This is a genomic window from Streptomyces sp. NPDC045021 (assembly GCF_056432645.1).
In genome coordinates, this window is record NZ_JBWKIQ010000007.1 from 1 (window position 1) to 397,940 (window position 397,940).

General features: G+C 71.4%; 376 protein-coding genes, 5 pseudogenes and 1 riboswitch. Of the genes and pseudogenes, 205 read left to right on the top strand and 176 right to left on the bottom strand.

What is annotated here, in order from left to right; all coding sequences use genetic code 11:
- The first annotated feature begins 288 nt into the window (after positions 1-288).
- On the top strand, positions 289-876 hold the full coding sequence (locus AC07DC_RS21405; RefSeq protein ID WP_478916001.1) for a DUF6939 family protein: 588 nt from the start codon (positions 289-291) through the stop codon (positions 874-876).
- 65 nt (positions 877-941) lie between these two features.
- A complete protein-coding gene (locus tag AC07DC_RS21410; protein WP_478916002.1) occupies positions 942-1,493 on the top strand; it encodes a DinB family protein in 552 nt (183 codons plus the stop codon).
- A 302-nt stretch (positions 1,494-1,795) separates the two neighbouring features.
- On the opposite strand, the gene AC07DC_RS21415 is transcribed toward AC07DC_RS21410, so the two are convergent.
- Positions 1,796-2,305 carry an RICIN domain-containing protein gene (locus AC07DC_RS21415; protein ID WP_478916003.1) on the bottom strand — a complete coding sequence of 170 codons (510 nt, stop codon included), beginning with the start codon at positions 2,303-2,305 and terminating at the stop codon, positions 1,796-1,798.
- Positions 2,306-2,490: 185 nt separating this feature from the next.
- Positions 2,491-3,471: an aldo/keto reductase gene (locus AC07DC_RS21420; RefSeq protein WP_478916004.1), complete on the bottom strand. Its 981-nt coding sequence runs from the start codon at positions 3,469-3,471 to the stop codon at positions 2,491-2,493.
- A gap of 488 nt (positions 3,472-3,959) precedes the next feature.
- Between AC07DC_RS21420 and AC07DC_RS21425 the strand changes: the two genes are divergently transcribed.
- Positions 3,960-4,493, top strand: a complete 534-nt coding sequence (locus AC07DC_RS21425) for a GNAT family N-acetyltransferase (RefSeq protein ID WP_478916403.1) — start codon at positions 3,960-3,962, stop codon at positions 4,491-4,493.
- A gap of 41 nt (positions 4,494-4,534) precedes the next feature.
- Here the strand turns inward: AC07DC_RS21425 and AC07DC_RS21430 are convergent, their stop codons facing one another.
- Both AC07DC_RS21430 and AC07DC_RS21435 read right to left on the bottom strand, forming a co-directional pair.
- Entirely contained in the window at positions 4,535-4,942 is a 408-nt protein-coding gene (locus AC07DC_RS21430) for a hypothetical protein (RefSeq protein ID WP_478916005.1), read from the bottom strand.
- A gap of 629 nt (positions 4,943-5,571) precedes the next feature.
- Entirely contained in the window at positions 5,572-6,039 is a 468-nt protein-coding gene (locus tag AC07DC_RS21435; protein WP_478916006.1) for a hypothetical protein, read from the bottom strand.
- Positions 6,040-6,140: 101 nt separating this feature from the next.
- On the opposite strand from AC07DC_RS21435, the gene AC07DC_RS21440 reads away from it, so the two are divergent.
- Together AC07DC_RS21440 and AC07DC_RS21445 are read left to right on the top strand one after the other, a co-directional pair.
- A complete protein-coding gene (locus tag AC07DC_RS21440; protein ID WP_478916007.1) occupies positions 6,141-6,302 on the top strand; it encodes a carbohydrate-binding protein in 162 nt (53 codons plus the stop codon).
- 369 nt (positions 6,303-6,671) lie between these two features.
- Positions 6,672-6,944: a DUF6296 family protein gene (locus tag AC07DC_RS21445; RefSeq protein WP_478916008.1), complete on the top strand. Its 273-nt coding sequence runs from the start codon at positions 6,672-6,674 to the stop codon at positions 6,942-6,944.
- Between the two features lie 115 nt (positions 6,945-7,059).
- On the opposite strand, the gene AC07DC_RS21450 is transcribed toward AC07DC_RS21445, so the two are convergent.
- Positions 7,060-7,821: a hypothetical protein gene (locus tag AC07DC_RS21450; RefSeq protein WP_478916009.1), complete on the bottom strand. Its 762-nt coding sequence runs from the start codon at positions 7,819-7,821 to the stop codon at positions 7,060-7,062.
- Positions 7,822-8,594: 773 nt separating this feature from the next.
- On the opposite strand from AC07DC_RS21450, the gene AC07DC_RS21455 reads away from it, so the two are divergent.
- The 4 genes from AC07DC_RS21455 to AC07DC_RS21470 all read left to right on the top strand — a co-directional run bounded on the left by AC07DC_RS21455 (position 8,595) and on the right by AC07DC_RS21470 (position 12,643).
- Complete coding sequence (locus AC07DC_RS21455) at positions 8,595-10,541, top strand: phosphocholine-specific phospholipase C (RefSeq protein WP_478916010.1); 1,947 nt, start codon at positions 8,595-8,597, stop codon at positions 10,539-10,541.
- Positions 10,542-10,809: 268 nt separating this feature from the next.
- Positions 10,810-11,556, top strand: a complete 747-nt coding sequence (locus AC07DC_RS21460) for a class I SAM-dependent methyltransferase (RefSeq protein ID WP_478916011.1) — start codon at positions 10,810-10,812, stop codon at positions 11,554-11,556.
- 80 nt (positions 11,557-11,636) lie between these two features.
- Positions 11,637-12,089 carry an HIT family protein gene (locus AC07DC_RS21465; protein ID WP_478916012.1) on the top strand — a complete coding sequence of 151 codons (453 nt, stop codon included), beginning with the start codon at positions 11,637-11,639 and terminating at the stop codon, positions 12,087-12,089.
- 62 nt (positions 12,090-12,151) lie between these two features.
- Positions 12,152-12,643: an SRPBCC family protein gene (locus AC07DC_RS21470; protein WP_478916013.1), complete on the top strand. Its 492-nt coding sequence runs from the start codon at positions 12,152-12,154 to the stop codon at positions 12,641-12,643.
- Between the two features lie 8 nt (positions 12,644-12,651).
- Here AC07DC_RS21470 and AC07DC_RS21475 read toward each other — a convergent pair whose 3' ends face one another.
- Both AC07DC_RS21475 and AC07DC_RS21480 read right to left on the bottom strand, forming a co-directional pair.
- Entirely contained in the window at positions 12,652-13,302 is a 651-nt protein-coding gene (locus AC07DC_RS21475) for a LysE family translocator (RefSeq protein ID WP_478916014.1), read from the bottom strand.
- Positions 13,303-13,413: 111 nt separating this feature from the next.
- Positions 13,414-14,133 carry a phosphatase PAP2 family protein gene (locus AC07DC_RS21480; RefSeq protein ID WP_478916015.1) on the bottom strand — a complete coding sequence of 240 codons (720 nt, stop codon included), beginning with the start codon at positions 14,131-14,133 and terminating at the stop codon, positions 13,414-13,416.
- An 868-nt stretch (positions 14,134-15,001) separates the two neighbouring features.
- Between AC07DC_RS21480 and AC07DC_RS21485 the strand changes: the two genes are divergently transcribed.
- The 7 genes and pseudogenes from AC07DC_RS21485 to AC07DC_RS21515 all read left to right on the top strand — a co-directional run.
- Complete coding sequence (locus tag AC07DC_RS21485) at positions 15,002-16,246, top strand: MFS transporter (RefSeq protein WP_478916016.1); 1,245 nt, start codon at positions 15,002-15,004, stop codon at positions 16,244-16,246.
- 174 nt (positions 16,247-16,420) lie between these two features.
- Positions 16,421-17,326 carry a 5'/3'-nucleotidase SurE gene (gene surE / locus AC07DC_RS21490; protein ID WP_478916017.1) on the top strand — a complete coding sequence of 302 codons (906 nt, stop codon included), beginning with the start codon at positions 16,421-16,423 and terminating at the stop codon, positions 17,324-17,326.
- A gap of 26 nt (positions 17,327-17,352) precedes the next feature.
- Positions 17,353-18,981, top strand: a complete 1,629-nt coding sequence (locus AC07DC_RS21495; protein ID WP_478916018.1) for a carboxylesterase/lipase family protein — start codon at positions 17,353-17,355, stop codon at positions 18,979-18,981.
- Positions 18,982-19,199: 218 nt separating this feature from the next.
- Positions 19,200-19,739: a hypothetical protein gene (locus AC07DC_RS21500; RefSeq protein ID WP_478916019.1), complete on the top strand. Its 540-nt coding sequence runs from the start codon at positions 19,200-19,202 to the stop codon at positions 19,737-19,739.
- Between the two features lie 196 nt (positions 19,740-19,935).
- Positions 19,936-21,612 (top strand): glycosyltransferase family 2 protein, encoded by a 1,677-nt coding sequence (locus AC07DC_RS21505; RefSeq protein ID WP_478916020.1) that lies wholly within the window; start codon positions 19,936-19,938, stop codon positions 21,610-21,612.
- Between the two features lie 15 nt (positions 21,613-21,627).
- Complete coding sequence (locus AC07DC_RS21510) at positions 21,628-24,639, top strand: acyltransferase family protein (protein WP_478916021.1); 3,012 nt, start codon at positions 21,628-21,630, stop codon at positions 24,637-24,639.
- A gap of 148 nt (positions 24,640-24,787) precedes the next feature.
- Positions 24,788-25,221: pseudogene (locus AC07DC_RS21515) on the top strand (LuxR C-terminal-related transcriptional regulator); the annotation flags it as partial.
- A 24-nt stretch (positions 25,222-25,245) separates the two neighbouring features.
- Here the strand turns inward: AC07DC_RS21515 and AC07DC_RS21520 are convergent.
- Positions 25,246-26,013, bottom strand: a complete 768-nt coding sequence (locus AC07DC_RS21520; protein ID WP_478916022.1) for an SDR family NAD(P)-dependent oxidoreductase — start codon at positions 26,011-26,013, stop codon at positions 25,246-25,248.
- A 103-nt stretch (positions 26,014-26,116) separates the two neighbouring features.
- Positions 26,117-27,487: an RNA polymerase subunit sigma-70 gene (locus AC07DC_RS21525; protein WP_478916023.1), complete on the bottom strand. Its 1,371-nt coding sequence runs from the start codon at positions 27,485-27,487 to the stop codon at positions 26,117-26,119.
- A 107-nt stretch (positions 27,488-27,594) separates the two neighbouring features.
- Between AC07DC_RS21525 and AC07DC_RS21530 the strand changes: the two genes are divergently transcribed.
- Positions 27,595-28,374, top strand: a complete 780-nt coding sequence (locus AC07DC_RS21530) for an SDR family NAD(P)-dependent oxidoreductase (RefSeq protein ID WP_478916024.1) — start codon at positions 27,595-27,597, stop codon at positions 28,372-28,374.
- A 99-nt stretch (positions 28,375-28,473) separates the two neighbouring features.
- Here AC07DC_RS21530 and AC07DC_RS21535 read toward each other — a convergent pair whose 3' ends face one another.
- Positions 28,474-29,169 carry an alpha/beta fold hydrolase gene (locus tag AC07DC_RS21535; RefSeq protein ID WP_478916025.1) on the bottom strand — a complete coding sequence of 232 codons (696 nt, stop codon included), beginning with the start codon at positions 29,167-29,169 and terminating at the stop codon, positions 28,474-28,476.
- Between the two features lie 171 nt (positions 29,170-29,340).
- On the opposite strand from AC07DC_RS21535, the gene AC07DC_RS21540 reads away from it, so the two are divergent.
- From AC07DC_RS21540 to AC07DC_RS21550, 3 genes are read left to right on the top strand one after another with little or no spacing between them, the layout of a single operon-like run.
- On the top strand, positions 29,341-29,745 hold the full coding sequence (locus tag AC07DC_RS21540) for a GntR family transcriptional regulator (protein WP_478916026.1): 405 nt from the start codon (positions 29,341-29,343) through the stop codon (positions 29,743-29,745).
- A gap of 17 nt (positions 29,746-29,762) precedes the next feature.
- Positions 29,763-30,656: an ABC transporter ATP-binding protein gene (locus tag AC07DC_RS21545; protein ID WP_478916027.1), complete on the top strand. Its 894-nt coding sequence runs from the start codon at positions 29,763-29,765 to the stop codon at positions 30,654-30,656.
- Complete coding sequence (locus AC07DC_RS21550) at positions 30,653-31,648, top strand: ABC transporter permease (protein ID WP_478916028.1); 996 nt, start codon at positions 30,653-30,655, stop codon at positions 31,646-31,648. Before AC07DC_RS21545 ends, AC07DC_RS21550 begins: the two co-directional genes overlap by 4 nt.
- A gap of 137 nt (positions 31,649-31,785) precedes the next feature.
- Here the strand turns inward: AC07DC_RS21550 and AC07DC_RS21555 are convergent, their stop codons facing one another.
- Entirely contained in the window at positions 31,786-31,941 is a 156-nt protein-coding gene (locus tag AC07DC_RS21555; protein WP_478916029.1) for a hypothetical protein, read from the bottom strand.
- 486 nt (positions 31,942-32,427) lie between these two features.
- On the opposite strand from AC07DC_RS21555, the gene AC07DC_RS21560 reads away from it, so the two are divergent.
- Positions 32,428-34,353, top strand: coding sequence for an FUSC family protein (locus tag AC07DC_RS21560; protein ID WP_478916030.1), 1,926 nt, complete (start codon positions 32,428-32,430; stop codon positions 34,351-34,353).
- Between the two features lie 86 nt (positions 34,354-34,439).
- Here the strand turns inward: AC07DC_RS21560 and AC07DC_RS21565 are convergent, their stop codons facing one another.
- The 5 genes from AC07DC_RS21565 to AC07DC_RS21585 all read right to left on the bottom strand — a co-directional run bounded on the left by AC07DC_RS21565 (position 34,440) and on the right by AC07DC_RS21585 (position 40,293).
- Positions 34,440-35,984, bottom strand: a complete 1,545-nt coding sequence (locus AC07DC_RS21565) for a GMC family oxidoreductase (RefSeq protein ID WP_478916031.1) — start codon at positions 35,982-35,984, stop codon at positions 34,440-34,442.
- A gap of 94 nt (positions 35,985-36,078) precedes the next feature.
- Positions 36,079-37,644, bottom strand: coding sequence for an APC family permease (locus AC07DC_RS21570; RefSeq protein WP_478916032.1), 1,566 nt, complete (start codon positions 37,642-37,644; stop codon positions 36,079-36,081).
- A complete protein-coding gene (locus AC07DC_RS21575; protein ID WP_478916034.1) occupies positions 37,641-39,110 on the bottom strand; it encodes an aldehyde dehydrogenase family protein in 1,470 nt (489 codons plus the stop codon). Before AC07DC_RS21575 ends, AC07DC_RS21570 begins: the two co-directional genes overlap by 4 nt.
- Positions 39,111-39,344: 234 nt before the next feature.
- Positions 39,345-39,536 (bottom strand): DUF1059 domain-containing protein, encoded by a 192-nt coding sequence (locus AC07DC_RS21580; RefSeq protein WP_478916035.1) that lies wholly within the window; start codon positions 39,534-39,536, stop codon positions 39,345-39,347.
- A 136-nt stretch (positions 39,537-39,672) separates the two neighbouring features.
- Complete coding sequence (locus AC07DC_RS21585; RefSeq protein WP_478916036.1) at positions 39,673-40,293, bottom strand: TetR family transcriptional regulator; 621 nt, start codon at positions 40,291-40,293, stop codon at positions 39,673-39,675.
- A gap of 103 nt (positions 40,294-40,396) precedes the next feature.
- Here AC07DC_RS21585 and AC07DC_RS21590 point away from each other — a divergent pair, with 103 nt between their 5' ends.
- From AC07DC_RS21590 to AC07DC_RS21600, 3 genes are all read left to right on the top strand, one after another.
- Positions 40,397-40,555, top strand: a complete 159-nt coding sequence (locus AC07DC_RS21590) for a hypothetical protein (RefSeq protein ID WP_187144730.1) — start codon at positions 40,397-40,399, stop codon at positions 40,553-40,555.
- 47 nt (positions 40,556-40,602) lie between these two features.
- Complete coding sequence (locus AC07DC_RS21595; RefSeq protein ID WP_478916037.1) at positions 40,603-40,884, top strand: DUF4190 domain-containing protein; 282 nt, start codon at positions 40,603-40,605, stop codon at positions 40,882-40,884.
- A 302-nt stretch (positions 40,885-41,186) separates the two neighbouring features.
- Positions 41,187-42,893, top strand: a complete 1,707-nt coding sequence (locus tag AC07DC_RS21600; RefSeq protein ID WP_478916038.1) for an MFS transporter — start codon at positions 41,187-41,189, stop codon at positions 42,891-42,893.
- A gap of 100 nt (positions 42,894-42,993) precedes the next feature.
- Here AC07DC_RS21600 and AC07DC_RS21605 read toward each other — a convergent pair whose 3' ends face one another.
- Both AC07DC_RS21605 and AC07DC_RS21610 read right to left on the bottom strand, forming a co-directional pair.
- Positions 42,994-43,269, bottom strand: coding sequence for a DUF2087 domain-containing protein (locus tag AC07DC_RS21605; RefSeq protein ID WP_478916039.1), 276 nt, complete (start codon positions 43,267-43,269; stop codon positions 42,994-42,996).
- A 103-nt stretch (positions 43,270-43,372) separates the two neighbouring features.
- A complete protein-coding gene (locus tag AC07DC_RS21610; RefSeq protein ID WP_478916404.1) occupies positions 43,373-44,032 on the bottom strand; it encodes a glycoside hydrolase family 16 protein in 660 nt (219 codons plus the stop codon).
- Positions 44,033-44,484: 452 nt separating this feature from the next.
- Between AC07DC_RS21610 and AC07DC_RS21615 the strand changes: the two genes are divergently transcribed.
- From AC07DC_RS21615 to AC07DC_RS21645, 7 genes are read left to right on the top strand one after another with little or no spacing between them, the layout of a single operon-like run.
- Positions 44,485-45,714 (top strand): substrate-binding domain-containing protein, encoded by a 1,230-nt coding sequence (locus AC07DC_RS21615; RefSeq protein WP_478916040.1) that lies wholly within the window; start codon positions 44,485-44,487, stop codon positions 45,712-45,714.
- A gap of 2 nt (positions 45,715-45,716) precedes the next feature.
- Complete coding sequence (locus AC07DC_RS21620) at positions 45,717-46,514, top strand: ABC transporter ATP-binding protein (RefSeq protein ID WP_478916041.1); 798 nt, start codon at positions 45,717-45,719, stop codon at positions 46,512-46,514.
- Positions 46,511-47,311, top strand: a complete 801-nt coding sequence (locus AC07DC_RS21625) for an ABC transporter ATP-binding protein (protein ID WP_478916042.1) — start codon at positions 46,511-46,513, stop codon at positions 47,309-47,311. Before AC07DC_RS21620 ends, AC07DC_RS21625 begins: the two co-directional genes overlap by 4 nt.
- The gene (locus AC07DC_RS21630; RefSeq protein ID WP_478916043.1) at positions 47,311-48,198 is read left to right on the top strand and encodes a branched-chain amino acid ABC transporter permease; all 888 of its coding nucleotides are present in this window, start codon (positions 47,311-47,313) and stop codon (positions 48,196-48,198) included. The genes AC07DC_RS21625 and AC07DC_RS21630 overlap by 1 nt, the downstream gene beginning before the upstream one ends.
- Positions 48,195-49,349, top strand: a complete 1,155-nt coding sequence (locus AC07DC_RS21635) for a branched-chain amino acid ABC transporter permease (RefSeq protein WP_478916044.1) — start codon at positions 48,195-48,197, stop codon at positions 49,347-49,349. The genes AC07DC_RS21630 and AC07DC_RS21635 overlap by 4 nt, the downstream gene beginning before the upstream one ends.
- Positions 49,346-50,374: an alpha/beta fold hydrolase gene (locus AC07DC_RS21640; protein WP_478916046.1), complete on the top strand. Its 1,029-nt coding sequence runs from the start codon at positions 49,346-49,348 to the stop codon at positions 50,372-50,374. The genes AC07DC_RS21635 and AC07DC_RS21640 overlap by 4 nt, the downstream gene beginning before the upstream one ends.
- Positions 50,371-51,840, top strand: coding sequence for an extracellular catalytic domain type 1 short-chain-length polyhydroxyalkanoate depolymerase (locus AC07DC_RS21645; protein WP_478916048.1), 1,470 nt, complete (start codon positions 50,371-50,373; stop codon positions 51,838-51,840). Before AC07DC_RS21640 ends, AC07DC_RS21645 begins: the two co-directional genes overlap by 4 nt.
- A gap of 271 nt (positions 51,841-52,111) precedes the next feature.
- Here AC07DC_RS21645 and AC07DC_RS21650 read toward each other — a convergent pair whose 3' ends face one another.
- Positions 52,112-52,663 (bottom strand): 2'-5' RNA ligase family protein, encoded by a 552-nt coding sequence (locus AC07DC_RS21650; RefSeq protein ID WP_478916049.1) that lies wholly within the window; start codon positions 52,661-52,663, stop codon positions 52,112-52,114.
- Positions 52,664-52,844: 181 nt separating this feature from the next.
- Between AC07DC_RS21650 and AC07DC_RS21655 the strand changes: the two genes are divergently transcribed.
- A complete protein-coding gene (locus AC07DC_RS21655; RefSeq protein ID WP_478916405.1) occupies positions 52,845-53,906 on the top strand; it encodes a glycoside hydrolase family 19 protein in 1,062 nt (353 codons plus the stop codon).
- A 115-nt stretch (positions 53,907-54,021) separates the two neighbouring features.
- Here the strand turns inward: AC07DC_RS21655 and AC07DC_RS21660 are convergent, their stop codons facing one another.
- From AC07DC_RS21660 to AC07DC_RS21670, 3 genes are all read right to left on the bottom strand, one after another.
- Positions 54,022-56,523, bottom strand: a complete 2,502-nt coding sequence (locus AC07DC_RS21660; RefSeq protein WP_478916050.1) for an NlpC/P60 family protein — start codon at positions 56,521-56,523, stop codon at positions 54,022-54,024.
- Between the two features lie 142 nt (positions 56,524-56,665).
- Positions 56,666-57,703, bottom strand: a complete 1,038-nt coding sequence (locus AC07DC_RS21665; RefSeq protein ID WP_478916051.1) for an ArsR/SmtB family transcription factor — start codon at positions 57,701-57,703, stop codon at positions 56,666-56,668.
- 197 nt (positions 57,704-57,900) lie between these two features.
- Positions 57,901-58,440: a MepB family protein gene (locus AC07DC_RS21670; RefSeq protein WP_478916052.1), complete on the bottom strand. Its 540-nt coding sequence runs from the start codon at positions 58,438-58,440 to the stop codon at positions 57,901-57,903.
- A gap of 296 nt (positions 58,441-58,736) precedes the next feature.
- Here AC07DC_RS21670 and AC07DC_RS21675 point away from each other — a divergent pair, with 296 nt between their 5' ends.
- From AC07DC_RS21675 to AC07DC_RS21690, 4 genes are all read left to right on the top strand, one after another.
- Positions 58,737-59,006: a hypothetical protein gene (locus tag AC07DC_RS21675; RefSeq protein ID WP_478916053.1), complete on the top strand. Its 270-nt coding sequence runs from the start codon at positions 58,737-58,739 to the stop codon at positions 59,004-59,006.
- 217 nt (positions 59,007-59,223) lie between these two features.
- The gene (locus AC07DC_RS21680; protein WP_478916054.1) at positions 59,224-60,195 is read left to right on the top strand and encodes an aldo/keto reductase; all 972 of its coding nucleotides are present in this window, start codon (positions 59,224-59,226) and stop codon (positions 60,193-60,195) included.
- Positions 60,196-60,223: 28 nt separating this feature from the next.
- Positions 60,224-60,979: a 2-phosphosulfolactate phosphatase gene (locus AC07DC_RS21685; protein ID WP_478916055.1), complete on the top strand. Its 756-nt coding sequence runs from the start codon at positions 60,224-60,226 to the stop codon at positions 60,977-60,979.
- 566 nt (positions 60,980-61,545) lie between these two features.
- Entirely contained in the window at positions 61,546-61,698 is a 153-nt protein-coding gene (locus AC07DC_RS21690; RefSeq protein WP_478916056.1) for a hypothetical protein, read from the top strand.
- A gap of 180 nt (positions 61,699-61,878) precedes the next feature.
- Here AC07DC_RS21690 and AC07DC_RS21695 read toward each other — a convergent pair whose 3' ends face one another.
- The 6 genes from AC07DC_RS21695 to AC07DC_RS21720 all read right to left on the bottom strand — a co-directional run bounded on the left by AC07DC_RS21695 (position 61,879) and on the right by AC07DC_RS21720 (position 68,672).
- The gene (locus AC07DC_RS21695; RefSeq protein ID WP_478916057.1) at positions 61,879-62,592 is read right to left on the bottom strand and encodes a lasso peptide biosynthesis B2 protein; all 714 of its coding nucleotides are present in this window, start codon (positions 62,590-62,592) and stop codon (positions 61,879-61,881) included.
- A gap of 26 nt (positions 62,593-62,618) precedes the next feature.
- Positions 62,619-64,289, bottom strand: coding sequence for an asparagine synthase-related protein (locus AC07DC_RS21700; RefSeq protein WP_478916058.1), 1,671 nt, complete (start codon positions 64,287-64,289; stop codon positions 62,619-62,621).
- A 243-nt stretch (positions 64,290-64,532) separates the two neighbouring features.
- A complete protein-coding gene (locus AC07DC_RS21705; RefSeq protein ID WP_478916406.1) occupies positions 64,533-64,757 on the bottom strand; it encodes a lasso RiPP family leader peptide-containing protein in 225 nt (74 codons plus the stop codon).
- Between the two features lie 276 nt (positions 64,758-65,033).
- Positions 65,034-66,251, bottom strand: a complete 1,218-nt coding sequence (locus AC07DC_RS21710) for an ROK family transcriptional regulator (RefSeq protein ID WP_478916059.1) — start codon at positions 66,249-66,251, stop codon at positions 65,034-65,036.
- Between the two features lie 238 nt (positions 66,252-66,489).
- Entirely contained in the window at positions 66,490-67,929 is a 1,440-nt protein-coding gene (locus AC07DC_RS21715; protein WP_478916060.1) for a sensor histidine kinase, read from the bottom strand.
- On the bottom strand, positions 67,926-68,672 hold the full coding sequence (locus tag AC07DC_RS21720; RefSeq protein WP_478916061.1) for a response regulator transcription factor: 747 nt from the start codon (positions 68,670-68,672) through the stop codon (positions 67,926-67,928). The genes AC07DC_RS21715 and AC07DC_RS21720 overlap by 4 nt, the downstream gene beginning before the upstream one ends.
- Positions 68,673-68,793: 121 nt before the next feature.
- Between AC07DC_RS21720 and AC07DC_RS21725 the strand changes: the two genes are divergently transcribed.
- From AC07DC_RS21725 to AC07DC_RS21735, 3 genes are read left to right on the top strand one after another with little or no spacing between them, the layout of a single operon-like run.
- The gene (locus tag AC07DC_RS21725) at positions 68,794-70,206 is read left to right on the top strand and encodes a ferredoxin reductase family protein (protein WP_478916407.1); all 1,413 of its coding nucleotides are present in this window, start codon (positions 68,794-68,796) and stop codon (positions 70,204-70,206) included.
- A 5-nt stretch (positions 70,207-70,211) separates the two neighbouring features.
- Complete coding sequence (locus AC07DC_RS21730) at positions 70,212-70,679, top strand: FMN-binding protein (protein ID WP_478916408.1); 468 nt, start codon at positions 70,212-70,214, stop codon at positions 70,677-70,679.
- Between the two features lie 34 nt (positions 70,680-70,713).
- Positions 70,714-71,454 (top strand): FAD:protein FMN transferase, encoded by a 741-nt coding sequence (locus AC07DC_RS21735; protein ID WP_478916409.1) that lies wholly within the window; start codon positions 70,714-70,716, stop codon positions 71,452-71,454.
- 44 nt (positions 71,455-71,498) lie between these two features.
- Here AC07DC_RS21735 and AC07DC_RS21740 read toward each other — a convergent pair whose 3' ends face one another.
- From AC07DC_RS21740 to AC07DC_RS21760, 5 genes are all read right to left on the bottom strand, one after another.
- Positions 71,499-74,690 carry an N-acetylmuramoyl-L-alanine amidase gene (locus tag AC07DC_RS21740; RefSeq protein ID WP_478916062.1) on the bottom strand — a complete coding sequence of 1,064 codons (3,192 nt, stop codon included), beginning with the start codon at positions 74,688-74,690 and terminating at the stop codon, positions 71,499-71,501.
- A 533-nt stretch (positions 74,691-75,223) separates the two neighbouring features.
- The gene (locus AC07DC_RS21745; RefSeq protein WP_478916063.1) at positions 75,224-76,225 is read right to left on the bottom strand and encodes a TolB family protein; all 1,002 of its coding nucleotides are present in this window, start codon (positions 76,223-76,225) and stop codon (positions 75,224-75,226) included.
- Complete coding sequence (locus AC07DC_RS21750; RefSeq protein WP_478916064.1) at positions 76,222-77,571, bottom strand: MFS transporter; 1,350 nt, start codon at positions 77,569-77,571, stop codon at positions 76,222-76,224. Before AC07DC_RS21750 ends, AC07DC_RS21745 begins: the two co-directional genes overlap by 4 nt.
- Positions 77,572-77,574: 3 nt before the next feature.
- Positions 77,575-78,987, bottom strand: a complete 1,413-nt coding sequence (locus AC07DC_RS21755; protein WP_478916065.1) for an alkaline phosphatase PhoX — start codon at positions 78,985-78,987, stop codon at positions 77,575-77,577.
- Positions 78,988-79,034: 47 nt separating this feature from the next.
- Positions 79,035-80,624, bottom strand: coding sequence for a discoidin domain-containing protein (locus AC07DC_RS21760; protein WP_478916066.1), 1,590 nt, complete (start codon positions 80,622-80,624; stop codon positions 79,035-79,037).
- 336 nt (positions 80,625-80,960) lie between these two features.
- Between AC07DC_RS21760 and cas3g the strand changes: the two genes are divergently transcribed.
- Positions 80,961-83,882: a type I-G CRISPR-associated helicase/endonuclease Cas3g gene (cas3g, locus tag AC07DC_RS21765; protein WP_478916067.1), complete on the top strand. Its 2,922-nt coding sequence runs from the start codon at positions 80,961-80,963 to the stop codon at positions 83,880-83,882.
- Between the two features lie 18 nt (positions 83,883-83,900).
- On the opposite strand, the gene AC07DC_RS21770 is transcribed toward cas3g, so the two are convergent.
- On the bottom strand, positions 83,901-84,425 hold the full coding sequence (locus AC07DC_RS21770; RefSeq protein WP_478916069.1) for a hypothetical protein: 525 nt from the start codon (positions 84,423-84,425) through the stop codon (positions 83,901-83,903).
- A gap of 114 nt (positions 84,426-84,539) precedes the next feature.
- Positions 84,540-85,466, bottom strand: a complete 927-nt coding sequence (gene cynR / locus AC07DC_RS21775; protein ID WP_478916070.1) for a transcriptional regulator CynR — start codon at positions 85,464-85,466, stop codon at positions 84,540-84,542.
- 101 nt (positions 85,467-85,567) lie between these two features.
- Between cynR and AC07DC_RS21780 the strand changes: the two genes are divergently transcribed.
- Entirely contained in the window at positions 85,568-86,173 is a 606-nt protein-coding gene (locus AC07DC_RS21780) for a carbonic anhydrase (RefSeq protein WP_478916071.1), read from the top strand.
- 52 nt (positions 86,174-86,225) lie between these two features.
- A complete protein-coding gene (gene cynS / locus AC07DC_RS21785; protein WP_478916072.1) occupies positions 86,226-86,696 on the top strand; it encodes a cyanase in 471 nt (156 codons plus the stop codon).
- 52 nt (positions 86,697-86,748) lie between these two features.
- Here the strand turns inward: cynS and AC07DC_RS21790 are convergent, their stop codons facing one another.
- Positions 86,749-87,369, bottom strand: coding sequence for an NADPH-dependent FMN reductase (locus AC07DC_RS21790; RefSeq protein WP_478916073.1), 621 nt, complete (start codon positions 87,367-87,369; stop codon positions 86,749-86,751).
- A 147-nt stretch (positions 87,370-87,516) separates the two neighbouring features.
- On the opposite strand from AC07DC_RS21790, the gene AC07DC_RS21795 reads away from it, so the two are divergent.
- Positions 87,517-88,371 carry a helix-turn-helix domain-containing protein gene (locus AC07DC_RS21795; RefSeq protein WP_478916074.1) on the top strand — a complete coding sequence of 285 codons (855 nt, stop codon included), beginning with the start codon at positions 87,517-87,519 and terminating at the stop codon, positions 88,369-88,371.
- A 33-nt stretch (positions 88,372-88,404) separates the two neighbouring features.
- On the opposite strand, the gene AC07DC_RS21800 is transcribed toward AC07DC_RS21795, so the two are convergent.
- The gene (locus AC07DC_RS21800) at positions 88,405-88,797 is read right to left on the bottom strand and encodes a cupin domain-containing protein (protein ID WP_478916075.1); all 393 of its coding nucleotides are present in this window, start codon (positions 88,795-88,797) and stop codon (positions 88,405-88,407) included.
- Positions 88,798-88,954: 157 nt separating this feature from the next.
- On the opposite strand from AC07DC_RS21800, the gene AC07DC_RS21805 reads away from it, so the two are divergent.
- Positions 88,955-89,167 (top strand): hypothetical protein, encoded by a 213-nt coding sequence (locus AC07DC_RS21805; RefSeq protein ID WP_478916076.1) that lies wholly within the window; start codon positions 88,955-88,957, stop codon positions 89,165-89,167.
- Positions 89,168-89,212: 45 nt separating this feature from the next.
- Here AC07DC_RS21805 and AC07DC_RS21810 read toward each other — a convergent pair whose 3' ends face one another.
- Both AC07DC_RS21810 and AC07DC_RS21815 read right to left on the bottom strand, forming a co-directional pair.
- Positions 89,213-90,625, bottom strand: coding sequence for a HAMP domain-containing sensor histidine kinase (locus AC07DC_RS21810; RefSeq protein ID WP_478916077.1), 1,413 nt, complete (start codon positions 90,623-90,625; stop codon positions 89,213-89,215).
- Positions 90,622-91,338, bottom strand: a complete 717-nt coding sequence (locus AC07DC_RS21815) for a response regulator transcription factor (protein ID WP_478916078.1) — start codon at positions 91,336-91,338, stop codon at positions 90,622-90,624. Before AC07DC_RS21815 ends, AC07DC_RS21810 begins: the two co-directional genes overlap by 4 nt.
- A 35-nt stretch (positions 91,339-91,373) precedes the next feature.
- On the opposite strand from AC07DC_RS21815, the gene AC07DC_RS21820 reads away from it, so the two are divergent.
- Together AC07DC_RS21820 and AC07DC_RS21825 are read left to right on the top strand one after the other, a co-directional pair.
- The gene (locus tag AC07DC_RS21820) at positions 91,374-91,919 is read left to right on the top strand and encodes a hypothetical protein (protein WP_478916079.1); all 546 of its coding nucleotides are present in this window, start codon (positions 91,374-91,376) and stop codon (positions 91,917-91,919) included.
- A gap of 269 nt (positions 91,920-92,188) precedes the next feature.
- Positions 92,189-92,986: a CAP domain-containing protein gene (locus tag AC07DC_RS21825; protein WP_478916080.1), complete on the top strand. Its 798-nt coding sequence runs from the start codon at positions 92,189-92,191 to the stop codon at positions 92,984-92,986.
- 186 nt (positions 92,987-93,172) lie between these two features.
- Here AC07DC_RS21825 and AC07DC_RS21830 read toward each other — a convergent pair whose 3' ends face one another.
- The 5 genes from AC07DC_RS21830 to clpX all read right to left on the bottom strand — a co-directional run bounded on the left by AC07DC_RS21830 (position 93,173) and on the right by clpX (position 98,207).
- Positions 93,173-93,352 carry a hypothetical protein gene (locus AC07DC_RS21830; protein WP_478916081.1) on the bottom strand — a complete coding sequence of 60 codons (180 nt, stop codon included), beginning with the start codon at positions 93,350-93,352 and terminating at the stop codon, positions 93,173-93,175.
- A 37-nt stretch (positions 93,353-93,389) separates the two neighbouring features.
- The gene (locus AC07DC_RS21835) at positions 93,390-95,312 is read right to left on the bottom strand and encodes a sensor histidine kinase (RefSeq protein WP_478916082.1); all 1,923 of its coding nucleotides are present in this window, start codon (positions 95,310-95,312) and stop codon (positions 93,390-93,392) included.
- A complete protein-coding gene (locus AC07DC_RS21840; RefSeq protein WP_478916083.1) occupies positions 95,302-96,000 on the bottom strand; it encodes a response regulator transcription factor in 699 nt (232 codons plus the stop codon). The genes AC07DC_RS21835 and AC07DC_RS21840 overlap by 11 nt, the downstream gene beginning before the upstream one ends.
- 117 nt (positions 96,001-96,117) lie before the next feature.
- On the bottom strand, positions 96,118-96,852 hold the full coding sequence (locus AC07DC_RS21845; RefSeq protein WP_478916084.1) for a class I SAM-dependent methyltransferase: 735 nt from the start codon (positions 96,850-96,852) through the stop codon (positions 96,118-96,120).
- A 50-nt stretch (positions 96,853-96,902) separates the two neighbouring features.
- On the bottom strand, positions 96,903-98,207 hold the full coding sequence (clpX, locus tag AC07DC_RS21850; RefSeq protein WP_478916085.1) for an ATP-dependent Clp protease ATP-binding subunit ClpX: 1,305 nt from the start codon (positions 98,205-98,207) through the stop codon (positions 96,903-96,905).
- 174 nt (positions 98,208-98,381) lie between these two features.
- On the opposite strand from clpX, the gene AC07DC_RS21855 reads away from it, so the two are divergent.
- On the top strand, positions 98,382-99,470 hold the full coding sequence (locus AC07DC_RS21855) for a TetR/AcrR family transcriptional regulator (RefSeq protein WP_478916086.1): 1,089 nt from the start codon (positions 98,382-98,384) through the stop codon (positions 99,468-99,470).
- A 113-nt stretch (positions 99,471-99,583) separates the two neighbouring features.
- Positions 99,584-100,090 (top strand): DinB family protein, encoded by a 507-nt coding sequence (locus AC07DC_RS21860; RefSeq protein ID WP_478916087.1) that lies wholly within the window; start codon positions 99,584-99,586, stop codon positions 100,088-100,090.
- A gap of 37 nt (positions 100,091-100,127) precedes the next feature.
- Here AC07DC_RS21860 and AC07DC_RS21865 read toward each other — a convergent pair whose 3' ends face one another.
- The gene (locus tag AC07DC_RS21865) at positions 100,128-100,559 is read right to left on the bottom strand and encodes a phosphatase domain-containing protein (protein ID WP_478916088.1); all 432 of its coding nucleotides are present in this window, start codon (positions 100,557-100,559) and stop codon (positions 100,128-100,130) included.
- 125 nt (positions 100,560-100,684) lie between these two features.
- On the opposite strand from AC07DC_RS21865, the gene AC07DC_RS21870 reads away from it, so the two are divergent.
- The gene (locus tag AC07DC_RS21870; RefSeq protein ID WP_478916089.1) at positions 100,685-101,242 is read left to right on the top strand and encodes a dihydrofolate reductase family protein; all 558 of its coding nucleotides are present in this window, start codon (positions 100,685-100,687) and stop codon (positions 101,240-101,242) included.
- Between the two features lie 69 nt (positions 101,243-101,311).
- On the opposite strand, the gene AC07DC_RS21875 is transcribed toward AC07DC_RS21870, so the two are convergent.
- A complete protein-coding gene (locus AC07DC_RS21875) occupies positions 101,312-102,874 on the bottom strand; it encodes an MFS transporter (RefSeq protein WP_478916090.1) in 1,563 nt (520 codons plus the stop codon).
- A gap of 108 nt (positions 102,875-102,982) precedes the next feature.
- Here AC07DC_RS21875 and AC07DC_RS21880 point away from each other — a divergent pair, with 108 nt between their 5' ends.
- Both AC07DC_RS21880 and AC07DC_RS21885 read left to right on the top strand, forming a co-directional pair.
- Complete coding sequence (locus tag AC07DC_RS21880) at positions 102,983-103,675, top strand: TetR/AcrR family transcriptional regulator (RefSeq protein WP_478916091.1); 693 nt, start codon at positions 102,983-102,985, stop codon at positions 103,673-103,675.
- Positions 103,676-103,839: 164 nt separating this feature from the next.
- Positions 103,840-105,369: a leucyl aminopeptidase family protein gene (locus AC07DC_RS21885; RefSeq protein ID WP_478916092.1), complete on the top strand. Its 1,530-nt coding sequence runs from the start codon at positions 103,840-103,842 to the stop codon at positions 105,367-105,369.
- 27 nt (positions 105,370-105,396) lie between these two features.
- Here AC07DC_RS21885 and glsA read toward each other — a convergent pair whose 3' ends face one another.
- Complete coding sequence (gene glsA, locus AC07DC_RS21890) at positions 105,397-106,776, bottom strand: glutaminase A (protein ID WP_478916093.1); 1,380 nt, start codon at positions 106,774-106,776, stop codon at positions 105,397-105,399.
- Between the two features lie 281 nt (positions 106,777-107,057).
- Here glsA and AC07DC_RS21895 point away from each other — a divergent pair, with 281 nt between their 5' ends.
- From AC07DC_RS21895 to AC07DC_RS21920, 6 genes are all read left to right on the top strand, one after another.
- Positions 107,058-107,816, top strand: coding sequence for a GNAT family N-acetyltransferase (locus AC07DC_RS21895; protein ID WP_478916094.1), 759 nt, complete (start codon positions 107,058-107,060; stop codon positions 107,814-107,816).
- A 9-nt stretch (positions 107,817-107,825) separates the two neighbouring features.
- Entirely contained in the window at positions 107,826-108,746 is a 921-nt protein-coding gene (locus AC07DC_RS21900; RefSeq protein ID WP_478916095.1) for an NADP-dependent oxidoreductase, read from the top strand.
- Positions 108,747-108,855: 109 nt separating this feature from the next.
- A complete protein-coding gene (locus AC07DC_RS21905; RefSeq protein WP_478916096.1) occupies positions 108,856-108,978 on the top strand; it encodes a putative leader peptide in 123 nt (40 codons plus the stop codon).
- Between the two features lie 75 nt (positions 108,979-109,053).
- Positions 109,054-110,301: an LLM class flavin-dependent oxidoreductase gene (locus tag AC07DC_RS21910; RefSeq protein ID WP_478916097.1), complete on the top strand. Its 1,248-nt coding sequence runs from the start codon at positions 109,054-109,056 to the stop codon at positions 110,299-110,301.
- 21 nt (positions 110,302-110,322) lie between these two features.
- On the top strand, positions 110,323-111,717 hold the full coding sequence (locus AC07DC_RS21915; protein ID WP_478916098.1) for an NtaA/DmoA family FMN-dependent monooxygenase: 1,395 nt from the start codon (positions 110,323-110,325) through the stop codon (positions 111,715-111,717).
- Between the two features lie 101 nt (positions 111,718-111,818).
- The gene (locus AC07DC_RS21920; protein ID WP_478916410.1) at positions 111,819-112,946 is read left to right on the top strand and encodes an MsnO8 family LLM class oxidoreductase; all 1,128 of its coding nucleotides are present in this window, start codon (positions 111,819-111,821) and stop codon (positions 112,944-112,946) included.
- Here the strand turns inward: AC07DC_RS21920 and AC07DC_RS21925 are convergent.
- The gene (locus tag AC07DC_RS21925; protein WP_478916099.1) at positions 112,943-113,311 is read right to left on the bottom strand and encodes an STAS domain-containing protein; all 369 of its coding nucleotides are present in this window, start codon (positions 113,309-113,311) and stop codon (positions 112,943-112,945) included. The genes AC07DC_RS21920 and AC07DC_RS21925 overlap by 4 nt on opposite strands.
- A gap of 325 nt (positions 113,312-113,636) precedes the next feature.
- On the opposite strand from AC07DC_RS21925, the gene AC07DC_RS21930 reads away from it, so the two are divergent.
- Positions 113,637-113,858 (top strand): hypothetical protein, encoded by a 222-nt coding sequence (locus AC07DC_RS21930; protein WP_478916100.1) that lies wholly within the window; start codon positions 113,637-113,639, stop codon positions 113,856-113,858.
- Positions 113,859-113,993: 135 nt separating this feature from the next.
- On the opposite strand, the gene AC07DC_RS21935 is transcribed toward AC07DC_RS21930, so the two are convergent.
- From AC07DC_RS21935 to AC07DC_RS21950, 4 genes are all read right to left on the bottom strand, one after another.
- Positions 113,994-114,935 (bottom strand): sigma-70 family RNA polymerase sigma factor, encoded by a 942-nt coding sequence (locus AC07DC_RS21935; RefSeq protein ID WP_478916101.1) that lies wholly within the window; start codon positions 114,933-114,935, stop codon positions 113,994-113,996.
- A gap of 128 nt (positions 114,936-115,063) precedes the next feature.
- The gene (locus AC07DC_RS21940) at positions 115,064-115,660 is read right to left on the bottom strand and encodes a TIGR03086 family metal-binding protein (protein ID WP_478916102.1); all 597 of its coding nucleotides are present in this window, start codon (positions 115,658-115,660) and stop codon (positions 115,064-115,066) included.
- A 429-nt stretch (positions 115,661-116,089) separates the two neighbouring features.
- Entirely contained in the window at positions 116,090-116,284 is a 195-nt protein-coding gene (locus tag AC07DC_RS21945) for a ferredoxin (RefSeq protein ID WP_478916103.1), read from the bottom strand.
- A 100-nt stretch (positions 116,285-116,384) separates the two neighbouring features.
- Positions 116,385-117,626, bottom strand: coding sequence for a cytochrome P450 (locus tag AC07DC_RS21950; protein ID WP_478916104.1), 1,242 nt, complete (start codon positions 117,624-117,626; stop codon positions 116,385-116,387).
- A gap of 234 nt (positions 117,627-117,860) precedes the next feature.
- On the opposite strand from AC07DC_RS21950, the gene AC07DC_RS21955 reads away from it, so the two are divergent.
- The 6 genes from AC07DC_RS21955 (at position 117,861) to meaB (ending at position 126,654) form a co-directional block, all read left to right on the top strand.
- Positions 117,861-118,490: a flavin reductase family protein gene (locus AC07DC_RS21955; RefSeq protein WP_478916105.1), complete on the top strand. Its 630-nt coding sequence runs from the start codon at positions 117,861-117,863 to the stop codon at positions 118,488-118,490.
- A 156-nt stretch (positions 118,491-118,646) separates the two neighbouring features.
- The gene (locus AC07DC_RS21960; protein ID WP_478916411.1) at positions 118,647-120,680 is read left to right on the top strand and encodes an ATP-binding protein; all 2,034 of its coding nucleotides are present in this window, start codon (positions 118,647-118,649) and stop codon (positions 120,678-120,680) included.
- 81 nt (positions 120,681-120,761) lie between these two features.
- Complete coding sequence (locus tag AC07DC_RS21965; RefSeq protein ID WP_478916106.1) at positions 120,762-121,262, top strand: N-acetyltransferase family protein; 501 nt, start codon at positions 120,762-120,764, stop codon at positions 121,260-121,262.
- Between the two features lie 241 nt (positions 121,263-121,503).
- Positions 121,504-123,405, top strand: a complete 1,902-nt coding sequence (gene mutA, locus AC07DC_RS21970; protein ID WP_478916107.1) for a methylmalonyl-CoA mutase small subunit — start codon at positions 121,504-121,506, stop codon at positions 123,403-123,405.
- Entirely contained in the window at positions 123,405-125,654 is a 2,250-nt protein-coding gene (gene scpA, locus AC07DC_RS21975; RefSeq protein ID WP_478916108.1) for a methylmalonyl-CoA mutase, read from the top strand. The genes mutA and scpA overlap by 1 nt, the downstream gene beginning before the upstream one ends.
- A gap of 4 nt (positions 125,655-125,658) precedes the next feature.
- Complete coding sequence (meaB, locus tag AC07DC_RS21980; RefSeq protein ID WP_478916109.1) at positions 125,659-126,654, top strand: methylmalonyl Co-A mutase-associated GTPase MeaB; 996 nt, start codon at positions 125,659-125,661, stop codon at positions 126,652-126,654.
- Positions 126,655-126,669: 15 nt separating this feature from the next.
- On the opposite strand, the gene AC07DC_RS21985 is transcribed toward meaB, so the two are convergent.
- Entirely contained in the window at positions 126,670-127,680 is a 1,011-nt protein-coding gene (locus AC07DC_RS21985; RefSeq protein WP_478916110.1) for a LysR family transcriptional regulator, read from the bottom strand.
- Positions 127,681-127,938: 258 nt separating this feature from the next.
- On the opposite strand from AC07DC_RS21985, the gene snpA reads away from it, so the two are divergent.
- Positions 127,939-128,598 (top strand): snapalysin, encoded by a 660-nt coding sequence (snpA, locus tag AC07DC_RS21990; protein WP_478916111.1) that lies wholly within the window; start codon positions 127,939-127,941, stop codon positions 128,596-128,598.
- Between the two features lie 74 nt (positions 128,599-128,672).
- Here snpA and AC07DC_RS21995 read toward each other — a convergent pair whose 3' ends face one another.
- From AC07DC_RS21995 to AC07DC_RS22005, 3 genes are all read right to left on the bottom strand, one after another.
- On the bottom strand, positions 128,673-129,290 hold the full coding sequence (locus AC07DC_RS21995; RefSeq protein WP_478916112.1) for a DUF6629 family protein: 618 nt from the start codon (positions 129,288-129,290) through the stop codon (positions 128,673-128,675).
- 173 nt (positions 129,291-129,463) lie between these two features.
- Positions 129,464-131,587, bottom strand: a complete 2,124-nt coding sequence (locus tag AC07DC_RS22000; RefSeq protein ID WP_478916113.1) for a tetratricopeptide repeat protein — start codon at positions 131,585-131,587, stop codon at positions 129,464-129,466.
- Positions 131,584-132,762 (bottom strand): hypothetical protein, encoded by a 1,179-nt coding sequence (locus tag AC07DC_RS22005; RefSeq protein ID WP_478916114.1) that lies wholly within the window; start codon positions 132,760-132,762, stop codon positions 131,584-131,586. Before AC07DC_RS22005 ends, AC07DC_RS22000 begins: the two co-directional genes overlap by 4 nt.
- Before the next feature lie 275 nt (positions 132,763-133,037).
- Between AC07DC_RS22005 and AC07DC_RS22010 the strand changes: the two genes are divergently transcribed.
- Complete coding sequence (locus AC07DC_RS22010; protein ID WP_478916115.1) at positions 133,038-133,286, top strand: hypothetical protein; 249 nt, start codon at positions 133,038-133,040, stop codon at positions 133,284-133,286.
- Between the two features lie 34 nt (positions 133,287-133,320).
- Here the strand turns inward: AC07DC_RS22010 and AC07DC_RS22015 are convergent, their stop codons facing one another.
- The 4 genes from AC07DC_RS22015 to AC07DC_RS22030 form a co-directional block, all read right to left on the bottom strand.
- Entirely contained in the window at positions 133,321-133,770 is a 450-nt protein-coding gene (locus AC07DC_RS22015) for a GNAT family N-acetyltransferase (RefSeq protein ID WP_478916116.1), read from the bottom strand.
- A 12-nt stretch (positions 133,771-133,782) separates the two neighbouring features.
- Complete coding sequence (locus AC07DC_RS22020; protein WP_478916117.1) at positions 133,783-134,727, bottom strand: glutathione S-transferase family protein; 945 nt, start codon at positions 134,725-134,727, stop codon at positions 133,783-133,785.
- A 40-nt stretch (positions 134,728-134,767) separates the two neighbouring features.
- Complete coding sequence (locus tag AC07DC_RS22025) at positions 134,768-136,744, bottom strand: sigma-70 family RNA polymerase sigma factor (RefSeq protein WP_478916118.1); 1,977 nt, start codon at positions 136,742-136,744, stop codon at positions 134,768-134,770.
- 165 nt (positions 136,745-136,909) lie between these two features.
- Entirely contained in the window at positions 136,910-137,191 is a 282-nt protein-coding gene (locus tag AC07DC_RS22030; RefSeq protein WP_478916119.1) for a hypothetical protein, read from the bottom strand.
- Here AC07DC_RS22030 and AC07DC_RS22035 point away from each other — a divergent pair.
- Positions 137,190-137,501, top strand: a complete 312-nt coding sequence (locus AC07DC_RS22035; RefSeq protein WP_478916120.1) for a hypothetical protein — start codon at positions 137,190-137,192, stop codon at positions 137,499-137,501. The genes AC07DC_RS22030 and AC07DC_RS22035 overlap by 2 nt on opposite strands.
- A gap of 10 nt (positions 137,502-137,511) precedes the next feature.
- On the opposite strand, the gene AC07DC_RS22040 is transcribed toward AC07DC_RS22035, so the two are convergent.
- The 3 genes from AC07DC_RS22040 to AC07DC_RS22050 form a co-directional block, all read right to left on the bottom strand.
- Complete coding sequence (locus AC07DC_RS22040) at positions 137,512-137,913, bottom strand: hypothetical protein (protein ID WP_478916121.1); 402 nt, start codon at positions 137,911-137,913, stop codon at positions 137,512-137,514.
- Between the two features lie 184 nt (positions 137,914-138,097).
- A complete protein-coding gene (locus AC07DC_RS22045; RefSeq protein ID WP_478916122.1) occupies positions 138,098-138,928 on the bottom strand; it encodes a siderophore-interacting protein in 831 nt (276 codons plus the stop codon).
- Positions 138,925-139,950: an ABC transporter substrate-binding protein gene (locus AC07DC_RS22050; RefSeq protein WP_478916123.1), complete on the bottom strand. Its 1,026-nt coding sequence runs from the start codon at positions 139,948-139,950 to the stop codon at positions 138,925-138,927. Before AC07DC_RS22050 ends, AC07DC_RS22045 begins: the two co-directional genes overlap by 4 nt.
- 54 nt (positions 139,951-140,004) lie before the next feature.
- On the opposite strand from AC07DC_RS22050, the gene AC07DC_RS22055 reads away from it, so the two are divergent.
- Genes AC07DC_RS22055 through AC07DC_RS22065 form a run of 3 tightly spaced genes read left to right on the top strand, consistent with a single transcriptional unit; the run spans position 140,005 to position 142,966 of the window.
- A complete protein-coding gene (locus AC07DC_RS22055; protein ID WP_478916124.1) occupies positions 140,005-141,051 on the top strand; it encodes a FecCD family ABC transporter permease in 1,047 nt (348 codons plus the stop codon).
- Positions 141,048-142,082: a FecCD family ABC transporter permease gene (locus tag AC07DC_RS22060; RefSeq protein WP_478916125.1), complete on the top strand. Its 1,035-nt coding sequence runs from the start codon at positions 141,048-141,050 to the stop codon at positions 142,080-142,082. Before AC07DC_RS22055 ends, AC07DC_RS22060 begins: the two co-directional genes overlap by 4 nt.
- 44 nt (positions 142,083-142,126) lie before the next feature.
- A complete protein-coding gene (locus tag AC07DC_RS22065; protein WP_478916412.1) occupies positions 142,127-142,966 on the top strand; it encodes an ABC transporter ATP-binding protein in 840 nt (279 codons plus the stop codon).
- Between the two features lie 29 nt (positions 142,967-142,995).
- Here the strand turns inward: AC07DC_RS22065 and AC07DC_RS22070 are convergent, their stop codons facing one another.
- From AC07DC_RS22070 to AC07DC_RS22080, 3 genes are all read right to left on the bottom strand, one after another.
- Positions 142,996-144,525, bottom strand: coding sequence for a carotenoid oxygenase family protein (locus tag AC07DC_RS22070; protein WP_478916126.1), 1,530 nt, complete (start codon positions 144,523-144,525; stop codon positions 142,996-142,998).
- 244 nt (positions 144,526-144,769) lie between these two features.
- Positions 144,770-145,549, bottom strand: a complete 780-nt coding sequence (locus AC07DC_RS22075; RefSeq protein ID WP_478916127.1) for a ferritin-like domain-containing protein — start codon at positions 145,547-145,549, stop codon at positions 144,770-144,772.
- Positions 145,550-145,691: 142 nt separating this feature from the next.
- A complete protein-coding gene (locus AC07DC_RS22080; protein WP_478916128.1) occupies positions 145,692-148,892 on the bottom strand; it encodes a GH92 family glycosyl hydrolase in 3,201 nt (1,066 codons plus the stop codon).
- Between the two features lie 279 nt (positions 148,893-149,171).
- On the opposite strand from AC07DC_RS22080, the gene AC07DC_RS22085 reads away from it, so the two are divergent.
- From AC07DC_RS22085 to AC07DC_RS22105, 5 genes are all read left to right on the top strand, one after another.
- The gene (locus AC07DC_RS22085) at positions 149,172-149,945 is read left to right on the top strand and encodes an ATP-binding cassette domain-containing protein (protein WP_478916129.1); all 774 of its coding nucleotides are present in this window, start codon (positions 149,172-149,174) and stop codon (positions 149,943-149,945) included.
- A gap of 23 nt (positions 149,946-149,968) precedes the next feature.
- Positions 149,969-151,054 (top strand): ABC transporter permease, encoded by a 1,086-nt coding sequence (locus AC07DC_RS22090; RefSeq protein WP_478916130.1) that lies wholly within the window; start codon positions 149,969-149,971, stop codon positions 151,052-151,054.
- Positions 151,055-151,109: 55 nt separating this feature from the next.
- The gene (locus AC07DC_RS22095; protein WP_478916131.1) at positions 151,110-152,087 is read left to right on the top strand and encodes an ABC transporter substrate-binding protein; all 978 of its coding nucleotides are present in this window, start codon (positions 151,110-151,112) and stop codon (positions 152,085-152,087) included.
- Between the two features lie 182 nt (positions 152,088-152,269).
- A complete protein-coding gene (locus AC07DC_RS22100) occupies positions 152,270-153,301 on the top strand; it encodes a LacI family DNA-binding transcriptional regulator (RefSeq protein ID WP_478916132.1) in 1,032 nt (343 codons plus the stop codon).
- An 8-nt stretch (positions 153,302-153,309) separates the two neighbouring features.
- Positions 153,310-153,546 carry a hypothetical protein gene (locus tag AC07DC_RS22105; RefSeq protein ID WP_478916133.1) on the top strand — a complete coding sequence of 79 codons (237 nt, stop codon included), beginning with the start codon at positions 153,310-153,312 and terminating at the stop codon, positions 153,544-153,546.
- 56 nt (positions 153,547-153,602) lie between these two features.
- On the opposite strand, the gene AC07DC_RS22110 is transcribed toward AC07DC_RS22105, so the two are convergent.
- Both AC07DC_RS22110 and AC07DC_RS22115 read right to left on the bottom strand, forming a co-directional pair.
- Positions 153,603-153,896 (bottom strand): hypothetical protein, encoded by a 294-nt coding sequence (locus AC07DC_RS22110; protein WP_478916134.1) that lies wholly within the window; start codon positions 153,894-153,896, stop codon positions 153,603-153,605.
- A gap of 144 nt (positions 153,897-154,040) precedes the next feature.
- Positions 154,041-154,751, bottom strand: a complete 711-nt coding sequence (locus tag AC07DC_RS22115; protein ID WP_478916135.1) for a DUF4386 domain-containing protein — start codon at positions 154,749-154,751, stop codon at positions 154,041-154,043.
- 208 nt (positions 154,752-154,959) lie between these two features.
- On the opposite strand from AC07DC_RS22115, the gene AC07DC_RS22120 reads away from it, so the two are divergent.
- Together AC07DC_RS22120 and AC07DC_RS22125 are read left to right on the top strand one after the other, a co-directional pair.
- The gene (locus AC07DC_RS22120; protein ID WP_478916136.1) at positions 154,960-156,210 is read left to right on the top strand and encodes a sensor histidine kinase; all 1,251 of its coding nucleotides are present in this window, start codon (positions 154,960-154,962) and stop codon (positions 156,208-156,210) included.
- On the top strand, positions 156,207-156,905 hold the full coding sequence (locus AC07DC_RS22125; RefSeq protein ID WP_478916137.1) for a response regulator transcription factor: 699 nt from the start codon (positions 156,207-156,209) through the stop codon (positions 156,903-156,905). Before AC07DC_RS22120 ends, AC07DC_RS22125 begins: the two co-directional genes overlap by 4 nt.
- Here AC07DC_RS22125 and AC07DC_RS22130 read toward each other — a convergent pair.
- The 4 genes from AC07DC_RS22130 to AC07DC_RS22145 form a co-directional block, all read right to left on the bottom strand.
- Positions 156,887-157,264 carry a hypothetical protein gene (locus tag AC07DC_RS22130; RefSeq protein ID WP_478916138.1) on the bottom strand — a complete coding sequence of 126 codons (378 nt, stop codon included), beginning with the start codon at positions 157,262-157,264 and terminating at the stop codon, positions 156,887-156,889. The two genes, AC07DC_RS22125 and AC07DC_RS22130, sit on opposite strands and share 19 nt — an antisense overlap.
- A gap of 103 nt (positions 157,265-157,367) precedes the next feature.
- Positions 157,368-158,384 (bottom strand): hypothetical protein, encoded by a 1,017-nt coding sequence (locus tag AC07DC_RS22135; RefSeq protein WP_478916139.1) that lies wholly within the window; start codon positions 158,382-158,384, stop codon positions 157,368-157,370.
- Positions 158,381-159,310 carry an ABC transporter ATP-binding protein gene (locus AC07DC_RS22140; protein ID WP_478916140.1) on the bottom strand — a complete coding sequence of 310 codons (930 nt, stop codon included), beginning with the start codon at positions 159,308-159,310 and terminating at the stop codon, positions 158,381-158,383. Before AC07DC_RS22140 ends, AC07DC_RS22135 begins: the two co-directional genes overlap by 4 nt.
- On the bottom strand, positions 159,307-159,735 hold the full coding sequence (locus AC07DC_RS22145) for a GntR family transcriptional regulator (protein WP_478916141.1): 429 nt from the start codon (positions 159,733-159,735) through the stop codon (positions 159,307-159,309). Before AC07DC_RS22145 ends, AC07DC_RS22140 begins: the two co-directional genes overlap by 4 nt.
- A 252-nt stretch (positions 159,736-159,987) precedes the next feature.
- On the opposite strand from AC07DC_RS22145, the gene AC07DC_RS22150 reads away from it, so the two are divergent.
- A complete protein-coding gene (locus AC07DC_RS22150; protein ID WP_478916142.1) occupies positions 159,988-160,719 on the top strand; it encodes a M15 family metallopeptidase in 732 nt (243 codons plus the stop codon).
- A gap of 28 nt (positions 160,720-160,747) precedes the next feature.
- Here AC07DC_RS22150 and AC07DC_RS22155 read toward each other — a convergent pair whose 3' ends face one another.
- Genes AC07DC_RS22155 through AC07DC_RS22165 form a run of 3 tightly spaced genes read right to left on the bottom strand, consistent with a single transcriptional unit; the run spans position 160,748 to position 164,438 of the window.
- Positions 160,748-161,713 (bottom strand): winged helix-turn-helix transcriptional regulator, encoded by a 966-nt coding sequence (locus AC07DC_RS22155; protein WP_478916144.1) that lies wholly within the window; start codon positions 161,711-161,713, stop codon positions 160,748-160,750.
- 15 nt (positions 161,714-161,728) lie between these two features.
- The gene (locus tag AC07DC_RS22160) at positions 161,729-163,210 is read right to left on the bottom strand and encodes a carotenoid oxygenase family protein (protein WP_478916145.1); all 1,482 of its coding nucleotides are present in this window, start codon (positions 163,208-163,210) and stop codon (positions 161,729-161,731) included.
- On the bottom strand, positions 163,200-164,438 hold the full coding sequence (locus AC07DC_RS22165) for an acetyl-CoA acetyltransferase (protein ID WP_478916146.1): 1,239 nt from the start codon (positions 164,436-164,438) through the stop codon (positions 163,200-163,202). The genes AC07DC_RS22160 and AC07DC_RS22165 overlap by 11 nt, the downstream gene beginning before the upstream one ends.
- A 56-nt stretch (positions 164,439-164,494) precedes the next feature.
- On the opposite strand from AC07DC_RS22165, the gene AC07DC_RS22170 reads away from it, so the two are divergent.
- Positions 164,495-165,670: an acetyl-CoA C-acyltransferase gene (locus tag AC07DC_RS22170; protein ID WP_478916147.1), complete on the top strand. Its 1,176-nt coding sequence runs from the start codon at positions 164,495-164,497 to the stop codon at positions 165,668-165,670.
- Positions 165,671-165,708: 38 nt separating this feature from the next.
- Here the strand turns inward: AC07DC_RS22170 and AC07DC_RS22175 are convergent, their stop codons facing one another.
- Both AC07DC_RS22175 and AC07DC_RS22180 read right to left on the bottom strand, forming a co-directional pair.
- Positions 165,709-167,445: a class I adenylate-forming enzyme family protein gene (locus tag AC07DC_RS22175; protein ID WP_478916148.1), complete on the bottom strand. Its 1,737-nt coding sequence runs from the start codon at positions 167,443-167,445 to the stop codon at positions 165,709-165,711.
- Positions 167,446-167,491: 46 nt separating this feature from the next.
- Positions 167,492-168,451 (bottom strand): LLM class F420-dependent oxidoreductase, encoded by a 960-nt coding sequence (locus AC07DC_RS22180; protein ID WP_478916149.1) that lies wholly within the window; start codon positions 168,449-168,451, stop codon positions 167,492-167,494.
- 207 nt (positions 168,452-168,658) lie between these two features.
- On the opposite strand from AC07DC_RS22180, the gene AC07DC_RS22185 reads away from it, so the two are divergent.
- The 4 genes from AC07DC_RS22185 to AC07DC_RS22200 all read left to right on the top strand — a co-directional run bounded on the left by AC07DC_RS22185 (position 168,659) and on the right by AC07DC_RS22200 (position 171,007).
- Entirely contained in the window at positions 168,659-169,273 is a 615-nt protein-coding gene (locus AC07DC_RS22185) for a hypothetical protein (protein ID WP_478916150.1), read from the top strand.
- A 98-nt stretch (positions 169,274-169,371) separates the two neighbouring features.
- Complete coding sequence (locus tag AC07DC_RS22190; RefSeq protein WP_478916151.1) at positions 169,372-169,791, top strand: hypothetical protein; 420 nt, start codon at positions 169,372-169,374, stop codon at positions 169,789-169,791.
- Positions 169,792-169,793: 2 nt separating this feature from the next.
- Complete coding sequence (locus AC07DC_RS22195) at positions 169,794-170,039, top strand: helix-turn-helix transcriptional regulator (RefSeq protein WP_478916152.1); 246 nt, start codon at positions 169,794-169,796, stop codon at positions 170,037-170,039.
- Entirely contained in the window at positions 170,036-171,007 is a 972-nt protein-coding gene (locus AC07DC_RS22200; RefSeq protein WP_478916153.1) for an NAD(P)-dependent alcohol dehydrogenase, read from the top strand. The genes AC07DC_RS22195 and AC07DC_RS22200 overlap by 4 nt, the downstream gene beginning before the upstream one ends.
- Positions 171,008-171,028: 21 nt before the next feature.
- On the opposite strand, the gene AC07DC_RS22205 is transcribed toward AC07DC_RS22200, so the two are convergent.
- Positions 171,029-171,436, bottom strand: a complete 408-nt coding sequence (locus AC07DC_RS22205; protein ID WP_478916154.1) for a DUF3224 domain-containing protein — start codon at positions 171,434-171,436, stop codon at positions 171,029-171,031.
- Between the two features lie 184 nt (positions 171,437-171,620).
- Between AC07DC_RS22205 and AC07DC_RS22210 the strand changes: the two genes are divergently transcribed.
- Positions 171,621-172,010 carry a VOC family protein gene (locus AC07DC_RS22210; protein WP_478916155.1) on the top strand — a complete coding sequence of 130 codons (390 nt, stop codon included), beginning with the start codon at positions 171,621-171,623 and terminating at the stop codon, positions 172,008-172,010.
- A 258-nt stretch (positions 172,011-172,268) separates the two neighbouring features.
- On the opposite strand, the gene glgC is transcribed toward AC07DC_RS22210, so the two are convergent.
- The gene (gene glgC / locus AC07DC_RS22215) at positions 172,269-173,471 is read right to left on the bottom strand and encodes a glucose-1-phosphate adenylyltransferase (RefSeq protein WP_478916413.1); all 1,203 of its coding nucleotides are present in this window, start codon (positions 173,469-173,471) and stop codon (positions 172,269-172,271) included.
- A gap of 57 nt (positions 173,472-173,528) precedes the next feature.
- Complete coding sequence (glgA, locus tag AC07DC_RS22220; RefSeq protein ID WP_478916157.1) at positions 173,529-174,722, bottom strand: glycogen synthase; 1,194 nt, start codon at positions 174,720-174,722, stop codon at positions 173,529-173,531.
- A gap of 383 nt (positions 174,723-175,105) precedes the next feature.
- Here glgA and pgm point away from each other — a divergent pair, with 383 nt between their 5' ends.
- The gene (gene pgm / locus AC07DC_RS22225; protein ID WP_478916158.1) at positions 175,106-176,761 is read left to right on the top strand and encodes a phosphoglucomutase (alpha-D-glucose-1,6-bisphosphate-dependent); all 1,656 of its coding nucleotides are present in this window, start codon (positions 175,106-175,108) and stop codon (positions 176,759-176,761) included.
- Positions 176,762-176,859: 98 nt separating this feature from the next.
- Positions 176,860-178,059 (top strand): serine hydrolase domain-containing protein, encoded by a 1,200-nt coding sequence (locus tag AC07DC_RS22230; protein ID WP_478916159.1) that lies wholly within the window; start codon positions 176,860-176,862, stop codon positions 178,057-178,059.
- Positions 178,060-178,138: 79 nt separating this feature from the next.
- Here AC07DC_RS22230 and AC07DC_RS22235 read toward each other — a convergent pair whose 3' ends face one another.
- Positions 178,139-178,981 (bottom strand): hypothetical protein, encoded by an 843-nt coding sequence (locus AC07DC_RS22235; protein ID WP_478916160.1) that lies wholly within the window; start codon positions 178,979-178,981, stop codon positions 178,139-178,141.
- A 506-nt stretch (positions 178,982-179,487) separates the two neighbouring features.
- On the opposite strand from AC07DC_RS22235, the pseudogene AC07DC_RS22240 reads away from it, so the two are divergent.
- The 7 genes and pseudogenes from AC07DC_RS22240 to AC07DC_RS22270 form a co-directional block, all read left to right on the top strand.
- Positions 179,488-179,601: pseudogene (locus AC07DC_RS22240) on the top strand (tyrosine-protein phosphatase); the annotation flags it as partial.
- Between the two features lie 85 nt (positions 179,602-179,686).
- Positions 179,687-181,474, top strand: a complete 1,788-nt coding sequence (locus tag AC07DC_RS22245) for a bifunctional phosphatase PAP2/diacylglycerol kinase family protein (protein ID WP_478916161.1) — start codon at positions 179,687-179,689, stop codon at positions 181,472-181,474.
- Complete coding sequence (locus AC07DC_RS22250) at positions 181,413-182,366, top strand: YihY/virulence factor BrkB family protein (protein ID WP_478916162.1); 954 nt, start codon at positions 181,413-181,415, stop codon at positions 182,364-182,366. The genes AC07DC_RS22245 and AC07DC_RS22250 overlap by 62 nt, the downstream gene beginning before the upstream one ends.
- 92 nt (positions 182,367-182,458) lie before the next feature.
- Complete coding sequence (locus AC07DC_RS22255) at positions 182,459-183,289, top strand: phosphatase PAP2 family protein (RefSeq protein WP_478916414.1); 831 nt, start codon at positions 182,459-182,461, stop codon at positions 183,287-183,289.
- Positions 183,290-183,351: 62 nt separating this feature from the next.
- Positions 183,352-183,789 (top strand): SRPBCC family protein, encoded by a 438-nt coding sequence (locus tag AC07DC_RS22260; RefSeq protein WP_478916163.1) that lies wholly within the window; start codon positions 183,352-183,354, stop codon positions 183,787-183,789.
- A 73-nt stretch (positions 183,790-183,862) separates the two neighbouring features.
- A complete protein-coding gene (locus AC07DC_RS22265) occupies positions 183,863-184,897 on the top strand; it encodes a ribokinase (protein ID WP_478916164.1) in 1,035 nt (344 codons plus the stop codon).
- A gap of 69 nt (positions 184,898-184,966) precedes the next feature.
- Positions 184,967-185,590, top strand: a complete 624-nt coding sequence (locus tag AC07DC_RS22270) for an RraA family protein (RefSeq protein ID WP_478916165.1) — start codon at positions 184,967-184,969, stop codon at positions 185,588-185,590.
- 25 nt (positions 185,591-185,615) lie between these two features.
- Here the strand turns inward: AC07DC_RS22270 and AC07DC_RS22275 are convergent, their stop codons facing one another.
- The 7 genes from AC07DC_RS22275 to AC07DC_RS22305 form a co-directional block, all read right to left on the bottom strand.
- Entirely contained in the window at positions 185,616-186,017 is a 402-nt protein-coding gene (locus AC07DC_RS22275) for a hypothetical protein (protein WP_478916166.1), read from the bottom strand.
- 244 nt (positions 186,018-186,261) lie between these two features.
- Positions 186,262-186,810 carry a ferritin-like domain-containing protein gene (locus AC07DC_RS22280; protein ID WP_478916167.1) on the bottom strand — a complete coding sequence of 183 codons (549 nt, stop codon included), beginning with the start codon at positions 186,808-186,810 and terminating at the stop codon, positions 186,262-186,264.
- A 137-nt stretch (positions 186,811-186,947) separates the two neighbouring features.
- Positions 186,948-188,507: an MFS transporter gene (locus AC07DC_RS22285; RefSeq protein WP_478916168.1), complete on the bottom strand. Its 1,560-nt coding sequence runs from the start codon at positions 188,505-188,507 to the stop codon at positions 186,948-186,950.
- 276 nt (positions 188,508-188,783) lie between these two features.
- The gene (locus AC07DC_RS22290) at positions 188,784-189,164 is read right to left on the bottom strand and encodes an RNA-binding S4 domain-containing protein (protein WP_478916169.1); all 381 of its coding nucleotides are present in this window, start codon (positions 189,162-189,164) and stop codon (positions 188,784-188,786) included.
- Between the two features lie 60 nt (positions 189,165-189,224).
- A complete protein-coding gene (locus AC07DC_RS22295; protein WP_478916170.1) occupies positions 189,225-190,475 on the bottom strand; it encodes a glycosyltransferase 87 family protein in 1,251 nt (416 codons plus the stop codon).
- A gap of 185 nt (positions 190,476-190,660) precedes the next feature.
- On the bottom strand, positions 190,661-191,839 hold the full coding sequence (locus tag AC07DC_RS22300; RefSeq protein ID WP_478916171.1) for a glycosyltransferase: 1,179 nt from the start codon (positions 191,837-191,839) through the stop codon (positions 190,661-190,663).
- Between the two features lie 101 nt (positions 191,840-191,940).
- Positions 191,941-192,486, bottom strand: a complete 546-nt coding sequence (locus AC07DC_RS22305) for a tetratricopeptide repeat protein (protein WP_478916173.1) — start codon at positions 192,484-192,486, stop codon at positions 191,941-191,943.
- A 509-nt stretch (positions 192,487-192,995) separates the two neighbouring features.
- Between AC07DC_RS22305 and AC07DC_RS22310 the strand changes: the two genes are divergently transcribed.
- A complete protein-coding gene (locus tag AC07DC_RS22310; RefSeq protein WP_478916415.1) occupies positions 192,996-193,622 on the top strand; it encodes a DUF5937 family protein in 627 nt (208 codons plus the stop codon).
- 32 nt (positions 193,623-193,654) lie between these two features.
- On the opposite strand, the gene AC07DC_RS22315 is transcribed toward AC07DC_RS22310, so the two are convergent.
- The 8 genes from AC07DC_RS22315 to AC07DC_RS22350 form a co-directional block, all read right to left on the bottom strand.
- Positions 193,655-193,999, bottom strand: a complete 345-nt coding sequence (locus AC07DC_RS22315; protein WP_478916174.1) for a hypothetical protein — start codon at positions 193,997-193,999, stop codon at positions 193,655-193,657.
- Between the two features lie 73 nt (positions 194,000-194,072).
- The gene (locus AC07DC_RS22320) at positions 194,073-194,321 is read right to left on the bottom strand and encodes a hypothetical protein (protein ID WP_478916176.1); all 249 of its coding nucleotides are present in this window, start codon (positions 194,319-194,321) and stop codon (positions 194,073-194,075) included.
- A gap of 89 nt (positions 194,322-194,410) precedes the next feature.
- Positions 194,411-195,655 carry a DUF2637 domain-containing protein gene (locus AC07DC_RS22325; RefSeq protein WP_478916177.1) on the bottom strand — a complete coding sequence of 415 codons (1,245 nt, stop codon included), beginning with the start codon at positions 195,653-195,655 and terminating at the stop codon, positions 194,411-194,413.
- A gap of 188 nt (positions 195,656-195,843) precedes the next feature.
- Positions 195,844-196,815: an L-histidine N(alpha)-methyltransferase gene (egtD, locus tag AC07DC_RS22330; protein ID WP_478916178.1), complete on the bottom strand. Its 972-nt coding sequence runs from the start codon at positions 196,813-196,815 to the stop codon at positions 195,844-195,846.
- A complete protein-coding gene (gene egtC / locus AC07DC_RS22335; RefSeq protein WP_478916179.1) occupies positions 196,812-197,564 on the bottom strand; it encodes an ergothioneine biosynthesis protein EgtC in 753 nt (250 codons plus the stop codon). The genes egtD and egtC overlap by 4 nt, the downstream gene beginning before the upstream one ends.
- On the bottom strand, positions 197,564-198,901 hold the full coding sequence (egtB, locus tag AC07DC_RS22340) for an ergothioneine biosynthesis protein EgtB (RefSeq protein WP_478916180.1): 1,338 nt from the start codon (positions 198,899-198,901) through the stop codon (positions 197,564-197,566). The genes egtC and egtB overlap by 1 nt, the downstream gene beginning before the upstream one ends.
- Positions 198,898-200,232, bottom strand: coding sequence for an ergothioneine biosynthesis glutamate--cysteine ligase EgtA (egtA, locus tag AC07DC_RS22345; protein WP_478916416.1), 1,335 nt, complete (start codon positions 200,230-200,232; stop codon positions 198,898-198,900). The genes egtB and egtA overlap by 4 nt, the downstream gene beginning before the upstream one ends.
- A gap of 157 nt (positions 200,233-200,389) precedes the next feature.
- Positions 200,390-201,616 carry an aminotransferase class I/II-fold pyridoxal phosphate-dependent enzyme gene (locus AC07DC_RS22350; protein WP_478916181.1) on the bottom strand — a complete coding sequence of 409 codons (1,227 nt, stop codon included), beginning with the start codon at positions 201,614-201,616 and terminating at the stop codon, positions 200,390-200,392.
- Positions 201,617-201,728: 112 nt separating this feature from the next.
- Here AC07DC_RS22350 and AC07DC_RS22355 point away from each other — a divergent pair, with 112 nt between their 5' ends.
- Together AC07DC_RS22355 and AC07DC_RS22360 are read left to right on the top strand one after the other, a co-directional pair.
- Positions 201,729-202,253 carry a hypothetical protein gene (locus AC07DC_RS22355; protein WP_478916182.1) on the top strand — a complete coding sequence of 175 codons (525 nt, stop codon included), beginning with the start codon at positions 201,729-201,731 and terminating at the stop codon, positions 202,251-202,253.
- A 208-nt stretch (positions 202,254-202,461) separates the two neighbouring features.
- Complete coding sequence (locus AC07DC_RS22360) at positions 202,462-205,197, top strand: glycoside hydrolase family 2 protein (RefSeq protein WP_478916183.1); 2,736 nt, start codon at positions 202,462-202,464, stop codon at positions 205,195-205,197.
- Positions 205,198-205,300: 103 nt separating this feature from the next.
- Here AC07DC_RS22360 and AC07DC_RS22365 read toward each other — a convergent pair whose 3' ends face one another.
- Positions 205,301-207,445, bottom strand: a complete 2,145-nt coding sequence (locus tag AC07DC_RS22365) for an RICIN domain-containing protein (RefSeq protein WP_478916417.1) — start codon at positions 207,443-207,445, stop codon at positions 205,301-205,303.
- A 112-nt stretch (positions 207,446-207,557) separates the two neighbouring features.
- Positions 207,558-208,976 (bottom strand): ricin-type beta-trefoil lectin domain protein, encoded by a 1,419-nt coding sequence (locus AC07DC_RS22370; protein WP_478916184.1) that lies wholly within the window; start codon positions 208,974-208,976, stop codon positions 207,558-207,560.
- A 475-nt stretch (positions 208,977-209,451) separates the two neighbouring features.
- Here AC07DC_RS22370 and AC07DC_RS22375 point away from each other — a divergent pair, with 475 nt between their 5' ends.
- Positions 209,452-210,903 carry a dihydrolipoyl dehydrogenase family protein gene (locus tag AC07DC_RS22375; RefSeq protein ID WP_478916185.1) on the top strand — a complete coding sequence of 484 codons (1,452 nt, stop codon included), beginning with the start codon at positions 209,452-209,454 and terminating at the stop codon, positions 210,901-210,903.
- A 264-nt stretch (positions 210,904-211,167) separates the two neighbouring features.
- The gene (locus tag AC07DC_RS22380; RefSeq protein WP_478916186.1) at positions 211,168-212,526 is read left to right on the top strand and encodes an NAD(P)/FAD-dependent oxidoreductase; all 1,359 of its coding nucleotides are present in this window, start codon (positions 211,168-211,170) and stop codon (positions 212,524-212,526) included.
- A gap of 49 nt (positions 212,527-212,575) precedes the next feature.
- Here the strand turns inward: AC07DC_RS22380 and AC07DC_RS22385 are convergent, their stop codons facing one another.
- Entirely contained in the window at positions 212,576-213,736 is a 1,161-nt protein-coding gene (locus AC07DC_RS22385) for a PP2C family protein-serine/threonine phosphatase (protein WP_478916187.1), read from the bottom strand.
- Positions 213,737-213,831: 95 nt separating this feature from the next.
- Between AC07DC_RS22385 and AC07DC_RS22390 the strand changes: the two genes are divergently transcribed.
- Complete coding sequence (locus AC07DC_RS22390) at positions 213,832-214,323, top strand: MarR family winged helix-turn-helix transcriptional regulator (RefSeq protein WP_478916189.1); 492 nt, start codon at positions 213,832-213,834, stop codon at positions 214,321-214,323.
- A gap of 25 nt (positions 214,324-214,348) precedes the next feature.
- Here AC07DC_RS22390 and AC07DC_RS22395 read toward each other — a convergent pair whose 3' ends face one another.
- Complete coding sequence (locus tag AC07DC_RS22395) at positions 214,349-216,745, bottom strand: PP2C family protein-serine/threonine phosphatase (protein WP_478916190.1); 2,397 nt, start codon at positions 216,743-216,745, stop codon at positions 214,349-214,351.
- A 107-nt stretch (positions 216,746-216,852) separates the two neighbouring features.
- Positions 216,853-220,395, bottom strand: coding sequence for a HAMP domain-containing protein (locus tag AC07DC_RS22400; protein ID WP_478916191.1), 3,543 nt, complete (start codon positions 220,393-220,395; stop codon positions 216,853-216,855).
- Positions 220,396-220,693: 298 nt separating this feature from the next.
- Here AC07DC_RS22400 and AC07DC_RS22405 point away from each other — a divergent pair, with 298 nt between their 5' ends.
- A complete protein-coding gene (locus AC07DC_RS22405) occupies positions 220,694-221,644 on the top strand; it encodes an anti-sigma factor RsbA family regulatory protein (protein WP_478916192.1) in 951 nt (316 codons plus the stop codon).
- Positions 221,645-221,704: 60 nt separating this feature from the next.
- On the opposite strand, the gene AC07DC_RS22410 is transcribed toward AC07DC_RS22405, so the two are convergent.
- The 3 genes from AC07DC_RS22410 to AC07DC_RS22420 form a co-directional block, all read right to left on the bottom strand.
- Positions 221,705-222,577, bottom strand: coding sequence for a SigB/SigF/SigG family RNA polymerase sigma factor (locus AC07DC_RS22410; protein WP_478916193.1), 873 nt, complete (start codon positions 222,575-222,577; stop codon positions 221,705-221,707).
- Positions 222,578-222,660: 83 nt separating this feature from the next.
- Complete coding sequence (locus tag AC07DC_RS22415; RefSeq protein ID WP_478916194.1) at positions 222,661-223,497, bottom strand: undecaprenyl-diphosphate phosphatase; 837 nt, start codon at positions 223,495-223,497, stop codon at positions 222,661-222,663.
- Between the two features lie 342 nt (positions 223,498-223,839).
- Positions 223,840-224,025, bottom strand: coding sequence for a hypothetical protein (locus tag AC07DC_RS22420; RefSeq protein ID WP_478916195.1), 186 nt, complete (start codon positions 224,023-224,025; stop codon positions 223,840-223,842).
- A gap of 152 nt (positions 224,026-224,177) precedes the next feature.
- Between AC07DC_RS22420 and AC07DC_RS22425 the strand changes: the two genes are divergently transcribed.
- Together AC07DC_RS22425 and AC07DC_RS22430 are read left to right on the top strand one after the other, a co-directional pair.
- Complete coding sequence (locus tag AC07DC_RS22425; RefSeq protein WP_478916196.1) at positions 224,178-224,414, top strand: DUF5133 domain-containing protein; 237 nt, start codon at positions 224,178-224,180, stop codon at positions 224,412-224,414.
- A gap of 34 nt (positions 224,415-224,448) precedes the next feature.
- The gene (locus AC07DC_RS22430) at positions 224,449-224,868 is read left to right on the top strand and encodes a YchJ family protein (RefSeq protein ID WP_478916197.1); all 420 of its coding nucleotides are present in this window, start codon (positions 224,449-224,451) and stop codon (positions 224,866-224,868) included.
- A gap of 23 nt (positions 224,869-224,891) precedes the next feature.
- On the opposite strand, the pseudogene AC07DC_RS22435 reads toward AC07DC_RS22430, so the two are convergent.
- Positions 224,892-225,103, bottom strand: a pseudogene (locus tag AC07DC_RS22435) (BRCT domain-containing protein); the annotation flags it as partial.
- Positions 225,104-225,222: 119 nt separating this feature from the next.
- Here AC07DC_RS22435 and AC07DC_RS22440 point away from each other — a divergent pair.
- Together AC07DC_RS22440 and AC07DC_RS22445 are read left to right on the top strand one after the other, a co-directional pair.
- Positions 225,223-226,020: a maleylpyruvate isomerase family mycothiol-dependent enzyme gene (locus tag AC07DC_RS22440; protein ID WP_478916198.1), complete on the top strand. Its 798-nt coding sequence runs from the start codon at positions 225,223-225,225 to the stop codon at positions 226,018-226,020.
- Positions 226,021-226,240: 220 nt separating this feature from the next.
- Positions 226,241-226,438, top strand: a complete 198-nt coding sequence (locus tag AC07DC_RS22445; protein ID WP_478916199.1) for a hypothetical protein — start codon at positions 226,241-226,243, stop codon at positions 226,436-226,438.
- Between the two features lie 3 nt (positions 226,439-226,441).
- Here the strand turns inward: AC07DC_RS22445 and AC07DC_RS22450 are convergent, their stop codons facing one another.
- Positions 226,442-227,065 carry a HutD/Ves family protein gene (locus tag AC07DC_RS22450; RefSeq protein ID WP_478916200.1) on the bottom strand — a complete coding sequence of 208 codons (624 nt, stop codon included), beginning with the start codon at positions 227,063-227,065 and terminating at the stop codon, positions 226,442-226,444.
- 199 nt (positions 227,066-227,264) lie between these two features.
- Here AC07DC_RS22450 and ehuB point away from each other — a divergent pair, with 199 nt between their 5' ends.
- From ehuB to AC07DC_RS22500, 10 genes are all read left to right on the top strand, one after another.
- Positions 227,265-228,182: an ectoine/hydroxyectoine ABC transporter substrate-binding protein EhuB gene (ehuB, locus tag AC07DC_RS22455; protein WP_478916201.1), complete on the top strand. Its 918-nt coding sequence runs from the start codon at positions 227,265-227,267 to the stop codon at positions 228,180-228,182.
- Between the two features lie 12 nt (positions 228,183-228,194).
- Positions 228,195-228,941 (top strand): ectoine/hydroxyectoine ABC transporter permease subunit EhuC, encoded by a 747-nt coding sequence (gene ehuC / locus AC07DC_RS22460; RefSeq protein WP_478916202.1) that lies wholly within the window; start codon positions 228,195-228,197, stop codon positions 228,939-228,941.
- On the top strand, positions 228,941-229,576 hold the full coding sequence (gene ehuD / locus AC07DC_RS22465) for an ectoine/hydroxyectoine ABC transporter permease subunit EhuD (RefSeq protein ID WP_478916203.1): 636 nt from the start codon (positions 228,941-228,943) through the stop codon (positions 229,574-229,576). The genes ehuC and ehuD overlap by 1 nt, the downstream gene beginning before the upstream one ends.
- 70 nt (positions 229,577-229,646) lie before the next feature.
- Positions 229,647-230,405 (top strand): ectoine/hydroxyectoine ABC transporter ATP-binding protein EhuA, encoded by a 759-nt coding sequence (gene ehuA, locus AC07DC_RS22470; RefSeq protein ID WP_478916418.1) that lies wholly within the window; start codon positions 229,647-229,649, stop codon positions 230,403-230,405.
- Between the two features lie 407 nt (positions 230,406-230,812).
- Complete coding sequence (locus AC07DC_RS22475) at positions 230,813-232,171, top strand: CoA transferase (RefSeq protein WP_478916204.1); 1,359 nt, start codon at positions 230,813-230,815, stop codon at positions 232,169-232,171.
- A 97-nt stretch (positions 232,172-232,268) separates the two neighbouring features.
- On the top strand, positions 232,269-232,727 hold the full coding sequence (locus AC07DC_RS22480) for an NUDIX domain-containing protein (RefSeq protein ID WP_478916419.1): 459 nt from the start codon (positions 232,269-232,271) through the stop codon (positions 232,725-232,727).
- A 240-nt stretch (positions 232,728-232,967) separates the two neighbouring features.
- Entirely contained in the window at positions 232,968-234,140 is a 1,173-nt protein-coding gene (locus AC07DC_RS22485) for a lactonase family protein (protein WP_478916420.1), read from the top strand.
- A gap of 224 nt (positions 234,141-234,364) precedes the next feature.
- Positions 234,365-236,506: an NPCBM/NEW2 domain-containing protein gene (locus AC07DC_RS22490; RefSeq protein ID WP_478916205.1), complete on the top strand. Its 2,142-nt coding sequence runs from the start codon at positions 234,365-234,367 to the stop codon at positions 236,504-236,506.
- Between the two features lie 174 nt (positions 236,507-236,680).
- Positions 236,681-237,175 (top strand): peroxiredoxin, encoded by a 495-nt coding sequence (locus AC07DC_RS22495; protein ID WP_478916206.1) that lies wholly within the window; start codon positions 236,681-236,683, stop codon positions 237,173-237,175.
- A 170-nt stretch (positions 237,176-237,345) separates the two neighbouring features.
- Positions 237,346-239,052, top strand: coding sequence for a serine/threonine-protein kinase (locus AC07DC_RS22500; protein ID WP_478916207.1), 1,707 nt, complete (start codon positions 237,346-237,348; stop codon positions 239,050-239,052).
- Between the two features lie 16 nt (positions 239,053-239,068).
- Here AC07DC_RS22500 and AC07DC_RS22505 read toward each other — a convergent pair whose 3' ends face one another.
- Positions 239,069-240,295 carry an MFS transporter gene (locus tag AC07DC_RS22505; protein WP_478916421.1) on the bottom strand — a complete coding sequence of 409 codons (1,227 nt, stop codon included), beginning with the start codon at positions 240,293-240,295 and terminating at the stop codon, positions 239,069-239,071.
- A 499-nt stretch (positions 240,296-240,794) separates the two neighbouring features.
- On the opposite strand from AC07DC_RS22505, the gene AC07DC_RS22510 reads away from it, so the two are divergent.
- A complete protein-coding gene (locus AC07DC_RS22510) occupies positions 240,795-240,968 on the top strand; it encodes a hypothetical protein (protein WP_250974274.1) in 174 nt (57 codons plus the stop codon).
- 308 nt (positions 240,969-241,276) lie between these two features.
- On the opposite strand, the gene AC07DC_RS22515 is transcribed toward AC07DC_RS22510, so the two are convergent.
- Positions 241,277-241,822: an SRPBCC family protein gene (locus AC07DC_RS22515; protein ID WP_478916208.1), complete on the bottom strand. Its 546-nt coding sequence runs from the start codon at positions 241,820-241,822 to the stop codon at positions 241,277-241,279.
- Between the two features lie 231 nt (positions 241,823-242,053).
- Here AC07DC_RS22515 and AC07DC_RS22520 point away from each other — a divergent pair, with 231 nt between their 5' ends.
- Complete coding sequence (locus AC07DC_RS22520) at positions 242,054-242,515, top strand: universal stress protein (RefSeq protein WP_478916209.1); 462 nt, start codon at positions 242,054-242,056, stop codon at positions 242,513-242,515.
- Here the strand turns inward: AC07DC_RS22520 and AC07DC_RS22525 are convergent.
- Positions 242,499-243,083, bottom strand: coding sequence for a winged helix-turn-helix domain-containing protein (locus tag AC07DC_RS22525; RefSeq protein WP_478916210.1), 585 nt, complete (start codon positions 243,081-243,083; stop codon positions 242,499-242,501). The two genes, AC07DC_RS22520 and AC07DC_RS22525, sit on opposite strands and share 17 nt — an antisense overlap.
- A gap of 317 nt (positions 243,084-243,400) precedes the next feature.
- Positions 243,401-243,637, bottom strand: a complete 237-nt coding sequence (locus AC07DC_RS22530; protein WP_478916211.1) for a hypothetical protein — start codon at positions 243,635-243,637, stop codon at positions 243,401-243,403.
- Between the two features lie 157 nt (positions 243,638-243,794).
- Here AC07DC_RS22530 and AC07DC_RS22535 point away from each other — a divergent pair, with 157 nt between their 5' ends.
- The 3 genes from AC07DC_RS22535 to AC07DC_RS22545 are packed head-to-tail and all read left to right on the top strand — an operon-like array spanning position 243,795 to position 246,708.
- Positions 243,795-245,873 carry an FUSC family protein gene (locus AC07DC_RS22535; protein WP_478916212.1) on the top strand — a complete coding sequence of 693 codons (2,079 nt, stop codon included), beginning with the start codon at positions 243,795-243,797 and terminating at the stop codon, positions 245,871-245,873.
- Positions 245,874-245,917: 44 nt separating this feature from the next.
- Positions 245,918-246,106, top strand: a complete 189-nt coding sequence (locus AC07DC_RS22540) for a hypothetical protein (protein WP_478916213.1) — start codon at positions 245,918-245,920, stop codon at positions 246,104-246,106.
- A gap of 53 nt (positions 246,107-246,159) precedes the next feature.
- Entirely contained in the window at positions 246,160-246,708 is a 549-nt protein-coding gene (locus tag AC07DC_RS22545; RefSeq protein WP_478916214.1) for a flavoprotein, read from the top strand.
- Positions 246,709-246,792: 84 nt separating this feature from the next.
- Here AC07DC_RS22545 and AC07DC_RS22550 read toward each other — a convergent pair whose 3' ends face one another.
- Positions 246,793-248,019 carry an acyl-CoA dehydrogenase family protein gene (locus AC07DC_RS22550; RefSeq protein WP_399649097.1) on the bottom strand — a complete coding sequence of 409 codons (1,227 nt, stop codon included), beginning with the start codon at positions 248,017-248,019 and terminating at the stop codon, positions 246,793-246,795.
- A 147-nt stretch (positions 248,020-248,166) separates the two neighbouring features.
- Between AC07DC_RS22550 and AC07DC_RS22555 the strand changes: the two genes are divergently transcribed.
- A complete protein-coding gene (locus AC07DC_RS22555; protein WP_478916215.1) occupies positions 248,167-248,811 on the top strand; it encodes a TetR/AcrR family transcriptional regulator in 645 nt (214 codons plus the stop codon).
- 28 nt (positions 248,812-248,839) lie between these two features.
- Here AC07DC_RS22555 and def read toward each other — a convergent pair whose 3' ends face one another.
- The gene (gene def, locus AC07DC_RS22560) at positions 248,840-249,385 is read right to left on the bottom strand and encodes a peptide deformylase (RefSeq protein ID WP_478916216.1); all 546 of its coding nucleotides are present in this window, start codon (positions 249,383-249,385) and stop codon (positions 248,840-248,842) included.
- A 180-nt stretch (positions 249,386-249,565) separates the two neighbouring features.
- Between def and AC07DC_RS22565 the strand changes: the two genes are divergently transcribed.
- From AC07DC_RS22565 to AC07DC_RS22595, 7 genes are all read left to right on the top strand, one after another.
- Complete coding sequence (locus AC07DC_RS22565; RefSeq protein ID WP_478916217.1) at positions 249,566-250,804, top strand: MurT ligase domain-containing protein; 1,239 nt, start codon at positions 249,566-249,568, stop codon at positions 250,802-250,804.
- 21 nt (positions 250,805-250,825) lie between these two features.
- Positions 250,826-251,554, top strand: a complete 729-nt coding sequence (locus AC07DC_RS22570; protein WP_478916218.1) for a type 1 glutamine amidotransferase — start codon at positions 250,826-250,828, stop codon at positions 251,552-251,554.
- 126 nt (positions 251,555-251,680) lie between these two features.
- Positions 251,681-252,706, top strand: a complete 1,026-nt coding sequence (locus AC07DC_RS22575) for a 6-phosphofructokinase (protein WP_478916219.1) — start codon at positions 251,681-251,683, stop codon at positions 252,704-252,706.
- A 183-nt stretch (positions 252,707-252,889) separates the two neighbouring features.
- Positions 252,890-253,849, top strand: coding sequence for a cytochrome c oxidase assembly protein (locus AC07DC_RS22580; RefSeq protein ID WP_138354542.1), 960 nt, complete (start codon positions 252,890-252,892; stop codon positions 253,847-253,849).
- Positions 253,850-253,875: 26 nt separating this feature from the next.
- The gene (locus tag AC07DC_RS22585; protein ID WP_478916220.1) at positions 253,876-254,910 is read left to right on the top strand and encodes a hypothetical protein; all 1,035 of its coding nucleotides are present in this window, start codon (positions 253,876-253,878) and stop codon (positions 254,908-254,910) included.
- An 81-nt stretch (positions 254,911-254,991) separates the two neighbouring features.
- Positions 254,992-255,153, top strand: a complete 162-nt coding sequence (locus AC07DC_RS22590) for a hypothetical protein (RefSeq protein ID WP_478916221.1) — start codon at positions 254,992-254,994, stop codon at positions 255,151-255,153.
- 192 nt (positions 255,154-255,345) lie between these two features.
- Complete coding sequence (locus AC07DC_RS22595; protein WP_478916222.1) at positions 255,346-256,056, top strand: lysophospholipid acyltransferase family protein; 711 nt, start codon at positions 255,346-255,348, stop codon at positions 256,054-256,056.
- A gap of 31 nt (positions 256,057-256,087) precedes the next feature.
- On the opposite strand, the gene AC07DC_RS22600 is transcribed toward AC07DC_RS22595, so the two are convergent.
- Positions 256,088-256,699 carry a DUF1707 SHOCT-like domain-containing protein gene (locus AC07DC_RS22600; RefSeq protein WP_478916223.1) on the bottom strand — a complete coding sequence of 204 codons (612 nt, stop codon included), beginning with the start codon at positions 256,697-256,699 and terminating at the stop codon, positions 256,088-256,090.
- Positions 256,700-256,901: 202 nt separating this feature from the next.
- Between AC07DC_RS22600 and AC07DC_RS22605 the strand changes: the two genes are divergently transcribed.
- The 3 genes and pseudogenes from AC07DC_RS22605 to AC07DC_RS22615 all read left to right on the top strand — a co-directional run bounded on the left by AC07DC_RS22605 (position 256,902) and on the right by AC07DC_RS22615 (position 258,607).
- Positions 256,902-257,732, top strand: a complete 831-nt coding sequence (locus AC07DC_RS22605) for a TIGR02452 family protein (protein WP_478916224.1) — start codon at positions 256,902-256,904, stop codon at positions 257,730-257,732.
- Positions 257,729-258,232 (top strand): annotated as a pseudogene (locus AC07DC_RS22610) (YbaK/EbsC family protein); the annotation flags it as partial. The gene AC07DC_RS22605 and the pseudogene AC07DC_RS22610, both read left to right, overlap by 4 nt.
- A 48-nt stretch (positions 258,233-258,280) precedes the next feature.
- On the top strand, positions 258,281-258,607 hold the full coding sequence (locus AC07DC_RS22615; RefSeq protein WP_478916422.1) for a cupin domain-containing protein: 327 nt from the start codon (positions 258,281-258,283) through the stop codon (positions 258,605-258,607).
- 70 nt (positions 258,608-258,677) lie between these two features.
- Here AC07DC_RS22615 and AC07DC_RS22620 read toward each other — a convergent pair whose 3' ends face one another.
- Both AC07DC_RS22620 and AC07DC_RS22625 read right to left on the bottom strand, forming a co-directional pair.
- On the bottom strand, positions 258,678-259,283 hold the full coding sequence (locus tag AC07DC_RS22620; protein WP_478916225.1) for an anthrone oxygenase family protein: 606 nt from the start codon (positions 259,281-259,283) through the stop codon (positions 258,678-258,680).
- A gap of 164 nt (positions 259,284-259,447) precedes the next feature.
- Complete coding sequence (locus AC07DC_RS22625) at positions 259,448-261,115, bottom strand: discoidin domain-containing protein (protein ID WP_478916226.1); 1,668 nt, start codon at positions 261,113-261,115, stop codon at positions 259,448-259,450.
- Positions 261,116-261,286: 171 nt separating this feature from the next.
- On the opposite strand from AC07DC_RS22625, the gene AC07DC_RS22630 reads away from it, so the two are divergent.
- A complete protein-coding gene (locus tag AC07DC_RS22630) occupies positions 261,287-262,033 on the top strand; it encodes a Mut7-C RNAse domain-containing protein (protein ID WP_478916227.1) in 747 nt (248 codons plus the stop codon).
- Between the two features lie 30 nt (positions 262,034-262,063).
- On the opposite strand, the gene AC07DC_RS22635 is transcribed toward AC07DC_RS22630, so the two are convergent.
- Both AC07DC_RS22635 and AC07DC_RS22640 read right to left on the bottom strand, forming a co-directional pair.
- A complete protein-coding gene (locus tag AC07DC_RS22635) occupies positions 262,064-262,480 on the bottom strand; it encodes a PPOX class F420-dependent oxidoreductase (RefSeq protein WP_478916423.1) in 417 nt (138 codons plus the stop codon).
- A 159-nt stretch (positions 262,481-262,639) separates the two neighbouring features.
- Positions 262,640-263,695, bottom strand: coding sequence for a LacI family DNA-binding transcriptional regulator (locus AC07DC_RS22640; RefSeq protein WP_478916228.1), 1,056 nt, complete (start codon positions 263,693-263,695; stop codon positions 262,640-262,642).
- A gap of 198 nt (positions 263,696-263,893) precedes the next feature.
- On the opposite strand from AC07DC_RS22640, the gene AC07DC_RS22645 reads away from it, so the two are divergent.
- From AC07DC_RS22645 to AC07DC_RS22655, 3 genes are all read left to right on the top strand, one after another.
- A complete protein-coding gene (locus tag AC07DC_RS22645) occupies positions 263,894-264,361 on the top strand; it encodes an RICIN domain-containing protein (RefSeq protein WP_478916229.1) in 468 nt (155 codons plus the stop codon).
- A gap of 195 nt (positions 264,362-264,556) precedes the next feature.
- Positions 264,557-264,721 (top strand): 50S ribosomal protein L33, encoded by a 165-nt coding sequence (gene rpmG, locus AC07DC_RS22650; protein WP_277436626.1) that lies wholly within the window; start codon positions 264,557-264,559, stop codon positions 264,719-264,721.
- 69 nt (positions 264,722-264,790) lie between these two features.
- Entirely contained in the window at positions 264,791-265,060 is a 270-nt protein-coding gene (locus AC07DC_RS22655) for a type B 50S ribosomal protein L31 (protein WP_478916230.1), read from the top strand.
- A 121-nt stretch (positions 265,061-265,181) separates the two neighbouring features.
- On the opposite strand, the gene AC07DC_RS22660 is transcribed toward AC07DC_RS22655, so the two are convergent.
- Both AC07DC_RS22660 and ku read right to left on the bottom strand, forming a co-directional pair.
- Positions 265,182-265,700: a VOC family protein gene (locus AC07DC_RS22660; protein ID WP_478916231.1), complete on the bottom strand. Its 519-nt coding sequence runs from the start codon at positions 265,698-265,700 to the stop codon at positions 265,182-265,184.
- A gap of 194 nt (positions 265,701-265,894) precedes the next feature.
- Positions 265,895-266,980 (bottom strand): non-homologous end joining protein Ku, encoded by a 1,086-nt coding sequence (gene ku, locus AC07DC_RS22665; protein ID WP_478916232.1) that lies wholly within the window; start codon positions 266,978-266,980, stop codon positions 265,895-265,897.
- 33 nt (positions 266,981-267,013) lie between these two features.
- On the opposite strand from ku, the gene ligD reads away from it, so the two are divergent.
- Positions 267,014-267,901, top strand: coding sequence for a non-homologous end-joining DNA ligase (ligD, locus tag AC07DC_RS22670; protein ID WP_478916233.1), 888 nt, complete (start codon positions 267,014-267,016; stop codon positions 267,899-267,901).
- Between the two features lie 78 nt (positions 267,902-267,979).
- On the top strand, positions 267,980-268,879 hold the full coding sequence (locus tag AC07DC_RS22675; RefSeq protein ID WP_478916234.1) for an ATP-dependent DNA ligase: 900 nt from the start codon (positions 267,980-267,982) through the stop codon (positions 268,877-268,879).
- A gap of 88 nt (positions 268,880-268,967) precedes the next feature.
- On the opposite strand, the gene AC07DC_RS22680 is transcribed toward AC07DC_RS22675, so the two are convergent.
- Positions 268,968-269,522: a GbsR/MarR family transcriptional regulator gene (locus AC07DC_RS22680; RefSeq protein WP_478916235.1), complete on the bottom strand. Its 555-nt coding sequence runs from the start codon at positions 269,520-269,522 to the stop codon at positions 268,968-268,970.
- A 124-nt stretch (positions 269,523-269,646) separates the two neighbouring features.
- Here AC07DC_RS22680 and AC07DC_RS22685 point away from each other — a divergent pair, with 124 nt between their 5' ends.
- The 3 genes from AC07DC_RS22685 to AC07DC_RS22695 all read left to right on the top strand — a co-directional run bounded on the left by AC07DC_RS22685 (position 269,647) and on the right by AC07DC_RS22695 (position 272,498).
- Positions 269,647-270,549, top strand: coding sequence for an ABC transporter ATP-binding protein (locus tag AC07DC_RS22685; protein ID WP_478916237.1), 903 nt, complete (start codon positions 269,647-269,649; stop codon positions 270,547-270,549).
- Positions 270,546-272,213 (top strand): ABC transporter permease, encoded by a 1,668-nt coding sequence (locus AC07DC_RS22690; protein ID WP_478916238.1) that lies wholly within the window; start codon positions 270,546-270,548, stop codon positions 272,211-272,213. Before AC07DC_RS22685 ends, AC07DC_RS22690 begins: the two co-directional genes overlap by 4 nt.
- Positions 272,214-272,285: 72 nt before the next feature.
- Positions 272,286-272,498: a hypothetical protein gene (locus tag AC07DC_RS22695; protein WP_478916239.1), complete on the top strand. Its 213-nt coding sequence runs from the start codon at positions 272,286-272,288 to the stop codon at positions 272,496-272,498.
- Here AC07DC_RS22695 and AC07DC_RS22700 read toward each other — a convergent pair.
- Positions 272,449-272,778 carry a DUF1330 domain-containing protein gene (locus AC07DC_RS22700; RefSeq protein WP_478916240.1) on the bottom strand — a complete coding sequence of 110 codons (330 nt, stop codon included), beginning with the start codon at positions 272,776-272,778 and terminating at the stop codon, positions 272,449-272,451. The two genes, AC07DC_RS22695 and AC07DC_RS22700, sit on opposite strands and share 50 nt — an antisense overlap.
- 132 nt (positions 272,779-272,910) lie before the next feature.
- Between AC07DC_RS22700 and AC07DC_RS22705 the strand changes: the two genes are divergently transcribed.
- Entirely contained in the window at positions 272,911-273,483 is a 573-nt protein-coding gene (locus AC07DC_RS22705; protein ID WP_478916241.1) for a hypothetical protein, read from the top strand.
- A gap of 40 nt (positions 273,484-273,523) precedes the next feature.
- On the opposite strand, the gene AC07DC_RS22710 is transcribed toward AC07DC_RS22705, so the two are convergent.
- Entirely contained in the window at positions 273,524-273,721 is a 198-nt protein-coding gene (locus AC07DC_RS22710) for a cold-shock protein (protein ID WP_478916242.1), read from the bottom strand.
- A gap of 170 nt (positions 273,722-273,891) precedes the next feature.
- Between AC07DC_RS22710 and AC07DC_RS22715 the strand changes: the two genes are divergently transcribed.
- Positions 273,892-274,338 carry a DUF4429 domain-containing protein gene (locus AC07DC_RS22715; protein ID WP_478916243.1) on the top strand — a complete coding sequence of 149 codons (447 nt, stop codon included), beginning with the start codon at positions 273,892-273,894 and terminating at the stop codon, positions 274,336-274,338.
- A gap of 173 nt (positions 274,339-274,511) precedes the next feature.
- Here the strand turns inward: AC07DC_RS22715 and AC07DC_RS22720 are convergent, their stop codons facing one another.
- Positions 274,512-276,110, bottom strand: a complete 1,599-nt coding sequence (locus AC07DC_RS22720) for an alpha/beta hydrolase (RefSeq protein WP_478916244.1) — start codon at positions 276,108-276,110, stop codon at positions 274,512-274,514.
- Positions 276,111-276,204: 94 nt separating this feature from the next.
- On the bottom strand, positions 276,205-276,987 hold the full coding sequence (locus AC07DC_RS22725) for a CTP synthase C-terminal region-related (seleno)protein (RefSeq protein WP_478916245.1): 783 nt from the start codon (positions 276,985-276,987) through the stop codon (positions 276,205-276,207).
- 76 nt (positions 276,988-277,063) lie between these two features.
- Between AC07DC_RS22725 and AC07DC_RS22730 the strand changes: the two genes are divergently transcribed.
- Positions 277,064-277,936 carry a LysR family transcriptional regulator gene (locus tag AC07DC_RS22730; protein WP_478916246.1) on the top strand — a complete coding sequence of 291 codons (873 nt, stop codon included), beginning with the start codon at positions 277,064-277,066 and terminating at the stop codon, positions 277,934-277,936.
- 68 nt (positions 277,937-278,004) lie between these two features.
- On the opposite strand, the gene AC07DC_RS22735 is transcribed toward AC07DC_RS22730, so the two are convergent.
- The 7 genes from AC07DC_RS22735 to AC07DC_RS22765 all read right to left on the bottom strand — a co-directional run bounded on the left by AC07DC_RS22735 (position 278,005) and on the right by AC07DC_RS22765 (position 283,230).
- On the bottom strand, positions 278,005-278,466 hold the full coding sequence (locus AC07DC_RS22735; RefSeq protein ID WP_478916247.1) for a type II toxin-antitoxin system PemK/MazF family toxin: 462 nt from the start codon (positions 278,464-278,466) through the stop codon (positions 278,005-278,007).
- Positions 278,463-279,326, bottom strand: coding sequence for an urease accessory protein UreD (locus AC07DC_RS22740; RefSeq protein ID WP_478916248.1), 864 nt, complete (start codon positions 279,324-279,326; stop codon positions 278,463-278,465). The genes AC07DC_RS22735 and AC07DC_RS22740 overlap by 4 nt, the downstream gene beginning before the upstream one ends.
- Positions 279,323-280,015 (bottom strand): urease accessory protein UreG, encoded by a 693-nt coding sequence (ureG, locus tag AC07DC_RS22745; protein WP_478916249.1) that lies wholly within the window; start codon positions 280,013-280,015, stop codon positions 279,323-279,325. The genes AC07DC_RS22740 and ureG overlap by 4 nt, the downstream gene beginning before the upstream one ends.
- 58 nt (positions 280,016-280,073) lie before the next feature.
- A complete protein-coding gene (locus AC07DC_RS22750) occupies positions 280,074-280,811 on the bottom strand; it encodes an urease accessory protein UreF (protein WP_478916250.1) in 738 nt (245 codons plus the stop codon).
- Between the two features lie 74 nt (positions 280,812-280,885).
- Positions 280,886-282,607 carry an urease subunit alpha gene (locus tag AC07DC_RS22755; protein WP_478916251.1) on the bottom strand — a complete coding sequence of 574 codons (1,722 nt, stop codon included), beginning with the start codon at positions 282,605-282,607 and terminating at the stop codon, positions 280,886-280,888.
- Positions 282,600-282,911: an urease subunit beta gene (locus AC07DC_RS22760; protein ID WP_478916252.1), complete on the bottom strand. Its 312-nt coding sequence runs from the start codon at positions 282,909-282,911 to the stop codon at positions 282,600-282,602. The genes AC07DC_RS22755 and AC07DC_RS22760 overlap by 8 nt, the downstream gene beginning before the upstream one ends.
- A 16-nt stretch (positions 282,912-282,927) precedes the next feature.
- On the bottom strand, positions 282,928-283,230 hold the full coding sequence (locus tag AC07DC_RS22765; RefSeq protein ID WP_478916253.1) for an urease subunit gamma: 303 nt from the start codon (positions 283,228-283,230) through the stop codon (positions 282,928-282,930).
- A gap of 385 nt (positions 283,231-283,615) precedes the next feature.
- Between AC07DC_RS22765 and AC07DC_RS22770 the strand changes: the two genes are divergently transcribed.
- On the top strand, positions 283,616-284,929 hold the full coding sequence (locus tag AC07DC_RS22770; protein WP_478916424.1) for a M28 family metallopeptidase: 1,314 nt from the start codon (positions 283,616-283,618) through the stop codon (positions 284,927-284,929).
- 84 nt (positions 284,930-285,013) lie between these two features.
- On the opposite strand, the gene AC07DC_RS22775 is transcribed toward AC07DC_RS22770, so the two are convergent.
- Positions 285,014-285,313: a type II toxin-antitoxin system Phd/YefM family antitoxin gene (locus tag AC07DC_RS22775; protein WP_478916254.1), complete on the bottom strand. Its 300-nt coding sequence runs from the start codon at positions 285,311-285,313 to the stop codon at positions 285,014-285,016.
- A gap of 56 nt (positions 285,314-285,369) precedes the next feature.
- On the opposite strand from AC07DC_RS22775, the gene AC07DC_RS22780 reads away from it, so the two are divergent.
- The 5 genes from AC07DC_RS22780 to AC07DC_RS22800 all read left to right on the top strand — a co-directional run bounded on the left by AC07DC_RS22780 (position 285,370) and on the right by AC07DC_RS22800 (position 288,452).
- Positions 285,370-286,005 carry an ATP-dependent Clp protease proteolytic subunit gene (locus AC07DC_RS22780; RefSeq protein WP_478916255.1) on the top strand — a complete coding sequence of 212 codons (636 nt, stop codon included), beginning with the start codon at positions 285,370-285,372 and terminating at the stop codon, positions 286,003-286,005.
- Positions 286,006-286,010: 5 nt separating this feature from the next.
- Positions 286,011-286,316, top strand: a complete 306-nt coding sequence (locus tag AC07DC_RS22785) for a hypothetical protein (protein ID WP_478916425.1) — start codon at positions 286,011-286,013, stop codon at positions 286,314-286,316.
- Between the two features lie 486 nt (positions 286,317-286,802).
- Positions 286,803-287,273 (top strand): C40 family peptidase, encoded by a 471-nt coding sequence (locus AC07DC_RS22790; protein WP_478916256.1) that lies wholly within the window; start codon positions 286,803-286,805, stop codon positions 287,271-287,273.
- Positions 287,274-287,406: 133 nt separating this feature from the next.
- On the top strand, positions 287,407-287,823 hold the full coding sequence (locus tag AC07DC_RS22795; protein ID WP_478916257.1) for a VOC family protein: 417 nt from the start codon (positions 287,407-287,409) through the stop codon (positions 287,821-287,823).
- Entirely contained in the window at positions 287,820-288,452 is a 633-nt protein-coding gene (locus tag AC07DC_RS22800) for a GNAT family N-acetyltransferase (RefSeq protein WP_478916258.1), read from the top strand. Before AC07DC_RS22795 ends, AC07DC_RS22800 begins: the two co-directional genes overlap by 4 nt.
- 30 nt (positions 288,453-288,482) lie before the next feature.
- Here the strand turns inward: AC07DC_RS22800 and AC07DC_RS22805 are convergent, their stop codons facing one another.
- A complete protein-coding gene (locus AC07DC_RS22805; RefSeq protein ID WP_478916259.1) occupies positions 288,483-288,911 on the bottom strand; it encodes an ATP-binding protein in 429 nt (142 codons plus the stop codon).
- Between the two features lie 242 nt (positions 288,912-289,153).
- Here AC07DC_RS22805 and AC07DC_RS22810 point away from each other — a divergent pair, with 242 nt between their 5' ends.
- Both AC07DC_RS22810 and AC07DC_RS22815 read left to right on the top strand, forming a co-directional pair.
- Positions 289,154-290,017: a helix-turn-helix domain-containing protein gene (locus tag AC07DC_RS22810; RefSeq protein ID WP_478916260.1), complete on the top strand. Its 864-nt coding sequence runs from the start codon at positions 289,154-289,156 to the stop codon at positions 290,015-290,017.
- 11 nt (positions 290,018-290,028) lie between these two features.
- A complete protein-coding gene (locus AC07DC_RS22815) occupies positions 290,029-290,265 on the top strand; it encodes a DUF397 domain-containing protein (protein ID WP_478916261.1) in 237 nt (78 codons plus the stop codon).
- Here the strand turns inward: AC07DC_RS22815 and AC07DC_RS22820 are convergent.
- Positions 290,233-291,405, bottom strand: coding sequence for an 8-amino-7-oxononanoate synthase (locus AC07DC_RS22820; RefSeq protein ID WP_478916262.1), 1,173 nt, complete (start codon positions 291,403-291,405; stop codon positions 290,233-290,235). The genes AC07DC_RS22815 and AC07DC_RS22820 overlap by 33 nt on opposite strands.
- A gap of 203 nt (positions 291,406-291,608) precedes the next feature.
- On the opposite strand from AC07DC_RS22820, the gene bioB reads away from it, so the two are divergent.
- The 3 genes from bioB to bioD all read left to right on the top strand — a co-directional run bounded on the left by bioB (position 291,609) and on the right by bioD (position 295,000).
- Positions 291,609-292,877: a biotin synthase BioB gene (bioB, locus tag AC07DC_RS22825; RefSeq protein ID WP_478916263.1), complete on the top strand. Its 1,269-nt coding sequence runs from the start codon at positions 291,609-291,611 to the stop codon at positions 292,875-292,877.
- Positions 292,870-294,216 (top strand): adenosylmethionine--8-amino-7-oxononanoate transaminase, encoded by a 1,347-nt coding sequence (locus AC07DC_RS22830; RefSeq protein ID WP_478916264.1) that lies wholly within the window; start codon positions 292,870-292,872, stop codon positions 294,214-294,216. Before bioB ends, AC07DC_RS22830 begins: the two co-directional genes overlap by 8 nt.
- Positions 294,217-294,280: 64 nt before the next feature.
- Positions 294,281-295,000 carry a dethiobiotin synthase gene (bioD, locus tag AC07DC_RS22835; protein WP_478916265.1) on the top strand — a complete coding sequence of 240 codons (720 nt, stop codon included), beginning with the start codon at positions 294,281-294,283 and terminating at the stop codon, positions 294,998-295,000.
- A gap of 41 nt (positions 295,001-295,041) precedes the next feature.
- Here the strand turns inward: bioD and AC07DC_RS22840 are convergent, their stop codons facing one another.
- The 4 genes from AC07DC_RS22840 to dnaE form a co-directional block, all read right to left on the bottom strand.
- Positions 295,042-295,413 carry a fic family toxin-antitoxin system, toxin component gene (locus AC07DC_RS22840; protein WP_478916266.1) on the bottom strand — a complete coding sequence of 124 codons (372 nt, stop codon included), beginning with the start codon at positions 295,411-295,413 and terminating at the stop codon, positions 295,042-295,044.
- Entirely contained in the window at positions 295,410-295,637 is a 228-nt protein-coding gene (locus tag AC07DC_RS22845; protein WP_138354499.1) for an antitoxin, read from the bottom strand. The genes AC07DC_RS22840 and AC07DC_RS22845 overlap by 4 nt, the downstream gene beginning before the upstream one ends.
- 68 nt (positions 295,638-295,705) lie before the next feature.
- Positions 295,706-296,128, bottom strand: coding sequence for a GNAT family N-acetyltransferase (locus AC07DC_RS22850; protein ID WP_478916267.1), 423 nt, complete (start codon positions 296,126-296,128; stop codon positions 295,706-295,708).
- A gap of 79 nt (positions 296,129-296,207) precedes the next feature.
- Positions 296,208-299,765, bottom strand: coding sequence for a DNA polymerase III subunit alpha (dnaE, locus tag AC07DC_RS22855; protein ID WP_478916268.1), 3,558 nt, complete (start codon positions 299,763-299,765; stop codon positions 296,208-296,210).
- Positions 299,766-300,136: 371 nt separating this feature from the next.
- On the opposite strand from dnaE, the gene AC07DC_RS22860 reads away from it, so the two are divergent.
- From AC07DC_RS22860 to AC07DC_RS22870, 3 genes are all read left to right on the top strand, one after another.
- Entirely contained in the window at positions 300,137-301,486 is a 1,350-nt protein-coding gene (locus tag AC07DC_RS22860; protein ID WP_478916269.1) for a hemolysin family protein, read from the top strand.
- Positions 301,483-302,538: a hemolysin family protein gene (locus tag AC07DC_RS22865; RefSeq protein ID WP_478916270.1), complete on the top strand. Its 1,056-nt coding sequence runs from the start codon at positions 301,483-301,485 to the stop codon at positions 302,536-302,538. The genes AC07DC_RS22860 and AC07DC_RS22865 overlap by 4 nt, the downstream gene beginning before the upstream one ends.
- A 154-nt stretch (positions 302,539-302,692) precedes the next feature.
- A complete protein-coding gene (locus AC07DC_RS22870; protein ID WP_478916271.1) occupies positions 302,693-304,924 on the top strand; it encodes a HelD family protein in 2,232 nt (743 codons plus the stop codon).
- Here the strand turns inward: AC07DC_RS22870 and AC07DC_RS22875 are convergent, their stop codons facing one another.
- Complete coding sequence (locus tag AC07DC_RS22875; RefSeq protein WP_478916272.1) at positions 304,925-305,482, bottom strand: TetR/AcrR family transcriptional regulator; 558 nt, start codon at positions 305,480-305,482, stop codon at positions 304,925-304,927.
- 7 nt (positions 305,483-305,489) lie between these two features.
- Positions 305,490-306,185, bottom strand: coding sequence for a type 1 glutamine amidotransferase domain-containing protein (locus AC07DC_RS22880; RefSeq protein ID WP_478916273.1), 696 nt, complete (start codon positions 306,183-306,185; stop codon positions 305,490-305,492).
- Positions 306,186-306,297: 112 nt separating this feature from the next.
- On the opposite strand from AC07DC_RS22880, the gene AC07DC_RS22885 reads away from it, so the two are divergent.
- Both AC07DC_RS22885 and AC07DC_RS22890 read left to right on the top strand, forming a co-directional pair.
- The gene (locus AC07DC_RS22885; RefSeq protein ID WP_478916274.1) at positions 306,298-307,263 is read left to right on the top strand and encodes a LysR family transcriptional regulator; all 966 of its coding nucleotides are present in this window, start codon (positions 306,298-306,300) and stop codon (positions 307,261-307,263) included.
- A gap of 195 nt (positions 307,264-307,458) precedes the next feature.
- Positions 307,459-309,282 (top strand): alpha-L-fucosidase, encoded by a 1,824-nt coding sequence (locus AC07DC_RS22890; protein ID WP_478916275.1) that lies wholly within the window; start codon positions 307,459-307,461, stop codon positions 309,280-309,282.
- Between the two features lie 54 nt (positions 309,283-309,336).
- Here AC07DC_RS22890 and AC07DC_RS22895 read toward each other — a convergent pair whose 3' ends face one another.
- The 3 genes from AC07DC_RS22895 to AC07DC_RS22905 all read right to left on the bottom strand — a co-directional run bounded on the left by AC07DC_RS22895 (position 309,337) and on the right by AC07DC_RS22905 (position 313,341).
- Positions 309,337-310,872 (bottom strand): ABC transporter substrate-binding protein, encoded by a 1,536-nt coding sequence (locus AC07DC_RS22895; protein WP_478916276.1) that lies wholly within the window; start codon positions 310,870-310,872, stop codon positions 309,337-309,339.
- Between the two features lie 66 nt (positions 310,873-310,938).
- Positions 310,939-312,972 carry a hypothetical protein gene (locus AC07DC_RS22900; protein ID WP_478916277.1) on the bottom strand — a complete coding sequence of 678 codons (2,034 nt, stop codon included), beginning with the start codon at positions 312,970-312,972 and terminating at the stop codon, positions 310,939-310,941.
- A 198-nt stretch (positions 312,973-313,170) separates the two neighbouring features.
- Complete coding sequence (locus AC07DC_RS22905; RefSeq protein ID WP_187145171.1) at positions 313,171-313,341, bottom strand: hydrophobic protein; 171 nt, start codon at positions 313,339-313,341, stop codon at positions 313,171-313,173.
- 214 nt (positions 313,342-313,555) lie between these two features.
- Here AC07DC_RS22905 and AC07DC_RS22910 point away from each other — a divergent pair, with 214 nt between their 5' ends.
- The 4 genes from AC07DC_RS22910 to AC07DC_RS22925 all read left to right on the top strand — a co-directional run bounded on the left by AC07DC_RS22910 (position 313,556) and on the right by AC07DC_RS22925 (position 316,315).
- Positions 313,556-314,440 carry an RNA polymerase sigma factor SigF gene (locus tag AC07DC_RS22910; RefSeq protein ID WP_478916278.1) on the top strand — a complete coding sequence of 295 codons (885 nt, stop codon included), beginning with the start codon at positions 313,556-313,558 and terminating at the stop codon, positions 314,438-314,440.
- A gap of 96 nt (positions 314,441-314,536) precedes the next feature.
- Positions 314,537-315,307, top strand: coding sequence for a L,D-transpeptidase family protein (locus AC07DC_RS22915; RefSeq protein WP_478916279.1), 771 nt, complete (start codon positions 314,537-314,539; stop codon positions 315,305-315,307).
- 96 nt (positions 315,308-315,403) lie between these two features.
- On the top strand, positions 315,404-315,850 hold the full coding sequence (locus AC07DC_RS22920) for an ATP-binding protein (RefSeq protein ID WP_478916280.1): 447 nt from the start codon (positions 315,404-315,406) through the stop codon (positions 315,848-315,850).
- Positions 315,851-316,018: 168 nt separating this feature from the next.
- Positions 316,019-316,315: a DUF3303 family protein gene (locus AC07DC_RS22925; RefSeq protein WP_478916281.1), complete on the top strand. Its 297-nt coding sequence runs from the start codon at positions 316,019-316,021 to the stop codon at positions 316,313-316,315.
- 114 nt (positions 316,316-316,429) lie between these two features.
- On the opposite strand, the gene AC07DC_RS22930 is transcribed toward AC07DC_RS22925, so the two are convergent.
- Positions 316,430-316,945, bottom strand: a complete 516-nt coding sequence (locus AC07DC_RS22930; RefSeq protein WP_478916282.1) for a hypothetical protein — start codon at positions 316,943-316,945, stop codon at positions 316,430-316,432.
- A 91-nt stretch (positions 316,946-317,036) separates the two neighbouring features.
- Entirely contained in the window at positions 317,037-317,738 is a 702-nt protein-coding gene (locus tag AC07DC_RS22935) for a hypothetical protein (RefSeq protein ID WP_478916283.1), read from the bottom strand.
- 300 nt (positions 317,739-318,038) lie between these two features.
- Between AC07DC_RS22935 and AC07DC_RS22940 the strand changes: the two genes are divergently transcribed.
- The 6 genes from AC07DC_RS22940 to AC07DC_RS22965 all read left to right on the top strand — a co-directional run bounded on the left by AC07DC_RS22940 (position 318,039) and on the right by AC07DC_RS22965 (position 324,827).
- Complete coding sequence (locus AC07DC_RS22940) at positions 318,039-319,439, top strand: efflux RND transporter periplasmic adaptor subunit (protein ID WP_478916284.1); 1,401 nt, start codon at positions 318,039-318,041, stop codon at positions 319,437-319,439.
- Complete coding sequence (locus tag AC07DC_RS22945) at positions 319,436-320,353, top strand: ABC transporter ATP-binding protein (protein WP_478916285.1); 918 nt, start codon at positions 319,436-319,438, stop codon at positions 320,351-320,353. The genes AC07DC_RS22940 and AC07DC_RS22945 overlap by 4 nt, the downstream gene beginning before the upstream one ends.
- Positions 320,350-321,561, top strand: coding sequence for an ABC transporter permease (locus tag AC07DC_RS22950; RefSeq protein WP_478916286.1), 1,212 nt, complete (start codon positions 320,350-320,352; stop codon positions 321,559-321,561). Before AC07DC_RS22945 ends, AC07DC_RS22950 begins: the two co-directional genes overlap by 4 nt.
- Positions 321,562-321,654: 93 nt before the next feature.
- Positions 321,655-322,446 (top strand): hypothetical protein, encoded by a 792-nt coding sequence (locus tag AC07DC_RS22955; protein WP_478916287.1) that lies wholly within the window; start codon positions 321,655-321,657, stop codon positions 322,444-322,446.
- A gap of 95 nt (positions 322,447-322,541) precedes the next feature.
- Positions 322,542-323,273 (top strand): response regulator transcription factor, encoded by a 732-nt coding sequence (locus AC07DC_RS22960; RefSeq protein WP_478916288.1) that lies wholly within the window; start codon positions 322,542-322,544, stop codon positions 323,271-323,273.
- Between the two features lie 6 nt (positions 323,274-323,279).
- Complete coding sequence (locus tag AC07DC_RS22965; protein WP_478916289.1) at positions 323,280-324,827, top strand: sensor histidine kinase; 1,548 nt, start codon at positions 323,280-323,282, stop codon at positions 324,825-324,827.
- 2 nt (positions 324,828-324,829) lie between these two features.
- On the opposite strand, the gene AC07DC_RS22970 is transcribed toward AC07DC_RS22965, so the two are convergent.
- The 5 genes from AC07DC_RS22970 to AC07DC_RS22990 form a co-directional block, all read right to left on the bottom strand.
- Positions 324,830-326,623, bottom strand: a complete 1,794-nt coding sequence (locus tag AC07DC_RS22970; protein ID WP_478916290.1) for a hypothetical protein — start codon at positions 326,621-326,623, stop codon at positions 324,830-324,832.
- Complete coding sequence (locus tag AC07DC_RS22975; RefSeq protein ID WP_478916291.1) at positions 326,620-330,204, bottom strand: vWA domain-containing protein; 3,585 nt, start codon at positions 330,202-330,204, stop codon at positions 326,620-326,622. The genes AC07DC_RS22970 and AC07DC_RS22975 overlap by 4 nt, the downstream gene beginning before the upstream one ends.
- Positions 330,205-330,208: 4 nt before the next feature.
- Complete coding sequence (locus tag AC07DC_RS22980) at positions 330,209-331,396, bottom strand: ATP-binding protein (protein WP_478916292.1); 1,188 nt, start codon at positions 331,394-331,396, stop codon at positions 330,209-330,211.
- Positions 331,393-336,009: a hypothetical protein gene (locus AC07DC_RS22985; protein WP_478916293.1), complete on the bottom strand. Its 4,617-nt coding sequence runs from the start codon at positions 336,007-336,009 to the stop codon at positions 331,393-331,395. The genes AC07DC_RS22980 and AC07DC_RS22985 overlap by 4 nt, the downstream gene beginning before the upstream one ends.
- Positions 336,010-336,360: 351 nt before the next feature.
- On the bottom strand, positions 336,361-337,215 hold the full coding sequence (locus tag AC07DC_RS22990; RefSeq protein ID WP_478916294.1) for a DUF4132 domain-containing protein: 855 nt from the start codon (positions 337,213-337,215) through the stop codon (positions 336,361-336,363).
- A gap of 179 nt (positions 337,216-337,394) precedes the next feature.
- On the opposite strand from AC07DC_RS22990, the gene AC07DC_RS22995 reads away from it, so the two are divergent.
- From AC07DC_RS22995 to AC07DC_RS23015, 5 genes are all read left to right on the top strand, one after another.
- Positions 337,395-337,772 (top strand): hypothetical protein, encoded by a 378-nt coding sequence (locus tag AC07DC_RS22995; RefSeq protein WP_478916295.1) that lies wholly within the window; start codon positions 337,395-337,397, stop codon positions 337,770-337,772.
- Between the two features lie 144 nt (positions 337,773-337,916).
- On the top strand, positions 337,917-338,312 hold the full coding sequence (locus tag AC07DC_RS23000) for a molybdopterin-binding protein (protein WP_399648926.1): 396 nt from the start codon (positions 337,917-337,919) through the stop codon (positions 338,310-338,312).
- A 109-nt stretch (positions 338,313-338,421) separates the two neighbouring features.
- Entirely contained in the window at positions 338,422-339,234 is an 813-nt protein-coding gene (modA, locus tag AC07DC_RS23005; protein ID WP_478916296.1) for a molybdate ABC transporter substrate-binding protein, read from the top strand.
- Positions 339,235-339,339: 105 nt separating this feature from the next.
- Positions 339,340-341,304 carry an ABC transporter permease gene (locus AC07DC_RS23010; protein WP_478916297.1) on the top strand — a complete coding sequence of 655 codons (1,965 nt, stop codon included), beginning with the start codon at positions 339,340-339,342 and terminating at the stop codon, positions 341,302-341,304.
- A 146-nt stretch (positions 341,305-341,450) separates the two neighbouring features.
- Positions 341,451-342,197 carry a cobalt-precorrin-6A reductase gene (locus AC07DC_RS23015; protein WP_478916298.1) on the top strand — a complete coding sequence of 249 codons (747 nt, stop codon included), beginning with the start codon at positions 341,451-341,453 and terminating at the stop codon, positions 342,195-342,197.
- A 31-nt stretch (positions 342,198-342,228) separates the two neighbouring features.
- Here AC07DC_RS23015 and cobF read toward each other — a convergent pair whose 3' ends face one another.
- Positions 342,229-343,017 (bottom strand): precorrin-6A synthase (deacetylating), encoded by a 789-nt coding sequence (gene cobF, locus AC07DC_RS23020; RefSeq protein WP_478916299.1) that lies wholly within the window; start codon positions 343,015-343,017, stop codon positions 342,229-342,231.
- A gap of 81 nt (positions 343,018-343,098) precedes the next feature.
- Positions 343,099-343,209, bottom strand: a pseudogene (locus AC07DC_RS23025) (DUF4430 domain-containing protein); the annotation flags it as partial.
- 319 nt (positions 343,210-343,528) lie between these two features.
- Positions 343,529-343,718, top strand: a riboswitch (cobalamin riboswitch).
- A gap of 185 nt (positions 343,719-343,903) precedes the next feature.
- Between AC07DC_RS23025 and metE the strand changes: the two are divergent.
- A complete protein-coding gene (gene metE, locus AC07DC_RS23030; RefSeq protein WP_478916300.1) occupies positions 343,904-346,222 on the top strand; it encodes a 5-methyltetrahydropteroyltriglutamate--homocysteine S-methyltransferase in 2,319 nt (772 codons plus the stop codon).
- A 131-nt stretch (positions 346,223-346,353) separates the two neighbouring features.
- Here the strand turns inward: metE and folE are convergent, their stop codons facing one another.
- The 3 genes from folE to AC07DC_RS23045 form a co-directional block, all read right to left on the bottom strand.
- The gene (folE, locus tag AC07DC_RS23035; RefSeq protein WP_478916426.1) at positions 346,354-346,992 is read right to left on the bottom strand and encodes a GTP cyclohydrolase I FolE; all 639 of its coding nucleotides are present in this window, start codon (positions 346,990-346,992) and stop codon (positions 346,354-346,356) included.
- A 32-nt stretch (positions 346,993-347,024) separates the two neighbouring features.
- Positions 347,025-347,501 (bottom strand): hypothetical protein, encoded by a 477-nt coding sequence (locus tag AC07DC_RS23040; protein WP_478916301.1) that lies wholly within the window; start codon positions 347,499-347,501, stop codon positions 347,025-347,027.
- An 85-nt stretch (positions 347,502-347,586) separates the two neighbouring features.
- Positions 347,587-348,102, bottom strand: coding sequence for a DUF2231 domain-containing protein (locus AC07DC_RS23045; protein WP_478916302.1), 516 nt, complete (start codon positions 348,100-348,102; stop codon positions 347,587-347,589).
- A gap of 127 nt (positions 348,103-348,229) precedes the next feature.
- Between AC07DC_RS23045 and AC07DC_RS23050 the strand changes: the two genes are divergently transcribed.
- The 3 genes from AC07DC_RS23050 to AC07DC_RS23060 all read left to right on the top strand — a co-directional run bounded on the left by AC07DC_RS23050 (position 348,230) and on the right by AC07DC_RS23060 (position 349,971).
- The gene (locus AC07DC_RS23050; protein ID WP_478916303.1) at positions 348,230-349,048 is read left to right on the top strand and encodes a helix-turn-helix transcriptional regulator; all 819 of its coding nucleotides are present in this window, start codon (positions 348,230-348,232) and stop codon (positions 349,046-349,048) included.
- 164 nt (positions 349,049-349,212) lie between these two features.
- The gene (locus tag AC07DC_RS23055) at positions 349,213-349,623 is read left to right on the top strand and encodes a hypothetical protein (protein WP_478916304.1); all 411 of its coding nucleotides are present in this window, start codon (positions 349,213-349,215) and stop codon (positions 349,621-349,623) included.
- Between the two features lie 153 nt (positions 349,624-349,776).
- A complete protein-coding gene (locus tag AC07DC_RS23060) occupies positions 349,777-349,971 on the top strand; it encodes an antitoxin (RefSeq protein WP_478916305.1) in 195 nt (64 codons plus the stop codon).
- A gap of 48 nt (positions 349,972-350,019) precedes the next feature.
- Here AC07DC_RS23060 and AC07DC_RS23065 read toward each other — a convergent pair whose 3' ends face one another.
- Positions 350,020-350,472, bottom strand: coding sequence for a DUF5990 family protein (locus tag AC07DC_RS23065; RefSeq protein ID WP_478916306.1), 453 nt, complete (start codon positions 350,470-350,472; stop codon positions 350,020-350,022).
- 162 nt (positions 350,473-350,634) lie between these two features.
- On the opposite strand from AC07DC_RS23065, the gene AC07DC_RS23070 reads away from it, so the two are divergent.
- From AC07DC_RS23070 to AC07DC_RS23100, 7 genes are all read left to right on the top strand, one after another.
- On the top strand, positions 350,635-351,105 hold the full coding sequence (locus AC07DC_RS23070) for a CAP domain-containing protein (protein ID WP_478916307.1): 471 nt from the start codon (positions 350,635-350,637) through the stop codon (positions 351,103-351,105).
- A 122-nt stretch (positions 351,106-351,227) separates the two neighbouring features.
- Positions 351,228-351,737 carry an Asp23/Gls24 family envelope stress response protein gene (locus AC07DC_RS23075; RefSeq protein WP_478916308.1) on the top strand — a complete coding sequence of 170 codons (510 nt, stop codon included), beginning with the start codon at positions 351,228-351,230 and terminating at the stop codon, positions 351,735-351,737.
- A gap of 34 nt (positions 351,738-351,771) precedes the next feature.
- Entirely contained in the window at positions 351,772-351,972 is a 201-nt protein-coding gene (locus tag AC07DC_RS23080) for a hypothetical protein (RefSeq protein ID WP_478916309.1), read from the top strand.
- Positions 351,973-352,311: 339 nt separating this feature from the next.
- The gene (locus tag AC07DC_RS23085) at positions 352,312-353,058 is read left to right on the top strand and encodes a GntR family transcriptional regulator (protein ID WP_478916310.1); all 747 of its coding nucleotides are present in this window, start codon (positions 352,312-352,314) and stop codon (positions 353,056-353,058) included.
- 182 nt (positions 353,059-353,240) lie between these two features.
- Entirely contained in the window at positions 353,241-353,489 is a 249-nt protein-coding gene (locus AC07DC_RS23090) for a hypothetical protein (RefSeq protein ID WP_478916311.1), read from the top strand.
- A gap of 10 nt (positions 353,490-353,499) precedes the next feature.
- On the top strand, positions 353,500-354,735 hold the full coding sequence (locus AC07DC_RS23095) for a flotillin family protein (RefSeq protein ID WP_478916312.1): 1,236 nt from the start codon (positions 353,500-353,502) through the stop codon (positions 354,733-354,735).
- Positions 354,736-355,010: 275 nt separating this feature from the next.
- The gene (locus AC07DC_RS23100) at positions 355,011-355,208 is read left to right on the top strand and encodes a hypothetical protein (protein ID WP_478916313.1); all 198 of its coding nucleotides are present in this window, start codon (positions 355,011-355,013) and stop codon (positions 355,206-355,208) included.
- Between the two features lie 129 nt (positions 355,209-355,337).
- On the opposite strand, the gene AC07DC_RS23105 is transcribed toward AC07DC_RS23100, so the two are convergent.
- The gene (locus AC07DC_RS23105) at positions 355,338-355,862 is read right to left on the bottom strand and encodes a universal stress protein (RefSeq protein WP_478916314.1); all 525 of its coding nucleotides are present in this window, start codon (positions 355,860-355,862) and stop codon (positions 355,338-355,340) included.
- Between the two features lie 151 nt (positions 355,863-356,013).
- Between AC07DC_RS23105 and AC07DC_RS23110 the strand changes: the two genes are divergently transcribed.
- Positions 356,014-356,217 (top strand): hypothetical protein, encoded by a 204-nt coding sequence (locus AC07DC_RS23110; protein WP_478916315.1) that lies wholly within the window; start codon positions 356,014-356,016, stop codon positions 356,215-356,217.
- Entirely contained in the window at positions 356,214-357,758 is a 1,545-nt protein-coding gene (locus AC07DC_RS23115; RefSeq protein WP_478916316.1) for a flavin-containing monooxygenase, read from the top strand. The genes AC07DC_RS23110 and AC07DC_RS23115 overlap by 4 nt, the downstream gene beginning before the upstream one ends.
- Before the next feature lie 36 nt (positions 357,759-357,794).
- On the opposite strand, the gene AC07DC_RS23120 is transcribed toward AC07DC_RS23115, so the two are convergent.
- The 5 genes from AC07DC_RS23120 to AC07DC_RS23140 form a co-directional block, all read right to left on the bottom strand.
- Entirely contained in the window at positions 357,795-358,232 is a 438-nt protein-coding gene (locus AC07DC_RS23120; RefSeq protein WP_478916317.1) for a hypothetical protein, read from the bottom strand.
- 172 nt (positions 358,233-358,404) lie between these two features.
- Complete coding sequence (locus AC07DC_RS23125) at positions 358,405-358,698, bottom strand: hypothetical protein (RefSeq protein WP_478916318.1); 294 nt, start codon at positions 358,696-358,698, stop codon at positions 358,405-358,407.
- Entirely contained in the window at positions 358,698-359,618 is a 921-nt protein-coding gene (locus AC07DC_RS23130) for a phosphatase domain-containing protein (RefSeq protein ID WP_478916319.1), read from the bottom strand. The genes AC07DC_RS23125 and AC07DC_RS23130 overlap by 1 nt, the downstream gene beginning before the upstream one ends.
- 6 nt (positions 359,619-359,624) lie before the next feature.
- The gene (locus AC07DC_RS23135) at positions 359,625-360,830 is read right to left on the bottom strand and encodes an RNA ligase (RefSeq protein ID WP_478916320.1); all 1,206 of its coding nucleotides are present in this window, start codon (positions 360,828-360,830) and stop codon (positions 359,625-359,627) included.
- A 109-nt stretch (positions 360,831-360,939) separates the two neighbouring features.
- Positions 360,940-361,269, bottom strand: a complete 330-nt coding sequence (locus AC07DC_RS23140) for a DHCW motif cupin fold protein (protein ID WP_478916321.1) — start codon at positions 361,267-361,269, stop codon at positions 360,940-360,942.
- 61 nt (positions 361,270-361,330) lie between these two features.
- Here AC07DC_RS23140 and AC07DC_RS23145 point away from each other — a divergent pair, with 61 nt between their 5' ends.
- From AC07DC_RS23145 to AC07DC_RS23160, 4 genes are all read left to right on the top strand, one after another.
- Positions 361,331-362,101, top strand: coding sequence for an SGNH/GDSL hydrolase family protein (locus tag AC07DC_RS23145; protein WP_478916322.1), 771 nt, complete (start codon positions 361,331-361,333; stop codon positions 362,099-362,101).
- 78 nt (positions 362,102-362,179) lie between these two features.
- Positions 362,180-363,613, top strand: a complete 1,434-nt coding sequence (gene purB, locus AC07DC_RS23150) for an adenylosuccinate lyase (protein ID WP_478916323.1) — start codon at positions 362,180-362,182, stop codon at positions 363,611-363,613.
- On the top strand, positions 363,610-364,164 hold the full coding sequence (gene mug / locus AC07DC_RS23155; RefSeq protein WP_478916427.1) for a G/U mismatch-specific DNA glycosylase: 555 nt from the start codon (positions 363,610-363,612) through the stop codon (positions 364,162-364,164). Before purB ends, mug begins: the two co-directional genes overlap by 4 nt.
- Positions 364,165-364,292: 128 nt before the next feature.
- On the top strand, positions 364,293-365,450 hold the full coding sequence (locus tag AC07DC_RS23160) for an ROK family protein (protein WP_478916324.1): 1,158 nt from the start codon (positions 364,293-364,295) through the stop codon (positions 365,448-365,450).
- Between the two features lie 101 nt (positions 365,451-365,551).
- On the opposite strand, the gene AC07DC_RS23165 is transcribed toward AC07DC_RS23160, so the two are convergent.
- Together AC07DC_RS23165 and sigJ are read right to left on the bottom strand one after the other, a co-directional pair.
- Complete coding sequence (locus AC07DC_RS23165) at positions 365,552-366,325, bottom strand: GntR family transcriptional regulator (protein ID WP_478916325.1); 774 nt, start codon at positions 366,323-366,325, stop codon at positions 365,552-365,554.
- A gap of 210 nt (positions 366,326-366,535) precedes the next feature.
- The gene (gene sigJ, locus AC07DC_RS23170) at positions 366,536-367,468 is read right to left on the bottom strand and encodes an RNA polymerase sigma factor SigJ (RefSeq protein ID WP_478916326.1); all 933 of its coding nucleotides are present in this window, start codon (positions 367,466-367,468) and stop codon (positions 366,536-366,538) included.
- A gap of 117 nt (positions 367,469-367,585) precedes the next feature.
- Here sigJ and AC07DC_RS23175 point away from each other — a divergent pair, with 117 nt between their 5' ends.
- On the top strand, positions 367,586-368,239 hold the full coding sequence (locus tag AC07DC_RS23175) for an NADPH-dependent F420 reductase (RefSeq protein ID WP_478916429.1): 654 nt from the start codon (positions 367,586-367,588) through the stop codon (positions 368,237-368,239).
- Between the two features lie 185 nt (positions 368,240-368,424).
- The gene (locus AC07DC_RS23180) at positions 368,425-369,258 is read left to right on the top strand and encodes an alpha/beta fold hydrolase (RefSeq protein WP_478916327.1); all 834 of its coding nucleotides are present in this window, start codon (positions 368,425-368,427) and stop codon (positions 369,256-369,258) included.
- Here AC07DC_RS23180 and AC07DC_RS23185 read toward each other — a convergent pair.
- On the bottom strand, positions 369,236-370,198 hold the full coding sequence (locus AC07DC_RS23185) for a DMT family transporter (protein WP_478916328.1): 963 nt from the start codon (positions 370,196-370,198) through the stop codon (positions 369,236-369,238). The genes AC07DC_RS23180 and AC07DC_RS23185 overlap by 23 nt on opposite strands.
- Positions 370,199-370,244: 46 nt before the next feature.
- Here AC07DC_RS23185 and pdxR point away from each other — a divergent pair, with 46 nt between their 5' ends.
- The 4 genes from pdxR (at position 370,245) to AC07DC_RS23205 (ending at position 376,565) form a co-directional block, all read left to right on the top strand.
- Positions 370,245-371,678, top strand: coding sequence for a MocR-like pyridoxine biosynthesis transcription factor PdxR (gene pdxR / locus AC07DC_RS23190; protein WP_478916329.1), 1,434 nt, complete (start codon positions 370,245-370,247; stop codon positions 371,676-371,678).
- Between the two features lie 145 nt (positions 371,679-371,823).
- Positions 371,824-373,194: an MFS transporter gene (locus AC07DC_RS23195; RefSeq protein WP_478916330.1), complete on the top strand. Its 1,371-nt coding sequence runs from the start codon at positions 371,824-371,826 to the stop codon at positions 373,192-373,194.
- Between the two features lie 179 nt (positions 373,195-373,373).
- A complete protein-coding gene (locus tag AC07DC_RS23200; protein ID WP_478916331.1) occupies positions 373,374-374,999 on the top strand; it encodes an alkaline phosphatase D family protein in 1,626 nt (541 codons plus the stop codon).
- A 222-nt stretch (positions 375,000-375,221) separates the two neighbouring features.
- The gene (locus AC07DC_RS23205) at positions 375,222-376,565 is read left to right on the top strand and encodes a GNAT family N-acetyltransferase (protein WP_478916332.1); all 1,344 of its coding nucleotides are present in this window, start codon (positions 375,222-375,224) and stop codon (positions 376,563-376,565) included.
- Here the strand turns inward: AC07DC_RS23205 and AC07DC_RS23210 are convergent.
- Positions 376,549-377,733: a trans-sulfuration enzyme family protein gene (locus AC07DC_RS23210; protein WP_478916333.1), complete on the bottom strand. Its 1,185-nt coding sequence runs from the start codon at positions 377,731-377,733 to the stop codon at positions 376,549-376,551. The genes AC07DC_RS23205 and AC07DC_RS23210 overlap by 17 nt on opposite strands.
- 59 nt (positions 377,734-377,792) lie before the next feature.
- On the opposite strand from AC07DC_RS23210, the gene AC07DC_RS23215 reads away from it, so the two are divergent.
- The 4 genes from AC07DC_RS23215 to AC07DC_RS23230 all read left to right on the top strand — a co-directional run bounded on the left by AC07DC_RS23215 (position 377,793) and on the right by AC07DC_RS23230 (position 381,721).
- Positions 377,793-378,311 carry an Lrp/AsnC family transcriptional regulator gene (locus tag AC07DC_RS23215; protein WP_478916334.1) on the top strand — a complete coding sequence of 173 codons (519 nt, stop codon included), beginning with the start codon at positions 377,793-377,795 and terminating at the stop codon, positions 378,309-378,311.
- 78 nt (positions 378,312-378,389) lie between these two features.
- Positions 378,390-380,072, top strand: a complete 1,683-nt coding sequence (locus AC07DC_RS23220; RefSeq protein WP_478916335.1) for a DUF885 domain-containing protein — start codon at positions 378,390-378,392, stop codon at positions 380,070-380,072.
- A 202-nt stretch (positions 380,073-380,274) separates the two neighbouring features.
- Positions 380,275-381,138: an ATP-grasp domain-containing protein gene (locus AC07DC_RS23225; RefSeq protein WP_478916336.1), complete on the top strand. Its 864-nt coding sequence runs from the start codon at positions 380,275-380,277 to the stop codon at positions 381,136-381,138.
- 58 nt (positions 381,139-381,196) lie between these two features.
- Positions 381,197-381,721: a GNAT family N-acetyltransferase gene (locus AC07DC_RS23230; protein WP_478916337.1), complete on the top strand. Its 525-nt coding sequence runs from the start codon at positions 381,197-381,199 to the stop codon at positions 381,719-381,721.
- A 73-nt stretch (positions 381,722-381,794) separates the two neighbouring features.
- Here the strand turns inward: AC07DC_RS23230 and AC07DC_RS23235 are convergent, their stop codons facing one another.
- Positions 381,795-382,274: a rhodanese-like domain-containing protein gene (locus AC07DC_RS23235; protein WP_478916338.1), complete on the bottom strand. Its 480-nt coding sequence runs from the start codon at positions 382,272-382,274 to the stop codon at positions 381,795-381,797.
- Between the two features lie 94 nt (positions 382,275-382,368).
- On the opposite strand from AC07DC_RS23235, the gene AC07DC_RS23240 reads away from it, so the two are divergent.
- The gene (locus AC07DC_RS23240; RefSeq protein WP_478916339.1) at positions 382,369-382,815 is read left to right on the top strand and encodes an Lrp/AsnC family transcriptional regulator; all 447 of its coding nucleotides are present in this window, start codon (positions 382,369-382,371) and stop codon (positions 382,813-382,815) included.
- On the opposite strand, the gene AC07DC_RS23245 is transcribed toward AC07DC_RS23240, so the two are convergent.
- Together AC07DC_RS23245 and AC07DC_RS23250 are read right to left on the bottom strand one after the other, a co-directional pair.
- Positions 382,805-385,828 carry an AAA family ATPase gene (locus AC07DC_RS23245; protein ID WP_478916340.1) on the bottom strand — a complete coding sequence of 1,008 codons (3,024 nt, stop codon included), beginning with the start codon at positions 385,826-385,828 and terminating at the stop codon, positions 382,805-382,807. The genes AC07DC_RS23240 and AC07DC_RS23245 overlap by 11 nt on opposite strands.
- A 3-nt stretch (positions 385,829-385,831) precedes the next feature.
- The gene (locus tag AC07DC_RS23250; RefSeq protein WP_478916341.1) at positions 385,832-386,989 is read right to left on the bottom strand and encodes an exonuclease SbcCD subunit D; all 1,158 of its coding nucleotides are present in this window, start codon (positions 386,987-386,989) and stop codon (positions 385,832-385,834) included.
- Between the two features lie 253 nt (positions 386,990-387,242).
- On the opposite strand from AC07DC_RS23250, the gene AC07DC_RS23255 reads away from it, so the two are divergent.
- A complete protein-coding gene (locus AC07DC_RS23255; protein ID WP_478916342.1) occupies positions 387,243-388,091 on the top strand; it encodes a GNAT family N-acetyltransferase in 849 nt (282 codons plus the stop codon).
- A 42-nt stretch (positions 388,092-388,133) separates the two neighbouring features.
- Here the strand turns inward: AC07DC_RS23255 and AC07DC_RS23260 are convergent, their stop codons facing one another.
- A complete protein-coding gene (locus tag AC07DC_RS23260; RefSeq protein ID WP_478916343.1) occupies positions 388,134-388,760 on the bottom strand; it encodes a YigZ family protein in 627 nt (208 codons plus the stop codon).
- Between the two features lie 89 nt (positions 388,761-388,849).
- On the opposite strand from AC07DC_RS23260, the gene AC07DC_RS23265 reads away from it, so the two are divergent.
- Both AC07DC_RS23265 and AC07DC_RS23270 read left to right on the top strand, forming a co-directional pair.
- The gene (locus AC07DC_RS23265; RefSeq protein WP_478916344.1) at positions 388,850-389,257 is read left to right on the top strand and encodes a CoA-binding protein; all 408 of its coding nucleotides are present in this window, start codon (positions 388,850-388,852) and stop codon (positions 389,255-389,257) included.
- A 36-nt stretch (positions 389,258-389,293) separates the two neighbouring features.
- The gene (locus tag AC07DC_RS23270) at positions 389,294-389,575 is read left to right on the top strand and encodes a hypothetical protein (protein ID WP_478916345.1); all 282 of its coding nucleotides are present in this window, start codon (positions 389,294-389,296) and stop codon (positions 389,573-389,575) included.
- A gap of 7 nt (positions 389,576-389,582) precedes the next feature.
- Here the strand turns inward: AC07DC_RS23270 and AC07DC_RS23275 are convergent, their stop codons facing one another.
- Positions 389,583-390,113, bottom strand: coding sequence for a YbaK/EbsC family protein (locus AC07DC_RS23275; protein WP_478916346.1), 531 nt, complete (start codon positions 390,111-390,113; stop codon positions 389,583-389,585).
- Between the two features lie 20 nt (positions 390,114-390,133).
- Positions 390,134-390,706, bottom strand: coding sequence for an XRE family transcriptional regulator (locus AC07DC_RS23280; protein ID WP_478916347.1), 573 nt, complete (start codon positions 390,704-390,706; stop codon positions 390,134-390,136).
- Positions 390,707-390,802: 96 nt separating this feature from the next.
- Between AC07DC_RS23280 and AC07DC_RS23285 the strand changes: the two genes are divergently transcribed.
- A complete protein-coding gene (locus AC07DC_RS23285; RefSeq protein WP_478916348.1) occupies positions 390,803-391,666 on the top strand; it encodes an EamA family transporter in 864 nt (287 codons plus the stop codon).
- A gap of 25 nt (positions 391,667-391,691) precedes the next feature.
- On the opposite strand, the gene AC07DC_RS23290 is transcribed toward AC07DC_RS23285, so the two are convergent.
- From AC07DC_RS23290 to AC07DC_RS23305, 4 genes are all read right to left on the bottom strand, one after another.
- Positions 391,692-392,477, bottom strand: coding sequence for an acyltransferase (locus AC07DC_RS23290; protein WP_478916349.1), 786 nt, complete (start codon positions 392,475-392,477; stop codon positions 391,692-391,694).
- A gap of 115 nt (positions 392,478-392,592) precedes the next feature.
- Positions 392,593-395,499 (bottom strand): condensation domain-containing protein, encoded by a 2,907-nt coding sequence (locus tag AC07DC_RS23295; protein WP_478916350.1) that lies wholly within the window; start codon positions 395,497-395,499, stop codon positions 392,593-392,595.
- Positions 395,489-397,270 (bottom strand): amino acid adenylation domain-containing protein, encoded by a 1,782-nt coding sequence (locus tag AC07DC_RS23300; RefSeq protein ID WP_478916351.1) that lies wholly within the window; start codon positions 397,268-397,270, stop codon positions 395,489-395,491. The genes AC07DC_RS23295 and AC07DC_RS23300 overlap by 11 nt, the downstream gene beginning before the upstream one ends.
- 49 nt (positions 397,271-397,319) lie before the next feature.
- A complete protein-coding gene (locus AC07DC_RS23305; RefSeq protein ID WP_478916352.1) occupies positions 397,320-397,796 on the bottom strand; it encodes a phosphopantetheine-binding protein in 477 nt (158 codons plus the stop codon).
- Positions 397,797-397,940 lie beyond the last annotated feature (144 nt).

The following is a 397,940-nucleotide window of genomic DNA, read 5'->3' on the forward strand; positions in this document are numbered from 1 at the left end:
GTCGGCACCCGCGTCTGGGACCTCGAAGCCCTCGCCGCCGCCCGCCGCGACCACGGCCCCGAAGCCGTCCTGCGCCTCCTGGGCGACACCACCCGCCCCGGGCCCCCCCCCCCCCCCCCCCCCCCCCCCCCCCCCCCCCCCCCCCCCCCCGGCGCCCCCCCCCCCGCGCCCGCGGCGCGCCCCCCCCCCCCCCCGCCCGCTGACGACGGCCGGTACCCCTTGACCCGGGCGATGTCATTGGCATCCGCGATGCTGGGGAGACTCAACCTCTCGAAGGAGCATCCGCCCATGCCGATCCATGTTGCCGGCCGGCGACGCGGGGCAGCCGCGCTGATCGCCGCGTTCCCGGGCGCCGAGATCATCGATGTCACGTCCAGGGCCTCGGATCCATGGGTGCGGATGAGTCCGTTCTACCCGCACGGCGGCATCCCGGTCCCCTACGGCGACGGTATGACCAGCCAATCCGTGGAAGGCATCTGGCAGGCTCTCAAGGTCTTCGAGAACGCCGATGTCGACCCCGCGAAACTCGACGTCACCACGATGAAGGGCCTGAAACGGACAGTGCGTCGGTACGGCCCGGTTCAGGGCCACCGCACCGGTCTGCACGGCGACCGGCTGCTGCCCTACGAGTCGGCCCGGCGCCGCATCTACCTGCCCGCCTATCGCTGGGTCCTCGAGAACCGGGTCGCCGATCTGATCGAACACCTCCGCGAAAAGTCCGATGTCGTACTCCTCGACTACACGACCAACGGCGACGTCACGAACACCGCCAGTCCGCTCTCCCATGCCGCGCTCATCCAACGGCACATCGAGGGCCGTTGGCCCTCGGAGGACGGGTCGATGTCAGAGGAGCGTGACACTGCGGGCGGGTCATGACCGGCTCACCGGGTTCGGGCGAACCCGGTTTCCGGTCCGAATGGTCATGGTCGATGATGTCGGCCATGACCAGCCCACGAAGAAGAGCAGAGATCTTCATCGACGAGGAGCAGGACCGTCGGTTCCGGGCTCCCGCAAACGCTGACGAGCGGAGCATGCTCGCCGATTTCCTCGGGTCGCAGCGTGCGACGTTGGAGCTGAAGTGCGCGGGCCTGGACGCCGAGTTGTCCCGCCGGTCCGTGGAGCCCTCCACCCTCTCGCTGCTCGGCCTGGTCCGGCACCTCGCCGATGTGGAACGCCGCTGGTTCCGGCTGGTCATGGCCGGGCAGGACGCGCTCCCTCGCTTCTCCTCCCCGGACGACCCCGACGGGGACTTCGACGGCGCGGAGCCCGATCCCGCGGGCGTCGCCGCGGCCTGGGAGTCGTGGCGCGCCGAGGTGGCTTTCGCCGACCGGTTCGTCGCCGAGGCACCCGACCTCGACATCGAGGGCAACGATGCTTGGCGCGGGACCGTTTCATTGCGCTGGGTCCTCATCCACATGGTCGAGGAGTACGCCCGGCACAACGGACACGCCGACCTGCTCCGCGAGCGGATCGACGGAGCACGGGGCCTCTGAGCGCCGTCAGTTCCCGCCGGGCGCGGGAGTGGACGCGGCGGTGGCCGGCTGGCTGGACGGGTTCCTCCGCCACGGCATGAACCAGGCTGCTTCTCCGAACAGACAGCCCTGGTCACCGGCGAAGTGCCCCCGCCCAGCACGCGAGGCTCGCGGCGCGCGAATTGCGCCGGACTCACGTACGTGCTGGGCGGGGGCTGTTCAGGTCGTCCCGCGGCGTTCCGTCCCCGGGCAGGGAGTGCGGACGGCCCATGAGCAGTCGGCGAAGGCGTCAGCCCGCTGCTCGGAAGTTCTGAGTCACGCGATCAGTTGTGCATCGCGGAGAAGCGCCAGGCCTGGCCGTTGAATCCACCGCAGGTGGACTGGTCGAGGGGCTGACCGCTGTTGGTCATGCCCCAGGCCGCCGTCAGGCACAGGCCGCTGGCGCGGTTCCTGAGCCGGTAGCTGTCGTTGCCGAGCGCCTCGGCCACCCACACCTGCGCGTCGTTGTTGGAGCAGTACGACTGCACGACCAGGGCGTGGTCGGCCGTGCTCTGCGGGGTCACGCACTGACCGGTCGACCGGACGCGGAGGAAGTAGGCGCTGGTGCCCGCCCAGCCGGACGAGAACTGCTTGTTGTACTTGCTGTCGCACGGGAACTGGATCAGGCCGGCGCCCGGCTGGGTGGAGTTGTTGCCCACCGCGGCGCACATGCCGGAGTTCAGATTGGTCAACTTGTTGAAGAAGCCGTTGTCGGGGCTGTCCGCCTGAGCGGAGTTGGCAGCGCCGAGCGAGAGGAGTGCCGCGGAGGAGAGAGCGGCTAAGACCTTGGTCACGTGTCTCACGAAAGACCCCAGTTCCTGATGCCGGACGGATGACAGGGCATGCTTGTGCACCGGTGAGCGAACACCGGTGCCGAATATGCGATCACCCACGGTGCCCGACCGTGCGCCTTCCGTCCATAGGCGGTTCGGCCCACTCAAGCGCCGTTCCAGCACAGCGGGTTGATGCGAGCGGGCCGCTACTCCGGCCCCGCCACGTGGTGCGGAATGTAGCCCGCCTCCAGGCGCGCCGTGTGCGCCGGCGAGAGGGTGACGTCGAGTGCCGCGACAGCGTCCTGGAGGTGGGTGAGTCTGGTCGCGCCGACGATGGGGGCGCTCACGCCGTCCTTGTTCAGCAGCCAGGCGAGTGCGACCCGGGCCGGTGGCACGTCGAGTTCGGCGGCGACGGAACCGAGGGTGTCGACGATGTCGAAGTCGGCTTCCGCGTAGAGCTGGTCGGCGAGCGGATCGGTGCTGCCGCGCGTGGTGGTGCGCTCGCCGCCGCGCCCCCGGCCGCCCGCGAGGAGTCCGCGCGCGAGCGGGCTGTACGGCAGGACGCCGATGCCCTGGTCGAGGCAGAGCGGGATCATCTCCCGTTCCTCCTCGCGGTAGACGAGGTTGTAGTGGTTCTGCATGGACACGAAGCGCGTGCCGCCGGCGAGAGCGGCGGTGTGCTGCGCCTTGGCGAACTGCCATGCGTACATGCTCGATGCGCCGATGTAGCGGACCTTCCCGGCCCGCACGACGGTGTCGAGCGCGTCCATCGTCTCCTCGATGGGCGTCTCGTGGTCCCAGCGGTGGATCTGGTAGAGGTCGATGTGATCGGTACCGAGACGGCGCAGGGAGCCGTCCACCGAGGCGAGGATGTGCTTGCGCGACAGACCCCGGTCACCCGGTTTCTCGCTCATCGGGTAGTACACCTTGGTGGCGAGGACGTAGTCGTCGCGATCGTCGAAGAGCCGCGCGAGCAGCCGCCCCGTGACCTCTTCGCTGGCGCCCCGGTCGTACATGTCGGCAGTGTCGAACAACGTCACGCCATGCTCCACCGCGTGCCGCACGATCGGCTCGGCCTCCTCCTCGGAGAGATGCCAGGCGCGCCGGCTGGTGTCGCCGTAGCTCATCATGCCGAGCCCGAGACGGGAGACGACGAGCCCGGAGGCGCCCAGGCGGGTGTATTGCATCGCATTTCTCCTTCAGCACCGTCGGAATGGCGCCGGTTCGGTTTCCCCCGGGCTCCGGACCGATTCAACGTCGGATCGGTCCGGATTCCTATCCGGAATAAGCACTTTCTCCGGCTGATCCCATCGGGCACCATCAGCGGATGGGCATGTTGGACGCACTCGCCGACCGCGTTTCCGGCGGCGCCGTCGTGGAGTTCCGACCGAGCGGCTCCTCGATGGTTCCTCTGGTCCGGAGCCGGCAGCGGGTCGTGGTCGGCCCGGTCGACCCGCGGAAGCTCGAGGTCGGCGACATCGTTCTCGCCCGCGTCGCCGGCACCGTGTACCTGCACCTGGTCTCGGCGGTGGACAGGCCCAGGAAACGGGTGCAGATCAGCAACAACCGCGGACGCGTCAACGGCTGGACGGGCCACGACCGGGTCTTCGGCATCTGCCTGTCCGTCGACGGCGTCCTTCGACCGGGCGCGGAGGCCAAGACCCGCGGGCTCACGATCCGGACGGAGGCCATCGGCACCGAACGCCTGGAGCTGCTGCCACTCGTCGTGGACCATGCCCAGGAGATGGCTGCCGCCCTGTCCGACCCGGCCCTGCACGCCTTCATCGGAGGCACTCCGGACACGCCGCAGGATCTGCGCGCCCGCTACGAGCGCATGGTCTCAGGCTCACCCGACCCTGCCGTGTCCTGGTGCAACTGGGTGATCCGGCTTCGCGAGGAGAGATGTCTGGTGGGCACGGTCCAGGCGACGATCGGCCCGTCCGGCGACGGCCTCGACGCCGAGATCGCCTGGGTCGTCGGCACACCGTGGCAGGGACGCGGCATCGCCACGGAGGCAGCGCTCGGCCTGGTCGCCTGGCTGGAGCGCGTCGAGGGGGTCGATCGCTTGGAGCGCCGACCCGTACGCAACCTCGTCGCCCATGTTCATCCGGACCACCGGGCATCGGCCGCTGTCGCCGCCGCCTGCGGACTGGCGCCCACCGACCGATGGCACGACGGCGAGATCCGGTGGCAGCGACCCCTGCGGTGACGCCCGCCCGCTCCCGCCGTCACGCGCGGCCGCACTGAACCCTAGAAGTGCCGGCACCAGAAGGCGGAGCCGACAACGACCCCCGCCAGCACCAGCCCGCCGACCGAGCCCAGCACCCGCGCGACGACCGGCCGTCGTCGCGGGTCCGCACCCGCGGCCAGCAGCAGAAGCACCGCCGAGGGCAGAAAGACGAACATCGCCAGCATGACGCCCAGCACCGACCAGACGACCAGGCCCAGCCCGATGACCCTGCAGGCCCAGGCGAAGGCCGGGGTGTTCCGTGTGAAGAACAGCGGCACCGCGATCCACACGGCGGTCAGGAGGAAGCAGGGGGCCGCGTAACTGTCCAGTCCGAGGAGCAGTCCGGGCACCGCCGCGGCCGCCGCGCCCGCGGCGAGCAACAGCTGCCACCGGTGGATCCTTCTGTACGCCCCCGACCTGGTCGGCATGAACGGCCCCCTCCCCTGGTGACGCATTTTTCGAACGCGTTCAATTTACTCGATGGATGGTACCGCCGGTCGCGCTCGTCTCCCCGCCGTGCTCCCTGCCTGCTTCCATCCACCGCCTCGCCGAGAGGTGACGCGGACCGGAGGTGGGCAGGTCTAGATGCTTCCGGCCCTTCACCCGGCCCAGCACGTGCCGCGCACCGTCCGAACCGTCGAAGGACACCCCCATGACCCGCGCCGTACCCACCCGCCGCACGACGCCGCACACCCACCCGGCAGACGCTTGGGCGGTGCGCCGATGAGGAGGTGGTTACGCCGGCCGCGACCCGTCGAGACGCTCGTGTCCGACAGCGAGCAACTGCTGTTCGGCGGCGCACTGCGCTACGACTACGGATGGGCCCGGCACGAGTACACGATGCTGGAGCACTCGGCCCTGTCCATGGCGCGCTCGGCGCCCCGCCTGGTGGGCAGGACGGTCCGGCTGGCATGGCGGGCCGACCGGACCGCCATGCTGACGATGAGGGACACCGCCGACGCCCGCCCAGCAGAACCACCCGACCACAGCCGACCAACCCCACCAGCCCAACGAAAACGTCCGGAGCGACGGCAACGACCGGAACGGCCGATGACTTTCAGTGCCGCGGACTGTCGATCCTGGACCTGGCGGCGTTGCGGACCCGTCGGGTTCGGCCGCTCTCGGCGAGGATCGCGAGGGCTCGAGGAGACGTCGCGGCCTCGGAAACCAACCGCTGCAGCCAGTCCGAGGCCGCGGTCAGCGCGTCCTCGGACCATGCCGGAGAGAGCGCTATGGCTCGGAAGAGGGACCGCTCCTTGAGGCGCCGGACGAGGTAGGGGTGCTCGCAGACAGCAGCCGCCATCCCCTTCTCCCACGCCTGGTAATCAGGCGCTCGGAGGAGTTCGACCGCGCGGTTCTCCATGTGCCGGAGTACGGCGGCCTCTGCCATCGCGAGGTCCGGGTCCGTGAGCACCGCGCCCACCATCGAGAGTTCCTGGTCGTCGGAGACCTGCCCCAGGGCTTGGAGGTACTGGACGAACCGCGCGTGCTCGGGCGGCTCCGGCTCGTCGACTTCGCTCTCCATCCCGATGACTCTGTCAGCTCGTGTGGAGGGGCGTGGGGGATTGGCGTGGGAAGATCCAGCTAGGTCGGCAGCGAGCCGGCCCGACGAAGGGGCGCCATCACATGGCAGCGGGATTCTCGGACTGGAAAGTCAAGAAGCAGTATTCGGAGAACGACCGCGTGTCGTATTTGGGAAAGCAGTACCGCTGCGTGGCCACGCACACATCGAATTCGGCGTGGAATCCGAAAGCAGCTGTCACAAAATGGCAGGAATACAAGGGCTAGCCTCTGTATCACCGGCCTCGGTGCGAGCCCTCGGAGCCCGTACCGGGGCAGTCTCGGAACACCGCGCCGTGAAACGCCCTGAAATGGTGGCGCCCGCGTGGAGCAGCTCCCCGGGGCGTTCGGGTACCGGTCGGCTGCGGTCGCGTGCCGCCTGTTGCAGTCGTAGCGTCGAGGTATGTCCTCGCACCGCGCGCGGACCGTGCTGAAGCGCATCCCCGCTTCCGCCCGCTGCCCGCGGAGTACGCGCTGACGTCCGCCTGAGCCCGGATCGGCACAGTCGCGGTCCCGCCTGGTGCGGCCGCGCGACGACTGACGGGGCTCGTCGTCTCCGAGATGCCCACTGGATACGTGCACCGTTGGGAGTACCCCATGTCCGAGCGCCCGGGTTTTGAGCTCACCTTCACCAACCCACTCCATGAGGAAGGCGCCCCCGCCCAGCAGGTCGTCGAGGTCTTCGCGACGACCGCGATCGGGTCGGGCGGCTATCCGATCTATGTCGACGCGAGCAAGATCATCCGTGCCGAGATCAGCGACTCGGGTCAGGTGCGCATGATCGCGAGCGGCGGCGGCCAGCGACCACAGACCCCCTCCGCGGTCCATCGCCTGCCATCGACGTCATCGGCGCCATCGACCGACAGCTGACGACCACGCGAACGCACCAGAGCGCCGCCCGGCCCGTCACCGGCCCACGGGTCGGGCCGCCCGCGGTTCCGGACGGCCCGATTCGCCCGGAGGACGATTGAGGGGCCCCTTCAGGTCAGCCGACGCAGCCGGTGACCGGTTGGGGGCTGCCGATGCAGTTGGTCGGGATGTTGGCCGTCACCGAAGTGGTGGTCATGGTGGAGGTTCCGGAGGAGTAGATCCCGCCGGGCTGGGCTGCCGATGCGTTGAGGGTGACCACTGAGTCGGTCATGGTGAGGGTGGCTCCGGCACTTGCGATGCCGGCCGCCTGGTTCGCGGTGTTGCTCCTGACCGTGCTGCTGGTGAACGTGGCCGCCGCGGCCGCTCCACTGCTGTAGATCGCACCGCCGAGACCGCCCGCGGCGTTGCCGTTGATGGCACTCCCGGTCAGCGTCACCGCGCCGAAGTTGAGAATTCCGCCGCCGTGGTTGTGGCCCGCGGTCGCCGCCTTGCCACCGCTGAGGGTGACCGCGTTGAGGGTCAGGCCACCCGACGGGGCGACCTGGGCGATCCGGAACGCGGCGGCTGTCGCTGACCTGGTGATGGTGTTGGCGTTCCCCGAGAAGGCGATCGGGGTGGTGATGATCGGCAGGCCGTCGGGGCCGTTGACGCCGTCACTGCCGTGGGCGGCGGTGAGGATGTACGTACAGCCGGCCGTCAGGGTGACGGTTCCGCCGCCGGCCGCGTTGGCCGCGTTCACCGCGGCGATCAGTGCCGTCTCCGAACACGGAACGGTAGCGGTGGTCCGGGCTTGTGCTTCTGCGGGCAGGAGGCACACGGCGCCGGTGGCCAGGAGAACGGATCCGGCCAGGGCGAGGAAGGTGCGGTGCATTCGCATGAGCGCTTTCATGGGACTGAAGACCGATGGTGGTTGGGCCGAGGCCCAAACGTCCCGCATGTGCGGTCACCGGTGGTCATTCCAGAGCTGATCCGGACAGCGCACCACATAGGTTGGCGCTGCGTCACCCAACGTGTTCCGTTGGACCCACGATCGTCCGGATCGCCCTGCCTGAACTCACTTACCCGTCCCGGACGACTCCAGGCAGTCACAATTCAGCCAGTTCCCGACCGGCGACGCTGCCCTGCCGTGAACCGCGGATGCGGCGCGCGGCTGCGGCCGAACGGCCCCCGTCAGGCGTAAATGTCGTGCGAGCCGATCCTCGGGCCGGTGGCGGGAGCGGCGTCGACGAGCCGCAGACCCAGGGGCGTCACCTAGTGCAGTTGGTGCTTCCCCTCGCGCCTGCTGATGATCAGCCCCGTGTCGCGCAGCGCGGCGAGTTGCCGGCCGGCAGTGGCACCGGTGTCGTTGCGTCTCGCTCGCCGGCGGTCGCGTCGGCGGTCGCGCCATTCGATATTGACATTCCGTCAGATAATCAGCCGCGGTATCTCCGGTCGATTTCGACACCAAGAATCCAAAGTCTTTCCAAAATTCCTTTCACGTGACGCGCGTGGAATACTCCACGCCAGCCGTGGATCACTGATTGGTCGTCACCCGGACTGGCCCCCTGCCGCATTGCGGGCGCGAGCGCCGCCACCCACGTGTGGCTCTCGGGCTCTGCGACACCTCCGTTGCCATCGGCACCTTCGTGCTCCGTTCCGAAAGGCCGACCGATGACTCCCCCGTTCAGCCGCCGCACCTTTCTGTCGGCCACCGCCGCCGGCGCGGCCTCCATGGTCGGTCTCTCCGCCGCCCAGGACGCAGCCGCGGCCCCCACCGGCACTGTGGCCGATGTGAAGCGCGTGGTCATCCTGATGCAGGAGAACCGCTCCTTCGACCACTACTTCGGGACCCTGAACGGCGTCCGCGGCTTCGGTGACAAGCAAGCCCTGCAGTTCCCCGGCGGCGGCAACGTCTTTCGCCAGCCCGACCCCAACCGCACCGATGGGGGCGTCATGCTCCCGTACCGGATGGACACGTCAAAGTACAACGCGCAGAACGCCGCAGGTCTCCCACACGACTGGTCCACCGGCCACCAGGCCGTCAACAACGGTGCGATGAACACCTGGATCACTGCCAAGGGCGAGCGTGCGATGGGCTACTTCACCCGCGCCGACATCCCGTACCAGTACGCGCTGTCCGACGCGTTCACCCTGTGCGACGCGTACTTCTGCTCGCTGGCCGGCCCCACGATCCCGAACCGGCTCTACCTGTGGAGCGGCACCTCGGGGCCCGGCCGGGACGGCACCACCGGTCCATGGACCGACAACACGGCGAGTGCGGAGAATCCCGTCGCCGACTGGACGACCTACGCGGAACGGCTGGAGGCCGCGAAGGTCAGCTGGCGGGTCTACCACAACCCGACCGAGGACGATCTGACCGGGGACTACGGCGACAACGCGCTCGCGTACTTCCAGCAGTTCCACGCCTATCCCAAGAACGACCCGCGGTACCTCAACGCGATGACCAGATTCGACCTCACCGCCTTCGACCAGCACTGCAAGGACGGCTCGCTGCCCACCGTCTCGTGGCTGGTCGCGCCGTACGTGTACTGCGAACACCCCAGCGCCAGCCCGGACTACGGCGCCTGGTGGGTCAACTCCGCCCTGCAGTCACTCATGTCGAATCCGCAGGTGTGGAAGGGGACCGTCTTCCTGGTGATGTACGACGAGAACGACGGCTACTTCGACCACATGGTCCCGCCCACGCCCGAGCCCGGCACCCCGGAGGAGTTCGCCAAGGGCCGGGCGGTCGGTCTGGGCAGCCGGGTACCGCTGTGGGTGGTCTCCCCCTGGTCGCGCGGCGGGTACGTCAATTCCCAGGTCTCCGACCACACCTCCGTGCTGCGCTTCCTGGAGACGGTGACGGGCGTCCAGGAGCCGAACATCAGCGCCTGGCGGCGGTCCGTGTGCGGCGACCTCACCAGTTGTTTCGACTTCACCACCCCGGACTTGACCATCCCCGTGCTGCCCGACACCGTCGCGCTGATGGCCAAGGCCGACGCCGGCGCGCAGCTCCCCGCCGTCGTCCTGCCCGCCGCCGGCACCCAGTACCTTCCGTCGCAGGAGATCGCGCCACGACCGCGCCGCAAACTTCCCTACGCTCCCGGCGCCGACCTCGCGGTCGACCGCGCCACCGGTGTACTGACCTGCACCATGACCAACGCCGGGACGGTCGGGTTCCACTACACGGTGTACCCGAACATCACTCGCACCTTCACCGGCACCCCGTTCACCGTCGCCCCGGGCGCCTCGCAGGCCTACACCTGGGTCACTTCGGCGACCGACGCACGCTACGACTTCACCGTGCACGGCCCCGACGGCTTCGTCCGCCGCTTCGCCGGTACCGTCGTCCGCGCCGGCCAGAACGATGCCGCGGTGCCCTCGGTGACGGCCCTCCTCGGGGACTCACTCGCCCTGAATCTGGTCAACGACGGCCTGACCGAGGTCTCCTTCGCCGTCACCCCGAACGACTACGCCGGCACCGCGCAGACGGTCACGGTGGCTCCCAACTCCCGCACCACCCTCACCTGGCCACTGGACGACGGCCGCTACGACGTCGTCGTCACCGCCGGCACCGGCACCGGCTTCGTACAGCGCTACGCCGGAACCGTGCACTGACCCTGACGCTCCACCGAGCCGCACCCCCGGCGGCCCCGGCACCCTGCGGCTCGGACCCACCGAAAACCTGCCTGAGCGAGACCGGGAATGCCTCCGCAACGGCCTTCAGTGGCGCTCTGGGAGACCGAGTGCGCAGGGTCGGGGTGATGGGGCACCCCGGCCCCGGACAGGCCCTCCAAGCCCCCGTCCACGCCATCACAAAACAGCGTCTGACCTGGCCTTTTACCGCACTTTGCCGTAAGATTGCCCTTCGCGAAAGGGGGTCCGGATGGACCGGAACATCCGCACGGTCGACGACGTTTTGAAGCTTTTGGACGGCTTGTTCGCACCGGAGGCCGACCGTTGGACGGCGGTCGCGGCCGACTGGTGGGACGGCTTCTACTCGGACCGCTCCAAGCCGGTGCCGTTCTTCGTGGCGAGGCCGGACGAGAGCCTGGCCTCCTACCTCGACCGAGGCCTGATCGTTCCGGGCCGCGCCCTGGATCTGGGCTGCGGTCCGGGCCGCAACGCTCTCCATCTCGCCTCCCTGGGCTTCGAGGTGGACGCCGTCGACCTCTCCCCGGCAGCCATCACCTGGGCCGAGGAGCGGGCCCGCGAGGCCGGGGCCGACATCCGGTTCCACTGCGCCGACGCCTTCGCTCTCACGGAGACCGAGCTGACTGGCCCGTACGACCTGATCTACGATTCGGGCTGTTTCCACCATCTGCCGCCGCACCGCCGCATCAGTTACCTCGCCCTCGTCGATCGTGTCCTCGCCCCCGGCGGACATCTCGCCCTCACCTGCTTCGCGGCCGGCGAGGCGGGCATGGGATCCGAACTCCCCGACACGGACTTCTACCGCGAATCCGGCCTCCAGGGCGGGCTCGCCTACACCCCCGAGGCCGTGCGCTGGATCTTCTCCGACCTGACGGAGATCGAACTGCGCCGCATGCACGACGAGCCGCCCGAGTCCCCGTACTTCGGCGAGCCCTTCCTGTGGACGGCCCTGTTCCGCCGCGACGCCCGGACTGCGTAGTCCGGACTGCGTAGTCCGGGCGCGATCGCTCCTTCCGTGCGGCTCCCGCAGCCTGGGGTTCCAGCCCTAAGCTCGGCGGCATGCCGACACCGAACTGCTACGCCTGCGGCAAGGAATCCACGTTCGATGCCTTGCCGCCGGGCGAGCGCATCGTCGCCGACGAGCACTGGCGGGTGGCCCACGCCTTCAACGCCGCGCTGCCCGGGTGGCTGGTGCTCCTGCCCCGCCGGCATGTGACCGCCGTTCACGACCTCACCGATGCGGAGGCCGCCGCGCTCGGAACATGGCAGGTCAGGCTCTCGCGAGCCTTGCACCGGGTGACGGGGTGTGCGAAGACCTATGTCATACAGTTCGCCGAGGCCGAGGGCTTCGCCCATGTCCACTTCCACATCGTGCCGCGGATGGCGGATCTACCCCCGGAGCTGCGTGGTCCACACGTGTTCGGTCTGCTCCAACGCCCTGAGCAGGAGCGGGTAACAGCCGATCAGGCGAACGGAATCGCCCACGCACTCCGTCATGAACTCTCACCGTGACCGGCACGGTCGCGCGGATCACCCCCAGCGAAGCAGATCACCTCGGCGAAGGAGACAGCCCGATGCGCATACCGAGATTCCCCGAGGTCGCAGCCACTGGCACGGTGACCATCCAAGTGACCCCGGCCGAGGCGTACCGCATCATCAGCGACCCGCCCGTCATGATCCGCTTCGCCGAGGAAGCCCACCGTGCCCGCTGGCTGCACGGCGCCGAGGCCCCGGCGGTGGGCGCCCGCTTCCAGGGCTACAACCGCAACGGCTTCCGCCGCTGGGTCACCACCTGCCGTGTCACGGACGCCGACCCGGCCCGGCGCTTCGCCTACGAGGTGACGGCGCCACTCGGAATCCCCATCTCCCGCTGGCAGTACGACATCGAGTCCACCCCCGAGGGCTGCGCCGTCACCGAGACCAACTGGCTACGGGTCCCACTGTGGTTCATCCCCTTCGCCATGATGATCACGGGCGTGTTCGACCGCATCGGAACCAACACCACCAACATCACCACCACCCTGCAGCGCCTCAAGTCGCACCTGGAGACAGCCCCCGTCTCCTGACGCCGGCGTCACGCGCTGCCGCTCGTCGAGAAGGCGTCGACCAACCCGGGCCCGAACTCCGCCAGCAGCAGCCCGGCAGCAGCGATCAGCAGGACACCTGACCCGGCGAGCGTCCAGCGGAAGCCCCGCGTTCCGATCCGGTGCCGGGCACGGGCGATGACGAGCGCCAGCGATGCCTTGCTGCCCACGAGCAGGAGGTAGAACCCGAACAGGAACGATCCGGCCTCCAACGAGCCGTGCCGCCACGCCGCGACGAGCAGCGGCGCGCCCGTCGTGAGCCAGAACATCCACGGGTGCGGACTGAGGAGATTGGCCAGCGCCCCCTGCCACAGGGCGCGCTTCGCCTGATCCCCCGCGCCTGACCCGTCACTGCTGGGCAGTTGTGCGGTCCGGGCCTCGCGCAGTGTGGACACGGCCAGGTACAGGAGGAAGATCCCTCCGCCGACGCCTCCCATGGAGATCGCCACGTCAGGCAGCATGGCCAGCACCGTCACGGCCGACACGATCACCGGGAGGTCGGTGAGCAGCGGAACCGCGGCCACCCTCAGCCCGATGCCCAGACCGCCGCGCAGCGTCCCCGACAGCACCAGCGCCAGCAGCGGTCCCGGGCTGATACCGGCGCTGAATCCCAGAGCAATGCCCAAAGCGAGCTCTCGCACAGCGCTGTGTCTCCTCGAGGTTGTGCGGTGTCGTTGCACGGCAATCCAGTGACCGCCCGCCCCCGCGGCCACGGTATCGGGGCGTCCGCGGCGCACGAGGCGGTCCTGCCTTCAGTCCCACAGCCGGTCCGCGGCGGCGCGCACCGCTTCCCCCCTCAGCAGCGGCGCGAAGGCCAGCCAGACCAGCAGGGCAGTTCCGGCGCCGGCCAGGAGTCCGGCGACGGTGTCGCTGAGCCACTGCGCGTGCAACCAGGTACGGCTCCACATCATCGCGGCGACATAGGTGCCGCCGAACAGCCACCACCAGCGCCGCCCTCGGGGACGGAACGCGACCACTGCGATCGCGATCACCAGAGTCGTCGCGGTGAAGACCTCCCCTGAAGGGAACGAGCCGCTGTTCACCAGGACCCACGGCCGTGGCGGGCGCGGCCGGTCCACCATCTGCTTCAGCGGCAGGATCACCAGGATGTTCGCGAGCACGGCGGACGTGAAGACGAACACGGCGGACCTCCAACGCCCGTACACGCACAGGCAGCCGATCAGACCGAAGGGGAAGACGAGGCCCAACGGCCCGCCCAACCGGTCGAGGTCGCGCGCCAGGTCGCTGGCCGTACCCGTGCGCGCCCCGCTCATCCACGCCAACCAGCGCTCGTCGAGGCTCTCGAAGAACGGTGGTCGGTCACCGCGGAGCATCAGCCCGATGCCCGCGGCCATCAGCAGCAGCGTGACTCCCACCCAGAAGGCGCCCCGGGACGGGATGGCGGGGAGGTGGTGCCGAGGCGGCTCCACGGGTTGGGGCGGTGGATCGGACAGGTGAGTGGCAGGGAACATGATCGGCCTTTCGCGGTCGTCGCCCCGGGCGGACGGGCCCGGGGCATGCGGCGAGGGGACAGAGGTACGCGGGGAATCGCCGAGGCGCGGCCCGGCATCGACGACCCGTGTACGGGGCGGTCGCCGGGCTGAGCAGTTGTGGGGCGGTCGCCGGGCGGAGCGGTTGCGGGGTGAACGGTTGCGGGGCGGCGCCGAGTGGAGCGGTCCACGGGGTGGGGCGGTCTCCGGATGGGAGAGTCCCGGGGTGGTGCGGTCCGCGGGATGGTGCGGCGCTAGGGGTGGTGCGGCGCTAGGGGTGGTGCGGCGCTAGGGGTGCGGGCCGCATGCCTCCGCAGCGCCCGGCCGATCACCCCAGGTCGCGGGTGTGCGAGGGGGCGTCGCCTGCTCGGCCCCGGTATCGGGGCCGCCGCGCCGAAGGCGTGGCGGGCGCCAGGACCGCTGCAGGGGATGGTTCTGCGCCGCCGGTAGGCATTGCGTATTTTTGGCTGTCGTAACGCAGACGATACACATCGAAGCGCTCCGCGCCGAGCCCCGTGCCGCAGGACAGTGGCCCGACCGTATTAGTTACACGTGCACATATCTCACCTCGGCCGATCATCACGATCTGCAACGCGGTTCAGAAACATGTCTGGCGCGGCACGCGGAACGGTGCTACACAGTGCTTACCGCACTAGATAACACGTGTAACCCATCCTGATGCGATGGTGACTCTGCCCGCCCGGGTGATCCCGCCATCACCGCTCGAACCCGGGCCCGCTCCCCCTTCCCCGCTCTGTCCCACGCCACCGCTCCGTCCCCGAGGAGTCGACATGTACGCCCTCAGCATCCGCCGCACCCCGACCGCGGCCCTCAGACTCCGGAGGCCGCTGTGACCGCGACCGAACTGATCGAGCCGCGCACCCCCACAGCGCCGCAGGCCCCTCGACACCGTGGACTCCTGCCGTTGCTGCTGATGGCCAACGCGGCCATGCTCGCTGTGTACATGGGTGTCGGCGCGGTCTTGCTGCCGACCCAGATCGAGTCGATCGATCCCGCGCACAAGGTCGCCATTCTGGGCGTGGTGGGCGGGATCAGCGCGGTCTTCGCCACCGCGTTCAACCCGATCGCGGGCGCGTTGTCGGACCGTACCGGTCGGCGCAATCCCTGGATCCTCGGCGGAGCGTTCGCCTCGCTGGCGGGCCTGGCGTTCATCGGCAGCGTGCACACCGCACTGCTGGTGGGCATCGGCTGGTGTCTGGTGCAGTCGACGATGAACGTCTACCAGGCCGCGGTCACCGCCGTGGTGCCCGACCGCATTCCCGCCGCCCGCCGCGGAACCGCGTCCGCGCTGGTCGGGCTGGCGCTGCCGATCGGCGGAACGGTCGGCGTGCTGATCGGCTCGCAGACCGCGCATCATCTGCGCACCGGGTACCTGCTGTTCGGTGTGCTCGTCGCCGGCGCCGCGTTGCTGCTGACGACGCTCTGCCGCGACGTCCCCCGGATCGAGCCCGCACCGGCCGTACCGCGCCGCGAACAGCTTGCCGCGTTCCTGTCGGCGCTGGCCCATCACGACTTCCGGTGGGCCTTCATCGGCCGGGCCCTGATGGTGCTGGGGTACTTCTCCGTCGCCGGATACCAGCTGTACATCCTGGACGATCACATCGCCCTGCCCGCCGGTCTGGAACCGGCGGCGGCGATGGCGATCCTCACGCCGGTCTCGATGGCCGCGATGGCCGTCTCCACCGTCGTCGGCGGCCTGCTCTCGGACCGCTGGAACCGTCGCAAGGTGTTCGTCGCGGTCTCGGCCGCCCTCGCGGGACTGGTCATGGCGGTCCCCGTGATCAGTCCCACCTGGACCGGGATGATCGTCTTCAGCGCCCTCAACGGTCTGGCCTTCGGCTGCTTCATGGCGGTGGACACCGCGTTGGTCACGCTCGTCCTGCCCAGGGCGGAGGACGCGGCCCGCGACATGGGCGTGCTCAACATCGCCAACGCGGGCCCGCAGATCATCGCCCCGTTCGTCGCCTCCGCGATCGTCACCACCCTGGGCGGGTACACCCCGCTGTTCCTGGTCGGCGGCGCCCTGTCACTGCTGGGCGCGCTCGCGATCCTCCCGATCCGCAGCGTCCGCTGACCCCGCTCACCCCTCTGACCCCGCCGAGTCGGCTCGACCCGGCCTCCCCGACCTCCCCGGAATCGCCTGGATCTGCGCAGATCTGATCCGGCCAGAACTCCGGCGGGTCGCGGACCGTCCACCGGTCCGCCACCCGCCGGTCAAACCGCTGCCCCGACACAAAGGAGCAACATCGTGAGACGTCACCACGTTCTGTCCCTGGCCGCTCTGCTGGTGAGTCTGTCCGCCGCCTCCGTGACCCTGCCCGCAGCCGCGGCCCAACCCGCGGCGTCATCCGGCCCGCTGCGCATCCTGCTCACCAACGACGACGGCTACAACGCCCCCGGGATCCGGGCCGAGTACGACCGGCTGACCGCCGCCGGCCATCAGGTCACCATCGTGGCCCCGCTGCAGAACCAGAGTGGCGCCGGAACGAAGATGATGAGCGCGACCACCGTCGCGGTACAGCACCCCGAGGCCCAGGTGTGGGCCGTGGACGGCACCCCCGGCGACGCGGTCGCCTTCGGGCTCTCCCAGGTCTTCGCCGACCGGGCCCCCGACCTGGTGATCTCGGGCACCAACTTCGGGACCAACGTCGCGGGTTTCGCCACCCACTCCGGCACCGTCGGCGGCGCCATCGCCGCCCTGGAGCGCGGCATCCCCGCCATCGCGGTGAGCACCGGCAGCTTCGCGGTGCCCGCTCCCGGCCCCACCCTCAACGCCATGCGCGTCACCGCCGACTTCACCGTCAAGCTCATCGACCGGCTGCAGGCCCGCTCGAAGTCCGGGCGCCTGCTGCCCGACGGTGTCGGTCTGAACGTCAACCACCCCATCGTCGGCGCGGACGGTACCGGCACCGCTCACGGCGTCTCCCTCACCTTCCAGGACGCCCAGACGGTGCTGACCCCGCACTACACCGACTCCGGCGACGGCACGTGGAAGGTCACGGTCTCCTTCGACCCGCGCACCCCCGCGAAGGGCTCCGACGTGGAGGCGGTCAACGCCGACAAGGTCTCCATCGCGCCCATGAACGCCGACTGGAACTCCGGCCCGGCCGACTTCGCCGCGACCGGCGCCCTGCTCGCCGGGCTGCGGCCATGACCGACCGCGCCGCAAGGACTCGGCCCGTGCCCCGACCGCCCCTTCATCTCGTGGTTCTTCTCGCGCTGGCCGCCCTGCTCCTGCAGGCGCTGCCCGCTTCCGCGTCACCGTCCACCGCAGCGACCGCGAATCCGCCGTTGGTGGCGGTCTCCGACGGCGTCCTGCGGGGACAGGCCCATGACGGGGCCCAGGAGTTCCTCGGTATCCCCTACGCGGCACCGCCCGTCGGCAACCTACGGTTCCGGGCGCCGGAGCGGCCGGCCCCGTGGAGCGGGGTGCGGGACGCGACCATCCAGGCACCCGCGTGCCTGCAGTTCTCACCGTTCGGGCTGCGGGACCCGCGGGCCGTCAGCGAGAACTGCCTCTACCTCGACGTGTACCGCCCGCGGGACGCCCGTCCCGGAGCGCGCCTGCCGGTGGTCTTCTGGATCCACGGCGGCGGCTACAGCCAGGGCACCGGGACGCAGTTCGGCGGCCGCACCATGGCCGACCTCTCCCATACCGTGGTCGTCAGCATCAACTACCGGCTCGGCCAGCTCGGTTATCTTGCCCTGCCGGAGTTCACGCGGCAGAACGCGCTGCGGTCCGGCTCGTACGGGCTGCTGGACCAGATCGCGGCCCTGCAGTGGACCAGGAAGAACATCGCGGCCTTCGGTGGCGCACCGGACAACATCACGATCTCCGGGCAGTCGGCGGGCAGCGGTTCGGTCTGCTCGCTGCTCGCCGCACCGCGGGCGGCCGGACTGTTCTCCCGCGCCATCCTGCAGAGTGGTCCGTGCACGCTGCTGGCCTCGCCCGACGGCGCCCAGGCCGAGACCGCGGCGCGGACCTACGCCGCCGCGGCCGGCTGCCCCGACCCGCAGGTGAGCGCCACCTGCCTGCGGGCCGCGTCCGGGGAGCGGTTGACGACGGCAGCGGCCACGCTGCCCACGAGCGGGCCCGCGTTCGGTGATCTCCTGCTGCCCGCGCAGCCCTCCGCGGCGATCGCCTCCGGTGCGTGGAACAAGGTGCCTGTCCTGATCGGCAGCAACCGCGCCGAGAGCAGACTCTTCGTCGCGCTGACCCAGCCGTACCTGACCGCGCAGCAGTACACGGACCAGATCACCGCGACGTACGGGCCGGCCGCCTCACAGGTGCTGGCACGCTACCCGCTGGCCGACTACGCCAGCCCGTACCTCGCGATGTCCGCGCTGCTCACCGACTCCACCTTCGCCTGTCACACGTCCTGGACGGCCGACGTCTTCGCCGGCCAGGTGCCCACGTACGTCTACGAGTTCGACGACCCGGACTCGCCGACGTTGTACGGGGCGCAGGTCCCGGGACTCGACATGTCCAACGCCCACAGTGCCGAGCTCGCCTACCTCTACGACTTCACCATGGGCGACCGCCCCCTGACCGGCATCCAGGTCGATCTCGCCGACCGTATGAAGCGCTACTGGGCCGCGTTCGCCCGCTCGGGCAACCCTGGCGTCAGTGGCCAGGCCCCGTGGCCGCCGGCCGGCCCCCGGCACACGGTCCTCACCCTCAACCCGCAGGCCGACCGTACGTCCACCACGTTCGCAGCGGAGCACCAGTGCGGGTTCTGGGCCGGCGCGACCGCGGACGGCACGGGTCCGGACCGCAGGACCCCGACCACCACGAGCTCGCCCTTCTGACCCGGCCCCGGCGGGGCGGCTGATCGACCGGGACGGCTGGTCCGGACGGTCGGCCGCCCCGGCGGATCGCGTCAGGTTCATCTGTTCAATCCAATCGCGGGAACACCCACGAGTGGTCCTGGATCCGGGGATCCGTCCCCGGATCCAGGACAATGGGTTGGTCCCCTCCGAGGCCGGGTAGCTGAGTCGGGCGTCCGCTTACCAGGCAAGGAGACAGCGTGACCGCGAAGCCCCTCCTCCTCATCGATGTCGACGGACCGCTCAACCCGTACGCGGCGAAGGACCATCGGCGACCGGAGGGCTACACAACGCACCGTATGCGGCCCTCCGGCTGGGATCTGCCCTGGCAGAAGCCGCTGCGGGTGTGGCTCAACCCCGCCCATGGCCCGCTGCTGCTGGCGCTCCCCTTCGACCTGGTGTGGGCCACGACGTGGGGCACGCAGGCCAATCGCTGGATCGCCCCCTGCTTGGGTCTGCCGGACCTCCCCGCCGTCGACTGGCCGGAACTGCACGCCGGACGCGACGACGGCACCTACTTCAAGACCCATGACATCGTCAGATACGCCGCCGGCCGGCCGTTCGCGTGGATCGACGACGAGATCGGGCTCCAGGACCGCGAGTACGTCGCCGCCCACCACTCCGCGCCCGCGCTGCTCCTGCGCATCGAACCGAGCGTCGGACTGCTCGCAGCGGACTTCGACCGACTCGCCGACTGGGCACGGGAACTGGCGGGCACCGAACCGGGCGGCGCGGGGTGAACGTGGCGGGCGGTCGCTGACCTCGACGTCAGCGGAACGCGGCATGACGGGATTGTCACGGAATCTTGTCCTCATCATGAATATGTCCCCGACACGCGTCCACGGGTCTCACTCCGTGGCTTGAAGCGTCAGTGGTCTATACCTTTGCGAGTAGGGTGATCGCTGGATCGTCAATCACGCGCCCGTGGGGGGACACTTGACCGTCGACCACTTGCCTCAACCACCGTCGGATCACGAGCTCTACTGGTACTTCGGACCGCAGCGCCGCTGGGTCCTGATCTGCACCTCGCTCGCCTTCGTCTTCACGGCGGCGACCATGTTCACCTTCGCGCTGCGGACGCCGGCCCTGTGGGCCTTCCTCGCGGTGCTCGTACTCAATCTCGTGGCCCTGGCCCTCTCGTCGGTCAACAGCCTGCGTCAGCGGCGGTTGACGAGGCACTCGCACGAAGTGCTGACCAAGGCCTGGCAGCCGGCCGAACTGCCGTCCGTCGACCTCTATCTGCCGACCTGCGGTGAGCCGCTCGACGTCCTGGAGAACGCCTACCGGGCCGTCGCGGCCGTCGACTGGGACGGGGCGTTGACCGTCTGGGTCCTGGATGACGCCGACCGCTCCGAAGTGGCCGCTCTGGCGGCCGCGCACGGGTACCAGTACGTCGTCCGGCCGGACCGGGGGCACCTCAAGAAGGCCGGCAACCTCAATCACGCGCTCACCGTGAGCAACGCGCAGTACATCGCCATCCTGGACGCGGACTTCGCGCCCAGGCCCGACTTCCTGCACCACCTGGTGCCGTACTTCGCCGATCCCGGAATCGGCATCGTCCAGAGCCCGCAGTGCTTCGACACCGACGAGTCCATGGAGTGGATCCAGCGCGCCGCGGGGTCGGCCCAGGAGTGGTTCTTCCGGTGGATCCAGCCCTCGCGGGACGCCAGCGACGCGGCCATCTGCTGCGGAAGCAACGCCGTCTACCGGCGCACCGCCATCGACGCGGCCGGCGGCTTCGCCAAGCTCGACCACAGCGAGGACCTGTACACCGGACTCGCCCTCTACGAGCGGGGGTTCCGCACCCTCTACGTCCCGGTGCTGGTCGCCAAGGGCACGTCGCCGGACAATCTCTCGTCGTTCGTCAACCAGCAGTACCGGTGGGCGATGGGCAACCTGCACCTGATCAAGAACTCCGACCTCAAACGGATGGGTGCTCCCTGGCGGATGCGACTGTGCTTCTACGAGGGCATCGTCGGCTATCTGACCGCGGCGGTGAACACGTTCGCCGCCCCGCTGCCGCCGCTGGTGATGATGTTCTGGTACCCGGACCAGATACGCCCCTGGCACGTCCTGCCGCTGCTCGCACCGCTCTGGCTCTGGCACGTGCTGCTGCCCAGGATCAGCCACACCCGGTGGCGGGTCGAGGTCATCCGCGCCAACGTCCTGACGAGCGTCGCCGCCGCGGCCGCGTTCCTGCACACCCTGCGCGGCCACAGCGCCGCCTGGGTCCCGACCGGCGTCGGCCGCGTCAAACCCAGCGGCATGGCACGCAGAGTGGTCCTGGTCTCGCTCGCCTGGCTCTGCGGATCCATCGGCGCGGCCGCGGCCGGGCTCGCCCTGTCCGTCGCCCGCAACGGCTGGTGGCCCAACTGGGGTCTCGGCCTGTACCTCCTGGTGCAGTGCCAGATCGGCTTCCCGCTGGTCCGTGACCTGATCGCCGAAGTGCGGCCCGCGAAGGCTGCGCCCCGAACCGCAAAAGCCCCTCGGCCGACCCGGCTCGGCATGCTGCCCAGGCGCTGGCCCGAAGCCCTGGCCGCCACCTCACTTCTCCTGCTCACCGCCCTGCTCGCCTCTGGATGGGTCAGCCCCATGCTGCCCTGGCTGAGCTGAAAGGTCACCGCACTCATGTCTTCCACCACGGTTCCGGACCGGCATCCGGAAACCGCCGACCGCTCCAGCCGTCCGACCCATGGATCCGGCTCCCCAGGAGACCGGTTCCGGGGAGCCCGTCCGACCGGGCCTGCCGCTCCGGGCTTCCGCCCCGACATCGAGGGCCTGCGCGCCTTGGCGGTACTCGCGGTGCTCGCCTTCCACGCCGAACTGCCCGGCCTGAGCGGCGGGTTCGTCGGAGTGGACATCTTCTTCGTCATCTCCGGCTACCTGATCACCGGGCTGCTGATCCGCGAGGCGGCCACGACCGGCCGTATCCGCCTCGGAGAGTTCTTCTCCCGCAGGGCCCGCAGACTGCTGCCCTCAGCGGCCGTGGTGCTCGCCGCGACCGCGCTGGCCGCGGCCTGGCTCACCGTCCCACTGCGCCGTACCGACCTGGAGTACGACGTACTGGCCGCCGCGCTGTCCACCGCCAACTGGCGCTTCGTCTCCCAGCAGACCGACTACCTGGCCGCAGGACGCGATCCGAGTCCGCTGCTCCACTTCTGGTCGCTCGCGGTGGAGGAGCAGTTCTATCTGTTCTGGGCTCCCCTTCTCGCCCTGATCGTGTTCGCCGCGGTCAGGACGTCCCGCCGGGGCCGCGCCGTGCGGTCGGCCGTGTTTGCGGTCACCGCGCTGCTGACGCTCGCCTCCTTCGCCCTGTCGCTGCACTGGACGCACACGTCGGTCTCCCTGGCGTACCTCGGAACGCCGTCCCGCGCCTGGCAGTTCGGGGTCGGGGCGCTGCTGGCGCTGATCCCGTGGCACCGGGTGCGCGGACTGCCCCTGATCCGTCTGCTGTCCGGGTGGTCCGGAGCCGCAGCGATCGTGTGGTGTGTGGTGCGCTACGACGGCGCCACGCCCTACCCCGGGTACGCGGCGCTCGTCCCGACGCTCGCCACCGCCGCGGTCATCCTGGCGGGAACCGCCGACCCGCACGCGACGGACGGTGCGACCACGTACGGCGTCGGCCGGATTCTGCGCGCCCGGATCCCCCGTGCGATCGGACGCCTCTCCTACACCCTGTACCTGTGGCACTGGCCGGTGCTCGTGCTGGCCGAAGCCCGGCTGGGAACTCTCGGATGGCCGGCCAGGACGGCGCTGACGGTGGCGTCGGCGCTGCCCGCTTTCGCGACGATGCGCTGGATCGAGCAGCCCCTGCGGCGCAGCCGCACCGTCTCCGAATTCCCGCGACGCGGGCTGTCGTTGGGGATCGCCGCAGTCGTCATGCCGGTAGTGCTGGCGCTGGTGGTCGGCACCGGCACGATGAACCTGCTCGCGTCGGCTCCGCCCTTCGACATGAAGGGGCTGCCGCCGGGCGCGGCCGACGGCAGGTCCCTGCTGATGCGGACCGGCACCCCGCTCCAGGACGGCCCACCGGTGCCCGGCGTCGTCCAGGCCCGTAAGGACTTCCCGCCGGACGGCGCGTGCGAAGTGGCGCCCGCCACGACCACCAGCCCCGCCTGCCTGTTCGGCGCGACCGGCAGCAAGGACCGGATCGTGCTGCTCGGCGACTCGCATGCCGGCCAGTGGTTCTCCCCGCTGTTGGGTATCGCGGCCGAACGCGGCTGGGCACTGCAGGAACTGGTGAAGCAGGGCTGCCCACTGCCACAACTGGCGGTCAGGAATCCCCAGTTGGGCCGGACGTACACCGAGTGCGACACCTGGCGCGCGGACAGCCTGTCCCGGCTGAGCCACGGACCGAAGCCCCGCCTGATCGTCGTCGCATCCCTCAACCGCTACACCGACGACCAGAATCTCCTCACCGCGGGCTGGGAGAAAACACTGGCCCCGCTGCGCGCCCTGGGCGTGCCCGTCGTCTACATCCAGGACACCCCGATCCCCGGGACGGACATTCCGGCCTGCGTCTCCGGACACGCCAAGGACCCGGGCGCCTGCGCTTTCGACCGGGGCACCGCGCAATGGCCCGATCCGCTCGCGACAGCGATCGCGGCCGGCCACCTGCCGGACGTGCGGGCCATCGAGGTGAACTCCGTGCTGTGCCCCGGCACGGGCCCCACCTGCCCGGCGGTTCTGGAACGGATCCTGCTCTACCGGGACGACGCGCACCTGACCAACGTCGCCGCCGTCGTACTGGCACCACGGCTCGAACGACTCCTGACGGACGCGGGAGCACTGCCCGCCCGCAACGCGGTGCCCGCCGGCCGGTGGACCCAGCTCCTGCGGGACGACTTCGACGGACCGGCCGGCAGCCGCCCGTCATCCGCGAACTGGCAGTACGACCTCGGTACCTGCTACCCCGGCTGCCCGGCCGCCCAGTGGGGAACCGGGGAGATCGAGACCATGACCGACTCGACCGCCAACGTCCGGCTGGACGGGAAGGGATCGCTGGAGATCGTGCCCCGGCTGCAGAACGGACAGTGGACCTCGGGCCGCATCGAGTCCAAGCGCGCCGACTTCGCCCCACCGCCCGGCGGGGTGCTGCGGATCGAGGCCTCGATCGCACTGCCCGACGTGAGCGGCCCCGCGGCGGCCGGCTACTGGCCGGCGTTCTGGACCCTCGGCGGCGGGCTACGCAACGGCTACACCGGCTGGCCCGCGATCGGTGAGCTCGACGTCATGGAGAACGTCAACGGCCGCGACTCCGTCTTCGGGACCATGCACTGCGGCACCCTCCTAGGCGGCCCGTGCAAGGAGCCCCAGGGGCTGGGCTCGGGGGACCGGCCGTGTTCCGACTGCCGGACGGGATTCCACTCCTACGCGGTGGAGGTCGATCTCACCGCCGGTGCGGAACAGGTGCGCTGGTACCTCGACGGACGTGAGTACCACAAGGTCACGGCGGCCCAGATGGATCGCAGGACCTGGGACGACGCCGTGCACCACGGCCTGTTCCTGATCCTGAACGTCGCCGTGGGCGGTAACCTCCCCGCCGCGTTCGGCGCCCCCGCAGGACCCGCCACCGAGGCCGGTCATCCGATGCGCGTGCAGTATGTCGCCGTCTCTGCCCGGGGAGGCGCCCGGCCCTGACAACCACGCACCCGCGCACGGTCTCCTGACGTGGCTGGGGCATCTGCGGCTCCGCGCCCGCGCCGAGTTCCTCCGAGACCACGCACCCCGCCGGCCCGCACGGATGGACATCACCGTGCGGGCCGGCGGCGCTCCTGCCGGGCCGGCGCTGGTGCTGACCACCTTCGACCTCGACGAGTACGTCTACGAAGCGCTGCGCGCCGGCGCCGGCGGATTCCTCCTGAAGGACGCCTCCGGTGTCCAACTGGCCGAAGCCGTACGCGTCGTGTCCGCCGGGGAGGCCCTGCTCTCTCCCGGCATCACCATGCGCCTCATCGACGAGTTCTCCCGCCAGGGAGGCACCTCGCGGCCGCCGACGCAGGTGCGGATCGCCGAACTCACCGCCCGTGAGAGCGAAGTGCTGGTGCTGGTCGCGCAGGGACGGTCCAACGCGGGGTGGCCGGAGCGCTGGTCCTCGCCGAGCAGACGATCAAGACCCATATGGGCCGCATCCTGCAGAAGCTGCGGCTGCGCGACCGCACGCAGGCGGCTGTCTTCGCCTACGAGACCGGCCTGGCCACCCCCGGCCGCACCCACCTGTGAACCCCTGAGCGCCGTGCCCGGAGGTCAGCTCGGGAACATTCCCGCGGTGGCGTTGACCCAGGTGCCGGTGATGGCGACGCCGCCGTCGGAGGCGAGGAAGGTCGCCAGCGCGGCGATGTCGGCGATCCGCGGCGAGCGCTTCGTCATCCGCATGCTGTCCAGGTGTCCGACGAGGCCCTGCACGGCGGCCTCGTCCAGGCCGGTGGCGCCGGTGGCGGCCAGCTTCTCCGGGGTCAGGCTGTCGGCGACGCCGGCGGTCCAGATCCCGCAGACACGGACTCCGGCCGGACCGACCTCCTGGGCGAACTGGCGGATCAGCGCGTCGATCGCACCGTCCGCCGCGGCGGTGCCGCCCATCATCGGGCTGCCGTTGGCGGATCCGCTGTTGAGCGAGAGGACCACCCCCGAACCTTGCCCGGCCATCCGGCGGGCTGCCGCGCGCGCGGTGATGAACTGGCACGCGATGCCCTGGACCACCGGCCGGGTGTAGTCCTCGAGCGACAACTCCGTCAGCGGCACGCCGTGGAAGTCTCCCCTGGGCACGAGGTTGACGGAGATGTCCAGGCTCCCGGCGCGCTCGACGACCGATGCCACGTGGGCCTCGACGGCCTGCTCGTCGCGGGCGTCGAGCACGTCGTACTCGGCGCCGACCTCGGCGGCGGCCTTCTTCAGCGTGGCCTCCGTGCGGCCGACGAGGAAGACCCGCGCACCGGCCTGTACGTACGCCCTCGCGATGCCCGTGCCCAGCGAACCCGCTCCGCCGTAGACGACTGCGACCTTGTTCTGCAGCATGGTTCTCATTCCCTCGGTCGGGGGCGCTGTGCGCGCCCTTCACCCTGTACGACGTAGCGGTCGCGGAAACTCATCGGTCGCCGCCTCATCTGCCGCCGTCTCGTCAGAGCGTCATCGGGAGCCCGAACGCGGCGAACAGGTGCGGCTCGAACGTGGTGATCTCGGCGATCCGCCCCTCCTCCACCCGCAGAACGTCGATCAGCTGGGCCCGGAAGACGCTGGTGCCGGGCCGCTGGAGGTAGCCGGCGACCGCGACCTGACCGTTGGCGTGCACGGGCAGATGCCTCCAGTACCCGGCGAACATCGGCGAGGCCGGTTCCAGGTTCGGCCGGACGAACGCGAAGAGCGCCTCGCGGGTGGTGAACCAGAAGGGGTTCGGGGGCATGGTGAGCACCGCGTCGGCGCGTACCAGCTCGGTCATGGCGTCGATGTCGCAGCGGGCGGCCGCGTCCATGTAGCGCTGCAGCAGTGCCATGTCCTCGGCGGTCGGCTCCGCCGCCGTCCAGTCCTCGCGCCGCCCCGGCAGCGCTTCGCGCAGCGTGGACCTGCCCCGCTGAACGGCACTGTTCGCCGAGGCCAGGCTGCCGCCGAGCAGGTCGGCGGTCTCCTGGGCGGACCATCCGGCGACGTCGCGCAGGATCACGGCGGCCCGCTGCCGGGGCGGGAGCTGCTGGATCGCGGTCAGAAAGACCAGCTCGAGGGTCTCGCTCGCCACCGCCTGCTCGTCCGGTTCGCGCTGGGGTGCGGGCGTCTCGGGCAGCTGGTCGTCGGGGAACGGCTGGAGCCACGGCAGTCGGGGCGGCGGTGGCCCGTCACCGGAGTCCATGCCCGGCACCGGCTCGTACGTCGTCGGGCGCCGGTTGTTCCTGCGGAGGAAGTCGAGGCAGACATTGGTGGCCGTCTTGTAGAGCCAGGCCCGTGGATTGTCGACCTCGCCGAGCGCCTCCCGTGCCCGCCAGGCGCGCAGGAACGCCTCCTGCGTGAGGTCCTCCGCCTCGTCGTACGAACCGAGCAGGCGGTAGCAGTGCACCCGCAGCTCGCGCCGGTGCTCTTCGGTGAGCGCGGCGAACGCCTCCTCGCTGGCCTCCTCGCCGCGAATCGTCACGCTGCCGGGTGTGACGCTTTCGGCGGCTCCGACTGTGGCTGTGGCCGGGGGCGCGGTCGCATCAGGAGTGGGCGCGGCGGGCGGTGGCGTCGCCGGCTCCTGGCGCGCCTGGCGGGCCAGCCGCCGGAGGAGTGAGAACCGCGTCGAGAGCGACTCGACGTCGGCATGGAACGCGAGTGCGGGAGCCAGCCGCAGGTGCCGCACGCGGTCCCCGATGTCCCTGACCAGCTCCTCGGCCGGGACTCCGGCCGGTTGGCGGCGCTCCCGGTAGGCCCGCTGCCGGCACGCCTGGGAGCAGTACACCGCGGCCCTCCCGGACCGCCCACCGGACTCGATCGGCTCTCCGCAGATCTGGCACTTCCCCGTCATGCCTCCCACCCTAGAGACCCCGCCCCGCCCCGCCACCGCACTTCCCCGCGACCGTTCGGATCCGCCCCGGACGCCGTCCGGGCGGGCGCGCCGTCTAGGGTGCGGAGATGATCTCGCAGGGATATCTCTCCGACTTGTTCTCGTTGGACGGCCGGGTCGCCGTGGTGACCGGCGGCAGTTCCGGCATCGGCCGGGCCATCACCGGCGCGCTGGCCCGCGCGGGGGCGAGTGTCGTGGTCGTGGCGCGCAGGGAAGCCGAGCTGGCCGCCACCGTCGGCGAGTTGACGGCCGAGGGCTGCCGAGCGGCCCGGGTGAGCGGCGACCTGAGTACCGGGGCCGGGGTCCGTGCGGCGGCCGAGGAGGCAGCCGCGGCGTTCGGGGAGCCCGACATCCTCGTCAACTGCGCCGGAATCAACCTGCGGCCGCCGATGAGCGAGCTGGACGAGGACGTGTGGGACACCACGATGTCCGTGAACCTGAAGGCTCCCTTCTTGCTGGGGCAGCGGTTCGGTCCCGGTATGGCCGAGCGGGGCTTCGGGCGGATCATCCACATCACCTCCCAGCAGGCCCACCGGGCGTTTGTCCAGAGCGGCGCCTACGGCGTCTCCAAGGGGGCGTTGGAGTCGCTGGCCCGGTCACAGGCCGAGGCATGGTCCCAGCACGGCGTCACCTGCAACACGCTCGTACCGGGATTCGTGATGACGCCGCTCAACAGGCGGCTGTCGTCGGACCCCGAGAAGGTCGCGGCGCTGGCCGCACGCACGATGGTGGGGCGCAACGGCCTGGCCGAGGACTTCGCGGGCGCCGCGGTGTTCCTGGCGAGCCGTGCCTCCGCCTACGTCACCGGGCAGGCGATCTTCGTCGACGGCGGCCTCTCCGTCCACTGAGCCCGGAACCGGGGCAGGACGTGATGGTGGACGGGCCGGGAACCGCCTCCCGACCCGTTCACCGCCGCACCCCCGCGCTGATCCGGTCGCCGATCGCGGTCAGATCCAACCGTCGAGCGAGGCCATGAAGCCCGCGAAGTCGTCGCGGTGCACGCAGTGCCCGGCGCCCTTGACCGTGCGGATCTCGAACCCGTTGTCCCGCAGCTCCACTGCGATCTCCAGGCTGATGCACAGGCTCGGATCGGCCAGCTGCACCAGCGACGGCACGACCGCGCTCGCCGGCAGATAACCGAGCGCGGTGCCCTTCTCGGTGAGCGTGAAGAACTCCCGGTCGAACAGGGCGAACCCCGCCAGCTCGGCCTCGATGTCGGCGTCCGACCAGCGCGGATTCATCGTTCGCACGCTCTGATCGGTCGCGTTCACGACCATCGCCAGCATGTACGTCGACGCGTTCGCCGGCATGTTCTCCAACCGGAACCCGGGGTCCGAATAGACCGCGCGGGCAGGCCGCAGCCGGTCGGCGGCGAGCGCGAGCGACAGGCCGCCGAGCGAGTGGCCGACGGCGAGGTCCGCACCGGTCGGCAGATTCTCCACCAGGTCGTCGGCCAGCAGCTCGGGCCGGTACTCGCCCCGCGGGCTGAGGCCGTGGCCGCGCAGGTCAGGGGCGATGACGCGGTAGCCACGCGCGATCAGGGCATCCTCCACGGCGTGCCAGGTGCGGTGGTCGGACATGCCGCCGTGGATGAGCAGCGCGACCTTGTCGCCGTCGCCGCGTTCGTGGACGTTGAGCCTCATGATTCTCCCGATCCGGGCCGGCCGGCGACCCTCTAGTTACACGTGTAAGCGCACGCTACACCCGAACCTTCCTCCCGCCTACAAGTGGCGCCACACCGGCCGTTGGGCCTTGACAGCCCGATTCGCCCTGAGGATCCTGTCTTACTGTCGTAGGACAATAGGAGAACACTGGTGATCGAGTTCGTGCTCGACGGCCGCTCGCGGGTGGCCACCTACATGCAGCTGGTTCTCCAGGTCAAGCAGTCGCTGCGGGTCGGCCTGCTGGAGCCGGGTGACCAGCTGCCCAAGGTGCGCGCGGTGGCTCAGTCGCTGGCGATCAACCCGAACACGGTCCTGAAGGCGTACCGGGAACTGGAGATCGAGGGTCTGGCGGAAGGCCGCCCGGGCGTGGGCACCTTCATCGTCCGCACGTTGGCGGGACCGTCACTGGGCAACCAGGCCGACCTGCGCGAGGACCTGGTGACCTGGCTTCGCAAGGCCCAGGCCGCCGGCCTGCCCCGCGAGGACATCGCAGCCCTGATCGACACCACCATGCGCGCCACCCTCGACGGCCCGGCACCCAAGAACATCTCGTGAGCGAAGTGGGAGCACACATGACGGACACGGCGTTGGAAACTGACGCGCTGGGCAAGCGCTACGGGCGCACCTGGGCGCTGCGTGACTGCTCACTGCATCTGCCGGCCGGCCGGATCGCCGCGCTGGTCGGACCGAACGGCGCGGGCAAGTCCACCCTGCTGCACCTGGCCGTCGGCCTGTTGCAGCCGGACTCGGGACAGGTGCGCGTCTTCGGCCGGGACCCACGCAACGACACCTCGGTACTGGCCGAGATCGGTTTCGTCGCCCAGGACACCCCGCTCTACGCGGACTTCACCACCACCGACCTGATCACCATGGGCGGCAAGCTCAACCGCCGCTGGGACGCCGCGCTCGCCCGCGACCGGCTCGCCCAGCTCGACCTCCCGGCCGACAAGCCGGTCGGCAAGCTGTCCGGCGGGCAGCGCGCCCAGGTCGCGCTGGCCATGGCGCTCGCCAAGCGCCCCCGCCTGCTGCTGCTCGACGAGCCGATCGCCAGTCTGGACCCGCTGGCACGTCATGAATTCATGCAGACGCTGATGGGGGCGGTCGGCGAGACCGAGACCACCGTCCTGCTCTCCTCGCACCTGCTGACCGACCTGGAGCGCACCTGCGACTACCTGATCGTGCTGCAGAAAGCGCAGGTCCAGCTGGCCGGCCCGGTCGACGATCTGCTCGCCGAGCACCGGACCTGGGTCGGTCCGCGCACCGCTGCCGACGCGACCCCCGGCCCCGCGAAGGTCGTCCGCGCCAGCCACACCGACCGGCAGTCCACCCTGCTCGTGCGCACGCAGGGCCGTCCCCTCGACGACCTTTCGTGGTCCGAGCACGAGGTGACCCTCGAAGACCTCGTCCTGGCCTACCTCACCGCCGCCGCCCGCCCGGCCCGCACCTCCATGGATGTGACCGCATGATCTGGCTCACCTGGCGCCAGCACCGCAAGCAGGCCCTGTTCACCGCCATCGCACTCGTCCTGCTCGCCGCCCTGATGGTGCCGACCGGCCTGCGGATGCATCACGCCATCAACAGCTCCGGCCTGGCCGACTGCCTTGCCAAGCTGGGCAAGGCCGAACTCATATCGGGCAACGACTGCCATCCGCTGAGCACCCAGTTCTCCAACCAGTTCAGCGGCATGCCCTTCGTCAGCGTGCTGTTCGTGGCTCTGCCGCTCCTGGTCGGGCTGTTCTTCGGCGCCCCGCTGGTCGCCCGCGAGGTCGAACACGGCACCCATCGGCTGGTGTGGACCCAGGGGATCAGCCGCCGGCAGTGGGCAGTGGCCAAGTTCGGTCTGATCGGCGCCGCCACGACGCTCCTCGCCGTCGTGTACGCGCTGGGGGTCGCCTGGTGGGCGGAGCCGCTGGCCACCGTCGGCAACGGACGGTTCACGTACATCCTCTTCGACGTGCAGGGCATCGCGCCCATCGGCTACACCCTGTTCGCGGTGGCGCTGGGCATCTTCGCCGGCACGGTCTGGCGCAAGGTGATGCCCGCCATGGCGGTCACCCTCGGCGGGTTCCTGGTGGTCCGGGCCGCTGTCGAACTCCTGGCCAGAGTCCACTACATGAGCCCACGCACCCTCACCTATGCGGTCAGCGGCAATCTGCAGGTGAACCCGGCCCTGAGCAACTGGGTCTCCTCCATGGGCGTGCGTGACGCCGCCGGAAATCTCGTCCTGAGCAACAGCCAGGCGGGCTGTCAGCCGGTGGGGTCCAAGACGGCCCCGGGACGCCCCGACCCCGATGCGTGCCTGAGCCAGATGGGCCTGGGGCGTGGCGCCTACAACTGGCAGCGCTACCAGCCCGGCGACCGCTTCTGGGCGTTCCAGGGCATCGAGACCGGCATCTTCGTCGCGCTGGCCGCGCTGCTGCTCTACCTCGCCGTCCGCCGCATCAGCCGCATCGTCTGACCGAGCGCAATGCGCCGAGCGCGCCGGCCACCGGGCACCGGGCACCGGGCACCGGGCACCATGCGCTCACGCACTGGGACCGCCGGGTCGTTGCGACCGGCGGTCCCAGTGCGTGAGCGAACACCCGACGTGCCTCGTCAGGCTCGCTCGAAGCGCAGGAGGACGACGCCGTTGCCGAAGGCCCGGGTCTCGGTGAGGCGAAGGCTCCTTCGGGTGTCCGACACCGGCAACAGGGACTTGCCCTTCCCGATGACCACCGAACGGCGCCCGATCCGGCCGGATATCGCGCGCACGTGCGAAGGGCGTGCCGTTGCGTCATACCGACGGCGCCTTGTGCACTCGGTGGGGTGAAGGGCGACCGGCGGGGATTGCCTCTCCGGGAACAGGTCGTTGGGCGGGGGGTGACAGCGATCCAGGAGGCCGGGGTTCCGACCGGCCGGCGGCGCAGGACAGGTGACGGCCAGGTCGAAGAATCGGTTCTTCTTGTGGACGGGCCTCCGATCTTCGCCGCGCTCGCCATGCAGTGGCACCAGGCCGGGCGCATGGTGCCCGGTCAGGACGACCGTGAGTGGTCCGCAGTGGTGGCCGCCGCACGGGGCGCCGTTGGTCACTGACCCGAGCGGGATGCCGGCCTTCCCCCCGGCATCCCGCAGACGGTCCGCGCCGCACGATCCGGGCAGCCGCGTCGAGCGGACCCTGCTTCGCACCGACGGACCGTCTTGCCGTACCGACGGCACCCGCCGAGCCGGCCGGCCGGACGGGACACCGATAATGGCTCCATGCAAAGCCGCCTCGCCCCACCCGCCTGGCTGGTCAGTTCGCTCACCCCGCAGACTGCTCCCATCCCCTGGCCCGCCGTCTGCCGCGCCGGCATCGCCATGGCGGCCCCGCTCGCCGTGGGCCTGGCCGCCGGACAACCGACGTACGGGGCGCTGGTGTCCATGGGAGCCCTGTCCGGTGTCATCGGCGACACCGCCGACGCCTACCGCATGCGGGTCTTCAACATCGCCGTCCCACAGCTCTTCGGCGCCCTCGGCGTCATGCTCGGCACCATCGTCTTCGGTCACGGCTGGCTGGCGGTCGGCGCGCTGACGCTGATCGCGCTCGTCTCCGGGATGATGTCGACGATCGGCGCGGTGGCGTCCGTCTCCGGGCTCCTACTGCTGCTGAACTCGGTGATCGGGGCCGGGCTGCCCCTGCCGGGTCCGTGGTGGAAAGCCCCGCTGCTGCTGGCCTGCGGCGGCCTCTTCGTCCTGTTCCTCGCCCTGCTCGCCTGGCCGTTCCGCAGGCAGGAGCCGGAGCGTGCGGCCGTCGCCGCCGCCTACCGCGCGGTCGCGGATCTTCTCGAAGCGGCGGGCAAGGACACCTACGACGCCAAGCGGCAGGCGGTCACCCAGGCCCTCAACACCTCCTACGACCTCGTCCTCGCCCGGCGCGCCCGCGAACACGGCCGCAGCGCCCCGTTCGTACGGCTCCTGTCCGCGCTCAACGTGCTGATCCCGCTGGTCGAGGCGGCGCCCGCCGCCCATCTGCGCGGCTTCCCGCTGCCCGCCGGGATTCCCTCGGCCGTGCGGGAGCTGGCCGGCGCCGTCGAGACGGGCCGCACCGGGAAGCCGGACGCCGATCTGCCCGACGCGGACGACCCCGCGTCCCGCGCCCTGGACGTCGCACTCCGCCACGCGGCCACCGTCGTCCACGAAGCGGACCCCGATCCGTACAACGTCGACGACCGCCTCGGGCGCCCGTCGGCGCTGCGCATCCGGGCCCGCCGCGCCGCGCGCAACGTGCTGCTCTCCGAGGGGTCCTGGCGGTACGGTCTGCGGCTGGCGCTCTGCATCGGCATCGCCCAGGGCCTGGTCTCGCTGATCGCCGTTCCCCGCTCGTACTGGGTCGCGCTCACCGTCACCTTCGTCCTCAAGCCCGACTTCGGCTCGGTCTTCTCCCGCGCCGTGCTGCGCGCGCTCGGTACGGCGGTGGGCCTCGTCGTCGCGGCGGCCGTGCTGAGCCAGGTGCCGCGCGGCTGGTGGGACGTGCCGGTGACCGTGCTGCTCGCGGCGCTGATCCCGGCCGCGTCGGCCAAGGGGTACGCCTACCAGACGGCCGCCATCACCCCGGTGATCCTTCTGCTCTCCGACGTCCTCAACCACCAGGGGTTCGCGCTGGTCGTGCCGCGCCTGGTCGACAGTCTCATCGGCTGCGGCATCGCGCTGATCGCCGGCTATCTGCTGTGGCCGGAGAGCTGGCAGACCCGTATCGGGGACCGCCTCGCGAGCGCCGTCGACGACACCGCGCGCTACGTGGAGACGGCCTTCGGAGCCGCCACCGACCATTCCTCGCGCATCCGGCTGCGGCGCCGCCTCTACCGTGATCTGTCCACGGTGCGTACGGAGTTCCAGCGCGCGCTGACCGAGCCGCCGCCCACCGGAACCCGGGCCGCCGCCTGGTGGCCGCTGGTCGTCGCCGTCGAGCGCATCGTCGACGCGACGACCGCCGCCCGGGTCCGCGTCAACCACGGGGCGCCCCATCCCGCCGCGTCCGAGGTCGAGGCGGTCGCGTCGCAGCTACGGGAACTGGCGGTCGGTGTGCGGGCGTCGGACCGGCTGATCGAGGTCCGTGCCGAGCTGTCGGGGGACGAGGACAGCGTCCTCGCCCCGCTCCGCCAGGAGGTGAGCGCCGCGCGGGCGATCACCTCCCCCGACGCCTGACAGCGCGGTCACGCGGCTGCCGCAACGGGCATCGGGGGCCCGGCGAGCGCCACAACGGGCGTCGGGGACCTGGCGAGTGCCGGGAATCAGGCCGACTTGATCATGTCGGCGCACTTCTCGCCGATCATCATCGTGGTGATGCACGGGTTGACCGCCGGCAGGAACGGCATCACCGAGGCGTCCGCCACCCGCAACCCGGTGACGCCCTTGACCCGCAGCTGCGGGTCGAGAGGCGAGTCCGGGTCGTCGGCCGCGCCCATCCGTACGGTGCCCGCCGGGTGGTAGACGGTGTTGTGGGTCTTGCGGATGTAGTCGAGCAGCTCCTCGTCGGACCGGGCCGCAGGACCGGGGGCCAGTTCCGTGCCGGCCCAGTCGGCCATCGGGGACTGGGAGACGATCTCCCGCGCGAGGCGCAGCCCGTGAGTCATCACCCGCACATCGTGCTCGTCGGTGAAGTACCGCGGGTCGACCCGAGGCTTGTCACGGAAGTCGCGGGTCCGCAGCCGGACGGTGCCCATCGAGCGGGCCCGGGTGACGTTCGGGGTGAGGCAGAAGGCGTTCTCGGATGTCGGGTAGCCGTGGCGGTAGGTGTTCATGTCGAACGGCACCTGGCCGTAGTGGAACATCAGGTCCGGCCGGTCCAGGCCCGCCTGGGTGTCGGTGAAGATGCCGATCTCCCACCACTGGGTGGAGGTGGCGACCATGGGCTGCTTGGCCTCCCACATGACCAGGCCCTCGGGGTGGTCCTGGAGGTGGGAGCCCACTCCCGGGGAGTCGGCGAGGACGTCCACGCCGGAGTCCTTCAGGTGACCCGCCGGACCGATGCCCGACAGCATCAGCAGCTTGGGCGAGTCGATGGCACCGCAGGCGACGATCACTTCGCGCCGCGCCCCGACCGCCATGGTGTGGATGGTGTCGGGTGCCAGGTACTCCACACCCGTACAGCGCTTGCCGGCGTCGAACACCAGCCGCTTGGCCTGCAGTCCGGTGCGGACCTCCAGGTTGGGCCGCTTGCCGAGGACGGGGTGCAGATAGGACACCGACGCGGAGGACCGGGTGCCGTCCTCACGGGCGTTGATCTGGAACCAGTGCGCCCCGCGTACCACGGTGGTGCCGGCGTTGAACGGTGTGGTGGGGATGCCGGCCGCCGCGCAGGCCTCCAGCAGGGCGGTGCCACAGGGGTCGTTCGGCGGCACGCTGCGGATGGTGACCGGGCCCGAGCGGCCGTGGTGGTCGCCGGGCGCGTCGTTGGTCTCCAACCGCCGGTAGAGCGGGAAGCAGTCCGCGGCGCTCCAGCCGGTGCAACCCAGCGCGCCCCATTCGTCGAGGTCCTCCGCGGGTGCCCAGAAGGCGATGCAGGAGTTGTGCGAGGAGCAGCCGCCGAGGACCTTGGCGCGGGCGTGGCGCATGAAGCTGTTGCCGTTCTCCTGCGGCTCCACCGGGTAGTCCCAGTCGTAGCCGGATTCCAGCAGCCCCATCCACTTGTCGAGTCGCAGGATGTTGTCGTCGCCGACGTCCGAGGGGCCGGCCTCCAGCACGCAGACGCTGACGCTCGGATCCTCGGTCAGCCGCGCGGCGACCACCGCGCCGGCCGTTCCGCCGCCGACCACAACATAGTCGAACTCGTCCATGTCAGTACTTCCTCGTTTCGCAGTGCGTGCTCACCGGTCGGTCCCACGGAGCGAGCTCGGGATCCGGGCTCGCGGTCCGGTCGTGCGCACGGCCCTAGGGGCCACCGTGGACCGGTGCGGGCTCCGGCGGTTCCCCGATCGCGTGTTCGGCGAGGACACCGGTCATCTTGCGCTGGACGAACCAGTAGTAGGCGAAGCCACCGACCGCGACGACGCTGACGAACAGGACGCCGCCCCAGCGCAGGTACCAGTGCTGGGGACCGGTGGCGTTGTAGACCTCGGCGCGCGGCCACAGCAGGTTGATGGTCATCGCGGTGCCCCAGAGCACGGCCAGGATGTTGACCGGCAGGCCCCACCGACCGAGCGAGAAGTGATCGGTCGACGGTGTCCAGGCACCACGCAGCCGCTGCACCAGCATGGGCGTCGTGACCAGCAGATACGCGACGTAGATCATGATGATGGCGATACTGGTGACCACCGAGAAGATCTGCGGCTGGTTGATGTTGACGACCAGGATGGCGATCGCCACGATCCCGATCAGGCAGGTGGCCAGCACCGGCGTCTGGAACCGGTGATGGAGCTTGGCCAGCTTCGAGCCGGCCGGCAGGTTGTTGTCCCGGGCCATCGCGAAGGCCAGCCGCAGACCCGCCGTCTGTACGGACAGCGCGCACACGGTGATGGCGATGACCACGCACCAGAGCACGGCCTGGCCGATCGTCTCGCCGAGCGTGGCCTTCACCACGTACTGGAGCCCGTCCACGGACAGCTCCTTGGCGTGCAGGTCAGGGGTGGCCAGCAGCGCGAAGAGCAGGATGAGCCCGCCGAGGATGAAGGAGGCGATGAGCGCCCGCAGGATGGCCCGCGGAGCGTTGCTGGCCGGGTCGATCGACTCCTCACCGAGCGAGGAGGCGGTGTCGAAGCCGTACATCACGTACGCCGAGGCGAGCGAGGCGGTCAGGAACGCGCCGAAGTAGCCGAGCGTCTGCCCCTGGCCGAGGCCCTCGGTCGTCATGATGGCGCTCGGACCGCGGGTGATGTGCGCGGCCAGCAGCACGACCAGGACGACCGCGGCGATCAGCTCGATGAAGACGCCGGTGGAGTTGATGGTGGCCATCAGCTTCACGCCGAAGGCGTTCACCACGGTGGTGAAGACGATCAGGATCGTGCCGAGCAGTACGGCGTTGGCGGCCGCGTCGTACTTGCCGGTGCCGTCACCGATGACCTGGAAGATGCTGGAGATCTGCGGAAGCGTCAGCTGGTAGGCGAGGGCCACGGCGGCCAGCGACACCATGGTCGCGACCGTCATCATCCAACCCGCCAGCCAGCCGATGTGCGGGCCGCCGGTGTGCTTGGCCCAGTTGTAGACCGATCCCGCCACCGGGAAGCGCGCGGCGAGTTCGCAGAAGCACAGGGCCACCATCAGCTGGCCGACGAAGACCATCGGCCAGGACCACCAGTAGGCGGGCCCGCCGATGCTGACACCGAAGTAGAAGAGCTGGAAGGTGCCGGTCAGGATCGAGATGTAGCTGATGCCTGCGGCGAAGGTGTGGAAGTTGCCGAGCGTGCGCTTGAGACCGGGCTTGTAGCCCAGCTCGGTGAGCGCCGCGTCGCTGTCGATCTCGCCGTTCGCGGGCCCGGGCTCCGGGGTGGGGGTGCTCATTCGAACCACCGCTGCGGGCGGGGGGCGGTGTTGCGCCAGATGTGTTTGGCCTCCTGGTACTCGGCCAGCCCGGCCGGGCCCAGTTCACGGCCCACGCCGGACTGCTTCATACCGCCCCATTCGGCCTGTGGCACGTAGGGGTGGAAGTCGTTGATCCATACGGTTCCGGCGCGCAGCCGGGCGGCCACCCGGTGGGCACGCTCGCTGTCCTGGGTCCAGACCGCTCCGGCCAGGCCGTAGACGGTGTCGTTGGCGAGCGCGATCGCTTCGGCCTCGTCACGGAACCGCTCGACGGTCAGCACCGGTCCGAACGATTCGTCGCGGACCACGGACATGCCCGGGGTGCACTCGTCCAGCACCGTCGGCGGGTAGTAGAAGCCGTCGGCCAGCTCCGGGTCGTCGGGCCGTGCTCCACCGCAGCGCAGCACCGCCCCCTCCTTCAGACCGGCCGCGACGTAGGCCTCGACCTTGTCGCGGTGCGCGGCGGAGATCAGCGGGCCGGTGCGGGCATCCTTGTCGAACGGGCCGCCGAGCCGGATCTCCTTGGCCCGTCGCACCACCTCGTCCACGAACGCGTCGTGCAGCTCGTCCTGGACCAGCAGCCGGGCGCCGGCCGAGCAGACCTGCCCGGAGTGCAGGAACACCGCCATCAGGGCGTAGTCCACGGCGGTGTCGAACTCGGCGTCGGCGAAGACGATGTTGGGGTTCTTGCCGCCGAGTTCCAGGGCGATCTTCTTCACGGTGGGCGCGGCGGCGGCCATGATGCGCCGTCCGGTGAGCAGCCCTCCGGTGAAGGAGACCAGGTCGACGCGCTCGTCGGTACTGAGCGGTGCTCCCGCCACGGCCCCGGCGCCGAGGATCAGGTTGGCGACGCCGTCGGGCAGCCCGGCCTCCTTCAGCGTCTTCATCAGGAGGATGGCGGTGTGCGGGGTCAGCTCGCTGGGCTTGAGCACGAAGGTGTTGCCCGCGGCGAGCGCGGGCGCCACCTTCCAGGCGGTCTGCAGCAGCGGGTAGTTCCACGGGGTGATCAGGGAGCAGACGCCGACCGGCTCGTGCACCACCCTGCTGTCCGTTTCCGGGGTACCGGTGTCGATGATGCGGTCGGTGCCGCCCGAGGCGGCCAGGTTGCCGAAGTACCGGAAGCAGTTGGCGATGTCGTCCATGTCGTATTCGCTCTCGACCAGCCGTTTCCCGGTGTCCAGGGATTCGGCGCGGGCGAAGGCGGCCTTGTCGCGCTCCAGCAGATCGGCGACGCGCAGCAGCAGCCGTCCGCGCTGGGCGGCCGGTGTGCCGGGCCACGGCCCGCTGTCGAACGCCTCGCGTGCGGCGGCCACCGCGGCAGCGGCGTCCTCGGGACCCGCCTCGTCAACGGTCGCGACCAGCGTGCCGTTCGCTGGACAACGGATCTCGCGCACCTGTCCGTCGGAGGCGGCGGTCCACTGGCCGCCGATGAACAGCTCCGGCATGAAGGCTCCTGCGGTTCGAAATGGGCGGTGCGGTCTTGTGACGGTCTGTTACCCGACACTAGGACGACCGTCCGGACTCCGCAGCACACGAGCGGCCAACCGGACGGCATCCCTCCGCGCATCTGTCCGCAAATCCGGAAACCATGCGCAACCCGTGCGGCCTAATCCTCCGTCACCACGAAGCACACATACGGAGGCTCCACCGCAGGTCTGTGCGGTGGAGCCGGCGTTGGTTCACACGTGTTGCGGGGCTTCGTCCTTGAGCATCGCGCGGATCTGCTCGCGCATCTCGCTGCTGTCCGTGTGTTCGTGAACCGACACGGCGTGCTCGGCTGCCGCGCGGACCACTTCTTCCTCTTCGCCACTGATAGTCAGTGTGCAACCGGAGACGCTGGGAGCGTCCCGACAGTCCATGACCTTGCGCATGACAAACCTCCAGTCCGCCCGCGCCGTCGTACCGCCGGTCTTCGGACACCGGAGCCAAAGGCCATGGGGCTGGCGCTGGGGCTATATACCACAAATATAGGTATTCGCTACGAAGAACACCAGTTAGTGGCTGTCCTCAGGCGTCGAGCCAGTGCCGGCGGCCGAGGCTGATGACCCGCAGCTGGCGGCGGGCGGTCGAGGTGATGCGCTCCTCGTCCTCCGGCGTGGCTTCCAGGAACTGGGACGCGGTCGTGACCATGTGGTCCACGTAGAGCTCGGCGAGCATCCGCAGGTCGTCCGACGTCCAGCCGTCGGAGACGGGCTGAAGGGCCAGGCCGGCGGCGACCTCGTCGACGAAGTGCCTCAGCTGCGTGGCGATCGCCTCGCGGACCGGACGTACGCCGCCGTGCCGTTCGCGGGCGATGAAGCGGATGTGCGGCCGGTGGTCGAGGACATGGCCGGCGATGATCTCCACCGTGCGGTCTATCAGCCGGTCCGGGTCCCGCTGCTCGGCCATCGCCGCCTGGATCGCCGAATGCAGGCTGCCGAGCGACTCCTCGACCAGGGCGACCCCGAGGTCCGACAGATCTTGGAAGTGCCGGTAGAACGCGGTCGGCGAGATGCCGACCGCGCGGGTGACCTCGCGCAGGCCGAGACTGCTCAGATTCTGGTGCTCCAGCAGGCCCAGCGAGGCGTCCAGGAGGGCCTGGCGGGTCTGCTGCTTGCGTGCCTGTCGGACACCGAGGGTGTGACTCATGTCATTCAGTAAACATCTGTTCTCCGAAAATCGCCAGGGTAGACTCATCAGTCAGTGAACAGTTGTTACCCGAACTTCCCAACTCCCCACGGAGGGACCGCAAATGAGCCTCGTCGTACTCCTCATGGCCATGGGCATCCTGATGGGCGCGGCCGCCCACACCTCGCTCTCGGTCTTCACCATCGCCTCGGCCCTGATCGTCGCCTGGCTGCTGGCCTTCGGTGTCCGCGAGGGCATCGCCCGCGTCCGCAACCACCGCTGACCAGCAGAACCATCCGGTTCCACACCATCCAGCAAGGGGGAAACACCATGAACACCCAGCTCACCCCGTCCGTCGCCCACCCGACCCGGGAGCGCAAGGACGCCGACGGCATGGCCGTCGCCTCGTTCCTGCTCGGCCTGCCCGGCCTGCTCGTCCTCAACCTCGTGCTCGGCCCGTGCGCCATCGCGCTGGCCTCCACCGCGCTCGCCAAGGGAACCCAGCGCCGCGGCCGCGCACTGCTCGGCCTGGCCCTCGGCATCGCCGACCTCGCCATCCTGCTGATCATGACGATCACCAACGACGGCGTGCTCTGGCAGTTCGGCGGCTGACCACTCGCCGTCGGACGAACAGCAACTCCAGGACTCCCTGGCCCCGTTCCGAACGTTGCGAATATTGCGAACGTTGCGAACGGGCCAGGTCGACAGTCCGGAGAGCCTGACCCCGTACCAATCGGGCGGACCACCCGTGCCACTCCCCGCCGCGCACGTCGCCAGGGTGAGCCGGGCCGCCTCGAACAGGCTTCGAATCCTTCGTGCACGCATCTAGGCCGTACCGACTGGTCGGTACTACCCTCTGGCCACGCCCCTCTAAGGCGCATCCGCTCCCGCACATCCGCATCAGGAGGAGCCGCATGGCCACGCCCCCGTCGCTGCACGACGACACCAACGCCGTCCCCGATCCACCCGTCAGACCCCGGCCCGGCATAGCCGGTCGCCTGTGGCACCGCGACCTGGCGCACTATCCCGCCACCGGCCGGCGCATGGCGTACCTGGCGATCGTTGTCGTGACCACCGTCGTCCTGTACTACATGCTGTACATCCAGTACGCGGTCGCCACTTCGATCATCGCCCACTTCCACATGACCTACAGCTACTTCATCTGGGTCTCGGTCATCGGCAACGCGGTGGGAGCCTTCGCATCACTGGCCGCCGGCCTCGCGGACCGCTGGGGGCGGGCCAACATGGTCGTCTACGGGCTGCTGATCGCCGCGCTGCTCGTACTGTTCGGCCTGCCCAATGCCTCCTCCAAGGGCATGTACCTGGTGCTCTTCACCTGTGTGAGCTTCATCGAGGGTGTCGTCCTGGTCGCCACCCCCGCGCTCATCCGCGACTTCTCCCCGCAGCTCGGGCGGGCCACCGCCATGGGGTACTGGACGATGGGCCCGGTGATCGGCAGCCTCGTCGTCACCACGGTCACCAGCAACACCCTCGACTCGGCCGGCTGGCAGGACGAACTGCGGTACTCCGGCGCGTCCGGACTCGTCGTCTTCGTCATCGCGCTGTTCGCACTGCGTGAGCTCTCGCCCGCGCTCCGCGACCAGATCATGGTCAGCCTGCGTGACCGGGCGCTGGTCGAGGTCCGTGCCAAGGGCATGGACCCGAAGACCGTCCAGCAGGGCCACTGGCGCCAGATGCTCCGGCTGGACGTGGTCGGCTCCGCGTTCGCCATCAGCGTCTACCTGCTGCTGTACTTCGCCGCGGTCGGAAACTTCGTCGTCTTCTTCGCGACCGTCTTCGGCTACACCGAGCAGCGCGCCAACGCGGTCGCCAACTGGTACTGGGCCGCCAACGCCGTCGCCCTGGTGGCCGCCGGCCTGCTGTCGGACCGGCTCCGGGTGCGCAAGCCCTTCATGGTCGTGGGAGGGCTGGGCTCGATCGTGGTCACCGCCGCGTTCGCGATGCGCGCCACCCACTCGGGCACCGACTACTACACGTTCGCCTGGCTGTTCGTCGGCATCGGCGCCTTCGCCGGATTCGCCTACGCGCCGTGGATGGCGAGCTTCACCGAGACGGTGGAGAAGCACAACCCGGCCGCCACGGCCACCGGCCTGGCCATCTGGGGCTGGATCATCCGGATCGTCGTCGCCGTCTCCGCGGCCTTCATCCCCGTCCTTGTCACCGCCGTCACCCCGCTGGTCGACCACGGTGCCGAGGTGCAGGCCGCTCAGGTCCAGGCGGGTCCCGCACTCGCTGTGGTCGGCGCCCACCAGGAGCTCTTCGCCGAACTCGGCAAGTTCCCGCCGACCGCCATCCCGCCGGCCCTCGCCGCCCGTGCGATGCAGGAGGTCGGGCCGGCCGACCTCGCGGTGGTCCAGAAGGCACAGCCCCAGCTGCAGTTGTTGCAGGAGTACGGGCCCAAGGTGCAGAAGGCCGCCAAGGACGGCCCCGGTCAGTGGCGCACCTGGTGGTGGGTGTGTGTGGGCGGCCAGGTGCTCTTCCTTCCCTTCATCTTCGTGATGTCCGGACGATGGAGCCCGAAGAAGGCCAGGGAGGACGCCGAGGAGCACCAGCTCGCGGTCGACCGTGAAATGGCGGCACTCGCCACGGAACGCGCCTGACAGCAGGGGTTTTCGCCCGCGTCACCGGGAGTCCGGCGGCGCGGGCGATGGCCGTTCCGGTGGCGGGCCAGAGGTGGCATCGCGCGGTCGCGCGGTCCGGTCAGTGGATCCGGCGGTAGCTGGCGCCGTTCCTCGTCCGGGACAGCAGGCCCGCCTCCACCAGATAGCGTCGCAGCGCCGAGCAGTCCTCGTGCACCGTCAGGAGCGCGTCGTTGATCTCGCGCTCGTTGTACTCCCGGTCCCGCTCGAACAGGGTTTCCGTCAGGTGGACGAGCAACTGCTCGCGGCGGGCGGTCTTGCGCGGGACGGCCACCAGTCGCCCGTGGGAGAACAGGGAGGCCACGGCCTGCGAACGGCTCGGATCGTTGTCGGACATGACGGGAGCCTCCCCCACCGGCCGAGCGACCGGCAACGGATTTTCGCGGGCGGCGCGGGAAAGGAGCTGGTCACCGGGGGGCAGGCTGCGCTCTGCAGGAGGGTCAACGGCCCGACGCGTAGACGCGCAGGTGGTCGACCTCGTACGACATGGTGGTCACATCGGCTTCCGGGGCGGGGTGGTACCTGCCGGCGCACACCGAGAGGTTCACGATCAGGTAGGCGTGCCAGTTGCGACCCACCCCCTTGCCGTCGGCGAAGACACGGGTGCCGTTGACCCACCAGATGACGGATCTCGCACGGAATTCGACCTTCAGATCCACCCAGGCACCGGGACGGATCGACGGGTCGGCGTAGGAGCTGTGAGCGCCCCTGACATGGTTCGACAATTCCAGCAGATCGGGATTGTCGGGGTGGTATTCGAATACGTCGATCTCGTTCCCGCCGTCCCGCCACGTCCAGATCGCGGGCCACGCACCGACCGCTTCCGGCAGCCTGACGCGGGTCTCGAGAATGTCGCCGGTACGGACGGTGAATTCCTCCGCACTGCCTTCGGTGGTCAGCAGGCCGGTGTTCCAGGTGCCGTCGGGACGGCGGGACGCCCGGAAGGTGCCGGTGCGGCAGTACTCGGCGTCGGACACGAGATGATCCAGCTTGTCGTCCCCCGGATTGACCGGGCCACCGTCCGGATACGCCCATGAATGCCCCGCGACCCACTGGTCCTGGGAGGAGAAGTCGGCCGTGAATCGAGGGGTCCCCTCCATCAGCGGCGAACCGCCGGGCGCGGGAACGGAATGCGTGGGAGCGAGTTTGCGGGTGAGCCATTCCAGGAGCACCGATCCGCGCGGGTTCACGGTGTCCCTCCTATCGAAACGGAGGCCGTCGTCCGGCCCCGGTCGGTTCATGCGGTGACGGAAGAGGACGGAAAGGGACGGACGCCGAAGAGGGATCGGGCTTTCAACTGGGTTTCATGCTAGGGGAATCATTCCCCGGTATCCCCATGGCGACGCGCAACACCACTCGAACGAGACGACGCGCCGTCGCACCGCGGGACGAACAACGCTGGGCGTGCGTTGTGCCCCCTCAATGGAATGCGGTCGCCATGTTCCCCTCCACCATGACCGACCCGGCAGGAGCGTGGCTTCTCCACATGTCCGGTCCAGCGCGGCGCTCCTACGGTTTGCGCAACCAATCACCTCTGCGGGAGCCGGTCACCATGCGTTCGAGTACATCGCGCACCAAGAACAGCAGATTCCTCCGCGGGCTTGCCCTGTTGGCCGTCGGCGCGGTGGTGGCCGGGTGCAGCGCCGCGGGAACGGCCGGCGGCTCCGCCGCGGACGGCGCGGACTCCGCCGCCGTCAAGGTGGGGCTGGTCTACTCCCGCAGCGGGCCGCTCGCGGCGTACGGGAAGCAGTATCGGGAGGGGTTCACCGCGGGTCTTGCCTACGCCACGCACGGCACCGGCAAGGTCGGCGGGCACACCGTCGAGGTCATCGAGCAGGACGACACGGGAGATCCGGCCAAGGCCGTCGCCGAGGCCAAGAGCCTGCTCGGCAAGGGCGTCAGGATCCTGGCGGGGACGACCGATTCGGGAGTGGCCCTGCAGATGGCGCCGCTGGCGGCGCAGAACCACGTCCTGTTCGTCAGCGGTCCGGCAGCGACCGACGCGGTCACCGGGATCAACAAGTACACGTTCCGCTCGGGGCGGCAGTCCTACCAGGACATCCTCACCGCCGGCTCGCTGCTCGGCGACGCCCGGGGCAAGGAGGTGACGGTGCTGGCACAGAACTCCGCATTCGGTCAGGCCAACGTGGCTGCGGTGAAAGCCGTGTTGGGCGCGGGCGGCGCCCGGGTCGACTCCGTGCTGGCACCTCCGAGCGCGGGCGACCTCACACCGTTCGCCCGGCAGGTGAAGTCCGGCAGACCTGATCTGGTCTTCGTGGCATGGGCGGGCGCCTCCGCCCCCGCCCTGTGGACGGCGTTGAACCAGCAGGGGGTGCTGGACTCCAGCAAGGTGGTGACCGGGCTGGCCGGTACCGCCTCGTACCCGGTCTTCGGTCCCGCCGGGGGCAAAGTGTCCTTCCTGGCCCACTACTTCCCCGGCGCCGCCGCCAACCCGGTGGAGACCGCGATGCTCGACGGCATCACCAAGGCGGGCGGGACGCCCGACCTGTTCAGTCCGGACGGCTTCACCGCGGCCCAGATGATCGTGCACGCCATCGAGACCGGCAGCGCCACCGACACCGCCGCGATGGCGAAGGCGCTGGAGGACTGGACGTTCAACGGGCCCAAGGGCAGCGAGCGGATCCGCGCCCAGGACCACGCACTGCTCCAGCCGATGTTCACCGCGCAACTGACCGGGACGACCGCGGCCGCCAAGCCGCACCTGCTCACCACCCTGCCGATGGCGGCGGTCACGCCCCCGGTGAAGCCGATGGCGGGCTGACCGTGACCTCCGCGACCCGCACACCGCAGAGCGCCGGAAACGGACACGGCACGGTTCGGCCTCCGGTGCTCCGGCTGCGTGACGCCGGCTGGAGCGTGGGAGGCGCCACCATCGTCCAGGACGTCTCCTTCGACGTGCGCGAGGGCGAGTTCCTGGCCTTCATCGGGCCCAACGGAGCCGGCAAGACCTCGCTGTTCAACCTCGTCAGCGGGCTCGTCCCGGCCACCGGGGGCAGCATCGAGCTCGATGGTGCCGACATCACCGCCGAGTCCGTACCGGCGCGGGCGCGGCGGGGGCTCGGCCGTACCTTCCAGACCTCCAGCCTGTGGCCGGCGATGACGGTGGCCGACCACGTACGACTGGCGGCGCAGGCGGCCGCGGGAGGTTCGTACCGGATCTGGCGGCGTGCCGCCCGTTACGAGCGGCAGGTCGGCGAGGTGCTGGAGCGCACCGGTCTCGGGCAGCGCGCCACGGCACCGGCCGGAAGCCTGTCGCACGGCGGGAAACGCAAACTCGAACTGGCGGTGCTCCTGGTCGGGGAGCCCCGGCTGATGCTCCTCGACGAACCGATGGCCGGGGTCAGCGCCGAGGAGGTCCCCGCGCTCACCGAGCTCATCCGCTCGCTGCACCGTGACGAGGGCCGCACCGTGCTCATGGTGGAACACCACATGGAGGTGCTGCTGGGCCTGGCCGACCGTCTCGCGGTGATGCACCACGGCACGCTCCTGGCGCTGGACACCCCGCAGGCGGTCATGGCCGACGCCACCGTGCAGCGGGCGTACCTCGGGGAGGCGTTGTGACCGCCCGGGGGGACAGCGCCCTGCTGGTGGTCCGCGATCTGCGGGTCGTCATCGGCGGACGGCACATCCTGCACGGCGTCGACCTCGATGTCGCGGCCGCCGGGGTGACCGCCCTGCTGGGCCGCAACGGCGCGGGCAAGACGACCACGGTGCGCGGCGTCCTCGGACTCGTCCCGCGCACCGGCAGCGTCCTGCTCGACGGCGAGCAGACGATCCGGCTGGCCACCCACGCCCTGGTCCGCCGCGGCATCGGATACGCACCCGAGGACCGCGGGATCTTCGCCGGCCTCACCGTCGCGGAGAACCTGCGGCTGGCCGAGCGGCGCGGCGCCGGCGCACCCGCCTACGACCTGGTGCACGAGCTCTTCCCGGAACTCAGACAGCGCGCCCGGCAGGCCGCGGGAACGCTCTCCGGCGGACAGCAGCAGATGGTCGCCATCGGCCGCACCCTCCTGAACGGAAACCGGTTGATCATCGCCGACGAGCCGACCAAGGGCCTCGCGCCCAAGGTGGTCACCGAGGTGGCCCAGGTCCTGGAGCGCGCCGCACAGGCCGTACCCGTACTGCTCGTGGAACAGAACCTCGCCATGGTGCGCCGCCTCGCCGAGCACTGCGTCGTACTGGCCGACGGACGCACCTCGTACCGCGGCCCCGCCGCACACCTGCTCGCCGACCCCGACGCGATGCGCCGCCTCCTGGGCGTCGGACGCCATGAGCAGAACATCCCACCCGGTTCGCCCCAACTCCCCACGGGAAACCTGGCGGATTCCGTACCTACCGCGGAGGGCGGTGTCTGATGTCCACTGTCGTGCTGCTCGCACTCACCGGGCTCGGACTGGGGGCGCTGTACTTCCTGGTCGCCTCCGGGCTGTCACTCATCTTCGGCCTGATGGACGTCCTGAACTTCGCCCACGGCGCGCTGCTGTCCATCGGCGCCTACGGCACCTGGTGGGCCGCCTCCGGCCACCTTCCGGGAGCCGGGTCCGGTGGATTCGGCTTCGTCCTGGCCGTCGCCTTCGGTACCGGCACCGGAGCTCTGGCGGCCGTGCTCCTCGAACTGGCCCTGATCCGGCCGTTGTACGCGCGTCCCCGTGAGCAGGTCCTGGCGACCGTCGGCGTGGGACTGGCCGTTCCGGCGATGCTCTCCGCGATCTGGGGAGCCGACGCCCGACCCTTTCCCGGGCCGCGGGCACTGTCGGGCACCTTCGCACTGCTGGGCGCGCAGATCCCGGTCAACCGCGTGGTCCTGACGGGCGCCGCCGTGGTCGTGCTCGCCACCCTGAAGCTCTTCCTCGGCGGCACCCGGCACGGTCTCGTCGTCCGCGCCGGAGTGGAGGACCGTGCCATGGTCACCGCGCTGGGGATCGACGTACGCAGAGCCTTCACGCTGGTCTTCGCCATCGGAGGAGCCGCGGCCGCGCTCGCGGGCGCCCTCGGCGGACTGTACTTCGGATCCGTCGACCCCAACCAGGGCACCTCACTGCTCATCTTCGCCTTCGTCGTGGTCGTGATGGGCGGCATGGGATCGATCACCGGCGCCGCACTGGCCTCGGTCGCCGTCGGTCTCGTCCAGCAGTTCGCCAACTACTACACCGCCGCGGGACTCGGCGACCTCGCCGTGGTCGTGCTGCTCGCCGCACTGCTTCTCGTCCGGCCGCGCGGCCTCACCGGGAGACTCGCGTGACCACCACGACCCAGACGAAGAACCCCGTTCGCAGGAGCCCCACCGCGGGCAGCGTCCGACGGCGCCGGCACGTCACCCGGTGGTGGCCCGCCGGCCTGTTGCTGGTGCTGCTCACCGCGCCGTACAGCGCGCTGCCCCTGCCGGGGCTGCTGGACGGACCGATCGGCAGCCCCGGCAGTCTCCAACTGCTCGCCCTGTGCCTGGTCTTCGGGGCGCTGGCCACCGGCTACGACCTGCTGCTGGGCCGTACCGGACTGCTCTCCTTCGGCCACGCCCTGTACTTCGCCGCGGGAAGTTACGCCACCAACACCATCATGCTGGAGGCCGGGCTGCCGTTCGTCACCTCGGCGCTCCTGGCGCTGCTCTTCGGCACGGCGCTGGCCGCACTGCTGGGGTCCGTCAGCCTGCGGGTGAGCGGCATCGGCTTCTCCATGGTGACGCTGGCCTTCGCCCAGGCCGGATCGATCCTCGTCGCACGCGACCCGGGCGGCCTCACCGGCGGGGAGGAGGGGCGCGCCGCGCCCGCGGACCGGCTGCCCGCCTCCCTGGTGGGCATCGAGCACACGGTCAACCTGTACTGGATCGCTCTGGCCTATCTGGTCATCACGCTGGCCGCCGTCCACTACGCGGTGCGTTCACCCACCGGCCGGGTCTGGGAGGGCATCAAGGAGAACGAGCGCCGCGTGGAGGTACTGGGACTGCGGCCCTACGGCTTCAAGCTCGTGGCGTTCGTGCTGTCGGGCGCCCTGGCGGCCCTCGGCGGCATCGTGTATCTGTTGCTGACCGGTGGGGCCACCCCGCAGACCACCACGTCGAACTTCACCCTGTCGCTCCTGGTGATGGTGGTCCTGGGCGGCTCCGGCTCGCGTTGGGGCCCGCTCGTCGGCGGAGTCCTGTACACCTGGGCCGACCACCGTCTCGGCGACCTCGCCGGGTCAGGCACGGTGGCGGGACTCCCCGCGGCGCTGCGCGTCCCGCTCTCCCAGCCCCTGTTCCTGCTCGGCACCGCCTTCGTCGCGGTCGTGTACCTGCTGCCCGGCGGGGTGGTGCGGCTGCCGGAACGGATCCGCGCCATCTGGTCCTCCCGGACCCTCGGGCGCACCATGACAGATGCCCAGCCCGCCGAACGGAAAGAGATCCCAGCGTCATGACGCAGAATCCATCCCCCGCGACAGCGGCACCCCAGGAACCGACGCAGGCGCACCCGGTCGGAGCCAAGCCGGTCGGGAGCGAGCCCGTCGAACCGGTCCAGCCCGTCGAACCCGACCAGCTCGTCGAGCCCGTCGAGCCGGAGCCGTTCGAGGAGTTCACCGTCGCCGTCGAGGGAGGGGAACTCGCCGTGCTGCGGTGGCCGGCGGCGGTGCCGGACGCGCCGGTGGTACTGGCGCTGCACGGCATCACCGGCAACGCCTTGTCCTGGGCGCGCGTCGCCCACCATCTGGCGGGCCGCGTCACCCTGCTCGCCCCCGATCTGCGCGGCCGGGCGGGCAGTGCGGCGCTGCCGGGACCGTACGGGATCGCCCGCCACGCCGATGACGCGGCCGCCGTGGCGCGGGCGGTGGGTACCCGACGCGTGCTCCTGGCCGGACACTCCATGGGTGCCTTCGTGGCGGCCGTGGCCGCGGTGCGCCACCCTGAGCAGTTCTCCCCGCTGCTGCTGGTGGACGGCGCCGTGGGTTTTCCGGCACCGGTGGATCTGGAACCCGACGAGCTGATCACCGCTGTCATCGGACCGGCCATGCGCCGACTGTCGATGACCTTCCAGGACCGCACCACCTACCGGTCCTTCTGGCAGGCGCATCCGGCGCTCGCCTCGTCCTGGGCGCCCTGGGTGGACGCCTACGTCCAGCGCGACCTGGTCGGAAAGGAGCCGGAACTGCGGTCCTCCTGCCGGATCGAGGCGGTACGCACCGACGGAGTGGAGCTGTTCTCCGACGACGTCCTGGCCGCCGTCCACCAACTGCCCGGCCACGCCCGGCTGCTGTGGGCCGAGCGCGGTCTGAGGGACGAGCCGCAGGGGCTGTACGACGAGCAGCGGCTGGCCGCGGCCGGCCTCGACCACCCGAACGTCACCGCGCTGATGCTGGCCGGCACCAACCACTACACCATCCTCATCGGCGACGAAGGCGCCCGGACCGTCGCACAGCACCTCGTGGAAATGGCAGGCCCGTCATGACCCCAGCCCTCGTGCGCGGGATCCTCCGACGCCTCAGCGTGATCGTCGTCCTCGGCCTCCTCGCCACCGGTCCGGCGAGCGTGCCGGCCGGCGCGGCCGGTGGCACCTACCAGCAGATCACCGGCTTCGGCTCCAACCCGGGCAACCTGACGATGTATCAGTACACGCCGGCGAACCTGCCCGCCGGCGCCCCGCTGGTCGTCGCCCTGCACGGCTGCGTCCAGAGCGCGAACGACTACCACGCGCACTCGGGTTGGCAGAAGTACGCCGACCTGTGGGGATTCGCCGTGGTCTACCCGCAGACCGGTACGGCCAACAACAGCCTGTCGTGCTTCAGTTGGTTCGACTCCGCCAAGGACACCCGCGGGCGCGGCGAGGCGGCCTCGGTGATGCAGATGGTGGACCACGCCAGAGCTCAGCTCGGTTCCGACAGCCACCGGGTCTTCGTCACCGGCCTGTCCGCGGGCGCCGGCATGGCGGCCGACCTGCTCGCCGACTACCCCGACGTGTTCGCCGGCGGGTCCGTCGACTCCGGGCTGCCCGCTCAGTGCGCCACCGCCCAGAGCGCCGCCTCCTCCTGCCAGAACACCGGCCAGAACCTCACTCCGGCCCAGTGGGGCGACAAGGTCCGCGGCTCCTTTCCCGGGTACACCGGGCCGTGGCCGCGCGTCGCGATCTGGCAGGGCACGTCCGACACCACCGTCACCCCGGTGAACGCCACCGAGCTGCGCGATCAGTGGACCGACGTCTGGGGCATCGGCCAGACCGCGTCCAGCACCGAGAGCCTGCCCGGCAACACCACACGGAGCAGCTACAACGACACCACGGGCAAGGCCGCCGTCGCGCTCTACTCGATCTCCGGAATGGGCCACGGCCTCGCCGTGAACCCGGGAGCCGGCACCGATCAGTGCGGTACCGCCGGCGCCTACTTCCTCAACACCATCTGCTCCACCTACTACACCGCCACGTTCTGGGGCCTGGACGGATCTCCCGGAGGCGGCCCCGGCTCCCTGCCCGCGCCCACCGGCGTACGGGTCACCGCGACCACCGAGACCACCGCGTCACTGGCCTGGGACGCCGTCGGCGGCGCCGCCTCGTACACCGTCCGGCGCAACGGCGCCGCCGCGGGGTCCGCCACGTCGGCGTCGTACACCGACACCGGGCTGGCCTCCGGCACCGCCTACAGCTACACCGTCACCGCGGTCGACTCCTCCGGCACCGCAGGTGCCGCCTCGGCGGCGGTCACCGCGACGACCATCGGATCGGCACCCCGGTGCTTCACCGCCGACAACTACCACCACGTCGCGGCCGGGCGCGCGCACCAGAGCGGCGGCTACGCCTACGCCAACGGCTCCAACCAGAACATGGGCCTGGACAACGTCTTCGTCACCCACACCCTGCAGGAGTCCACGCCCGGCTCCTTCGTCATCGCCGACGCCGGCTGCCCCGTCCGAAGTGCCGGCTGAGGGGTACTGCGCCGACGGGCGAACCGCGGACGCAGGTGGTATCCAGTCCTCTGTGGAAGAACAACGTGATGTGAACAGCCCCGTCCAGATGTCCCGGCAGCCGCGGCTGCTCTCGACCTCCTGCGGCAACTGCTCGTGCTGCGGGGAGGGGGCCTGCGTCCGCGGCCCGGACAACGGCTGTCCGGTGGACCTCAACAGCGTGACGTCCTGTCCCTGCCTGGCGGAGTGACCCGTATGGCCCAGCGGCCGGATCCGGATCCGGACAGACCTTTCAGTCGCGCAGTGCGAACGTCTCCGCGTCGTACCAGCGGGCGCCGTCCCAGACCACGAGCTGCACCGCGGTGACCCGAGTGGCGCAGGGGAGCCCGGCCGCCAGATCGGCTTCGATCGCGTCGAACACGCCGGGTTCCGTGCCATAGGCGACGGTCAGATGGGGCGCCGCGTCGTCGTACCGGCCGCCGTACGGCTGCGCTTGCGGCCAGCGGCCGACGACGTCACGGGTGAGCGCGCGCAGCGGGCCGTCCGGCTCGGGGACGAGGTGGAGCATCTTGGGGAAGCGTCCGCTCCGGCGGAAGGTCATGTCGAAGGCCGCGTGAGCGCCCAGCGCATCCCGCAGCGCCTCGACGACGGAGCCATCGATCCGCGGGTGATCCAGGAACGGATAGAGCACCGACACGTGCGCGGGGACCGCGGTCTGCGCGGCGGGGTCGAACCGCCGTCGCCACTCGCCGACCAGAGGTTCCGCCTCAGGAACCTTGATGACCAACGCCGTTCGGCCTGCCGCGGACCCCGCCACACCCTTGTCCGTCATCGCTCCGGTCACCGTCCCGTCCTTCGCCCTGCGGTCGCCGCTCAGCAGGCTACCTGGGCCACGCCGTCGAACAGCCCCTACCTCGTGGAATATTGGTCTGGACCTTGACAGGTCCAGACCAATCGGGTTGAGTGCAGGTCGATCCCCCACTCAATCCCCCACTAGGAGTGGCCTCGTGTCAAAACAACGGATCATGGCGTTCCTCACCGCTCTGATCGTCGCGGTCGGACTGGCGGTCCTCGTACCGCTGGCGTCCACCGCGTCCGCCGCGGAGTGTACGACCGCGTGGAGCTCCTCGACGGTGTACACCGGCGGCCTGTCCGCGTCCTACAACGGTCACAACTGGTCCGCGAAGTGGTGGACCCAGAACGAGACGCCCGGCACCGCCGCCGTCTGGGCCGACCAGGGTGCCTGCGGCAGTTCGGGCGGCTCCGGCGGCACCGGCGGCACCGGGTCGTGCGACTACCCCGCGTGGGTCGCCGGCCGGGCGTACGTCACCGGTGACGTCGTCAAGTACACCGACGGCAACGCGTACCGGGCCGAGCACGACAATCCCGGCTACGACCCGGTCATCAGCACCTGGTACTGGGAGCCGTACACCTGTGGCGGAACACCGACCACGCCGCCCAGCCAGGGTGGCTTCCCGGTCAGTGAGGCCCAGTTCAACCAGATGTTCCCGAGCCGCAACTCGTTCTACTCCTACAGCGGCCTGACCGCGGCGCTCAGCGCCTACCCCGGCTTCGCCAACACCGGGAGCGACACCGTCAAGCGGCAGGAAGCCGCCGCCTTCCTGGCCAACGTCAACCACGAGACCGGCGGACTCGTCTACATCGTCGAGCAGAACACCGCCAACTACCCCCACTACTGCGACGCGAGCCAGTCCTACGGCTGCCCCGCCGGCCAGGCCGCCTACTACGGCCGCGGTCCGATCCAGCTCAGCTGGAACTTCAACTACAAGGCCGCGGGCGACGCACTCGGCATCGACCTGCTCCACAACCCCAACCTCGTCCAGAACGACTCCTCCGTCGCCTGGAAGACCGGGCTGTGGTACTGGAACACCCAGACCGGCCCCGGCACCATGACCCCGCACAACGCGATGGTCAACAGCGCCGGCTTCGGCGAGACCATCCGTAGCATCAACGGAAGCATCGAATGCAACGGCGGCAATCCCGCCCAGGTCCAGAGCCGAATCGACGCCTACCAGCGCTTCGTCCAGATCCTCGGCGTGCCGGCAGGCAACAACCTGAGCTGCTGAGACCCGCTCCGCGGACGGGCTCGATCCCCGAGCCCGTCCGCGGACGGAACGACTGACGACTCACGGCTCACGGACGCGGCGGCCAGCCGCCTGGTCCGTGAGCCGTTGGTCGTTCTCAGCAGGTGGGCAGCGAGTCGTCCCAGGCCGGTCCCTTGATGTAGATGTTGCTGATCCAGCCCTGCTGATCCGCCAGCCGGCTCCAACCGTCATTGGTGTAGCCGTCGGCGGTGACGCTCTCACTGTGCTTCTGGCACACCACGGTCACCTGGGTCGGCCCCGCCAGCGTGGTGACCACCCCGGACCCGGACGTGGCGTCCTGGTGGACGCGCACATTGGTGCCCCAGGTCGAGCGGGTGTTTCCGTGAGTCTCACCGCCCGGACTGCCGGGAACGCCGTCGCAGGCCGGTACGCCGTCGAGCCAGGCGGCCCCCTTGACGTAGATGTTGGAGATCCACGCCTGACGGTCGGCGAGGTGGCTCCAGGCGTCGTTGGTGATGCCCTCGGCCGTCACCGACTGGCCGTGCACCTGGCAGTCGATCGTCACCGCGGTCGGGCCGGGAAGCAGGTCCGCGCGCTCACTGGTGGCCGTCGGGGCCGTGTGCAGGTAGACGTTGCTCCCCCACGTCATGTGATCGCCGCCCACGGCCCCGCCGTTGCCGCCACCGCAGGTGGGGACGTCGACCAGCCATGCGGCGCCCTTGACGAAGATGTTCGACACCCAACCGTTGTAGTTGGGCAGGAAGCTCCACGCGTCATTGGTGATGCCCGACGCCGTCACCGACTCCGCGTGCTTCTGGCAGGAGATGCCGATGTCCGTCGGACCGGCCAGTGTGGTCACCAGTCGGCCGGAGGCCGAGGGGATGGCCCGGATGTTGACATTGGTGCCCCAGGTGGAATGGGCACCGCCTCCCGGCGCCGAGCCGTCGCAGGCCGGAATGCCGGGAAGCCATGCCGGTCCGCGCACGTAGATGTTGGAGACCCAACTGCCGCCGATGTCCGGCAGGTGCGACCAGACGTCGTTGGTGTACCCCTCGGCAGTGACCGACTGGGCGTGCTTCTGGCAGTCGATCCGGATCGCGGTCGGGCCGCTGAGCGTGGTGTAGACCGGCCCCGACGTCGACGGTGTGGTGTGGGTGCGGACGTCCGTGCCCCAGGTGGAGTTGGGACCGCCGACGCCTCCACCGCCCCCGCTGCCGGAGCCCGACGGCCGGACCGCGCCCATGTAGTCGTGGTGGTTGGACATCGGGGAGACCCGGATCTTCTCGTTGGACTGCGGGGCTTCGGCGATCAGCCCGGTGCCCAGATAGATCGCGGTGTGATGGATGTTCGCGGAAGTACCGAAGTAGACGATGTCCCCCGCCCGCAGAACGCTCTCACCCATCGGCGGGCCGAACCGCACCGACCACGGCGCCCGGTACGCCGAGTCCGCCGTGCGATCGCCGATGATGTCGTACCCCGCGGCCTTGTAGTAGGCGAAGCGGACGTAGCCGGAGCAGTCGAATCCCTTGCGGAACGGGTCGTTGGCGCTGCGGACCGGGTCGGACTGGTCGACCGAGCCGAACGTCGCCTGCGGCGGCGAGACGCTGTGCCCGCCGCCCCAGGTGTACCAGGTGTCCTGCGCGATGACGGAGCAGGCGGCCGCGATGGCGGCGGCGCCCATCGGGTCGGTGTCGGTGTGCGGTGCGCACGGGGTGTTCGGGTTGGGATCCGATCCGCCCGACGCGGCGAAACTGACCGCGGTGGACACCGCCTTGGCCGCCATCCGGTTCGCCGTCGCGCCGTGGTCACCCGCGCCGTACTGGGTGTGCGCGGGAAGGCTGTACGCGAACTGCTGCGCCAGGTCGTCCGTACTGGGCGGTCCTGGACGATTGCAGACGTGGTCGTCGGTGCGGCACACGTCGAAGTACCGGCCGTCGCCGATGAATCCGGCGAACGCTCCCGGAACGTTCAGCCGCCCCAGCAGCCCGCCGTCGGCGACAGCGGCCGTGCCGGTGCTGAAGTCCGGGTTGATGGTGAGCATCGAACCCGCCTGGGCCATACCGATCTGGCCGTTGTTGCGGCTGGGGTCGGCGACCGTCAGCACGGCGCCGATGGTGTCCGCGTGCGACTGCACCACGGGCAGCTGCAGCGCCGACTTCACGACGTGCGCGCCCATCGAGTAGCCGAGCAGGATCAGATGGGGATGGTTGGAGCACCCCGCGTAGAAGTTGACCTCGCTGGCCAGCCGGTCACGGCCGATGTTCAGTCCGGTCCAGTAGTCCGGCAGACCGCCGGGCCAGGGGCGGGAGATCAGCGACGCCGGGTACTTGAGGTTACGGACCTTGATCGCCTGGTCCTGGACACCCTTGTCGTGCAGGGACTGCACGATCCCTGCGATGAACCAGCTGTTGACTCCGCTGGAGCCCCACTCCATCCCCGCGCCCTGGTGCGTGGTGTCCTCCTCGGTGCCGTACGCCGAGATCACCACCCAGTTGGGCCCGCAGACCGGGTCGCCCGGATCGGGATCGGGGTAGTCGGCGCGGGCGGCCGGGGCCGCGCCGATCGTCGTGGTCGCCACCATCGCCAGCAGGACGGAGAGGAGGAGAAGCCACCGTGGCAGCCTCGGCCTGGTTGTCACATTCACTGTACGAGAGCCCTTTCATGCACTGCCGTGGCATCGGCCGAAGGGACGCGGGGAACACCACCGCGAAGACCGTTGTCGGTGCATCGTCACATTGCCGGTGCGGGGACAGCATGTGCCGGGGACTGCGACCGGGCAATCATTTCGAGCACACGCTAAATGGGCCCTTCGGCAGCGGACCGTCCGCCAGACCGGGCGTTGCCCCGCCGAGCAGCCGGAGCCCCAACGCGGTCGCCGTATGCAGAACGTGCTTCCCGTCGCGACGGCTGGCCACGAGTCCGCCGTCCCGCAACACCCCGATCTGGTAGCTGACGCTGGGCAGCGTGACGCCCACGGCCTCGGCCACCTCCGAGGTGGTCCGATCGTTCCTGTTGGCCACTTCGGCCAGCACCGCGGCCCGGGTCCTGCCCAGCAGGCGCACCAGTCCGTCTTCCGTCACGCCCTCACCGTCGAGCGGCACCTTCACCACGGGGTAGACGAGCACCGGAGTCAGGCCCGGGTCCGCGAGAGCCGTCGGCCGGCCCCAGCAGAAGTACGACGGGACCAGCAGCAGGCCGCGTCCCGCCAGATGCAGGTCCCGGTCGACCGGGTAATCCACCTCCAGCACCGGGGAGTTCCACCGCGCCATCGGGCGCAGTCCTTCCAGCAGCGCCTGGGTGCCGCCGTCGAGCAGGGTGCGCGCACGCCGGCCGATATCGTTGTCAACGGCCGTGCGGATTCGGGGCCAGAACGGCTGCAGCAGTGCCCGGTGGTAGGTGGCGAGGGCTCCCGTGAGGGGAACGAGCCCGCTTGCTCCGCGCTCCCCCAGCGTGGTGGCCCAGTTCGGGACCGGACGGGACTCGGCAAGCCGTGCCAATTCGCGGGTCAGTTGACCGCGCGGAGTACGGCGCACCTGGTCGAGGCCGGCGAAGAGTTCGGGGCCGGTATCGGTCGGAGTGAGAAAGTCCGGAATGTAGCCGGACGGCGGGATCAATTGTCGCAGCAGCTGCAGGGCACGCTTCGCGACGTGGTCTCTGCGCAACCGGTCATGGGCCGAACCGCGCCAATGGCCGAAATCCAGCGGTCCTTGTCCGGTTTGCAGTCGGCAGACACTGCACACCAGTTCCCATAACGGATCAGGATGCTGGGCAATGCGAATGTTCTGCAGGTCATGTGGGGTGAAGTGAACGCGGAGCATGCAGCCTCTTTCGCTCGCAGGCCCGATGCGGGTCGTGGCCGTACCGGTGCGGAACGACCACAGGTAAGGACCCGCTCAGGCTCTCCACGGTTGCGCGCTGCCCCGATTTCGGGCGGGAAAGGAGACCGAAACCGAAGGAGGCAGGTTTCGCCCGCATTTCCTCTTTACCGCTGCTCACGATTGGTGGCCCGCCGGCTCTACGGGTGGTAGAGCGCGCGAGCCCGCACGGCGTCCGCCGACCCGTCCTCGGGAATCCGCAGGAAGTACTCCAGCTGCCAGGCCTGGGCGCCGCGGGCCTGTCGGTTGACCGCTGTGACCCAGGGCGGGTAGACGCGGAAGGCCCTCTTGCCGCCGATGCCGTTCCTGGACATCACGTCCCGCTCGCAGAGCACCTTCCGCGGGAACACGAACTGCCCGAAGTGGTGCTCCTCGCGGGAACTGATCACGACGAGATCAACGGGGTCCTCGGAGTCGAACGGCGCGATGGGTCCGTCCGGAGACCTCTTCCACACGGTGACGAACTGGCCGATCTTCGTCGGGGTCGTCTTCGCCACCCGGAACCTGACGGAAGCGCCGTCCAGGGTGAACTCATGCGCACAGTAGGCGGCGCTCTCCGGCTCGGGTACCGGTCGTGAGCAGCTGAACCCGTTCACGTCGTACACCCAGGTCTTCGCCGCGAGCAGGTCGCTGTGGACCGGTACCGCGGACGACGTCCACGGCTCGGGATCAGCGGTCATCTCTGATCTCCGGACACGGCGTCGGCGTCGGCGAGCCCGCCGGCCTTCGGTTCCATCGTGCGCATGAACAGCTCCATCGTGACGTCGGGTGCGAGGGCGAACCTATCCGAGCGCACTGTCACCGGGGCCGGGCCGGGGCGTGGACCGCTGCGTTCACCGAGCCGTACTGGGGGCGGGGGTGGCGGGGGTCACGGTCCGCGTATACCCAAAATTTAGCGACTTGTCAGTGCCGCCTGGCAGGATCAGTGTGCTCGGTCCACGAGCGCTACGGGGGATGTACGGGGGATGGGGAAAGCATGACGGAATTCCTATGGCCACGGGGGGCGGACGCGGAGGACACCGCCGCGTTCGAGGCCTGGCTCGACGCGCGAGGGTGGGAGATCGACCCCACCATGTTCATGGCCGGTGTCGGGGGCCCGGCCGTCCAGGTACGCCGTATCGGCGAGACGTGGCAGGACGGGGACGACGGGTTGCTGATCCTGCCGGGTGAGTCCGTCACGTTCGACGCCTGGCGGATGAGCGTCGTACGGACCACCGGTATGGGAATGCTCTGCCGCAGTTCCTGAGCATCAGCATCATCCACAGGCCCGGCCGTCGCGGTGAACGCGCGGCAGGGTCTGTGCTTTCCCGGTGTGCGGTGTGCCGGCCGCAGTGTGCGGCTGTGCGGTGTGCGGCTCTGCGACCGGTGGCGGTCGGCGCGAAGGCGGAGCCTTGACCTGAAGCGCGCTCCAAGTGACAGGGTTCGCGACGTTCCCCCACTTCCTCGCACTCTGTGGAGCACTCATGCGTTTTCGTACTCTGGGCCGCCGTCCCGACACCACTCCGGGACCCCGCGTCAGCACCATGTGCCTGGGCGCCATGCCCTTCGGGACCCGCGTCGAGGAAGCCACGGCCTTCGCGATCCTGGACCGTTTCGTGGAACGCGGCGGCACCTTCGTCGACACTGCCAACTGCTACTCGTTCTGGGAGGACGGCGCGCACGGCGGTGAGAGCGAAGAGGTGGTCGGCCGGTGGATGGCGGCGCGTGGAAACCGGGACCGGATCGTGCTCGCCACCAAGGTCGGCGCCCGTCCGGCACGGCCGGGCCAGTGGCCCGGCACTGCCGAAGGGCTCTCGGCCAAGGCCATCCGCAGTGGCATCGAAGGCAGCCTGCGCCGGCTGGCCACCGACCGCGTCGATGTGCTCTACGGCCACATAGAGGACCGTGCGACGCCACTGGCCGAGACCGTCGAAGCGTTCGGTGAGTTGGTCGCCGAGGGAACCGTCGACGTCCTGGGCGTCAGCAACCAGGTCACCTGGCGCATCGAACGCGCGCGGAAGCTCGCGAATGAACGCGCCCTGGCCGGCTACTCCTGCATCCAGCAGCAGTACACCTACCTGCGTCCCAAGCCCGGCGCGAGGTTCGGAACGGGCGAGCACGTCACGCCCGAACTGCTCGACTACGTCCGCGGCGAACCCGACCTGACCCTGCTCGCGTACACTCCGTTGCTCTCCGGTGCCTACACCAACCCCGCAAAGCCCGTGCCCGAGCAGTTCGACCACCCCGGCGCCGCCGCCCAACTCACCGCCCTGCGCGAGGTCGCCGCGGAGACCGGTACCACCGCGGGTCAGGTCGTCCTGGCCTGGCTCCTCGGCGGCGCCCTACCGATCGTTCCCATCATCGGCGCCACCTCCCTCACCCAACTCGACGAGTCCCTCGACGCGCTGGACCTCGACCTCACCCAGGCCCAACGCGACCACCTCGACCGGGCCTGAGGCCCGGGAACACAGCCGGAGGAGACATATGGACGACTGGTTTCTCCAGTCAGGCAGTGGAGCGCGATTCGACTGGGGAGCCGTCGGCGCGCAACGGCTCGCGGCCGATGCCGCGTGTCTGGTGGTGGTCGATGTGCTGTCGTTCACGACGTCGGTGACGGTGGCGGTGGAGTCCGGGACGCGCGTCCATCCGTACGCCTGGCGCGACGCCTCCGCGGCGGAGTTCGCCGAACGGATGGGCGCGCGCCTGGCCACCGGGCGTCGGATGTCCACGCCGGAATCACCGTGGTCGCTCTCCCCTGCGGCGCTGCGCAGCGCTCCCTTCACTCCGCGCCTGGTCCTGCCCTCTCCGAACGGATCGGCGATCGCCGCCGCGGCCGGCGGGTCGACGGTGGTCGCCGGCTGTCTGCGCAATGCGACGGCCGTGGGCTCCTGGCTCGCACGGCACGGCTACGGGGCCCTCGACCGCCCGGTGGCCGTGATCGCCTCGGGAGAACGCTGGCCCGACGGCAGCCTGCGCCCGGCGCTGGAGGATCTGCTCGGCGCCGGAGCGATCCTGTCTGCCCTGCGGAGCCGTTCCGGCTGCACGATGTCGCCCGAAGCTGCCGCTGCGGCCGCATGCTTCGAACCGACACCGGATGTCGCCGCGGCCGTGACCGACTGCGCGTCGGGAAGGGAACTCGTGGGCGGAGGTTTCGCCGACGACGTGGCCATCGCCACCGAACGGGACTCCTGTGACGTCGTTCCGGTACTCATCGACGGGTCATTCGCCGCCGCGGAGTGATCCCCCCACGATCGGATCCCTGGGAACGGGCCTCTCGTGGGGGCCATCGGCGCCTGCCTTTGAGGCAGTTGGGGTTGCAGTGGCCGCTGACCGCTCCCCCTTCGAGATTTTGCCGAATGCATACCAAGAGGCATTTCGTGCGAGAGCGCCTCGGACACGAGCGAGGCTCTGGGCGGTGGATCGGTCGAATTTTCGTCGGGCCACCGCCCGCGTCTCCCGCCGGTCTTCAAATCCGGCCGTGCGACGCGCCCTTCCGCTCTCACGGACGCGAATCAGCCCCATCGGCCATCCCGGCACGAGAACTCACCAGTTGACGAACCAGCGACCCCGATGGCGGGCGGCGGCGGAGCCAATGGCTTCGAATTGAGCGCGGACACACCTCGACGATCAACGCGTCGTACATTTTGAATGCCGAGGATCCATAAAGTCCGCAACTCCACCGGATGTTATCCCTGTCCAGGCTCCGTACAAGGCCGCATAAACGGCTGTTGCTCCTCCACGCGCCCCGGGCACAGACTGAAGGAGTCAACCGGTCGGCTGAAAAACACCTGGAAGGAGGCAGTCCCATGGAGCTCAACATCCGAGTATTCGCCCAGTGCGTATCACCTGTGCGCTGGGTCCACATCCGGACGACGATCACCATCATCGTGATCGTTATTCTGGTTCTCTTCGGGCACGGCGAGACGTCGATGTTTGACGCCCTCGCTCGCCGTTCCTGAAGTATCCGTAGCACAGGCAGTACGAGAAGGGGTTCGGTCGCGCATGCCGGCGGCCGGACCTTTCTCCATGTCCGGGACCGATCGACCGGAAGTCCTCCCCGGCCACTCCTGGGAAATCACCGTATCGCATTGTTCGCATCCGGCGAAAGGACCGCGGGCCACAAGAAAGGCCTGGATCGGTCAAATTGAAAGAACGCGCCGGAAAAGAGCGCTCTCAGAATCGGAAGGGTGCGTGACGGGATGTCCGCCGACTTCGACCCAGGCATGGAACCGGTAGGGATCCTCGACCGCCCCGATGCACCAGTCGAGCCGTCGGCCCAGCAGCGCCATCGTCACGACGGCGCTCAGGGAGAGTTCGAGGCAGGCGGCGCGTCCGGGGAAACGCCGCGCCGCGGCCTCGACAGCGACCACCGCCCACAACGCCTGTTCCGCCGTGGCCACCCCACGGCACCACCGCTGCCGGGCCCCGACCAGCCCGACCGTCAGCCGGAACGGGAGGCGTAGCAACAGCAGCGCGACGACGAGGGCCACCAGGGGAAGGCCCCGGTGCGAGCGCGGCCGCGCTCCGGCCGGTACGACGGTGACCTTCTCGGCCGGCTCCCCCGGGCTCCGCCGCCCGCCCGGCCCACCGGGCAGCACCAATCCGCGCGCGGCCAGACCGACAGCCAACTCTTCCGCGTCCGAACGGACTTGGGTGCGCTGCTCACACGGATACCGATGTGCCACGGCGTCGACCGCGGCGTCGAAATCGCCGGTGCGCTGCCACTCCTGCCAGAGCGTGTGCGCGCTGGAGTTGAGGGCGTACCACTGCCCCGAGCGCGCGTTCAACAGCACGCTGCCGCCGTGCGGGGCGACGCTGTCATGGATGTGCTCGGGGATGTACAGGTCCGGCATGGTGCCATCTCCTCGGGAAGGGCGGGTCACTCCAGACCGCGTAGCCACACTTCGGCGCTCAGGAGCCTGTTCAGCGCGGGCAACGGAGCCTGGATCCCCATCAACACCTGGTCGAGCGAACGGAGCACGGCCTGGGAGTCGATGATCCCGAGGTCCGCCAGCCGCGAGCCGGTGAGCACGGATCTGATCTCCGCCGCGTGCAGCCGTGCACCCTGGTAGTCCTCGGCCGTGTAGTTCCCCTTGCCGCGCCTGGCCAGCACGGGTTCCGGCACCAGGCCGGCCAGCGCCGCTCCGAGCAGTGGCTTGACGGTGGTCGGATCGGCCCGGCGATACGCAGCCAGTCCCGTGCACGCCCTGACCACGTCGTTGTCGAGGAACGGGGCCTGCGGCCACACGTCGAACTCGCGGGCTGTTTCCGACAGTTGCTGCTGGACGGTCGCCGCGGTACGCAGCTCGGTGAGGGCCGTGTGGTCACCCACGCCGAGGCCCGGCGTCGCGGCAACGGTCCGCGCGCGACTTCTGGCCAGCTCGGCGAGCTCGCTCCGCATGGACCCGGTCAGCCAGCCGGCCTCGGATCCCGGCTCGGGCCACCAGGCGATGGTGTCCAGCCACTGCGGGATGCGCTGCGCCGGCCGTTCGAACCGGTCGGCCAGCCGCTTCAGCGCCCCGCCCGCCGACGTTCGTGACAGACGCAGTGCCCGGGCCGCCACCTCCGCGGGTGCCTCGCAGCGGGCCCTTGCCACATCGCGGCAGTGCCGCCCGAAGGTGCGAGGTCCGCCCTGCCGGGCGAGGTCGGCCAGATAGCCGGCGGACGGGACCAGGAGGGCGTCTCCGCCTTCGCCGCCGAGATGGATCGCGCCGCCGCCCGCGGCGATACCCGCCAGGCGCACCCGCAGCCGGGCGGTGTTCACCGCCGCAACCTCGGGCTGGCCGGCCGGGCTTACCTGATCCAGTCCGTGGTACGTGAGGGTCTGCCGAGAGCCGGGAAGAACGGTCAGCTCCAGCCGCCCGTCCAGCCGGGCGAACCGCTGGGCATGCTCCAAGTCCCCGGAGGGGGCTTCCGGGTGGTGGTAGACGAAGACGGGGAGCGGGGTGCGAGCCCGGCGCACGGCGAGGAAGGCCAGGGAAGTGGAGTCCAGGCCACCGCTGAAGTCCGCGGTGAGCCGATCTCCCCGGCCAGCGCGTGCGCCGACCGCGGCCGTCAGCGCCGTCCTCAGCGCTGCTGCGCCGTCCGCGAGCGACGCGTGGCGTTCGGGGACCAGGGGGTCATAGGTCCAGGTCGTCAGATGTCCCTCGGCATCGATCCGCAGCGCCTGGCCGCCACCGAGTCTGCGGACGCCGTCAAGGACGGATCGCTCCCCCAACAGCGGGCCGGCGCCGGGGCACAGGATCTGGGCCGCCAGGGTGGCGCGGTCGGGTCGCGCGGGGATTCCCGCCGCCGCGGCCGCGATCGCCGGTTGCGAGCCGAGGGCCACGCGCCCGCGTCGGGGGCAGTAGTACAGCGGGAACTGGCCGGCCAGATCGGTGAGGGCGAGGAGTTCGCCGTCCCGCGCCATGACGACGAGGTAGCTGCCGGGCCACCGGGTGAGGATCTCCCACCGGTCGTCCTCCACTGCTTGGACGAGCCCCGCCCTGAGCTGTTCGTCATCGGCGAGACACTGCCCCACGGTGACCAGACCGGCTCCTTTGTACGTCACGCCCCGTAACTCGCCCGATCGCCACGGGCCCCGGGACCACAGCGACGACAGACCCGGCCAGACCCTGTTCATCCCGTGAGCGGGGAAGCGCGCGTCCGCCGATGCGGCGGCGGGGCCGGAGGCGAGTACGGAGGCGGGTGCGGGGAAAACCCCGGCCACGTACGGGGCACACTGGGCAGGCAAACGGGTCAGCAGAGTCATCGCGCGTCCCGGATCCAAATGATCTGCGATTTCACCGGAGTCCTACCAGTAATACTGTGAGTTGGCGTCCGCATTACCGCTGGAAGAACTTCCCAGGGTCAGTTTTCGCACATGGCCGAGATCGGCGAGGAGCGGAGTCTCGTAGGCCGCGGGCCCACTGTCCTCCGCTGACCTCGAAGAATCCGGTCCGGACTGGACACAGAGGTCATCGGAACACTCGTTCCGAGCAAGGAAAGACATCATGTCTCCGCAAATGTCGGTAGTCATCAGTTCGCCGCACCGCCTCGGCCCGTGGACGTCGAGGAAAGATGCGGCACGATGAAACTCTACCTGGACTGATACATCATCAGTTGCCTGATTACGCCAACGCTTCACGCGCCTCTTCGCACATCCAGTCGAGGATTGCCACGTCAGGAACGGCACCGCCTTGCCCGCGCATTGGGCTGGAAAACGGCGCGGATCGGCGATCGATGACACGGGCTCTATTAATTGAACCGCGCGCCTTCCGCGTTCCCCGTCATAACTTCAAATCGATGCCCGCGGTCAGCTCTCGCCGATCTCCTCGTCCGAGAGGATCGAGCTGAGCCCGAGGACGAGCGCGCCGAGTGCCTCGGCCCGCTGCTTCAGAGCGCTGAGCCGCAGTTCGAATCCAGTCGACGGATCCACCGCACCCGACAGCGCGAACCGCTCCAGGGACTCCCTGCAGGGTTTCAAAACCAGGTCCCTGGCTCCGGCGAGCTGGCCCCCGAGCACCACCACATCGGGATTGAAGAGATTGCAGAGCTGGGCGAGCGCCCTGCCGAGCAGCCGCCCCGCGTCCTGCAGGGCACGCACGCACACGGCGTCGTTCGCCTGCGCCTTCGCGATGAGCGACGACAGGGATCCTGGGAGGTCCGTCGAGTTCCCCAACTGCGACTTCCTGACCTGGTCGATGAGGTATTCGGCGCCGATGATGGTCTCCAGGCAGCCGCGGCCGCCGCACTGGCAGATGATCCCGTGCGGGTCCATGGTCAGATGGCCGATCTCGCCGGCGATCCCGCTGCGCCCCCGCAGCAGGTTGCCGCCGACGATCAGGCCCGAACCGATTCCGGTCGAAGCCTTCACGTAGACGACGGTCTCCAGGTGCTCGCTCCCCCCGTAGGTCTGCTCCGCGAGAGCACCGAGGTTGGCGTCGTTGTCCATCACCACGCGGACCCCGAGTGCCTTGGCCAGCTCCTTGGCCGGATCGCCTCCTTCGCTCCAGGGCGGCAGCACCGGGGCGGCGAACGTCCCGCTTCGGGGGTCGATCATCCTGGGCACGGCGATACCCACGGAGGTGATGTCGTCCCGCGTGCGGCCCGTCTCGGCCACCGCGTCCTCGATCAGCCCCTTGACGAGCGGAATCACGTGCGCAAGGCCGCGGTTGGCCCCGTCGGGACTCTGCTGCACCTTGACCCGGTCGTACTGCTCGTCGACCCGCCGGGCGATCACGGTGACATGGTTGAAGCCGAGGTCGACACCCACGGCCACGTTGGACGCTCCCTGCAGGCGGACGAGGGCTCCCCGCCCCTTGCCCTGGGCCGCCGAGTTGCGCTCCATCCGGACGATGCCGTCCCTCTCCAGCTCACGCACGGCGGTGGAGACCGTGGCCTGTGACAGGAGCGTGCGCCGTGCGATACCGGCCTGCGTGTCCGGTTTAATCATAATTGCGATGATGATTCGCTTGCGGTTGTTGTCCTTGTGACTCGCGGCGGGACGGAGGTGCGCACGTAAGTCAAGCATCGAGTCCCCCGACGACCAGAAGCGATCATTACAACGAAGCCGAAGGCAATAATAATGTCAGGTGTATCTTCAATTCAATTGATTCACCGTATCGAATCCAAGTGTTCCAAAATATCGAACATGTACACCCGGAAGTCGATCAGCCTCTTCCGATCTTGGCTGTAAACCGATCCTCCCGCCGGTGTTCCGGCAGTCCTCCAGCAGGAGTTGAGCCGTGACCGCGCTCCCGGGGGAGGGCTCAGAGCGGCAGCCGCACGGTGAATTCGCTCCTGCCGGGCCGGCTGCGGACGGTGACCGTACCCTCGTGCGCCTCGACCACCGCAGCGACGATGGCCAGGCCAAGGCCCGCACCGCTGCCCGCACCGGGGCGCCGCCGGTCGGCGCGCGCGAAACGTTCGAAGAGCGTCGTGCGGACCGCCTCCGGCACCCCGGGGCCGTTGTCGGCGACTCTCAGTTCGACCGTCCCGTCGTCGGCTTCCTGGACGGTGCGCAGCCGCACCGCGACCTCGGTCCCGTCCGGGGTGTGGATCCGGGCGTTGGCCAGCAGGTTCGCCACGACCTGCTGCAACCGGTGGGCGTCGCCGGGGACGGTGACCGGCTCCTCCGGCAGCTCGAGCACCCACCGGTGACCGGGACCGGCGGCCCGTGCGTCGTCCACCGAGTCCAGCACCAGCCGCGTCAGGTCCACCGGTTGGCGCTCCAGCGGGCGGCCGGCGTCCAGTCGGGCGAGCAGCAGCAGGTCGTCGACCATCTCGCCCATCCGCGCGGACTCCGCGGCCACCCGCTCCAGCGACCGCCGTACCTCGGCCGGCACCGGTCCTGGGTGACGCAGCGCCAGTTCCGCGTGGCCGCGCACCGAGGCGACGGGGGTACGCAGCTCATGGCTGGCGTCGGCCGCGAACCGGCGCAGTCGTTCCTCGCTCGTGTGCCGCTTGGACAGGGCGTCCCCGACATGGCCGAGCATGAGATCGAAGGCAGTGGCGACCTGCCCCGCCTCGCTGCGCGGATCGACGTCCGGGACCCGCAGCGGCAGGGCGACCTCACCGCTGTCCAGCGGCAGCCGCGTCACGGCCGTGGCGGTCGCGGCGACCCGTCGCAGCGGCCGCAGCGACCAGCGCACCCACAGCGCCCCCGCGACGCCGGTCACCACCAGGGCCCCGCCGAAGACGACCGCCTCGACCAGTTCGAGCCGATGCACGGTCTCCTCGATGCTCCGCAGGGGCAGACCGGTGATGAGTACGTCCTGGTCGTCGCCGGCCACGGCCCTGACCCGGTAGCCGTGCAGTGCCGACAGTTCGATGTCGTGCGCCCGGCCGTCGACCGGAACGGCCGCGAGTTCCGCCTTGTCGGCGGCGGTCAGCTCCACCGTGGTGTCGGTGCCGGAGCGCACCACCGCGGCGTCGGTGACCGCTCCCGCGAGCAGCCGGGCGCCGAACGTGCCGGGCGACTGACGGCGGGTGTCGGCGTGGTTGTCCGCGTCGGGTTCGCCGTGTTCCCCGGCGTGCTCCAGGCTCGCCGGGAACTGGCCGCCCGCGTCGCTGAGCTGCTGGTCGAGGCGTTCGGTGAGGAAGCCCCGCAGCGCGAGCACCGCGGCGATGCCGACGGCCGCGCAGCTGACCGCGAGAAGCACCACCAGCCCGCAGGTCAGCCGGGCGCGCAGCGAGTGCGGGCCGATCACGGTGTACCGGGCTTGAGGACGTATCCGGCACCCCGCACCGTGTGAATCATCGGATCCCGGCCGACGTCGATCTTCTTACGCAGATAGCTGATGTAGAGCTCCACGATGTGGGCCTGGCCGCCGAAGTCGTAGGACCAGACGTTGTCCAGGATCTGCGCCTTGCTCAGTACCCGGCGGGGGTTGCGCAGCAGATACCGCAGCAGTTCGAACTCGGTCGGTGACAGCTCGACGGTCTGCCCGCCCCGGGTCACCTCCCGCGCCTCCTCGTCCATGACCAGGTCGCCGACGGCCAGCGCCGCCCCCGCGGGCCGCTCCCGGGTCATGCCCGCACGGCGCAGCAGGCCGCGCAGCCGGGCCAGGACCTCTTCGAGGCTGAACGGTTTGGTGACGTAGTCGTCGCCGCCGGCGGTGAGGCCCGCGATGCGGTCCTCGACGGCGTCGCGCGCGGTCAGGAAGAGCACGCAGATCCCGGGCTGCCGCGCCCGCAACCCGCGCAGTACGGACAGCCCGTCGAAGTCGGGCAGCATGATGTCGAGGATGACGGCGTCGGGCTGGAAATCCCGGGCCGCGGTGAGCGCCGAGGCCCCGTCGGCGGCGGTCCGCACCTCCCAGCCCTCGTAGTGCAGGACGCCGGCGAGGACCTCGAGCAGGTCCGGTTCGTCGTCCACGACGAGGACCCGGACCGGGGTGCCGTCCGGGCGGGTCAGGGAGGGCAGCGGGCGCGCCGCGGAAGGGGTGTCCATGGTCGGTCCAGCATGCCGCCACAACCTCTGAGTTTCCCATGAGACCCGCCCCGGACCTCCGGTTCAGAGCTGATTCAGAGGTTGCGGCGGCACAGTGGGCCGTCAGCCGACGAAAGGGGACATCGTGGCGACGACCTACGGCCACCGGGCGGCACGGCACGGTTCCACACCGGCCGGCCAGGACGGGCCGCCCGCGCCGCGCGGCCGCCGCTCACCTCCCGGCCGCCGCTCACCGGCCGGGCCGGTGCTCGCCCTGGTCGGGGCGGGTGCGGTCGCGGTGCTCGCACTGTGGTGGCACGACACCGCCGCGGTCGTCGGGCCCGCGGGCTGGCTGATCGGCGCGGGCCGGATCGCCGGCCTCCTCGCCGGCTACGGGTGCGCCGTCCTGGTCGCTCTCATGGCCAGGGTTCCGGCCCTGGAACGCGGTGTGGGAAGCGATCGGGTGGCCCGCTGGCACGCGATGGCCGGTCGGTACACCGTGTGCCTGATGCTGGCCCACATCGTGCTGATCATCTGGGGCTACGCGGTCCAGGCCCGCACCGGCATCGTGCACGAGACCACGACCGTGGTGCTGGACTATCCCGAGATGCTCAAGGGGACCGCGGGTGCGCTGCTCCTCATCGCGGTCGGTCTGGTCTCCGCGCGTGCCGTACGCCGCCGGGTCAGCTACGAGACCTGGTACTACCTGCATGTCCTGACCTACCTCGCGCTCTTCCTCGCCTTCGGCCACCAACTCGCCCTCGGCAGCGATTTCGCCGGGAACGCGGCCGCTCAGAACGCCTGGTACGTGCTGTACCTCGGGGTCGCGGTGCTCGTGCTGTGGTTCCGTGTCCTCGTCCCCGTACGGCTGAACCTCCGGCACCGGCTGCGGGTCGCGGCCACCGTGCGCGAGGCGCCCGGCGTCGTCTCCGTCCTGATCCAGGGGCGCCGGCTGGCCGAACTGCGCGCCGAGTCCGGACAGTTCCTGCGCTGGCGGTTCCTGACCGGTGGGCTGTGGTGGACCTCCAGCCCGTACTCGCTGTCGGCCGCGCCCCGCCCGGACCAGCTGCGCATCACCGTCAAGGCGGTGGGCGAGCACAGTGCGGCGCTGGCCCTGCTCCGGCCCGGCACCCGGGTCTGGGCGGAGGGCCCCTACGGGGCGATGACCTCCGCCCGCCGGACCCGTTCCAAGGTGCTGCTGCTCGCCGGCGGCGTGGGCGTCACGCCGCTGCGCGCGCTGTTCGAGACGCTCCCGGCCCGCCCCGGCGATCTGACCCTGCTGTACCGGGCCCGCACCCCGGGGGACCTGGCACTGCGGTCGGAGCTGGAGGCAATAGCGCTGACCCGTGGGGCCCGCCTGTACTACGCCGTCAACGCGGCGGACGGCACCCGCGCCGCCATCACCGCCACCGGTCTGCGAACGGTACTGCCCGACATCCGCGAGCACGACGTGTACCTGTGCGGGCCGGAAGGCATGGCGCAGGAGTCCTACGACGCACTGCGCGCGGCCGGTGTGCCGGCCGGCCGCATCCACCACGAATCCTTCGAGCTGTGAGCGCCATGCGAACCCATCCCCTGCGCCGCATCCTGCTGAGCGCGGCCGCGACCGTGACCGGCGTCGTCGTCCTGCTGTCGCTGAAACCGCACACGCAGCAGCAGTCGGTGGCGCAGGCGAGCGTGAACCCCGGTTCCTCCTCCCCCGCACCCGCCGCGACAGGCTCCTCGCCGTCCGCGGGTGCCACCGTCGGCGGGGTCAGAACCGTCGACGGGGACACCATCCAGACGCGGTTCGGACCGGTGCAGGTGCAGATCACCCTGACCGGCGCGAAGATCACCGCCGTCACCGTGCTGCAGGTACCCGACGAGAACGGCCGGGACCAGGAGATCGCCGCGTTCTCCGTTCCGCAACTCACCCAGGAGGCTCTCGACGCCCAGAGCGCGGGCATCGACACCGTCTCCGGCGCGACGTACACCAGCGAGGGGTACATCCGTTCCCTGCAGAGCGCACTGGACAGGTCCGGTGGCTGACAACCCGGCGCGGCTCCGGCATGTGGAGCACGTGATGGGCACCGTGTTCTCGTTCGACGTCCGCGGTGACACCGGTCCGCGCACCCGTACCGCGCTGGCCGCCGCCACGGCCTGGTTGCATCACGTGGACGAGGAGTTCTCGCCCTACCGGCCCGGCAGCCAGATCAGCCGGTTGGCCCGCGGCGAGCTCGCACCCGACCGGTGCTCGCCGGAGGTGCGGGAGGTACTGCGGTTGTGTGCGGACGCCGAACGGCGCAGCGGCGGTTGGTTCAGCGCCCGGTACGCGGGCGGCCTCGATCCGACCGGTCTGGTCAAGGGGTGGGCGGTGGAGCGGGCGGCCGCGATGCTGCACTCCGCGGGTGCGCCCTCCGTCTGTGTCAACGGCGGAGGTGATGTGCAGCTGCACGGCGGTCCCTGGCGGGTGGGGGTGGCCGATCCGCTGCGGCCCGGTGCGGTCGTGGCCACCATCGAGACCCGTCATGCGATGGCCGTGGCGACGTCCGGCCCCGCCGAACGCGGCTGCCACATCCTCGACCCGCACACCGGCGCGCCACCCGTCGACGCCCTCGCCTCGGTCACGGTGGTCGGTCGCGGCCTGACGGATGTCGATGCCTGGGCCACCGCCGCCTGCGCGATGGGTGGGGACCGGGCCCGTACGTGGTTGGCGGCCCTGCCGGGAGTGGAGGCTTTCGCGGTCACGTCCGACGGTGGCACCTGGCAGACCAGTGGCTTCGCGAGGGCGGACCGGGGTGTGGACACGGTCCTGGAACGCTGAAGAGCCCGGCCGCTCACGCCGGCCGGGCTCTTCGGTGCCTGATGTCAGCTGTTGGTGTAGTAGCCGGTCAGGTCGGCCAGCAGGTTGACGCTGCCGGCGAAGTTGTAGAAATCGACCTTCCCGTTGACCACCGGAACCACGACCAGGTTCGGGATCGTCTGCTTCGCCGAGAAGTTGAGATTCGAGACACCCGGCCGGGCCTGCCCGTCCGGATAGACGCTGACGTAGCCCCCCGTGGTCGGCGCGACCGCCGTGACGTTCAGGACCACCGCCGTGACTCCGGAGGCGGGCAGTCCCGCGCGGCCGGCGATCTGGAGGGTGATGGTGGCACCGGGACCGACGGGGGTGTGGACGGCTCCGACGCCGGAGCGGGTGTCAAGGACGCGGGTGGGTCCCGCGGTGTTGAACACCGATCCCGTGGTCGTGTAGTAGCCGGTCAGGTCTGCCAGCAGATTGACGCTGCCGGCGAAATTGTAGAAATCGACCTTCCCGTTGACCACCGGAACCACGACCAGGTTCGGAATGGTCTGCTGCGCCGAGAAGTTGATATTCGAAACGCCCGGCCGCTGCTGCCCGTCCGGGTAGACGCTCACGAAGCCGCCCGAGGTCGGCGCCACCGCCGTCACGTTCAGGACCACGGCCGTCACACCCGTGTCCGGGACACCACCCACACCCGCGATCTGCAGGGCAATGGTCCCGCCCTGACCCACCGGGGCCTTCGCGGCGCCCAGCCCGGAACGCGTGTCGAGCACGCGCGTCGGACCGGCGCTGTTGAATCGAGAGCCCGTGGTGGCGGTGGTGTAGTAGCCGGTGAGGTCGGCCAGCAGGTTGACGCTGCCGGAGAAGTTGTAGAAGTCGACCTTGCCGTTGATCACGGGGACGACGACGAGGTTCGCGATGGTCTGCTGCGCCGCGAAGTTGAGATTCGAGACGCCCGGTCGCGGCTGCCCGTCCGGGTAGACGCTCACGAAGCCGCCCGAGGTCGGCGCCACCGCCGTCACGTTCAGCACCACAGCCGTCACACCGGCGGCGGGGACAACGTCCACACCCGCGACCTTCAGGGCGATGCTCGCACCCTGACCCACCGGAGCCTTCGCGGCGCCCAGCCCGGAACGCGTGTCGAGCACCCGGGTCGGACCGGCCGGCGTGTACGTGCCGGTCGGGGGCTTGGCCGCCTCGACGGTGGTGACGTCACTCGCCTTCACGAAGGCGATGCGGTGGTTGTAGCGGATCGGGTAGTACATCGTGGATCCGACGACCAGGGTGTGGTCCCCGGGCGCGTCCATGTTGACGTTCTGGGCGTAGAAGAAGTCACTCGCCATCGCCGCGTTGGCCACATAGGCCTGGCCGGCCGGCAGGGTGTAGCCGGTCGGCACCACCGCCTGCTTGGGGTCCTGGCCGACGGCGGAGATGACGGCCGGGTAGGCCGACGCCTCCGGGTAGGAGCGGCCGTAGACCGGGATGGCGGCGGTGCCGGAGGGCGTGACGACCTTCTCGGCGGTGCGGCTGTTGGCCACGGCGTTCTGGCCGCCGGGGTTGAAGAACCACGCCTTCTGACCGGCGTACCAGATCGCCGTCCAGTCGCCCTGGACCTCGGCGACGATGAAGCTCTGGCCGGAGACGGCCTTGTCCGTCCAGTCGGCTGCCTGGCTGGTCCCCGAGGCTCCGCCGTGGGACGAGACGAGCGCGTCCTTGATCAGCGGCGCCGTGGCGGACGCGGAGGTGCGCAGGTACACGAAGTTGGCCGGACGCACCGCGCACGGACTCGTGCTCGACTTCGGGTCGCAGCCGGTCACCACGGGCTGGTTCGCCGCGGTGAACGGCGGGGCGATGGTGATCTCACCGCCGACGATCGGGGCGCCGTTCCCACCCAGCGGAGCGCCGAGCAGATCCATGTAGTGCGACCAGTCCCAGTACGTTCCGGGGTCCCAGTGCATGCTCGCCACATAGGCGTCGGTCGGACCGGTGATGTCGTCGTGACCGATGATGTGCTGCCGGTCGAGCGGAATGTTGAACCGGCCCGCCAGGTAGCGCACGAGCGTCGCCGACGACTCGTACTCCGCCTCGGTGTACCAGCTCGCGTCCTTGAGGGCGAAACCCTCGTGCTCGACGCCGAGGCTGTGCATGTTCAGCACCCGGCTGCCGGCGTGCCACGCCTCGTCCTTGGTGGCGACCAGTTGCGTCACCAGGCCGTCATTGGCGCGGACGAGGTAGTGCGCGCTCACGTCGGTGGTGGGGTTCTGGAAGACGTTGACGGCGGAGCTGTAGTCGCTCTCGGTGTCATGGATGACGATGTACTGGATCGCCTGGCCGTCGGCAGGCCGGTTGGCCTTGTCGTAGTTGCCGTAGACGGCCGGATCCGCGGCGTTGGTGCCCTGGTAGGCGGCGGGGACGAAGTTGCAGGTCAGCCCCGAGGGGCACTCCGCTGTGGCCGCATTGGCTCCCACGGCCGCCTTGGCCGTGCTGGTGGCGGGCGCAGGTGCTGCGGGGACGACCGATGGGGCTGCTGCCAGGGTGACCTGCTGGCCGTCCGCGGTGGTGCGACTGGCGCCGGAGCGGATGGTCGCGAAGACGCGGTCGGCGAACTGGTTCGCGGCAGCGGTGTCCGAGGAGTGGGTGTAGCGCGCGACCGCGTCGTACCACTGGCCCGGGTCGGTGGCGAGCTTCCCGTGCGCCTTCTTCTCGTAGGAGGCGAGCAGTGCCGCTCCGCCGCGGACGCTCTCCCGCGGGTCGGTGCGCAGCGCCTTCGCGGGCTCGTCGATCAGCGCGGCAGCGGCGTCCAGGGTGTGCAGGGCCGGGTCGGACGTGCCGACCGAACCGACCGCGGCGAGCGCCGACTTGTCCGGATGGAAACGCTTTGTACCGCCATCGCCCCGCTGGTCCAGTTCCGCGCGGCGCTGGCTGTCGCTGTGCGCCGACACGGCGGACGAGTCGACCTGTGTGAGGCCCATGACGTTGAAGTTGCCGGTGGCACTGGGTGCGCCCTGGTGCGATTCCCAGCGCGTCTGGTGGTACGACACGGCGAGCAGCACGCTCTCGGGCACCTGGAACTCTGCGGCCGCGGCGGCGAAGTCCGCCTGCAGCTGCGACCCGGCGGTGGACGAAGATGCCTGACCTGTCCCATGCCCCGACGGCGAGGCGGAGGCGTACGCTCCGACCGCCAGCGCCGAGACGGCGACCGCCGCGGTGATCCCCTTGACTACGCGCGACCGCGATCGGCCGTGTCTTCCCCGCACTGATATGTCCCCACTGTGTCGGCAAACGTCCGGGTGATTCCGAGCCGGACCGGGGCCGAGCGATAGGGGCTCAGGCTTGCGGACGACTCGCATTCCGCGCCGACGCTAGCAGGCGGACGACCAGGCCGGCGGGCGGCATCTGCCTGTGTCCGTTTCGGGGCGGAACGGCCGCCCGGTGCGCACGGAGGCCGATGGGCCGGGCCGCGTCAGGGGCAGATGCATCTCACTCGGTGACAGCGGGGACAGACGACACGTCTACTGACTTCAACGGCCGGCTGCGGCTCCATAACGTGCTCCTGACTCTCCAGCACCGCCACGGCTGCGCCCGGCAGGCTCGTTGTGCTCACTCCTCTAGACGTTTGGGCAGCGATTTGGGTTCGCTTCTGACGCAACTTCGTGACGGCACCATGCTCGACAGGGCTCCGTACGCCCGCTCTTGGGACTCCTCGTCCGAGTTGTACCCCACTCGAATGTCACCCGGTGGCCGCCGCGGGATGACCCGGCGGCCACCGGATCCGCCCGGAACGCCTCCTTCAGCGGCTCGGTGACGCTGCGTCGACAATGAGTTTGCGGGGCTGTCCGGTCCCGTCGGCCGGAACGGCCCAGACATCGGAGCCGCCGCTGCCCCGGGATCTGGCGTACATGACGGTGTGCCCGTCGAACCACGCGGCCTGGTCGTCCACGCTCGCGGGCTCGGCGAGTGCGGTCTCACGCATCGTCGACAGGTCGAGTACGTGGAGCCGCCAGGGCCTCGCCGCATCGGAGGAGACCCGCTTCTTGAACACCACCCGGGTGCTGTCCGGCGACAGGGAGGGGCATTCGGCGTTCTCACGCAGCGTGTGCGCCTCCCACTTGCCGTAGTCGCCCTGGACGAGATACGTCTTCCCCTTCGTCGTCACGGTCGCGTAGAAGCGGTTGTCGTCCGCCGCGAAGGTCACGCCCCAGAAGTTGACGTCGGAGGCCCGGTAGCGGCGACCGTCGATGAACAGCGGGATGTCCTCGATGTTCAGCACCGCGTAGCCGGTTCGGGTGTCGAGGATCCCGGTCCAGGTGGAGAAACCACCCTTGTTGTAGGAGTCGCCCTGCACGAACACCGTCCAGGAGACCATGCGCCCGCTGGGCGAGACCCGGGTGCGGTTGGGGATGCCCGAGAGCTTCACCCGGCGGACCTCGCGCAGTTGGCGGTCGACGATCAGCGCGTACGTCCTGGGTACGGCGCCGGTGCGGGTGATGAGGCAGACGCCGGTGCCCGCCGCGCTGTAGAAGCGCTCACAACCCAGCCCGCTGACCGTACGCGGGGCGCCGGGGCTGCCTGCCGGCACTGCCGCGATGTTGCCGTGGCCGGCTCCGGGAGCGGTGTCGCGGAACAGCAGTTGCCCGGGGCGGACGCTGTCGAGCGGCTCACCGTGGAAGACCGGGACGGCCTCGCGCCGCGCCGCGTGGACGCTGTAGCCGACCCCCAACCCGGCCAGCACCAGCAGGGCGACCACCGGTGCGAGCAGCCGGAGCCGGGCGCGCTGCCGGAAAGCGGTCATGCGATCGTCTCCTCGTCGTGCGGCCGGAGGTCGGGTGCGCGGACGCCGGGTGGTTCGGATCCGGGTGCGTCGCCGTCGGCGTCGACCGTTGGGGCATCGCCCAGCGGGAAGCCGAACCTGGCCGCCAGGAGGCACACCGCAAGTCCGGTCGCCATCACCGCGAGCCCGGTGCGCGGACCCCAGGCGGTCCAGGCCGCGCCCAGGATGATCGAGGACACCACCCGGGCGCCCGCCTGACCGGTCTGCAGCAGGGCCATCCCGCTGGTCCGCAACCCGGTGGGCAGCAGCGGGCCGGCCGCGGCCATCAGCACGCCGTCGGTCGCGGCGTAGAAGACCCCGTGCAGGAGCAACGCCGGGACCAGTACGAGCACTCCCCCGGTGGGTCCGAGCAGGACCGCGTACGCGGCGAGCAGCGCCAGATGGCCGCCGAGGAACATCCGGAACCTGCCGGTACGGTCCGCCATCCGGCCCAGCGGCACGGCGAGCAGGAGATAGGCGCCGGTGGTGCCGAGCGGCAGCAGCGGGAAGTACTCCGGGGCGATCCCCAACCGCCGTTGCATCAGGAGGTAGATGAAGGAGTCGCTGACGGTGACGAGTCCCAGTGCGGCGGTCAGGACGCACGTGCGGCGGAACGCGGCCGCGCGCAGCAGTCCGAACGCGGCGCGCAGCGCGGGCTCGCGACGGGCCGGCGGCGGGTCCTGCCGGTCCCGGACGAGGGAGACCAGCAGCACGACACCGAGCGCGGCGACGCAGAAGCTGACGACGAAGACCGCGTCGTAGGCGGTGCCGGTCGCGGCGAGGACCGCGAAGGCCGCGAGCGGGCCGACGAAGGCGCCGACGGTGTCCATCGCCCGGTGCACACCGAAGGCGACCCCAAGGGTCTGCGGGGGTGTGCTGAGGGAGATGAGGGCGTCCCGCGGGGCGGTGCGCAGGCCCTTTCCCGCGCGGTCGGCGGCCACCACGGCGCCCAGAGCGCCCACCGAGCTGCCCGCGGCCAGCAGACCGAGTTTGCACACCGCCGACAGCCCGTAGCCGACCCCGGCGACCAGTTTGCGGCGCTGCCGGCGGTCGGCGAGATGGCCGCCGACGAGCCGCACGAGGACGGTGGCGCCGGAGTACAGGCTGTCGAACATGCCGAAAGCAAGCGGACTCAGGCCCAGTTGCAGGACGAGGTAGAGCGGCAGCACCGCGCTGACCATCTCCGAGGAGACGTCGGTGACCATGCTGACGGCGCCGAGTGCGACCACGTTGGCGGGGACCGTGCGCAGCAGCCCGGCCCGGCGCCCCGGGCGGAGGCCCGGGGCGCCGTCGGCGGCACTGGTACTGCTGCTCGCCGAGATGTACATCGGCTACTTCCACCCGCTGATGTCGAGCAGTACGCCGTAGCCGGTGACGTTGTACTGGACGATCACGTACAGATGGCGCCCGGTCGCGTCGAAGACGCCCCCGGTGAAGGAACCCATCGGGTCGTTGACGGTCGCCACCCGGATGCAGCCGTCGCTCTGCAGGTCGGGGTCGGACCCGTCCGGCAGGCAGCTCCACAGGTCATTGCCGTGAAAGCCCTGCAGATCGCTCTCGGTGTCGCCGTCCTCGTGCACGATCCAGCTGCCGCGGCCGGGCCGGAAGGCCATGTTGTCGGGCATGTTGACCGCAGGGCTGCCCGGGACGAACACCTGGATCTGCGGGATGGCCGCGTTGGTGGTGGCGGCGGCCACCGTCCCGTCGGTCAGGCACACCGACTCGCCCCAGTTCTGCGCCTCGTCCTCGTCTCCCGTCTCGTTGACACATGCGCGCACCTGCCCCGCGGCGAGCGCGGTTCCGTCGAGGTCCATGTCCTCCGGCCGGTACAGGCCGGTCAGATGGAGCTCGGCGGTGGCTCCGGTCAGGTCGGGGTCGGTGCGGTCGGGGACGGGGATCCAGGCGCCCTGGCCGGTCTGGGTGCCCTGGCCGTAGTCCCGGCCGCCCTCGTACCGGCCCAGCCGGAGACCGTAGACCCGGCCCGACGCGAACGGCGATTCGCTCAGCCGGTGGATGGGTCCCGCGCCCGCGGCACGCGGCTTGTCCGGCACGAACTTGAACAACGCGCCGCCGGGCGCGCCCTGGTCGGGGCGGTTCTCGTCGGCGTAGTAGAGCAGGCCGTTGGGCAGGACCGAGATCCCTTCGTACGACAGCCGGCCGATGCCGGGCCGGACGGTGAGGTTCCGCGCCCCGGTACCGCCGCTGAAGGTGCCGGTGGAACGGTCGAGTGTCACTCCGGTGGTGTGCAGCGGGTCCATCAGCTCGTAGAGCCGGCCGCCTTCGGGGCCGCCACCGTCCTCCTCGCCGATGACGACGGTTCCCCAGGCGGTGCGCCGGACAGGGTCGCACCCCTCGGTACCGGTCAGGATCGTCTCGGACCTGCCGGTCGCCAGTTCCGTACGCAGCAGGCCCGGCTTGTCGGGGTCGCTCTCGTTGCAGCTGATGAGCCATCGCGGGTCGGAGTCGCTGGGCCACAGGGCGCCCTGATCGGTCGTCAGCGGCAGCCGGGCGTTGACCACGCGCGCGTGCAGGCTCTTGGCGAGGGTGACCAGTCGCTCCGGGTGGGCCAGGGCCTCCGCCTTGCCGATCGGCCGGGTCGACGAGTGCGCCAGGTCGCCGGTGACGCCGTGCGGGTTGCCGCGGTCGGCGGCTTCGGCCCGGCCGGGCGCGGCGCCGGCGAACATCGCACCGGCGCCGGCTGCCAGGGCCACCATGGCGGCGAGCGCCGTCAGGTGTCGTTTCACGTCTTCTCTCCTTGTCTCACGGCGTTCCGCCGCAAGTTGAGCGTGGGTCAGTGACAGGTGACGGGCCCGAAGGTGTCGAGCACCGAGCCGTTGTCGCGGATCAGCTGCCCGGAGTACGTGGTCGGGGTGAGGGTCAGCTTCAGAACGGCCTTGACGTCGGTGATCCGCTTCTGGCTGTTCGGCTGTGCGCTCTCGAAGCCGTAGCTGTCGGCGCCGCCGGTGCCCACGATCAGTTCCCGCACGCCCGCCGGGTCGGCGCCGGCCGTCGCGTTCTGCGGTGCGAAGCGCTCGTAGAGGTGGTCGTGGCCGTTCATGATCAGGTCGGCGCCGTGGGCGCGCAGGATCTGCCACATGGGCTTGCTGACCATGTCTGCCTGCGGCCCGGAGCTGTACAGCGGCCGGTGCCAGTACGCGGCGACGCAGCCGTTGGTGTTCCTGGTGAGGTCGGCCTCCAGCCACTTGCCCTGCGCGGAGGTCGCGGACATGGAGATCTCGGTGTCGAGGGCGACGAAGTGCCAACCACCGTGGTCCCAGCTGTAGTACGTCTTGCCGTCGGGGGTGGCACGGCTGCCGAAGTACGACTTGTAGCCGGCCGCCGGGGTGCTGTCGTCGTACTCGTGGTTGCCGGTCGACGGGTGGGTCTTGTTCAGGAACCGGCCCCAGGTCGTCCCGTAGTACTTCTTGAAGTCGCTGAGGCTGCCGGTGTCGTACTGGTTGTCGCCAAGGGTGATGACTTCATCGGGGTTGATGGCCTCCACGCGCTTGGCGGTGTTCTCCGCCCCGCAGTTGTTGCCGGCGGCGCAGCCGGGATCAGCGATGTCACCGGCGGCCACGACCGTGAACGACGTCGGGCTCTGACCGGGCGTGCCGGTCACCGGCGCGCTCGCGGCGGAGACGTTGCCCGCCCCGTCCACGGCTCTGACCGTGTAGGTGTAGGCCGTCCCCTGGGTGCGGCCCTGATCGGTGAACGTGGTGCCGGTCGCGGTCGCGACGACCGCGCCGTCCCGTGACACCTGGTAGCCGGTCACGCCTACGTCGTCGGTGGACGCGTCCCAGGCCAGGGAGACGGATGTGGTGGTCGTGCCGGTGACGCGCGGGTTGCCGGGCGCGGTCGGCGCGGTGGTGTCCGGGCCGCCGGCCGGGCCGTAGACCTCGAACTCCTTCAGGGAGTAGCCGTAGGAGGTGCCTCGGGCGGTGCCGTACACGCGGACGTAGCGGCCGGAGGTCCCGGCCGGCACGGTCACCTCGTCGATGCCGCCGTTTCCGGTGGTCGTCGAGTACGCCTTGGTCCAGGCGGAGCCGTCGGGCGACACCTCGATGCGGTACGCCTTGCCGTAGGCGGCCTCCCAGTCGAGGTGCACGCGGGTGAGGGTGCGGGTGGCGCCGAGGTCGACGCGGATCCACTGCGGGTCGAGTCCTTCCTCGCTGGCCCAGCGGGTGGCGGTGTCACCGTCCACCGCATTGGCCGCGTTGAGGGACGAACTCTCGTCGGACGACGAGAGGGCCGGCCTGCCGCGGGACAGCAGCACGTCGCCGGCCGCGTATCCGGACGACGAGGCCGACAGGGCGATGAGCAGGGTGAGGGCCGCCACCAGGCCGTAGAGACGGCTGTGGCGGGCGGGCAGGGGCTTGGGCACGACTGCCTCCGGGCGTGGGAGATCCAACCGCGGCGCCCGGGTGCACCGGGACGCCGCGAGACCCACGGCCGGGGCAGATCTCTCACTGAGCGCGTCACATCCTGGGATGCCGCGCCAAGCCGCGCGCAACGAGCGTGGCAAAGGGCCAGGTGACCGTCAATAGGAGTTAGTAAAGTTTCCTAACTTGTAATGGGAAGCCATCCTCCGTTCACGCTGTTCCTCTCGCGTGCTGTCCTGTCGCGTCCTGTCTTGTCCCGTCCTGGACCGGATCAACCTTCACAAGTCCCGGTGCCGCCTGAGAAGCTGGGCGCCGAGACCTCAGGAGGAGTCCGACCCATGCTGGAACTCGAACTGGAGCCGGGCGACTTCACCGCCTTCTGCCGCGAGATTCACGGGTACGAGCCCTTTCCCTGGCAGACGACGCTGGTGGACCGGGTCGTGAAGGACGGTTGGCCGCAGGCTCTCACGGTGCCGACCGGGCTCGGCAAGACCCTCGTCATGGATGTCGCGGTGTTCACCGCCGCGCTGGAGCGCGGCCTGCCAGGAACCGGCCTCGTGCGGGGACCTTCACGGGCGCCGCTGCGGATCTTCTACGCCGTGGACCGGCGGTTGGTCGTCGACGAGGCGTACGAACACGCGTCACGGCTGGCGCGGGCGCTGCGATCGGCGTTGTCCGACCCGTACGCCGGCCGGCCGGTGGCACCGCTGGCACCGGTGGGCACGATCACCGGACGCGTCGCGCGGGCGCTGTGGCACGAAGGCGACACCGACGTGCTGGAGGCCACCCGGCTGCGGGGCGGGGTGACCTGGTCGTCGAACTGGCTGGAGCGCCCGGACCGGCTCGCCATCGTGGTCGGCACGGTCGACCAGGTGGGCAGCCGTCTGCTCTTCCGCGGCTCCGGCACCAGCGCACGACGCCGGTCGGTCGACGCCGCCCTGACCGGCACCGACTCGCTGATCGTCATCGACGGGGCGCACGGCTCCGAGGAGTTCGCGGCCGCGGTGCGCGCCGCCTTCGCGCTGGACGGGACGCCTGAAGCGCTGCACCCCGTGCTGGTCTCCCTGTCGGCCGACTCCGGGCGCGCGAGCGCCGAAGCGCACGGCATTACCGGCGACGACGAGCGCCATCCGGTGGCGGGCCCACGACTGAGGTCGGCCAAGCGGCTGCACCCCGTCGAGGTCGGCACGGACCCGGCACGCCCCGACGAGTCGATGGCCGCCTCGCTCGCCGCGTGGGCGCAACGGCTGGCCGCCGACGGCCAGATCGTCGGAATCGTCTGCAACACCCTCGCCCGGGCCCGTGCCGTCCTGGACCTGCTGCCCGGCGAAAAGGTGCTGTTGACCGGGCGGAGCCGCGCCCTGGACCGGGAGTACCTGCGGCGCCGGTGGTACGAACGGACGACGACCGGCCGCGGGCCCCACCACGGCGGCCCGCTCCATGTGGTGACGACCCAGAGCGTCGAGGTCGGCACCGACATCGACTTCGACGCGCTGGTCACCGAGGCGGCCCCGCTCCCGGCACTGATCCAGCGGCTGGGCCGGCTCAACCGCGTCGGACGGCACACCGACGCCAGCGCCGTCGTGGCGTACGGAACGGCCGACGCGGGCGGGGAGCACGGCGGTGCACGCGACGCCACCTGGCGTTGGCTGACCGGGCTCTGCCCGGCGATCGTCACCGAGTCCGGCGACACCCCCGACCTCACCGGACCCGGTCTGGCCGTCTCCCCCGCCGCCCTGCGCCGGTTGACGGCCGGCATCGATGCCCCGGCCTGGGAGGCGATGCACGGATCCCGGCCGGCCAGAACCGCCGTGCACGCGGCAACTCTCGACGCCTGGGTGTGCACGGAGCCGGCGCCGGCCGTCGATGTGCCCATCGCCCCCTACCTGTACGGAATCGAGCAGGACGCCCACCCGCGCGTCAGTGTCGCGTGGCGGACCCGCGAGGCGGGTCGGACGGCCGAGGAGTGGCGCGATCGGGTGAACCTCTTCCCGCCGGCCGCCGAGGAGGTCATCGAACTGCCGCTGCACGCCGTATGCCGGTGGCTGGCCGGTTCCGCGAACGCCGCCACGTCTCCCGCCGAGAACCCGGCCGCGATCTCCGACGACGACTCGTTCCCGGGGCCGGCCGAGGAGCCCACCGACGATGCGCGTGAAGCCGGATCCGGGGTTGTGGAGGTCCTCCGGTACCGGTTCGACACGGCCACCGCGATCGTCACGGCCGACGGCATCGGGCCCGATGACCTCGTCGTGGTGCCCGCGAACTTCGGTGGTTGCGACGCGTACGGCTGGAACCCCGCCTCCACGGACCCGGTCGTCGACATCGCGGACCTGGTGGGCGGCGACGACGAGCGGGCCGTCGTCCGGATCGGCCCGGACCTGGTCACCGCGGTCCGCACCTGCGACCCCGAGCTCGCCTCGGCGGTGGACCGGCTGGTCACGGAGATCACCGACGACACGGCTCCGTCCACCGACGAACGGCAGGCCCACTACCGGAACCGCTTCGCCGAACTGGCCGGCAGCGCGCCGGGCGACGTCGCCCACCTCAAGGTCTTCGGCGCGCTGGCTCGTCGCGGACGCGTCCTCGCCGTCGGCGACCTCCGGCTGTTCGTCGCCGGCCGGGCCAGCCTCCACGGCCCGTCCACGGCCGGTCAGCCGCAGACCCTCGCAGAACACCAGGCCGAGGTGTCGGCGGCCGCCGAACGCTACGCCCGCAACCTGCGGCTGGACGACCGTACGGTCGCCGCCGTGTCCCTGGCGGCCGCGCTGCACGACGAGGGCAAGCGGGATCCGCGCTTCCAGACGATGCTGCACGGCGGCGACGAGGACGCCGCCCTCGCCGCCCCGGAACCGCTCGCCAAGTCCGGTACGGACCCGGTCGACCGGGCCGGGTCCGGGAAGGCCCGGCGGGCCTCCGGCTATCCGCAGGGAATGCGGCACGAAGCCCTCTCGGCCCGCATCGCCGCACTGCACACCGCCGGTCGCAACGACATCGACACCGATCTGGTCATCCATCTGGTCGCGTCGCACCACGGTTTCGCCCGGCCGCAGCTGCCACCGGTCGTCGACCCGGACCCCCGGCTCCTGCGGCTGACCATCGGCGGTCACGAGGCGGTCGTGGGCACCGCGGAAACCGTGGACCCGGCGGGGCCCGCCCGGTTCGACGCCCTCAACCGCAGGTACGGGCGTTGGGGGCTGGCCCGGCTGGAGGCGATGGTCCGGCTCGCCGACATCTACTGCTCCATCCAGCAGGAGACCTGACGGTCCCTGGGACGAGCTCTAGAACAGCTTCTGTCCGGTCGGCCGCCACCGCTCGCCGTGCGGTTCGGCCAGCCCGTCCTGGGCCAGCACCTTGAGGTGCTTGAGGATGGTGCGGGACTGGTAGCCGACCGCGGTGCACAGTTCGTCGACCGTGACTCCCGCGTCCCCGGCGGACCGCACCTCCTGCCACGTACGCGCCGCATGGTGACCGAGGCCCCCGTCCGGCACCGGGTCGGACGATCTGGGGCTGTTCGGCGTCACTGCCTTCGCCGGCGCCTGAGGAGTCTGAGATGTCTGCGCGGCATGCGCGGCCTGAGCGGTCTCTGCGGTCTTGGCGGCCTTGGATGCCTTGGCGGTCTGCGGCGTCGGCGGGGTCTGCGACGCGCGCGTGCTGCTCTGCTCGTCGCCGGCGGCGCCCGTCCGTCCGGCGGCCGGGCTCGACGCGGCCGGAGAACGGGGCGCGGCCGGCGGCCGGGCGGGGCCGGCCGGGCGGGGGTTGCGGTTGACCGTCCGGTGCCTACGACCTTTTTGGTGCTTGCTCATCGTGTCGTCCTGTTCCGCGGCGCCTGCCGCCGCCTGAGGGATACCACTGACGTGGAAATGTGGTGTGGGCCTCTCACCTCAGGAAACGATCACGGCGACGGCAGGTCACCCCCGTCAGGCTGAGGTGTAGCCGCCGGCGGCGGCCCACTGGTGGGTGAGGTCGGTGAACGCGCGGGCCGCGGCGCTCTCGTAGGCGGTCTCACGGCGCAGCAGGCTGACCGTACGAGCCGGCAGCGGTGGCTCCAGTGCGACGGGGTGCAGATGGGGGTGGTCGCGGGTGATGGCGTCGGGCAGCACGGTCGCCAGCGGTGTGTGCCGGACGATCTCGGTCAGCGCGTTGACGGAGTCGGCCTCCATCGCGATGTGCGGCCGCACCTGGTGCGCCGCGAGATACGCGTCGATGTGGCCGCGGGTGGCGAAGCCGCTGGTGAGCAACGCGAGATGGTGGCCGTCGAGTGCCCGTACCGGCAGCGGTCCCTGCCGGTCCGCGTAGGGGTGGGCGGTGCCGACGACGAGGCTCAGGGTCTCGGTGAAGAGCGCGGTGCCGGCGATGCCCGGCAGATGCGGGCCGCTGAAACCGATGCCGAGGTCCAACTCGTCGGCGAGCAGCCGGGACTCGATGCGGTCCTGGGCGGCCTCCTGGATGTCCAGGGTGATGCCGGGGTGGTGGGTGTGGAACTCCCCGGTCAGCGGGCCGACGAGGTAGGCGGTGAAGGTCGGGGTCATCGCCAGGCGCAGGGTGCCGTGCGAGAGGTCCTGGACGTCCAGGACGGCGCGTTCCGCGGCGGCCAGTTCCCGCAGGGCGCGGCGCGCGTAGTGGACGTAGGTCCGGCCGACGTCGGTCAGGCGGACGGTGCGGCCGGTCCGGTCGAGCAGCTGCACCTTCAGCGAGCGTTCCAACTGCTTGATCTGCTGCGAGAGCGTCGGCTGGGAGATGTGCAGGGCTTCGGCCGCGCGGGTGAAGTTGGCGTGCTCGGCGACGGCGAGCAGATAGCGCAGATGCCGCAGTTCCAAGGCCTCGCTCCCAGCTATAGATGACATCGATCGCAGTCATGACTTCTGCGCCTTGGACACTATAGACACTGGTCACGCAGGGTGGAGCACGTCGGCCTCCACCGACACCCTCACGAAAGGGAGTGACCATGCACGACATCGCCGAGGGAGTCCAGCGCTTCCAGCGGGACGTCTTCCCCGCCAGGGCGGCACTCTTCGAGCACCTCGCCGCCGTCCACCGGCCGACCGCCCTGTTCATCGGCTGTTCCGACGCCCGGGTGGTCCCGGAGCTGATCACCCAGCGCGAGCCGGGTGAGCTGTTCGTCATCCGCACCGCCGGCAACCTCGTCCCCGCCGGCACCGCCGGCGCGGACGGTGTGGCGGCCAGCATCGAGTACGCCGTCGGTGTCCTGGGCGTCGGCGACATCATCGTCTGCGGCCATTCGGCCTGCGGCGCGATGACAGCCCTCGCCGAGGGCCGTGACCTGACCGCGCTGCCCGCGATCGCCGGCTGGCTGCGGCACGCCGATGCCTCCCCGGCCCGCACCGCCCCGGCGGACGGCGCGGACGCGGTCGCCGCCCTGGTCCGCGACAACGTCCTGGCCCAGCTCGCGAACCTCGCCACCCACCCGAGCGTCGCCCGCGCCCTGGCCCGGCGCACCGTCACCCTGCACGGCTGGGTCTACGACATCGGCACCGGCGCCGTCGAGGAACTCGACAGCGCGAGCGGCCGCTTCACCGCGCTCGTCGGCTGACTCCCCCGTCGCCGGCCATCCATCACCCGCACGCTCCGGAAGGACCTCTCCCATGACCCACGCCCAGTTCGACCCGCAGGCCCGTCAGCAGCTCGCGATCCAGGTCGTCGAGGCCAAGATGCGCAGGGATCTCAGCTGGCAGGAGCTGGCCGATGCCACCGGCCTGTCGGTGGCCTTCGTCACCGCCGCGCTGCTCGGTCAGCACCCGCTGCCCGCCGGCGCCGCCGACGCCGTCACCGGGCTCCTCGGCCTGGACGAGGACGCCTCCCTGCTGCTGCAGGCGATCCCCTCGCGCGGCTCCATCCCGGGCGGCATTCCCACCGACCCGACCGTCTACCGCTTCTACGAGATGCTCCAGGTCTACGGCACCACGCTCAAGGCGCTGATTCACGAGCAGTTCGGCGACGGCATCATCAGCGCGATCAACTTCAAGCTCGACGTGCGGAAGGTCGAGGACCCCGAGGGCGGCTCCCGGGCCGTCATCACCCTCGACGGCAAGTACCTGCCGACCAAGCCGTTCTGACCCGGGCTCGGCCCCGCCGGGCCGGGGGCACCGGCCCCCGGCCGTTCGGCCTCTAGGCCGCGGCGGTGTACGGCCGGTCGCGCCGGGCGTCGTGCAGGACCGATCCCCACCACATCAGCCGGTCGAGCAGTACCTTCGCCGCCTCGTTGGGTCCCTCGGGCTCCAGCAGGCTGCCGTCCGCGCTGAAGAGCTGGTAGTAGCGGGGGAAGGAGACGTAGTCGCGGACCGTGTGGGCATGCAACTCGTTGAAGACCTGGCGCAGTTGCTCGATGGCCAGGATGCCGCCGGTCCCGCCGCTGTAGCCCACGAACCCGATCGGCTTGGCCTGCCACTGGGTGTAGTGCCAGTCGATCGCGGCTTTCAGCGAGGCCGGGAAGCTGCGGTTGTAATCCGGAGTCACCACGACGATCGCGTCGGCCTCCGCGAGCCGCCGGGTGAGGTCCGCCATCTCGGCGGGCCGGGCGGGCTCCGCCGCCATCGCCGGCGGCACCGGCGGCAGTTCGAGGGGCAGTGGTGTATCGGCGAGATCGATCAGGTCCACCTTGAACCGGCCGTGGTGCGCGGCCTGTTCGACGAACCAGTTCGCGACCACCGGGCCGAACCGGCCCTCCCGGACGCTGCCGATGATCACTGCCAGGTTGAGGGTCTGCGGGGTGTCGGTCTGTGCGGACATGACGGTGGCTCCCTGTTCTGCGTCGTGAGGTGACCGAGCGGGTCACGGCTCCCAACCTGCCCGGCCGGAAGCAGACCAGGAAGGCCGGGTGGAGGCTGGTAGTGACAGGGCCACGATCCCGGCGGCCGTGGCTGCTACGTTCGCAAGGTGAGCGACAACGAGTTGGGTCTCTTCCTGCGCGTCCGCCGTGAGGGCGTCGCGCCCGGCGAGGTGGGGCTGCCCACCGGATCCCGCCGCCGCACTCCGGGGCTGCGCCGATCCGAGTTGGCGGTGCTCGCGGGCGTCAGCGTCGAGTACGTGACCCGGCTCGAGCAGGGGCGCGACCGGCGGCCGTCACCGCAGGTGCTCTCCGCGCTCGCCGACGCCCTCCGGCTGACCGCGAACGAACGCATCCACATGTACCGCCTCACCAAGGGCGCCGAGGGTGGGTTCACCTGCCTGGCCGGTGCGCCGCCGGCCCGTACCGTCCGTCCCTCCGTGCGGGCCCTGCTCGACCGGCTGGAGCCCGCTCCCGCCGTGCTGCTCAACCGGCTGAGCGACGTCCTCGCCTGCACCGCGGGATACGAGCGACTGGCCGGGCCCCTCGGTCTGTTGGACGGGGCTCCCCCGAACCTGGCCCGCTTCGTCTTCTCCGACGACCGGGCGCGTGCCGCGTACCCCGACTGGGACCGCGTCGCCGACCAACAGGTGGCCGCCCTCAAGCAGGGCCCGTTCCGGGCGGACCAGCATGTCGCCGCACTCGCCGACGAACTGACCGTCACCGCCGGGGCCGCCTTCGCCGGGCGCGTGGAGAGGCTGCCGGGCCTCCCCAGGACCAATGGCGTCGAGCGACTGGTCCACCCCGAAGCGGGCGAACTGCGCCTGGCGTACGAGACCCTGGACCTGGCCGCCGACGACGACCAGCGTTTGATCGTCCATCTCCCCGCCGACGACGCCACCTCCGCCGCGCTCGACCGGCTCACCGGCCGCCGGCCCGGCGCGCTGCGCGCGGTCTCCGGCTGAGACGCGGCCTCCCGGGAACGGAGCGCGCGACCGTCAGCCGGAGACCCGGGCGGTGTCGCTCTCCTCGACCACCTTGTAACCGGCGACGGAGGGCCAGCGGACGGTCAGCACGACGGACTCCTCCTCCGCGTACCAGGAGTGGTCGACGCCGCGGCCCCACACGACGTAGTCGCCCTGCTCGGCCAGGAGAACGCTCCGTCCGGGGAGCTCCACCCGGAAGCGGCCCTTGATGAGGACCAGCAGAGCGGTACGTTCCTCGGCGGTGACCCAGACCGCGCGCTCGTCACCCGGCGGGTGGACGCCCCACTTGATCTCGACGTCCTCGCTGTGCCGGGGGTCCGACTCGTCCTTGAAGTGGCCGAGCAACCAGCCCCGGTCCAGTGCGGCGTCGGCGCCCGCATTGCCCACATACACGCTGTCGTTCATGATTCCCGACCGTAGCAGCCGGCCGTTGCGACGCGGACGCGCCTCAGGACGAAGCGCTGGAACCCTCGGAAACCGATGCGATCTTCCCGCCGGTGACGATCCGGTTGCGGTGCCGACGGGCGCGTTTCCGGTCCTCCGGCGAATCGTTGGCGTTGTCATGCATCACGTCGACGAGAAGGACCGGACCCCGTTGGTCGTCCGGTGGCTGAGCACGTACGGTTCGGACGGCATGGCGCACGGGGGCCCGTGGAGCGGTCGGGGCTACGAACCCCTGCCGCGGGTGGATCCGGCCCGGCGGGCACGCGGGGCGATGGTCGGGTTCGCGGTCGTCACGATCGTGGCGGCGGTGGCATCGGTGCTCTTCGGCTGAGCGGCGGCACCGGCGCCGCCGCTCCCGCCGACCGTGATCGTCCGGTCATCGCGTCCGCGAACTCCGGGAGGCGGCGTTACGACGGCGGCGCTTGCTGCGGGTGCCGCGGCTCTGCGCCGCGGCGAGTCCGAACGTCACCTCGACCTGGGTGCCGCCCAGCGGCCCGCGGGAGATGTCCACCGCACCGCGCGTCGCGGCGGCCGCCCGGTGGGCGATATCCAGCCCGAGGCCGGTGGAGACCGTACTGACCCCCCGGGCCACGGCGCCGTCCGGATCGGGGATACCGGGTCCGGCGTCCTCGACGACGAGCGCCACGCTCTGCGCGCCGCGCTCCAGGCGCACCGCGAACGCGGTGCCGGGCGCGGTGTGCCGGAACACATTGCCCACGAGGGCGTCGAACACGGCCGCGAGGTCGTCCTCGGGCAGTTCGATCAGCGCCTCCTCGACGGTGATGTCCACCTGGAAGGGGCGTTGTTGCTGCTCGGCCAGGACCGCCCAGAAAGCGGCCTTGCGGCGGATCACCGCGGCGGCCGCGCACCCCTCCGCGGGCGGGCCGGAGGAGCCGAAGCGGCCGGGCGCCGCGGCGCCCGAGAGAGGCCTCAGGCCCCATCCCATCGGCCCCACCGCGAGCGGTGTGCGGGCGGCGGTGATGATGGAGTGCAGTTCCGCGTCGAGGTGGTGGATCGCGGCGGCGATGCGCTGCGCGTCCGCGGTAGGCCCCATCCGGTCGGCCGTCAGGCGCAGCGCGGTCAGCGGCGTACGCAGCCGGTGGGAGAGGTCCGCGACGAGTTCGCGTTCGACGGCGAGCAGCTCCAGCATCCGATCGGCCATGGCGTTGAAGGCCAGGCCCGCCTCGTACAGCTCGGGCGGTCCCATCGGGTCCACCCGGACGTTGAGGTCGCCCCTGCCCAGCGCGTTGGTGGCGCGGGAGAGGTTGTGCGAGGAGCGCACGACGCGGGCCGCGAGCCGGTCCGCGACGAGCGTGGACCCGGCCACCAGCGCCACCGCGAGCAGCGTGATGGCCCCCCAGGAGGCGGCCACCCCCCGGTTGAGCCGGTCCTCGGGAACGAACTCCTCGATCACCGCCACCCGGCCGGGCCCCAGCACCACCGGCTGGAGGTAGACCCATCCGCCCGGCCGGTTCTGGGCGATGGCCTCGCCATCACGTGCGGCCCGCCGCAACAGGGCCGCGGGCGCGTGGGTCGGTCCGACGACCTGCCCGGTCGGCAGATGGACGCTCAGGTCCTCGCCGGGAGCCAGCACGGAGATGGCTTGCCGCAGATCGGGGATGGCGTCGGTCAGGGCCAGCACGGGAGCGAGGGCGGCGGCCTGCTGTTCCGCTGCGGTGATCGCCTGGTTGCGGGCCTCGGAACGCACCAGCAGGGCGAGGGGTATCAGGAAGGACAGGGCCACCATGGAGGTGACCGCCAGCGCCACCCCTGCCAGGGTGCGTCTCACGGTGGCGTCACCAGCTTGATGCCGACGCCGCGCACCGTGTGCAGATACCGCGGCCGGGCCGCCCGTTCACCGAGTTTGCGGCGCAGTGCGGACAAATGCACATCGATCGTCGCATCGTCGACATACGACTCGCGCCACACCTCGGTCAGGATCTTGCGCTTGGAGACGACACAACCGGCGTTGCCGACGAGGTAGGCGAGGAGGTCGAACTCGCGCCGGGTCAGATGCAGCTCCCGCCCGGCGAGGTGCGCGGTACGGGCCATGGCGTCGACCAGCAGCTCGCCGACCACCATCGGCCCCTGGGTCGCCGACGGCCCCGCGTGCAGGCCTCCGGGATGCGCGGGGCCGGTCCGGCCGACGCGTCGCAGCACCGCGGTCAGCCGGGCGGTCAACTGCCCGCTGGAGAACGGTTTGACGAGATAGTCGTCGGCGCCCGCGTTGAGCAGGCGGACGATCTCCGCGTCGTCGTCCCTGGCGGTCACCACGAGCACCGGCACCTGGGAGATGCCACGGATCATCCGCAGCGCGTCGCTCCCGTCCAGATCCGGCAGTCCCAGGTCCAGGATCACGGCGTCGAGAGGCCCCTGTGTCACCTCTCTCAGTCCGCTGAATCCATCGGCGGCACTGCGCACCACATGGCCGTCACCGGTCAGGATCTCGATCAGTGCCGCGCGTATGGCGGGGTCGTCTTCCACGACTAGGACGCTGGCCATGCGGCACACCGTAACGGATCAGCCATGATGGTGCCGTGCCCCGGCCCCTGCGCTACCTCATGATCTGGCTGTGCTGCACGGCTCTGACCGTGACAGCGGCCTTCCTGGCTGTGCGCTTTGTGGTGCATTCCACCGCGCCCCTGCCGCCGACCGCCCGCGCGCTGCCGACGGTCTTCACCACACCGTCCCCCACACCGGGTCTGCTCGTCCCCGCCACGTCGGCTCCGAGCACGCTGGCTCCCACCACTCGCAAGACCCCCACGGTGACGCCGTCCACCAGGACGCCCACGCCGCGTCCGCCGACGACGGCCCCGACCAACGGGAAGAACGCGTCGAGCACCTGCCGGGGCGGCGTGGGGGTGCACAGCATGCAGTCGGTGGGTGGCCGCGTGACGTTCAACATGGGCGCCGACGCGATCTGCCTGGTCTCCGCGGTGCCGTCGCCGGGCTTCACCACCAGCACCAGCCAGAGCGCACCGGACACGTTGACCGTGACCTTCTCCAGCCCGACCCACCGCTCGGAGACCACGGGGACCATCCACCCGCAACCGCAGGCAGTCACCCGCGAAGTCTCCTGGTGACCGCCGGCGGTTGACCACGGACGGTTGACCGTGGCCGTTCCGGCGCCCCGGAACGGCCCGGAACCGAGCGGAACCTGTGCGCAACCTTAGGAGAACCTAAGGTTCCCGTCGCGGAGTGTGAGACGGACCGGAAAGCGCCTAGGTTCGAACTCGCCCGGTCACCGATGCAGCAACCCCCCTCCGACCGGGGCTGACACATTCCCGGCGGGGCGCATCCCCCCTGTGCGCCGCGCCGGCCCCCACCTCCGATCCCCCGAGGTTTTCCACTCATGAGCTCGCACCGCCGCGCCGATCTGCCCAGCGCCCACTCGCCGCAGCACCGCGCACAGCGTCGACCCCGTCTGCGTAAAGCCGTACTGGGGGCAGCCGTCATCGCCGCACTAGGCGGCGGGACCGCCTTCGCCTGCATAGGCGGCGGCTCCGGCCACACCTCAGGACAGCCCACCGCTGCGACCCCCACCGCAGCGGTGGGCACCCACACGACGGGGCCCGGCACCCGGCCCACCTCACCCGTGACGCACCCCGCCCGCCCGACGGCGAAGCCCACCCCCACTCCGCCGCGTCACACCACCCCGCCCCGGCCGGCGCCGACCACGGCGAAGCCCGCTCCCACCACCTCCGCCCCGACGAGGCCGCCGGCCTCCGGCGACGCGGTCCAGCAGGTGCTGGCCCGCGTCAACCAGGCCAGGGCCGCCCAGGGGCTACCCGCGTACACCCTCCTCGAAGGGCTGAACCGCAGCGCAGCCGCCCACAACAAGGTGATGTCCTCCGGCTGCGGACTGTCCCACCAGTGCCCCGGTGAGCCCGCGTTCGGTGACCGCGAGCGGGCCCAGGGCGTGCAGTGGATGTCGGCGGGAGAGAACATCGGCGAGGGCGGACCGGTCGCCGACACCGAGCAGGCCATCGCCAAGATGGCGCTGGGACTCACCCAGAGCATGCTCGACGAGCGACCGCCCAATGACGGCCACCGCCGGAACATGCTGAGCTCCTCCTTCACCCACATCGGTATCGCCGTCTTCCGGGACAGTTCCGGAACGGTCTGGCTCACCCAGGACTTCTCCAACTGAGTTCGCGAAGCTCGCCGCAGCGGAGAAGACGACGCCACAGCGGGTATGCGCCGCCGCGCGCACGCCTCCCCGTCGCGGCGGAACCGCACAGCGACCGTCGCCCTGGCGGCGGTCGCTGTCGCGGCTGTTGGCCGCGATCCGGACGCGGGTCCAGTAGTGGATCCAGCAGCGGATCCTGACAGTTTCCTAAAATGTGTCGGCGAAGCTGACCGGCATGATGAGCGCGCTGAAGCGATCGATGTCCTCCCGGCCGCAGATGTGGCAGTCCGCCGTGCCGGCCGCGATCACCTTCGCGATGCTGACCGTGGTGACCGGCTGCGCCGTTCCGGCGGCGGACGGCGTCAGGAAGTCACGGGTGGTCCTCACGCCCGATGTATCCGACGTATCCGATGTGTCCGGAACTTCAGTGACCGCTGTCGCCGCGACCCGAGCGGCCGCGCCCGAAGCGGGGTCGTGGCACGGCGCAGTCGCCAGATATCCGTCCCGCTGACGCCGGACCGTCGGCCGCCGCGACCACCGGGGTGCCGGCGACGGGGTTCGGTGGCAGTCGCAGGGTGAACACCGTGGACTCGCCGGGGACGCTGCGCGCGGTCACGGTGCCGCCGTGGGCCTGGGCGAGTTGGCGGACGATGGCCAGCCCCAGTCCGCTGCCGCCGGTGCGCCGGCTGCGGGACTTCTCCACCCGCCAGAAGCGGTCGAAGATGTTGGCCAGGTCCTCGGGCGCGATACCGGAACCGGTGTCGGTGACGTCGATCGTGACCATCTCGTCCCTCCGGTACGCGTGCAGCGTGACACTGCCGCCGGGCGGGGTGTGCCGCAACGCATTCGAGACCAGGTTGCCGATGGCCTGACGCAGCCGGACGGGGTCGGCGCTCAGTTGCGGATCCCCCTCCACCGAGCCGGCGATGCTCACCTCGGCGACCTGGGCGTGGGCGAGGTTCGCGTCGACGACCTGGTCCAGGAGATCGCCCAGCCGCACCGGCTCGGGGTGCAGCCGCAGGGTGCCGGCATCGGCGGAGGCGAGGTCCTGCAGATCGTCGATGATGTGCTGCAGGAGCAGCGCTTCGTCGTGGAGCGACGACAGCAGCCGCTGGTCCGGCACGACGATGCCGTCCTTGGCTATCTCCAGCCAACCGCGGATGTTGGTCAGCGGGGTCCGCAGTTCATGGGCGATGTCACTGACCATGGCCTTGCGTTGCGTCTCGGTGCGTTCGCGGCGTTCGGACAGGTCGTTGAAGGCCGCGGCGAGGAAGCCGGTCTCGTCGCTGGTGGTGACCGGGACGCGGGTGTGCCGTTCGGTGGGCTCCTGCGCGGCCTTGGTCAGCGCACGCAGCGGCCGGACCAGCCGGGTGGCGATCAGGGCCGTCACGGTGACGGTGAGGAGCAGGACGAGTCCGGTGACGCCCGCGATGCGGGTGGTGTTGGCCCGGGACAGATCGAACCGCGGCCGGCTGGCGCCGGTGTCGCTGACGAACAGCTGCGCGGCCGGGGCGACGAAGGTACGCAGTTGCTCGCGGCGGCTGGCGTCGATGCAGTCCTGCAGCACCTGGTAGTCCGACGGGTCCTTGAACCCCTTGCCCCAGGTGAAGTCGGACGACAGCGTCACGTATCCCGCGACGGAGGACCCCTGACGGCTCAGACAGGCGTTCACGAGGGTGTCGAGGCCGGTCAGGGCGTGCTGTTCGGTGGCGGTGGGCTCGCTCAGCTCCGTCAGACCGCAGTCGTCGAGCCCGTAGGCGTCGCGGGTCGTCAGTCCCTCGCGTGAGACCTGCACGGTGGGCCGCCCGCTGGGGGTGTCGGCGACCTTCCCCGCCCATCCTTCGTCGCGCAGGCACGTCAGCACCTTGTCGGCGACCTGCGCCAGGAACGCTTGCTCGGCGGCGGGAAGCCGGTACGGGCCGACGGCGCGCGGATCGATCCGGGACACGGTCGGCGTTCCGCTCTGTCCCTGGAGCGGGGTGTCGGTCCGCAGGGCGTCGATGACGGCGAAGGCCCGCGGCGGCAGTTGGGGGCCCTTCGGCGCGGAATCGGCGAGCACATGGCGGTTCTGGTCGGTGAGCGCGACGCGGCGGCCGGTCGCGCGGGCCAGCCGTTCGATCGTCTGCTGGACGCCGCCCCAGCTCTTGTGCCCGGCGGCGTAGCCGGTCAGGGTGTCGTGGATCATCGCGTCGTCGGACAGTATCTGGCCCTGTTCCTGCTGGATGGCCCGGGTGGTGGTCTGCACGGCGAGCCATGCGGTGGCGACGATCGAGCAGACCGCGATCAGCATCGAGGTGACCAGCAGCCGGGCCAGCAGGCTCTTGCGCAGCGGAACGTTACGGGCCACGGCGGCCTCCGGTGAGTTTGTATCCGACGCCGAACACCGTCACCAGGCGCACCGGCTTGCGCGGATCGATCTCGATCTTCTTGCGCAGGTTGAGGATGTGGACGTCGATGGCGCGCTCGGAGATGGCCCGCTCGTACCCCCGGACGCACTCCAGCAGTTGGCCGCGGGTGAAGACCCGGTCCGGTTCCGCCGCCAGCGCCAGCAGGATCTCGAACTCCCCCGGGGTGCAGATCACCGGCTCCCCCGCGCAGCTCACCGCACGCCGCGCGGGGTCGACGGCCAGGGTGTCGACCCACAGGACCCCGTCGGCCGCCACCGGTGTCCGCTGGACGCGTCGCAGCAGGGCGTGGATGCGGGCCATCAACTCCCGCGGGCTGTAGGGCTTGGTCATGTAGTCGTCCGCGCCCAGTGCCAGGCCGAGCAGCAGATCGTCCTCGTGCGAGCGCGCGGTGAGCATCAGCACCGGCAGATCGCTTCCGGGCCGCAGGATCCTGCACACGCCCAGGCCGTCGATCTCCGGCAGCATCACATCCAGGACCAGCAGGTCGGGCCGGCTCCGCCGCACCTCGTCGACGGCGGACCTGCCGTCATGGACGACGGTGGCGGTGTGGCCGTGCGCTTCCACGCACCGGCGTACCAGCTCCGCCTGCATTTCGTCGTCTTCCGCGACCAGAATATGTGCGCACACCCCTGGGATGCTAAGCGCACTGGTGTTCCCCGATGCCGCAGTGAGAGGTATCCCGCATCCTGACACTTTCCTCATATCCCGCTGCGAGAATTCGCCGTCCGGAAACGAGGCAGGCGGTCAGGTACGCCGGGCCACCACCAGGCGGCAGTTGGGGCTGCCGTCGGGGCGGCGGCCGAATTCCTCCAGCGGCAGCAGTTCCACGGTGAAGCCCGCCCGGACCAGATCGTCCCGCACTCCCCGCAGCGGGAAGGTCCGGTAGTACATGACGAACGGCGGACGCCACAGCGCGTTGCGTACGCGCATGACCGCGTCGAAGCCGCACAGCGCCCAGTACAGCGGGGAGCTGACGGGCAGCGGCGCGCCGAGCGGGAACGCGAACACGCCGCCGGGCCGCATCGCGCGGTGGACCTCGGCGAACAGACCCGGCCGCTCCGCCGGCAGGAAGTGTCCGAACGCCCCAAAACTGACAGTCAGATCGAACGCCGCGGTGAACGGCAGCGCGCGCACGTCCGCCCGTACCCAGTCGACCGCGGGCTTTCCCTCCGCCGCTACAGCCTCGACGGCGTCGCCTGCGGCAGCCAGCATCCCGGCACTGAAGTCGACCCCGGTGACCCGCTCCTCGCACAGGTCCCGCAGCACCCCGACCCCGGCGCCCGTACCGCAGCACACATCGAGCCCCGACCCGAACGGCCCGAGCGGGAGCAGCGCGACGGTCACCGCGTCCAGGAAGCGGTCGGGAGTGCGGAAGGGGGTGTGGTCGAACTTCGGCGCCAGCAGGTCGTAGCCGCGCTCGATCGACGAGAGCGCCTGCACGGTCAGTTCGCGGAACGTGGGTCCTTCGGAGGTGAACACCGCCCCCAGCGTAGTCAGCCGACCCCGCCCGGGTCCTGACCGCGGGGGGCTCAGGCGGTCCGTTCGCCGGGTTCCGGCGCGGGGCCGGGGCGGTCGCGCGGGATCAGCGTCGGGTTGACGTTGTCGAGCACCGTGTCGCGGTCGACGACGACGCGGGCCACGTCATTGCGGCTCGGTACCTCGTACATCACGTTGAGCAGCACCTCTTCGAGGATCGTGCGGGCCGCTCGGGCGCCGGTGCGGCGCAGCAGGGCCTGCTGCGCGATGGCGGAGACGGCGTCCTCGGTGAACTCGAGCCCGACGCCGTCGAGCTCGAAGAGCTTCTGGTACTGCTTGATGAGCGCGTTGCGGGGCTCGGTGAGGATCCGCGTCAGCGCCGCGCGGTCCAGCGGCTGGACGGTCGTCACCATGGGGAGCCGGCCGACGATCTCCGGGATGAGCCCGAACTGCACCAGGTCCGCGGGCATGACCTCGGCGAAGGCGTCCTCGTCCCGCTTCCGCCGCTCCTCCGTGGTGCGGACCTCGGCGCCGAAGCCGATGCCCGCGCGGCTGGCGCGCTGTTCGATGATCCGCTCCAGGCCGGCGAACGCACCGCCGACGATGAACAGCACATTGCTCGTGTCGATCTGGAGGAACTCCTGACGCGGTTGCTTGCGTCCGCCCTGCGGCGGCACGCTCGCGATCGTGCCCTCCAGGAGCTTCAGCAGCGCCTGCTGGACACCCTCGCCGGAGACGTCACGGGTGATCGACGGACCGGCGCTCTTACGGGCGATCTTGTCGATCTCATCGATGTAGATGATGCCGCGCTCGGCCTTCCGGATGTCGTGGTCGGCGGCCTGAATCAGCTTGAGCAGGATGTTCTCGACGTCCTCCCCGACGTATCCGGCCTCGGTGAGGGCGGTGGCGTCCGCGATCGCGAACGGGACGTCGAGCATCCGGGCGAGCGTCTGGACCAGGTACGTCTTGCCGCAGCCGGTCGGGCCTATCAGCAGGATGTTGGACTTGCCGAGCTCGACGGGCTCGTCCTTCGCGCCGCGCAGCCCGTGCCCGCCGGTCTGCGGACGGACCCGCTTGTAGTGGTTGTAGACCGCTACCGACAGCGCCTTCTTGGCGCTCTCCTGCCCGATGACGTACCCGTCGAGAAAGGCGTGGATCTCGCGCGGTGTCGGCAGTTCGTGCGATCCGCCCTCGAGGGGCCCGCCGGCCTCCTCCACGATCAGCTCGTTGCAGAGTCCGACGCACTCGTCACAGATGCAGATGTCGGCGGGTCCCGCGATGAGTTTGTCGACCTGCTTCTGGCTCTTCCCGCAGAACGTACATTTCAGCAGGTCACCGCCGTCACCGATGCGTGCCACGCGGAAATGTCTCCTCAAACGGTTGTGCCGGTCGAAATGGCCCTGGAGGCAAGGACTCGGGAGTCGGGACGGCCACTCGAATGCTGCGACCATATGACGTCACCATTTGAATGGTCAAGGTATCTTGAGCCGCGACGGACGCAACGCGAAAGCGCGAAGGCAAGAGTGAGGGCGATGGGCCGGCTCAGCAGGGTGGAGCTGCAGGAGCGCAACCGTGCCAAGGTACTGACCGCGGCCAGGGACGAGTTCGCCGAGCACGGTTTCCGGGACGCGAAGGTGGACCGCATCGCCGGACGCGCCGGTCTGACCCGTGGCGCCGTCTACTCCAACTTCCCCAGCAAGCGCGCGCTGTACTTCGCGGTCCTGGCCGGTCTCGCCGAGCGCGCACCCGAACCGCCGCACCCCGATCCCGGCCGCACCGCCCCCGAGGCGCTCGGCGCGCTCGCCCGCGCCTGGGTCGCCCGGCTCCCGCTCGCGGACACCGACGAGCAGCACGGTTCGGCGCGGCTCGGTATGTACGTGATGCCGGAGATCCTCGCCGAGGAGCGGATCCGGCGGCCGTTCGCACAGCTGATGAAGTTGGACGCGCTGCTCCTCGGGCTGGCGCTGGAGGGCCTGCGGCCCCCCGGAGCACCGCCCGGCAGCCTGGTGCGCGTCGCGGAGGCCGTACTGACGACCCTGCACGGCGCCGCCCAGATGGCCGCAGCCGCGCCCGGCTTCGTCGAACCGTTCAACGTCGTCGGCGCCTGCACCCGATTGGCGGGCCTCGAACTCAACGGCTGGTGGCCGCCTCCCCATGTGATCACGCAGGCGTGGCCGACCGACGAGCCGTGGTCCCCGCCGCCCACGGTGGACGCGGTGCACGGCGGACCCGCGCGGCTCTCGGACGACGGCGTGGTGGCCGTGCTCGGGCTGCACCGGCTGGAGGCGGTGGAGGAGGCGGTACGGGCCGCGCCGCCCGGGGCGACGGTGACCGCGGTCCTGGTCACCGGGGACCCGGACGAGCTGGCACCACTGGCGCGGCTGGCGGTCGCCGACCTCTGCGGCTGCCTGCGGCAGGCTTTCCCGCCGTCGGCGTGGCCGCGCCTCCAGGTGGTCTTCGACGAGTCGGGCGCCCTCGCCGCCGCGGCCGGCGTGCCCGCCGTGAGCGACGGAACCGAGGTCGCCGTTCGCATCCGCGCGAACCGGATCACGGCCCGCGCCGACGGCCGCGGCGCCTGCCACGCGACGGCGTCGGCCTCCGATCCTCAACCCATCGGTTGAAACTGCGACTTCGGTGTCGCCTGCACCGACGCGCAGATCGCCGGCGGCCACGCGCGGTACAACATGTTCATTCCCGCAAGCTGACTCGCCCATCGACCGACGAGGACCCGGCAATGACCACTGAACGTATCGGCCCGCCCGTGATCGCGGATGAGCGCGAGATGCTGCGCGCGTTCCTCGACTACCACCGCGCCACGCTCGCCATGAAGTGTGACGGCCTGTCGGACGAGGAGCTGCGCCGTCAGTCGATGCCGCCGTCCACGCTCTCCCTGCTCGGTCTGGTGCGGCACATGGCCGAGGTGGAGCGCGCGTGGTTCCGCCGGATCGTCAACGGGGAGGACATCCCGCTCGTCTGGTCGGACGAGCGGGACTTCCAGGTCGCTTACGACGCGAGTTCCGCCACGCGCGCGGAAGCGTTCGACGCCTGGCAGGCGGAAGTCGAGCACTCGCGCCGGATCGAGCGGGAGGCGCTCTCGCTGGACGTGACCGTGTACGAGCCCAGGGGGGACGAGCAGGTGTCGCTCCGGCTGGTGATGATGCATCTGATGCACGAGTACGCCCGGCACAACGGCCACGCCGACCTGCTGCGGGAGGGAGTCGACGGGACCGTCGGGGCCTGAGAGGCGCGCGGCGGACCGGACTGAGGACGCCCTTGCGTCAGGGCGCGAAGCGGCGCACATACCGCCGTTGCCAGGGTGTCTCCACCGCATGGGCGTCGTAGTGCCGGCGTACGAACGCCACCGCCTCGCCGGACGGGACTCCGTCGAGGACGGCGAGACACGCCAGAGCGGTGCCGGTACGTCCGCGGCCGCCACCGCAGGCGAGTTCGACGCGTTCGCTGCCGGCCCGGGTCAGCGCCTCGGAGAGCACGGAGCGGACCTGTGCGTCGTCGCTCGGCAGCCGGAAGTCCGGCCAGCGCAGCCAGCGCGCTTCCCACGGCACTTCGGGGGGCCGCTTCCCGAGCAGATGGACCGCGAAGTCGGGTACCGGTCCCGCCGGCAGCGGCCGGCGCAGCGCACGACCTCGGACCAGGCGCCCGGAGGGCAGCTGGAGCACGCCGGCGTCGGTGGCACTCCAGGTGTTCGTCACCCGCTCACCGTAACCGTCCCGCGCGGGGCGTCGAAGTGTTCCCTATGGTGGCGATGAGTTCGGATCTTCGCCGGCGTCTACCCATGACAGGGACCGCACGGAGCGACAACGAAGGAAGTGCCACCATGCGAAAGATCGTCAACGCCACGTACATGACCCTCGACGGCGACATGTCGAACATGCAGGACTGGCACTTCGACTACTTCGGCGAGGAAGCGGTCAAGGCCGCCCGCGCCCAGCTCTTCGGCAGCGACGCGCTGATCATGGGTCGCAAGACCTATGACGGCTTCGCCCCGGCGTGGTCCTCGCGGGCGGGAGCGGACGAGTTCGCCGACCGTATGAACAGCATCCAGAAGCACGTCGTCTCCACCACGCTGAAGGACCCCGGCTGGGAGAAGACGAGCGTGATCAGTCACGACGTGGTCGCCGAGGTGCGCAGGCTCAAGGAGCAGCCCGGCGGGAACATCCTGCAGTACGGCTTCGGCTCCGTGACGCGGCTGCTGCTGGAGAACGGGCTGTTGGACGAGTTCCGGGTCTGGCTCCACCCCGTCCTGTCCGGCAAGGCCACCTCCGACCAACTGCTGTACCGCGACGCGCTGCAGACCAGGTTCACCCTGAACAGCACCGAGGTGCACAGCACCGGCATGATCATCCTCAGTTACCTTCCGGTCCGCCCGGCGTAGTGCCCCGCGCGGGCGTAGTGCCCCCGCGCGGGCGGAGGCACTACGGGCGTCATCGGTGCCGGCCGTTGTTCACGCCCCCAGAGCGGCTTCGGACCGCTCCTGCACCGGACCGGGCACCGAGGAAACCGGCGCCGGCCGGGCGCGGAGCAGGAGGAGGACGGCCACCGCGGTGACGGCCATGACCGCCGCTCCGCAACGGACCGCGAGATGCAGGGCGTCCACGAAGGACGCGTCCATCGTGCGGTGCAGTGCCGCGGGCAGACCCGAACTGTGGACGAGCCCGCCCGCTCCGTCGCCCGTGACCGAGTCGACGATGTCGCTGCGCTGCTGCGGCGGGGTGCCCGCGGAGTCCAGACGCCGGGTCAGATCCGAGGCCAGCCGGCTGGTCAGCACCGCGCCCAGGACGGCCACGCCGACGACGCCGCCGAGTTCGCGGACGGTGTTGAGCGCCGCGGAGGCCATGCCCGCGGCGGACGGTGGGACGCGGCGCAGTACCGCGATGGAGGCGGGGGCGAAGCTCAGGCCCATACCGAAGCCCATCAGCGGCAGCACCCACAGGTACTGCGGGTACCGGGCGTCGGATCCGTACAGGGACAGCCCGGCGAGCGCCACGGCGCACAAGGACAGACCGGCGACCAGGGGTGGCCTGACCCCGTACCTCATGGCGAGCCTGCCGGACAGCGGCGACGCGACCATGATCATGGCGGTGCACGGCAGCGCCGCCACCCCCGAGCCGGTGGGCGCCCAGCCCAGCACGTTCTGCATGTACAGCGGCAGGAAGAACATGACGCCGAACATTCCGAAGCTGACCATGAACGCTGCCAGCCCCGCCCCGGCCAGGACCCGGTCCGCGAAGAACCGCAGATCCATCATGGGGTTGGCGGTCCGCAGTTCCACGACGGCGAACAGCAGCAGCGCCACCGCCGCACATATGGCCGCGCCCAGCGTGACCGGATCCGTCCAGCCGCGGCTGGGGCCCTCCACGAGGGCGTAGACGAGTCCGCCCAGTCCGATGGCCCCGAGCAGTTGTCCCGGCAGGTCGAGCCGGGTGGTGCGGGTGAAGTACTCGGGCAGTACCTGCCGGCCCAGGAGCAGTGCGGCCCCGCCGATCGGGACGTTGATCCAGAAGACGCTCGCCCATCCGAAGGCGTCGACCATCGGGCCGCCGATGACGGGTCCCAGGGCGAGACCGATGGCGGAGATGCCGGACCACAGTCCGATGGCGCGGGCGCGTTCCCGCTCGTCCTCGAAGGTGTGCCGCAGGATCGACAGGCTGCCCGGGGAGAGCAGGGCCGCGCCCAGCCCCTGCGTCATGCGTGCGGTGATGAGCACTCCGGTGGTGCCGGACAGTGCGGCGAATGCCGAGCCGGCGGTGAACAGGGCGAGGCCCGTGAGGTAGATCCGCCGCCGCCCGTAGCGGTCGCCGAGGGTGCCGCCGGTGAGCAGCAGGGCGGCGAAGACGAGGCTGTAGCCCTCCACGACCCATTGCAGGCCGCTCACCCCGGCATGGAGTTCCTGCCCGATGCGGGGCAGGGCGGTGTTCACCACGACGTTGTCCAGCATGGCCATGAACATCGTGGCGCACAGGGTGGCGAGCACCAGGTACTTGCGTCGGGAGCTGAGCTCCGCCATGAGGTCCCCTAACAGTGTTAGTCATTCTCTAACGCCGTTAGATTGCCTCTAACGGTGTTAGATGGCAAGTGGATATCCGCGGCATCACCGGACACGAGGAGGCGACCGATGAGGACGGACCGCGCGAAGACGGCCGGCCAGCAGCCGCCGCTGACCCAGGACGCGCTGGTGGGGGCGGCCCTGCTGGTACTGGAAAGGGACGGCCTCGACGCCCTGTCGATGCGCAAGGTGGCAGCCGAACTCGGGGTGCAGGCACCGTCGCTCTACTGGCACGTCCGCAACAAGGAGCAGCTGCTGGACCTGCTGGCCGACGCGCTGGTGGCCGACGCCGAGCCCCCGCCTCGGGAGGGCGACTGGCGCGAGCAACTGCGCGCGTACTGCCACCTGCACCGCCGGCACCTTCTCGGCAAGCGCGACGCCGCCCGGGTCGTCGCCGGGCGCTTCAACGTCGGCCCGAGCCTCCTCGTCATCCTGGAGGACCAGCTGGACCGGCTCCGGGAGGCCGGATTCCCCGCCGCGGAAGCCGCCCTGACCAGCTATCTGCTCGGCAACTACGTGGCGGGCTTCGTGCTCCAGGAGCAGTCCCCCCTCTCGGCCGCCGAGGCCGTCGGGCAGGCCACCCGGACCGAGGTCGTCAACGCCGCCCGCGACCACCTCCGGCAGCTCCCCGCCGACCGGTTCCCCAACCTGGTGGCACTCGCCGCGGACCTGTCGGAACCCGATATGGAGGCCCGTTTCGCCTTCGGGCTGGAACGCATCCTCGACGGGCTGGCCACCTTGCTGGAGCCGGCCACGCGGTGACGAAGGCGGGCGGCGCGGCCCCACAGTTCGGCCGTTCGGCCGTTCGGCTCAACGGGGCGTGTTGCCGCCGCCGAGGCCGCGCGCCCTGTGCGCACAGTGGTATCCGCGCATCAGGACTGCGCGACGGCGCGGCCGAGACCGCAGGCGTGAAAGGCAGACCCGCCATGTCCCTGCGAGCGGACACCTCCGACCCGATCCCCTCCCTGGACCACATGCCCGAGATCCGCGTAGTGGCCGCGCAGGACTCCGGGACCGGGGCCGGCCAGGACGACATCTGGGGAATGCCGGTGGCCGAGGGCGGCGAACTGCCCGCCGATGTGCGACTGAGCCCCGCAGCCGCGGCCGCGGCGGGTTTCACCGGCCGCGTCGGGCAGACGCTGGTGTGCGCGCACGCGCAGGGCACGCCGGTGGTGCTCTACGGCATCGGAGATCCGCAGGCCGCCGACCCGGCCTCGCTGCGTGACGCGGCAGCGGCCTTCGCCCTGGCGGCGGGGCGCTCCGCGCGGCTCACCCTGCTCACCCCCGTCAGCGCCGGCGTTGACAGCCTGGTCGCGGCGCAGGCACTGGTCGAGGGCGCGCTGTTGGCCCGCTACACCTTCGAGCCGCTCAAACGCGACACCGTGACCGTCCCCGTCCGGACCCTGACCCTTGTGGTGCCCGCCCATGACACCGAGTCCGCCGACCGCGGTGCACAGCGCGGCGGACAGTTGGCGAAGGCGACCATGCTCGCCCGGGACCTGGCCAGCGCTCCGCCGAACATGCTCACCGCCACCCGTCTGGCCGACTGCGCGACGCGGATCGGCGCCCTGAGCGACCTGAAGGTCGAGGTCTTCGACCAGGACGCGCTGCGGGAGTTGGGCTGCGGCGGGCTGCTGGGAGTCAACGCGGGCAGCGCCGAACCGGCTCGGATGATCAAGCTGACCTACACGCCGCGGGCGGGTGGCCCCGACCTGCCCCGGCTCGCGCTGGTCGGCAAGGGCATCACATACGACTCGGGCGGCATCAGCCTCAAGCCCAGTGACGCGGTGCACGCCACCATGAAGAACGACATGTCCGGCGCGGGAGCGATCCTGGCGGCCATGTCGGTGCTGACCGCGCTGCACTGTCCCACCCTGGTCACCGGCTATCTGATGTGCACGGACAACCTGCCCTCGGGGACCGCGACCAAGCTCGGCGACGTGCTCACGATTCGCGGCGGCACGACCGTCGAGGTCCTCAACACCGACGCCGAGGGGCGGCTGGTCATGGCGGACGCCCTGGTCCTGGCCACCGAGGACCCCACCGACGCCATCGTCGACATCGCCACCCTCACCGGCGCGAGCCTGCGGGCGCTCGGACCGCAGATCGCCGCGGTGTTCGGCAACGCGCAACCCCTGGTCGACCAGGTGCTGGAAGCGGCCCGGCGCACCGACGAGCCCGCCTGGCAGCTGCCGCTGGCCCGGCGCTACCGCAGCGAACTGGACTCGGACGTCGCCGACATCAAGAACATGGGCGGACCCAACGGCGGGGCGATCCACGCGGCCCTGTTCCTTGAGGAGTTCGTCGCCGGGCGTGCCTGGGCGCACATCGACATCGCCGGCACGGCCCAGAACGACACCGCCGCCACCTGGCGCCCCCGGGGATGCACCGGCTTCGGCGCACGGCTGCTGGCCGAGCTCGCACTCGGCTTCACCCGAGCGCCGGAAGCTCCGTAGCCCGTCCTGCTCGCCCGACCCACCGGCTCAGCTTCCACCGGAGGCCAACAGGGCGTCCTCGGCCCGCGCCAGCGCCTGGTCACCCGTGGCCGACCGCTGCCACCGGCCATCCGCCAGGAACTCCCCGCTGAGCCCGACGTCATGACCGCATTCGGCCAGCAGCACCAACGCCCGCTCCAGCATCGCCGCGGCGATGGCGTCGACCGAGGTCACCCGGTCGAGGTCGAGCACCACCCAGCCGGGCCCGGCCGGGGCGCGCTGCCCCAGCGCGTACAGCACGCGCTCGGCCGCGGTGAAGTCCAGTGCTCCCCGGGCGGCCACGAACGCGATCCGGTCGCCGTGCCGCCGGATCGCCGCGGTGTCGCCCGATGTACGCCGGGTCTCCGACGGCGAGAGTGCCGCGGTGGTGGACGCCATAACGGTGGGCGCCCCGGGTGCGGCGTTGTGCATCAGGTGCAGGCCGAAGCGCTCCGACAACTCGCGCAGCGCCGCCGCACCCCGGACCGGATTGCCGGCCGCGTCCAGCGGAGGGCTGTGCGTCCCGAGCCCGAAACGGCCCGGACTGGCGGCGATCAGCCCGCCGGACACACCGCTCTTGGCGGGCAGCCCCACGCGCAGCATCCACTCCCCCGCCCCGTCGTACATCCCGCAGGTCGCCATCACCGACAGCACCTGGACCGCCACCGGCTCCGGCACCACGGTGACGCCCGTCACGGGGTTGACGCCTCCGTTGGCGAGCGTCGCCGCCATCACCGCGAGGTCCGCCACGTTCGCCTCGACCGCGCACTGGCGGAAGTACGTGTCGACCGCCTCCGCCGGATCACCGCGCAGCGAGCCGGCCCCGCGCATCAGGAACGCCAGCGCGCGGTTGCGGTCACCGGTGGCGGCCTCCGAGCGGTAGACCTCCTCGTCGACGTCCAACCGGCGGCCGGCGAAGCCGCTCAGACAGTCCAGGATCCGTGCGAACCGCTCACGCGGGTTCGCGGCGGGCGCCAGGGCCGTGACCGCGATGGCACCGGCGTTGATCATCGCGTTGGCGGGCCGGCCGGTCGCCGCGTCCAGGCTGATCGCGTTGAACACCTCACCGCTGGGCTCGGACCCCACCCACCTGCTCACCTCGTCCAGCCCGAGCTCGGCCAGGACCAGGGCGTGGACGAAGGGCTTGGTGACCGACTGCAGGGTGAACGCCTCGTCGCACCGGCCCGCCTGGTAGCGATGGCCGTCCAGACTCACCAGTGCCAACCCGAAGCTGTCCCGGTCCGCCAGAGCGAGTTGCGGGATGTAGTCGGCGACCGTGCCCTCGTCCGTCGACCGGTGCCGCGCGTGCAGGACCGCCAGCGCCTCGTTGACGACCGCCTCGGCGACCTCGGCCCCATCCGTTCCCGAAGCCGCGCCCGCGTCAGTCACGGACCCGCGACCTCGCCCGGCCCAGACCCCTCACGGATACCTCCTGCGACGCCGGACGACTAGACGTGCGACCGGTGGGACGGTCAATCCCGATGGTGCGCCGGAAGATCGCTCGCGGCCAGCCGGCTACCGCCACCAGGGCGTCCCGGCCGTACCCCCGATGGGGGTCTCGCCGACGGAATCTATTTGACTCGCTCCGGTCGGCATGCCTAGCTTACGGCCGGAGCAACCTCCGGCGGATGCGAGGCCCGTGCGGGCAGAATGACGATGGTGACCGGGTAATGAACGCAAGTCCCCGGCCCCCGCACAGCTGCGGCCCGCGCCACCCCGCCGGGCAGGACGCGACGGAGCGGCCGCACGTCCTCGACAACCCCGCGTGGGCCGCGCTGACCGGTCCGCACCGGCACCTTGCGGAGATCCGCGGCGCCGCCGCCCGCTATCAACCCGACGTGTCGCCCTTCGTGGCGCTCGCCGACGCCGAGGATCCGCGCGGCTGGAAGGACCTGGCCGAGCTGGTGGGGCCGGGTGCCACCATCGCCGTCACGGGAACCGTGGTCGTCCCCGAGGAGTGGGAGACCGTCGACTCCGGGTACGGAGTGCAGCTCGTCGACTCGACGTTGCACGCATTGTCCGAACCGGAGGCGGTGCGGCTGGGACCCGCCGATGTTCCGGAGATGCTGGATCTCGTGGACCGGACCAAGCCGGGCCCGTTCCTGACCCGCACCATCGAACTCGGCGCCTACTACGGGATCCGCCGGGACGGCCGGCTCGTCGCGATGGCCGGGGAGCGGCTGCGGGTGCCCGGTTGGACGGAGATCAGCGCCGTGTGCACCGACGCGGAGCATCGCGGGCACGGGTTCGCGACGCGCTTGATCCGCCATGTCGCCGCCGGCATCCGCGATCGGGGGGACACACCGTTCCTGCACGCGGCGGAGTCCAACACCGGCGCCGTGCGGCTGTACGAGTCCATCGGCTTCGTGCTGCGCCGCAGAACGCTCTTCACCTTCGTCCGGGTTCCGGACGCCCCGCAGGAGAAGTGAGGGATTCAGATGCCCAAGGCCTACGTGTTCTCCCGGTTCGGCGGTCCCGATACCGAGTCCTTCGCCGACCTGCCGCGGCCGGTTCCCGGCGCTGGCCAACTCCTGGTGGCGGTACGGGCCGCCGGGGTCAATCCGGTCGACTGGAAGCGCAGAACGGGATACGCCCGGGCCAACGCGCCTGCGGTGGAACTGCCCGCGGTGATGGGCGGCGAGGTCTCCGGTGTGGTGGAGCAGGTGGGCGACGGCGTCGAAGGATTCGCGGTGGGTGACGCCGTGTTCGGCAATCCCCTCACCGGCGGGTACGCCGAGTACACGCTGCTGCCGGTGGCGAGCACCGCGCACAAGCCCGCCGAGGTCTCCTGGGCCGACGCGGCGACACTGCCGGTCGCCGTGGCCACCGCTTACGACGGCCTGCAGCAGCTCGACCTCCCGGCCGGCGCGACGCTCCTGGTCAACGGTGTCGGCGGCGGAGTGGGCAGCGCCGCCGCGCAGATCGCGACGCACCGGGGTCTGCGGGTGATCGGCACCGCGAGCGCTGCCAAGAAGGAGTTCGTCGAATCCCTCGGTGTCGTACATGTCGCGTCGGGCCCCGCAGTGGCGGACCGGGTCCGCGCGGCGGCACCCGAAGGCATCGACGCGGTCTTCGACCTGGTCGGCGGCGCGTCCCTGGAGGACGTGGCCGCGCTGCTGACGGACCCTGCGGGACTGATCAGCGGTCCGGACAAGGAGAACGTCGTCAAGCTCGGCGGAGCGACGGTGGTCAGGAAACGGAACACCGAAGTGCTCGACGCTGTCGTGCGGTTGGTCGCCGACGGCGTCCTCGACCCGTTCGTGACGCGGACCCTCCCCTTCGAGCAGGCCGGCCAGGCGCTGCGCGCGGTGGAGGACGGTCACACCCGCGGCAAGGTCGTGATCGAGGTCTCGCGGTAGACGGTGGTGCGGGCGGCCGGCGGGCATTGCGCCGGGCGATACCCGCGGGATAGCGTCGATTTCAGGTGACGAGGCCACCGGCCGTTCGAACCGGAGAGAGGTGATGACGATGCGGACAGCACTCGCTCGTGTCGTCGTCGGCACCCTCGACCCCCGCGGGCCCGTCGTCCATCTGTACGGACGCCAGCACATCGATCTGCAACGGGTCGCCGGCACCCTCTGTTGTCACTGATCCGACTCCCTGCTGACGCACCACGCCCCAGTGGCAGTGCGTCCTCATCCGGTCGATCAGGAAGGCAACCGCGCCATGTCCGCATCCCTGAACCCGTTGCATCTCGCTGTGGCACTCGACGACGCCGGTTGGCACCCCGCCGCCTGGCGCGATCCCGGGGCCCGTCCCCGGGACCTTCTCACCGCCGGCTACTGGGCCGACGCCACCGTCGAGGCCGAGCGGGGGCTGCTGGACTTCGTGACGTTCGAGGACTCCCTCGCGCTCCAGTCCGCCGACCGCACCGGCCCTGACGGCCGCACCGACCAGGTGCGCGGGCGGCTGGACGCGGTCCTCGTCGCGGCCCGGGTCGCTCCGCTGACCACGCACATCGGGCTGGTGCCGACCGCGGTCGCCACCCACACCGAGCCCTTCCATCTCTCGAAGGCCATCGCCACCCTCGACTACGTCAGCACCGGCCGCGCCGGAGTGCGCGTCCGGGTGTCGGCGCGGCCGGACGAGGCAGCGCACTTCGGCCGCCGGTCCTTCCCGCCGCTCTCCGACGGGCAGTTCGACCGGCCGCAGGTGCCGGACCTCGTCACCGAACTGTTCGACGAGGCGGCCGACTACGTCGAGGTGATGCGCCGGCTGTGGGACAGCTGGGAGGACGACGCGGAGATCCGCGATGTGGCCACCGGCCGGTTCATCGACCGGGACAAGCTGCACTACGTCGACTTCCACGGCCGGCACTTCAACGTGAAGGGCCCGTCGATCACCCCGCGTCCGCCGCAGGGTCAGCCCGTCGTGACCGCGCTCGCCCATTCGGCTGTGCCGTACCGGCTGGTGGCCCACGCGACGGACGTCGGCTACGTCACCCCGCACGACGCCGACGAGGCCCGCGCGATCGTCGCCGCGGTCCGCGAAGAGCAGGAGGCCGCGGGAAGGACCGCGGACACCGTGCACGTCTTCGGCGACCTGGCGGTCTTCCTCGACGAGCGGCCCGGCGTGGCGCGGGCGCGCCGGGACCGGCTCGACGCCCTGGCCGGTGCGGTCCGGGCGAGCGACGCCGAGGTGTTCACCGGAACACCGTCGCAACTCGCCGACCTGCTCCTGGAATGGCGGCGGGCCGGACTCACCGGCTTCCGGCTGCGCCCCGCCACCATCAGCCGCGACCTGCCCGCGATCACCCGCGGTCTGGTGCCCGAACTCCAGGCCCGCGGCGCCTTCCGCCGCTCGTACGAGGCCAGGACGCTGCGCGGTCTGCTCGGCCTCCCGCGCCCCGCCAACCGCTACGCCACCGCCGGCATCACCGCCGCCACCGGCACCGCCGGCACCGTCACTGCCTGAGCCGGAGGGATCCGACCGACCATGAGCAAGCCACTCAAGCAGATCCATCTCGCGGCCCACTTCCCCGGCGTCAACAACACCACCGTGTGGAGCGACCCGCAGGCGGGCAGCCACATCGAGTTCGCTTCGTTCGCGCACTTCGCGCGCACCGCCGAGCGGGCCAAGTTCGACTTCCTGTTCCTCGCCGAGGGCCTGCGGCTGCGCGAGCAGGGCGGTGAGATCTACGACCTCGACGTCGTGGGCCGGCCCGACACGTTCACCGTGCTCGCCGCGCTGGCCGCGGTGACCGAGCGGATCGGCCTGACCGGCACGATCAACTCCACCTTCAACGAGCCCTACGAGGTCGCCCGGCAGTTCGCCAGCCTCGACCATCTCTCCGACGGACGCGCGGCCTGGAACGTCGTCACCTCCTGGGACGCCTTCACCGGGGAGAACTTCCGGCGCGGCGGCTTTCTCGCCCAGGACGACCGCTACTCACGTGCCGAGCAGTTCCTGCGCACCTCCTGGGAGCTGTTCGACTCCTGGCAGGACGACGAGATCGTCGCCGACAAGCAGTCCGGCCGGTTCCTCCGCGATCCGCGGGCCGGTGAGTTCCACCACCGCGACCAGCACTTCGACATCGCCGGCCGGTTCAACGTCCCCCGCAGCCCGCAAGGGCGCCCGGTCATCTTCCAGGCGGGAGACTCCGAGGAGGGACGCGAGTTCGCGGCGGCCACCGCCGACGCGATCTTCAGCCGGCACAGCACCCTCGACGCCGGCCGGGCGTTCTACACCGACGTCAAGGACCGCCTCGCCCGCCATCAGCGCACCCGCGACGAGTTGCTGATCCTGCCCGCGGCGACGTTCGTACTCGGTGACACCGACGCCGAGGCCCGCGACCACGCGCCCGAAGTTCGCAGGGCGCAGGTCAGCGGGCAGACCGCGATCAAGTACCTCGAACAGCTGTGGAACCGCGACCTGTCCCACTACGACCCGGACGGGCCGCTGCCCGACGTCGACCCCGACCCGGGCGAGCACACCGTCGCGCGGGGCCGGGCAAGCGTCCGGATGTTCCGGGACCCGCTCGCCACCGCGAAGGAGTGGCGGCAGAAGGCGGAGGCAGGCGGACTGTCGATCCGTGAACTGGTGATCGAGACCACCGGCCGGCAGACGTTCGTCGGCTCCCCGGCCACCGTCGCGGCCACCATCAACCAGTTCGTGCAGGCCGACGCGAGCGACGGTTTCATCCTCGTCCCGCACGTCACCCCGGGCGGACTCGACGAGTTCGCCGACACGGTCGTCCCGCTGCTCCAGGAGCGGGGCGTCTTCCGGCACGACTACGAGGGCACCACGCTCCGCGACCACCTCGGCCTGGACCGGCCACCGGCCAGGAACAGCACGCGGAGCAACGACAGCACGGAGAAGGCGGCGTCGTGACGGAACTCCACTCGGACCGCGCTCGACCGGGCAACTCCCGGGCCCAGGCCCCGTCCCCGGGCCGCGCGGCCACCACCGACGGCGCGACGGCCCCCGTACCGCTGTCCGTCCTCGATCTGGCACCCATCAGCTCCGGTTCCACCGCGTCCCAGGCTCTGCGGAACACCGTCGACCTGGCGCAGCGCGCCGAGGCCGCCGGCTATCACCGCTACTGGCTGGCCGAACACCACCTCACCACCGGTGTCGCCGGAGTCTCCCCTGCCCTGCTGATCCAACTCGTGGCGGCCGCGACCGGGCGGATCCGGGTCGGCGCAGGAGCGGTGCAACTGGGCCACCGCACCCCGCTGTCGGTGGTGGAGGAGTTCGGACTGCTCGACGCACTGCACCCGGGGCGGATCGACCTCGGTCTGGGCCGCTCCGGTTTCCGCAAGCCCGGCGCCGCCGCACAAACCGTGCCGCGGCCGGCCACCGCGCCGCTCCCCGCCGGGCCCCGGTACACCCCCGAGGGGCTGCTGATCCCGGCTCCCTTCGACGTCAGCCGGCTCATCGGCTCCCCGCTGCTCGCCCGCTACACCGAGCTCGTACAGTTCCCCGGCGCCGAACTCCCCGACTACCGCGACCAGGTGGAACAGATCCTGGCTCTGATCCGCGGCGACTTCCGCACCACGGGCGGCCTCGAGGCCCATGCCGTTCCCGGCGAGGGAGCCGACCTGGAGGTGTGGATCCTCGGCAGCAGCGCCGGGGCCAGCGCCCGCGCCGCCGGTGCGCTCGGCCTGCCCTTCGCGGCGAACTACCACGTCAGCCCGGCCGCGGTGCTGGAGGCGGTGGACGCCTATCGGGAGGCGTTCAAGCCCTCGACCGTGCTGGACCGGCCTCATGTACTGGTCTCCGCCGATGTGGTGGTGGCCGAAAACGACGACACCGCGCGCCATCTCGCGACGCCGTACGCCCTGTGGGTGCACAGCATCCGCTCGGGCCGGGGCGCGATCCCGTTCCCCACTCCGGAGGAGGCAGCCGCGCACGTGTGGACCGAGGAGGAACGCGCCCTCGTCGACGACCGGGTGCGGACCCAGTTCACCGGCTCGCCGCAGACCGTCGTCGAAAGGTTGCGGGTCCTGCAACGGGCCACCGGCGCGGACGAGTTGCTTGTCACCACCATCACCCACGACCACCAGGACCGGATCCGCTCCTTCGAGCTACTGGCCCGCGCCTGGTGGGACGGGTCCTAGGGTCCGTCCGCCGGGTCGGGGGCCGGCATGTTCTCCAGCAGGTCGAAGTCCAGGCGGAGTTCGGGGAGCCGGAGGATCCGCAGCGTCGTCGGGTGGGTGCAGAGCACGCGGAGCCGGCCGTCCTGGGCGACCGCCCGGCTGCGTGCGCGCACCAGGGTCGATATGCCGCTGCCGTCGAGGAAATCCACCTCCCGCAGATCGATGAGCAGATCCGGGTGCTGAACGCCTGCGGTCAGCTTGTCCAGGAAGCGAGTGATGTCGGGGGCGGTCAGAAGATCGATCTCGCCGCGAAGTCGCACCACGATGCAGTCTCCGTGGGCGCTGGTGTGATCCGGTGAGAACACGGGCATGGTGGACTCTTCCACGACTGGCTCCCTCGGATACGGGACGATCGCGCAGGGTACCGACTGGGTCCAGGTCGACGCGAGTCACCGTAGGGGCACCCGGCGTGATCCGGACCCGTTTCAGAGAACTCCTGCGGCCCGGACACCGCCAGTGGTATAAGGCGACGGAACCCTTCCGCCCGCCCCCGAACCCCCTCCGGCTCGTCGAGTCGCTGCGCTCCGCCGGGTACCGCGAAGCGGAAGCTTGCGATGAGCGGGACGTCCCGGGAATCACTGAGGCCCCAAGTTCGTTGGCGCGGTAGGAACCATCGGGTTCCCACTGTGCCGAGCCGAGTCCGGGGTCGCCATGAACGCACGCCATGAACGAGCGGGTCATTCCAACGGGCAGGGCCTCGACGGGCAGCGTCCCGGCGATGACCCGGCCGAGGGGCGGGCAGCCCGCTTCGGGCAGCTTCCCGAGCGCATACCGCAGGAGCGGATGGTCGAGGAGAGCCCGTCGGATCCGCCGAACGACCCGCAGTTCGGCCGCAATCCCGACAACGACTGGCTGATCCGCTACTGCGCCTGACGCGTCGCCACGGCCGGCCGGTCAGGCTTTCGACGCGCCGGCCGCCGTGGCGATGTCCTCGACGAAACGTGCGCGATGGCCTCGAACGTGGAGCGTGCGCTCAGCACCGCGGCCCGGTAGGTCGACAGCGGCTGGTCAATGGATGCGGGAGAGCTTGTCCGGATTGGTCACGAAGTAGATGCCGTGCACCTGCGCAGTGTCCGGAACCAGTTCGACGACCAGCACCGCGAAGGGTGATCCGGCGCGGAACAGCACCGCCGAGGGGTCTCCGTTGATCCGTTCGTAGCGGATGTCCAGGCCGCGGCCGCTGCGGCCGGCGCCGATGGACAGCACCCGGGCGACCTTGTCGCGACCGTGGACCGGCCGCAGACCGGCGGCCGTGGCCTTGCCCCCGCCATCGGCCCACAACGTCACGTCGGGCGCCAGCAGTTCGAGCAGCGCCTGGAGGTCTCCGCCGGAGACCGCGGCGGCGAACTGCTCGGTCACCCGCTGCCGCAGCCGCGGGTCGGCCCGGTAGCGGGGACGCCGGGCGTGCACGTGTTCGCGGGCGCGGTGGGCGATCTGGCGCACCGCCGCGGGACTGCGCTCGAGGATGTCCGCGGTCTCGGTGTGGGCGTAGCCGAACAGCTCGTGCAGGACGAACACCGCGCGTTCCAGCGGGGTCAGGGTCTCCAGGACGACCAGCAGCGCCATCGACACCGACTCGGTGCGCTCGGCCACATCGGCGCCGTCACCGGGAGCGGGCGTGTCGGCGAGCGGCGTGATCAGCGGCTCGGGCAACCACGGTCCGATGTACGTCTCGCGCCGCCGGCTGATCACGGCCTGGCGGGCGAGCGCCTTGTTCACCGCGATCCGCACCAGGTAGGGGCGCGGACTGTCGATCGGTTCCGCGCCGGGCGCCGCGACTCTGGACGTCCACGCCAGCCAGGTCTCCTGCAGGACGTCCTCGGTGTCCGCGACGCTGCCGAGCATGTCGTAGACGATGGAGAACAGCAGCTCACGGTGGCCGATGAACACCTCCGTGGCATCGGCCTCCGCCGCTTCGCGGGCGCTGTCGGCGGGCGGGGTGTGGGACATCGCGGGCCTCCTGTCGCTGTTGCTTCCTGAGAGCGGCGCAGGCGACCGGAGTGTGACATCCGCACCGGGAAATGTGATCCACGTCGCACCGGTGACCGGCCCGGTCCCCGACGCCGATCACGAGGGCGTCAGCGCGGTTTCTCGGGATCGCGACCGAAGAACGCCGCGAGGCGGTCGTACACCGGAGCATCCGGGCGGGCGGTCACCTCAGGACCGAACGCCTCGGGGCCACCCTCCTCGCCACGGAACTCCGGTCGCAGCGCCCCCTGGGCCCAGACGAGTGCGGCCTCACCCACCTCGGGGTCCAGTTCGACCGGCCGGCCCAGCGCTGTCGCCAGGTCCCACGCGTGGACCGCGAACTCGGTGAACTGCTGGTCGACGGGGAATCTCGCGGGCACCTCACCCATCCCGGGGAGCTCGATCGTTCCCGTCAGATCGCCGGCCCGCCGCCAGGCTTCGAGCAGCGCGGCGGAACCCTCGCGAAAGGCCGCCGACCGCCCACCGCCCGCACCCCGCGGTGGCTCGCCCGATGCGGGAGTTCCGCCGCCGGCCCGCTCCGCGAAGTGCCCCAGGGCCTCGATGAGGTGATCGAGCAGATCGGCGACGGTCCAGGAACGGCAGGGAGTCGCCAGCGTCAGCTGGTCGTCGGCGACCGAGTCGACGAGCGCACCAGACTGGTCGAGGGAGCGGGACAGCAACACGAGGGGTTCGGTGGACGGCGGCATCGGCATTCCTCGGATTCGCGAGCGCCGGGCGGAGCCGCGCTCTGAGCCATCGTGCAGGACCGGCTCAATATCGCATCCGGACGGCGGACCCGCGGCGGACGACACGTTCCGCCGATCACCCGGTGGCGGGCCGCCGCGTGCGGGAACGGGTACCGCGCCGGCGGCGATCGTCGCCAACTTCGTCGCCCGTCACCGGCGTTCACCCGACGACCGGGCAGTACTGCGGCAGGGCGTGATCTCCCCGGGCGGGGGGTACGCGAGGAGCGACCAGCGTCGCCGACGAGACCGGGAGTGTGCCGTGGATTCTTCCCGCCTGTTGCTGAGCGTCATCGCTCGTGTGGTGTGCCCGCGGTGCCATCGCACGAAGTGCATCTGCGCGAAGCGGAGTCAGTGGTCCCGCTGACCGGACCCGGCGGGCCGCCGTCCGCGTTACTCACTGACGCTGATGGCACCCGCCGGGCAGCACGCGACCGCTTCCTCGACGGCGGATTCCGCGCTCTGCGGTGGGCTGCTCGCCAGGAGGACGACCCGGCCGTCGTCGTCCGCCTGGTCGAAGACGTCGGGGGCGGTCAGGACGCAGAGGCCAGAGCTGCAGCACAGAGCGCGGTCGATGGTGACGCGCACGGGGTACTCCTTCATGTTTCAGGGCGGGAGGGCGGCAGGTTCCGGTGGCGGCCGGGATCAGCCGGGCGCTCCGGGTCCGATCAGCCGGGCTCAGCGGGGCTCACCAGGCCACGGGCAGGTGGAAGAGTCCGAACACCGCCATGGTGTGACGGAACGACAGCTCTCCGGTGGGAACGCCGATCCGCAGTCCTGGCAGCCGCCGCACGATGCCGGTCAGGGCGCACTGGAGTTCCAGTCGGGCCAGCGGCTGTCCCAGGCACTGGTGGACGCCGAAGCCGAAGGCCAGATGCCTGCGGCCGGGACGTCCCACATCGAGCCGGTCCGGCTCGGGGAAAGCCCGTTCGTCCCGGTTCGCCGCGGCCAGCGAGACGAGAACGCCCTCGCCCGCGCGTATCGTGACGTCACCGACCTCCGCGTCGGCCAGGGCCACCCGGGGCAGCCCGGTGTGCACGATGGTCTGGTGCCGCAGCAGTTCCTCCACCGCCGCCGGCACCCGGCCCGGGTCCGCGCACAACAGCTCCCACTGCCGTGGGTGTTCCAGCAGGTCCAGGACGGACAGCGCCGTCATGTTGGCGGTGGTCTCATGCCCGGCGATGAGCAGGAGCAGCGCCATTCGGACGGTGTCGTCCACCGTGAGGTCGCCATGGTCCGTGTGGTCCGCCAGGAGTCTGCTGAGCAGGTCGTCCTGCGGATGGACGGCTTTCTCGCCGACCAGGTCGCGCAGGTAGTCGCTCAGTTCGTCGCGCGCGGCGCGGACCTCCGCCACGGGGGTTTCCTGGTTCAGCAGCACGCGGCTGTGCTCCTGGAAGAAGCCGTGGTCGGCGTAGGGCACACCGAGCAGCTCGCAGATCACGAGCGACGGCAGGGGCAGGGCGAACGTGTCGACCAGGTCCGCCGGGGAGCCGGCCGCGATCATGTCGTCGAGCAGACCGTCCACGATCCGCCCGACGCGCGGGCCGAGCCGGGCGACGCGCTTGATCATGAATTCCTGGGTCACCATGCGGCGTTGGCGGTCGTGCTCCGGCGGGTCCATCCGGATGAACGAGGGGGGCGAGTCGCGCAGCGCGGTCGCGGACGGTGAGACGAACGGGAAGCCGTCGCGGGTGGAATCGGCGCTGAATCGTTCGTCCCGCAGCACTTGGCGTGCCTCCGCATGGCGGGTGACGAGCCAGGGCCGGCTGCCGTCCCAGAGAGTGACGCGCGACGCGGCGGCCTGCTTCCGCAGCTCGCCGAGGAGCACCGGCGGATCCATCGGGCAGCCGCGGTGTCCGGGATAAGCGGGGTCCGCGGCTCGGCCGCCAAACGGGTCGGCGGGGGACGGCGTGGCATCGGTGTGGGTCATGGAGAAGGTGCACCTCCGGTGGGAACCCCCGTTACATATGGTCGCCTGAGGAAACCAATTCGACGGTAGATCGTCCGCCCCTCATGGCGGTAGGGCGCGTTCCGGACACCCACCACCCCACCGGACATGGCCGGTTCTGCCCGGCCCCGTCCACGGCAACGCCGCCCCCGCCGGCCTCCAGGGCGCCCGACACTTCGGCCGGCACCGAACGTTCTCCGTCCTACCGTCGGGCCCATGAACACCACAGCCGCGACACGCCACCTGACGATCGAGCCGAGCGTCCTGTACTTCGGGACGCCGGTGGTGCTGCTCACCACCGAGAACGCGGACGGCACGTTCAATCTGGCCCCGATGTCCTCGGCCTGGGCCCTGGGCCAGGTCGTCGTGCTGGGGCTGGGCGGCGAGGGACAGACCGCGCACAACCTCCGGGAACGGCCCGAGCTCACCATCAATCTGCCGTCACCCGGGCAGTGGCGGGCCGTCGAGCGACTGGCCCCGCTGACCGGCCGGGACCCGGTACCCGAGCACAAGCGGGACCGGTTCCGTCACGAGCCGGACAAGTTCGGGACGGCCGGGCTGCGGCCCGAGCCCTCCGCGTCGGTCCGGCCGCCGCGGGTGGCGGAGTGCCCGCTCCAGCTCGAGGGCCGGGCCGTCGGGATCCGGCCGGACACGTCCGGCGGCTTCCTCATCGTCGAGGTCCAGGTGCTGCGGGTCCACGCCGACCCGCGGATCGTCGTGCCGGGCACCGCGCACATCGACCCCGCCAACTGGAGCCCGCTGATCTACAACTTCCGGCACTACCACGGCCTCGGTCCCGAGCTGGGCCACAGCTTCCGCTCCGAGACACCGCGGCAGGACGGCTGACCGACCCCACAGCCCGGGTCCCGCGCACTTCCTGGACGACCCGCGCCGGCGGGCCGGACGCTCGTGCGCGCCCGCGGCGCCCCGGCTCGGGCGGATGCGGGCAGATTCCCCGTCGCGCCTGACCGCGCTGCCGCCGGGTGCCAGACTGGGCCCGTGATGGGCCATATTCCCGAGGAATCCACCAGTTTCGTGGGGCGCGCCGATGAACTGGCCTGCCTGGAGAGCGCATTGGCCGGTCACCGGCTGGTCACCCTGACCGGCACCGGCGGCGTGGGTAAGACCAGGGTGGCGCTACGGGCCGCGGGCCGCGCCGCCGAGCGGTACCGGGACGGCGTGTGGTGGGCCGATCTGTCGTCCCTCGACGGGGAACGGCTGTTGCTGGCAACCGTCTCGGACGCGGTCGACCTCTCCGACCACACGTCCCGGATGCCGGTCGAGGCGCTGTGCGAATGGCTTTCCGTCAAGGAACTGCTGCTGGTTCTGGACTCCTGCGAGCACCTGGTCGACAGCTGCCGGCATCTGGTGGCGGACCTGCTGACCACCGTTCCCGGTCTGACCGTCCTGGCCACCAGCAGACAGCCGCTGGAGCTGGACACCGAACACGTGATGGACGTCCCGCCGATGCGGGCAGACGGCCAGGACGCGCTGGCGCTGTTCACCGAGCGCGCCGCCGCCACGAGTTCCGGCGGCCGGCCGGCCGAGGCCGCGGCATCGGCGGCGAGCGCGATCTGCCGCCGATTGGAAGGCATCCCGTTGGCACTGGAACTCGCCGCCGCGCAGGTCGGGCAGGCCACCGTGGAGGAGGTCTCCGCACGACTCGGCTCCCGCTTCGACCTGGTGAGCCGGTCGGTCTCCGTATCGCCGCGGCGGCACCGGACCCTGCGGACCACCATCGGCTGGAGCCACGAGCTCTGTCGGCCGCTGGAGCGGCTGCTCTGGGCGCGGCTGACCGTCTTCCGGGGCGCCTTCGACCTCGAATCGGCCCGGTCGGTGTGCGCGGGCGGTCCGCTGAGCGCCGACGACGTCGGTCCGGCGCTGGAACGGCTGGTGGCCCAGTCGGTGGTCCGGCAGGACGGCAGGCGCTACCGCATGCTGGACACCATCCGGGAGTACGGCCAGTGGTGGCTGCGCGCACTGTCCGAGGACGGCGCCCTGGCCGACCGCCACGCGTACCACTTCCTGCGGCTGGCACGGCAGGCCGACGCGGGATGGCTCAGCGCCGACCAGGCCAGCTGGTACCGCTGGGTCAGCGACGCGCGCACGGATCTGCGCACCGCCCTGGACCACCTCCTCGCCACCGCCCCCCGGCACGCTCTCGACCTCGCCGGCCTGATCGGCTTCTTCTGGAGCGGCTGCGGCCGCCTCCACGAGACCCGCGGCTACCTGGAACAGGGACTGGCCGGGTACGGCGCGCGCGGTCCCGAACGGACCCGGGCACTGTGGGCGTTGGGCTTCACCGTGACGCTCCAGGGCGACTACGGGACCGCGCGCCGGCTGAGCGAGGAGTCCGCCCGAGCGGCGCGGGAGGACGGCGACAACGAGGCGATCGTCGCAGCCGCCTACCTCAGCGGCCTCATCTCCCTGCTGACCGGGGAGCCGCTCGCCGCGCAGCTGACGACCGACCACGCCCTGAACGTCGAACCCGGCCCGCCCTTCGCCTCGGCCGCCCGGCTCCGCTGCCATCTGATCAGGGTGTTCGCCCTCATCGGGCTCGGCGAACTACCCAAGGCCCACACCGAGGCGGCGGAGCTGCGCGACCGGTGCGTGGAGCTCGACGAGTGCTGGACCCGCACCTACCTCGACTATCAGCTCTCCATCGTCGCCCTCCTCGCCGGCAACCCCACCGCGGCTGCCCGGCACGCCCGGACGATGCTCGACGGCAAGCAGCTCCTGCGCGACAACTTCGGCATCGCTCTGGGCCTCGATCTGCTGGCAGCCGCCATCGCGGCGCAGGGCGAAGGCGAACGGGCGGCGGGGGTCTTCGGCGTCGGGCAGGCCTTCTGGCGCACCGTCGGCCATCCCCAACGGGGGACGCCGGAGTTGGGCCCGATCCGCGAGGAGTGCGAACGGACGGCGCGGGCCCGCATCGGTGACGACGCCTACGAGCGGGCCTTCCGGCGCGGCGCCTCCGCGAACCTCCAGACCGCCCTGGCCTCCGTCCTGGAAGCCGCCTCCCCGATCGAGGCCTGACCCGGCCCGCCCTCCCCGCGGCACCCGCGGTGACCGAGGGCGGACCTGCTCTCCCGCCCGCCCTCATGGCATCCTCGGCCCATGAGCGAGCTGAGGATCGTCCCGATGAGTGCGGCGCACGCGCCGGAGGTCCTGGCGGTCTACCAAGCCGGGATCGACGAGGGCGACGCCACGTTCGAGACCGAAGCGCCGGACTGGGCGGCCTTCGACGCGGCGAGGCTCCCGGCACACCGGATGGTCGCCCTCGACGGCGACGGCGGAGCCGTCCTGGGATGGGTGGCCGTCTCACCGGTCTCCGGCCGCAGCGCGTACGCCGGGGTGGTGGAGCACTCCGTGTACGTGGATCCCCGGGCACGCGGACGCGGGGTGGGCAGCGCCCTGCTCGAAGCGCTGGTCACGTCCACCGAGGCGGCCGGCATCTGGACCATCCAGTCCGGAGTCTTCCCGGAGAACACAGCCAGCCTGCGCCTGCACGACCGCGCGGGGTTCCGCGTGATCGGCACCCGCGAACGCATCGGCCGACACCACGGCGTCTGGCGGGACGTGGTGCTGCTGGAGCGGCGCAGCTCCGTCACCGGTTGACGAGCCGGTACGCACACCAGTGACGAGTCGGTACGAATCGGGCACCGGTCGCCGTCCCGAGCGCTCGGGCGGACTCCCCGTCCACCCCCTGGGCCACACCTGCCCGGCCCCCCTGACCATCTGCGGGGGCCGGTCGCCGAAGGCCCAAAAGCCCCAGTTCAGGACGGTGGGGACCGGCAAAGAGGGCAAGGTCACAGTCGTGGGCCTGCCCTGCCTTTAGCGGCTGCCCTAGCCTTTCCTCATGACGGTCCTGCCTGATCACGGACTCCCCTTGGCCGACGAGTTCCCGGACGCTTCCCGCGAGCAGTGGCAACGCCTTGTCGAAGGCGTACTCCACAAAGCGGGCACAGCGGTCCCGGGTACCCCGGCCGAGGAAACGCTGTCCACCACGCTCCAGGACGGAATCGCCGTCCGTCCCCTGTACACCGCGCAGGACAGCGCCGCGGATTCCGGCTATCCCGGCTTCCCGCCGTTCACCCGCGCCGGACGGCCGGAGGGCACCGCAGGCACCGGGTGGGACGTGCGCCAGCGGCATGCCCGCCCCGATCCGAAGCGCACCAACGAAGCCGTACTCGCGGACCTGGAGAACGGCGTCACCTCGCTGTGGCTGCTCGTCGGCGGCGCCGGTATGCCCGTGTCCGGGATCCCGACGGCCCTAGAGGGCGTCTACCTCGACCTCGCGCCGGTCGTCCTGGACGCCGGCCCCGAGTTCGAGGCCGCCGCCAAGGAGTTGCTGAGCCTCTACGAGACGCGCGGGGTGCCGCCGCACTCGGCGCTCGGCAACCTCGGCGCGGATCCGCTGGGACAGGCGGCCCGTACTGGGCAGCACTCCGCTCTCGACTCGCAGCCGGCGGCCGCCGCCGAACTGGCCGGGCTGTGTCACCGCGAGTACCCCGGGCTGCGGGCACTGACGGTGGACGCGCTGCCCTATCACGGGGCCGGTGCCTCGGCCGCGCAGGAGCTGGGCTGCTCCATCGCCACCGGCGTCGCGTATCTGCGGGAGCTGACCGGCGCGGGGCTGACGGTCGACGCGGCCTGCGCCCAGCTGGAGTTCCGCTACGCGGCCACCGCCGACCAGTTCCTGACCATCGCCAAGCTGCGCGCCGCGCGGCGGCTGTGGGCCCGGGTGGCCGAGGCGAGCGGGGCGGCCACCACCGCGGGGGCGCAGCGCCAGCACGCGGTGACCTCGCCGGTGATGATGACCCGGCGCGACCCGTGGGTGAACATGCTGCGCACCACGGTCGCCTGTGTCGCGGCCGGTGTGGGCGGCGCCGACACGGTGACCGTGCTGCCCTTCGACGACGCGCTCGGCCTGCCGGACGACTTCGCCCGGCGGATCGCCCGCAACACCTCCTCGATTCTGATGGAGGAGTCCCACCTGGCTCGGGTCATCGACCCGGCGGGCGGCTCCTGGTATGTGGAGCAGCTGACGGACGAGCTGTCCCATGCGGCGTGGTCCTGGTTCCAGGAGATCGAACGCGCCGGGGGCCAGGCGGCAGCCCTGCGGTCCGGTCTGGTCGCGGACCGCCTCTCGGGCAGCTGGGAGCAGCGGTCCGCGGACCTCGCGCACCGCCGCGAGCCGATCACGGGTGTCAGCGAGTTCCCGAATCTCGCCGAACAGTTGGTGGAGCGCGAGACCGCGCCGGAGCCGGCCGGGGCCCTCGCGGGCGACGGCGGCGGACTGCCGACGGTCCGGCGCGACGACGCCTTCGAGGCGCTGCGGGCCCGCTCCGACGCGCATCTGGCCACCACCGGCGCCCGGCCGCGGGCCTTCCTGGCCGCACTGGGTCCGGCCGCGGCACACACCGCCCGCGCGAGCTTCGCCGCCAACCTCTTCCAGGCGGGCGGCATCGAGACCGTCCAGGACCCGGTGACGGTCGACGCCGCGTCGGTCGCCGAGGCGTTCGCCCGCAGCGGCGCCACCATGGCCTGTCTGTGCTCCAGCGACAAGCTGTACGCCGAGCAGGCCGCGGACGTCGCGGCCGCCCTGGTCTCGGCCGGCGCCCAGCGGGTGTTCCTCGCGGGCCGTCCGGGTGAGCTGCGAGAAACGTATCTTCGGGCCGGAGTCGACGAGTTCGTCTTCGCGGGCGGCGACGCTGTCGCCACCCTCGCCTCCGTCCTTGACCGCATGGGAGTGGCGTGATGCAGGGCAGCACGGGGCAGCCGGGATCGATCCCGGACTTCGCGGACATCGGCCTGGTGCCGGACGGTCCGGCCGGCGCCGCGCCCGGTGACGGCGTCACCGGCGACCAGTGGCGGGCGGCCGTGCGGGAGAGCACGGGCAAGGACGCCGAGGACCTGCTCTGGCAGACGCCGGAGGGCATCGGCGTCAAGCCGCTGTACACCTCCGACGACCTGGCCGGTCTCGACTTCCTGGAGACCTACCCGGGGATCGCGCCGTACCTGCGCGGGCCGTACCCGACGATGTACGTCAACCAGCCGTGGACGATCCGCCAGTACGCCGGCTTCTCCACCGCCGAGGAGTCCAACGCCTTCTACCGGCGCAACCTCGCGGCCGGGCAGAAGGGGCTGTCCATCGCCTTCGACCTGCCCACCCACCGCGGCTACGACAGCGACCATCCGCGGGTCACGGGCGATGTCGGCATGGCGGGCGTGGCCATCGACTCCATCTATGACATGCGGCAGCTGTTCGACGGCATCCCGCTGGACCGGATGAGCGTGTCGATGACGATGAACGGCGCGGTGCTGCCGGTCCTCGCCCTCTACATCGTCGCGGCCGAGGAACAGGGTGTGCCCCCGGAGAAGCTCGCGGGGACCATCCAGAACGACATCCTCAAGGAGTTCATGGTCCGCAACACCTACATCTACCCGCCGCAGCCGTCGATGCGGGTGATCTCCGACATCTTCGCGTACACCTCGCAGAAGATGCCGCGCTACAACTCCATCTCCATCTCCGGCTACCACATCCAGGAGGCCGGAGCCACGGCCGACCTGGAGCTGGCCTACACGCTGGCCGACGGCGTCGAGTACCTGCGCGCGGGGCTGGCGGTCGGGCTGGACGTGGACGCCTTCGCACCGCGGCTGTCGTTCTTCTGGGCCATCGGCATGAACTTCTTCATGGAGATCGCCAAGTTGCGGGCGGCCCGGCTGCTGTGGGCCAAGCTCGTCAAGGGCTTCGACCCCAAGAACCCCAAGTCGCTGTCGCTGCGCACCCATTCGCAGACGTCGGGCTGGTCGCTGACCGCGCAGGACGTGTTCAACAACGTGCCGCGCACCTGCGTCGAGGCCATGGCAGCCACCCAGGGGCACACCCAGTCGCTGCACACCAACGCGCTGGACGAGGCGCTGGCGCTGCCCACCGACTTCTCCGCCCGCATCGCCCGCAACACCCAGCTGTTCCTGCAGCAGGAGTCGGGCACCTGCCGGGTCATCGACCCGTGGGGCGGCAGCGCGTACGTCGAGAAGCTCACCCACGATCTCGCCCGGCGCGCCTGGCAGCACATCGAGGAGGTCGAGGCCGCGGGCGGCATGGCGAAGGCCATCGACGCGGGCATCCCGAAGCTGCGCGTCGAGGAGGCCGCGGCCCGGACCCAGGCCCGTATCGACTCCGGACGCCAGGCACTGATCGGCGTCAACAAGTACCGCGTCGGGACCGACGAGAAGATCGACGTCCTCAAGGTCGACAACTCCTCGGTCCGCACCCAGCAGATCGAGAAGCTGCGGCGGCTGCGCGCGGAGCGGGACGAGGGCGCCTGCCAGGACGCGCTGCGCGCGCTGACCGCGGCCGCCCGGGACGGGAACCGGCCCGGCGGCGGCCTGGAGGGCAACCTGCTCGCGCTCGCGGTGAACGCGGCGCGCGCCAAGGCGACCGTCGGTGAGATCTCGAACGCACTGGAGGAGGTGTACGGCCGGCACGTCGGCCAGATCCGTACCATCACCGGTGTGTACCGAGACGAGGCAGGAACGTCGCCCGGCGTGGAGCGCACCCGCAAGCTGGCGGACGCGTTCGCCGAGGCAGAGGGCAGGCGGCCGCGCATCCTGGTCGCCAAGATGGGCCAGGACGGCCACGACCGCGGCCAGAAGGTGATCGCCACCGCCTTCGCCGACCTCGGATTCGACGTCGACGTCGGCGCGCTGTTCCAGACCCCGGCCGAAGTGGCCCGCCAGGCGGTCGAGGCCGACGTCCACATCGTCGGTGTCTCCTCGCTCGCGGCCGGCCATCTGACGCTGGTGCCGGCGCTGCGCGAGCAGCTCGCCGAGGCGGGCCGGGAGGACATCACGATCGTTGTCGGCGGGGTCATCCCGCCGCAGGACATCGAGACCCTCCACGAGGCGGGCGCCGCCGCGGTGTTCCCGCCCGGCACGGTGATCCCGGACGCCGCGTACGACCTGCTGAACACCCTCGCCACCGCTCTCGGCCACGAGTTGTGAGCCGATGGCACCCACGATCGACATCGACGGCTACATCAAGGGCGTCCTCGACGGGTCGCGGCCGCACATCGCCCGGGCGATCACACTCGTCGAGTCCACCCGCCCCGCCCACCGCGAGCAGGCCCAGCGGCTGCTGACCGAGCTGCTTCCGCACTCGGGAACGGCCCGCCGGGTCGGCATCAGCGGGGTGCCGGGCGTGGGCAAGTCCACGTTCATCGACGCGCTCGGCACCATGCTCACCGGCCTCGGCCACCGGGTCGCGGTGCTGGCCGTCGATCCGTCCTCCACCCGGACCGGCGGCTCCATCCTGGGCGACAAGACCCGAATGGAACGGCTGGCGGTGGACCCGGCCGCCTTCGTGCGACCCTCGCCGACCTCCGGGACGCTGGGCGGCGTGACCAGGGCCACTCGTGAGTCGATCATCGTCATGGAGGCGGCGGGGTACGACGTGGTGCTCGTCGAGACCGTCGGCGTCGGGCAGTCCGAGACCTCCGTGGCCAACATGGTCGACTCGTTCCTGCTGCTCACCCTGGCCCGCACCGGGGACCAGTTGCAGGGCATCAAGAAGGGCGTCCTCGAACTCGCGGACCTCGTCGCCGTCAACAAGGCCGACGGTCCGCACGAGCGCGAAGCCGCCTCGGCAGCCCGGGAGTTGGCGGGCGCGCTGCGACTGCTGCAGCCGCTGGACGCGGGCTGGACGCCGCCGGTGCTCACCTGCAGCGCGCGCGAGAACAGCGGACTCGACGCCGTCTGGGAGCGCCTGGAGCAGCACCGGCGCGTACTGCTGACCGACGGCCGACTGGAGGCGAAGCGGCGCGACCAGCAGATCGAATGGACCTGGTCCATGGTCCGCGATCAGCTCCTCGCCCGCGTGCGCGAACACCCCGACGTCCGGAGTCTGGCGCCCGTCGTGGAACGGCAGGTCCGGGACGGCACGCTCACCGCGACGCTGGCCGCCGAACGTCTGCTCGCGGCCTTCCAGCCGCCGGACGGCGGCTGACCCGCTCCAGCGGTGTCAGGCGCAACCGGCCCTTCGGGACACATCGTCCGCGTCCACGTACAGCAGTGGTCTGTTGTTCCTGGCAAGCCACTGCCGGTACGTGGTCGCCGCGGCGGCCGCCTCCCGGTAGGCCGCGACCAGGTCGGCGTAGAGCGCGTCGACCTCCGCGGTTCCCACCACCCCGGCGGCCCCTTCGGGCAACACCCGGGAGGCCATGAAGAGTTCGACCGCTATCGGGTCGCCGCGCAGCGGCCGGATGGCCATCCCGTGCCGCGGCTGGGAGGTCGGCTGGCAGGGGGCGACGGCCTCACCGGCGGCGACCATGTCGGCGGCGGTCAGATAGTCCCCGTACGCCACTCTCGGCGTGAACCCCGATGCACGCAGGGCCCGTTGCACACCGTCCCACTCGCCGTCGACACTCGGGTCGACCATCCAGCGGTCGCCGGCGACGTCGGCCAGTGAGACCACGCTCTGGCGGGCCGCCGGATGGTGCGCGTGCAGGGCGATGAACTGCGGCTCCCGCGCGACGAGGACCCGCCGTTCGAGGCCGTCCGGGATCCGTAGCGGCGCGCCCTCGACCTCGTGGACGAAGGCCACGTCGAGCTGGTTCAACGCGACCATCTGCAGAAGGGCGTTGGCCGACACGTCAACCCGGATCGTGGTGTCCGCGTCGGGCAGCCTGGCGTGCACCCGGCTCACCCACCCGGCCATGGCGCGGCTCGCGGTGCCGCCGATCCGCAGATGCGGACCGGCGGCCCTGACCACCGCCGCCTGCGTCTCGGCCACCAACGTGTTCATCTCGGCGACGAGTGGCCGCGCCCGGCACAGGACCGTCCGCCCCAGCGGAGTCGGGCGGCTGCCCGTGCGCTCCCGGGAGAACAACTGGCCCCCCAGCGCGCTCTCGATCCGTCGGAGCTGCGTCGTCAAGGACGGCTGGGTCATCCCCAGCTGCCGCGCCGCTTTGCGCACACTGCCGGTATCGGCGATGGCGCACAGTGCGCGAAGGTGCCTCACTTCGAGCTCCATGAGCGGAGGATATGGCGGGATCCGCGCGTCGCACCAGGGTCCCGAATCGCAGCAATACCCGTCTTTCGCGTACGAGTTGGCCACCGGGTATCGGCGATGTTCCCGGCCTATCGGCTCCTGACATCATCCCCGGCGGTGGGCTTGAGCCCCACACTCACCGGCATCAGCAGTTCATCCCCCAGCCCCGGCCGCCGTTCCCCCCAATTCAGCTGTACCTGACAGCGGCCGTCGGCTTCTCGGAGGAGAAGGAGACCCCCCATGCGATACCCCAAGGTGCTGCTCACGGCAGCGCTGGGCATCGGCCTCGCTGCGAGTCTGGGCACCGTGCCCGCCATCGCCGCCGCCCCGCAGGCGGACCAGAGCTCGACCCAGGCCTCGGCGTCCTACGCCGCCTACGCCGGGTCGAACGAGAACGCGGCCGCCAACAAGGCGTTCTTCGACGCCGTGCAGCGGTCCGTCGCGGCCAAGCGCGCGGCGAACCCCACGCTCCAGACCGTCACTCTCATCTACAGCACCAGCAACGCGCCGTCGTTCAGGTCCCAGATATCGCGCAGCGCGCAGATCTGGAACTCCGCGGAGAAGAACGTGAAGCTCCAGGAAGGCAGCAACGCGGACTTCGCGTACTACGAAGGCAACTCCAGCCAGGGCTCGTACGCGAGCACCGACGGTCACGGGAACGGCTACATCTTCCTGGACTACCGGCAGAACCAGCAGTACGACTCGATCCGGGTCGTCGCCCATGAGACCGGGCACGTGCTCGGTCTCCCGGACCACTACTCGGGTCCGTGCAGCGAGCTGATGTCGGGCGGCGGCCCCGGCACCTCCTGCCGCAACGAGGTCCCGAACGCGACGGAACGCGCTCGCGTGGACCGGCTCTGGGTCAACGGCCTGGCCGCCGGGATCGCGGCGCGCGGCTGATCCGTCCGCTCTGATCCACCGACGTCCCCGCACCGAACCACGGTGCGGGGACCTTCCGGCGCCCGGCGCCACGCTCACGGACCGGCCGGGCGGCGGCGTACCCAGGCGAGAAGGACGACGGAGACGGCAGCGGCGAAGGCGCACCAGGTGGAGATGAACTCCAGCCGCCACACCACCGCGCAGATCACCGCCCCGACCGCGACGAGAGCGCCGAGCAGCCGCAGCCACCGGTCGCCGCTGATCAGCAGGGAACCGATGGTGGCGACGAGATAGCCCGCGATGATCAGCGACGAGCGCGGCAGGTCGAGGCCGTAGCCGACGGTGTGGCCGCGGACATCGGCGGTCACGGTCCGGGTGGTGAGGTAGTACGCGAGGGTCACGGCGGTGACGAGCCCCACGACGGCCGGGACCATCAGCGGCCACCGCGCGCTCCTGGGCGCGGCGAGCAGCACCCCGAACGGCACCCACACCGGCAGCAACGGCAGGGCGATGACGGCCCAGGCCGTGGTGGCGGGGCCCGCGCCGCCGCCGGAGCGCCAGACGACGGACTCGACGATCTGGTGGGCTCCGAGGATCAGCGGCAGCGCCGCGAGCGGCAGATCACGGGCCCGCCGCACGCTCGCCAGGCAGGCCACCCCGACCGCGGCGATACCGGCACCCACCGCGAGGTCGGCCGTCGCACTCCAGCACATGGCGTCACCCGGGGATCGGAGGGAGAAGTGGATCCAGGTACAACGTCCTCCACCGTACGGCCCGGGCGGCGCCGGATCGGTCAGGCGCCCAGGCGGTCGGCGTCCCGGCTGAACAGAAGGTGCTCGCCCAAACCCGGTACTCGCCGCCGGGGTCGCCGGACCTCGCTCCCCCGTCAGCCCGCGACGGCCACGGCCAGGGCGGCCTGGCATTCGGCGAGCCGGCACTCGACGGCGTCGCGGTCGGCGCCGGTCAGGTCGAGGGCGCGCCGGTAGTCCGCGATGGCGGCCCGCCAGTTGCCCGCCGCCTGATGGGCGAAGCCGCGGTTGTAGAGCAGATCGGCGTCGTCCCCGGTCAGTGACAGGGCACGGGTCAGGTCCTCGACCGCTGCGGCGTGGTCGCCGGCCTCGTAGTGCAGGACGGCACGGTTGGCCAGCGCCGCCGAGCGCAGGGGGTCGGCGGCGAGCGCCTCGTCGAAGGCGCGCAGGGCCTCCTTCGCGTCATCCTGTTCCATGGCGATCAGTCCCCGCGTGCACAGCAGGTCCGGTTCGCCCGGATGCAGTTCCAGGCCCTGTGCGAGCTGGACGGAGGCGAGTTCTGTTTCGCCGGCGTCGATGAGCAGGGAGACGAGGTTGACCCGTGCGGCGAGGTAGTCGGGTTCGAGTTCCAGCACGTACCGCAGGTCGCTGAGCGCGCCGTCTATGTCCCCGGCGGCCGCGCGGGCGTCGGCCCGGTTGTAGTAGAGCTCGTGGATGGGCGGGGTGAGGGTGGCCGCCGTGTCGTAGTCCGCGAGCGCCGCGTCCAGGTCGCCCCGCTTGTACTGCAGTGCGGCACGGTCGCAGTAGTACTCCGGGTAGTACGGGTCGAGTGCGAGGACGCCGTTGAAGTCCTCGAGCGCCTCGTCCAGACGGCCGAGGGCCACATTCACCTGGGCTCGGTTGTGCAGCAGCACGGAGCGGTGCAGCGACTGCTTTCCGGGCTCCAGCTCGCGGTCCAGCCGGGCCAGTCCCTCGGTGACCAGGCGCAGCGCGGTTTCGGGATTGCCCCGGCGCAGTTCGACCAGGGCCAGTCCGTTCTCGTGGAAGACGGTGTGGAAGGCGCGGTCGGCAGGATCGGGCAGTTGCTTGGCGATGGCGATGGAGTTGTTGACGTACTGCTTCGCCAGATCCGAGTCCTGGCGCTCCTCGGGGTGGATCCGGGTGTACAGCATGGACAGGGCGTAGCTGGAGACCATGTGCACCACCGGGTCGGTGTACCGGCCGCGCAGCTCGCGGTAGATCGCCTCGGCCTCCTCGGTTCGTCCCAGCGCGCCCAGCGCCTGGGCAGTCTTGCCGCCGGCCACGCAGTACAGCCGCTCCTGTGTCACCGGGTCGAAGCTGTCACGCCCCTGCCGGCCGAGCTCGACGGCCGCGTCGTAGTACCCCATCCGGAGACAGTAGTCGGCGGCGGTCAGCAGGTCGCGGCACTCGTCGTCGGTGCGTCCTCCCGCGTGCGCGCGGTGGTAGGCGATGGCGCCGAGCCGCAGGCTCCAGTCGTCGTTTTCCTCCAGTTCGACGGCGCGGACCCGGTGCAGTCCGGCGCGCAGTCGCGGGTCGGCGTTCCGGTAGGCGGCGGCTTCCGCCGGGATGTCGCTGGTGCCGTCGGCGGTGATGTACGCCTGGAGGAGTTCGTTCTGGACGCGGGTGTCGGGCGCCGCGGACGCGGCCGGCAGCTCGGTGTGCCGCGCGTGGCGGTCCAGGGCCTGCGCCAGCGAGTCGGGGAGGTCCGGGGAGACACAGGTGCCGATCGCGAGGGTGAGGACCTCGGTCCTGGCGCGGCGCAGCAGGACCGTGATCAGTTCCTGGTCGGTGGGGTCGGCCGCGTGCAGGTTGTCGAAGAGGACCAGTTGCGGGCGGCCGGCCGTCGTACCGGCCTCCTGCGCCCACGCGTTGAGGAACTCCGTGAGGCCGTGGGCGATCCTGCGGGTGCGCAGGGGCGAGTAGTACCTGGTCCGCTCGGTCGGAGACGCCAGCGAGGTCAGTGTCTGCGGTGGCGCGTCGACGACGCCCTTGAGTTCGGGTGCGACCGACAGGATCTCGATGGCGTGCCGGGCGACCAGCGTGGGCCTGTCGCGCAGCACTCCGGGCACGATGGCGCGCAGCAGGCTGCCCGCCGCGGTGTACGGTCCGCGCAGCCGCCGGTGGCAGTCGACGGTGGTCAGGTGTCCGGCGGCGGCGAGTTCTCCGGCGGTCGCGGCCCGCACCGTACGGTCGGGTCCGCTGAGCCAGATGTGGCGGGGCGTCTGGCGGATGCTGCTCATGTGGGGCGTTCCTCTCTGCGGGCGCTCTTCCTGGCCGGCAGGAGGAACGGCAAGACGAATTGCGCGAGGATCACGGTGACCGAGCCGATGGAGTCCCAGAAGTGCACGTCGGTGCCGCCGTCGCCGGTCAGCCCGGCCGCCACCCGGGTCACGAACTCCGCCAGCGCCGGGATGATGGCCAGGGCCGCCCAGCCGATCAGGAGGACGACGCCGCCGATCATCGCGGGCGCGTAAAAGCGCGCCACCGCGGCGTCGCGCGGCGACCAGGGTCCGGCGTCGGCGGGTCGGGGGTGGACGCCGGGCACCCACCTCCATTGGCGGCGCAGCCGGGCGGTCGCCGCTTCGTGCAGGTCGGTGCAGCCCAGCACGGTCGTCACCATGTAGTACAGGTCGGTGCGCAGGAAGAAGAAGAACTGCCAGGCGATCCTGAACAGGGTGGGGAACGCGAACGCCAGGGCGACGCGGCCCGGCCAGGACAGCCCGCCGGTGGCAGCGTCGGCCGCCGCGGCCACCGTCAGGGCCGAGAAGAGCAGGACGTCCGCGAGGACCCCGGCGGTGAAGGGCAGATAGCGGCGCCGGCTCGGTACGCCGAGCAGCCCGTCGAGATGCGTCTCCAGGACGAGGAAGTACATCCGCCGGCCGACGGTCATCCGGGATCCGACGCCGAGCCGGCGGGCGGCCAGGACGTGGAACATCTCGTGCCACAGCAGACCCGGTATCTGGCCGAGCAGCAGCACGAGTTGGGTGAGCAGGAGGGAGTCCGCCAGGAAGATCGCGTGGGGGTGCGGGCGCGCCTGCGGTTCGCGGACCATCGCGACGACGCCGGCGGCGGTCAGCGTGGCGAAGAGGATCCAGGCCGGGGGCGAGAACAGCCAACGTCCCAGCCGCTGGTGGCGCACGTCGACCAGGCGTGCGGTGTCCTCGCCCGCCGAGCGGACGAAGCCGCAGTCGTCGAGGGTGCTGAGGAAATCCGTGATGTCGACCGGTTCGCCGTAGGTCTCCTGGTACCAGCGGGCGGCCGCGGTGGTCTCCATACCGTCCATGAGGCGTCGCAGCAGCTCGGCGCCGTCGGCCGGAAACGTCACGTAGGACTCGATGTCCGGGCGCCCCACAGTGACCTCGTCGCGCTCGGCCACGAAGGTGAGTTCATGGAATTCCGGATGCGGTGCTGTCATCACGTGTCTCCTGCAACGGCCTGAGCCCGCGCGCGGGAGGGCTTCCCGCACACGGGCCAGCAGCGGAACCTAAGTCAGCACCAGGGCCAGGTCCCGTACTGGGACGAAGCCGAGGTCAGCTTGACCGGGCCGTTCTTGCGGACAGTGATCTTCTTCATGTCATCACCTCCTCAGGCGGATGGTGATGACCGTGGTGGGCAACACTGCAGAACCACTCAGGTCCTGCGGGACCCCCAGCTCAGCGGCGAGCGCGGCTCGCCCGATATCCTCCACTCATGCGATGCGGAGTGTGCGGGTCGGAGCGGCTCAGTCCTGTGGGCGAACTGATATCGGGCGAGAAGTGGAAAGAGCGGCTCCAGCTCAAGTTCCCGCGCCCGGGCCTCTTCAAGTCCCGGCCCATTTACGACGCCGTGTTCGCGCGCGCCTGCCGGGACTGCGGGGCGCTGATCCCGTTCCTCAGCGAGACCGACCGACAGCGGCTCGACGCGGACGCGGACAGCCTGGAGGACGTCGAACCGTACTGACCGGTGCCGCCGGTTCCGGCCCGGCCGGGTGCCCCTATCCCGCGGGCCTGTCGAGCGGCGCGTCGTAACAGATGAAGCCGCGGAACCGCGCCACCTTGTCGTACAGGGCGCGGGCCTGGGCGTTGTCCTGCCGGGTGTGCCAGTACAGCCGCGGCACACCGCGTTCCCGTGCCGCCACGGCCACCTGCTCGATGAGCGCCCGCGCCGCGCCCTGGCCCCGTGCCGCCTCGTCGACGTACAGGTCCTGCAGATAACAGGCTCCGGCCGTCCAGAAGTTGGCGTGGAACAGGTAGTGGGCGATGCCGACGACCTCGCCGTCCACGCGGGCGGCGAGACCGTACAGCTCATCGCCGTTGATCAGTCGCTGCCAGGTCTCCTCGTACCCCGCGTCGGGCACCGTCGTCTCGTAGAACGTCTTGTAGCCACGCGCCAGCATTTCCCACTTCACGCGGTCCCACGGGCGCAAGGGACTGATCTCCACCATGGCGCCATCCTCTCAGCCGCTCAGTGCCTCGCGGCCGTGCGGGGTGGTCCACCCGGACAGGTCCGGGCCCTTGGGCACGATGCGGGACGGGTTCAGCCGCTCGTGGGTGGCGTAGTAGTGCCGCTTGATCTGGTCGAAGTCGACCGTGTCGCCGAACCCGGGCGTCTGGAAGAGGTCGCGGGCGTAGGCCCACAGCACCGGGTTCTCGGTGAGCTTGTTGCGGTTGCACTTGAAGTGGTTGTGGTACACGGCGTCGAAGCGCACCAGCGTCGTGAAGAACCGCACATCCGCCTCGGTGATCCGGTCGCCGACGAGGTACCGCTGCCCCGCCAGCCGCTCGGTGAGCACGTCAAGACGGCCGAACAGGGCGTCGAACGCCGCTTCGTACGCCTCTTGCGAGGTGGCGAACCCGCACCGGTACACACCATTGTTGACGTCGCGGAAGAGATCGCCCGCGACCGCGTCGATCTCGGCGCGGAGGTCCGGCGGGTAGAGGTCGGGCGCACCCGGCCGGTGGTGGGCGGTCCACTCGGTTTCGAGGTCGAGGGTGATCTGCGGGTAGTCGTTGGTGACGACCGTCCCGGTCTCGGTGTCGACCAGCGCCGGGACGGTGACGCGGCCCTGGTATCCCGGATCCGTCCGCAGGTACGCCTCGGAGAGGAAGCCGATCTTGAGCACCGGGTCACGGTCGCCTTCGTCCAGGGTGAAGCGCCAGCCCTGCTCGTCACGGATCGGGTCGACCACTCCGAGGCCGATCGCGTCCTCCAGGCCGAGCAGGCGCCGCACGATGATCGCGCGGTGCGCCCACGGGCAGGCGAGCGAGACGATCAGCCGGTAGCGGCCCGCCTCCGGCGCCCGGCCGCTCGAACCGTCGGCGGTGATCCGATCGGTGAAACGGTTCGTCTGGCGGGTGAACTCGCCCTTGGTACCTGTCTCACGCACGAACTGAGCTTCCATGCCTCCGACAGTACCCAGTGCACCGCCCGCCCACCACGATTCAGCGCGCGACGCGGAACGCCCGGCCGGCCTCGGTCGCGACGGCTCCGCTGCGGAAGAGACCGCTGCTCGGAGCGGTGTCCGAGGCCGGAAGGCCGAACCACGCGTAGCGCTGCACATAGGGCAGAGCCGCCAGCATGGCGGTGGAGGCGGTGACGAAGGAGGCCTGCTGCTGCGGGGTGGGGAACCGGGTGCCGTGCGAGAAGTCGATCAGGGCGTACTCGGTCAGCCAGATCGGCTTGTGGTAGCGGTCATGGACGGCCTGCAGATACGACTTCAACTGGCTGACGGCGTTGGGGGTGGAGAAGTCGCCGCCGTACCAGTGCAGCGCGATGAAATCGACGCGGTAGCCGCGGGCGGAGGCTCCGGACATGAAGCGGTCGAGCCAGCCGCCGGGCGTGTCACCGCCGTAGGCCACGGCCGGGCTGCCGAGCGTCCGGCCGGCCGTCACGAGCCGGGGCCACAGGGACAGCGCCTGCTCCACCGTCATGTTGGACTGCGCGGCCATGTCCGGTTCGTTGAAGCCCAGGAGGTACGGGCTGGCGGCGCGGGCCTGGGACAGGGCGGTGTCGGTGACGGAGGCCGCGCCCCAGATCATCGGGACGAAGCCGGCCGTGCCGGAGCCCGCGATCCCCTGGTGCTGCGTGGACCAGGTGTAGTACCAGCTCGCCCCCGACTGGGTCAGCGCCTGGTCCACACCGGGGAACGTCCAGACGCCCACCCCCTTCTTCGCCGACCGCGCTGCGGGAACGGCGGCCGGCGGGACCGGGCGCCGGGACGGGGTGCCGGCGGGGGTGGGCGTGGCGGTACGGGAGGGCGTGGGCGCCGCGGAGGGCGTGCCGGACGGCGCCGCGGACGACGGGGGGACGGGTGCCGACGTGGACGCCCGCGGCGCGGGGGCGGCGTCGGCCGCGAGCGGACCCGGAGGGCGAGCGGTCAGGTGGCCGGCGACCAGCACGCCCGCGACGATGACCGCCGCGGCCGCCAGCGCCGCCGCACCGGCGACGGGAGGGCGCCGGAGCACCGACCGCGGGCCGCGCGGTGGCCGCGAGTGCGCGGCGCGCGGCCGGCCGGACGCACCGCTCTGTCCGGACGGGTGCGGAACGGCGGTGTGCGGAACGGTGGTGTGCGGGGCGGCCTCGTGCGGGACGGCGGCATGCGGTGACGTAGCGGGGAGTACCTGCGCTGCCAGACCGGACGGGGGCACCAGCAGCGGCAGTCCGCCGAGCAGCCGGTTCATGGGCAGCAGTTCGCCGATCTGTCCTCCGCAGGCGGCGCAGCCGCGTACGTGCCGGGCCAGCCGCTTGCGCCACAGGGGGCTCGGTGTTCCGTCCCAGTCCCGGGTGAGTGCGCCCAGCTCCTGACAGCAGCCCGGTTGCCCGATCTGGTGGAGCGCGCGCACCACCGAGCGGGCGGTCTCCATCTGTTCCTTCATCCGCTGGACGCGCACCGCGGCATGGCGGCCCGACAGGCCCAGGGCGACGGTCAGTTCGGCCCGGTCGAGTTCACCGGTCTGCTCCAGCCACCACAGGGCGAGCAGCTCCTGGTCGTCGCCGTCCAGCCAGCGGGTGGCCTCGGCGACCTCGCGGCGCTGGTCGGTGAGGCGCAGCCGCAGGATTGTGAGCGCGGCGAAATCGGAGCCCGGATCGGGCAGTTGCTCGGCCGCCCGCAGATCGGCGCGGCGGTGGTGCGCGGCCCGGTGCTGCTGCTCCCGGTCGCGCACCTGGTGCACGGCGATGGCGACCATCCAGGAGCGGAAGGATCGCGGATCCCGCAGATCGGGCAGTCCGCGCACGATGCGCAGCAGCGTCTCCTGGACCACGTCGTCGACGTCGCTGTGCCCGTTCAGGGCCCGTCCGACGATGTTGTAGACGAGCGGGACGCAGTCCGCGAGCAGCTCGTCCAGCGCCCGCCGATCGCCGCCCCGGGCCGCGATCACCGTGCCGGTGTCCGGTCCGCTCCGGTCGCTTCCTCGCATCGCGCTTCGCTCCCTGTCGTTCGCCGTCGTCCCGCCCGCGGGCCGTCCGTCGGGGGTCGGCACCTGTCCGCCGTTCAGGAGACTCCCGCACGGCGACGGGACAACAGAAACGTGGGACTTTCCCCGCCGGGCGGCGCCGCCCCAAGTGTGCGACAGGGAGGGGCGTCAGTCGCGCTTCGGGGTCACCCGCCCGGGTATGTAGTGCTGCGGCAGGTGCCGTTCGCCCGCCGGGGGAAGGTTGCGGGGCGGTGTGTGGACGGTGGGCGCGTCCAGCGGCAGCCAGCCGCTCTCGCGGCGCCAGCCCGCACGCGCCCGGGGGTGGAAGCGGCCCTCGTGCGGCACGAGCCGCATGCCCTGGTTCACGAGGTGGCCGAACGCCCGCAGCCTGCGCTCGTCGCGCGGGGTCCAGTCGTAACCCAGCCGGTCCCGTACCGCCTGCGGATACATGCCGACCGGGCGCCTGCTCCTCCTCGAACCCTTCGCGGATCCCGTACTCGGGGAGCACAGCCACTGGCTGATGCCGTCCTTCACCGACCTCATCGACGGCCGGCTCGCGGACGGCACGGACGGCTCCGGCCGCCGGATGACCGCCTACGCCCTGGTCGGCGGCCTGGCCAACCTCTTCGCCGGCTGGCTCCGCGGCACCCTGGACGTACCGCGCGAGCGCCTCGTCGACCACAGAGTCCAACTGGTCCTCGCGGCCCACACGGCGACAACCCGGCCGGACCGCACCCGCGCGGAGTCCCCGAAGGCCTGACGGCGGCCCGTTATCCCTTCGTGCAGGCGACGGACAACCGGCCCGCCGCGTCCGCGAGGGGCGTCACATCCGGGCCCTTGCCGTCCTTGGCATGGTCCTTGGCGCTGCCGAGGGCGGCGGACAGATCGTCGACGGCCTTGCGGACGTCCACGTGGACGCTGTTGCCCCCGACCTCCTGGAGGTCCTTCTCCAGCTTGGACAGGGAGGCGGAGGTGTCCTGGCGGCGGCTCTGCTCCGACACTTGGCCGATATTGGTGGCCGTCGACTGCAGGTCCTGCACATCCCCGGCGATCCGGGCGGCGATCTTGGCGCAGTCGAGCGCCTTGTCCATCCCGTCGCAGGCCGCGACGACAGGTAGGGCCAGGAGCACCGAGAGCGCGGCGAGCAGCGGACGTCTCAACCTTTGGGGCATGTGCGGGACTCCTCCCCGAGGGGCACGGCGAACTGCCCTGTCCACTCTCACATCGTGGCCCTCGAGCGGAGCTCGAATGGCATGTTCCGCGTGATGGGATCGGGACATCCGGCAGATCGCGGCCGACGAAGCGGACGTGCCGTTCCGCCGCGGCGGGTACCACGGGGGCCGGGGCCCCTTCCGCTCAGGCCACCGCCTCGGCGATGAGGTCGTCCTCGGTGGCGCCGCGCCGCCAGTAGCCCGTGAAGGTGATCGCCCGCCGGTCGAACCCGCGCTCGGAGACGAGGTGTCGCCGCAGCGCCTTGACCGTCCCGGACTCGCCCGCGATCCAGGCGTACGGCCTGCCGCCGGGCAGCTCCGCGCCGCGTACCGCGTCCAGGACGGGCGGCGCGTCGTCACCGATCAGCCAGGTCACCACGGTCTCCGCCCGGCTGGGCAGTTCGCGGCGGTCGTCGGCGTGCGGGATCTCGATCCAGACCTTCGCGGGCAGGTCGGGCGGCAGCCAGGCCAGGATCCCGGCGACGGCCGGCAGGGCGGTGGCGTCCGCGGTGAGCAGGACCGAGCCGGTGCCCGGCGGCGGACGGAAGTCAATGCCCGCGTTGTCCTCCTCGACCGCGCCGAGGATGGTGACGCGGTCGCCGGGGCGGGCTGCCAGCGCCCAGCCGGAGGCCGGACCGGTGTCACCGTGCAGGGCGAAGTCGACGTCGAGCTCGGCGGGTTCGCCGCGCATGTGCCGCGCCTCGCGCAACTCCCGGACGGTGTAGGTCCGCATGATGCCGCGGACCGCCGGGTCGAGGGCGCGCCAGGCCGCGAACCAGTCGGGGTCGGACGGGTCGGGCATGACCGGGGCGTCCTGACCGGGCCGCGGCAGGAACAGCTTGAACCGCTGGTCCCGGCCGCCGGAGGCGAGCAGCTCCAGGTCGCCGCCGCCGAAGGTGACCCGGACGACGGTCGGTCCGAGCCGGGCCGTCCGCAGGACGCACAGGGCGAAGAAGCGGAAGGGCAGGGCGCTCATGCGACCTTCACCGCCTTCTCGACCGCGGCGGCCAGCCGCTCGATCAGCGGGGCGGCGCCGGCGTAGGAGAAGCGCGGTTCGCTGGCCCAGGGGGTGATCTGGCCGGCCTTGACGGCGGGGAGTCGGGCCCAGGTGGGCTTCGCGGCGAGGTCCTTGGGCTGGAGCGCGGCCGTGCGGTCGTCGAGCAGGATCAGGTCGGCGGGGTACTTTTCGGCGTTCTCCCAGCTGAGGTTCTCGAAGAAGCCGCCGGTGACCTTGCCGGGCGTGATGATGTCCAGGCCGAGGGAGCGGAAGTAACTCAGGTCCGCGTAGACGCCGGGCGTGGAGACGTAGAGCAGGTCGGCGCTGCCGGAGGCGGCGAGGACCTTGAGGCCGCCCTTGGCCTTGGCCGCGCGGCGCAGGGTCTCGGAGGCCTTCTCGAAGCGGGCCTTGGCGTCGATGACCTTCGCGGCCTTCAGGTCGGCGCCGAGGGACGCGGCGAGTTCGGCGTAGCGCCGGATCGGCTCGGTGAGGGAGACGTCGGCGACGGTGAAGGCGAGGCTGGGAGCCAGGGAGAGGATCTTCTTCTTGCTGTCGTCCGGTACGTACCACAGAGCGTCAGGCTGGTACATGTTGGTGACCAGCAGGTCGGGGGCGAGGGCCGCGTACTTCTCGACGTTGAACTCCCCCCAGGTGTTGCCCAGGACGGTCACCTTGGTGACGTCGAGGTCGCCGGCCTGGGGGTCGGCCTTGCCGTCCTTGAGCTTGGTGGGGCCGAAGACGCCGACGCACTCGACGCCGAAGTCGTGAAGGGCGGCCGCCGCAGCGGTGAACGCCACCACTCGCGCGGGGGTGCGGTCCGACTTCGCCGTCGTGCCGCGGTCGTCCCGGAAGCTCCACGGTCCCGCGGCTCTGCTCGGCTCCGCGGAGGTTTTTCCGCCGCCGCCACCTCCGCAGGCGGCAACGAGCGCTCCGAGACCGAGGGCGCCTGACGCGGTGAGCAGGGCGCGGCGGGAGGGGGACGAGGAGCGGGGGGTGTGCATGGCGTGCGCTTCTCTCTCGAGGAGTCGATATGAGGGTAGGCTAACCTAACTTGCATGTTGGTAGACAGTCCCGCCCACACACCGGCGGCCGAGAGAGCCACACCCCGGCGGCGCGATGCGACACGCGCCGCGGGCCTGCTCGCAGCGGCCGTTGTCCTGCTGCTGATCGCGGTCGCCAGCGTCGCGACCGGCGCCAAACCGATCCCGCTCGACCAGGTCTGGCACGGGCTGTTCCACAGCACCGGAACGAGTACCGATGTCGTCATCCGCGATCTGCGGGTGCCGCGCACCCTGCTCGGGTTGCTGGTCGGCGCCGGGCTCGGACTGGCGGGCGCCGTCATGCAGGCGCTGACCCGCAACCCGCTGGCCGACCCCGGGCTGCTCGGTGTCAACGCCGGCGCGTCCGCCGCCGTGGTCTCGGCCGTCAGCTTCCTGGGCGTCACCTCGCTGACGGGATATGTCTGGTTCGCCTTCCTCGGCGCCGCGGCCGTATCGGTCCTGGTGTACGCGCTCGGCGGCAGCCGCGGCGCGACCCCCGTGCGGCTGGCGCTGGCCGGCACGGCCCTCACCGCCGCGCTCTACGGCTACGTCAACGCCGTCGAACTGCTGGACACCGCGGCCCTGGACACCATGCGCTTCTGGACGGTCGGTTCCCTCGCGTCCGCATCGATGACCGTGGTCGCGCAGGTCGCGCCGTTCATCGGCGCCGGGGTGCTCCTCGCTCTCGCCCTGGCCCGCCCGCTCAACGCCATCGCACTCGGCGACGACACCGCGCGGGCCCTGGGCGCCTCGCTGACCCGTACCCGCGTGCTGGCGATGACCGCCATCACCCTGCTGTGCGGGGCCGCGACCGCCGCCTGCGGGCCGATCGTGTTCATCGGTCTGATGGTGCCGCACATCGTCCGCTCGGTCACCGGCCCCGACCTGCGCTGGACGCTTCCGTACGCCGCGATCCTGTCGCCGGTCCTGCTGCTCGGCGCGGACATCGCCGGCCGGCTCGTCGCCCGGCCCGGCGAACTGCAGGCCGGCATCGTCACCGCCCTCATCGGCGGGCCCGTCTTCATCCATCTGGTACGCCGCCGAAGGATGGCCCAGCTGTGAGAAGTTCCGTACTGCGCACCCGGGGCGGGCTGTCGGTCCGCCTCGACACCCGGGCCGTCTGCGTCGTCCTGCTGCTCGCCGCCGTGGCGGCGGCGGTCGCGGTGGCGCTCATCGGCACCGGCGACTACCCGATGTCACCCGGCCAGGTGCTCCGGTCACTGACCGGCGGCGGCAGCGCCGCCCAGGAGTTCATCGTCAACGAGGTACGGCTGCCGCGCGTCCTGGTCGGGCTGCTCGCCGGCGCTGCCCTGGCAACCTCCGGCGCGGTCTTCCAGAGCGTTTCCCGCAACCCGCTCGGCAGCCCGGACGTGATCGGCCTCGGCCAGGGCTCCGCCGCCGGCGCGCTCATCGTCATCGTGCTCCTCCACGGCGGGACGTACGCGGTCGCGGGCGGAGCCGTCGCGGGGGCGCTGGCCACCGGGGCAGCCGTCTATCTGCTGGCGTGGAAGCGCGGCATCCACGGCTACCGCCTCGTCCTGGTCGGGATCGGCGCGGCGGCCGTGCTCGGTGCGGTCAACGGCTATCTGCTCACCCGGGCCGACTTAGTCGACGCCACCCGCGCCGTCGTCTGGCTGACCGGATCGCTCGACGGCCGCGACTGGACCCAGGTCCGGCCGCTGCTCGTCTCCTGCGCGGTCCTCATCCCGCTGGTGCTCGGCCACGGTCGGGCCCTGCGGATGATCGAGATGGGTGACGACGCCGCATACGCGCTGGGGGTCCGGGTGGAACGCACCCGGCTGGTGCTGATGCTCGCCGCCGTCCTGCTCACCGCGGCCGCCACCGCCGCCGCCGGCCCGGTCGCCTTCGTCGCGCTCACCGCGCCCCAACTCGCCCGCCGGCTCACCCGCTCCCCCGGCCCCAACCTGCTGCCCGCCGCCTTCATGGGCGCCGCCCTGCTGGTCGGCGCCGACTGGGCGGCAGGGCGGCTGTTCGGCGACGGCCGGCTGCCGGCGGGTGTGCTCACCGGGATGTTCGGCGGCGGCTATCTGCTGTGGCTGCTGGTCAACGAACGCAAGGCGGGCCGGATATGACACCCGCCCCGAGCCCTGTCACCCACCCCGCCGGGAAGGACCCCATGCAGCACCGTGCCGGAGCCCCGCGGCTCATCGCCGACGACCTCACCCTCGCCTACGACGAGCGCGTCATCGCCGAGCACCTCTCGGTCGCGATCCCCGACGGGTCCTTCACCGTCATCGTCGGGCCCAACGCCTGCGGCAAGTCGACCCTGTTGCGAGCGCTGTCCCGGATGCTCAAGCCCGCTGCCGGGTCGGTGCTGCTCGACGGGCAGCCGATCGGAACGCTCCCCGCGAAGCAGGCGGCGCGGATCCTCGGGCTGCTCCCCCAGACCTCCGTCGCCCCCGACGGCATCACCGTCGCCGACCTCGTCGCGCGCGGCCGCTATCCGCACCAGGGGCTGCTGCGGCAGTGGTCGACGGCAGACGAACGGATCGTCGCCGAGTCGATGGCCGCCACCGCGGTCGGCGACCTCGCCGACCGGTATGTCGACGAACTCTCCGGCGGACAGCGCCAGCGCGTCTGGATCGCCATGGCCCTCGCCCAGCAGACGCCTCTGCTGCTCCTCGACGAGCCGACCACGTATCTCGACATCCAGCACCAGATCGAGATCCTCGACCTCTGCGCAGATCTGCACGAACAGAAGGGCCGCACGCTCGTCGCCGTCCTCCACGACCTCAACCACGCCGCCCGCTACGCCACGCACCTCATCGCCCTGCGGGACGGAAGGGTCGTGGCCGAGGGCGCACCGCGGGACATCGTCACCACGGAGCTGGTGGAACAGGTCTTCGGGCTCCGCTGCCAGGTCATCTCCGACCCGGAGACCGGCACCCCGCTCGTCGTCCCCGCCGCGCGCCGCACCCGGACGGCAGGTGCGGCGCCCGCGGCGGTGCGCGGCTGAGCCCGTGCGGGGAGCCGATCAGGGTCCGGTCACTCGTCCGGGACCCAACTGCCGTGGAAACCGAGCGGTACCCGCGCCGGCAGATGAATGCGGGCGACCGGCTTGCCGGTGAAGTCCTGCGCGGCCAGGATCACCAGGTCGGACGCTCCGCGATCCGGGTTGTACACATACGCCAGCGTGTACCCGTCGTCCTCGGCCGCCGTCGGATGCGGATCGCAGCCGTGCCGCGGGACGAAGACCGCCTCGCCGGCCACGGCGTTCTTCGGCAGCCGGTGCACCTGCGAGGCCCCGCGGACCAGGTCGTGCTTGATCAGCGCGTTGCTGAAGGACTCGTCGGGCGGGACGCCGTCGACCGTCTGGTAGGCCGTGAACATCTCGGCCGCCGCCGCCGAATAGCCGTACCGGTGGCGCCGGGAGACCATCGTCTCGTTGACCCGCGGGAACTCCTGCGGACGGTCGTCGAGTTGCGCGAAGCGCACCTGGCCGTGCGCCAGGTCGATGGTCCAGCGGTTGAGGGACGGGGTGCCGGTCGACGCCGGGCCGTCGGAGCCCCGGCCGTCGACATAGAAGGGCGCCGGGAAGGTGGTGATGTCCACGACCACCGAATCACCCTCGTCGTAGGCGTTGAGGGTGTGCGAGTGGAAGTAGGGCGGCACCTCGAACCAGCGGATCCGCCCGCCGTCACGCGGCAGCACCCCGACCCGTGACGGATGGTTGTCGTTCCAGACGTACGGCACCAGCTTGCCCGCCTCGGCTGCCGCCGGGTCGAAGGTGACGGGAATGTCGAAGACGATCACGTACTTCCTGGTGAGCGCGAAGTCGTGCATCATCGGGCTGTCCGCCACCGGGATCCGGGTGGTCCTGACGACCCGTCCGGCGTGGTCGACGACGAGATGCCGGACGTGGTCCCACGTCGGGTAGTAGGTGAGGGCGTGCAGTTCACCCGCGTGGGCGTCGTACTTGGTGTGCGCGGTGAACGGGCCGTTCAGCGTCCCGCCGAAGTCGTGCGTGCCGACGGTGTTCAGTTCCTCGTCGAGCTCGTAGGGCAGCGGCCCGCTCTCCTGCAACGCCAGCACGCGGCCCTTGTGCGCGATGACGTGGGTGTTGTTCGCGAAGTCGTTCTCCGGCACCGGCCCGTGGTAGGGCTCGCCCAACTTCTTGGCCACGCCCGACGAACGGATCCAGCGGTTGCGGTACCACTCGGCGCGGCCGTCCCGCAGCCGGACACCGTGCACCATGCCTTCGCCGAGCATGTAGTGGTGCGCCCGGGGGTCCTCGAGACCCAGCACGTTCGGGCCGTTCCGCAGATAGCGGCCGTTCAGTTCGCGGGGGATGCGGCCGGTGACCGGCAGGTCGAACGCTGTCACCTCCTTCGTCACCGGAGCGAAGGCGCCCTGCAGGAACGGGAAGCTGCTGCCCCCGCCGCCCGCTCCCGCCGCCGTCGCCGCGCCGGCCGACGGCAGGCCGGCGGAGCCGCCGCCCACCAGTTGCGCCGCGAACCCTCCCGCCGCCACGATCGCCGCGCTGCGGACAACATCCCGTCGAGTGTGACCAGTCATCGCTGAACTCCCCGTGCTCGGTCGTACGAACTGACACGAACGAGTCTGAGGTCGGAAGACGGCCAGGTCAGTGGGGTTGAGCACCCGGCGATGGTGGTGCCAGACCCCCTATCGGCGGGTCGGTCCGGCTCCGCGCCGGGACGGGGGTCCACTCAGGCCGTGCAGAAGGGACGGGCGGATCGAGTCGAGCCCGCACTCGGCGAGGTTCTCATCACCGCGCCGCCCGGATGCCCGCGCTCGGCGGTCAGGCGGCACGGCCCGGTGCGACCGCCGCCCGGTCCTGCGTCCGCGCGGGCGCGACATCGGCCGGCTGCAGTGGCCGGGTGCCGAGAATGTCGGCCACGACGTCCGCGGACGATCTCATGACATCGATGATGAACCGGCGCCGCGGTACGCCGAGATGGCGCAGCGCCGAACCGTGGTCCCAGGCGACGACGGCGGTGGCCCCGAGCAGCAGCAGTCGCCAGCCGGTCAGCGCGAGGACGCCGAACGCCCTGGGCAGGCCCCCTAGTGCCTCCCGCAGTCTCAGGCAGTGGAAGGGGACGTGCCGCCGCTCGTCGGCCAGTATGCGCGCCGCGACATCGCTGACCAGCGGGTCCTCGGTGCCTTCGCTGACCGCCCGGTAGTACCGCAGGGCAACGACCTCGGCGATCATCAGGACCAGCAACTCGAGGCGCAGACCCAGGAGTCTGCGCAGCCGGACGAAGACCGAGTCGCTCCAGTGGGCCGCGATGGTCGGCATCCCACCCGCCCCGAGCAGCAGCGCCAGCAGTCTCGCGTGGTTCTGCTCCTCCGCGACGAACAGCCGGACCGCCGCGGCGTAGTCGCGGTCTCCGGCCTCGTCCGCCTTGCGGATCAGATTCGCTCCGTCGCCGTCCTCACCGACCTGGAAGCGCTGCAGGCTGCGCGCGAGCGGCCCCGCCAGGCTCGCGCCGCCCGCCCAGTCCGGCTCACCCTTCGCGCGCCGGCGCTCGAGTTCGGCTTCGAACCCCCTTGTCCAGCCGGCGAATGTGTTCACGCTCATGCTGCCCCGCCTCATGTGAGATCTCTGGTGCGATGGCGAAGAACATAACATTGAACGTGTTCAAATCCTATGGCGGACCGGGACCGGCGCACACGGAAAGGGCCCGGCCGTCCATCGACGGCCGGGCCCGGGGGAATGGTGATCAGGTGCCGTAGACCTCGAATTCGTAGATCCGGGCCGCGGTGTCGGTGTTCTGGGTGGGAGTGATGATGTCGAGACGGGCGTAGCGGGCGGTGGCGGTGAACGGGTTGCTGGTGACGTCGGAGGTGTTGCCGCGCACCTGGGCCACCGGGGTCCACGTACTGCCGTCCGCGGAGACCTGGAGATCGAAGTCCTTGGTGTCCCAGCCGGCCGACTCCCCGCCCGCGCCGGCGTGCCGCACGGTGATGGAGCTGAGCGCGTGCGATCCGCCGAGGTCGACCTGCAGGGTCTTGGTTCCGGTGGCACCCGAGCACCACTTGTCGGTGTTGCCTCCGGAGACGCTGCCGTTGACCGCCTTGTCGGGCGTCTCGCTGGTGTTGCAGGAGGCGGAGCCGGTGGCCGGCCGGTTCAGTGCCAGATTGCTCTGGCCTCCGCCGCCGCCGTAGACCTCCAGTTCGTAGATCCGTACGGCGGTGGCGCCGGTGTTGCCGGGTGTGGTGACGGCGAGCTTGACGTAGCGGGCCTGCCGGGCGGGGATCGAGTTGTACGTCCGGCTGGACCGCGAACCGGTGACGGTCGTCGCGATGGACCACGTCGTGCCGTCGGTGCTGGTCTGGATCTGGTAGGCACCGGTGTTCCAGGCGGTGTTCTCACCGCCCAGTCCGGCGTGCTTGACGACGAACGAGGACACCGACTGCACGGACCCGAGGTCCACCTGCATCGCCGGGCTCGCCGAGTTCGTGCACCACTTGCTGTTGTTCTTCAGCGTGCCGTCGACGGCCTTGTCCGCCGACTCCGCCGCGGCGCAGGGGGCCGCGGCGGTGGTCACCGGCTTGCCCTGGGCGAGGTCGGTGCCGAGTTCGGGCGCTGCCGGGACCGAGGTGCCGCCGTCCTGGAAGGACGGGGGCACGTCGTTGGCGCCGGTGCCCCAGGTCGCGCTCGGCGCCGCGCCCATCGTGTAGTTGAGCGTCCCGCCGCTCGCCACGTCCGGGTAGCGCAGGTAGCTGTGGCTGGTGGCGGCGCCGTTGACGCTCAGGCCCTGGACGTAGTTGCCGGAGCCCGAGGAGTTGATGGTGATGTCCCCGGCGGCCCGCTGGATCGTGATCGAGGGGAACGTGGGCCCGTGCACGGCGAGTGTGTCGGCGCCGGGGGTGGCGGGGTACATGCCCAGTGCCGCCCACACGTACCAGGCGGAGGTCGCGCCCAGGTCGTCGTTGCCGGGCAGCCCGCCGGGTCCGGTGGTGAACGACTCGGTCATCACCTTGCGCACCGCGTCGGAGGCGCCGGACGGGTGCCGGGCGTAGTCGTACGCCCAGGGCACTCCGTGTTCCGGCTCGTTGCCGATGTAGTAGTAGGGCCGGCTCTGCCCGGCGTTGACCTCGGTGAAGTGGTGGTCCAGGCGCTGCACCGCGGTCTGCCGGCCGCCCATCGAGTTGATGAGGTCGGCGAAGTCGTAGGTGACCATCCAGGTGTACTGGGCCGCGTTGCCCTCGGTGAAGGTGGACTGGCTGGCCGGGTCGAGCGGCCAGGGCCAGCTGCCGTCGCTGTTGCGCGGGTGGACGAAGGCGGACTCGGTGTTGAACGTGTTGCGCCACCACTGGGCGCGCGTCATGTGCGTGTTGTAACTGCTGGTGTTGCCCAGCGACTTGGCGAACTGCGCCATGGCGAAGTCGGAGGCCGAGTACTCGAGCGAGTCCGACGGGTCGCCGTTGATGTAGTGCAGGCTGGTGTACGTGGACTGGCGGCCGCGGATCGCGGTGCCCTGGGTGGTGCCGCCGCTGGAGGACTTCTCCATCAGCGTCAGCGCCGCGGCGGTGTCGAAGTCCCGTGCACCGAAGGCGTACATGCTGCTCACGATGATGGGACCGGGATCGCCGTTCATCACGAAGTCCTCGTTGGTCTGCTGCGACCACTTTGGCAGCAGACCGCCCTGCTGGCCGTCCAGGACCATGGACTTGGCGATGTCACTCGCCTCGCTCGGCGCGATCAGCGCGACGAGGGCCGCCCAGGAGCGGTAGATGTCCCAGCCGGAGTAGTTCTGGTAGACGGGGTGGGCGGAGTTGTGCACCGCACCGTCGAAGCCCCGGTAGTCACCGTTGACGTCGCTGGAGATGTTCGGGCTCTGGAAGACGTGGTAGAGCGAGGTGTAGAACTTCTGCAGCTCGGTGGCACCGCCACTGGAGATCTGGACCCGGTTGAGGATCTGGTTCCAGGAGGTGTCCGCCGCGGTGCGCACGGCGTTGAAGTCCCAGCCCGCGTTCTCCGTGGTGAGGTTGGTCTTCGCGTTGGCGACGCTGACGTAGGACAGGGCGACCTTGAACTGGACGTTCTGGTTGGCCGTCGTGTCGAACGTGACGTAAGCGCCGGTGTTGGTCCCGTTGGCGCTCGCCGAGCCCGCGGTGACCGTTCCGCCGCTCCAGGTGCCGAAGCCGGTCGGGGCCTTGTCGAAGCGGATGTCGAAGAAGATCTGGTACGTCTTCGACGAGCCGCAGAAGCCGCCCGCGGTGACGCTGCCGCTGACCTCCGAACCGCTGACCTGGACCGAGCCGCTGCGGTTGCCGGTGGCGCTGCGGCTGGTGTTGATCAGCAGCCGGGAGGTGGTGCCGGCGGGGTAGGCGAGCTTGCCCATGCCGGTGCGCGTGGTCGCGGTCAGCTCGACGTTGGTGGCGTACTTGTCCAGCCGGGTCTTGTAGTAGCCGGGCGCGGCGGACTCGTTCGCCTTGGTGTAGCCCGAGGCGTAGCTGGTCCAACTGGTGCCGGGCGAGGCGCCCAGCGCTCCGGTGACCGGGAGGATCGGGAGGTCCTCGTTGTTGGAGCAGCCCGCGCCGTCGAAGTGGGTGGCGCTGAAGTCCTCGATGGTGGTGTCCGAGGCGCGGTAGCCGGACGGGGAGGCGGTCGGGGTGTCCGGGCTCAACTGGACGCCGCCGAACGGGACCACCGCGCCCGGGTAGGTGCTTCCGCCGGCCCCGCCCGGCACCGGGTTGGGCGCGGTGCTGTCGTCGGTGCCGATGAACGGGTCGACGTACTGGGTCGGGTTCGACACGGCGGCGTGCGCCGGGGGCGAGGCGAAGGCGACCGCGCCGACCGCGGTCAGCAGCAGGCAGGAGAAGGCCACACCGAGTCTCAGCAGCGGGGTGGCCCGGTCGGGGGGCGGATTGGCGCCCGGGGCACCAAAGTGCCGGACGGAATGCGATCGGAGCACGGAGAACCACCTTGTCGTGGGGGAGGCCGCTCGCCGCGGGGCCAGCGTCCTGAAGGCACGGAGGATGCTCGAAGTGCATGTGAACGTTATCAATCGAAACAGGATTCTTGACGTGTCCCTGATTCCCTGTCAAGAGTGCTCACTGAGCCGCGAATCGCGAGATTGTCCGGAGCTGGGCGGCCAAAACGCGCCTGTGCGCAGAGTATTGACATGACATCAGGCCACCTCCACAATCCGGGAATCGCTGAGAACGTTACCAATGCACGGGGAGGCCTCTCGATGGCAGAACCACTCCTGGAGGCGCGGGGGGTGACCAAGCACTTCGGTCACGTCCAGGCTCTCCAGGGCGCTGACTTCACCGCCTGGCCCGGCGAGGTCGTCGCACTCATCGGCGACAACGGCGCCGGAAAGAGCACTCTGGTCAAGACGCTGTCCGGCACCATCAGACCGGACGGCGGGCAGATCCTGGTGGACGGCGCGCCGGTGCGGCTGACCAGCCCGCTGGACGCCCGGCGGTACGGCATCGAGACCGTGTACCAGGACCTGGCGCTCGCCCCGGACCTGGACGCGGCGGCCAATCTGCACCTGGGCCGGGAGCTGTTCAGGGGCGGTCTGCTCGGCCGGCTGCATGTGCTCGACCGGGCGGCGATGCGCCGGTCGGCCGTCGCGGCCTTCGCCGAACTCGGGGTCGATCTGCAGGATGTGGGCGTCCCGGTCGCCTCCCTGTCGGGCGGCCAGCGGCAGTCGGTCGCGGTGGCCCGGGCGGTCGCCTTCGCCAATCGGATCATCTTCATGGACGAGCCCACCGCCGCACTCGGTGTGGTGCAGCGGGGGCGGGTGCTCGACACCATCCGGCGCGTCCGGGACCGCGGCATCGCCGTCGTGCTGATCAGCCACAACATGCCCGAAGTGCTGTCGGTGGCCGACCGCGTCGAGGTGCTGCGGCTGGGCCGCCGGGTGGCGCGGTTCACCGCCGCGCAGACGTCGGTCGAGGAGCTGGTCGGTGCGATGACCGGGGCACTGGACCCGGCGGCGAACGGTGGCGGAGCGTGAAGTCGGAGATGGCGGGACAGGACATGACGGATACAGGAAAGCCGCGGATGGAGAAGGCGGCGGCCGGCGACCCGGCGCCGGCCCAGGACGGCTCCGCCGTGAATCCGCGGCCGCGGATCGCCGTACCGGGATGGGCGAAGCGGATCGCGGCGGTCAACGAGGCCTGGACGTTCGGGGTCCTGGTCCTCCTGGTCGCCTTCTTCACCATCGCCGCGCCGGGCACCTTCCTGACCACGTACGACATCACCCAGATAGCCACCAACGCCGCGATCTACCTGGTGCTCGGCGTCGGCATGACCTTCGTCATCATCGTGGCCGGGATCGATCTGTCCGTCGGATCGGTTCTCGTGCTGGCCGCCGTCCTCTCCGGCGAGTACACCGTGCACCACGGTGGCGCCGAATCGGGCTGGGGCACCATCACGATCAGTGCGCTGATAGCCCTGGCCACCGGGCTGGTGTGGGGCGCGGTCCAGGGGCTGTTGGTGGCCAAGGCCAAGGTCCCGCCGCTGATCGTCACCCTCGGCGGCTTCGGAGCGGCCCTGGGCCTGGCCCAGATCATCACCGGCGGGCAGGACCTGACCGGGGCCGTGTCGGGCAAGCTGCAGCACACCATCGGGTTCGGCAAGCTCTTCGGCCAGATCCCCTGGCTGGTGGTCATCGCGTTCGCGGCCACCGTCCTGTTCGGCCTGGTACTCGCCTACACGCGGTTCGGTCGCTACACCTACGCGATCGGCTCCAACGCGGAGGGCGCGCGCCGGGTCGGTATCGCGGTGGACCGCCATCTCATCCTGGTCTACGCCCTGGCCGGGCTGCTGGCGGGGCTCGGCAGCGTGATGTGGCTGGCCTACTTCGGCACCACGTCCATCGCCGGCCACTCCACCGACAACCTCAAGGTCATCACCGCGGTCGTGCTCGGCGGCGCCAGCCTCTTCGGCGGGCGCGGTTCGGTGCTCGGCACGGTGATCGGTGTCTTCATCCCGGCGGTCCTGACCACCGGCCTGATCATCATCGGCGTCCAGCAGTACTGGCAGGACGTCGCCATCGGCGTGGTCCTGGTCCTCGCCGTCTACCTCGACCAGTTCCGCAGGCGCAGCCGCGACCGCGGCTGACCGCGGTTCCCCCGCACTCCCCGTCGGGCCGCACCCTCACAGAAGGATCTCCGCCATGCACAGAGCCACGAAGTTCGCCGGATGCTGCGCGGTGCTGGCCGTGTTGGCCACCACCGCCGGCTGCAGCAGCGACGACAACGGGTCAGGTTCCGGGAAGAAGACCATCCAGCTGATCACCGGAGTCAAGAGCGACCCGTTCTACATCACCATGGCGTGCGCCGCCCAGGCCGAGGCCGCCAAGGTCGGCGTCGACCTCAAGACGAACGGTTCGGCGCAGTGGGACGTCGCGGTGCAGCGGCCGATCATCGACTCGGTCGCCGCCACCCACCCGGACGGCCTGCTGATATCCCCGGTGGACAGCACCGCGTTGACGCCCTCGCTCCAGCAGATCCAGGGCGCGGGCACCAAGGTCGTGCTCGTGGACACCTCGGTCACCGAGTCCTCGGTCGGTGTCTCCCGGATCTCCTCCGACAACGAGGCCGGCGGCAAGGCCGCGGCGAAGGCCCTCGCCCAACTGATGGGTGACAAGGGCTCGGCCATCGTGATCAGTGTCAAGCCCGGTGTCTCCACCACCGACGCCCGGATCAAGGGCTTCACCGAGGAGATGCAGAGCAGCCACCCCGGGATCACGCTCCTTCCCGTGCTGTACGACAACGACCTGCCGGCCACGGCCGCGTCGCAGATCCAGGCGACCCTCGCCGCGCACCCCGACCTCGGCGGCGTCTTCGCCGGCAACACCAACACCGCCCAGGGCGTCTCCACCGGACTGCAGGCCGCCGGTAAGCAGGGCAAGGTCAAGGTCGCCGCGTTCGACGCGGAACCCGACGAGATCACGGCACTCAAGAACGGCACCCTGGACGTCCTGGTCGCCCAGGACCCGGGCGGCATCGGCACCCAGGGCGTCGATCAGGCGCTGGCCGCGATCCAGGGCAAGAAGGTGACCGCGCAGATCGGCACTCCCATGGTCGCCATCACCAAGCAGAACATGACCGACCCCAACATCACCAAGTACTTCTACAAGTCCGCCTGCTGACCCTCGGGCCGGTGGCGGGACCAGGCGATCACCCGGTCCCGCCACCGGTCCCGGCGGCTTGGGTGGGTAACGTTGGCGCCGCCGGTGCCCGGACCGCACGCGGGGAGTGCGGAGGGTCCCGCCGGCCATCAACCACGCGTCGGATTCCGGCACCGCACCGGAACCCGTCGATGAGGAGGCCCGTGAAGCGCCCGACGATGAAGGACGTGGCCCGCGCCGCGGGAGTCAGTCCCATGACGGTCTCCCGTGTCATATCCGGCGAGTCGGCTGTGTCCCCGGACACCACGGCCCGAGTCGAGCAGGCGGTGCGGAAGCTGGGGTACCAGCGCAACGACAACGCCAGGAACCTGCGGTCGAAGAACCTGGGGACGTCCACCATCGGGCTGGTGGTGGACGATCTGGCGAACCCGTTCTACGCCCTGATGGCGCGGTCGGTGGAGGACGAGGCGCACCGGCGCGGCTATCTGGTCCTGGTCGGCAGCACCAACGACGAGCCGCGCCGCGAGCAGGAGGTCGTCGCGGCGTTCTGTGCCCGGCAGGTCGACGGGCTGATCCTCGTCCCGACCATCGGCAGCCACGCATTCCTCAAGCAGCCCATGGAGGGCGGCACCCGGGTGGTCTGTGTCGACCGCCCCGCCAAGGGCCTGGCGGTCGACACCGTCACCGTCGACAACCGCGCCGGCGCGAACCGGGCCGTCACCCATCTCCTCGACCACGGGCACACCCGGATCGCCTACCTCGGCGACCGGTTCGGCATCTGGACCCAGCGCGAGCGCTACGCCGGCTATCTCGAAGCCCTCGCGGCCCGGGGTGTGACGGAGGATCCCGAACTGGTCCGGCACGAACTGCGTTCCCGGCCCGACGCGGCCGCGGCGCTGGCGGAGCTGCGCGCCCTGCGCCACCCGCCGACCGCGCTGTTCACCAGCAACGACCTGATCACCATCGGCGTCATGGACGGTCTCGGCCAGGCCGAGGGCGGCCTCTTCGACCGGATCGCGATCGTCGGCTTCGACGACTTCCCGCTGGCCGAACGGCTGAGCCCGCCGCTGACCGTGGTGAGCCAGGACCCGGTGGCGCTCGGCGGCACCGCGGCCAACCTGCTCTTCTCCCGGATCGAGGGCGACCGTTCGGCGCCGCGCTCGGTGATCCTGCTGACCCGTTTCATCGTCCGCGGCTCCGGCGAGACACCCGCGGCCGGGGTCCGTCCGGTCTGACGTACCGGGTGCGGGCCGCCCCTCAGCGAGGTACGGCCCGCACCGGTCCACCGCCGGGCCCCCACGCCGACACCCCGGCCCTGGCCGCCGCCTGCCGGGCCGGGGCGACCGCCGCCGACGCCGTGCTGCAACTGGCCTTCAGGACCGATCCGCTCGGTGATCCCGCCATGCTCGCCTCGGCCAAGCGGATCGTGACGTTCTACCTCTCCGACGTGGTCACCGATCCGGCGTACCGGCGCGCCTGACACCGTTGGCTCTCCCGCGGCGGGCCTGCGCGGTTCCCCGGACCGGACGGTCGGCGTCACCGTTCCCTACGGGCCCGCACGACGCGCGCGTGGCCCGCGTCGGCCACCTTGATCAGTTCGGCGCCGTGCGCGCCGTCCAGTTGGCCGCGCCTGGCGTACCACCGCAGCGGACGCAGCGGGTTCGGCGCCCGCCACCAGAACACCTCGGGGACGATCACCCCGACCGTGCTGGTGACGATCACGACGGCGGCGGTGACGAGCAGTCCCGCCGTGCCGTGTCCGAGGCCGGCGAACGCGGTCGGCGTTCCGGCGACCGCGCCCGACGCGGCGCGCATGAGACGGGCGTTCACCGGGACCACCGCCTGCGCGGTGCGAACGAGCTGCGAACACCGGCGCCGCGTCGCGGTGCCGTCTCCGTCTCCGTACGGATCACCGACCAGGAACTCCTGGCCTGTCCGCATCAGTTGCCGCGGCCCCGCCAAGGGAACGGTAGGTCAGACCCTGGCCGGCTCGGTGGTCAAGGACTCCATCGCGGAGGGACGGAACCCCTTGGCCACGAGCCAGACCGCCAAGGTCATCTCATAGACGAACACCGGGAGCGCGCAAACGGTCCCCCACAGGGAGATCTGTTCGTAGACACCGAATATCACCAGCACCGCCGAGCCGAAGATCAGCGGGCCGCCGACGAGCCCCAGGACCGCGATGAACCGCGGAACCAATCCCGACCGGTACAGGAACCAGCCCATCATCAGCGTGCTCGGGCCCAGCGCCAGGTTGGGTCCGAACAGGAACGTCCAGTCGTGCTGCGCCACCAGCAACCTGCTCGCGGTCAGATACGACGCGGCGTCGGGTGATTCCGCTCGCGCGAACTCCTGGCCCAGCGTCACCACCGACAGGAGGCTGATGATCCCGAGAATGATGATCGCGGCCTCGAGCAGCCGGAAGCAGACGTAGCCGAGGGCCACGGTTTCGTTGCGTCGCCTCACGATGGGAAACATGAGAATCGAGATGCCGATGACCGAGAACACGCACACCAGCTCGAGCAGTGCGCCCGACGCCACTCTGGACACCTGCGCGGACCCCTCGGTGACGTATCCGGAGTGATCCAGTATCGGTGCGTACTGCAGAAGGCCGACTATGGACGTCACCGCCGCCAGGATGAACAGAACCCCCGTGGCTGTGGCCGTCCGTCTGTGCGTACTCATGTTTGCGCTCCCTTAGGTGTGCCGATGATCGAACGTGCCGGCGGGCGCTGCGTCAGCCCTGCCGCGGCCGTTTCCCGTGGTGGCCACACTGCTGGTCGCCCGCGCCGAAAACCTCCCCTCCCGGTCGGAAGGGCCTCCACCCTGGGGTGGAGACGAACCGAGCCTTCCGGGGGGTCTGCCGCCACCGACGGCCACCTACTCTGAGCCCATGACCACACCACCACCCCCGCCGGGGCGACAGGCAGAGGTGCCTTCGCCCTTCGCCGTCCGGGCACCGGTCTGGCGCTACGTGCTCGCGGCGGGCCTCGGGGCCGTCGCCTGGATCGTGCATGCCGCCGTGCTGCTGTCCGAGCCGCTGAGCCGGGCGCGGGCGGACCGCGTGGGCACGGCGCTCGTCCTGGACCTCGTCCTCGGCGCGGTGGCGCTGGCGCTGTTGACCTTTCGGCATCGGCACCCGACGGCCGTCGCCTGCCTGGTGGTCGCCGCGGCTCCGCTGTCGGTCTCCGGCCTGGGGGCGATGACGCTGGCCGTCGTCTCGATGGCGACCCACCGGCGGCGGGGGTGGATCGTCGTGGTGGGAGCTCTCGCGGCGGTCGGCGGGGTCGTGTCCGCGGGCCTGTACCGTCCATGGCTCTCACCCGCCGTCGACGGCGGCACGTCCTCCGTCCTCGGCAACGTCCTGGTGCTCCTGCTGATCGTCGCGGCCGCCGTGGCCACGGGGTACTACGCCGCGGCCCGCCGCGAACTGCTCGCGGCACTGCACGAGCGGGCGGTGACCGCCGAGCGGGAGCGGGCCCTCGCCTCGGGCGCGGCCCGCGATGCCGAACGGACCCGGATCGCCCGGGAGATGCACGATGACCTGGCGCACCGGATTTCCCTGGTGGCCCTGCACGCCGGGGCGCTGACGTTCCGCGAGGACCTCAGCCGGGCCGAGACGGCCGCCACCGCCCAGACCATCCAGTCCAACGCACAGCTGGCGCTCGTCGAACTGCGGCAGGTGCTGGGCGTCCTGCGGTCCGGCCAGCCGGCCGGCGGCGCGGAGCGGTCACAGCCGACGCTCGCCGAGCTGCCGGCGCTGCTGGCCGATGCCCGGGAGGCTGGTTCCGTCGTCCGGCTCGACACCTCGGGCCTGCCCGAGGGCGCCGGACCCGACCTGTCCGGCATCACCGGGACGCTGTCGCTCACGTCGTTCCGGGTCGTACAGGAAGCCCTCACCAACGCCCGCAAGCACGCCCCGGGTGCACCGGTCGCCGTGCGGCTGGCCGGGACGCCCGGAGGGCAGCTTCGGATAGAGGTCCGCAATCCGGTCGGGCTCCCGGTCGGCGCGCCGCTGCCCTCGGCCGGGGTGGGTCTCGCGGGTCTCGGAGAGCGCGCGGAACTCGCGGGCGGCGTGCTGGAGTTCGGCGTCGAGGAGGACGGGGACTTCGCCGTCCGGGCGAGGCTGCCGTGGCCGGCGTGAGCACGGTCCGGATCCGGGTGCTGATCGTCGACGACGATCCGCTGGTGCGCGCCGGTCTGCGGATGATCCTGGGCGGAGCCCCGGACCTGGAACTGGTCGGCGAGGCGGCCGACGGGCAGGAGGCGCTCGACCTGGTCGCCCGCGAGCTGCCCGATGTCGTCCTGATGGACATCCGCATGCCGCGGATGGACGGGCTGGCCGCCACACGGCGGCTGCGGGAGCTGGGGACCGCCGCCCGGATCGTCATCCTGACCACCTTCGACACCGACGAGATGGTCCTGACGGCGCTGCGGCACGGAGCGGTGGGGTTCCTGCTCAAGGACACCCCACCGGCCGAGCTGGTCCTCGCGGTCCGGCGGGTCGCCGGCGGCGAGCCGAGCCTGTCCGCCGGCGTGACCACCCGCCTCATCGCCGCCGTCACCGCGTCGCCGGACACCTCACGGCGTCGCGCCGCGCTCGCCCTGCTGGATCGGCTGACAGCCCGCGAACGGGAGGTGGCGATCGCGGTCAGCGAGGGTCTGACGAACTCGGAGATCGCCGCCTCGCTCTACATGGGCGTGGCCACCGTCAAGACGCACGTCGGCAGCGTGTTCGCCAAGCTGGAGGTCTCCAACCGGGTCCAGGTCGCCCGCTGCGTGCACGACGCCGGAACCGGAGCCGCTTCAAGCGGGACCGGTCAGGGCTCGTGCGTGTAGAACACGAAGTACGTGGCCGCCACCGCCACGATCCCGAAGGCGAGGCCCATGCCGGTGGCCCGCCAGACGCTGACACCGGTGAGGCTGTGCAGGAAGCCCATCGAGCAGCCGGTCAGTACCCCGTAGGCGGCGGCGCGCAACTCGCGCGGCAGCGCCTTCTGCCACCTGCCGAGCGCGAAGCACAGCCCCGCCACGACCAGGCCGGACACCACACCGAGCACCACCTGGCCAACGGTGAGCTGCCCGCCCGCGCGCAGGATGAATGCCGCGTAGAAGCCGTAGATCACGCCCAGCGTCACGGGCAGTGCCAGCCCGAGCGCGCCGTGACGCCGTACCGGCACCGTAGAGGAGACGGCCATGACGGAACTCCTTCCGCTGTCTCCTTCCAGGGCACACCCGCGGGTGCCGCACGGCAAGTGGATCTACGGCGCAGCAGCAGGAGCCCGCAAGCAGCGGCACGTCTCAGACGGCCGCGCGCTGCAGCCGGCGGAACGTGAAGACCACCAGAGCCGCCGTGGCGAGCAGCAGGAGACCGGACTCGATGAGCTGGATCGGCATGAAGTGCGAGACCGGGTGATACTCGCCGTAGAGGGTGCGGGACGCCTGGCACGCACGGTCGTCCCCGCACTGGCGGAACGGGATCTTCGAGCCGTCCGGCAGCACCGTTCCGTTCGACACCAGCCAGGCCCCTGCCGGCTGCTGGAAGAAGTCCCCGCCACTTCCCCCGATCTGTGTCTCGTGGACGAGGGGATGCAGATGGGGACGCAGCGCGTGAAGAGCCAATTCGACGGCCGCCAGCGCCACGCCGGTTACCGCCATGGCCGGCAGCGTGCGGCGCAGCAGCATCCCCGCCACGGTTCCCAGGGCGAGCGCGAACAGCGCCGTGGCGACCGCGACCGGACCGATCACCGGGTAGGTGACCGCCGCGAACGGTGAGTCGAACGAGAAGGACCTCCGGTATCCGTCCGTCAGCCAGAACCAGCCGGCCAGACCGGCCAGGGTCCCGGAAACGAGCAGGACGATCAGACCTGCGCCGCCCAGCCGGACGGCGAGCCAGCGGCCGCGCGACACCGACTGCGTCCAGATGAGCCGGAGCGTGCCGTGCTCGTACTCCTGGGCCAGCAGCGGGGCGCCGAGGAACAGGCCGATCAGCAGCGGGAGCACCGCAAGGGCCGGCTGGACGATCGTCGTGAAGCGTTCCGTGTGCGAATGCAGTCCGTCGATCAGCTCAAGGCAATCCGGCCTCCTGCCCCACGAGGCCGGTTCGGTGCATCCGGCACGCCGCATCTGGTCCATACCGTCAGAGATGGTGAGGTGTTCCGCCAGCAGCCATCCCGCGCCGAGCGCCACCACGGCCAGGCCGAGCCAGACGGCGCCCCGGTTCTGCCGCCAGACAAGCCAGATCAGACCGTGGAGTCGTCCGGTGGCCTGCGGCCGCCGCACTGCCGTGGCCGTTCCGCCGAGGGTGTCCGTCGTCATGACGTCACCGCCGCTTCGAGGACACGCGCGCTGTCGGTGGACATCGGCGGTGCCTGCGGTGAGCGCAGATAGCCGAGGAGCAGTTCCTCCAGGCTGGGTTCGCTGCTCTGCCACCTGCCGGAGACCGGTCCTTCGGGACGGATCAGTGCGGTGATCTGGCGTCCGCTGTGCCGCGTTTCGACGACGGTGTGCACGGCCATCTCCGGCGGTACGCCGGTTCCGGTGTGGGCGCCGACCAGGATCCGGTGTGCTTCCACGATCTCCTCCACCTCACCCGCCAGTCGCACCCGGCCGGCGTCGACCAGCAGCAGGAAGTCGATGACGCCCTCCAGTTCGGTGAGGATGTGCGAGGACATCACGATGGTGGTGGTGTGCTCGGCGGCTTCCGACATCAGCGTGCCCATGAGCTGGTGGCGGGCGAGCGGGTCCATGTCCGACATCGGTTCGTCGAGCAGCAGCAGCTCGGGGCGCTTGCCCAGCGCCAACGCCAGTGCGACGCGGGTGCGTTGCCCGCCGGAGAGCGATCCGATGCGCGTTCCGGACTTGAGGTCGCCCTGGTCGACGATGCGCTGGGCGCGGTCCTGGTCCCAGCCCGGATTCAGCTCGCGGCCCATGCGCAGCGTCTCCGCGATCGTGAAGCGCGGGTAGAGCGGCTTGTTCTGGCCGACGAACGCCAGCCGGTGGCGCTGCTCCGGGTCGTCCGCGGGACGGCCGAACGTCCGGATGGTGCCGGCGGTCGGTCGCAACACTCCTGCGGCCAGGGCGAGCAGTGTGCTCTTGCCCGCTCCGTTGGGGCCCACCATGCCGCACACCCGGCCTGCCGGGATCCGGAAGGCGCACTCCCGCAGCGCCCACTCCCGTCGGTAACCCATGCCCAGCCCGGCCGCCTCCACGGCGGCCGGCCCGTCTTCTTCCGGATCCTTCATGCGTCCCCCTCGGTGTTCTGTGCGGGTGCGTCCGGGGCGACCCCGGTCCCGTAGCGCTGTTCCAGCACGGAGGTCACCAGTGCGGTGACGTCCTCGCGTTCCAGTCCGGCCGCGCGCGCCCGGTCCACCCAGCCGACCAGTTCGGCGCGCAGCGGGCCGTCCGCCTCCGCCCCGGGCCTGGCGAGCGAGCGCCGGACGAAGGTGCCCAGCCCTGGGCGGGGTTCGACCAGCCCCTCACGGTCGAGTTCGCGGTAGGCCTTGAGAACCGTGTTGGGGTTGATCGCGGTGGCTTCGACGACCTCCCGTGCGGTGGGGAGTTTGTCGCCCGGCTGCAGCAGGCCCAGCCGCAGTGCCTGCTTGGTCTGCAGGATGATCTGCTGGTACGTGGACACGCCGCTGCCGCGGTCGATGCGGTACTCGATCATGCCCGCATCACCCTTTCACTAGTTCAGTAGTGGAATAGTGTTGCAAACGGCTCCGCACGTCAACTGCCCGGCGCCCGGCCCGATCGGTGACCGCCCCCACCGGGACTCGACGTGGAGTGCGGTCGGCGCAAGGCGCGGCCCGGCCGTCGGCGCTGGGCCGTTCGGGTCGCCGCGGTTCGGTGGCGTGCGCCGCATGGGCGACCCGGCTACCGCAGCCGATTGGCCGGGGCCCTCCCTGGTACCCCTTCTCCCATGCGTCCTCCCCGCAGCACGGCCCGCCGGTTCGGGGCGCTGGCGCTGGCCGCCGTCCTGCTCGGCGGGTGGCCCCAGGCGGCGGCGTCCGCCCCGCGCCCCGGCGACTCCTCCGGTCCCGCCGCGTCAGCTCCGGGTGCAGAGCCCGAAGCGCTGGAACCGGCCCTCGACGCCACAGTCGAGGCCGCGCCCGCGGAGAAGCTGGTCGACACCTATCGCGCAGGCTGCCCGGTGGGGCCGGACGATCTGCGGCTGATCCGGATGAACTACTGGGGCTACGACGGGGCGGTCCATCCCGGCGAACTGATCGTCCACAAGGACGTCGTCGATCCCGTGGTGGAGGTCTTCACCAAGATGTTCGCCGCGCGTTTTCCGATCGCGCGGATGCAGGTGATGGCCGACTTCCACGGCGACGACGAGGCCGCGATGCGGGCCGACAACACCTCGGCCTTCAACTGCCGCCAGGTCACCGGGGACCCAGGTACGGAGTCGCAGCACTCCTACGGCGACGCCATCGACATCAACACCGTCGAGAATCCCTATGTCGACATCAATGGCCAGGTCCACCCCAGCGACGCCGCAGGGTTCCTGGATCGCACGCAGTCCGTACCGGGGATGATCAAGCCGGGCGATGTCGTCCACAGCGCCATGCAGGCCATCGGCTGGCAGTGGGGCGGCCGCTGGGAGAACCCCGACTACCAGCACTTCTCCCGGAACGGCCGCAGCCTGTGACCGGTGCGGACCAGTTCGGCGGACCCGCTCACCGGGCCCGGGCCGGGACGGACGTGGCCGGTTCCTCGCCCACGACCTGTACGTCGCTGTCGCGCAGCACCTGACCGCATCCGTCGCAGACCAGGAGCGGTACGAAGTCCGCGCCGCAGCCGAGGTGGGTGGAGAGCAGGGCCGGGCCCTCGGGGGCCCGGAACCAGTTCTGTCCCCAGTCGATCAGCGTCATCACGACCGGGAAGAAGGCGCGGCCCTTCGCGGTCAGCCGGTACGACCCGCGGCCCGGTTCGCCCGGCAGGGCCTCCAGCACGCCCAGCGAGCAGAAGGTCCGCAGCCGGTCGGCCACCATCGCCGGCGGGGCGCCGAGCCGCTGTTGGAACTCGCCGAACCGGTGCGCGCCGAGGAACGCCGCGCCGAGCAGCCCGACCGACCAGCGGTTGCCGATCAGGGACATGGTCTCGGGGAAGAGCCCCGCGCCGCCCTCCGCGCCCGCGGTGCTGCGCCGCCGGGTGGCGCCCGACGGGATGGAGCGTCCCGCGGCCCCGCTCGGGCCGAGCCGGCTGCTCACCTCGCGCGGGCGCACCGGCTGCGCGCAACCGCCGCACACCATGACCGGCTCCATGTGCCGTCCGCAGCCGCGGTGCCGCATCCACGGCAGCCGCTCGCTGTGGGCGTCGACCCAGCGGTACTCCCAGCCCCAGACGGAGACCAGCACCGGCCAGATCTCCCGCCCGCGCGGGGTGAGCGGATACTCGTAGCGGACCGGTCGCTGCTGGTACGCGCCGCGCGCCAGCAGCCCCATGTCGGTCAGCCGGGCGAGCCGGGCGGTCAGCACCGCGTTCGAGATCGGCATCCGGTCGTGCCAGTCCTGGAACCGGCGGACGCCCTGCAGCGCGTACCGGAGGATGAGCAGCGTCCACTCGTCGCCGAGCAGGCCGAGCGCCACCGCGATCGCGTTCTGCCCGCCGGGCGGCAGTTGGGTCGGTGCGCTGTCGTCCACTCGGCTCCCTCCGCGCTACAGGGTGGTCTTCCCGTCGTGCCAGCCCGGCAGCGAGGAGCCGGCCGCCCACGTCGAGTGGGTGCCGCTGGAGATCCGTTCCGGCAGCCGCACCCGGGCGATCGGCCCGTCGGTGAGGCGTGCGGCGTCGAAGACGAGGCACTCGGAACGATCGGCGTTCATGTCGGTCGTCAGCGTAACAAGGTAGCCGTCGTCCTCCCCGGTCGCGCCGGGTCGCGGGGCCATCGCGGTCTCGCTGCCGTACACCCCGTCGGGCAGCGCGTACCGCTCCTCGCGCCCGGTGTGCAGATCGTGCTTGACGATGCCGTCGAAGAGGAACCAGCCGGGGCGCTGGGTGGCGGCGTACGTGTACCGGTACGGCTGTCCGCCGAGGTTGGGGTTGATCATCCCGAACTCGGTGAACCGCTCGCTGAGCCGCTCCTCCTTCACCTGGCCGGTCACCAGGTTGAGCCGCCAGCGATGCAGCCGGGTCTGCATCCGCTCCAGCGCCAGGAAGCGGAACATCCGCTGGTAGACCCCTTGCCCGCGAGGATCGGCCGGCTCGGGGCAGCCCTGGTGGAAGCCGTCGATGACGATCTCGTCGCCGTCCTCGTAGGCGTTGGCGAAATGCAGGACGTACGTCGGATCGGCCTCGAACCAGCGGACCTCGGTGCCGTACCGGGGGAGGACGCCGAAACGGCTCGGCAGGTCGGGGTGGAAGCGGGAGGCGTACTTGCCCTGGGCGATCAGGGCCGGGTCCCAGAAGAGCGGGAAGTCGTTGAGGATCGCGTAGTTCTCGGTGAACGCCATGTCGTGCGGCAGCCGCGGGCCGGGCAACGGGACGTCGGTGAGGTGCTTGAGCCGGTTGTCCGGGCCGACGACCCCGTAGCGCAGATAGGGCGCTTCGGTGGCGTAGCTGAAGAAGAGCAGTTCACCCGTCCGGTCGTCGACCTTGGTGTGCGCGGAGACGCCCCAGTCGGGTGCCCAGGGCGATTTGCCGATGGTCTCCAGGGTGAGCGGGTCCAGCCGGTAGAGGTCGCCGCACTGCCAGAAGCTGCTCAGCGCCTGCCCGGCGTGGACCACGATGTCGGTGCTGGAGGCGTCCTTCATCCGGGTGCGCGCGCCCCAGCCGTCGGCGCGCAGCGACAGCGCGGGCCGCTCGGCGATGCCCGCCCAGAGGGCCTGGCCCGCCTCCTGCTCGGCGGTGAAACCGTCGGTGCGCACGAAGCGGTTGCGGTAGAAGGCCTTTCCGTCCCGGAAGCCCACCACATGGATCATGCCGTCGCCGTCGAAGGGGTGGTAGAGCGAGATCGCGGGGTGCACGGGGTTCTCGGTGTTGCGCAGATAGACGCCTTCGAGGTCGGCCGGTATCTCACCGGTCACCTCCAGATCGTCCGCCCGCCACTCGGTGGTCTGCGGCCGCCAGGGCCCGGTGCGGTACGGGTGGTCGTCGTCCGCCGGCAGAGTCGACAGGGCGCGCCCGACGATCTCAACGTCCATGGGTTTCCTCCCCTTCCACGACGAAGCCGACCGTGGTGGTCGTGCTCCCGCCGATGTTGAGTGTGGCGAAGCGCCGCGCTCCCTCGACCTGGAAGCCGCCGGCCCGGCCGGTGACCTGAAGGCTCGCGTCGAGCAGCATCCGTACACCGGTGGCGCCCACCGGGTGGCCGCCGCCGATCAGTCCGCCGCTCGGATTGACCGGAACGCGGCCGCCGATCTCCAGGTCGCCGTTCTCGACGGCCTGCCAGCTCTGTCCTGGCGCGGTGATACCGCAGTGGTCGATCGCCATGTACTCGGACATGGCGAAGCAGTCGTGCGTCTCCAGCCCGTCGACCTGGTCGATGCCGCCGATTCCGGCGCGGCCGAAGGCGTCGAGCATCGTCTGCCGCACATGCGGAAGGACATACGGGTCGGCTGCGCTGCGATCGGTCTTCTGTTGCAGGGGCAGTCCGGCCGTGCGGTGTCCCCACCCGGCGATCCGGGCCGGGTTCCGCGGGCGGCGGGCGGTCGGCGAGTGGTCGGCGAGCCAGCGGTCCGAGACCAGGACGACACCCGCGCCGCCGTCGGTCATCTGGCTGCACTCCTGGCGGCGCACCCGGCCCTCGATGACGGGATTGGCGTGGTCGTCCGCGGTGAAACTCGCCTCGGTGAGTTTCCAGTCGCGGGTCTGCGCCTTGGGGTTGGCGCGCCCGTTGCGGTAGTTCAGCTCGGCGATCGCCCGCAGGTGGGCGTCGTCCAGGCCGTACCGCGCCGCGTACTCGTCGGCCAGCGCGGAGAACATGTACGGCCACATGAAGGTCGCGTCCTGGCCCTCGTGCCCGGTCCAGGCCGCCGCGCCCAGGTGCCGGGCCGCCTCGTCGCCCGGCACGGTCTTCTCCAGCTCCACGCCGATGACGAGCGCGCAGTCGTAGCGGCCCGACTCCAGATCGGCCATGGCGGAGAGGATCGCGATCCCGCCGGAGGCGCAGGCCGCCTCATGGCGCGAGGCGGGCACGCCCCACAGCCGGTCCTCGACGGTCGCGGGCATGCCGCCGAGCTGGCCCTGACCGGTGAAGAGCTGTCCGAATGCGTTGCCGACGTGGATGACGCCGATGTCCTCGGGCTCCACTTCCGCGTCCCGCAGCGTCCCGTCGACCACCTCCCGTACGAGATCGGAGAACTCCAGCCCGGCCCGTGCCCAGTTGCGGGCGAAATCCGTCTGATGGCCGCCCAGCACCCATGTGTTCATCCGTCACCTCCGATGCGATGCTACAACTAACAGAGTTACTCGAGAAGGGGACCGCGATGGACGACGTCTACGTGCTCGACTACGTACGCACCCCACGGGGCAAGGGCTCCCGGCGCGGCGCGCTGCACGGCATCAGTCCCGTCGAGCTCACCGTCGGCCTGCAACACGCCCTCACCGCACGGGGTCTGGATCCCGCGCTGGTCGAGGACGTCGTCATCGGCACTGCGTCCCAGGTGGACGAGCAGGGCGCCGACCTCGCACGGACCGCGACGTTGCTCGCCGGCTGGGGCGACGGCGTTCCGGGCGGGACCGTCAACCGCTTCTGCGCCTCGGGCATCGACGCGGTCGCCCAGACCGCGGCCCGGATCCGGGCGGGGGACCTGCGGACCGCCGTCGCCGGTGGGGTGGAGAGCACGTCCCGGGTCCCGATGTTCAGCGACCGCGGCCCGCTGTTCTGCGACCCGGAGACCATCCGGCGGGTGGGATCGGTCCACATGGGCATCGCCGCCGACCTCAACGCGACCCTCGACGGCTGGACCCGCGCCGAACTCGACACGTACGGGCTGGAGACCCAGCGCAAGGCGGCTGCCGCGTGGGAGGCCGGGCACTTCGACGCGAGCGTGATCCCGACCGGCGGCCTGAAGCACGACGAACTGATCCGCCCGGCCACCACGCCGGAGTCCCTGGCCGCGCTGGAACCCGCGTTCGCGGTGCTCGGGGCGGAGGGACAGGACGCTCTCGCGCTCGCCGCCCACCCCGAGGCCGGCCGGATCGAGCACCTGCACACCGTCGGCACGTCACCGGCCCTCGCCGACGGCGCCGCCCTGCTCCTGCTGGGCGGAGCGGACTCGGGACGGCGCCCCCGCGCCCGTATCGTCGCCTCCGCCACCGCGGCCACCGACCCGGTGATCATGCTGACGGCCGGGCAGACCGCCGTGGAGCGGGTCATCGCCAAGGCCGGCCTGCGCCCCGCCGACATCGACGTCTTCGAGTTCGCCGAGGCGTTCGCCGCACTCTGTCTGCGGTTCCGCCGCGATCTCGGCGCGGGGCCCGACCGGCTCAACCCCAACGGCGGGACCATCGCGATGGGCCACGCGTTCGGCGCCACCGGAGCCATCATGGTCGGCGGATGCGTCGAGGAACTGGAGCGCCGTGCGGGCCGGTACGGCGTCGCCGCGGTCAGCGGCGCCGCCGGCCTCGGCGTGGCCGTCCTGCTGGAACGCGTTCCGTAGCGAGGGCGGCCGGCCAACGTCACCGCCACCGCCACCGGTCAGAGGCTGTCGCGCAACACCCGCTTGAGCACCTTGCCGACGGGGTTGCGCGGCAGCTCGTCGCGCAGCTCCAGCCGCTCCGGCAGCTTGTACGAGGCGATGTGCCGCTCCTTGAGATAGCCGACGAGATCGTCCAGCACCAGCGGGGACCGGGCGACCACCACGGCGCAGGCCTTCTCACCCAGCACGTCGTCGGGGTAGCCGACGACCGCGACCTCGGCCACCGCGGGATGCCCGGCGATGAGCTGTTCCAGCTCCGCCGGGGCGATGTTCATCCCGCCGCGGATCACCACGTCCTTGGCCCGGTCCACGTACTTGAGGAACTGGCCGCGGTCGCCCGCGATCTCGAAGACGTCGCCGGTCATGAGGTAACCCCGGTCGTCGAACGGGCTCGGAAGGTCGGTGCCACGCAGATAGCCCGCGAAGACCTGCGGGCTCTTGATCCGCAACTCCCCCGGCCGGCCCGGCTCCTCGATGTCCGCGCCCGTGGCGGCATCGACGATCCGTACCTTCGTCCAGCGGGCGCCACGGGTGGACCACTCGACGCCGGGCACGCCGTACCGGGGGAAGAAGCGCGCCCGCTCCTCCGGATCCGGCACGTCGTACGGGTCGGTGAGCATTCCCGTGCCCTCGTTCGACCCGAAGAAGTTGATGACGCCGATCCCGTACCGCTCCTGCCAGCCCCGGACCATCGCCGGGGAGAGCGGCGCCGAGCCCGAGCCGATCCGGGTGAGCGAGGAGATGTCGGTGCTCGCGAGGAGTTCGTCCCGGGCGAGCAGCATGGTCAGCAGAGCCGGGGGCGCGACCGTGTAGGTGACGCGCTCCTCGGCGATCTGCCGCAGGAACACCGGAAGATCGAACGGATGGTGCTGGACGAGTACACATCCGATCCTGAGCCACGGCAGGAACAGGCCGGCGAAGCCCGCCATGTTGACCATCGGAAAGGGATTGAGCAGCACGTCCTGCGCGGTCATCCTCGGCGCTTCCAGACACGTCCAGGCGATGGCCAGCCAGTCGTTGTGGCAGCGGGGCACTCCCTTCGGAGTGCTCTCGGTCCCCGAGGTCCAGCAGATGGTGACGCAGTCGTTCGGATCGACGGGGTGCTCGCGGGTGTACGCCGCGACGTCGGCCGGATCGTACGGCAACCGCAGTTCGGCGTCGAGCAATATCGTCCCGTCCGGAGCCTGATGGCCGACCCCGTCGGCCCCGTCGGCCCCGTCGGACGCGCCGTACGCCCCGTACGCGAACAGCAGCCGCAGCTGCGGGAGCCGGCCCCGCAGAGCGTCGACCTCGGCGGCGATCTCCCGCTCGCCGACCCGTACCGCCGTGATGAACGCCGTGAACTCCGCCAGCCCGCCCAGCTGCACCGTCTCGTGCTCGCGGTACTGCACCGGCAGCGGGGAGACGATCACGCCGATCCGCCAGCAGGCGAGATAGACGCAGACCAACTCGACGATGTTGGGCAGTTGGACGCCCACCACGTCGCCCTGACCGACGCCGTGCCGCAGCAGCACGGCCGCGAACCGGTCCACGTCCGCGTCGAGTTCGGCCCAGCTCAGCCGGCGCGCCGGCATCCCCACCAGATCCGCCTTGTTCAACGGGTCGACGAGCGCGAGCCTGCCCGGGTGCTGTCGCACGCGCTCACGCAGCAACGAGTCCGTGGTCTCGCCGTCCCACCAGCCCGCCGCGGTGTACTCGGCGACCCGTTCGGCCGGATGAAGTCTCCGTGCCCCCATGATGTCTCTCCCCTCCACCGATCGGACGGTCCGCCCGTGCGCCGGGCTACCGGTCCCGCAACAGCGCGAGCGTCCGCTCGCCTCCCGGGTCGGCGTCGGTACTCGACGCGACGACCGCGACCTCGTCCACCCCTGCCGCCGCGTACTGCGCGAGCCTGGCCCGTACCGCTCCCAGGTCGCCGACCAGCCCGACCGCGGCGGTCAGTTCGGCCGGCACCGCCGCGAGCAGATCTCGCGGATGCGGCCGTGACCGCGCGAACTCCACGACCTCCTCGAAGCCCGCGTCGATGAACATCTCGGCGTAGCCGGGCGCCGCTAGATAGCCGACCACTCCCCGCCGCAGTTGTTCCACCGCTTCCGGGGACGGGTCGACGGCGGCCGTCACCCAGGCGGCCACCCGCGGCGACGGGCGTCCCAGCGCCTCGGCCTCCGCCCGCATCCCCGCGACCAGTTTCGCCGCCGAGTCCGGAGTGAGGAGGTTCAACACCATCCGGTCGGCGAACGCGGCCGCCGTGCGGACCGCCGCGGGGCCGAAGGCGGCCACCGTCAACTCCGACTTGGGTGCCGGCAGCCGCAGCCGGTAGCCGCTGGTCCGCACGATCTCGCCCGCCGAGGTGGTCCTGTCCCCGTCCAGCAGCCCGCGCAGCGCCGTCGCCGACTCCCGCAGCGCCACGCCGCTGCGCCGGTGCGAACGGCCGTGCCACTGCTCGACGACGACCGGGCTGGAACTGCCGATGGCCACATCGACCCGCCGCCCGGTGAGCGTGGCAACCGAGGCGACCCCGCGGGCGATCGTCATGGGGTCCCGTACGGCGAGCGGGCCGACGGTCAGCGGGATGCTCCGGGTACCCAGCCCGACGGCGGTCGCGAGGGCGAACACGTCGTACGTGGCCATCTCGCCGAGCCACAGCTCCTCGTACCCGTTCCGCTCGGCGGAGACCGCGGTCAGCAGCGCCTCCTCCGGCGGCCGGTCCTGCCAATAGCCCAGCGACACCGACAACTTCACGCGCTTCAGCCTCCCCGACCGCAGCCCACGAACCCCACGAATCCACGATACGCCGACGCTACAATAAGCAGAGTTACTAGGCCACCCTCCCCGCAGCACAGAAGCACCGCGCGCGGCCGCGCGTGATCGCTCGCAGCCGCCGGACAACCATCGGGCCCCGCGGGCCGTCCTACTCGGCATCACTCCCTGAGGACCGAGGCCGCCACCATGCCCTTCGCCCGCGCGACCGCGACGACCCTGCTGACCGCGGCCCTGCTTTTGGCCGCCGCCCCGTACGCCCTCGCGGACTCCGACATGTCGATCTCCGTCGACCCGTCCTCCAGCCGCCAGCGGGGCCGGGAGACCACGTTCACCGTCGCCGTTTCCGAGTCGGACCTGAGCCACGGCAAGGGGACGTTCACCCTCCAGTCCCGCGCCTTCGTCAAACCGGTCACGGTCACGAAGGGCCAGTTCCACGACGGCAAGGGCGGTCAGCTGTACGCGAAGGCCATGGGCATGGTGCTCTGCGACATCGAACCCGGTCCCTACACCGTGGAGTTGAAGGACGGAGCCGGCGACCAGGCCGTGGCCGCCCTGACGTTGACGGTGGTGCCCGAGATGGACCCCGGGAACCAGTCGTTCTGCGACGACCCGTCGACCGGCTACGACTCCGTCGCCGACAAGACGAGCGAGGCCGCGGCCGACGACAACGTGGGGCATGACGGTATCGGCGTCGGCACCGTCGTCGCCGGCGGAGTGGGCATCGGCCTCATCAGCTCCCTCGCGACCGGCTTCGCCATCACCCGATGGCAGCGGCGGCCCGGGCGGCGCCCCCAGGTCTGACGCACCGAACGTATCGCAGGGGCGGTCACGCCAGTCCCGGCCGCGATCCGATGTAAAGAATCATAGACATCGTGTCAGCTCTGCCATACATTCATGCCATGTCATACGACGAGAAGAACGCCTGGGTCTACGCCCTGGTCGCGATCGGCGGCTACGCGGGCTACCTCGCGGTCGTCCTCGGCAGGGCGCAGGGCGTCCCGCTCACCACGGTCGCCTACGTCATGCCGATGATCCTGGCCATCAGTGCCGCGACCGCCGCATCGATCGTGGGCCACATCGTGATCGCCGCCGCCTGGCCCAAGGAGGCCGGCAGGACCGACCAGCGGGACAAGGAGATCCATCGGCACGGCGAGTACGTCGGCGGAATCGTCCTCGCCGTGGGCGTCGTCGTGCCGCTCGGGCTGGCGATGGCGGAGATCGACTACTTCTGGATCGCCAATGCGATCTACCTGGCGTTCGTCCTGTCCGCGCTCTGCGGAACCACGGTGAAGCTCGTCGCCTACCGGCGGGGGCTCTAGCCGTGGGAAAGCCGACCAAGGTCACCAATGACATCCGGCGCCTGCGGTTCGTGAACGCCGAGATGACCCAGGCGGACCTCGCGGACCGCATCGGCGTCACCCGCCAGACCGTCATCGCCATCGAGCAGGGCCGCTACTCGCCCTCACTCGAAATGGCGTTCCAGATCGCACGGGCCTTCAAGGTGCCGCTCGGCGAGGTCTTCCAGTATCCCGACAACGATCCGGACGACGAAGGAGCTACACCATGAAGGCGGTTGTCCAGGACACCTACGGATCGGCCGATGTCCTGAAGCTCATGGACATCGACCCACCCACGGTCGGCGACGACGAGGTGCGGCTGCGCGTGCACGCCGCGAGCGCCCAGATCGGGGACTGGCATGTCATGACCGGCCTGCCGTACCTGATCCGGCTCTTCGGCTACGGAGTGCGCAGACCCACGGCCCGCGTCCGCGGCACCGATGTCGCGGGGAGCGTCGAAGAGGTCGGCGCGAACGTGACCCGGTTCCGGCCGGGCGACGAGGTCTTCGGCACCTGCGACGGCGCCTTCGCCGAGTATGCGTGCGCCCGGCAGGACCGCATCACGGCCAGGCCGGCGCAGCTCACCGCCGAACAGGCCGCGACCGTACCCACCTCCGCGGTCGCCGCACTGCAGGGACTTCGCGACCAGGGTCGGCTCCAACCGGGACAGCGGGTCCTGGTCATCGGCGCCGGAGGAGGCGTGGGGACGTTCGCGGTGCAGCTGGCGAAGGCGCTCGGAGCGCACGTCACCGGTGTGTGCAGCACCACCAAGGTCGACCTGGTCCGATCGATCGGAGCGGACGACGTCATCGACTACACGCTCGACGACTTCACGGACGGGCCGCGGCGGTACGACCTCATCCTCGACACCGCGGGCAACCGCCCCCTGTCGCTCCTGCGGCGCGCTCTCACCCCCACGGGAACTCTCGTCATCGTCGGAGCCGAGGGCGACGGACGGTGGCTGCAGGGCTCGGACCGCCAGCTCCGGGCGATGCTGCTCTCCCCGTTCCTGCGCCAGAAACTGCGCGGGCTGATGTCCGTGCAGCGCGAGGAGGATCTGCGGTTCCTGGCGGAGCTCGTCGAGGCCGGCAAACTCACTCCGGTCATCGACAGGACGTACCCACTGAGCGAGATTCCCGATGCCATGCGCTATCTGAAGGAGGGGCACACCCGCGGCAAGGTCGTCATCACCGTCTGAACCGCGCTCGGCGACCGGAGTTCAGCCGATCTCGTACTCGAACCAGATCCGGTGCGTGCCGTCCTCGTCGACCGCCATTCCGCCGGCACCGGAGATCCCGGTGAGGTCGCCGGTACCGCTGGAGGGCACGATGGTGAAGAACTCCGCGGTGCGGGTGGTACCGGTCGTCGTCGCCGAGTGGGCGAAGTTGAAGGCCCCGTCCCGGCCGTTCAGAGAGCCTTCGAAGGACTCCATCGCCACGTAGGTGCCGACTCCGGTCGTCTGGTCGAACGCGGCGGTGAACAGGGTCGCGGCGCGGCCGACGATCTCCCCCTCGAAGCGCTTCTCCATCGTCGCGACACCCACCGGCACCCCGGTGGTCACGGCCGGGTTCGGCGCCAGTTCGGTCGGGACGAAGGTTTCCACGCTGAAGGTTCCGGCGGCTCTCATGGACACGACCTTAGAGGCTCGACCCCGACCCGGGCCGGAGGACACCGGAAGTGATCGGAGGGCACCGGGCGCCCATGACAGCTGCGCCGACGCTGCTTAGGATGAGAGCAAGACATCGCACGTCAGTCACCGGCCGGGTGAGGCGCGGAGGTGTCTGTGAGGTGCCTTTTGGAGGCATTCCACTGTGTCAGTCGAGTTGAACCACACCATCATTTTCGCCCGCGACAACCGGGCGTCCGCCGAATTCCTCGCCAACATCCTGGGGTTGAAGGCCGGAGCGCAGTGGGGACCCTTCGTTCCCGTCGAGACCAGCAACGGCGTCACCCTGGACTTCGCGAGCGTGGGCCAGGAGAAGATCGCCGCCCAGCACTACGCCTTCCTGGTGTCCGAGGAGGAGTTCACCGCGAGCTTCGACCGCATCCAGCAGGCCGGGCTCACGTACTACGCCGACCCCGGCCTGAAGAAGCCGGGCGAGATCAACCACAACGACGGCGGTCGCGGCGTGTACTTCCTCGATCCGGACGGCCACGGCATGGAGCTCATCACCCGCCCGTACGGCAGCGGCGGCAAGTAGCCGCCGCGACATGACCGGGTAGGACCGCGGCCGGGCCCGCCATGGCGGCGGACCCGGCCGCGGTGCGCGTCACACGGAGAAGCCGCTCCGATTCCGGTGTGACGCAGACCACGCCGAACGAAGAGGTTTGGTTTCGGTGGGTCCGGGAAGCCGAGTGTTCAGAGGCCCCCTTACCTCGCAGTCCCGGCCCGGCCAGCAATCCCCCCCTGCTGGCCGGGCCGAGCTGCGTCCGCCGCCGTCCGGCGAGTTCCGCGCAGGTCAGGAGGGCACCCACTGGCCCTTGCCCAGGGCCACTATCCCCGCGGCGGAGACGGTGAAGTGCCGGGCGTCGTGTTCGTGGTTCACCCCGATCGTGGCTCCGGCCGGGACGACCACGTTCTTGTCGAGGATCGCGCGGCGGACGACGGCGCCGCGGCCGACCCGTACGCCTTCCAGCAGGACGGACTCCTGCACGACGGCGCCCTGTTCCACGATCACGCCGGGGGCCAGGACGGAACCGGTGACCTGGCCGCTGATGATGCACCCCGTGCTGACCATCGACTCGCCGGCGATCCCGCCGGCGACGAACTTCGCCGGCGGCCGCTGGGCCTGGTTGGTGAAGATGGGCCACTGCCGGTTGTAGAGGTTGAAGACGGGTCGGATCGATATCAGGTCCATGTGCGCTTCGTAGTAAGCGTCGAGTGTTCCCACGTCACGCCAGTAACCGTGGTCCCGCTCCGTCTCACCCGGCACTTCGTTGTCGTCGAAGTCGTAGACCTGCGCCTGACCGCGCTCGGTGAGCAGCGGGAGAATGCTGCCGCCCATGTCGTGCACGGAGTTCTCGTCCTCGGCGTCGTGCTGGAGCGCGTCGATGAGGACCTTGGTGGAGAAGATGTAGTTGCCCATCGAGGCGAAGACCCGGTCCGGGTCGTCCGCCAGGCCGGGCGGATCGGCGGGCTTCTCCAGGAAACCGTCGATGCGCGAGCTGCGGTCCGCCGTGGTGATGACGCCGAAGGCGGACGCCTGCTCGCGCGGCACGCGTATGCCGGCGACCGTCACGCCCGCGCCGGCCTCGATGTGGCGGTCGAGCATCTGCCGCGGATCCATGCGGTAGACGTGGTCGGCGCCGAACACCACGATGTAGTCGGGCTGCTCGTCGTACACGAGGTTGAGCGACTGGTAGATGGCATCGGCGCTGCCAAGGTACCAGCGGGGGCCGAGACGTTGCTGCGCCGGGACGGGTGTGACGTAATCGCCCAGCAGGCCGGTCATCCGCCAGGTGGTCGACACATGCCGGTCCAGGGAGTGCGACTTGTACTGCGTGAGCACGCAGATGCGGTGGATTCCGCCGTTCACCAGGTTCGACAGAACGAAGTCCACCAGCCGGTAGACCCCGCCGAATGGCACCGCGGGCTTGGCCCGGTCCGCGGTCAGCGGCATCAGCCGCTTGCCTTCGCCCCCTGCGAGGACGATGCCCAGCACGTTCGGTCGTCCGCTCACCCTGACCCCCTTCGTCTCCGGCTGCCCGCTGGCAGCCGGTCACTCCAGTACCGACTCGTAGACCTCCACGGTCCTGCGCGCCACCGCGTCCCAGCCGAATTCCCTGACGGCCCGCTCCCGCCCCGCCTCCCCCATCGCCCGTGCGCGGGGGGCGTCGGTGACGACCTCGTTGACTGCGGCTGCCAGCGCGGCCTCGAAACCGCGCGGATCGGCCTCCTCGTAGGGCACCAGCAGCCCCGTACGGCCGTCCTCCACCACCTCCGGGATGCCTCCGACGGCCGAGGCGACCACGGCCGTGCCGCAGGCCATGGCCTCCAGATTGACGATGCCCAGCGGTTCGTAGACCGACGGGCAGACGAACACCGCCGCGTGCGCGAGGAGTTGGACGACATCGGGGCGCGGCAGCATCTGCGGGATCCACACCACATCGCCGCGGCGTTCTTGCAGCTCGGTCACCAGGGAGCGGAACTCGGCGTCCAGCTCCGGGGTGTCGGGCGAGCCCGCGCAGAGCACGACCTGCGTGCCGGGGGCGAACTCGCGCGCCGCGCGCACCAGGTGCGGTACGCCCTTCTGCCGGGTGATGCGGCCGACGAACAGTACGTACGGCCGGGCTGGGTCGATACCGAGGCGCTCCAGGACGTCGACCTGCGGGTCGGGCCGGTACAGGGCGGTGTCGATGCCGTTGTGCACCACGTGGACCCGGTCGGGATCCACGCTCGGGTAGCAGGCGAGCACGTCGGCGCACATACCGTGGGACACCGCGATCACCGCGTCCGCCGCCTCGGCGGCAGTGCGTTCGGCCCAGCAGGAAACGGCGTAGCCGCCGCCCAGTTGCTCCGCCTTCCAGGGGCGCAGCGGCTCCAGGGAGTGGGCGGTCATCACATGCGGGATGCCGTGCAGCAGTTTGGCGAGATGGCCCGCCATGTTGGCGTACCAGGTGTGCGAGTGGGCGAGGTCGATGTCCGTGACGGCGGCCGCGATGGCCAGGTCCACCGACAGGGTCCGGAGCGCGCTGTTGGCCCCGTCCAGTCCGGCCGCCGCACTGTGCCGGACGAGGCCGGAGGCCCTGTCCGCGACGTCGTCCGCTCCCTCGACCGCGGTGCCTGCGGCGCTCCAGCTGTGGACGGTGAGATCGACGAGCCCGCGCAGTTCACGGGCGAGGAACTCGGCGTGCACTCCGGCTCCGCCGTACACGTCCGGTGGATACTCGCGCGTCAACAGCCCGACCTTCACCGTGTCCCACCTCTCCGCCGATCACCCGGTGTGCCGGGCGTTGCCGTCCCGGCCCGCTCCACTCCGGCATCGGCGGGGCCGGCCCGGGATGCGCGATCGGTGCAGGCCTCGTAGCCCTCTTCTGTACCGGATCGTCAGGCGGCAAACGTCGCGGGGCCCGACTCCTGCCCGCCCAGGGCAATCCACCGACACCGCGCGGTCAGTGGCGGGCGACCGGCGGCGGGCGGCTTGTCCCGCGACACGGCAATGGTCCGGTGGCCCATGGAGTGCGCCCTCTCGCGTCGGGCACGGAGAATGGCGACAATGCCGAACGACGCGGAACGCCTCGCACCACGGGCACCGGCCCACGGTGGCGGGACGGACCGCACCCGGAGGAGACCCAGATGCCGCACGAGCGCGCCGGACAGCCCGCACTCCCCGCCGACCTGGTCGACGTGGCCCGGCTGGTGACCGCGTACTACACGCTGCGACCGGACCCGGGCGAGGTGGGGCAGCGGGTCGCGTTCGGTACCTCGGGCCACCGCGGTTCGTCGCTGGCGATCGCGTTCAACGAGGACCACATCGCGGCCACCAGCCAGGCGATCAGCGAGTACCGCTCCGGCCAGGGCACCGACGGGCCGCTCTTCCTGGGCGCGGACACGCACGCGCTGTCGGAGCCGGCGCGGGCCACCGCGCTGGAGGTGTTCGCCGCCAACGACGTCACCGTGCTGATCGACAGCGCGGACGGCTACACCCCCACCCCGGCGGTCTCGCACGCCATCCTGGTCCACAACCGCGGCCGCACGTCGGGGTTGGCGGACGGTGTGGTCGTCACGCCCTCGCACAACCCGCCGGCCGACGGCGGCTTCAAGTACAACCCGCCGAACGGCGGTCCCGCCGGTTCGGAAGCCACGTCATGGATCCAGGACCGGGCCAACGAACTGATCGCGGGCGGCCTCAAGGACGTCCGGCGGATCCCCTACGCCCGCGCGCTCGCCGCCGGCACCACGAGCCGCTACGACTTCCTCACCCACTACACCGACGACCTGCCCGCCGTCGTGGACCTGGAGGCCGTCCGGGCGGCCGGCGTGCGGATCGGCGCGGACCCGCTGGGCGGTGCGTCGGTCGCGTACTGGGGCCGGATCGCCGAGCGCCACGGGCTGGATCTGACGGTCGTCAATCCGAACTCCGACCCCACCTGGCGTTTCATGACGCTGGACTGGGACGGGAAGATCCGCATGGACTGCTCGTCCCCGCATGCCATGGCCTCGCTCATCCGGCGGCGCGACGACTTCCAGGTCTCCACCGGCAATGACGCGGACGCCGACCGGCACGGCATCGTGACCCCCGACGCCGGGCTGATGAACCCCAACCACTATCTCGCCGTCGCCATCTCCTACCTGTACGAGCACCGCGGGCAATGGCCGTCGGACGCCGGGATCGGCAAGACCCTGGTCTCCTCGTCCATGATCGACAAGGTGGCGGCGGGCCTCGGCCGGAAGCTGGTGGAGGTGCCGGTGGGCTTCAAGTGGTTCGTGGACGGGCTGCTGGACGGCTCGTTGGGCTTCGGCGGGGAGGAGTCCGCCGGGGCGTCCTTCCTGCGCCGCGACGGATCGGTGTGGACCACCGACAAGGACGGCATCCTGCTGGCGCTGCTCGCGGCGGAGATCATCGCCGTCACCGGCCGCAGCCCGTCGCAGCACTACGCCGACCTCACCGCACGCTTCGGCGAGCCCGCCTACGCCCGGATCGACGCGCCGGCGACCCGCGAGCAGAAGGCCGTCCTCGCCTCGCTCTCCCCCGAACAGGTCCCGGCCGGCGAACTGGCCGGCGAGCCCGTCACTTCGGTCCTCACCGCGGCACCCGGCAACGGTGCGTCCCTGGGTGGCCTCAAGGTCTCCTCCGACAACGCCTGGTTCGCCGCCCGGCCGTCCGGCACCGAGGACGTCTACAAGATCTACGCGGAGTCCTTCCACGGGCCCGAGCACCTCGCCCGGGTGCAGGAGGAGGCGAAGGCCATCGTCTCCAAGGCCCTGGGCGGCACCTCGGCACAGGCCTGACGGCACCCGGCCCGACGGGCACCTGTCCTGACTCTCCGCGCCCGACCGGAGTCACCCACCGCTGGTGTTCATCCACCGGCTGACGAAGGGAACCACCCTTGAGCGGCAGCGGACTGTCCGGCGAACGGCTCGACCGGATGCGCGACGTCATGTCCGGCTACGTCGAACGCGGTGACGTACCCGGACTCGTGACGGTGGTGTACCGGCGCGGCGAGGCACGGGTCGAGGCGCTCGGCACGATGGACACCGGTGGCGCCCACCCGATGCGCCGCGACTCGATCTTCCGGATCGCGTCGCTGACCAAGCCAATCACCGCCGTGGCCGCGATGATTCTGGTCGAGGAGTGCAGGCTGCGGCTGGACGAGCCGGTTGACCGGCTGCTGCCGGAACTCGCCGACCGCAGAGTCCTCAAGCGGCTCGAAGGGCCGCTCGACGACACCGTTCCGGCGCGCCGGCCGATCACCCTGCGGGACCTGTTGACGTTCCGGCTGGGCATCGGCGCGGTACTCGCTCCCCGGGGGACCCACCCGATCCAGCGGGCGATGGACGAGGCCGGCCTCTCTCCCAGTCCGAACCCGCCGGCGATCGGTCCCGACGAGTGGATGAAACGGCTCGGCGCGCTGCCGCTCGTCCACCAGCCGGGCGAGCGGTGGATGTACCACACCGGTTCAGAAGTGCTGGGGGTACTGATCGCACGCGCCGCCGACCAGTCGTTCGCGTCCTTCCTCACAGACCGGATCTTCGATCCGCTCGGCATGCGGGACACCGCGTTCCGCGTGCCGCCGGAGAAGCTGGACCGGCTGCCGCCCAGTTACCGGGCGCTCCCCAAAAACGGGGAACTCGCCCTTCAGGACGACCCCGCCGACAGCCGCTGGGGGCGCCCGGTGGCGTTCCCGTCCGGTGGTGGCGGACTCGTCTCGACGGCCGACGACTACCTGGCCTTCTGCCGGATGATGCTGGACCGGGGACGGCACGGCAGCGAACGCGTGCTGTCCCGGCCCTCGGTCGAACTCATGACCAGTGACCATCTGGCCCCGGAGCAGCGCACCGGAACCCGCAGCTTCCTCGGTCCCGACGAGGGCTGGGGTTTTGGCGTCTCCGTCTCCGTCCGGCGCGTCGATCTGGCGACGACCCCGGGCCGGTTCGGGTGGAACGGCGGCACGGGCACCTCCGCCTACACGGACCCGGGGGAGGACCTCGTCGGAATCCTGCTGACGCAGCGCCACATGGATTCCACCACTCCTCCCGCCGTCTTCCAGGACTTCTGGACCTCGGCGTACCGGGCGATCGACGACTGAGCCGCGGGGTCGTCACCCCGCAGCCGCGCCGGCCCTCCGCTTGCTCACTCAGTACCTGGCCGACGTGGGCAGCCGGGACCTACTGGGTTACGGGCTCGCTCTGCTGCGGGGCGTCGACGGCCGCGGTGATGGTGGTGCCGGCCGGGACGGACTCGTAGTAGACCGAACGGGACTGCTTGGAGCGCAGGGCCGCGGACTTGCGGACCAGGCCCTCGAGCGCGGTGCGCACGCTCATGATGGTGACGGCGCGCTCCGGCGTCGAGATGGCCGTGGCGACCTCCGCCGCCGAGGCCGGTCCGCCCTGCTTGACCAGGTAGTTCTCAACCACCTTCACGAGCTTGTCCGCCTTGGGGGCGGCTGCCTTGCTGTCGGCCGCCTTCGGAGTGGCGGACTTGGCCGTGGCGGTCTTCGCCGGCTTCGCGGTCGTGGACTTGGCCGTGGCGGCCTTCGTCGTGGCGGCCTTCGCCGGCTTCGCGGTGGCGGTCTTGGCCGTGGCGGCCTTCGTGGTCGCGGCCTTGGCGGGCGCGGCCTGGGGAGCGTGCGCGGCGTCGGCCACAGCGCTCTTGGCGTCGTTCTTGCGGCCGCGGCCGGCACGGCCCTGGGTCGGGACCGCCTTGCGCGCGGTACGACGCCTGGCGCCGGGCACCTTCGCCGTCTTCGCGTGCGACGCGACGTGCGTTTCCGGCTCGCTCTTCAGCGGTTCGGCCTGCTCGGAGACGGAGTGCTGCTTCTTCGCGCCGACGGCGCTCTGCATGCTCAGCAGCATCTCGCGGTCCTGGACGAGGACCTCCAGCTCCTTCTGGAGAACCTCGATCTGCGCGAGGACGCGGTCGCGGTCACCTTCGTTCTGCCGCAGATCGGCGGCGACGCGGGCCTCGTACTCGCCCTGCAGACTCTGGCTCTTGGACATGACGTCCGACATGAACACCACTCGCCTTTCGTTGCTCACTTCGCGTCATTGATGACCGTGATGGTAGCCATCAACGTCTGGGGGGATATTCGAAACGGACGCTCACATCACGTCCCCATGGTCCGGGCCGGACCGAGCTGCACCGACATCCGTATGAGTAAGACCATCCCAGTCAACGTCCGCGAAAGCCAACTCGGTTCCCCGGATCCCGTCCGGGAGGTTACATCTTTCAGGCGCGGGAGGATAGAAGCTGGGGTCAGCGTTGACCTGGAAGTGTGCCCGCTCCGGCGGTGAATTCCTTTCCGCTCGCGGCGAGTTGCCCCACTCGGCCGGTGAGCGTCCGGCCGGCTCCAAGGTGTCCGGCGTTCGCGCCGCACGGGAGAAACTCGGCGAACAGTTCGAGTTCGCTCTCCTCGTCGCCGACGCGGAAACGGCCCTCGCACACATGCCTTCCCGGATCCGGGCAGCTGCCTGAGGAAGGGCAGGACCGTGGAGTGACGCGAGTGAATGGGCACATCGTGTTCGAGCGTTTGCACAACTTCCGGGACCCGGGTGGATACCGCGCCGCGGACGCGGGCACCTTCCCCCGGGGACGTCTCCACCGGTCCGACGCGCTCGCGAAACATGTCTCCGATCGGCACTCGGCCTTTCGCCGCTATTTCCCACGGATAGGGCTGCGGCAGGAGTTGTTCGGCCGGGACGGGCAAGAAGCCGCCTATGAGACCAAGCGACGGAGTGGCCGCGCGACGCATCGCCGTACCGCTCGTGATGCATGGTGTGCTGCTGGTGGGCTTCGGCCTACTGCTCACCCGGTGGCTGGTGAAGGTCCCTCCGCTGACCGGGGAGGACGGAATCAACCGGGCTTTCGCCGCGCACCGGTCGGCGGGCTGGAACAGCGTCACGTCGGGGCTGTCCGAGATGGGCAGCACCCGGACCGTCGTACTGATGACCCTGGTCTCCGTGGCCCTGCTTCTGCTGCCGCCGCGCGCACCGCGAAGACGCGAAGCGCTGTTCCTGGGCTCCGCGGTGGCCCTGCAGTCGCTCGTCTTCCTCATGGTGACCGCGAGCGTCGACCGGACCCGTCCGGATGTGGCGCACCTGGACGCCGCCCCGCCGACGTCGAGCTTCCCCTCCGGACACACCGGTGCCTCCATGGCACTCTACGGCGGTCTGGCCGTTCTCGTCCTCGTCCGGCTCCGCAGGACCTGGCGGTACGCGGCGGCCGCTGTTCTGTTCGCCGTTCCCGTGCTGGTCGCGGTGGCACGCCTGTACCGGGGGATGCACCATCCCACCGATGTGCTGTGCGGCCTGCTCAACGGGGCAGGGATCCTGCTGATCGTGGGGCGTTCGCTGCTGCCGGCGCGCGCCCGGCCGCAGGTGCCGGGACAGGCGCGGCCGGCCACGCCTCCGGACGCCCTGGTCGCCCGGCACGGACGGCGGGCCGCCGTCGTGGTGAACCCGACCGTCGTGGACGACGCGCTGCACGACGCGATCCGTCGCACGCTGGGCCGGTACGGCTTCCAGGACGTCTCCTGGCACGGGACGACGGAGGAGGATCCGGGGAACGGAGCGGGACGGCGGGCCACGCTGCGAAAGCCGGACCTGATCGTCGTGTGCGGCGGGGACGGCACGGTGATGGCCTGCGCCGACGGTCTGGCGCACAGCGGGATCCCGACCGCGGTACTTCCCTGCGGCACCGGCAACCTGCTGGCGCGCAACCTCGGTTACCCCCTCGATCCGCTCGCCGCACTCGTCGCGGCGCTGGAGGGCACCGCCCGCCCCATCGACCTCGGGATCGCGGACGGCGACGGCATCTCCGGAGTCCGGTTCGCCGCGATGGCCGGCGCCGGATTCGACGCCGCCGTCGTCGAGGACGCCTCGTCCCGGATGAAGGCGGGCATCGGCTGGGCCGCCTATCTGGTGTCCGGGGTGCGCCATCTGCGCGACCCCGGGATGCGGCTGACGCTGCGGCTCGACGACGGACCGGAACTCGCCCGGCGGGCACGGATGGTCCTGGTGGGCAACGTCGGCACGCTGCAGGGCGGTGTACCCCTGCTCCCCGACGCGCGGCCGGACGACGGACGGTTCGACATCGTGCTGCTCAACCCGAAAGGACCGCTCGGCTGGCTGCGGGCCGCCGGCCATGTGCTCACGCGACCGCGCGGCGACGGTACGTCCAGGACACCGGGTCGCGGCGGACGGTTCGCCGACGGCGCGCTGGAGTACTTCACCGCCCGACGGATCGAGATGATCTTCGAGCGGCCCCAGGCGCGGGAGCTGGACGGCGAACCGGTCGGTGCCGGTCTGCGGCTGGCGATCGAAGTCGATCCGGGCGCCCTGCTGATGCAGCTGCCGGCGACGTCAACGGTGACCCCGCCGAAGGCCGCCGCACCCGCGGCAGCGGGCGGCATCGAGGAACCGGCAGCCCTGACAGGAGCACACGATGGGTACGGCAACGCGCGTTCCACAGACCCGCGACATCACGGGCGACGAACTCTCGGGTGATGACGCCTGGGCCACCCTGCGCCGTTACGGCGGCTGGAAGCTGGTCCGCGACGCCTTCCTGCGCTTCCGGTACGCCGACGGCTTCAGCCACGCGCGGGCGCTGGCCCTGCAGACGGTCCTGTCGCTGGTGCCCTTCGCCATAGCCGTGGTCGGTCTGTCCACCGTCCTGCACGCCGAGGGCATCGGACGGGTGGCCGAACTCACGGTGCTGCGCATATCGAGCGGACCGAGTTCCGACGTCGTCAAGAACGCCCTCACCGACAGCCGCCGTCACGCCGACCAAGGAGGGCAGCTGGCGCTGTGGTTCGGCCTGCTGTTCTCCCTCGTGAACGTCACCACCGCGATGAGCCAGATCGAACGCGGCGCCAACCGCATCTACGGCGTGGAGCGCGACCGGCCCTTCCACCTGAAGTACCGGCGTGGGCTGATGATGACGCTGCTCGCCGGACTGCCCCTCGGCATGGGCTCCATCCTCATGGTCGGCGGCGCGGACATCGCCGGTGCGGCGGCTCAGGTGTACCACTGGACGCCCGACCAGACGACGGCCTGGAACCTGCTGCGCCGGCCGGTGGGCATCCTTCTCGCCCTGCTCTCCGCCTCCGTCATCTTCCGCAGCTCGCCACGCCGCCGGCAGCCCGGCTACACCTGGCTGGCCTTCGGCGCCGCCGTCTATCTGGCGCTGTGGACCCTGCTGACCTGGCTGCTCAGCCTGTACGTCGAGTTCAGCACCTCGTTCAACTCGGTGTACGGCCCGTTGAGCGCCTTCATCTCGCTGCTCCTGTGGTCCTATCTCACGGCGATAGCGCTCTTCATGGGCATCGCCTTCGCCGCCCAGTTGGAGGCGGTCCGGGCCCGGGTCAAGGAGCCGGTTCTCCAGGATCCGGGAGTCTGACCGTGCGGCGCCGCTGCCCGGCCGGGCGAACACCTGCTGCCGGGACTGATGAATCTCCGTCGGAACGGGTAGCCGTCACGGGCATGACGGCAATGTCGCGGTTCCCCGGAAACCTGGTCCGCCGGCTGCCGGGCCCGGACGAACGCCTCGGCGTACGGCTGCTGGCGACGGCGGTGTTGTGCGCCGTGGCCACCGTGCCGTTCGCCTTCGTCCTGGTCCTGGTGGAAGCCCACTGGGGCCCACTGCACCGCGCCGACCGGGGCGCGGCCGAGAACCTGCACCGGGCGGCGCTCGACCACCCGGGCTGGGTGACGGTGCTGCGCTTCCTCACCAACGGGGTGTGGTCGCCCACCGTCATGCGCCTGCTGGTGGCCGCCGTGGTGGTGTGGCTGCTGTACCGCCGTGCCTGGCGACTGGCGGCCTGGGCCGCCGTCACGTCCGCCCTCGGCTCCCTGGTGGGCGTACTGGTCAAGACGGCCGTCGAACGCGCCCGCCCGCAACTGCCGGACCCGGTGGCGCACGCCCCGGGCTACTCGTTCCCGTCCGGCCACGCCATGACCGCCACGACGTCCTGCGGTGTGCTCCTGCTCGTCCTGCTGCCCCTGGTCCCCCGGGGCCTGCGGGCACTGCCGTGGGCGGCGGCGGTGGTCTCCGTGGTGGGCGTCGGCTACACCCGGGTCGCCCTGGGGGTGCACTGGGCGAGCGACGTGGTGGGCGGCTGGCTGCTCGGGCTGGCCGTACTCGCCGCCACCACCGCCGCGTTCCAGACCTGGCGCCGGGAGGCGGGCCTCGCCCACACCTCACCGGCGCAGGGCCTGGAACCCGAACTGGACACCCCCGACACCGCCCCCGAGCCGGCACTCGACCTCGGCCACCACTCCTCGGACCGCACCGCGCCCCCGCCGACGGACAGGCAGCCGTGAGCGCGGGATGTCGCCCGGCGGGGTCCCGGCGTCTCGCGGGCGCGCTCGCGTAGGGTCATGTGGTGGCCTTGTTCCGTGTCGAGTGCTCTTCCCCGCTGCCCGTCGACGAGGTGTGGCGGCGGCTCACCCGCTGGGAGCGCCACGCGGCCCATGTGCCGCTGACCAGGATCACCGTCACCACCCCGCCACCCACCGGGCTCGGCACCGTCTTCGTCGCGCGAACGGGCCTGGGTCCCGTCGGGTTCGACGACACCATGGAGGTCGTGCGCTGGGAGCCACCGGCGCCGGGTGGCACGGGCCGGTGCCGATTGGAGAAGCGCGGCACGGTCGTGCTGGGATGGGCCGAGATCGAAGTGGGCGGGACGGACACCGGATCACGGATCGTGTGGCGCGAGGATCTGCGGGTGTGGAAACTACCGCGGCTGTTCGACAGTCTGACGGCCCGGTCGGGCCGGCTGATGTTCGGCCGCGCGATCAGCGGACTGCTCACGGAGGCGTAGTCCCCCGGGTGCCGCGCCGGCCCGGCACCGGCGACGAAGGCGACAGAGACCTCAACGACGGCGGAGAGCGGCGATGAACGAACGACTGGTCGTGGTCGGCAGTCTCAACATGGACCTGTCGGTCACGGTGCCCCGTCTCCCCCGGCCGGGGGAGACGGTGTCCGGCGCCGACGTCGTCCGCGGGCCTGGTGGCAAGGGCGGAAACCAGGCCGTCGCGGCAGCACGGCTCGGCGCGCGGGTCCGGATGGTCGCCCTGCTCGGAGACGACGCCCACGGTGGGCAACTGCGGGCGGCCCTGGTGGCCGAGGGCATCGACGACAGCGCCGTGGGCACGATCCCGCAGAGCGCCTCCGGGCTCGCGCTGATCGTGGTCCAGCACGACGGCGAGAACACCATCACCCTCTCCCCCGGCGCCAACCACCACCTCGACGCAGTCACCCTGCGGACCCTCACCGACGGGACCGTCGCGAACCGCGCCGACACCGTCCTGCTCCAGCTCGAAGTGCCGCTGCCCACCGTCCTGGCCGCGGCCCGCGAGGCCCGCGCCGCCGGGGCGCTGACCGTGCTCAACGCCGCTCCGCTGCCCGGTCCCGGCCCACTGCCGGCCGAACTCCTGCGTGAGATCGACGTCCTGATCGTCAACGAGACCGAGGCGACCGGGCTGCTCGACACCCGGGACGGCTCCCCGGACAGCTCCGAGGACAACTCCGCGCGCCAGGACGAGGAGTGGCCGGCGCGCGCCGAGCGCCTCCGTCGGCTGGGCCCCACAACCGTCGTGATCACCCTGGGCGCCGCCTGCGCGGTGGCCGCCGATGGCCGGGGCCGGTTCACCGAACCGGGCTTCCCGGCCGACGCGGTGGACACCGTCGGGGCGGGCGACGCCTTCTGCGCCCAACTGGCCGTCGCGCTCGGCCTCGGCCGCCCGCTCGCCGAGGCCGTCCGCCGGGCCTGCGCGGCCGGCGCCGTGGCCGCCACCCGCCGCGGAGCGCAGGACGCGCTCCCCACCCGGGCCGAGGTCGACTCGCTGCTCGCGGAAGCGGCGCCGCGCGCGGAGGTCACCGGCGAGCAGCGCGGACGCGGCGGACCACCGCCGGGATCTCCCCGGTGATCACGGTCCGAGGCAACGGTCTAGCCTGGGAGCGACCCGAGTCGGGTACTCCCGAACGAAGGAAGAGGCATGAACGGCGTCACCGAATTCAGCAACGTCTCCCCGACCACGCTCGCCGACGTTCTGGGGCGCGAGCAGGTCATGGACATCGGCATTCGCCCGCTGTGGCCCTCGATCCCACGCGTTGCCGGCCCGGCGTTCACCGTGCGGTGCCCTCCCGGCGACAACCTCATGCTGCACGCAGCCATCTACCGCGCCGAACCCGGCTCGGTCATCGTCGTCGAAGCGGGTGACGTCGACTACGCACTCGCCGGCGGGAACGTCTGCGCCGTCGCTCAGCGCCGGGGAATCGCGGCGTTCGTGGTCGACGGTGTGATCCGCGATCTCGCCGAGGTGCGCGAGATGGGCTTTCCCGTCTTTGCCAGGGGCGTCATCCCCGTCCCGGGGACCAAGAAGGCCGTTGAGCCGCTCAATGGCACGGTGCGGTGCGGCGGCGTCAAGGTGAGCGCCGGTGACATCGTGGTCGCCGACGAAGAGGGCATCGTCGTCACTCCCGCCGCCCGTCAGGAGCAGGTGCTCCTCGACGCTCGGCGGAAGGTGGCCAAGGAGGCCGACGAATCCCTCGACGCCTGGGAAGCGGCGCATCGCGCCCGCATCGACACGATCCTGGGCGAGAACGGCTTCCAGGACTGATCGGGGCTGCCCGGGACTGCTCGGCTCAGGGGACGTCGTGCCGCGGCGCGCTGCGCGTGCCGCGGTCCAACTGGTGCGTGTGGTGCGCGCGGTGCTTCCGGTGCCAGTGGGGGCGGTGGACGGAAACGACCGCGGCACGGCGCGTCAGGGCTCCGAGGCAGATCAGCGTGACCGTCCAGGTGCCGACGAAGGTGTAGATGAGCGTCGGCGCGTCGGCGCGCACCGCTTCGATCAGCAGGACCAGGGAGCCGGCGGCCAGACCGCCGAGCAGTGCCACCAGCCAGCGGACCGGCGGGCGTCGCACCCGGCGGGAGGCGGGGGCGACCCAACTGGCCAGCCGGCGCAGGAGCCGGCCCTCACGGCGGAAGTTGACCTCCATGCTGCGGAGGATCCGGCGTTCCTCGTCGGTGAGTTCTACAGCGCCCATCGTGTGGGTCCTCCCCCATGCGGCCGAGCGGACTGGTGGCGCGGTGGGTCACGCCGCGCCGTCGCACACTTCGTGGTGGCAGGTCCCCGGCCGGTTCAGCTCCGCTGCGGGAGCGGAGGACCGCCGGCCGGCCGGAGAACTCTGTACTGAAGCCGCTTCCCCGGGGGCGGGGCGGCAAACACCCGTGGCACAACAGGGCGTTGGGACCCGAGTGCGGACCTCGGCGCGCGGCCGACTCGGACGGTCAGCGGTCCGACTTCTCCTGCGGGATCCGCTCCAGCAGCCCGCGCAGGTCGTCCGCGTGCTCCTCCTCCTGCGCGAGGAGTTCCTCGAACACCCGGCGGGTGGTGGGGTCACCGGTGCCGAGCCACTGGGCGATCTCCGTGTAGGAGGCGATGGCGACACGTTCCGCCACCAGGTCCTCCTTGATCATGTCGATCAGGCCGAGGCTCGCGTCGTACTCGGCGTGCGACCGCTTGGTCAGGGTGTCCGGGTCGAAGTCCGGCTCCCCGCCCAACTGGACGATCCGCTGGGCCAGCTTGTCCGCGTGCGCCTGCTCCTGCTGGGCGTGCTCCAGGAACTCGGCGGCGACGGGTTCGGAGTACAGGCCGGTGGCCGTGAAGTAATGCCGCTTGTAGCGCAGCGTGCACACGATCTCGGTGGCCAGTGCCTCGTTCAGCACCTGGATGACCCGGTTCAGGTCGGCGCCGTAGGCATCCGTCACCGGACCCTTCTCGATCTCCTTGCGTGCCCGGCTCCGGAGAGTTTCGATGTCGGTCAGGAACTCCGCCATGTCGTTCAACCGTCCTTCGTGGTCTGCGGCCAAGGCGGACGGGAGACCCGTCCACGCGCTGCGCGTACCCGGTCATTCCACGGGGTACGCCCTCGCGGGCAAGAGATCAGCCACCCGGCCCCGGCCCACGGCGGCCGTCAGCCGATGTTGCACTTGCGGGCGGTCAGCGGCGGGCCGTCCACCGCGCAGTGCATGCGCGGCGCGGGCTGCTCCTCGTCCTGGGGTACTCCCGGTTCCTCGGCCGGCGGCGGGGCGGTGGTGCGGATCGTGGCGGCGGCCAGGGCCGCGCCGGTGGCGAGGAGTGCCGCCGCGATGACCAGCGAGAGGTGGAATCCGTGCGCGAACGCCTCGGGGTCGTCGTAGCTGCGGCCCGACAGTCCGGTGACGGCGGGGAGCGCGGCGACGGCGATGAGGCCGGCCGCGCGGGCGACGGCGTTGTTGACCCCCGACGCCACCCCGGCGTGCTCGGCGCCGACGGCGTCCAGGACCGTGGCGGTGAGCGGGGCGACCAGGACGGCCAGGCCGAAGCCCAGCACGACGACGGCCGGCAGGACGTCCCGCACGTAGTCGGCGTCCGGTCCGACGCGGAACATCAGCAGGACCGCTGCCGCGCAGATCAGCGGGCCGACCGTCATCGGCAGCCGGGGCCCGATGCGCTGCGAGAGCCGGCCGAAGCGCGCGGAGAGCAGCAGCATCATGATCGTGATCGGCAGCATCGCCGTCCCGGCGGCGAGCGGCGAGAATCCGGAGACGACCTGCAACTGGACGGCGAGCAGGAAGAAGACGCCGCCGAAGGCTCCGTAGACGGCGAACGTGACCCCGTTCGCGGCGCTGAACTGCCGTGAGGAGAACATGCTCAGCGGCAGCATCGGGTGGGCCTGGCGCGCCTCGGCGACGAGGAAGCCGGCGAGGGCGGCGACGCCCAGCACGGCGCTGACGATCACCGTCGCCGATCCGGTCCCGTGCTCCGGGGCGGCGATGATCGCGTAGGTGATGCCCGCCAGCGCGACGGAGCTGAGGGCCGCGCCGAGCACGTCGATCCGGCCGGTGGCCGCCGGATCGCGGGTCTCGGGTACGTGCCGCTGCGAGATGAGGACGACGGCGACGGCGAGCGGGGCGTTGATGAGGAACACCCAGCGCCAGGACGCCGCCTGGACGAGCCAGCCGCCGAGGAACGGGCCGATCGCGGTCGCGACGCCGCCGAAGGCGGACCAGGCGCCGATCGCCCGCGCCCGGTCCTCCGGGTGGAAGGACGCCTGGATCATGGCCAGGCTGCCGGGCATCAGCAGGGCTCCCCCGACGCCCTGCAACGCCCTGGCGGCCAGCAGCCAGCCGGCCGAGGGCGCCAGCCCGCACAGCAGGGACGCGGCGGCGAACCACAGGACGCCGATGTTGAAGACCCGGCGCCTGCCGTACCGGTCGCCCAGCGCTCCGCCCAGCAGGATGAGCGAGGCCAGCGCGACGGTGTACGCCGTCACCGCCCATTGCAGGGTGCCGAAACCGGCGCCGAAGTCACGGCCGATCGCCGGCAGGGCGATGTTGACGACGGTGGCGTCGATGCCGGCGAGCGCCGATCCCAGGACCGAGGCCACCAGCACCCATCGCCCGGCGGCCGACCCGACGTGGATCTCGCCGGCCCTTCCGGATCCGCCGGCCTTCCCTGTCCCGTCCGGTTTCCGGCGGGTCTCCTTCGACATCGAGAACATGGCCGGGCCTACCGTCCTGTTCCGGGCAGCCGGCACGGCGCCGCGCCGGCGGTCGTCCGACGGTCCGCGCCGGTGGCGGGTGCGGGCCCGCGGTCCGGGAACTCGATCGGGTCCGTGATGACCGCCTCCCAGGTCCGCGCTGCGCGATCCGGCGGGCCGGAAACCCGGCCGGCACGACTCACGCTATGTGCGCCGATCACCCACGGCAAGCGGTCCGGGGCCCGGACTGCGACCACCCGCGACCGGCGGCCCCGTTCCGGTGCTGCGTCAGGCGTCGATGTCCCGCAGGCGCTCCATCTCCCGCCGGTCGCGCTTGGTCGGGCGGCCCGTTCCGCGGTCGCGGTGGCCGATCGCCAGGATGTCCTCACGGGCGGGCGGCGGCGGACTGTTGTCGACGAAGCACTCCGCGGCGACGGGCGCCCCGACGCGCTTGCGCACGATGCGCGAGACGACCACGATCCGCTCGGCGCCCTCACCGCGCAGCCGTACCTCGTCCCCGGATCGCACCGTGTGGGCCGGTTTCACCCGTTCGCCGTTGACCCTGACGTGGCCGGCGCGGCACGCCGCGGCGGCCATCGACCGGGTCTTCGTCAGCCGTACGGACCAGATCCAACTGTCGACCCGTACGGTCCCCTCGTCTGCAGCCATGACACGACCTTAAACCGGTCCGTCCTCGGGTCGGCGCGGACCGGCACGGCCGGTACGGGGTCAGCCGCCGCCGACCGCCCCGCTCTCCAGGGCCACCCGCCGCAGCCCGGCACGGCGCCCGGTCGCGCGGGAGGTCCGGCGGGACGGGACCGCCGCGCGCCACAGCCGTACGCACGACAGCAGGGTCGCGGCCGCCAGCAGGCTGTTGCGTGCCACCAGGACGGCGACGCCCTGCCAGGAGCTGTTCAGCACGGCGCCGAAGAACAGCGGGAAGTCCACCGCGGTGACGGCGGTGGCGAGGAGCAGCAGCACCGCCACCGGGCGCTGGGTGGTGCCGCGCACCGTCAGGCACACCGCGGCGAGCGCGATCAGCCAGATCAGGTACTGCGGGCTGATCACCCGGCTGGTGGAGGTGAAGAGCAGCACCGCCGTCAGCGCCGCGTCGTACACCGTGGCCTCGTTCCAGATCCGGGCGCGCCAGCGCCACAGCAGCAGCCATCCGAAGGCCACGGCGGTCAGCAGCAGGGAGGCGCGGGCGACGGTGGAGACGTACGGGCCGAGGAACTCGAACGAGCCGTAGTGCAGCTTGACGCGGCCGGGCCAGCCGCCGAGCCGGGCCAGGTGCAGCAGGGTGCCGCCCATCGACTCGACCTCCACGCCCCGGTTGCTCTGCGAGGACAGGAATCCGAACGTTCCGCGGAAGCCGAGCGCCAGCACCGTCAGCAGCACGGCGGCGGACGCCAGGACCGCGCTCCAGGCCTGGCGGGTGGACCGGCCTCTGGGGGTGCCGAGCACGACGAGCGCCGGCCAGACCTTGATCATCGCGGCGATTCCGGCGAGGGCGCCGCCGAACCACGGGCGCCGGGTGAGGGCCAGCAGCGAGACCACGGCCAGCGCGGTGACCGCCACGTCGAATCGCGCGAAGGGCAGTGCCAGCAGCAGGGGCAGGCCGCCCGCCCACAGCCAGGCGCCGGCCGCGCTGCCGCGCTCGCCGGCGGGGCCGGTGCGCGCGGCGCGCACCAGGGCCAGCACCACCACCGCGTCGGCCAGCACCATCAGGGCGACGAACCCCTGCAGGTACGTGGCCACGGGCAGCAGATCGGGCGCGAGCATGACCAGCCCGGCTCCCGGCGGGTACTGCCAGGTGACGTCGCCGGCGGGGAACGATCCGGCTTCCAGCTCGCCCGCCCAGCGCGCGTACAGCCGGTGCACCTCTTCGGCGATGTCCCCGTGGCCGGTGCGCAGCATCGCCAGCATCACCAGCCGTGACGCCACCCAGTAGGCGGCCAGCGGCCACCACCGGGAGTCCATGCCGCTTCCAGCAGGCGTCGTACGCTCCCGGTCCGTTTCGCACGCGCATCCCGTGCACTCGGCCTCACCGCACGACGCCACCCGAACCTCCACAGTCCACGCCACCCGCCAACCACACCACCCCAGACGCTAAAACATCACAAAACCCGCCAATTGACCAACACGCTGAAATCGTTCACCAAAGCTCAGCCTGCCGAGCCGGACAGGCCGCCCTGGTCCGCCACCAGGCGTTCCAGGAGCGTGACAGCGTGGGCGGAGCCCGGCAGGGCGGCGATCTCCTTCCGCAGGCGTTCGGCGGCCAACCGGTAGGAGGGGTCCGCCAGTACCTCGACGACCGCCTCGCGGACGAGGTCCGAGGTGGCCTCCACCGCGTCGAGCACCTGGGAGACTCCCAGCGCGGCACAACGGGCCGCGTTCTGGGGCTGGTCGGCCCCCATCGGGATCAGCACCGACGGCAGACCGTGCGCCAGCGCGCCGATCACGCTGCCGGAGCCGCCGTGCGAGACGACCACGTCGCAGTGCGGCAGCAGCGCCCGCTGGGGAACGAACCGCTCGATGCGTACATGGGCGGGCTGCGGTCCGAGCTCCTCGGGGTCGATGTCCTTGCCGACCGTCACGACCACGTTGATCGGGAGCTCGCGCAGTCCCTCCAGCACGCGCGCGAAGAGGTCGCCGGACTCCACGTTGAACACGGTGCCGAGGGTGAAGTAGACGGTCGGGGCGTCGCCCAGCTCCTCGATCCACGCCGGCACGGCCGCATCCGCCACGGCGTCGAGACCGCGCGGCCGGAGCGCCTGCCCGGTGGGAGGCAGCGGGAACTCCGGGTTGCGGAAGCCGGGCGGGAAGGGCGCCAGGACGAGGTGGCGGCCGAGCATGTCCAGACCGGGGTCGGCGGGCAGGCCGTGTGCGGCGCGCAGTTCGTTGAGTGGCTCCGCGATCAGGTGGTGCCGTACGAAGGAGCCCTCGGCGATGACGAGCACGCGCGCGTACGGCAGCCCCAGGCGCTCGGCCACGACCACGCTGCCGAAGTCCATCTCCTCGCACACCAGCAGATCGGGCCGCCACGCGGCGTACAGGTCGACCCCGCTCCCGGCGCGCTCACGCGCCATGCTGCCGGCGAAGGCCTCCCGCAGGACCCGGTCCTCGCGCTCGCCACTGACCGCGAGCAGCGGACGCCGCTCCGCCTGCCACTCGTCGCCGGTGTCCGCCTCCAGGACGGCGAACCCCGCCGCGGCCACCGCCCTCGCCATGCTGGGACGACAGGAGAACGCGACGGTGTGGCCGGCCTCCCGTGCGGCGTCCGCAATCGGGATCAGCGGTTCGAAGTGGCCGTTTCCTCCGACGAAGGTGAACAGAATGCGCACCGTGGCGTCCCTTCTCGCTCGCGAAGGTCGACATCATGCCATTGCTCCGCGAGGGCGAGACGGGAACGACCGGGAACGACCACGAACCGGCCCGTTCGGCATTACTCGGCGGGATCGGGTTCCACCAGCAGCCGGGCGTAGTTGGCCGCCGATCGCTGGTAGCGGGGCAGGTGGCCGGCGAGCGCCGTCAGCGCGATCGACACCGCTTCGCGCTCGCGGCCGGTGTCCGCCAGGGCGAGGGCGAGGAAGACGGTGACCGCGTCGTCCAGGTGGTCGGAGCCCGCGTCCCGCTCGGCCGTCAGCAGGGCGACGCTCTCCGACGCACGGCCGAGGTTGCGCAACGAGCTGGCCAACTGGATCACGGCCCGGCGCCGGCGCTCACCCGACAGCCCGACGCCGAGCGCCTGCCGGTACAGCGGGACCGCCAGGTCGGAGTGACCGGTCGAGTCGAACGAGGCGGCCCGTTCGAAGATCGCGGCCGGATGGTCCGGCGGCAGCTCGGCGGCGAGCTTCTCCATCCGGGCCAGGAAGTCCTCCTCGCTGCGACTGTCGATGGACGCCCACAGCTCCGCCGTCCGCTGCTCCCACCCGGCGTCGGTCCCGGCCGTCGCGTTCGTCGCACCGGCCGCGTTCGTGGTGTCGTTCATGTCGTGCTCCCCTCACGGTCGCCCCGCCGATCGGCGGCGCTGCTCATGCGGGCCATCCTGCGAGCATTGCTAGGCTCCTCACCAGTCATTCGGCCCGTACCGAATCACTCACCGGGACACTCGACCCCCGCGGGGAGCACACCATCGCCGTCACTCTGCGGTTCAGCCCTGCCGACCTGCGGCGATGCCGCTTCGCGGTCTCTCCGGCGCTGGAAACCCTCGCCGCGATCCGCGTCGCCACCGGGGAGCAGGGTCCCGGCCACCACCAGCGGTGGCTGGACTCCGTCCGCCCCCGGCTCGGCACGCTCGACCTGCGGCCGATCACGCTTCTGCAGCCCCGGCGCGGCTACACCCCCGATTTCCTGTCACCGCCGCCGACCGGTCCGCTCGCCACATTCGACGAGGACCTCGCCCGCATCGCGGCGACCCCGCCGGAGCAGGTCCGCGCCGAGATCGTCCGCTCGCTCCAGGAGAGCCCGGGAGCGGCGGACAGCGAGATCGGCCGGCTGCTGCTCGGCGAGCCGGCCGGCGTTCTCGATCTGCTGACCCGGCTGGTCCGCGAGGCGTGGCACGAGCTGGTCGAACCGGTCTGGCCGCGGGTGCGCGCCCTGCTCGACGCCGATGTCGGTTTCCAGTCCCGGCGGCTGGCCGAGGGGGGTCTCGACCGGCTCTTCGCCGAGCTCCATCCGATGCTGCGCTGGCACGACAACGTCCTGACCCGGGAGTTCGGCGACGACGACCGGCGCGACCTGCACGGCGAGGGGCTGGTGCTGGTGCCCAGCGCCTTCAAGTGGGACGAGGTGGTCATCGTCGTGGACCCGCCCTGGCAGCCCACCGCCATCTACCCGGTCCGCGGCCTCGGCACCCTGTGGCAGCCGCCGCGCGGCACCGGGCATGCCGCGCTGGCCCGGCTGATCGGCCGCACCCGGGCGGCGCTGCTGACGGGTCTGACCGAACCGGCCTCGACCTCCGCGCTCGCCCACCGCCACGCCCTCGCGGGCGGCACCGTCTCGGAGCACCTCTCGGTCCTGCGGGACGCGGGCTTCGTCGTCGGCGAGCGCCACCGCCACGAGATCCGCTACCGCCGCACCGAACTCGGCCACGCGGTGGCGGAGCGAGGGCACGGCAGTAGCTAGCGCCGCCCCGACGTCGGCCGGCGCGTGCGGTGTCAGGCCGTCGGGCGCTCGTAGAGCCGGTTGAGCCGGTGGTCCAGGGCGACCAGGTCGGGATGGCGGGCGACGAAGCGCTTGCCGCGCTCCCGCTCACGGACAGCGTCGCGAACGCTGCGCCGGGCCGCCCGGTGGAGCGCCGCGGCGAAACGGACGGCCGGTTGCCCGGCGGCGGCCAACTCCGCGGCCACGGCACGGAACTCCGCATCGACCTCGGCGAGATGGGGACCGCGCCGGTCGGCCGCGTCCTCGACCGCGAGCCGGGCCTCGGCCCGGTCGATGCCCAGTCGTACGGCAAGCCGGAACGCGATCGTGTCCAGAACACGCTGCTGCTCGGGCGTCATGGAACCAGTGTTGCGCACGCACCGCCGCCGCGATAGCGTGCGCGACCCTCTCGTACGGGGGCAGGACCGCACGTCAGTCCTGGGGCGCGCCGTCCGGAGGGTCGATCCGCCGGGCTTCCTCGGCGCGGCGGCGCAGCGTGTTGCGCCGATATCCGGCCACGGCGATCAGCACGCCTGCGGCAAGGCTGACCGCGACCCACAGTCCGAGCCACTCCAGAACAGTGATCACCAGCGACGCCACCTCCTTGTCTCGCCGGCTGCGCAGGGGCAGCCGGCGGCGGGTGAGGCGAACCCGCCATACGACGCATTGGTCGCGGATCATGCCGAACCGCCTTGAGGGGAGTGTCCCAGCCTCCCGACGCCGGGGAGAACCGATTCCCGCAACGGTCACTCCTGCGGGGGCGGTTGTTCTCAGACCTCCACGCCGTATTCCGCTCCCGACCGCTCCTCCTCGTAGCGTTCCCGCAGTTGGCCGGCGTAGCGGCGCAGGCTGTCCGGGCTCAGCGGCTGACCGCCGCGGCCGGAGACCTTGTAGCGGACGAAGAGGATCTTCGCGAGGTCGTCGAAGGTCGGGTACTGGCCCAGGGCGTCGGTCAGTTCGACGAACGCCGCGTAGATGGTGTCGAGGCGCGAGGCTCCGGCCACCGGCCCCTGCTCGGGCGCCGGCTCCGGCGCGGACCCGTGCTCCGGCGCCGGATACGCGCCGGGTTCGCCGGACTCGTCCGCGGGCAGCACCGGCACCGGCGTGAACCAGAGGTTCTCGTACCCCTCGTCCCCCTCGTCCTGCGCGGGCTGCCCCGGGTGGGCCCGGCCGTCGACGCTGTCCGGGCCCGGTGCGGCGGACTGCTCGTGCCGGGTGGCTCCGGCTTCCTGGTCTTCCGCTCCCGCGGTCGCGGGGGTGGCGCCGTCCGGTCCGCCGACCGCCTCGTGGCCGGAAGCACCCGCGGTGACAGCGGGCAGGGTCGGGATGGTGATGCCGGCGGCGGCGAGGCCGAGGGCGGCGGTTTCGGCGAGGGGGATGCCGTAGCGGGCCAGTCGCAGTGGCATGAGGGCTTCGACGGGTGCTTTGCGGCGCCAGGCCCGGCCGTAGCGGGCCTGCAGGCGGGCCTGGTAGACGAGGCGGTCCTGCTCCAGGCGGATGACCTGGTCGTAGGAGCGCAGCTCCCACAGTTTCATGCGGCGCCACAGCTTGAAGGTGGGGAAGGGGGCCAGCAGCCAGCGGGTGAGGCGGACCGATTCCATGTGCTTGTCGGCCGTCAGGTCCGCGACCCGGCCCACCGCGTGGCGGGCCGCCTCGACGCAGACGACGAAGAGCACCGGGATGATGCCGTGCATGCCGACCCCGACCGGGTCGGGCCAGGCGGCAGCCCCGTTGAACGCGATGGTGGCCGCGGTCAGCAGCCAGGCGGTCTGGCGCAGCAGCGGGAACGGGATCCGCATCCACGTCAGCAGCAGGTCCAGCGCCAGCAGCACCACGATGCCGGCGTCCACACCGATCGGGAAGACGTTCGCGAACCAGCCGAAGCCCTTGTTCTGCGCGAGCTCCCGCACCGCGGCATACGATCCCGCGAAGCCGATCGCGGCGATCACCACCGCACCCGCGACGACCACACCGACAAGAATCCGGTGCGTCCGGGTCAAACGTATCGCGGGCACCCGCGACCCTCCTGTAGGTGTCGTACATCAGTTCTGCGGTGCCCAGAGTCTCATGGGCGGGGCCGACCGGAACTGACCCCCCTGCACGAGCCGTGCCCTGCCCCTCGGACACCCCGCCATGAGCCGGCTCCCGCACCGCCATCGGCGGTGCGGGAGCCGGTCACAGGTGCCCGCTTCGGAGCGCGACCTCAGCGCGGGACGGACAGCGAGAGCCCGAACCGGCCCTCCTCGTCGGTCCACCAGTGGCGCAGGTCGAGCCCGCAGGCGTCGAGTTCCTCGCGCAGGCCCTCCTCCCGGAACTTCGCCGAGATCTCGGTGCGCATCTCCTCGCCCGGCTCGAAGGTGGCCGCGAGGTCCAGCTCCGGGATCTTCACGGTCTGATGCGAGCGGGCCCGCAACCGCATCTCGATCCACTCGTGTTGCCGGTCCCACAGCGCTATGTGGTCGAACTCGCCCGGGTCGAAGTCGGCGCCGAGTTCGCGGTTGATGACATGCAGCACGTTCTTGTTGAACTCCGCCGTCACCCCGGCCCCGTCGTCATAGGCGGCGACGAGGGTGGCCTCGTCCTTGACCAGGTCCGTACCGATCAGCAGCGCGTCACCGGGGGCGAGTCCGGCGCGGACGGCGGCCAGGAAGTGCGCGCGTTCCACGGGCAGCAGGTTGCCGAGGGTGCCGCCGAGGAAGGCCACCAGCCGCGGCCCCTCGGCCCCGGGCACGTGCAGGTCGCCCTGGAAGTCGCCGATGAGGGCGTCGACCCGCAGCCCTGGGTACTCGGCGAGCAGCGCGTCTCCGGCCTGTTGCAGGGCCGCCTCGCTGACGTCCACGGGTGTGTACACCTTCAGCGTCCCGGCGGCGAGCAGGGCGTCGAGGAGCAGCCGGGTCTTGTCGGACGATCCGGAGCCGAGCTCGATGAGGGTGGCCGCTCCCGTTGCGGCGGCTATCTCATCGGCTCTGGTCTGCAGGATCTCCCGTTCCGCGCGGGTGGGGTAGTACTCCGGGAGCCGGGTGATCTCCTCGAAGAGCTCGCTGCCGCGGGCGTCGTAGAACCACTTGGGCGGCAGCCACTTGGGATCCGCGGTGAGCCCTTCGCGTACGTCGGCGCGCAGGGCGTCGGCGGTGGCGTCGGCGGGCAGGCGGCGGGTGAGCGTGAAGGTACTCAACGGTTCGGCTCCTTGAGCGTGGTGAGCTGGATCTCGCCGGGGGTGGCGACGAGCAGGGTCCGGTCCGGGACCCTGACCCAGTCGTCCGCGTCGTCGTGGGGTTCCGAGACGACGAGGACGGAACGGTCCGGCTCGTGGCGGTAGTAGAGGGTGTCGCCCCAGGTGGTGGCGGCGATGGTGGCACCGTCGGTGAGTAGGAGGTTGAGGCGCCCGCGGTCGTGCGGGGCGAGGTCGGCGACGGTGCCGGCGAGTGCGTCGCCCGGCGGCTCCCCGGCCCGCAACCGGTGCAGTGCGAGGGCCCAGACGAAGGCGGAGTCGCAGCGCGCGTCGAGGGAGAGCAGCTCCGCGGCGGAGAGTCTGGCCGCGGCGGGCTCCAGGGTCGCGGGCCAGCCGGTGAGCGCGCCGTTGTGGCTGAAGAGCCAGCGGTCGGCGGTGAAGGGCGCCGCGGCGTTCTCGCCCGCCGCGCCGCCCTCGGTCGCCGAGCGGACGGCGGCCAGCAGCGCGCCGGTGGTGACGACCCGGGCGAGGTCGGGGAAGGAGGCGTCGGCCCAGATCGGTCCGGCGCGGCGGTAGCGGGCGGGCACCGGATCGCGCTCCGCGTACCAGCCGACGCCGAAGCCGTCGGCGTTGACAGTGCCGTAGCGCTGCTCGCGGGGCGCCCAGGACTGCCGGTACAGGCTGTGCTCCGGCTCGGTGAGCACGGTGCGCAGCGCGACGGGCGGCCCGAGGTAGGCCAGATGTCGGCACATCAGTGACCGTCCTGGGAGCGCGCGGTGCGGAAGCCGGAGAAGATCTGCCGGCGTACGGGGTGGTCCCAGTTGCGGAAGGTGCCGCGGCAGGCCACCTGGTCGACGGAGAACGCTCCGCCGCGCAGCACCTTGTAGTCACCGCCGTAGAAGACCTCGCTGTACTCCGGGTACGGCCACGCGGCGAATCCGGGATAGGCCAGGAAGTCGCCCGAGGTCCATTCCCAGACGTCGCCGATGAGCTGGCGCACGCCCAGCGGGGAGGCCCCGGCGGGGTAGCTGCCGGCGGGGGCGGGCCGCAGGTGCCGCTGGCCGAGGTTGGCGTGTTCCGGGCCCGGGTCCTCGTCCCCCCACGGGTAGCGCCGGGAGCGGTCGGCGGCCGGGTCGTGGCGGGCGGCCTTCTCCCACTCGGCCTCGGTGGGCAGCCGGCGTCCGGCCCAGCGGGCGTAGGCGTCGGCCTCGTACCAGGACACGTGCAGGACGGGCTCGGCCGCGGGCACCGGTTCCGTGACACCGAAGTGCCGGCGCCGCCACTGGCCGCCCTCCTGGCGCCAGTACAGCGGGGCGTAGAGGCCGGCCCGCTGCCGGTGCTCCCAGCCGGGGCCCGTCCACCAGCGGGGGTCGTCGTAGCCGCCGTCGGTGATGAACTCCAGGTAGGCGCCGTTGGTGACGGGTGTCGTGTCGATGTGGAAGGCGTCGACCTGGACGCGGTGGGCGGGGCGTTCGTTGTCCAGCGCCCAGGGTTCCGTGGAGGTGCCCATGGTGAACGGTCCGCCGGGCACCAGGACTTCGCGCGGCAGCGTCGCGGCGTCGGCCGGCGCGGCGGGGGGCGACGGTGCGGTGAGGACGGCGGGGCCGGTCCTCAGCTGATGGGTGATCAGCATGGTCTCGTCGTGCTGCTGTTCGTGCTGGGCGACCATGCCGAAGGCGAATCCCGCGTCGAGGAGGCCGCTGCCGTGCAGCGGGGTCTTCTCGATGAGGTCCAGGACGCGGCCGCGGACCTCATGGTTGTATCCGCGGGCCTCACCGGGCGGGAGCAGGGGCAGCCGGGGCCGTTCCGCGCGCGGGTGCTCGAAGGCGTCGTAGAGGGAGTTGATCTCGCTGGGAAAGATGGGCTCTTGACCGCCGACGGTGCGCAGCAGCCACAGCTCCTCCTGGTTACCGATGTGTGCGAGGTCCCACACCAGGGGCGACATCAACGGGGAGTGCTGGGCGGTGAGGTCCGGGTCGTCGACGCATTCGGTCAGGGTCCGGGTACGGTCGCGCGCGGTGGTCAGGGCCGCCGCGATGCGGTCGCGCAGCGCGTCCTCGTCCTGACGGGGGGCGGTGCTGTCGTTCACGCGCGCTCCTCCTTGTTCGGCGTGCCGGTCCGGGCCGCCGGCCGGCCGGCCGCGGTCCGGACCTGGTCGATCAGGTCGTCGGCGGGACATCGGCCGCGCGCGATGTAGCGCTCGGCGAATTGGGTGACGGTTGCCTGTACGTGCCCGGGCGCGCCCATCCCGGGCAGCGCGTCCAGGGCGGCCCGGAAGCAGGCGTCGGCCGCCCTGCGCAGGGCGGGGTCGGTCAGGCCGCGGCGGGCCGCGCGGACCCACAGCGGGTTGCGCGGGGCGGGCGGGCCGCCCACGCCCAGCGGCAGGAGGGCCCGTAGCGCCGTCTGGTGGGCGACGGGGTCGTCGAACAGGGCGGTGACCACGGCCAGCGGCACGATCCAGCCGTCCTCGCCGGGCTGCGCGTCGATCATGCGCAGTTCCAGGTGGCCCTGGGGGCGGACGGGCGGGAACAGGGTGGTCAGGTGGTAGCGCAGATCGTCGAGGGTGGGTGCGGTGCCCGCCGGGCCGCCGTTGGCGATCCAGTCACGGAAGGTGAGCCCGGTGGGCGCGGTCCAGGGCAGGCCGTCCTGCTGCCGTATGCACATCACCGGAGCGTCGAGGGCGTAGCCGGCCCAGGCGTCGCGTGGATCGCGGTCCAGGGGCGGGGCCAGGGTGCGGGCGGTGTCCATCAGGGACCACACGGCCTGGCGGGTGGACCGCCAGCCGCTGGGGCGGCCCTGGCGCAGCGGCGAGTTGGCGAACGCGGCGACCAGGACGGGACCCAGCAGGTGGGCCAGCCGCCAGCGGGAACGGAGGCCCTGCGGGCCGGGGGTGTCGGTGCCCGCGTCCACGCAGACCTGCACGGAGGCGGTGCTGCACATCATGGAACGGCCGGCGGTGCCGCCGCGGTCGAAGTACTCCTCCATCGCGACGTACCGCGGGAGGTCCAGGATGCGGCGGGGTGAGCGAAAGGGGTCGTGGCCGTGGCCTGCGGCGACGATGCCCCGGGCCTTGAGATGGCCGCGGACGGCGGCCAGGTCGGCCGAGGTCTCCTCGACGCATTGGGCGAGGGAGTCGGCGGGGCGGGAGCTGAGTTCTATCTGGCCGCCCGGCTCGCGGGTGAGGGCGGCGTTCAGCGGGAGTTGCTCGAGGCCGCTGACGGCTTCTGCCAGCCGGCCGGGGTCGATATGGAGGGCCGGGTCGTGCATGTCGTACAGAAACCATTCGAGCTCGGTACCGATTCTGGTCGGTGGTCCGGTCTTGAAACAGATGCCGTGTATGAACAGCTCGGCCTCTGCCTCGGTGACCGGCCCGGCGGAACCGGGCTGCCGCCGGGCCGGTCGCCTGGCGGTGCCTGCCATGTCATGGCGCATGGTGATGTCTCCCATCGGGCCGCTGTAGCGGCCGCTAACCAATGTGCCTCACTCCGGCCGATCGCGCTCACTTTTTCTTACGATATGTTCGAATATGTTCACTTTTTGGCCGGTGTTCTCTTGTGTCACATGCCCCCCGCATGCGTCACCGGCCCCCGGACCGTATGCCCGGCGCCTTTTCGGCGAAACGGACGATCCGGTCGGCCGCCTCGGCGAGCGCGGGCTCCGGCAGTGCGAAGTTCAGGCGTGCGTAGCCCTCCCCCGCGGCGCCGAACGCGGCACCGTCCGTCACTTCCACACCGCACGCCGCGAGCAGCACTTCGCGGACCCCGGCGCCCCGCGCGACACCCTCCGGCCGGACGTCGCCGAAGGCCGCCCCGCGCAGCCACAACAGGAAGGACGCCTCCGGCACGCAGTCGACCGCTCCGGGAACCGCGTCCGCCAACCGGGTGACGATCAGGTCCCGCCGGACCGTCAGCCCGGCTGTCAGTGAACGCAGCCACGGCTCTCCGTGTTCCAGCGCGACCGTCTGGGCGAGCGCGCCGAGCAGCCGTCCGCCCTCGAAGAAGCCGAAACCCTCCAGCGTGGCGACGACGCGTCGCCGCAGGTCCGCGTCGGGCACGAGGAGGAACGCGTCCGCCAGACCACTCACGTTGAACGCCTTGCCCACCGAGTGGACGACGACGGTGTGCCGCGCGAACTCCCCCGCGGCCGTTACGGCGGTGATGTGCCGCCGCCCCGGATGCACAATCTCGCAGTGCACCTCGTCGCTGATCAGCACCCCGTCGCAGCCGGCGGCCGCCGCGGCGAGCGCGTGCAGTTCCCCGGCGTCCCACACCCGGCCGGTGGGATTGTGCGGACTGCTCAGCGCCACCACGGCGCCCGGCGCCCGGCGGCACGCATCGGCGAACTCCTCCACGGGCAGCTGGTATCCGCCGCCCGCCCGGTCGAGCGGGATCTCCCGTACGGTCCGGCCCGCGGCACCGGCGACGGCCGCGAAACCGCCGTACTCGGGTGACGGCGTCAGCACCGGGCCGCGCGGGGCCGGGCCGGCCGCGGCGGCGTCGAGCACCACGCGCACAGCGGTGCGGGGACCGAAGGGCAGCATGACCACCCAGTCGGGATCGATCGCGGCCGCGTGGCGGCGGGCGTACCAGCGTGCGACCAGCTCCCGGGCGGCGGGATCGGCCCGCGTGTAGCCCAGCGCGTGATGGTCCAGCCGGTCCCGCAGGGCCGCGTACAGGGCGGGAAATCCCGGCAGGTCCATGTCCGCCACGCCCAGCGGGATCCGCCCGGGGTCCTGTTCCACGCCCGCGGCCAGCCACTTCACGCTCCGGGTCCCCGTCCGGTCCAGCCCGTGCCCGCCGTGCATCCGATCTCCTGCCGTCGCCGCCGACCTGTCCCGTCCGTCCTGCCTACCCGTCCCTCGAAGTAAACAGCGAAAAACGCTTGCCCCTGCGATCGAGAGGAGTAATTTTGATTACATGATTACAGCGAAGGATCGTGAGGCGGTACGCGGCTGGTTCGCCGGCCGCCTGCCGGAAGGACTGTTCACCGAGCTCCTGGACGTCACTGTCGACCGGGAGGAGATCACCGTCGTCGGCCGGATCCCCGAACCCGAACTGGCCGCGGACGTCTCGCAGGCGGAGCGGGACGCGGCCCAGGAGGGGCGCATCGCGGAGTTCCGCGGGCGCACCCGCGGCGCCCGCATGGAAGTGGCCCGCGAGGCCGAGGAGAAGTACGGGCGCAAGGTGTCGTGGGGCGTGCAGTGCGCCGACACCCGCAGTTGGTACACCACGGTCGCCGCACCGGTCATGACGCGACTGCGCCAGCCCGAGCGCCAGGTGCTCGACACCCTGATCGCCGGGGGCGTGGCCCGCAGCCGCAGCGACGCGCTGGCCTGGTGCGTCCGGCTGGTCCAGCGGAACGCCGACGAATGGCTCGGCGACCTGCGCGGTTCACTGGAGCACGTCGAGCAGGTGCGCGCACAGGGGCCGGACACCGACTGACACCGCCGTTCAGAAACCGACACTCCCTCGTGCCGGCGCCGTCCCGCCACCGCGGGACCGCGCCGGCACGCGCACGTCTCCCAGGCGCCGTTGACATGACTTGTCCGGCTCCCTAAGTTCAGGGGAACGAGTTAGTAAAGCTCCTTAACTTGAAACTCGGCACCCCTGCCCAGGCGCGAACCCCCCACGAGCCACTGGGAGACCCAGCGTGTTTCTCCGTCCGGCACCACACCGTCGACGGCAGGCCTCCGCGGCCGCACTCGCCGTCCTCGGCCTCGCCCTCGCACTCGTCCTCCCCGCCAACGCCGCTCCCCCGTCCGCCGGCGCCGCCCCCTCGGCGACACCGGTCACCGTGACCGCCCCAGGACCGGGCGCGACGACCGCTCTCACCGGCTACTCCATCCAGTCGTCCGCCAAGGTCACCGACTCCCCCGCGGCGGTCTCCACTCCCGGCTACCCCGCCGCCGGCTGGTACCCGGCCGGTCCGCGCTCCACCGTGCTCGCGGCGCTGCTCGCCGACGGCAAGTACGCGGACCCGTTCTACTCGCAGAACCTCAAAAAGATCCCCACCGCCGACTTCGCCGTCCCGTGGTGGTACCGCTCCGACTTCACCGTCAGCGACACGTCCGCGCGCACCTATCTGGACTTCAGCGGCGTCGTGTCGGCCGCCGACGTGTACGTCAACGGCGTCCGGATCGCCACCAAGGACGCGGTGGCCGGCGCCTACACCCGGCATGAGCTGGATGTGACCTCGCAGGTCAGGGCCGGCGCCAACACCGTCGCCTTCCTGGTGCAGCCGAACGACCCCCGGAAGAACCTGACCATGGGGTGGATCGACTGGCTCCAGCCGCCGCCCGACGAGAACATGGGCCTGGTCCGGGACGTCCTGGTGCGCCGCGGCGGACCGGTGGCGCTGCGGGACACGCATGTGGTCACCGCCCTCGCGCTGCCCTCCCTCGCCTCGGCCGACCTGACCGTGAAAGCGCAAGTCCGCAACGACTCGGCCGATCCGGTCAGCACGACCGTCGCCGGCACGATCGGCGCCATCACCTTCAGCCAGGACATCAGCCTGGCGGCACACCAGACCAAGGCCGTCACGTTCACCCCGTCCGGCTATCCCCAACTGCGGGTGAACCAGCCCGCGGTGTGGTGGCCGGCCGGCATGGGCGCCCAGTCGATGTACGACCTACGGCTGACCGCCACCGTCTCGGGCACCTCCTCGGACAGCGCGCAGGAACGCTTCGGGATCCGGGACGTCACCGCACCGGTGGACGGCAACGGCGCGCGCCAGTACTCCGTCAACGGCCGCAAGCTGCTCATCAAGGGCGGCGGCTGGTCACCCGACGTGTTCCTGCGCTGGGACCGGACGTACACCGAGGACCGGCTGCGGTACGCGCTGGACCTGGGCCTCAACACCATCCGGCTCGAAGGACACATCGAGCCGGACGAGTTCTTCGACCTGGCCGACCGGTACGGCATCCTGACGATGCCCGGCTGGGAGTGCTGCGACAAGTGGGAGGGCAACGTCAACGGCGGCGAGCCCGGTGACAAGTGGACGGCGGCCGACTACCCGATCGCCAAGGCGTCCATGGCCGGCGAGGCCGCCCGGCTGCGCGACCACCCGAGCGTCATCTCGTTCCTCATCGGCAGCGACTTCGCCCCCGACGCCACCATCGAGAAGAACTACACCGACGCCCTGAAGGCGGCCGACTGGCCGACACCCGTGGTCGCGGCCGCCTCCGACAAGTCCGCGCCACTGTCGGGACCGTCCGGCATGAAGATGAGCGGGCCCTACGACTGGGTGCCGCCCAACTACTGGTACGCCAAACGGGAGGGCGGCGCCACCGGCTTCAACTCCGAGACCAGCGCGGGCCCCGACATCCCCACCATGGACACGCTGCGCCGCACGCTCTCCCCCGCCGAGCTCGAAACCCTCTGGAAGGACCCCACCGCCCCGCAGTACCACCGCTCGCCGTCGTCGACCTTCAGCGACCTCAAGCTCTTCGGCAACGCGCTGACCGGCCGCTACGGCAAACCGACCGGTCTGGACGACTACGTCCGCAAGGCACAGCTGGCCCAGTACGAGGCCGTGCGCGCCCAGTTCGAGTCCTACGGCCGCAACGCCTCCGACAGCTCCAAGCCCGCCACCGGCGTCATCTACTGGATGTTCAACAGCGGCTGGACCTCACTGCACTGGCAGCTCGTCGACCGCTTTCTCGACCAGGGCGGCGCCTACTACGGCGCCAAGAAGGCCAACGAACCGCTGCACGTCCAGTACTCCTACGACACCCGCTCCGTGGTCCTGGTCAACAACCGGCACGCACCCGCGTCCGGACTGACCGCGCGGGTGAGCCTGTACAACACCGACGGGACCATGAAGTACGACAGGACCAGCACCGGACTGACGGTCGGCGGCGACGGCGCCAAGACCACCGCGCTCACCGTGCCCTCCACGGTGAGCGGCCTGTCCACCACCTACCTGGTCAAGCTCGTGCTGACGGACTCCGCGGGCGCCGAGGTCAGCCGCAACGTGTACTGGCTCTCCACCAAGCAGGACGTCCTGGACTGGAACAACACCGACTGGTACTACACGCCCACGACCGCCTACGCCGACCTCAAGGGGCTCAGCGCCCTGACCCCGGCCACCGTCACGGCGACGGCGCGCACCACCGCCGGAAGCGACGGTACGTCCACGACCTCGGTCACCCTCAGCAACACGGGAACGGGCAGGACGCCCGCGCTGTTGACCGACGCCCATCTGGTGGACAGCGCCGGAGCCCCGGTGCTGCCCGCGACCTGGTCCGACAACGAAGTCAGCCTCTGGCCCGGCGAATCGGTGACGCTCACCGCCTCGTACCGGACGGCGGACCTGCACGGATCCGCTCCCCGCGTGCGGGTCTCGGGCTGGAACACCTCCACCGCCACCGTCCCCGCGAACCGGTAGCCGCCGGAACGGACAGATGCCGCGCCCGGCCGCCGGTGGGAGTACGGCGGCCGGGCGCGGCGTCATGGCCCCGGAGGGCCGGACGGGTCTGCGATGACGGGATCTAGGGGTAGCTGACGAGGTTGGCCACGTTGTTGCCCGAGTTGGACGGGCCGCCGGTGGAGTTGATGACGTGGTTGATGGTTCCGGTACCGCCCAGGGAGACGGTCACCATGTCGTGGAACTTCACTCCCGCGGTGTTCGGGGCCTCGAAGGAGCGCTCCTCGACGACAGCGGGGTTGCTGCTGAAGTAGCAGTAGCTGCCGAAGCCCCATGCCTCATGGCTGGTGACCGAGTCCGCGACCTTGTACGCGGCGTAGCCTCTGGTGCCTCCGTTCATCCAGGCCGCCTGGTTGGGCGGATCGTAGGGAAGTTCGTTCTGGTAGAAGTACGTGCGGCCGCCGTTGCCGTTCCAGATGGTCTGGTACTGCTGGTAGTGCTCGACGAACAGGCCGTACATGGTGACGTTGTTGCCGTTCACCACCAGGCCGGTGGCAGCGGTGTTGGACGTCCATCCGACGCCGCTGCCGTGGTCGGCCCTCCACAGCCACATGTGGTCGCCGATGACGTTGGAGCTGTTGACCACCAGGCTCTGGGTGGCCTTTCCGACGCCCGCACCCCCGATCCGGAAGAACACGTCGTGCAGGGAGGTCGGATCGGCGGAGTGACTCTGGTTGGAACCGGCCGGGCCGACCTGCATGAGCGTCGCGGAGTTGACCGTGCCGGCGTCGATCAGCAGTCCGGCGATCTTCACTCCGTCGACGTCCGCGACCGACATCGCGGTCACGCCGTTGTCCGGGACCAGCGTGGCGAGTCCCAGGCCGAGGACGACGGTGTCGGCGCGGGTCACCCTGATCGTGTCATTGAGGTGGTAGACGCCCGGGGTGAACAGCAGGTTCTTGCCCTGCGCCAGCGCCGCGTTGATGTCTGCCGAGGTGGCCCCCTGCTTGACGATGAAGAACTGGCTGATGGGCAGCGAGGTCCCGGCGGCGGTGCCGTTGGACCAGGTGGTGCCCTGCGAGTTCGACCGCAGTGCGGGGACGAACACCTGGTAGGCGCCCGCCGCGTCGATGTAGAGGAAGGGCTTCTCGCGGGTGACGGGGGTCTGGCTCACCGTGGTGTACGGGGGGTTGGGGAAGGTGTTGGCGGGCGCGTTGGTGTCGCCGACGAAGACCATGTTCCAGTTGGATCCGGCCCAGCTGCCCCACTGGCTGTTCCGCGACAGCCACTGCTGCTGCGAACCGGACTGCACCTGGCCGTCGACCTTGGAGTCGGCCATGAAGCCGCCGCTGGACCAGCCGCCGTCGTCCAGTGCGAGATTGCCGCGCACATGCATGCGCCGGTAGGGCGCGGCCTGCGACACGGCCCACCGGTCGGTGCCCGAGCTGGGATTGACGGAGAGGTTCTCCGCCGAGCGCCAGAAGTTCTGCGTGGCGTTGCCCTGGAACCAGTCGGCTTCCGCGTGCACGCCGCCGTTGATGGTCACCGAGTCGGGCGACAGGCCGAGACCGGCCACCTGCGTGTAGAAGCCCACGTTGACGTCGGCGTTGTACGTGCCCGGCTTGAACAGCAGCGCGAAGCGGTTGGCGCCGAACTGGTTGGTCTCCTGCTGGCTGAAGACGGTGTTCAGCCGGCTCTGGACCGTCGAGGCGGACATCGACGGGTCGAAGACGGAGACGTTGGGGCCCAGGTCCGGCGTGCCGGGCGGGTTGTCGGGCGGGGTGCCGGTCGCCGGGGTCACCTGGAACGACTGAGCGGTGGTGCCGTTGCAGGCCCACTGCTGCAACTGGACGCTGTTGGACGTCGAGGCGCTCGGCACGTCCAGGCACTTGCCGCTGTTGCGGCTGACGAAGTGGTACGAGCCGCCGGTCTCCTCAACCGGCAGCCACTGCTGGTTGTTGCCGCCGCCGTAGGTCCACAGGTGGATCAGACCGCCGTCGGCGGTGGAGACGTCGGCGACATCCCACACCTGGGCGGCGTTGCCCTGGCTGTTGACCCGGACGTAGCCGTCGCTGGTGGCCTGGAACTGCCACTGCTGTGCGGCGGTGCCGTTGCAGGTGTACTGCTGCACGACGGTGCCGTTGGCCGTCGAGGCGGCGCGGGCGTCCGCGCACAGACCGCTGTTCTTGTTGGCGACGGTGACCGGCCCGGTGGGCAGGGCCGCCGCGGACGCCTTCCCGGTCGGCGCCAGAAGCGTCCAACAGGTCAGGGCGAGGACGACGAACGCCAACGCCAGTGGCACCGCCTTTCTGGCGGAGATCCGGTTGTTCGAGTGTCGTGCGGTCACGGAATCATCCTGTCGTTGGGGGGTGCGGCGGTCATCAGCTGGGAAGCGTCCACTGCTGGTTGGCCGACCCCGCGCAGTCCCACAGCTGCAGGCGCGTGCCGTTGGCGGAGCTCTGGCCGGTCGCGTCGAGGCAGCGACCGGAGGCGGGGTTCACCAGCGTGTTCCCGGAGCGGGTCCACTTCTGGGCGCCGCCGCCGGAGCAGTCCCACAGCTGGATCTTCGTGCCGTTGGCGGTGCCCTGGCCGGTGGCGTCCATGCACTTGCCGAGCGCCTTCAGGGAGCCGTCCGCCGCGACGGTCCAGTTCTGGGCGGCGGTGCCGTTGCAGTCGTAGAGCTGTACGGCGGTGCCGTTGGCCGAGTTCGCGGCCGCCACGTCGACGCACTTGCCGGCGATGCCGGTGATCCGTCCGGTGGGCTCGGTCCCGCCGCCGCCGTTGCTGCCCGTGATCGCGTTGAAGGTACGGGCGAACTGGTACGGGCTCTGCGAGGTGCCGCTGCAGCTGTCGGACAGGGTGCCGTTGCTGGCGCAGGCCTTGTCACGGCCCAGTGCCCAGAAGGACAGTTCCTGGATGCCGTGGCTTGCGGCGAAGGTCTCCAGCGAGGTGGCGTTGGCGGTGGTGAAGACCTCGTTGGTCGAGTCGTTCACCCCGATCATGGGGGTGTTGCCCTCCATGGCCCACAGCTGGTCGGAGCTCTTGGTGTTCCATATCTGGCCCAGCTGGCCGTGCAGGGCGGTGGCGGCGTTGATGGCGGCCTGGCCCATGTCCATCGAGGGCCCGTAGTCCATCGTCATGATGTTGACGACGCTCACGTTGAGCCCGCGGCTCTTCGCGTTGTTCAGCAGGCTGATCGAGTTGGACTCCAGCCCGGTGGGGTTGACCGGGAGGGTGTAGTCGACGGCGAGGGTGCGGCCGGCCGCCGCGTACTGCTGTTGCAGCGCGGCGAGCGCCTGGTTGCGGCGGTCGTTGGCGGCGGTGTCGTTGAGCGCACCGCCTTCGATGTCCAGGTCGATACGGGTCAGGTTGAGGGTGTCGACGACTCTCTTGTACTGCGCCTGGAGGGTGGAGACCGACGTACACGCCTGGCCGAGTTCGGTGCCGGCGGCGCCGCCGAAGGAAGCTATGACATCGCCGCCGGAGGCACGGAGGCTGTTGATCGCGTTGGTCCACCCGGCATCACCTATGTCGGTGTTGCCGTTGAACGTCGCGTTGCATCCGCCGCCGCCGATGACGAAGGCGAGCGTGAAGTACTTCAGGCCGGTGGCGGCCTGCGCACTGGCCATCGCCGAGGGCGAGTTCCATGTCTCGACGTACGGAGCCGCGTAGTGAGCGGGGAAACCGGGTCCGGGGTTGGCCGCGGCGTTCGCGGCCGGGCTGCCGCCGAGCAGCAGACCCGCGGACGTGATCGGGATCGCTGCGGCGACCAGGGTTTTCTTCAGGCGTGACCAGGGCATGGCTGTCCTTCGGAACGTGCGCCGGGAAGCGCGTGGGGGTGCCCGCCGCCCCAGGGGTGGCGGAGTCCTGACCGGTGGTGCGCAGGCCGCGGCACGGCGCCGATGTGGTGCGGCTCCGGGCGTGTCGCGGCCGGTTGGTACGGCCGAGGTGCGGCCGAGGTTCAGTCGCGTTTCAGTCGTGGTTCAGCCGTGGTGGGGCGAGCCGCCGGTGATCTGGTGGGGGGTCGGCGGCGGCCGCCAAAGGAGGCCGCGTAAGGAAGTTGCGGAAGTGCGGCTCCTTTTATCACCACTTAGTTCAAGGGGTGATTGAACTCGCGTGATCATGGTCGCGTCAAGGGTCTGGACCAATCAAATGGAACTCGTCCCACCACGGACTTTCCCGTGCCGCCGCGCCCGTGCGACGGGTGGTAGCCCTACCCGGGCCGGTCGGCGAAGATGACTCCTGGACGCCCGCCCCCTGCAGACAGGCCCTCTCATGAGCCCTTCACCTCAGTCATCCGGGACCACGACGTACGACGTCATCGTGATCGGCGCGGGCCCGACGGGCGAGAATCTCGCGGATCGCACCCGCGCCGCCGGCCTCACCACCGTCGTCGTGGAGAGCGAACTCATCGGCGGCGAATGCTCCTACTGGGCCTGCATGCCCAGCAAGGCGCTGTTGCGACCGGTGGCCGCGCTGGCGGGCGCCCGCGGCGTCGCCGGGTCCCGCGAAGCGGTGGGCGGCGGCCTCGACGCCGCCGCGGTGCTGGCCAGACGCGACGATTTCGCCTCCCACTGGAAGGACGACGGACAGGCCTCCTGGCTGGAATCCGTCGATGTCGACCTGGTGCGTGGCGAGGGGCGGCTCGACGGGCCGCGCCAGGTCGTGGTCCGCACACCCGACGGAACGGAGCGGACGCTGACCGCCCGTCACGCGGTCGCGGTCTGCACCGGCAGCCGCGCCGTCCTGCCGGACCTGCCCGGCCTCGACAAGGCGCACCCGTGGACGAGCCGGGACGCGACGTCCTCGCCCGCGGTGCCCGGCCGGCTGGTCGTGGTGGGTGGCGGCGTGGTCGGCGTCGAGATGGCAACGGCCTGGCGGGCGCTGGGCTCCGAGGTCACCCTCCTGGTGCGCGGCCCCCAACTGCTCCCCCGGATGGAACCGTTCGCCGGCGAGTCCGTCGCGACGTCACTGACCGAGGCGGGAGCCGTCGTCCGCACCGGCGTCGACGTCGCGGCCGTCCGCCGGGAGTCGCCGTCCTCGCCGGTGACCGTGGTCCTGGCGGGCGGGGAGGAGATCGAGGCGGACGAAGTCCTCTTCGCCACCGGCCGCGCCCCGCGCACGGACGGCCTGGGCCTGGCGACCGTGGGGCTCACCGATGGATCATGGCTGGAAGTCGACGACTCCTGCCGCGTCACCGCCGTCGACGGCGGCTGGCTGTACGCGGTCGGCGACGTCAACCACCGCGCGCTGCTGACCCATCAGGGCAAGTACCAGGCCCGCATCGCGGGCGCCGCCATCGGCGACCTCGCCGCGGGCCGCCCGCTGGACACCTCGCCGTGGAGCCCGCACACGGCCACCGCCGACGTGGCGGCGGTCCCGCAGGTGGTGTTCACCGAACCGGAGATCGCCTCGGTCGGCCTGACCGCCCAGGAGGCCGAACGCGCCGGGCGCCGGGTCCGCGTCATCGACCACGACCTGGGCCAGGTCGCGGGCGCCTCGCTCTATCAGGACGGCTACCGCGGCCAGGCCCGCATCATCATCGACCTGGACCGCGGCCACCTCATCGGCGCCACCTTCACCGGCCCCGGCGTCGGCGAACTCCTGCACTCCGCCACCATGGCCATCGCCGGCGAGATCCCGATGGGCCGCCTCTGGCACGCCGTCCCCGCCTACCCGACGATCAGCGAGATCTGGCTGCGGCTGCTGGAGGGCTCCCGGGAGTAGCCCGCCCTCGTCAGCGACCGAGGGCCTTGGCCGGCTGTGCCTTGGTCATCGACGAGCGGGCCCTTGATGTTGCGCTGCCGTCGGGGTGACGAGATGTTTTCCCTACCGGGTCGCGGGTTAGCCGAGACCATGAGGCCCGGCCCGGCCACACCGGCCACACCGTCCGCCCCGGCCGGTGACCGGGCTGCGACCCGCACGACATCGCTCCATCGCGATCGTCACCGAGTTGCTGACTCGCGTTACCGACAACGGAGGGCTGTGGACATGGATCGACCCCGGATCGTCGTCGTGGGAGGCGGATTCGCCGGGCTGGAGTGCGCGCGCCGGCTGGAGCATCTGCTGGGTCCCGACGAGGCGCAGATCTCGCTGGTCACCCCGTTCGGGTACTCGCTGTATCTGCCGCTGCTGCCGCAGGTCGCCTCCGGTGTCCTGACGCCGCAGTCGGTAGCGGTCTCGCTGCGCCGGGTGCTGCGTCGGACGGCCGTCGTGCCGGGTGGGGCGATCGGTATCGATCCGCGGGCGAAGATCTGCATCGTGCGGAAGACGACCGACGAGATCACCGATATCGCGTACGACTACCTGGTCCTGGCACCCGGCAGCATCACCCGCAGCTTCGACATTCCGGGGCTGGAGGAGAACGCGCGGGGAATGAAGACACTGGCCGAAGCCGCGTACCTGCGCGACCACGTCATCGCGCAGCTCGATCTCGCCGCGAACAGCGCCGACCGCGCGGAGCAGGCGGCCCGGCTGCAGTTCGTGGTGGTGGGCGGCGGCTACGCGGGTACGGAGACGGCCGCGTGCCTGCAGCGGCTGACGACCGCGGCCCTCAAGCGCTATCCGCGGCTGGACCCGTCGCTGATCAAGTGGCACCTGGTCGACATCGCCGACAAGCTCATGCCGGAACTCGGCGACGAGCTGGGCCGCAAGGCCATGACCATGCTGCGACGGCGCGGCGTCGAGGTGTCCCTGGGCGTCTCGGTCGCCAAGGCCGCGCCGGAGAGCGTCACCCTCACCGACGGGCGGGAACTGCCCTGCCGCACGCTGGTCTGGACGGCGGGCGTCGCCGCCAGTCCCCTGATGGGGACCCTGGACAGGGAGACGGTCAAGGGCCGCCTCGTGGTGACCCCGTCGATGGAGGTTCCCGGCCTGGACGGCGTCTTCGCGCTCGGCGACGCGGCCGCCGTCCCCGACCTCGCCCGGGGTGACGGCCAGATCTGCGCGCCCACGGCGCAGCACTCCCAGCGGCAGGGCAAGGCAGTCGCGGGCAATGTCGTCGCGGTGCTGCGCGGCCAGGAGACACGCCCGTACGTGCACAAGGACCTCGGCCTGGTCGTGGACCTCGGCGGGACCGACGCGGTCTCCCGGCCGCTGGGCATCAACCTCGCCGGACTGCCGGCCCAGGCCGTGGCGCGCGGCTACCACCTGATGGCGCTGCGGACCAATGTCGCGAAGGTGCGCGTGATGACCAACTGGATGCTCAACGCCACCGCGGGCGACGACTTCGTCCGTATCGGCTTCCTGGCCCGCCGCCCTGCCCGGTTGCGGGACTTCGAGTACACCGACGCCTATCTGACGCCGGACCGGATCCGCGAGCACACCGCCGCCCTGACCACGCGTTCCTGACCGCCTGAGGAGGCGATCAGGGCGCCGGCCTCATGACCGGCCCGGGCGGTCAGGCGGGTCTGCCGTACCAGTCGACGCAGACGACCAGCGCGTCGTCCTCGCCCTCCGGTGAGCCGCGGTGCGTGGTCAGTTCCCTCAGTACCGCCCGGGGCACGTCGGCCGCCGGCAGGAGCCGGGTGGCGAGTGCCGCGCGGGCCAGCGCCCGGTCGCCGTACGCCTCACCGCCGGCGTTGGTGACGGCGTGCACTCCGTCGCTGACGAACAGCAGTCGGTCGCCGGGCAGTGCCAGGATCGACTCGGGCATGTAGTGGGTGCTGTCGAACATGCCCAGCGGAAGCTGGGCGTCGAACACCAGCGGCCGTACCGTTCCGTCGCGCAGCACGAACGCCTTCGGCGATCCCGCGTCGACGACCTCCACACGGCCGGTGGCCAGCTCGAACCGCAGCAGCAGACACGACAGATGCCGGGTGCCGCGGTGCTGGGCGTACACCGCCTGATCGGCGAGCGCGGCCTGGTCGGACAGCGGCAGTCCGGCGCGCCGGGCATTGCGCAGCGCGCCCACACCCAGGCTGGTGAGCAGGGCGGCGTCGATGCCGTCGCCCATCCCGTTGGTGATCGACAGGGTGAGTCCGTCGGGTGAGGCGGACCAGTCGAAGTTGTCCCCGAACGTGTCGTACGCGGGCTCCAGTTGCGCACCGAGCGCGAACTCGGAGCGGGTGCAGGAGCGGGCGGGCAGCAGCTGCCACTGCATCTCCGCGGCGAGGGTGAGCCGGCCCAGCCGGCGCGCCTGGAGGTAGAGGTCGGTGTCGCGTTCGGCGACCACCACCTCGTGGGCGAGCAGCCCGGCGATCTCCAGCAGCTCAGCGGTGGCGTCCTTGTCCGGGGGCTGCGCGAAGGTGACGCTGAGCACGCCGAGCCGGTCACCGCGCGCGGTTACCGGCAGGTGCAGGACGCTGCTGCCGCCCCGCCGCTCGGCATACGGTTCCTGCGACCCGAAGGCCCGTCCCGCGCCCGATCCGTCCACCGGCAGCGGCGGGACGGTGTGCGGCGGGACCGTCATCGCCTGGAGGTGTCCCAGGCCGTAGTCGGCCATCAACAGTTCGGCGTCCAGGGCATCGTGGCAGCGGGCCAGGATCGGACGCAGCGCTTCCAGGAGGGCGGGAGGCGTCGCGGCGCGCAGCGCGCGCTCGGAGGCTTGGAGAGCGTTCACAGTGGGCTGGACACGCCTTCGGTCGGTGGGGCGGTACTCACCGGCGGGGGCCGGAAAGCTGGCAGTTGGGGTCGGACAGTGCGAAGGTGAAGGCTATGCACTCCTCCCGACCCATAACCCAACTCGAGGAGACGGCAGGCGCCGCCTCGGAGATCACCGAGCTCCTCGAGGTGTTGTGGGGCCGCGGGCGTGACGATGCTGCGGCCCCGGTGTCCGCCTCGCAGCTGCGCGTGATGTTCATACTCGCGGAGAACGAGGACATCAATCTCCGCACCCTGTCCGAGGCGCTGGGCTCGGCCCCGCCGTCCGTCAGCAGGCTCTGCGACCGGCTGCAGGCCGTCGGATACCTCGAGCGCGACCCCAGTCCCGCGAGCCGGCGCGAGGTGCGGCTGCGGCTCAGCGGGCGCGGGGTGAAGTTCCTCGACGAGCTGCGGGCCCGGCGCCGCGAACAGCTCTCACAGGTACTGGCCGCGATGCAGCCGGCCGCGCGGACGGCCCTGCTCAGCGGGTTGCGCGCCTTCCGGGACGCCGCCGGTTCCGAGGCGTCCCCGATCGCGGACCGCGACGTCTCCGCCCACATCGCGTAGGTACCGTCGGCGGCGCGCACGGTGTTCACCGCAGCCGGAAGCCGATGATGCAGGTGTCGTCGTCGGTGTCCGAGTTGCTGTGGGTGAGCAGCCGGTCGAGGTCCTCCTCCAGATCGCCGGTGGCAGGGCCGGCGTCGCTCAGCAGCTGCTCCAGCGACTGGTTGACGGTACGGTCCCGGCGCTCCAGCAGCCCGTCGGTGTACATCAGAAGGGTGTCACCGGACTCCAGGACGAGCGTTTCCTCCGCGTAGCGCGCCTCCGCGACGGCGCCCAACAGGATGCCCTTGGGCAGCGGCAGCACCGTGGACCGCGCGCCGCGGACGAGGACCGGCGGCGGGTGTCCGGCCCGGGCCCAGCGGACCACCCGGGTCGACGGGTCGTACAGCCCGCAGACCACGGTGGCGGTGACGTGTTCGGTGAGGCGGTGGGCGACGGTGTTGAGCCAGCCCAGCATCTGGCCGGGCCCGGCGCCGGTGGCGGCCAGTCCGCGCAGGGCGTTGCGCAGCACGACCATGCCGGTGGCGGCGTCGATCCCGTGCCCGGCGATGTCGCCGACCACCAGCAGTACCTGCTTGCTGGGCAGGACGACGGCGTCGTACCAGTCGCCGCCGACCAGATGGCCCTTCTCGGCGGGCCGGTAGCGGACCGCGACCTGCAGTCCCGACGCGTCGATGGGCGCGGGGGCCGCAGGCATGATGGCGCGCTGGAGCTGCAGGGCGAGCAGGTCGCGTTCGTCTGCGCGCTGCTCGGAATCGGCGAGCTGGTTCCGGGTGGCGGCCAGCGCGACCTCCGTCCAGTGCTGCGCGGAGACGTCCTGGTAGGCGCCGTGGACGGTCATCGGGCCGCCCTCGGTACCGGCGGCGGGTTCCGCGACCACCCGGATGTACCGGACGACTCCGTCGGGGCGCAGCAGGCGGAAGGCGGTCGAGGCGGGGCTGCGCTGGTGCAGCACCTCCCGCAGGAACCTGCCGATGACGTCGGCGTCGTCCGGGTGGGCGTGGTGCCGCAGCCGTTCCAGCGGAATCGGGGCGGAGTGCGGCGGCAGCCCGTAGATGTCGAACAGCTGGCTGTTCCATATGACTTCGCCGGTGGCCGGGGTCTCCTCGAAACCGCCGATCCGGCCGAGGCGCTGGGTGTGCTCGACCAATGCCGCCAGTCGCGTCGCCTCGTCATGGGTGCGCCACGTCACCAGCAGGTCCTCGCCGTACCGTCCGATGCCCAGCGCGGCGGTCGCGTGCGGCGCCGTGCCCTGGGTGGCGGCCGGCAGGGCCGTCCGTTCGGTGCGGAACGGCTCGCCGGTGGCGTGGACGCGCAGCGCCCGCTCGTACAGGCCGCCGTCCGCCGCCGCGAGCGGGTAGGCCTCCAGCAGCCGCCGCCCGGTGATGTCGGCGCGCGGGCGGCCGGCGAAGTCGGTGACGTGCCCGTTGGTGTACGTGATTCGGAAGTCGCAGATCCGGCCCTGGTCGTCCAGCAGCGGATGGAGGACCAGGGCGGGGTCGAGGAGGCCGTCGGCGAGGCCGCCGAGCCGGGCGGCGCCGGCGGACCGGGCCGGCTCGCCGCCGTCGGGCGCGGCGGATCCGTTCCCCTCCAGGGTGTGCGCGCACAGTCCGGCGAGAGCCGTGAGCTGTCGGTGGACGGCGCGCGGCAGCGGTTTGCCGGGTTCGGGCCAGCACACCTCCAGGACGCCGACCGTGCGGCCGGCCCGCTGCGCGGGAATCAGCGCCCGGGCGCCGTCACCGGTGCCGGACAGGCCGATGGACGCGGCGGAGGCCGGCGGCGCGCCGTGCCACAGCGCCCGCCCCGACAGCAGCGCCTGCTGGGCCAGCGTCCCGACCCGGGGCGGTACGTACCGCCAGCGGGTGGCTTCGGCGTCGGGGAATCCCGCACTGCCGGCGAGGGCGAGCGATCCGTCCTGCGCGGCCTGCCACACCGCGGCGGCGGTGGCGCCCAACGGTTCCAGAGCGTGGACCAGCAGCGACTGCGCGACCGTCTGCGCGTCGGTACCGCTGAGCGCCCCGGCCTCCGCGATCCGCAGCCGGACGGACGCCGGAGGCACCGAGCGGTCGGCCACGCCGTCCCCAGCCGCCGCCACGACCCGCGACAACGGGTCGTGCGCCGCTTCGTTGACGATGTCGGCGGCCAGCTCGGCGGTCGGCAGGCCGGCGCGGGCGGCGAGCTCCTCCAGGTGCCTGGCGGCCTCGGCGGGCCCCTCCAGACCGCGTTCGACCAGGATCCCCTTCGCCACGTCGAGCAGCCCCTGCGTGGCGGCCGCGCTCTCCTGCTCGTCGAGCCGGCGGCGCAGCCGCTCCACGACCGCCGCGAGGCGCTCCACGCCGGGCCCGCCCGCGTCGGCCACCGCGTGCAGTCCGGGTGGTACCGGCCGGCCGGTGTCCGGCGCGGTGTCCGGGGTGGGGTCGTCCACGAGCAGAGGTCCTTCGGGTCAGGGATACGGTTTTCGGCCGGAGGTCCGTCGCCGCCGCTGTCGGCGGCGTCCAGTGACGAGGGCGGCGTGATAGGGGTGGGGAGGGTCTACCGCAGCCAGTGCCGTATACAGGCCACCAGGGCGGCGGAGTCCACCGGTTTGGTGACGTAGTCGTTGGCGCCGGAGGCCAGGCTCTTCTCCCGGTCCCCCTGCATCGCCTTGGCGGTCACCGCGATGATCGGCAGATCGGCGTAGTCGGGCATCGCCCGGATCGCGGCGGTGGCCGCGTACCCGTCCATCTCCGGCATCATCACGTCCATCAGGATCAGGTCGATGCCGGGGTTCAGGTCCAGGGCGTCGATGCCCTTGCGGCCGTCCTCCGCGTGCAGGACCCGGACTCCGTGGAGTTCGAGCATGCTGGTGAGCGCGAAGACATTGCGGGTGTCGTCGTCGATGACCAGGATCGTCCGGCCGTCGAGCCCTGCGGCGTCCGCGCCGCGAGAGGTCTCCCGCAGGTGGTGGGACTTCAGGTGGCGTGCGATGCGCTCGCGCAGTTCGTCCAGCCCGGAGAGGACTTCCAGCGGACGGGTACGGGCCCGCTCGGCGAGCTGCCGCTCCCGCACCGGGTCGAGCCGGCGGGTCGGGTGGACGAGGACCGGAATCTCGCGCAACGCCGGTTCACTCATGATCACTTCGAGGGAGCGCAGACCGTCACCGTTCGCGTCGAGTGCCAGCACGACGCAGTCGTACGGCTCGGCGGCGAGTGCCTCCACCGCTTCCGCCGCCCCAGCGGCGCTGCGCAGCCGGACCCGGCCGCGCGGATCGGCCGGGCCGCGGCCGTGGTCGAGTTCGGCGACGACGCTCTCCGCGACGAGCGAGAGCAGCCCGCGCGGCTGGTCCTCGATGACGAGCAGCCGGCGCCGCTCGGACTCGCGCTCCCCGTCCCGGTCGGGGTCCGGCCGCCGGTCTCCGGCCCCGGCCCGGTGCCGCGTCGCTTCCAGGTCCGGTTCCGGTTCCGGGGACGACAGGACCAGCGGCTCCGCCGCCGCCTCGCCGGTCGCGGCCCCCTGCAGGACGGCGAAGTCGGGCCGGGCGACGGGCAGGTGGAACGTGAAGACGCTGCCCTCGCCGGGCACGCTGGCCGCCTGGATCGAGCCGCCCAGCAACTGGGCGATCTCCCGGCTGATGGACAGGCCCAACCCGGTGCCGCCATAGCGCCGGCTGGTGGTGCCGTCGGCCTGCTGGAACGCACCGAAGATCGCTTCGAGCTGCTGTTCCGCGATACCGATACCGGTGTCACGGACCTCCAGGGCCAGCATGGGCCCCTGGGAGGCCGCCACCGCCGGCAGGTCGCCGGGCGGGACCACGAAGACGCGCAGCGCCACCTCGCCCGCTTCGGTGAACTTCACGGCGTTCGACATCAGGTTGCCCAGGACCTGCCGCAGCCGGGCGTCGTCGGTGAGGACCTCCACGGGTGTACCGGACGCCACCTCGACCCGGAACTCCAGGCCCTTCTGCGTGGTCAGCGGGCGGAAGGTGGACTCCACGTAGTCCACGAGCTGGCGCAGCGGCACCCATTCGGGGGCGACGTCCATCCGGCCCGCCTCGACCTTGGACAGGTCGAGGATGTCGTTGATCAGTTGCAGGAGATCGGATCCGGCGGAGTGGATGACGCCGGCGTACTCGACCTGCTTGGACGTGAGGTTGTGGTGCGGGTTCTGGGCGAGCAACTGGGCCAGCACCAGCAGGCTGTTGAGTGGGGTGCGCAGCTCGTGGCTCATGTTGGCGAGGAACTCGGACTTGTACTTGGAGGCGAGCGCGAGCTGCTGGGCGCGCTCCTCCAGTTCCTGGCGGGCCTGCTCGATCTCCAGGTTCTTGGTCTCGATGTCGCGGTTCTGGGTGGCCAGCAGCGCCGCCTTCTCCTCCAGCTCGGCGTTGGAGCTCTGCAACTCCTCCTGCCTGACCTGCAGTTCGCTGGAACGGACCTGCAGTTCGGCGGCGAGCCGCTGCGACTCCCCGAGCAGCTCGTCGGTGCGGGCGTTGGCGACGATGGTGTTGACGTTGGCGCCGATGGTCTCCATCAGCTGGTCCAGGAAGTCGCGGTGGATCTGGGTGAAGCGGTGCACCGAGGCGAGTTCGATGACACCCAGCACCTGGCCCTCGACGACTATCGGCAGCACGATCAGGCTGGCCGGCGGCGTGTGGCCGAGACCGGAGGAGATCACGTAGCCGGCCGGGATGTCGTCGACGGCGATGGTGCGGCGGCTGCGGGCCGCCTGGCCGACGAGGGACTGGCCGAGCTTGAACCGGCTGGGCCGGTCCTCCGATCCGGGGCCCGACGGATAGCCGTAGGAGCAGATCAGCTGCAACTCGGTGCCCTCGGGGGTGTCCTCCGCGAGGTAGAACGCCCCGTACTGCGCGGCGACGAGCGGCGTCAGCTCATCCATGATCAGTTCGGCGACGATGCCCAGGTCCCGGCGGCCCTGCATGAGGGAGGAGATCCTTGCGAGGTTCGACTTGAGCCAGTCCTGCTCCTGGTTGGCCCGGGTCGTCTCGCGCAGGAACTCCACCATCGAGTTGATGTTGTCCTTGAGGTCGGCGACCTCGCCGGAGGCGTCCACCGAGATCGACCGCGTCAGGTCGCCCTCGGCGACGGCGCCGGTGACCTCGGCGATGGCGCGGACCTGCCGTGTGAGGTTCCCGGCCAGCTCGTTGACGTTCTCCGTGAGCCGCTTCCAGGTGCCCGAGACGCCCTCGACCTCGGCCTGGCCGCCGAGCCGTCCCTCGCTGCCCACCTCGCGGGCGACGCGGGTGACCTCGGCGGCGAACGACGACAGCTGGTCGACCATCGTGTTGATCGTGGTCTTGAGCTCCAGGATCTCGCCGCGCGCGTCCACGTCGATCTTGCGGGTGAGGTCGCCCTGGGCGACGGCGGTGGTCACCTGCGCGATGTTCCGGACCTGGCTGGTGAGGTTGTTCGCCATGGAGTTGACGTTGTCAGTCAGGTCCTTCCAGGTGCCGGCCACATTGGGCACCCTGGCCTGGCCGCCGAGCATTCCTTCGGTGCCGACCTCGCGGGCGACGCGGGTCACCTCGTCCGCGAAGGCGGAGAGCGTCCCGACCATGGTGTTGATCGCCTCGGCGAGCGCGGCGACCTCGCCCTTGGCCTCGACGCTGATCTTCTGCGACAGGTCGCCCTTGGCGACCGCCGTCGAGACCTGGGCGATCGAGCGGACCTGGGTGGTGAGGTTGCCCGCCATGACGTTGACGGAGTCGGTGAGGTCCTTCCACGTGCCGGACACCCCCGGTACGACCGCCTGGCCGCCGAGCCGGCCGTCGCTGCCGACCTCGCGGGCCACCCTGGTCACCTCGGAGGTGAACAGCGACAGCTGGTCGACCATGCCGTTGAAGACGGTGGCGATCTCACCGAGCAGCGCCGTGTCGCCGGGCAGCCGGGTGCCGAAGTCGCCGTCGCGTACGGCCGTCAGCCCGGCGAGCAACCTGCGGAGTTCCGGTTCACCGACCGGTCCGCCACGGTCGGCGGAGTCCGCCGCATGGTCCGGGTCCCGGTCGTCCGTGCGGTCCTGCGCACCGCCGGACCGGCCGCGCGGCGGCTTCACCCGCGCACCCGCGTCCACCATGTCGCCCATGCCAGTCCTCATCCCGCCATCACGTCGTCACCGCATGCCGAGCGGGTGCCCGAGGCACTTCCATCTTCATTGCCACATGACAAGTGTTGCTGTCACTTCGCAGGCTAGCCCAGCATCCCGCCTTCCCGGCCCACACGCCAGAACTTCTTCCCGCGCCACCTCCGGACGCAGGGGTGGCAGGGGTGCAATCCTTTGGTCCCGGGCGGGCAGACTCCCAGTCGAGCACAATGGGCCCTTGGGAACGGAAAACCGCACAGTGGTCGCGGGCGGGGCCGCTGCCGATGGAAGGGAAATAGGGATGAGCGCGATGCCGCAGGACGCGGATCGCAGCGGTGCGTTCGCGCACCCGGCGCTCTTCTACCGCGGTACCGACGACTACCTCGACGGAACCGTGCCCTTCATCACCGAGGGCCTCGATCGCGGCGAGCCGGTCGCCGTCGCCGTTCCCGGCCCGAACCTGGCCCTGCTGGAGAAAGCACTCGACGACCGCGCCGCCGAGGTGAAACTGCTCGACATGACGCGGGCCGGCCGCAATCCCGGCCGGATCATCCCCGGCGTGCTGCGGGCCTTCGCCGACGCGCACCCCGCCCATCGGGTGCGGATCATCGGCGAGCCGATCTGGTGGGAACGCTCGGCCACCGAGTACCCGGCCTGCGTCCAGCACGAGGCACTGATCAACCTCGCCTTCGCCGACCGCGACGTCACCATCCTGTGCCCGTACGACGCGGAGCGGCTCAGCCCGGCCGTGCTGGCCGACGCCGCCGCCACCCATCCGGTCCTCATCGACGACGCGGGCAGCGTCCCCAGCCCGGACTACGCCCCCGCGCACGTCGTCGCGAAGTGGAACGTACCGCTGCCCGAGGCCCCGGACGGGGCGCGGGCGCTCGCCTTCGACAACGCGACCCTGACCGAACCCCGGCTCGCCGCGTCCCGGTACGCCGTCGGCGCCGGCCTGGACCAGGACCGGATCCCGGACGTGGAGCTGGCCGTCAACGAACTGGCCACCAACACCATCCTGCACGGCGGCGGCTCCGGCACCCTGCGGCTGTGGACCGAGGACGGCCACCTCGTCTGCGAGCTGCGCGACCGCGGACATCTCACCGATCCGCTCGTCGGCCGGGTCCCCGTCGTGCGCGCCACCCCCGGCGGCCGCGGGATGCTGCTCGTCAACCACCTCGCCGACCTGGTGCGGATGCACACGACGGCGGCCGGCACGACGCTGCGCGTGTACTTCGCCCTCAGCCCGTAGACCGCCGCGGCCGGTAGGCAACCGCGGCCCCGTGGGCCACCGCGGATGCCTCCTGGCCGGTTACTCCTGGACCAGCAGCTGCCCCCGCAGCCGCGTCAGAGTCCGGTTGAGCAGCCGCGACACGTGCATCTGCGAGATGCCCAGTTCCGCACCGATCTCCGCCTGCGTCATCTCGGCGCCGAACCTCATGTTCAGGATGTGGCGGTCCCGGGGAGCGAGTTCGGCGAGCAGCGGTTTGAGGCAGTGGAGGTTCTCCACGAATTCCAGCGCGGGGTCGAGGTCCCCGAGCCGGTCGGCCAGCACGCCCTCGCCGCTGCCCTCCTCCTCACCGGCGGGGATGTCGATGGACCCGGCGACGTAACCGTTGCTGGCCAGCTGGCCCTCGGTGACCTCCGCCGGGGTCAGGTCGAGCAGCGCCGCCAGCTCGTCGGTGGTGGGCGCCCGGTCCAGCCGGCCGGCCAGCTCCTCGGTGGCCTTGGCGAGCTCCAGGCGCAACTCCTGCAGACGGCGCGGTACGTGCACGGCCCAACTGGTGTCCCGGAAGAAGCGCTTGATCTCGCCGGTGATGTACGGAATGGCGAACGTGGTGAACTCGACCTCGCGCGACAGGTCGAACCGGTCGATCGCCTTGATCAGACCGATCGTCCCGACCTGGACGATGTCCTCGCGCGGTTCTGACCGGTTGCGGAACCGGCCGGCGGCGAAGTTCACCAGCGATATGTTCAACTCGATGAGGGTGTTGCGGGCGTACTGGTACTCGTGCGTGCCCTCGTCGAGGGTCCGCAGCCGGTCGAAGAACAGCTTCGACAGCTGCCGTGCGTCCTTGGGCGCGAGCTTGCCCGGGCACTCCACTCGCGGCAGCTCCACCCGGTCCACGTCCGCCGCCGACCGCACAGCGGTCGGAGAGGTCTTCGTCACCACCGAGCCGGCCATCTTCGCCCTCCTCAGGAAGTCCCACCGTCGAGGCGTCGTCTACCCCGACACTGCGGGCACACACCCCGCGTTGCGGCGGGAGCTCAGGCGCTCAGGACGTTGGTGCCGAGCAGGGAGAACAGCAGGATCCCGATGATGATGCGGTAGACCACGAAGACGTTGAACGAGTGCTTGGCGACGTACTTCAACAGCCAGGCGATGGAGGCGTAGGCGACCACGAACGACACCAGCGTGCCCACGGCGAGGGCCGTCACGTCGACGCCACCACCAGTGGCGTCCTTGAGCTCGTAGAGCCCCGCGCCGGTCAGCGCCGGGATCGACAGGAAGAACGAGAGCCGGGTGGCGGCCAGCCGGTCCAGATCGCGGATCAGGCCGGTGGAGATCGTGGCACCGGAGCGGGAGAAGCCGGGGAAGAGCAGCGCGAGGATCTGCGAACTGCCCACGATCATCGCGTCCTTGAGGGTGATCTCGTCCTCACCGCGCTTGAACCTGGCCATCTGTTCGGCCACCCACATCACGACGCTGCCGCCGATGAGCGAGGCGGCCACCACCCACAGCGAGGCGAGCGGGCCGTCGATGAGGGGCTTGGCGAGGAGGCCGACGACGACGATCGGGATGGTGGCGTAGATGACCCACCAGGCGAACTTGTAGTCGTGGTTGCCGCGTTCGCTCTTGTTGGCGATGCCGCGTCCCCAGGCGCTCGCGAACCGGACGATGTCGCGGAAGAAGTAGACCAGGACGGCGGCGATGGCCCCGACCTGGATCACCGCCGTGAAGCCGACCACCGCCTTGTCGTCCACCGGAATGTTCATCAGCCCCTCGGTGATCTTGAGGTGGCCGGTGGAGGACACCGGGAGGAATTCGGTGAGCCCTTCCACCACTCCGAGAATGGCGGCTTGGCCGACGCCGATCGCACTCATTGGTCCCGTCCCTGGAATTCGCGTCGAATGACCGGCTTGGCGGCGCCGTTGTCAACAGTGGCCCTCACGAACACACCCAACGTCTACAGAATTGTAGACGTTGGGTGTGACTGTAGAGGACGGCCCACCCACCGGGCAGGCCGGGACCAGGGTAACGACGGTGCCAGGTGATCGAGAAGTCGTCCCCCGTAGACGCTGCCCCGGGCGTACCGGCCGTGCGGGAACACGGCGACCGTTCCGGAGGCGCCGGTGGTGAAGGGGACGGCGAGTTCGGTCCAGCTGCCGGACGACGCCCTCTACCCCTCGGCCCGATCCGGGAGCAGCATCGACACCATGGGGGCGTCAGCGGATCTGGCAGCCTGCGACGAGTGCGGCCGTAGCGATCGAACGGTCCGCGACCTCGGCCTGCGCGCACCCCTGGCCCTGTGCGACACCTGCTTCCGCGCTCTGCTGGAGGTACGGGTGAACCGTCAGCCGCTGCCCCTGTCCCAGATCCTGGACGACGTACGGCATTGCTCTCCGGGTCACGGGTAGGCGCGGTGTGCCGAGGACGACTCCCAAGGTCGTCCGGTCGTCGAGGAGATCTCATGGGAATCGAGAACCAGGTCGAGAACACTCCCGGCAAGCACTGAACACCGTCCCGTCGGGCACTTCCTGCCACTCACCCAAGGAGTACGACCATGCTGATGGCGCATCCCGCTGTTCTGCGCGACTTACTGGAGCGCTACGAGAGGCTCGCCGTGCAGGCACGGGACGACTCGGCCGGACCGCAGGACCGCCGCCGGCTCGAGGACACCGCCTACACGCTGTGTGTGATCACCGGCTTCCGCACGGTCGGCCGGGCGATCGAGGCCGCCAGGCAGCGGCTCGCCACCGAACCCGGAGCGGCGTCGGTCCCCCGGGCCGTGGCCTCGTAGATCCGCGTGACCGCGGGGCCGTCACAATGAGGGTGTGACACAGAACAGCGCACGCCCGTCAGTGACGGCCCGGCCCGCCTCGCCCTGCCCCTGCGGACTCGACGCGTCCTACCGCGACTGCTGCGGCAGGCTCCACAGCGGCCAGGCCACGGCTCCCACCGCGGAGCGGCTGATGCGCTCCCGCTTCAGCGCGTTCGCCGTTCGCGATGCCGCGTACCTGCTCAGGACCTGGCACTCCACGGCCCGGCCGTCCGGCATCGAGTTCGAGCCGGATCAGCAGTGGACCCGGCTGGAGATCATCGGGACGACGGACGGCAGCGCCTTCCACACCGAGGGCACGGTGGAGTTCCGCGCCCACTACCGCCTGCACGGGCACACCGACGCGCAGCACGAGGTGAGCCGTTTCGTCCGCGAGGACGGACTCTGGGTCTATCTGGGCGAGGCCACCGCGTGACGTTCACGATGCGGGCGTGACGTTCACGGTATGAGTTCGCCGAGCAGTTCGGCGAACTCCTCCGGGGTGATCACCGGATCCCGAGCTCCTCCGCCTTGGCCTTCTTTGAGCCGGCCTTCTCCCCCGCAACCAGCAGGCTGGTCTTCTTCGACACGCTCGACGACGCCCTGCCGCCCGCGCTCTCGATCAACTCGTTCATGGCCGTACGGGACAGCTCGGCCAGCGCGCCGGTCATGAGCGTGCGCAGCTTGTCACCCGAGCGGTGGGAGGCGAGGACGACGTCCGCGATGGCCAACCGGCGGCGACTGTGAAAATCGCTGTCCGATCACCGGAGCACGGTGATAGACATCCGGCGTGGAAAAGAATCTTGACTTCCCTGACCTGCTGCGACTGATCGATGAACGGTCGACCGCCTTCCGCGCCGCGGTCGCCGCCGCGCCCAGTCTCGACGCACAGGTGCCGACCTGCCCCGAGTGGACGCTGTTCGATCTGGTGAAGCACCTGGGTGGGGGAGACCGTTTCTGGGCCGCCATCGTCGGCGCGGGGCCTGCCGACGCTCCCCCGGCCGAGGCCGCCGCTGCGCGCGCCGCTCTGGAAGTGCCGCGGGAGCGTGAGGCCCTGCTGGCCTGGCTGGCCGCGTCGACGCAGCTTCTGCTGAGCGCCCTGCGCGAGGCAGGACCGGACGCCGGTTGCTGGGCGTGGTGGAGTGCCCTGCAGACGCCGCGGACCTCCGGCGGAGTCGCCCGGCACCGGGTCCAGGAGAGCGCGGTGCACACCTACGACGCCCAGCTCGCCGCAGGCGCTCCGCAGCCGCTGCCGGTCGAGGTCGCCCTCGACGGTGTCGAGGAGTTCCTGTTCACCTGCGTCGCGTCGCCCAGCGCCTGGCCGCACAAGCCCACGTCCTTCGACTTCCACACCGCCGAGGGCCGCTCCTGGCGCCTCACGGTCGACAGCGACGGCGCACGCTCCACCCGCATCCCCGCGCCCACTGCCGCGACCGGTGAGGACTCGGACGCAGCCGGCGCCTCCATCCATGGCACGGCCAGTGAGTTGGTCATCTACTTGTACGACCGTATCCCGGCCGACTCCTTGCACGTTGACGGAGACGCAGGACTGCTCGACCTGCTCCGCGCCTGGGAGCCGGAGGAGTAGGACGTAGCGGGGGCGATCGCCCGCGCCAGCCGGCGGTAGGTGGCATCGTCGAGGCGGGAGTCCCCGCCGCTGTAGTAGGCGGCGGACGCTGCGGTGGCCTCGGCGACGGCCCGCGTCTACGACTCGGCATCGGCCGGCTGGGCCGTGGTGATCTCGGTCATGAGGACATCGTGCCGCCCACCCTGACATTGCGCCGTGGCGACGTGGAAGAGTGGTCGCCATGAGCCCCACAAACCCCGCCGAAGCGGCGGGACCGGCCGACCGGGACGGCTCCGCCGGACCGCCCGACACCGGCGCCGACCACGAGGGCGGGGAGTCCGCGTGCTGGCTCGACCGCGTCTGCCCGCAGTGCGACGCGGTCGCCGACAGCGCCCCGCCCACGCGCTGTCCGCGCTGCGGCGCCGAGCTGCCCGGATAGGCGCTAAGCCGCGTCGCCCGCGGGCCCGACGGTGATGACGGCCGCTCTGCCCTCGGACCGCAGGGTCGCGGCGGCGGTCGCCGCGCCGGTACCCGTCCCCGGCATCAGCACCGCGTCGAAGCGGGCGAGCCGGTTGTCATCAGCACCGACGGGAAAGACGTAACCGGGGTCGATGAAGAACTCGACGTCGTCGGCCAGGGCGACGAGGAGTACGGAACCGTGCACGGGGACCTCGGCCGTATGCGTGCCGTCCACGATGCCGACCGTGGCCACCGCCCGTCCGCGCCGGGTCATCGCGTTGAGATTGACGATGGGGCCGCCCGTCAGCCGGCAGCCGGTGACGGCGTCGCCGGAGAACGCGAAGGGGCGCAGCGGAAGGGCCGGCGGGTGGGTGACGCCGTCGGTCGTCAGCACCATGCCCGCGCCGTCGACCACGGTGATGATCCGGTCGACTCCGGGGAGGGCGGAGTACGGTCCGTCCCCGACGACGTCGGCGAGGCTCACCCGCCAGTCGAAGTCGGCCATGCCCGCGCCCGCCGGGCCCGCGGCGATCTCACGCGTCACGCCGCCGCCGTTGCTCCAGGGCGTCGGCGCGCGATCGCGGGCCAGCAGAATCAGCGCTTCCATGCCGTAGATCGTCGCGGGGTGGCGGCGCCCACGTCAAATGGTCCGGCTCCTCGCAATCGGCTCAACCCTCGCAAGTTGCGCATCTACGGATAACCATCCCCACCTGCGACTTCGTTGAATGCAAACGGTGTTGCCGGGTAGGGGCGGCCCTCATGTGGTGTCACGCACCAGGTGACGCACGTGACTGAAGGGAACATCCATGTCGCAGCGCAGCACCTTCTCCCGCAGAGGATTCCTGCTCGGGACCACCACTCTGACGGGAATGGCGGTAGTGCCGGGGCTGCTCACGGCGTGCAGCCGCACCGAGACCGGGACGGGAGCACCGAAGGGCGACGGCGAACTGCTGGCGAAGCTCAGGAAACAGGGATACGTGCGGGTCGGATTCGCCGGCGAGGCGCCGTACGGGTTCAAGGACGGCACCGCGCTGGCCGGTGAAGCCCCCACCTTGCACAAGGAGATCTTCTCCGCGCTCGGGGTGGCCGAGCTGCGCCCCACGCTCACGGACTTCGGCGCCCTCATCCCCGGGCTGGCGGCGGACCGTTTCGACGTGGTCAGCGCCGGGATGGCGATCACGCCGGAGCGGTGCGACAAGGTCATCTTCTCGGAACCGGAGTTCATCTCCCCCACCGCGCTGATGGTGCGCAAGGGCAACCCCAAAGGCCTGAGCGACCTCGCCTCTGCCGCCGCCAAGGGCGCCACCGTCGGTGTGCTGACGGCCGCGGTCGAAGCCGGGTACGCCGCCGGAGCGGGTGTCGGGGACTCCAAGGTCAAGTCGCTGGCCAAACAGCAGGACGGGCTCGACGCGCTGGTCGCCGGACGCATCGACGCCTTCGCGCTGACCGGGATATCCCTGCGCTGGCTGGCGAAGACCAACAAGGGCGCGGACGTCGAGGTGCTCGAACCGTTCCTGCCGGAGCTGAAGGGCAAGAAGCAGTACAGCCCCGGCGGCGCCGTCTTCCGGCAGAACGCCGCCTCCCTGCGCGATGCCTTCAACGGCCAGTTGAAGAAGATCACCGGCGATCCCGAGCACTACGTCGCACTCATCGGGAAGTACGGCTTCACGAAACAGGAGGTACCGCCGGCGACGCTGCGGACCGCCGACCTGTGCAAGGGGTGACGAGCCAACCCGATGAGCGATTTCCTCACGCAGTTCTCCCGGTCCCTGCCGAGTATCTGGCAGGGCATCTCCGTCACTCTCCAGGCCACCGTGCTCAGCGCGCTGGTGGCCCTGGTGCTCGCCTTCACCTTCGGCTTCATGTCCCGCTCGGAGCACCTTCTCGTCCGGGGCCTGTCACGGGTCGTCGTCGAGTTCCTCCGCGGCACCTCCCTGTACGTCCAGCTGTTCTGGCTCTTCTTCGCGCTGCCGATCCTCGGGTTCAAACTTGAGCCGCTGGCCTGCGCCGTGGTGGCCTTCGGCCTCAACTACGGTGCCTACGGCTCCGAGGTGGTGCGCGGGGCGCTGAACGCCGTGCCCCAGGCGCAGTGGGAGGCGGCCGTCGCGCTCAATCTGAGCCCTTGGCAGCGGATGCGCCGGGTGATCCTGCCCCAGGCCTGGGTCCAGATGATCCCGCCGTTCAACAATCTGCTCATCCAGCTGCTCAAGTGCACACCGCTGATGTCGTTGATCACCATCTCCGATCTGACCTTCCAGATGGACCAGTTGCGCTCGACGACGGGCAACACCGCGGCCGCGTACGTGACCCTCCTGGTCATCTACTTCGTACTCGCCTACGCGCTGACGCTCCTGATGAACGCGCTGGAGGCGGTGGCCAAGGCCCGTCTGGGCCAGGGGCCCGGCCTGCGCGGTCTCCTCAAGCCGGCATCCGCCGGCGTCACCGATCCCGGCGGCCGTACCGCAGGGGCAGGTGGTGTGTGATGTGGGACTGGAACACCGCCCGCGAGGGGCTGCCGGTGGTCCTGCACGGTTTCGGGATCACCCTGCTCGCCACGGTGCTCGGATCCGTCGTCGCCATGGTGCTCGGGCTGCTGATCGCCGTGCTCCGCCGCGCGCCGACCCGATGGGTGACCGTGCCCGTCCGCGTCGTCGTGGAGTTCGTCCGCTCCACCCCGGTGATGATCCAGCTGTTCGCCGTCTGGGTGCTCGTGCCCAGCCTGGATCCGCTGACCATCGGTATCGCCGTCCTCGGCATCCACTACGCGATGTACACCTCGGAGGTGTACCGCGCCGGGATCGACGCGGTGCCCCAGGGGCAGTGGGAGGCGGCTGTCGCGCTCTCGCTGCCGCGCGGCCGGTTGTGGCGTGCGGTGATCCTGCCGCAGGCCGTCCGCAAGGTCATTCCCGCGCTGGGCAACTACGTGATCTCCATGTTCAAGGAGACCCCGTTCCTCTCGGTGATCACCGTGCAGGAGATGGTCCACGAGGCGAACGAATACGGCAGCGTCCATTTCGCCTATCTGGAGGCGTTCACCCTCGCCGCCGCGATCTTCCTCGTCGCGAGCTACCCGACCTCGATGCTGATGAGAAGGCTGGAGAAGCGCCTTGCTGAGTGACTCGAAGAACGACATCGAACCCCGCAACGAGAAGGACGACGGTCCCGGGGACGACACCCCGGTCGCGGACATGGTCCGCTTCGATCAGGTGGTGAAGCGCTTCGGCGACCACACCGTCCTGGACCGCCTCGACTTCGGGCTGCAACGAGGTGAGCGGGTCACGCTGATCGGGCCGAGCGGCTCCGGCAAGACCACCATCCTGCGGTTGCTCATGACCCTCGAACGCGTCACCGAAGGCACCATCCATGTCGACGGGGAGCCGTTCTCCCACATGCCGGGGGGCCGGGACAGACTCGTGCCGGCGAACGAGAAGTACCTGCGAGAACGCCGGCGCCGGATCGGCATGGTCTTCCAGCAGTTCAACCTCTTCCCCAACATGAAGGTGCTGGAGAACGTGACCGAGGCGCCCGTCCACGTCCTCGGCCTCAGCCGCGACGAGGCGGCCGAACGGGGCCGCGAGCTGCTGGACCTGGTGGGCCTCGCCGACAAGTGCGACGCCCATCCCACCCAGCTCTCCGGTGGCCAGCAGCAACGCGTCGCCATCGCCCGCGCGCTCGCCATGCGGCCGGACATCCTCCTGCTCGACGAGGTGACGTCCGCGCTCGACCCGGAGCTCGTGGCGGGCGTGCTGGACGTCCTGCGGGACATCGCCCTGAGCACCGACATCACCATGCTGTGCGTGACCCACGAGATGGGCTTCGCCCGCGATGTCTCCGACCGGGTGATGATGTTCGACCAGGGGCACGTCCTCGAAGCCGGGCCTCCGGACCAGCTGTTCGGGGCGCCGGAGCACACCCGGACCCGCGAATTCCTGAGCGCGGTCCTCTGAGCGAGCGCGGTCCGCGGCGAGAGCGCTGTCCGCAGGCGAGAGCCGACGCGGCACCGCGCCGTGCCCGTGCACGCCACCCCGCCCCGCCTCGGTTTCGGGGCGGGGTGGGACGTCGCGACGGCATCACGGCGTCTGACGGCGCCTGGGAGGCGGATGCGCGAACGCCCGCTGAAACGCCGCTTCTCGAATCCGCTCACACCGGGCCGGGCGTGCACGGACGGTGCCTCGTATGTACCCCTTTCGCCTCTGAACGGGAGGATCGGGACTGCATCTGAGCTTCCCGCTTCCCGGCCCGCGCGTCACCGTGCGAACACCGTCCGCCGGCGTGCGCCGTTCGCACGGGGCGTGAAATCCGTGCGCGCCCCCGGTCCGCCACCGGCCCGACCCCCCTGCAGCACAATGGACCGATGACACAGGGAATCGACGCGGCCACCGCCCAGGCCTGGGCCGCCCTCGGCGGTGCGGCGGAGCTGGTCGGGAGGGTGTCGTACATCGCGTCGAGCGGCGTCCTTCCCTCCCGGCTTCCGGTACGGGAGTTGGCCCGTGCGACGGTCGGGGTGTGCTCGTTGGCTGCCGCGGAGCTGTCCGCTCGCCGTTCCGGGGGATCCGTACCGGCGGTGCGGGTGGACGAGGGATCGGTGGCCACGGCCTTCGTCAGCGAACGGCATCTGCGGATCGACGGACGGACGCCGACGTCGTTCGCCCCGCTGTCCGGCTTCTGGCGGGCGGCTGACGGCTGGGTCAGGACGCACGCCAACTACCCGCACCACAGAGCCCGGCTCCTGGCCGCACTGGAGATCCCCGACGAGGGCGACGACGGCACGCTCGCCCAGCAGCTCTCGGACCGGCTGCTGACCCACCCCGCCCGATGGATCCAGGAAACGGTCCACGCGGCGGGCGGGCTCGCCGTGGCCGTGGCGGAAGGCAGCGGCGCGGAACTCCCCCTCGTCGAAGCCCGTCGGATCGGGGACGGCGCACCCCGGCCGCTGAGCGCGGCGGCATTGCCGGCCGACGGCGTCAGGGTGCTCGACCTGACCAGGGTCATCGCCGGACCGGTCGCCACCCGCACGCTGGCGCTGCTGGGCGCGGATGTCCTGCGCGTCGATTCCCCCGGTCTCCCGGAGCATCCGGACGCCCACGCCGACACGGGCTTCGGCAAGCGCTCGACGCTGCTGGACCTGGAGGTGCCCAAGGACCGGCTGCTCTTCGAGGAGCTCCTGTCCTCGGCCGATGTCGTGATCACCGGGTACCGGCCCGGCGCCCTGGACCGCCAGGGTCTGGCTCCGCGGGATCTGCTGGAACGGCGGCCCGGACTGATCGTCGCCCAACTCTGCGCCTGGGGCTGGGAAGGGCCGTGGGCCGGCCGCCGCGGCTTCGACAGCCTGGTCCAGGCCGCGACGGGCATCGCCGGGATCGAGGCTGCCGCCGACGGGCATCCCGGGGTGCTTCCCGCCCAGGCCCTGGACCACGGCACCGGCTATCTGCTCGCCGCCGCGGTGCTGCGTGCTTTGACCGACCGCCAGGACACGGGTGGCGGCCGGCACCTGCGGCTCTCCCTGGCGGGAACGGCCTCCTGGCTGACGCACGGCATCCGCCCCGCCGCCACCGACGGCGCCGCCTACGACCCGGAGTCGTGGCTGGCCGAAAGGCCCTCACCGTACGGCCGCCTCCGCTACGCCCTCCCTCCGATCAACTACGGCGGAGGCCCTGGCGACTGGGACCGGCCGCCCTCCTATTGGGGCTCGGACAGCCCCAGCTGGATCTGATCCCGTCCCGCCCGGTCGCATCACCGACGAAAGGACCACCGTGGCCCGTCCTCCGGCCGCCGATCCGTCCCGCGCCCTCGCGCCCGCGCTGGATTCGATGACGCTGCTCGCCGCGGCCGTGATCGTCCACGATGTCGGGAAGCAGCGGGTCGTGCTGCTGCAACGAGGTCCCGGGGCGAAGTACGGGCAGGGCCTGTGGGATCTTCCCGTCGGCAAGAGCGATCCGGGTGAACCCGTCACGGACACAGCCGCCCGTGAACTGCGGGAGGAGACGGGCCTCGTGGTCGACCCGTCGGCGCTCCGTGTCGCCCATGTCATCCACGGTGCGTGGGGCGTCGAATCCCCCAACGGCTTCCTCAGCGTCGTCTTCACCACGTACGACTGGTCGGGGGAGCCCGTCAACCGCGAGCCGGAGAAACACTCCGCGGTCCGCTGGTTCGACCTCGACGCCCTCCCCGCGGAGATGGTGCCCACCACGGGTCACGCACTGCGCTGCGTCCTCGCCGACGGCCCGCGAATCTCGCTGCACGGCTGGCAGGACCGTACGCCCGGCTGACAGCTGTCCCGATCCGGCGCGAACCCCTCCGACCTGGTCCGTCGCGAACGACCGCGCGGATACGGGGCATATGGGCAGCGACGTTCCGGTGGCCGATTCCGGTTCTGCCGGAACGCACGCATTGCACCACGCGCAACACGCGTTGCGGAGGTCACCGGACTCTGCTCCCCTGGAGCACCGCACAGCAGCGGACCGGCAACGCAGTATCGGGAGGTGTGTCGCGTGGAGGTCAACGCAGGCATGGGCAGGCGGGGTCTGCTCGCCGCCGCGGCGGCGGCTGCCGCCACGGTGGGACTGGGGTGCGCCCCGGGGGCGACCGCGCGGGCGGATCTGCCGGCGCGGAAAGCGGGGCGGCCGTCCGCCGCCGGGCCCAGGCCGCTCCATCTCGGCGTCTACACCTCCGTGAGCGGCGGCGGCAAGGGCGTCGCGCTGGCCACGTACGAGCCCTCGACCGGAGCGATTACGTCCACCGGGGTCGTCACGGGAGTCGGGGATCCGTCCTTCCTGGCCCTCGGCCCGGCCGCCGGCACGCTGTACACCGTCAACGAGCGCTCGCCGGGCGCCGTGACCGCGATAGCCCTGCACGGCGGCAGCGGCGGCGCGCCGAAGGTGCTGGGGTCGCGGCCCACCGGCGGCGACGGGCCCTGCCATCTGTCCGTTCACCCGGGCGGCCGATACCTGCTCAGCGCGAACTACGACTCGGGCAGTGTCGCGGTGCACCCGATAGGCCAGGACGGAAAACTGGGCGCGCGCACCGCGCTCGTACGGCACAGCAGCCCGCCGCCCGGACCCGGGCAGGACGGGCCGCACGCCCACCAGATCATCACGTCCCCGGACGGCCGCTTCGTCCTCGCCGTCGATCTCGGCAACGACACCGTCTACACCTACACGCTCGACGAGACGGCGGGCACGCTCCACCAGGTGTCCTTCGCGGCTCTGCGGCCCGGCGCGGGACCGCGGTCGCTGACGTTCCACCCCGGTGGCCGGTTCGCCTACCTCGCCAACGAGTTGGACAACACCGTCGTGGTCTGCGCGTACAACGCCACGACCGGGAAGCTGACTCCCGGCGCCCCGCAGCCCACCGGGACCGGGAGCGGCAAGAGCTATCCGGCGCAACTGCTGGTCACCGCCGACGGAGCGTTCGCGTACCTGGCCAACCGCGGTCACAACAGCATCACCCGCTACGCCGTCGAGAACGGCGGCGCGGCCCTGCGCCTGCTGGACACGGTGCCGGTGGGCGGCGACTTCCCCCGGCACATCGCCTTCGATCCGACGGGCCGGCTGCTCTTCGCCGCCAACCAGAAGTCGGCCACGGTCACCGTCCTGAGTGTCGACACCAAGACCGGGAAACTGACCCTGACAGGGCGGCCGTTCGCCGCTCCCGGCGTGGTGTGCGTACTGCCGTCGCCGTAATCCCCCAGATACCGCTGGGAGGTGCCCCCACAGCTACCGCCGGGCGGTGCCCCCAGGCGCCGCGGCGGCGCTCCGTCTCCCCGGCGAACGGGGCCCTCGACCCGGAAGCGCATCGCGCTTCCGGGTCGAACTTCTTGACATGTCCTGCCAGTACCGCTGTGATGTGGTTGCTTTCGTTCGACCCCGTTGAATTGTGCGCCATTTACCCTCGCATGGAGCCGCACATGCAGCCCGAACGTCACACCATCAGACAGCGTTTGGCAGCCCTGGCTGCCTCCCTGACACTCATCACGGGTGGTGGGGCGCTCGCCGCCACTGCCGCCGTCACCGTGCAACTGGCCACCGCACCACCTGCCGCGGCCGTCGACAACGGCCTCGCGCTGACCCCGCAGATGGGGTTCAACAACTGGAACTCCACGCACTGCCGGGCGGAGTTCAACGAGACGATGGTCAAGGGCATCGCCGACATCTTCGTCTCGCAGGGCCTGAAGGGCGCCGGCTACAGCTACGTCAACATCGACGACTGCTGGGCGCTGCCCAACCGTGACGCCTCAGGAAATCTTGTCCCCGATCCGGTGCGCTTCCCCAACGGCATCAAGGCCGTGGCGGACTACGTGCATTCCAAGGGTCTCAAGTTCGGCCTCTACTCCAGCGCCGGCACCAAGACGTGCGACACCCTCGGATTCCCCGGGGGTCTCGGCCACGAGCAGCAGGACGCCAACCTGTGGGCGTCCTGGGGTGTCGACTACCTCAAGTACGACAACTGCAACAACACCGGCGCGGACGCCCAGACCCGGTACAAGGCGATGGGCAACGCCCTCAAGGCCACCGGCCGGCCGATCCTCTACAGCATCTGCGAATGGGGCTCCAACCAGCCCTGGAACTGGGCCCCGAACGTCGGCAACTCCTGGCGCACCACCGGCGATATCAGCGACTCCTGGTCCAGCATGATCGGCATCGCCCACCAGAACCAGTCGCTCGCCCCGTACGCCAAGCCGGGCGCCTGGAACGACCCGGACATGCTCGAGGTCGGCAACGGCGGCATGACGGACACCGAGTACCGCACCCACTTCAGCCTCTGGTCGCAGATGGCCGCGCCCCTGCTGATCGGCAGCGATCTGCGCAGCGCGAGCGCGGCGACGCTCGCCATCCTCAAGAACACCGACGTCATCGCCGTCGACCAGGACAGTCTCGGCAAGCAGGGCACCGTCGTGACCAACTCCGGTGGAAAGGTCGTGATGACCAAGGCGCTGGCCGGAGGCGACCGGTCGGTGACGCTGACCAACGAGAACGGGTCCGCGCAGACGATCTCGACGACCGCGGAGGCGGCCGGTATCGGCGGCGCGTCCTCGTACACGCTCAAGGACCTGTGGTCCAAGCACACCAGCTCCACCACCGGGACCATCAGCGCCTCGGTGCCCGCGCACGGCACGGTGATGTTCCGGGTGACACCCGGCAGCCCCGTCCCGCCGCCGACCGGTATCAACCAGCTCAGCGACCTGCCGTGGACGTCGGCGACCAACGGCTGGGGCCCGGTCGAACGTGACCACAGCAACGGCGAGCAGGCCGCCGGCGACGGACGCACCCTCACCATCAACGGCACCACCTACGCCAAGGGCCTGGGCACCCACGCCCCCAGCGAGATCAGCTACTACCTGGGCGGCAGTTGCCGTTCGGTCAACGTCGACGTGGGTGTGGACGACGAGGTGTCCAGTCCGGGCACGGTGATCTTCCAGCTCTACCGGGACGGCACGAAGGTCGCGGACAGCGGGCTGCGGACGGCCAACGACGGTCCCCAGCATCTGAGCGCCGACCTGACCGGCGGAAACCAGTTGAAGCTGGTCGTCACCGACGGCGGCGACGGCATCAACTACGACCATGCCGACTGGGCCGACGCCAAGCTGGCCTGCGGCAGCGGTCCGGCCGCCGGCACCAGCGCGCTCAGCGACCTCAACTGGGCATCGGCGGCCAACGGCTGGGGCCCGGTCGAACGCGACCGCAGCAACGGCGAGCAGCCCGCCGGCGACGGACGCACCCTCACCATCAACGGCGCCACCTACGCCAAGGGCCTGGGCACGCACGCCGCCAGCACCGTCATCTACTACCTGGGCGGCACCTGCACGTCCCTGACAACGGATGTCGGCGTGGACGACGAGTCGACGACCAACGGCTCGGTGGTCTTCCAGATCTACCGGGACGGCACCAAGGTCGCCGACAGTGGCCTGGTCACCGTCAGCGATGCCGCAAAGCATCTGACGGCCGATCTCACCGGCGGCCTGGAGCTGAAGCTCGTCGTCACCGATGGCGGCAACGGCAACACCTCCGACCACGCGGACTGGGCACTTCCGCGCCTCACCTGCGGCTGATCCCCGCACCGGCGCGACCGGCCGGACGGGCCCGACCCGTCCGGCCGGAACCGCCCGAACGACCGGAGCCTGCCCGGCCTCCAGCGCACGGCCGGGCAGGCCCTACCATCTGCGCAACACGGTGATCGCGTCCCGCCGCCGGGCGGCACCGACGCCGAGGCCAAGGGAGCGCACATGTCCAAACAGCCCGCAGTGGGTACGCCGGCCCCCGACTTCACCCTGCCGGGGCTCGTCCTCGGCCAGGACGATGCAGTCGCCGCCGAACGGGCCGACTACGCGCTCGCCGGACAGCTCGGCAACCCGCTGCTGCTGGTCTTCTACCCCGGCGACGACACGGCCGTGTGCACCAAACAGCTGTGCTCCTACACGTCCGACCTGGACCGTTTCACCGGCCTCGGCGCCACCGTGTGGGGCATAAGCCCGCAGGACCTGGACAGCCACGAGTCCTTCGCCCGCAAGCACCGTCTCGGCTTCCCGCTGCTGGCCGACACCGACCGCACCGTGGCCAAGGCCTACGGCATCGCCGTTCCCGGACTCGGTCTGCGCCGCTCGGTGTTCCTGCTCGACGGCGAGGGCACCGTGCGCTGGAAGCACGTCGCGCTGGCCGGCCTCTCCTTCGTGACCACCGACGTGCTGGCGGAGCAGCTCGCCGCGGTGCAGGTCGGCTGAGCGTCGCCCGGCGGGTCCGCCGAACGCCGGACAGGGCGGCGGACCCCGCCCCATAATCGAACAGGCTCTCGTGCAACCACCGGGGGCGCCCAGGCGTCCACCCATCAACCGGTGGCTCCGCGGAAATCCCGCGCCGGAGCCCGCCCGAATTCGACGAGGTGCGCCCGACGATGTCCGACCCACGAGACCCCAGACGGTCAGAACCCGAGTGGTCCCTTCCCGGCTACCGCGCGCTGCGCGTCCTGGGACAGGGAGGCAGTGGCAAAGTGGTGCACGCGGTCGACGAGCGCAGCGGCGCCGAGGTCGCGGTGAAGTACCTGAACGAGGAGAGCCGGGCGCGGCCCGGCCTGCTCGGCAGCTTCCGCGACGAGGCCCAGCTCCTGCGGCAACTGGACTCCCCGCACGTGGTGCGCGTCTACGACTACGTGGAGACCGCCGAAGGCGCGGCGATCGTCATGGAGCTCATCGAGGGCGTATCACTGGGGGCGATGCTGCGGGCGAACGGCGCGGCCGTCCCCGAAGCGGCCCTGTCGATCCTGAAGGGGTCCCTGCTCGGTCTGGCGGCCGCCCACGCGGCCGGGGTGGTCCACCGCGACTACAAGCCCGGCAACGTGATGGTCGCCAACAACGGCATCTCCACACTGGTGGACTTCGGCATCGCCGTGCAGCAGGGCGCCGACGCCCCGAGCGCCGGCACGCCGCCCTACATGGCACCCGAGCAGTGGCGCGGCGAGCCCGCGTCACCCGCCACCGACGTCTACGCGGCGACGGCGACGTTCTTCGAATGCCTCACCGGTGAGCGCCCGTACACCGGGGCGACCATGGCCGAACTGGCCGTCCAGCACATCACCGCGCCGATTCCGGAGCACCGCGCGCCGGAGGAACTGCGGGCCCTGATCGGGCACGGGCTCGCCAAGGACGCCGCAGAACGTCCCCCGAGCGCCACCGACTTCCTCGCCGAACTCGAAGCGGCTGCCTGCACCGCGTACGGACCGGACTGGGAGCGCCGCGGACGGCGGGCGCTCGTCGGCCTCGTCGCGCTCTTCGTCGCCCTGCTGCCGAGCGCCCTGCGCGACGCCTCCGCGCCCCCGCCACCGGCACCGCCCACCCCGCCGGATCCGGGTGCCGCCGCGGGCCTGCCGTTCGGCGGCGGCAAGCCGCGGCGGCTGCCGCGCGGTCGCGTCGCCGCGATGGTGGGCGGCAGCGTCGCCCTGCTGGCCCTCGCCACGGCCGGCACGGTCGTGGCCCTCGCCGGCACCGGCAAGGCCCCGCACCACACCGACGGCCTCTCGGCACCGCCCTCCGTCACCACGGAGCTCACCGGAACCAGCGAGCCGCCCGGCACCACGTCCCCCGGCGGCACGACCGTCAGCCCGAGCCTCACACCGACAACATCAGCGTCCACGTCCACTACGCCGACACCGACGGACAGCACCACGGGCCTGACGACCCCGACCACGACTCCCCCGACGACAGCTCCGACGGACCCGCCGACAACGGCTCCGACAACAACGTCGACCACTACGTCGAAGCCGCCGCCCCCGGTGGTCAAATCCGTCGCGGTCGACAAGTTCGGGGCAAGCGGTGGGGCGACAGCCACGGCCTCCTTCTCCATCGGCAACGGCAGCACCGGTGCCTTCACCGTCACGTTGACGTGGTACGACGCGGACAGCAAAGGCAATCCCGTCGCGACGGACGGACCCTCCGAGACGTTCACGTTCAACGGGCAGTACAACTTCAGCAGGTCGCACACCTTCGACGGGCTCAACTGCAACCGAATGTGGGGTGTTCGGATCTCGACGAAGCCGGCCGCCGCTGACCAGAGCGCCGCCTACCTGTCCACCCCGGTCCGTGCCTGCGGCACTCCCCCGCGTTGACCGCCCAGCGCGAGCGCTACGGGACGGGGTTGCGCGAGTCGTAGCGCGCGAACCTCGGCTGCAGGGCCGCCAGGGTGATGACGACCGCGATGCACGCCAGTCCCCCGCCCACGATGGCCGTGCCGGGTGAGAAGAGGTCGGCGGCCGATCCGGCGAGGAAGTCGCCCAGCCGGGGGCCGCCCGCGACGACGACGATGAAGACGCCCTGGAGGCGGCCGCGCATGTCGTCGGGGGCGGCGGCCTGGAGCATGGTGTTGCGGAAGACCATGGAGACGGTGTCGGCGCAGCCGGCCAGTGCGAGGAAGACGAGTCCGAGCCACAGGTTGCGGGTGAGGCCGAAGACGGCGACGGCCGCGCCCCAGCAGGCGACCGAGACCAGGACGGCGAGTCCCTGGCGGTGGATGCGGCCGAGCCAGCCGGAGAAGAGGCCGCCGAGCAGCGCGCCGACGGCCGGGGCGGCTATGAGCAGGCCGACGGTCCTGGCGTCCCCGGCGAACCAGATGACGGCGATGGCCGGGAAGAGCACGCGCGGCTGCGCGAGCACCATCGCGGCCATGTCGGTGAAGAAGGTCATCCGCAGATTGGGCCTGCCGGCCAGGAAGCGCAGTCCGTCCAGGACGGAGGCCCATCCCCGGCGGCCGCTCCCGGCCTTCGAGGCATCGCGCTCGGGGGTCATCGAGGGCAGTCGCCACATGGCGTAGAGGGAGGCGGAGAAGGTGACCACGTCGATCAGGTACGCGGCCTGGTAGCCCCACAGGCCGACGAAGACGCCACCCAACATGGGACCTGCCATCGTGCCGAGGCCGCCGGCGAGCGAGGCCAGGGCGTTGGCGGCGGGCAGCTGCTCGGGCGGGAGCAGGCGCGGGATCATCGACGAGCGGGCCGGGGAGTTCAGGGCGAAGCAGACGGACTGCAGGGCGACGATCGCGTACAGCAGCCACACCTGCCGCAGGTCGAGCAGGGCGGCGCCCGCCAGGAGACCGGACAGGACGGTCGCGCCGCAGGCGCTGGCCAGGCCGAGTTTGCGGCGGTCTACGGCGTCGGCGATGGCGCCGCCGTAGAGCCCGAAGATGACGAGAGGGACCAGGGAGCACAGGCCCACCAGCCCGACCGAGAAGCTGGAGCCGGTGATCGCGTAGACCTGCAGGGACACCGCCATCGCGGTCATCTGCTGGCCGATCCAGGAAACCATGTTGCCGAACCACAGCCGGCGGAAGTGCGGGGACTCGCGCAGCGGGGTCAGGTCGGCGAGGACACGTCCGGCGGTACGGCGGGGAAACCGGGCGGGCGGCGTGGTGGCCGTGCCTGCTGCGGTCTCCCGGGGTTCCGCTGAATCTTCGGATCGCTTGCATCGGAGCACCCGGCACGGTAACAACCGCTGCCCCGGCTCCTGCGCGGCGGGGTCGCCCGCCCCACGCGACCCCCATGCCCACAACCCTTGAGATGCCCTTGAGTGACGCGCATGTGGACTGGGGTTCTCTTAGGGGTGACACAGGGAGGAAATCGGCTGGTCGCAACCGGTCGGCGGGCTTACTCTGAGCGGAACGAACAGGCACACAGGGCAGCACCAGCGCCCGCGGCCTGTCCCGGGAAGCGTCCACCCACCATGGCCGTCCTTCCGGCTCCGCACCAGGCGCCACCGCGTCCGCACCCGCTCGATACATATGCCCCACCGGGTGTCCGACGCCCGGTCGTAGGCCGCGTCGGCGCATCCGGTTCACTCGAAATGAATGGAGTGCGCGGTGACACCCGAGAAGACCAAGCAGCGCAACCAGGCCACACCCGGACTAGGTGAATGGCCTCCCCCGCTCAAGGAAGTGCGAAACCTCGACGTCTGGGCCCGGTCCGCGCCGATCAAGCTGGCGGGGTACGAGGACGACATGGCCGAGTCGCACATCCTGCGGAGCATCGACTAGATCGACGAGTTCGACCTGGCAGACGGACAGCCGCGGTCGCAGGTGGCGTGGGAGCGGATCCCGCGCCACCGCCGCGTGTGCAGGGGCAGGAGCGGGCGCGGAGCGCGAGCCCGGGACGCACGCTCAGGGCTCGGAACAAAAAGGAGCCCCGGCCAGGACGGGGGGACCGGGCCGGGGCAACACGGGGGAAAGGGGCGGTTTCTCGCCACCCTTCGAACTTAGTTTAACACTCAATGAGTGATCTTCGACTCCACTGGTTTCCTGCAATTCCGCGGTCTGACAGTTCCCCCTCCGCCCCTCCGGGAGCCCTACGCTCCGACGCCGGGCTGGAACACCCGGGCGGCCGGGGCGTAGTCGAACGCCCCGGGAGCCGGAGCCGCCGGTTCTATCGCACGCGCGGCTCCCGGCGGACGCGGCGGGATGTACAGGCCACCGAGCGCCTCGCAGAGCTTTCGGGCGTCGACCGGCAGATCACGCCGCCAGGCCATGGCCACGACCGGCGAGAACAGCGCCATCCCGGCGCCCAGCGAACTGTGCACCGAGAGCCGTACCAGCGTGCCGCCGCCGTGCGGGATCAGGTCGAATCCGTATTCGGGGACCTGCGTGCCCAGCGGGCTCCACATGCGCTGACCCCGGAACACGATGTGCCGGCAGGGCTCGTAGCCCGCGCACACCAGCCGGTGCTCCCGGTGCCGTCCGGGATAGCGGTAGCGGTACTCGGCGTTCGCACCCGGCGGTACGGGCTCCCGGTCGACTCCGGCCACACCCGAACTCCACAGCGAAAGGTTTCGGGCGTCGGCAAGGAAGTCGAAGACCTCAGGGGCCGGCCTCGACACGATCACGCTTGTGGTCACCCTCGGCATCGCAAACCTCCCCGTTGCCGGCTGGGCCGGCTTGGCTGTTGGCTCAGAGATGCGGGCGGCACGTCGGCGGCCCGGGAGCCACAGGACTGCAAGTTCTCTCTGTGACTCCTCACCGAAATCCTGCATCCCAAAAGCCCTCGTGTCGTGGCAATGCGGCCATTCGGGTGATCACGTGAGCGGGGGCGCCTACCGGCGCCGGGAACCGGGGCCTAGCCTCGAGATGTGGAGGACAAGCTGCCCGCGCAGTTCGAGCGCGGAACGGACGGACCCAAGGTCATCGTCGTCGGAGCGGACGGCTCCGACTCCTCGTGGCGCGCCGTGTCCTACGCCGCCGGCCTGGCCCGACGGCAGAACGCGTTGCTCGCCGTCGTCTATGTACAGCCGATCATCGTCACCGGCGCACTCCTCGGCGCCCCGGTGGCAGAGGTCACCACCGAGGTCGCCGACGAGCTGATGGCCGAGATCCGCCGTTCGGCGGAGCGGCTCCAGGGGATATTCGCCGTCCGCTGGGAATTCCACACCTTCCGCGGCGACCCCTACAACGGGCTGGTCACCGCGGCGGACCAGCTCACGGCCGACGCGGTGGTGGTCGGCGCCTCCGAGCACGCCGGACACCGCATCATCGGCTCGGTCGCCATCCGGCTGGTCAAGGCCGGCCGCTGGCCGGTCACCGTAGTGCCGTAGCCGCCACCGGTGCGTACTTGTAGCCGACGCGGCGGACGGTCACGATGCTGCCGCGGTGCTCGGCACCGAGCTTGCGGCGCAGCCGCGCCACGTGCACGTCCACGGTGCGGCCGTCGCCCACGTGACCGTACCCCCAGACCGTGGTGACGAGCTGGTCGCGGGAGTGCACGCGGTGCGGGTGGGCGACGAGGTGGGCGAGGAGCTCGAACTCCAGGTAGGTCAGGTCGAGCGGTCGGCCGTCCACCGCCGCCGTGCGCCGCTCGGCGTCGATCCGTACCCGGGCGCCGAGATCGTCCGCCGGTTCGGGGACCGCCTCCACCGGGACCGGTCCCGCCTCCGCGGGAACCAGGACCAGGTAGCCGACCATCCGCTGCTGACCGGGAACGGCCGGCAGCACATGACCGGGCGCCGGCAGCCAGGTGGCGCCGGGCGGCAGGAAGTCGGGGGCGGGCGGGACCTCGTCGGGGCGTACGGCGCGCAGCCGCGAGCGCAGCGGGGTGGGTGCCCCACCCGCCGACTGCTGGGAGCGGTTGACGGCAGGGAGGTTCAGGGACTGGGTGTTCGACATGGGTCGGCTCTTTCGCGCGAAGGGTCGTTGGACGACGTATTGCGCGGTACCGGAATCCGTACGGCTGACGGCGACGGCCGGAGGCCGTTGTCCGCAGGTCAGCGGGGAGTGCGGGTCCGCGCGGTGATCGCGCGGCAACACTCTCGGTCGAAGTGGTGTCCCTGCCGGGACGGCCAGAAGGGCTCGAGGTCGCTGCGACCTGTCGCGATGTCAGTGAGGCTGGCCATGGGCCCTATTGAACCAGAACCCACGCCCCGCGCGGCAGGGGGATGCCGGCGGAACGTGGATTCCGGTGCTTCACAGGGGACGCGGGATCCTCACATGGGAAGCGGAGTCGGATCGGGCACCGGTTCGGGATGCGGCATCGGCTCGGGCTGCGGCAAGGGTGCCGGGTCCGGCAGCGGCGGGCCGGGCGGCATGGGGCCCGGGCCGGGCGGCGGCACCGGGCGCGGGACCGGGTCCGGTTGGACGGGGTCCGGAGGCTGCGGCGTCGGTTGCGGATCGGGAACCGGGGGAACGGTCGCCCGGATGACGGTCGGGTCGGGATCAGCCATGGACTTCTCCTTCTCTTCGTGTCGTTGTATCGCTCTGTCGGTTTGTCGCTCTTGCTGACGCGGCCGCTGCCCGCGCCTACCCATCGGCCGGACCGCTACGCCCGCCCCATTTTTGGAGAAAGCCGGTTCCGCGACGTTTCCACCTATCCTCTGGATCATGACCTGGTTGCGCGCGCTGAAGGAGACCGGCCGCTCCGGGTTGCGCGTCGAGCGGACCAGGCTCGAACCCCTGGTGGCCGTCCGTGGTGCGGCCGGGGTCGCGATCGTGATCGGACTGGCCCTGTGGCTGTCCTCCCCCGCGGTGGCCGCGTCGTCCGCGTTCGGCGCCTTCGCCGCGGGCATGGCCACCTTCCAGCGCAGCTGGCGCTCCCGCCCGGTGCTCGCCCTCGCCGCGGGCGCCGGCCTCGCCATCAGCACCTTCCTCGGCTACCTGGCCGCTTCCCACCTCGTTGTCTTCGTCGTGCTGCTGGCCGTGTGGTCCTTCCTGGCCGGGATGGCGTGGTCGCTCGGCCCGACGTCCGGCATCGTCGCGGCCCTGACCGTCGCCGTCATGCTGGTCGTCGTCACGCTGCCCACGTCCGTCGTGGACGCCCTGGGGCACGCCGGTGTGATCGCCTTCGGCGGGCTGGTGCAGGCGGCGCTCATCCTGCTCTTCCCCATCCGCCGCTGGGGGGCGCAACGGGACGCTCTCGCGGACGCGTTCGCCGCCGAGGCGGCCTACGCCAGGCGGCTGCGCCACGATCCGCACGCCCCGTTCGATCCCGAGCCGCTGATGACGGCGCGCAGCGCGGCCGCGGTGACACCGTGGCAGGCCCGGCGCCGTCCGGAGGAACTGCACGGCAAGCGGGCACTGGCGGAGCGCATCCGGCCGGTGCTGGCATCGCTCGCCGACCCCTCGGTCGGCGCCGCGGTGGAGGGCCCGGAACGGGACCGGGCGCGCGAGCTGCTGGCGGCGGCCGCCACCGTGCTGGACGCGGTGGCCCGCGCGATCCGGCACGCGAAACCGGTGAAGCTGCCGAAGGAGGTCAACGCCTTCCTCGAAGTCCCGGAGCCGGAGGCAGAACTGACCGGTTCGGCCCGCCGGGCCGCCGCCCGGCTGATCAGCCTGCTCGCCGCCGCCGTGGAGAGCGCCAACGGCTCGGGCCCCTCCGACGCCACCGAGTCCGCACACCTGCTGCGCCCCACACTGCCGCGGCTCGTCCCGCTGGCAGCGCGGGCCATCCGCCATGAGATGCGCTGGAAGTCGGCGGTGTTCCGGCACGCGGTGCGACTGTCCGCGGTCGCCGCGACGGGGTACCTGATCGGCGCGGCGCTGCCGCTGGGCCACGGCTACTGGGCGCCGATGGCCTCGGTCATGATCATGCGCCCGGACTTCTCCCAGACCTACGCGCGCGGCGTGGCCCGCTTCGCCGGGACGCTGGTGGGAGTGACCGTCGCCACCGGTGTGATGCAGGCAGCGTCACCGGACGCTTATCTCTGCGCGGGCCTCGCCGTTCTGTGCGTCGCCCTGCTGTATCTGCTGATGCGCACCGGCTACATGGTCGCGCAAGCCTGCGTCTCGGCCTACGCGGTGCTGCTGCTGGGCATGGGCGGCACCCTGTGGACCCAGACGGTTCCCGAACGTGTCCTGCTGACGCTGCTCGGCGGAGTGCTCGCCATGGTGGCCTACGCCGTGTTCCCCGCCTGGGAGACACCGCGGCTGCGGGACCGGCTCGCGGAGCGGCTGGAGACCACGGCCGGATACACGGCCGCCGTCCTGGAGGGCTTCGCCGATCCGGCCAAACGGCGCTCCTCGACCGTACGGCAGGCGCTGCTCGAAGCCCGCGCGGCCAGCGTCGCCTGGGACCAGGCCGTCGCACGTGCCGACGCCGAACCCGTGCGGCACCGCGGACTGTCCCGCCGGGCCGCGCAGGACGCCGACACGGTCCTCTCCGCGATGGGCCGCGTGGGCATGCTCATGGAGGCCCATCTGCCCGGACGGGACGCCGACCCCCTGCCGTCCGCGGCGGCGTTCGCCCGCGTGCTCCGTGGGGCCGCCGCCGAATCGGCGCAGGCGGTGCGCGACGGGGCGCCGCCGCGCTGGGACGCGGTCCGGGCCGTCCTCGACGGCTGGCGGGCCGACACCACCCGGGAACGCATGGTGCGCCGCGGCGCGGAACTGCAGATGGAGACCCTCGACGAGTTCGAGGAGGCGCTGCGCTCGCGCTCCGGCGCTTCCCGGAACCCGGCCCTGTGACGGATCCGGCTCCCCTCCGGCGGGTTCGTCCGTAGGGTGGGCGGATGGCCGTCCAGAACTGGAAACTCGTCCTCGCGGCGGCGTCGGCGCTGCTCTCCCTCGCCGCTGTCGTGCTCGTCCTCCCGGCGCTGACCGGCGCCGTCGGCTGGACCACGGTCATCGGCGCGGGCGCGCTGGCGGCGGTGACGGGAACGGTGGCCCTGCTCTCCGACAGCGGCGAACGCCACAGCTGAGGCCGGTCCAGGGCCGGTTGCGCAAGATCGTCCGGCCAGGATGTGATGGGGCCATGGACTCTCGCACCCTGTACCTGTTCGGTTCGGCCGCCCCGCCCGTTTTCGATATCGCCCGGGTGATCGACGATGCGCAGGCCGACGGCTGGGACGTGTGTCTGGGCCTCACCCCCACCGCGGCCCACTGGCTCGGCGACCACCTCGACGGCCTCGCCGCGCTGACCGGCCACCCGGTGCGGTCGCAGTACAAGCTGCCGGGCGAGCCGGACGTCTGGCCCCCGGCCGACGTGATCCTTTTCGCACCGGCCACGTTCAACACCATCAACCAGTGGGCTCTCGGGATCACCGACCACTTCGTGGTGGGCGTCGTCGCCGAGGCCATCGGCAAGGGCATCCCCATGGTGACCATGCCCTGCCTGAACTCCGCCTACGTCCAGCACCCGCAATTCGAGCGATCCATAGGCGAGTTGCGGCTGGCCGGAGTGACGGTCCTCTACGGCGAGGGCGGCTTCGTCCCGAACCAGCCGGACCAGGACCAGCCGGCCGCCTACCCCTGGCACCTGGCCCTGGCAGCCACGAACAACGCCGCCCCTGCCGTCAGATGACCGGCCGGGCCGGCCTTGCGGACGCGACAGCCGTGTCCCCTTCGCGGGTGCGAAGGGGACATGGCTACGGCAAGCGGCTCGGTGTCAGCGGATCGGCATGCCCGACAGGGTGCGGGCGATGACCAGGCGCTGGATCTCGCTGGTGCCTTCGAAGATCGTGTAGATGGCGGCGTCGCGGTGCATGCGCTCCACCGGGTACTCGCGGGTGTAGCCGTTGCCGCCGAGGATCTGCATGGCCTGGGCGGTGACGGTCTTGGCGGTCTCGCCGGCGTAGAGCTTGGACATGGAGCCCTCGGCCGAGGTGAAGGGCCGGCCGGCCGCGGCCATCCAGGAGGCGCGCCAGACCAGGAGGCGGGCGGCGTCGATCTGGGTGCGCATGTCGGCGAGCTGGAAGGCGATGCCCTGGTTGTCGATGATCGGGCGGCCGAACTGGACGCGGGTCTTCGCGTAGTCGAGGGCGACCTCGTAGGCGGCGCGGGCGATGCCGACAGCCTGGGCACCGACGGCCGGGCGGGAGGCCTCGAAGGTGGCCATCGCCGCGTTCTTCACGCGCTCGCCACCGGTCTTGGCACGCTCGTGCGCACGGGCCAGGCGCTCGTCGAGCTTCTCCTTGCCACCCAGGAGGCATTCACCGGGGATACGGCAGTCCTCGAGGACGACCTCGGCGGTGTGGGACGCGCGGATGCCGTGCTTCTTGAACTTCTGGCCCTGGGACAGGCCGGGGGTGTTCGGCGGGACGATGAACGAGGCGTGGCCCTTGGAGCCGAGCTCGGGGTCGACGACCGCGACGACGACGTGGACCGCGGCGATGCCGCCGTTGGTCGCCCAGGTCTTGGTGCCGTTGAGCACCCATTCGTCCTTGGCCTCGTCGTAGACCGCGCGGGTGCGCATCGCGGAGACGTCGGATCCCGCGTCCGGCTCCGACGAGCAGAAGGCCGCGACCTTGACGTCGTTGACGTCGCCGTACATCTGCGGGACCCAGGTGCCGATCTGCTCCTCGGTGCCGTTGGCCAGGACACCGACGGCGGCCAGTCCGGTGCCGACGATGGACAGGCCGATGCCCGCGTCGCCCCAGAACAGCTCCTCCATGGCCATGGGGATGCCGAGGCCGGTGGGGTCGAAGAACTGCTGGGCGTAGAAGTCGAGGGAGTACAGGCCGATCTTCGCGGCCTCCTGGATGACCGGCCAGGGCGTCTCTTCGCGTTCGTCCCACTCCGCGGCCGCCGGGCGCATCACATCGGCCGCGAAGCCGTGGATCCAGTCGCGCACGGACTTCTGGTCGTCGTTGAGCTCGAGCGTGAAGTCGCCCATGTCCCCTCCACCTGGTTGTTACTTGCGGTAACATCAGTCTGTTACCCGCGAGTAGGGGATGTCAACTCCCCGCCGCGAACCCGGCCGCCTCGGCTGGGGTGTTACGTTGCGCAGAGTGCACGAAATCGAACAGACAGGGAGTACCGGGTGGACACCGGCCAGCGGCAGGACCAGCGGACGGCGACGGAGCGACGGCGTAAAGAGCTGCTCGAGGCCGCCGACCGCGTCGTACTGCGGGACGGACCCGAAGCTTCCATGAACGCCATCGCCGCCGAGGCCGGAATCACCAAGCCGATTCTCTATCGTCACTTCGGCGACAAGAGCGGTCTGTACCGGGCGCTGGCCCAGCGGCACACCGACGCGCTGCTCGGCTCGCTGCGCGCCGCCCTCGACTCAGGCAACGACCGCCGGGACCGGGTGGAGGCCACGCTGCACGCCTATCTCGCCGCGATCGAGAGCCGCCCCCAGGTGTACCGCTTCCTGATGCACCCGGCCGAGGCTCCGGGCGACGGGGAGAAGGGCTTCGACGGCGGCCGGCACTCCTCCTCGCTGCTGCGGCGGATGGGCGAGGATCTGGCCGAGGTGATCGCCGAGCGGCTCGACCTGGGCCCGCAGAGCCAGGATCTGGCGCGGGTGTGGGGCCATGGCATCGTCGGCATGATGCACGCGGCGGGTGACTGGTGGCTCAGCGAACGCCCCGTCTCGCGCGACCAGTTGGTCAGCCACCTCGCCGACCTGCTGTGGGGGCGGCTGGCCGCGGCCGGCGACCGGGCGGGCAGCCCGGGGCTGTAGAACCCCGTACCCGGAACCCGGCCGGGCGCTACTTCTGCTGTGCCCAGGGCGCCCGGCGTGCCGCGCGCAGGGCCCGGCGGCGGCGCAGCCCACCGAGGCGGTCGGTGAACAGGCCGCCGTCGAGGTGGTCGCACTCGTGCTGCAGGCAGCGGGCGAAGAAGCCGGTGCCGACGACCCGCACCGGCTCACCGCGGACGTCGAAGCCCTCGACCACCGCGTGGTCGTGCCGGGTGGTGCCCGCGTTGATGCCCGGCAGCGACAGACAGCCCTCGGATCCGGTGACGGTGACGCCGTCCACCTCCACCAACCGCGGGTTGACGACATGCCCCAGGTGCCGCACGTCCTCGTCGTCGGGGCAGTCGTAGACGAAGACCCGCAGGGCCCGACCGATCTGGTTGGCCGCGAGCCCGACGCCGTCGGCGGAGTACATGGTGGCGAACATGTCCTCGATGAGAAGGGCCAGTTCGGCGTCGAACGCGGTGACCTCGACGCACGGCGCATGGAGCACCGGGTCGCCGATCAGACGCATCGGACGGATGGTGCCGGTACTGCCGGGGATGGTGCCGCGTCGCATGCCGGCAAGCGTAGAGCCTGTACGTGGTGGGGCGGACGGTGCGGGGGCCGCGCGCGAATGTAGATAGGCTGCTCCGAGACCGAGGCCTCCCGGGTGTTGGATCGGCGTGGAGGGGCGGACACTCGGCCACCGCGAGGCTTGTGCAGGTGTGGGGGCCGGACGCGAGGAGGATGTTAGACGATGGCAGGCAACTCGGAGCCGCTGACTCCGCGGGCCAAGCTGGCCGTGACGGCGGGCAAGGCGGCGGCGGCGGTGTCCCGTGCGGCGGGCCGTGGCAGCGGATCTGTGATCGGCGGACGGGTGGCCCTGAGGGTCGACCCCGATCTGCTGGCGCGGCTGGCAGGACACCTCGATGTCGTGCTGGTGTCGGCGACCAACGGCAAGACGACGACGACCCGGCTGCTCGCGGAGGCGCTGCGGGCCAACGGCCCCGTCGTCTCCAACGCTCTGGGCGCGAACATGCCGGCCGGTATCACCTCGGCGCTGGCCGGCGGCGCGGACGCGCGCTACGGCGTGATCGAGGTCGACGAGAAGTACCTGGCCGGTGTCGCCCGCGACGTCGCCCCCAAGGCCATCGCCCTGCTCAACCTCTCCCGCGACCAGCTCGACCGCGCGGCCGAGACCCGCATGCTCGCCGAGCACTGGCGCGAGGGCCTGTCCGGCACGGACGCCATCGTCATCGCCAACGCCGACGACCCGCTGATCACCTGGGCCGCCTCCTCCTGCCCCACCGTGGTGTGGGTCGCCGCCGGCCAGGAGTGGAAGGACGACGCCTGGTCGTGCCCCTCGTGCGGCGGCGTCCTGCAGCGCCCCTCCGACGACTGGTTCTGCGGTGACTGCGGCTTCCGCCGCCCCACGCCGACCTGGGCGCTCTCCGGCGACCACGTCATCGACCCGTACGGCGCTGCCTGGCCCATCCGCCTGCAACTGCCGGGCCGGGCCAACAAGTCCAACGCGGCCGTCTCGGCCGCCGCCGCTGCCGCCTTCGGTGTGGAGCCGAAGGTGGCGCTGGAGCGGATGTACGCGGTGCAGGCGGTGGCCGGACGCTACGACGTCGTCACCTACCTGGAGCGCGAGCTGCGGCTGCTGCTGGCGAAGAACCCGGCCGGCTGGCTGGAGACGTTCTCCCTCATCGACGGCCCGCCCGCCCCGGTGATCCTGTCCGTCAACGCCCGCGGCGCCGACGGCACCGACACCTCCTGGCTGTGGGACGTGGACTACACCCGGCTCGCCGGGCACCCGATCTACGTCATCGGTGACCGCAAGCTGGACCTCGCGGTCCGGCTGGAGGTCGCGGGTCTGAACTTCCGCGTCTGCGCGGACGTCGACGAGGCGGTGCGCTCGGCACCCCCCGGCCGGATCGAGACCATCGCCAACTACACCGCCTTCCAGGACCTGCGCCGCCGCGTCGGCAACTGACCCGGACAAGGAGAAGCAAGCATGAGCGATTCCAGCCTTCGCCTGGTGTGGGTCTACCCGGACCTGCTGAGCACCTACGGCGACCAGGGCAACGCCCTGGTCGTGGAGCGGCGTGCCCGCCAGCGCCGCCTCAATGTCAGCCGGATCGACGTCCGGTCCGACCAGCCGATCCCCACCTCCGGCGACATCTACCTCATCGGCGGCGGAGAGGACCGGCCGCAGCGACTGGCCGCGGAGCGGCTGCGCCGCGACGGCGGACTGAACCGCGCGGTCGCCAACGGCGCGATCGTCTTCTCGGTCTGCGCCGGCTACCAGATCCTCGGCCACGAGTTCGTGAACGACCTGGGCCGCCCCGAGCAGGGCCTGGGGCTGCTCGACGTCGTCAGCGTGCGCGGCGACGGCGAGCGCTGCGTCGGCGACGTCCTGGCCGACATCGACCCCCGGCTCGGCCTGCCGCCACTGACGGGTTTCGAGAACCACCAGGGCGTCACCCACGTGGGCCCGAACGCGCGCCCGCTGGCGACCGTCCGGTTCGGCAAGGGCAACGGGACCGGCGACGGCACCGAGGGCGCGTACAACGACACCGTCTTCGGGACGTACATGCACGGCCCGGTCATGGCCCGCAATCCGCAGATCGCCGACCTGCTGCTGAAGCTGGCACTGGACGTGAACGCGCTGCCACCGGTCGACGACCAGTGGTACGAGGCGCTCCGCACGGAGCGGATCGCGGCGGCGGGCCAGCCGGCCTGACGCAGTGAGCGGTGTCCGCAGTGCGGGCGGCTGTGCGCCGTCCGCACTCGGCTGGCTAAGGTAACGGGGATCCATCCGGACGACGGGGTCCGGCCGTCCGTTTGAATCGCGGGATAGGCGAGAGCAATGCGTATTGGTGTACTGACGAGCGGCGGAGACTGCCCCGGACTCAATGCCGTCATCAGGTCGGTGGTGCACCGCGCCGTCGTCGATCACGGCGATGAGGTCATCGGCTTCCACGACGGCTGGAAGGGCCTGCTGGAGGGCGACTACCGCAAGCTGGACCTGGACGCCGTCAGCGGCATCCTGGCCCGCGGCGGAACGATTCTGGGCTCGTCCCGGGTGCAGCCCGCGCATCTGCGCGGTGGCGTGGAGCAGGCCAAGGGCCATGTCCGGGACCTGGGGCTCGACGCGATCATCCCGATCGGCGGTGAGGGCACCCTGAAGGCGGCCAAGCTGCTGTCGGACGCCGGCCTGCCGATCGTGGGCGTGCCCAAGACGATCGACAACGACATCGCCTCGACGGACGTGACCTTCGGGTTCGACACGGCCGTCATGGTCGCCACCGAGGCGCTCGACCGCCTCAAGACCACCGCCGAATCGCACCAGCGGGTGCTGATCGTCGAGGTCATGGGTCGGCACACCGGCTGGATCGCCCTGCACTCGGGCATGGCGGCCGGCGCGCACGCCATCGTGGTGCCGGAGCGGCCCTTCGACATCGGCGAGCTGGCCGATCTGGTCGGCAAGCGTTTCGCGGCGGGCAAGAAGTTCGCGATCGTCGTGGTCTCCGAGGGTGCCAAGCCGCGCGAGGGCTCGATGGAGTTCTCGTCCGGCGCCAAGGACATCTACGGCCACGAGCGGTTCACCGGGGTGGCCACCCAGCTGTCGGTGGAGCTGGAGCAGCGCCTGGGCAAGGAGGCGCGGCCGGTGATCCTGGGTCATGTGCAGCGGGGCGGCACGCCCACCGCCTACGACCGGGTGCTCGCCACCCGCTTCGGCTGGCACGCGGTGGAGGCCGTCCACAACGGTGACTTCGGCATGATGACGGCACTGCGCGGCACCGACATCAAGCTGGTGCCGCTGGCCGAGGCCGTCGAGCACCTCAAGACCGTGCCGGCCGAGCGTTACATCGAGGCCGAGTGCGTCCTGTAGCCGGACCCGTCCGCCAGCCGGCGGACGCTGTGACGGGCTGACGCCCGCTTTCGACGTACGGGGCCGCCCCCGGCCGCATCACCGGCCGGGGGCGGCTCTAGTCTGGTGCGGGCGCACGGGTCGAATCTGCACAATGCCGGACGGCGCGGGCGAGGCGGTTCGCACGACAGGAGAGAGTGACCCATGGACCACGGCGGACACGGCATGCCCATGGACTTGCCGCCGTTCACCCTTGGGCGGGGGCTGGAGTTCAGCGGCGACCCGGTGTTCCTGGCCGGCTGCCTGCTGGCGCTCGGGCTTTACGGCTGGGGCGTGGTGCGGCTGTGGCGGCGCGGCGACCGCTGGCCGGCCGGCCGGATCGTCGCCTTCGTCCTGGGCGTACTGACCGTGGCCTCGGTGATGTGCACCGCGATGAACGACTACGGCATGGTCATGTTCAGCGTGCACATGGTGCAGCACATGGTCATCAGCATGCTCTCCCCCATTCTGCTCCTGTTGGGCGCTCCGGTGACGCTGGCCCTGCGGGCGCTGCCCGCGACGGCGCACGGACGTGGCCGCAAGGGCCCGCGCGAGCTGCTGGTGGTCTTCCTGCACAGCCGCTACATGCGGCTCGTCACCCATCCCGCGTTCACGATCCCGCTCTTCATCGCGAGCCTGTACGCGGTGTACTTCTCGCCGCTCTTCGACTTCCTGATGGGCAGCAGGCTGGGGCACATCGCGATGATGACCCACTTCCTCGCCGTCGGCCTGGTCTTCTTCTGGCCGATCATGGGCGTGGATCCGGGGCCGCACCGCCCCAGCCACATCATGCGGATGCTGGAGCTCTTCGCGGGGATGCCGTTCCACGCGTTCTTCGGCATCGCCCTGATGATGGGCACCGAGCCGATGGTCACCACGTTCCTGCATCCCCCCGCGTCACTCGGGGTAGATCCACTGCAGGACCAGAGCGCGGCGGGCGGAATCGCCTGGGCGTTCAGCGAGATCCCGTCGGTCCTCGTGCTGGTGGCACTGCTGTTCCAGTGGTACACCTCCGATCAGCGGCAGGCGCGGCGATCGGATCGCGCGGCCGATCGTGACGGGGACGCGGAGCTGGTGGCATACAACGCCTATTTGGCATCCTTGGATGCTCGCGGTCGCGGCTGACACAGCTGACCTAGGGGAGGCGCGAGATGGGGGACCAGGTGCGGATATCGGGCGGGGCGCTGGAGCTGCCGGGTGGGGTGACCGTGCGGTTCATGCGCACGCTGCGCCTGCCCGAGACCGGAACGCATCCGCTGCCGCCGGGGATCGGCACGTTTCCGCTGCGCAGGGTGGCGGACTATCCGGACCGGGCGCCCGCCGAGTGGCTCACCCGCGGCGGCGTGGTGCTGCCGGTCTACCAGCGCGAGGCGATGTGGCTGAGCTTCTCCTCGCAGGTGCCGGTCGCCCTCCAGGTGGGCGTGGGCAAGGTGTGCGCGGTCTCGGGGCGGCCGTGGAGCGACCGGCTGTCGCAGGATCCGCAGAACTACGTGGTATTGCCCCGGCAGCCCTGGCTGGACGGCATCAACTCCGGATCCGGCACGATCCGGCAGTTCGTCGCGGTGCCGCTGGGCCTGGGGGCGACGGTGGAGGGCCAGGTCTCCGGTGAGGAGGTCTGGGGCGGGGTGCAACTGCAGGCCTTCGAGCTGCGGGACGAACCGCTCGCGGTCTGGCGCGCGGAGCAGGAGCGGCGCGCGTTCGCCACCCGCGGGCCCTGGGGTGTCGCGCCCGACGAGGAGGAGAGCATGCCTCCCATGGCGGGGTACGGAGCGGCGATGCCGATGGCGGCCAGGGCGGCCGCTCCGGCCGCGCCGTCGATGGGCCTGGGTGCCGGCGGCCGGATGCGCCAGGAGGTCTACCGCGACGAGCGGCTGCCGACCGACTGGCGGCTGGAGCCGTCGGGGCGGATCTTCGTCCATCTGGCGACCGCCCCGCAGTGGCGGCAGATCACCGGCGAGGCACCGCCGCCGTCCCCGGTGGACCGGGCGGCCTACAACGCCGCGGGCCTGCCCTGGTTCGACTACTACGACGCGGACGCCGACGATCTCGCCGCCGCGGCCCCGCTGGCGGACGTGAAGCCGGTGGGCGACTGGCTGGGCGACGACCAGCAGCCGTGGACGCCGGTCCAGCCCGGCCAGGTGAAGAAGTTGAAGGACGACGGCCAGGTGACCGACGGCGACTGGTAGCGCCGGAGGCGGCGGCCGGTCACCATGGAGACCGGGCCGCCGCCGGGCGGGACGTCCCGCGGTTCTCGGGAGGAGGGCGTCATGCCGACACCCGCGAAGGCGATGGCGGTGTGCACCGTGGCATCTCTGGTGGCGGTGTCCGCCTACACGGTGGTGCTGGGCGCGAACGCCTGGCTGTGGTTCAGCTGGGTGCTGCTGGGCCTGTGCACCGCCGGCGTGCTGGCCATCAAGCTGCCGCGCTGACGGCGGGGCCGCCCCCGCGACCTCCCCGGTTCACCCGAAGGGCCCTGGGCACCGGGAGCATCACTGGCTCCTCAAAACCGACACGGCGAAACGGCCGATACCGGTCCTCTCGCGCCCCGCCCGTATCGGCACTACTGTGCCTGGTCACCGGGGTGCGGGCGTTCCCCGGCGCGGAGGGGGGAAACGGCGGGCGTGTTCTACCACGTGCTCAAATACGTGATCCTGGGGCCGTTGCTGCGGCTGTTGTTCCGGCCGCGGATCGAGGGACTGCAGCACATTCCGGAGGACGGCGCCGCGATCGTGGCGGGCAACCATCTGTCGTTCTCCGACCATTTCCTGATGCCGGCGATCCTGCCGCGCCGGATCACCTTCCTGGCGAAGGCCGAGTACTTCACCGGCGGCGGCCTCAAGGGCCGGCTGACGGCCGCGTTCTTCCGCGGGGTGGGGCAGATCCCGGTGGACCGCGCGGGCGGCAAGGCCTCGCAGGCGGCGCTGAAGTCCGGGCTGGGCGTGCTGCGGCGCGGCCATCTGCTGGGCATCTATCCGGAGGGCACCCGGTCGCACGACGGCCGGCTGTACAAGGGGCGTACCGGGGTGGCTGCTATGGCGATCACGGCGCAGGTGCCGGTCATCCCGTGCGCGATGGTGGGCACCTTCGAACTGCAGCCGCCCGGACGCAAGCTCCCCCGGCTGGGCCGGGTCACGATCCGCTTCGGCGCCCCCATGGAGTTCAGCCGGTTCGTGGGCATGGAAGGGGAGCGGTACGTGGTGCGGTCGGCGACCGACGAGATCATGTACGCGATCCTGGCGATGTCCGGGCAGGAGTACGTCGACCGGTACGCGAACGAGGTCAAGGCCGAGCAGGCGCGCGGTGTCGCGGCACGGCTGCGACGGCCGTCGTGACCTCGTCGCCACCGCACCCGCGGCTGCTGCCCTAGCGGCCGTCGCGCCAGGGGTACTTGTAGCTCCGCATGACCCGGACATGGCCGAAGACGGAGCGGCCGGTGATGTGCACCACGGGGCCGTCCTCGTCCCAGTCGTCCTTGGTCCTGTCGTGTCCGCCGAGCTGGGAGCGCTTGCCGAACAGGGCGGTCCCGGTGTCGTAGACACGGGCGTTGTCGGGGACGACGATCTCGACCTTGCCGCAGAAGGAGCCTGCCTCGATGACGACCTCGCGCCGGGTGAACACCGCCTGCCGCAGGTCGATCACCACGGCGCCGAACCGGGCGTGCGCGACGGTGTGCGGCGGGACCGGCCACTGGCCGCTCCGCCGGATCTTGCTGAAGAGGGCGTCGACCGGAGCCGCGTCGGTGGGGGCGACCAGATTCGCGCCCGCCGCCGGTTCCGGCAGATCGCCGGTGATCGGCGCGAGTTCACCGCGGGTGCGCGCCGCGTAGGTGGCTTCCAGGCGCTCGGCGTGCTCGTCGGTGGTGAGCCGGCCAATGGCGAGCGCATCGGCGAGAATCGCGGCGGTCTGATCGCGTTCCTGGTCCGAAGCGCGCAGGTCGATGTCGGCGGAACGGGACTCCGCTGGGGTGTCGGACACCGGGCAACCTCCTGGTCGGACGCGGACCAGACTTACGCTATATCGCGACTGTCGCGTTCGCAAGGTCCGCGTCCGCCGACGCACCGCGGGCGGGCTTAACACGGGCCCCGGACCGGTCGGCGGGAGCGAAACCACTGGCTCCGCCGCAGGTGGGCGCCATAGGGTCGGGACCCGTGAACACGAACAGAACGCGGTGCCGGCCATGAGCGCCCGGCTGCGCGGCATCGCCCGGCACACGCAGGAGATCGTCACGGCAGGCCGGTACCTGGCGCCCAGCGGGCGGGAGATACCGATCGGCGCGGGCGTGGCCCGAGCGGTCGCCGGGACCCGGCTGTTCGGGCCGGAGCCGGTGGACGTGCCTGCGGCGCCCGGTCCGCCGGCGGCCACCGTGTTCGGCGTCACCGCCGAGAGCAGTCTCCAGGCCGCGCGCCGGCTGAAGAGTTCCGCGGACGAGCCCGTCGCCGTCCTCAACTTCTCCTCGGCCCGCAATCCGGGCGGCGGTTACCTCAACGGCGCCCAGGCGCAGGAGGAATCGCTGTGCCGCGCGTCGGCCCTGTACACCTGCGTGGTGAGCACGCCGGACCTCTACGCCGTCCACCGTGCCGACCGCGACCCCTTCTACACGGACCGCGTCATCCACTCCCCCGCCGTGCCGGTCTTCCGAGACGACCGCGGCGCGCTGCTGGAGGAGCCGTACGAGGTGGGGTTCCTGACCTCTCCCGCGCCGAACGCCGGGGTGATCACCCGCAATCTCCCCAACCGGGTGGACCAGATCCCGCGGGCGCTGCTCACGCGTGCCGGGCGCGTTCTGGAGGTCGCCGCCGCCCAGGGTTACCGTCGGCTGGTGCTGGGCGCCTGGGGCTGCGGGGTCTTCCAGTGCGATCCCGCGCAGGTCGCGGACGCCTTCCACCGCCATCTGACCGGTGCCGGGCGCTTCGCCGGCCGGTTCGACGAGGTCGTCTTCCCCGTGCTGGACCGGCGCGAGGACTCCCCCACCCGCGCCGCGTTCGCCGCGAGGTTTAATAAGTCATGACCGACACCGAGGACACGACGGACACGAACCAGCACGCGACGTACAACGGGCTGATCGCCCTGCTCGACGAGCACGGTGCGGTCTACCGGACCATCGACCACGCGCCGCAGGGCGCCACCGAGTTGGTCAGCGAGTTGCGGGGCAACGTGCTTGCGCAGGCGGCCAAATGCATCATCGTCATGGTCAAGCTCGGCAAGAAGACGACCAAGTACGTCCTCGCCGTCGTGCCCGGCGACCGGCGGCTGGACCTCGGCGCGGTGAAGGCGCTCTTCGGCGGGACGTACATCTCGTTCGCGCCGAAGGAGACCGCCGAGCGGCTGGCGGGCAGTGTCAGCGGCACCGTGCTGCCGTTCTCATTCGACGAGAAGCTGGAACTCATCGTGGATCCGGCGCTGCTGGAACACGACGAGATCTTCTTCAACGCGGCCCGGCTGGACCGTTCCCTGGCGCTGTCGGCCAAGGACTACGCGGAGATCGCCGCCCCGCGCATCGAATCCATCACGGAGGCACCCGCCGTCCCGGGCGGCAAGCGCAACATCGACACCGTCATGGACGCCGTCCCGGAGAAGTGGCTGCCGCACGTCCTGGCCCAGGTCAACGACTACGACGTCAAGGTCGCCAACGTCGAGGGCGAGTTCTCCGAGCACCGCCACGCGGACACCGACGAGTTCTTCCTCGTCCTCGCCGGCCGGCTGCGCCTGGAACTGCCGGACGGAACGGTCGAGCTGGGCCCGCACGAGGTGTTCACCGTGCCGCGCGGCACGCTGCACAAGCCGGTCGCCGAGCCCGGGACGCGGATCCTGATGTTCGAACCGCGGGGCACCGTCAACGCCGGTGACGGCAACGAGGGAACGACCGGCGTCGTCCTGTCCTGACCGTCCGTACCCGTGGCACGCGCCGTCCCGCATCCGCCGTTCGCGGTGCGGGTCCGGCCGCCGGGGGTCGTCAACGGCTGCCCGTACCGGCGTCGCCCCGGCCGTGCAGGAACAGGGCGCGGCTCAGGCATCCCACGGCCACCGTGCAGGCCGCCGTACGCACCATGTTGAGCGCGATCCACGTGTTCTCGAACTTGTCGCGCACCGCGGCCAGATCGCGGATGTGCGCGGGGTCCCCGGCCTTCGCGAGTTCGTCGTTGAGCGGGATGTTCGCGCCCATCGTGACGAGGAGCGCCACGACGTAGAGCGCCACCGACGCCAGCACCCAGCCGAAGACGGCGCGCCGCCCCAGCCGCCGCTGCTGGAAGGCCGCGACGCCGGTCAGCACCAGGGCGCCGAAGAACGCGAGGAAGAACACCGGGTTCTCGATGGCCACGTTGATGTTCTGCATCGCGGCGATGAACGTCCGGTCGTCACCGCGGCCCAGGCCCGGCATCACGGCGACGTCGAAGCTGAAGAAGAGACCGGCCATGAGCGCTGTGGCGACGGTGGCGGCGCCCAGGACGGGGCCGGCGGCGCTCTTGCGGGCGGGGACCGGAAGCGACGGCTGGTGGAACGGGGCCGGGGGCGTCATGTGGGTGTGCGGGGCGCCGTTGGTGTTCTGGGCAGCACTCATCAGTTCGCTTCTCCCTGCGGGGTGTTGGACGGTCGCGTTCGGCTGGTTTCTCATGGCTCCAGTCAAGTCCCCGGCGAGACTACGGACCATCGCTCAGAAGCGCACGCGCATAAGCGACCGTCCACGCGCGGGCGCGTGGACGGTCGCTGTCACCCCCGGATCCGTTACGGGCCGGTCGTCCCGTACACCTGCATCTCGTAGAGGGAGTAACCGTACGCGGTGCCCCGGGCGGTGCCGTTGAAGCGGACGTACCGGCCGGTGCCGGTGAGGCCGGTCAGGTCGTCGGTGGCGCCGTTGCCGGTGGTGGTCGAGTAGATCGTCGTCCAGGTCGTGCCGTCAGGGGAGGTCTGGATCGTGTACGCCTTGCCGTACGCGGCCTCCCAGAGGAGCTTGACGTGGCTGACATTCGCGGTGGCGCCCAGGTCGACGCGGAGCCACTGCGGGTCGGCGCCCTCCTTGCTGGCCCAGCGGGTGGTGGTGAGGTTGCCGTCGAAGGCGGCCGCCGCAGGGAAGGAGGTCGATTCGACGGAGGAGGCCGTCGCCGTCCGGCCCTGGGAGAGCAGCACCGGGCCGCCGCCGGGAGTGGTGACAGTCAGTGCGTAGCCGGTCGAGTGGGAGGCGGATGCCGAGGTTCCGGTCACCGTGAGGGCGGCGGAGCCGGCCGTGGTCGCCGCGGTGGCCGAGACCGTCATCACCGAAGTGCCGCCCGCGGTCACCGTCGAAGGCACGAAGCTCACGCTGACGCCCGACGGTGCGCCGGTCGCGGAGAGCGTCACCGGCTCCGCCGCACCGGACGCCACCGGCACGGACACCGTCGAGGTCGTGGACGCGCCGGCGTTCACCGAACCCGCCGCCGGGTTCAGCGACAGCGAGAAGTCGTTGCTGGCCGAGGCGGACGTGAACGCCCACTGGCTCGCGGTGCCGGAACAGCTCCCGGCGACCACACTGGCGCCCGAGGCCCGGAAGCACTTCTTCCCGGTCTGGATGTCGGAGATCGTGCCGCTCGGATTGATCGACCACTGCTGAGTGGGGCCGCCGGTGCAGGCGTTGAGGACGATGTTGCTGCCGGACATCGCCGCGCAGAGGTTGTTGATCACCATGAACGCGCCGTGGAAGGTGAAGCGCTGGGCCGCGGAGCCGTTGCAGGCGGCGGTCTTGAGGGCGGTGCCGGAAGTCGAGCTGTTGCCGGGATCCTCCATGCACTGCGCCGTCGAGCCGTTCTTGTACTGGCCGACCGTGGTGTTGGGCTGGGCGCCGCCGTAGCACTTGCCGGTGCTGGTGTTGAAGATCGGCGTGGCGTCGTAGGGCTCGTTGGAAGGGGGGTTGACGACGACCGGTTCCATCGTCGGGGTGTTGTCCGCGTTGTAGTGCGTCAACGCGTCCTCGCAGTCGATCGCGTTCATCGCGTTGCCGCCCTTGCCGCCCAGCCACAGGTCGATGTGGCGCAGCCCCGGGCCGCCGTTGGGCCCCTGGCCGCTCCAGTCGGCACCGCACTCCTGGCAGCTGTCCTCCATGATGAAGTACTTCCTGACCCGCTCGACCCACACCTTCGTGCCGGCCGGGAGCTCCGCCGTGGACGTCGCGAAGGTGATCGGATCCGCGAAGGTGCCCGTGCCGCCGGCGGTGTCGTGGATCTGCGGGTAGGAGATGTCGCCGCCGGGCGGCGTGTTGTCGTACCAGCCGTAGAACGTCAGGAACGTCTGTTGCGTCGTGGCCGCGGGGGCCGCGGAACTCGGCGCCGCGTTCACCAGTCCGGCGAACGCCGAGATGAGGACGAGACAGGCGGTCGCGAGGAACGCGACAAGAGCGCGCCGACTCATGGTGCGGCTCATGGTGCCTCCGTTGCCAGGGGGATCCAGCAGGGTCACCGCAGAGTCGGTCCGCGCGCCGGTGCAAGTCAATAGTCTGTTAGGAAAGTTATCTAACAATCTCTGGATGTCCGCTGTGGACGCCCAGCGGAATCAACTGGCCCGGCACCGCTCCGTGATGACATCCTGGCCAACGTGAACGGACCGGAGATCGACATCATTTTCGCCCCTGAGCTGCACCTCTTCGTACCGGCGGAGCGGCGCCAGGGCCCGAGCAGGGTCGTCACCGACGGCACCTCGACGCTCGGTCATGTCGTCGAATCGCTCGGCGTCCCGCTCACCGAAGCCGGCCGGCTCCTCGTCGACGGCCACACGGTCTCGGTCTCGCACATCCCAGGCGCCGGCGAGACCGTTCATGTCCAGGCCGTCGAGCGGCCCCAGCAGGTGCCGGGCGCCCCGCTCCGGTTCCTGCTCGACGTCCATCTCGGCACCCTCGCGCGGCGGCTGCGCCTGCTCGGCGTCGACGCCGCCTACGAGAACGAGGACATCGGCGACCCCGCACTCGCCGCCCTCTCCGCGAAGGAGCGGCGCGTCATGCTCTCCCGCGACCGCGGGCTGCTGCGCCGGCGGGAGATCTGGGCCGGCGCGTACATTTACAGCGACCGTCCCGAGGATCAACTCCGCGACGTACTGCAGCGCTTCGCACCCGCGCTCTCGCCGTGGTCCCGGTGCGTGGCCTGCAACGGGCCGCTCGCCGACGCCGACAAGGAATCGGTCCAGGACCAACTGCGGCACGGCACGCAGCGCTCGTACGACGTCTTCGCCCAGTGCGCGTCCTGCGAGCGGGTGTACTGGCGCGGTGCGCACCACGCCCGCCTGGAGGCGATCGTCGAGGAGGCCCTGCGCGAGTTCGGCGGCGCGGCCGCCTCGTCCGCGCGCTAGAGCCTGGTCGGCCGACCAGCCGGACCGGCTCTAGTCCGCCACGCCCTTGACCGTGATGACCTTGTCGATGTGCACACGGACGAGGAGTTCACCCGGTACGCCGTTGCGGGCTCCGTACACCTCGGCCTGGTCGGGGCCCATGTAGCGGTGGGCGATCCGGGTCGCCCAGTCGCGGACCTCCGGCAGAACCTCGCTGATCCGGGCCTTGCCCTCGATGACGACGAACGAGAACGGCGGACGGTCGTCGTCGACGCAGATGCTCACCCGGCCGTCACGGGCGAGGTTGCGGCCCTTGACGGTCTCCTTGCCGGTGTTGAAGACCACGTCGTCCCCGTCGAGGAGGAACCAGACCGGGGTGAGGTGCGGGCGCCCGTCGGCGCGGACGGTGGCGAGCTTGCCGGTGCGGGTTCCCGCGCTGATGAAGTCACGCCATTCGGCGTCGATCATGGTGGCCATGCCACCCATGGTGCCCGAAAGGGGCCGGTGCATGGCGCAGGGGGATCGCGGTGCCGGTTCGCGTATGGCCCGCCAGGGGCGGGAGAGCGCTCTCCCAGCAATGTGCCGACGACGGCGGACGCGGCCCCGGGCCCGGGCGCCCAGGCTGCGTCAGGCGGAGTGTCGGACCACGAGCGTGGGTTCGAAGATGACCGAGGTGATGCGTTGCTGGGGTGTCGCGATGCGGTCGAGGAGGAGGCGTGCCATTTCGGCTGCCATGTCCTCGACGGGTTGGCGGATGGTGGTCAGCGCCGGGCGGGACGCCGTGGCGGCGCTGCTGTCGTCGAAGCCGATGACCTTGACGTCCTCGGGGACACGCCGGCCGTGGTCGCGCAGCACCAGCAGAGCGCCTTGTGCCATCAGGTCGTTGGCCGCGAAGACGCCGTCGAGGTTCGGGTGTTCTGCCAGCAGCCGTTCCATGGCCGCCTCGCCGCTGTCCTGGGTGAAGTTGCCCTCCGCGCAGGGCACATACGGGAAGCCGTGCCGGGCCATCGCCTCGCGGAAGCCGGTCAGCCGGTCCTGGCTGGCGGGGACGTCGAGCGGACCGGAGATCGTCGCGACCTCCCGGCAGCCGCGCTCGACGAGCCGGTCGGCGGCCAGCTTCGCTCCGTCCTGGTGCGCGACATCGACGTAACTGATCGGGATCGGCCGGGCCGGCCGGGCGAACAGCACGGCGGGCACGCCCGCCTCGGTGATCTGCCCCGGCAGCGGATCGCCCGCATGCGTGGAGACCAGCATCGCCCCGTCGGCGTTGCCCTGCCGCAGATACGCCACCACCTGGTCCCGCGCCTGCGGGGTCTCGGCGAGCATCAGCACCGGGTGCATGCCCAGCGGGCGCAGGAACCCCACCACACCGCTGACGACACGGCCGAAGAACGGGTCGACGAACACCTCACTGCGCACCGCTTCGTCCTGCCCGCCGCCGCCCGCCCCCGACACCACCAGGGCGATGGCCCCGGTCCGCCGGGTCACCAGCGACCGGGCCGCGGTGTTGGGCACGTAGCCGGTCGCGGCGATCGCCTGTCTGACCGTCTCCTGGATGGCCGGGTCGACATTGCGCGTCCCGTTGATGACCCGGGAGACCGTCGCACGCGAGACACCCGCCACGCGGGCCACATCCTCCAGGGTGGGAGGTCCCGATGGTGCCGGTCGGAGGACTTCGCTCATGTCGGCCTTTATAGCATGGGCCGGAGAGCGCTCTCCAGGAGTCACTTCCCGGGTGGGCAGCGTATCGAACACCGCACCCCACCGCCCCGGTCTCGCCACAACCGGGCCTCCACCGGGCCTGCCCGCGTCGATCTTGCACCGCCGCCGCCCGGGTGGCAGTGTCGACAGTCGATGGACGACGGACCGGGGGCTGGAACGGTGAGCGGTACGCAATGGCCGGCAGCGGTCGACGAAGGCCTGTACCGCGTGCGCAACGTGGGCAGCAGCCTGTTGCTCGAGGTCGCCGACGGCCGCAGGAACAGCGGCGCGAACGTCCGGCAAGGCGTGGAGAACGGGACCGACGCACAGATCTGGCGGGTGGTCCCGATCCACGAAGGCAGCGCCCTCTACCACCTCGAGAACGTCCGCAGCGGCAAACGGCTCGATGTGGCGGGCGCCGCCCTCGAGAACGGGGTGAACGTTCAGCAGTGGCGGCCCAACAACTTCGGCGCCCAGGAATGGCTGATCGAGCAGCACCTCGACGCTCCCGGCACCGTCACCCTGGTCAGCGGCATCAGCGGTAAGACGTTGGAGGTCGCCGACGGCAGCAAGGAGGATGGCGCGAACGTCCAGCAGTGGGAGGACCGCGACGTCCCGTCCCAGTGGTGGACGCTGGAGCCGCAGTAGCCGCCGCGACACCCCGGCCCCGCCGGGTCGGTGCGCGCCGGCACGGACGCACACAGTGAACGGCTGTAGCCGTGAGTGAGTTCCCGGATCGGGAATGTGCGGGTGATGGGTCGCGTTGAGACGACCAGATGCCGAATGACAATGACAATCATTCCGTTCGGTGTCTGGAGACCATCGCACTTGGAGGGAAACCCCATGGCACGTAACGACGCCCGCCCGGTCATCACGCTGCGCTCGACGGCCGGCACCGGTCAGAGCTACGTCACCCGCAAGAGCCGTCGCAACAACCCCGACCGTCTCGTGCTGCGCAAGTACGACCCGGCCGCCGGACAGCACGTCCTCTTCCGCGAGGAGCGCTGACGCGGGGATCACGCTCCGCGAGCGAGGACCAGCCGTCCCACCCGTCCTGAACAACGGAAGGTATCTCCCATGAAGTTCGGCATCCACCCCGTCTCCCGCCCGGTCGTCTTCCGCGACCGTTCAGCGGACTTCGCATTCCTGACGCGTTCGACCGCGGACAGTGACAAGACCGTGGAGTGGGAGGACGGCACCGTCTACCCCGTCGTCGACGTGGAGACGTCCTCGGCGAGCCACCCGTTCTACACGGGCACGTCCCGCGTGCTGGACACCGCGGGCCGCGTCGAGCGCTTCCAGCGCCGGTACGGTTCGCCCGCGCCCGGCGCGGGCCCCACGAACTGAGCTCCGCGATCCGCTGAGGGGGGGGGGGGGGGGGGGGGGCGGGGGGGGGGGGGGGGGGGGCCCCCCCCCCCCCCCCCCCCCCCCCCCCCCCCCCCCCCCCCTCCCCCATGTGCGGCTTCCGCTACTTGCGCGGCTGCTGACGCGGCGCACCGCGGTACGTGCCGAAGAACCACCGGTTCCCCTCGGGGTCACGGGCTGCGAAGTCACGTGATCCGTAGTCGGTGTCGGTCAGCTCCATGATGATCTCGGCTCCCGCCGCCCGGGCGCGGGCGTACAGCGCGTCGGGCTCGTCGGTGACGACGTAGGCGCCGAAGGTGCCCGGTGCCAGGGCGACATGGTCCTCCGCGCCTTCCTCGGGGACGCTGCCGAGCATGATGCCGCCGCCGGGCGGCCAGTCGAGCTGGGCGTGGTCGACGCGGTCGCCCTCGCCGTACACGACGGTCTCCTCGAAGCCGAACGCCTCGACCAGGAACCGGATCAGCGGGCGCGCCTCACGGGCGCGCAGGCTGGGCCACACCTGCGGCGCGGGCGCCTTGTCGTTGTCGTCAGCGGCGGCGGTGGCATCGGTCGCACCTGCGGTATCGGTAGCGTCTGCGGCATCGGTGGCGTCTGTGGCATTGGTGCTGTCGGTGGCGTCCATGCGGGCCGGACCTCCTCGGTCGGTGTTGCGGCGGAGCTGTTTCAGTGCTCGAAGGCCCCGTTCTCCTCGTCCGTTGTCCACTCTGTCGCCGAGAGCGCGGCGACGGGTCGGACGTTTCGGAATTCCTCGGCCAGGGAGCGGAACTCGCGGGGAGGTGCGCCTGATCGAAGTAGCCGGATTCGACCGCGAGATCCTCAGGCGCTGCGGGTGCTCTTGCCGGCCGCGGACTTCGCGGCGGTCTTCTTCGCCGGCTTCGTCGCGGTCTTCGTTGCCGGCTTCTTGGCGGTTGTCTTGGTGGCCGTCCCGCCGGCTGTTTTCGTCGCCGCCGTCTTCTTCGTCGCGGTCTTCTTCGTCGCGGTCTTCTTCGTCGCGGTCTTCGCGGTGGACCTCTTCGCGTCGTCGGTCTTGGGTGCCGATTTCCGCGCCGGAGCCGCGCGCTTGGCGGCGGTCTTCTTCGCCGGCTTCTTGATGGGCGTGACGGTGGCGTCGGTGGCGTTGTCGGGGCGGTCGCCCCTGGCCTGGGCGACGCTGGCCTCCAGGGCGGCCATGAGGTCGACGACCTTGCCGCCGCCCTCGGATCCGTCGGCCGCGGACGGTACTTCGCCACCCTCGACCTTCGCGCTGACGAGGGCCTGGACAGCTTCGGCGTAGTTGTCGGTGTACTCGTCGAGGTCGGCTTCGCCGAGTGCGTTGATCAGGGTGTCGGCGAGGCCGAGTTCGGCGTCGGTGATGTTCACCTTGCCGGTCGGGGCGGCCTCGGATGTCGACTTGACCTCGTCGGGCCAGCGCAGGGTCTGCAGGATCAGCACGTCGTCATCGGCGCGCACCAGCGCGAGGTGCTCGCTGTTGTGCATGGCGAGCTTGCCGACCGCCGCTTTGCCCGACCGCTGGAGCGCCTCGCGCATCAGGACGTACGCCTTGTTGGCGGCGGCATCGGCCGGGGCGAGGAAGTACGGGGTGTCGAGCTTCAGGAAGTCGACGCTGTCGGCGTCGAGGAACCCGCTCACCTCGATGGTCTTGGCGGTCGGGAGCGGCAGGGCCTTCAACTCGTCGTCGGAGATCTCGATGAACTGCTCGTCGGCCGTCTCGTACGCCCGGCCGATCTCGGCCTGGGTGAGGACCTGCTCATCGAGTGCACAGACCTTCTGGAGGCGCACCCGCCCGTGGTCGGCTGTGTGGATCTGCCGAAAGCCGAGCTTGTGGCTGCTGACGGCCGAGCCGAGTTTGACGGGTACGGCGACGAGGCCGAATGACAGCGTGCCACTCCAGAGCGATCTCATCCTTTTGTCCCTAAATGTGAGAGATTCCATACTATGCCGATCACGGAGATCGAGGGCCGCAAGCTGACCCTCACCCACTTGGAGCGGATCCTGTATCCGCGGACCGGCACGACCAAGGGCGAACTGGTGCACTACTACGCCACCGTCGCCCCCGTCCTGCTGCCGCACCTGCGCGGCCGGCCCCTCTCGTTCCTGCGCGCCCCCAGCGGGGTGGACGCGACGTCGTTCTTCGCCAAAAGGCCACCGTCCGGTACCCCCGGCTGGGTGACGACGTCCGTCATCGAACGCAGCAGCGGCGAGGAGATGGAACAGGTCCAGATCAACGACCTGGCCACCCTCGTATGGGCCGCCAACCTGGCGTGCATCGAGCTCCATGTCCCGCAGTGGAAGGCCGCCACCCCCGGTACGGCGGACCGGCTCGTCCTCGACCTCGACCCCGGCGAGAACCGCACCGTGGTCGACTGCTGCGCCGTCGCACTCCTGCTGCGTGAACGGATGCGCGCCGACGGCATCGAATCGTGGGCGAAGACGTCGGGCTCCAAGGGTCTGCACCTGTACGCGCCGCTGACCGGTGCCTCGCCCGAGCAGGCGGCGGCCTATGCCAAGGCGCTCGCACGGGAGTTGGAGGTGGACCATCCCGACCAGGTGGTGTCCCGGATGACCAAGAACCTGCGCACCGAGAAGATCTTCATCGACTGGTCGCAGAACTCGGCGAAGAAGACCACCGCCGCCCCGTACACCGTGCGCGCCCGCGCCACTCCCACCGTCTCCACGCCCGTGTCGTGGGACGAGATCGCGGCGTGCGAGGACCCCGGGCAGCTCTCCTTCACCATCACCGACGTCCCTGAGCGCGTGGCCGAACACGGAGACCTGCTCGCCCCGCTCCTGGAGCGCAAGCAGGCCGGGAAGCTGCCCTCATGACGCAGCCCTCGGGATGCGGCCCCATGACTCGGCCTCATGACACGACCTTCATGGCGAGACCCTCATGATGCGGCTCTCGTGAACCGCCCGGATCCGGTCTCCCTGCGCCCGCCGGTCGAGGTGATGCGCCCCCGCACCGAGGCCGACATCCCGGCCGAGGACGCGCTGGCCGGCGGCGTCCAATACAGCCTGAAGCTGGACGGCTTCCGTGCCCTCGCGTTCGCCCTCGGCGACCGCACGGTCCTGCAGACCCGCTCCGGCCGCGACATCGCCACCGAGTTCCCCGACCTCGCCACCGCCCTCACCCGGGCGCTGCCCGCCGGGCTGGTCCTCGACGGCGAGATCTGCGCCTGGGCCGACGGGAAGTTCGCCTTCACCGAGTTGCTGCGCCCCGCCGCGCAGCGCCGCGCGGCGGGCACCGTCGTGGCGTACGTCGCCTTCGACTGCCTCGCCGTTCCCGGCAGCGACATCCGGGACCTGCCGCTCGCCGACCGCTGGAAACTGCTGCGCACGGCGCTGCGCGACCTGCCGCCGCAGGTGCAGACCGTGCTGGCGACCACGGATCGCGCCGAGGCGCTCGACTGGTACGAGACCCTCGTTCCGCACGGCGTGGAGGGCCTGGTGTGCAAGGGGCTCGGCTCCGCCTACCGGCCCGGAGCCCGGCCGGGGTGGATCAAGATCCGGCACGCCGAGACCGTCGATGCCCGACTGGTCGGCGTCGTCGGACCCGGACGGCGCCCCGACTCGGTACTGGTCGAGTTCGACGACGGGACCCGCGCGCAGACCTCACCCCGTCTCGACACGGTCTCCGCCGGGCGGATCGCGGAAGCGGTCGCCGGCCTTCTCGGTCCCGAGGTCCGGGACGAGGAAGGACTGCTCCTGCGCCCGGTGTCCGACGGCCCGTTGGTCGAGGTGCGTGTGCGCACGGGACGGCAGGCGACCGTACGATTCGTCCGGATCCGGGACGACGAGGCCTGAGCGGGCACACCGGGGCGACACATGGTCGGCGCTCGGCGCGAGGCGGCTCGATGCTCGGCGGCCCGGTGCTTTCGTGCGCCGACCGCGGCTATGAAGGAGTCTGCTCGGGGGTCTGTTCGCGGATCTGCTCGGCGTGGTCGCGGAGCGGTTCCGTGGGCTTTTTGAGCTGTTGCTTGTGGTCGCGCCAGCGCTCCATCATCGAGTGCAGTTCCTCCTGCAGGAACACGAAGAACTCCGCGGTCTCCTCAAGGCGGGCGCCGGCCTGGGTGTCGGGACCGAGCGCCTCGACTCCGGCGCGCAGGGTGTGCTCCCACCGGCCGATGATCGCGTCCCGGCGGGTGAACGTCTCGTACCACTGGTCGTTGTGCAGGCGATAGCGCTCGCGGCGGGACCCGGGGTCGCGCTCGCGGCCGATCATGCCGATCTGGGCCAGGTAGCGGACCGCGCCGGAGACCGCCGCGGGGCTGACCTGGAGGCGTTCGCTCAGTTCGGCGGAGGTGAGCGCGCCCTGCTCCGAGGCCATCAGGGCGGCGAAGACCCGGCCGGGCATGCGGGGCATTCCCGCCTCGACCATCTCGGCGGCGAAGCGCTCGACGAACGTCAGCACCCCCGCGCCGTCGCTGTGGCTCTGCTCCTGTGCCATGCCCGCCTCCCGATCGCCCGCCGGACCGCAGCCGCCCGGTCCGCTGTCGGCCGCCTGCCCGGTTCCGGAGTTTATACAATTCTCCATCTTCACAACTTTGTGAATCTACTGTACATTCAGAAACATGACGACGGCAATCAGCGTGGCCGGACTTCACAAGTCCTTCGGCCGCACGCATGCTCTGGACGGGCTCGACCTCAGCGTCCGTACGGGCGAGGTGCACGGCTTCCTCGGGCCGAACGGCGCAGGGAAATCGACCGCGATCCGTGTCCTGCTCGGCCTGTTGCGCCCGGACGGCGGCACCGCCCGCCTGCTGGGCGGAGATCCCTGGCGTGACGCGGTCGCTTTGCACCGCCGGATCGCGTACGTGCCGGGCGATGTCACCTTGTGGCGGAATCTCAGCGGCGGTGAGGTCATCGACCTCTTCGGCCGGCTGCGCGGGGGGCTGAACACCGACCGCAGAGCCCGGTTGCTGGACCGCTTCCAACTCGACCCCACCACCAAGGGCCGCGCCTACTCCAAGGGCAACCGACAGAAGGTCGCGCTCGTCGCCGCGTTCGCCTCGGAGGCGGAGCTGCTGATCCTCGACGAACCGACGTCGGGTCTGGATCCCCTGATGGAGGAGGTCTTCCAGGAGTGCGTGACCGACGCCCGCGAGCGGGGCGCCACCGTGCTGCTGTCGAGCCACATCCTCAGCGAGGTCGAGGCGCTCTGCGACCGGGTCAGCATCATCCGCCAGGGGCGCACCGTCGAGACCGGCACCCTGGACGAAATGCGCCATCTCACCCGCACCGCGATCACCGCCGAACTCAAGACCTCCCCGCACGGGCTGGCAGAACTGCCCGGAGTGCATGGCCTTGACGTCCGGGGACAGCGGGTCACCCTGCAGGTGGACTCCGATCAACTCGACGCCGTCCTGCGGCAGCTCGGCGAATCCGGGGTGCGCAGCCTGACCAGCCGGCCGCCGACCCTGGAAGAGCTCTTCCTGCGCCACTACCAGGCCGCGCCGGAAGCGGTGTCCCGATGAGCGCCGCCGACACCGTCATGAGCACCGCGCCCGCGGTGAGCACCACGCGCGCTCGCGCCGGCACCCTCGCGGGCACGGGTGTGCTGACCCGGCTGGCGCTGCGCCGGGACCGGATCATGATCCCGGCCTGGGTCTACGCCCTGACCGCTGCGGTGCTCAGCACCTGCGTCTCCCTGGAGAAGCTCTACGACACCGAGGCCGGGCGCATGGGTCTGGCCCGCAGCATGAACGCCAACAGCTCCCTGCGGGCGCTGTACGGGCCCGCCTTCAGCGGGGAGAGCACCGGTGCGCTCATCGCCTGGCGGATGGGATGCCTCGGCGCCGCCCTCACCGGCCTGATGAGCATCCTCATCGTGGTCCGGCACACCCGCGAGGAGGAGGAGAGCGGCCGCCAGGAACTGCTCAGCTCCGGCGTGGTGGGACGGCGTGCCCCGCTCACCGCGGGACTGCTGACCGCCCTCACCGCCAATGCCGCCCTCGCGCTGGTCGTCGTCGCGGGGCTGACGGTGCTCGGCCAGCCGGTCGCCGGATCGGCCGCCCTGGGCCTCGCCCTCGCGGGCAGCGGGCTGATGTTCGCGGGCGTCGCGGCGGTCACCGCGCAGCTCACGGCGAGCGCCCGGGTCGCCAAGGGCCTCGCCGGGGCTGTGCTGGGGCTCGCGTTCCTGCTGCGCGCCGCCGGCGATGCCGCCTCGGCCGACGCCTCGTCCCCTCTCGTGTGGGCCTCACCTCTCGGCTGGACCGAGAACCTCCGGCCGTTCGCCGGGGACCGGTGGTGGGTGCTCGGGCTCGTCGCCGCTTTCACCGCCGTCACGGCAGGGGCCGCTTACCTCCTGGTGGCCAGACGTGACATGGAAGCCGGCCTGCTGCCCGCCCGCCCCGGGGGGGCCACGGCCGCGGCGTCGCTGAACGGCGCGTTCGGCCTCGCCTGGCGGTTGCAGCGCGGCGCCCTGTACAGCTGGGCCGCCGGATTCGCCGTCGCGGGAGCGCTCTACGGCTCGGTGGGCAACTCGGTCTCCGACATGGTCAAGGAGAACCGGCAGGTCAGCGATATCTTCCAGCGTATGGGGGGTCAGAGCGGCATCACCGACTCCTACTTCGCCACCGCCATGGGGCTGCTCGGCAGCCTCGCCGCTGCCTATGCCGTGCAGAGCACCCTGCGGTTGCGTTCGGAGGAGACCGGCCGGCTCGCCGAACCCCTGCTGGCCAACGCCGTAGGCCGCGTGCGGTGGGCCTGCAGTCATCTGATGTTCCCGGTCCTCGGCACGCTCGTGCTGCTCGCGGTCGGTGGTCTCTGCGCCGGAGTGGCCTACGGCGCCACGATCGGCGACATCGGTGGTCAACTGCCCGTGCTGGTCGGTGCGGCGCTGTCCCAGGCTCCTGCGGTGTGGGTCACGGCTGCGCTGTCCCTGGTGCTCTTCGGCTGGATACCGAAGGCCTCGGCGGCGGCCTGGGCGGTGTTCGCCGCCTTCCTGCTCTGCGGCCAGCTCGGTCCTGTCCTGCACTTCCCCCAGCTCGTCATGGATCTCTCCCCCTTCACCCATCTGCCGAAGCTGCCGGGCGGGCACCTGGAGGCGGCGCCGTACAGCTGGCTCCTCCTGGTCGGTGCCGCGGCGGGCGCCGCCGGTCTGACCGGTTTCCGCCGCCGTGACCTCGGCGGGGATTGAAAGGAGTGAAGGGAGTGAACGCAATACGGCACAAGAGATGCGCCGGGCCGCTCGAACGCGCAGCCTAGGGGTATGGATCCAGAAGCGCAGCAGGTCGTCGTCTACCCGCTGGAGAACGGTGCACGGCGGGTGACGATCGGCGGTACCCCGGTCGGCCGCGCGTACTCACTGTCCGACATCGTGGAGTTCCTGCGCCGGGCCGGCCTGGACGATGTCGAGGTGGAGGATCACCCGCTCATCGAGTGGCGCGGCGGCGGGGCCGAGGTGCAGGCCCGACCCGAGTGACCGGCGGTGGCCTTCGCCCGGCGCGAAGCCCCCGCCCGGGCGAACCCCGGTACTGGAAAGGCAGTTTGGCCAGCGCGTCGGATCCCCGGTAACCCTCGGGCACCCCTTCGGCGAAGATGACGTCCATCTCGGTCCAACTGCCTTCCAGGACCTCCCGCTCACCGTCGTGGACGAGGAACCAGCCGCCGAAGGGCTCCATGGTGTCAGAGACTCCACTCAGGTACTCCGCGATCTCCGGGCTCGGGTTGATGACCTTGCGGATTAGGCATTCCCTGTACACGCCCTGGCCCGCGCGTCCTGGCCGGAGGGCGTGGCTCTACCCTGACCTGGTGCGCCACTTGATCGAATCGCCCCCTGCCGTAGCCCTCACGGCGTCCCCGCCGCATCCCGTCGCCTCCGCGGAGCGGCTCGTATGAGGTCGGACTCCGCCGCACGTACGGTCACCGACGTCCTGCAGCCCCGCAATGTCCTGCTCGCCGGGCTGGTCGGTGTCGGGACCGCCGCGGCGGGCAACCTGAGCGGCGCGGCCTGGGGACTGTTCGCCGCGCTGTGCGCCGGGATCGTCCCGGCCGCCTACATCGAATGGGAGCGCAGGCGCGGCACCTGGGGCGACCGGCATGTCGTGGACCGTACGCAGCGGGCACCGATCTTCGCCGTCATCCTCGGCTCCATCGGCGTCGGTTCAGCGGTGATGCTCCTGGCCCACGCGCCGACCGGCATCCTCATCGCGATGATCTCGCTGTGGGTGATGACCGTCGTCCTGCTGGCCGTGAACACGCTCTGGAAGATCAGCGTGGACTCGGCTGTGGCCTCCGCCGTCGTCGCGCTGCTCGCGGTCGTCGCATCTCCCTGGTGGCTTCTCGCGTACGCGCTGGTCGCCGCCGTCTGCTGGTCCCGGGTCGCGCTCACCTACCACTCGATCGCGCAGACCGTGGCCGGTACCTCGGTCGGCGCGGCGACCGCCGCGATGTTCGTGCTGCTCTAGCAGCGGAGCCGGAACGTCTGGCGGAGGACTGCCGCGGCGGCTAGAGGACCTTCACATTCACCGCGTGCGGGCCCTTGGGGCCGTCCCCGAGCTCGTACTCCACGACCTTGTCGTCGGCGACGGTGCCCTCGATGTTCTTGCCGTGGACGAACACGTCATCGCCGCCGTCGGCCGGGGTGATGAATCCGAAGCCCTTCCCCGGGTTGAACCACTTGATCTTGCCATTGAGCTTCGCCATCGCTGTGCCTTCGCCTCGCCTGGATGATCCAGCCAAGTTACCCGGTCCGCCGGGGTCCTCCGGGACACGCGGGCGACAGTCCGCCCCCACCGCCGGCCCGATTCGGCGTATCGCCCCGCCCGGTCCGGCGCCGTGGAAGGATTCCGGTCCATCGGCGCTCAGGGGGCGACATGGATGCCAACAGCAGGAATGTGCACGTCGACTTCGACGGTGAGCAGGTGACGATCCAACGGCCGGGCCTGCTGAGCAAGCGCGTGGAGCGGCTTCCGGTCGCCCGGATAGGCGCCGTGCAGTGGAAGGCCGCCGGCTGGACCGGCTACGGGAGCATCCGCTTCATCCTGGTCACCGACGGCACGGGCCGCCCTCGCAGCGGCCCCGCCCCGAGGGCCGAGACCTCGGTCACCTTCGGCAAGGAACAGCAGGCGGACTTCGAGGTCCTGTGCAGAGCCGTCGAGGCCGCGATCGGCAAGCAGGCGCAGGCCCGGGCCCCCAGAGCGGCCGCCGCCCCGCCGCCGGTCTCGCTGGCGGACGAGTTGGAACGGCTCGCGGGGCTGATGAAGCGCGGCCTGTTGACCCGGGCGGAGTTCGAGAGGGCGAAGCGGAAACTGCTCCGCTGACCGGATGGTCCGGTGGCCGGCCGCAACCCTTCCGGGAACGACCGGGAATGACCGGGGAACGACCTCGCCCCGGTCCACGAGGGACCGGGGCGGGGTGTTCTCACGGTGCCGGGTCCGGCCGAGTGGCTGTTACGCGGCCACCCGGCCGGGCAGGTTCGGCAACCGGGCGGTGCTTAGGAAGCGGCCGGCACCGGAACGGCGTGCGGGGTGCACACGACGTCGTGGCCGTCGAGCTTGCCGTTGATCAGGTAGTCGTCCACCCGCTGGTTGATGCACGGGTTGACCAGGCCGGTGACACCGTGCGAGCCGGCGCCGTTCTCCGTGATGAGCTGCGAGCCCTGAAGGCGGCGGTGCAGCTCGAGCGCCCCGGTGTACGGGGTGGCCGCGTCACGGGTGCTCTGCACGATGAGGACATCGGGCAGCCCGCGGTGCGACTTCACGTCGACCGGAGTCTGCTGCTTGACGCCCCAGGTGGCGCACGGCAGGTTCATCCAGGCGTTGGACCAGGTCAGGAACGGGTACTTCTTGTGGAGCTCCGTGTTGTCACGGTCCCACTTCTTCCAGCTGGTCGGCCACTTGGTGTCGGTGCACTCCACCGCGGTGTACACCGCGGTGCCGTTCTCCGACGTGATGTTGCCGGCGGTGTCGGACATGTCCGGTCCCGCCGCACCGACGAGTGCCTGGGTGTCACCCGCGCGGTACTTGCTCCACACACCCGCGACGGTCGCCCACGACGAGTCGTAGTACGCCGCGCCCTGGAAGAAGCCGAGCAGCTCGGCCGGGCCGACGACCCCGCCGATCGGGTTGGTCTTGGCGGCGGCACGCAGGGCTTCCCACTGCGCCTGGACCTTCGCCGGGGTGTCACCGATGTGGTAGACGGAGTCGTACTTGGCGACCCACGCCTTCCAGTCGTCCCAACGGCCCTGGAAGGCCACATCCTGGTCCAGGTTGTTCTGGTACCAGATCTGGTCCTCGTCCGGGTTGACCACGCTGTCCACGATCATGCGGCGCACGTGGGTCGGGAAGAGCGTGGCGTACACGGCGCCGAGGTAGGTGCCGTACGAGACGCCCAGGTAGTTGAGCTTCTTCTCGTGGAGGGCGGCACGCACCACGTCGATGTCGCGGGCCGTGTTGGCCGTCGTCATCTGCGAGAGCATCTGCGCGCCGGAACGCTCCAGGCAACCCTTGGCGTACTCGGCGGCGAGCTTGCGCTGCGCGTCCTTGTCCGCCTGGCTGTCGGGCACCGGGTCGGCCTTGGGGGCCTTCACGTACTCCTGCGGGTCCTGGCAGGAGATCGGCGCCGAGTGGCCGACACCGCGCGGGTCGAAGCCCACGAAGTCGTACGCCTTGGCGGTGTTCACCCACAACGCGGACTTGTTGACGATCCGGAGCGGGAACCGCATGCCCGAGCCGCCGGGGCCGCCGGGGTTGTAGAGCAGTGCGCCCTGGCGCTCGGCCGGGGTGCCGGTGCTTGCGGCCCGGTCGACCGCGATCTTGATGGTCTTGCCGAACGGCTTGGTGTAGTCCACCGGAACGGTGACATAGCCGCATTCGACCGGGGCCTTGAGGCCCCAGTCGGCCGGGCACGTGGCCCAGTCGATGCCCTTCTCAGCGGCACGGGCGGCCGCTATCTGCACGCCGATGGACTCGGCGAGTCCGCTCGGCTGGTGCTGGCCGGTAGGCCGCTTGTCTCCGGCGGTGGCCGCCGGAGCGGCGGCTACGGCGCCCGCTATGAGGGCGCCGGTGGAGACGAGCACAACAGTGCGTCTCAAGGATTTTCCTCCCCCTACTGACCCGCGACTTGTGGTCGCGGTGATCACAGAGATTCGAAAGGATCCTTTCTGCTATGCGGTGGCTGTGAACAGGTCACAGCGGCGATTCTTTACCAATACGTGACATGGCGTGCGACATGGCGGCCTCGGCGATCCCACGGATGTAAGCATGCGGAACGGAGCCGTCCCCCGCGAGTTCCGGCTGGAAGAGCGTGGCCAGGAAGAAAGGGTGCTCCGGCAGTTCGGCGATTCTCGGCTGCCCTTCGGTGTCGTGCCCGGTGAACCGCAACCCGTGCTCGCGCAGTTGCGGCAGCAGCTCGGTCACCGGGCCGTAGTCGCAGTGGAAGCGTTCCTGCGTCTGCCGGCTGCCGAGCAGCCGTTCGGCGAGCGAACCGGGCGTGGTGTGCATCGTCCCCTCGTGGCCCACGAGGGAGCAGGCGAGCGGGGCGATGAGCAGGTCTCCGTCGCCGTCGGGGTTGTTCTCCGCGTGCCGGGCGTCGCTGAGACCGCAGACGGTGCGGGCGAACTCCAGCAGCGCGTGCTGGAAGCCGCCGCAGGTGCCGAGGAACGGGATGCCCTCCTCGCGGGCGGTGCGGACCGCCGCCAGCGCGCCCGCCTCGCTGCGGTACGGGCTGCCCGGCAGCAGCCAGACGGCGTCGAACGCGGACACCGCGCCGGGCCGGGCGGCCTCCTCCGTCGGGATCCAGTACGCGTCGGCCGGCAGCCCGTTCCGCTCGCGCAGCGCGTCGAGCAGGACGGGGATGCGTTGGTGGGAACGGACGGAGGCGGAGCGGTCGCCCACCAGGGCGATCCGCGGGGCCGGGTACGGAGCGGGAACGGCGGGAGCGGCGGCGGGAGCCGCAGGTTCGGTGGTCATGGAGTTCATCCTGCGAGCAACCGGCCATCACGTCCAACGATGAAGATTGCACTACCCATCAGCAATACTGATGCTCATGGATCCGCATCTGCTGCGCACCTTCACGGCCGTCGTCCGGCTCGCGTCGTTCTCCGCCGCCGCGCGCGAACTGGGCTACACCCAGTCCGCCGTCTCGCAGCACATCGCCGCCCTGGAATCCGATCTCGGGGTGGAGCTGCTCGGCCGCCGGCCGGTGGCGCCCACCGAGGCCGGTACCCGGCTGCTGGAGCACGCGGGTCCGCTGTTGATGCGGATGGCGGCGGCCCGCGCCGAGGTGGTGCGCGCCGCGCACTCCCCCGCCGCGCATCTGGTGCTCGGCGCGTCTCCGCTGGCCTTCGGCGACCGTACGGCGCTCGCTCTCGCCCGGCTGCGGGTCGCTGCGCCGCGAACTGAGGTGACGGTACGGCTGCTGGAGCGTGCCGGAGTCGTCGCCGGCGTGGCCTGCGGCGATTTCGATCTCGGCCTGGTGGACGGCGCGGCGGCGCCCAGCGATCCGCTGCGGCTGCCCGACGCCGGCCCGCTGCACACGGCCGGCGTCGGCGAGGAACCGCTGGTCGTCCTCCTGCCGGACGGCCATCCGCTGGCCGCACGGGACGGCCTGCGGCTGCCCGACCTGATCGACGCGCTGTGGCTGGACGCCCCGGACGCGGCGATCCCGCTGGGCGAACTGCGCGCGGCCTGCGGCAACGGCTTCCGGACCGGGCCGCGTTACGACGGCACGGACGTACGGGCCGTGCTCGCCCTGGCGCGGGCGGGACACGGGCTGGCCCTGCTGCCGGCATCGGTCGCCGGGGCCGGCGGGGTGCCGCTGTCCGCGCCGCGGCTGGTGCACCGCAAGGAGTCACTGCACCGGGGCGACCCCGGCCCGACGGCCCTGCTGCTGACGGAGCTGCTCGGCGCGTCAGGATGACCGCACCAGCATGACCGATTCGGGATGAGCTCCCGGGGAACGCAGCGCGACTCAACCCGCGTTGGCCGTCAGCTCCATCCGTAGCGTTCGGTCAGCCGTCCCACCACGCGGTCGAAGCGCGGACGGTCCAGGGCGCAGGCCTCCCGGCGCATCCCGTCGGGGTGCACGCGCAGCACGCGGTCGAGGTCGACCCAGGACTCGCGGCCGGCCGAGTCCCACGAGCCGGTGCCGATCGGCACCCATTCGCGGTCCTCGTCATGGCGCTTGCTCGACAGCTGGACCGCCAGCAGTGTGCCGGTCGCCTCACGGGCCACGACCAGCACCGGACGGTCCTTCCCGCGTCCGTCGTTCTCCTCGAACGGCACCCAGGTCCAGACGATTTCGCCGGGATCCGGGTCGCCGTCGCGGTCGGGCGCGTATGTCGTGCGGACCGGTCCGACCTCGTGGGCCTGTGCCTCGCGCGTCGCGGTCGGTCCTTCGCGGCCGGGGGAAGGGGCCGGTACCGCTGCGTCGTTGATCGAAGTGCTCATCGGGCCACGCTAACGCGTCCGGCCGCGGCAGTCTCCGGGTGGTCCGCACCGAAGCCGTCACTGTTCGGCATCGCCGCGTCGAGCAGCCGGCGCAGGCGCAGGGCGTCGGGCGCCACGGCCGTGACCAGTACGGCGGGGCCGGCGAGCGGGGTGCGGACGGCCTGCCCGCTGTCGGGGTCCGCCGCGAGAATCCCGGCCGTCGGCGGATCATGGACGAACTCCGGTGAGACGACGAGGAGTTGGCCGACGGCCCGGTACCGGTGCAGGACCGCGGGACCGTCCCAGCCCGGGACGCCGGGCCCGAACGACAGCTCCTGGTCCAACAGGAGCCCTCCGGCGAGGTGCGCGGTCAGACGGGTGGTGAGCCGACCCGTCCGCTCCCCCGCGCGGCCGAGGACCTGCTCGTCGCGGTAGACGAGCCGGGCGCCCGCGGCGAGCTCGACACGGGTGGTCATCCGCAGGTCGCTGCCCGCCGCCGCGATGACCTGCTCGGGCAGCCAACGTAGGACGGCGTCCGGGCCGACGCCCAACCGCACGTCGTACGTGGCGGGTTCACCGGACGTGCCGGGCAGCGAGATGGTCGCGGCGGCGCTGGTCACCGTCAGCTCCGCGCCCGCGCCCACGTCTGCGGACAGCTCCAGCCGGTCGCCGCCCAGCGGCGCGCTCATCGCGCCGATGACCGTGACCTGGGTGCCGGAGCCGGTGGCCCGGGTACGGCGCAGCGCGAACGGACCGTCGCCGATGAGCACCGGCAGCACGGTCCCGCCGCGCCCGTCGGACACGGCGCCGATGCGGGCGGCGGCGCGCACTCCATCGGCTCGTACTCCGCCGGTACGCAAGCCGACAACAGCGGCGGTCATGCGCGGACCGCGGTCCAGGCGGCGAGCTGCTCGCGGATCCAGCCGGCGACCGGGGCGATGCCGCCCTCGGCGGTCAGGGCGGTGAAGACGACCGGGAGCTCACCGCGTTGGGTCCTGGCGTCGCGGGCCATGACGGCGAGGTCGGCGCCCACCAGCGCGGCGAGGTCGGTCTTGTTGATGACCAGCAGGTCGGAGGTGGTCACGCCGGGTCCGCCCTTGCGCGGGATCTTGTCGCCGCCCGCGACGTCGATGACAAAGATCTGCGCGTCCACCAGGCCCTTGGAGAACGTGGCGGTGAGGTTGTCGCCGCCCGACTCGACCAGGACGAGGTCCAGGGGTCCGACCGCGTCCTCCAGGTCCTCGACGGCTTCGAGGTTGGCGGAGATGTCGTCGCGGATGGCGGTGTGCGGGCAGGCGCCGGTCTCCACCGCGCTGATGCGCTCGGGGGGCAGGACGGCGTTGCGCAGCAGGAATTCCGCGTCCTCGCGGGTGTAGATGTCGTTGGTGACCACCGCGATGGACAGCTCGTCGCGCAGCTGACGGCAGAGCGCGGCGACGGTGGCGGTCTTGCCGGAGCCGACCGGTCCGCCGAGGCCCACTCGCAGGGCCCGGCGGGTGCCGTCGGGGCGCTGGGCGGGGGTGCCGTAGGCGTAGCGCTCGGGGTAGGTGTCCGGGTGGTCGAGGTGCATGGTCGGCTCCGGGGTCGGATGGCGGCGGATGGGTGGGAGGCGCGCGGTCGTCCCGGGGTCAGGAGGCGAAGAGGCGGACGGGCCAGGCCGCGTGCTGCTCGGCGTGGATGTCGAGCAGGGGTGCGGACGCTGCGGGAAGGGTGTGGATCCCCTCCGTCACGGCGCGGTCGGCGGCCAGTGCGGCGCGTTCGGCGACCGCGTCGAGTTCGGGGGCGAGGCGGGCCAGGACGGCGCCGACGGCGAAGGGGTCGAGGCCGAGCAGCCGGACGGCGGCGGTGGTCGGGCCGGTGACGGATTCGTACGCCGCCACATGGGCCGCGTCCAGCGGGGCGAGGCCCGCGGCCCGGGCGGTGACGCCGAGCACGATCGGCTGGTGGGCGCCGCGCGGTCGGGCGGCGGCGAGCTGGTCGAGTTCCGCGGCGGGCCAGGCGGCCCGGGCGGCACGCATCAGTTGTCTGCCGAGCTTGCGGGCGGTGGCGCGCAGCGCGGGTGAGGGGGTACGGGCGTCGGCCACGGAGTCGAGCAGCAGCGGGTCGAGGCCCGCGGTGGCCGCGGCGGCGAGCGCGGCGGCCACCAGTCCCGAGGTGTGCAGCCGGCCCCGGCAGAAGGCGGCGAGCGTGGCCGGGTCATGGATGAGCCCGGCCGTGACGGCGGCCTCGCCGCCTCCGGAGTGGGCGTGGCCGCCGGCCGGGAACCGCCCGTCGGCGAGCAGGATCAGCGCGGCCCTGGCGGCGGGGGGCGGTTCCGGCGCGGTCACCGGGGCACTCGCAGCCAGGGGCACCGGAGCACTCGCCATCGGAGTAACCGGGGCACCCGCAGTTGCCGTCGCCGGGGCACTCGCGGTTGCGGTCACCGGGGTACTCGACGTCATCAGAAGAGGAAGTAGCGCTGGGCCATGGGCAGTTCGGCCGCGGGGGCCGGTTCGACGACGTCGCCGTCGATGCGCACGGTGAAGGTGTCGGGGTCGACCTCGACGCGCGGCAGGGCGTCGTTCTCCCGCATGTCGGCCTTGGTCAGGGCCCGGGTGCTGCGGATCGGCACGAAGCGCTTGCCGAGGCCGAGCCGGTCCGGGAGCCCGGCGTCGAGCGCTGTGCTCGTGACGAAGTTGAAGGAGTTGGCGGCCGGGGCGCGGCCGATGGCGCCGAACATGGGCCGGGGCAGGACCGGTTGGGGAGTGGGGATGGAGGCGTTGGCGTCGCCCATCTGCGCATAGGCGATCTGGCCGCCCTTGATGACGAGCAGCGGCTTGACGCCGAAGAACGCCGGTTCCCACAGGACCAGGTCGGCGAGTTTGCCCTTCTCGACCGAGCCGATCTCCGCGTCCAGACCCTGCGCGACGGCTGGGTTGATGGTGTATTTGGCGACATAGCGACGAGCTCGGTTGTTGTCCGCGCGCCCGTCCCCCGGCAGTGATCCGCGGCGCTTCTTCATCACATGCGCGGTCTGCCAGGTCCGCAGCACGACTTCGCCGACTCGTCCCATGGCCTGGGAGTCGGAGCTGATGATGCTGATCGCGCCGAGGTCGTGCAGGAAGTCCTCGGCGGCGATGGTCGAGGGCCTGATGCGCGATTCGGCGAAGGCGAGGTCCTCGGGGACGGCCGGGTTGAGGTGATGGCAGACCATCAGCATGTCGAGGTGTTCCTCGACGGTGTTGACGGTGTGCGGGCGGGTCGGGTTGGTCGAGGACGGCAGGACGTTGGGCTGGGAGACGACGGTGATGATGTCAGGCGCGTGCCCGCCGCCGGCGCCCTCGGTGTGGTAGGCGTGGATGCCGCGTCCGGCGATGGCCGCGAGGGTGTCCTCGACAAAACCGGCCTCGTTCAGAGTGTCGGTGTGGATCGCCAGCTGGGCGCCGGTGGCGTCGCACACCGTCAGGCAGGCGTCGATGGCGGCCGGGGTCGCCCCCCAGTCCTCGTGGATCTTGAATCCCACGGCGCCGCCGCGCAGCTGGCTGTACATCGCCTCGGACGACACGGTGTTGCCCTTGCCGAGCAGTCCGATGTTGACCGGGTACGCCTCCAGCGCCGCGAACATCCGGGCCAGGTGCCAGGGTCCGGGGGTGATGGTGGTCGCCCTGGTGCCCTCGGCGGGGCCGGTGCCGCCACCGACGATGGTCGTCACACCGGCGGACAGCGCCTGGTCGACGATGGTCGGCGAGATGAAGTGGACATGCGCGTCGACCGCTCCGGCGGTGAGGATCCTGCCGTTGCCCGCGATGATCTCGGTCTCGGGTCCGATGACGAGGTCCGGATGCACGCCGTCCATCGTCTCGGGGTTTCCGGCCTTGCCGATCGCGGCGATGCGGCCGTCCCGGATCCCGATGTCCGCCTTGACGATGCCCCAGTGGTCCAGCACCACCGCGCCGGTGATGACGGTGTCGGGGGTGCCCTCCGCGCGGGTCGCCCGGGACTGGCCCATGGACTCGCGGATCACCTTGCCGCCGCCGAAGACCGCTTCGTCGCCGGAGCCGGCCGGGCCGCCGGACAGATCGCGCTCGATCTCGATCAGCAGGTCGGTGTCGGCGAGCCGGATCCGGTCGCCCGCGGTCGGGCCGAACAGGTCGGCGTATACGGCGCGGGTGAGTTCAGCCATCGAGGGCCCCCGCGGTCTCGCCGCGCAGCCCGGCGACGATGCGCAGCCCCCCGATGGGGACCAGTTCCACCGCGACCGGGATGCCGGGCTCGAAGCGCACGGCGGTGCCCGCGGCGATGGACAGCCGCAGGCCGTGGGCGGCCGCGCGGTCGAATTCCAGACCGGGGTTGGTCTCGGCGAAGTGGTAGTGGGAGCCGACCTGGACCGGCCGGTCGGCGGTGTTGAGCACCGTCAGCCGGGTGACGGGCTTTCCGGCGTTCAGCGGTACGGCCTCGTCCGCGTGGAGGATCTCTCCGGGGATCATCGGTGGCGCCTCCTCGTCAGACGATCGGGTCGTGCACGGTGACGAGCTTGGTCCCGTCGGGGAAGGTCGCTTCGACCTGCACGTCCGGGATCATCTCGGGGATGCCGTCCATGACGTCGGCCCGGCTCAGCACCGCGCGGCCCGAGGCCATCAGCTCGGCGACGGTGCGGCCGTCGCGGGCGCCTTCGAGGATGTGCGCGGTGATCAGCGCGATCGACTCGGGGTGGTTGAGCCGCAGACCGCGCGCGCGGCGCCGGTCCGCCACATCGGCGGCGACGTGAATGAGCAGGCGCTCCTGCTCATGGGGGGTCAGTTGCACGGCCACACCTCACAGTCGATCGGGTGCGGAACGTTAGTTCGGCGGAGTTTCACCGACGTTAACTCACGTTACGCGCGATGACGCTGGTCAGAGCCGTCAGCGTGTCGCGGACGGCCTGCGCGACCATGGCCCCCGCACGGTCTTTGCGGGTCCTTTGCACGGCCTTTGCCTGGCTTCGTCCGTTCACCGGAACTTCCTGTCCGGTTATCGCTCTTGACGCCTCGTCCGAGACAGCCGGATCATCATGTCCGCATCAAAAGAGACTTCTGGCCAGAAGACGCTCCTGCGCGCCGTGGTCGTCGCCGCGGCGTGCCTCGTTCGTTCCGCGCCCCCACCACGGAAAACGGAGCACCACGTGTCCACACGACTGACGCTGCGCCATGCCCTGACCGCCATCGGCGCGGTCACCGCGCTCTCGGCGGCCCTCATCGGCGCATCTCCCGCGGCCACCGCCGCGCCCGCCGTTGCCGCCCCGGCCGCCCCCGCGCCGACCCTCGCCGCACCGGACATCCCGGTCGCCAACGTCAAGGCGCACCTGACCCAACTGCAGTCCATCGCCACCGCCAACAGCGGCAACCGCGCCCACGGGCGCCCCGGCTACAAGGCCTCCCTCGACTACGTCAAGGGCAAGCTGGACGCGGCCGGCTACACCACCACGCTCCAGCAGTTCACCTCCAGCGGCGCCACCAGCTGGAACCTCATAGCCGACTGGCCTGGCGGCGACGCCAACCACGTGGTGATGAGCGGCGCGCACCTGGACTCCGTCACCGCGGGACCCGGCATCAACGACAACGGGTCGGGCACCGCGGGCATCCTGGAGGTCGCCCTCGCCGTCTCCCGCGCCGGCCTGCAGCCCACCAAGCACCTGCGGTTCGGCTGGTTCGGCGCCGAGGAGCTGGGGATGATCGGCTCCAAGTACTACGTCAACAACCTCCCGGCCACCGAGCGGTCGAAGATCGACGCCTATCTCAACTTCGACATGATCGGTTCGCCCAACCCGGGCTACTTCGTCTACGACGACAACGCGCCGCTGGAGAAGGTCTTCAAGGACTTCTTCGCCACCAAGGGCATTCCGACCGAGATCGAGACCGAGGGTGACGGCCGTTCCGACCACGCCCCGTTCAAGAGCGCGGGCGTGCCGGTCGGCGGGCTGTTCAGCGGGGCGGACTACACCAAGACCGCGGCACAGGCGCAGAAGTGGGGCGGCACCTCGGGCCAGGCCTTCGACGCCTGCTACCACCGCTCATGCGACACCTCGGCCAACCTCAACGACAGCGCGCTGGACAACAACAGCGACGCCATCGCCTACGCGATCTGGGCGCTCAGCACCGGGACCACGCCACCCCCCACCGGCACGGTCTTCGAGAACACCGCGGACGTCGCCATCCCGGACGCGGGCGCGGCCGTCACCTCGTCGGTCACCGTCAGCGGCATCACGGGCAACGCGCCCAGCGCCCTGCAGGTCGGTGTGGACATCAAGCACACCTACCGCGGTGACCTCGTCATCGACCTGGTCGCCCCCGACGGCAGCACCTACCGGCTGAAGAGCTCCAGCGGTTCGGACTCGGCCGACAATGTCATCACCACCTACACCGCCAACGCCTCGTCCGAGGTGGCCAACGGCGTCTGGAAGCTCAAGGTCCAGGACGTCGCCCGTGTCGACACCGGCTACATCGACAGCTGGAAGCTGACCTTCTGACGCACTGACCGTCCGCCGCTTCGAGCGCGCGCGGGCGCACACCGCACCCACCGCACCGACCGTACGACTACCGCTCCGACCGTCTCACTCGCGGCCCGGACGCCGATCCCCGGCGTCCGGGCCGCGGTGTTCGGCGGCGATGCCGAAGCGGCGGCGTTCGCCCGTGGCGGACGCGCGGGAGCCGAACGAGGAGACCGTGCTGATCACCTGCTCCTCGGTCGCCTCATCAAGATCGCGCAGTCGCTGCAGGTCAGCGGCGGAGACCAGGGCAACGAGCGGCTTGCCGTGGCGCGTCAGCACCACCTGCTCGCCGCCGTAGACAACGCGGTTGATGAGTTCCGCGAGCTCCGCACGCGCTTGTGTCACCGGTACTTCATGGGCCATGCTCCCCATCATATCGAGATGTACGTCCTGTACATTTTTTACGTGGAGGTGCCGCCATGATCCGACCCACCGCCCGCTACGTCCTGCCCGAGTTCACCGAACGCACCAGCTCCGGGACCCGCACCATGGACCCGTACTCCAAGCTGCTGCAGGAGCGCATCGTCATCCTCGGGACGCAGATCGACGACACCTCCGCCAACGACGTCATGGCGCAGCTCATCCACCTGGAGAGCTCGGCCCCCGGCCAGGACATCTCGCTGTACATCAACTCCCCCGGCGGCTCGTTCACCGCGATGACCGCGATCTACGACACGATGCAGTTCGTCACCTGCGACGTGTCCACGGTCTGCATCGGCCAGGCGGCCTCCGCCGCCGCGGTGCTGCTCGCCGCCGGCGCGCCCGGCAAGCGCATGATCACCCCGGGCGCCCGGGTCCTCGTCCACCAGCCGTCCTTCGGACAGGCGGTCCAGGGCACCATCGCGGACCTGGAGATCCAGGCCCGCGAACTGCTGCGCACCCGGGAGCAGTTGGAGGAGCTGCTGGTGCGCCACACCGGCCAGGAACCGGCGCGCATCAGCGCCGACATCGAGCGCGACATGATCCTCGACGCCACCCAGGCGCTCGCCTACGGGATCGTCGACCGGGTCACCCTCAGCCGTAAGACCAACGGCACCGCACACGGCATCCGGTGACACCGGTGGTGCCGGAACTCCCGCCGCTGCCGGCCCTGACGCGCTCCGAGGGCGAACTGGTCGACCGCTATCTGGAGATCGTGGACCTGCTGGGACGGATCAACCCGTCCCGCTCCCGCGACACCTACGGCGCACTGCGGGCCGCCCAGGCGCTGGTCGGCAGGGCGACGGCGCTGCGCGAAGCACTCGCGGTGATGCACGCCCGCGGCGAGACCGAGGTGCACACCGGGACGCTGGGAAGGGCGCTGCGCGTCCTGGACGGTGAGCGGCGCGCCTCGCTCGTCGCCGTTCCGCCCCCACCGGAGTGCTGAACAGCCTCCGGGGCGACATACGGCTGCACGTTCGGAGTAGTCACCCTTGCGCGTGACGGGTGGATGTTGCAGCACCGACTTGCAACGTCAGCCCGTCACGCTCGGTGTCTCCACCCCAGGTCAACCGGCGTGCGCCAGGGCGGAAACCGCGGCATTCGGCGCTCCGGCCACCCGAATAGGTGATTGGTGACGAGAGTCACATAAAGCCGTTTGTGCACCGATTCGGGTGCCTTCGTGAGTCATGCTCCCTTCGACGACAAGACCCCGCCGCCGTGGTGGGGCGGTCCGAGCGGACGCCCAATCCTGCCGCCGCCCGGATGCCCGGTCGACACAGCAACGGCAGGAACGGAGGACCCAGGCACGACGGGGCCGGCCCATCGGTATCCAGGCCGTCCCCTTGGGGTGAAGCCGCGTCAGCGGCCGGGATTCTTCGCCTGCCCGAACCCGACAGGTCATCCTTCGCAAGCGGACGACGAAGGGTTTCGCATGGCCACGTTCGGCATGTCCACACGTCTGTCCCGCATGGGGGCCGCCACGGTCCTCACCGCCGCCGCTGTCGCGGTCCCCGCCCTGCTGCCGGCCACCGCCACTCACGCCGACGCGGCCACCGTCTCCGCCAAGGCCCTGAGCGTCGCGGCGTCGAAGAAGGGCTCGCCGTACCAGTGGGGCGCCGCGGGGCCCAACCGCTTCGACTGCTCCGGACTCACCCTGTACTCGTTCAACAAGGCCGGCAAGAAGCTGCCCCGCACCACCGGTGCCCAGTACAACAGCACCAAGCACATCGCCGCTTCGAGCCGCCGCGCCGGCGACCTGGTGTTCTTCCACACGGGCAGCGACGTCTACCACGTCGGCATCTACGCCGGCAGCGGCAAGATCTGGCACGCCCCCAAGACCGGCACCCGGGTCCGGCTGGAGAAGATCTGGAGCAGCAGCGTCTGGTACGGCCGCGTCAGCTGACGCACCGCGGGGGTCCGGTGCTCCGGGCCCCCGCACGGGCGTTGGGCGGGACGGGTCGATATTCCCGGCAAGGGCGCACCCGGACGGCTATGTTGGCCCCGCTTGGGACCAACCCACCGGCCGAAAGACGCACATGACCTATCTCAACCCCGTCCGCCACATCACCTTCGACGCCTCCGACCCGTACCGCCTCGCCGCCTTCTGGGCCGAGCTCACCGGCTACGTGCTGGAGGAGTCCGACCCCGGCGACGACGAGGTCCTCATCGACCCGGGCCAACCGGGTGTACCCGGCATGCTGTTCATCCGGGTTCCGGAGGGCAAGTCCGCCAAGAACCGGCTGCACCTGGACATCCAGCCGCCCACCGGCACCCGGGACGAGACGGTCGAGCGGCTGACGGCGCTGGGCGCCGGAGTCGTCAGCGACCAGCGCAGGCCGGACGGAACGGGGTGGGTGGTGATGGCCGATCCGGAGGGCAACGAGTTCTGCGTCGAGCGCAGCGCCCCCGAACGGGCCCGGGCGACTCAGGCGGCCGAGGCAGCTCAGGCGTGACCCTTCGACAGATCCTGGACGACGTGGAGAAGGGCGTGCTGCCCGCCGCGGACGGCGCGGTGACCATGGTTCCGCAGCCCTCGGAACGCGACGCCGGGGTCTTCTCCTTCACCGCGCACGCCGTCGTGTTCGCCGATACCGACCACGACTGGATGCGCGGCCTGCTGACACCCGGCGACCTGGCCGCCCCGCTCAGCCCGGCATTCCTGAACGCCCTGGGCCGACGCGTCGGCCGGCGGGTGGAGAACATCGACATGATGGTGCTCGCCCGGCCGCTGCCGGGGCCGCCGGATCTTCCGCTGGAGCCGACCACCGACCGCGCCCACCCGCGGATAGTCCGCGCCCTGCTGCGCCGTGACGACGTACGGGCCTGGACGACGCCCGGCGGCACCGTACTGATCGGCCGGGGCGTCTGCGGCCGCTGGGAAGCGGCCCTGGAGGTCGATCCCGGCGCCCGCGGAACGGGCCTGGGCCGCCGCCTCGCCCGCGCCGCCCGCCACCTGGTGCCCGACGGCCGGCCGCTGTGGGCCCAGATCGCCCCGGGCAACGCCTCGAGCGTGCGCGCCTTCCTGGCCGCCGGATACGTCCCGGTGGGCGCTGAGGCGATCCTGGTCGCAGACCCCGGCTGACGTTCCCCAGGCACGGCTCCGGCGCGCCGGTCAGGCCACCGGGACCGCCCAGGGAAGCATGATCCAGACAGTCTTGCCGCCCTCCGGGGTGGGGGTCACCGAGAGCCGGCCGCCGGATTCCGCGGTGAGATGGCGGATGATGACCATGCCGCGCCCGTTGTCCTGCTGGACGGCGGCGGGCAGCCGCTGCGGCCAGCGCGGATGGCTGTCGGTGACCCCGATCCGCAGGTGCTCGGCCCGCTCCAACTGGACGTCCACGGTGAAGGTGGGTGACTGGCCGAGCGTGTGCAGCACGGCGTTGGTGGCGAGTTCGGAGACGATCAACCGCACGGCATCGACGGCCGGCGCGTCCTCGGGCATCCCCCAATCCGCCAGCAGCCCGCAAACGTAACGGCGCGCCGTGGTGACCGAGGCGGGGTCGCTCGGCAGGGTGACGGATGCTTCCTGGAGGTCTGCCATGGCGACGCTGTCCCTTTCCCGCCGTGCCCCGAGACTCCGTCGTGCGGGTTGCCCGCAGGGAGCCGCGGACGGCTACTTCGCGCCAGAGTGCCACCTATGGTGCCGCTATTGCGGCCGATCCACAGCGATATGCATATATCTGTCGCTCAAAGCGGTGAACCCTGCTACGCGAGAACGTATTCAGGCGCAGACTGTCGCACTGGTGACGGTCTGAAAAGTTCCTTCAGGAGGGGCGGCGCGAGATGCAACAGATCCCCGCGGTACGGCGCCGCAAGCTCGGAGCGGAACTCCGGCGGCAACGCGATCTGGTCGGGATGACGAGCGGCGAGGCGGCCCGCAGGGCCGGCTGGCACCAGTCGAAGGTGAGCCGCATCGAGACCGGCCGCAGCGGCGCGCGACCGGAGGACGTGGCCGTCCTGCTGGACATCTACGGGGTACGCGACCGTGAACTGCGGGACCTGCTGGCGACCTTGGCCGGGAAGGGTACGCAGCGCGGCTGGTGGCACGACTTCCGCGATGTGCTGCCCGCGGAGTACCGCGACTTCATCAGTCTGGAAACAGGTGCCTGCCGGGCGCGCACCATGGAGAACAGCGTGGTGCCGGGTCTGCTGCAGACCCCGGCGTACGCCCGCGCGCTCACCCGGTCGGTCCTCCCGCAGCTCGCAGCGCGGGAGGTGGACGCCCTGGTCGAGGTGCGGGTGGCCCGGCAGGCGGTGCTGGAGCAGGATTCCCCGCTGGAGCTGCACGCTCTTCTCGACGAGGCGGTACTGCGGCGCAACGTCGGCGGCGAACAGGTCATGGGGGCGCAGATTCAACACCTCGCGGAAGCCGCCAGGATGCCGCGGATACGGCTGCAGGTTCTTCCCTTCGCCGCGGGCGGGCACATAGGAGTTACGGGATCTTTCGTAATCTTCTCATTCCCGCTCATTGCCGATCTGGATGTTGTTGTTATCGACCATTTGACGAGTAGTCTCTACGTGGATCGGCAAGAGGATCTCAGGGCCTACAGCGCCGCGTTCGACCGATTGCGCTCCCATGCCCTGTCGTACGACGACTCATTGGCGTTCATTTCCGGGATCGGTTCCGGGAACAGCGCAGGCGCGTAAGGAGGCACCATATGTCGGTACTGCCTCGGTACGTTTCCTCCAACACAACTCTTTGTGCGGCCCGATGGCGGCGCAGCAGCTACAGCACCGCCGCCAACAATTGCGTCGAAACGGCCCAGTTGTCCTCCGGACTGCTGGCCGTGCGCGACTCCAAGAACCCTCAGGGGCCGGCGCTGCTGTTCGCGTCGGCCGTCTGGGACACCTTCGTAAGGGCGCTACGCGCGGGTGAGTTCGGCGGAACCGGCTGAATCCCCGGGAGCGGTACGGACGATCACCTCGACCGCCTCGGCGATCTGCTGATCCGTCAGATCGCCGCGGGCGGTCAACCGCAGCCGCGAGATGCCGTCGGGCACCGACGGCGGCCGGAAGCACCCCACCGCCAGGCCCGCGGTCCTGCAGTCCGCCGCCCACTGCAGCGCCTCGCCGGCCGACGGGGCACGCACCGCGACCACACAGGCGTCCGGCCGCGCCGAGCGCAGTCCCGCCGCGGTCAGCCGCTCGTACAGTTCGAGTGCCACAGCGCGGGCCCGCTCGGCGCGCTCCGGTTCGCGGCGCAGCAGGCGCAGCGCGCCGAGCGCCGCGCCCGCAGCGGCGGGCGCGAGCCCGGTGTCGAAGATGAAGGTGCGGGCGGCGTTCACCAGGTGCTCGATCACCCGGGCCGGGCCGAGCACCACTCCGCCCTGGCTGCCGAGCGACTTCGACAGGGTGGCGGTGACGACCACGTCGGGCGCGCCGGCCAGCCCCGCGGCCCAGGCCGCGCCCCGGCCGCCCTCGCCCAGGACGCCCAGCCCGTGCGCGTCGTCCACCAGCAGCGCCGCTCCGTGCTCGCGGCAGGCGGCGGCCAGCGCGGCGAGCGGGGCCGCGTCGCCGTCGACGGAGAAGACCGAGTCGGAGACGACGACAGCGGACCCGCCGTGCGCGTCCAGGGCCTTGCGCACCGCTGTCGTGTCCCGGTGTGCCACGACCTCGGTGTCGGCGCGGGAGAGCCGGCAGCCGTCGATGAGCGAGGCGTGGTTGGAGCTGTCGGAGACGATGAGCGTGCCGGGCCCGGTCAGCGCGGTGACGGCGGCCAGGTTCGCGGCGTAGCCGGAGGCGAAGACCAGGGCGGCCTCGAACCCGCAGAATTCGGCGAGCTCCGCCTCCAGTTCGGTGTGCAGCTCGGTGGTGCCGGTGACCAGCCGGGAGCCGGTGGAGCCGGCGCCCCACAGCAGGCAGGCGTCGGCCCCGGCCCGGGTGACCTGCGGGTGCCGGGCGAGTCCGAGATAGTCGTTGCCCGCCAGGTCCAGCAGTGCCGAGTCCGCCTGCCGCGGTCGCAGAGTGCGGACGAGGCCGGCCTCGCGGCGCCGCTCGGCGTGGGCGTCGATCCAGTCGAACGGGTCGCGGCTCATCGGGGTCCCTGGGGTCGGTGGGGCGGGCTGGGGCGGTTCTGCCCGGGGGTCCGGCGGTGCGGCCGGGGTGGTGCGGGTGGGCCTGGCAGCAACGTACTGGTCGGGCCGCCCGGACAGGGTGTGGTGATACACACACCTGTAGCCACCCCTGTTGTGCGGTCCATCATTGGCTCCGGGCCCCTCGGTGAGCCAGGATCGCCCCTATGGATCTGCTGAACACGCTGGTGGACAAGGGGCTGCGCCGAGAGCTGCCCACCCGGGATGAGGCGCTTGCCGTACTGGCGACCTCCGACGATGACCTGCTCGATGTGGTGACCGCGGCCGGCAAGGTACGGCGCCAGTGGTTCGGGCGCCGTGTGAAGCTCAACTACCTGGTCAACCTCAAGTCCGGACTGTGTCCCGAGGACTGCTCGTACTGCTCGCAGCGGCTCGGCTCCACGGCCGGGATCCTGAAGTACACCTGGCTCAAGCCGCACGAGGCGGCCGCCGCCGCGACGGCCGGGGTCGCGGGCGGGGCCAAACGGGTATGTCTGGTGGCCAGCGGACGTGGTCCCACGGACCGCGACGTGGACCGGGTCTCCCAGACCATCGAGGCGATCAAGGAGCAGAACGAGGGCATCGAGGTCTGTGCCTGCCTGGGCCTGCTCTCCGCCGGTCAGGCGGACCGGCTGCGCGAGGCCGGCGCGGACGCGTACAACCACAACCTGAACACCTCCGAGGCGACATACGGGGACATCACCACCACGCACACGTACGCCGACCGGGTGGACACCGTTCAGCAGGCGCAGGCGGCCGGGCTGTCCGCGTGCTCCGGCCTGATCGCGGGCATGGGCGAGTCCGACGCCGACCTCGTGGACGTGGTGTTCGCGCTGCGCGAGCTGGACCCGGACTCCGTGCCGGTCAACTTCCTCATCCCGTTCGAGGGCACCCCGCTGGCCGAGGAGTGGAACCTCACCCCGCAGCGCGCCCTGCGGATCCTGGCGATGGTGCGTTTCGTCTGCCCCGACGTCGAGGTCCGGCTCGCCGGCGGCCGTGAGGTGCACCTGCGCTCGATGCAGCCGCTCGCCCTGCACCTGGTGAACTCGATCTTCCTGGGCGACTACCTGACCAGCGAGGGCCAGGCCGGCCAGGCCGACCTCGACATGATCGCCGACGCCGGCTTCGAGGTGGAGGGCGCGGGCACGGTCACGCTCCCCCAGCACCGAGCTGACGTGGCGCAGGCGGCCGGCGGCTGCGGTTCGCACGACGCGGCCGGTGGCTGCGGCTCGCAGGGCCAGGACGCGGGATGCGGTTCGCACGCGGACGGCGGCGGCTGCGGTCCCTGCGGCGGCGGGGCGCAGAGCGCGCCCGAGCCGGTGGCGGAGCCCGTCGGGTCGCAGGACCAGGCGCCCGTCACGGCGGGCGCCGCCCGCACCGGGCTGGTCACCGTCCGCCGACGTGGAGCGGGAACGGACCTGGCGCCCAATGCCTGAGCCGCTCGCCGCGCCGCCGACGCCGCAAGCGCTGACGCCCGACGTGCTGACGCCGGACGTGCTGCTGGCCCTGGACCGGGAGCACGTCTGGCATCCGTACGGACCGATGCCCGGCCGCCAGGAGCCCCTGATCGTCGAATCGGCGTCCGGGGTCCGGCTGCGGCTGGCCGCCCCGGCGGAGGGCAGGACCGAGCTGATCGACGGCATGTCGTCCTGGTGGTCGGCGATCCACGGCTACAACCACCCGGTCCTCAACGAGGCCGCGCGCGACCAGCTCGACCGGTTCAGCCATGTGATGTTCGGCGGGCTCACCCACGAGCCCGCCGTCCGGCTCGCGGCCCGCCTGGTGGAGATCACCCCCGAGCCGCTGCGCCATGTCTTCTTCGCCGACTCCGGCTCGGTGTCGGTCGAGGTCGCGGTGAAGATGTGCCTGCAGTACTGGCGTTCGCTGGGCCGGCCGGCCAAGCAGCGGCTGCTGACCTGGCGCGGCGGCTACCACGGGGACACCTGGCAGCCGATGTCGGTGTGCGACCCGGACGGCGGGATGCACGGCCTGTGGTCGGGAGTACTTCCCCGCCAGGTCTTCGCCGACGCGCCGCCGTCCGGTTTCGGTGCCGAGCCCGACCCGCGCTACGTGGCGCACCTGCGGGAGCTGATCGGCCGTCACGCCGACGAGCTCGCGGCGGTGATCGTGGAGCCGGTGGTGCAGGGCGCCGGCGGAATGAACTTCCACTCCCCCGGCTATCTGCGGGTGCTGCGCGAGGCGTGCGACGAGCACGGCGTGCTGCTGGTCTTCGACGAGATCGCCACCGGCTTCGGCCGTACCGGCGCCCTCTTCGCGGCGGAGCACGCCGGCGTCTCCCCCGATGTGATGTGCCTGGGCAAGTCGCTGACCGGGGGCTATCTGACGATGGCGGCGACGCTGTGCACCACGGAGGTCGCCGAGGGCATCTCGCGCGGCGAGGTCCCGGTGCTCGCGCACGGCCCGACGTTCATGGGCAACCCGCTCGCGGCGTCGGTCGCCTGCGCCTCGATCGACCTGCTGCTGTCGCAGGACTGGGTCGGCGAGGTCAAACGCATCGAAGCCGGACTGCTCGACGGGCTGGCGCCCGCCGCCGCGCTGCCGGGGGTGCGGGACGTCCGGGTGCTGGGGGCGATCGGCGTCGTCCAGCTCGACCACGAGGTCGACATGGCCGCGGCCACCCGGGCCGCGGTGGGGGCGGGTGTGTGGCTGCGCCCCTTCCGTGATCTGGTGTACATCATGCCGCCGTACGTCACCGGGGACGAGGACGTGGCGCGGATCTGCGCGGCGGTCGTGGCGGCCGCGCGCGTGGGCTGAGCACCAGCGGCGAACGGGCGGGCGGGCGGCCCGTTCGGCATCGACACAAGGAGGAAGCGGTCACATGGCGGTACTGGCGGTCACGGGGACGGGCACGGAGATCGGGAAGACCGTGGTGACCGCGGCGGTCGCCGCGGCCGCACTGGCGCAGGGCCTGAGCGTCGCCGTACTCAAGCCGGCCCAGACAGGGGTCGCGGAGGGTGAGCCGGGTGACGCCGCCGAGGTGGCGCGGCTGGCCGGCGGGGTCACCGCGGTCGAACTCGCCCGCTACCCCGAGCCGTTGGCCCCCGCGACCGCGGCCCGGCGAGCCGGACTGCACCCGGTGCGTCCGGCCGAGATCGCGGAGGCGGCCGCGAAGCTGGCGGCCGTGCACGACGTGGTGCTGATCGAGGGCGCGGGCGGGCTGCTGGTGCGCTTCGACGAAGACGGCTCGACGCTGGCCGACGTGGCGAAGCTGCTCGGCGCCACCGTGCTGGTGGTGGTCCCCGCCGGCCTCGGCACGCTCAACACGGCCACGCTGACGACGGAGGCACTGGCCGCCCGCGAACTGCGGTGCGCCGGGGTCATCGTCGGCAGCTGGCCGGCAGAACCGGACCTGGCCGAACGCTGCAACCTGACCGACCTCCCGGAGTCGGCGGGCGTACCGCTGCTCGGCGTGCTGCCGGCCGGTGCGAGCACGCTCACGCCGGAGGAGTTCCGCGCCGCCGCGCCGGGCTGGCTGGCCCCGCAGCTCGGCGGCGTGTGGGACGCCGAGGAGTTCACCCGGACCGAAGGACGTGGCTGACCGCGGGTTCCCCGGCCGGGCGGGGTGCGAGAGCCGCCCGGCTAACCTCCCCAGCCGCGCAGCTCGTCCGCGATCCGGCCGACGCCCGCGGAGCCGTCCTTGACCAACCGGGCCAGGTCGCGGACCTGCTCCGGCGAGGTGGTGATCTTGAGTCCGCTGGCGACGAGGTAGGCGTACGCGACCGCCGAGGCGAACATCGCGTTGGACCGCTCCAGGGCGGGGACGTGCACGAGTATCTGCAGCAGTGCGGCGGCGCGGTCGTGCGGGTCTGGGTAGACGGGGGTGCCGAAGATCTCTGCCTGATGCCGGCTCACCGCCGCGAGCAGCGCGCCCCAGTCGGTGACCTGCGGGTCGCCAGGGGTGTTGTGCTCGGCGACCATGAGCAGCCAGGCCAGGTCGATACGCAGGCTCAACGGCTGCCTTCGCGCTCCGTGCCGAACTCCTCAGCGAAGACCGACTCGTAGCTCTTCATGAAGTCGGCCGCGGCCTCGACGAAGGTCCGTCCGCGTTCACCCGCGTCCTGCTGGACGAGCTCTTCGATGTACCGGTTCACGCTGATGCCCCGGCGCGAAGCCCGGTCCCGGGCCGTTTCGGCGGTGGACTCTTCCACCCGCACGTTCAACTGGGTCTTGGCCATACCTCCAAGCTAGCGCCGATCCGCTAGTAGCGGCAAGTGGGCGTAGCCGGATCCCGCCGGGCCGGCCGCTACCGCAGCGGCTTGGTCCAGCGCCGCCACTGCTCCTCGGGGCCGTAGCCCGCCGCCTTCCAGGCGTGGTGGGCCAGTTCGTTGCGCTCCAGGACCATCGCGTCCGCCCGCCGCCCGCCCAGCGCCGCGAACCGCTCCTCCGTCGCCTCCAGCAGCGCGGCGGCGATCCCCTGGCGACGCGCGTCGGGGTGCACGGCCAGCCGGTAGATGTGGCACCGCCAGCCGTCGAATCCGGAGATCACCGACCCGAGGAGCTCGCCGTCCCGTTCGGCCAGGAGCAGCGCCTGCGGGTCCCGGGCGATCAGCCGGGCCACGCCCTGCTCGTCGTCACTGATGCTGGCGCCCTCGGCCGCCACCTGCCAGAAGCCGAGTACGGCCGCGATGTCCGAGGGGTCCGCCGCGCGGATGAGGAGGTCGTTCATGCGGCGCAGTCAAACATTCGCGGGGAACCGCGGCCAGTGGTTTCCGTCCCACCGCGGTGGGACGGAAACCACTGTTCGGTCACGCCACGCCCAGCCAGCTCTCGGCGCCGAAGGAGCCCTTGATGTCGGAGGCGATGGTCTCGTGGTTCACCAGGAACCCCAGCTCGAAGACGGTGGTCTTCTCCGGCCCCCGGACCCGCATGCGCACCGGGCTGTCGCCCGGGTGGGCGCGCAGGATCCGCTTGAGCTCGTTGATCGTCGGCTGGTTGAGCTTGTGGGCCCGCATGAACAGCTGGACGGGAGGCTTCCCGCCGTACTCGGCGGACGAGATGTCCAGCTCCATCAGTTCCTGACCGGCGATGTTGATCGTTCCGTCGCGGTCGTTGATCCGTCCGGTCACCGCGACCACGGTGTCCGGGATCAGTGCGTGCTGCACGAGCTGGTAGGAGGCGGGGAAGAAGCAGATCTCCATGTTCGCGTCACGGTCGGCGAGATGCACGATCGCCCAGGCGTTGCCCTGCTTCGTCATCCGCCGCTCGACGGTGGTGATCAGCCCCGCGAGTTTCACCACGCCCTGCGTCTGCCCGGAGGCGATCAGATCGGCGATGGAGGTGTCGCGGTTGCGGGCGAGGATGTGCTCGGCCCCGTCCAGCGGGTGCGCCGAGACGTACAGGCCCAGCATCTCCCGCTCGGTCGACAGCAGCTGCTTGCGCGGCCACTCGTCCTCGCCGATCTTGAAGTCCAGACCGAAGCCGCTGCCGCCGCCGTCGTCACCGCTGTCGAGCGCGCCGAAGAGGTCGTCCTGACCATACGCCTCGGCCTTCTTGACCGGGATGATCGCGTCGATGGCGTCCTCGTGGACCGCGGACAGACCCTTGCGGGTGTGTCCGAGCGAGTCGAAGGCGCCGGCCTTGATCAGGGATTCCACCGCACGCTTGTTGAGCGTGGTGATCTCCGCCTTGTCGAGGAAGTCGCTGAACGCCGTGTACTTGCCCTTGGACTTACGGGAGGCGACCAGCGACTCGATGACGTTCGTGCCCACGTTGCGCACCGACTTCAGACCGAACCGGACGTCGTCGCCGACGGCGGTGAAGTCCGCGGTGGACTCGTTCACGTCCGGCGGCAGCACGTTGACACCCATCTTGCGGGCGTCGGCCAGGTAGATGGCGGCCTTGTCCTTGTCGTCGTCCACCGAGGTGAGCAGCGCCGCCATGTACTCGGCGGGGTAGTTCGCCTTGAGGTAGGCCGTCCAGTACGAGACGAGTCCGTAGCCGGCGGTGTGCGACTTGTTGAAGGCGTAGCCGGAGAACGGGAGCATGACGTCCCACAGCGCCTTGATGGACTCCTCGCTGTACCCGTTGCCCTTCATGCCGCCGTGGAACTTCTCCCACTCGGCCGCCAGGACCTCGGGCTTCTTCTTGCCCATCGCGCGGCGCAGCAGGTCGGCGCCGCCGAGGCTGTAGCCGGCCAGCTCCCGGGCGATGGCCATGATCTGCTCCTGGTACACGAGCAGGTGGAACGTGGTGCCCAGGATCGGGTCGAGTGCCTCGCGCAGCTCGGGGTGGATCGGCTCGATCTCCTGGCGGCCGTTCTTGCGGTGCGCGTAGTTGGTGTGCGCGTTGGCGGCCATCGGGCCCGGCCGGTACAGGGCGAGAACGGCGGCGATGTCCTCGAACCGGGTGGGTTCCATCAGCTTCAGCAGGGCGCGCATGTTGCCGCCGTCGAGCTGGAAGACGCCCAGGGTGTCGCCGCGCGCCAGCAGTTCGTAGGTGGTGGTGTCGTCCAGCGGGATGGTCTCGGTCTTGATGTCCACCCCCCGGTTCTCCTTCACGATCTTCAGGGCGTGATGGATGATGCCCAGGTTCCGAAGACCCAGGAAGTCCATCTTGACCAGCCCCATGTTTTCGCAACTGGGGTAGTCGAAGCCCGTGATGATCACGCCGTCCTTGTCCCGGCGGTGCATCGGGATCAGGTCCAGCAGGGGCGTCTTCGAGAGGATCACCGCGGCCGCGTGCACACCGGTGCCGCGGACCAGGCCCTCGATGCCCTTCGCGGTGTCGATGACGCGCTTGACGTCCGGCTCGTTCTCGTACATCTGCCGGATCTCGCCCGCCTCGCCGTAGCGCGGGTGCGAGGGGTCGAACATGCCGGTGAGCGGGACGCCCTTGCCCATCACGTCGGCCGGCATGGCCTTGGTGATGCGGTCGCCCATCGCGAAGGGATAGCCCAGGACGCGGGAGGAGTCCTTGACCGCGGCCTTGGCCTTGATGGTGCCGAACGTGTTGACCTGGGCGGTGTACTCCTCCCCGTACTTCTCGGTGACGTAGCGCACCATGCGGTCGCGCTGGCGGTCGTCGAAGTCGAGGTCGACGTCGGGCGGGTTGATGCGCTCGGGGTTCAGGAACCGCTCGAACAGCAGCCCGTGCTCCAGGGGGCACAGCTCGGTGATGCGGGTGGCGTACGCGACGATGGAACCGGTCGCGGAACCACGGCCGGGGCCGACGGGTACGTCGTTGTCACGCGCGTACTTGCAGATGTCGGCGACGACGAGGAAGTAGCTGGAGAACCCCATCGGACCGATGATCTTCATCTCGGTCTCGAAGCGCTCCATGACGGCGTCCGGGATGGGGTCGCCGTACCGCATCACCAGGCCGTTCATGACCTCCTTGCGCAGCCACGACTCCTGGTCCTCGCCCTCCGGCACCACGAACTGCGGCATCTGGTTGACTTCGGCGAAGACCTCGTCGTAGTCCTGGATGCGCTCGGCGATCAGCAGCGTGTTGTCGCACGCCTCGGGCAGCTCGGAGAACAGCTCCCGCATCTCGGCCGCGGTCTTGATGTAGTAGCCGGTCCCGTTGAACCGGAAGCGGCCCGGGTCGTCCTTGTTCTTGCCGACGCCGACGCACAGCAGCGTGTCGTGCGAGTCGGCCTCGCTCTCGTGCACGTAGTGCGAGTCGTTGGTCGCCAGGAGCGGGATCTTCAGCTCTTTGGCGATCTTGAGCAGGTCCTCGCGGACGTTGCGCTCGAGGTCCAGGCCGTGGTCCATCAGCTCCAGGAAGTAGTTCTCCCGCCCGAACATGTCCTGGAAGTCGGAGGCCGCCTGGAGGGCCGCGTCGAACTGGCCGAGGCGGATCCGGGTCTGGATCTCGCCCGACGGGCAGCCCGTCGTCGCGATGATCCCCGAGGCGTGCTGGGAGATCAGTTCGCGGTCCATACGGGGCTTGCCGTAGAAGCCTTCGAAGCTCGCGAGCGAGGAGAGCCGGAAGAGGTTCCGCAGCCCCTGCGCGTGCTCGGCCCACATCGTCATATGGGTGAAGCGGCCGCCGCCGCTGACGTCCTTGCTGCCCTCGCCGTCGTCCGAAACGGCCCGCTGCCCGCCGGGACCCCAGAACTCCGGCTTCCGGTTGCGCCGCGAGGACGGCGCCACGTAGGCCTCGATGCCGATGATCGGCTTGACCGGGCCCTTCTTCGCCACCTGGAAGAACTCGTACGCGCCGAACATGTTGCCGTGGTCCGACATGGCCACGGCCGGCATCCCCTCCTCCTCGATCTTCTTGAAGAGGATGGGCAGCTTCTGCGCGCCGTCAAGAAGCGAGAACTGGGTGTGATTGTGCAGGTGGACAAAGCTGTCGGACACCGGGCAGGCACCTCCGGGGCGGGTCGCGGGAAGCTTCCACCCTATCCCTCGGGACCCGTCCCGGAAGCCTCGTCACGAGCCTTCCCGCATGATCGAAAACGCGGTGAAACAGTGACCTGGGGGGATCACGGAACGAGTTCGCGCGACACCGCCGGGTAGCCCGCGCGTGGCGTCGTCCGCGACCTGCCGAGCGCTCCGGAGCCCCCGCGCCACGCCGCGCCTTTGCCGTTCCTTTACTATGAGCGTGATCGAGTCCTCCTACGGAACGACCCCCAGGAAAGGTGTGAGCGTCCCTCCATGGACGAGCCTCCCAGTAGCCGGTGCCGTGCGGACCGACCTCCCCTGCCCGATCATGGGACGGAGGTGACCCGATGACCGAAGTGCTCCTCCTGGTGGTCGCTCTGTTGCTCACCCTCGCCTGCGGCGTCTTCGTCGCGGCCGAGTTCTCGTTGACGACCATCGAACGCGGTGAGCTGGAACGCGCGGAGCAGGCCGGTGAGCGCGGCGCCTCCGCGGCGCTGCAGGCCGTCCGCACCCTGACGCTGCAGCTCTCCGGCGCGCAGCTGGGGATCACCGTCACCGGCCTGGTGATCGGCATGCTCTCCAAGGGCTCGATCACCAAACTGCTCACCGGTCCGATGCGGGCCGCGGGACTGCCGGACTCCGCGGCCGCCTCCGCCGCGTTGGTGCTGGGCACGGCGCTGTCCACCGTGCTGCTGATGGTCGTCGGCGAGCTCGTCCCGAAGAACTGGGCGATCTCCCGCCCGCTGCCGGTCGCCAAGGCCGTCGCCGCCCCGCAGCGCGCCTTCACCACCGCCTTCGGCCCGCTGATCCGGCACCTGAACAACACCGCCAACCGGATCCTGCGCCGTATGGGACTGGAGCCCGCGGAAGAGCTGGCCTCGGCGCGCGGTCCGCAGGAGCTGGTGGCGCTGGCCCGGCACTCCGCCAAGGCCGGCACGCTGGAGGCCGACACCGCAGAACTGTTCGTCCGCACCCTGAACCTGGCGGAACTCACTGCGGAGAACGTGATGACGCCGCGCGTGCAGGTCACCGCGCTCGACTCGCACGCCACCGCCGAGGACGTCGCCGACGCGACCCGCGCCACCGGCCTGTCCCGCTTCCCCGTCTACCGCGGCACCCTCGACTCCGTCATCGGCACCGCCCACATCAAGGACGTGCTGGCCGTCCCCGCCGGGCGTCGCCCGCACTTCCCGGTCACCTCGCTGCTGCGCGAGCCACTGCTGGTGCCCGAGACACTGACCGTCGACCGACTGCTGGACCGGCTCGGCGGCAAGCAGTCCATGGCCGTCGTCATCGACGAGTACGGCGGTACGGCCGGTGTGGTCACCCTGGAGGACATCGTCGAGGAGGTCGTCGGCGAGGTCCGCGACGAGCACGACCCGCACGAGCTGTCCGACCTGACCTTCGTCGGCGAGGACGCGGACGGCCGGCGGACCTACGACGCCGACGGCGCGACCCGCACCGAGGACCAACTGGAGGAGATCGACCTGCACGCCCCCGAAGGCCCGTACGAGACCCTCGCCGGGCTCGTCGCCCAACGCCTCGGCCGGATCCCGGCCGTCGGGGACACCGTCGAGCTGGACGGCTGGCGGCTCGAGGTCACCGAGGCGGCCGGGCGGCGGGCCTCCCGCGTCCGGATCGTCTCACCGCCCACCTCCGACACCGGGTCGGCGCCGAACGGGGAGAGCGCCCGATGACCGTCCTGCAACTCCTCATCGGCGCACTGACCCTGATCGTCAACGCCTTCTTCGTCGGCGCCGAGTTCGCCATGATCTCGGTACGCCGCAGCCAGATCGAATCGCACGCGGAAGGCGGCGACCGCCGCGCCCGCAGCGTCATCTGGGGCCTGGAGCACCTGTCACCGCTGCTCGCCGCGGCCCAGCTCGGCATCACGGTCTGCACCCTGGTGCTGGGCATCGTCGCCGAACCGGCCATCGCGCATCTGCTCGAACCGGTCTTCCACGTGACCAACGTGCCCGACGGTTTCATCCACCCGATCGCCTTCGTCATCGCTCTGGCCGTAGCGACCTACCTCCATATGCTCATCGGCGAGATGGTCCCCAAGAACGTCGCCCTGGCCGCACCCGCGCGCAGCGCGCTCGCGCTCGGGCCGCCGCTGGTCGCCGTCACCCGGGCGCTGCGGCCGGTGATCTTCACGATCAATGCCTTCGCCAACACCCTCCTGAAGCTGCTGCGGGTGGAGACCAAGGACGAGGTCGCGGCCGTCTTCTCCGACGCGCAGCTCTCCCGCATGGTGATCGACGCCGGCCAGGCGGGGCTGCTGGACTCGCGGGCCATCGAACGTCTGCAGGACGCCCTGGAGCTGGGCCGCCGGCCCGTCGGCGAGGTGGCGCTGCCCACCGACCGCGTCGTCCGCGCCCCGCTCGGCATCACCCCCGAGGGGCTGGAACAGCTGTCCGCCCGATCCGGTTTCTCCCGCTTCCCGGTCGCGGAGGCCGACGGCCGGGTGCTGGGCTATCTGCACGTCAAGGACGCCCTGTTCACCGAGCCGCGGGACCGCCCCTTCCCCCGCGAGGCGCTGCGCCCGATCACCACGGTCAGCTCCGCCGGCCCGCTCGACGACGTCCTCACCGCCCTGCGCGCCGGCCGGGCCCATCTCGCCTCGGTCGTCGACGAGCAGGGCCGCAGCATCGGCTTCGTCACCATGGCCGACGTCCTCAAGGAGCTGGTCGGCCCGGCCGCCACCGGCAAGGACGCGGACGAGCCCGGCGCGCTGCCCGGCAAATGATCCGGCACTCGGCGAATGATCCCGCGCAGAAAAATACCCCGGACGCATTGACGTCCGGGGTATTGCATCGCGTATATTGAGTCTTTCATGTCTTCGCGCGTCAAAACAGCGCGGAGGAGTCTTATGTGGACACAGTACCGCGTCAGGAGCTGAATTGTCAACCGAGGAATTGCAGAATGAACAGCAATTCGTCTCACGGCTCTACGAGCGCCTCGACACGCTCCGCGAGCAGGCCGAGACCGCAGTCCAGGCGTCCTTCGCCCAGGTGGGAAAGGGTCTGCAAGCCCGCCTCGAACGCGATGTGACGGCCACCGAGCGGACCGACCGGCTCTCCGCGCTCAATTCCGTGGAGTCCGGGCTCTGCTTCGGGCGAATCGACTTCGCCGATGGCATACGCCATCACATCGGCCGTATCGGAATCCGGCAGGACGACGAGGACCGCACGCCGCTCGTCGTGGACTGGCGGGCCCCCGTCGCACGTCCTTTCTATCTCGCCACCGGGCATTCCCCGATGGGCCTGCGCCGCCGCCGGCACCTCACCACCCTCGGCCGCACCGTCACCGCGCTCCACGACGAGGTCCTGGACCTCACCGACGCGGTCCGCACCGGCCACGAGGACCCGAGCGGGGACGCGGTGCTCCTCGCCGCGCTCGGCGCCGCCCGCACCGGGCGGATGGCCGACATCGTGCAGACCATCCAGGCCGAGCAGGACGAGATCATCCGCGCCCCGCACCGGGGTGTGCTCGTCGTCGAGGGCGGGCCCGGGACCGGCAAGACCGCCGTCGCGCTGCACCGCGCCGCGTACCTGCTCTACGCCTACCGCGAGCAGCTCGCCCGCCGCGCGGTACTGATCGTCGGGCCCAACCCGGCCTTCCTCGGCTACATCGGCGAGGTGCTGCCCTCGCTCGGCGAGACCGGTGTGCTGCTGTCCACCGTGGGAGAGCTCTTCCCCGGCGTCGCGGCCACCGGCACCGACCGCCCGGAGACCGCCGCGATCAAGGGCCGGGCGGGTATGGCCGATGTCCTCGCGCGGGTGCTGCGCGACCGGCAGACCGTCCCCGACCCGGCCCTGCCCATCCAGCACGAGCGCGAGACGCTGCTGCTGGAACGGGCCACCGCCGAGGACGCCCGGCACTGCGCGCGCCAGACCCGGCTGCCGCACAACCTGGCCCGCGCCCACTTCGGCCGCTTCGTCCTCGACGCGCTCACCGCGCAGCTCGCCGAACGGCTCGGCACGGACCCGTTCGACGGCGAGAACTTCCTCGACCCGCAGGAGGTCGAGCAGTTGGGCCGCGAACTGAACGACAACCCTGCGGTGCACGCCGCCATCGACGCGTACTGGCCCTACCTCACCCCGCAGCAGCTGGTCGGTGACTTCCTGGCCGATCCGGTCCAGCTGCCCGCCGCGGAGGCCGAGTTGATCCGCCGCACCGGCGGCGAGTGGACCGTCGGCGACATTCCGCTGCTGGACGAGGCGGCCGAGCTGCTCGGCGAGGACGACCGGGCCGCGCGGGCCGCTGCGGCGCGGGAGCGGGGCGAGCAGGTGGCCTACGCGCAGGGGGTGCTGGAGTTGTCCTACGGCTCGCGCACGCTTGAGTTCGAGGACGGTGAGTCCGAGGTGCTGGCCGCCCACGACCTCATCGACGCGGAGCGCTTCGCCGACCGTCACGAGGAGGCCGACCACCGCAGCGCAGCCGAACGCGCCGCCGCCGACCGCACCTGGGCCTTCGGCCACATCATCGTGGACGAGGCGCAGGAGCTGTCCGCGATGGCGTGGCGGCTGCTGATGCGGCGCTGCCCGACCCGTTCGCTGACCCTGGTCGGCGACCCCGCCCAGACCGGCGATCCGGCGGGCTGCGACTCGTGGCGGCAGATCCTGGACCCGTATGTCGGTGACCGCTGGTGCCATGTGCGGCTGGGTGTCAACTACCGCACCCCGGCCGAGATCATGGAGTTGGCGGCCGGTGTGGCGCGGGCCGCCGACCCGTCGTACGAGCCGCCGCGCTCGGTGCGCTCGACGGGAGTACGACCGCAGGTGCACGCCACGGACGACATCGTCCGTACGGTCGCGGAGGCCGCGTCCCTGGAGACCCCCGACAGCGGCCGGCTCGCGGTGATCGCGCCGCGGGCGCTGCACGAGGCACTGGCCGGCAAGCTCCCGGGAGTGACGGCGGGCGAGGAGCCCGACCTGACGCAGTCGCCGGTGCTGCTCGACCCCCGGCAGGCCAAGGGGCTGGAGTTCGACTCGGTGATCGTCGTCGAGCCGGCGCTCATCGTCGCCGGCTCCGCGCGCGGGACCAGCGATCTCTATGTCGCCCTGACCCGTGCCACCCGGTCGCTCGCCGTGGTGCACACCGGCGGGCTTCCGGAGGGCCTGGACGAGTAGTCATCGGGGCCGCGGCCCCATATCCAGCAGCCCGGCCAGCAGGGCATCGGTGGCCGGGCGGAGCAGCCGTGCACCGTCCTGGGTGGCTTCCAGTCCCACGACCAGGGCGATGCAGATGTCCGCGGCGTCGGCCGGGTCGGGCGGACCGGTGCCCGCTTCGGCGAACACCCCGATCAGCAGGGCCCGCAGCTCGGTGGTGAAGCCGTGGCAGATGTCGCCGAACAACCGGGCCTTCTCGTCCAGCAGTTCGGCGGTGTGCGGGGAGTCCCCGGCGAGCTCCAGCACCAGATCGAGCTTGGCCGCCAGGATGCCCCGGATCCGTTCCGGGGCCGGGCCGTCACCCGCCGCCGCCCGCCGGGCCCGCTCGAGCGCCCGGGTGTGCAGGCGCTCGGCGAGCCGGCGGAAGGCATCGTCCTTGCTGCGGACGTACTGGTAGACCGCCGACCGGGACACCTCCATCGTGGAGGCGATGTCGTCCATGGTGGTGCGCCGTACGCCGTACCTGGTCAGACAGGTGTAGGTGGCGTCGAGCACCTCGGTCAGCCGGTCGTTGGCCATCGTGCGGTCAGCCCAGCGCCTTGAGGAGCTCGGCGGCGAGCGGCGCGGACGAGGCCGGGTTCTGCCCGGTGATCAGGTTGCGGTCGACGACCACGTACGGCGCCCACGCCTCGCCCTCCTGGAAGTCGGCGCCCAGCCCGACGAGCCGGTCCTGGAGCAGCCACTTGGCCTTGTCGGCGAGGCCCGCCTGGGTCTCCTCGACGTTGGTGAAGCCGGTCAGCCGGTAGCCGGCGAACGGCGAGGTGCCGTCGGAGCGCGTGGCGGCGAGCAGCGCGGCGGGGGCGTGGCAGACCACACCGAGCGGCTTGCCGGAGTCCAGGGCGGCGGTCAGCAGCCGGCCGGAGTCGGCGTTGACGGCCAGGTCCTCCATCGGGCCGTGTCCGCCCGGGTAGAAGACCGCGTCGTACTCGGCCAGTTCGACCTCTTCGAGCTTGACGGGCTTCTTCAGGACGGTCATCGCGGAGAGCTCGGCGACGATCGCGTCGGCGGCCTCCTTGCCGCCGTTCACCTCCGGCGCGAGGCTTCCCTTGTCGACGGTCGGGACGACTCCGCCGGGGGTGGCGATCACGACCTCGTAGCCGGCGCCGGTGAAGGCGCGGTAGGGGGCCACGGCCTCCTCGGCCCAGAAACCGGTGGGGTGCTTGGTGCCGTCGGCCAGCGTCCAGTGGTCGGCACCGGTCATCACGAACAGGATCTTTGCCATGTCACATCTCTCGGTGGGGGCGACGGTCCGACATTCCGTACGTGGAGTGTCAGATCGCTGTCGACCTCGAACGTAGGCCGCTGATCCATTGAAATCCAATAGAATCACCATCATGACCCATAGGAATCCCGATGGATCGGAGCTGTCTGGACCGGAGCTGCAGGGACCGGGGCTCGCAGCCGTGGACCTCACCTTGCTGCGGACCTTCCTGGCCGTGCACCGTGCCGGCTCCTTCACCGCGGGCGCGAAGCTGCTCGGCCTGTCGCAGCCGACGGTGACCACCCAGGTGCGCGCCCTGGAGGAGCGGCTGGGACGTCAGCTCTTCGACCGGCTGCCGCGCGGCGTCGCGTCCACGGCCGTCGCCGACCAGCTGGCGGCCGATGTCGCCGGCCCGCTGGACGCCCTCGCGGCAGTCACCGGCCGGGACCGCTCCGACCGCCGGATACCCGCGGACCCGGTACACCTCGCCGGTCCCGCCGAGCTGCTGTGCCTACGGGCGCTCCCGGCGCTGGCTCCGCTGACCGACGAGGGAGTGCGGCTGCGGGTCACCACCGGCCTCACCGACGACCTGCTCGAAGGGCTCCGCGCCGGCCGCTACGACCTGGTGATCTCCACGGTCCGGCCGCGCGGCCGCAGCGTCACCGCCGTCCCGCTCATGGACGAGGAGTTCGTCCTCGTCGCGGCGCCCTCGTGGGCCCGGCGGATCGGCTCCGGCAGCGTCGAGGCCGAGGGACCGGCGGCGCTGCGCGCCGCACCGCTGGTCAGCTATGCCGAGGATCTGCCGATCGCCCGCCGCTACTGGCGCCATGTCTTCGGTGCCCGCCTGTCCGCCCAGGCCGCCATCACCGTCCCGGACCTGCGGGGGGTCCTGGCCGCGGTCGTCGCCGGGGCCGGCTTCACCGTCCTTCCGCGCTATCTGTGCGCCGCCGAACTCGCCTGCGGGGCGCTCGTTCCGCTCCTCGAGCCCGAGGATCCGCCGATCAACACCGCGTACCTCGCCCAGCGCCCCGGCGCCGGCGAGCTCCCGCACGTCGCCCTGGTCCGCGACCATCTGCTGCAGGCAGGGCGTACCTGGTAGTCACGCCGCAAAGATTGGATGACTTCCCCCACCAACAGCCGGAGAGGCGCGGGGAATTGCCGTGGAGTGGCGCGTATCCGGCAACTTCTCTTGACGGGCGTCGCCGACCACCACTAGACATCGGATGAAAGTTTCTCGCTCTGTCACTGTCCCGTCCTGCGGATGAGCCCTGTCCCCGCATCAACGGAGATGCCCATGAGACGCTCAGCACGCACACTTCACCTGCTACTCGCCTTCGCGGTCGCCCTGGTCACGGCCATCGGTCTGACCGGCGGCCCGGCAACCGCCGCCGCCACCGCGCCGGCCGCCGCCGGCCCCGGCACCAACTACGCCTACGACGACCCCTTCAGCAGCGCCCGCACCCAGTGGTGGCGCGACGACCGGTTCGGCATGTTCATCCATTACGGCGCCTACTCCCAGCTGCAGGGCACGTACACGCGCCCGAACGGCACGGTGTGCCGGGACGCCGAATGGATCGAGCGCAACTGCGCCATACCCAAGGCGCAGTACGAGGACATCGCCGCCCAGTTCAATCCGGCGTCCTTCGACGCGAACGCGATCGCGAAGCTGGCCAAGGACGCGGGCCAGCGCTACATCGTGCAGACCGCCAAGCACCACGAGGGCTATGCGATGTGGCCGACGAAGGTCAACACCTGGAATCTGCGCGACCATTCGTCGTTCAGCAAGAGCCGCGACATCCTGGCCGAGATGAAGGCCGCCGCCGACTCCCAGGGGATCAAGTTCGGTCTGTACTACTCGATCTGGGACTGGCACAACCCGAACTTCACCGCCAACTTCACCCAGTACAAGAAGGACATGTACGCCCAGCTCAAGGAGCTCGTCGACAACTACCACCCGGCGGTGCTGTGGTTCGACGGCGAGTGGGCGACCGACAACCCGACCAACCCGTGGTCGACCGCCGACGGTGAGGCGCTGCAGAGCTATCTGCACGGGCTGGACCCCAACCTGGTGATCAACAACCGTGTCGACAAGCGACGGGTCGTGGACGGCGACTACGGCACCCCGGAGCAGGAGATCCCCTCGGCCCCGGTCGGCGGCCAGCTCTGGGAATCCTGCATGACCCTCAACGACCACTGGGGGTACGCCAGTTACGACACCAACTGGAAGTCCGCGACCGCGCTGACCCGTAACGTCGTCGACATCGCCTCGCGCGGTGGCAACTACCTCCTCAACATCGGCCCCGACAGGACCGGCGCGGTGCCCGCGGGGGCGGTCGACCGGCTGCACTCGATGGGCTCCTGGCTCTCCGCGAACGGCCAGGGCGCCGCGGTGTACGGCGCGAACGCGGCCAGGAACGTGGCCACGCCCTCCTGGGGAGCCGTGGCCTCGGCGCCGGGCGACAAGCTGGAGGCATCGGTCTACACCTGGCCGGGCGCCGGGAAACCGCTGCACCTGACCGCCACCGCACCGCTTTCCATCACCGGGGCGCGGGTGCTGGGCAGCAGTCAGCAGGTCACCGTGAAGGCCGCGGGTGACGGCTACGACATCACACCGTCAGGGGCTGCGGTCAACGCGATCGCCACCGTCATCGAGCTGACCTACGCCCCGCCGCAGCCGGTGAACGGCACCGGCACCGGGCTGACCGCGCAGTACTGGGACAACACCTCGTTCAGCGGAGCCCCGAAGGTGACGCGCACCGACAGGACGCTCAACTTCGCCTGGCGCTACCTCGGTTCACCGGACCCCGCCGTCCCGACCGACAACTTCGCGGCACGGTGGACCGGTTCCGTCCAGCCCCGCTACAGCCAGACATACACCTTCCTCACCGTCTCCGACGACACGGTGCAGGTCTGGATCGACGGCAAGCAGATCATCAGCAACACCACACCGCACGATGCCGCCGTCAACACCGGCACCGTGACACTGCAGGCCGGAAAGAAGTACTCCATCCGCGTCGACTTCACCGAGCGCACCGGCGAGGCAGCCATGAAGCTGCTCTGGTACGCCCCCGACGAGGCACAGCGCATCGTGCCGGTCGGTCAGCTCTACCCGTCCTGACCGCACGGCCGGGGTGCGGCGGCCACCGCCACGGTGGCCGCCGCACCCGCCTGTTCAGTCCTTCTGCGGGGTGAACGGAGTTCCCGTGCGGGAGGAGACGGCGAGGGTACGGACCTTGCCGTCGGCGCCGATCTCGATGACCGGTACGGCCTTGTCCTGGGGTGAGCCGTCGTTGGCGAAGGAGATGTACCCGCTCGCTCCCCGCACCGCGTCGACCCCGTGCAGCGACTGCCAGATCTGGATCATCTGGGAGCCGGTGACCCGGCCGTTGGACTCGGGGGAACGACCCGCCCAGCGGGCGCCGTCGACCGCCGCGCTGACGGCGTCGTACCCCATGATCGCCTGGCCGTCGTCGAGCGCCTCCAGCGGGAACGTCGCTCGGAAGTAGCCGCGCCTGCCGAGCGTTCCGGTCTCCGACCTCGCCTCGTCCGGGTACGCGTCGGGGCGCTTCTCCCAGGCCTCGGGGTGGGCGAGGCCGGTGTACAGCAGCCGGACGGTGCCGCTGCGCAGGGTCTCCTTGATCTCGCCGAATCCGGCGGCCTGGGCGACCTGCGAGGCGTCGTCACCGGAGAGGACGATGAGTTTGCGGCCGGAGCACGGCCGGTTCTTGAGCGGCGCCAGGAAACTGGGCAGGTTCACACCGCGCCCGGCGAAGTAGATGACATCGGGCTTGACCGCGCACAGGTTCGCCATCCGGGTCGCGAACGCCGTGGCGACGCCTTCCTGCGAGGAGTCGTACTGCTCGACCTGGCCGGCCAACCGCTCCTTCGGGAGGACCGACAGGAACTTCTCGCCCAGCGTGTGGCTGTACTGGTCGTCGCGACGGGCGTCCTGTATCACCATCACCTTCAACCCGGCGTACTGCGGCTGCTTCAGGAACGCGGCGGCGGCCGCGGCCTCGTCTGCGTTGGTCGGGGCGGTACGCACCAGACCCGGGATCGTGGCGAGAGTGTCCGCGGTGAGGACGGAGCCGACCGCGGCGAGCTGCAGCCCGCCGGTCTCCGCGGTGCCCGTGACCTTCCCTATCATCCGCGCGGTCGCGTCGGTGCTGGTGCCCAGGCCCGCCACGGCCACGATGTGCTCGGGACCGACACGCTCGCGGATCTCCTCCAGCGTGGCGTCCCGCTGTTCATCGGTACTGCCGCAGTTGGCCAGCAGCAGCCGGATGCGGGGGACGTCGCCTCCCTTGAGTGTGTTGTCCCGCTCGTACAGCGCGGCGTACGCGCCCTGGATCTCGTGCCGCACGGAGTCCGGGGTATTGGTGTCCTTGGGCCCGGGATCCAGCGGCATGAGATACACGATGCTCACAAAGGAACGGGAGTCGTTGTCCACCTTGACGTTCTGCGTGTGGATCAGGTCGGAGACCGCCGCCAGGTTGTCGGAGAAGTGGAACGAGCCGTCCGTCACGCCGACGCAGCTCCGGTCCGCCCCCACGTGCCGTACCCCGTCGGCGCACGAGGTGTCCTCCGGCCACAGCACCCAGGTGAGCGTGCCACCGACGAGCGCGAGCACCAGCACGGCCAGCACCACGTTCCACGGCCACCGCATCCACAGACGACGGCCGGTCACCCAATGCCCCCGGGTCGACATCACGCGCTCCTCCTCAGAAGGGATCAGACGGGATCGGACGAGTTCGAACGGGGCCGGGTCCGGTCCTCAGTCGGTGAACCGGGCCGCCTCGTCCAGCAGCGTGTCGGTGTCGGCGTCCGCCGCAAGCGCCAGCTGCCGGAACATGGCGCTGATCTTGTAGTTGAGTTCGGGGCGGCCCGGCGGGAGCCGGTTGCGCGGGTCGCCCGCGAGCCACAGCGCGGCCGCCAGTTCGGCCAGCGGACGGCCGGTGACCGGATCGGCGTACGCGACGGGCGCGTGCTCACGGGCCAGCTGACCCGCGTTGTGCGACGGCTGGGCGTCCATGAGCTGCGCGCGGTGCATCGGGGCCGCGGTGACGTAGTAGAGCTCCCGCAGCCAAGGCACCGCGTCGGCCGCGCCGAAGCCGCGCGCGAAGTGCGCGACCACGGCGTCGAGTTCATTCAATGCGAGCCGGTGGTAGAGGGCGTCCAGCGGGCGGCTGAGGCGTTCGTGCCAGGCTCGCAGCCCGTGATGCGCCTGCTGCCAGGCGGCGAGCCCGCCGGCCGGGGCCGCCGACCCGGCCAGCTCCTCCAACAGCAGCAGCCGCAACCAGGGATGCAGGACCGGCCGCTCCTCGGGGGCCTCGGCCGGGAGCAGATAGCCGGACGGACCGCGTCCGCCGCGAGTGTTGGCGTCCTCCGGGACGGGCGCGAACAGCCACAGCTGGTTGCGCAGTTCGAGCATCACGGTGTCCCGGGCATGCTCCGACAGGTCGTTGAGCAGCCCGGAGTTGACGGCCGCCGCGGGGGTCCTGGCCGCGGCGACCGGGACGGCGGCGGCCCGCTGGTCGACGGTCAGCCCGTCGAGCAGGTAGTCGCGGACGACGGCTCCGAGCGGCGGCCTGCGCACCGGGTCGCCTCCGTCGCCGGCAACCGGGGTGTCGAGCAGACCGTACAGATCGCGGTCGGAGACCCCCGCCGCGAGCAGCCCGCCGATCGCGGTGTGCACCTGCTGGACGCTCCACGGGTGGCCGTAGGTGAGCCGGTGCACCAGCGGGGTGGCGCGAGCGAGCCGCGTGGCGTGCACGGGATGACGTCCCGCCTCGAGCGACACCTCCACCTCGTACAGGTCGCGCAGCCGCACCGGGTACCACCACTCGGCGGGCGGAGCGTCGGTGCGCGGCCGCCAGTCGGCGTAGGAGGCACGGTCCGCGGGCTGGATGTACGGGTCGCCTGGTCGGCCGTCGGCGGGACCCGGCACCGCACGCGTGGTGGCGCTCGTCGCCACGATCAGCAGCGGGTCGTAGCGGTCGGGGTGCGACACCGCGTGCTCCGCACGCAGCCGGACCAGCAGGTCCAGGAAGCGGGTGCCACGGCTGTGGTCGATGTTGTCGAGCATCACCAGGCAGTTGTGGTCGCGGCGCGCATGCGTATAGGCGGCGCGCAGATCGGCGAGGAACGCCTCGCACAACCGCCGGTCCACCGCCTCCCGGTGCTCCTCCGCGGTGCTGCGGCTGCGCAGGTTCAGCTCGACCAACTCGTCCATCGCGGTGGGCGGCCCGAGCGTGCCGTACCAGTGGTACGTCTGGTTGAGGAAGGTACGGGTCGGCATGTACTCGAAGCCGCGCAGCAGCACGCCGATGATGAGGTCAGTACCGGGGATCGGTGACAGGCCGAGCGAGTCGACGATCGAGCTGATCCCCTCGCCGGCGTCGACCGAGGCGCCGCGGTTGCGGGCCTGCCGTAACGCCTTGCGCAGCTCGCGGGTGGCCTGTTCCCGGTCGGTCAGCGACAGTTCGGGCTGTACGGCGAGCAGGCCGAGCAGCAGCCGGGGAAAGCGCAGCGGCTTGATCCCGCTGTGTTTGCGCGCCAGCAGGAACGCCAGATGCACGGCCACCTCGTACGGCCGCTGTTCGTCCGCCGCCGCGAAGTCGACCCGGGCGGCCGGGGCCCCGCGCGTCACGGTCTCGAAATGGTCGAGCGCGAAGGTCTTGCCGCTGCCGGGCCGCCCCAGCAACGCGATCACCGGCAGCGCCCGGTCCGCCGTCCGGGGCGGCCGTGACCAGCATTCATGCACCAGTGCGTCGATCTCACCCAGGCCAGGAGGCGGCGCCTGCACCATGCCGGTCCCCCTCGCGGTGCGCGTGATCGCGGAGACAGCATCGTGCCACGAAGAGCCCTACGGGGGCAGGAACTTCGATGTTCCCGGCAACACCCAGTACCTGTGCGGCCACGCCCCGTACGACAGTGGGGCCCGGCGGTTTTCACCGCCGGGCCCCACATCCGTACGTCTGCTCGTCCGTCACCTCGTGTACCGCGGCTACCAGCGGTACCAGCGGCCGCGGCTGCCGGAAGCGCCGGAACCGCGCATCACGAAGCCGAGCAGCCAGACCACCAGGACGACGACCGCGACCCACCAGAGGATCTTGAGCGCGAATCCCGCGCCGAAGAGGATCAGCGCGAGCAGTAGGACCAGAAGCAGTGGACCCATGGTTATCAACCTCCTGACCAGCGCATGCCCCCATGTGAACCGCTCATGCTTCCGGATTTCCGACCCATTCCGAGAAGCCTTTCCGACCGTTCCGGGAAGCCTCTCCGACCGTTCCGGGAAGCCCGGGGCGCCTGTGGAGCGTGGAGTCGGGGATCGCGGGCAGACGAAGTGTCGTCGGCACCGGCGAACGCCAACCACAGGGAGATGCAACCTCATGGGCGCAGCAGCCAAGGCAAGTGGCCTACCGCTCACCGCCGTCGCGCCCGTGACGGCACCGGTATCGGTGACGGTGCCCGAGCTGCCCTGGGTGGAGAACGCCGGCAAGGTCGCCCCGGCCGACGCGCGAGCGCTGTCGAGGGTCTTCTTCGACCGGCTGCGGGTACTCGAAGAGGGCACCCACGACTACCAGTACGCGCGCAACACCCTGATCGAGTTGAACATGGCCCTGGTGAAGTTCGCCGCCCGGCGCTTCCGCAACCGGTCCGAGCCCTTCGAGGACATCGTCCAGGTCGGCACCATAGGGCTGATCAAGGCCATCGACCGCTTCGACCTGTCGCGCGAGGTGGAGTTCCCCACCTTCGCGGTGCCGTACATCATCGGTGAGATCAAGCGGTTCTTCCGCGACACCAGCTGGGCCGTCCACGTTCCGCGCCGTCTGCAGGAGCTGCGGCTGTCGCTGGCGAAGGCCATCGACGACCTGTCCGCGCGTCTGGACCGCTCCCCCACCACCGCGGAGTTGGCCGCCCATCTGGATCTGACGCCCGAGGAGGTCGTCGAGGGGCTCATGGCCAGCAATGGGTACACCGCCGGATCGCTGGACATGCCCGCAACCGAGGACGACGAGCGGGGCGGCGGCCTCGCCGACAGGATCGGCGATCTCGACCCCGGCATGGCGGGCGTCGAGAACCTGGAGACGCTCAAGCCCCTGGTGGCGCAGCTCAGCGAACGCGACCGCCGCATCCTGCAGATGCGCTTCGGCGACGAGCTGACGCAGGCCCAGATCGGCGAGGAGCTCGGCGTCTCGCAGATGCACATCTCCCGCCTGCTCGGCTCCGTACTGACCCGTCTGCGCAGCGGAATGCTCACCGACACCTGCTGATCCGGCTGCGGAACGGGCCCCGCACAGCGACGCATTGCCGACACGGTCGGCGGAACTCGTGACGCCGGCCGTCCGATGGCGCTCTAGAGTGATGCGATGGGACTCATACACCTCAGCAGGACCGGTGTCGCACGGCGGGTCATGTCATTCAGGTCCCGGCCGAGGCGGACCGCCGCGGTGGCCTCGATCGCCGCCTGGGCCGTCGCCGGCGCCCTGCTCGGGTCGGTCCCCGCGCACGGCGCCACCCCGTCGCCTGCTCCGCCGCCCCGCTTCCCGGTACCGGTGACGGTCGGTGCGGCCCGCCAGGTGATCAGCGTGCAGGCCCGTGGAACGTACGCGACCGTCATCGCCTGGCAGAAGACCGGCAGTATCTGGATCAAGCAGTACGTGACCACCGCCGCGCGGGTGGGCTCGCACGGCATCACCAACGGTGCCACCCGCAAGCAGGGCACGTACACGACGCCCACCGGCACCTACACCCTCACCCAAGGCTTCGGCGTCGCCGCCGACCCCGGCACCCGGATGCCGTACCACCGGGTCACCTCGGCGGACTGGTGGGTGGAGGACCCGGCCTCCCGCTACTACAACCGCATGCGGCAGGCCGCGCAGGGCGGCTTCCCGCTGACGGAGGCCGGCGACCACGGCAGCGAGCACCTGATCAACCACCCCGTGCAGTACCGCAATGCGCTGGTAATCAACTTCAACACCAACCCCGCCGTCCCGGGCCGTGGCGCCGGCATCTTCCTGCACGCGCTCGGCCCGCAGGCCGGGCCCACCGCGGGCTGCGTCGCGATTCCGCAGAGCGTCCTCACGAGCGTGCTGCGCTGGGTCGACCCGGCGCAGCATCCGGTGATCGCGATCGGCTGACCGACGGTTGCTACCGGCAGGTATAGGACGGTGTTCCCAGGGTAGGAGAGGCCTCAGTGTTCGGGCCCGAAAGGCCATCACGGGGGCAGGAGCAGCATGATCGGGATCAAACGGCGTACACCGGCCATGCCGCCGCCGGTGCAGGCCGCCGCCCATCACCGGGCAGCGCACTACGACGGCACGATCGGCAGTATCGGCGACGCCCGCCGGCTCGCGGCCGACTTCCTGCACCAGCTCACCGCCGAGTGGTACGCCCCGATCGGCGCGGACCGGACGCACGACATCCTGCTGGTGGTGAGCGAGCTGGCCACCAACGCCGAGCGCCACTCCGGTGGCCCCTATCTGGTGGAGCTGGACGGTGACGCCGGCGCCGTCCGCGTCACCGTGTGGGACAGCGACAGCACCCTGCCGCGCGTCTTCGCCCCCGATCCGCTGCGGATAGGGGGGCACGGCATGGAGATCGTGCTCCGGCTCTGCGACGGCCTGACGATGGAACGCGTACCGGTGGGCAAGCGCGTCTGCGCCCGGTTCGACCTCACGTAGGTCGCACGTCCGCTCGCCCTGACAGCGTCGCGCTTCCGCAGCAGCACGGACGGACGATGAGATGTTGCCGCCCCGATCACCCGAGGAGAGGCTGAGCTCGACGTCACCAGGTCTCCGTGAGCGCGGGCGTGACCGCGCCGGGCGTGGTGGACGGAAGGAGCGAGTCCCATGAGGGTCATGCTGAGGGCGCACCTGGACACCCAGGCCGGGAACGCGGCGTTCAAGAGCGGCAAGCTGGGGAAGGTCATGCAGGAGATGACGGAACGCCTCAAGCCCGAGGCGGCCTATTTCGGCCCCAGCGAGGGCGGCCGGTCGTGCACCTTCGTCTTCGACATGCAGGACAGTTCGCTGCTGCCCTCCATCGCGGAACCGCTCTTCGAGGAACTCGGCGCGAAGATCGAGATCCAGCCGGTGATGAACGGCGAGGACCTGCAGAAGGGTCTTGCCGCGGTGCGGAAGGGCTGAACCCCCGGGCGGCCGCCCGGCCGGGCCGGGCGGTGCTCAGGGCGGGAAACGCTCGGGGCAGACAGTGCTCGGGCGGACGTCGCTTCGGAGCGAGGGGTGCTCGCGCCGCCGCGACTACTGCCCGCGGTGGCGCCGGTAGTAGGAGACCGTGACCACGCCCAGCAGCGGACCCCAGAGCAACAGTGGCGCGTAGCAGGCGTCCATCACCACCAGGGCGAGTCCCGTCGGCGCGCCCTCGGCTCCTCCGAATCCCCGCGCGTTGGGGATCGACAGCAGCATCAGGGCGAGCGCGCCGAGGGCGGCCGGGATCACCGCGGCGAGCGGCGGGACACGCTTGCCCCCGATGACGGGGATCCAGCGCGGGACCACCTCGCCCCAGGGTTTGACCAGGCCCAGGGTGAGCATCGTCAGGGCCTCGATGCCCAGACCCATCGCGACGCACAAGACGGTGAACCAGCCGGGGACGCCCAGGCCGGTGGTGTCGAAGCCCACCGGGATGCCCGAGCCCATCATGATCCGCCATATCCCCGACGGGACGGCGGTGAGCGCGGCGACATGTGCGGCCCTGACCACCCATCGGGCGGGCGGCGGGCTCTGGCGGACGGCTGCGGGGACCTCGTAGGTGGCCATGCGACCAGGCTGTCGCCGTGGGCGCCCGACCGGATCATGCCCGCGGACGGACTGAGTCCCCCGCACGGGGGACGGGCGGCCCGCGGCATCGTCAGGCGGTGGGGCTCGCGCTCGCCGTGGGAGCGCCCGAGGGGCGCTGCGGAAGGAGGACCCGGCACGTCCGGTAGGCCTCGGCCGCCTTGGGGTCCGAGGTGTTGAAGCCGCGCGGGCCACCGCTGCCCGGGGAGGCGGAGGGCAGGACGACGCCGTGGTCCTTCAGACAGCTGGTGAAGGCCTTCATCGCTGTGCTGTCGCCGCCGAAACGACCGCCCCGGTTACCGCCCTGGCCGCCCTTCGGTCGCAGGGACGCACAGGCCTGCATCGCCTGCTGGCGGGCGGGATCGGCGGAGGCACCGCCACCGCCGAAGCCACCGAAACCGCCACCGGGTCGGCGGGTGCCCCCGCCGGCTCCCGGCTTGCCGGTACCGCCTCCCGGCCGCGCGCTGCCGCTCGGCCGCGTCGGCAGGGTGACGCCGTGCTGCGCGAGGCACTGGCGGTAGGCGTCCATCTGCTGGGCCGCCCCGGACGCCGATCCGGAGGCCGACGGCTTGGCCGCGGCGTTCGTCGCGGCCGTCGAGGAGGAGCAGGCGGCGAGCAGCAGGATGCCGGAGGCGAGAACGGCGGCGGCCGCGGCGGCCCGGAGAGCCGGTCGCGCGGTTGCCTGGAGAGTCGATCGCGCGGCGGACGGACGGCTGGTGGACGGCCGGGTGATGGACGGCCGGCCGGCCGACGGCCCGTTGGTGGTCCAGGTCATGGCCGTTGTCTCCTCGGAGCGTTGGACGGGGGCAGTGGTCTGCGACGTCAGGTGGGGCGCGGGTCGGGGACCCGCGGTGCCGGCGGCCCATGACTGAACCGCACGCAGGTGGGGGCTGCCAGGGGACTGGCTGTGAGTTCCCTGGCAGTCGGCGTCACGGCGGGGCCCGGTGAGCGCGGATCGCGGTCCGTTTGGTGGATCTTCATCCGAATGGCGTCCGTATGCGGTCGTTCGGACTCCCAGGGAACTCCCAGACTTCTCCCAGCAATTCAAAGGCGCGGACGGCCAGGATGTGCCGCCATGAAGGTGCTCCCACGACGGCGCAGGGCCGTCCTGATCAACTCGGCGCTCGGCGTTGTGGTCCTCGCGGGTGCCGGTGGCGCCTATGCGACGGTGAACAGCGGCAGCGACACCCCCGCACGAGCCGGTACGCGGACGGTGACGGTCGCCAAGGGCACGGTGCTGGCGACGGTCTCCGGTTCGGGGTCGCTGACCTCGCCCAGCGACGCCGGGGTGAACTTCACCACCGGCGGCCAGCTCACCGAGGTCGACGTCAAACCCGGCGACAAGATAGCCAAGGGCAAGGTGCTCGCCAAGGTGGACGCGACAGCGGCCAAGGAGGCGCTCGCCCAGGACCAGGCGTCGCTGACCGCGGCCCAGGCCAACCTCACCAAGGTGCAGGAGGGGCAGCCGAGTTCGACCACGACGGGTTCCGGGAACGGAACCGGCGGCGGGTCGTACGGCGGCTCGGGCCGTTCCCAGGGCAACGCGACGCCGACTCCGACCCCCACCCCGACGCCCACGGTGGATCCCGCTCAGCTCGCGCAGGCCCAGGCGCAGCTCACCCAGGCGCAGAACACCGTGGACGCGGCGCAGCGCGCGGTCGACGGAACGGTACTGAAGTCCCCGGTCGACGGCACCGTCGCCTCGGTCTCCGGCAAGACCGGTCAGTCGGTGTCCGGCACGGGCAGTTCCACCGGCGGTTCGTCCGGCAGTTCCGGCTCGGGATCCGGTTCCGCGTCCGGGTCGGGTTCGGGTTCGGGGAGCAGCAGTTCCTCGACCACGCCCACCGGATTCGTCGTGATCACCAATCCGACGGGTATGCAGGTGACGGCCAACTTCTCGGAGTCCGACACCCTCAAGCTGAAGCCCGGCCAGACGGCCACGGTCACCCTGAACGCCGAGTCCGGCACGGTGCTCAACGCCAAGGTGCTCTCGGTCAGTTCGCTGCCGGTGAGCAACGGATCCGGTTCTGGCGGCGGCAGCGGTTCGGGCAGCGCGGTGCAGTACGCGGCGACGCTCGCCATCACCAGCCCGACCGAGAGCCTGCGCACCGGACTCAGCGCCAACATCCAGGTCGTGACGAGTGAGGCCTCCGGGGCGCTGTACGTGCCGACGGCGGCGGTCTCCGGCACCGGCGCGAACCGCACGGTGACGGTCGTCAGGCCCGACGGCAGCACCCGGCAGACGCCCGTGACGGTCGGTGTGGAGGGCGACACCGAGGACCAGATCGCGAGCGGCCTGACCGAGGGCGAGCAGATCCAGATCACCACTGTCTCCTCGTCCGGGACCAGCGGCTTCCCGAGCGGCGCCTTCCCGGGCGGTCTCGGCGGTACCGGGCGGACCCGCACCGGCGGTACAAGTGGCGGCGGTACCGGTGGCGGCGGGTTCCGTACCGGCGGCGGGGGTGGCCGCGGATGACCCCGGCTCTGGGGCTGCGGCTGCGCCGCCGCGAGGCGGCGGCCAGCCCGCCCGACCCACGTGAGGACGGTCCCTGGGGGCCGGCGCCGGTGATCGAGGTGCGGTCGCTGCTCAAGACGTACGGGCACGGCGACGCGGTCGTGCGCGCGCTCGGCGGCCCACCGGACCCGGACAGCGGTACGGCGCCGGGCGTCGATCTCGTGGTGCGGCAGGGCGACATGGTCGCCGTGATGGGCAGTTCGGGGTCGGGCAAGTCGACGCTGATGAACATCCTCGGCTGCCTGGACGTGCCCACCTCCGGCCGGTACCTGCTGGACGGGATCGATGTCGGCGGCCTGGACGAGCACCAGCTCTCGCTGGTGCGCAATCGCAAGATCGGATTCGTCTTCCAGTCCTTCAACCTGGTGCCGCGCACGTCCGCGCTCGCGCAGGTGGAGCTGCCGTTGGCGTACGCCGGGGTGAAGACGGCCGAGCGGCGGCGCCGCGCGGTGGCGGCGCTGGCGCTGGTGGGTCTCGCGGACCGGATGGACCACCGTCCCAACGAGCTGTCGGGCGGTCAGCAGCAGCGGGTGGCGGTGGCGCGGGCGCTGGTCACGGCGCCCGCGATGCTGCTGGCGGACGAGCCCACCGGAAACCTGGACAGCCACAGCACCGAGGAGGTGCTCGCCATCGTCGACCGGCTCAACGCCTCGGGACGTACCGTCGTGCTGATCACTCATGAGGACGAGGTCGCCCGGCACGCCAAGCGCGTGCTGCGGCTGGTCGACGGCCAGGTCGTGGAGGACGTACGGCAGGCGCCGGTGGACGGTCCGCCGCCCGCGCTGCGGGATCCGGCGGCCTTCGCGGCCGGCTCTCCGCACGCCCCGCACTCCTCGCGCTCCGCGCACGCGCTGACCGGCGGAGGCAGCCGGTGAACCCGTTCGAGACGCTGCGCTTCGCCTTCGGCGGACTCGCGGCGAACAAGGTACGTTCCGCGCTGACCATGCTCGGAGTGCTGATCGGTGTCGCCGCGGTCATCCTGCTGCTCGCGGTGGGCAACGGCTCCTCGCAGGCGGTCAAGGACTCGATCGAGAAGTTGGGCACCAACTCCCTGACCATCTCCTCGGGCGCCGGCTTCGGCGGCGGGCGCACCTCGACGACCGTGAAGCCGTTGACGGTCGCCGACGCCAAATCGCTCGCCGACCCCGCCCAGGCACCCCATGTCCAGGCCGTCGCCCCGGAGGTCACCACCTCCCAGACCGCGCTGTACCAGGGCACCTCGCACACGGTCGGCCAGGTCGTGGGCACCTACCCGGCGTACTTCGAGGCGTCGAACAGCAAGGTCGTCAAGGGCGACTACTTCAGCGCCGACGATGTGCTCAACTCCCGCAAGGTGGCGGTGATCGGCGCCACCACGGCGACCGACCTGTTCGGCACCGCCAGCCCGATCGGCAGGTCGGTGGTGCTCGGCGGTACCCCGTTCACCGTGGTCGGTGAGCTGGCGGCCAAGGGCGGCACCGGCTTCCAGGACCCGGACGACGTCGTGGTCGCCCCGCTGCCGACCGTGCAGAACGCCTTCACCGGCTTCGGTTCGCTGAGCCAGATCCTGGTCGAGGCGAAGTCCGCCGACGCCACGGCTCCGGCACAGAACGAGATCACCGCCGTTCTGATGGGGCAGCACGGTCTCAAGGACCCTTCGGCGCTCGACTTCCGGGTGAGCAGCCAGGAGTCACTGCTGACCACCCAGGCGTCGACCAACAAGACCTTCACCGTGCTGCTGGGCGCGGTGGCCGCGATCTCACTGCTGGTCGGCGGGATCGGCATCACCAACATCATGCTGGTGACGGTGACCGAGCGGACCCGGGAGATCGGGATCCGCAAGGCGATCGGCGCCCCGCGTGGCGTCATCCTCGGGCAGTTCCTGGCCGAGTCGACGCTGCTGTCACTGGTCGGCGGCGGGCTCGGGGTGGCGGTGGGGCTCATCGGCTCCCACTTCACGATCGTCGGCATCAAACCGGTGGTCATCCCGGAGTCGGTCGTCGGCGCTTTCGCCATCGCCGTCGCGATCGGACTGTTCTTCGGCAGTTACCCGGCCAACCGCGCCGCGAGCCTGCGGCCCATCGAGGCCCTGCGGCACGAGTGAGCCGGCGGGTGCGACGCCTCGCGACGACGCCCCCAAGGTGACGATCACTCCCCTCGACCATTCCCCCCGACAGCACGGACAGGAGAAGCGGACATGGCCCGACGCCGCACCGATCTCGTGAAGGCCGACGCCGAGGATCCGGCGCCGTCCGACACCTACACCGCGTACGACCCCGGCTTCACCGAGCCGGACGGCGCCACCCGCCTGCCGGCCGTCCCGGGCACCGCCGCACCGCACTCCCACGGCTTCGAGGAGACCGGCCCGGCCGAGATCCTCGAGAGCCCGGGCCGTCGGACGGCGGCCCGGCCGGAGGACATCCTCGCCGAGCCGCCGGACGCCCGGGACATCTCGGCGGAGCTCAGCGCCCCGCCCCGGCGGAGCCTGCCCTGGCTGACGCTGCTGCTCTCCGGCGGCGTGGTGGCCGCGGCGGCGTTCACCGGCGGCGCGCTGGTGGAGAAGAACCACGTCCAGAACAATCCGGCCGCGACGGGTCGCAGCGGCTTCACCGCCGGAACGGGCGCCGCCTCGGGCCGCAACGGGACCGGCCGCACCTTCGGCGGCGGACAGGCCGGAGGCCAGAGCGGCGGCCAGAGCGGAGCGGGTGGCGCCGGTGGCCCGGCGGCAAGCGGCGGACTGACCATCGGCACGGTGAAGCTCGTCGACGGCAGCACGATCTACATCACCGACGCCCAGGGCGACATCGTCAAGGTCACCACCGCCGGCTCCACCAAGGTCACCGAGGCGAAGAGCGGCAAGGTCTCCGACCTGCAGCCCGGCCAGACCGTGACCGTGCACGGCAGCCAGAACTCCTCCGGCGACATCGCCGCGACCACCGTCACCGAGGGCGGCGCGAGCGGCGGCGGCTTCGGGGCCGGCCGGGGCTGATTCCGTCCTTACGCTCCCAAGGCGTACGGTGCATCGGCCCACCCCGCACGACCGGAACCGCAGAACGTACGCACCGCACGAGGGGCCGAGAGTCCATGGACACACCCGAAGCCAGCCTGCTGGTCGTCGACGACGAACCCAACATCAGGGAGCTGCTCTCGGCGTCGCTGCGCTTCGTCGGGTTCAAGGTGGTCTCCGCGGCCTCCGGCGCCGACGCGCTGGCGGCCGTCGCTCTGGAGCGGCCCGACCTGGTGGTGCTCGATGTGATGCTGCCCGACATGACCGGATTCGCCGTCGTGCGGCGTTTGCGCGAGGAATCGGGCCCGTACGCCAGGACCGCGTCGGGACCCGACCGCCTCCCGGTGCTCTTCCTCACCGCCAAGGACGGAGTCGAGGACAAGATCAACGGGCTGACGGCGGGCGGCGACGACTACGTCACCAAGCCGTTCAGCCTCGAGGAGCTGATCGCCCGGATCCGCGCGATCCTGCGCCGCACCGGCGGCCCCACCGACGACGGGCGCCTGGTGGCGGGCGATCTGGAACTCGACCCCGTGGGCCACCAGGTGCTGCGCGCGGGCCGGCCGATCTCGCTCTCCCCCACCGAGTTCAAGCTGCTCGCCTACCTGATGACCAACGCCGACCGGGTGGTGTCGAAGATCCAGATCCTCGACCATGTCTGGGCCTACGACTTCGGCGGCGACCTGAGCATCGTCGAGTCGTACATCTCGTACGTGCGCCGCAAGGTCGACTCCGGCGCGGACGGCGCACCCAAGCTCATCCATACCGTGCGCGGCATCGGCTACGTGCTGCGCCGGCCCCAGGGCTGAGCGGCGATGCGTGCCCGCGTCGCGAAGGCCGTCCGGCGGCCGGCCGTACTGCGTCCCTCCGCGCTGTCCCTGCGCTCCCGGCTGGTGCTGCTCTCGGTGGCGCTGGTCGCGCTGGGCCTGACGGTCAGCGACACGGTCGTACTCGGCTCGGTCCGGGGGCGGCTGGTGCAGCGCGTCGACCAGCAACTCGGGCGCTACGGCGAGTCCGTGGCCCGGCGGCTGGGCACCGAAGGCACCCCCGAGCCCCGCTTCCCGCGCGCCGGATCCACCCGCTCCTGGCTGCCGAGCCAGTACGTGGTCGCCTTCGCGGCAGCCGACGGCAAGGTCTCCGAGCAGTTCCGGCTGCCGGTCGCCGCCGGTGACCCGCGGCCGCTGTGGCCCGTGATGGACGCCGCAGCGCTCCGGGCGCACCTGGGCAGACCGTTCGACATCCCCAGCGACCACGGCGGTGGCAGCTGGCGCGTGCTCATCGTGCCGGTGAGCGGCAGGGCCACGCAGAACGGTGCCGGGGCAACGGCCGCGGGCACGCTGCCGTCCGGGGTGGTCGTGGCGGCCTCGCTGGACGAGGTCTCCTCGACTGTCGACCATCTGAGCGACGCCTTCCTGCTGATCGGCGGGGTCGTGGTGGCGCTGCTCGGGCTGGCGGGCTGGTTCGCGGTGCGCGCCGGGCTGCGTCCGCTGCGCCGTATCGAGGCCACCGCCGCCGAGATCGCCGCGGGGCGCCCGCTCTCGCACCGGATGCCCGCGGCCTCCCCGCGCACCGAGGCGGGGCGGCTGTCGAGCGCCCTCAACGGCATGCTGGCCCAGATCGAGTCGGCCTTCGCCGTCCGCGCCCGGTCCGAGGAGCAGATGCGGCGCTTCGTCGCCGACGCCAGTCATGAACTGCGCACGCCGCTGGCCGGTATCCGCGGCTTCGCGGAGCTCTACCGGATGGGCGCGCTGCCGGACGAGGCTGACGTCAAGCGCACCATGGCGCGCATCGAGAGCGAGGCAGTGCGGCTGGGCGGGCTCGTCGAGGACCTGCTGACGCTCGTCCGGATGAACGAGCAGCGCCCCGTCCAGCTCGCGCCGATGGATCTGCGCACCCTCGCGGTCGACGCTCTGCACGACACCACGGCGCTCGATCCGACCCGCGCCGTCTCCCTGACCGGGCCCGGCGGCGCGGGCTCGCCCCCCGGCGCGGCACTGGTACTGGGCGACGAGGCACGGCTGCGCCAGGTGGTCGCCAACCTCGTCGGAAACGCCGTCGCCCACACCCCGCCGGGCACCGCGGTGCGGATCGGAGTGGGCACCGTCGGCGGCAGCGGCGTGATCGAAGTCGCCGACTCGGGGCCGGGGCTGACGCCTGAGCAGGCGGCCCGGGTCTTCGAGCGTTTCTACCGGGTGGACGCCTCGCGCAGCCGCCAGGAAGGCGGCGGCGCCGGGCTGGGCCTGGCGATCGCCTCGGCGCTGGTGTCCGCCCATCACGGCGAGGTGGAACTGGCCACCGCGCCGGGCGCGGGCGCCGTCTTCCGCGTGCTGCTGCCCTCGGCCGCGGAGTCCTCGTCGGACTGATCTCATGGACCTCCAAGGGCTGTTGGTATGCGGCTCACGGGATCAGAGGGCTCCCAGGCCGCGGCGCAGAGCGAGTTCTCCGCCGCTTCGGCGTACAGGGCGGCGCCCAGCCAGGCGCGGGCGAAGTGGGTGGTGTCGGCGGGGAGCAGACGGCCGAAGGGGTCGCGGGCGCGTTGGGTGGCGGTCTGTTGCAGTGCGGCCAGGAGGTCGGCGGCGGTGGCGAGAGCGGAACGGCGCAGCTGGTGGGCGTCGGCCGACAACGATCCGGGGACGGCGAGGAAGCGACGCCCCGCCGCGACGACCTGTTCGAGACGCCGGTGCAGGAGGTGGAGCGGCGCCCGTTCCAGCGCTCCGCCACTGATGTCGGGACCGGTTGCCGACGGTGGCAGGGCGGGGAGGTCGGCGCGCTGGAGGCGGTCCAGGCCCATGTCGATGTGGTGTTCCGGATCGGCGGGGTGCGCGATCGCCAGCAGGTGCAGCCGGGGTTGGGGTGCGGGAACGAGACGGCCGACGATCCGCAGCCGCGCGCCGGGCAGTGCCTCCAGCATCCGGAGGTTGTCCCGGTGTGCCAGCGCCGGGTGGTCATGGGCCGCGGCGAGGCGGAGTGTCAGATCGCCGCAGGCGGCGAGGAGGCTGTCCCCGCCGGTCTCGCGTGCGGCGCCCAGAATCGTGACGTCGAGGAAGAGCAGATCGGCGCCCGCGTGCGAGATCTCCGCGCCAGGGGCGCGGGAGCGCAGCGCGCTCTCCACCTGCTCGGCAACCGGTCTCTCCCACAGGGCCGCAAGGGGTTCGTCGGTCCAGGCGGCTCCCGCCGCCCGCACTGCCTTGACCGCCGCTCCGGCCCCGAGCCGGCCGGTCGGCGAGACGGTCGCCCCCGACAGGGCGAGTCCGGCGCGGGACAGCTCCCGATGGGTGAGCGCGGTGTCGCCGAGCCGTACGGTGCGGTCCGCCGCAGCGGCGGCGCGGCCGGGGCCGCCCGGGGCGATGTCCGAGACGGTGTAGAGGCGGCCGTCGGCGGCCGCGGTCCAGGTGGTGGCTCCGGCGTAGCCGCCCGCGGTGATCAGCGGTTCGGTGAACAGCCCGTACAGGCGCAGGGATCCGTCCGGCACATAGGCCTGCCGGGCGGTGCCGCGCAGGGCGGCCAGTTCGGGGCCGGTGGCATCGGGCAACCGGTGGGCGGTGGCGAGGAGTTCCCGTACGGCCGCGGTCAGGTCACCCAGCCGGTGGGCCGGGTCGGCGGAACGCGCGGCGCGCAGTCCGTTGACGACGGAGACGGCCGCCGCGGCAGGGCGGGGCAGCCCGCCGAGCTTCGCGGTGTGGGCGGCCCGCAGCAACTCGGCCTGCAGGACGGCGCCGGCGCCTTCCACACCCGCGTCGAGAACGGCGGCTCCCGCCGCCCACAGGGCTCCGACGGCGGCGCGCTGTTCGGGTGTCGGGGTGTCCTCGGTACCCGCTGCTTCCGCAGTGGCTTCGCTGACCACGGCCTTGCTGGAAGGCGCCGGTACGTCCTCGGCCACGGGCGCCGCCGACGCGACAGCGGCGCGGTGCAGGCAGTCAGGGGCGAGCAGGCAACCGCAGCGGATCGCGTCCGCGGTGGTCACCACCCCGGCGGGGGCGTGGAGTTCGAGGCTGATCTCGTCGTCGACCGCGATCCGTACGGTGTCGCCGTCCTGGACGGCGGGCCTGGCGGAGATCTTGGTCGCGGCGGCGTCGAGCCGTTTGCGCAGCCGGGGCGGGAGGGCCCCGACGATCTCGGCGGTCACGGCGGGGGCGACAGCGGGGAGGTCCTGGCTCATGCGATCTTCTCCCCTACCCAGCGGGCGAGTTCGAGCGGGCTGAGGGCGGCGACCGGCATGCCGGCGGCGACGAGCTGGCCGGCGACACCGGTGGAGTACCGGGGACGTCCGGCGTCGTCCAGGCTCGCGCAGCCGAGTACATGGCAACCGGCCCCGACGAGGGAGCGGACCTCGGAGAGCAGCCCGCCGAGCGGATAGCCCTCCTCGAAGTCGCTGATGACGACGACCAGGGTGCGGGACGGCACCGTCACCAGCGTCCGCGCGTGCCGCAGTCCCGCGGCGATGTGGGTGCCGCCACCGACGCGGACCTCGAGGAGCAGCGAGAGGGGGTCGTGCACCTGGTCGGTGAGGTCGATGACCTCGGTGGAGAAGGCCAGGAAGTGGGTGGACAGGGTGGGTACTCCGGCGAGCACCGCGGCCGTGAGCGCCGACCAGATGGTTGAGGACTCCATCGAACCCGACACGTCGGTGACCAGGACCAGCCGCCAGTCGGCGGCGCGGCGCGCGCGGGAGCGGAAGACGGGCCGCTCGGGGATGACCTGGACGGTGCCGTCGGGGGCCCGGCGCGCGGTCGCGAGGTTGGCGCGCAGGGTGCGGTCCAGATCGAGCCGTCCGCCGGGGCGCCGGCTGGGGCGGGGCAGTGTCATGCCGGTCATGGCGGGCCGCAGGCGGGTCGCCAGCTGCCGGGTGAGTTCCTCGACGAGCCGGCGCACCAGCGGGCGGAGCGCGCCGAGCCGGGCCTCGGGCAGGCCGCCCGCGTGCTGAAGGACCGTCCTCAGCAGGTCCACGGAGGGCCGGACGCTGCCGGGATCGAGTTCGGTCAATACATCGCGGCGCCCGGACGCGGCCGCCGCCGCGAGCACCTCCTCGCGGATGCCGGGGCCGAACAGCGCGGCCAGTTCCTCGGACCATTCGCGGACGCCCGGGTACGGGGTCTGGCGGCCGCCGCGGTTGCCCCCGGCGCCGCCGGTGAGATCACCGCGCGAGCCCTCGCCGCGACCGCTGCCGTACAGCTCGTCCAGGGCGGTGGCCAACGGCGCCGCAGACGACGGCAGTTGGTCGGTGCGACGGCCGAGTACCAGCCGCCACCGGTCGGCGGGGGCCAGGGTACGGTCCTCGGGGGCCGAAAGCGACGGCGCTGAGACGGCCGGGACCGGCGGTTCTGCCGAGTCTGCCGATTGGGCCCGCTCGGCCGGGTCTGGTGACGGCGCCGCGGTGGGCAGCAGGCCCAGGCGGCCCAGCGTCTCGCGGGCGGTGAGATCGGCCCGGGTCCACAGCGCCAGCGCGGCCGGGTCGATGCCGTCCGTATCGGCGACCTGGCCGGCGTCGTCGCCGAGTCGCGCCTCCACCGTCGTCAACAACCGGTCGCGGGCGGCGGGACTGAGGGTGTCGAAGCCGCCGCGCAGTGCGGGCAGCCGGTCCAGGAAGGCACCGTCGCCGAGGTCCGTGACCCGGTTGAGGAGCGGGTCGAGGACGGGGGCCATCGTTTCCAGAAGCGGGCCCGCCGCGGTGAGCAGACCGGTGAGACGGGCGGTCAGAGCCGCCCGGGAGCCGGTGTCGGCGGCCGCATCCACCCAGGACGCGGCGCGGGTGCCGAAGGCATCGGCGTCCTCGTGCCCGAGCAGGACCCGTACGGCTCCGGCCGCGGCAGCCATGAGCGGCGAGCCGTCGGCGGCCAGCCGGGTGAGGGAGTCGGTGAGGCGGATACCTCCGAGGGCGTCCGCGCGGTGCGCGAGTTCGAGCAGCGCGCGGGCGTCCGCCGGGTCGTCGGAACCGGTGAGTCCGTCGACCTGGCGGACGGCGGCGGCGGTCAGCAGTTCATCGACGGCCGCCGCCCGCTCACCGCGTGCCGCGTCCACGCCGAGTCCGGCGACATGACCGGCCCGGATGCGGTCCAGCAGCGCGAGGGCGGAGAGCAGTTGGGGCAGCGTGCCGGTGGCGGGCACGCCCTGGCCCAGCTCCTCCAGCCGCTCGTCCGCCAGCACGGGCAGGCCGCACGACGCCGCTTCCGCCAGACCGTCGATGGTCTGTTCGGCGGTGGGACCGCCGGCGTCCTGTTCGGCGCGGCGGCGTTCGCGCAGGAGTCCTTCCGCCGCCTGGCCCGGGGTGACACCGCGGATGCCGGCGGCGGCGAGCATGGCGGCGGTGGCCGGGGTCCAGCGCACTTCCCACCGGGTGGTGACGGCGTCGCTGCCGCCCGCACCCGTCACGGCCGTCGCCGAGGCGTACGGAATGCCGCAGACCGTCAGCCGGCGCAGCAGCAGTTCGCGGCGGCGGTCGAGGTCCGAACGCAGCGGGTCCAACCGCAGGTCGCGGGCGGCCGCGGTCCCCGCGTCGGCGGGGCCGGGCAGGCCCAGGTCGGCGACCTCCTCCTCCACGGCCGGTGCCAGACCGCTGCGCGGCGCGTCCGGCGCGGGGCGGCCGGAGCGGGTGCCGACCAGCACCCGCTCCAGCGCCCGGGCGACGGCGCGCCCCCGCCCGAGGGGCTCGCCCTGGGTGAGCACCGTCTGCACGGCCTCGATGAGTTCACCGCGGCCGGGCGCGGGCAGGCCGCGCAGCCTGGCGAGGTCGCCTGCCAACCGGACGATCTCGCGGGCGTCCGCAGGACCTGACGGGTGGTCCTGCGCGCGCAGTTCGCCGCAGATCCGCACCGCGGTCCCGAGGAGTGCCTCGTCGATCGCGGCCGCGCTGCCCGCCGCCCGCAGGACGAGGTGCTGCCATTCGGGATCGCGGATGCCGGCCGGGTAGCCGGACCGCTCGTCCAGCAGCGGGTAGGTGTACGGGATGAGGGAAACCGTCCACCCGGGCCCGTCCCGAACCGGGTCGGCCGGCAGAGCCGGGGCGACTTCCGGGCTCAGCAGTGCCGGGGTGTGGAACGCGCCCACGACGACCGCGGCCCGGCGGCCGGAGGCCCGGACCTCGTCGAGCCGCGCGCGCATCCACCGTTCGCGGGCCAGGTCCGACGCCTCCACTCCCCCGCCCCGTTCGGCGTCGTGCCGCAGTGCCCAGCCTGTGAGCAGGGCGGCGCGGCGCAGCGCTTCCGGTGCGGAGCCGGGGGCGGCGGCCTCCACGAGGCGGTCCCACAGATCCTCTCCGGGTCGGCCGGTGAGCCGGGCGTTCAACGCGTCGCGCAGACCGGGCCCCGCGCTGCCCCGGCCGGGCGTGGAGCGGCGCTCGTGCCAGGCCGGATCGGACAGCGGCAGGTCGCACGCGACGACCGGGACTCCGTGGCGGGCGGCCCAGCGCAGGGCGGCGAGTTCGGGAGAGAAGTCGGCGAACGGATAGAACGCGGGTCCGCGCCCGTCCCCGCCGTCGGCGGCGGGGACGGCGGCCAGCGCGACCGGTGCGCGGGTGTCGGCATGGGCGAGCCAGGGCAGCCACTCCTGCATGTCCGCGGGCAGCTCGACGAGCAGCACCTCGGGCTTGGCGGCGTCCAGCAGTTCAGGCATGACGGCGGCGAGCGACGGCGCGTGGTGGCGGACGCCGATGAGATACGGGGCGTCGGGGCCGGTCAGGGCCTCCATCGCCTCGTCCGGTGTCATGGACGGCGTCACGGAGTCGGTCGTGGACGGAACGGTCATGGCGTCAGCTCTCCAGGACCGAGCGCAGGTCCCACAGCGTGCGCCAGGTCGCGGAACCCTGCTCGGCGCGGCGGCGTACCGCGCCGTCCCAGTAGCCCAGCAGCCGGGCGGCGTCGGCCGGATCGTCCTTGCGGACGACGCCCAGCAGATGGCCCGGGAGCAGGGACAGCACGTCACGGTCGCCGGGGAAGTACGCGGCGGCCAGGGCGAGGGACCCGGCCACCGACACGGCCTCGGCGGTACTCATCACCGTGGAGGGGCGTTCGACCTCCCACCCTTCGGCCGACCGCCCGTCCCGCAGATCGCGGAAGGCCGTCACGAGGGCTTCGAGGATCGCGTCGTCCACCTGGAACGGGGCGGCCGCGCGGGTGACGGCCGCGTGGGCCTGGCGGCGCACCAGGGCGACCTCGGCGTCCAGATCGCCGATGGGGCCGACGGTCTCGAAGTTGAAGCGCCGCTTGAGGGCGGCGGACATCTCGGAGACGCCCTTGTCGCGGAGGTTGGCGGTCGCGATGAGCGTGAAGCCAGGTGCCGCGTGCGCGAGGGCGTCCTCCCCGCCGGCCAGCTCCGGGACGGCGATGCGCCGTTCGGACAGCAGCGAGACCAGCGCGTCCTGAACCTCCGGCAGGCAGCGGGTGATCTCCTCGACGCGGGCCACCGCACCGCGCGTCATGGCGGTGAGGACCGGGGACGGCACCAGGGCCTGCCGGGTGGGGCCCTGGGCCAGCAGCAGCGCGTAGTTCCAGCCGTACTTGAGCTGGTCCTCGGTGGTGCCCGCGGTGCCCTGCACCACCAGACCGCTGGTGCCGCACACGGCGGCGGACAGCAGCTCGGAGAGCATCGACTTGGCGGTGCCGGGCTCGCCGACGAGCAGCAGACCCCGCTCCCCGGCGAGCGTGACCACGCAGCGCTCCACCAGAGCGCGGTCGCCGACGAACTTCTGCTCGACGACCAGCCGGCGCGGGATCCCGTCGGACGCCGGAGCGCCCTCGGGCAGTTGCAGGGCCTCGCCGTTGCTGCCCATCACGAAGGTGACGACGGCGCGGGGGGTCAGCCGCCAGGAGGGCGGGCGCGGGCCCGCGTCGTAGGCGGCGAGGAACGCCAACTCGGCGGCGTAGCGGTCCTCGGGCGGGGTGACCTGGCGGTCGGACGCCGGGGCGCAGGCGGTGTCAGTACGGGTGTCGGTGGTCATCGACGGCGGCCCTTCCGGGTGGCACGGGTGGTGAGTTCTTCGAAGGCGGGGGCGTCGCCGTCCTTCACGCGCCCCCAGGCGAGGGCGAACAGGTCGGGCACCGGCAGCAGCGGCACGGCCCGGGTGTGGTCGCGCAGCGGGTAGAGCCCTTCCTTCCAGGTCTCCACCGGCAGGGCGGGAGACTTGAAGTCGTGCCATCCGCAGGGCAGGAACAGGCTCCGGCCCGCGCGGGCCCGCTTGGCCTCCAGGACCAGGTCGGTGGCGGCGAGTTCGGCCCGTGCCTTCTTCAGCCGGGCGGGCTTCCAGCCGGTCCACCGGGCGCAGTCGCGGTCCGTCGGGTCGGGCAGGGCGAGCAGCTGCAGATAGACCGCGGCCGCGTCCTCGCTCAGGGCGTGGGTGGCGGCCACCTCGGCGACCAGTCCGGGTACGGAGCGGGTGGGGTCCTGCGCGTGTCCGGTGGAGTCGTCAGGGCCGGACCCGGCGTTGGCGGCCTGCTCCAGGTCGCTGCCGAACAGCGCCCGTACCGCGGCGAGGGTGTGGATCCGCGCGGGGCCGAGCAGTCCTTCGAGCAGCCCGAAGACGGGATCGTCGGCGCCGGTGAGGCCGGCCGTGCGCACCAGGGTCATCTCGTTGTCGCCGTACCAGGGGCGCAGTACAAGGCTCTCCCCGACGCGGGTGAGGCCGTCCGGTCCCGCGCCTCCGGTCGCGGGCAGGCCGTACGCCGTGCGCAGCGCCGCCGCGGTCGGGGTGCCCTTCTCGGTCCACTCCACATCCAGGTCGAGGACGAGTCCGGGGTCGGCCAGGCGGCGGACAGCGGCGAGTCCGGCGGGCAGATGGGCGCGCAGCGGGTGGCTGTACGGCAGTCCGTAGGCGAGTCCGCTGAGCGCGGCGACGGCGCCGGCGAGGTCCCCGCGGCTGGGCAGGGCGTCCGGGTCGTCCGCGACGAGGTCGCCGTCCTTGTCCCGCCGCATGGTGGTGGTGCGGCTCAGCCACGCGGTACGTCCGGGGTTGAGGACGGCCTCCGCAGCGTAGGTGCTGACGCCGTTCAGTGCGTCCGCCAGGTCCTCGGGCAGCCGGACCAATGAACCCAGGTGCTCGGCCCATACCCGGGCCGCCGCCGCGATGTCCGGTCCTGTCGACCACAGTTCGGCCGGGTCGGCGGGCAGCAGTGCGTCCAGCAGCGCCAGCCGGTTGTCGCGGCCGAGCGCGTTCAACCGCCGGTCGGCCCGTTCCGCCTGGCGGGCCTTGAGGCCGAGCAGGGAGAGTCCGGTGCCGTCCGTTTCTCCGGTGGCCGCCGCGACCAGCACGGCCGCCTGCGCGGGCCCGATGCCCGTGGCGGCGTCGAGCGCGAGCGCCGTCTCGGGCCGCCACGGGACAGGGCCTTGCTCGCGGACGAGGCGGATCAACGGCAGAAGACGCTCGTGCGGGAACGCCGGGTCGTGGCGCTTCTCCTCGTGGAGGGTGAAGTCGGCGATCCGGCCGAATGTCCCTTCCGGGTCGTGGTCGAGGGCGAGCCAGTGCACGCGGTCGTTGCCGCGGTGGACGTTCTGCCGTCCGAGGATCACCACCGTGCGGCCGCCGCGGCGCAGCACCTGGCCGAGCCGCTCCCGCTTGGTGCCCTCCTCGCACAGGACGACCTCGCGCAGGGCGCCCGACGGGTCCGCCAGCGGGCCGGTGGAGACCGCTTCGAGAAGCGTCAGCAGGGCCTCCCGGTGCTCGGCCGAGGTGCTGGGCGCGGCGGCTCGGTAGGCGAGGGGTCGCAGCGTGTTCAGGAACGGCAGCCAGCCCATCTCGGCGCCGGGAATCGTGTGGGCCTCGCCGCTCCAGCCGTCGCCGAGGGCCGGCAGCGGGGTGGGTTCGGGCAGCGGTTTACCGTCGGCGGGCTTCCCGGACAGGACGTGGTTGACCGACAGGATCTGCTGGAGGGCGGTCCACTCCTCCCCCTGGCCCCAGCGGATATAGCCGCCCGGTGAGGCGATACCGGCGGTAGCCGACCGCAGGGTCGTGTCGTCGCCGTGTGCGGGGCGATGCTGGGCATACATGCCCTCGGTCTGCGGTGTCTTCGGCTGTTTGGGCTGTACGGGTGCGACGAACGAGGCGGTGGCGACGACATGGTTGACGGCCGCCCGCACGATCGCCGTCACCCCGGTGAGCAGCCGCGGGTCGGTCAGCGCGGGAAGCGCCGCGGCGACAGCCGCCCCGGCCACCTCGTCCGCGGACGGACCGGTGTACGTCTCCTGTCCGGCGGCCGCGGCGCGGCGCTCCGCCAGTGCGGTGATCGCGGTGCTGAGCAGGGTCGCGACGTCCGCGTCCCTGACCGCGCGCAGGGCCGCCGAGCCCTGCTCGTCGCGCGGGCGCAGGGCGTGCCAGAACGCCGGCGGCGGAACGTATCCGGTGCCTGCCGCGTACTCCCCGCCCTGCTCGGCGACGGGGACCGATCCCAGGACGCCGGTGGCGGCGGATGCGGTGTCCGCCGGGTGGAGCTGGATCGTGTTGCCGAGCAGGGCCGCGACGGGGCCCGCTCCGCCCGGCAGTCGCAGGACACCCAGCGGGACGGGGTGGTTGCCGCGACCCGGAGGCACCGGGAGGGTGACGGTGCGACCGTCCGGTGTTCCGGCGGTGACCCGCCGCTCGTGGTCACGGCCCTCCGTCCGTACCCAGCGGCCGAGGACGGTGCCGTCCGTGCCGAACGGCGTGTTCTCCAGGCCGGGGAGCAGCGGCAGGACCTCGCAGTCCTCGGGCGAGAGCCGGGCGTCCTCCTGGATCCCGGACTGCAGGAAGGCGGGCAGCGAGGCGCGTCCGTGCGTGCCGCCGGCCGGGTCGTACTCGACCCAGATGTGCTCGCGGCCCTGCTTGCCCTGGCGCCAGTGTCCGGTTCCGTCGCCCAGCACGGGCCGGGAGGACGGCAGGGTCGTGTCACCTGCGTGCAGGGTGCGGCCGCCGGTGGCGCGGCCGCCGCCGGGCAGCGGCAGCGACGGGGAGCCGGCCGCCTGCGCGTTCCACCAGTACGGCAGCTGCTCGCCGCCGAGCGTGAACACGTCGGCGGGGCGGGCCGACCAGTAGGCGCGCTGCTTGCTGTCCTCCTGCCAGATGACGAGCAGTTCGCCGTCCGTGTAGCGGAAGTGCGGGCGGCGCCAGTGGTCGTGGTCGGTCGGGAGGCGCAGCTCGTGTTCCAGCAGCACCCCTTCGGGGCCGACGACGACGGCCCGGTGCCGGTTCGCGACGATGAGCGCGGGCCACGCTTCGGCGACCACGATCCAGTGGTTCTGGTCGGCCCGGCCGGCGTTGAGCTGTTCGTAGGTCTCCTCCAGGGCGGGCCAGCCCAGTTCGTCCACGATGCCCGCGCGCAGGGTGGCGGCGAGGATCGGGGCCAGGTCGTGTCCGGCGACCCGGGCGACGGCCGCCGCGTTGACCTTGGCGGCCACCGGTCGGAACGGCGCGATCCGGCTCAGTGCCGCGCGCGAGCCGGGCAGTCCCGTCGCCCCGGTGAACTCCTCGGCGCGGTCCCGCAGCCAGTCGTGGAGCACCTCGCTCAGGACCGGGTGGCCGGCGATCGCGTCGAGCACGGAGTCGTCCGCCCGGTGACCGTTGAGGCCGCTCAGCGCGTCGTACAGCAGCTCGCGGTAGCGGGGACGGCCGGCGACGGCCGTCAGGTCCCGGCGGCCGGGCGCGGTGTCGTTGAGCCAGCGCTCCAGGGGGAGGTGGACGGAGGTGCCGACGGCCGGTTCGGTGAGCGGGATACCCCAGGTCAGGCAGCCGTCGAGCAGGTCCAGGTCGGCGCCGGCATGCCAGCGCCCCTGGAACAGGTCGACGGGACGGCCGGCGGCGCGCAGCCGGGCGGCCATCCGCTCCACGAGCGTGAGCGTCACCGGGCACCGATCGGCGCTGGACGAGCCCTGCTTGCGGTGCAGGGCCCAGCGGCTGAGCCAGTCCGCCGGATCGACACCGGCCGTGGCGGTCTCGTCGGTGAGCAGGGTGTCGGCGCCCGTCTCGGCGAGCAGCGCGAGCCAGGACTCGTCTGCGGACCGGCCGCTGCCCAGGCCGGTCGGCAGGATCTCCAGCAGGCGGGCGCGGACGGCGGGTTCGTCGGCCGCGAGCGCCACGAGGGTCGCGCGGTACCCCGTCCAGAACGAGGCGGGTGCGCGCACGATGCTGGGTGAGGCGAGCAGGTCGGCTACGAACGCGGACTCGGCGGTCGCCCGGTCCAGCCCGGCGGCCTTGATGAGCCCGCGGGCGTCCTGCGGCAGGGCGGCGTACGGCGGCATGCCCGCGGCGCACCGTTCGACGGCCAGCTGCCGGAACTGCGCCCATGCCTCTGCCGGGTCGAGCCGGCGGGAGAGGTCCTGCACATGGTCCTTGAGCGCCTTGACGGTGAGCGCGCCGGCGAAGGCGAACTCCAGGAAGACGGCCCGCTGCCGGTCCTCGTCGACGGTGAGGCCGTGGACGCGCTCGGCGGCACGGGCCTTGCCGAAGAGCGTCGCGGCGTAGGGTGTTGTTGTCGTGCTGGAGGAAGATCCGCGCGGCCTGCTCGTAGAACGTCGGCAGGAAGTGCGGTACGGCTCGGCCGAGCCGGGTGGCGAGCGCTTCGAAGCCGTCCTTGGCGGCGCCGGCACGCGACTTGGCCTGCCGGGCGAGCCGCTCCATGTCCTTGACGAGGGCGAGTGCGTGGTGGCCGTTGGCCGGGTCGTTGACCAGTGCCCAGGCCGGGAAGCCCAGCGTCTCGCGGCGGACCTGCCCGATCTCGGGGGCATCGGGCTCGCGGACCAGTCCGAGGAAGTCCAGCGCCAGGTCCTCGGCCTCGCCGAGGGTGCCGGCCACAAGGCGCACCACGCGCCGGTCGTCGAGTGCGGGGTGCGTGTAGGTGCGGGCGGTGAGCGCGTCGGCGTCGTCGCGGGTGACGGTGCCGGGGCGCAGGATCGCACCTGCCTCCAGCAGCGCCGCGGCCCGGGTGGTGTCGTCGGTCTTCATGCCGCCTGCTCCTCGTCCTCGATGTCGCGTCCCGCGTACAGGGCCGCCGCCATGCGCATGCCTTCCGACCAGGCCACCGGGCCCACCTGACCGGCCGTCAACGCCCGTCCTGTGCCGTCGGTCCAGGTCAGCGAGCCGGTCTCGGTCTGCTCGTAGCTCTCGTAGTCGCCGATCCAGATCCGCGCCTCGACCGTTCTGCCGTCCTCGACCACCGGGCAGACCGCCTGGCCGCCGCGTGCCCGGTAGCCGAGCTGGGTGGCGCGGCCGTGCAGGAACCGCAGTTCCTTGAAGGTGCCGCCCGCGTAGTCGTCGACCGACGCGGTCTCCGCGTCCAGACCCGCCGGGCGGCGCCACACCTCGCGGAAGAGCTGCTGCACCCGCTGGTCGACGGTGAGTTCGACCGCGAACTCCCGCAGTTCTTCGAGATCTTCCAGCAGCACGGGGTGCGGTATGCGGACCAGCTCGGGGCTGATGCGCACGGTGTCACCGTCCAGGTCCACCAGGCCGAGGCCCCGGACGGGGTCGGCGTCCCGCAGGAAGCCGGCGACATCGCCGTCCTCGCCCATGACGACGAGGTCACGCAGGGCCGACTGCCAGGCGGTGTCCTGCCACACCTGGGCGATGGCCGCGACCGGGACGGGCAGCGAGCGCACCATCCACCGCTCGACGTCGGCGACGCACTGCCGTTCGTGCCGGTCCAGCCACTCCACCAGCTGCCGCAGCCCGACCACGGCCGGATCGTCCGCCAGCTTCGGCGGAACCGTCTTCAGCCGGCGCCCCGCCGCGTTGCGGCAGACCACTTTCCCGTCGTCGAGGGCGACTTCGTAGTCGCCGGCCGGAACCCACCCCATGTGCTGTCTCCTCGGTCAGACGGCCTGTTCGAGGACATCGCGCACCCCCGGTCGCAGCGCCGCCGCGATCAACTTGCTGCGACTCTAGGGGGAGCCTCGGACAACGCCTCCGGCAGCACCTGTGGGCCTGTGGACAACTCCCTCACCAGCGGCGGGCCGACATCATCGAGCAGCCGGGCGTGGCCTATGCCGCCGCGCTCCTTTGCCCGGACGGGCGGTATCTGCACACCGCGTCGGCGTCGGCCGGCGACGACGGGTCGGGGCACTTCCACGCCGAGGACGCCGAGGACGCCGTGGCCGCCCTGTCCGTGCGGGAGGCGGCGCGCGGCGGACCCGCCGTGGTCGAGCCCTTCTCCCTGAGCGGGCGCCGGGTCAGGATCGGCCCGATCGCCGGCGATGCCGACCGGTGGGCGACCTCGCTGATCTGCGAGCGCACCGGTCTCAATGCCGGAGTCATGGGCGGCACCCCCAGGGGATATGTGGTGGTCGCCCTGTGCCATCCCATGAGCGACGACATTCCCGTGCCGGGCGTCCACGGAGCGGAGATCTCCACCTGAAGCGTCTTCCGGAGCAGGATCGGACTGGCACTCCTCACGGCCTGACCACCACCCTTGGACCTTTCGCCGAAGGGTGGGGCAGTTACCATGGAGATTCGCATCATGAATTGCAAATGCCATGGAAATTCCCCTACCGTGTCGCACATGCAGTCCTACACGATTGGTCAGGCGGCGCGCCTGCTCGGTGTGAGCCCCGATACCGCGCGCCGCTGGGCGGACGCCGGCCGGGTGACGACCCACCGCGACGAAGGCGGCCGCCGACTGATCGACGGCCGGGACCTGGCCGCGTTCTCCATCGAGATCGCCCAGATCGGCACGGGCGAGGAGGACACCTCCTACACCTCCGCCCGCAACGCGTTCCCCGGCATCGTCACCGCGGTGAAACTCGGCGACGTCGCCGCGCAGGTCGAGATCCAGGCCGGGCCGCACCGGCTGGTGTCCCTGCTGACCCGCGAAGCCGTCGAGGAACTCGGCCTGGAGGTCGGCATGCGGGCCACCGCCCGCGTGAAGTCCACCAGCGTGCACATCGACCGCACCTGACCCACCGCTCCAAACCAGCGGCGTCGCCCGTCCCCGACGCGGCCTGCCCTACCCGCTCGAGCGACACCGGTCGGCCCGAACAGCCACGTCACCAGGGAGTTCAACCCTCATGCTCTTCGCCTTCGACAGACGCCGTGCCGCTGCCGCGATCATGACCGCCGCCCTGTTCGTTCCGCTCGTGGCGGCCTGCAGCAGTGACGACAAGAAGGACGCCGGCTCCACGGCGACCCCCTCCGCCACCACCACCGGAGCGCCCAAGGCCGCACTGACGGTACTTGCCGCCTCCTCGCTGACCGATGTCTTCAAGACCGCCGGTGCCGCGTACGAGAAGAGCCACCCGGGCACGACGGTGAAGTTCTCCTTCGCCGGCTCGCAGGAGCTCGCCGCACAGGTCAAGCAGGGCGCTCCGGCCGACGCCCTGGTCACCGCGGACACCAGGACCATGGACGGTCTGAAGTCCGACACCGGCACCCCGGCGATCATCGCCAAGAACCGCCTGGTGATCGCCACCGGCGAGGGCAACCCCCTGAAGATCACGGCCCTCAAGGACCTGGCCGACACCAAGTTCAAGGTCGTGCTGGCCGCGCCCACGGTCCCGGTCGGCCGGTACAGCAAGCAGGTACTCGACGCGCAGAAGGTCGTGGTCAAGCCGGTCTCGCAGGAGCCGAACGTCCGCGCCGTGCTGAGCAAGGTCGAGCTCGGTGAGGCCGACGCCGGCATCGTCTACGCCACCGACGCCGCCACCGCCACGAACAAGGTCGACGCGATCGAGATCCCCGACGCGCAGAACGCCGTCGCCTCGTACCCGGCCGCTACCTTGAAGACCTCCAAGAACAGCGAGGCCGCCGCCGCGTTCGTGGCATGGCTGAGCACCCCCGAAGCACAGAAGATCCTGCAGGCGGCGGGCTTCCAGCAGCCGTAGTCCTGTGAGGAGGCGGTAGCTCCCCCTACCGCGAGGGCTGTCCGGATCGGGGGACCGGACAGCCCTGCTCTCTGCCTTCACCTGCCCCGACCCCAGGAACCGCCGATGAGACGCCTCCACAGCCGAGCACGCGGCGCGCGCACCCCGGTCGCGCTGGCACTGCCCGCGCTGATCGCGATCGCGTTCCTACTGATGCCGCTGGTCGGCATCCTGTACCGCACCGACTGGGGTGACATCGGCACCCATCTGACCAGCCCCGACGTCACCACCGCGCTGAAACTGTCACTGCTGGTGTCGTTCTGGGCGCTGGGACTGTCGCTGGTGCTCGGGGTGCCGCTGGCGTGGCTGCTGGCGCGGGTCGACTTCCCCGGCAAATCGCTGGTGCGCTCCCTCGTACTGCTGCCGATGGTGCTGCCGCCCACGGTGGGCGGTGTCGCGCTCCTGCTGGGTTTCGGACGGCGCGGACTGCTCGGGCCCTGGTTGGAGAACACGTTCGGGATCGTGCTGCCGTTCCACACCTCCGGGGCGGTGGTCGCGGCGACCTTCGTGGCGATGCCGTTCCTGATCATCAGCCTGGAGGGGACCCTGGCGGGACTGCGCCCCAGCTACGAGGAGACCGCAGCCTCGCTGGGCGCCTCGCCGGTGCGGGTGTTCCTCACCGTCACGCTGCCCATGGTCGCCCCCGGACTGGTGGCGGGCGCGGCACTGACCTGGGCGCGCGCGCTCGGCGAGTTCGGCGCGACCATCACCTTCGCCGGCAACCTCCCCGGCACCACCCAGACCCTGCCCCTTGAGGTCTATCTGCTCCTTCAGGACTCACCGGAAGCGGCCACGTCCGTCTCCCTGTTGCTACTCGTGATCGCGATGGCCGTGCTGATCGCACTGCGCGGCCGCTGGGCCGGTGGGGCGGTGGCCCGCGAACACAGCTCCGCGCGGCCGGTGGACGACGGGCCGCAGCAGGCCGACGCCTTCGCGGACTCGCCCACCGCGGAGAAGCCGCCCGCGCTCGCGCCGAAAACCCTTGCCGCACCGGAGCGTTGGTCGCTGCACACCGACGTCACCGGCTTCAACCAGCTCACCCTGGACGCGGAACCCGGCACCACCATCGCCGTCGTCGGACCCAACGGCGCCGGGAAGACCACGCTGTTGCGCGCGCTCCTCGGCCTCACGCCCCGCGCGCACGCCGAACTGCGCCTCGGCGGCACCGACGTCACGACCCTGCCGCCGCACAAGCGCGGTGTCGCCTGGGTCCCGCAGGACGGCGCGCTCTTCCCGCATCTGACCGCACTGTCCAACACGGCCTACGGTCTGCGCTCCCATCACGTTTCGCGGGCCGAGGCACGCCGCACCGCCCGGCAGTGGCTCGACCGGCTCGGCGTCGGTCACCTCGCCCACCGCAAACCCGCACAGCTCTCCGGCGGCCAGGCCCAACGCGTCGCCCTCGCCCGTGCGCTGGCGGCCCGCCCCCGGCTGCTGCTCCTCGACGAACCGCTGGCCGCACTCGACCAGACCACCCGCGCCCACGTCCGGCACACCCTGCGCACCCACCTCGACGGCTTCGGCGGCGTGTGCCTGATCGTCACCCACGACCCGGTCGAAGCCGTCGCCCTGGCCGACCGCGTGCTCGTCCTCGAGGACGGCCGCGCTCTCCAGGACGCCTCCCCCGCCGAAGTCACCCGGCACCCCCGCTCCCCCTGGGTCGCCCGGATGCTCGGCCGCAACGCGTGGCCCGGTACGGCGACCACCGACGGCCTGGCACTGGCCGGCGGCGGACAGCTCGTCGTCGCCGACACCCTCACCGCCGGGGCGCGGGCCCTGGCGATCATCGCGCCGGAGGCCGTCTCCGTCCACCGCGACAGACCCGGCGGCAGCCCCCGTAACGTCTGGCCCGGCACGATCCGCGAGATCACCTCCGCCGGCAGCCGTCTGCGCCTCCTCGTCACCTCCGACCACGCGCCCGACCTCGTCGCCGAGATCACCCCCCAGGCCGCCGCCGAACTGGGCCTCACCGACGGCACGTCGGTCTGGACCAGCGTCAAGGCCACCGAGGTCACCCTCGTCACCCTCTGACGGACGGATAAACTGCGACGCCGTCCCCGTGGGCCGTTCCCACAAGGCCCAGGACCCCGCGGACACGGCAACGCGCATCACACCGACATACCGACATACCGACACGGCGGACCCGCCGGACGCGGCGAGGGAAGTGAACGGCGAAGGTGACACGACATGTGCTCATCCTGGGCGGCACCACTGAAGCGCGCCGTCTGGCGGCGGTGCTGGCCGCCGATCCCGCGCTGCGGGTGACCAGCTCGCTGGCAGGGCGGGTGGCCGAGCCGCGACTGCCCGCCGGCGAGGTGCGGATCGGCGGGTTCGGAGGGTCGGACGCGCTGGGCCGCTGGCTGGCCGAGCACGCCGTCGACGCGCTGATCGACGCCACCCATCCCTTCGCCGGCACCATCAGCTTCCACGCCGCGCAGGCGGCGGCCACCGCTGACGTTCCCCTGCTCGCACTGCGCCGTCCCGGCTGGGTGGCCGGCCGGGACGACCGCTGGCACCTCGCGGACTCCTTGGACGAGGCGGCCTCGATGCTCCCGGGACTGGGCCGGCGGATCTTCCTGACCACCGGCCGGACCGGACTGGCGGCCTTTGCCGGAACGACCGGTCTGTGGTTCCTGGTCCGCTCGGTCGATGCCCCGGAACCACCGCTGCCGGAGCGGGCGGAAATCCTGCTCGACCGGGGGCCCTTCACTCTCGAAGGCGAGGCGGAACTGCTGCGCCGCCACCGCATCGACGTCCTCGTCACCAAGGACAGCGGCGGACCGGCCACCGCGGCGAAACTCACCGCCGCCCGCGAGGCCGGTGTCCCGGTCGTCGTCGTACGCCGCCCGCCGGTGCCCGACGGGGTTCCCGTGGCCGCGACGCCCGAGGAGGCCGCCGCGTGGCTGCGCACCGTGCCGGTGTGACCGTCACGGCACCGGCGGCCGGGTCAGCGGCTCAGGCCCCGTCGTGGTCACCGGCGGGGGTCCGGCGCAGCAGATAGGTGTCCATGATCCAGCCCTTGCGCTCGCGGGCTTCGGCGCGCAGCGACTGGATACGGTCCGAGACGTCGGCCAGCCGTCCCGAGACGAGGATCTCGTCCGGTGTGCCCAGATAGGCGCCCCAGTAGATGGTGACGTCGGCACCGTCGTCCGGGAGGTGGGCGAAGGCCTGGTGCGCGTCGAGCATGACGACGACGTCGTCGGCTCCTTCGGGGAAGCCTGTGGACAGCTGCCTGCCGGTGGTGATCTGTACGGGCCGTGCGGGCCGGTTCAGCCCGGTGCGGTGTTTGGCGGCCAGCGCCGCGACGCTGCTGATGCCGGGGATCACCTCGTAGGCGAACTCGACCGTCCCGCGGCCGAGCACGTCCTCCAGGATGCCCAGGGTGCTGTCGTACAGGGCGGGGTCGCCCCACACCAGGAAGGCGCCGCACTGGTCGTCCGCCAGCTCCGAGACGATGAAGTGCTCGTAGATGTCGGCCCGGCGATGGCGCCAGTCACCGACGGCCGACGCGTAGACCGGGGACGGCGCCGTACGGTCCCGGTCCGGGTCCTGGGCCGACACCAGCCGGTGCGGGCGCGTCACATGCTGTTCGATGATGTCGTGGCGCAGTTGGACGAGATCCGACTTCTCCTCGCCCTTGTCCAGGACGAAGAACACGTCGACCTGATTGAGCGCCTTGACCGCCTGCAGCGTCAGATGGTCCGGGTCGCCCGCGCCGATACCGATGACAAAGATCTTCCTCACGGGATCGAGTCTGCACCATACGGTCGGGGCCCGACGCCGCCGGGGGCGGCCTGCGGGCGGCCGCCCCCGGCGGGCCGGGTGTCAGAACGCGGTCAGGGTGAAGACGACCTTGTCACCGGTCCTGATGCGGAACTGGCAGCCGCCCACGGGGCTCGGGGTGCCGTTGACGGAGATGTTCCAGTACTCGGTGGCGCCCGCGGTGTCGGCGGCGAACGAGCACGTACGGCGGGCTCTCCGACTCGCAGCGCGGAACGCTGCTCACGGTTGCAGGTCAGCGCCGGATTCCCACCGGCTTTCCCCTCCCGCGGACGCATGAGGTTGTCGGCCCCGCCGCCCGTCGGACGGCCGAGGCCGGTCGCATCGTACGACCCGCCGCGCCTCGCGCACACCCCTGTTCCCGTGCGTTCCAGGCAGCCGTGGGGCCGGGACGAGGCGGTGTCTCATCTCACCGTCCGGTAGATGAACAATGCTGACCCGACCGCGGTTTTGGCCATAAGCTGGAAGGTGCAGCTGGTTCGCCCTGTCCGCCAGACAGGCGCGTCGCAAGAGGGAACCCGGTGAGATTCCGGGACTGCCCCGCAGCGGTGAGTGGGAACGACCGCCGTCATACGCACTGGGACCCGAGTGGGGATCTGGGAAGCGACGGCCAGTAGGTGTCTCGTGTCCGTACGAGACGCGCCCGCGAGTCCGAAGACCTGCCACTGCCCGCGCGCCCCCAACGGCGCACGGTGATTCCGGTGACCTCGAGGGCGGGTCGGAGTACACATCAGGCGGGCACGTGCGGCGTTTCGGCGCTTCAGCGACGTGGTTCCCGTCCGGTCTGTGGTCCCTTCGCGCCGTCGACTCTCCCGGGGTCGTATGGGAAATACTCGCGAAGGAGAGTTCCATGACCAGCACTTCCTCCACCGCACGGTCCACCGTGCACGGCTACCCCCGGCAGGGCCGGAACCGGGAGCTGAAGAAGGCGATCGAGGGCTACTGGAAGCGCACCGTCAGCGCCGACGCCCTGCGGAACGCGGCCGCCGAACTGCGCCGCACCAACTGGCGCCGGCTCGCCGACGCCGGCATCCAGGAGGTCCCGACCGGCGACTTCTCGTACTACGACCATGTCCTGGACACGAGCGTCATGGTCGGCGCGATTCCCGCCCGGCACCGCGCCGCGGTCGGCGCCGACGCCCTGGACGGGTATTTCGCGATGGCCCGCGGCACGCAGGACGTCGCGCCGCTGGAGATGACCAAATGGTTCGACACCAACTACCACTACCTGGTGCCCGAACTGGGCCCGGACACCACCTTCAACGCCGACTCCACCAAGCAGGTCGCCGAACTGAAGGAAGCACTCGCGCTCGGCCTCACCGCGCGCCCGGTGCTCGTCGGTCCGATCACGTACCTCCTGCTGGCCAAGCCCGCGCCAGGCGTCGCGGCGGACTTCGAACCGCTGACGCTCCTCGACCGGCTGCTGCCCGTGTACACCGCGGTGCTCGCCGATCTGCTCGCCGCCGGAGCCGAGTGGGTGCAGCTCGACGAGCCGGCCCTGGTCCAGGACCGCACCCCGGCGGAACTCAACGCCGCCGCCCGCACCTACCGCGTGCTGGGCGGTCTCACCGACCGGCCGAAGCTGCTGGTCGCGTCCTACTTCGACCGGCTGGACGAGGCCCTGCCGATCCTGGCCAAGGCTCCCATCGACGGGCTCGCGCTGGACTTCACCGGCCCCGCCGCGGCCAACCTCGACGACCTCGCGGCCGTCGGCGGGCTGCCCGGCAAGCGCCTGCTGGCGGGCGTCGTCAACGGCCGCAACGTCTGGATCAACGACTACGAGAAGTCGCTGTCCGTCCTCGGCACGCTCCTCGGCCTCGCCGGACGCGTCGACGTGGCCTCCTCCTGCTCCCTGCTGCACGTCCCTCTGGACGCCACGGCGGAACGGGACATCGACCCGCAGATCGCCCGCTGGCTGGCCTTCGCCCGCCAGAAGACCGCCGAGATCGTCACCCTTGCGCGCGGACTCTCCCGGGGCACCGACACCATCGCGGCCGAACTCGCCGCCAACCGCGCCGACCTGGCCTCCCGGGCCGGCTCCGCCCTCACCAACGACCCGGCCGTCAGGACCCGGGCCGCGGCCGTCACCGACAGCGACGCCCGCCGCTCCCAGCCCTACGCGAAGCGGGCCGCCGCCCAGCGCGCCCACCTCGGACTGCCGCTGCTGCCGACGACCACGATCGGCTCGTTCCCGCAGACCACAGAACTGCGCACCGCGCGGGCCGATCTGCGGGCCGGGCGCATCGACACCGCCGCGTACGACGCCCGCATCGAGACCGAGATCCGCGAGGTGCTCTCCTTCCAGGAGAAGGCCGGCATCGACGTCCTGGTGCACGGTGAACCCGAACGCAACGACATGGTGCAGTACTTCGCCGAGCAGCTGACCGGCTATCTCGCCACCCAGCACGGCTGGGTCCAGTCCTACGGGACCCGCTACGTCCGGCCGCCGATCCTCGCCGGGGACATCTCCCGCCCCGAGCCGATGACGGTGCGCTGGACGCGGTTCGCCCAGTCGCTCACCGACCGCCCGGTCAAGGGCATGCTCACCGGGCCCGTCACCATGCTCGCGTGGTCCTTCGTCCGCGACGACCAGCCGCTCGGCGACACCGCCCGCCAGGTCGCGCTCGCCCTGCGCGACGAGGTCAACGACCTGGAGGCGGCGGGCAGTTCGGTGATCCAGGTGGACGAGCCCGCGCTGCGCGAGACGCTGCCGCTGCGCGCCGACGGCCATGCCGAGTACCTCGGCTGGGCGACCGAGGCGTTCCGCCTCACCGCCGGCGGAGTCCGTCCCGACACCCAGATCCACACCCACATGTGCTACGCGGAGTTCGGTGACATCTTCCGGGCCATCGACGATCTGGACGCCGATGTCATCAGCCTGGAGGCCGCCCGCTCCCACATGCAGGTCGCGGGCGAGCTGGCCGTCGCCGGCTATCCGCGCGAGGTCGGTCCCGGCGTCTACGACATCCATTCCCCAAGGATCCCCAGCGCGGCCGAGGCGGCGGCCCTGCTGCGCAAGGGCCTTGAGGCGATTCCCGCCGAGCGGCTGTGGGTCAATCCGGACTGCGGTCTGAAGACCCGCGGCTGGCCGGAGGTCAGGACCTCCCTGGAGAACCTCGTCACCGCCGCCCACGAGGTGCGGAGCACGCTGCCCACCGCGGCTTCCTGATCCGGCCGTGGCCGGGGCGGACACCCCAGGTGCCCGCCCCGGCCACGCAGGTCACGCCCACACACCTCATGACCACGCAGGGTCACGGCCACGCAGGCCACGACCGGCACGGGTTCATGACCGGCACGGGTTCATGACCGACCGTGAACGCCCGTCAGAGCGAGGAACTCGCTGCGGGAGCGCGGATCGTGGCGCAACAGGCCCAGCAGGGTGGAGGTGATCGTGCTGGAGCCGGTCGCCTGCACTCCCCGCAGGGTCATACAGGTGTGCTCCGCCTCGATGACGACGCCGACGCCCTTGGGATCGAGTTGGGTCTGCAGCCAGTCGGCGATCTGCTTGGTGAGGCGCTCCTGGACCTGCGGGCGGCAGGCGAAGTGCTCGACCACCCGCGCCAGTTTGGACAGGCCCAGGATCCGCTGCCCGGGGAGATAGCCGACGTGGGCGGTGCCGACGAACGGCAGGATGTGGTGTTCGCAGACCGACCGCACGGGGATGGAGCGGGCGAGGACGAGTTCGTCGTAGCCCTCGTCGTTCGGGAACGTGGTCAGGTCGAACGGCCGGGGGCTGAACATCTCCGCGTACGCGCGGGCCATCCGGCCGGGGGTGTCCCGCAGCGACTCTCCGGCGGTGGGTACGCCCAGCGCCCGCAGGAACTGGCCGGCGGCCTGTTCCGCGGCGGCCAGGTCCACACCGGCCGTCTCGCTCACCACATGCAGGGCGGCAGGCAGACGTACCGGTGCCTCCTGCCCGGCGTCGACGGTGAGCCCCATCGGCGCTGCGGGGCTGTGCTGGTGGTACGGCATCAGTTGCCTCCCGAACTCAGTGCGCTCAGCAGCACCAGGACGAGAGTGATCACGGCGAACAGGCCGTGTCCCAGAACGACCGCGATGGGGAAACTGCGCTCGGCCGGCCCGTCCTGACCCGCGGCGGCGGGTGCGGCGGGCGGGACCGTCCCAGGTGCCTCGGTGGCGGATCCCGCCGCGGCCCGCGCCCGGTACACGGGGATCCAGCGGGCGAACATGGCGAACCCGAGCAGGGCGACGGGCAGCAGCAGACCGAAGGCGGTCCAGGCCAGCGCCCGGTTGTCCACCACGACGTAGGCGATCCACACCACCAGGCCGATCGCGGCGAGAGCGAAGTGGCCGAAGACGACCGGGGCGGGCAGGCGGCTGGTGCCCTCGCGCGCCTGCTGGATCCCGCCGCGCGCGATCCAGGTGCCGAGCATGTAGAAGCCGCCGAGAGCGGTGAGCAGCCAGGTGACGAGTGCGGCGATGGGCATGGGGGCTCCGTGAGTTGGTGGCGGGGGCGGATGTGAGGGGTGACGGTCTGCGGGGCGACGGTCTGCGGGGGGACCGGGAGGGCGCCTACGGGGTGAATCCCTCGGCCTGGGTGGACTCGTCCGCGACGCGGACCCCGTAGCGGTAGGCGAGCTTCCCGCCGAGGTATCCCGAGGCACCGAGCACGGCCATGGAGAGCGCGGAGAGCGTGAACATCCCCGCGCCGACATGACCGGTCCGGCCGGAGTCGGCGTGACGCCACAGGAAGTTGCCGGCGTAGGCGGCCGTGACGAGCAGGTTCAGCGTCATGTGCACGAGACCGACGCGGAAGGCGCGGGTACCGGGGGGGATCGCGAACAGGTCAAGGAATCCGACGGTCGCGGCCGCGAGCGCGCCGATCACCCCCAGGGCGATCAGCCACATCGAACCGCGGACGAGGAACTCGGGATCGTCCACCGCGAAGGACGCGGCGTCGAAGACGAGGCTGCCCACCCAGGCGCCGATCGGCACGGTGACCAGCATCGGATGGAGGGGATGCCCGTAGGGACCGGCCAGCAGTGCGCTCACCGGCCGCTTCGACCGCAGATGTGGCTCGCTCGTCATGACAGGCTCTCCTCGCATCTATTTCACTAACGAGTATTGGACTTATTCGCCCACGGAGTCAAGCAGCCAGGGAAGCAGTCGAACCGAACACAGTTACGGCCACGTCCATAGGCGTTACTGTGGGAATGTGGCCATCGATCCGACGTCATCAGAACCCTCGTCCGACGCCCGCGTGGAAGCCGTCGCGGCGCTGGCGGACGATCAACGCCGCCGGATGTACGGCTTCGCACGCCGCGTCCGGCGCCCCGTCACCCGCGAGGAAGCGGCCGCCGACGCCGGGATCTCGGTCAAGCTGGCCGCCTTCCACCTCGACAAGCTCGTCGCGGCCGGACTGCTGAGGGCCCGCTACGAGAGCCCGGGCGGGATCCGCAAGGTCGGACGGAAGCCGAAGGTCTACGAGCCGACCGACGACGACATCCGCGTCAGCATCCCCGAGCGCCGGCCCGACGTGATCGCCGAGATCCTCATCGACGCCGTCATCGCCGAGGAGCCGGGGGAGGGCGCCCGCGCCGCCGCACTGCGCACGGCACGGCGGCGCGGCGAAGATCTCGGAGCGGCCGAACGCGCCCGCACCCACCCCGGGCGGCTCGGCCCCGAACGCTCGTTGAGCGCCACCGAGGCGGTACTGGAGCAGTACGGTTTCGAGCCGGAGCGCCAGGCGCCGACGAGGCTGCGACTGCTCAACTGCCCTTTCCACTCGCTGGCCGCCCGCTCGCCGGAACTGGTGTGCGGGATCAACCACGCCTTCCTCGGCGGCTTCCTCCACGGTCTGGAGACCACCGGCATCGACGCCGTCCTGGCTCCCTGCCCCGGCCGGTGCTGCGTCGAACTGCGCGAGCAGTCCGACGACGCGGCCCCCTGCGACCCCCTGACGGAGGGCTGCGGCAGGGACGACACCCGCACCCCGCCGGCCGGCGCATCCGCAGACGGGGAATCGGCGCGCTAGCGCAGCGCCGCTCGCCGGAGCGCAGGAGACCGCTCCCGTTCATCCTTTCGGGTTAAGCAAGGAATGTTTGTCCCAGACCGCATCAAGAGGGGCGCTCTGATGGGGGCGCCGCGCCGACCGTCGCGGACGCGGCTCCGGACAGCGATCGAACGAGGTGCGGGGGAATGGGCTCTGTTGCTCTGGGCGTCTGGCTGCTCACCGCCTCCCTGGGGGCTTACCTGTTCACGATCTGGCTGCGCCACGGCGGCCTGCGGCAACGCGAGGCCGGCGTCACCCGGTTACCGGTCTCCCTGATCCTGGGACACATCCTGCTGGCCGTGGTCGGCCTGGCCGCGTGGGCGGTCTACCTCTTCGGGGATCTGAAGGCATCCGCCTGGGCGGCCTGCGGCGTGGTGCTCGTCGTGGCTTCGCTGGGCCTGATGATGCTGTTCCGCTGGCTGCCCAGCCCGGGCCGCCACGCGCACGGCGAGCAGACCGCCGAGCGGCACTTCCCCCTCACCGCGGTCGTCGCGCACGGATTCTGCGCGGTCGTCACCGTCCTCCTGGTTCTGGGAGTGGCGATCCACGCGGCCTGAACCCAAGGCGCGAAGGGCCCCATCCCGCGCCCGTCGACCGGTGCCGACCCCCGGGACACCCCGCCGGTGGCCCCGACGCCTGGTGCCCGGAATGCGAACCCTGTCCTCTGCGTAGATCCTGAAGACGTTGTCCATCACGCGAGGAGGTCCGACATGTCCATGCTCGACAAGATCAAAGGCATGCTCAAGGGTCACGAGGATCAGGCGAAGCAGGGCGTCGAGAAGGGCGGCGACTTCGTCGACCAGAAGACGCAGAACAAGTACACCGGCCAGGTCGACACGGCCCAGGAGAAGCTGAACGAGCAGATCGGCGGCAACCCTCCCCCCACCGACGAGGCAGGCAGGTAACCGGCCGGCGCAGACCAGGGCGTGCGGCCGTGCCCCAGCCCCCACCCGTCAGCGGGCAGTGACAATGCTCCAGGTCACGCGGGGCGGGTGAACGGAGGCGCACAGCGGCAGGCCGAAACCGTCGGTCAGTCCCAGTTCCGCCCGGAGGCAGCCGCCTCCGTCGCGGGCGGCCGCCAGGTCCTCGGCGGAAATGTCGCCCAGGTGGAGCTTGGCCCGGCGGAACATCGTGAACGCTCCGCCGGGCGGTTGTTCGCCCCACGTCAGATAGAGGAACCGGCCGCCGCGGCGGCCCTGGACATGGGGCCCGCGGAAGTCGGCCGTCCCGTCCGGCGTGGTGAGCAGGGTGACCGGGGTTTCGAAGACCACCTCAGCGGCATCCGCGGACACCACGGCGTCCGGCAGCGCCCCTCGCTGGATCCCGACATGGACGTCCTTGTGGTCGCCGCAGGCGGCACCGGGCAGCCCCCGGCCCACGATGCGCACCAGTACCTCCGCCATCATCCGGCTCCTCGTCCATGAGTCCCGCACACCGAGGTCTCCACCGTACGGCGAGCAACTGACAGCCCTCGGAAGGTGCGCCCCGTGATCCCTCGGCTCGGGCCCCCGTCGTCCCGTCCCGTCCGGCCGCCCCGGCGGCGTCGGCCGCGAACCGCCGCATGGGTGGTGGCGGCAGCTCTTCTGGCGGGCGCGGCAGGGAGTTGCAGCGCCGTCGCGGCGCCGCGCCCGCTCGCCGGTACCGCCATGGCCGGCACGGACTGGCAGGTCCGCCAGATCGTGAGCATCGTCAACGCGGAACGCCTGAAGCACGGCTGCCGGCGCGTCACGGCGAACGCGAAACTCATGGCGGCCGCCCAGGCGCACTCCGACGACATGGCCGCCCGCGACTACTACCAGCACGCGACGCCCGAGGGCACCGAACCCGGCGCCCGGCTGACGTCCGCCGGCTATCCGTGGAAACGGTGGGGCGAGAACATCGACAAGGGCGCCAAGGATCCCCGGGCGGCGATGGCCGCGTGGATGAACAGCGCCGCCCACCGCTCCAACATCCTGGACTGCGCTTTCCAGGAGATCGGCGTCGGGGTGAGCATGCGCCCGAACGGCCCATGGTGGACCCAGGACTTCGCCACCCGATGACCCCGGGCCGCACCCCCGTCGTATCGCCGCCCACCCCGCCGCCGGCCGCTCTCCGCGCGCGATGTCGGCGACCCGTGCATAGCGTGGGTTATAGAGCAGCCCACACGAAGGGACGACTCACGATGAGTGACAGCACACCGCGGAACAGGCCCGGATCCGACCGCTCCGACGCCGGGAGCGGAGGCGGGGCGCAGGACAGGGGCGCCAAGTCCTTGGGCAAGCAGCCACCGCGCGGAGATGCGGGGTCACGTGGCCGGACCACCATCGCCGACGGAGTGGTGGAGAAGATCGCCGGGCTGGCCGCCCGCGAGGTGCTCGGCGTGCACGCCATGGGCACCGGTCTCTCCCGCACCTTCGGCGCCGTGCGCGACCGGGTGCCGGGCGGCGGCAAGTCCGCCACGCGCGGCGTGAAGGCGGAGGTCGGCGAGGTCCAGACCGCACTCGACCTCGACCTCGTCGTCGACTACGGCGTCTCCATCGTCGATGTCGCCAACGCGGTGCGGGAGAACGTGATCGCCGCGGTCGAGCGGATGACCGGTCTCGAGGTCGTCGAGGTCAACATCGCGATCGGCGACGTCAAGCTGCCGGACGAAGAGGACGAGGACGACGAGCGGGAGCAGCGCGTCCAGTGAGCGGCCTTCCGGAGCGGGAGACGGTGGGCGGACGATGAGCATGTCCCTGGTCGGACTCGCCGTGGGCATGGCCCTGGCCTTCGCCGGGTACTTCGGCGGTTTCGGCGCGTTCCTGCTCGTGGCGGCGCTGGGCGCCATCGGCTTCGTGGCCGGGAAGTTCCTGGACGGCGATCTGGACCCCGACGAGTTCTTCCGCAGCCGCAGCCGCGAGCGGGACAGCGACCGCCTGCGCTGACCGGGCCTCAGGGCTGGGTTGGGCCGTCGGCGGGCGACCGCGGCTGCGGCCGCGAACCTTACGGAACGTGCGCGCAGCCGGGCACCGGGCAGAGGTGCACCACCCCTTACACCCCCGGCAATGCGCTGGTCACCTTGCGGGGATCCGCCATTGGCATGCTCGATCGTCGACAAACCGCGCGGCCCGGTGGATCGGGTCCGGTAACTGCGAGTTCGCGCCAATACCTGGCGTACCGACGAGTAACCCTCGCAACAGGTATAGACCAATGATAGAGATGGGGAACGGATCTCACATGTGCGATCACCATGCGTCACTCCCCATGGGAAGGGATCACCCGCTGTGCCCCGTTCCTCCCGTTCCGCCCCGCCCGCACGTCCGCTCTATCAGCGGATCGCCGACCAACTCCAGTCCGAGCTCGACAAGGGCCGGATAGCGCCGGGCGACCGACTGCCCGCCGAGCGTCTGCTGGCCGACCGCTTCGGCGTCAACCGGCAGACCGTACGCCAGGCCCTGCAGCTCCTGCGTGACCGCGGCATGGTCACCACCGGACGCAGAGGCACCCGCGCCGCGGTCGTCCCGGCGGAGATACCGGGCCAGTTGATCGATACGGCGGTCGTCCCTGTCCAAGGGTTCGAGGGCAGTTTCGGCGTGCTGCGCACCGCGCCCGCGCCCGTCGACATCGCCTGCCTGCTCGGCCTCAGCCCGGGCACCCCCACACTGGTCCACCAACGGGTCGAGCAGGCGCCCGGGGCCCAGTTGGCGAACGCGACGTCGTACTTCTCGCCGGTCGCGCTCGCCGAGATCCCGCGACTGGCCGAGCACCGCCGCGCCTCGCCCGAGCCTCACCGCGGCAACCTGCGCGGCCTGTACCAGTGGATGATCGACGCCGATCTGCGCCCCTTCCGGCGCGACACCATCGCCCTCACCCCGGTCCACAACCCCCGCCCTGCCGCGACGAACCAGGCGAAGCTGACCATCCGCCGGACCATCGCCGACCAGCACGGCCGCCTCCTCGAAGTGACCGACCTCCAACTGCCACCCGGCCCGGCCCAACTCGTCTACGAGTTCGCCCTCCCCGTCACCTGACCGGTGGGGCCGCGAAGTCGTCCGCCTGGGGGCCGCGAGCGCCGGCCCGGACCCCGTACGAGGCGGCTGACCCGCCCGGACCTCCCCGCACACGACCCACCGGGTGCCCGAGGATAGGCCGCCGGTTGCCGTGGGGCTAAGGTCAATATTCCAGGACCACCACGACGAAGGGGCAGTCGGCAATGGCGCAGGACGAGGCCGTTATCGGCTGCACGGGAGAACTTCTGATCGGCACGCGTGGATCCGCCGGACCCGGCGAGATCCTGGTGCGGGTCAGAGGGGGAACCGAGACCTTTCTCGCCTGGTCCGAGGAGCCCCTGCCGAGAGGGACGATCGTGCTCGTGATCGAATCCCGCGGATCCCGGCAGGTCGGCGTCATCGAGTGGGCAGATCCCCTGGATGCGTTGGGCGGCGTCACCGACGCCCCTTAAGGAGACGAAAATGTTCGGTTATCGCGTTCCCGCCCCCGACGAGGCGATGCTGATTTCAGGCGGCAGGCGGGGACTGGAAGGTGCGCCGTTCCGCGTGGTCACCGGCCACGGAAAGTTCGTGCTCCCCGTCTTCCGCAAGACCCGCTTCCTCACGCTGGCGATGTGCGAGGCCGAGGTCGCCGAGACCTGCGTGACCAAGCAGGGCATCGCGCTGACGGTCCGGGCCGTGATCGCCTTCAAGGTCGGCAACGACCGGGAGAGCATTGTCAACGCCGGTCAGCGGTTCCTCTCCGACCAGGACCAGATGTCGGTACTGACCGGCCGGATCTTCGCCGGACACCTGCGATCCATCATCGGCTCGATGACGGTCGAGGAGATCGTCACCGAACGCCAGAAGCTCGCCACCGAGGTCCTGGAGACCTCCAAGACCGAGATGGCCAAGATCGGCCTGACCGTGGACTCGCTGCAGATCCAGTCGATCGACGACGGCAACACCGGATACATCGCCGCGATGGCCGCACCGCACAAGGCGGCCATCCAGCGCCAGGCCCAGATCGCCCAGGCCCAGGCCACCCAGGCCTCGGTCGAGGCGGAGCAGGTGGCCGCACGCAACCAGGCCGAGTACGCGCGGCAGACAGCCGTGGTCAAGGCCGAGTACTCGGCCCAGGTGGACCGCGCGCAGGCGGAGTCCGCACAGGCCGGCCCGCTGGCGATGGCCCACGCGCAGCAGGAAGTGCTCATCGCCCAGACCGAACTGGCCCAGCGCCAGGCCGAGCTCCGGCAGCAGCAGCTGCGGGCCGAGATCGTGAAGCCCGCCGAGGCCGAGGCCGAACGGATCAAGGTGCTGGCGATTGCCGAGGCCGAGCGGATGAAGATCCAGGCCGAGGCCGCGGCCTCGTACGACCGGGTGGCGCTGGACCGGATGCTGATCGACCAGCTGCCGCTGATCGTCAAGGAGGCCGCCGGCGGCCTCGCAGGCGCCAACGTCAACGTCCTCAACGGCGCCGACGGCCTCAGCGAGATCGCGGCGGGCCTGGTCGGCCAGGGCCTGACCATCCTGGACTCGGTCCGCAAGAACCTGAGCGGCTCCACCGAGTACCCGCGTCCGGCCAAGGACAACGGCCTGCTGGAGCTGCAGGGTTACCTGAAGCCCGGCGGAGGCACCGCAGAGTCGGCGAAGCCGAAGCCCACCGAGAAGGAGACCGGCCCGGAGAAGCCGACCGACGGCCCGATCACCATCGACTAGGGGCCGGGGCACAACCGAACATCCACGACGGGACCCGCGGACGGGGGCTCAGCCCCCGCCCGTGAGCCGGCTGCGTACCGCGATGGTCATGACCGCCGCCTGGAGCGCCCTGCTCGTCATGGCGGTACCCGCAAACGCCGGTGCCGTATCGGGTCCGCGCCTCGCGGACCCCGAACACCTGGCGCCCGGTGTTCGGTACACGTCCTTTTCGGTGCCCGCGTCCCACGGCACGGCGCACGGCCAGCCTCCTGACGGTCGATCTGGACGACGTGCGGGTGAAGGTCGAGCTGCTGCGACCCGGCACGACCGGCGCGCTGACCGGCGGCCGGGCGCCGGTGTCACGGCTGGCCGACGCGAGCGGCGCGATCGCCGCCGTCAATGGCGACTTCTTCAACATGGAGGAGGAACAACCGGGCGTGCGGCCGACCGGATCCGCCGTGGGCCCGGCCATCGCGGACGGACGGCCACTGTAGGCCGCCGTCCCGGACGGCCAGCGCTCCGGCCCCGAGCGGGTACCGGGGTCGACCACCGAGAGTGTGCTGGGCATCGGTGTCATCTCCTCCGCGTGACGACAACACCGCCCGAACGCGCAAGGGCGGCGTTCACGCCCCAGGGTGCTCGGGGCCGTGGTGCTCCGGCCCGTGGTGCTCCGGCGGAGGCGGGATCGAGCCGAGACCGGGTGCCGATTCCGGCCACACCAGCAGCACGGGACAGGGCGCGTGATCGACGACGAAGCGGGCGGCGGGCCCCAGACTGCGCGGCCCCAGACGGTGGCGGTCGCCGTCCCGCGCGCAGATCAGCAGCTCGGCGCCCTCCGCCTCCCGGACCACCTCACGCTCGACGCGCCCGTGGACCTGCAACCGGGCCGCCGGCCGGCCGAGCCGGTCGGCCGCCGCTTGCAGGAGTTCGGCGCCGGCCGTCGCGGACAGGGCCTCCAGATAGTCGCCCGGATCGCGCTCGCGGTGGCCCCGGCCGAGCAGACCCGCGAACGCGCCGTGCGCGGCGGCCTCGACGTCGTCACCGGTGACATGGAGCAGGGTGAGGTCCGCCGTGTCGGGAACGTGCGAGCGGGCAGCATCGACAGTCGCCTGCCAAGCGCCCTCGGTGATCCAGATGATCGCGGTCACAGGTCGTCAGGCCTCCGGTCGTCGAGCTCCGGTCTTCTACGGCGTCGCTCACAGTGCCACAGCGGCGGCCCGCCGCGCCGGAAGTGGCGTCCCTTAGCCTGGAGGGGCTATGGCGCATGCCGGGCCGTGAGCGGAATGTCGGAGTATGCAGATGAAGCAGATGAAGAAGAACCCGTGGCTGTTGCTCGCCCTGCCCATCATTCCGCTGGTGGCCCTGCTGCGACGGTTCCGCCGCCGGGTGCGCCCGGGCGGCGCAGGCCCCGGCGGTCCGCCGCCCGCCGGCGTCCGCGAGCCGCGCAGGCCGAAGCCGTCGCCCCCCGCGGCAGCGCTCTCCCGCTCCGAGCCGGGTGCGTGACGCCCCCGACGGGCGACGACGCGCCCACGGAACACGTCGACGTACTGATCGTCGGTGCCGGCCTGTCCGGCATCGGCGCCGCCTGCCACCTCCGGCGGGACACCCCGGGCAGAACCTTCGCGATCCTGGAGGCCCGGGAGGCGATCGGCGGCACCTGGGACCTGTTCCGCTACCCCGGCATTCGGTCCGACTCCGACATGCACACGCTGGGCTACACGTTCCGGCCGTGGACCAGTGCCAAGGCGATCGCCGACGGGGACGCGATCCGCGAGTACGTCCGCGACACCGCCCGCGAACACGCGGTGGACGGCGCGATCCGCTTCCGCCACCGGGTGGTCCGCGCGGACTGGTCCTCGGCACAGGCGCGGTGGACCGTACAGGTCCAAAGAACCGAGACCGGCGAAACGGTACGCATGACCTGCGCGTTCCTCTTCGTCTGCTCCGGCTACTACCGCTACGACCAGGGCTACACACCGGACTTCCCCGGCACCCAGGACTACACCGGCACGATCGTGCACCCCCAGCACTGGCCGGCGGACCTGGACTACGCGAGCAAGCGCGTCGTCGTCATCGGCAGCGGTGCCACCGCCGTCACCCTCGTACCGTCGATGGCGGCGACAGCCGGCCATGTGACGATGCTGCAGCGCTCGCCGAGCTACGTGCTGTCCATGCCGTCCCGCGACGCCCTCGCCGAACGGCTGCGCCGCCTGCTCCCCGCGAAGGCGGCCTATCCGGCCATCAAGTGGAAGAACGTCCTGCTCGCCACCCTGAGCTTCCAACTCAGCCGCCGCGCCCCCCGACTGCTCAAGGCCCTGCTGCGCAAAGGCGTACGGAAGCAGCTTCCGCACGGCTACGACGTCGACACGCACTTCGCCCCCCGCTACAACCCGTGGGACCAACGACTGTGCCTCGTCCCGGACGGCGACCTGTTCAAGGCCGTCAGCGACGGCCGGGCGTCGATCGTGACCGACCGCATCGAGACCTTCACCGAGAACGGGCTGCGCCTGAAGTCCGGCGCCGAGCTCGACGCGGACATCGTCGTCACCGCGACCGGACTGAACCTGCTGGCCATCGGCGGCATCACCCTCGCCGTCGACGGCACCGAGATCGACCTCGCCGGGACCGTGGCGTACAAGGGCATGATGCTCTCCGGCGTACCGAACTTCGCCCTCGCCCTCGGCTACACCAACGCCTCCTGGACCCTCAAGTGCGACCTGGTCAGCCAGTACGTGTGCCGACTGCTCAACCACATGGACGCACACGGATACCGGGCCTGCACCCCGCTGGCCCCGGAGCCTTCGCTGCCCCTGCAGCCCCTCATCGACCTGCGGTCGGGCTACGTACAGCGCAGCGTCGGCGCACTGCCCAAGCAGGGACCGACCGCACCCTGGCGGCTCCACCAGAACTACCCGCGCGACATCCTGATGCTGCGCCGCGGCCCGCTGGAGGACGCCGGCATCCGCTTCACCCGCCGGCCGGAGCCTGAGCCCGGGCCTCAGGAGCGGCCCCGGCCGCAGGCTCAGCCTCAGAAACTTCCGTAGTTCACCTGCCAGGTCGGCAGACCCATAAGACGCCAATTACTCAACCTTGAGGGCAGCCATCCGTTCGCGGCGTTCGACAATCCAGGCCGGGAGGCGGTGGCCTCTGGCGTTGCGCGGCCAGTCGTCAGCGGCAGCGTGGACCTCTTTGACGAGCACCGGAAGGCGCTCAGCGACCTTCTGGAACCAGCTCGGAATCCACTCGGCAAGTTCGTCGAGAGTGCGGTTGTTCTTCACGCTGTTCACGCGCGCACAGCACAGCACCACGTTGCCGACCACGTAGCCCTTGGACGAATCGACTCGGTCGATCGAGACGCCGTATGGATCGCGGCCGGTGCCATACCCCATCAACATGGGCTTGTCTGTGTAGAAGCACGCCGCTCCCTGCCAGTGCCAGAGAGCCGCTAGGTAGCCGTTCGGCAAGTCGTACTCAATCAGTTGGCGGCTGGGACGCATCCCGCGCTCGCCGTTGGCCATACGGCGCTGTCGGTCGTTGAAGTAAGACTCCGGCGTGGCTCCCAGAGCCTTCCTCGCATCCTTTGCGCGGCAGGCCCGGCAGATGGACAGTCTCCGACCGTCGATGCGCCCCCGCACAAAGGGGAACTGAGCATTGAGTTGAACGGTCTCGCACCTGCGACAACGGGAGCGTTCATCGTCCACCCGCTCGGGGGGGAACGCCGCGCGATAGGTGGGACACAAGGCCCATCTTCTTCAGTCGATAGGCGACGGTCTTGTGCGCGCAACCGACGACGGCGGCGATATCCCGGTTCGTCAGCCCCTTTTCGTAGGCGGCACGGATCTTCTCTGACAGGCCGGGGAGCCGCTGGTGGCGGCACTCGTTGCACTTGCATCCCTTGCGCTCAGCCCTCCGGAAGTTGTCGCGGTGCTTGTAGCTGATTCCCGCACCACACGACGGACACTTCCTCACGAGCTGGTCGGCCATCAGAAATTCCCGTAGTTCACCTGCCAAGTTGACAGTCCGATGTTCCTCCAAAGTTTAATGCACCTGTCCCTGTCATCCAGGCAAACCCGTACGTTGTAGCGGTGGCGGACGTGCGCGTCGAACAGTTCGGCCTTGACGATGTCGTCACGGCGCGAGTCACCGGCGGCCCGCATCCACAGCTCGTCGCACGGCACCGCGTGTGCCGTGATCCAGGCCTCCGTCCGGTCGCGGTACTCCTCGCCGCGGCCGGACAGCAGCACGATCCGGTCGCCGTTCGCCTTCTGAAACGCGATGAGGGCGTCGCGGACCGAGGTGTTCAGGCCGTCCTGCTCGCAGCGGGTGAAGTCGTACGGGCCGCGGTGCTGGTTGATCGCGAGCGTGCCGTCGATGTCGCACATCACCGCGGCGGGCAGGGTCTCGTCCGCGACGTAGGGCAGGACGGCCGGGGTGTCGTTCATCCAGTCGTCGGTGAGCCGCCAGCCGCTGCGGGTGGACTTGGTGTGCTTGTCGTTCAGGAGGCGGATGATCTCCTCGCCCACGGGGTTGTCCCGGGCGGCGTCGCGACGCAGGCACTCCTCGAGCGGCACGTCGGTGAAGTCGTGGACGACGAAGACGGCCAGCCCTCCGACGGCGGCCTTGAGCCGCTTGGGGATGTTCGGCGTCAGATGGGTGTTGTCGACGACGACGTCGAATCCGGCGGCGATCGTCTCCCGCACGGCGGCGTCCTGGATGGCGAGGACTGTCTGCTCGTGGTCGTGCGACCACACCCGGCCGCCCCGGCTCCCGCCGTCGCCGAGCATCACCCGCAGGTCGTCGAGGTTGACGCGCCGGACGCGGCCGTCGGAGTCGGCGCACAGCTTGCGGGCGGCGGTGGTCTTCCCGGAGGCGGGCAGACCGGTCATGACGTGCACGGTGGGCATCGGGGTTCAGCCTTCTTCGTCGTTGGTGAAAGGGTCGGAGGGACCGGGCTTGATCGCCCGCCAGAACTGTAGATCGACGTTCTGGCCGTCGAGCAGCTGGAACATGGTGCCGCGCACCGTCCGGTCGCTGATCCGCTGGGCGGCGCGCGCGAAAGCGGCCCGGTCGTGGCCGAGCGGCGCCAGGGCCGCGAACTCCGCGCGGGCGCTCGCGGCCAGCGCTTCGGCCTGCGCCTCGAGCCCTTCCACGATCCCCCGCACCCAGGTGTCGAACTCGTCCGGGACCTGTTCGAGCAGTGCGTCGAGCGGACCGGTGCCACTCGCCGCGTAGGCGGCCAGTTCCTCGGCCTGGCAACCGAGGGTCTGGGTGAGGCGCTTGGGATCGCGGTCGGCGAACCGCTGGATGCCGAGGCTGCGCCAGATGTCCCGTTCGGTGACACCGGTGATGACCTTGTGCAGACGCACGTAGTCGGCGGTCTTGGCCTTCGTCCGCACCCCGGACGCGAACCGCAGGACGTAGCCCTCGGCGTCCGTTCCCGTGACCTCCTGACCGTCGATCCGGATGTTCTCGGCGGTCATCGCGAGCAGCCGCGCCAGATCGGGCGCGGGCCAACTGCGCACCACGGAGCCGATCGGCTGCCACTCCTGCGCGACCTCGGCGAGGACGCGCTCGGTGCCGTCCTGCGCGTACGCCGCGAGCAGCACGAGGTCGCGCCGCTGGCCGTAGTTCACGACGATGCGGTTCTCGGGGTACAGGATCTCGACGAGGTAGGTGCTCCGTGGATCGAGCGCGCCGGTGTCGGCGGCACGCAGCCGCCGCGTCGCCCAGGTGGCCTGTTCCGAGGTGAACGAGCCCTTGGAGGCGACGTGCCACCGCGCGTCGTAGTGGAAAACGATGCCGAGTGATCCGTCAATTTTGTCGTAGACCTCGAACGGCTCGACGGGCAGCGCGGGCGCGTAGGGCAGCCCGAGTCCGTGCTCTCCGACGTTGAAGAACTTCTCGAACGGCCATGCCACGATCGCACCGGTCTCGTCGTCGGCCACCAGTCCGCGGCACCGCGTGGTGACGTCGTTCCAGGCGCGCTCGTACTGGCACATGCGCGTGTAGGTGTAGATCGAGAGGGGCAGTTCGGGGTGCTGTCTGCGCGAGACGTGTCCCGACTCGATGGCGGCGAGGAGGTCTTCGCGCTTGACGAGGGTGTCGAGGTCGGTCACGGCTGCTCCTGGTCGGGTCATGGGTGTCTGGTGGCAGCGTGACCGGTATCGATGGTTCGTGCGACGGAATTTTGATCGCCCACCGATCGCGGTCGGTCGGCACGGGTTCCTAGTCGACGACGAACAGCCGGGCGCCCTCCCGGGTGCGGGAGCGGTGCGGTGCGGTGTCGTGTCCGACCTCGTAACTGCTGCCCGCGTGGAGGGTGACCGTTTCGCCGTTGGCGAGTTCGGTGGTGAGGGTGCCTTCGAGCACCAGCAGGATGTGGCCGCGGCTGCACCAGTGGTCGGCCACGTAATCGGGGCTGTACTCCACCATCCGGACGCGGACGGACCCGAATTCGCGGGTGCGCCAGGTCGCGCTGCCCGAGTCACCGGGGTGTTCGGTCGCCGGGACCTGCGACCAGTCGGTGGTCCCGAAGGGTATGTCGGCCATGTCCATCCGGGGAGCCTATCCAGCGGCGTGTGACGGGCCCGTCCGGGGCGGGTAGGATCGCGGCGCCATGCAGATGAATGTCACGTACACCAGTTTCGTCGCGGTCGGCGACTCCTTCACCGAGGGCATGTCGGACGCTCTCCCGGACGGTTCGTACCGGGGATGGGCCGATCTGGTCGCCGCGCGGCTCGCCGCCCGCACCCCGGGCTTCCAGTACGCCAATCTCGCTGTGCGGGGCAAGCTCATCCGGCAGATCGCGGACGAGCAGGCGGACGTGGCGGCCGGGATGGGCGCCGATCTGGTGACGCTGGTCGGCGGCCTCAATGACGTGCTGCGTCCGAAGTGCGACGTGGACGTCGTCTGCGCGGACCTGCAGCGCGCCGTGGAGAGGCTCGCGCCGAGCTGCAAGCAGCTGGTGCTGATGCACAGCCCGGCCCGGCGCGGCCCGGTGGCCGCCCGGTTCCTGCCGCGGATGGAGCAGCTGTACGCGTTCATCGACGCCCTCGCGGAGCGGCACGGCGCGGTGGTGGTGGATCTGTACGGCGCCGAGGTGCTGGGCGATCCACAGATCTGGGCCGACGACCGGCTGCATCTGAACGCCGAGGGCCACCGCCGGGTGGCCGAGGCGGTCTGGCAGGCGCTGGGCCACGAGGCGGAGTCCGACTGGACGGAGCTCCTGCCGCCCGCGGTGCCGCCCGGCTGGGTGACGCGACGCGGCGCCGACCTGCGGTTCACGCGCGAGCACCTCGTGCCGTGGATTGGCAGGCGGCTCACCGGCCGCTCCTCGGGGGACGGTATGCCGCCCAAGCGCGGCGAGCTGCTCCCGTACGAGGAGTGACCGGGGCGGGGAAGGGTCCGCGGGGGCGGATCCGGCCCGGGCGCTGGCCTGAGCCGACGCGCAGTAGACTCTCTGCACGTGACTGCTAAGCCTCGTATCCCGAACGTCCTGGCCGGCCGCTACGCCTCTGCGGAGCTCGCCACCTTGTGGTCCCCCGAGCAGAAGGTGGTGCTGGAGCGCCGCCTGTGGCTCGCCGTCCTGCGGGCGCAGAAGGACCTCGGTATCGAGGTGCCGGAGCAGGCGCTCGCCGACTACGAGCGGGTGCTCGAACAGGTCGACCTCGCCTCCATCGCCGAGCGCGAGAAGGTCACCCGGCACGACGTGAAGGCCCGTATCGAGGAGTTCAACGCTCTCGCCGGGCACGAGCAGGTCCACAAGGGCATGACGTCGCGCGACCTCACAGAGAACGTCGAGCAGCTGCAGATCCGGCTGTCGCTCGAGCACGTCCGTGACCGTACGGTGGCGGTGCTGACGCGGCTGGGGAAGCTCGCGGCGGAGTACGCCGAGCTGGTCATGGCCGGCCGTTCGCACAATGTCGCGGCGCAGACCACCACCTTGGGCAAGCGTTTCGCGACGACCGCGGACGAGCTGCTGGTCTCCTTCGAGCGGGTCGAGGACCTGCTGGGCCGCTACCCGCTGCGCGGCATCAAGGGCCCGGTGGGCACGTCGCAGGACATGCTGGACCTGCTGGGCGGCGACACGGGAAAGCTCGCCGAGCTGGAGGACCGGATCGCCGGGCACCTGGGCTTCTCGCGGGCGTTCACCTCCGTCGGCCAGGTCTACCCGCGCTCGCTGGACTACGACGCGGTGACCGCGCTGGTGCAGCTGGCCGCGGCTCCCTCGTCGCTGGCCAAGACGATCCGGCTGATGGCCGGGCACGAGCTGGTCACCGAGGGCTTCAAGCCCGGCCAGGTCGGCTCGTCCGCGATGCCGCACAAGATGAACACCCGCTCGTGCGAGCGCGTCAACGGCCTCGCGGTGATCCTGCGCGGCTACGCCTCGATGGTCGGCGAGCTGGCGGGCGACCAGTGGAACGAGGGCGACGTGTCCTGCTCGGTGGTGCGCCGGGTCGCACTGCCGGACGCGTTCTTCGCCTTCGACGGCCTGCTGGAGACGTTCCTGACGGTGCTGGACGAGTTCGGCGCCTTCCCGGCCGTCATCGCCCGCGAGCTGGACCGCTACCTGCCGTTCCTGGCCACCACGAAGGTGCTGATGGGCGCGGTGCGTGCGGGTGTGGGCCGCGAGATCGCGCACGAGGTCATCAAGGAGCACGCGGTGGCCTCGGCGCTGGCGATGCGCGAGAAGGGCGCCGAGCGCAACGAGCTGCTGGACCGGCTCGCCGAGGACGAGCGGATGCCGCTGGACCGGGCGCAGCTGGACGCGCTGATGGCCGACCGGCTGTCCTTCACCGGTGCGGCGGCCGGGCAGGTCGCGGTGGTGGTGCAGCGGATCGCCGAGGTCGCCGACCGGTACCCGAAGGCGGCCGCGTACGTGCCCGGAGCGATCCTCTGACGCCGGAGGAACTCGAAGCCGCCCGCGATCGCACCGTCGAGGACGTGGTCGCGGGCGGCTTGCGTGTGCTCTTCTGCGGGATCAATCCGGGCCTGTTGTCCGCGGCGACCGGCCATCACTTCGCCCGGCCGGGCAACCGGTTCTGGCCGGTGCTGTACGCCTCGGGTTTCACCCCGCGGCTGCTGCTCCCCTCCGAGCAGCGCGAGCTGCTGTCGTACGGGCTCGGCATCACCAATGTCGCGGCGCGGGCCACGGCGCGGGCCGACGAGCTGAGCGCCGCGGAGATGGTGGAGGGCGGCCGGATCCTGGACGCGAAGGTGCGGCTGCTGGAGCCCGGCTGGCTGGCGGTGGCCGGCATCACCGCCTATCGGGTCGCCTTCGGTGAGAAGGACGCCCGGATCGGCCCGCAGGAGCGGACCATCGGCCGGACCCGGATCTGGGCGCTGCCGAACCCCAGCGGCCTCAACGCCCACTGGACGGCCGCGGCCATGGCGGAGGAGTTCGGACGGCTGCGCGCGGCCGCCGACGACCCGGATTCGGCTGGCCGCTAGGGACTTGAGGGTGCTGCCACTGCGCTCCGGCGGCGGCCGGCGCGGCGCGGGCTGCAACGGCACTCGCCGCGCGGCCGCTGGCCAGGTACGATCCGCCCACGTACAGGCGCCGGCTGGGAGGACATACGTTGGGGCGGCTCACCGGCGGGGATCCATCCCTGCTGCGACGGATCAATTCCGCGGTGGTCCTCCACGCGCTGCGCGGGTCCCAGACCCCCACTCTGACCGAGCTGGTGCACACCACCGGCCTCTCCCGGCCGACCGTCGAGGGTGTCATCGAGGGGCTGACGGAGTCCCGCCTGGTGGTGGAGGCTCCTGCCGAGCCCGGTGACGCCCGTAAGCAGGGCCGGCCGGCCCGCCGCTTCCGCTTCCATGCCGAGGCGGGCCATCTGCTGGGCATCGAGATCGGCGCGCACCAGGTGCGTGCGGTGCTGTCCGACCTCAGTGGCCAGCTGCTGGGCTCGCTGGGCCATGACGTGGCGGAGTCGGCGTCCGCCGACGACCGTCTGGAGCGGGTCCGCGGCACCGTCGCCGAGCTGCTGCGCAAGTGCGGGGTGGCGCGCAGCACGCTGTGGGCGGTGGGTGTCGGCAGTCCCGGCATCGTCGAGGCCGACGGCGCGGTGCGGTTGAGTACGGCGCTGCCGGGGTGGACGGGGCTGCCGCTCGGGGAGCGGCTGCAGCGGTCGTTCCGCTGTCCGGTGCTGGTGGAGAACGACGCGAATGTGGCGGCCGTCGCCGAGCACTGGAAGGGCGTCGGCATGGGGACCGACGACATGGTCTTCGTGCTGGCCGGGCTGAGCCCGGGTGCAGGTTCGCTGATCGGCGGCCGGTTGCACCGCGGTTTCGGCGGCGCGGCGGGCGAGATCGGGGCCCTGCACCTGCTGGGCCAGGAGGTGACGCCGGAGCATCTGCTGTCGACGACGGGGACGCCCCTGCATCCGCTGGACGAGTCGGCCGTCGCCCGGGTCTTCGCGCTCGCCAAGGGCGGCGATGTGCAGGCCAAGGAGGCCGTGGACCGGTATCTGCGGCGGCTGGTGCACGATGTGGCGGCTCTGGTGCTGGCCCTCGACCCCGAGCTGGTCGTGATCGGCGGCTGGGCGGCGGGCCTGGACGGCGTCCTGGAGCCGCTGCGCGACCAGCTGGCGCGCTACTGCCTGCGGCCGCCCGAGGTGACGCTGTCGGCGCTGGGCCAGGAGGCGATCGCCACCGGTGCGCTGCGGCTGGCGCTCGACCACGTCGAGGAGCAGTTGTTCGCCGTCGAGCAGACCTCACTCCCCCGACGCTGAGCCGCCGGCGGACGGCGTACTCCCGACAGCACTGAGCACCGGAACCCTCACGGGACCGGTGCTCATGCGCGCGAGATGCGTGCGACGTCGCTTGCCGCGGGTCAGGACGCCTGGCGGCGCTCCTGCTCCTCGTGGGGGGTGACCACCACGGCGCCGGAGTCACCGAAGGTGAGCCGGCAGGTGTCCGCGCGGTAGGTGGAGATCGCGACGGCGGCGACCTGGCCGGCGGCGAAGTAACGCGTGGTGACGACGAGGACCGGAGCGCCGGGCAGGCGGTCGAGCTGCTTGGCGTCCTCGGCGCGGGCCGAGCCGAGCTCCACGGCGCGGTCCTCGCCCTCCAGGTCCAGGCGCTGCAGCTCCCGCAGGACGGCGGGCGCGTGACTCGCCGGCGACAGCAGGCCGGGCAGCCCGGGGACCGACTCGGCGGGAACGTAGAGCAGTTCGGTGGCGACCGGCTGGCCGTTCATGACGCGCTCGCGGCGGATGGTGTGCACCGGCAGCCCGCGGGCGCTGTCGAAGAGCCGGGCGACGGCGGCCGGGGCGAGCGCCTCGGCGCAGCCGATCGTGCGCCACGCGTCGTTGCCGATACCGGGCCAGGCGTTGTGCGACGGTCCGACGGCCACGCCCATGCGGGGCGGGGCGACGGTGGTGCCGACGCCGCGGCGGCGCTGCAGCCGGCCTTCCAGCTCGAGCTGCTCCAGCGCCTGGCGCAGGGTGGCTCGCGCGACACCGAAGCGGGCGGCGAGGTCGCGCTCGTTGGGCAGGATCTCGCCCACCGAGAACTCGGAGTCGAGCGCGTCGTTGAGCACGGTCTTCAGGTGCCAGTACTTCGGCTCCTGAACCTCCTGCGTCGCCTCGAGCTGCGTGGTCCCCACCCTGTCCTCGCAATCGCTGGGCCCTGCGTGGGCCTTGTTCAGCCTTGTTTCGGAACCCCTATTTATTAAAGGTCCTTGCACTACTAAGGCGACGATAGGGCGGGCCTCCCCCTTGGTCAAGACCAATCATCGTTCCGGTCCGGACCAGGGGACGCCGGGTACGCATGACGTTCATGTGATGTTGATGCCGCGCCACAGGAGCGCGGATCGTTACGGAGCGTCGCCGTCGGCGGGTGGCGCGGGCGGCAGCACTCCGGAGAGCTTCTCCGGGTTGGTGAGCAGGTAGACGCAGGTGACCAGGCCGTCGGTGACTTCCAGTGACAGGACGGTGTGCGGCCGGCCCTGCGAGGTGATGAGCAGCGCGGGCGTTCCGTTGATCTCCTGGAAGACGTAGCCGGGCTCGGGGAGCTCGTCGCGGGTGACGGCGTTCAGGAAACGGCCGACCTTCTCCGCGGTCTCGAGGATGCGCAGCGGGGCCTTCTGCACTCCGCCGCCGTCGCCGACCAGGCGCACGTCGGGGGCGAGCATCGCCAGCAGTCCCTGGAGGTCGCCGCCGACGCACGCGGCGAGGAACCGTTCGGTGACCTGGGCGGTCTCGGCCCGGTCGGCGTCGAAGCGGGGGCGCCGTTCGTCGACGTGGCGGCGGGCGCGGGCGGCCAGCTGCCGCACGGACGGCTCGGAGCGGTCGAGGATCGCGGCGATCTCCGCGAAGGGGTAGCCGAACGCCTCGCGCAGCACGAACACCGCGCGCTCCAGCGGGGACAGCGATTCCAGCAGGACGAGCATCGCCAGCGAGACGGACTCCGAGAGCAGGACGCGGTTCTCCGCGTCGGGCACGGTCTTCTCGAAGTCGGTGACGACCGGTTCCGGCAGCCACTGGCCCACGTACGCCTCGCGCCGCGACTGTACATGCCGCAGCCGGTCGATGGCGAGCCGGGTCACCGTCCGCACCAGAAAGGCGCGCGGTTCGCGGACCTGGGTGCGGTCCACCTCGGCCCAGCGCAGCCAGGCCTCCTGGACGACGTCCTCGGCGTCGGCGAAGCGGCCGAGCATCCGGTAGGCCACTCCCGTCAGGGCCGTGCGGTGCGTTTCGAAATCCGCAGCGGCGGCTTCCGCGGACTGGGTCGTGTGTGCGTCACTCACACCTCACATCCCACCCGACCGGCCGTGCCGATGTCCAGGCGGGGCCGCGTCGACGGAGACACAATGAGGCGGGCCGCCGCCGCGGCGGCCGTGCAGGGAAACCGAGAGGGCAACCGTATGCGTTACGCGGTACTGGGTACGGGCGAGGTCGGCCGGACGATCGCGGGCAAGCTGGTCGCGCTGGGCCACGAGGTGACGCTGGGTTCGCGCACGAAGGACAACACGGCCGCGGTGGCCTGGGCGCAGGAGGCCGGGCCCGGTGGGCACAACGGCACCTTCGCGGACGCGGCGGCCTTCGGCGAGGTGGTCGTCAACGCCACCGGGGGCATGGTGTCGTTGACGGCGCTGGAGGCGGCGGGATCGGCGAACCTGGCCGGGAAGCTGCTGATCGACGTCGCCAATCCGCTGTCGTTCGCCGACGGGGAACTGGTGTTGGACCCGGTCGGCTCCGACAGCCTCGGTGAGCGGATCCAGCGGGCCTTCCCGCAGGCCAAGGTCGTGAAGACGCTCAACACGGTCAACTCCGCGGTGATGGTGGATCCTTCGCGGGTGCCGGGTGAGCATGTGCTGTTCCTGAGCGGGGAGGACGCGGCGGCGAAGGAGCAGACCGCCGCGCTGCTGGCGGAGTTCGGCTGGCCGCGCGAGCGGGTCGTGGACCTCGGCGGGATCACGTCGGCGCGCGGTACCGAGGCGTACCTGCTGCTGTGGGTGAAGACCATGGGCGCCCTGGGGCACGCCGACTTCAACATCACTCTGCAGCGCGGTCATTGACACCAGTTCGGCCGCACCGCGAGAGAGGGGCCCCGACCGAGACGGGGGCGCCCGGTCGGGGCTGCTGGCCGGGCCGGCGCTGAGCACCGGCCCGTGTTCAGTGAACTCACGGTGCCCCATAGGAGTTCCCGGCCTTCACCGATACCCTTGCTGACGTCACATCTACCAACGGTCAGGAGCGCCGCATGCCCCGAACCGCCTCCCTCGTCGAGGTCTCCCCCGTCGGTCTCCCGCCCGTTCTCGTCGCCTACGAGCGCCACGGTGCGGGAGAACCGCTGGTGCTGCTGCACGGCATAGGGCACCACCTGCAGGCGTGGGACCCGGTGGCCGGGCTGCTCGCCGCCGAGCGGGACGTCATCGCCGTGGACCTGCCCGGCTTCGGCCAGTCGCCCGCGCAACACGCGTCGGTACCCAGTGACCTGCCGACCGCAGTCGCCGCGCTCGACGCGTTCTTCACCGCGCTCGGGCTCGACCGCCCGCACGTGGTCGGCAACTCCCTGGGCGGGCTCGTCGCCCTGCACCTGGGCCGCGAGCGGCTCGTGCGCAGTGTGACGGCGCTCTCCCCGGCCGGGTTCTGGACCGAGTCGGAGCGGCGCTACGCGTTCACCGTGCTGGGGGCCATGCGGCGCGGCGCCCAACTGCTGCCGCCGACCACCGTGGAGCGGCTGGCCCGCAGTACCGCCGGCCGGGCCGCGCTCACCAGCGCGATCTACTCCCGCCCCGGACAGCGTTCGCCCGAGGCGGTGGTGGCCGAGACCCGCGCCATGCGCGAGGCGGCCGGTTTCGAGGCCACGCTGGCGGCGGGCCGTGCGGGCGTGGTCTTCGCCGACGACATTCCGGATCTCCCGGTGACCATCGCCTGGGGCACCCAGGACCGTGTCCTGCTGCGCCGTCAGGGGATCCGCGCCAAGCACACCATCCCCGGCGCCCGGCTGGTCCGGCTGCCCGGCTGCGGCCATGTGCCGATGAACGACGACCCGGAGCTGGTGGCCAGGGTCATCCTCGACGGCTCGCGCTGACCGCCGGCCGGGCCTGTCCGGTCCGGCCTGTCAGGGCTCCGGTCCGCTCCTTCGGCGTGCGCCGGGCGAGCATTCCGGAGCCCACCGCGACACCCGCCGCCACCAGCAGGCTGCCCGCGAGCCGCCCCGGCCCGAAGCTGCCCACGCCGACCAGTGGCGCGGTCAGTGCCGCCGAGACCGGGATGAGCCCGGAGAAGAGCGTGGCGCGCTCGGCGCCGATGCGCTGCATCCCGGCGTACCAGCAGACGAAGCCGATGACGGTCGCCACGACGGCCTGCCAGCCCAGCGCCAGCGCCTCGCCCGCGTCCGGCAGCCGCAGCGCGGCCCGTCCGTCGAGCAGCACTCCCAGCAGTCCGGCCTCGACGGCGGCGAAGCCGCAGACGCACGTCGACAGCAGTCGCGGACCCAGCGGTCCGACCAGCGGTGCGGCGACCACCGCGAAGGCGACCTCCCCGGCCAGCGCCGCCACCGACCACACCAGCCCGGCCGTGTCGGTGCCGCCCCAACCCTGGACGGCGAAGGCGCCGCCCGCGACGAGCAGCGCCCCGGCCAGTACCGCGCGGGTGGGCCTTCTGCCGGCCAGCAGCGGCACGAGCACCGCCACGACGATCGGCGCGCAGCCCACCAGCACGCCGGGCACCGCGGGTTGTGCGGTGCGCTCGGCGGCGAGCACCGCGAGGTTGAAGCCGACCATGCCGGTCGCGGCGAGCACCGCGATCCGCACCCACTGCCGTCCGGTGAGCGCGCGCAGCCGGGCGGCCGTGTCGACGGTGCTTCTGAGGGTGAGCAGGGCGAGCAGGCCGAAGGCGATGCCGTACCGCAGCGCCTGGCCTCCGGCGTGCGGGTACTCGACGAGTGCGCCGTTGGCGGTGAAGGAACCGCCGACCAGGACACAGGCGAGCGCGGCCAGCAGCGCTCCACGGCGCTGGAATGAGTTCATGGGATGACGCTATGAAGAGAACCGGTCCGGATTAAGGTCCAATCCCATGGCTGCTTCGAGGACCACTTCCGACGACGGCGCCGGCACCGCCGCCTGGGAGCTGCTGCTCCCGTCGGCTGCCGCTCCCGCGCGCAGCCGCGGCCGCGCGCTGCAGGCGGCGCTGCGCGACGCGGTGCGCTCCGGCCGGCTGGCACCCGGAACCCAGCTGCCGTCGAGCCGGGAACTCGCCGCCGACCTGCGGGTGTCGCGCGGCCTGGTGACGGACGCCTACGCGCAGCTGACCGCCGAGGGGTATCTGAGCGGGCGGCAGGGCTCCGGAACGTGGGTGACCAGCGCGTGCGCGGGTCCCGTGGCACCCGCCCCCGGGCCGTTCGCGGCGGACGACCGGGGTGGTCCTTCGGACTTCCGGCCGGGGTTGCCGGACCTGTCGCTCTTCCCGCGCGCCGCCTGGTCGGCCGCCCACCGCAGGGTGCTGACCCGGCTGCCGCACCGGGCGTTCGGCTATCCCGATCCCCGCGGGCTGCCCGAACTGCGCGCGGCGCTCACCGATCTGCTGGCCCGCCGACGCGGAGTCGCGGTGGAGCCCGACCGGGTCGTGGTCTGTTCCGGGGTCGCGCAGGCGCACACCCTGATCGGGCTGGTCCTGCGGGACCGGGGGGAGCGCCGGGTGGCGGTGGAGGATCCGGGCAGCCCCGAGCACACGGCACTGTTCGCTGCGGCCGGGCTGGAGTCGGTCCCGGTGCCCGTCGACTGCGACGGCCTGGACCCGGCGGCGCTGGCCGCCACCGGGGTGCGGGCGGCGGTGGTCACGCCGGCCCACCAGTTCCCTTCGGGGGTGGCGTACACCGCCCGGCGGCGCGGCGAACTCGCCGACTGGGCACGGGAGAGCGGCGGGCTGCTGATCGAGGACGACTACGACGGGGACTTCCGCTACGACCGGGCACCCGTCGGCGCCCTGCAGGGGCTGGCCCCCGACCGGGTCGCCTACACCGGATCCGTCAGCAAGTCGCTGGCTCCCGGACTGCGGCTGGGCTGGCTCGTCGCACCGGCCGGCCTTGCGGCCGAGGTCGCGGCACGCAAGCGGACGATGGACCTCGGCAATCCGGTGACCGAGCAGGCCGTCCTCGCGGAGTTCATTGCCGGCGGCCACTACGACCGGCAGTTGCGGCGCTGCCAGCGCTTGTACCGCACCCGCCGCAACGCGCTGGTCGAGGCGCTGGAGCGGTGCTTTCCCGGTGCTCGGGTCAGCGGGATCGCGGCCGGACTGCATGTGATCGCGGCGCTGCCCGCGCGGTACGGACCCGAGGCACGCTTCCTCGCGACGGCCGCGGCGGCGGGTGTCGCGGTGCGCCCGCTGTCCGACTACACCCGGCGCGCAGGCGCCGCGGACGACGGCCGGGTGCACCTCGTCATGGGGTACGCGCATCTGTCGCCGGCGGACATCGAGCGGTCGGTCCGCCTGCTCGCCGAAGGATTTTGATCTCGAATCGGCAACAGCAGGTTTGAGTTCGCGATACCCCCTTCTGTCACGGTCGTCCCACTTGATAGATATGACGCAGCGCGTTCCTGTCGGTCGATAGGCGCTCCACCCCCTTTTGGCCTTCGTCCTGTTGAGAGGTACGCCCATGCCTCCGCGCCCCCGCGCGGCGGTCCTGCCCCTGGTCGCGGTCTTCGCCGCCGGGTATCTCGCCGCCTATCTGCTGCCCACCCTCGTCGGACACCTGGGATCCTCCCCCGGTGGCCTCGGCCTGAGCAGCGCCCACGCGGGCGCTGTCGGCAGCGCCCTCCTGCTCTCCTCCGCCGGTGCGGGACTGACCCTCGCCTCCCGCGTCGACCGCGTGGGGCCCGTCCGGCTCGCCCGCGCCGGTCTGCTGCTCATGGTGGCGGGCTTCGCGCTCGCCGCCGGCACGTCCCTCGTTCCGCTGGTGGTCGCCGGCTGCGTCATCGGCGGCTTCGGCTCCGGGACGGCGACAGCGGTCGCCGCCGTCGGGATCGCCGCCCGCCCGGACCCACACCGCGCGTCGGTGCTGGGCCTGTTGACCACCTCGGCGACGGCCGGCGCGCTGTATCTGGTGCTGCCGCGGCTCGGCGGCGGCCACGCCATGCCGTTCGCCGCGATCGCCTGCGCCGCGGCGCTGGCCCTGCCCGCGGCGGGCCGGCTCCCGGCCGCTCCGGAACGGGTCGGCGCACCGCGCCGCGACGTCCCGGCCCGGCTGCCGCACCGCCGCTCCGGCGCCGTGCTGGCCGTCGCCATGCTGTGCTGGTCGATGGCGCAGAACGCCCTGTGGGGCGTGAGCGGGCGCATCGGCCTCGACCGGGCCGGGCTCTCCGAGGCCGCGCTCGGCCTGGTCTTCGCCGTCGCACTCGGCGGCGGTCTGGCCGGGGTCGGCGCGGCGGGCGCGCTCGGCTCCCGGCTCGGCCGCGCCGTCCCGATCGGCGTGGGCACCGCGGTCATCGCCACCTGTGTCGCGGTGAGCGCCTCGGCGGGCGGGGCCGTGCCGTTCGCGACGGGTGAGGTGCTGTGGAACACCGTCTACCCCGTGGTGCTCTCCTACCTGATCGGCCTGGCCGCCTCGCTCGACGGTCAGGGCCGGTGGGCCGTGCTGGCCGGCTCCGCCTCCAACCTCGGTGTCGCGTGCGGACCGCTGGCCGGAACGCTGCTCGCCGGCCACGCCGGCTACCCGGTCATGGGCGCCGTGCTGGCCTGCGTGCTGTTCGCCACCGCCGTGCCGCTCACGGCGGTCGCACTGCACAGCGGCGGCCGGGTGCTGCTGCCCGGCACCATCCGGCGGCGCGGTGGCGCGGCAGCGGCGGCAGTCGCGGGCGCGGCCGGCGCCCCGGCGGGAGCCGTGCCCGAACTGGGCGGCACCGAACTGGTGGTGACCGGCATCGACGTCGGCCCGACACCCACACCGGAACTGTCGCTCCTCCCACCGTCGGCGCCGCTGCCGGCCCCCCGCGAGGAGCCGGCCGCGGCGCAGCTCACGCGGGTCTAGGGAGGGCCACCACCGGCGGTGGCCCGCTACGGACGAACGTACCGGGCGGTGATCATCCGAGCGGCGGCGGCTCCGGCCGATCCGCCACGGGTGGCGTGTTCACCGCACGTTCGGCCGGACGGCATCCGGAACCAGTAGGAACGGAGGCGACGCGGGAAGCCGAGCAGCGGGAGTGGCAGATGTCGCAGGAAACTCAGGCAGCAGAGCAGGGACAGGGATCGCCGCAGCCGCAGCGTCCGGGCAGAGCGGTGGACCGCCGGACGGTGCTCGGCGGCGGCCTCGCCGCGGCCGGAGCGCTGCTCGTTCCCGCCGTGACGGCGGCGCCCGCACTGGCGCTGTCGGGCCGGCCGGCCGCGCCGTGGGGTGTGCAGAGTGGTGATGTCACGGCCACGTCCGGCCTGGTGTGGGTGCGTGCCGACCGGCCGGCCCGGATGCTGGTGGAGACGTCTGTCAGTGGCTCGTTCCGCGACGCGCGCCGCTGGCAGGGCCCGCTGTTGGGCCCGGAGACGGACTTCACCGGCACGACCTCGCTGCGCGGCCTGCCGCCCGGCGAGCAGGTCCACTACCGGGTGCTGCTGGCCGACCCGGACGACTACCGGCGCACCGGCGCACCGGTGGACGGCACCTTCCGCACCCCGTCGTCGCGGCGCCGCGACGATGTGCGGTTCCTGTGGTCGGGGGACCTCGCCGGGCAGGGCTGGGGCATCAATCCGGACATCGGCGGCTACCGCATCTACGAGGCGATGGAACGGCTCGACCCGGACTTCTTCCTGTGCAGCGGTGACAACATCTACGCCGACGGCCCGATCGCGCCCACCGCGGCGCTGCCCGACGGACGGATCTACCGCAACCTCACCACCCCGGAGAAGTCCAAGGTCGCCGAGACCCTCGCGGAGTTCCGCGGCGCGTTCCGCTACAACCTGCTCGACGACAAGCTACGCGCCTTCAACGGCCGGGTGCCCTCGATCATCCAGTGGGACGACCACGAGGTGCGCAACAACTGGTACCCGGGCGAGATCATGGACGACGCGCGGTACGCCCAGAAGAGCGTGGACGTGCTGGCGGCCCGCTCCCGGCAGGCGTTCTCCGAGTACTTCCCGATCTCGACGCTGCGGCCGAACACCGACGGCCGCGTCCAGCGGGTGCAGCACCACGGCCCGCTGCTGGACGTCTTCGTGCTGGACATGCGCACCTACCGCAATGCCAACTCCCCCGACACGCAGACGCAGGACGCGCAGGGCATCCTCGGGCGGGCGCAGCTGGAGTGGCTCAAGCGGGAGCTGCCCCGGTCCCGCGCGGTGTGGAAGGTGATCGCCGCCGACATGCCGCTGGGCCTGGTGGTGCCGGACACCACGGAGGGCCGGCCGAACATCGAGGCGGTCGCGCAGGGCGACCCGGGCGCGCCGCTCGGACGCGAGCTGCAGATCGCCGAGCTGCTGCGGTTCGTCAAGCACCGGCGGATCACCGGGACGGTGTGGCTGACCGCCGATGTGCATCACACGTCCGCGCAGCACTACCAGCCGTCCCGCGCGGCGTTCACTGACTTCGCACCGTTCTGGGAGTTCGTCTCCGGGCCGCTGAACGCCGGGGCGTTCCCCGCCAGCGCCCTGGACGGCACGTTCGGTCCCGAGCGGGTGTTCGTCAAGGCGCCCGAGCGTGCCAACGTCTCGCCCGCCGAGGGGTACCAGTTCTTCGGTCAGGTCGACATCGACGGGCACTCGGGCGAGCTGACGGTGCGGCTGCGCGAGCAGGACGGCACGGTGCTGTTCACCAAGGTGCTGCAGCCCGGCCGCGTCGGCCAGTAGGGCACCCGGTCAGTAAGCCACCCGGTCGGTAGGGCACCCTTCGGCCGCGCCCGCGCCGTTGTGCGCGCGGGTGCGGCCGCGTCCCGCGCCGACCGGCGGCGTGACATCGCCCGGGGTGCGGCAAACCCGTTGAAAGCGCAAATTAACCACCAGGAATCACCCTTAACCCACCGGTCATAGAACGTTCGTGATCACGCAACACATGTTCGACATGGTGTTCTCATGCCTCAGTTGACTCCTGCGAACCCACGCCCCGCCCGCTCCCACCGCCACCACTGGCGGCGCGACCTGGTAGAACTCGCCGCGCTCTTCACGGCGGTGGCCACCGCCGACCTGGTGTCCAATGTGGTCGTGCACGGTCCGGAAGGACCCGTCCTGCTGGCCGCCTCGGCCGTCGCACTGCTGGCGACGGCCGGATTCCACACATGGTGGGCACGCCGCCACAGCCATTCGCCGCCCGGACCCGCTCCGGCGGACGGGACGCAGGAGCCGGGCCCGGCGGCGCTGTGGCGGATGCGCACCACCGTGCGGGACACCCCCGGCAGCCTGGGCGCCGTGTGCATGGCACTGGCCGACGCGGGCGTCGACATCCTGACGCTGCAGACACATCCGCTGGCCGACGGCACGGTCGACGAGTTCCTGCTGCGAGCGCCCGGATCGGTACCGGCCGCCACGCTGGCGCAGGTCGTCGGGGCGGCCGGCGGACGCGACACCTGGACGGAGCGGGCCGACGCCCATGACCTGGTGGACACCCCCACCAGGATGCTCACCCTCGCCACCCGTACCGCCCTGGACGCCGCGGAGCTCCCGCTCGCCCTGCGCCAGCTCTTCGGCCGGTGCACGATCAGCTCGGTGCCGGCCGCGAAGGACGGCACGCCGGCGCCGGAGGACGCGCTGGACGAGACGGTGATGCGGCTGCGCGACCCGTCCGGCGGCACGATCACCGTCGAGCGGGCCTATCTGCCGTTCACCCCGACCGAGTTCGCCCGGGCCCGCGCCCTGGTGGAACTCGACTCGCGCCTGGGCGCGCGGATGCCGGAGAGCAAGGACGTGCTGACGCTGCCGGAGGGCAACGAGATCACGATCCGCCGGGCCGGACCCGAGGACCTGCCGGCCGCCCGCGCCATGCACGACCGCTGCTCCCCGGCGACGCTCGCGCAGCGCTATCACGGCCCGGTCCCCGACGCGGACCGCTATCTGACACATCTGCTCAGCCCGCGCTTCGGCCGGACGCTGGCCGTCGAGACGGCGTCGGGCCGGCTGGTCGCGCTCGCGCACCTGCTGTGGGACGGCGACGAGAACGAGGTCGCCCTGCTGGTCGAGGACGACTGGCAGCGGCGCGGCATCGGCGTGCAGTTGCTGCGCAAGCTCGTCGGCCATGCCGTCGAGGCGGGCCGGAGCAGCGTGTACGCCGTCACGCAAGCGACCAACACCGGCATGGTGGCGACCATGCGCGATCTGGGACTTCCGCTGGACTACCAGGTCGAGGACGGCACGCTGGTGATCACCGCGACGCTGGCGCCGTCGGGCGTGCCGTCCTCGGCGAAGGTCACGAGCCGGAACTGACCGCGGGGGCGAGGTCGTGCGCCACGGTCGCGGCCCGCAGCGCACCGTCCAGGTCGCGCCACAGGTCCTCGACGTCCTCCAGGCCGACGGACATCCGCAGCAGCCGGTCACTGACACCGGCCGCCCGGCGGTCCCGCTCCTCGACGACGCGGTGGCTGATCGAGGCCGGGTGCTGGATGAGGGTGTCGACGCTGCCGAGGCTGACGGCCGGGGTGATCAGCCGGACCGCTCCGATCACCTGGTGCGGATCGCCGTGCACCTCGAACGCGACCATGGCGCCGCCGATCCGCGGGTAGTGCACCGCCGCCACCCGCGGGTCGGCGGCCAGCCGCCCGGCGAGGACTTCGGCGCTCTGCGAGGCGGCGCGCATCCGTACCGGAAGCGTCGACAGCCCGCGCAGCAGCAGATAGCCGGCGAGCGGGTGCAGGACGCCGCCGGTGGCGAAGCGGACCCGGCGCAGCAGGCCGGCGAACTCCTCGTCGCAGGCCACCACCCCGCCGAGCACGTCCCCGTGACCGCCGAGGTACTTCGTCGCGCTGTGCAGCACGATGCTCGCGCCGAGCTCGGCGGGGCGTTGCAGTACCGGCGTGGCGAAGGTGTTGTCCGCGAGCAGCGGCACCGTTCCGCAGGCGTGCGCCATCGCGCGCAGGTCGAGTTCCGCGAGGGTGGGGTTGGCGGGGGTCTCGACCAGGACCAGCCCGGTGTCGGGCCGGATCGCGTCGGCGACGCCCGCCGGGTCCACCCAGGTCACCTCGGTGCCCAGCAGTCCGCCGGTCAGCAGATGGTCGCTGCACCCGTACAGCGGGCGGACCGCGACCACGTGCCGCAGCCCCAGGGATCCGCGCGCCAGCAGGCAGGCGCTCAGCGCGGCCATGCCGCTGGCGAAGGCGACCGCGTCGTCGGTGCCTTCGAGCCGGGCCAGGGCGGTCTCGAAACGGCTGACGGTCGGATTGTCCAGCCGGCCGTAGACGGGCGGGCCCTCCAGCCGGGCCCCGGTGGCGGCGAACGCGTCGAGCCGGGCGGCCTCGCCCCGGCTGTCGTACGACGGGTACGTCGTGGACAGATCCAGGGGCACTGCGTGCACGCCGAGCGCGGCGAGGTCCTCGCGGCCGGCGTGCACCGCTTCGGTGGCCAGGGAACGAGGCGGTGTCACTGCGTGTTCTTCCATGCCCAAAGCCTGAACAATCGGCGCCCTCGGATGCGAGAATCCCGTGCTACGTTCGGTCGATGACCGATTCTGTCACTTTGGATCCGATCGATCTGGAAATTCTCCGGGTGCTGCAGAACGATTCCCGGACCACCAACCGCGACCTCGCGACGGCGGTCGGCGTCGCCCCGTCCACCTGCCTGGACCGGGTGGCGCGGCTGCGCCGCACCGGAGTGATCCTCGGACACGAGCTGCGGCTGGATCCCGCCAAGCTCGGCCGCGGTCTGGAGGCGCTGCTGTCGGTCCAGGTACGGCCGCACCGCAGGGAACTGATCAGCCCGTTCGTGACCCGGATCCGCGAGCTTCCCGAGACCAGGGCACTGTTCCACCTCACCGGCCCCGACGACTACCTCGTCCATGTCGCGGTGACCGGTACGTCCGATCTGCAGCGGCTGGTGATCGACGAGTTCACCTCGCGCCGCGAGGTCGCCCGGGTGGAGACCCGGCTGATCTTCCAGCAGTGGGACTGCGGCCCCCTGCTGCCGCCGGTGCCGGGTGCCTGGTCGCCGGGCGCGCGGCCGCCGGCGTCAGGTACGTAGGCGTCAGGTACATAGGCGTCAGGTACGTAGCCAAGAAGAATGATGACGCGGCGGGCCTGTTCGTACGAGGATGGCCGCATGTCCACGATTACCAGCAGCCCGCTGCCCCGCGAAGTGGCCGACGCGTACGTCGACCACCTCATCGAACTCGACCCGATCATGGGTACCTACCTCGGCGTCGCGCAGAGCAATTCCGCTCTGCCGGACTTCTCCCCCGCCGGGACGCGCGCCCTCGTCGACCTCGCCCGCACCACTCTGGACCTCCTGACGCAGGCCGAGGCGCAGCCGGGCGCGGACAGCGAGGCGGAGCGACGCTGCGCGCGACTGCTGCGGGAGCGCCTGAACGCCGAACTCGCGGTGCACGAGGCCGGGGAAGGGCTGCGCGCGGTCAGCAACATCCACTCTCCGCTGCACTCGGTGCGCGAGGTCTTCAGCGTCACGCCTTCCGGGACCCCGGAGGAGTGGACGGTGCTCGCCGCCCGGCTGCGCGCCGTCCCGGCCGCCCTGGAGGGGTACCGCGAATCGCTCGCCGAAGGCATCGAGCGCAAGCTGCCGGCCGGCCCCCTCCAGGTGGCGACCGTCATCGGCCAGCTGACCGACTGGATCGGCACCGACAGCAGCTTCTTCGGGAACCTCACCGCGGCCGGCCCCGAGGAGCTGCGCGGTGAGCTGGACGCCGCCTCCGCCACCGCCACCGAAGCGCTGGTGGCGCTGCGCGACTGGCTGCGCGACACCTACGCCCCGAGCGTCGAGGGCGCGCCGGAGACCGTCGGCCGCGAGCGCTACGCCCGCTGGTCGCGGTATTGGAACGGCACCGACCTCGATCTCGACGAGGCCTACGCGTACGGCTGGGCCGAGTACCACCGCATCCACGGTGAGATGAAGGCCGAGGCCACCAAGATCGTGCCCGGCGCGACCCCCTGGGAAGCCCTGTCGCACCTCGACAAGCACGGCACGCACATCGAAGGCGTCGAGGAGGTCAGGAGCTGGCTCCAGGCGCTGATGGACGAGGCCATCGAGTCCCTGGACGGCACCCACTTCGAGCTGGCCGACCGCGTCAAGCGCGTCGAATCGCGGATCGCCCCGCCCGGCGGCGCCGCGGCCCCGTACTACCTGCAGCCGTCGGAGGACTTCTCCCGCCCCGGCACGACGTGGCTGCCGACGATGGGCAAGACCAGTTTCCCCGTCTACGACCTGGTCTCCACCTGGTACCACGAGGGCGTACCCGGCCACCACCTGCAGCTCGCCCAGTGGACGCACGTCGCCGAATCCCTGTCCCGCTACCAGGCGACCGTCGGTCTGGTCAGCGCGAACTGCGAGGGCTGGGCGTTGTACGCCGAGCGCCTCATGGACGAGCTGGGCTTCCTCACCGACCCCGAGCGCCGGCTCGGCTACCTCGACGCACAGATGATGCGCTCGACCCGCATCATCGTCGACATCGGTATGCACCTGGAGCTGGAGATCCCCGCCGACTCCCCGTTCCACCCCGGCGAGCGCTGGACGCCGGAGCTGGGCCGGGAGTTCTTCGGTCTGCACAGCGGCCGCCCCGCCGAATTCGTCGACAGCGAGCTGATCCGCTACCTGGGCATGCCCGGCCAGGCCATCGGCTACAAGCTCGGTGAGCGCGCCTGGCTGACCGGCCGCGAGGCCGCCCGTCAGGCCCACGGTGACGCCTTCGACGCCAAGGCCTGGCACATGGCCGCCCTCTCCCAGGGCTCTCTCGGCCTCGACGACCTGGTCACCGAGCTCTCGGCCCTGTAGGGACACAGCGGGGCCCCAACCGGACCTCGCAGACATTTCCGTGCGGGCGTTTCCGTGCGGGCCTTTCCGTGCGGGCGGCGGCGGATCACTTCCGCAGCCGTCCGCACGGAACCGCGTCCGGAACAGCGCGTCCGGAGCCGCGTCCGGAGCTGAATCCAGCGCCGCCGCATGAGCCCGCCCACAGCCGATCTAGGCTGCCCGCATGGGGACCACCATCATCTTCTGCGCGGATCCGCTGAATCCGCGGCGACCGGACGCCCATTTCGCACCCGAGGCGCGGGCCGCGCGGGAACTGGGCCTGACGGTCGCGCTGCTCGACCATGACGCACTGCTCGCCGGAGATCTGGCGGGCGCTGTCGCCCGGGTCCCGCGGGGCACCGGGCCCGCCTGGTACCGCGGCTGGATGATCCCCGGTGACCACTACAGCAGCCTTGCGGAAGCACTCGACGCGCGCGGCTGCACGCTGCTGACGGAGCCGGACCGCTATCGCGCGGCGCATGAACTGCCCGGCTGGTACGGCACGTTCGAGGAGCTGACGCCGCGCAGCGTCTGGCTGCCCGTCGACGCCGGCCGGCCACCGGACGCGACGGCGCTGGCCGGGCTCACGGCGCCACTGGGCGGCGGCCCCGGCATCGTCAAGGACTTCGTCAAGTCCCGCAAACACGAATGGGACGAGGCCTGTTACGTGCCCGACCTCGCGGACACCGCGCGGCTCGCGGCCGTCACCGCGTGCTTCGTCGAGCGGCAGGGCGACTTCCTCACGGGCGGAGTCGTCGTCCGGGCCTTCGAGGAGTTCACGGACACCGGCGAGGCACGAGTGTGGTGGGTGGACGCGGAACCGGTCCTCGTCACCGCCCACCCCGACACCCCGCAGCTCCGGCCACGGCCGGAGCTGGACCGGGTACAGCCGCTGGTGGCCGCCCTGGGCTGCCGTTTCGTCACCACCGACCTCGCGCTGCGGGCCGATGGGCGGTGGCGGGTGGTCGAGGTCGGGGACGGCCAGGTCAGCGATCTGCCGCGGGACGCGGACCCGACCGCTCTGGCCGGAAAACTCGCCGCCGCCTGAGGACGACGAGGGGTACTCTGCAGATCCTTTGCCTTCTTCGAGAGGACGGTCCCGATCCATGACCCTGCGCACCTCCCACCACGACGGCCGACAGGTGCTCGAATCCGGGCGGGTGACGCTGCGCGAGCAACTGCCCGCCGACTGCGCGCTGCTGGCCGAGGGCAAGCCCGCCGAGCTCGTCTGGATCGACGGCATACCCGGTGAGGGCACCATCCGCGCCTCCGGAATGACGGTCGCGGCGGACGCGGCCGGGGTGTTCCAGCCCGGCTGGGGAGTGTTCGCGATCCAGCGGTCCGAGGACGGGATCGCGATCGGCGGCATCGGTTTCCACGGACCCCCCACCGACGGCGTCGCCGAGATCGGCTACGACCTGTCGGTCTCCGCCCGCGGCGCCGGCTGGGCCACCGACGCCGTGCTGACACTGGCGCAGTGGGCGCTCGGCCGGCCCGGTGTCCGCGTACTCCTCGCGACCACCGAACCGGACAACATCCCGTCCCAACGAGTCCTGGAGCGAGCAGGCTTCAACCGCGTCGCAGACCACGGAAACCTGCGCGCGTTCGAACTGCCGGGCCCGGCGGCCTGAGCCGGCCCGTCCCGCCCGTCGGCGCACGTGCGGGACCGGCTGCACGACGGCCGGTCCCGGCCGCCCGACACGGTCAGCAGCCGCAGTCGTCGGCGCCCACCGGGGCGGTGAGGGGGTCCGCGTCGCGCCTGTCCTCGCCCTCGAAGGTCTCGAAGGGGAAGCCCTCACGGATCCAGTACTCCATGCCGCCGAGCATCTCCTTGACCTGGTAGCCGAGGGTCGCCAGGGCGTGGGCCGCTCGGGTCGCGCCGTTGCAGCCGGGGCCCCAGCAGTAGACGACGACCGGGACCGCGCGGTCCAGGAACTCCCCGGCGAGCTGCGGGATCTGGGCGGTGGGCAGGTGCACGGCGCCCGGTACGTGGCCCTGGTCCCAGGATTCGGTGCTGCGCGAGTCGACAACGACGAAGCCGGGGTTGTCGGCCTGCAGGCCGGCCGCGACGTCGGAGACATCGGCGTGGAAGGCGAGGCTGGCGGCGAAGTACGCGGCCGCCGCGGCGGGCGCGGCCGGCGGGACGCGGAGGACGGGGTTCTCGGAAACGATCATCTTGGTCATGGCTGGAAATCTACGGAACCGGGCCGAGGCCGGGAAGTGGGATTCCCCGGCGATCTCCTTGCTCGGCCGGGGTTTCCCCTGCTATCCATCGGTCATGACCACTGAATCCCTCGACGCAACCGACTGGCGCATCCTGGAAGCCCTGCAGCGCGACGGCCGGGCCAGTTACGCGGACCTGGCGCGTGCCGTCGCGATGTCGCCCAGTGCCGTCACGGAGCGGGTCCGTCGGCTGGAGGAGACCGGGGTGATCACCGGCTATTCCGCGGTCATCGACCACGACCGGATCGGCCTGCCGATCCTGGCCCTGGTGCGGCTGCGCTATCCGACGGGCAACTACAAGCCGTTCCACGATCTGCTGGCATCGACGCCGGAGATTCTGGAGGCGCACCATGTCACGGGCGACGACTGCTTCGTGATGAAGGTGGCGGCCCGCTCGATGCGGCATCTGGAGGAGACCGCCGGCCGGATCTCGGGCCTCGGTTCGGTCACCACCAGCGTCGTCTACTCCTCGCCGCTGACCCGCCGCCCGCTCACGCTGTGACGCGGGCGGCGCCGCGCTGGGCGACCGTGGAGCCCGACTGACCCTTGACGACCCGCAGTTGGGCGGGGATCCGCTGCCGCAGATCGGCGACGTGGCTGACGATGCCGACGGCGCGGTCCCGTTCCCGCAGCGCGTCCAGGACGTCCAGCACCTCGTCCAGGGTCTGCTCGTCGAGGCTGCCGAAGCCCTCGTCGATGAAGAGCGTGTCCAGCCGCGTGCCGCCCGCCTCGTCGGTGACCACGTCCGCGAGACCGAGCGCGAGTGCCAGGGAGGCGGAGAACGTCTCGCCGCCCGACAGGGTCGCGGTGTCGCGCTCGGTGCCCGTCCAGGCGTCGACGGCCATCAGGCCCAGCCCGGACCGGGAGCGGCCCGCGCTCCGGGCGTCGCTGTGGACCAGGGTGTAGCGGCCCGACGACATGCGCTGCAGCCGGACGCTGGCGGCAGCCGCCACCTGCTCCAGCCGGGCGGCCAGGACGTACGTCTCCAGCTCCATCTTCAGCTGGTTCTCGGTGGAGGTGCCGGCCGACAGATCCGCCAGCCGGCGGATGCGGGCGTACTCGGCGCGGGCCGGGGCCAGTTCCGCGGCTTTCGCGGCGGCCTGCGCCCCGAGTCGGTCGAGGTCGGCGTAGCGCGTCGCCGCGGCGGCGTGCGCGGCGGCCGCGTCCCGCAGCCGGCCGGTCGTGGCGTCGACGGCCGCCCGCGCCCGCGCGGGATCGGCGGGCGGCAGAGCGGCGGCCGCGGCGAGTCCGGGCGCGGCCAGGTCGGCCGTGACGGCGGCCTCCTCGTCGCGCCATTGCGCCACGAGGTGCTCCAGCCGCAGCCGCCGGTCGGGCGCGTACAGGGCGCGGGCCGCGTCGGCGGGGGTGTCGAACCCGGCGCGGAACGCGGCGTCGGACAGTGCCGCGTCGGCCTCCTTCAACCGCTGGGCACCGTCGTGCTCGCGGTCGACGGCCTGTGCGGCCCTGGTCAGCAGCTCGACGCGGCGGGCCAGTTGCGATCTGCGGGCGGCCACCGTGGCGAAGTCGCCGCGCGCCCGGAGCAGTTGCTCGGCGATCCGCTCGTACTGCTCGTCCAGTTCCTCGCGCCGCGAGGTCCGTGCCGCGGCGCGGCTCAGTGCCTCGTGCCGCTCCGCGGTGCGGCGGTCGCGTTCGCGTTCGGCCTCGCCCAGGGCCTCGCGGGCGGCGTGCGTGTCGGCGGCGGCGCGCACCGTGAGTGCGTAGGCGCCGTCCAACGCGGTGTGCTCGGCGGCCAGTTCGTCCACCGGGGTGGCGCCCGCCGCTGCCAGGGCCGCGTCCCGCCCGGCGCGCGCCCGGCTCAGCTCGTCCTGCACGGCGCTCTGCGCGGCGGACGCGTTCTGGTAGGCGGCGTAGGCGCTGTCCTCGTCCTCGCGGGTGACCTGCCGGCCGGAGGGGAGGGCCGGCTCGGGGTGTTCGGCGGAGCCGCACACCCGGCAGTTCTCGCCGGGCACCAGGGCGGCAGCCAGTTCGGCGGCGATGCCGGAGATGCGCGCTTCGCGGGCGTCCTGCCAGGCCTCACGGGTGTCGGCGGTCTCGTCCCGGGCCGCACGATGCCGCTCCTCGGCCACGGTCAGGGCGCGGGCGTAGCGGTCACGTTCCCGGGCCGCGTCGAGGCGGCGGCGGGCCTGCTCGCGTTCGGCGTCCAGCGTTCCGGCGCGGGCTGCCGCGGCCTGAGCGTCATCGACGCGCCGCTGCAGGCGCAGCCGTTCCGGCTCCCAGCCGTCGAGCCAGACGTCGGCCTCCTGGACGGCCTCCTCGTCGCCGCGCGCCTCGGCTTCCAACCGGTCGCGGCGGTCGGCCAGTTCACCGGCGCGCTGCTCCAGTTCGCCGGCTTCGGCGAGCGATCCCAGCTCCTCGCGCAACTGGTTGGCGATCGTGGTGAGCTGTGAGGCGGCCGCCTCGGCGAGGTCGGCGGGGAGCTCCGCCCGCGCACTGCGCCGCGCGGCGAGCGCCTGCTGGTGCTGCGTCGCGGCCTTCTCCCGTAGTTCCAGGGCCGATTCGACGCCCGCGGCGCGGTGCGCCCGCTCCAGCCGGGCGCGCTGCTCGTCGCGTTCCGACCGGGCCCCGGCGATGGCGTCCGCGCGGCGGCAGGCGGCGGCATGGCGCTGCTGCAGCCCGTGCAACTCCTGGACGGCGCCGGCCTCGTCGCGGGCCCGCAGGTGCGCCTGTTCGGCCAGCTCCAGCGCGCTCGCGGCGATGTCGTACCCCTCGCGGGCGGTGGAGCGCAGCACGGCCGCCCATTGCAGGACCGGCCCGGCCAGATCGGAGTGGCCCGCCGCTGCGCGCGCCGGTACGCCCTCGGGCAGCCAGTCGTCCAGCGGCTCCGCGCCGGGGCCGGCCGCCTGGCCGAGGCGGCCGGCGAGGTTGTCCAGTTCCTGGTCGCCGGTCTGGATCCGCTGCTCGGCGGCGCGCCGGCGCTCCTTGAGCCATTCTTCGACGGCCTTGAAGCGGCGGGTGTCGAAGAGCCGGCCGAGCAGGGCGCCGCGCTCGGCGGCGGTGGCCCGCAGGAAGTTGGCGAACTGGCCCTGCGGCAACAGCACCACCTGGCAGAACTGCTCGCGGCTCATCCCGATCAGCTGCTTCAGTTCCTCACCGATCTCCTGGTGGGACTTGGACAGCGCCCGCCACTCGCCGTCGGTGCGCTCCCGCAGCAGCGTGACGGCCTTCTCCTGGGTCGTCCCGGAACCGCGCTTCTTCGGGCGCTGCTGCTCGGGCCGCCGGGTGATCTCCAAGTGCCGCCCGCCGACGTGCAGTTCGAGGACGACCTCGGTGCTGAGCGCGGCGTCCGCGTGGTCGCTGCGCAGCCGGCTGGCGGGACGGCTGCCGGGGACCTCGCCGTACAGGGCGAAGCAGACGCCGTCCAGGATGGAGGTCTTCCCCGCCCCGGTCGCGCCGTGCAGGAGGAACAGCCCGGCCGAGGACAGTTCGTCGAAGTCGACGCTCTCGGTACCGGCGAAGGGGCCGAAGGCGGTGAGGTCGAGCCGGTGCAGACGCATTGCTTACGTTTCCGTCCTTGCGTGGTGCGCGCGTACCGCGTCCAGGGCCTCGCGCAGCACCGTCCGCTCCCGTCCGTCGGGACCGGAGCCGCGGACGTGGGCCACGAAGTCCTCGGCGATCTGCTGGTCGGTGCGGCCGCGCAGCCGCTGGGCGTAGGAGACCGCCGGGCCGGCGCCGGAGTTCTCGGGGTCGAAGGCGAGGCTGAGCACGTGCGGGAAGCGCTTGACCAGGGCCGCCATCGGTTCCGGCGGGCGCAGCGCGTCGGTGAGGGTGGCCTCGACCCAGGCCTCCTCGTGGCGCTCCAGCGCCGGGTCGGCGATCAGGTCGTCGAGATGGCCGCGGATCCGGGCGATCGGGCGCGGCACCGGGCAGTCGACGCGCTCCGCGGTCACGGCGCCGTCCGGGCCGAGGTCGACCAGCCAGATGGTCTTGCGGTGCGACTCCTCGGAGAAGGAGTACGCCAGCGGCGAGCCGGAGTACCTGACCCGTTCGGTGATCGTCTGGCAGCCGTGCAGATGGCCGAGCGCCACATAGTCCACGCCCGCGAAGATCTCGGCGGGCACGGCCTCCACGCCGCCCGCCGTGATGTCGCGCTCGCTGTCGCTCGGCGCGCCCCCGGTGACGAAGGCGTGGGCCAGCACCACGGAGCGGGTGCCGGCCGGGCGGGTGGCGAGATCGGCGCGCACCCGGTCCATGGCCGCACCCAGCACGGCGGTGTGATCGGCCCGTTCGGCGCCGAACTCCTCGCGGACCAGCGCCGGTTCGAGATAGGGCAGCCCGTACAGCACCGTGTCGCCGGCCGCGCCGGGCAGGACGACGGGGATCGCGCAGCCGGCCGGGTCGGTGCGCAGGTGGATGCCGGCGCGGCCCATGAGCCCGGCGCCGACGCCCAGCCGCCGGGCCGAGTCATGGTTCCCGGAGATCATCACCGTCGGGACGCCGAGGTCGGCGAGGCGGTGCAGGGCGTCGTCGAAGAGCTCGACGGCGGCCAGTGGCGGCACCGCCCGGTCGTAGATGTCACCCGCCACGAGCACCACGTCGACGCCCTCGCCGCGGACCGTGCTGACGAGATGGTCGAGGAAGGTCGCCTGGGCGGAGAGCAGGCTCTCACGGTGGAACGAGCGTCCCAGATGCCAGTCGGAGGTGTGCAGAAGTCTCACGATGCTGCTCCGACCTGCACGTTTATCGCTCCTCCACCCCAGAACCAGCACCGAAGCAGCTTGGGGCCCAGCTGTCGGCACCGACCACGCTAGCGCCCGGACGCACCGCGTCCACCACGGACCTCAGTTTGTCATCACTGCCGGGGCCGAAGGGCAGGGGCTCTTGCCGTGGTCCCGGCCGGTGGGAAACGATCACGCCTGGGGTAGGACCAGTACCGAACGCACCCCGCCGCCGACGCCCTTGGAGTGAGAAGTGCCGACATTCGAGATCACGGCCGCGAGCGCCGCCGACATCGGGCGGATGGCGGACTGGGCCGCCGCGGAAGGCTGGAACCCGGGCCGGACCGACGGCTCCGCCTTCTTCGCGGCCGATCCGCACGGCTTCCTCATCGGCCGCCTCGACGGTGATCCCGTCGCCTGCATCTCGGTCGTCCGGTACGGCGCCGACTTCGGGTTCCTCGGCTTCTACATCACCCAGCCGTCGCTGCGCGGCCAGGGCTACGGCATCCAGCTCTGGCGCGCCGGGATGGCACGGCTCGACGGGCGCAACGTCGGGCTCGACGGGGTCGTGGCCCAGCAGGACAACTACCGGAAGTCCGGCTTCCGCCCTGCCTGGAACAACATCCGCTACGAAGGCACACCGTCCGCGGACGCCGCGGCGCCGGCGGGCGTCACCCTGGTCGACGCCCGCGCCCTGCCCTTCGACCAACTCGCCGGCTACGACCGCCGATTCTTCCCGGCGGCCCGCGACAGCTTCCTGGCCACCTGGATCGCGGCGCCGGAACGCACCGCCCTGGCCGCGGTGCGCGACGGAGAGCTGCAGGGCTTCGCCGTGCTGCGCACCTGCCGCGAGGCCTCGCGCATCGGACCGGTCCACGCGGACTCGCCCGAGGTGGCCGCCGCCCTGGTGAGCGCGCTGGCGGCGACCGTGCCGGGCGAGCCGGTGGCGATCGACGTGCCCGACATCAACAAGGCGGCGGTGCACCTCGCGGAACAGTTCGGCCTGGCACCGTCCTTCGAGACCGCCCGGATGTACACCGGCCCGACCCCGGAGACCGACCAGGCCGGGATGTACGGCGTCACCAGCCTCGAACTGGGCTGACACGAGGGAGCTGAAGCGGGGAGCCGGCGCGGGGAACGGTCGTCAGACGTCCACGAATTCAGTGCCGCCGATCTCGACCGTCGCGGCCCCGGAGGTACTGTCGGCGACCCAGGAGCGGAACGCCGCCACCTCGGACTCGGGCAGCGCGATGTCGATCGTCACGTCGGCGCCGTACCGCACACCGCGCACCGTCCGCCCGGCCGAGCGCAGGTCGTTCTCCAGCTTGCCCGCCCGCTGGTGGTCGGCCGTGACCGTCAGCAGCGCCAGGCGCTGCCGTTCGGCGGTGCCCAGTTCGTCGAGCGCGGCGGAGACGGCGCCGCCGTAGGCGCGCACCAGCCCGCCCGCGCCGAGCTGGATCCCGCCGTAGTAGCGGGTGACGACGGCGACGACATCGCGTACCTCACGGCGCAGCAGCACCTGCAGCATCGGGGTGCCCGCGGTGCCGCCGGGCTCGCCGTCGTCGCTGGCTTTGTGGATGCGGCCCTCGGCGCCGATGACGTAGGCGAAGCAGTTGTGGGTCGCGTTCGGATGCTCCTTGCGGATCTTCTGGATGAACGCCTGCGCGGTCTGCTCGGCCGCCGCGGGCGCCAGCGAGCACAGAAAGCGCGAGCGTTTGATCTCGCTCTCGTGCACGCCCTCGCGCCCCACCGTCAGATACCGGTCAACCATCCCGCCACCCTATGCCGCCGGCCGGGAATGGGCCGGGCCGGGCGCTGGTTGACCAGGCACTACGAGCGGGACACCCACTGGAGGACGACGTGTACGGCGATGCTGCGACGGTACGGAAGATCCTGACCGGGTCGGGTGACACCTGGGCGGTGGTCGGTCTGTCGAACAACCAGGCACGGGCCGCCTACGGGGTCGCACGGGTGCTCCAGCGCTTCGGCAAGCGGATCGTTCCCGTCCATCCCAAGGCCGAGACCGTGCACGGCGAACAGGGGTACTCCTCCCTCGCCGACATTCCCTTCCCGGTGGACGTGGTGGACGTCTTCGTCAATTCCGAGCTGGCCGGGGCGGTCGCCGACGAGGCGGTCGCGGTCGGGGCGAAGGGCGTGTGGTTCCAGCTCGGGGTGATCGACGAGGCCGCGTACGAGCGGACGCGGGCGGCGGGCGCCGAGATGGTCATGGACCGCTGCCCCGCGATCGAGATTCCCCACCTCGGCTGAGGGGCGGGACCGGAGCGCGGCGCCTACGGTGGCGGGGTGAGCAAGGACCGCAAGCCTCCCCCGCCACCGTTCGGCCTCGATGAGAAGACCTACGCCGACCTGTGGTTCTACGCACTGCCGGTGCTCGGCTTCGTGCTGGCTTTCGGCGTCTTCGCGGTTCTGCTCGGGGTGCTGCCCGACCACTGGTGGGGAGCGCTGCTGGCTGTCGTGGCCGGGGTGGTCGTCGGCGTGATCGTGGTGCGGGCGGGCCGGCGGCTGCATCGGACCCTGCACTCGACGGACGACGACCCTTCCGGCGGACCGCCGGCCCGGCGCTGACCCGACCCTAGATGCCGAGCCCTTCCAGGACGACCGCGCCCGGCAGCCCGGCGAGCACCTTGCCCGGCACGATCAGCTTCCCGCGCCGTCCGCCGCTGCCGATCACCAGGTACGGGGCGTCGACGACAGCCGCGTCGATGAGCAGCGGCCAGTCGCCGGGCAGGCCGACGGGGGTGATGCCGCCGTACTCCATGCCGGTCTCGCTGGTCGCGGTGTCCATGGCGGCGAACGAGGCCTTGCGGGCGCCGAGATGGCGCCGGACCGCGCCGTTGACGTCGACGCGGGTGGTGGAGAGCACCAGGCACGCGGCGAGCGTGACGTCCTGGCCGCGCTTGCCCGCGACGACCACGCAGTTCGCCGAGGCCTCCAGGAGGTCCGCGCCGTAGGTCTCGACGAAGACGGCGGTGTCGGCCTTCGCGGGGTCGGTGTCGACGTAGAGCATCTCGGCGGTCACCGCGGCGGCCACCGGCGCCGGGAGCAGGGCGAGCTGTTCGGTGGCGGGGTGGGCTTCGTCGAAGTTGCCGATGGGTGCGCGCATACCTGGAAACGTAACAGGCGCTACCGGGGCGGCGGGACGGCGATCGCGAGCGTCATCTCCGCCGGGACCGGACCCGAGTTGTGGTAGCCGTGCGGCACATGCGCGTCGAAGCTCGCGGTGGTCCCGGACGGTACGCGGTACTCCTGACCTTCGACGACGAGCGTCAGCTCGCCCGCGTCCACCCGGATCAGTTCGGCGCTGCCGGGCGGGTGGGCGTCGGAGTCGTGGCCCTCGCCGGGCATGAGCCGCCAGGACCACAGCTCCAGCGGGCCGGGGGCCTCGGTACCGGCCTGCAGCGTGCCGTAGCTGCCGGCCGGGGTGCTCCACAGCGGGACGGCCCGGTCGGCGGAGACCAGCCGGACGTGCGGGCTGTCGGCGTAGTCCAGGAGGTTGGCGATGCTGATGCCGACGGCGTCGGCGATGCGCACCACGGTGCCGATGCTGGGGTTGGTCCTGGCCTGCTCGATCTGGATGATCATGCCTCGGCTGACGCCCGCGCGGGCGGCGAGCGCGTCGAGGCTGTATCCGCGCTCCAGCCGCAGTCGTTTGACGTTGCGGGCGAGCGACTGGGCGACGATTTCGAGGTCCGGCACGCTTCCGTCCAATATTATGAATGACAGAGTTTACTTTGCTGCACTACGGTGTGCTGTACCAACACGTTCATCACACTGTACTGCGGGGGAAGTCCCATGACAGCGGTTCTCGCGCTCGCCACCAGTCTGCTCTGGGGGCTCGCCGACTTCGGGGGCGGGCTGCTCACGCGCCGGCTGCCGGCGCTGGTCGTGGTCGTCGCCTCGCAGATCGCCGCCGCGATCGTCCTCGGCGTCATCGTCGTGGCGACCGGGGCGTGGAGCGAGATCGGCCCGCAGCTCTGGTACGCCGTCGCCGCCGGCGTCGTCGGGCCGGTCGCGATGATCTGCTTCTACAAGGCGCTCGCCCAGGGCCCGATGGGCGTGGTCTCACCGCTGGCGACCGTCGGCGTCGTGATACCGCTCGGCGTCGGGCTGACGCTCGGCGAACGTCCGGGGCTGTTGCAGTACGGCGGGATCGCGGTCGCCGTCGTGGGCATCGTCCTGGCCGGCGGTCCGCAGCTGCGCGGAGCCCCGGTACAGCGGCAGACGGTGCTGCTCACCCTCGTCGCCGCCTTCGGCTTCGGTTCGGTGTTCGCCCTCATCTCCGAGGCGTCCTCGACGATCACCGGACTCTTCCTCGCGCTCTTCGTCCAGCGGGTGTGCAACTCGCTGGTCGGCGGCGCCGCGCTGGCCGTGGCCGTCCGCCGTGACCCGGCCGCCGCCCCGGAGGGCGGTATGGCCGTGGTGTGGTCCGCCATGCCCGCGCTCACCCTGGTCGGGCTCGCGGACGTCGCGGCGAACGGCACCTACTCGCTGGCCGCCCAGCACGGACCGGTCACCGTCGCCGCCGTACTGGCCTCGCTGTACCCGGTCGTGACGGCGCTCGCCGCCCGGGGCTTCCTCAAGGAACGGCTGCTCGCGATCCAGGCCGCGGGCGCGGGGCTGGCGATGGCCGGCACGATCCTGCTCGCGGCGGGATAACGACCCCCGACAGGCCCCACATGTCTTACACGGCGGGATCCGGCGCCCGGTCCGCGAGCCCGTCGACCGTCCCCGGCGCGTCCTCCACGCCGGCGAGCGCCATCAGCTGCTCGGGGGTGATGCCCTCGGGTATCGGCACCGGCGGCGGGGTCCGCAGCGGCGGCTGCCACCCGGCCTCCGGATCCCAGCGGCGGACGATCCTGGCCGGAGCTCCCGCGACCACCGCATGATCCGGCACTTCACCCCGCACCACCGCGCCGGCCGCGACCACCACATTGCGGCCCAATCTCGCCCCGGGCAGGATCACCGACCCCGTGCCCAGCCAGCTGCCGGACCCGATCTCGACGGGCGCCGAACGCGGCCACTGCTTGCCGACCGGCTCGTGCGGATCGTCGTAGGAGTGGTTGTCGCTGGTCACGTACACATAGGGCCCGGCGAAGATGTTGTCGCCGAAGACCACCGGCGCCGAAGCCACCACATGGCTGCCCCGGCCGAGCACCACGCCGTTGCCGAGCCGCAGCACCGGATCGGGGCCGAGATCCAGGTCCGGCATCATGCCCGCGGTGAGGGTCACCTGCTCCCCCACCACGCAGTGCTCCCCGATCTCGATCCACTGCTCGCCGAACACCGTGCCCAGCGGGAACGCCAGGCGCGAGCCCGTGCCGAAACTGCGGAAGCGGTACGGCCCCGGGCGCTGCGCGGTCACCGCGCCCGCGTTCTGCACCCACCGCCATCCGCGGTGGACCAGGCGCGAGGCGGTGCGGCGGCGCCAGGCCGCCCAGGAGGAGAACACGTTCTCGTTCTTCGGCACGAGATCACCGTATACGGTGCCGGCCGCCGGCGAAGTCCTGGACGTGAAGGCGGATGTAAAGGGGGGATCCGGCCGTGACGGGGAGCCGCGCGGACTGCCGCGGCTCCCCCGGGGGTCAGCGCTCGGCGGGGCCGGTCATCGCGGCGAGCACGGTGCGCCAGTCCTCGCCGGGCTGTTCGTCCAGCGCGGTGGCCAGCCGGCCCGACCCGTAGTGCCAGCGGTGGTCGAGATCCGGGTGCACCCGGTCGACGAGCCGGATCTCGCTGCCGCTGCCGAGGAGCCGCTTCAGCTCGGCGGCCAGCTCCGGCCAGGCGACATGTCCGCTCACCGCGTTGGCCACGCCGTGGACCGGAGTGTCCAGGCAGTCGGTCACCGCGCGCGCCAGGGCGGCCGCGTGCACCCATGGGGCGCCGTACCAGTCGTGGCCGGCGGTGCCGGGGCGCGGCAGGTCGATCGGCTCCCCGGCGAGGGCCGCCTGGTAGAGCAGCCCGGTCGCGCCCCAGCGCAGCTGGTCGCGCAACCGGTCGTGCGGACCCCAGACGATGGGCGAGCGGACGACGCTCGCCCAGCCCCGCCCGTTGGTGCCCGCCGCCCGCATCAGCAGCTGCTCGCAGTCGAGCTTCGCCTGTCCGTACGCGCTCAGCGGCCGCTCGGGCGCCGATTCCTCGGCCACCCGCGGTCCCGCGGGGCGACCGTAGGCGTCGACGCTGCTGACGAAGGTGAACGGGCCGCGCCTCCAGGCCCCGACCATCGCCGCCATCGCGGCCACGTCCACCGCGGGACGGGTGAAGGTGCAGGCGGCATGGATCACCGCGTCCGCCCTCCCGACGGCGGCGCGCAGCCCGTCCAGGTCGGCCAGGTCGCCCTCGACGACCTCCACGCCCTCCCCCGCGACCAGGTGCGCCGACTCGGGTCGGGCCAGCGCCAGCACCGGCCTTCCCCGAGCGGCCAGTTCGCGCAGCACGAAGGCGCCGACGCCACCGGTGCCGCCGGTCACCAGGACGGTGCCCTCACGTACCCGCCGGGTGCCGGACGCCGATGTGCTGGACACCGATGTGCCGGTCGCGGCGGCCAGCCGTTCCCGTTCCGTCTCCCGCACGTCCAGCAGCTCCGCGATCGCCCGCGGAGTGCGGTGCTCCATCACGTCCAGGCCGGTCAGCGGCAGCTTGAGTCCGGTTCGCAGCCGCTCGGCGAGCTGTATGGCGATCAGTGAGTGACCGCCGAGTACGAAGAAGTCGTCGTCCGGCCCAGGAGTCCGGCCCAGCAGTGCCGTGAACGCCGCCGTCACCGCTTCGGCGCGCACCCCGCCCGGTGCGGGGGCGGCCGGGGCGCCGGGCAGCCGGGCCGTGTCCAGGGTGCCGTCGGCGGTGCGGGGCATCGCGTCCAGCAGCGTCACCGCGGCCGGGACGAGCTCACGGCCGAGCCCCGCCCGCAGGTGCGAGCGCAGCTCGGCGGGTGAGGGACCGCCGGTCCCGCGCAGCACGGCGTAGGCCAGCAGCGGTCCGCCGGCCGGGTCCGGTACGGCGGCGTCGGCCACCTGCGGGTGCGCGCGCAGCCGGGCTTCGGCCGGATGGCTGCCGTCGGCGGTCCGCGGACTGTCGGCGGCGGCCGGGAGAACCGGCGGCCCGCCCGGCAGCCGGGACAGTCTGAGCGCCGGGTCGGCGGCGACCGCCGCCAGCAGGCCGGCGAAGCCGTCCGCCAACCGCTCCCCCGCCTCGTCGTCGAGGGCGGCCCGGCCGTACTGGACCAGGCCGGCGGGACGGTCGGTGTCGGACAGGCCGAACGACAGATCGAACTTGGCCTCGCCGAGGGCCACGTCGACCGGATCCGCGACCAGCCCCGGCAGTTGGAGCGCGGTGGGCTCGCCCAGCACATCGGCGGTGACCCGGACCAGCGGTGTGCCGTCGGCGTCCCGGGCAGCGGCGCCGAGCCGCTCCAGGATCAGGTCGAACGGCACGTCGCGGTGGTGCTGTGCCGCCAGCAGCGCGTCCCGCACCCGGTCCACCAGCGTCCCGAACTCCGGGTCGCCGGACAGATCGACCCGGATGGGCAGGGTGTTGACGCACAGCCCGACCAGCCCGCGCATCGCCGCACCCTCGCGATGGGTGCCGGCGCAGCCGATCACCAGGTCGTCCTCACCGGTGAACCGGTGCAGCGCGGCGAAGGCGGCGGTGAGAGCCACGGTGAACAGCGTGGCCCGGTGCTGCCGGCCCAGCTCGCGCAGGGCGGGCAGCACCCCCTCGTCCAGCGGAGTGCTGCGCACGGCGGCGGGCCGTACGGTCAGATCGGCGGCGGCTCGCGCGGGCCTGGGCAGGCGGAGCGGAATGGCGCCGGTCAGCCGGCTCGTCCAGTGCGCGAGCCCCTCGTCGAGCCGGTCGGCCGCCGCGTGCTCGCGGACCGCGAAGTCCGCGTACTGCGGCGGCTGTGCCTGCTCGCAGGGGCTGCCGCAGGTGGCCGCCGCGTACAGCTCCGCCAGTTCCGCGGCGACGGTCTCCAACGACCCGCCGTCGATGCTGATGTGATGGAACGTCAACAGCACGGTGTGGTCGAGCGGTCCGTGCCGCAGCGCCAGGGCGCGCGGAAGGGGACCGGCGGCGAGGTCGAACGGGCGCCGCGCCTCCTCGGTGAGGGCGGGTCCTCCGTCACCGTCGACGTCCACCACCGGCACGACGATCGCGTCCGGTGCGGGAAGCGTCTGCTGGTACGGCTCGTCGCCGTGCTGCCCGTAGCGCGTGCGCAGGATTTCGTGGCGCCGCACCAGCGTGGTCAGCGCGGTGCCCAGCGCGTCCAGGTCGAGCGGCCCGCGCAGCCGGGTCGCGAACGGCACGCTGTACAGGGAGCCGCCCTGGCCGAGCCGGTCCATCAGCCACATGCGGCGCTGGGCGTGGGACAGCGGCGTGGGTCCCTGAACGCGGACGGCGGCGGGCGCCGGAGCGGCCGGACCGGTGCCCTTGCGGGCGCGGGCCCGGCGCAGCAGCTCCTCCTGCAAGGCGGCGGAGCTGGAGTGGGTGTCAGTGGCCATCGGTGTCCTCCGGCGCGTCGGGGTGGAGATCGCTGTGGTTGGCCAGCAGTGCGCGTTCGACGAGCGCGGCGTGGCCGGCCACGGTGGGAGCGGCGAAGAAGTCGGGCAGGGACAGCGTCACTCCCAGCTCCTCGCGCAGGTCGTCCGTGACGATCAGCGCGAGGAGGGAGTGGCCGCCGTAGGCGATGAAGTCGGCGTCCGCGCGGGCCACTTCGCAGCCCAGGGCGCGACTCCACACGTCGGCCACGGCCTGCTGGAGCGGCGTCAGCGGCTCCGTACGGTCCTCGGTGGCGGTGACGCCGCGAAGGTCGGCGAGCGCGCGGCGGTCGACCTTGCCGGACACCGTCAGCGGGAGCCGTTCCACGAGGGTCAGCTCGTCCGGGACGAGGTGCGCGGGCAGCTGCTCGGCGAGCCGGGTCCGCAGGGTCTCGGCGCGGGGAACCGGGCCCGGCGCCGCCACCACGAAGGCGGCCAGCCGGGCGTCGTCAGCGGCGGGCCGCCGTACGGTGACGGCGGCGTCGTCCACCTCGGGCTGCTCGCGCAGCAGGTGCTCGATCTCGCCCGGCTCGATCCGGAAGCCGCGCAATTTGACCTGGTCGTCGGCGCGGCCGTGGAACTCCAGCACGCCGTCCCGGCGGTACGAGACCAGATCGCCGGTGCGGTAGAGCCGGCCCAGCGTCGCGTGGTCCACGAACCGCTCCGCGGTCAGCTCCGGTCGTCCCGTGTATCCGTTCGCGAGCCGGCTGCCGCCGATCCACAGCTCACCGCGCTCGCCGTCCGCGACCGGCTGGCCCGCGTCGTCCAGGACGTGCGCCGAGGCGCCCGCGCACGGGCGGCCGATCGGCACCGGACCGTCGCAGTCCGCGTCGGTGACCCGGTGAGTGGTGGCGAAGGTCGTCGTCTCGGTCGGCCCGTAGCCGTTGACCAGCTCCAGCCAGGGGAACGCGCGCAGCACCGCGCGGGCATGCTGGGCGGCCATCGCCTCGCCGCCCACGACGACGGTGCGGAGCACCGAGAACAGCCGTGAGCGGCGGGCGGCGAGCTGGTGGAACAGCGCGGTGGTGAAGAACGCGACGGTCACGCCGTACCGCTCGACGTGCTGCGCGAGGTCCTCGAACGAGGGCCGCCCGGTGGTGCACACCACGACGGAGGCACCGTTGGCGAGGGCGGCCCACACCTCGAAGGTCGAGGCGTCGAACGTCGTCGGCGAGTGGAACAGCACCCGGTCCCGCTCGGTGACGGTGACATACCGCGGGGTGGTGACCAGTTCGGCGATGCCGCCGTGGGTGACGGTCACGCCCTTGGGCCGGCCCGTGGAGCCCGAGGTGAACAGGACGAGCGCCGTCGCGTCCGGGCCGGTGTCGGCGGCGGGGATCTCCTCGCCTTCCGGCATCGGGTCGTCGGGCAGAGCCAGCGTCACTCCGGTGCCGGCCGCGGACGCGAGCAGCTTGCTGTCGCCGACGGTCAGCGTCGTCCCGGAGTCGGCGAGCATCGCCTCGATGCGGGGGCGCGGGTGCGCCGGGTCGAGCGGCACGCAGGCCGCGCCCACCCACCACAGGGCGAGTTGGGCGACCACGGTGCGGGCCGAGCGCGGCATCAGCAGCCCCACCCGGTCGCCGGGGCGGACCCCGTGGCCGTGCAGGTGCGCGGCCAGGCAGCGGGCGGAGGTGACGAGCTGGCGGTACGTCAGTGTGGTGTCGCCGTCGACCACCGCCAGGGCGTGCGGGGTCCGTTCGGCGTGCCGGGCCACCAGGGCGGGCAGGGCGGTCACGGGGTGCTCCTTCCGGTCGGCGGGACTGCGCGGGGCGAGGGTCGCCATCTCAGACCACCGCCGGTGACGGGGCCGCACGGCGCTTGTCGAGCACCGCGGCCACCGCCCGGAGGTCCGGCTGGCGCAGCACCTCGGGTGCGCGCAGCCGGGTGCCCGTCTCCCGCTCGATGGCGGCCAGCAGCCGGGCCGCGGTGATCGACGTGCCGCCCACCGCGGTGAAGTGGTCCTCCAGCACGGTCTCCGGGCGGTCCAGCAGATCGCGGGCCACCCGCAGGACGAGCCGTTCGCTTGCGGTCGCGGTGTCGTCCGCGACGGCGGTGTCGGAGGTCGCGGGGCTCGCGGTGGTCGCGGCGGCTTCACCGGCGAGCAGCGCGGCGCGGTCCACCTTGCCGTTGGCGTCCAGCGGGAAGGCCTCGACGATCCGTACGGTCGAGGGCACCGCCTGTTCGGGCAGCCAGACCCGGACCGCGGACAGCAGCGCGTCCGCGGTCGGCGCGGCGCCGGCCGTCGGCAGGACGAACGCCACCAGCCGGGTACGGCCGTCGGCGGTGGGGGGGGGGGGGCCCCCCCCCCCCCCCCCCCCCCCGGCCCGCCCCCCCCGCCCCCCCCCCCCGGCGGGGTGCTATCCCCCCCCCCCGAACATAAACAGGGTGTGGAGCCCGCCCGCGAA

Bases quoted from the DNA above. Each gene is read 5' to 3' on its own strand.
- AC07DC_RS22355 (WP_478916182.1), top strand. From the start codon at position 201,729: ATGATTACAGCGAAGGATCGTGAGGCGGTACGCGGCTGGTTCGCCGGC.
- AC07DC_RS21530 (WP_478916024.1), top strand. From the start codon at position 27,595: ATGATCTCGCAGGGATATCTCTCCGACTTGTTCTCGTTGGACGGCCGG.
- meaB (WP_478916109.1), top strand. From the start codon at position 125,659: ATGGCACCCACGATCGACATCGACGGCTACATCAAGGGCGTCCTCGAC.
- AC07DC_RS21545 (WP_478916027.1), top strand. From the start codon at position 29,763: ATGACGGACACGGCGTTGGAAACTGACGCGCTGGGCAAGCGCTACGGG.
- AC07DC_RS21900 (WP_478916095.1), top strand. From the start codon at position 107,826: ATGCCCAAGGCCTACGTGTTCTCCCGGTTCGGCGGTCCCGATACCGAG.
- AC07DC_RS22945 (WP_478916285.1), top strand. From the start codon at position 319,436: ATGACCCCGGCTCTGGGGCTGCGGCTGCGCCGCCGCGAGGCGGCGGCC.
- AC07DC_RS23060 (WP_478916305.1), top strand. From the start codon at position 349,777: ATGTCCATGCTCGACAAGATCAAAGGCATGCTCAAGGGTCACGAGGAT.
- AC07DC_RS21790 (WP_478916073.1), bottom strand. From the start codon at position 87,369: ATGTCCGCACAGACCGACACCCCGCAGACCCTCAACCTGGCAGTGATC.
- AC07DC_RS21955 (WP_478916105.1), top strand. From the start codon at position 117,861: ATGAACACCACAGCCGCGACACGCCACCTGACGATCGAGCCGAGCGTC.
- AC07DC_RS22445 (WP_478916199.1), top strand. From the start codon at position 226,241: ATGAGCCCCACAAACCCCGCCGAAGCGGCGGGACCGGCCGACCGGGAC.
- AC07DC_RS21800 (WP_478916075.1), bottom strand. From the start codon at position 88,797: ATGAACGACAGCGTGTATGTGGGCAATGCGGGCGCCGACGCCGCACTG.
- AC07DC_RS22850 (WP_478916267.1), bottom strand. From the start codon at position 296,128: ATGAACGACCTCCTCATCCGCGCGGCGGACCCCTCGGACATCGCGGCC.
- AC07DC_RS21670 (WP_478916052.1), bottom strand. From the start codon at position 58,440: ATGACCGCTGATCCCGAGCCGTGGACGTCGTCCGCGGTACCGGTCCAC.
- AC07DC_RS22575 (WP_478916219.1), top strand. From the start codon at position 251,681: ATGCGTATTGGTGTACTGACGAGCGGCGGAGACTGCCCCGGACTCAAT.
- AC07DC_RS22940 (WP_478916284.1), top strand. From the start codon at position 318,039: ATGAAGGTGCTCCCACGACGGCGCAGGGCCGTCCTGATCAACTCGGCG.
- AC07DC_RS21750 (WP_478916064.1), bottom strand. From the start codon at position 77,571: ATGTACATCTCGGCGAGCAGCAGTACCAGTGCCGCCGACGGCGCCCCG.
- AC07DC_RS22000 (WP_478916113.1), bottom strand. From the start codon at position 131,587: ATGAGCAGCATCCGCCAGACGCCCCGCCACATCTGGCTCAGCGGACCC.
- AC07DC_RS22085 (WP_478916129.1), top strand. From the start codon at position 149,172: ATGGCAGAACCACTCCTGGAGGCGCGGGGGGTGACCAAGCACTTCGGT.
- AC07DC_RS21875 (WP_478916090.1), bottom strand. From the start codon at position 102,874: ATGGCGGAGCTCAGCTCCCGACGCAAGTACCTGGTGCTCGCCACCCTG.
- AC07DC_RS21585 (WP_478916036.1), bottom strand. From the start codon at position 40,293: ATGAGTCACACCCTCGGTGTCCGACAGGCACGCAAGCAGCAGACCCGC.
- AC07DC_RS21940 (WP_478916102.1), bottom strand. From the start codon at position 115,660: ATGCCGCCGTCCACCGAACCCCTCGTGTTGCTGTCCCGCTCCCTCGAC.
- AC07DC_RS22370 (WP_478916184.1), bottom strand. From the start codon at position 208,976: ATGCCCTGGTCACGCCTGAAGAAAACCCTGGTCGCCGCAGCGATCCCG.
- AC07DC_RS21480 (WP_478916015.1), bottom strand. From the start codon at position 14,133: ATGTTCCCTGCCACTCACCTGTCCGATCCACCGCCCCAACCCGTGGAG.
- AC07DC_RS22750 (WP_478916250.1), bottom strand. From the start codon at position 280,811: ATGGCGAGTGCTCCGGTGCCCCTGGCTGCGAGTGCCCCGGTGACCGCG.
- AC07DC_RS22295 (WP_478916170.1), bottom strand. From the start codon at position 190,475: ATGGACTCCCGGTGGTGGCCGCTGGCCGCCTACTGGGTGGCGTCACGG.
- AC07DC_RS22235 (WP_478916160.1), bottom strand. From the start codon at position 178,981: ATGTCGGACGTCATGTCCAAGAGCCAGAGTCTGCAGGGCGAGTACGAG.
- AC07DC_RS21985 (WP_478916110.1), bottom strand. From the start codon at position 127,680: ATGGAGCTCGAAGTGAGGCACCTTCGCGCACTGTGCGCCATCGCCGAT.
- AC07DC_RS22200 (WP_478916153.1), top strand. From the start codon at position 170,036: ATGAAGGCGGTTGTCCAGGACACCTACGGATCGGCCGATGTCCTGAAG.
- AC07DC_RS22545 (WP_478916214.1), top strand. From the start codon at position 246,160: ATGGACTCTCGCACCCTGTACCTGTTCGGTTCGGCCGCCCCGCCCGTT.
- AC07DC_RS22710 (WP_478916242.1), bottom strand. From the start codon at position 273,721: ATGGCGAAGCTCAATGGCAAGATCAAGTGGTTCAACCCGGGGAAGGGC.
- AC07DC_RS22690 (WP_478916238.1), top strand. From the start codon at position 270,546: ATGAGCGCCGCCGACACCGTCATGAGCACCGCGCCCGCGGTGAGCACC.
- AC07DC_RS22930 (WP_478916282.1), bottom strand. From the start codon at position 316,945: ATGGCCACCTACGAGGTCCCCGCAGCCGTCCGCCAGAGCCCGCCGCCC.
- bioD (WP_478916265.1), top strand. From the start codon at position 294,281: ATGGCGGTACTGGCGGTCACGGGGACGGGCACGGAGATCGGGAAGACC.
- AC07DC_RS23125 (WP_478916318.1), bottom strand. From the start codon at position 358,698: ATGGCCGACCAGCTCGTGAGGAAGTGTCCGTCGTGTGGTGCGGGAATC.
- AC07DC_RS21710 (WP_478916059.1), bottom strand. From the start codon at position 66,251: ATGCTTGACTTACGTGCGCACCTCCGTCCCGCCGCGAGTCACAAGGAC.
- AC07DC_RS22190 (WP_478916151.1), top strand. From the start codon at position 169,372: ATGTCATACGACGAGAAGAACGCCTGGGTCTACGCCCTGGTCGCGATC.
- egtA (WP_478916416.1), bottom strand. From the start codon at position 200,232: ATGGCAGGCACCGCCAGGCGACCGGCCCGGCGGCAGCCCGGTTCCGCC.
- AC07DC_RS21640 (WP_478916046.1), top strand. From the start codon at position 49,346: ATGACGCAGAATCCATCCCCCGCGACAGCGGCACCCCAGGAACCGACG.
- AC07DC_RS23175 (WP_478916429.1), top strand. From the start codon at position 367,586: ATGCGTTACGCGGTACTGGGTACGGGCGAGGTCGGCCGGACGATCGCG.
- AC07DC_RS21615 (WP_478916040.1), top strand. From the start codon at position 44,485: ATGCGTTCGAGTACATCGCGCACCAAGAACAGCAGATTCCTCCGCGGG.
- AC07DC_RS21780 (WP_478916071.1), top strand. From the start codon at position 85,568: ATGCACGACATCGCCGAGGGAGTCCAGCGCTTCCAGCGGGACGTCTTC.
- metE (WP_478916300.1), top strand. From the start codon at position 343,904: ATGACCAGCACTTCCTCCACCGCACGGTCCACCGTGCACGGCTACCCC.
- AC07DC_RS22915 (WP_478916279.1), top strand. From the start codon at position 314,537: ATGGGACTCATACACCTCAGCAGGACCGGTGTCGCACGGCGGGTCATG.
- AC07DC_RS21410 (WP_478916002.1), top strand. From the start codon at position 942: ATGACCAGCCCACGAAGAAGAGCAGAGATCTTCATCGACGAGGAGCAG.
- AC07DC_RS22285 (WP_478916168.1), bottom strand. From the start codon at position 188,507: ATGTCGAAGGAGACCCGCCGGAAACCGGACGGGACAGGGAAGGCCGGC.
- AC07DC_RS23040 (WP_478916301.1), bottom strand. From the start codon at position 347,501: ATGCCCATCGCCGCACTCGTCACCTGGCTGCTCACCGCTCTCGGCGGC.
- ehuA (WP_478916418.1), top strand. From the start codon at position 229,647: ATGGTCCGCTTCGATCAGGTGGTGAAGCGCTTCGGCGACCACACCGTC.
- AC07DC_RS22655 (WP_478916230.1), top strand. From the start codon at position 264,791: ATGAAGTTCGGCATCCACCCCGTCTCCCGCCCGGTCGTCTTCCGCGAC.
- AC07DC_RS21690 (WP_478916056.1), top strand. From the start codon at position 61,546: ATGGAGCTCAACATCCGAGTATTCGCCCAGTGCGTATCACCTGTGCGC.
- AC07DC_RS23080 (WP_478916309.1), top strand. From the start codon at position 351,772: ATGAGCATGTCCCTGGTCGGACTCGCCGTGGGCATGGCCCTGGCCTTC.
- pgm (WP_478916158.1), top strand. From the start codon at position 175,106: ATGCCGCACGAGCGCGCCGGACAGCCCGCACTCCCCGCCGACCTGGTC.
- AC07DC_RS22635 (WP_478916423.1), bottom strand. From the start codon at position 262,480: ATGATCGACGCCGAATGGCGTGACTTCATCAGCGCGGGAACCCGCACC.
- AC07DC_RS22735 (WP_478916247.1), bottom strand. From the start codon at position 278,466: ATGAGCACTTCGATCAACGACGCAGCGGTACCGGCCCCTTCCCCCGGC.
- AC07DC_RS21550 (WP_478916028.1), top strand. From the start codon at position 30,653: ATGATCTGGCTCACCTGGCGCCAGCACCGCAAGCAGGCCCTGTTCACC.
- AC07DC_RS21935 (WP_478916101.1), bottom strand. From the start codon at position 114,935: ATGTCCCACACCCCGCCCGCCGACAGCGCCCGCGAAGCGGCGGAGGCC.
- AC07DC_RS22625 (WP_478916226.1), bottom strand. From the start codon at position 261,115: ATGAGCCGCACCATGAGTCGGCGCGCTCTTGTCGCGTTCCTCGCGACC.
- AC07DC_RS21420 (WP_478916004.1), bottom strand. From the start codon at position 3,471: ATGCAATACACCCGCCTGGGCGCCTCCGGGCTCGTCGTCTCCCGTCTC.
- AC07DC_RS22350 (WP_478916181.1), bottom strand. From the start codon at position 201,616: ATGCACGGCGGGCACGGGCTGGACCGGACGGGGACCCGGAGCGTGAAG.
- AC07DC_RS21520 (WP_478916022.1), bottom strand. From the start codon at position 26,013: ATGCTGCAGAACAAGGTCGCAGTCGTCTACGGCGGAGCGGGTTCGCTG.
- AC07DC_RS23110 (WP_478916315.1), top strand. From the start codon at position 356,014: ATGAAGCAGATGAAGAAGAACCCGTGGCTGTTGCTCGCCCTGCCCATC.
- AC07DC_RS22030 (WP_478916119.1), bottom strand. From the start codon at position 137,191: ATGTATCCGCAGGCGGTACGGGACCGGCTGGGTTACGACTGGACCCCG.
- AC07DC_RS23210 (WP_478916333.1), bottom strand. From the start codon at position 377,733: ATGGAAGAACACGCAGTGACACCGCCTCGTTCCCTGGCCACCGAAGCG.
- AC07DC_RS23220 (WP_478916335.1), top strand. From the start codon at position 378,390: ATGTCCACGATTACCAGCAGCCCGCTGCCCCGCGAAGTGGCCGACGCG.
- AC07DC_RS22705 (WP_478916241.1), top strand. From the start codon at position 272,911: ATGAGGTCGGACTCCGCCGCACGTACGGTCACCGACGTCCTGCAGCCC.
- AC07DC_RS22550 (WP_399649097.1), bottom strand. From the start codon at position 248,019: ATGGGCGACTTCACGCTCGAGCTCAACGACGACCAGAAGTCCGTGCGC.
- AC07DC_RS21745 (WP_478916063.1), bottom strand. From the start codon at position 76,225: ATGACCGCTTTCCGGCAGCGCGCCCGGCTCCGGCTGCTCGCACCGGTG.
- scpA (WP_478916108.1), top strand. From the start codon at position 123,405: ATGCAGGGCAGCACGGGGCAGCCGGGATCGATCCCGGACTTCGCGGAC.
- AC07DC_RS21440 (WP_478916007.1), top strand. From the start codon at position 6,141: ATGGCAGCGGGATTCTCGGACTGGAAAGTCAAGAAGCAGTATTCGGAG.
- AC07DC_RS21465 (WP_478916012.1), top strand. From the start codon at position 11,637: ATGCCGACACCGAACTGCTACGCCTGCGGCAAGGAATCCACGTTCGAT.
- AC07DC_RS22970 (WP_478916290.1), bottom strand. From the start codon at position 326,623: ATGAGCCAGGACCTCCCCGCTGTCGCCCCCGCCGTGACCGCCGAGATC.
- pdxR (WP_478916329.1), top strand. From the start codon at position 370,245: ATGGCTGCTTCGAGGACCACTTCCGACGACGGCGCCGGCACCGCCGCC.
- AC07DC_RS22845 (WP_138354499.1), bottom strand. From the start codon at position 295,637: ATGGCCAAGACCCAGTTGAACGTGCGGGTGGAAGAGTCCACCGCCGAA.
- AC07DC_RS22095 (WP_478916131.1), top strand. From the start codon at position 151,110: ATGCACAGAGCCACGAAGTTCGCCGGATGCTGCGCGGTGCTGGCCGTG.
- AC07DC_RS23185 (WP_478916328.1), bottom strand. From the start codon at position 370,198: ATGAACTCATTCCAGCGCCGTGGAGCGCTGCTGGCCGCGCTCGCCTGT.
- AC07DC_RS21905 (WP_478916096.1), top strand. From the start codon at position 108,856: ATGCGGACAGCACTCGCTCGTGTCGTCGTCGGCACCCTCGACCCCCGC.
- AC07DC_RS21915 (WP_478916098.1), top strand. From the start codon at position 110,323: ATGAGCAAGCCACTCAAGCAGATCCATCTCGCGGCCCACTTCCCCGGC.
- AC07DC_RS22160 (WP_478916145.1), bottom strand. From the start codon at position 163,210: ATGGACGTTGAGATCGTCGGGCGCGCCCTGTCGACTCTGCCGGCGGAC.
- AC07DC_RS22480 (WP_478916419.1), top strand. From the start codon at position 232,269: ATGACGCTGCTCGCCGCGGCCGTGATCGTCCACGATGTCGGGAAGCAG.
- AC07DC_RS22925 (WP_478916281.1), top strand. From the start codon at position 316,019: ATGAGGGTCATGCTGAGGGCGCACCTGGACACCCAGGCCGGGAACGCG.
- AC07DC_RS22135 (WP_478916139.1), bottom strand. From the start codon at position 158,384: ATGACGACGGACACCCTCGGCGGAACGGCCACGGCAGTGCGGCGGCCG.
- AC07DC_RS22895 (WP_478916276.1), bottom strand. From the start codon at position 310,872: ATGTCGACCCGGGGGCATTGGGTGACCGGCCGTCGTCTGTGGATGCGG.
- folE (WP_478916426.1), bottom strand. From the start codon at position 346,992: ATGGGGCTCACCGTCGACGCCGGGCAGGAGGCACCGGTACGTCTGCCT.
- AC07DC_RS21580 (WP_478916035.1), bottom strand. From the start codon at position 39,536: ATGCGCAAGGTCATGGACTGTCGGGACGCTCCCAGCGTCTCCGGTTGC.
- AC07DC_RS23195 (WP_478916330.1), top strand. From the start codon at position 371,824: ATGCCTCCGCGCCCCCGCGCGGCGGTCCTGCCCCTGGTCGCGGTCTTC.
- AC07DC_RS21450 (WP_478916009.1), bottom strand. From the start codon at position 7,821: ATGCGAATGCACCGCACCTTCCTCGCCCTGGCCGGATCCGTTCTCCTG.
- mutA (WP_478916107.1), top strand. From the start codon at position 121,504: ATGACGGTCCTGCCTGATCACGGACTCCCCTTGGCCGACGAGTTCCCG.
- AC07DC_RS22275 (WP_478916166.1), bottom strand. From the start codon at position 186,017: ATGGGCGCTGTAGAACTCACCGACGAGGAACGCCGGATCCTCCGCAGC.
- ehuD (WP_478916203.1), top strand. From the start codon at position 228,941: ATGTGGGACTGGAACACCGCCCGCGAGGGGCTGCCGGTGGTCCTGCAC.
- AC07DC_RS21685 (WP_478916055.1), top strand. From the start codon at position 60,224: ATGGACGACTGGTTTCTCCAGTCAGGCAGTGGAGCGCGATTCGACTGG.
- AC07DC_RS22715 (WP_478916243.1), top strand. From the start codon at position 273,892: ATGGATGCCAACAGCAGGAATGTGCACGTCGACTTCGACGGTGAGCAG.
- AC07DC_RS22185 (WP_478916150.1), top strand. From the start codon at position 168,659: ATGCCCTTCGCCCGCGCGACCGCGACGACCCTGCTGACCGCGGCCCTG.
- AC07DC_RS23230 (WP_478916337.1), top strand. From the start codon at position 381,197: ATGACCCTGCGCACCTCCCACCACGACGGCCGACAGGTGCTCGAATCC.
- AC07DC_RS21605 (WP_478916039.1), bottom strand. From the start codon at position 43,269: ATGTCCGACAACGATCCGAGCCGTTCGCAGGCCGTGGCCTCCCTGTTC.
- AC07DC_RS22265 (WP_478916164.1), top strand. From the start codon at position 183,863: ATGAACGAACGACTGGTCGTGGTCGGCAGTCTCAACATGGACCTGTCG.
- AC07DC_RS23090 (WP_478916311.1), top strand. From the start codon at position 353,241: ATGGCGCAGGACGAGGCCGTTATCGGCTGCACGGGAGAACTTCTGATC.
- AC07DC_RS22760 (WP_478916252.1), bottom strand. From the start codon at position 282,911: ATGATCCCCGGAGAGATCCTCCACGCGGACGAGGCCGTACCGCTGAAC.
- AC07DC_RS22055 (WP_478916124.1), top strand. From the start codon at position 140,005: ATGTTGGTAGACAGTCCCGCCCACACACCGGCGGCCGAGAGAGCCACA.
- AC07DC_RS21855 (WP_478916086.1), top strand. From the start codon at position 98,382: ATGGGCCGGCTCAGCAGGGTGGAGCTGCAGGAGCGCAACCGTGCCAAG.
- AC07DC_RS22450 (WP_478916200.1), bottom strand. From the start codon at position 227,065: ATGGAAGCGCTGATTCTGCTGGCCCGCGATCGCGCGCCGACGCCCTGG.
- AC07DC_RS22975 (WP_478916291.1), bottom strand. From the start codon at position 330,204: ATGACCGTTCCGTCCACGACCGACTCCGTGACGCCGTCCATGACACCG.
- AC07DC_RS22730 (WP_478916246.1), top strand. From the start codon at position 277,064: ATGGATCCGCATCTGCTGCGCACCTTCACGGCCGTCGTCCGGCTCGCG.
- AC07DC_RS21590 (WP_187144730.1), top strand. From the start codon at position 40,397: ATGAGCCTCGTCGTACTCCTCATGGCCATGGGCATCCTGATGGGCGCG.
- AC07DC_RS22015 (WP_478916116.1), bottom strand. From the start codon at position 133,770: ATGGTGGAGATCAGTCCCTTGCGCCCGTGGGACCGCGTGAAGTGGGAA.
- AC07DC_RS22490 (WP_478916205.1), top strand. From the start codon at position 234,365: ATGCAGCCCGAACGTCACACCATCAGACAGCGTTTGGCAGCCCTGGCT.
- AC07DC_RS22830 (WP_478916264.1), top strand. From the start codon at position 292,870: ATGCCTGAGCCGCTCGCCGCGCCGCCGACGCCGCAAGCGCTGACGCCC.
- AC07DC_RS22005 (WP_478916114.1), bottom strand. From the start codon at position 132,762: ATGACAGCACCGCATCCGGAATTCCATGAACTCACCTTCGTGGCCGAG.
- AC07DC_RS21525 (WP_478916023.1), bottom strand. From the start codon at position 27,487: ATGACGGGGAAGTGCCAGATCTGCGGAGAGCCGATCGAGTCCGGTGGG.
- AC07DC_RS21930 (WP_478916100.1), top strand. From the start codon at position 113,637: ATGAACGCACGCCATGAACGAGCGGGTCATTCCAACGGGCAGGGCCTC.
- AC07DC_RS22150 (WP_478916142.1), top strand. From the start codon at position 159,988: ATGCGTCCTCCCCGCAGCACGGCCCGCCGGTTCGGGGCGCTGGCGCTG.
- AC07DC_RS22390 (WP_478916189.1), top strand. From the start codon at position 213,832: ATGCACTCCTCCCGACCCATAACCCAACTCGAGGAGACGGCAGGCGCC.
- AC07DC_RS21695 (WP_478916057.1), bottom strand. From the start codon at position 62,592: ATGCCGGACCTGTACATCCCCGAGCACATCCATGACAGCGTCGCCCCG.
- AC07DC_RS23275 (WP_478916346.1), bottom strand. From the start codon at position 390,113: ATGCGCGCACCCATCGGCAACTTCGACGAAGCCCACCCCGCCACCGAA.
- AC07DC_RS21675 (WP_478916053.1), top strand. From the start codon at position 58,737: ATGACGGAATTCCTATGGCCACGGGGGGCGGACGCGGAGGACACCGCC.
- AC07DC_RS21595 (WP_478916037.1), top strand. From the start codon at position 40,603: ATGAACACCCAGCTCACCCCGTCCGTCGCCCACCCGACCCGGGAGCGC.
- AC07DC_RS23065 (WP_478916306.1), bottom strand. From the start codon at position 350,472: ATGATGGCGGAGGTACTGGTGCGCATCGTGGGCCGGGGGCTGCCCGGT.
- cynR (WP_478916070.1), bottom strand. From the start codon at position 85,466: ATGTCATCTATAGCTGGGAGCGAGGCCTTGGAACTGCGGCATCTGCGC.
- AC07DC_RS22820 (WP_478916262.1), bottom strand. From the start codon at position 291,405: ATGAGCCGCGACCCGTTCGACTGGATCGACGCCCACGCCGAGCGGCGC.
- AC07DC_RS21445 (WP_478916008.1), top strand. From the start codon at position 6,672: ATGTCCGAGCGCCCGGGTTTTGAGCTCACCTTCACCAACCCACTCCAT.
- AC07DC_RS23120 (WP_478916317.1), bottom strand. From the start codon at position 358,232: ATGGCCAACGGCGAGCGCGGGATGCGTCCCAGCCGCCAACTGATTGAG.
- AC07DC_RS21655 (WP_478916405.1), top strand. From the start codon at position 52,845: ATGGCGTTCCTCACCGCTCTGATCGTCGCGGTCGGACTGGCGGTCCTC.
- AC07DC_RS22500 (WP_478916207.1), top strand. From the start codon at position 237,346: ATGTCCGACCCACGAGACCCCAGACGGTCAGAACCCGAGTGGTCCCTT.
- AC07DC_RS22920 (WP_478916280.1), top strand. From the start codon at position 315,404: ATGATCGGGATCAAACGGCGTACACCGGCCATGCCGCCGCCGGTGCAG.
- AC07DC_RS22935 (WP_478916283.1), bottom strand. From the start codon at position 317,738: ATGACCTGGACCACCAACGGGCCGTCGGCCGGCCGGCCGTCCATCACC.
- AC07DC_RS21860 (WP_478916087.1), top strand. From the start codon at position 99,584: ATGACCACTGAACGTATCGGCCCGCCCGTGATCGCGGATGAGCGCGAG.
- AC07DC_RS21730 (WP_478916408.1), top strand. From the start codon at position 70,212: ATGCGAACCCATCCCCTGCGCCGCATCCTGCTGAGCGCGGCCGCGACC.
- AC07DC_RS22960 (WP_478916288.1), top strand. From the start codon at position 322,542: ATGGACACACCCGAAGCCAGCCTGCTGGTCGTCGACGACGAACCCAAC.
- AC07DC_RS22640 (WP_478916228.1), bottom strand. From the start codon at position 263,695: ATGAGCGAAGTCCTCCGACCGGCACCATCGGGACCTCCCACCCTGGAG.
- AC07DC_RS22170 (WP_478916147.1), top strand. From the start codon at position 164,495: ATGGACGACGTCTACGTGCTCGACTACGTACGCACCCCACGGGGCAAG.
- AC07DC_RS22315 (WP_478916174.1), bottom strand. From the start codon at position 193,999: ATGACGCCCGAGCAGCAGCGTGTTCTGGACACGATCGCGTTCCGGCTT.
- AC07DC_RS21570 (WP_478916032.1), bottom strand. From the start codon at position 37,644: ATGAGCACCCCCACCCCGGAGCCCGGGCCCGCGAACGGCGAGATCGAC.
- AC07DC_RS22410 (WP_478916193.1), bottom strand. From the start codon at position 222,577: ATGGCCGGCTCGGTGGTGACGAAGACCTCTCCGACCGCTGTGCGGTCG.
- AC07DC_RS22885 (WP_478916274.1), top strand. From the start codon at position 306,298: ATGACCCATAGGAATCCCGATGGATCGGAGCTGTCTGGACCGGAGCTG.
- AC07DC_RS23000 (WP_399648926.1), top strand. From the start codon at position 337,917: ATGCAGTCCTACACGATTGGTCAGGCGGCGCGCCTGCTCGGTGTGAGC.
- AC07DC_RS22620 (WP_478916225.1), bottom strand. From the start codon at position 259,283: ATGAGTGCTGCCCAGAACACCAACGGCGCCCCGCACACCCACATGACG.
- AC07DC_RS22130 (WP_478916138.1), bottom strand. From the start codon at position 157,264: ATGGCCGTCTCCTCTACGGTGCCGGTACGGCGTCACGGCGCGCTCGGG.
- AC07DC_RS22980 (WP_478916292.1), bottom strand. From the start codon at position 331,396: ATGACCACCGACACCCGTACTGACACCGCCTGCGCCCCGGCGTCCGAC.
- AC07DC_RS23260 (WP_478916343.1), bottom strand. From the start codon at position 388,760: ATGGTTGACCGGTATCTGACGGTGGGGCGCGAGGGCGTGCACGAGAGC.
- AC07DC_RS21995 (WP_478916112.1), bottom strand. From the start codon at position 129,290: ATGTGCTGGAGTGCGACGGCCGACCTCGCGGTGGGTGCCGGTATCGCC.
- AC07DC_RS23245 (WP_478916340.1), bottom strand. From the start codon at position 385,828: ATGCGTCTGCACCGGCTCGACCTCACCGCCTTCGGCCCCTTCGCCGGT.
- AC07DC_RS22795 (WP_478916257.1), top strand. From the start codon at position 287,407: ATGACCTATCTCAACCCCGTCCGCCACATCACCTTCGACGCCTCCGAC.
- AC07DC_RS21665 (WP_478916051.1), bottom strand. From the start codon at position 57,703: ATGCTCCGCGTTCACTTCACCCCACATGACCTGCAGAACATTCGCATT.
- AC07DC_RS21815 (WP_478916078.1), bottom strand. From the start codon at position 91,338: ATGGCCAGCGTCCTAGTCGTGGAAGACGACCCCGCCATACGCGCGGCA.
- AC07DC_RS21965 (WP_478916106.1), top strand. From the start codon at position 120,762: ATGAGCGAGCTGAGGATCGTCCCGATGAGTGCGGCGCACGCGCCGGAG.
- AC07DC_RS22280 (WP_478916167.1), bottom strand. From the start codon at position 186,810: ATGGCGGAGTTCCTGACCGACATCGAAACTCTCCGGAGCCGGGCACGC.
- AC07DC_RS21470 (WP_478916013.1), top strand. From the start codon at position 12,152: ATGCGCATACCGAGATTCCCCGAGGTCGCAGCCACTGGCACGGTGACC.
- AC07DC_RS21565 (WP_478916031.1), bottom strand. From the start codon at position 35,984: ATGGACGAGTTCGACTATGTTGTGGTCGGCGGCGGAACGGCCGGCGCG.
- AC07DC_RS22145 (WP_478916141.1), bottom strand. From the start codon at position 159,735: ATGATCGAGTACCGCATCGACCGCGGCAGCGGCGTGTCCACGTACCAG.
- AC07DC_RS22865 (WP_478916270.1), top strand. From the start codon at position 301,483: ATGACCGTCCTGCAACTCCTCATCGGCGCACTGACCCTGATCGTCAAC.
- AC07DC_RS23225 (WP_478916336.1), top strand. From the start codon at position 380,275: ATGGGGACCACCATCATCTTCTGCGCGGATCCGCTGAATCCGCGGCGA.
- AC07DC_RS22875 (WP_478916272.1), bottom strand. From the start codon at position 305,482: ATGGCCAACGACCGGCTGACCGAGGTGCTCGACGCCACCTACACCTGT.
- AC07DC_RS21610 (WP_478916404.1), bottom strand. From the start codon at position 44,032: ATGGAGGGGACCCCTCGATTCACGGCCGACTTCTCCTCCCAGGACCAG.
- AC07DC_RS23075 (WP_478916308.1), top strand. From the start codon at position 351,228: ATGAGTGACAGCACACCGCGGAACAGGCCCGGATCCGACCGCTCCGAC.
- AC07DC_RS22270 (WP_478916165.1), top strand. From the start codon at position 184,967: ATGAACGGCGTCACCGAATTCAGCAACGTCTCCCCGACCACGCTCGCC.
- AC07DC_RS22805 (WP_478916259.1), bottom strand. From the start codon at position 288,911: ATGGCAGACCTCCAGGAAGCATCCGTCACCCTGCCGAGCGACCCCGCC.
- AC07DC_RS22605 (WP_478916224.1), top strand. From the start codon at position 256,902: ATGAGCGCCCGGCTGCGCGGCATCGCCCGGCACACGCAGGAGATCGTC.
- AC07DC_RS22415 (WP_478916194.1), bottom strand. From the start codon at position 223,497: ATGAGTGCGATCGGCGTCGGCCAAGCCGCCATTCTCGGAGTGGTGGAA.
- AC07DC_RS22485 (WP_478916420.1), top strand. From the start codon at position 232,968: ATGGGCAGGCGGGGTCTGCTCGCCGCCGCGGCGGCGGCTGCCGCCACG.
- AC07DC_RS21575 (WP_478916034.1), bottom strand. From the start codon at position 39,110: ATGCCGGAGCTGTTCATCGGCGGCCAGTGGACCGCCGCCTCCGACGGA.
- AC07DC_RS22380 (WP_478916186.1), top strand. From the start codon at position 211,168: ATGGATCGACCCCGGATCGTCGTCGTGGGAGGCGGATTCGCCGGGCTG.
- egtC (WP_478916179.1), bottom strand. From the start codon at position 197,564: ATGTGCCGACATCTGGCCTACCTCGGGCCGCCCGTCGCGCTGCGCACC.
- AC07DC_RS21895 (WP_478916094.1), top strand. From the start codon at position 107,058: ATGAACGCAAGTCCCCGGCCCCCGCACAGCTGCGGCCCGCGCCACCCC.
- AC07DC_RS22025 (WP_478916118.1), bottom strand. From the start codon at position 136,744: ATGCGAGGAAGCGACCGGAGCGGACCGGACACCGGCACGGTGATCGCG.
- AC07DC_RS22955 (WP_478916287.1), top strand. From the start codon at position 321,655: ATGGCCCGACGCCGCACCGATCTCGTGAAGGCCGACGCCGAGGATCCG.
- AC07DC_RS22525 (WP_478916210.1), bottom strand. From the start codon at position 243,083: ATGTCGAACACCCAGTCCCTGAACCTCCCTGCCGTCAACCGCTCCCAG.
- AC07DC_RS21805 (WP_478916076.1), top strand. From the start codon at position 88,955: ATGCATCACGTCGACGAGAAGGACCGGACCCCGTTGGTCGTCCGGTGG.
- AC07DC_RS21600 (WP_478916038.1), top strand. From the start codon at position 41,187: ATGGCCACGCCCCCGTCGCTGCACGACGACACCAACGCCGTCCCCGAT.
- AC07DC_RS22495 (WP_478916206.1), top strand. From the start codon at position 236,681: ATGTCCAAACAGCCCGCAGTGGGTACGCCGGCCCCCGACTTCACCCTG.
- AC07DC_RS22740 (WP_478916248.1), bottom strand. From the start codon at position 279,326: ATGACCGCCGCTGTTGTCGGCTTGCGTACCGGCGGAGTACGAGCCGAT.
- def (WP_478916216.1), bottom strand. From the start codon at position 249,385: ATGCGACGCGGCACCATCCCCGGCAGTACCGGCACCATCCGTCCGATG.
- AC07DC_RS21950 (WP_478916104.1), bottom strand. From the start codon at position 117,626: ATGACCCACACCGATGCCACGCCGTCCCCCGCCGACCCGTTTGGCGGC.
- AC07DC_RS23215 (WP_478916334.1), top strand. From the start codon at position 377,793: ATGACCGATTCTGTCACTTTGGATCCGATCGATCTGGAAATTCTCCGG.
- AC07DC_RS22890 (WP_478916275.1), top strand. From the start codon at position 307,459: ATGAGACGCTCAGCACGCACACTTCACCTGCTACTCGCCTTCGCGGTC.
- AC07DC_RS22535 (WP_478916212.1), top strand. From the start codon at position 243,795: ATGACCTGGTTGCGCGCGCTGAAGGAGACCGGCCGCTCCGGGTTGCGC.
- modA (WP_478916296.1), top strand. From the start codon at position 338,422: ATGCTCTTCGCCTTCGACAGACGCCGTGCCGCTGCCGCGATCATGACC.
- AC07DC_RS21535 (WP_478916025.1), bottom strand. From the start codon at position 29,169: ATGAGGCTCAACGTCCACGAACGCGGCGACGGCGACAAGGTCGCGCTG.
- AC07DC_RS21705 (WP_478916406.1), bottom strand. From the start codon at position 64,757: ATGACTACCGACATTTGCGGAGACATGATGTCTTTCCTTGCTCGGAAC.
- AC07DC_RS22880 (WP_478916273.1), bottom strand. From the start codon at position 306,185: ATGGCAAAGATCCTGTTCGTGATGACCGGTGCCGACCACTGGACGCTG.
- ureG (WP_478916249.1), bottom strand. From the start codon at position 280,015: ATGCACCTCGACCACCCGGACACCTACCCCGAGCGCTACGCCTACGGC.
- AC07DC_RS21880 (WP_478916091.1), top strand. From the start codon at position 102,983: ATGAGGACGGACCGCGCGAAGACGGCCGGCCAGCAGCCGCCGCTGACC.
- AC07DC_RS22615 (WP_478916422.1), top strand. From the start codon at position 258,281: ATGGACGCCGTCCCGGAGAAGTGGCTGCCGCACGTCCTGGCCCAGGTC.
- AC07DC_RS22755 (WP_478916251.1), bottom strand. From the start codon at position 282,607: ATGGCTGAACTCACCCGCGCCGTATACGCCGACCTGTTCGGCCCGACC.
- AC07DC_RS21735 (WP_478916409.1), top strand. From the start codon at position 70,714: ATGGGCACCGTGTTCTCGTTCGACGTCCGCGGTGACACCGGTCCGCGC.
- AC07DC_RS22140 (WP_478916140.1), bottom strand. From the start codon at position 159,310: ATGAAGGATCCGGAAGAAGACGGGCCGGCCGCCGTGGAGGCGGCCGGG.
- AC07DC_RS22255 (WP_478916414.1), top strand. From the start codon at position 182,459: ATGTCGCGGTTCCCCGGAAACCTGGTCCGCCGGCTGCCGGGCCCGGAC.
- AC07DC_RS21460 (WP_478916011.1), top strand. From the start codon at position 10,810: ATGGACCGGAACATCCGCACGGTCGACGACGTTTTGAAGCTTTTGGAC.
- AC07DC_RS22050 (WP_478916123.1), bottom strand. From the start codon at position 139,950: ATGCACACCCCCCGCTCCTCGTCCCCCTCCCGCCGCGCCCTGCTCACC.
- AC07DC_RS22400 (WP_478916191.1), bottom strand. From the start codon at position 220,395: ATGGGCGACATGGTGGACGCGGGTGCGCGGGTGAAGCCGCCGCGCGGC.
- AC07DC_RS23045 (WP_478916302.1), bottom strand. From the start codon at position 348,102: ATGACGAGCGAGCCACATCTGCGGTCGAAGCGGCCGGTGAGCGCACTG.
- AC07DC_RS22580 (WP_138354542.1), top strand. From the start codon at position 252,890: ATGGACCACGGCGGACACGGCATGCCCATGGACTTGCCGCCGTTCACC.
- AC07DC_RS21870 (WP_478916089.1), top strand. From the start codon at position 100,685: ATGCGAAAGATCGTCAACGCCACGTACATGACCCTCGACGGCGACATG.
- snpA (WP_478916111.1), top strand. From the start codon at position 127,939: ATGCGATACCCCAAGGTGCTGCTCACGGCAGCGCTGGGCATCGGCCTC.
- AC07DC_RS22165 (WP_478916146.1), bottom strand. From the start codon at position 164,438: ATGAACACATGGGTGCTGGGCGGCCATCAGACGGATTTCGCCCGCAAC.
- AC07DC_RS21825 (WP_478916080.1), top strand. From the start codon at position 92,189: ATGAGCTCGCACCGCCGCGCCGATCTGCCCAGCGCCCACTCGCCGCAG.
- AC07DC_RS23095 (WP_478916312.1), top strand. From the start codon at position 353,500: ATGTTCGGTTATCGCGTTCCCGCCCCCGACGAGGCGATGCTGATTTCA.
- AC07DC_RS21910 (WP_478916097.1), top strand. From the start codon at position 109,054: ATGTCCGCATCCCTGAACCCGTTGCATCTCGCTGTGGCACTCGACGAC.
- AC07DC_RS22205 (WP_478916154.1), bottom strand. From the start codon at position 171,436: ATGAGAGCCGCCGGAACCTTCAGCGTGGAAACCTTCGTCCCGACCGAA.
- AC07DC_RS22695 (WP_478916239.1), top strand. From the start codon at position 272,286: ATGGATCCAGAAGCGCAGCAGGTCGTCGTCTACCCGCTGGAGAACGGT.
- AC07DC_RS21560 (WP_478916030.1), top strand. From the start codon at position 32,428: ATGCAAAGCCGCCTCGCCCCACCCGCCTGGCTGGTCAGTTCGCTCACC.
- AC07DC_RS22660 (WP_478916231.1), bottom strand. From the start codon at position 265,700: ATGGACGCCACCGACAGCACCAATGCCACAGACGCCACCGATGCCGCA.
- AC07DC_RS22045 (WP_478916122.1), bottom strand. From the start codon at position 138,928: ATGAGCGCCCTGCCCTTCCGCTTCTTCGCCCTGTGCGTCCTGCGGACG.
- AC07DC_RS23010 (WP_478916297.1), top strand. From the start codon at position 339,340: ATGAGACGCCTCCACAGCCGAGCACGCGGCGCGCGCACCCCGGTCGCG.
- ehuB (WP_478916201.1), top strand. From the start codon at position 227,265: ATGTCGCAGCGCAGCACCTTCTCCCGCAGAGGATTCCTGCTCGGGACC.
- rpmG (WP_277436626.1), top strand. From the start codon at position 264,557: ATGGCACGTAACGACGCCCGCCCGGTCATCACGCTGCGCTCGACGGCC.
- AC07DC_RS22040 (WP_478916121.1), bottom strand. From the start codon at position 137,913: ATGCCCCAAAGGTTGAGACGTCCGCTGCTCGCCGCGCTCTCGGTGCTC.
- AC07DC_RS22790 (WP_478916256.1), top strand. From the start codon at position 286,803: ATGGCCACGTTCGGCATGTCCACACGTCTGTCCCGCATGGGGGCCGCC.
- ehuC (WP_478916202.1), top strand. From the start codon at position 228,195: ATGAGCGATTTCCTCACGCAGTTCTCCCGGTCCCTGCCGAGTATCTGG.
- AC07DC_RS23130 (WP_478916319.1), bottom strand. From the start codon at position 359,618: ATGCCCACCGTGCACGTCATGACCGGTCTGCCCGCCTCCGGGAAGACC.
- AC07DC_RS22065 (WP_478916412.1), top strand. From the start codon at position 142,127: ATGCAGCACCGTGCCGGAGCCCCGCGGCTCATCGCCGACGACCTCACC.
- AC07DC_RS22990 (WP_478916294.1), bottom strand. From the start codon at position 337,215: ATGGGGTGGGTTCCGGCCGGCGACTACGAAGTCGCCCTCGACGACGGG.
- AC07DC_RS23295 (WP_478916350.1), bottom strand. From the start codon at position 395,499: ATGGCCACTGACACCCACTCCAGCTCCGCCGCCTTGCAGGAGGAGCTG.
- AC07DC_RS22810 (WP_478916260.1), top strand. From the start codon at position 289,154: ATGCAACAGATCCCCGCGGTACGGCGCCGCAAGCTCGGAGCGGAACTC.
- AC07DC_RS22120 (WP_478916136.1), top strand. From the start codon at position 154,960: ATGACCACACCACCACCCCCGCCGGGGCGACAGGCAGAGGTGCCTTCG.
- AC07DC_RS22405 (WP_478916192.1), top strand. From the start codon at position 220,694: ATGAGCGCGATGCCGCAGGACGCGGATCGCAGCGGTGCGTTCGCGCAC.
- ligD (WP_478916233.1), top strand. From the start codon at position 267,014: ATGCCGATCACGGAGATCGAGGGCCGCAAGCTGACCCTCACCCACTTG.
- AC07DC_RS22305 (WP_478916173.1), bottom strand. From the start codon at position 192,486: ATGAACGACACCACGAACGCGGCCGGTGCGACGAACGCGACGGCCGGG.
- AC07DC_RS21455 (WP_478916010.1), top strand. From the start codon at position 8,595: ATGACTCCCCCGTTCAGCCGCCGCACCTTTCTGTCGGCCACCGCCGCC.
- AC07DC_RS22910 (WP_478916278.1), top strand. From the start codon at position 313,556: ATGGGCGCAGCAGCCAAGGCAAGTGGCCTACCGCTCACCGCCGTCGCG.
- AC07DC_RS22860 (WP_478916269.1), top strand. From the start codon at position 300,137: ATGACCGAAGTGCTCCTCCTGGTGGTCGCTCTGTTGCTCACCCTCGCC.
- AC07DC_RS23140 (WP_478916321.1), bottom strand. From the start codon at position 361,269: ATGGACATGGCCGACATACCCTTCGGGACCACCGACTGGTCGCAGGTC.
- cynS (WP_478916072.1), top strand. From the start codon at position 86,226: ATGACCCACGCCCAGTTCGACCCGCAGGCCCGTCAGCAGCTCGCGATC.
- AC07DC_RS22725 (WP_478916245.1), bottom strand. From the start codon at position 276,987: ATGACCACCGAACCTGCGGCTCCCGCCGCCGCTCCCGCCGTTCCCGCT.
- AC07DC_RS21630 (WP_478916043.1), top strand. From the start codon at position 47,311: ATGTCCACTGTCGTGCTGCTCGCACTCACCGGGCTCGGACTGGGGGCG.
- AC07DC_RS22035 (WP_478916120.1), top strand. From the start codon at position 137,190: ATGCCGACCGGGCGCCTGCTCCTCCTCGAACCCTTCGCGGATCCCGTA.
- AC07DC_RS22010 (WP_478916115.1), top strand. From the start codon at position 133,038: ATGCGATGCGGAGTGTGCGGGTCGGAGCGGCTCAGTCCTGTGGGCGAA.
- AC07DC_RS22585 (WP_478916220.1), top strand. From the start codon at position 253,876: ATGGGGGACCAGGTGCGGATATCGGGCGGGGCGCTGGAGCTGCCGGGT.
- AC07DC_RS21510 (WP_478916021.1), top strand. From the start codon at position 21,628: ATGTCTTCCACCACGGTTCCGGACCGGCATCCGGAAACCGCCGACCGC.
- AC07DC_RS22475 (WP_478916204.1), top strand. From the start codon at position 230,813: ATGACACAGGGAATCGACGCGGCCACCGCCCAGGCCTGGGCCGCCCTC.
- AC07DC_RS22590 (WP_478916221.1), top strand. From the start codon at position 254,992: ATGCCGACACCCGCGAAGGCGATGGCGGTGTGCACCGTGGCATCTCTG.
- AC07DC_RS22175 (WP_478916148.1), bottom strand. From the start codon at position 167,445: ATGGGGGCACGGAGACTTCATCCGGCCGAACGGGTCGCCGAGTACACC.
- AC07DC_RS22020 (WP_478916117.1), bottom strand. From the start codon at position 134,727: ATGGAAGCTCAGTTCGTGCGTGAGACAGGTACCAAGGGCGAGTTCACC.
- AC07DC_RS23180 (WP_478916327.1), top strand. From the start codon at position 368,425: ATGCCCCGAACCGCCTCCCTCGTCGAGGTCTCCCCCGTCGGTCTCCCG.
- AC07DC_RS21680 (WP_478916054.1), top strand. From the start codon at position 59,224: ATGCGTTTTCGTACTCTGGGCCGCCGTCCCGACACCACTCCGGGACCC.
- AC07DC_RS21960 (WP_478916411.1), top strand. From the start codon at position 118,647: ATGGGCCATATTCCCGAGGAATCCACCAGTTTCGTGGGGCGCGCCGAT.
- AC07DC_RS22320 (WP_478916176.1), bottom strand. From the start codon at position 194,321: ATGATCCGCGACCAATGCGTCGTATGGCGGGTTCGCCTCACCCGCCGC.
- AC07DC_RS22540 (WP_478916213.1), top strand. From the start codon at position 245,918: ATGGCCGTCCAGAACTGGAAACTCGTCCTCGCGGCGGCGTCGGCGCTG.
- AC07DC_RS22115 (WP_478916135.1), bottom strand. From the start codon at position 154,751: ATGAGTACGCACAGACGGACGGCCACAGCCACGGGGGTTCTGTTCATC.
- bioB (WP_478916263.1), top strand. From the start codon at position 291,609: ATGGATCTGCTGAACACGCTGGTGGACAAGGGGCTGCGCCGAGAGCTG.
- AC07DC_RS22570 (WP_478916218.1), top strand. From the start codon at position 250,826: ATGAGCGATTCCAGCCTTCGCCTGGTGTGGGTCTACCCGGACCTGCTG.
- AC07DC_RS22425 (WP_478916196.1), top strand. From the start codon at position 224,178: ATGCTGATGGCGCATCCCGCTGTTCTGCGCGACTTACTGGAGCGCTAC.
- AC07DC_RS21405 (WP_478916001.1), top strand. From the start codon at position 289: ATGCCGATCCATGTTGCCGGCCGGCGACGCGGGGCAGCCGCGCTGATC.
- AC07DC_RS22900 (WP_478916277.1), bottom strand. From the start codon at position 312,972: ATGGTGCAGGCGCCGCCTCCTGGCCTGGGTGAGATCGACGCACTGGTG.
- AC07DC_RS22245 (WP_478916161.1), top strand. From the start codon at position 179,687: ATGAGACCAAGCGACGGAGTGGCCGCGCGACGCATCGCCGTACCGCTC.
- AC07DC_RS21645 (WP_478916048.1), top strand. From the start codon at position 50,371: ATGACCCCAGCCCTCGTGCGCGGGATCCTCCGACGCCTCAGCGTGATC.
- AC07DC_RS22680 (WP_478916235.1), bottom strand. From the start codon at position 269,522: ATGGCACAGGAGCAGAGCCACAGCGACGGCGCGGGGGTGCTGACGTTC.
- AC07DC_RS21435 (WP_478916006.1), bottom strand. From the start codon at position 6,039: ATGGAGAGCGAAGTCGACGAGCCGGAGCCGCCCGAGCACGCGCGGTTC.
- AC07DC_RS21885 (WP_478916092.1), top strand. From the start codon at position 103,840: ATGTCCCTGCGAGCGGACACCTCCGACCCGATCCCCTCCCTGGACCAC.
- AC07DC_RS22775 (WP_478916254.1), bottom strand. From the start codon at position 285,313: ATGGCCCATGAAGTACCGGTGACACAAGCGCGTGCGGAGCTCGCGGAA.
- AC07DC_RS23205 (WP_478916332.1), top strand. From the start codon at position 375,222: ATGCCTCAGTTGACTCCTGCGAACCCACGCCCCGCCCGCTCCCACCGC.
- AC07DC_RS23145 (WP_478916322.1), top strand. From the start codon at position 361,331: ATGCAGATGAATGTCACGTACACCAGTTTCGTCGCGGTCGGCGACTCC.
- AC07DC_RS22565 (WP_478916217.1), top strand. From the start codon at position 249,566: ATGGCAGGCAACTCGGAGCCGCTGACTCCGCGGGCCAAGCTGGCCGTG.
- AC07DC_RS21430 (WP_478916005.1), bottom strand. From the start codon at position 4,942: ATGCCGACCAGGTCGGGGGCGTACAGAAGGATCCACCGGTGGCAGCTG.
- AC07DC_RS22780 (WP_478916255.1), top strand. From the start codon at position 285,370: ATGATCCGACCCACCGCCCGCTACGTCCTGCCCGAGTTCACCGAACGC.
- AC07DC_RS21770 (WP_478916069.1), bottom strand. From the start codon at position 84,425: ATGAGCAAGCACCAAAAAGGTCGTAGGCACCGGACGGTCAACCGCAAC.
- AC07DC_RS22090 (WP_478916130.1), top strand. From the start codon at position 149,969: ATGACGGATACAGGAAAGCCGCGGATGGAGAAGGCGGCGGCCGGCGAC.
- ku (WP_478916232.1), bottom strand. From the start codon at position 266,980: ATGAGATCGCTCTGGAGTGGCACGCTGTCATTCGGCCTCGTCGCCGTA.
- AC07DC_RS22815 (WP_478916261.1), top strand. From the start codon at position 290,029: ATGTCGGTACTGCCTCGGTACGTTTCCTCCAACACAACTCTTTGTGCG.
- AC07DC_RS22375 (WP_478916185.1), top strand. From the start codon at position 209,452: ATGAGCCCTTCACCTCAGTCATCCGGGACCACGACGTACGACGTCATC.
- AC07DC_RS22250 (WP_478916162.1), top strand. From the start codon at position 181,413: ATGGGTACGGCAACGCGCGTTCCACAGACCCGCGACATCACGGGCGAC.
- AC07DC_RS23055 (WP_478916304.1), top strand. From the start codon at position 349,213: ATGGGCTCTGTTGCTCTGGGCGTCTGGCTGCTCACCGCCTCCCTGGGG.
- AC07DC_RS23285 (WP_478916348.1), top strand. From the start codon at position 390,803: ATGACAGCGGTTCTCGCGCTCGCCACCAGTCTGCTCTGGGGGCTCGCC.
- AC07DC_RS21720 (WP_478916061.1), bottom strand. From the start codon at position 68,672: ATGGACACCCCTTCCGCGGCGCGCCCGCTGCCCTCCCTGACCCGCCCG.
- cas3g (WP_478916067.1), top strand. From the start codon at position 80,961: ATGCTGGAACTCGAACTGGAGCCGGGCGACTTCACCGCCTTCTGCCGC.
- AC07DC_RS22965 (WP_478916289.1), top strand. From the start codon at position 323,280: ATGCGTGCCCGCGTCGCGAAGGCCGTCCGGCGGCCGGCCGTACTGCGT.
- AC07DC_RS23240 (WP_478916339.1), top strand. From the start codon at position 382,369: ATGACCACTGAATCCCTCGACGCAACCGACTGGCGCATCCTGGAAGCC.
- AC07DC_RS22070 (WP_478916126.1), bottom strand. From the start codon at position 144,525: ATGACTGGTCACACTCGACGGGATGTTGTCCGCAGCGCGGCGATCGTG.
- AC07DC_RS22905 (WP_187145171.1), bottom strand. From the start codon at position 313,341: ATGGGTCCACTGCTTCTGGTCCTACTGCTCGCGCTGATCCTCTTCGGC.
- AC07DC_RS23235 (WP_478916338.1), bottom strand. From the start codon at position 382,274: ATGACCAAGATGATCGTTTCCGAGAACCCCGTCCTCCGCGTCCCGCCG.
- AC07DC_RS22530 (WP_478916211.1), bottom strand. From the start codon at position 243,637: ATGGCTGATCCCGACCCGACCGTCATCCGGGCGACCGTTCCCCCGGTT.
- AC07DC_RS22290 (WP_478916169.1), bottom strand. From the start codon at position 189,164: ATGGCTGCAGACGAGGGGACCGTACGGGTCGACAGTTGGATCTGGTCC.
- AC07DC_RS23200 (WP_478916331.1), top strand. From the start codon at position 373,374: ATGTCGCAGGAAACTCAGGCAGCAGAGCAGGGACAGGGATCGCCGCAG.
- AC07DC_RS22685 (WP_478916237.1), top strand. From the start codon at position 269,647: ATGACGACGGCAATCAGCGTGGCCGGACTTCACAAGTCCTTCGGCCGC.
- AC07DC_RS22075 (WP_478916127.1), bottom strand. From the start codon at position 145,549: ATGAGCGTGAACACATTCGCCGGCTGGACAAGGGGGTTCGAAGCCGAA.